This is a genomic window from Pigmentibacter sp. JX0631, assembly GCF_029873255.1.
In the GTDB taxonomy this organism is placed as follows: Bacteria; Bdellovibrionota_B; Oligoflexia; order Silvanigrellales; family Silvanigrellaceae; genus Silvanigrella.
Map to the genome: position 1 here is coordinate 603,187 of NZ_CP123622.1, position 354,314 is coordinate 957,500.

Below are 354,314 nucleotides of genomic sequence, written 5' to 3' on the forward strand. Positions count from 1 at the left end.
CTGCTGCAAAATTTCCTCTTAAAAGCAGCTCTTGATCATAGATATCTAACAAATCCCATTTATATTTAACATTTTTTAAATCCTCAAATTCAATATTAGAAAATTCTTCTTTCATTTTTTTGCTATCTAAATTAAATTTATCTTTTCTTTCTTCAATTAGATTATTATTTATTTTGCTCTTTTTATAAAGAATTTTTTCAATGTAATTTAACCTTTCTAAATCATAATTTCCTGTTTGCTTTTTTTGTCTCAATTTTGCAAGTTTTTCAAATAGATCATTCTGTAAAGCAATATACTTATCAGAAAAAATATTTTGATATTTATCATCATTTTTAAACTCTACTAATGAATAATCAAGAAATTCTTTAATTTTTTTATTGGTTTCATGGGTAAATAAATGCTCAGAGTCATACCATATTTTGACTTTATAATCTGGATTTAGTTTTGCCCAAATTTTTACATATTCTTTTTGAGTTTCTCCTAACGGACCACCAAGCCATACAAAGTGTAAAATTTTAGGCACAGGTGTTGCAGTTTTTAGATAATATTTTTCAAGATTATCAAGCAAGGCTTCATATTTTTTTAAATATTCTTTATTTTCGCCAATAAATCTTGGTTCAGGAATTTTTTTAAGTAATTCATGAATTAAAAAATATTTTTTCTCACTATTGTCAATGTTTTCAGATTCAGAAAATTTTTTTAAAACTTCCTTTATCTTATTAATATCTGCAGGATTCATTTCATTTATAATTCGCTCTAAACCATTTAGATACAAACTAGAAAAAACATTTACCGTTAGATTTTGATTTTTTTCATACAATCCATAATTTGAATTTATTTTTTTTGAATCTCCGTCACTCTCGATATTTTGTTTCCTTCCACCACAACTATTTAAAGAAAAGCAAACCAAAGCTGATAAAGATAATTTTTGAATCAATATTAATTTTTTTTTCAATTTTTTTCCTATCTATAATGAATACAAAGTATTAAAATATATTTGTATATAGAATTTTTGTTGTTTATTTTTTTTTGGAAATTTGTCAATACATTTTTTATATTATTAATATTATCTATTGTTTTTAAAGATTTACAATTTTATTTTTCTAGAATAATATTCTAATTTTTAATTTTGAGTAGATATTTATTATTTAATTAAATTAATTTTTTAATAAGCAAAAGATAATTTTTTTATGTATCATAATTGTATCATTTTTTAAATTTTTCTTTTATAGTTGCTACTCTTTTTGGCCAAATTTCCAAACTAGACCAAACGGTATTAATTCATGTCTAGAATATGATGGAAAGATATTATTATTTTGTGAGAACATACCTATTTTCTTTTTCCTGAAATATCCATCAACTGGCCAAACATAATTTCCATAAAGAATTGTTCCATTTTCAGGGGCAGTAGCATAAACTTCAGCACCAGCACTGAATGTATTAGGTAACATTCCCTTTGGATAAATATTTTCAGGATAAAAACCAAGAATGACACTATGTTTGTTAAATAAAGAAACACTTGGTTCTTTTGCTTCTAAAGTCAAATAAAAACCTGATTGTTCTTGATTATTTTTTACATGTTTTACTTTAAATACATAATCCGCACTTTTATTTGTTAATGGTACACCTAGGACTGGTGTCGATGGAAATTGAATAAATCCTGTACACCCCATGTTATAACAAGATTTGTCTGAATAATTATCAATACTAGCATAGATAAAAATACTTGTTGCTGGTAATTTAGTAAAATATTTGCTTGCTAAAATTCCAAATTCAACACTATATCTAACTTTATTTTCGGCTGTATAAAGTAACCAAAATTGATCTAAAGAATGATCGTCCTGATTGTCTGAAGCTACCGCTTGTAGCTGGGGTCCTTTGAAATATGCTTCGCCATGATCTTGATTTAAATATATAATTTTATTTTCAGGTGTAACACCTACTTGCCATGAATATCCAGCGGTATTGTCTGCTGCTGTATTGAATTGAAATAAATTACTTTCTGTCAGTGCTGTTTTTAAAACACTTTCTGAATTTACAACAGCATCTGTAGGTCTAATGATCCCTACACTGTTTTCTGGGCACTGTTCAGCGGCATTGAAAGCAAGCAAGTGGCCAAACTTTTTTAATGCATTTTGTGAATTTACATTATTGAAATCAATCAGTAATTTTTGTCCTAATTCAGGATTATCAATTAATGAAGGTTGCTCAATAAAAGGAATACAATCAACAGTAAAGTCACTTGTTTTAAATGTTTTTAAAATATGAACTCTATTATAGTAACTAATTGTTTTTTGTCGTCTTTCAATTACTTTACTAGATAAATTTTGATTCGCTGTTATTTCTTTAGAAAAATTTAGAATATTAGCTTCTATATCAATAGGATTATCAAGAACTTCATATTCAATTGGATCAGCAAATGCCGGTATAAAAAATAAAATGTTACAAGTAATAATAAGGGTATTAAATTTTTTTTGCATAGTTTTTCCTAATAAATTGTTGAAACTTTTTTGCCTTGTCTTTCTAGCAAAGGCAATAAATTTATCCAAGAGAATTTTTAAACTTTAGAGTCAAAATTTTGTTTTAGAATATTGAATAAAAAATGAAAATCTATAAATTTTGTTTTAAAGTTAATTTTTTGACAATAGATATAAAAATTTTTCTTTTTTAAATTATTATATAATGAACTATAATAAATTTTAAATTTTACAAAAGAAGTTATATGAAAATCTTAAAAACAATTTTATTGAAAATACTATTACTTAATAATTTGCAAAGCTCTGCTTTAGATCTAACTAATTTTCCATTAAAAATTACAAATGAGAAAAATCAAATTTCAACAATCTTTTATAAAAGGCAAGATCCTTTGGAAGATAAAACCAAAATTTGTGTACTTCTTCCAAATGTTTTAGATAAATATTGGTGGGCTGTTAATTATGGCATTTCAGATGAATCATCACATTTAAATATTGAAGCCGACATTTTTGATGCTGGTGGATATGATAATTTAGAAAAACAAAAGGAGCAATTTAAAAATTGTATTAATGAAAAATATGACGTAATAATTTTAGCCGCAATAAATTCTACCAAACTGAATGATGATATTTCTCTAGCAAAGAATGAAGATATTCCGGTTATTGATCTTATCAATGGTGTTGATTCAAAAGATATCACAGCTAGAGCTTCACTCAGCTTTTTTGAAATGGGAACTATAACAGCTAAATATTTACTTGCAGAACTAAAAACACAACCAAGAAAAAAATTAAAAATAGCTTGGTTTCCTGGTCCAAAAGATGCTACTTGGGTCATCGAAGCTGATAAAGGATTTATGGAAACTCTAAAAGATTATAGTAAAAATATTATCAATGCAGGTTACGGAACAACTGATAAAGAGGCGCAGGCTGATTTGGTAAGAAATTTTCTATTAAAAAATCCAGATACAAATTACGTTGTTGGCAATGCAGTAGCAGCAGATATTGCTGCAAAATATTTTAAAATTAACAAAAAAAAAGCAAAAGTACTTTCTTTTTACATGACTGAAAGTATTTATGAGCATATTTTATCGAATGATGTACTTGCCGCAGCATCTGATTTTCCAACAGTCCAAGCAAGAATATCAGTTAATTTGGTAAAAGAAATTCTAGATATGAAAACAAAATTTATTCAAATTAGTCCCTTTCCTAATATGATTGATAAAACAAATATTAAACAAATTGATAAAAGTATGATCCTCCCCCCAGACGATTATCATTATAAAATTAAAGAGTTAAAATAATTAATATCTATTTCCCAGCGTTTTTTCTCAAAATATTAAGGAATTTTAATATTCATTTTTTCTAACTACAAAAGTCAGATTAGATTTTAAAAATTTGACATTACTTTTTCTGTAATAATATAATTCAGAAGAATATTCCTTAATTTATTTCAAAAAGGAGATACCATGAACTATAAACTAGCTTTATCAGTTCTATCAACGTATTTTTTGTTACCATCAATTTCCTATGCTGCAAAATATGAACTTGATCCTGTGCATACAAAAGTAGAATTTGGAGTTCGACATTTAGGAATTAATACCGTTAAAGGGGAGTTTAAGAAATTTTCTGGTAATATTGAGTACGATGCGAAAAATCCGCAAAACACAAAAGTAAATGCTGAAATTGATGCTAGCTCACTGGATACAGGGAATTCAAAAAGAGATGAACATGTAAAATCAGCTGATTTTTTAGATGTAGAAAAATTTGGAAAAATTACTTTCGTTTCAAAAAGTGCAAAGCTTAATGGAAAAAATGGCTTAAAAATAACAGGAGATCTTACAATACATGGAGTAACAAAATCCGTTGTTTTAGATGTTACAGATATTGCAGGTCCTGGATTAAGTCCACTAGATAAAAAACAACATCTTGGTGGATCTGCTTCTGTAAAAATTGTTCGCCAAGATTATGATATTAAATGGAATGGAGGCGGAATGACCGGGATTGCAGGAGAAGCTGCAGTTGGAAATGATGTTAAAATTCAAATTGATCTTGACTCAATTGAAGTATCTTCTTCAAAATAATTTTTTAATATCAATTTAGTGTCAAAAAAATAATTTTTATATTTACAATCAATTAGTTTTCAATTTTTTTTAAGATATTCAAGTGGTTTAATTTTTTACATTGCACACCAAAATTTAAATAAAGAAACAAATTAATAATATAAAATTACTTTGCTTTTTTGTAAAAATAATAGTAAGTAAAAAATACATTTTATAATTATCATTTTTTCAAAAAAAAATCGTGATTTATATAATTTAATATTTAATTTGGAGTTACTATGAATTTAAAATCTCGGCGTGAATTCCTTAAATTAACAACTCAAACTTCAATTAGCATGGCGGGTTTATCTTTACTACCTAATAGTATTCTTAATGCTTTAGCATCTCCCGTTCCAAAACGAACAGGGACAATCCAAGATGTCGAACATATCGTGATTTTTATGCAAGAAAATAGATCATTTGATCACTATTTTGGTACTTTAAGAGGAGTAAGAGGCTTTGGAGACCCTAGAGCAATTTCCCTATCCTCAGGAAGATCAGTATGGAATCAACCAAATACAGATCATCAATCACATATTCTTCCCTTTGCTTTTAATTCTAAGGAAACAAGTTCCCAATGGATTGAAAATTTGGATCACTCTTGGAAAGAATCACAAAAAATTTGGGCACAACACGATTGTTGGATAGAAAAGAAAAGTCCTCTTACTATGGGTTATTTCTCAAGATCAGATATTCCTTTTTATTACGCACTTGCTGACGCATTTACTATTGGTGATGCTTATTATTCTTCTATTTTTGGCCCTACAGATCCAAATCGCTTATTTTTATTTACTGGAACCAGTGGATTAACGGTAAATGCTGTTGGCGATCACGTTGTCCATAATCGAGATGATGGAAATGAAACAGCAAATATGGAGTTAGATAAAGTACCATATGATAGTTACACTTGGACAACATACGCTGAAAGGTTACAAGCTGCAGGAATTTCTTGGAAAGTATATCAAGAGTACGATAATTATGGAGATAATGCCCTTGCTTATTTCAAGAATTTTAGAAATCTAGATAAAAACTCAGAACTATATCATAGAGCAAGAGCATGGGTTAGAGGATCAAATTCTGAAAATGCTTCTATTTCAAATGCCCAATATTTAGTTGATGCATTTGGCGCAGATATAGCAAATGGAACTTTGCCACAAGTTTCCTGGATAGTAGCTCCAACAAAATTTTGTGAACATCCTATTTGGCCTCCAGGCTATGGAGAATCTTTAACATCTAGGTTGCTTGAGACACTAGCAAGTCATAAAGAAACATGGGAACGAACCGCCTTTATAATCAATTATGATGAAAATGATGGATTTTTTGACCACATGCCGCCATATACACTCCCCGTCTCTCCAAATTTAGGGAAAAGTACTATTTCCAAAAAGGGAGAAATTTATAATGATGAACCATTGGGCTTAGGCATACGCGTTCCTTTATTGGTGATCTCACCATGGACTAAGGGTGGATGGGTTTGTTCGGAAGTATTTGATCATACATCTATTATAAGATTTCTCGAAAAAAGATTTAAAGTCTTTGAGCCAAATATATCTCCTTGGCGAAGGGCAATTTGTGGTGATTTAACTTCAATGTTTAATTTTAAAACTCCAGATGTTACTTGGCCTAAGAACATACCAAATACAAATAATGTAATTGAAAAAACAGATGCTATGAAACAGTTACAAGTACCTATCATTCCCGAGAAACAACAATTACCAAAACAAGAAAAAGGAGTACGACCTGCAAGAGCTTTACCGTATAATTTACTTGTAAATACAAAAATAGATTTTAAGAAAAAAAATGTAAATATTATATTTTCTAATATTGGAAAAAATACAGCTGGTTTTTTTGTATATAATATGCTGAAAAAATCTAGCCCTAAAAATTATACTCTAGGAGCAGCAAATACAATAATTGATAGCTGGAATGAAAATGATTGTTCTAATGGCATCTATGATTTAAATATTCATGGACCAAATGGTTTTTTTAGAAAATTCAAAGGGTCACTAAACCTACAAAATGATAAAGAGTTTCCAATACCAGAAGTCTATTTAAACTATATGAATAATGAATTATTTTTTATTTTTAAAAACTTGGGAAATAAAACTTGTACATTTTATATAACAGATAACTCATATGGTAACAAAGGTATCACAATTAAGGTACCTCCAAAATCAAGTATTAAAAAAAATATTGATTTAACTTTAAGTTATAATTGGTATGACATTACTATAACAATAAATCATGAAAACTACTTTTATAGACAATTTGCAGGGCACTTAGAAGATGGGTTACCAAGTATTAGCGATCCAGCAATAAGTTAACAGCTTACCAATTTAAAAAATATTTAGATAATATTATTCAATATTTTAATTAATTTAATTTTTCCTTTTATAAAAATATACAGCTTAAAATAAAAAGAAAAAATTAAATTAAAGCATTTGACAAATTATAAAAATGGAATATAAGTTAACATAGTCCTTTCTTGTAAAAAATTAGAATTGATATCATTAAATGACAATTAATTCTTTATTCTATTATTTTACAAGAAGTATTCAATGCAAAAAAATTATATACATTTATAATGAGGATTACATGATTAGATTATTTCTTACTTTAGTGTTACTAATAACTGCAAATACTAGCTATGGATTTGATTTAATAAAAGAAATATTTGGAAGATCAGAAACAAATAGAATAACTGGCCCTGCTGATGGAAAAGCAAGATGTATGTCATCAGAACTAAATCCTGATCAATGTAAGGAAGAAAGGGAATATGCTTATGCTGTGGGCTGCATCAATAAAACTGAATATTTATCCTTAGAAAAATTTAATTCATTTCCTAATTGTAACCGTATAAATAAACTTACTTCTTGGTGCTCCTGCGGATGCTTTGAAAGTGGTAGCAGAATATTCTCAGTTGACAAAAAAACAAATAAAGCCGATTACTATTCAATAAATAATGTGATTAGCAATTTTAGTAATTATAAAGTTGTTACTCTAAAAACTTCTTCGACTTTAAGTAAAATTGAAACACAAGAAGTAGATATAAGAGGTATTTCAATTGGCGAAGAAAAAAATCATTTAATTGTTTTTACTGCTGAAAATAATCAAAATCTTTCCGTTACACAAGATCATGCCATACTTCTTTCAACGGGAAAAATCGTCCAAGCAAAAGATGTAAAACTAACTGATAAATTAGTTAAATCAAATGGCCAAGCTATAAAAATAGTAAGTATTAAGAAAAAATACGCTACAGCTGAAGTTCTAAATATTCTAAATGATTCAAGTAATAAAAAGCAAAATATTTTATTTGTAGAAGGATTTATAGTAGGTGATTTATCATGGCAAAACAATTTAAAATCATCTTTAAACTCTATTCTTTTGAGAAAATAAAATGAAAATTAGTAAAATAAAATTATTAATTTTAATATTTTTTTTCTCAGTTATTCTTTTAATTTTAAATAATCAGAAAAATGGATATGAAATTTTAAATAATCAGAAAAATGAAAATGAATTTCCTTCAATTCCGAATATTGAATATAATAAAAAAATTTATACTAATTCCATTACATCTATATTAAAAGAAGAAAAAGAAAACTCTAGAAATCAAAATATTTACCCTCAATCTGATGAAAATACTGAAAAGGAAATAATCTATAAATTCACTTCTATGGTAGAATATTATAATCATATAAATTTCGAGGAATATTTCAATTCTGTTTATAACTATCTAAAAAATTTTAATAACATAGAGACTGAAATTAAGAAAATATTGCTTGATCCCTCATTTGCAATAAGCACTTTCCAAAATAATCAAAGTTATGCAAGAGTTTTTTCGATTAAATTTTTACAAAAACTTGCATTGGATGGAAATGAAGAACCTTTATTAACAACACTTTCTGCAATTGCAATTAACATTTCTGATAAAAAATTTAAACACCAAGGCATTGAGGCTGATTTAGAAGATTTAATATACAACTATGTTGATTTATATAATTCTAATGACTTTATAAATAATTTCGATATGCACATGGAAAAAATTAAATTTAAAAATAACAAATATTCACAAAATGTCCGAGAAATATATGACGACGCAATTTATTATAAACTAGTAAGTAAAAATAAAAATAAAGAAGAAATTAAAAAAATAATGGAAAAACACTTTGCAAATTAAGGTTTAAAATGCTGAAAATAAATTTTATTTTAACTATAATAATATCTCTAATTATAAGCAATATCACTTATGCAAAAAGCAATGATAAAGTACTTACATGTTCTGCAAAAATTTTAAACTACATAATTATGAAATATGGAAATCAAGTTTTAGAAAGTTGCAATAAAAAGAAATGGATTAAAGGGAAAAGCTGCACTGTTACAAACATAAAACCAATTTCTGCTTTAGAAACAGAAGAAAGCAAAGGTCTTAGAGTTCTTATTATAGATGATAGCAGCATGAAATTTACAGGATTAACTAGATATAAAAAGAGAGTCTTAGAGTACTTAAAAGAAAGTGAAAATGGTACTTATATTATAGATGATACTGGAATTAATATAAACGAGTATACAAAATATATATTTCATGACTTACTTAATTTAGAATTTTTTAATAATTTACCTGCAGAGCTATTAGATGAATCTGAACAGATAATTGGTGAAATTTTTAGTTTAGATACAACTAAAGAAAGTTACATTGGCCATAGTAACTATATTTTTAATTTTATTGCTAACAACAGTCCCAAAAGTCAATTTATTTTAGCTTTCAGTGATAATGAAAATTTTTCTAAAATAATGCGCCATGTAGATATGGAAAACGATTTAATCCAAGCAAAAAACATAATTGATAATTATTTTACAAATCAAGCGAAAAGCTTAAATTACTATATCAAAAAAAATGCTATAAATTACATTTCTATGTCATTTGGTCTTAATAGATCTACTATTAAAAACTATTTAATAAGAAGTAAACACAAATCACTTTTAATCGATTACATTGATAAATCATTCTACAATAATTATATCGAAAAATTACTTGAAAATAACGATGCCCTGTTAGTTCAAGCAAATAACTCAAGCACAACAAGTTTTGATGTATCTACAAATTTTTCAGACTGTATTGAAAACAGAAGAAGAATTAGAGTTGGATATTTTCGCGAGTTTGATCAAATTATTCCTGAAAATGGCACATATGATAATTACAATATTAAAAATATGAATTCGCAAAACTGCACAGATGTTTATATTAACTTTCCAATTTCTTTAGAAAGAGATAAAAATAAGAAATTTTATGCTAGAGAAAATGCTCCTTTATTCTCTACACATGGCATAGGTGCAGAAGCACTTCCTGGAAAAATGGTATCTAGTTCATATTCGGTTCCTATAGCAATAGCTTATTTAATATACAAAAAAGAATTTAATAAAATGTATTCAGGTCATGAATTTGATAACTATTACTATATTAGTGATATGCAAAATAATAAATTGTTTATAGATCCCGCATTTCACAAACAATTTCCAGTTTACCTATATGGACATTTAAAATAACTTTTTAAAGGTGAATTATGAAAAATAATTTTATTAAAATTCTTTTGTTTCTACTTTTAAATTTAGGTTGTGCAAAGAATGAGGAGAAAAATGAATATGCATTAAATAGAAATCATGCTTTTACAAATTCACTTAATGAAGAAAGCATCAGCTTAATTGGAAAAGGATATAGTACTATTGAACATGGAATTAGAAATAATTGCTTAATAAATGTACCGTTAAAATTTATAAAAGACATGTCTTCACATATAAGCTTTAATCAAAATTATTCTTTAAAAGAAATACTAAAAAAAATAAATATAAGCATAAATAGTGAGTATCAAAAAAACGATTTTAAATTGCTACTAAATCCATCCTTTACCCAAAGCCTAGAAACTAGTGAATTAAGTTCTTCTATAACAATTATCTCCTCAACAAAACTAGGAAAAGTTACGATTGATCCAAAAAAATCTAGTATTACTGTCCTTTCGAGTACCTACAAAAATTTATTAAAGCATAATAGTAGCGAATTTATAAAACTCTGTGGGAATGAAATTATAAATTCATATGAATTACATTCGCATATTATTTTAAACATCAAATTTCATTTTACAGATTTATCTGCAAAAAAAGCTTTTGAAAGTAAATTTAATACAGAATTTAATGTATTTGAATATTTTAAATTGTCTAATAAAGAAAATATAGACGTAAACTTTAGTTCTTTAAAAAACAATATATCAATTAGTATGACTGGAATTCAACTTGGAGGTGATGCTGAAAAAATACATTCAATATTTAATAGCAATTGTTTTTTTTCAAATTTAGACAATTGTATTGATATTTTTAGTAAAATAAATAATTACATTTCAAAAGAGTATATAGAGCAATTGAATGAAAATGATTTAAGTAAATGGATTCATCTAAATATTAAAACAACTCCGTATAAAAGTATAGTTAGCAAACAAGAAGGAGAAATTTTTAATAATATAGAGAAGAACTTTAATGAAAAATTTAAATTATTTTCAGATAATTTAACAAATACAAAATTAGAAGTATATAAAAAATACGAAGAGACAAAAAAAATAATTAATTCAGAAAATTTTAAGCACTTGTCGAATAATGAAAAAAACCTTTTTTATAGTGAGATGCAATATTATGATAATTTTTTCCAACTATTAAATAAAATATATGATGAATGCGATACGTCACATGAATTTACAGAATGTTTAAAAAACAATGTGGATTTAGATTTAGGGAATGTAAATTCTAAAATTAGCAATTATAAAAAATTAAAAATGAATAAGTACTTAGGTTCATTTTTTCTAGAATTAAACGATTCATTTCTTGGGAACAAATTAGTCAAAATTTCAAGACTAAGTGAAGATATATTAAATAACAATGCAAAAATTAAAATTTCTCTATTAGATAGTAATCATCATCATGTTGAAAATGAAAATATTAAGATTATTTGCCCAATTGGAAAAGTGGACAAACTATTATCCTTTAACTTTAGTGAACTATTTACTAAAACATTCAAACAAATAAAAGAATTTTCAAACGACTATGAGCATAATTTTAGTTCGCAAAATTTTAGCTCAATTTGTGGAGGATCACAAGAAATTTATTTTTCCTCTAAAGTTAATTCTAAAATAAATAAGGTTGTATTATGGGAAATTATGTAATTTCATTTTTAAAAAAAATATTTTTTATAAGTTTATTTTTTTCTATTGATGCCTTTGCAATATTAAATTTATCAAATGAGTCTAATAAAATCGACAATTCTTATATTGGTTATGGTATAAATACTATAAAAAATGAATTAAAAAACAATTGTCTGAAAAATAGCACTTTCGTATTTCATGAGGTAAAAAGTTCATATATTAAGTACTTTCATAATATTTCAGCAAATGATTTTAGTGAAATTTATAATTTTACAGTCAATAATTCAGGAAACTTCAAAGTAGTAAAATTGAAAAATATTGATGAATTTGAAAAAAGTTTAACAAATGATGCTAAGACAATAAATACATCTTTAATTTCAAAAATTACTTTTGGAAATTATATCTTAAATTCTGAAAGTATTGAAAAAATTTATTACTTGAACGATAATGCAACTCACTTAGCAGCTTCCAATATTAATATGTTCTATGATGAATGTGGTAATGAAATTATTGAAAATCAAGAGTTATCCTCACTTTTATTTATAAATGCTTCTTTAAGCTTTTCCACAAAAGAAGAAAAATTAAAATTTGAGCAGGCGTTTACCGGAAATTTTAATATTTTTGATTTAAAAGAAAACTTTATTTTTTTTGAAAATTTAAAAAAATACAATTTTTCAATAAAACTTACAGGTGCTCAATTTGGAGGTCATCCAAAAAATTTACAAAAAATTTTAAAATCAAAACCTTGTAATAAAAATAGCATAAAAAACTGCTTAGATATTTTTGAAAATATTTATCAATATTTTTCTCAAGACTATGTTAATCAATTAGAAGAGCAGTCGATTGAAAATTATGTAACTACAAGTATAAAAACAATTCCCTATTCATCAATTACGATTTTAGATAGTAATAATAATTTAATAAATAATTCTTTTAAAATTAGCAATTCTATTTTTAGCTTTTTCAAAAAATTAGAAGATGAAAAAAACCAAAATAAAAACATCCTAAATCGAACAGAGTTTATAATAAATCATAAAAACTACGACTATTTATCAAAAAATGATAAAGTATATATTGAATATATGCGAGATAAATCTTTAAATAATATAAAATTTATTGAAAATATTTCCGCCAACTGCGAAAAAAATGAAAGTTATTATGAATGTATAGATGAAATTAGAAAAAAGAAGGATAGTGATCAGGAAGTAAGCAATTTAGCTTTAAATTTTCAGGCTGAAAATTATAACATTTTTACCGATGTTTATGAGTTTAAATTAGAACCTATAGTAACATTAATAAATGGAACAAAACATAGCATAAGTACTGTTAACCTAAATTATATTATAAATAAACCAGTTAAGTATGTTTTTTTAGATGATAATGGATATGAAGTTTCTTCAGATTTTATAAGAGTTCATTGTCTTAAAAATTATGCAAAAAGATACAATTTACAACCATGGGATATTATTTTCCCTATAAAAGGTTTAGTAAAATCTATAAAAAAAGCAATTATGAATAAAGAATTTGCTTTACTTGATGTCATTTACAATAAAAAAACCTCTCTTATAAATAGCGCCCCAACACTTTGTGGAGACAATACAGAATTTTTTCTCTCGCTGAATGAAGGATCGAAAATTAAAAAAATAATTGTTTGGAAAGACAAGTATCATGAAAACTAAATATAAATATTTTTTGTTATTTTTTTTCTCAACTTTAATTCAAGGAAAAATTTATCCCACTGAATTTACGCACAATACCAGTATTTCTTTAGGCAAACAGCATTCATGCGCATTGAATTTAAATGAAATTTATTGCTGGGGTGATAATCACTATTTTCAACTTGGAGACTCAGGAGTTGATTCTAGCATTCCTAAAAAAATAAATAATATTAAAAATATTTCAAAAATATACTCTGGTTCAGATCATTCATGTGCTGTAACTGAAAATGGTTTGGTTTACTGTTGGGGAGCAAATTCTTTTAATCAGGTTTCTGTTGAAGATAGCGATAAATCAAAACTTACATTTAATTTGAATAGTAAGCTTAATTTAAAATATATTGCGCAAATGGCTCTCGGAGAGCATCACACATGTGCATTAAACAAAAGTGGTGAGGTTTATTGCTTTGGTGATAATCAATTTTCACAATTTCCCGAATTAAATGTTGAATCTAAAGAAAAACTTCCTTTAAAAATTGTTAATTTACCAAAGATAAAAGAGATTTCAGCTGGTGAAAATCATACCTGCGCTTTGTCAGAGGATAATATTATTTATTGCTGGGGAAAAAATGACAATGGACAGCTTGGAAATGTTTTTACAAATGCAAAAAAATCTGATGTTGTGAGAGTGAGTAATATAAATAATGTAAGACAAATATCTGCAGGTGGAAATACAACTTGTGCTTTAAACTCAATAGGAAACGTTTATTGCTGGGGGAGTAACGAATTTGGACAAATTGGAACAGATCCAAATTTAGGAAAAAAATCCTATTCTGAGCCACAAAAAATAAAACAATTAGAAAATATTTTAATGATAACAGTAGGTGAAAACCATGTCTGTGCTTTAAATTCAGAAAATCTTGTATACTGCTGGGGTGGGAATTTAAATAAATCATTTCAATTAGGACAATTTACAAGAGATATAACGAATCATATACCAAAAGAAGTACCAAATTTGATTAATGTGCAATCAATCAGTGCTGGAAGTTTTCATACATGTGCTTTAACCAGTGACACCTCAATTTACTGCTGGGGAAGTAACTTCCAAGGGCAACTTGGGAATGGTACTTTTCAAGAAACAATTGGACCAACTAGGGTAACAGAAAAATTGAGCAATAAAACTAAAAATAAGGAATATTTTTTAGCTTGTTATATATATAGAATGAGCGATTCAGCAAACAAAAAAGATCTGTTAAAAGTAATTGAAGAAAACTCTATAGAGACTATTTACTTTGGAGTAGATCCGCAAGCAAATTCAACGACAGATTATTTTCGCCCAAATGGGTATGAAGAAAATGGTTTTTTTATAGAAACAAAATATACTTATGAAGAAATGCTAAATAGCTGTAATAAAATTTTATACTTAAAAAATAAAAATAGTAACGCTATGCTCTTAAAAAAAGTCTATGACTTTAAAGTTGTTTCTTATAATGACAAAAAAGTTAAAATCTTTCCAATTCAGTTCTATTTTTTAAATAGCCATAATAGTATAAAAAGAATAGTTATTTTTGGTGACAGCTTATCAGATAACGGAAATTTATTGCACTCAACAAAAGATTCTCTACCAGGTTTTCCTTATTTTAAAGGAAGATTTTCAAATGGTTTAGTTTGGAATGACTATTTAAGCATTCAAACAAAATTACCTGTATTAAACTACGCAGTAGGCGGAGCAAAAGTAAAATCAGAAATAAATGAGCGTATATATCAAGTTCCACAGCTTTTAACAACAGGATTTCGTAATTTAATTATTCGCAGTATGAATAGTTCAATAAATAAATATATAAATTCATTAGTAACCTATAACTCTGAATTTGATAGCAGTCACATCCACTCTCCAAATGAAACACTTTTTATAATATGGATAGGTGGAAACGATTATCTTGAACTTATGGAAAATAAAAAACTGTATATGAAAACTATTGATACAGAAAACTTCAGCTTTACTGAAAAAGTAGTTAGTAACATAAATGAAAATATTTTAAAATTAAAAGATATTGGCGCCCGACATATTGCAGTTATAGGACTACCTGATTTAGGTTTAACTCCTGAACTTCTTTTAAATGGAAACTACGACTTTGGCTTAGGAAAATATCATTCAGCTAATCTTCTTTCAGAAAAAATGTCACAGCTAGTTAATAATCACAATACTCTTTTACAGGAAAAATTAGCCTCAGCAGTTATTGAGAGCAATTATTTAAATATATATTTCATAGATCCTAATAAATTTTTTGTAAATATATACAATGGAGTAGATTTTTTCAGTGATAAAAAATTTAATTATGCAATAACAGAATTAAATAGCGATATACAAAATCCGTTGCTGAATCAAAGTAAATACGTGCAAAAACCTTGCTTTAAATGGAATATTATTGGTTTAAGAGCATTTTTAAATGATTTAAAAGAACAAAATCTTTGTGATGAAATTAAAAATATTTACAATATAAAATCAATTTTTTGGGATAATGTTCATCCTACTAGTTATACTCATTGTTTTCTCTCATATGCAATCCAAACCAAACTGGCTGAATTTCATTTGATTCAAAAACCAAAGAAAACTCTTTTAGAACAAAGAGCTTTCTGTGATTCAGGACTTTTTGAAAGGAAAAATTATGACTAATGTTAAGAAATTACTTACAATTCATATCTATGAAGTTTTTTAATGTAATTGCTTCATTAGATTTATTAGTAACCTTTGTTCCATCTCCACCATTATCATTTAATAATATCACTTCTTCATAGCTGCCATTTGGATTTGCTTTTCTCGCTAAATAAACAACTCCTGGCCCATCTACTGGTGCCATTTCACGCATGAAAGGTCCTCTTTGAGAATCAGCTATAGTTTTTTCTAAGTCACCAGATATTTTTACTTCTTTTGTATATTCATTTTGAATATTACCAGCCGTTGTAGTAATGACTACTTTATTACTAAACATTGAGTTTTTATAAATTTCACATTTTGTCGAAGTACTATAAAAAGGCAGTACAAATCCAGAATTTGTTGTTTTTATTAATACTGGCCCAATATAAGGAATGATTGAAGCTGCAAAAGAATAAGATGAAACTAAAAGAGTTGAAACCGACAATAGTTTTAGCATAAAGAAGACCTCTGATATATTGTTTATTTAATGATTCAATTTTTTATCCTAATTTATACTAATTGTAAACTATTTTTCTATATTTTTCACTTATAATTCATTCATTATTATTTGATAAAATATAAAAATATTAAAATTGAAATGGGAAATATATTGAACTTTTATTTTTATGAAATGAGGTAATTAAAAATTAATAATGCTATTAAAAAATAATAATTAGTTGTTATATAATAACTATTGAAAGAAATATTTTTAAGTTTGTTAATTATAAAATCAAATTGAATTTAATTTTTAAGAAGCTGAATAAAATGTTCCATTACTGCTTTTGCATGAGCTGGACAAGAATCTTTTTCTACATTTTTGAATTGAGTATCATATCCCACAACTGTCTTGTATTTTTCCGACAACTGAGAGTAACGATATTTTAAAGTTTCAGATAATAAAGAAAAACAATTTCCCGATTCAACATGCGTAATTTCCCAATAACCGTCAATAATTTCAAAATATATATCAAATTTAGGCAATTGAAAGCTACTATCATTTTTTATTACTACTGGTGGATTAATTCTTTCTACACTAAACTTTACTTTTTTTTCAGTTTCTTGGACACAACTTTCAGAAATTGTATTGTGTGTATGAATACCATATCTAAATTCTGTTGGTATTTTATTAATTTCATGAATACTATATGCATCATAAAAAACATTTTGGAAAAAAATTGTATTACTTTTTATTTTTCCTAGTAATAAATTACAAATATTTTCTTTTGAATTTAAATTACTATTTTTAAATAGTGTCTTATTTTTTTCTGTTATAGAAATTTGAAGCGGAACAGAAAAACTATTAATTGAAATTAGAAAACAGTAAATAGAAATTAAAAATTTAATTTTTAGCATTTTAATTAACTTTCTTTTTGGTTTTAATAAAATAAGAAATATTCTTAATAAATAATTCATTTTTTATATTTTCTATATTATCTTCAGTATATATTTTTGGCATTAAGTTATAAGCATAAGGTAGATCGCTAATTTTTATTGTGTATTTTTTAAATTCAGTTGGGTGATTACCAGAAAAACTACCCACTATTTCTTCCATTGCAACTGGTTCTCTATAAATAATATTATAATTATTTTCAACTTCCAAATAAATATAATGTCTTTGTTTATTAATATGGTATTTAGAAGCCAATTCTATTTCTACTTCCAAATCTAATTTTTCCTCAGTGTTGTAATAAAAAATGGGGGGAAAATATATTAAATTCACATTATCTACTTTTAAATATTCAAAACCATTATTTTTTATTGTAAAAAAACTTAAATCATGATTCCATTCTTTAATTGCCATAGGATTTAACTTAAAAGAAGTTCTATAAAAAAGAGGTTCGTACGCTTTAAAGACTTTATCTGGATACTTTATTTCAGGGGAAGAATTTTTCTCAATTTTAAATTCTTCTTTATATGATTGATTTTCTTTAGTTTTCGTCTCGCCTTCGTCAAAATGCAAACGGCAAGAAGTAAATACAAAAATGCCTGTAATTATATTAAAAAATATTGTTTTCGTTCTCAAAGTTCCTCCCTGGAATAAGAAAGCTAAGTAAATAGAGAGTCAAAACTTAATACCTTATAAAAAAAAATCAAATTACTGAGCAAAAAAATTTTCTTAACATTATTTGACTGTTATACAATTAAATTAACTTACTTAAAATAACTAAATGATTAAATTAAGTAAAATATTTTGCTTTAAAAACAGGGAAATTAGAATGTCATCATTTATGTTGTAAAATAATTATCACATAATCAAATAAAATTAACATATTCATTCTAATACTATAAAGAAACAGAAAATAGATGGAATAAATATTATAAAATTTAAACTTTATTTTAATCATTAATTAAAATAAATATAATGCATTTTTTTGTCTAAATACTTCAAGATCTTTATTGAACTGGTAACATTGTAATTCATATTTTATAGGCGTTTTGCCCAATTGAAAATTTCTGATATGTAGTCAATCGATATAAAAAATTTGACGCAAACTATTTAAAAATTAAATTACAATAATACTTAAAATGAAATTTAATTTACCTTAATTTTTAAAGGAAAATCTATGCGAAAAAGTATTGAAAAAATTCCTGTTAGTTTATTTGGTGCCGTAATGAGTCTTTCTGGTTTATCAATTGCTTGGAAACAAGAAGAATCTTACTATCAATATAATTTTCACATAAGCTATTTTTTTGTTATTATAGCAACTCTTACTATAATTATACTTTTAATCAGTTATCTAATAAAATATTTTATTGCCAAAGAAAATGTCCTTGCTGAATTTAGTAATCCTGTCACATTAAATTTTTATGGAACAATTCCAATTAGTTTTTTACTTCTTTCAAATTCATTTTTTGAAATTAATTATACGCTAAGTCTATGCTGTTGGATCATAGGATTAATCTTAATATCTATTCTAGCATACTACTGTTTTTATAAATGGCTTAATAGTTCTCATCCCATTAGTACCTTAAATCCTGGCTGGATGATTCCGATTGTAGGTACTTTGGATGTAGCGGTGTCTGGTATTAAATTAAATTTTCACTACACTACGCTTTTTTTTACGGGTATTGGCCTTATATTTGGTTTTGTTTTCTTCACTTTAATCCTTTATAGAATTGTTTTTATTGAACCCATTCCTTTTAAACTACAGCCTTCATTTTTTATATTAACAGCACCATTTACCGTAGGTTTATCTGGTTATTTAGATATTTACCATAATTACGATTTTTTTTCTCATGCACTATTTAGTATTAGTATTTTTCTATTGCTAGTAATTATAGGAAAAATTTTACTTATTAAAGATTGTTGTCCTTTTATGCTAACATGGTGGGCAGTTGGTTTTCCGATTGCTGCATTTGTCAATGCATGTGAAAAATCATTTTATTTCAATCAAAATTTTTATTTTGCTTTATTAACAAGAACTGCATTAATCTTTGCTACTGGAGTGATAGTATTTTTAGCTTGCTTAACTATATATAAAATAATAAAAGGAGAATTATCCAAACTATAACAAATGAATATTTTTTAAATTATCTTTAGTGAGTTTAATATTTATTATTACTTTATTTTAAAATATCCAATCATTTATTTATATATTTTATAACTATATTAGACCAAATATTCACAATAACTTACCTCAATTCTATTTTTATTGAAATCATATTTTTTAATTGTTTTAGTAATAATTTTTTCCATTTTTTGTCTGGAGCAATGTTTAACTTAGCAATGTCAAAATTACAGCACTAAAAATAATTCCTAAATATTAAATTATCTAAACCAACTATATTACTAAATAAATATTCTAAGTTATGAAACAATTGAAATGTGTTTATCTAAATTTTTAAATCTAATTAGACTTCCTATTTATACAACATTTTATCTTTGTATAGTATTTTTAATTTTTAAATTTAATTATTCCCTAGCAGATTGGCAACACCATAATTCATTTTTAATTGGTGAAAGAGCTGCTGGAATGGGTGGTGCATATACTGCAATATCCAATGATCCTTCTGGTATATACTACAACCCTGGTGGAGTTGCTTTTGCAAGAGACACGGAAATTAGTTTATCCACAATAGGATATTTTATAGAAGATATTAAAATAAATTCTATTTATGGGATAACTGATTATCAATATGAAATTAAAAATTCAGATATAATAAGTGGTTTTTTTGGCTTTACGAATAAATTTACTTTATTTGATGAAGAGTATTTTTTTGGTGTAGCAGTTTATGTTCCAGACCATACGAATGTGAATACTAAACTTTATTTTAATTCTCGAAGTTTTCTTAATAATATACCAATAGCACGGTTTATTGCAAATAGTAGAGAAACAGGGAATGAATCTGATTATCAAATTTCGTTGTCTAAATTAATAAACAAAGATTTAGGTTTAGGTATTGCATTAGGTATTTTCAATATCCAACAAGATGAATTAAGTATGAATTATCTACAAGTTGGACCATATACTGCATTAAATTTATACAATGAACAAGATTTCACTAGTAATATTAGTTATTATATTAGAGGAATAAACTTTAATCTAGGTATTTTATATAAAATAACTGATAATTTATCTACTGGATTCGGAGCAAATTTTAAATTCCCAATTATGCAAAATTTTTCCGGACAGTATATAAATAGTTTGTACGTCCTAAATTCAGATGGCACGCCTTATACAGGACCAATTAATTTAACAAATCTTTACTCAAACCAAATTAGTACCGATACAAATAATACTATTGTTAAAATAATGCCAATTCGCTTTACTTTAGGCATAGCATATAACGCAACAAAAAATATTTTATTTTCTTTTGATTCAAGTTACATTACGGGAATGCATTCTTCAGTTGATAAGCTCAGTTTAAAACCTATTTTTAATTATGCTTTAGGTAATGAATTCAAAATACTAGATCAATTTGCAATTCGATTAGGTTTATTTACAAATAATTTCGCTGGCTCTAGTTCTTCATCTGAACAAATTATCAATGCAGACTTTCTAGGTTTATCTACTGGATTAGCTTACACTAATGAAAATAAAACGACATACAGTTTAACTACTGTTTATCAAAAAACCTCTTCTGCCCAATATTATAATTCTGATTTAGCAGCTCAAGGAACTTATCCAAGTGTTTCCTGGTACTCACTAGCTATCCTTGCTGGCATTTCAAGCTCTCTTTAAAGAAAAAAAGAAAATAAGCTTGAATTAAAATTTCTTATTTTATATTTTAAATTATAATTTACATAAACTTGTTATGTAAATTATAATTTAAAATATATTACACTAGGATTATTATAAAAAATGCCAAATTACCTAAAAATTAAAAATTTAGAGAAATCTGAGTTAAAAATTAACTCACTGAGCAAAAATAATCAATTTAATCAAGATAAATTCATGAATTGGATTGAATCTCCTAGTTATTCTTTTGTTATATTATTTTTTAAATTTATTAAGGAAGATTTTTATCAAACTGGAGATCTCTCTTTTTTCAAAACATACTTTGAAGATAACTGTAAGGAATTTCAAAATTATTTAGTTAACTTACAGGAAATAAATTGTACAGTTGTGAAAAATAGCTATATTTCAACAGATCTAATGCGTCCTGCAAAAGAAATGCAGCAAAAACTAATCCAAATGACTAATAAAATGTCGGAATTAGAAAAACAAGGTTGCGAAATTAGTAACACTATGCGTGATGAAATTTCTTATGAACAAAGGCGGTTTCAAAAGTTTAATGAAGACACTCTTGGCAAGTTTACCCCGGATCTAAAATCATTGCTTTCTAGCTACGACACTCTTGGACAATCAAATGACTTAACAAATCTAGATGCTATTCTAAAAAACAGAAATGGTTCGGAACTATTAGATACCTTTTTTTCTTCTGATGATGAATCAGAGTTAGAAGGTGTGGATAGAGCTTCTGCTTACTTGCTCCGTTGTACACACGCCTTATATGGTTCTATACAAGATCAAAATATAACCATCCAAACGAGTTATTGCCACTTTCAAAAAGAATTTACTTTCTATAATGAATTAGAAAAAGATATAAGACAATATAGTATAGATAAAAAAGGATGCTACTTTTATTTTTTAAATGAAGTAAATAATTCAAAATTAAATTATGGCTTATTTGTATATCATAAATTTAAAAAAATGCAGTTATGCTTTTATCATCCTAATCAAGGAATAACTGAGTTATCAGGTTCTGAACTTCCTAAATTAAAAAACATACTAGAAAAAATATTCAAAAAAAATGGAGACAACTACTGTTCATTTAGAATATTTCTTCCTATAAAAGATAAAAATATTACAATAGGGAATGAAGAGTTATTATCCTCTACATTATTTACTGTTATAAAACAATCTGCTTATTCATACAAAGAATATATACAAACACTAAAAACATTTTTCCTATCTAGTGAGCAAAAAGCAATAATAACATTCTGTAATGAATCACTTACATATTCTGCGGATGCTGAAGGAATTACAAATACTGTTACTGCATTTTTTTCAAAATTTTCTGAGTTTATTTTTAAAATAAAGTCAAATAATTTACAAATTCAAAATAAATCATTTTTTGTTTTTTTCTTAATTAATTACTTAACACGATTTAATAATTTAGCCAATAAGCAATTAAACACTTTAGAAATTGGTTTAGGTACTGATAAATTATCAGATTATGTATTAGATTTCTTTAATAGCAAAAATGAAAGAAAAGATTCCCTAAGTCAAAAAACAATAACTACAATATTTCTTGAAGTATATAATAATGTTTGCAAAGTAAATCATAGAATTCCATTTTCAAAATATTTTAAAAACAAAGAGTTGTCAGAAAAACAGTCTAACATAATTGATAAACTTTTTGAAAGTTTCGATTTAGATATTAAAACAACGCTAACTGATTGGAACCGCCAGGCCATAATCTATAATGAAAGATACCTTTCAGGAAGAATTGACGGTAAATATACTCCTAATTATTCAATTGAGTGTATTGGAAAAACTCCTACACCAAGCACTAAAGTACCAAATATTCAAGAATTACAAACTCACTTTGCAAAAGCAACTCAATGCCAAGATGTAAAATTTCTAGATTTTTGTTTAGGAGTATGTAACCAGACACATTTTTTTGGTTTAGGACACCTACTAGTAGCACACTTTAATATAAATCATAATGTTTTGATAGGATTGAGTAAAAAGTATATTTACATTCAAAAAATTGGGAAAAATAAGTATGATTTTATGATCCTATTTTATATTGATCAATATGAAAAAATTGGGGTAGAAACAAACAACCTTAAAAAACTAAAAGATCCTATTTACTTCAGTTATGTTTTTATGCTTGATACAGAAGCCCCACAACTTGTTGCAAAAAATATTCGTGTTGGTTTTCTTAATAAAACTAAAGAAACTCCTATTAATACAGTGATACAAAATCAAATCATGGAAGCCCTTCAAGATGAAATGCTGAATCAGTTTTATACCAATAAAAAGACAAATCTTTTGCAATTATCTAATTACTAAAAGACAAAATATCCTTTCTTTATAAAATGCACTTTTTCATGTATTATCAAATAGAAAATTTCTTGCATTATAAAAATTTTTTATTATAACAAGTTGTTTTATAGAGTAAGAGCTTTATTAGGAGAGTAAGATGAAGTATTTATGCGTTTTTTTTGTCTTTTTTATAACTAGTTGCATTCATTTTCAAACAATAAAAGTTATAGGATTTGATAAAGAAAAAAACACTGTTACTTTTATGGGTGAGGAATGGGATACGAAAGAAGAATATCAAAAAGAGGCAGACATTTACTGCAAGAAAAAAGCTAGTTTAATCAAAATGATTAGAGTTGCTGAAGGAACCAAAACGACTGTGGAAAGTGACAAAAATAATAATTCCACAAGCGCTAAAACTGTCCCCATAATACGTTATCAATACACATTTAAATGCGAATAAATGTCTAAATTTATTTAATTTATTATATATATTTTTATGAGTAAATATTTTTCATAATTTGTTTTAAAACAATTAATTTTGCTCAAAATTAATGAATACTAAGATTAGAAAAAAACACCATTTTTTTCCTGCTATTTTAAACATTCTTTAATTATTTTGATTTTTTCGAGTTTTTAGTTTTTTCCGAAAGATATAATTAAATATTTTTTCTTCAATATAGATTTTTTTAAAAATTTGGCTTAAAAAAATGTTTGTTCAGGAAGAAAAAGTAACAATACTCTTTTCTCACTACTTAAGAGTTTTCAATAAAATAAATTAGTCTTTTATTAACAAAAAGTTTGTAACTGTGGAATTTTTTAATTACAACAATTTAAATTTAAAGGTCATATTTATGAAAGTTAAAATTTCAAAACTGCTTTTCCTACTTATGTTTATTTCTAGTTGCAAAAAAAACGAGACAAGTGATAAAAATACAAATGAAATAAATTGGGGCCAGTGCGATAAAAGTACCAATTCATTACGAATTAGCTGCGCTAATATAACAGTTCCCATGAACTGGAATGATGAAAATAGCAAAAAAATAAATATAAGATTTATGAAAATAACTTCAAAAGAAAACAATCCAAATAATCAGACATTATTTTTTAATCCAGGAGGTCCTGGTGGTTCTGCAATTGAAATTGGAAAAGGATTATTAGAGACTGATTTTGCAAAAAATTATGATATTATTGCTGTAAATCCTAGGGGCTACAATGAAGTAAAATGTAACGACGATATATTTCCTTCCTCAATTATAGCTAACAATAAAGATCAATTTGAAAAAATAAAAAAACAAAGTTTAGAATATATTAAATCATGCTATAGTTTAAGCGGAGAAATTATTGATTATATTGATACAAAACATGCTGCTTACGATTTAGAAGCCGTAAGAAAAGCTTTAAATTTAAAAAAAATAAACTATCTGGGTGTCTCTTATGGAACACATTTAGGTGCAACATATGCAGAAATATTTCCTAATAGTATTGATAAATTAATATTAGATTCAGTCATCGATCAAACAATACCAATTGAAGAGAGGCTTAAATTTGAAACGCTAGAGACCAAAAATATTTACAACAAGTTTATCAGTTGGTGTAAAAATAGTAAAAAATGCGCTTTAAATTCTGAGCCAGATATAGAACAATATATCAACGATTTTTTTTCCAGTGACTTTTATTTTATAGATAAAAACATTGTTACTAAAGAAATGCTAAAAATTTATGTTTTAAATCAGTTATTAAATTTTAGTGATCTAGAAAATCTTTCCTTATTTTTGAAAAATAAAAATGAAATAAAAAACGAGAAAATTTCAATCAACTATTCTCTTGTATTCTTAACAAATTGCCTAGATAGAGCAAAAGAAGAATTTACTTTTGAAAAATATACTAATTTAAAAATTCTTAGCAAAAATATTTTCCCAAATTTTGCTGAAATTATGTCAGAATTTAGACTTAGTTTTTTCTGTTCTAACTGGAATAAGACCAGTTCAAATGAAATAAAAAGGTATAGTATAAATCCTAACCAAAAGGTATTAATTTTAAATTCTGAAGCTGATGCTCGGACTCCAAAAGGAAATGCCGAAAATTTACTCAATCAAATCCCATTTGGAAGATTGCTAATAAGCAAAGAACCTGGGCATGGAGTGTTTAATAGACCATGCATTAAAGAAAAAGTTCTTAACTACTTAAATAATGACATTCTTCCCAATAACTACACCTTGTGTGAAGAAAATGCTAATTTAATTGAGAAATCTTATTCATACTAAGATATTTGATCAAAAATACCTATCCTAAAATAAAATAATTTATGAGATGAATTTTGTTATAATAAATTATTGTTTTTTTTATTAAATAATATAATTTTGTGAAGTGTTAATGAATACATATAATTTTATTAAAATGTATTATCAAAATAAATATATTTAGCATCTAATTTTAAAGAAATTTTCTTCACAAAGATTATAAAAGAGATAAATAAAATGGAAGCATTGATCAGCAAAAGTGAAAATACAATCAAAAACAAATTGCTTTTTATTCCAAGTAAACTTAGTAAATGCTCTACATATGAAAATGATCAATACTTTATTTGCAAATCTCCATTTAAAACTTCTATGTTTAACATCGTCTGGATAAAAGGGATTATGCAGGAAAGTATTGAAAATGAACTTTCAAAAATTGTAAATATTTTTAACCCGCTTCCTTTTGCACTATGGATAGGGCCGAACACATTTCCAACAATTCCTGAGAAAATATTTAATAATTTAGGTTTTGTCAAAGAAGCTAATGAAATAGGAATGCATTTTGACCTTAAGTTCTTAAAAGTAAGTGATATTAGTTACAATTCATTAAGCATTATAGAAGTAAAAAATGAGCAAGATATGCTAAAATTTATTAGTGTACTTGAAGTCTATGATCCTTTAGTACGAGATTATTATCTAAATGTTTTAAACGAAATAAATAGCAATTCACAACCTTTTCGCTTTTTTTGCTTAATTCTAGAAGAGAAACCAGTTTGTATTGCCTCCTTGTTTTTTTATAAGAATTATTGTGGAATTTTTGATGTTTTAACAGGAGAAAGTTTTCAAAAAAAAGGGTATGCATTTAAATTAATGATTTTTTTAATGAACTATGCCAAAAATTATGGTTCCTCCCATATTTTTTTAACAGCTTCATCACACGCCGCCCTATCCCTGTATACAAAATTAGGATTTGCACGTCTTGGAAATTATGAATGTTATGAATATAAGCGATAATTTACTTTCCCTGAAAAATTTGTTATTTAGTTATATCAACTAAATTTTATAAATTTAGTAAATTTTTTACGACTATAAAAATTATGGTATTCTATGAATAGTATCCACTTTCTCCATGGTTTTTTAGGCTCTCCTAATGATTGGAGCATTTTTAATGATGATTTAATAAATCATTCATTCTTTTTTCATTCAATAGCTGATTACATGCAACCTAAAAAGCAAAATGATAAAACTCACTTTGATTCATGGGTCAACAATTTTAATTCTCATATTTCCAAAGAAAAAAATACTAAAAAAAATATCTTAGTTGGTTATTCTTTAGGAGGAAGGCTTGCATTACATTCTCTTGCAAGTAGTAATTTTTGGAATGCAGCAATTATAATTTCAGCAAATCCAGGACTAATAAATGAGCATGAGAAAAAAATAAGAATTAAAACAGATAATGAATGGGCAAATCGTTTTAAAAATGAAAAATGGGAAAATGTTATTAAAGCATGGAATTCTCAAAGTGTCTTTTCTAACTCGCAATTCTCAATAAATAGAAAAGAAAATACCTTTTGCAAAGCAGAAATTTCTAAAATGTTAAAAAATTATTCATTAGGTAAACAGGAAAATCTTCGAAATAAAATTAAGTTATTAAATATTCCTATTCTCTGGTTAGCAGGTGAAAAAGATCCAAAATATGTGAATATTGCTTATGAAATGCAAGAATTGAATAAAAATATTGCATTACAAATTATTCCAAATGCTGGACATCGAGTACCTTGGGAAAACCCTCAAGAGTTTAAAAGTATTTTGCATAATTTTCAGGTTTAAGTTAATTAATTATTTTGCAAGATTTATTTATTCTGTCAAAGAGTTGTTAACTTAAAATGGTGGATTCAGTTTCCATGAATCTTGTGAGAAATGCGCTTCATGCCATAGTTGATCTAAATTCATATAACTATCGCTGCTATTAACTCCTATTGTTGAAATTGGTATTCCAAGCAAATTTAAAGACTCTCTTAAAATGAATATTCCAGGTGCAATTTTATCGTCGCTTAATCCAAATGGATACCATGGTGAAAATATGTTTGCGGCAGGTTGTGCTAATTTATATTCCGCTCCAAATTGATTTATACAATTTAATTGAAATTCTTTTATTACATTTTCTGGATCATTTTCAGTTACTTTGAAATATTTTACTTTTCTTTGCTTTTCTTGGTAATAATTTGTTTTTTCGGTTTTTTGTAATGAAAAGCTCTCAATTCCTTTTACAGTAATTATATTTCCACAACCATCTTTAAGCCAATTCCATTTTGCTTCTTTAGTCGCACAAAATACAAATTTAGTTGTTTCTTTTGCAGATGAAATTTGTGGTGTAAGAATTGATAAAAACACAAAACTTATTACTGTTTTTTTGAAATTTTTATTCATATTTTATTTCCTTAAATAAATGATTTTTATCTGAATAAACAAAAATATTTGTAATTTTTGTTTATTCAGATAAAACATTAATTTTTTTTTGTGTCAAATTAAAATTGCTTAATTAATAAGGATTAAAAAATATCTATAGAATACCGAATAATTTTTTAAAAATATTTTTACATATTGATTATTTTAACTTTTACATAATAATTTAAAAATTGAAAAAATTTGAACAAAAAATTTAAAGTTTCAAACTTGAAAAGCTTTATTAAATACTATTGCTTTAAACTAATTATTTTAATAACTTATCTAACATCATAAACTAAAGTACTTAAATTAAACCCATTTTGCTTTGCTATATCAAGCAATTTTTGAAGAGTTTCAGAATCAACCATTTCATCACGAGTCAAAATCCAAAGCATATCTTTTTTAGGTGTTCCAACGACTGCATATTTATAGGAATCATCAACAAAATACACATAATAATTAACTCCTTTAAAAAAGTTAACAATATCAGTGACCCAATTAAAACTCACAAGTAAACTTCGACCGCTGAGATCTTTCGGATCTACCTTTGCTTTACCAGTAATATCTTTTATTGATCCGTCACTTTTAAAACAGGTATTGAGAACTTTTACATTCCCATCTTCCTTCATAGAGTATTCAGCAGAGGAAGAATTACAGTCCTTTTGAAAAAAAGTTGGCAAACGCGCTTGCTCATACCATTTCCCCAAGTACCTAGGAAGATCAAGATTACATCCAGATCCTGTAAAGCCATTACTTTCAATCCGACACATTGAATTTTGTGATGCAACATTGTTACTATTTGCATAGGATGTACAAGCATAAAGTAAACTAGAAATTATGATGAATATTTTTTTCATTTTAATATCTTCCAAATGTTAAATTTAAAGGGTTAATAAGAACCTTTATACCCTATTCACATTTTATTGTAAAATTATATGAAGTAAAATAGAAAATTTTACTATACCGTGATAGTACATAGTAATAAAAAAAATTTAACCGTCCAAAAAATATTATTTATCCGAATTTACTATAATTCCAAATATATTTTTAATAATTTAAAATTATATATAAATTGAAGAAATTTCATTTTTATGTTTTCTGTATTTCATGATATTTTCGTCCAAAGAAAATATTAAGCAACTATAATAATTACAAAAATCTTCAATACTGGATAAAAATAGGGACGGGCTATTTTTATGTAATTATTTATTTATTCCATAATCATGAAAGGTCAAAATGAAAAAAAAGACTTATAAATACATAAAATTGTATACACTGTTTATTTTTTCTCAATCTTTTGTAATTTCAAAGGGACATGCAACATACACATGTCCCATTACAAACGTTACACTCAAAGAACATAAATTATCAAAGGAGAACAATGTCATTAAAGTGAAAGATTCTTCACAAAATCCTGATGAAGTATTTAATATTTTTAAACAAGCAATTACAAAAATAAGAAATAAAGTTTCAAATCAAATAAGTGAAGCAAGAAATTTAAGAAATAATGGTCAGCAAACAAACGATATTGAAAAAATTGAAAAAAAAGAGGCTTTAATTCTCCATAATTTACAACATCAAAATTCTGAAATTGAAGCTAATTATGGAAAACGATTTAATGATCTTATAGCTAAAGAAGATCCAAAAGTTTTTTCTTATGCAAAATTTATAGAAGAAAATAGCAATGATGTGAAATTTGAAATTTACTCTATTAGTGGAGAGTATCATATTGAAAATCCACAAAATGAGAATACTCATTTTGCAAATGTTAAACCTGAGAATGAGAGAAAATTATCCTATTTTAAACCAATTGATCAACAATTGGCTGATAAGTATTACAAAGAAATAAGTGGTTCTAGCGAAAGTATAGATTCTTTAGAGAAAAAAATAGACAATTATATCATTAGTTACAAAAATGAAAATAAGCCTGATTTAAAAAATAAATTTATAAGATTAATGGAAGATAACTATAAAAAAATGATAGATACTTTTAACAAAACGTTAAATACATTTTCTCTATTAGATCATAAGGCTCAAGTACAAAACATTCACGAAGGACACGCTGAAAATGGAAATCAAACTAGATTTTCAGATGCCGAAGCAAAAATATTAGAAAAATTATTGGATCTTACTCCACCTTCACAAAGAACAAGAAGTGCAAATGACTTACTTAATGAGCATAGAAATTATTTAGCAAAATTTAAATCCCTTAAATTATACGATTTAAATCAGGATGTAAGAGGTACCTTAAAAATTTATACCTCACTAGAAACCTGTCCTTCCTGTAATAATGCTTATGTACTATTTGATGCTTTAAGACCAAATATTAAATTAGAAATTTATACTTTAGATAAAGAACTCCAGATGGAAGTTTATAAGACTAAATACTAAAAAACGAATTTTAAATTTTTAAAAATTGAGGGAAATGATGCTGGAAAAAGTATTTTTTACTAAAAATAAATTGATGTTATCAATATCTTTTATTTTTATCTTGAGTTGTGAAAAAAGAACTCAAAGTATTGAAGATGAGAACAAAAAAGAGCTTACAAGAAGTTTTAACGCAAACGGAAGTTGTGGAGGACTATTTTCAGAGAAAGAAGAGTTTTTTAATCAACTATCTGATGGTGAATTATATAAACTAAATTTTGAATTAAATTACTTATACTCCTTAAGCGAAGAAGATATTTTTTTAAAGTATGATTTATCTAAAAAAATATTAGAACACTTGGAAACAGTAAAAAGTAAATATAAGAATTTAGCAGAAAATAAACATTTACTTGATCTAACAAAAACATTACAAGATGAAATTGAAATTAACAAAAATAGAATAGAAACAGAATCAAAGTATCAAGCCTCTTTGTTTGAAAAAACATATAATAAATTAATTAAAAATAAAGATGAATTTTTCTTACTTGATTCATTAAATGAAGATGAAAGCAGTATTGAAATACTTAATACACAAAATGAAAATAAATACTATAAATCAATTAATGATAAAGAACTTAAAAATATTAAAAATTTTAAAGAATTTATCGAAAATCATTCAAATCAGTTTTACAGAAAAGTAAATCATACTGATCATTTTAACGTCTCGCAGCCATCAATTGGTTTATCGCACGCATTTTTATTAAAAAATGTTGTGGATTATTTCAATAGTGAGAATTCAGGGCAAGGAGAAGATGATTCAAATCCAACTCTAAGGAAAGTTATAAAAGCACAAGTATACACAAATTTGCTGCAATTAAGTTTGGATGTTGTAGATAGTGGTCTTAAAACTGCGCATATTGTAGAAATAATAAGAAGTAATGGGTTAAATAAATTTAATATATTCAGAACATTTTCTAACTATACAGCTAAAATTAATACCGGTTTAAATTTCTTAAATCTTGCATATGATTACTTTGAGTTAACACATTCCAAAACAAATGCAGAATTAACTCGTTACAGAACTCAATTCGGTTTTGATTCAACTTCCAGTGCATTTATTTTAGGGGGAATGGCACTTGGTGAAACTACAGCAGGTATATTTTTAAGTGGAATTGGTGAAATTTTTGGTGGTCTCGCAGTTGGATTTAGCTCATATGCTCAAGTCGCTGGAGATAATATTGATGTTGCATTGAATAATGCAAATTACTTTAGATTTTATGAAGAAGATCATAATAAAGTCTTAAATTCTGATACATTTGTCCCAAATTCCAATAATAAAACTATTTCTTTAGCTACTAAATACTTGAAAAGAAATGATAATACTTATAAGAAAGAACAACTTGATGTTGTCTTCCAAGAAATAGATTTAACTAAACAAGGTAGTTACAAAATTACTTTTGGAGATCATATTTCATATCCAATATCAAGACATGATCCTGATGCAATTTACTATCACCCTTTTGCTCCAAATCCAGAACTTATTACATCTTCTAAAGTTTATGTTAAATTTAGAGAGGCATTACAGTTACCTAAAGAAAAAGAATTTAGCCTTGATAATATTCAAAAAATTATTTTACCGAATCAGGCGCAAAGATTGATTACCTACAGACATGACATGTATGCTCCTTGGATTACATATCGCTATGATGCAGAAATGAATGCTGCACGAAAAATTCAAATGAATGCAAAATTTATTTTTGATTATAGCGTAATGCGAGGGGCAGGTGATAAAGCAATTTCTGAATTAAAGTTTGATTATCAAAATACAGATATAAAAATAAAATTAAATTCAAATAATTCTGGAATTCACTTTGTCTCTCCGCATGTCCATGATCGTGCTATAAATAAGATAAATTATAATTTTGAAGTTCTTGCTGAAAATTCACAAAAAGATAATGAATTTCATCTCCACTTAAATGGCGATACAAAGTATAGTATAATATCGCAAGAAAAAGATAATTGGCATTTTCATATAGATCATAACATAATAAATTCAGAATTTCTTGAAAGTGATAAAAAGCTCTCTTTGACTTATTTTAATAAACAACAGAAAAATTTAACAATTTCATTCCCTGGAAAAAAACCCGCAAAAATTTATATTCATGATAAATTTGGAATTACTTACTTAGTAAATGGAAATGGAGTAAATTCTTTAACTGCAGTTAAAGTTAATCTTGATTATAGTAATTTTAGTTCAAAATATGAATTGAATAATTTTATCAATCAAATAAGAAGAAATATTCCAAATGATCTAAGATATTTAAAAATAAACAATTACAAAGAATATTCAACAAGTAGTAAAGAAACAGCTTTTTATGACTTGCAAGAAAATTCATACATAAAAAGTGGTACAGACGCTGAAGATTTCAATATTCTTGGAAGAGTTCATTCTAAAGATAATTTACTATTTTATTCAAAAAATTATATATACAAATTAAATGAAAATAATCAAATCAATATTTCAGCTGTGAAAAAGGATTTATTATTAGATAATTTAGGAGTAAAAATATCTGATTTATTAAATTCTATTAAAACAAATGAAAACGTTATAAGCTTAGTTATAAACGAAAAAGATTATGCTAAGTATGACAAGAATAGCAAACAATTTTATTTATATGCAGACAATAAAATTCCTATTGGTGAGTCGCAAAAAAATCCAAATATTTTTTACTTTTTTGATAAAGAAAAAAATAAGTATTTTAGTATCGATAAAAATTATCTGAATCCAAGCAATTTTAAAATTACCTTGCAGTCTGGTGAAATTAAATTAGTATCTAATATAAAATACGAATGGGTTCTTGAACCTGATTCAGCTGACTCGCTCAAAAATTTGCAGAATACAAAAAAAATTGCTCTATTACTAAATGACATTCATAATTCAGCAAATAAAATTGAGGAAGAACGTTGCCAAAATTTAGGTGGCTCTTCTAATTCAATGCTTGAAAATTTAAAAATAACCCTTTGCAAAATAGGCAAAGATATAAATAGCAGTAATATAAATTATATTTCAACATATAGTTCACAAACTAAAAAGACTCTAATATTAGATGATTCTCAATCATCCTTTAAACAAATTGAATTTTTAACAGGTAAATACTTGTTTGAAGGAACTGGATATGAAAATTGGGGCGCCGGTGATTGGATTAGTTTAAATCCTCCATATACGACAAATCAGAAGCTGCTTGCATTTGGTGAACTCCCTAACCAATTTAATCCTTCAGCGGCTAATAATAGTGCGTTTTTAAGCGATGTGCGCTTTATTGATTCAGAAGGTAATATTTTAAGAGCAATTTCAGGTACGCAAAACTCAAATGCAAAAAATTACGGTATTGAAAAGAAACTCGAAAAGCCTTATGCGACATCTTTACTAGGTGCATTTGTCTATAATAACAAACAAGAAAATGCTGTTTATTTCTTAAAAAAGGACTTACAGTATGACAAACTTGATACTAGCTTCAATAAAGTTTCACAGGGAAATATAGCTGACTTATTTTATATGTTACCAGCTGATGAAATAAAAAATATTAAATATATATTAAAAACTGAGAATCATTTAACTTTATATAAAACAAAAGGCAAAAAATTTGATGGATACTACTTAATTCCTATCCAAGAAATTTTTGCAAAAGATGGGACACATAGTTTTTATTATGTTAAGTTGTAGGAATTAATTTTCCTACAGCAGGATTTCAAGATCAATTTCGTCTCTTATTGGTATCCCATAATCACCTATTTCGGGACATGGTTTTATTTTTCTCGTAAATTCCATTGAATTTAAATGTATTCCACAAATATGGAACCCTCTAGTTTGATAAAACCTTAAAGCATCTAGATTATCATTATGTGTCATTAAGTAAATTCGTTTGCATTGCTTATTTTTTGCAATTTCTTTTAGACGTGCTATTATTTGTGTTCCAATGCCTTTAAATTTTTCGAACACTTCAAAAACGACAATTTCACAATCATCGCCTTGCAGATCATAAAACAAGAATCCTACCCAAGTATCATTCAATTGCGCAATAATACCGTTTAGTTTACTTGGATAATAATTTTTTGTTCTTATAACTAAAGGCTCTCCACCCCAATGTTTTTTCATCTTTATTAGGGTTTGTGAAGAATCATCAGAAGTTGTTTCCCTGAATATTATATTTTGCATTAATTATCCTTAGTTATTAGTAAAACTGAGATAGAAGAAGTCACTTTTACCATATCAATAGAGATAATGCCAAAAGAATCATCACACTTCCCGAAATATAACGTATATACTTTATTTTAGATAATAAAATTTTAGCAGCTCTATTTGCTATTAGCAAATAAGTAAACATTGATAAAACAACCACAGAAATTTGTATTAAAGACAAAATAAAAGTTTGAATTAAAATATTTTTTTCATTAACTATATAATTGGGTAATAAAGTTATGTATAAAAATAAAATTTTGGGATTTGTTAAGCAACAAATTAAAGATTCATAATATAAATTAATTTTATTAGGTTTTATTACTGGTTCATTTTTTTCAAATTTAAAATTATCTTTATTACAAATATTTTTAATTCCTAAATATATTAGATAAAAAGCACCAATAAATTTTAAATAGGTATAAAAATTTGTTGAAAATTTAAAAACACCTTGGACTGAAAATGAGCTAATTAAGGCAAATACAATTAATCCAGATAAAATACCAAAAATTGCAAATATCGCATCTTTCAATTGGTATCTTAGCCCATTATTTATCATCAGTACAACATTTGGCCCTGGTGTGAAGGCTAACAAAAAGACAGTAATAAAAAAAAGATAGTACATAATATTATGAATTCACTATAGTAAATTGAAATTTTTTCGTACAAAAAGACAAACAAAATATAAGTAAGTCAAGCTATATTACATTAAATTTTAAAGAATTGGAAGAAATAAAAGTAAACAGGAAAAAATTATTTAATAATTTTTCATTTTTTTTATAACATATTTTTAATTTTGTTTAAAAAATATATAAATATTTAATTAAAATTGGTTTATTTATACCAAATGTGAAATTTTTAAAAATTCATGTGTTAAATTTTTGCAAGAAATTACAATTATTTAATGTAATATTATTTTTTATTAAATAGTACTAATCAATATTCTAATGAAATAAAAAAATTTTAAGCCATAAGAAAATATCTAAATTTATAAAATAAATGAATTGACAAATAGTATTGTATCATACAAGATTGCCAAATTAAATTTTTTATATAATGGAGTATATATGGCTTTTGCTTCAATTGTATTTGAGAACCCCAAGACTGGGTTGATGAAAGAAGCTCCTGTAGGGTTTTCATGGACTGTTTTTTTCTTTGGATTTATTTCACCTTTGTTTAGAGGTGATTGGAAATGGAGTTTGATAATACTGCTTTGTCAATTTGCTACTTTAGGTATTAGTAATTTTTATTTCATGTTTAAATATAATAAACTCTATATAAAAGACCTTGTTTATTCTGGATATAAAGCAAAATCAATAACAAAGTATGATATTAATTTTGCATCTATGCGAATTGGATTTAAAATACCCCAGTTAACTTAATAAAGTTTTGTAAAATTGAATTTTTGAGGGTTAATCTTCTTTGTAATTAGTTATAAGAAGCTCAAATATTTTGCCTCTTTTAGAAGTATTTGAATTTATCATACGTTTTGCCTCTACTCTAAAGATATTAAAATCTTGGTAAAGTTTATCAAAAAAATCATCACCCGTAGCACTCATTGGATCTGAATTACTCAGCATTTGATAAATACCTTTTTCATTCATTTTTTTAAAAATATCTGCTAATCTTACTTGGTGTGAATCATTAAACACTCCAGTATAGGCATTAAAATTTGAAGTATCAGTTAACGGTCTATATGGCGGATCATAATAAATAAATACGTCGTTACTTTTAACCATAGAGAAAATATTTTCAAAATCACTTTGTAAAATTTCGGCTATTTGAAAAGCTTTGGATACCGCATAGATATTCTCACTATCAAGAATTTTTGGATTTTTATAGTTACCATAAGGAACATTAAAACCACCCTTACTATTCACTCGAAATAGCCCATTAAAACAAGTTCGATTCAAAAATATTATTTGACTTGCTCGAATTGAATTTAATTTAGTATAGGAATTTTTCCGTTTTGAATTAAAATCATCTCTAACTTTATAATAGAATTCTTCTCTATCAGAATCTTTTAGCAACAAATACTTTTTTTGCAACTTTTGTAAATTTTCAACTAATTGATCTGGCTGTTTCTTTATTATTTTATACAATAAAATTAATTCAGGGTTAGCATCTAAAATAATAGCTTCTTTAATGTAATTTGAGTTATATAAATCAAAAAATACAGCACCACCTCCAAAAAAAGGTTCGATATATTTCGTAATTTTTGTTCCAAGATTTTTAGGATATTTAGCTGTGAGCGCTGGTAAAAGTTGAGTTTTACCTCCTGCCCATTTCAAAACTGGTTTAGCAGGTGAATCCACTTTAGGTATTGCTTTTGCTACTGGTGCTATTTGTGAAACAATGGTTTCCATAAATTATTTATTTTCCTATCAAATTTATGAAACTTGAATGAGGTTTATTCCTAACCAAATCAGTTTCAATATACTGAGAAGATATTGAACATGGAGTGATTTTACAAGTTTTCTAAAATTAATAGATAATTCCAAGTCCTGTATTTAATACAGATTGATATTTTCAATGTATTGTATTTTTCTATTTTTAATTAAATGAATTAATTTGCCATTTTTCTATCTTATAGCATGGTGTCAGGTCAAATATGAACAATCCTACATATTTTCAAAATAGGAATTCTAGCCTTTTTCTTGACAGCAATTTCCAAGAAAATGTTTATGCACTAGCCTCTAACGGTAGGAATTATCAGAAGTGGAATATTACTCAAATTGATGCAACTGATCATCCAAATATGGTAAGTATTACAAATGTAGTAACAAAGTATGAGGTTATCACTTTCCAATTTGGCTGCTAAGTTAGTAAAACAATCATTTAGATGTATCCTACTGGCTATATTTCTTCTATAGAGTTTCAAATTAATTTAAATTATGCAATGATATGAATGATTTTTTAAATTTAAAAATTATTAATTTTTGCTTATTTTTAGGAGATATATGAATTTATTAAAAATAAAAACTTTCTATAAATCTTTCCTTGGATTTATTTTATTTTTTATATTTATAAAAGTATCATTAGCCAATGATCTTTGCTCATCTCCTTGGAAAATTGGAATTTATGATAATCCACCTTTTCAAACATCTATTAACGAAAAGGAAAGTGGTCTGGATATTGATATTATTACTGAAGTGGCAAAAAAACTCGATTGTGAGGTTTTATTAATTAAAATACCTTGGAGCAGACAATTTTATGAAGCCAAAACGGGAAGGCTCGATATCATAATGGGTGCTGGTAAAAGAAACGATAGAGAAGAATATTTATATTATTTAACACCTTATAAAAATCTTCCTTCAGTTGTTGTGTTCATGAATAATTCTAAATCTCCTAAAGCATTTACTTTAAGTAATTTAAAAAACATGAATATTACTATTGGGGCTTTAATAGGTGCGGTATTTAGTGAGGAATATGAACATTTAATAAAAGATCCCTTATTTTCCTCAAAAATTGAACTTTCTTCTAAAACTGAATTAATTATTAATAAATTAAGGTTAGGAAGAATAGATGGCGCTTTTTTCACTGGAATATTAGAAGTAAAAAAACTGATGCCGAAAGAGTACAATAACAATGAATTAATTATTTATCCGATATCTTCTATTGACTATGGATATTTTGCTTACAGCAAAAAAACTTTTGACCTTCTAAAGGCAAAAAAAATAGATAAAGTAATTCAAGATTTGAATTCTGATGGGACATTAAAAAAACTAATGAAAAAATATTTCAATCAAAATGAGATAAAAAGTATATCTGTTGCTAACTAAAACTTGTTACATAATATTTTTATAAGTCGCATAAAAATTACATGAAATATTATATGCTAGTTTACAAAAATTTGTTTTCAGTCTCTAAGGATTTTTTATGCATCTAATTATTAATTGGATATAGTAAACTAAGGGAATTTTACTTGCTAGTTTATTTATTCATTTACTTTTTTGCGACGTATTATAATAATTAAAAAAAAACTATGATATTCAAAACTATCTTAAATTCTAATCTGTAACAGATCATTACAATCTTTTAAAAGCAGATAATAATTGATAATTATTATCAAATAATCTATTTTGCACATGCAAAGAAACTGGAGTGATATTTATAAACAAAATCAATCTTATCAAAATGATTCACAAAGCGGGGATATCTCTTTCAACTCTTGGCAGTTTAACTATCAATAAATTATCTACATTAAGTTATCCGTGATGCCTTCTTTTTCCTAAAGTAAGAGGAAGACGTTGTTTTTTAAGTAAAAATTATAATTAAAATTTGATTTTTTTAAAATTTAAAAATATTTAACAATTTGGAGGTGATTTCTATGCCATTAATTCCTTGTCCTACTTGTGAAAAACAAATTTCTTCGAATGCATACGCTTGCACAAACTGTGGTGAGCCAGCGAAAAACCTTAAAAATTTAAAATTAAATTCAAAATTCTATCGTATACTATTACCGATTTCTCTTATATTATTTATATTTATAACACTTTATCCAATGGTTTATAAATTTTTTGTTAGAGAATGAAAAGACACTTCTATAACAACTAAATAATAATTACAAATCAGAACATGTTACTTTTAGAGAATCCGTAAATCTTAAATGTGTGATCTAAATTATATAAAAACAGACAACTATGTTGCTCAAAGTCCTCAAGACTTTTCAGCTTTTATTTTTTTCATAGCTAGAAAAGATAATATCAAACACGTTACAGCACATGGCCGAAGACATACAACCATTACTTTCTTAGCTAGAGCAGACCATTCTATGCAAGTATTACAGAAAATAACTAGACATAAAACTTCTGATATGACAACAGCATATGTTGAAGCAACCCAACTTCCTGTTACCGGTGTTACTGCTAGTATTGATGGGATTTTGGGTTGAGGATCATAACAAAATATTTTACGTTAATTAAATAAAACATTAATTATAGTAATTAGTTTTCTAAAGTAGAAAAAATCATTTAATAAAATTCAAAAGAAAATTTCTTACATAGAAAAATAAAATAGAAATGCAGTACTTCTTTCAGTGGGTAGAATTAAGTTCATGCAAATACCCCCTCATATCCTATGTATCTAAATAGCTTGTTTTTTTGGTGTACCTGAAGGGTTGTTATTTATGAATTTTCCGAATTTTGATGCTTAGCGGGCTTTTTATATTCAAAAATACAAAAAATTGATTCTTACTTGATTCCTTATATTCAAAAAAGTACGATTTTGAATATAAGGGATTCTCTTATATTCACTTTTAACAAAAAATGAATATAAGGGAAACTCTTATTTTCACTAGTTGAAGAGATTACACTCTACTTTACTAGCAATATAGTACATGTAGGGTATTTTATTAAAGGAAAGATAAAGGTAAATCAATAAAATGATTGAAAAAAATACTAAACAAAATAGGGCAGGAAAATACTTACCTCAAATTGCAAGAGTAAATGGCATTAACTATAAAGCTTTTATTCCTAGCCCCTTACCTCCAACTCCTGCAATTAATTTTGATTTGGAGATGATTTCTATTCTATCCAAAGCAGATCTCTAACTAGGAAGATTAAATGGGTTAACTTCTATAATTGCTGACCCAGATATTTTTGTTTATCTTTATGTCAGAAAAGAGGCTTTACTGAGTTCACAAATTGAAGGAACACAATGCTCTTTAGAAGATATATTACTTGATAACGACTCTTTATTTGAAGAAAAAAATGCTGACATTGAAGAAGTATCAAATTATGTTTCAGCAATGAATCAAGGACTTAATAGACTCAAAGAGATACCTATTTCTACAAGACTTATCAAAGAAATTCATAAAATTCTTTTAAAAGGTGTAAGAGGATCTAAAAAAACACCCGGTGAATTTAGAACAAATCAAAATTGGATTGGTAATATTAATAGTACTTTAAGCAATGCCGAATTTGTTCCTCCACCTCCTGAAGAGGTAAATAAACACATGAGTGAATTAGAAAATTATATACACTCAGATGATGACCTTCCTGCATTAATTAAAGCTGCACTAATTCATGCTCAATTTGAAACCATTCACCCTTTTCTTGATGGAAATGGAAGACTAGGAAGATTGCTAATTACATTCGTGTTATGCAGTTGGAATACTATTGAAAAACCATTATTGTACTTAAGTTATTTCTTTAAAGCTCATAGAACCGAATATTATGCAAGACTCATGGATATTCGGAATAAAGGTGATTGGGAAGGCTGGATTAAATTCTTTTTAAGAGCAGTAGCCGAAACCGCTAAGATAGCTAACTATACAGCTATTGAAATTCATAGCATTCATAATAAAGATTTGACAAAAATAAATTTAAATAAACCGACACCTATTATGCTTCAAATTTTTCATAAATTATGTTTTTTTCCTATCATTAATATTTCAATATTAGAAAAACATATAAAAGGTTCTTCTCAAACAACAATTCAAAGAGCAATAAATAATCTAGAAAAAATAGGCATTATTAAAGAAATAACAGGACAAAATAGAAATAGAAAGTATGCTTATTTAGAATATTTAAATGCTTTAAAAAGAGATACTACTACTAAAGTGGGTTAACTACACAAAACATTCCTATGACGACCCCAGCAAAAATCGAACTGGCTTTGCCGGATTTTTTCTTTTTGCTTCAAATTTCTCGAATTTAAATAACTTAACAATATCAACTTAGGCACCTCATACGAGTAACAAACCTGCCAAACTGTAAAGCAATGAATTTGGGACAACAAAATTTTTTGTGAATATAGCAATTCTTCTCGGCTTCATCGGCATGGCCGGCAGAAACATTTGAAAGAAAACTTTAATAAGTACTAATTCTCTAAAATAGCACCAACTAAAAAATGACTTGTCTTTAATCAGATTCTTATAAAAAGCTTTAAACTAGAAAAGTAGGAACTCATCTGTTAAAAAATTAAGAGGTTTTAAATAAAATGCAAATTGAAAATGTTCAAATACCACCATTGAGTGAAAATATTATTGCCTGCCTTTCGTCAATTTATAAAAACGATGTTTCTTATGAATCATTATGCGAAAAAATTTCGAAGGATATGTCATTAATTCAAAAAGTATTTGATATAGCAAATTCTCAACTTTATTCAAAGGGAATAAAAACAAACAACTTAAAAGAAGCAATTATACGGATAGGAATTACAAACCTTACAACAATATTAACATCTGAATATTATAGTCAATATAAAAAAATTGATGGAATTGCTTTTTTTAAATTAAAAGAATTTAATCAGCATTCCATTTTTGTTTCAAAACTTTGTTTTGAAATAGGTAAATCACTTAATTTAGATAGAAAATTTGATTTAATGATTGCAGGTATGTTCCATGATATTGGATTATTAATCAGAGCATTAAGTCAACCTGAAAAAATGGAAATACTAATTGAAAAGTCTAAAAATGATAAAATAAATTTTTATACATCTGAAATAAATATTCAATTATTAACTCATGATCAACTAGGAGCTAATTTACTTGAAAAGTGGGGGTTCAATCGCCAAGTAGTAGATTTAGTAAAACATCATCATACACCAACACAGCATAGAACTTCAAGTATAGATTATTTATCAAAAGAGTTTGATATTCTTGAATTATCTAATCAAATATCGAGTAAATATTCTTTTGGCTTTCATAACAATGATCCTCATGTCAAAATAAGTCAGATTTTACTGGATAAAATTGCTATTTCAAAAAATGGTTTAAACTCTATACTTAAAGATGTTGTTCTTAATTTAAACGTTTTTTCAAATTCTCTATATATATAAGTCCCAAATCACCAGAAATTAATAAAAATTTAATTTTATCGTAAGTGCGTCATCGAAAACATCAGAAATTTTTATTTTACTGCGCTGATAAACAAAATGAAACAATCTTTTTCCTAAGCTCTTCTTGTTTTCTTGATTAATCAACACTTTATTTTCTTTGTTTTCCGCAACACATCTCTTTCTTGATCAGATGGGCTAATAAATCCGTGTCCTTTTTTTTCCTGATCCTGAATAGATTTTTTCTTGAAATTTTTCAGCACATCTTGCAGAAATAATTCGGATTGTAGCTTCTCCTTCGTCTTCATATTCACAGAAGACGAAGAATAGGTAGCGATATTTTTTTGAGTATCCAATGGCTTGGAATATATCTTCTCTTTCACTGTTTTTTTCATCGTATTTAATTTTAATTTTTGGGTCGTTGAAGATGCTTTTGGCTTCTTCGAAGTCGACTCACTGTTCTTTCTTGTTTTTTGCTGCTTTTGCTTCATGCTATTTATGCTTTTCTCATTCATTCATTTAGCTTATTCAGGAATTTTAAATTTCTTTTCAACTAATATTTGCTATATTTACACTTCATTCAAACTAAATTGAAGTAATAAGCCAGAAAAATTAGGGTTCTCCATTTTGCAACCTCAGCAAGAATCGAACTGGCCTTTCCTCAAGCGTTCCTTAAGGTGTTAAAAAACCTTAAAAATTAATGTTTAATTATATCAATATAAACACCTCATGCATGTAACAAATTTGTTTAAATGTAAAGCAATGGAATTGGGACTACAAAAAAATTTTCCCGAATAAGGGGTTTTATATAGGCATCAACGGCAAATAGATACTTATATATAAAATATAGAAAACTATGTGCCGATGAAGATTTTTGTTTCAAAGGCTTTATCGGCTTGGATGAAATGCCATATAATCCTAAAAACAAGGTTTTTAAGAGTTTGTCAGAAACTACTTATCCTGACAATCTTCGTATGTTCGGATAATTACCAAATCACAATTTTTTATACCTTTTGATCTCATTTTTTCGTTTTAACTGTCAAATTTTTTTAATATTTATATATAAATGTAAACTAATAGTTTACATTTCCATACTTTTATTAAATAATTGTAATTGTAAACTAGGAGGAGGGTAGCAAATCTTATGAAAATAAGTGATCTTTTCAAAAACTGGCCTCCAAATACCATAGCAACAAGCAAATGGTTGCAAACTATGGGGATTTCAAGACAATTACTGTATAAATACACTAAGTCTGAATACATCATTAAAGTTGCAAATGGATGCTACAAAAAACAAGGGGAAGAGGTTGATTGGACAGGCGCGCTTTATGCTGTTCAAAAACAGTTAAACCTTAGTATTTATCCATTCGGGTACTCAGCATTGGAACTACATGAATATCGACATCATATTACAATGCAAAATAAAAATATAATTCAACTAAGTGGCGCTAAAGGTGAAGTTCCACCTAAGTGGCTTATAAACGCAGACTTTGGAGTGGAAATTTCGTATAAAACAAGTACATTATTTAGAAAAAAACTACGTAATATTGAGCAACAATTTCGAGGAAATTATCCAATATCAGTGCCAACACCTGAAGTATCAATCCTACAGGTACTTGAAGACGTTAATGATTCTAATTCATTTGAAGATGCTTTGAACATAATGGAAAACCTCATAGGCTTACAGCTTAATCGCATGCAAGAAGCGTTTAATGAATGTAATTCTTACAAAGTTAAAAGGCTCTTCCTGTTCTTAGCAAAATACACATCATTACCCATCCTAAATGATCTGAAATACACGACAGAAGACTTAGGAAATGGAGTTCTACAAATTGTAGAACACGGAAAATATAATCAAGAGTTCAAAATTATGATTCCAAACCAATTTAAAAATAAAGGAGATAATCCCTTTTGAATAAAGAATTTGAAGAACAAACCAAATTAGTGTTATTAGTTTTGCCATTTATAGATAAAGATATATTTGCCCTTAAAGGAGGTACAGCAATAAATTTTTTTTATCAAAATCTACCTCGTCTTTCAGTAGACATTGATTTAACATATTTACCAATTGAGGATAGAGAAACAAGTTTTAAAAAAATCCATCAATCCCTGCATAAACTCCAAAATGAATTAAAAAAGAGAGGGTTTGAGTGTATTTCTGACAAAAAACTTGATGGAAATTCAGAAGTAAAACTCATTGTTTCAAAAGAAAAAATTCAAATCAAAGTAGAACCGAACTTTACTTTAAGAGGGACAGTCCTTGATCCAGAAATGAGAGGGGTATCTAAAAAGATATCAGAATTATATGGATCAACATTAAAAGTAAATTGTCTTAAATATGAAGAAGTATACGCTGGCAAAATTTGTGCAGCACTTGATAGGCAACATCCAAGAGATCTTTTTGACATAAAATTATTATTAGAAGGACAAGGAATAACAAAGAAATTAAAGGACGTCTTTCTGTTCTATCTCATTAGTTCTGCAAGACCCTTTCATGAGCTGCTCTCACCTAAAAAACAACCGATCAAAACCTTATTCGAACAGAAATTTTTAGGGATGAATTTTGAAAAAATAACAATTGAAGATTTAGATGATGCATATAATATATTAGTTAAAAAACTTAAAGAGTTTATAGAAGAAAATGATATTGAGTTGCTACGAACTATTTTACAACTAAACCCAAAATGGCACTTAAGTAAAATTAAAAATATTGAAAATTATCCTAGTATAAAATGGAGAATGCTAAATATTGAAAAAATGTCCGAGGCTAAGAGACAAAAAGAACTGAAAGAACTCAATAGATATCTTTGATAATTGATTAATTTGTATTAGATGGTACTTTATCCAACAATTTTTTCCTGTTTTAAAAAACACTCAATAATGAAATTATCTGAACACGGAGTCTATCTAGACAATGTTACTTCCCACACGTACACTTTCCAAAAACAGGAGGCTCGTCACCATGTCCAAAATATACGCCTGCATTTGGTCCAACGACAAAGCCGCGGAGATGGCTAAATTTTACAAGTCAATCTTCAAAGGAACCAAGATCGGCAAGACTTCTTACTGGGGCAGCAATCCTATGAGAGTCAAAGAGGGTTCCGTATTGACCATACATCTCACCCTTCTGGGTCAAAAAATCATGCTTCTGAACGGATACGCCGAAATGACTTTCAACGAGTCCATTTCGTTCGTCGTACCCTGCAAAACCCAGCGCGAAATTGATACGTACTGGAAGAAACTGACGAGTGATGGAGGCAAACCTGTGCAATGCGGATGGCTGATAGACAAATACGGCATTCGATGGCAGATCACACCGGCTGAATTCGACAAGTGGAACACAAGCAAAAACAAAAAGAAGAAGGAAGCGGTCATGCACGCGATGTGGAAGATGATCAAATTGGACCGCAATAAGCTAAAGGAAGCCTTCGATCGCGCTTAAGAATCAATCACCTCCCCTGACTGGGTTACAGCTTGAAATATTTGCAATGTAAATTTTGGAGAAGGAATTCAACAAGGCAATGAGTTTGTATTTAAAAACATATTTACTGATGGCAAACATTATGGATCCTTTAGATATCTTCCTCATAAACAAGTATTTATGAATCATTGTGATATTGGCAGCGAAATGCGTTTTACACAAATTAAACTTATAACTCTGTTTTGAAAACCACTTTTAAACTTTAAAAATGTATCAAACAAATTTAACTACTTAAAAGTTTCATTTATATTATAATTGACATCATTTATATTCTTCAGTAAAATATTGCTTAATAGAGATAACATATCGAATTAACACATCTTCTTATTGCTTCCAATTGTTGAAAAGCTGTTGTGTAAATATCCTCCTGTAACGGAAGAAGAAGTTGAAAAAGCTTTTTTCCAATGGGATGGGTTCTGAATGATAGGGAAGACCATAAATCAATTCCACCTACTTACTGGTTTATTAGTGAAACCTGTGATGTCAGACTTTTAAAGATAGTCATTAAACCAGTACCAGATACAGATTTTGCATATGTACGAACCGCCTATGATGCAGATGAAGAGGAGATCGTTATTTATGAAAAAAAATCGAAAAGTTTCCGTTCTAACAGATAAGGAAGAAATTAAAAAAGCGGAAGAGTTTTTAAATGACGGCTACCAAGATAAATGGGAAAAAGGTGAACTTGGAAAAAGTTTAGAACACTCTATTGGAGAAAAAGCAAATATAAGTGGCGCTCCAACAACAATTCGTCTTCCGGATTCTTTAAAAATAACAATAGCTACTTTAGCAAGAGAAAAAGGTTTAACCACAAATTCTTATATTAGAATGATTTTAACAGAACATGTAAAACAAAAGAAAAGAGCTTAATTTATTTCTTTTTTATTTTATGAAATATACTAGAATAAATTTTTTAAAAAAATTAATTTGAAAGATCAGGGGTAAAGAGCCATAATTAAAATTAAGTAACAAATTTTAATTTAGGAGTATTTATGTCTGATAACGAAAATATCATTGAAGAGGATAAAACACAAAGTCACCCAATTCTTAAAGATAAAAAAGAAATTACCGAACAAATGAAAGCATGGAAGAATTTTTTAGATAATACAATTGGCTTTGTCTCATTTAACTTTGCAATTTCTTGCTCAGGACTGGAAGGAATAAAATCTCTGCTATGGCCATCTCTTTCAATAGCATTTATTCTCGTTCTCATGTTTAAAACGGACGATATTTTCCCAAAATCAATAATAGATTTAAGAAATAAAAAGAATAAAACAGACGAAGATAAAAAATATTTAATCATATTTGAAAAAAATTTATTTAACTTAGAAAAAGCAGACCTTTTTATAGAAGAAAAAGACAAAATTAAAAAACGTTTTATTAGTTTTTGCAATGACCTAAAAGAAACTCCTCTATATTGGATAGGTTTCATATCTTTATTGGGGGTTCTTTTCTGTAATATTAGAACCTTTAGCATTCATAATTAATTTTCTTTTAAACCTATTTTACAACCCAAAATTGGGACCTTGGGACAATCTTGCGGGGTGTCTTAAGCATATGGCTCAAACGAATAACTCAATGGCGGACCCAGCAAGAATCGAACTGGCTTTGCCGACTTTTTTCTTTTTGCTTCAAATTTCTAGAATTTAAATAACTTAACAATATCAATTTAGACACTTCATACGAGTAACAAACCTGCCAAACTGTAAAGCAATGAATTTGGGACAACAAAATTTTTTTGTGAGTATAGCAATTCTTCTCGGCTTCATCGGCAAATTAATACTTATTTATATAAAATATATACAAGTAGCTGCCGGCAAGAGCAAAAACTCTTCTCAGCATCATCGGCATGGCCGGCAGATAGTTGGATTTTACTTTACTACAAACTTCAAAAATTATGATGTAAATATATTTCAGTTTTTTAAATTATTTTTTTCATATATTTTAAGTATAATTGTTATCATTAAAGTCAATAATTATAAACTACATTATCTTTACTATATAAAATTACTTGTAGAAATTTTAATGATATTTTTTAAATTAAAGCATTTAAAAATGTAAATATGATCAATTTTTTTTCCAATAATAAATAAAAAAAAATATTTTATTATAATTTATATTTTTAAAGTAAATATTATCAAAAAAAATAGATAAAAAAACCTTGTTCATGAATATAAAAAGTTTAATTTTTGGTAACCTATTTAATATTAATTTTACTTTACATTTTTATTTTTAATAAATCTTGAAAATAAAATAAAGCCTTGATAAAATAATAAATTATGCTTATTTATAGCATTATTTCTTCTTAACAGGAGGTTAAATGATCAAAAGTAAAAAAAGTATTACGATAAATTTTTATAAGATAATATGTGAAAAAGGATCTCTATTCGATAGAAATAAAACACTAGAAGAAAATTTTGACTTTTATTTTTCAAAAAATATTAAAAATTTTGGAAAAGAGTACTTTGAAGAAGATAATTCTACTTACGAAATAACATATTTAACTGATAAAATGATCGATTTTATGGGTGCATACTTTGGAACATTTGCTAAATATAGAGACAATAATTTTCCTTATTGCTCAAGTAATAAAAAAATAGAGAAAATTAATACTGATTATATTGTTGAAGAAACATATTTTTTGATAATTCCAAAAAAAGAAATAGTCGTATTTGCAACAAAGAAAGAGATTGGTGGAATAGAAAATTTTTCAAATTATTTAACAAGAAAAACAAGTTTGAGATTTGATATTTTGAGTATTATTAGAAGAGACTCTTTGAAAAATTTTTTGGAAAAAAAAATTGAACCAACTTTTCTTTCTATTAAAATACCTTATCCTGTAAACCCAAAATATTTAAAAGAAATAAAAGAGGATGAAATTGATTTTGGCGAAAATTTATTAGCAATTGCTGATGGAACAGGGTCAAAAGAAGTTAGATTAGTTCTTTCATCACCTAAAAACCCATTGAAAAATACTCTAAATTTTATCGAAAATTTATTTAATACAAAAAACCTACATTTTAAAGAATTAAAAATAAAAATGCCTGAATCTAGCAAAGTTATAGATTTGCTTTTTGATTCGGTTAAATCAAACGTCTCAGTAAACAATACTGGAAAATATCTTGACAGAGATGAAGTTATGAAGTGTATGAAAGAGCAATATAATATACACGAAAAGGATATTTTAATTTATTCTGGAGTTTAGTAATGAAAAAATTTAAATTTAAAATAATTTTAAACAATATTTTTACAAGTATTTTAACTTTAAGTTTTTCATACGCCGGAAAGTTTAGCTTTAATGAATCAAATTTTGAATCTAGATTCTTAAATTTAATGACATTATTCTTAACTCTATTAGGTTTACTATTAGCAACTGTTGGAATAATATTTTCAATTTATAAAGAACCGTCTGTACAATTCCTAGTGCAATCATCTTATTTACAAGATTTATTGTTTTCGATTATAAAAACAATTAAATTTTTAGGATTTACTTCCATTATATTATTCATACTTACGATTATACCATATCAAGAAATTAACAAAATTTATGAGATAAATATTTATTTATTTAAAGATTTAATAGATTTTTGTGCTTTTTTAGGTTTATTTATTACAACAATTTCAGGAATAAATTTATATATAACAATAAAAAAATTTAAAGTTATTATAGAATTTGTAATTAAAACCTCTTAGGGTAAATAAAAAATTTAAATTTTAAGATATTCGAAGGTTTTTTTAATACTAGATTTCATAATTTATAGTACGAAATTTTATAAATAATCATAATCTTAAATTCAAAGTTATAAATTATTTATAAAAACAATATTTTTATTGCCAATTTTATTAAGATTATATACTGTTATTATCAAATAAAAAAAATTAATTTTATTTTATGTAATTTTTATAATTATATACGAATAATAAAAATTCTATTTTAATATATATTGAAATTTATCTTAATAAATTCGAACTTATTTAATAAGAAAATATTCAGTAATATACTAAATAATAAATAATTATATTTTTATCTAATATATTCATATCTTAAAATATTGCCAATATTGTTTTTAATTGAATACAAGTTAAATCTTATAAGCTATAAGATTTAACTTGAAAAAATTATTCCTAAATAATGCTCTAAAATTCCTGTTTTACCAAAGATTTCGTTTTATGAATTAAAAGCTAGAAAAAATGCGAACTAATAAAATTGCGCTTTAGTATAGCAGACTGTCTAAATTGTTTAGTTAAAGAGGCGGTCTGCTCAAAAGTAATACAGTTTTTAGAGTGACAATTTTTGAGATTTATTGAACAGATTCTAATTCTGATCATTTTAAAATTTAAGGATGGCAAAGTAGGATTTATTTACTATTTTTATTTGAACTTATTCAATATTGAACAGATTCTCAATTGTTACCCTATTTAAAATTAAGTCTACTTTTCTAAAGACTAGGCCATTAATATAAGTCCTAGAGAAAGTTTTGTTACCAATGATATGAAAAAATTTATACCTGATCAGAATGAACTCGAGATAAGAACGAGTAGGAAATTTTAAGCAATCAAACAAGCTTTAACGGACTAGCTAAAATGTTTCGTTAAAGAGCTAGTCCGTTAAGTTCATAAAATTTATAATATTTTATCGAACTCCAAATTTATTTCCTTTAAATGAATAAAGTCATAGCAGACCGTCTAAAATAAAGTGTATAAGTGCCAGTCCGCTAAATGTATATAATTTCTAATCTTATTAACCGGTTAATAAAGTATTTTAAAACTATTTTTATACATGTTCAATAAAATCATAGAATACCCTATTTCTATAGTTAAAAAATCAAACCATGAATTATTTATTAATATTAAATAGTTACACTGAATTTTAGCATCAGCATGAAAACACGTGTTTTTAAAGTTTCTCAGTATTTAAAAGAATAACTTTGTCTTTAAATTTTTGAAATTCTTTTAAAAGGGTTGGAAAATATATTCCTTATAATAACAGTACTTTTTTGAATTTTTTTCCATAGTATATCAATTTTATCCTTAAAAAATAAAGAAAAATTTGCAGACCGTCTAAACTCTAAATTTATTCAGACGGTCTGTCACTAAATAATTCAATAATTTTAAATTGTTACAAAGAATATTTTTTCTGGAAGTTTAATTCAATTCAAACAAATTCTTAAACCATCCAAGAAATTAATGAATAAATTAAAAAGCTTAATTAAAGAAACAAGTCCTCTGCAACTTTCACACTTCATAACTAATTTAGACAGTCCGCTCATCCATCTTCATAATTATTTCAGAAGAGAGATTTTTCTCTTCATAAACTTTTTAGGAGCCTTTATGGAATTCACTAGTCATCACCTAAATAAAAAACTTTCCAATGAAAAATTTAAAGAATTGGCCTCTGTGGCCTTAAAGAAAGGAGTTAGAATGTGCGGTAGCATTTGTGCATTAGAACGTAAATCTGGAATTTCAAGACAAACTCTTACTAATATTGCTAAGGGAAAATCATGTTCACATGCCACACGTTTAAAGCTAGAAGCATTTGTTGAAGAAATAGGACAAAAGAAAATCAAACCATTCAAAGGAGCAAAGTTATGAATTTTGCTTCATTTGCTTCCCCTGAATGGGTTAAGGCTCTGCAAATTTGTAATATAGATTTAGGCTATGGCATTAAAGAAGGAAATGAAATTGTCTTTAAAAATATTTTCACTGGTAGCCAAAAGTATCATTCCTTACGATATTTAATTAGGAAACAAGTCTTCATGAACCATTGTGCTAGTGGTTCAGAAATGCATTTGACTCCTGTTAAATTGATTTCTAAATTAACGCAAATTTCAGAAAAAGAAGCTTGGATACTTTTGCAAAAGGAATTAGGGAAGTGGAAAGACTTCCCTAGTCCAACACTTATAAGCTTAAATAAATATAAAAAAGAAAATGTTCCAACTAATTCAAAAAATTATTCTGAATTTAGAACATTTTCTGATTGCATGCAAAATGAATGGTATCAAAGACGTTGCGAACTTTTAACTTTAATTGCCAAAGAATTAGAACTTACAAAAAATAAAAATGCATCCAAGCAAGTATTAGAGTGGTGGGAAAAAAGAGGATTCAATTTAGAATGTGCATTTTATGGCAAAAAATCTTTTGTCTTACTAAATTCCCCTGAACAATTAGAAAAATTAAATTGTGTTCAAAAGTTAACACTTGAAGAAAAATATTTAACAGGAATTTGGAAACCCCATGCCATCACAAATAAACCTTGTTTGCAATGGATTAGTAAAGACTATTTAGCAATGTTCTTTTGCTGGAATTATTTAAATGATCCAAATGGCAATGCAATAGAATATGTTACAGGAATAAGAGCACGGTATACAAACATACAACCAACAAACCAACCAAAAGAAGTTACATTAGGAATAAAACATATTCCTGAATTAGAAGGATTTCCTGCTAGCATTGGTTACTATGGTTTACTTATTCCAAAAGCTTTAGATCATAAAAATACATCATGGTTGCAATACAACGGTTGTGAAAATTTTACTGTTATTTTGACTGAAGGCTGCACAGATATGCTGGCAGGCAGACATTTATTAAAAAGAAGTGATGTTATTTGGGCCACATCAGGACAAATTCAAAGTGCAATGTGGAAAGATAACTTAAGATTAATTCGTAATTGTAAACGACTTATTATTGCTTTTAATAACGACAATAAATCTAAATTAAATACAGGCCAAGAATTAGCCATTAAAACAAAAGAAGCCGCAGAACAATTTGGCATAAAAAATGTAGAACTTTTTCCCATTGAATTATTAGAAAGTTGCAATGATTTAAATGATTTACTCAAAAAAAAGAAAGCCTCTAACAGCAACTTAGAAGCTTTCAAAAACTACTTTTAGGAGGTTTTCATCACAATGCCGCAATATAATATAAGTTATGAAAATAAGCAAGTTGAGAATATTAAAAAATATAGACAAGAAAAAAACCATCATTTGACAAATATTGTTACTGCAAAATCTATTGATGAATTATTAAGAAAAGAAGTTTTAAAATATAAACTAAAAGGGTTTAGTCAATTAAGAATAACTGAATATATATTTCAAAACTCTTTAAAAAACTTATATTACTATGAAAGTAATAAAGAACACCCAACAAAACGCATTCGTTTTCATAAAGAGCATATTTTAAATACAATTAGCGTTATGGATCATGAAATTGCATTTCAAAATTTAGAAGAAATTAAAAAGAAAATTCAATATAAAGGCTCAAGTTATCAAACTTCTTTAGCTATATTTACTAAGTTTATATTACCAGCTTTAAATCATGACAGTCAAAATAATCCCGAAATAATTGCTAAAGTAATAATGCATTTTATTTGGCAAGTAAAAAGAAAAATGAATGCCTTAAAAGTTCAAAATCACTTATGTCCTATATTTATCAATGTTCATCAGGGTGTAGGTAAGACAGAGTTTGTTAAAAACTTATGCAAACCATTTAGTCAATTTGGTTCCTTCTTTTTAAATAAAAGTGTTGGAGAAATTGTTGACTCAAGAGAAATTGCCTCTAACTTAGAACGCAATATTTTATTTTTAGATGAACTTGCCCAAGCTGAAAAAAGTGACATCAGTTATTTAAAAAATATTATTACGACAGAAACCTTATCTCCAAGAATTTTAGGCTCTAATAAAACCATACATGTTGAAAATAAATCTACTTTTATTGCAACTGCAAATGTTTTAAATTTAGCAGAGAAAATTAAAGATGATACTGGAAACAGACGTTTCTTTCCTATTGAAGTAAAATCATTTAAAGAAATAAGCGTTCCCTATTATGCTTTAGAAAATTTAAATTATTTAACTGAAAATGAAAAAAGAGATGGTTATTTATATCCTTTAAATTTTGATGGTACTTGGCTATGGACCCTAGTTGATGAAAACTGGAAATGTTTTTTATCCTTAGAAGAAATTGCAGCCATTCAAAAGAAACACACTGTTTTAACTGACGTTGATGAATTTATTGAAATTTTTAATATATCGATAGATAAAAATAGTTCAGCTATTTTAATTTCAGACTTATTTTATGTGTTTAAAAAGATATTTCCAAAAAGTAAATTCGACCAAATTAAAAGCTTTTCAAATGAAATGACGAAACGGTTTAATGAAGCCAAAGTTAATAATGCAGGACAAAGGAAAAAACATACAGGTTTTCAGTTATCTATAAATGAAACATTTAATGGCTATTTATATTAACATATTTAATTTACAACTTACTTAAGTAAAAGGAATTACAAAGTATGCATCAAAGTACTAATAGATTAGCAGGCATTCGTTTTTTACAACGCATCAATAAATGGGAAGCGAGGGTTTCTGTTCAGGGGGAGCACTATTCAAAGACTTTTATTAAACAAGAGGATGCCATACATTGGCGAGAGCTCATGCTAAAACCTTCTGTTAATTTAGTTCCAACCTGTGAAACTTTATTTCCACAATGGCTTGAAAATCCGTTTGGTGCTTATTCTCCTCAAACACTTTTTATCTATGAACAAAATGTAAGATTATACTTGGATAAAGCCTTTGGACATTTGAAACCTGAAGAAATAACAGAACAAGCCATTTTAACGTTTGTTTTAAATTTAGCTAGCTCTACTACCAACCAAGGCAAAAAACGCTCTCTAAAGTCCATTAAAAACATTGTTGGTTGTTTCAGTTCATTTTTAGATTGGTGTTGTTTTAAAAGTTACTTAGAAGATAACCCTTTGAAACGTTCTAAAGTGAAAAATAACTTAAGTATTTTTTATAAGAAAAATCGGTTAGAAAATAATCAAGCAAATACAATAAAGAAAAAAGCTCTTACCAAAGAAGAAGCTAAATTACTCATAGCCCAAGCTTACAAACGAGGATTGCAAACAGGACTGATTATAGAATTTTTAATTTATACAGGATTAAGAATTGGAGAAGCCGCAGCTCTTACATGGGGTGATCTAAATTATTTAAAAACAGATAACCTTGGCACTGTTTCTTTATTTATTACGATTGATAAAACCATGAACCACCGCACGAAAAGCATTCAACGCTCTGCAAAATGTGGTTCTAATGGGCAAGTAGAAATTTCTTATTCCATTGCACTAAAGTTAGAACAGTGGAAAAAAATAGCTTCTGAATATGGCTATCCTATTTCTAGCTTAGACTTTCTATTTCCTTTTGTTGCTCAAAGTCCTAAAGACTTTTCTGCTCTAATTTCTTCCTTAGCTAGAAAAGCAAATATCAAACACGTTACTGCTCACGGGCTTAGACATACAACAATTACTTTCTTAGCAAGTTCAGGCCATTCTATGCAAGTAGTTCAAAAAATAGCTCGGCATAAAACTTCTGATATGACGACTGCATATTTTGATGCAACCCAACTTCCTGTTACTGGTGTTACTGCTAGTATTGAAGGGATTTTGGGGTGAGGGAAAATTAAGATTTGCTTTGATTTTAAGACTTTAAATTTTCAAAAGAAAGATGTGAAGAAACAACTTTGAATATAATTTCGTAATCATTATTTTATAGTGTAATGAATTATAATATAAAATTCGACTTAATTTAATCTTATGACAAGTAAATTTATCTAATAAAATGAAAATAAATAAAATATTCCACAAGGTTTATTAAACTACTTAAATTTATTCAACTTTCCATATTTGAAAAAGCTTTCTTCTTCTAATTTTTTCAATAAGTCTTGAGCTTCTTTATCATTAAGACTTGCTATAAAATCAAGTATAACCTCTTCTGCTTTTGTTTCACTTTTTTTAATTTCTTCTAAAAGCATTTTTCTAAAACTTATAGGAAGAAATGCAGATACTTTTATAATATCATCTTTTGAATATGTATCTGGTACTAAGATATCAATTAATCTACTTACAACATGAGACGCTAATGTGTTATCATTTAGTATTCGTGCAGAATTAAATATCTTATTATTCATCTCTTTTTTAAACTTTTTAATTTTTTCACCATTCTTCTTACTCTTATCTAAGTTAAAGTATAAAAAATTTCCAAATTCGGATTTTTCTTCAGATCGATATTTTAACATCGAATAATAAAAAAATATTTCATCTAACTTATTTAGAAAACTTACTTGATTTATAAATTTTTTTTTAGAATTTTCTTTGAATTTAAAATTAAAAGTTTTAAGTATTTGTTTTTTAGCTAATCTTCCAGAAATACAATCTAAAAAATTATCAATACAATTCTTTAATAAAAATCTAATCACATAAGTTTTTAATTTGCTAAATGAAGATTTTTCTTCGCATTCAGAAAACAATTCATTTATGTATTTTTTGATCGCATCATCATCTTTACATGAGCAATTATTTTTTTTAAATTTTTTATATATTTTATTATCTATCTTATAGTCATTGTCATAAAATTTAAAATCCAATTCTTCAAATAATTCTATTATATCATTACGTTCTAAAATTCCTTCATTGATAGCATCTTCTAAATCTGCGGATAGATAACTAATATCATCTGCTGCCTCCATAATATAAGCTAAAGGATGACGTAGATAAATTTTTCCATCACAATTGCGAATATTTTTGTCCTCTTTTTCTATAGACTTTATTTTTCCTATATATAGACTAATAATATCATGTTTTTTTATATCAGAATTCGATTCGACTACTGAATCATATAATTTTTTAAATTCTTTATAACTAATATATGTTTCTGTATCTTTAGAGACACCAATTATTTTGCTGGTTTCATCCGAATTAAAGACAAAATTATCAAAAGGACCGCCTGGCTTATGTTTAAGAACTGCATCAAGTACTGCAGTGTTTACTTCTATATTATTAATTTTACCCACCGATCCAATATTACAAAGTATTCTAATATTTTGAATATTAGAATCAAATACTCTTCTAAATTTAATACTTTTTTGAAGTTCTTTTTCTCCGGCATGAGCAAAAGGAGGATGACCTATATCGTGAGATAAACAACAACACTCTAATATTTTTTCAATAGAAACACCCCTATCATATCGTTTCCAATATTCTGCATTTTTTATTGTTGTATCTACTTTTTCAAATAATTTATTATTACATAATAATTCATAATATATTTGCCTCCAAATTTGAAGAGCTATGTTATAAACCTCAAGAGAGTGAGATAATCTATTTCTATTAGTTCCTTTTTCTGTTGAATATACTTGCGTTTTATCATATAACTTACGAAATTCAGATAAGTAAATTATCGATCCAAAGTCACGATCAAATGGAGTTCTTTTGTATTTATAATCATTATTATTGCTTTTGCTTGTATGGTATTTATATTTAGTACCTAACCAAGTTATATTTTTTGTATTAGACAATTATAAACTCCATTTAAATATTCCATCACTTCGGAAAATTATAATACTAATTGAATTCTGTTTATTTGTAATTTAATAAAATACCATATCGCATAAAAAAAATTATATAAATCACTAATTTTATTTATAAATTTCGAATTATAAAGTGTCAAAATTTCATTAATAGAGAACTATTATCTTTAGTAATGACCAAAATACTTAAAATTTAAGAGAAAATTTCTGTTAACGAGTTGTTCAAATATTATAGTATCTATTTAATTTTCTTTATAATCATCATTGAAGTTTTCGATTTGAGATATTTCTTGATTTCTTCTAGAAATCCCCCAAAATGGGATGAATAAAAGTATAAATAAAGTTAAGCATTGCAAAATTGATACAAAAATTAAAAATATAAATCCAATATATTTTAAGTATAATTTTATCAGATCAGCAGTAACTATATCTTTTAAGATTGGTGATAACATTATAAATAGCGTGAGAGAAATTAAAATAAAAATCGATATTAATATTGGTGGTATAAAGAAGTTAAGCAACTCTTCATCTTTATTTTTCAGTTCTTTTAAATTATTATTAGTATTATTACTTATCCTTTTTTGTAAAATAACATTTTTAAAAGATTCTGGTGAAACAATAGATAACCATACTCCCCAAATACCAAAAATAATTGCAGCTATTGCTTGCAAAGATGACGCAATAGCCTGTTGTGAGTTGTAAGGAATTACAATTGAATAATATAATGCAATTATTAAAATAATAAGAGAAATTATTATAGAAAGTAAAAAAAGTTTAAATGAGATACTTATATAATGATGCATTTTAATCTCCTAGTCTAGGATTTTCAAACTCATCTATATTTTTAATAATAAAACTTTGAATTTCTGTCAAAGATAAAAGTTTATCCTCATCAAAATCAAATGGACAAGTAATTTTATAAACTTTATTTAATGAGTACCAGTTACTTTTCCCATTTAAACATACTTCAAAATTTAAAGAGCTTCCTTTACTATTGTCCACTTTATTTAACATTAATTCAAGATCTTCTTTATTTATAGGGGATTTTATTTGTATTTTCAATTCCTTAACATGTTCACTTGTTTTTGAAGAGCCTGTAAGAAAATTCCAAGTAAGATTTTTTATTTGTGTTAATAAGCTTTGTCTTCCCTCAAATAAAGTCCTAGTTATTCTAGATTTTAATGCTAATTGTCTTATATTATTGACATTATTAAGCAAAAACTCTTTATTATCCCCTTTGGGATGAATTATCGTTTTTACACACGCCTGAACCCCATGAACTTCCTCCATTCCTTGAGATTTTCTATATTTAATTGAAATATTATCTCGATTACCTTCTAAAAACTCAATTTTTACATGCTTAGACCATTTATACGAAATGAAGTCTAAAAGAAATTCCTCTAATAAACTGATACCTAAAGATTTGCAGTTAGATGGTTTTATGACTGCTATTACATTTAAATTTGTATCAATCCAGAAGTAACCTGGAATACCAGGAATTATATTTTGATCAATTTGTTGTATTTCTGGAGCTGTCTCTCCTGCAATTGCATTTTTATCTAAAGAATATAATTTGCCAGAATTGCTTGAATTAAATTCTTGCCATAACATCATTGTAAAGCAATTATTATGATTTAATATTCCATTACAATATATATTGGATTCTTTATCTATGATCTTTGTAGTAGATAGAGAACGTTTATTTAGCCAGTTAACCAAATCTATAAATGCTTCTTTTTGTTCTCCAAACATAAATTCTTTATGTTTTCCATTTCGAATATAGTACCCAAATTTTTTAAATTTATAAAAAAAAATTCTGAAATCTTTCACAATAAATCCTTTATTGTTTTTACCTCTTTTAGATAAAAATGATTGTTATTTAAGCAATAACAGACAACTGTTGTTTTCCAATAAACCAATAATACAGAGAAAATAATAATTAGTAAAATCTTGTGAGTAGCTAATTTTGGCTCAAAAATAACAATTTAATTAATTGAAGAATTTCTAATTATAGATTTCTATATTTTAAAAACAAAAATGCTAAAATATCATACAAAATTTATACGATTTTTGTGTGATTTGCTTATATGAATAATAAATCCCCATTTGATCTTCCCCGTCCAACATGTAAAATAACGTCAGGTTTGATACAAAAAAAGAGGAAGACACATAGCTCGTGCTTCCCCTTAAAATCAAATTACCTGATGTTATTTGATAATTAAATAATACATAAAGTAAGCAAGATTACAAGCTTACTTACAGGTTTGTTTCAAAATGAGGTGTCTTTTTTCAACAAAAGGACATTTTTATTATGACAAAACAACAAGCAAATTTAATTGGAATTCGTTTTATCCCACGTATTAACAAATGGGAAGCAAGAGCTGCTGTTAAAGGAACACATTATTCCAAAACATTTTTAAATAAAGACGATGCTATTTTTTGGCGAACACAGTTGTTACAACCAACTTCGGTTATTGTTGCAACATGTGAATTGTTATTTGATAGTTGGTTGAATAATCCATTTGGGTTTTATTCGCCACAAACCTTATTTATTTATAAACAAAATGTAAGGTTGTATTTGTTACCAGTATTTGGAAGTTTAAAGCCTACCGAAATTGATGAAAATTTAATTTTATCTTTTGCCATAAAGCTTGCTGAAACAAAAACGGTCCAAGGAAAAGCTCGTTCCCTTAAAACGGTACGAAACATCATTGGTACGTTAAGCACTTTTTTTGAATGGTGTTGTTTGAAAAATTATTTACAAACCAACCCAGCCAAAGAACCACGTGTCGTTCAGAACATGGCTCGTTTTTTTAAACACCAACGTTTAGAGCAAAAGTTTTCAACCAACATTAAAAAGAAAGCATTAACCAAAGAGGAAGCTAAAAAACTTATATTGCAAGGATATGAGCGTAACTTTCAGACAGGGTTTATTATTGAATTTTTAATTTACACAGGGTTGAGAATGGGAGAAGTTGCCGCATTAACATGGGGTGATTTGGAGTATTTAGAAACCAATCCGCAAGGAAGTGCTTCTTTATTTGTTGTCATTCAAAAAACCATGAACCATCGCACCCGTGAGGTACAACTCAATGCCAAATGTGGTTCTAATGGACATGTGGAATTGTCGAATGTCATTGCAAATAAAATAGTCGAGTGGCATAGCATTGCGAAAAGTTTAAGTTACAGCGTTGAAAAAACGGCTGCATTATTTCCTTTAGCAAGTAAAAACCCTTTAGAGTTTTCTAAATTAATTTCAAATTTATCTCTGAAAGCTGGCATTCGTCACGTCAGTGCCCATGGCTTAAGGCATACAACCATTACATTTTTAGCGAGTTCGGGGCATTCGTTACAAGTAGTTCAAAAAATAGCAAGACATAAAACCGCAGATATGACGACGGCCTATTTTGATGCAACACAATTGCCAGTAACTGGAGTCACTTCTAGTATTGATAAATTGCTTGCTTAAAAAACGGCTTAAATTTTCACCACAATTCACCCAAACACCCCCATCCCCTGACAAAGTAAAATATTGAACCTAGTCAGGGGGAGGTTTTGCCGGCGTGCCGGCGAGTGCCGATGAAAATTTTTGCCCTTCTCGGCACACTTTTTTCTTACGGAGAGTAAGAAAAAATGCCATTTGCCGATGAAGCCGAGAAAAAATCTCACTCGATACGCACAAATTTTTTCAATTTTAAGAAATTTGGACTGTCCCAACCAAAAATTGGGATTCCCTGTTGGGACTATCTTGCAGGGAAAGAATAAAGCAGGAAAATAAAGGTTATCCCTATGGCGGACCCAGCAAGAATCGAACTTGCGCTTCAGGCTTCGGAGGCCTACGTGATATCCACTTCACCATGGGTCCAATCAGGAAAATACTTAAAAGTATTGTGGCACATAAGCCTTGCAACAATGCCATACTAAAGTCAAGTTATTGAATTGGAGTATTTTTATCTTCACTTTTAGAGAGATAAGCGTTCACATAGGGTTCAACGTGAAAGACCCCTTGGGAGTTTAAGTAGTCTACGGTCTTTCGTCCAATTTGGGAAAACACAGGTCCTGCAAGCATAGCACCGTATGCTGGACGTACCTTTACTTCATCAATAACAACCACAATGGCAAGTTTAGGATTATTTGCAGGTATAATTCCTTGATAAACAGCAGTACGTTCGGAATAAGCTTTATCTTTATTTGACCAAATTTGTGCCGTACCTGTTTTTCCACCCACTAAAATACCTGGAATTCTTCCCGCGTTACTTTGTTCAATGACATTGCCCATCATTTCGGAAATTGTTTTACTAGTATCTTTGCGAATAAATTGAATAGGTGGCCCTACAAAGTTTTTTTCTTGTTCCAAGTCTTTTGCTAAAATATTCATTCCTTTATCTTGTCCACCGCCCACCATGATAGTAACAGCGTGAGCCAATTGCAGAGGTGAAATTGCAAAACCTTGACCGAAAGACATGTTTGCAAAACGCATTTCACTCCAAGATTCTGGTTTATGAATTCGTCCTTTCCATTCACCTGGGAAACCAAGTCCGGGAGATCTGCCAAAACCAACTTTCATCAAAGATTCATAAAAACGTTCCCGTCCTGCTTTTAAGGAAATTTTATACATTCCCACGTTGCTACTATAACGTAACACTCCTTGTGTATCTAAATTAAAATTCACAGGATGGTCATCATGAATGACTCCCCCTGGAACATTCATTGCCCCACCACGCACATCAAAAATAGTTTCGGGTTGAATAATTCCTAAATCCAAAGCCCTTGCAATCCACATAGGTTTAGAGGCCGAACCAAGTTCAATTGCATCCATAACTGGTCTAAAACGTTTGGCTTCGGGATCATTTACAGGAGGATTATTCAAGTCATAAGTAGGATAACTCGCAATAGCTAGCAACTCACCAGTAGTAACATCGATAACTACGGCGCTTCCCCCTTTTGCTTTTGCTTTTATCACTCCATCTTTTAAGGCATTTTGGGTAAATTGTTGAATAGAAATATCAATTGAAAGACGAAGATTAGGTAACATTTGCGCCGGTTTTGAAGCATCGTTTGCTTTATTAATTACAACTCGGCCACGCGCATCACGTTTCGCATCGACCTTAACAGGCTTTTCAGTTAAGCGAGAATTATAAATTTTTTCCACACCTTCCAAACCAACTCCATCGGCTCCTACAAATCCAATTAATTGTGCAGCAATATCTTTTTCAGGATAAATACGTTTTGGTTCTTCAACGGTATCAATAAAATTTTTCCATTTTTTTAAGGAACCTAACGAAACTAATTCATTGTTAGTCATTTGTCTTTTCAACCAGACAAAGTTTCTTTTATCATTGCGTAAATTTAATAACTCTTTGAAGGGAACTTGAATTTGCTTTGCGACAATTTTTAAAGTTTCTTCATCTTGTGGCATTTTTTTTGTCAAAATATATAAACTGGTACTGGAAACGCTAACAGCCAATACTTTTCCATTTCTGTCAGTTATTGTTGCTCTTGGTTTAGACAAAGTGACACTTGTTTCTAGCTGTTTAGAGCCTTTTGCCACTAATTTTGCCCGTAAATCTGTCGGCAAAACAGTTAACCAAGCATATCTTACCAATATAGCTAAAATTACTGTAAGAAAGATCAGGCTCATCGCCATTGCACGTTTTTGAAAATTGTAATTTATTTTTACTTTTCGCGGATCAAAATAGTCTCGTATTTTTTCCCAGATAGATTTATTATAATATTTTTGCTTCATAATATATCACCCTATACTAATGAAATGAATAATTATTTTACAGTCTAATTTTAGAATGTATGTTTTGGATCAAAAGAAATGAAAACAAAAACATAAAGCTCATTTGGTATCCTTGAGCCAAGATCATATATAGTAAGCAAAGAAGAGAATTGCAATATTGCTGAATGAGTTTGATGCTTCAAACAATAAAATCGCAAGAAAAAAATATACTAGCTTAAATAGTTGTATTAATACAATTTTAATAACAAGTTAACGATTTGGTCATATGTAATTTTATATATTGCACTAGGGTTTTTATTATCTAGGGCTAAAACTTACATGTTTTTAAAAAAATTATTTGCATTTGATCAAGCAAAATTCCAAGCAAACAATCCTTTTGCAAGAAGATCTCAAGAAGAAAAGTTTCTCCATGAGAATTTTAAAAATGGTTTATGTCTTGGATATACAGCTTTATTTGCTAAATATTTAAGTGATGAATGGAATAAAAAAAATATACCCATAGGTCATTTTAATTTATATACAAATGACTACAGTTATTATCCCTATTTACAAAGTGTCATGTTAACACAATCCCATGTAAATCAAAAATTAGATATCAATCTAATGATTGAAAGAAAAAATTTACAAGAATCAAGAGACGCTGCTCCTAATTTTGCAGAAAAAAAACAAAATAGAGAAAAATTAAAACTTCTGAACAATAAAATAAATGATACTCATTATATAAAAGAAGTTGAAGATAGCTATAAAAATAATCACAATTCTAAATTTATAAATAAAAATAATGATTCGGATAATTTACTCGAAAGTGAATTTGATATTTTACAAAACATTTTTAAAAATCAATTTTATGAATATTTATATTCCAAAAAGTATGAATTTCAAGCCAAAGATTTTTCTAGTGATATAAAAAATGAATTAAATTATTTTAGAAATCAAGCAAAAAAATTTGTTATTATCAAACCAATTACAATTACTATAAGTTTATTAAAACACAGTATTTGTATCGCTGTTATGAAAGAAAAATCTTCTTTTTTCTCAGAAAAAATTTATTTTTTTGACTCCAACTTTGGCTTATATCAGTACATAGGACATATAGATTTTTTCCCAAAAATATTTCACAATTATATTAAAAATAGTTATGGGAAAATTATTGATAAAGAAGAAATTTATGACATGTTTTTTTTGCATTCATTTGTATTAAAAAGTCCAGTTTAAACATTTTAAATTGTCTTAGTCTATTTGTATTTTTATTATTTAAATTTCCATTTTTGTTGAGGTTCATCAACACAATCCCAAACTTGGACATTTGTACCATTTGTTGAGATAGCACCTCTGACATCTAAACACTTGCCAGAAATTCCACGCAATAACCCATTATCCATTAATGTCCATTTTTGTTGTGGGACATTCACACAATCCCAAATTTGCACTGCCGTTCCATTAGTGTCAGATCCGCCGCGGACATCTAAACATTTTCCACCAAGTCCTTGTAAATATCCTTCATTAGTCAGTTTCCATTCTTGTTGCGGAGCGTTTACACAATCCCAAATTTGCACATCGGTACCATTATTCGCTTGCGCACCTCTTACATCTAAACACTTACCCCCCAATCCTTGAATTTTTCCATTTCTATTTTTAACTGCAGAAATAGAATACATCCGATATCCCCAAGTTGTGTAATCAGTATTTACTTCACACGTATTTGGATCTGCTCCTCCATTAGGTTGTGATGGGCGTGGATATTTACACATATCAAATGCAGCATATTGTAAAAAAGAATTCCATTTTATATTGCGATCATTGTTTGTTAAATTAACAGGAAGAGAAGAAATATTGTAGCCCCGATAAATTTTATAATTTATATCTTTATTACTTGCATGCAAAGCTTCTAGGGTAAAAAGTGCTGAATGCTTATGATCTGAATGATCATTTCCGTAAATTCCAGTACTATCTAAAGTCCTTACAATGTTTGGCGAGTAATCTTTAATTAATTTTGTTAATACTTCGATTAATTGTTCTCTTGAATAACTCTCAAATTGTTGTGGTTGACAAAAATTGCTTGCATTAACTTTTGGAATAAAAGATGATTCATGTTTCCATAATTTTTCAAGCGAAGTATTACAAGTTTCTGAATAACCTGTACCAGAAGGATTTCCATCTGGTAATCGCATATAGATAATTGTTACATTAGGAGCATCTCTTAAAGTATATAGATCTAAATTTTTTCCTAAGACATTTATTTTTTGCGCTGTCCAAACATTCGCTACTCCCGCCATTTTTGCATAAGCTGCTTGGGTACCAAGTTCTCTTAATTGCCAATGATAAACAAGAACCCCTGGAGCATTTAAGCTTAAGTAACCATCATTCCAATGAATTAAACCAGCATCACCTGAAGTAACATACACAGTCTGAACTTTATGACCAGCTTTAATTGCATTTTCCATATCGGGATTCATAAATAAAAAATCATCATCTTGATGAGAAACTATCTGCATATCTTTTGCTTCTAATGCATTGACTGAGCAACAAATTAATACTGAACTTAAAACAGATAATTTTATTTTTCTTAAAAAAGAAATCATAACTTCTCCCAATTAGATATAAAATTTTAACTATTTATTTATTATTAGTTGCAGACATTATATAGGTTATTTTGATAAGTCAATGAATTAGTTTTTATTATTAATATTATGATTATTTAATATTTTGTTATATTATTTTTAATATTTTTTAAATTAAGTATTTTTTCTAAAAATTTAGCAGCATTTCTTTTATAATGCTGCTAAATAAAAACATTATTCCTCTATTGATATGAAGTATCACTGTAATAAACAAGCCATAACAACGAACTAAAATCGCGTGGAGCGATATGTTTACCATTGGCACAAGAATCAAAAAGCAATTTTCTTTGATCTTCAGTCGCTAAAGATAAATCTATGCCTAGCTCCTCTCCTAATATATTCCAAAGTTTAAACATTTGTTCTTCGCTTAACGAAAGAACAGTATCGTCTTTGGGTTCAGTTGTTCTTCTATCAACAAAAGAATTTTCCAAAATCTTTAAAAGTTCATTTTGAAGTACTTCAGGTCGCATAGTATACACCTCCCGAAATTCAAAATTGCCCCACATACCGAGGATAGATTGCTATTAACAATACTTGGACTCAATAGATTTAATCACTCTATCAAGTTTCATTCCTCGACTACCTTTAACAAGAATAACAAAACCAGATAAATTCACATGTATATCTGTCAGAAACTGACTAGGATCATCTTGAGCAGCACGCCAAAAAATCCTAGTTTTATTTTCAGATAAAAGTAAATCTTCTGTTTCTTTTAATAACTTGTAACAATCATACATTGCTATGCCGTAAAGACACAAGTATGCATTCTTGATATTTTTTAACGCATGAAAAATATTTTCATGCCAGTATTTTGACTCATTTCCTAAATCAAGCATATCCCCTAGAATAAGAAGTTTATTTTTTTCTTTCCATTCATCAGTTTGGACAGAGATCAGGGCAGCGTCTAAACTCATTGGACTTGAATTATAGCAATCATCGAAAAGAATATTTTGATCTTTTATATAAGAAATACGAGAACGCATAGGAGGTGAAACAAATTTTGACCAACCTAAAGCTATCTCATTTAAACTTCTATTCAGCATTATAGCAGAAGCAAATGCTAAAGCAAAGTTACCTGCATTGTGAATTCCAGGAAGTGGTACTTTAAAATGGATATCTTTTTCATTTTTTATCATAGAATTGTTTGAGATTATTTCTATAGAAACTTCACTCCCTGTAGGTGTTATCTCAAATATATCCCACAATATTAGTGTAGATATATTTTTTAGAATGGTAGATTTATCCATTCCAATTTTCGCTAAATATTTTTTTTCAACAACAATAAAGTCATTTTTTAAAGAAATAACATTTTCAGAATTTTCTTCGTTAAATTTTACTTGTTCAAGAAAAAATTTTAATATTTTTTCATCAGCGAGCTGCCATATTCTTTTTGTTTTGGGATTTTTAAATAAAATTAATTCTTCATTTGCAGCGGTTTCCCAATTTATCAAATGTTCAAGATGTTCTGGTCCAAGTGCAGTTAGGATAGAGATATTTGGTTGTCCTAAATCAACGTGCTGAGTCATAGCTCCAATATCATCAATTCCAATTTCAAGAACTAAACAATCTGGTGCTTTATTACTATTATGCTCTTCTTGGCATAAAGTAATTGCCATTCCTAAAAAACCATTCTCACTTTTTTCAGTTTTTGTTACTTTATAGTTTCCACAGCTTAAAATACTTGCAATCATTTCTTTTGTCGTTGTTTTTCCATTACTTCCACCTACACCTAGCACTGGAAAGGAAAATCGTCTACGCATAAATTTTGCAAATTCTCGAAAAGAAGCTAAAACATCAGTAACACAAATACATTTCTTTTTTTGCTCGTCAGTTAATTCATTAAAATACTTTGAATTTTCATCAACTAAAGCTATTTGTACACCTTTTTGAATACAGTCTTTTAAATAGGCATGCCCATCATGCTGAGATCCTTTAATAGCAACAAACAAATGATCAGAATTTACTTTTCGACTGTCAATGCAAACTCCTTTTATCATAATAGTATTAAATTCTTTTTCACATTTTTGATTTTTCAAAATAGCTTGATAAATTTCACTTGCGGAAAGAGGCCACATTTTGTGTTTTCTCCATTTATATTATAATTTACAACAAATTATGCTACTTTAAGACACCTTCACCTGCATGCTCTAAAGGCATATTAGATCAATATAGAGGAATTGAATCAATGGAAACAAGTTTTAGCTACAAACTAAAAAATAAAGTTAGATTTGTCACAGCCACCTCATTATTTGATGGGCATGATGCAAGTATTAATATTATTCGTAGACTCCTTCAACAAGGTGGAGCTGAAGTCATTCATCTTGGACACAATCGGAGTGTAAATGAAGTTGTAGAAGCCGCTATTCAAGAAGATGTCCAAGCAATCTCAGTAAGTTCTTATCAAGGTGGTCACCTAGAATATTTTAAATACATGCGAGAAATTCTTGATAAAAAAGGTCGTCCAGATATGAAAATATTTGGTGGAGGTGGTGGTGTTATTATTCCAAAAGAAATTGAGGAATTACATCAAAGTGGGATCACAAAAATTTATTCTCCGGAAGATGGTTTCAAAATGGGATTAGAGGGAATGATTTGTGACATGTTAGAGAAATCAGATTATGCCCTTTGTGAATGGCCAGTTGGAATAAAAGACAAAAAAGTAAATGCAAACGACCCATTGCATTTTGCAAGAGCACTTACGTTGATAGAAAATAATGCCAGTTTTCTTCCTGAATCTGTGCGAAAGCAAATGGAATTGGGCAAAAAAAATAAAAACGAAAATGGAAACAATTCACATCCCTTAGTTCTAGGCGTAACAGGTACAGGAGGGGCTGGAAAAAGTAGTTTAACAGACGAAATTATTCGCCGATTTACCTATGAATTTCCTGAAAAAAAAATCTGTATATTTAGTATAGACCCTTCAAAAAGAAAAACTGGAGGCGCATTACTTGGTGATAGAATAAGAATGAATGCCATTCACCATCAAAATGTTTTTATGCATAGTTTTGCCACTCGTGGTAGTAAAAATGAATTGTCATCGATAACAACAGAGGCATTATGCCTTGCACGCACAGCGGACTTTGATTTTATTATTGTTGAAACAAGTGGAATTGGGCAAGGTGATACGGGTATATTAGATGTTTCTGACATCAGCCTCTATGTCATGACAAGTGAATTTGGTGCACCAACTCAATTAGAAAAAATTGATATGCTAGATTTTGCTGATTTAATTGCAATAAATAAATTTGATCGACGTGGTTCTGAAGATGCTTATCGGGACGTAAAAAACACCATAAGACGTAGCAGATACGCAGGTAACAAAAATATTTCAGATAATGATTATCCGGTTTTTGGTACGATAGCGGCAAAATTTAATGATGATGGTGTTAATGGAATATATAAAGAACTTTTAAAACTGTTAACTAAAAAAAGCAATTCAAAGAATTGGGAAGAAAGAATTCAAATGAATTGCAGAAAAAAATCTTCAAATAGTTCTTCTATCATTCCACAAAGTAGAACTAACTATTTAACAGAAATTGCTAATACAGTTAGAAACTATCACCAAGAAACAAATAAATACATAGAAACGGCTACAAATATTTTCTCACTAGAAAATTCCATTAATTTAATTAAAAACCATACAACCAAAGAAAATTTAGAGAATGAATTAAAGGTTCAATGGAAATTAATGCCTATAGACATTAGCAATGAATTAAAAAATTGGAAGGAATTAAAAGAAAATTACGAAAGTGAAGCTTTTAAGTATGAAGTTAGAGGAAAAAAATACGAAGTTAAAACTTACTCTGTTTCATTATCTGGGCTAAAAATAAAGAAAATTAGTCTTCCACAATATAAAAACTATGGAGATATTGTCCAATTTTTGCGGAACGAAAATTTACCTGGTTATTTTCCTTTCACCGCAGGTGTGTTTCCTTTTAAAAGAGCAGATGAAGATCCTAAAAGACAATTTGCTGGTGAAGGCGGTCCTGCTAGAACAAATAATCGTTTCCACTTTTTAACTAAAAATGATCCTGCAAAACGACTGTCAACAGCCTTTGATAGTGTTACTTTATATGGTGATGAGCCTGCAAAAAGACCTGACATATATGGCAAAATTGGCGAAAGTGGTGTCAGCATTGCTACTTTAAATGATATGAAAACGTTGTATCAAGGTTTTGATTTATGCGATCCAAATACAAGCGTGAGTATGACCATTAATGGACCTGCTCCCATTATTTTAGCATTCTTTTTTAATACAGCTATAGATCAACAAATTGAGAAGGAAGAAAAGAAAAAAGGAAGTAAATTAACATTAAGTGAATATGAAAAAATAAAAAAACAAACACTAGAGACTGTTAGAGGAACTGTTCAAGCTGATATATTAAAAGAAGATCAAGCACAAAATACCTGTATTTTTTCAATTGATTTTGCGCTAAAGATGATGGGCGATATTCAAGAGTTTTTTGTGCATAACAATGTGCGGAATTATTATTCGGTTAGTATCTCCGGTTACCATATAGCAGAAGCGGGTGCTAATCCTATTACACAATTAGCATTTACATTAGCAAATGGATTTACTTATGTTGAATATTACCTTAGTCGGGGGATGAATATTGATGATTTTGCGCCAAATTTGGCTTATTTTTTCAGTAATGGAATGGATCCTGAATATTCTGTTATTGGTAGAGTTGCAAGACGTATTTGGGCAATTGCGATGAAAGACAAATATAAAGCAAATGAACGTTCACAAAAATTAAAGTACCATATTCAAACAAGTGGTAGATCTCTCCATGCACAAGAAATGAATTTTAATGACATTAGAACCACACTTCAAGCACTATTAGCCTTATCTGATAATTGCAATTCACTGCATACAAATGCATACGATGAAGCTGTTACTACTCCAACTGAAGAGAGTGTTAGAAGAAGTATGGCTATTCAACTTATTCTTGCGAGAGAATATGGTGTCTTAAAAAATGAAAATCCTATTCAAGGCAGTTTCTTTATCGAGCAATTAACTAACTCTGTAGAAGAAGCGGTTTTAGAAGAATTTGAAAAAATATCTAGCAGAGGCGGTGTTTTAGGTTCCATGGAAACTCAATATCAACGCGGGAAAGTTCAAGAAGAAAGTTTATACTATGAAACATTAAAACATTCTGGACAACTTCCATTAATTGGAGTGAATACATATTTAAACCCAAATGTGGAAGATAATGAAAAGAAAAATGAAATTCAACTTTCAAGAGCTTCATACAAAGAAAAAGATGAGCAATTAAATAGACTACAAGAATTTAAAATACAAAATGAAGAAAACAAAAAAATTGCTTTGAAAACTCTGCAAGAAAAAGTATTAATGAATGAAAATATTTTTACTGAATTACTGCATACAACCCGTTATGCTTCTCTAGGAGAAATTACTCAGGCTTTGTATGCAGTAGGTGGACAATACAGAAGAGCAATGTAAAAAATATAAATTTATGCAACTTTATTTTTATTAGGATTGCCTAATATTAATTGAAGATGTTGAATAATATCTGAAATTTCATTTGCTTTATTCGTTAATTCTGTTCCAGATTTTGCAGTTTGTTCTGAAACAACAGCATTAGATTGGGTTGATTTCTCTAATTGATTTACAGCATCAACTATTTCAGAGATTCCATATTCTTGTTCTTTTGCTGCAGTAGCAATTTCTGTAATTGATCTATTTACAAGTACAACATTTTCAACAGTACTTTGCATTACATCTGAACACTGATTTGCTATTTCAGTACTTTCAACAATATTTTGATTGCTCAATTTAAATAGTTTGTCTACTTCACTGGTTGTTGAAACAATTATGTCTTCAACTTTTTCAATACTTTCAGCAAGCAATTGATTAATTTCTTTTGCTGAGTCACCACTTAATTTTGCTAAGTTACCAACTTCCTCTGCCACCACTGCAAATCCTCTACCATGTTCACCAGCCCTAGCAGCTTCTACCGAAGCATTAAAAGAAAGGAGTTTTGTCTTAAACACAATATCATTAATAACCTTTGTTTTATTTGATATTTCTGAAATAACTTTGATAATATCCTTAATTCTATCGTTCCCATGTTTAACTTGTTGCATTACTTCTTTATTTCCTGCACGAATTTTATCAATACAAGAAATTAATTTAAGGACAATTTGTGCACCATTTTGCACTGTTTTTTCACTATTTTTTGAAAGATCAGAAGATTCATTTGTACCTTCAGAAGTTTTTTTGATCATAGAACTTATTTCTTGTACTGCCGAAGCTGTTTTTTGCAATGAAGCATTTTGATTTTGAGTTCCTAAATTTAATTCGCGTGAAGTATCATTTAAATGTGAAGCTTGTTGCAAAATGTCCTGACTTTGAGAAAAAAGACTTGTAACTATATCATTAATTGCTTTTGTTATTTTAGTTATAAAAAAGTATCCAAAAAGTAGAGTTAACAAAATAAAAAATAAAATAGCAATTAGTGTTGTATACTTAAGTGTTTGAGAAATTTCGTCATCTCTTTTAATTTCAGTATCAACTTTTTCTTGGATAGATTTTGAAAATTTATCCAGTTTTTCTTCTAATTTTTTAAAGAGTCCCATAAATTTTTCAAATTCAGGGTTATCTGTTTTTTTACCAGCGCTGAAAGCTGAATTTATTACTTTTGTACTACCTTCTACATAACTTTTAATAAGAATTGATATTTCTGAAAATTCATTCTTTACTTCAGGATCAAATTTTAGCTTATTTATAGTCTCAGTAGCTTCAGAAAATTTCTTTGCAAACTCTTTATTTTCTGCAATGATGTCGTCTTTTTCAGCTTGAGGAACATTCGTTAAAGACGCATATAGAGCACTTATCACATTTCCTCTCAATCCATCATGATACATATCGATTGACATTGCCGTTTTTAATAATGGAACATACGTCTCATTAATTCCATTTAAATATGAATTTGATAAGGTAGCAGAAATAAAACTAAAAATACCTAATATAAGAATATTAGAAACAATCATTATAATAAATATTTTATACCACTTTTTCAAAGAAAAATCTTTGTTATTTTCCATAATTTTCTCTTCAAATAAAATTTCATTAGGTATCGTCAAAGTTTTAAAAATAAATAAGGAAAATGAAAAAACCTACCTTCTAAATTTTTGACACCTATTTTTACTTTGTTTTAAAGCCTCCGATAACTCTAGCTGGTTAAAAAGATAAGGATTTTAGTATGCTTGATGATTTTGAGTTAGAGCTACAAAAAACTTTTTTTCAAGAAGCAGACATCAATCTTGAAGAAGCAGAAGAAGTGTATTTACAATTGGGTGAAAATCCTCCTGAAGATTTACTCGCACGCAGCTTCAGACTTGCTCACAATTTAAAAGGGAGCGCAAAAGCCGTTGGTTTTAGTGAAGTTGCTGAAATTCTTCATCATCTTGAAAATTTATTGCTTAAAATGAAAAAGAAAGAGCTGAATGTCACCAATGCGGTGGTAAATATGCTCTTGATGACAAATGATAAATTGAAGGAATTTATTGAAATATTAAAAGGAAATCCTGCTGAAAAACTTGAAAATAAAGCCATAATTGAAGAAATTTCCAAAATTACTACAGAATCAGGAGGACAAGCAGAAGTTCAAGCAACACAAGAAAATCAAGGTGCTTTTCTTTTTCAGAATGATGAAAGTCATACCATAGATGGTGCCAAAAAAGACGAAATTAAAGTTCCTAAAAATAACAAACAAAAAGTAAAAAAAGATTTAACTGAAGAAATAATAAGAATACCACTGAGTAAAATTGAAAAATTACAAAACTATATTGGTGAAATAGTTATTGTCCAAAGTATTTTTGCTGAACAAATAAAGGCAATGCAAAATCAAAGTTTTAAAAATTACTTTCGCGTATTAAATAAAACCACAAAAGAAGTTCAAGATATTATCATGAATTTAAGACTAGTCCCGATAAAACCTGTTTTTCAAAAACTAGCGCGCACTGCACGCGATACTTCTGCAATGCTAAAAAAAGAAATTCAAATTGATTTTTTAGGGGAAGAAACAGAAATTGATAAAATTATTTTAGACGAAATTTCAGACCCTTTGATGCATATGGTCCGCAATGCAATCGATCACGGACTTGAAAATAATGCAGAAAGAAAAGAAAAAAACAAACCATTAGAAGGACATGTTAGCGTAACTGCAACGCATGAAGCGGGTCACCTTATTATTAGTGTAAAAGATGATGGAAAAGGATTAAATGCGAAAAGTTTATATGAAATAGCAACGAAAAAAGGTGTTCTTAAAGGTACAGAAAATTTAACAGATGAAGAATGTTATCAACTTATTTTTGCTCCAGGTTTTTCTACCAAAGTAGAAACCACAGAAATATCCGGACGCGGGGTCGGAATGGATGTGGTAAAAACCAATATAGAAATGTTAAATGGAAAAATAAATATACAAACAGAAATTGATAAAGGAACAAATTTTATTATAAGAATACCACTTTCCGTTGGAATTATGGATGCATTTATTACTGAAATATGTGGAGAAAAATATATCATACCAGTCAATCAAGTAATTGAATGCCTAAGCTTAAATAAAAGTAACTTAAATCATATTTCAGGAAATGAAACTATTATTATATTACGCAATGAAGAAATTACTATTGTTGATTTAGGACTAGGATTATTTCCCAAAAAAATAGACAAAGTTAAAGATAAAGAAAAAGTGATTATCATAGCTCAAGGACATGGCAAAAAAATTGGAGTTATTGTCGATAAAATTATTGCTATACAATCCGTCGTTACTAAATCTATTGGTGAAGAAATGCGTTGTGAAAAAGGCTTTGTAGGAAGTGTAATTCTTGGTGATGGAAAAGTCGTACCAATTTTGGATGTAACAGAATTAATTAGTGGAAAGTTTTTTCAACAAAATTTACAAAAAAATAAAAATTCAATTTCATTAAAAGCAGGATGATTTATGACAATGCATGAAGAAAATAAAATTGAAAAACTTTATACAACAGATAATAGATATTTATGTTTTAGTTTAGGAAATGAGCATTTTAGCATCCCCCTTTTACAGGTTAAAGAAGTTATTGGCATACCTGAATTTACCACAATTCCTTACACACCGAACTATTTTTGTGGAATTATGAATTTGCGTGGAAAAGTTATAAGTGTAATAGATATGCGAAAAAAACTCTCTATTACAACCAAAGGTCTGGATGAAAATTCGGTGATAGTTTGTGATTTAGATAACATTACAATTGGTATTCTTGTTGATTCAGTAGATTACGTCATTAATATCGAAAAAGAAAAAATACTTCCAAAACCAGACATGCAGTCAAGTATTAAAAATGACTACATTGAAGGGCTCATAGAATATAAAAGCATTTTAATTGTTCTTATTAATTTAGCAAAATCATTAAGTATTGAAGACCTGGTTCATATAGAGAAAGCTGCGGCATAAAGGAAATGATATGTTTGATAAAATTTCATTAAAAATGAAGATTTTAATACTGAGTTTAGGCGGTATTACAATCATAAGTATATTTCTTACAATCTTTTCATATATAAATTTTTCCCACCAAGAACAAAATGTAAAAGATAAAATCTTCTTTACTGCAATTACTTTTTCAGATCAAATCTCTGATCAATTTTATGAACGCTATGGTGATGTTAAAACTTTTTCACTCCATTTTAAAAATTTCACTACAAATTCTAGAGAAACAGTAAATTATCTTAATTCTTTGACAAAGTTTTATGGAATATATGATCTCATATTAGTATGTGACTTAAACGGCCATTTATTAAGCATAAACGATGAATCCCCAGAAGGAAAAAAAATAAATTCAGAAATACTCTACAAAGAAAATTTTTCTAAAACACCATGGTTTAAAGAAACTATAGCTAAAAAATATTTACAAGATGAAAAAAAAGGTTTCACTGGTGTTAATTTTCAAGATGCAAATTTTGATGAAACATTAGAAAAAGTTTTTCATGAAAAAAGGTATGGAACAGTATTTTCTACTTTAATTTATAATTCCAAAGGTGAGCCAATTGGAGTTATCAGTAATCATGCCAAATTCAATTGGGTGGAAGATTTAGCAACAAGAATGTATGAAAATTTTATTCAATCCAAAATAAAAAGTTTACATATTACTTTGATAAACAAAGAAGGTGAAATTATATTAGATTATAATCCTAATCGTAATAATAATAAAAAAGAAATCATTCACGATGAAAAAATATTAAATAAATATAATTTGGTTAAAGTGGGACAACCAGCTGCAGTGCAGGCAAATAAAGGTGAAGAAGGAGTTCTTGAGTCCTTAAATTCACGCTACAAGATTTGGCAAATACAATCTTATGCCCTTGTAAAAGGTGACAAAATGGTTGATGAACTGAGCTGGAAAATTTTAGTTCGGATAGATAGAGACGAAGCATACTCATCTATCATAAATTTAAAATTAAGTTTTATAGCTGCATTTATTTTTGTTTTTGGTTGTTCTATTTTTCTAAGTATCTTCTTTAGTAAAAATTTAGCAAATAAATTATTTTTTGTTGCACAAAACCTAGTAAAAGGAAATGAAAAATTAAATAAAACATCAAATGAATCAACAAAAAATAGTGAAACTTTATATTCAGCTACAACTAGACAAGCTTCATCTTTGCAACAAAGTGTAACAGCAGTCAACGAAATTAGTGCAATGATGAACAAGACTGCAGAAATGGCTGAAAATTCAAGAATAAAAGCCAATGAAAACATTCAAAAGGTAAATGAAGGTAAAAATGTAATCAATAAAATGGTTAATGCAATTCAAAATATTAAATCACGCAACCAAGATATTATGGATCAAGTTATTGAAGGAAACCAACGTATTTCAGAAATTGTAAAAGTTATTTCTGAAATTGAAAACAAAACAAAGGTTATTAATGAAATTGTTTTTCAAACGAAACTACTTTCATTTAATGCTTCTGTCGAAGCTGCTAGAGCAGGCGAGCATGGACGAGGATTTTCCGTTGTTGCAGAAGAAGTAGGAAATTTAGCTCAAATGAGTGGAACGGCTTCAAAAGAAATTTCAACCATGCTTGATAATAGTATTAATAAAGTCAAAAATATTATTTCGCAAACAAAATCTAATGTAGAAAGTATTGTAGAACAATCTAAAAAAGCCATGCAGCAAGGTGAAGAAACAAGCGTTGAATGTTCAAATATTTTTGAGCAAATTTTTAGCAATTCACAAGAGGTAAATCATATTATCTATGAGATTGCGAATTCAGCACAAGAACAAGCAAAAGGTGTTGAAGAAATAAATCACGCCATGCATGACCTCGACAACGTTACTCATCAAAATAATTCTATCGCCCAAAAATCTTCGCAAACAGCAAAAGAGCTCCTAACTCAAAGTTATGAATTAGAACAAATGGCAAATAATTTACTACTTATAGTTTTAGGGAAAAATCAAATTAATCTGAAAAAAATTGCTGCAAATGACAATTATAATCCTCCTGCCTCACCGCCAACGAAAAAGCATATAAATGGAAATACAATAAAAGAAGAAGCAAAAAAATCAGAAATTAAATTGGTAAATGAAGTATCAAAGCATTCCCAAGTTAAAAAAGCAAATACTGAAATGGAAAAGGCTAATGATAAAGGTTCTGAAAAAAAGAAAATAAATCCGACTGAAGATGTTCCATCATTTAATGATCCTAGATTTGAGGACTTATAATGAATAACGAATGGTATAATTTAATTAAAAGAATATCAAATATTGCGCATGATGAAACCGGCAATCAACTTTCTGAAAAAAACTTTTCTATGGTTGAGGCTAGGTTAAATAAACGCTTTTCTATTCTTGGCATTACTTCTCCCAATGAATATATTAAACACCTAGAAAAAAATTTTGAAACAGAAAAAAAAGCCATAATTTCTTTACTTACGACTCATCATACATATTTTTTTAGAGAATATTTTCATTTTGAGGACATTGAAAAAAAATATTTAAACCAAATTACATCGGAAAAGACTGGAAAAACACTTAGAATTTGGAGTGCTGCATGTAGTCAAGGACAAGAAGCCTATTCTATATCGATGTTTTTTAATAAGTTAAAAAACGAAAATAAAATAAAAGATTTTGATTATAAAATAATTGGAACAGATATTGACCATGAGTCTGTAAAATACGCACAAAATTCAGTTTATTTATATAAAGATCTTATTCAAATTCCCATGACGTATGTACATGGAAATTGGGTGCGTGGCTTAGGTGACATTCGCGACTATGTTAAACCTAAAAAGCATATAAAAGATCCTATTATTTTCGAAGAAGCAAATTTACTAAAATTAAGTAACAAGTTTATCAATGAAAAATTTGATATTATTTTTTGCCGCAATGTTTTAATTTATTTTAATCAACAACAAATAACTGAAATAATAACTTCACTATTAAGTAGATTAGAACCATATGGTTTACTTATTCTTGGAATTAGTGAGTCCATTTTGAGTCTTAATTTACCGGTAAAATTACTGGCTAATTCTATTTATACTCACAAAAGCTATTCACCAAAAGAAAAATTTATACCTGATATTGTTATTCAAAATGAGCCAAAAATAATAAATGTCTTATGTGTTGATGACGCTCCAACAATTCTAGTTCTTCTGAAAAAAATATTAACAAAAGAAAAAGGTTTTCAAGTTGTAGCCACCGCCGCAAGTGCAAAGGAAGCTAGAGAAAAACTAAAAACTACAAAAGTTGATATTATGACGCTAGATATTCATATGCCAGAGGAAACAGGTATCGATTATTTACGCTCTGATTTTAATAATGAAAATCATCCTCCTGTTCTCATTGTCAGTTCAATAGAACGTGACGGTACAGATGTTGCTAAACAAGCTTTATCTTTAGGAGCTGCTGACTATGTTGAAAAGCCAAATCTTAAAAATTTGGAAGATTCAATAGAAGAAATTTGCTTTAAACTTGAAACAATTTATGATAATTATAAGGCGAGTAAAAGCAAAAATAATTCTTATTCAATTATACCAACAAATATTACTAATGTACAACCTCTAGAAAGTAACTTTATTAAAGTTTTAATTGTTGATGATTCTGCAACTATAAGAATGCAATTAAAATCAATACTATCTAAAAGTAAACAAATTAAAGTAATAGGTGAAATTGAGGACCCAAGAATTTTAGATGAAAAAATTTATGAACTGAAACCTGATATCATAACACTTGATATTAATATGCCTTACCTAAATGGAATAGATATTTTAAAACAAATTATTCCAAAGTATAAAATACCTACCATTGTTGTCAGTGCTTTAAATATGGAAGAAGGCTCACTTGTTATGGAGGCTCTAGAATTAGGAGCTTTTGATTTTTTTCAAAAACCAGATTTAAGTCAAATTGAAGAACAAAGTAAAATTTTAATTGAAAAAATTATTCACTGTAAAAATGCAAAAATTAATACTGCTAGTAATTTTAAATTTAGTACTAATAATTTTACTGAAAAATTAGATACAGATTATTTAATTGCAATTGGTTCTTCAACTGGAGGAACTGAAGCTCTGAAAGTCATTTTAGAACAATTACCCCAAGAAATTCCACCAATTGTTATTGTTCAGCACATCCCGGAAGTATTCTCAAAAGCTCTGGCCGATAGATTAAATAAACTATGTCGTTTTGAAGTAACAGAAGCAAAAAATGGTGACATAGTTGAAAAAAACAAGGTATATATTGCCCCAGGTAATAAACATATGTTAGTGCAAAAACTAAATAATAAACTTTTAATTCAAATTAATCAGACAGAAGTTTATAATAGTCATCGCCCATCAGTTGATGTTTTATTTAATTCTATAGCAGATCTAAATCTTAAAAAATCGATTGGAATTATTTTGACTGGTATGGGAAGTGATGGAGCAAAAGGTTTAAAAAAATTAAAAGAAACTGGAGCAAAAACGATTGCACAAAATGAGCAAAGCTGTGTCGTTTTTGGTATGCCAAAAGAAGCAATTAAACTAAATGCAGCAGATTACGTAGAACCAATTGAAGATATAGCTAGAAAAATTATTTCATTGTCAAAAGTTTGATTTTAGAGGTGTTGCATGATTCATGATTTTAATGAAAAAGAAATTTATCTAATTGATGATGAAGTAGGAATTTTAGAAGTAATTAATGATATCATAAAAACTCATTTAGAAGTAAAAATAAAACAATTTACTTCACCAATAAAAGCTTTAGAACAATTATCAAAAGGCCAATATCCTAATTTAATTTTAGTTGATATAAAAATGCCGAAAATGAACGGACTTGAATTTATTGAAAATGTCAATAAATTAAAAATAAAAAAACCAATCATTGTTATTTCTGGCCATGCAGAAAAGTCAGAAGCAGTAGAATGTTTAAAACTTGGAGCATATCATTTACTAGATAAACCCGTTACCTTTGAAATTTTAATCCATACTATTTTACAGGCTTTAACCTTAGAAGAAGTTTTTGTTTTAAATGAAAAGTTAACTGAAGAAAAAGAAATTCTTATAAAACTGTTTAAACAGTTTGTCGAAAAAAGCGAGGAAAGAGTTTTTGAAATTGAAAATATTGTTTTAGAAAAAACTAAGATCATTCAAGAAGATAAAGTGCTACTAAAAAGTTTTCTTGACAAAATAAATGAGTGTAATGAATTAGATCGAGAAATAGTTAAAACATACAAAGATATTTCTAAACTAATGAAAAAACAAAATACAATGTTAAATAAAAATATTTCACAAGAATTTCTTGAAAGTAAAGTAATCCAAATAAGAAAAAATATTTAAATTAATTAAAAACCTTATTTTTATAGGATAATTTTATGATTGACGATAATAAAAATAAAAGTTCTATAAAAGAATGTTTCGACAATTTTAGGCGTCTCGTTTCAAATGATCCACCTTTACTAAGAATTGTAAAAGAAAAGTTAGCTAAACATGATGGTGCTGATGAACATAAAAGTTTAAATTATGACACAATAAAACATCAAATAGATACATTCATTCGAAAAAATGAAAACCTTATTTTTATTATTGGTCCTTGGGGTTCTGGAAAAACATATTTAATAGAAAAATACTCGAATGAAATTCAAGCAGATGGCTTGCACTTTATAAAAAAAAGTTTCTTTGGAATAACTTCGCTTAGTGAAGCTTATATGCATTTACTAGGTTTTTTTAAAGCAACGTTCTTTCTTTTTATGCTCTATTTTATTTTTTATATTTTTGGATTTTATTCTTCAAAATTTTTTGCTCCTGTTTTTATTATCATTAGCCTTATATTATTGGCTAATAAATTTAAGTTATCATATTCTCTCTATAAAATTGTTAGTTGTTTAGTTGATTTATTAATTACGAGTGGTTTTCATTTAGCAATCGTTACAAGAAAAGTACTCGATATGCGGGAATTTAATAACTATAAACATAAAGTATATATTTTAGATGATTTAGACCATAGTTCCTTAAAAGAAGAAGACAGGTGGGCTTTGTTAGCAAATTTATGGAATTTTAATACCACTTACATAGTATTGCTAGGTTATTCTGAAAATGAACGGATTCAAGGGAAAAATAAATTTGAAATAATTGAACTTTGTGAAAAACTTGAAGGAAAAATTATTTTTCTTCCAATTGCCTGGGAAAGAAATGAAGAAATTATCAATCACTATCTTTCGCAAATTTTTGAAAATAATAAAATACATTTAGCTTTTCAAAATCCTACATGGTTAAATACTTTTACTCCACGAGAATTGATAAACATTGCTGACAATTTTAAAATTCGTTTTGAAGAATATCAACTTCGCCATAAAGGATATGAAGTCATTGCAGAATTATTCTTTGATTGCTATATGATAAGAGTTTTTTTAGAAAACTATTCAGAAAAAAAGAATATCGATAGCGAGAAAAAAATATATTTAATTAAAAATACAGATAGTATTGTGAGTAAAGATATTTCAAAATTTTATGATTCAAGTATTCTTTTCCTAGAAAATAAATTTTTTCCAAAACTAGAAATGTTAAATAATTTACAAACTCCATATAAATGGTCATCTTTTTATGATAAAGATGAGCTTCTAAGAAAGATCTTTCTTCGCAAAGAAGAAGAAATGATCAAATTTTTTGATGATACTATGGATTTGTGGATACCCGAAAATGCAAAAAAGCCGTTCCCGTAAACTAAATAATTCTTTTCTTTCTCGCCTGCAAAACGTCGAATGTCCAGACACAACATATATAAATGAAAATTTCCCTATTGTAATGAAAAAAGGGAAAGGGATGTCTATTCAAGATGTTGATAATAATAAATATCTTGATTTTACAGCTTGTTTTGGTGTTTTAGCATTAGGCCATAGACCTCAAACAACTATTCAAGCAATCCGTAAACAAGCAGCAAAATTAATTCATGGTATGGGAGACGTTCATCCTACTGAGGCTAAAATTAATCTTTTAGAACAAATTGCAAAAATTACACCTTATGAAAAAGCAAAATCATTATTAGGTCAAAGCGGCGGAGATGCTATTGAGTCTGCTATTAAAACCGCTATGCTTGCAACCAATCGGTATCAATTTTTAAGCTTTTCTGGCGGATATCATGGATTACAATTTGCCCCATTAGCTTTAAATCATCGACAAGATTTTATCCATGGCTTTGAACCTTGGCTGCACAATAAAAGTACCGCCATTCCTTTTCCGTCTTTTTCCCCTGATGAGACTGGACTTGATTCCCAACAATTAAAATGCATTCATCAACTTTATCCAGCAGATGTTGTATTAAATCTGTTAGAAGATGAATTAAAAAAGAAAATTTATGCTGCGTTAATATTAGAGCCCATCCAAGGAAGAGGTGGCAAAAGAGCCTTCACAGCTGAATTTCTAAAAACATGTAAAGAATTGTGTGCAAAATATGGAACTCTCCTCGTTTTTGATGAAATTTATACTGGCTTTGGCAGAACGGGGAAATTATTTGCCTTACAACATTTTAATGTAACACCCGATTTACTTTGTTTAGGCAAGGCAATGGGGGGTGGACTACCTATTAGTTTGTGTGTTGGCGACATAATGGAAGTATGGGAAAAATCTAAAGGCGAAGCAAGACAAACCCAAACTTTTTTAGGCCACCCATTAGCATGCGCTGTTGCTTATGAAACAATAAAAACTATCCAAAAAAATCTACCAAATTTTCAAAAAGAACTTCTTGCCATAGACCAAGAATTTTTAAAATTTCAACAAAATATGCAGCAAGAAGGTCTTTTTACACGCTTTCCTTTTGTAATAAGAGGGAAAGGATTTATGAAGGGAATTTGGTTTTATAAGAGTGATGCAGGATTTTGTGTTCCATTAATGGAACAATTACTAAATCATGGTTTTATTGTTTTGCCTGAAGGAGAAAGGGCAGATGTGCTCTCATTTACTCCACCATTAATAGTGAAAGCAAATCATTTTAACAAAATTTTTAAAACAATTATTCAACTTCTGAAAAATTCTGTCTAAAAGGAAAAAATAATGCTCCAACATTCAGAGTGTTCACAAATAACGAAGTGTAGTAATGAAAAAATAATTGGCACAGCAGCAAACTATGATTTTCATTTAGTGATTGAATTAGAGGAACCTTGGGACTCTATTCCAATAAAATCAAACAAATATCCTGAAGAATTAAAACTGTTACCGCAAATTTTAGCAAAAAATAAACTAAATGTTGGTATTAATTATTTTGCAAAAAATTTACAATGTGAAAAGAATTTTACAAAAATTTTCATCTTCAAAAAATCTTTAAATGAATTTGATTTATACGATAAACTTGAATTAAAAATACCTAATTCACAGTTAAATTTGTTTTCAAATTATTGTTTAGATTATTTTCAAAACAAAAATAATAATTTATTAGAATGGGTTGTAAAAAACAACTTAACTACAACTGAAATTTTTATTTGTGCGCATGGAAATAGAGATCAGTGCTGTGGAAAATATGGCTTGCAAATTTATCAAAAATTTACAGAAATTATCGAGAAAAATAATCTTAACTTTCGAGTTTGGAAATCATCGCATATTGGCGGACACAGATATGCGCCTACATTTTTTGAAGCACCAAGTATGCGCTGGTATGGACTTTTTGATATAAATTCAGTTGAAAATTATTTACTCAGAGATAAAAAAAATTTTTTAATTAATAACAATTATCGTGGCATGAGTGGAATAAATAATAAAATTGCATCAATTGTGGAATGTGAATTATTTAAAGAATATTCTTGGGAATGGGAAAGATTTACCCAGAAAAGTTATGAAATAGAAACAACCAACGAAAAAGAAGGCTTTTTCGTTCATTTTTACTACAATTTAAATAATGAGATGCTGAAAAGAACTTTCCAAGTAATTGAGACTGTTCCTATAGAAAATATATCTAGCTGCGGTTCTTTAGAAAAAAAATTAACTAAACAGTATTTAGTTAAAGAAACAAAATAAAAATTCTAGCAAAAGAAATATTTATTATTATTTCGTAACATTATAAATTTACATACCAAAAGCATAGTTCTTGTAATCTATAACTTCACTATCTCTAACTTGCTTAAATGCTTTTGCATATTCAACTAATAAATTAGTTGCAAATTTAATTCTTTTTCTAATTGCTTCATCATTGGGATTTGCAGGTTGCTCCGATTTTAATACATTAGTGCTATCACGAATAATTAAATGTTCTGGAATGTAACAAATTCGATTATTTTTATAACTGCTTGAGCGTAATTCACTTACAGGATAAGAACCACTTCCTCCAGCAGAAACACTTGTTATTAAAGCAGGTTTATGACCAAATTCTTTTGGAGAAGCCAGTAAGAATAAATTTTTTAACCCAGCAGGAACCATTCCGTGCCATTCAGGGGAAATAATGACAAAGGCATCAGAAGTTTGAAATTCTTTCGCAATTGGAGACCAAACTTTTTGCCAATTTTCATTTTCCGCATTCCAAAATTCTTCATCAAAAAAAGGCAATGGATTGTTTGCAAGAGAAAAGAAATTAGTTTCTAAATTATGATTTTTTTTAAAAGTACTTTCTATAAATTTTCCTACCCTGTCGGATTCGGAATGTTTTCGATGACTACCAGAAATAATAGATATCTTCATATTAACCTCTTAAATAAGGAGCGATATTCAATTAAACGATGTTATAAATTATTTAAGAAATTCGAGCAAGGAAGGTGTAAGCATTTTAGAACTAGCTTGTAATGTAAAATTAAGCGCTGTTTCAGCACGTTTTAAATCTAATGCTGATTTCACTAAATCAGCACCTTCTAAATTGTTATTGTCGCTATGTAATTGAGATTCTCCTCTGTCAAGTCGCTCGGAAACATCCTCTAAAGCAACACGTCTTGCCCCTAAAGAAGCTGTTGCAGTAACGACAGAGTTCATTGCACTATCTAGATCAACCATGGATTGATGCAGTTGATCTTTATCCCATGCAAAAAGAGACTCATACATATTTTGTAAAATATTCACTAATGGTGGACGTTTTCCTTCCATCCCACCTGGAACATCAAAAACCATTCTTCCACTGACATTGATTGGTCTAAAACTATCCTCATCTACCTGAATAAAAATGTATCCATCATCACCTAAATAATGACCATCTGGTGAGATAGGAGGCTGAGTTGTTTGAAAGCCCCCGAAAACATATTTGTCCCCATAAGTTGTGTTACCTAATATAATGACATGATTTAAAATTTGCCGAATTTCTTCTGCAACCGCTTTTCTTGATGCATCATCATAAATATTATTTGATTGTTGAATAGATAATTCTTTTGCACGAATTAATGATTCATATATTGAAGTTAAAGCGTCTTCAGTTTTAGCAAGATAACCCCGACCGAAATCTAAGGATTTTCTATATTGATCTAAATTAGAAATACGAGTTCTATTCCGTAAAACTCTTATAGTAGCAACAGGATCATCGCTAATTCTTTTTAATTTTCTTGCAGAAACAGCTGTTTCATGAACATCATCTGCAATATTTTTTACTGTTCCTATTCTATCTAAAGTTGATCCGTATCTATATTGCTCTGATATTCGTGGATTTACAGGCATATAAACTCCTTAAAAACCTCTATCATTACCTTTTTAAATCCAATACAGTTTTAAACATTTCATCCGCTGTTGTTACGACACGTGAACTTGCCGTAAATAAATGTTGGTATTTTAAAAGATTCGCAGCTTCATCGTCTAAAGAAACACCTGCCACACTTTCTCTTTGTGCTTTTAAACGATCAAAAACAATTTGTGAAGCAGTAGCTTCTTCTTTTGTTTTTAATGCTGCAATACCAATTTTACTTATCATTTTATCATAAATACCAGTTATTGTAGTTGTTTCATCATCAAATAATGGTTCATAAAATAATTTAACAAGTTTATTTGCAACAACATTGTCACCAGGAGTTGTTGTAGACAATGCAGCTCCAATAGCATTAGGATTATAAACAATTCCTAATGAAACTTCTATGTCTTGTGCTGGTTCACCAGGACCATTTAATCCTTCAAAAAATACTCTCCCATTTGTTTCTTTCATGTCATTAACGCCATATCCTTTGACGTGAACATCATTAAAAGAATCTCCAAATCCTTTCGCTAATGAATTTACTTCATTTCGAAGATTTTGCGCATATTTATCTCTAATTTGCAGTAAAGCACCCATTTTTCCAGTTTTTATTAAATGTGTCATATCAAAGTAACGCTCTTTTTCAAATTCAGATACAACAACATTAGGCATACTATTTACTGTATAGATATCTTCAAGCATAAATCGGGAAGAAAGTCCTCCTTCAACGAGCAAACTTTCACCTGGCCCACGTAAAGTTATTTGATCATTACTATCTTTATAGGCATTTATATCAACAATAGAACCAATTTCTTTAATTAATTTATCTCTTCTATCTTCAAGATCATTAACATCAGAAAGATTTCCCGCCCCCATTTCTCTAATTTGTCTGTTTAGTTTTGCTACTTCAGCAATTTTTTGATTTACCAAATTAATATTTTGGCGTATTTCTTCATTCGCATCTGTTTGTACTTGAACAATATTTGCATGGGTTGAATTAAAGGATTGAGCTAAAGCTTTACCACTTTCTATCGTATTAATTCTAACTGAAGGTTCCTCAGGGAAATTTGATAACTCTCGAATAGAGTTGACAAAACTTGTAAATCTATCGCGAATTGTTGAAGTTAAATCAGGATTAAAAAAACTTTCTAATTTTTTTAATCCATCTGATAAAGTTTCAGTCCTACTTTGCTCTTGAACTTCTCGTCTTAACTGTCCTTCTATAAATTTATCATGTGCTCTGCGAATACTTTGTATTCTAGAACCATCACCAAAAACATGATACCCATATTCAATTGGCCATTTCGTTTCCAAATTCACAACTTGTCTGCTATAGCCAGGCGTTTGTGCATTAGAAATATTATGTCCTGTTACATCTACCCCTACCCTAGAGTTTTGGAGAGATTCACTACCCATATTTAAAATGTGATTTAAAGTAGCAACCATTCTGTTCCTTTAAGCTTTTATCCGCATTGAAGAATTTACCGTATTTTTATTAGCACTAGAATGCGCCTTCCCAAGATTGTCATAATTCATTCCAACATCAGCTTCGGACTGAAATAAATTAATAGATAATGTTATGTTTCTAAGAAGTTTTTTTAAAATAATCTGATTTCTATAAATTCTTGGATAAACAGTTTCAAATAAGTTTTCAAACTCAGTCGCTGTATGAAGAATATTTTCTTCTTCTTCCAAAATTTTTTTATAAGTAACTTCATTTACCAAATTTTTGATATTATCGAGATATTTTTTAAATGTGATTTTAAATAAATTTAGGGAAAGTTTTTGACCTCTGGGATCAAAAGCTATCATGTAACATATTTTTCTTAAAATAGCTACCCTTCTTTGTTCTAACGATTGAGATATTCTTGAATGTTGATCTTTTACTATAACAATTTTTTCTAATGCAGATAAATCATAATTTGTAATTGCAAACTCTTCTTCTTCTAAAATTGGTAAATATTCTGTATAATTAGTTATTTGCTTTTTTAATATATCATTAAATTGTGAAAGCAGAGCAATTAATTCTTCCATAACTTTTCACTTTATATAAATTATCTAAAAACAACACCTGGATCTTTCGCTAATTCATCACGCATAGCTTCTCTAACCATTGCACTCGCAACTTTTTCAGAATCCACTTTATATTCACCTTTATCAATAAGATCTTTAAAATATGCAATTTTATCTTCTCTTAAATCAGGTGATTCTTCAGCAATTTTTTTAGCTAAACTCATCTCTTTAGCTTTTTGTGATATTTGTACGTTTGCTGCTTCTTTAATACCGGGAGGAGTTGCAGCTTTTGCATAATTTGCGGCTGCATTTTTTATATTAGCCTTATCCGGTTTATCCACTTTTCCAGAATCTGCACTTTGAATAGCATTTGCTAAATTTGCAGAGTTCTTTACTCCATTCACTGCCATAAAGCCCTCCTTATAAAGGTTTGCTTTAGAGTACCTTAAATTTTAAAATCTTTAGAGGAAAAAAGAGTACCAGTCAAATTATACTTAAGTTAGGTAACAATACACATTTGTTTCTTTAAAGTAGGCAAAAATCTCATTCAACAATTCCTGCAAAAAAAATTAATCAATATTTTTTATAACAACTCAAATTAAATATATAATAATTTCAGTATTGAAATTGACGTTTCAGCATGATTTTATACAATTCACCAAATGCTAGATAGAGGAGACAGATGATGGTGGATCAGGTAATTGAATGCAAAGAGCGACCTTGGCAAAAAAACTATGGACCAGGAACAAATCTAGACTTAGGTCAATTTGAATTTGCAAATTTAGCCGATATGGTAACTCGCAGCTCCGCAAAATGGAAAGATAAAATTGCCTGCAGCATGGTTCTGCATAACGGAATGGAAAGTAAACTTTCATATTCTGAAATTGAATTATATTCAGATGCATTCGCTGTTTATTTGCGTGAAGAGTTAAAGCTCGCAAAGGGCGATAGAGTAGCAATTCAATTGCCCAATTGTTTGTCTTACCCAATTGCAGTATTTGGAGTTTTTAAAGCAGGATGCGTCTTAGTTAATGCGAACCCCTTATACACAGCTTATGAAATGCAGCATCAATTTAAGGATAGTGGTGCAAAAGTTTTAATTATAATTGATATGTTTGCAGATAAATTAAAAGAAGTTGTACCCAATACAAGTATTGAAAACGTGATTTTAGTAAGTGTTGTCGATTTTTTTCCTATTTTGAAAAAAACCATTGTTCATTCAGTATTAAAATTTGTAAAAAAGCAAATTCCAAAATGCGAAGTTTATGCAACAAGAATTGCATCAGCTCTCCATAAAGGAATAAAAATTCAAAAAGCAAAACAATTAAATCCACATAAATATTGGAGTAATATCACACAAGACGATTTATGCGCTTTGCAATATACAGGAGGAACGACTGGTGTTAGCAAGGGCGCAATGTTAACTCATAAAAATCTCATGGCAAATATGTATCAAATTGTTGAAATGGGGAAATCAAAAATTGAACCAGGAAATGAACATATTTTGTCGGTATTACCTTTGTATCATATCTTTGCTTTCACTGTTAATTTAATAACTTTTTATTATTGTGGTGGCGAAAGTATTTTAATTCCAAATCCAAGACCTCTAAAAAATTTAGAAAAAGCATTTTCTATGAAAAAAATCACATGGATTTCAGGTGTAAATACTTTATTTAACGGACTATTAAATGAAAAATGGTTTGCTGAAAATCCTCCGAAAGATCTAAAAGCTTCAATAGCTGGCGGTGCAGCTTTACATAAAGCTGTAGCAGAAAGATGGAATCTTGTTACCAAAACAATTGTGGTTGAAGGTTTTGGCCTTACAGAAGCTTCTCCCGTTGTTACCTTTAATCCTATAAATGGAATAATTAAAGGAGACACAGTCGGTATTCCCATGCCAAGTACAGATGTAGTATTATTAAATGATGAGGGAATTCCTGTGCAGATAGGTGATGCAGGTGAAATTGCCGTTCGAGGACCACAAGTAATGAAAGGCTACTGGCAAAGACCTGAGGAAAGTTCAAAATGTCTGAAAGGTGAATGGTTATTAACTGGCGATATTGGTGTTATGGATAATGATGGATATATTAAAATAGTTGATCGGAAAAAAGATATGATTTTAGTCAGTGGTTTCAATGTTTATCCGAATGAAGTCGAAGATTGTATCGCAAAACTAGCTGGAGTTGGTGAGGTTGCAGTTATTGGAGTTCCCAACGAGAAAACAAATGAAGCCGTTAAAGCATTTATTGTAAAAAAAGATAACTCTCTAACAAAAGAAAACGTTTTAGAACATTGTCATAAGTTCATGACGAGCTATAAAGTACCAAAACAAATAGAATTTAGAACAGAGCTACCAAAATCTCCGATAGGAAAAATTCTACGAAAAAACTTACGAGAAGAGTCTATTAAAAAAATATAAATTTGAAACTTTAGAAGCTGGTGAATAATGAGAAATTTTAAAAAATTTTTGATCCTAATTAATCTTTTGATTTTCTATAAAATTCCAGTTATAGCAGATAACAAAAATACTAATATAGCAATTCATAAAATTGTAGTATTTGGAGATAGTTTATCTGATAATGGTAACTATTTAAATGCTTCTAAAGATACTTCAAATCCAATGCCATTGAAACCATATTTTGCCGGAAGAGCAAGTAATGGCAAAATATGGTTAGAATATATAGCTCTAGAAAATAATTTTATAATGGTAAACTATGCTTATTTAGGAGCATTAACATCTGGTAAAAATCCAAAGTATCCAGAAGCAATTTCATTAATTAATCAAATCGATAAATTTGAACAAGATAATAAAAAAAGTGATTTAAATAACACTTTATTTTTTATTTGGGCTGGAGCAAATAATATTTTCAAAATGAATATCAAAGAACCTATAGATACATTTAATTCGTTGTATGGTTTAACAGAAGATATTTTAGTAAGTTTAGAAAAATTAAAAAAAATTGGCGCTAAAAACATTTTCATAGCAAATATTCCTGATTTAGGAAACATAGCATTAACCACAGAAATTGATAGTTTTAAAAAAATGAAATGGATTTTATCTAATATCAGCAGATTTGAGAACTATATGTTAATGAAAAAAGTTACTAATTTTAGCGAAGAAAATAAAGATATTAATTTAATCTACTTTGATTCTAATGAATTTTTAAATAGAGTAAGACAAAATCCAGGAAGATATTTTATAGCAAATATCAAAAATGCTTGTTACGTTGGAGTTCCCAGTAAGCCTGCTATTCCAAATGAAAGTTGCAATAATTCAAAAGAATATTTATTTTGGGATCTTGTGCATCCAACAACAAAAGTTCATTGTTTTGCAGCTATAGAAGTAGAAAAAGTATTAAAAGAAAAATATCAGCTAAATAGTAACAATAATTTAACTGATAAATTTTGTTCCGAATTAAATTAAATGAAAAAATACTGATACTTTTCTTTTAAATTAATTTATAAAACATTTTAGTGTGAGCATCTTTGCCATTGTAAAGCATAAGTTGTTTGCACACTACCATCAGCAGAATCCGTAGTTAATGTTGCATAGCCATTTGGATTATTTGGACCAACTTGCGCTATTAAAGAAGTATTGACATTCAATCCACTCAATGAACCACAAGGTGACCAAACTAAGTTATTAATTCCTAGAGTATCACTAATAGTATAATCACCAGAAGTAGGACCTCTAAAAACAGTATTTAAACGCGCTTGTTGAAGATTTCCTTGGAAATAATATAGGGCTTGTTGAGAACCATAAGATCCTGCGCTTAAATTGTAAAAACCACGATAATCCATTCTTGCTATAGAATAAGACCAACCCTGTGGAAATTGAAAATTAATTAATATCTGACAGTTTTTTCTATCCAGTGAATTTGAACCAGCAGCATTTACAACATATTTATCAAATATCATAGTAAAAGACTTCATATCAGGCGCAACAACTGCGCGCGCTGAACCCGCTGGACAACCACTGCCACCATAGGACGGGTTTGGTTGACCATTCACTACTGGTGGAATTGTAACATAAGGAGGAACATCAGCCATTGCAGAAACAGTGAAACCAAGTGCAAAAATAGAACCAAAAAGAGCACTAACTAACTTCATACAATTAACCTCCAATGCCAATCAAGGTAACTGCACCTGCAATTATTGATTAGCATGACTAAGAAAACTATAGAAAATTTAACGACAATTCTTTGAATGAAAATAATTATCAATTATTTTTTTACTTGTCCAGAAGTTTCTGCAAATTTGTATTTTATTTATTTTTTATTTATGCTAACAAAAGGAATTAATTTTTATCTATTTTTATGAAAATACTTTTTTAAAAAATAAAAATCCATTTTACTAAATCAGAAAATGGATTTTAAAAAAATTCTAAATTACTTTTTCTCAGTTACCTTTTTATAACAATCATTAAAATCTTTAATTGTCATACCACTTCCAGCAGCACAAACATAATGTTTCCATCTTTGCACAAGATCAGAATGATCTGCATTTAAGACAAAACGTTTTAAATAATGTTCATCCGCTTGATCTGTATCTTTAGACCATGCATCTAATAAAATTTCATAACCATGAGAAACATGCCCAGCACTTGGGCTAAATTCAGTAAATGGTTTTGGATTTTCTGCCCATTTTTGTTCATTGAGATCATAATAATGGACTGTTGAATTGACCAAAACATTTTCCTTATTAAGTTTAAAAACTTTAAATCCAGGATTGTTTCTTACTGCAGTTAAAGATGGAACTGATGATGAGTATAGCTTTTTTGTATCATCTAATTTTTGAAACCCATCATGATGAGTATGCCCTACTAAAATCGTAGAAATTTTTTCTGAATTGGTTTTTAGGATATTTAAATAAGAATTAGAATGTAATTCTCTCCAAAAAGGCACTGCTGAACCATCATTAGCAACTGACGAAGCATATCCATCAATTCCATTTGGAATATGAGAAATAACTAAAACTTTATTTTCTTCAGGAATACGTGATTCATCTTTATTATCACTTGTAGCTTTTTCATTACTGTCTGTTTTTTTAGGAGTATTTAGTAAATCGCTTAGCCAATTTAATTGATTTTTTGCACTAGAATCGATATCAACGCCTGCATCTGCATGAGCCTTTTTTGACAACATATTAGTATTTAATGCAACAATTGATAATTTTTTATCATTAAGATTTATAGAGTAGTAACCACCTTCAGATACAAAAGTTTTTGATTTTAATAATTGCTTTGCGTTACTTCCCCAAATAATTGACAAATCTTTATAAAAGCTTGAAGTATTTGGATTATCAAACTTGTAATTAGCACCATAGGAGTCATTATTGCCTATGACAGGAAAGGCTTCTACATCTTTAGGAAGTTTTGCATTCACAGTTAAGCTAATGTATTCAAAAGTCTTTTTAATAAAAGATTCAATTTCATTTTGTTGTGTTAATTTAGCATAATCATTTAACTTTTGGTGGAAACCATGAGTTAAGAAATCTCCTAAAATAACTACAAAATCAATATTTTCTGATTTTGCTACTGTTTCTAATTGAACAAGAAATTTTTGATATAGACTATGATTTGTATTTGTTTTTAATGAAGAAATTTTTTCAGTAGTTAAATACTTCGCAAAAATATTATCCCATTCTTCTGCTTTAGAAGAATTTAATTCTTTCATTAGAGCGTTACACTTACTATCAACAGCACTCAATTTATTTTCTGCTTTTTCAGTATCACAAAGAGAAAAAGGATTGTAATGAATATCACTTACAGCTAATATATTTTTTTCTTTTTCAGCCTGATAGTCATTTGATTTTGTTGAACAAGAAACCGCGAATAAAGAGAGCATTGCAATTAAATTAACTTTTTTCATTTACTTCACTTTTCCTAAACTATAATAAAAAATTTTGTGTTTATATTAAATAAACACAAAAATATCTATACTTAAATTTTTTAAATTTCAAGAAAGTAGAAGAAATAAATTTATAATTTTTATTTCTTTAACACAAATATATAAAAATTATAAACTTTTTAATGGTGAGAAGAGGGAGAACGATGAATATTTGGTAACTGACTTTTTACAGAATCATCTTTTGTATTTTCATCTTTGCGGGAAATTTGCTTGTCACCTAAGCGTTTTTTATTTTCAGGTCTGTTTAACAAATAATCTTTTGTATAAACCCATTTTTGTTCAGGCATGCCAGCCATAGAATATTCTGAGCCTAAACGAATAGCATCAACGGGACATGCTTCTTCACAATATCCACAAAACACACAACGCAGAATGTCAATTTCAAATCGAACTGGAAATTTTTCAATACCGCTATCTTTTGCCTGACCCGCAACAATTGTAATGCATTGCGCTGGACAATTTGTTGCACACAAAAAGCAAGCAGTACAACGCACCTCACCATTGGGGCGTTTCGTTAAAAAATGCGCTCCCTTAAAACGTTCAGAGTATTTATATTCTACTTCCGGCCATTGGACAGTAACAGACTCTTCAAGTTTTAAGAGTTGCTTTGCAAAAGTTGATATAGTCTGACCCAATCCAAGTAACGTTGTTGTTAAGTAACCATTCTTTAAACTCTTCTGTGGATCTTTAGATACATTTATATATCCCATACTCTTTTGCCTCTTATATTTTTATTGCAGAAAAAATATCTTCAATACCTAACATTGCTGGAAATACAGGTGGATTCGCCTTTAATTTTTGATTCACGCCGTTGTAATTAACAAATGTTCCATTTTTTTCAGCAAAAACTTTTGTCGGTATAACCAAGGAAAACTTTTTGGTAGCTGGATTTTTAGAAGAGCCAAAGTAAATTACATTTTGTAATTCAGTAAAACGATTCATTTCATTTGCAAATTGGGTATAAGATTTTTCAATTTCTGGACCAAAAACAAAAATAACTTCCGCATGTTGTTCTGCAAGAGGAGCGAAACTGTCTCCTAAGGATACAGCATTTATACTTTGATTTTCTAATATTTGTTTCAAACCTGCAGTATTCGGATTTTTATCACCTCGAAATAAAATTCCATCAAAATCATTTAGTTTTTCATTGGGATCTCGCCAAACGTATGTTTTAAATTGAGCACCAATAACATTTTTTAAAGTTTCAAAAATAACTTGATATTCTTCATTGGTATATTGTGGAGTTAATACTAAAGCTACTTTTTCAGACTTTCCTTTATAAGGAAGAAGTTTTTCAGTTAGTTTTTTATTAACATCAGTCCAAGCTAGCGATTTACCTCCAGCTAACGGAACAGCTAATCTTTCTTCAGCATTTAAATGATCGTACATAGTCCGACCATAATCACACATCCAATGCCCATTTACATCTTTATTTTTTCTTGGTTTTAAGCGATAATACTGCCTTTGGTTCTTGTTTTGATATAAAGTAACGTTACAGCCAGTTGAACAACCAGGGCATATTGTTTTAGTTTCACTTAAAAACCAAACACGACATTTGAAACGAAAATCTTTTGCAGTGAATGCTCCAACTGGACAAATATCAACAATATTGTAGCTATAATTGTGTTGTATTTTTCTAATAGGAAACGTTCCAATTACAGAATGATCCCCACGATTAAAAATACCTAAAGAACTTGTCTTTGTTACTTCATCTTCAAATCGAACACAACGTGAGCAAAGTATACAACGTTCAGTATCCAAGACTAGATTGTCCCCAACATCAAGAGCTTTTGGCTTCAATACCTTGTCTTCATCCATTTGTGATGTGTATTTACCAACTTTCATATAGTAGTTTTGCAATTCACATTCGCCTGCTTGATCGCAAATTGGGCAATCAAGTGGATGATTGATCAAATGAAATTCAAGCGCCCATTTATGCGCATCTTTTACATCATCACTTGTTGTTGTTACTTTCATACCTTCAGTACAAGTCGTATTACATGCAATTTGTAACTTAGGCATGCCTTCAATTTTAACCATACAAAAACGGCAAACTCCTGCCACAGAAAGACCTGGGTGCCAACAAAATCTAGGAACTTCAATTCCTAATAGTTCGGTAGCTTCAATAACCGAAGTTCCTTTTGGGACAGAAATTTCTTTGCCATCAATTGTTAACGTAACAGTTTCTGACATTATAGTTATCCTTTTAAATATGGTTCAAATTCATGTGCAAATTTTGCAATGATTGCTCTTGCAGGATCCGCAGCGGCATCTGAAAGAACGCAAATGGTTTTGCCTCGCATATTATTTGCAACAGTATTAATTCTTTGAAAGTCTGCTCTAGAAGCATTTCCTTTCAATATGTGTTTTGACATTTTATACAACCAACCAGTTCCTTCACGGCATGGAGTACATTGCCCACAAGACTCATGCGAATAGAAATCCATTAAATTTTCTAAAACATCTGGCATGCGAACATCTTCAGGAATTACAATAATCGCCCCCGAGCCTAACATTGATCCCGCAGCTGCTATGGATTCATAATCTAACGTAACAGATTCACATTCTTTGGCAGTAAGAACAGGTGCAGATGACCCTCCAGGAATCACTGCTTTCAATTTTTTACCTTGGATAAGTCCACCACAATCTTCATTTAAAAACCGCATGAGAGGGTAACCTAAAGGTATTTCATAACAACCAGGACGCGCAATTGGACCACTCACATTAAATAATTTAGTTCCTGGTGATTTTTCAGTTCCGAATTTTTTATATGCATCGGCTCCATTATTGATAATCCATGGAACTACTGCAAGAGATTCAACGTTGTTTACAACCGTAGGTTTTCCTAAATAACCTTTTACTGCCGGAAAGGGAGGTTTTAATTTAGGCTGTCCTTTTTTCCCTTCTAATGAGGAAATTAGACCAGTTTCTTCTCCACAAATATATGCACCAGCTCCGGAATAAACATCCATATGATGTGTAAATCCAGAACCCATAATATTCTCACCTAAGTAACCAGCATCATATGCTTCTCGAATGGCTTGTTCACACCATTTAATTTCATTATAAAATTCACCACGCACATAAATATAACTTTTATGTGCACCAATCGCATAAGAAGCAATAATTTTTCCTTCTACTAAGGAATGAGGTGTAACTTCTGCTATGTAGCAATCTTTATAAGTCCCAGGTTCGCCTTCATCAAAATTTGTAATTAAATATTTTTCTCCAGCACCTTTTGGAACAAAACTCCATTTTAAACCGGTTGGAAAACCTGCTCCACCACGACCTCTCAATCCAGAAGCTTTCACAGTATTAATGACATCTTCAGATGTCATCCCACCTTTTAAAACTTTTTCTAATGCTTTATAGCCGTTTGCTTTTTCTTTATACGTCTTAATGCTACGCGCGTCTGGATGACCTTCAAGTCCAAGCAATATACGATACTCATCAGGCTTCCGGCCTTGGTATTCGTTTGTAATAACTGGCATGAAACAGTCTCCTTTTATTTCTTCAAATTATTTGCACAATTGATTGCTGCTTTTGGCAATTCTTTTGCACTATATTCTTTAATTAGAGCAAGAGCTTTTTCAGGTGTTACGTTATTGTGTCGATCTTTATTTATTAAAGTTGATGGAGCGTAACCACATTGCCCTAAACATTCTACACCATGCACTTCAAAAGGAAGATCTCTTCCTTCTTTCTGCGCTTTTTCAATTTCATATTTTACTGCTTTAATGGTGTCATTTGCCCCCATCAACCAACATGAAATACTTTTACAAATTTCAAATCGATATGGTTTTGGCGGACTTTTTCGATACATTGTATAAAAAGTTAAAACTTCTCTTACATCAACAGCTGAAAGGCCAAATTGTTTTTCTAACTCATTTACATCTGCATCAGAAATCCAATCTTTTTCATCTTGGATAGCATGCAAGATAGGCAAAATGCTTGAGCGTTTAGTTTCATAACGCTTGACAAATCCCTCAATTATTTTGATCAATTCTGGAGAAAAAACTGGCATAAATTGCCCCTTATCTATCAAGTTCGCCTGCAATAATATTGATACTTCCAAGTGCTGACACTGCATCAGCTAAGAAATTTCCATGCACCATTGTTGGGAATCCACTTAAGATAGAAAAACAAGGAGCACGACATTTTACTCTATAAGGGTTTCCACTGCCGTCAGAAATCACATAAAAACCGAGCTCACCATTTGCAGCTTCGTGTCTGTGATATACCTCACCTTTTGGAGGTTGGATTCCATTTATAATTAGCATAAAATGATTCATCAATCCTTCAATGTTACCGTAAACATCTTTTTTAGAAGGTAACACAATATTTTTATTTGGAACATTTATTGGTCCATCAGGCATGTTTTTAAAGCACCAACGCAAAATTTTAATACTTTGTCGAACCTCTTCCATTCGAACAAGGTAACGATCATAGGTATCACCATTTGTTCCTACTGGTATGTCGAAATCAACTTGATCGTACATCCAATAAGGTTCTTCTTTTCTGATATCGTATTCAAAACCTGTGGCTCTTAAACAAGGTCCCGTATATCCAAACTGAACGGCAAGATCTTTTGGTAATATTCCAGATCCTTTTGTCCGTTGCACAAAAATTCTGTTATTTGTTACGAGAGATTCAACATCCATATGTTTTTTTTCAATACTGTCGACTACTCTTTCACATTCAGCTAACCAGCCTTCGGGAATATCAAATCCCATTCCGCCAATACGCATTAAAGAAACAGTTAATCTGGCTCCACATAATTTTTCAAATAATGAATAAACTAATTCACGCTCTTCAAATAAGTAGAAAAAGCCTGTGATTGCTCCTAAATCTACTAAATTTGCTCCTATACAAACATAGTGATCTATTATTCTGGATAGCTCATCAATAATCATGCGCATTACTTGTGCTCTTGGTGGTACTTTAACCCCAATTAGTTTTTCAACTGTTTCACAAAATGCACTATTATTCATTGGTGCAGAACAATAATTTAATCTATCAGTATATGGAATGACTTGATTATAATTATGAGTTTCACACATTTTTTCAAAACATCTATGCAAATAACCAATTTCCACATCCATTTCTTTTATACGTTCAGCACCGTCAATAACGGACATAAAACGTAAAGTACCATGAGTTGCAGGATGTGCTGGACCAATGTTTATCCACATAAGATCTTCATGATCATACTTTTTCATCAGACGTTCACGATCTTTGTCAAAAGTATTTTCTAATGCTTCACCACGCATGGATTGATTTTTATCAGCAGGATAGTCTTTTCTAAGAGGATGCCCTTGAAATTCATGATGCGTTAAGATGCGACGCAAGTCTGGATGACCTGCAAATTGTACTCCAAACATATCCCAAGTTTCGCGCTCTGCCCAATTAGCACTTTTCCATATATGTTGAATAGTAGAGATAGATTCTTGCTCACCAACATGACATTTTACACGCAATCGTTTTTTTTCTACAGGAGCGAGTAAATGATACACGACATCAAAACGTTTGTTACGCTGAGGCCAATCTACCGCAGTAACATCAATAAGAAATTGAAAATGATGTTTGTCTCTTAAACAAAACATAACTTCCACAATTTTTTCTTTTGGGATGATAAGCGTTTGCTCCTGAGCAAACTGCTCTCTTTCCTCAAACTGCCAAGAATCAGCAGCAACAATTTTTTTTAAATCATCAATAATAGTAGCGTAAAAAGCATCCATCTCGGATATATCCTCCCCTGGCGTGCTACATTTTCGGTGCCATAAGAATTCATAACAAAACATATGTCAACTTGCCTTCAACAAAATGTGAAAGAATCTCAAGCAACCAAAAAAGATAAAATGACAAACTCATTTTCACATTGTAAAAGTTCATTCTCTCATAATGAGAAAGAAGGCAATCTCATGACTCAATTTTTAAGCATACATCAAAAGAATCCTGATAAAAGGCAGATCAAAAAAGTGATCGAAATAATTGACGGCGGAGGGATCATCCTTTCACCGAGTGAAACAGGATTTTGTTATTTAGGAAGTGCTTCTTTAGATAGCACTCATGAAAAATTTTTAAAACTTCGCCCAGGACACCCAAAAAATAAACCATTTAGTTTACTTTGCAAAGATATTTCGCAGGTAAGCAAAGTGGCGTACCTCTCAACACAAATTTTTCGTTTAGCTTCGCGAGTATGGCCTGGCGCTTACACTCTTATTCTTCCCTGCTCAAAAAATACTCCTAAAATTGCAGCTGGTCCAAAAAGAAAAACTGTTGGAGTGCGAATATCAAATCATCCCATTATTGAAAATATAGTGAAAGAATTTGATCATCCTCTACTTGTTACAAGTGTCACTGATGAAGAGGAACTCATAGAACAAGATTATTTTAATGAGGATACCAAAGATGATTTCTGGTGGACTGACGTAAATAAAATTTGGAATCAAGCAGCAAAGAACTTAATAGATATTGCAATCGACGATGGAGAACAAATTCCAATAAAGGTATCCTCTATAATTGATTTTTCACAAGAACCGCCAGTTCTTATCCGTGACGGAGGAATTGATTTAGATTTAATTGGTATTTTTAATACAAATTAATAAATTTATTTTAAATGATTATTTTAAAAACAAAACTTTACATAAATGTTTTAATAAAGTAATATCCCGAACTAGGCTTTTATTACTAGGAGGGTAATTATGAAACTAGGTAAATTTATCTGTGGAATTCTACTTGTAGGTTTTTTAAGCACTTCATGTGCAAGGATTTTGAGACGCTCTGAACAACCTGTTGTTCAGCCGAATGAGCAAGTTTCAGAAGCAATGCCATTGCGCTAATAATTAAAATGCAAAAAAAGGGAGTGTTTCTTTACACTCTCTTTTTTAATTTATAAATATTATTTTTTCTTCCAAAGCATATAAGAAATAAGTACGAAAATAAGAACAAACAATGGTGCACAAACTTTCATAATTGGATCATGGACAAAATAATGCGAAGCTGCTGCTCCTAATAAATTAATAACAAAACCTGCATATGCCCATTCTTTTAATGTTTTAAAAAAACCAAATAATATTGCTAAACTTCCAAGTAACTTTGCTGTTCCTAAAATTTTTAATAAATAAACAGGATATCCTAAACTTCTAATGCCGTCCAAAGCTTGGGGGGAAAAAGTAAAATACATGTAAGCTGAAAAAAGCATGACAGCAACAAATGGTAAAGTTGCAACCCAGTATACTATTCTTAACGTCTTTGAATTTGCCATGTAACTTTCCTTTAATAAAAATGAAAAATTTTTACAATTAAACAACTACATGTTTTACGTGATCGCCAATTGGAGAAGCAAAAAAGTCTTCTACACAATTACCTTCAAATGCCACTAAAGAAGCTTTTTTTCCTTGCTCTAAAGTACCATATTGTTCTTCTGTTCCTGTAGCAATAGCGGCATTTATAGTAACACCTGCAAAAACTTCAGGTAAAGAAAATGCACAATGAGATAGAGCTAAGTAACAAGCAAACCATAAATTATTCATTATAGAACTTCCAGGGTTATAATCACTGGCGATCGCTACTCGTACCCCAGAAGAACGCCATTTCTTTGCATCTACATAAGGAATTCTACTAAAAAAGCTTGTACAAGGTAACGCAACAGCAACAACACCTAAACTTGCAAGCCTTCCAAGATCCGATTCTGTAGAGTATTGACAATGATCTACGGTTAACACTCGTCCTTTGATTCTTTTCTTGGAAGCTGTTTGCTCTATTCGTCTAGCTAATTCAGCTGCTAATTCTGCACCTCCGCAACGGGAAAATTCATCGGAATGGATATGCACATCTAAACCATGTTGCAATGCGGCACCCAACCAACGTTCAGCTTGTTCTTTTGAAAAATAATTTCTTTCTAGAAATATATCTGCAGCAAGCGGAAAGGCTATTCCTTTTTTGGTAGCTTCTTCACCCATTGATGCAATATTCGGTAAATCTTCAATTAATGCTTGTAAGTAATTATCGAGTCCTCGGTATTCTGGACTTGCAGCATGTGGGCCTAGATACGTAGGTGCCACTGCAGGAAGTTCATAAAAATCTTCCCCCGAATAAGAGAGATAAATTGCTTCAAGCATTTTTCTTTCTTCTTTGGGGTTTAATCCGTATCCAGTTTTTGCTTCTAAAAGCACAACACCTCTTGCTAAAGCAATTTTTGCGTTTGTTTTAAATATTTCGCTTAATTTTTCTTTTGTTACTTCTCGTGTTGCTTTCATTGTTGCTGCAATTCCGCCCCCATTTTTTGCAGCAATTTCCTCATACGTCATTCCTTGGGATTTAAGCACTGTTTCGTTAGCACGACTCCCAGCAAAAATAGGATGATTATGGCAGTCAATAAGTCCTGGCATCAAAACAAGTTCAGATGCATCTACTAAATGATAATCTTCTACATTTTTAATTTTGCTACTTTCATTTTCTCCAATAGCTTGAAAAACCCCATCATCAATAACTACATCGCAATTTCTTAAAATCTTCATATCTTTTTGTGATGAAATATTATGTTCAAGTTCTTTCCAATCTTGAAAAGTAACTACGCAAGGAGAGTTTTTAAAAATTATTTTTTTATTTTTTTTTGTGTACCAAATTTTTGCAGCCATGAATTCACCTCAGAGAAAAATGATTACGTGGATAGTAACAAGGCGTTTCACTAGTTACGTTTTTATTCATCTTTTCCTGCGCAATATTTCTCGCAACCTCATATCCGGCATCAGCGTGTCTAAATATTCCCATTGCAGGATCAAAAGTTAAAACTCTTTTCAAACGCTCATCAGCTTCTAAAGTTCCATCAGCAACAATTACCATACCTGCATGTAAGGAGTAACCCATTCCTACTCCTCCGCCATGATGGAAACTTACCCAAGTAGCTCCACTCGAGATATTTCCAAAGGCATTTAATAACGCCCAATCAGCAACAGCATCGCTTCCATCTTGCATTCCTTCTGTTTCACGATAAGGCGAAGCGACACTTCCGCAGTCAAGATGATCTCTTCCGATGACTACCGGACATTTTAGTTTTCCTGTTTTTACCATCTCATTTAAGAGTAAACCTGCTTTTAATCTATCTCCATATCCAAGCCACAAAATTCTGGCAGGCAAACCTTGAACAGATATTCTTTTTGGCGCTAAGTTTAACCATCTTTGAATATCATCATGTTGAGGAAATAAATTCATTAATGCTTTATCTGTTAATTCTAGTTCGTGAGGATCACCACTCAACAAAGCAAAACGAAAAGGTCCTTTCCCTCGACAAAATAATGGGCGAATATATTCTGGAACAAATCCCTTTATATTAAAAGCATCTTCTAATCCTACTTTTTTTGCCATTGCACGAATATTATTTCCATAATCAAAAGTTGGTATTCCTCTCTTTTTTAATTCAAGTAAATATCCCACATGTTTCTTTATTGATTGAAGCGCATTTTGTTCAACTTTTTTAGGATTTTCTTTTCTTTCAAGAAGGAGTTGTTCCAATGAATACCCTTCGGGAACATAGCCATATGTTGGATCATGAGCTGAAGTTTGATCAGTAACTAAACTCGGAGTAAAATCTTTGCGTAACATCAATTTAGGGAGAATATCTACAACATTTCCAATCAATGCTAAACTTTTTGCTATTCCTTCTTTCAATGCATTATTTAAGGAATTCATTGCTGAATCAATATCCCAATGAATTTCATCTAAGTAACGAGATTTTAGTCGCATTTCTGCTCTTTTAGGATCAACTTCAATTCCTAAAAAACATGCTCCTGTTAATACAGCGGCTAAAGGCTGTGCTCCTCCCATACCACCTAAACCACTAGAAAAAATAAATTTTCCTTTCGTTTTACCCTGATAATGCTGTTGAAATGCTTCGTAAAATGTTTCGTACGTACCTTGGACAATTCCTTGCGAACCAATATAAATCCAACTTCCAGCAGTCATTTGGCCATACATTATAAGACCTTGTTTTTCTAAAGCATCAAAATGTTCCCAATTTGCCCAATTTCCAACTAAATTGCTGTTTGCCAGAAGAACCCTTGGCGCATTTGCCCACGTCTTTATTCTTGCAACTACAGCTCCGCTCTGGATAAGTAATGTTTCATCATTTTCTAGTTCACTTAAAGCTGTTATAATTTGGTGAAAATCTTGCATACTTCTTGCTGCTTTTCCACGACCACCATAGACAATTAATTCAGTAGGATTTTCTGCAACCTGTTGATCTAAATTATTTAACAACATTCTTAAAGGAGCTTCCTGTAACCACCCTTTTGTATTTAATTGTGTTCCTGTGGGTGCTGGCTGGCCTGGAATAAATTTTCTTGTTGCTGAAAGGTTTATATTTTGAGTAGACATAGACATCCTCGCAAAAAAGGGGAGAAAGGAAAAAAATGATTTTGACGGAATCGACTACTTCTTCAAATGTGCCTACACAATACTTCATTCCAAAGAACTTTGAAAATAACTTTGGAAAAATTTCAGCCACATTAAAAGGCTTTTTTACTGAAAATCGCTTGGCTAAAATGGAAAGAATCGTTCAAAATAGAAGCAGACAAGTGCTAACAGTATTTGAAAATACTCATCATGCTCATAATATAAGCGCTATTTTAAGAACTATTGATTCATTTGGATTCATGGATTTATTTTTCTTGTATTCGAATCATGCCATGCGCTTTAGAGCGGCAGACACTATTGATAGGGGGGCAAGTCAGTGGCTTCTCCCAAAAAGATTAGATAATATCTCTGAATGTGCTGAAATTTTAAAAAAAAGTAACTACAAAATTGCTTTGGTTTCTTTACCTGATTTTTCTCGCACCGCAGATCATTATATTAACAATATACCTTCTTTTCCTTCAAATTCCTTTCATACAACTGAATTTCAACAATTTCTTGGAGAAAACAAAATTGCTCTTATTTTTGGTAGCGAACTCCATGGAGTTTCTCCAGAATGGAAAAACTATGCTGATTGTTACGTTTCTGTGCAAATGTATGGATTTACTGAATCCTTAAATGTGTCAGTTTGTGCTGGCATAATATTACAAAATTTAAGGGAACAACTATCTAGTTTTCAAAAATCGTTTACTTTATCGAATTTTGAAAAAGAATTGATATTAGAACATTGGATCGCCAAAAATTGCCCCAACTCACTAGAATTTATTAGCACAAGACATCCTCATTTATTGCCTTGGTTTGAATTTGTACGTTCTGGCAAATTTTTTCAGCCTATCTCTAAATAAATTTTCCGCCGATAAAAGTCTATATATTAACTTTTTTGGAAGTAAGATTTATGCAACTTATCAAGCGCAAACCTCACTTGGGTTGGATAATCAATTTACTGGCTGTTTTATTAATTTGTTTTTTGTTACTAAATAGTTTATTTGGCTCAATATATGTTAATCAATTAAAGAAAAAAATTTTAGGCTTAACCGATCACTATTTTCTTGCGCAAAAAGAAATCCTAGAAACAAAAGAAACTTTAGCTAGAAGCAATACAAATATATATAAATTTATCTTGACAGATAGAGAAAAAATAAACGAAAAAGAGTTGCAACAAATTAATTCAAATTTTTTAAAAGAACTTAGAAAAGATTTTATTGCTATTGTTTCACATACAAAGGAAATAAATAAATTTAATATAGATCCATTTATGACAAATAAAGCGCAAGAACTTCTTCCAATGGTAAATAACTATACTTTAAATTTGCAAAATGAAATTGAAAACTTTCTTGCCTCAAATTCAAAAAATTATTCAGACATCCTAAAATTCATGCAAAAAGAAAATGAAAACTATAGCAAAATAGCATTCTCTTTAGAAATATTAACCAGATTAATTCAAGACAAAGCAATAAGTATTAGGATCTCAGATGATTTACTATTAGAATATCTGCCCTCAGTATTTATTATAACATTCTTTGCAGCAGCAATTCTAGGAGGTAGTTTTATTTATGTATCTAGAAGGGAAGTACGAAAGTCTATCATAGAAAATACATTACAAGTCTTAAATGAAGCATATAACTATCAACTTGATTGTATTGAAACCCTTGAAACATGCCGAGATTTATCTGGAAAAGGAATTGAAAAAATTAATGAAATTTATCAAAGTCTGCAGAATAAAAACGATCACATAGAATTAATTGAAATTATTAATAAATTTAAAGAATACGCCTCAAAGATTGAATTTGCCTTTGAAACTAGAAAAGTAATCCATGAAAAAGAAAGAAAAAAATTAGAGCTTGATATAAAAGAAACAAAAAAAACAGATAAAGAAACAGATAGTTAACAATTCTAAGGGTTTTTAAAATTCGTCAACTGCCTTAATTTGGAAAGAATTATACCGATTCCTTATTGTCTAGATTTTAGAAAGAAGGCGTAAGGGTTAAACATGGAATTAGGAAAACTTAACATCTTAATAATAGAAGATGATGAAGATATCGCTAATCGTCTCCAAAAAGAATTAGAAACATTCAATTTCACCTCAAAAATTGTAAAAAAATATAATGAAGCAAAAAGTTTGATCTTTCGCGCAGAAATTGAATTTGACATTTACCTAATTGATGTTCAATTGCCAGACGGGGATGGATTTTCATTAATTCAAGGTATAAAAAGAAAAAATGATGATGCTATAGTTATAATCATGTCTGGTTATATAAACAATAAAATTCTTGAAAAATCTCATAAATCAGAATGCTTTGAAGTTATTCAAAAGCCATTCTCAATTAAAAATGATGTTATTCCTATTATAAAGAAATGTATTAAAAATATTCGTTTAAAAAAAGAAAATTTACATTTAAATTCACAAATTTTACATACTTCTAAATTAGCTGCTTTGGGCGAACTATCTGCGACAGTTATTCATGATATTCGAGGCCCATTGACTATGATTCAACTAACGTGCGAAGACATTAAAGACGATTTAAAACATTTAGAAGTAAAAGATATTGATTGTGTTAATTCACATATTTCTCAAATTAACAAAGCATGTAGTAAAATAAATAAACTAGTAGATCATTTAAGAAATTATTCCAGAAAAGATGCTAAAGAGGAAGAGGAAGAATATAAAGATATTGAAGAAGTTATAGAAAATAGCTTATTTTTAGTAAAACAAAAAATTCGTTCTCTAGTTGTAAAAGTCGAAATAAAGATTGAAGATAAATACAGATTAGCACAGCTATTATGTTACCCAAATAAATTCGAACAGGTTCTTATGAATTTAATGAGCAATGCTTGTGATGCTATGCGCACGGTAACAAAAAAAGAATTACAAATTCGTGTCTATGTAGAGAGTCAAACGTTTAATATTAGCATTACTGATACAGGAGAAGGAATTCCTGAAGATATTATGCCAAAAATTTTTGATAGTTTCTTTACTACCAAACCCAAGGGAGAAGGAACAGGCTTAGGCCTTAGCATTGTAAAAAACATTGTCAAAGAGCATGCTGGTGATCTATTGTTAGCTTCGGTTGTTGGAGAAGGTACCACTTTTACTATAAAGCTTCCTATTTCAAGAATTAAAATAAAACCAAACAGTGGAGATGAAACTCCTTCTCCACGCGCCGCATAGAAAAAACATATGATGTTAAATAGTTACGAATTTGCCGATGAAGAACACATCAGGCGAGAAAAAGCTAAAGTTAAAGCAGCAAAAAAAAGTCGTTGGTGGCAACAGAAATGTGCTTCTGGCTTGTGTTCCTACTGTGGAAAAAAATTTGCATTTAAAGATCTTACAATGGATCACATCGTGCCTTTGGCTCGTTTTGGAACCACCACTCCAGGCAATGTTGTTCCAGCTTGCCGAGAATGTAACAAAAATAAGGGGGTTGACACGCCTGTCGATCTACTTTTCAAGAAAGACATGATAGACTAAGAAAAATATCCCTTTTTCTAAGGTTGAGACAAAATATGGCCGGAAACGTCATAGAACTTTCACCAGAAATGAATTTTATTGTTATCGATGACTCCCCTGCTTCACGAGAGGGGATCGTAAAGTCGTTAAAAACATTGGGTTTTAAAAATGTGTATGAAGGTGTCAGTGAAGGGGAATCTCTAAAATTTTTGCAGGAAAAAAATTTTGATTTTATTATTTGCGAAAAAGACATGCGCCAAATAAATGGATTAGAATTTCTTACTGAATTAAGAGAAAACGTTGAAATAAAAAGAACACCTGTTTTAATGGTGGGGTCAGAGTTAACAAAAGACGAAACTCTCCGCTTTCCTGAAGCCGCACCAGATGGATACTTAAAAATTCCATTTGTTATGAAAGATTTATCTACTCAAATCTCACAAACTCTAGTGAAATATCGTGATACAGGTAATATTGAAATTGATTATGAATTAGCTCGTTACCTTTATATAAGTGGTGAATATGAAAATGCTTTAGAAGCATATAAAAATATTTCTGCCAAAAGTTTATCATCAGCTAGAGCTTTTGTAGGTGTTGCTCGTTGCCATAGAGCATTAGGTAACATTCCAGAAGCAGAAAAAAATTTAAGATTAGCTATGCAGAATAATAAAAATTATGCTCAAGCATATTTTGATTTAGGAGTTTGTTTACTTGCTTCTGATAGAAAGCAGGCCGCATTAAAATCATTTGATCAAGCTTTATCAATTAATCCTAAAAACCCCATTCGATATGAAGAAGTTGCAAATGTATTAACTCGCTGTGAATTATATGAAGAGGCTGAAAGTTATTTAATGCGTGCAATAAATATGAAAATTGTTTATCCAAAACTTTATGCCCAAGTTGGAAGAAATTTTCTAGCACAAAAGAAAAAAGATAAAGCATTAGATTTTCTGCAAAGAGCAGTTGAACAAGATCCTAAAAATCCAAGTTTTTTGAATAGCATAGGAATCTGTTACAAAGAAATGGGAAAATTTGAAGATTCAATTTCTAGTTACAACTTGGCTCTGAAAATTACACCTAATGATGTAAAAATTATGTACAATAAAGTACTTTGTTTAGTTAGTATGAAAGATTACGACAGAGCTAAAAAAGTATGTCAACAAATTCTAAAATATGACCCCAAATTTGAAAGGGCTCAACAAAAAATATTAGAAATTGATAAATTAAATGAGACGCCAGCCGAACCAAAATATAGAGGGGTTATTCCAAAATAACTATGAACAATAAAAACTTGCTAGATGAAGAAGTCATAAATAGCATGAAAGAATTAGGCAATGGAGATGAAGAATATTCAGATCGGCTACTTATTGTCCAATTAATGAGTGTTTATTTAAATAATCTCCCTGAACGAATTAAAGAATTATCAACGGCAATGCAAAATAGTGATGCAGCAATCATTGAACGAGCCGCACATACTTTAAAATCTAGCTCAAGGCTCATTGGTTTAGTTTCATTAGCCGAAGATTGTCAAATATTAGAAGATATTGGCTTTTCAAAAAAACTCGATGACGCTCCTGATGTTTTTAAACGAATAGATTCTGTAATTAAAGTTGTACCAGATGTTTTAAAAAATAAAATAAAAGAGCTAGAAGCTTCATAATAGAGGAAAAAGTGGCAACAAAAACCATACTCATTGTTGATGATGCAGCTGAAACAAGAATCTTTTTAAAAGGGGTCATTAATTCACTTGGATATGCTTTTTATGAAGCAAAAAGTGGGTTAGATGCGCTTAAAATTTTAAATGATCACATGATTGATTTGGTAATACTTGATGTCCTTATGCCAAATTTAGATGGCTATCAAACACTTGAATTCATTAATAAACTGAAACAAAAACAAGAAATAAAAGTAGTCTTTCTAACTGGTAAAAAAGGAGAGTTAGATCAAGCAAAAATAGATGAATTAAATCCTGATGATCTTATTCATAAAACTGTAGATATTCAAGTTTTGAAAACAAAATTAAAAAAATTACTTGATGGAAGTATTCCCCCAACAAAACCAAAAGTAGGTTCAGTCATACCCACACCAACTCCCGCTCCTGCACAAGTAAACACAACGGCCACTCAAACACCAAAAGCTGCAGCACCAACAGCCGCTAAACCAGCTACACCATCTTCGACAACTGGAACTGCGGTAAAAACACCACCAGCAGCTACACAATCAGGTGAACCTAGCCTTGATATCGCAGCTAAAATTACAAATATGCCAATTGATGTCGAAATTGTAATTACAAAAATATCCCAAACTACTGTTACTTTTTCTGCTAAATTTCAATTTAAAGAAGGTTCTCAATTAACAATAGATAGTCCTAAAGCAGCTTCAACCTTAAAGAAAAATGGAGCATTTAATGTAAAAGTTTTGAAATGCTCGCCTGAAAGTGACAAATTTATCATTAATTCACAGCTTATTTAATCTATTTTTTCCCTACAATTAATTCTTTTAATGATTCTAAATATTCATCAATTGACAAAGAAATTAATTGTGATTGGGATGATAAAGAAACTATCACGTTTAAATTAGCATCGGCTTTACTCGCAACTTTAATTCTTTGAAAAAAAGATTCATTTACTAATTGAATTGTATCAAAATAAGCAGGAATATTTTGTAATGACCAATCAGGTTCTTGCTTTTCCATAAATTTATAATACTGTTTGAGCAAATATGTTGTCACAGAACGGAAAATAGTTTCTTCAATTGTAGCAAAAGGGAGATGAAAATATGCCATACCCTTCATTTCCTTTAAAATGGGACACCCACTTGTTGCCATGATTAAACCAACTAAAGCTTTTAAGCCCGTCTGCGCATCGCATTCTTTAAAATAAGATCTATTTTCAGTCTCAACATAAGTCTTGACAATTTCAGTTGATAAAACATCATGAAACTCAAGCATTGCATGTTGAACATCAAGAGCCGTGGGGCATTTTTTTATTTCAGCACTATTTAACGGGCAATTAGCACATTTATTAAAATCTAGATTGGTCCATTCCACATCAGGATCTTTTGGATTAGTTGAAAACAAAGCAGGTCTATCTAAATCAACAGTAAATTTTACTTCTTTATTACTTGAAAATATAAATTTGTAAGTAACATTCGGCAAAGCAATCCTCTTTCAAGTCTATAAATAATGTTTATTTGTCGGAAATCCCTTTTTCATCTGAAGATTCTGTCAAAAATATATCCATCTGTCATTTTTTACCTATTTAAGGAAAAGAGCATTCTTCAAAACACCGATTAATAAATAGATAGAAAGTTTTTTGAAGGAAAAATTAGATGTTTCCTGAATTAGAAGAAAAAGTTCAAAATATTACTTTTTTGCAAAGAAGAAATTGGGTAATAGGAGTATTTTCCCTTTCTCTTTTATTAGGATTTATTACTTACACAAAAGCAATTGAAAATTTCTTCAATAAATTTGAACTCGTAATTTTTATTGGAAACATACTACTTTCCCTTTCCCTTATTTCATTTTTTACATTTAGAAGAAAGTTTTCAAGAAAACCATATTCAACAATCCATTATTTTTCTCAAATATTTATTCTAACAAATCTTTTTGCAAAACTTTTTCTCTCAACAAACAACTTCCTTCTAGATCAAGAAAAATTCTTAATAATATCCATATTAAATATGTTAAATTGGTATGCAATAGTTCTAAATATTTCTTTAATTTTTAGTGTAAAAAAATTTAATAATATTATTTTTGATGTTAAAAAAGAAGAAAATCCTACTTTTTATTTTATTTATTTAAGCTTATTAAGTATTCCAATTTTTAATCTCCTTAATATTAATGTAAATTACACAATTTGCTTTTGCTATCTAGTACCAATTAGTTTTTTAATTACATCAATAGAAAATTTTCCATTAAAAAATGATAAAAATGAGTTAATATTATCTACACTATTAACTGCTTTTTTCTGCACAACTTTTCAATTAGGAAGTCAATTAAATTATAGCTCAACAATTTTTCCTTTTTTAAATGAAATTGCAACTTTTTTTACTTTAGGAGTTTTATCATTTAGAAATCAAATTAAACTTACAACAGAATTCAATAAAATCCATGAAATATCTATAAATTTAGCGAGAAAAATGGGCGAACTTAGTCTAATGCATATTGAAGCTCAAAAGTCTGAACAAGCAAAAGAAAATTTTTTAGCCACAATGAGCCATGAAATAAGAACTCCAGTCAATGGAATTATTGGGCATGCAGAATTACTAAACGATACAGATATATCGGACGAACAACGCCGACTGCTAAGCATGATTACTATAAGCAGTAATAACCTAATGAAACTCATTAATGAAGTTCTCGATTTACCAAATTTAATTTCTGGACATATTATATTAAGTAAAGAAGTAATTGATGTTTCTGAATTAGTTGAAAGTGTTATAGATGTCGTTAGTCCAAAAAGTTTTGAGAAAGGTTTAGATTTAACCTACTTTATTGAACCATCCGTACCACTTGAAATTATAGGTGATAGCAAAAGAATAGGGCAAATCCTTTTAAACCTTTGTAATAATGCTCTGAAATTTACTGAAAAAGGTGAAGTATTTATTGGTGTCACTCAAATAGATCAAGTTGAAGATAATATTGTTGAATTGCTTTTTGAGGTAAAAGATACTGGAATAGGAATTCCTGCAAGTAAAATTAAAAAATTATTTAAAGCATATTCTCAAACTGATGCATCTATTTCTAGAAAATTTGGGGGAACAGGACTCGGACTTGCTATTTCAGCTCAGCTTATTGAACTTATGAAAGGTAAAATTTGGGTAGAAAGTGTCGTAGGAAAAGGAACGCGTTTTATCTTTACATTAAAGTGCCAAATACCTAATATAACAGCCCCTACAAAGTATGATACTACTGAGTTTATTGGATTAAAATGTTTAGTTATTTCAGAAAATCCAACTATGCGCTATATATTAGGAAGAAGATTTAAACAATGGAAAGTTAATGCAAAAATAGTTGCTAAGTTTGAAGAAGCACAAAGTACTTTAGGTATAGAAGAATTTAAAATATTAATAGTTGATATTGTTTCTGAAAGTAAAAAAGCTATAATGTTTTTAAAAGCAAATCAAATTAATCCAATAGGAAAAATACCATCTATTGCACTTGTTTCTTTAGGAAAAAATGCCAATCCTGATTTACCACAAATTGCTGATGAAACAATAACAAAACCTTTAAAAACTGAAACTTTGGCAAAGACAATAACAAATATAATTCATAAAAAGAAAAAAATTGAAAATTCTACAATAAAAACGCAACAAGATGTTTCTTTAAATTTACTAGGAAATTTTATAACTCCAGAGAAAACAAAGACAATAAAAATTTTAGTTGCTGAAGATAATCCTGTTAATCAGAAATTAATTATAAGTATTCTTAAAAAAATGGGTTTTGAACCAAAGTTAGTTGAAAATGGAAAACTCGCAGTTGAAGAAGAAGAAACTGGAAATTATGATATTATTTTGATGGATTTACAAATGCCAGAAATGGATGGTATTAATGCTACAAAAAATATAATAATTAATTCTAGAGGAAGAAAACGTCCAAAAATAATTGCCTTAACAGCAAATGCAATGCCTGGAGATAAAGAGAGATGTCTAGACGCTGGTATGGATGACTACATCTCAAAACCAATTCAATTTCAAGTTCTGCAAGATTCACTTAAAAAATGGATAGAATTATCTGAAACAAATATTGATTTATATAAAAACAAACAATCTGCAATAATTGATAACATTAAAAGTTCTCAATTAAATGAGAATGTTACTAATAATAATGTATCAACTACTGAATTAAATGATAATAAAAAAGAATCTGTTAAGGAAACTAAAACTATGTCAACTCAAGAAAACAATACTAAATCAAAACAAGAAGTAAAAATTCTTGTTGCAGAAGACAATATTGTTAACCAAAAGCTTATCTTAAGTATTTTAAAGAAACTGGGTTATACAGCAAAATTAGTTGAAAATGGAGCACTTGCAGTTGAAGCAGCAACAAAAGAAAAGTTTGACATTATAATTATGGATTTGCAAATGCCAGTTATGGATGGCCTTGATGCAAGTAGAAATATAAAAGCGAGCGGTGAAATAAATCCAAAACCCATCATTATTGCCCTTACTGCAAACGCAATGGCAGGGGATAAAGAGCGTTGTCTAAATGCAGGAATGGATGATTACATGACAAAACCAATACAGATAAAAGTTTTAGAAGAGAATTTAAAAAAATGGGGAAATATTAAATAGAATAAGGTTCTTTTATGTACGGATCAGAAAATAAATTTTATTGGAAAGTTTCTTACTTCTTATCAGATATAAGAACAGTTTTATGTTTTTTTATAGCTTGTTTAAGTCTTCAAGTAACTAATACAAATTTTATTAATCCAAAAATATATATTAGTTTTTATTGTTTATCTGCCTGGATGGTTACAGCTATTTTTTTACTTTTCCGTTTAGTTTATTTAAGTGGAATTAAACAGTATTTATTTTTTTCCAATATTGCAGCAATTTATTCCATAATTTGTTGGACAGAATTAACTATTACTTTAATAAATGATGAAAATCTTTTAAAAATTTCACCATTTTTAATCAAAATACCTCTTTTTGCATTTTACATATACATTTTAAGATTAAATTTAAAATTTAAACTACCAGTTAGCAGAATGGAACCCTGGATTAAATGCATTTATTTTTTAGCTATTCCATACTTTTTATTTTCAATTTATAATAGTTTAAATCCTAACAAAACAGGAAAACTAATAGAACTTTTAATCATAACATATATAAATTTATCAGCTTTTTTTCACGCATTAACTGTCTCACTATTTGAATATTTGCGCCTTGGAAAACTACAAGACGACATGGAAAAACGCAATCTTGAAATTTTTCTTTTTGCCGAGAAGGCTAAAGAATCTACAAGATTAAAGGGTGAATTTCTAGCTAATATGAGCCATGAGCTGAGGACTCCATTAAATGGTATATTAGGATCAGCAACTTTACTTATTGGTACAAAACTCAATCAAGAACAAAGAAATTATTTAGAGACATTAAGAATTTGCGGAAATAATTTACTTGTAATTATTAATGAAATATTAGACTATTCAAAATTAGAAGCTAATAAACTAGAATTAGAACATATTCCTTTTGAAATTAATTCGTGCATCGAAAATGTCTTTGAACTTTTAGCACCAGCAGCAGCAGGACAAAATACACAACTTTTATATACTATTGATGAAGATGTTTCTAAAATTATAGTTAGTGACTATACTCGTATACAGCAAATAACTACTCATCTTGTAGATAATGCGATTAAGTTTACAAATAATGGTTACGCTACTGTCAGAGTTAAAAATGAACGTGAAGAAAAAAAACACTATATACGAATTGAAGTTATAGATACAGGTAGAGGAATTTCTAAAAAAGATATTGGAAAACTTTTTAAATCTTTTTCGCAAGTTGATGATTCATCTACAAGAAAATATGGTGGTACAGGATTAGGTCTAAGTATAGCAAAACGCTTAACTGAATTACTCGGTGGAAATATTGGCGTAAAAAGTGAACTAGGAAAAGGCTCTACCTTTAGCTTTACAATAAAAATTAATCCCGAAGAGTGTTTTAATGCTAGTAAGGAAAAAGAAATTGAATACTCTAATAAACTGATACAGTTTCAAAATAAAATTTGTTTTATTCTAGAGAAAAGTAGACTTCAAGGGGAAATTTTAAAGGATAGGATAGAAAAATGGGGGGTTGAAAGCTATATAGCTACTAGTGAACAAGAAGCTATAGAAATTCCTTCACAAATTTCTCCTAGTTACGTATTAATTTCAGTTGATGATTTTGAAACAGAAAAAGTACGAAATGAATTAATTTCAAAATATATGGACAGACAAATTATTTTTATTGCACTCCTAAAAAATTCAAATACTTATTATGCAGATGAAAAAATAATACCTGCTGGATTTACTGCATCTATTGCAAAACCACTAAGATATTCACAATTATTTGATACATTGTTAGATACGTCTAATGCAAAAAGAAAAGGTAATAATTCAGGAATTAAAACTGAACAAAGTAAATTATCAGATACTTATCCTTTGAGAATTCTTGTTGCTGAAGATAATGTTGTAAATCAAAAACTAATAACAAACATGTTAAAAAAGTTTGGATACTTATGCGATATTGTTGCTAATGGAAATGAAGTTATAGAATCTTTAACTAGAAATAGCTACGATATTATTTTAATGGATGTTCAAATGCCTGAACTAGATGGAATTGAAGCTACAAAAAAAATAATTCAAAAATATCCTAAAAGTGCTTCAAGACCTCACATCATAGCAATGACAGCGCATGCAAGAGGAGCTGAAGGACAAGTTTGTTTAGATGCGGGCATGGAAGGTTACCTCGGAAAACCTATAGATATGAAAGAACTCAAGCAAGTGCTCGAGTTCTGGGGCGGTAAAGTTACAAAAATAAAGTCAACAGCTTAATTTTTTTGTAAGATGGGAGGAGGTGGAGGAATATCATCATTTCCTTTATCTCCAGGTCTCGCCTTTGGCAACTCCTCATCATCAGCTGAATCAAGCGATGATTTATCTTCATTTGTTTGTTTACCTGAAAAACTAGATAAAGGTACAGGAACGACAGGTGCTGAATTTGCTTGTTTTTCTGGACTTTCAGTCGTCGATTCTGAAGTGCCTAAACTTATAACTGGTGCTGAAGGTGGTGGAACGGGATTGTAAAAAGACACCTTTCGTTTTGGAATAAATACTCCATCCGAAGTTGAACCTTGTAAATATACTTTAAATAAACGTTGTCCAGTATCAGAATAATCGTTTGCATAAGGATTATCTACCTGTGATTTTTCGTCATCATCAGGGTCTTGAGCAGACACTGTTACTCCTGAATTTATTGGAACAATGACTTGTGAAAGTCCAGAACCATAATCAAAAGGAATCACATGGGCTTTCTTACTATGTAAAAATTTCCAATCTAGTTTTTCCGCATAATCCTGATCTTTAATAATTGCTACAGCAATTGCTTCCCAAGCAGGAATTGCTGCACCACCATAAACACGATATCCTTTGCGCACCATCGGTTCATTACTGTCATAACCTATATAAGTAGCTATGGTAAAAGAATTATCTGGAGATAAAATATCTCCTTTTGAAGTAGGATAAGGTAAAAATCCAACGTAAGTACCATTTTTGTATTCATTTGTGGTACCAGTTTTACCAAATGCAGGAACTTTAATTGGTGAAGATATTAATTGCTTATCAATTTCATCATCATTAGAACGTAAAACTACACTTTTATTTAATACAAAAGCTGTACCTGCTGTTACCGTTCCTCGCAAAGTATTTAATGTAGGAGCAGAATAAAAATTATCTGAAAATTGGTATTCTTTAGCTTTCGCTTCCCATAATAAATTTCCATTAGCATCTTCAATACGTTTTATGAGCAGTAATTGATTAGGTTGCGCGTTATTAAAGTAACGATATGTTTTTCCAGACAAAAATGTTTGGTACATTAAAGCAAGGTCTGCAAGAGTAACATCATTAGAACCTAGAGAAAAAGATGGAACCCATTTTAGTGGTTCTTGAACTCCCATATCGTTTACCATATTTGCAGCATAATACATTGCTAAAGAATATTTAAAGTCAGAATTCCAATATAGTCTTTCAAGCGCAGGAGCTGATTGAATATCTTTCCATTTTTTACTTAAGTCTGCATTTATGGAGTCAATTATAGATATAGAAACAATACCATCAAGTAAAACAGAGGATGAATTTAGCAAACTAGAATTAGATTTTACATAAGTTAACAGAGCATCAAAATTTAATGGAGTTAATTTTACAGGAGAAACTAAAGCTGATGTTACTTCTGGCTTCCAATAATTACTTCCTAAAAATACCAGATTTCCATCATCTGTTTTTGCAAATGAAGATAGTAAATCTCTATCAACTTCTGCAAGATTATCACCTCCTACAATTTTATTAAGAGATTCTATAGCTTTTTTAGCTTGCACAGCCAACTTGTTCCAACGTAACAAATTATTTTTTAAAATATTTAATCTTAATTCTTTTTCTTTTGGAGGCAATTCTTTATCATCTGCAATTAATTGTTCTTGTTTTTCAAAACCATTTCCATAATGTAAAGTTCTTAGAAAAATCTTTAATCGATTATTTCCAATTACACTTAAATCAGAAAGTAGATCTGTTTTTACTTTTTCTAAAATTCCACTTTTTATATAAATTTCATTATCAGCAGAAGCATTAAATTTATTAGCAATTAAGCTTAATGTTTGTTCTAAAGACTTTCCTTTGCCAGAAATTTCTAGAAAACTTAATAAATCAAGATATTGATCATATGTTAATTTATCTAACAAATGTTTCAATAACCATACACTTGATAAGTTTTCAGATTTTGCTCCGGCACCCAATATTGTTGTTTCTAAACTACTAATTGCGTGATCTGGTCGAGGAAAATAAAAGACTCCTTGCCATATAAAGGCATCTCGAATGTTAGGTAAAGGATCTAGAACTGTCCAACCTAACTGCTGAGCCGCATAATATACTGGCAATTTAAAAGAAGAACCTGGTTGTCGTTCTGCAAAAATAGCACGGTTATATTCATTAGATGAAAATCCACCAGCCATTGCTACAATTTTTCCTTTATCCAAAACAATAGCAGCACCCTGTACTCTGGGTCTTGACTCTAAATCACAAAATAATTGATTTTCTTTAATTTTGCTCACACTTGTTAACACATATTGCCCAACATGAATTGAAGACAACAAAGCTTCTAAAGATTTTTTCTTTCCTCTTTTATAAGGCTGATCGGCAATGATAGCTGTTCTACCTAACGCATCTGTGTTGATAATACAGGTAGGTATTCCAAAACTAACTGTTACTTTTTCATTTTCAGAGCTTTTGTCGATTGATTCTACTTTACCTACATAGAATCCATATAAGTCAGGACGCTGAATATTTACAAAATTTGATTGAGGTTCAGCACTAAAACCATTTAAAATAATTTGTATTCGGCTTAAATTTTGCCTTAAACCATATTGAGAAGCTGATTGAATATTTTTTTCAAGAGTAGTTGTTAACCTTAATCCCATAGTTCCAACTTCATCAACATTATTCGCACCAATTGCAGTTAATATTTCTGGTCTTGACAATTGTTTTAAGATTATTTGATTCACGGCTAATTCATTAAATTGAAATTTTCCTTGATTAAATGGAACTTGCTCTTTTACTGATTCTTCATATTGCTGTTTAGTTATTTTTTGAGTTTTAAGCAATCTTTCAAGAACATAATTCTTTCTAATCAATGCTTCTCTTCTAGCTTTTTCTTGGGCAACAACAGAAGTTTTAGTAAAAGGATTATACTTTTCAGGACCTTTAACACTTCCTGCAATAAAAGCAGATTCAATTAAATTTAAATCTTCTACATTTTTATTAAAGTAATACTTAGCTGCTACTCCAACACCTCTTCCGTTACCGGTTACATGAAACTGATTTAAATAAAATTCAAGAATTTGATCTTTAGAATACATTTTTTCAAGTTTAAAAGCATTTATCATTTCTTGAAATTTTGTATATATATCTGTTTCTTTTCGCCCAAATAAATTTTTCACCGTTTGCTGAGTAATTGTTGAAGCGCCTTGTCTGGTTTTAAAAATAATATTATGAATCGCAGCGCGAAGTATACCCTTTGGATCTATACCAATATTTGTATAGAAATCTTCATCTTCTGCAGCAACAATAGAATCTTTCATTGCTTGTGGGATTTGATCGATATTTACATAAATTCTATGCTCTTGACCAAACAAACTCCCTAATTGAGATTGACCATCAGCATAATATAAAACAGTTTCTTTTGAAAGAATATCGATAATTCTTGTTTTTTCAAAGTCAGCATAGTTTCCTGCATACACCTGCCAAGCTACATAACCAATTCCACCAAATAATGGTACGCAAGAAAGGAAAATTAAAAACAAAAAAAGGAAGAGAATCTTTTTCATATAAACTCCAAAATCAAGCATACTTTATTACTCATTGCTTGCTTGATCAAAGCAACCTACTGTCATACAGAAAGCTAGTGTATGATAATTTTCAAAGCATACAAGAGGAGACAGCAAGACATGATACCATCTCAATCTTATTGGACATTTGACTTAAGTCCCTTTGTTTTTCAAGTCAAAAATATTAATTTCAATTGGGTGACTACCTGGTGGGGTATACTTTCTCTCCTAGTTGTCTTTGGTGGGGGTTATTTTTTTACACGTTTGCAAATTCAAAATACGAAACAAGAATTGAAAGAACCAAATAATTCTTACTTAACAAAAAAATTACAGAATTGGGAGCTTATTCAAACTATTCTTATTTATTGCTTTGTTGTGTTTGGAATTTTGTATTGTCTTCAAATTTTAAATGTAAATTGGGGCTTACGTTGGTATAGCACGATGTACCTGATCGGTTTTATAGCCGTATACATTGGCTGTATGCATTGGATTCGGAAAAAAACTCTAATGTTAACTGAAGCCATGCTAATGAATTTAATTACATTTTGTATTCTGGGTATGCTAATAGGAGCAAGACTCGTTTATGTTTTTGTTTATAATTGGGACTACTACAAAGATCGTCCCCTTGACGCAATCGCTACTTGGGAAGGTGGGCTTTCATTTCATGGTGGAATAATCGGTGTTTCATTAGCTATTATTTTTTATTGTAGAAAAAACAAAATTCCTTTTTTCCATTTAACCGACAAATTAGTGCGAATTATTCCAATTGGTATCGGCATGGGAAGAATTGGAAATTTTTTAAATGGCGAGCTCTGGGGACGCGCTGTTGAAAGTAATATTCCTTGGGCAATTATTTTTCCTGAAGGAGGTAATGTTGCAAGACACCCCAGTCAAATATATCAAAGTTTAGGTGAAGGCTGGGGGTTATTTGTTACTTTATTTATAATTTCACGTTGGAAACATAAAGAAGGTACAATATCAGCCTGTTTCATTATGTTTTACTGTATATACAGATTTATCGTCGAATATTTTAGAGCTGCAGATGCGCAAATTAATTATTTCTATTTAAATACTTTTTCATGGCAACCATTAAATGCTTTTCCAGGAACACCAAGCTGGCAAATAGTTACAATGGGACAAATATTATGCTTCTTCTTCTTTTTCTTTGGATGCTTTTTAATGTATTTATCCAGGAAAAATGTTTTCGAAGGAAGTAAAGAATGGCAAACCAGAATGGATCAATTTTCCAAAATTCATAGCGCTGAGAAAAAGAAATGACTCAAGAACTCCCACCACAAATAGCTCCACAGCATTATGAAGAAAAATCTTCAAACTGGTCTAAGTTCAATCCTGGCGAGTGGAAACAGGATATTTTTACCATACCACTCGAAATAGGATTAATTGCGGGTATAAATCAATTTAGTACTATCCATACAACATCCCTTTGGCCATTTAATGATGAAGTTGCAGATAAAGATCCTAAAGAAACAACCTATCCGCGTTCAAAACTTTTACCATATGCTTTGGGTACAAGCGCTGCTATTTTAGGTGGACTTAGTTTATATTCAAATGAATTCCCAACTTACCGGCATAGTATTGGTTGGATACATGCACATCTACTAACAGAAGTTGCTACATCCACAGCTAAAGTTACCTTTCAAAGAAAAAGACCTTACTATGACAAAAAAGTATCTCAAGGAGGTACACTAGGAGCTGATGATAGATATTCTTTTTTTAGTGGTCATGCTTCCCATGCTTTTACTTTTGCTACCTATTCATCAGCTTTATTATTTCAATATTCAAACAGTTCAATACTAAATTGGACTTATGCCAGCCTTATTTATACGAGTGCAGGAGTTATAGCAGCCTCAAGAGTGACTGATAATGCGCATTATACTAGTGATGTTATTACGGGGGCTATTGTTGGAACTTTAATTTCAGCTTTTGTCTTCTTTAGAGTTGAAGAAGTTAATACTAATAATAAGAAAGAGGAACAGATTATCTATAATTTTAATATGTCTCCTATTGCTTTCCGCGACGATACTAAGAATTCTTGGTATGGATTTAATGTAGAATTTAATATTTAATTAGGTTTCTCATTTTTTTATTCTTTTTTTTAAAAAAATAAACTAGTATCTTCAACAATGGAGGTATTACTTATGAATTTTGCTCTTCCACCATCTATTGCTTTATATTACTCTACTGCAAGTAACTTACCAAATGATCTAATTAATGAAGGATTTAACATTGGAACTTATTTTGGAAAATTAGCGTGTAATTTAATTCTCGAAAACAGCAAAAATTGTCCTTTAACAACTTCTATAATTGAAGGTTCTTTGCAACAAAAAAAATCGAATGAATTTTTTTATGCTAAAAGTAAAGAAGAAAAAATTATAAATTCTGACATCTTATTATTCTTACCCGGTGGATTAGAAACTTTAGAGGATCTTCTATTTTGTTTTAATTATAATAAAAATTTAAACCTCAAAAAAACAATAATTATTTACAATTTTTCTAATTTTTACGAAAATCTTTTAAATTGGTTTGAAGAAGTTTCTTTAATTAATATTATAAATTCAAGCTCAGATCTTTTCTGCATATGCCAAAACCTTCATGAAATTAACTATTTTTTTAATGAGGAATAAATGCCAAATACAAAATTTTTCAAATTTATTTTTATATTCTCCTTTTTTTTCTGGAATTATTCATTTTCTTTTGCTCAAAAAAATGAAGGAACAATGAATGATCAAAATTTTGAAAAAAAATATCTTGAAGTTTTAAAAACAGCATCAAAGCAAGATTTTTTTTCCGTGAAATTCAAACAAGAAATATATTCTTCTCTGCGAGAAAAAATTTCACCTTCTGACGGTATTTTGTATATCAAAAAACCTGCATCATTTAGATTCGAAATTATTTCACCACGTCAAGAAATTTATGTATCAAATAGCAAAAATTTTTGGAAGTACATTCCAGAATTAAAACATGCACAAAGCTTGCAAGCCAATGCAAATGAATTAGCCTTTGTTCAGTTGTTAACTAATCTAGCAAATATCAAAAAATTCTATAATGTATCTGTATGGGAAAAACCTGATGCACAAAAGATAAACGAGAACATAAATACACCGTATGTTAAATCTGACACTCCACCACCACAAAATGACGATGATATCCATTTAAGACTCATCCCCAAAGAAGACAAACAGCAAAAAGTTTTATACGCTGTTATTCAGGTGAAGACAGGTCTCATTCAAGAGTTAAGAATTGTTCAAACCAACGGAAACCGAACAAGATTACTTTTTAATGACTATTCTTCAAACAAATTTAGTGATGAAGTTTTTGAGTTTAAACCACCACAGGGAATCGTTGTGGATAAGCTATAAAATGGGAAGGAATGAACTACTTAGAATCTATTAAATCAATAATTTCTTGGAAAGCATTTATCGACATTTCATTGGTCGCTTTTTTGCTTTATCAAATTATATCAATGCTTAAAGGAACTCGTGCAGCCCAAGTATTGATTGGTATGCTTGTTATTTTTATTACTTATGTATTCTCTAGCATGCTTCAATTTGATACTTTACATTGGATTATCAGTAAATTTTATTCCTCTTTTATTATTGTTGTAATAGTTTTATTTCAAGATGACATTCGTCGTTTGTTAACACGTTTTGGAAGAGGACCTTTTGCAACAGGTTTAGACTCTGTTTCCGGAACAAATATTATCGAAGAAATAACAAATGCTGCTAAATCATTGAGTCACGAACGAATAGGTGCCTTAATTGTATTTGAGCGTTCTGTTGGATTAGATAAATTATACGATCACAGTATAATGCTTGATGCTGTTGTCTCTGAACAGCTTTTAAGCAGTATTTTTCAATCATTTTCTCCCTTACATGATGGTGCCGTAATCATAAAAAAAGATCGCATTAATTGCGCTTCTGCTCAGTTACCTCTCTCTAAAAATCCTAGATTTTCAAAAAAAATGGGCACAAGACATAGTGCCGCGGTTGGAATTTCGGAAGAAACAGATGCTGTTGTTTTAGTTGTGAGTGAAGAAACTGGTAATATTTCGATAGCTTGGGAAGGTAACCTACAAAGGCAAAGTTCATCCGAAGCGGCAAGAAAAATGCTCTCTATTTTACTACTTCCTAGAGGACAGAATTCAAAAATAATGTATTGGTTTGAAAATTTTGTAATCTTTAAAATTCACAAAATATATGTAAAAAGTAAATCATTTATAAATTCTCCTTTTAATAAAAATTATAAAAAGAGTGACAAACAACTCCAGAGAAAAGTTTCATCACTTGAAACTCTGGCTATGCAACAAGCCGAGCTTTCTATGCAACAAGTAGAATACGAAAATAAAATTGCTTCAAATATTCCTAGTAATATTCATATTCGTTTTCCAAGAAGCTCAAAAATAAAGGATATAAAATCTAATGATATGCAATTTATTTCTAGCAATATTTTAAGCAAAAATCAAAATTTAAATATTACTCAAAATATTAACGAAAATATATCAGAAGATGATAATGATATTATTGAGAATGATGATAATAAAAATAAAAATGGTAGCGAAAAAAATAAGGCTTTAAAAGCCATTACAGAAATTGCCCCCGAAGATCGTTTTGATCCACCAATACCAAAATCACCTCCTCCCAGAGATGTTTCTATTGGCGGTATTCCATTAGATCCACCAATAGAGAAAAATAAAAAAGACGAAGAAAAAACCAAAAAGGAAGTAACAAACGGTAATGATAAAAAACAAAAGGATGAAGTAAAATAATGCCAGTTGGACCTCAACAAGAAAATCTTTCAATAGCTAGAGAAATATTTAAATTAATAACCAATAATTTTTGGTTAAAAGTCCTATCTTTTTTATTTTCTATCGTTATTTTTTTCATTGTCAGAACTGATAAAGATTTAACCTTTGAAAAAGTTGCTAGAGTTAAACTAGTTACTTCATCTTCTATGATTATTCTTGGCCAAAAAGAAAGAACTTTAGATGTTACGATAAAGCAACAGAATACTATATTTTCAATTTCTCCAACTGACATTGAGTTAACTGGAGAAATTGAAATTATTAGTGAAACTCCTGGGAAGGTTCGGATAAAAGTAGGAAGGGAAAATTTTCCAAGATTACCAAAACAGTATAATATGATAATTGAAAGACCTTATATCGATGTAGATATTGATAAAATTCAAGAAAAAATACTTCCCATTCAGGCTGTTTTAAAAGGAGAACCTCAGCCAGGTTTAATGGTTGAACAAGTTAAAGTTACACCTGCACAAATTAAAGTTTCCGGCGCAAGACAGCAACTAGCTAGAACTCAAAATATATTTACTATACCAATTGTGATAGAAGGTATAAGTAAAAATCTTATTACTGATGCTAATATTGAACTAGAAGAATCTTCTGCTATTAAATCTATTGAAAAAAGTGTTGTTGTTGCAATAAGTTTAGGCCCGAAAAAATTTAATAGAACCTTTCGTTCTGTCCCTATAGAAATTAAAAATATAGCGAAAAGAAATTTTTCTAAAATACAATTACGTCCAAGCTCTGTTGATGTTGAAGTATCAGGTCAACGAATTATACTGAACAAACTTGATCCTTCTGATGTTAGAGTTTTTATCGATGCGACAGATCTAAAACCAGGTTGGCAAGACAAACCTATTATCTTAAAAATCCCAGGAAATGTATCTTTAGTAAAGATCATTCCTGATTTCATTTCAGTTCATCTCAATCCTTAAAGGCTATTTTTTATGGGAAAATACTTTGGTACTGACGGTATTCGTGGCGAAGCCAATGCCGGCATTATGGCTCCTGTTAATTTATTAAAATTTGCTCAAGCTTTTGGAGTGAGCTTAAAAAGAAAAATTGAAAAACCAAAAGTTTTAATTGGAAAAGATACAAGAGTAAGCGGTTATTTAATTGAAGGTATTATTTCTTCAGGCTTATGTAGTGTAGGTGTAGATGTTTTATTTGTCGGTCCTTTACCTACTCCAGGAATTGCTTATCTAACAAGGGGTATGCGAGCCGATGCTGGGATTGTTATTTCGGCAAGCCATAATCCATTTTCTGATAATGGAATAAAGCTGTTTGATCACAATGGATTTAAACTTCCTGATAGTGAAGAATTATATATTGAGGATCTTATGGATAGTAATGATCTCGCAAAGCATCTTGTTACGTCATTACACTTAGGAAGAGCAAAAAGAATCGACGATGCAATTGGCCAGTATGCTGTGTTTCTTAAAGAAAAATTTCCTAAAAACTTAAAATTAGATGGTTTTAAAATAGTTCTGGATTGCGCACATGGAGCTGGTTACAAAGTAGGTCCAAAAGTTTTTGAAGAATTGGGGGCAAAGGTCATTTCTATTCATGATAATCCAGATGGATTTAATATAAATGAAGGAAGCGGAGCTCTACATCCGGAAGTACTAGCAAAAAAAGTTATTGAAGTGGGAGCGGATATTGGCTTTGCACTAGACGGTGACGCTGATAGAATAATTGTTGTGGATGAACTTGGTAATATATTAGATGGGGACAATATAATTGCTTTGTGTGCATTAGAAATGAAATCACAAAATCAATTAAAAAATAATGGCGTTTGTGTTACGATAATGAGCAATAAAGGATTTGATGTAGCAATGGAAAACGCTGGCATTAAGGTCTTACGAACAAATGTAGGTGATAGAAGCGTCATGGAGAGTATGTTACTTAACAATATTTGCTTGGGTGGAGAACAATCAGGCCATCTTATCTTTTTAGATTCTAGTACCACTGGTGATGCCTTAATTGCATGCTTAAAAGTATTAGAAATGATGTGTTTGACTAACAAAAAGATATCTAACTTAGCTTCAGTTATGAAGAAATTCCCTCAAATTACAAAAAATGTAAGAGTTAGTAAAAAACCTCCTATAGAGACTCTTCCCCTAACAACTTCGATTGTGAGAGAATTTGAAAAAGAATTAGGATCCTCAGGAAGAGTTTTATTACGTTACAGTGGAACAGAATCACTTGCGCGAATAACACTAGAAGGTCCTGAACTTACGCAAATAGAGTCAATGGCAAAAAGAATTGAGCAGGTACTTTTAAAAGAGATTGGATGAAATGCCACAAAAAAATTTTAATTTTAATTTCTTATCTTCAAATATGCATATCAATAGGTATCTGCAATTAAAATTACTTCAATTCATTGTCAGGCCAGCAAAAAAAGTAGAAAATCTTGAAGTTATTAAATCAACAGAAGTTGCCTTAGATAAATCTTTCTCAAAAATTATTAAATCAGCGTTAAATGTAACAGGGTTTTCATCAAGCTTAATAACTACCAAATATGGTCAAATCCACTACTATGATAGCGATCCAAAATCTAAACTACAACCAATTGTATTTATTCACGGTCTGGGCAGTAGTGCTCAAAGTTGGTGGATCCTAGGTAAAATGTTAGAGAATAAAAGAAGAATTATTATCCCAGATTTATTTCATATGTCAGGTTTCAGTCAGGCTAGTAATTCAGTAATGAATTTTCTAGAACATGCTGAATCATTAACAGAATTTATTTCTCAAGTAACTGATCAAACCGTTGACCTTTGCGGATTAAGTTTAGGCGGTTGGCTATCATTATATATTGCAAGTACCCAACAAAAAAAAATTAGCAAATTAATATTACTTAACCCAGCTGGTCTTAAAGTGAATCCTTTTGGATTAAGAGATACACTTTCTTTTTTAAGTTGGAAAAAATTTCATAAATTATACCCAGGAATAATGAAAGCATTTCCTTTTACAGGTATTCCAATTTTAAGTAAAACAGCAAAAAGAGCTTTATACCGTAATTTGAAAGATCACAAAATAAAAGAATTATTAAATTCAACAAAAGAAGATCATTTTGTTGATGATAATTTGAAAAATATTAAATGCCCAGTTTTGCTTCTTTGGGGAAAAGAGGATAAATTATTATCTAATAAAATCCCATTAATTTTAAATAATAACATAAAAAATATTACTGCAAAATGGGTTGAAGATTGTGCACATGTTTTATCTTTAGAAGCACCTGCTACTTGTTATAATGAAATTAATAATTTTTTAAATTTAAAAACTATTAAAGATAATATTTTTTCACAACTAGTTTTATCATCAAGTTTTTCATACAAAACAACGCTAATATTAAAAAAAGAGCGAGATTATGATTATTGACAAAAATTTTTCTCCAATAATGGAACAGGTTTTTGCTGGAAGAGGTTTTTCAATTGATGAAGCAGAAGCTCTTACATTCAGCATGTTAGATGGAACATTATCTGATGTAAGAATAGCGGCAGTTCTTACAGGATTTCGGTTTTTACCAGTGTCAGAAGAAATTATTATTAAAATATTAAAAACTATAAAAACTCAAAGTTCATTTAAAACCAATAAATCTTTTGAAAATTTAGTTGATTGCAGTGGTACAGGGGGAGATAGAATTACTACTTTAAATATTATGACCACTTCAGCAATTATTGCAGCAGCTGCAGGTGCAAAAGTAGCTAAATTTACCGGAGCTGGAAATATTCAAAAAGCAAATAGCTTAGAGGTCTTGCAATTATTAAATATCTTTCCAGCTTTAAATTTAGATAAAGCATTTGAGCAACTTGAAGAAGAAAACATTACAATATTAAGTTCTAAAATTGTATTTCCAAGCTTAAAACATTTAATGGACATTCGCAAAACTTTAGGTTTTAAAACTATTATCGACTTAATAATTCCTTTAGCTAATCCATTAAATCTTACAGGGCAGTATATTGGAGTATTCCAAAAAGATTATTTACCGTTGTTTGCCAACTGTTTAAAACAACTAAAAAGAAAAAAAGCAATGGTTGTCCATGGAGAAGATGGGCTAGATGAAATTTCTGTTTGCTCCGCTACTTATATTTCTAAATTAGAAAATGAAAAGATAACACATGAAGTTATTAAACCTACTGATTTTGGTCTTCCATTTTATCAAATAAAAGACTTACTAGGCAAGGATTTAGAATATAATTCAAAGGTATTAATTGATACTCTGCAAAACAAATCGAAACAAGCTATAATTGATGCCGTTTCTTTAAATGCAGCAGCAACTTTATGGTGCGCAGAAAAGTGCAATACATTGCAGGAAGGTTTTGTCCTCGCAAAAGAAACTATTTCTAATGGAAGAGCCTTTAAAATATTGGAAAGTTGGAAACAAAAGACACATTAATTCTTTGGAGTTCTTATGCCAAAAAAAAAATTTTACAATTTTTTATAGAACAACAAAAGAAAATAACAAATTACCAAAAACATCAGTTGTCAATCATAGATATTCGAAGAAAAACAGAAGAATATTTTAATAAAAATCTAATAGATACCTGTTTTTCATTAAAAATTGAGCAAAAAATTAATTCATCTTCTAGTATTACAATTCCAAATTTTATTAGTGATGAAGATTTTTCTAAACTTTTTCAAACAGAAAGAAATTTCAATGCGATAAATACAAGTGATGACTTATTTTGCCTGTTTACTTCACCAATAAGTTTAGATTGGAAAGAGTATTTAATTCATAAATCAAATAATTCTCTGGTTTTTAGAACTGGTTTTTTTACTGAGGAATATGAAATATATGAGTCAATTATCCATGGTTTTAATGGCTTAATACTTTATTGTTTTTCTCAGGATGTGTATGAAATTCAGCTTCTTACAGAAATAGCAAGAGAATATAAGTTCACTTTAATTTTTTTAATTCATGATAAAAATCAATTATTTACTGTCCTTGAAAGTGATGCTCCATATTTCGCAATCTCAGGAATAAATTCTTGTAATTTTAAAAATAATATCCAGAATTTAATTAAACTTATTAGTTTTATTCCTTCTTCAGCCAAAAAAATAGCTTGGATTAATAAATTAGAAAAAAAAGAAAAACAGATTCTCCAACAAGTTGGTTACGAAATTTTTTTTGAAATTAATTAGTCAGTAGTATGATTTTTTTTCACAATCATTTTTAGTATTTATGTAATATGATATAATTGCTCTGTTAATAAAATCTTGATCTTTTGTATTAAAAGCCAATACCATAGATTTATTTAAATTTTGATAACATAGTAATCTTTTTTGTGACTCAACATCAAGAATATTTTCTAAATAGTTTAATCTCTCTTGAATTTTATAGAAAGTATTTACAAACACTTCACTATCTTGTTTATTCAAATTATCTTTTTTATATATACTAACTTCAATAGCATTATTAATACAATAGCGAAGAAGCCACTCAGACTGAATATTAAATTTTCCGAATCCCCTTATTTGTTCCATCTGACTAGAATTTTTTGCTCTGCAATTTGTTTTAATATTTTCCAATTCTTCGCTAGTTATTTCACTTTCAGTAATATTATTTGCATAAACTACATTAGAAAAAAGCAATGGGAAAAATACAAATAATTTTGGAAATTTTAGTTTCATTTTCACCCTTTCTTTAGTTATTATAGACCATTGCCTTAAATGATAATCATTGTCAATTTTCATAGCTCACCATAAAAAAAATATTTTAAAAATTTTTTGAGTTTCTTTGTATTTCCTTCAAACAATTGTAAATATTAAATATTTCTAATTTAAGCCCGCACATTTTATTATAAACTTGATTTACTTCAAAAAAATCAATAAAATTGTTAATGTTTTCATTTGAGGTTTTAATATTATGGATTTCTTATCAAATGTTTCTACTGTGCCATCTTGGTTATGGCTATTCTTCACTATAGGTATTGTTATTTTGTTGCTGGTAGATCTCAGCTTATTTAAAGTGACAAGCCAAAGCAATAAAACTAAACACGCACTTCTCGAAAGTTGTGCATGGATTGGTGTTGCTCTGATGTTCAATGGATGGTTTGCTTGGAATTATGGCTCACAATTAGGTATTGAATTTTTCACAGGATATTTAGTCGAAAAAACGTTGAGTATGGATAACATTTTTGTCATTCTACTTATTTTTTCATCGTTCAAAGTTCCAATGAAGTACCAACATAGAGTTCTATTCTATGGTGTTCTAGGCGCTATAGTAATGCGTGGACTTTTCATCTTATTTGGAGCACATTTATTACATCATTTTCATTGGATCATGTACTTGTTTGGAGGAATATTAGTTTATACGGGAATTAAGTTTCTGTTTGATTCTGACGACGAAAGTAATTCAAATGATAGTTTTATCATACGCAAACTTAAAAAATTAATTCCAACTACTGATAAAATAGAAGGCAAATCTTTTTTTGTAAAACAAAATGGAATTCGCAAAGCAACACCTTTATTTTTAGCATTAATTGTTATTGAAATTACTGACCTTATTTTTGCTATAGATTCCGTACCTGCTGTGTTCGCTGTAACTAGCGATGCTTTTGTTGCTTTTGCTTCTAACATTCTAGCAATTCTAGGTTTAAGAGCTTTATACTTTGTTCTTGCTGACTGGATTGTAAAATTACGTTACTTAAAACCAGGATTAGCAGTAATCCTTGGATTTATAGGATTGAAAATGCTATTGACAGATTGGATTAAAATCCCAAGTTGGATGTCACTTTTAGTAATTATAGCAACTCTATTAACTGCAGCTTTAAGCTCTTGGTATGTAGCAAAAATTGAAGGAAAAAAGAAATAATTCTCTTATTGCCTTAGTGAAGCATTATCAATTTTCCAGTAATTTTCATTTTGAAACACTGGGCTAATCATTAAGGTATCAGTCCCATCAATTTTTATAGGAGAAATACAATTAATATCAAGAACACTTTCCATATATAATTTAGTTAGTAATAAATTCGAAGAGATTGATTTATATCTCGAATCATTATCCTCATTTTCAACTTCTTTTTTAGATATTATGTCATGTTCTACAGCGTACTTTTTTAAGTCATTATCTGAAAAATTTCTGACAATATTAAAACTATAATTAATTGTATCTTGACAAATTGGATTAATAACTGACGAGTGAGTTACTTGGTCATAATTAAATACATTATAATCACTATTAGATCCTTTTATTATAGATGGAATTGATCTAGATAAAATTCCGCCTATTACATAATATTTTTTATTATCTACAAATAAATTAAAGAATTTATTTGAAATCTCTTCTTTATTCTTTTTAGCTTTATCTAATTCATTTTTTACATAAAGTTTTGCTATATTTATTTTTGAATCAACAGGATTGAAAGTTCTCAAATTGTTATTTTTAGTTGGTTCAAATGTGATTAAAATATCTTCAAATTTTCTTAATACATCTTCAAAAGTACCTGAACCAATTGAAGTTTCAAGAACATGAACGCCTGAAGCAGAAAAGTCATTACTAATTGTAAAATCCTTACTAAAAGCAGTTATTTGCGTAGATCCTCCCCCCATATCCCACACTACTGTATTTTTAGGATCAACGCCTTGAATTTTAAGCACAGGGTAAAAACCATAAAGTGCTTCTTCTTCCTGAGATAGTCTCTTGATCAAAAGACTAGGTACAACTTCACTCAGTTTTTCTTGAGCAACTTTCCAATTTTCAGCTTTTCTAAACGCAGCTGTCATAATACCCCGCCAGTTAGATACAATGCATGAAGAACCACATTGCTCTGCTAACGCTTCTAATCCTTTTCTTTTTAAATTTAACATAGCATCATACCCGGTATTAATTATGGAATCTGGCAAGATTTTTTTCATACTATCCAATGGATCATCAATTAATGCTGCTGAATATTGAACATTGGCATTTTCTTTAAAAAAAGATTTTTCAATACTAATTTTTCCATTCTCACATACTTTTACTAATGCTATTTGTAGTTTTGTCGAACCCGATCCAATATCGTAACCACCTCGAATTTCATTTACACAACCAACTTCCATTCCTGCTTTTTTTTCAACATCTTTAGTAGTAGCATTAGCGTTAAATGAAACTAAAACAATCGTAGTAATCGATCCTAAAACAATATTCCTTAAAAACATATAAATTATCCTTACAATATTTAGTATTTACAATTTAAAATAAATTTTATTTTTCAAATATTTTTATAGTTTTAATATATTTAGTAATACAAATTACTTTTTACAGCAATTATAAAACAAAGTGCAATAAAACTATTTATGAATATATTTTTTTTTGCCAATTCATTAACATCAAGAATAATCAAATAATATGAATATTTCTCTATATTAAAAGTAAGGTAAGAATCTCAAAAAAACTTTTGTAAACTCCTTCAAATTATATTTGAAGATATTTTTATTGAGTATATCGTATTCTATCTTAAACATATATATAGTTCTTATTAAACTATCACTCTTTTAGTATTTTTAACTTCAATTAAAAAACATTTTCACCTCCAAAATTATGCTTACAGCAATTTCTACGTTTTCAATTTTTTCCCCAAAGTTCAATTATAAATTTTTCTTCTATAAAATTAGCCGGATATGCAATAAATACTTTTGGAATTCTAGATATATTTTTAAAAAAATTAGGCAACCTTTCATATTCACAAACACTATTATAAGATTCTTCCAGTCTTCTTAAATTAACTTCACTATGATTAGATTTATCATCTAAAACAATACCATTCCAAAATCCATACGAAAATGGTTCATAAATATTATAAAATTTTGAACTAAGAACCCCTAAATTTGCCTTCTCACACATTAGTTTAAAATGACTATTTTCATTTTTTATCATTAAGTTATCTGAACTTTTGATCCTAAAATAAATACTATTATAATCTGATGTTTCAAAAATTTCTTGCAGTGTAAAAAAATCCGAAGAGCGATGTTTTTCATTAGGCAAAGGACTATTATGCGCTAATACTTCCATTATTTTTTTACCCATATTTCTTTCTAATTTTGATTCATCATACCTAACAATATAGTTGTCAATTGAACTAGTTTTATTGTTTAAACATGTACTTATATTTCTATAACATTCATCTGCAAAATTATGGTAAAATTCTATATTATTATTAGAATGTTTTACAATATTTTTTAATATATTTTTTAAATCAATTTCTAATTCTTGATGTTCAAGCATTCTATTTGCCACTGAATTATTGTCATATTGTTTTATAATTAGATCTCTTATTTTCTGTCTAAATTCTATTAACTTATTTTTATCTTCATAATTTTCAGTAATTGTAAAGTCTAATTTTTTCCCATTTGAGTCTACTATATTTAATGAATCGTATGGTTCCGTTTTTACTTGTTCTACAACCCAATGAGAAAGGGAATGATCTGCAAGTTGTTTTGGATAGGCTTCTGAAACATATTTATTAACACTATCAAATATTTCTTGACATTCTATGATATTATTAAGAGTACATGTATTGGTTTTAAGTGCTGTATTTAAGGCTTCTGGTGTCCCACCTATTTGTATTCCATGCACACTAAGCGTCGAATGTCTTAGTGTTTCGTCACTAACCATTTTTAAATTAGCAGATAGTTTAAATTTTCCTTTTACTTCCTTATCTCCTTCCTTTTTGTCTCCATCATTGCCAGAAGTTGAATCTATAACTGCGTTTTGCACTACACCTATTTTATTTTCAAATTCATTACGAGCAGTTCGATTATCAAATTTTATTTTTACAGTTATAATTAATTTTGATGAGTAAAGTTTACTTGTTACTACTTCATCTCCACATGTTTTCATAAAATCATAAATATTATTTAGTTTTCCATTTTTATCAAAGTAACTTAAAGCGGTTTTATTTAAAGTAAATGCAGCACTATCATTATGCATTAAATTAACCCTTCCAAGTATTACATTAGAAGAATAAGTTACTGTCCTACTTAAGCGAGTGGTTTTAGCATCATCGAGAAAACGAGATTCTGGTGTTACAGTATATCTTTCTGTTGGAATAGAAGAATCTTTCAGACTAGTGTCAAGTATTTTTCTTATTTCTGAATAATTTAGATTATCTCTTAAATTAACAAATGATCGCTCAGAATTTGTAGGAATTTCTAGCTTATAATTTTCAAGACATCCCTCTTTAAAAATGTGTTTCATTACGTGATACCCACCCATATCCTTGGGAGTACTTGTATCTATTTGAGAAATGGACACATGGTTTGAGCTAGTTTTTTTATTTATCAAGCTATTAGTTTTTGTTCCGCAAGAAATTAAACTAACACTCTGTAACGTGCAATAAATAACAAATTTATTAAGTATATTTTTCATATTATCCTCGGAGCTAGTTGAAAGTTGAGAAAAATCATGAAAGGTTAAAGAAATAGATCATTTTTGGTATAATACTATCGTTGAAAAAATTACAAAGAATATCAGTTAACAGCTGATATAATGTATTTAGAAAGACAACATTTACTTAAAAAGGCTTATTCCTCTAGTTTATTTTTCAAATAAATGAATAAAATTTCGAATTCTTGTCGAAATAAACTCACTATTTTTAAATACATTTAATTCATGGGAAATTTTTTTTATATTTTGAGATTAAAATTTAGGTATTTTTTTGTGAGCCGGTCATTTATAATTATGCTTTACTTTTTTATCTATTTAAGCTTTATCACCAAGAGTTGTATTATTTCTTGCATTAAAAATAATCCTGACCCCCATTTGAATTTGTCACTTTTAATTATAAAATGGTGAACAGATGGACAAGTTAAAGGAAACAAGAATTTTGTTAAAAAAATTAAAAATAAATTTAATATTTTTAAAATTATCCAAAACTCCAACGACATAAATAATAGCGCTTTCTTCATTGGAAAACATGAAATTAAAGTAAGGACTTATTTTTAAAAAAGGTGAGGAGAAAGTGAAAGAAAACTCTCAGGCTGGAAGATAAAAAGGTGATGAGCTAGTTCTGCCTTCCCATTGGTAGATTCTTTGTTACTCTTTTTTTTGCAAAAATATTTTAACAAATTTAAGATATTATTCAATTTTGACCAATATTTTTCTTAACTATTTAGCTAAATAAATAATATATCAATGAAATTGTTGTACTTGATCATCAACATTAACCTTACGACCTGTGCATTTTTTTCAACTTTCTTCTCACATTTTTAAAAATTAATTCTAATTTAAATTTTTATTTACCTAAGAAAAAAGCAAATCAATTAAATTTATTGGATTTTTAAATAACTTTGAAATATAGAATTTACTTGCAACTACAAACAAGAAAACACGTTTCAATGAAAACAAAACAAGTTTTACAAATTGAATTAATACTCAATAATAAGTCTTGTTAAGATAAATAAACTAAAAATATTTTGTCCATGGCTAAAACAAATTTATTTGTTTTTATTAAATTAACTAGATCAAAAAAGTATTTTCTTTTAATGAAAAATTTATTCAAAATAAGTCAGCAGTCTTTTGCAACTCTTGTTAAATTATCAAATTGAAGTTAGTGACCTCCAAATTTTCCGGAAACTTAGATTCGCTAAAGATTTCAACAACAATGCTTTCAGGAAGTTTTTGCTTACCTACTCAAGCGCATGATCTTCTTTTGTTTAGTTTTTTAACTATTAATTTAAATTTAATAATTTATGTTTATTTGTTGAATAATTTCTTTTTCAACAAGTATTTTATATATTTTTTTAAATTTTAAAAGTCAAGAAAATTTTTAATATTTAATTATATTTTATATATATAAGAAATTATTTTGAAATTTTTTTTTTAATAGAGTTGCCAATTTTCTTTAAATGTTACTTTTGGATATGCTTATAGGTATAGGCTATAAGTTAGTAGAATGTATAAAGGGCTAATAATCAAAACTTTAATTTTTGTATAATCATACTCTAGAACTATCCTATATCCTATAAAAACTATTTTATATTCTAGACTTATATCTTATAAGGGATAAATATCAAAAAATTATTGTCTTTTATTAAACACTTACTCAGAAAATATTGATTTAACGCATAATATTAATTTTTATAAGAATTACAATAATACATAATTTTATTTTTCATAAGAATTAAAGATATATTAATCCACACTTTAAGTTATAAAAAATTTTACCATAGGAAACTTTATTTGCAATTTCATTTAATACATTGAAGCTTAAATTTTTGTAATGAAATATTTTATCTTCAGAATCAAATGTACTTGCATGAATAACATAACCATTTTGCTTCACTTTAAAATTTCCAATATTATTCATCACTCCTGCTGATAATATAAGATGAATATCAGGACTATGTTGCCAAAACTTTTTCCCAACTCCTTGAAAGTGATCAAAACAAATTTCTATACCTAGAGTAAAGTGTTTATCGTTATGAATTGGAATGCAGTATAAACCGACACCATTTTGATATATTTTCTCAGACTTTATTCCGGGCATAAATAATTGATTACTATAATCATCTTCTTCATCATAACCGGCAATTTTATTATATTTTACTATTCTTTTTCCTGATAAATAGCCAAATGTTTTATTTGAAATTAAATTGAAATTGCTTTTTTTCCCATGATATTCTCCCACTCTATCAGAAAAATTTTTTGTATCTCTAATATTGTACATGTTAAATTCATGCTGAATTAAATACTTAAGATGTGCAGAAGAATTTTTTGTTTTATCATCAATTATTGTAGATTTATAAAATTCATAAGGTGATTTATAAAAATCAATACCTCTTGATTTTTTTTCTTTAACATAATCTTTATACTTATTCATAGTTTCATATAAAGAAGATTCACTCTTGGTATTTTTTTCACCATATTTTTTTTCACTCGCAATTGTTCCTAATAATATTAAAATATTTTTATATTTTTCTGAAAGTTTATGGATTTTATTTTCTATAAGTAATTTCTCTTCATTTAAAATTATTTTTTTCTGTTTAGTTAATGATAAGAAATATTCTGGGGCAAGAAGTATTGCTTTTACTTGCTGATTTTTAAAATTTTTTTTATGTAATTCCTTAAACTTTATATATTCATTGTCACTTATTATTTTTATCTTATTTACTCCAATACAACTGTAAAATGAAAAATTATTTTCTAGATGCATTAACTGATCATGAATGTAATTAAGAATATGCTCAATTCTTTTAAATTTTTCTTCCAATGAAAATGTATCTTTATAAATTGAATATACTTTAAAAATAAAAATAGGTGACATAAATCTCTTTCAATAAAAGTCTAGTTTACTTAGATCAAGATAAATCGCTAAAACAAATTTCATGTACTAGCAAGAGTAAGCAAACAAATATTATTTTTTATTGAAATAATTTAAGTATTTCTAAAACTTGATTAATAGAAGGGACTTCACGAAAAATAAAACCTTTTTCATGAAAATATTTAGACTCTTGTATTCGTGATGCTATATCTTGATCTTTCAGCAAACTTTTTGCAACTCCAAGAACAAGATTATAAGAATTACTATTTTCAATATTTTCCAATCTTTGAAGAAAAGCTTTCTTATGCCAAGAATGAAATAATTCTAAAAATACTACTTTATTATTATTAATAAATTTAAAATCAGGAAAAAAGAAACTACTTCCATCAAACAATATTTCTTCATCATTTTGATCAATTTTCCAATATTCCGACTTATTTTTAAAAAGTTCAGAAAAAGTTTGAAATTCTTCGGGTATATAGCTGGAAAAATTTTTATAGTGAGAAATTAGTGGTGATTTCTCACTTATTTCTAGCACTCCTTGGCTTCTACTTGACTTAGAAATTGCTATATTTGCAATTAACTTCCATTTTGTTAAAAGCACAATATTTGGAAAAAATGCTGCTAAGTTAAATCCATACTTTTGAGTTTGAATAAATAAAGAGATTGGTCCATCGATTTGGACATAAAAATTATCATCTTTAATTTCAATATAAGCTACTAATTGATAAAATTTTAATTGACGGAGTAAAAATCTTAGATCTGCTTTTGAATTTTTATGCTGTCCAATTTCAATAGTTACTGCTTCACTATAAAATAGTAATCCTTGCACTAAAGAAACATTATAACGATTTAATAATTTTATTTCTTCGATATCTTTAAATGCTATAATTTTACTATTCTCAGGTAAATCTGAGTAAAGTATTTTCTGAATTTCTTCGATTGATTTCTCAACAGTTTTAGCTATATCTTTTAAATAATGCGACAATTTAATTTCAGAATTTTCTTTTAAAAAAAGAGTTGCATTAGAAAATAGTTTATGTCGAAATTCATTCATATCACTTGTCATTACTTCGGCATATTTTAATCTATCATGCAAAAGTTTAATAATTCCTTTTAAAATTATTTCTTCAATACTAGATTCAATCAAAAGCTGTTGCTCTATTTGTTCTTCAACTTCATATCTGGTTAAACCTATAGCATTTGAAAAAACTTGCAAAGCACTTCTAGCAAAATTTAAAAGTTCAGGGTCACTAGATGAAATGAATTTAGGAAGAATCTGTCCTTTACTTTTTTTAAAGTTCAGAAGTTCTTTTTTCGTAAGCACTATGCATTTTCCTTCTTTGGTTTACAAAATATTCGCTTGTTCCAGCGGAAATTAATTCATACAATATAGCTTTTTTTCCTTCTTTGGCACGTAGTATTCTTCCCAATCTTTGTACATGCTCTCTCACTGTTCCACTACCAGAAACCACAACTGCAACATTAGCTTCTGGAACGTCAACTCCCTCATTCAAGACCTTTGAAGTAACTAAAATATTATAGACTCCCTGCCTGAAAAGAGTAAGAAACTGCTCTCTTTCCTTAACTTTTGTATGATGAGTAAGAACTGGTAAATAAAAACTTTTTCCAATTGAATATGCTGTTTCATTATCTTGAGTGAAAATAAGAACTCTATCTGTTCGATGTTTGAGTATAATATCCCAAACGTAATTTAATTTATTTTCGGATGATTGAGATAATTTTTTTTGCTTTAAATATGCTGCAAAAGCTTCTTTTCCATCTGATGTTCGACAAGTTAATTGAATGAATTGCTGCCAGCCATTTTTCTGTTGAAAATTAATGTTATTTTTACGAATAAAATTCAAATAAATTTGTCGATATTCTTGATATTGCTTTTTCTCAGTTTCAGACATTTCGACTTCAAGTGTTATTATTTCGTAAGGTGCAAGAGTTTTTCCTTCAAGATCTTTTATATCCGTTTGGTAACAAATTCCGCCACATAATTCATATAATAGCTTTTCTTTTCCGTCAGATCTTTCTGGTGTAGCAGTCAATGCCAAACGAAACGGAGCAATAGAACTTAATGCAGTATATTGCATTTGTTCACTGGGTAAATGATGACACTCATCAAAAATTAAAAAACCAAATTTATTTCCCTTTGAAGGCACATGGATCAGAGCAGAATCATACGTTGCTACAGTAATATTTTCTGGCTGGTTATAGCCACCACCAAGTAATCCTATTTTAGTGCCAAAAAATTTTAACAAGACATCATACCACTGGGTCATTAAATCAATAGTAGGCACATGTATTAATGTGGGACGTTGTATTTTTGCTATTGCTAGAACAGCTAAAATAGTTTTTCCAGCTCCAGTAGGTAAAACAACAACTCCATTAGACTGTTGATTTAACCAAGCATTAAGAGCTTGGGTTTGATAGGCTCTTGGTTCGATCTGCATTTGAATTGAAAAATTTTGGGGTAAAAAATCTTTTGCCTCATCCTGATAAACTATTTGCTCTTTTCTTAAACCCAAAATAATATTTCGATAATGATACCCCATCGCACGAAAAGCAGATACCCTAATATCCCATTTTAAATATGGAAAAATGGAAGCTAAATTTTGTGCCAGATTCGATATTAATAATGTTCCTTTATCAAACCTAATATGTATCAAGACTCCTCCTACTATTGATCCATAGTTTCATTTACAAATGCTGTATTAAATGTCAAGTATTAACTTTGAGGAAAAAATCAAACCTATTTTTTGAAATAACAACTACAAAGTTGATTTAATAACATTTAATTAGAATTATAATTAATTTAATTTTAAAAAATTCTTTAAATGGATATAGTTTTAGATAAATATTTTAACAAAAATATATTTACAAATTGCTATTTTTATTTTACTTATAAATTGTAAGTTGTATATAAATATTTTTACTCACTGTTTCCATGAATTTGTTTTAGGAGATGAAATGTTAATCCAAAAAATTTCAAGAAAAATATTTGCATTTTTTTTAACAACTATTTGCTTTAATCCAAGTTTTTTAATTGCAAATCCAGCAGGTAATTTATGGAATTTTGAGAAAAGTGAACGCATTTTTCATTTTATCCCTAATCCAGAGCCAAATGAAGGAAATTTATTTGGAATAAATTACACTTGTAATAGCTTTAGTCCAAATTATGTTTCTTTACTTATATTTTACCAAGGAAAATCACCGATAATTTCAGCAAATCCAGAAGCATTTATTCATAATAAAGCATTAAATAAAAACCCGCTTAGTCTTGAAGAACGAGGTTTTATGCTTGTAAAAAATTTATCTAAAATGTCTTTAGTGCTAAGTTTTGGAAGCAAATACCACATTTCAAACTTTACAGGAATTCCAATTCAAGGTCTTGACTGTAGTTCTCAGGAAATTAGCCATTAAAAAACTTTCCGCTATTGGTAAGCATCTTCTCTTTTTTTATATAAAATATTATTTTACTTTTTTCTCAATACCAAGTAGAATCAACTTTGATTTAATCATTATTTTATTTTGCAGGTATTTATATGAAAAATAATAAGTATTTTAATATTGAAAATATTATAAAGGATGTTAAATTAAACCAAAAATTTCCGTTTCAATCTATTGTCATAAATTCAAAAAAATTTGATATTAAAAAAAAAATTAACCTTTATAACAATAATAAATTTAGTAACTACTGGTTATTACGAGATCTCTTGATTAAAAACAATGGAAGTATTTCAGAAATAAAAAAAAATTTATATATGCGTTATGGTGGGGATGAAATAGCACATAAAATTCTCGATGATCTTGAATTAAAAGATAAATTAAAAAATTATAAGATATTAAACGCAGGTTCAGGATTTGGTTCAGATCTAATTGAGCATGCCTATTTATTGCCTAATTCAAGCTTTATAGGAATAGAATATAATAAAAAATATGCAGATTTATCATGTAAAATTGTTCATTCATTAGGTTTGGAACAAAGAATAAAAATTTATTGTGCAGATTTATCTAATACAGAAGACCTTCTTAAGATAAGAGATAAAGAGGGATTATTTGATGGCGTTTATTCAAATTTAGCAGTTTTACACATCAAAAATAAGAATTTAGTTTACGAAAATATTTACAAATTAATGAAAGAAAACACGAAATTCAGAAATGAAGATTACATTAATGACTCTTTAACTGATATAAAATTTGCTGAAGAAAAAATTGGTTGTCAGAATTTAAAAACAATTTCTGAAATGTATGAAATTGCAGAGCAAGTAGGATATAAAAATTCATTGTTTGAAGAATTAACTAATAGCTGGAAAATATTCACTAAAGAAAGAGCAATTAATTATGCAAATTTAAGAAAGAAGAAAAGCAAAATAAAGGAAGATTTCTTAAATGATGTTTCATACTTTTTTTCTTTAAAAAATGGAGCTGGAGGGGTTTTTATTCATACTAAGTAAAATTGATTCAATATTTTACCATGCTATATAATTTTCCTTAAATAATTTAATCATAGTCTTTTGAAAAAAGTTTTATGTACAAAATTATAGACATTTTTTTCCAATTTTGTTAAATCAATCCCTCCGTCCTTTGGAGTATGGAATGATCAATTTTTTAGTTGCATTAAGCCCTTTTTTATTTAGTGTATTTTCTATTTTTATTTTAAAAAAAACGGCAACCTTTTCAGCTTTCTTAGCTTGTATCTTTACAGTTTTTATAGCTATAATTTTTCCTGCTTTCAAATTTCAAAGTAGCCTTTTTTTTAGTGCTTTCATATCAAGTACAATTCTTGTAATTACAATTGCTCTTATCATAATTCCTGGTCTTTATTTTAATAATCTTCTAAAAAAAATCGGGAATATTGAAAAATTATCTTCATTAATTGAAAATCTTCCTCTTTCTACTGAAAAAAAAACGTTACTATTAATGCTTGGAGTATTACCTGCAATAGAAAGTTTTACAGGCTTTGGAATATCTTTATTAATTGGTATTCCTATTTTTTTTCGACTATTTATTCCTGAAAAAGCATTTCTTCTTTCAATGCTAAGTTTAAATACTATACCTTGGGGAACATTAGCAATTTCTACCGCTGTAAGTTCAAGCTTATCCGGATATTCAATTTCTGAAATAGGTTTAAAGTCTTCCTTAATCAGTTTTTTGATTTTTCCTATTATTGGTTTTATTAGTTTATATATTATAAATGGATTTCAACTAATAAGAAAAAAATGGTTCCTTGCTATTTTACATGGCCTTATTTATTCATTACTTTTATTTTATTTTAACTATATACAATTGATTGAAATGGCTGGAATACTAACAGGTATTAGTTCATTTATTTTATTTTTTGTTATTTACTACTTCATGAGTCATCAGAAAGAAGAAATAAAAAGTTTCTCTTATAGTTTTATAAAAACTCTCTATCCTTATTTTATATTACTTTCTTGTATTGTCTTAATTAGAATTCCATTTATTTACCAATTTCTTCATGACATATATAGCTTAAAGTGGAAAAACATTGAACTTAACCCTTTCGTAAGCCCTGGAATAGCGCTTACATTAACAACTCTTTTATTGCTAGTAAAAAACAAAACAAACCTAGATCACTCCCAAGAATGGAAAAAAATTAAAAATGTTTTATTAAGTTTATTTTTATTTATCCTGCTTGCAAGATTTATGTTTGAATTTAATCTTATAACTGTGATAACAGAACTAATCTCAAAAATTGAGGAATACTATTTAAAAATCTTAATCTTACCTATAGTTGGAATGCTCAGTGGCTTTATTACAGGATCAAATGTTGGTGGTAATGTTTTAGCTTTAAATATTCAACTAGAGGTTGGGAACTCTATTAATCAAGGATTATTATTTGTTGCGGGACAAAATAGCGCTGCTGGGCATATTATTTTTACAGCTATGCCAATTATAGTAATGATAATTACTTTATCTTCTGATTATATTTCTAATAAATCTTTTGAGATTAAAAAAATTGAGAACACTATGCTAAAATTTGGCATGAAAGTAAGTTTTCTTTTTCTTACATCTTTCTTATTTACATTATTTATCTCTTATTATTTCTTGAAATAAAATGATAATTTGATATTTTTAAATTTATAAAAATATCAAATTAAGAATAAATTAAAGTAAAACTTTTTTCAAAAAAATAAAGACTTCCATCAGTAATTATTACATACCAGCAGAAGTCTTATTGACTACTTTAAAAACTCTAAAACTTCAAAATTGTCTTCAACTAGAAACCATTTACTACCTTTTTTTACCCATTTTTCAAGGGTTATTTGTCCTTTTATTTTATTCATAGACCAAGGAGAACTTAACAATGCAGTATTTTCATCAACTACTAATATCTTTCTATCTAAATATTTCATGTCTGCCGCGCCAGTATTAAGTACAATTTGCCAGTACTTAGCAATTGAATTTTTTCCTTCAACGGTTCCAAATTCAATTGGCATAGATTGCAAAAGAGCATTTTGTGAATAGTCTTTAAAAGAATATTTTGCTACCTTATTTTTTGCATCTAAATTAAATCCTTTCTGCCATTGATTCGTTTTTTCTAAAATTTCTTTTTTAATTCTTTCTTCTTTCTTTTTAGAAATATTAAGATTTTCTATAGAATTTATTGTTTTAATAATATCAGCAACTTTTACCGGATTTGTTAGATTCGGCGCATGTCCAGAAGTAATTGTAAAAACTTGTTTTACTTCAGTTTCTGTATACATTTCACGTTGTAACTTTTGAGGAATTGCATTATCACGCAAAGTTTGAATATAGTATTTAGGAATTGTACCAAATTTTTCTTTACTGATATTAATTTTGTGAGATAATGGCTCAATAGGTTCAACAACCATCTTTTCTTCTATTGCAGTAAATTCATCTTTTGGAATTTCTTGCGCATAAACTGAATTTATCAGCCCTTCTTTTATAGCAACGCTTCCATTATCATTATCAATCACTAAGTTATTTGTTAATAAAGAATTAGAATCTTTTACTTTATCTAAAAAAGAAATTCCATTCGGTAAAAGAGCTGCAGATAAATATACCAATGTTTGAACCTTATCAGTTCTTTTTTCTGCAACTTCACTAATAATCGTACCTGCAAAACTATGCCCTAAAAGAATTACTTTTCCTTCTTGTTTATCTAATTCTTGTAAAACAACGTTAACATAGTTATCAAACGTAACATCTTTAGGTAGCATTTTATAATTACCATGCGCTGGTAATTCAGGTAAAACAACATGGAATCCACTCTTTCTCAATTCACTGGCTACACTATCCATAGCCCAAGCGCCAGTAAATGCCGAATGAACAAGAACAACAGTCTGTTTAGGTTTTTCAATGGCACTAGCCGTGAAACCCAAGATTGGAAGTAGCAAAGATGAGGTTAGCGCAGAAGTCATAAGTACTCTTTTTTTCATAAGTATTCTCCTTAAAAAGAATTAAATCCAAACCGAACATTTGGTACAGTATAGATAGATTTATAATTCTTGTTTGTCAAGGATTTTTGTACCGAATGGTCTATTTATTATTTTAATCATTATTATTAAATACTTACCTCAAAGAAGAGAATAAAATGAATGGAACAGAGGAAAAATTTGCTAAGGAAGTATATATGATATTGCGATATATCTTCTAGTATTTTTTTTTAACAAGGTAAGTTTATACACATGCAAAAATTATTATCAGCAGTACTTTTAATCCAAATTATTTTTCTTAGTTGCCAGAAAAATAATAGTAACAATAATAGTGATATTAAAAATCAGCCACAGGCTAATTCCGCGCATTTATTTGAGCTAGGAATTTCAGATTCCGAATTGCTAGCTAGAAAAAATACGTTTTTAAATTCATCAATCTTAACTAAAATACCAGGCTTTAATGATAAAATAATAAATATCAATACCAGTAAGCTAAACACTGGAAAACTCTGCCCCACACCCAGAATAGCATTATATAATTTTCCCAATGTTGGTTCTGATATTTATTGTCTCGAGCTTCCAAAAGAATTTCGCAATAATATCCCAAGTAAGATCAAAGAAGAAATAATTTCAAAAGATTTAAGAAATTTAGATCTGTATATATTTGTACAATCTAAAATGAACTCTATAAGTGCTCTTGCTATCCCTCTCGATGTTCTCAGAGTTCACAATTGGGCATATCCAAATATACCATTAGTTTATGGAGCATTGTTTAATCGAGATCTATATATGACTGCTTACTCAGTCACAAAAAAAATACCTCTTTCAAACCAAATTCAAGAAAATAAATTAATTCCGTTTAATGTAAATTTGCATGACAATTTGGTATCACCTGACAATGCACATATGGGATTAGCTACAGCTCCTAATATTAACTTTGCATTTTATACTTTAGTTATCGACAAATTAGACAAAAGAGCTATTGTAACATTTCATTGGCTAATTAAAAATGAAGATTATAGTGATGACGGTACTAATCCAAATCGTTTGCATTCACTTCAATATTTAAACAAAAGTTTTCCTGCTTCTATTAGCCTGAATTTTTTAATAACTAGGATAAAAGCATTACCAAATTTTAACTCGCCTACTGATGAGGCAGTCAATAATTTGCAAAATTTAATTAAGTAATTAATATCCATAATTTTTATAAAACAATTCAAAATATCTAAAAAAAAATAAATAAACAAAAATAATATAATTTTATAGCAATATTGACAAAATATTTTTTTTTACAATATAACAAAATACTTTTGTAATTTTAGTGGATAAATATTATGAAATCAAAAAGCAAATTTATTATTACTTTTATTTTTTTAGTCATATTTGTTTCTACTATTATAGGAATATTAGTAAAGAATTATCTTTCACAAAAAAACACCTTAGTAAATTTAAATCATGGTGGAAAAAAAATTTTTACAACTATTCAAAATCAAACTATTAAAGAAGATAAGAAAGCAATTGATTTAAGTGATTTATACAAAAAATCAGATTTTTTAAACTTTCCTGAACGCTTTAATAAAGAAAATAATTGTTATACTACTTTAATTGAACAATACTGCATAAAAATAAATTCAATTTTCCAAAATAAAGAAAAAAACAATATCTACTACTATATTACAGTAACTGGAGAACTTGAAAATACTGATGAAATGGATGACAAACTAGGAATTGTGCAATTATTTAAAGTAAAATTTATTTCTAATAAATTTCCATTCTATGAGATAGTAGCTAAAAGTGACGTCATAGATTTATCTTGTGGACAAACAAAAGGAGAGTGTTCCGAAGTAAAATATCTTAAAATATCGAATGATAATCAACATATATTTAGTATTGAACGTATTTATCCTATTCCACATGGAGGAGGAATTACAAGCGAAGAATTTTTTCTGCCAAACGAAAAAGGCAATATTGAGCCCGTCTTAACTTTTGTTAATGATTATATTGGTTCTGAACATTGTTTCGATAGTGGCGATGAGGAAACTGAAACAACTATAACGCAAGATGAAGTCACAACTCCAAAAGAAGTTCGCTGCGAAAGAAATGATGTTTATAAAGCAAGCTATAAAATTATTGAAAATAATACGGGACTCTACTCTTTCTACGTAACTAAAAAATTATACCCAACACAAACTTCTCCAAAAGATGAATATAAAAGTTATGAATTAGATAAACCCTTAAAAGAGAAATACTTTTTCATTTATTTTGATGAAAATAAGCAAAAGTATATTTCTTATGAACCTAGTAATCTATAACAAATGAAATTTTTCTTGATTTCAGAAGCATCTCTAAACCCATAAAATTCATCCAAAGATGAGTAATTTCATGGCATATTTGGTTCTATTTTTTAAAAAAGTACTCTTTTATATCTCAAAACTTAAGTTATATCTTAAATACATCCGAATTGCTTTGCCTATAATTATTTGTCAATAATTGTTTTTAATTGATTGAACCTAAGCATAATTGCTTGTTTATATGTTGTAGGCGCTGTACCAACTGAAAAAACACCATTTGTACCAAAATTATCGAAAGGGAAAGTATTTGGATAAGCAGTTAATTTTTTTAATCTCTCCTCGCAAAAATCTAGTATTTTTTCAAGCTCATGTGTCTGTATTTTTGTTATTTGTTCTGCAGCTTCTTTAATTTCTTGCAAGTGTCCCGGTGTGACAAATTTTTCAAGATTTAAATGCACTAAAAAAGGCATTGATTCTTTAGGATTCTTAAGCTCATTTAAATCTAAATATATCTTATATGGAGCAGAATTAAAATTAAAAGATTCTTGATTATCGATTTTAAAGAATATTTTTTTTCCTTCAAAGTTTATAACCCCTAAATTACTATTTGAACTTGCAAGTCCTTTTAAATCTCTCTCACCTAGTAATATACTTGCGACAATTATTTTCCCAAGTCCACTACCAGGTGAGAGTAATGGTGTTGTTAAATGTTTTGTAGGCAGATAAATTGGTTTAAAATATTTAAAACTCTCTTGAAAACTTTCTTCGATTTTTATTGCAGTATGAATTTTATTTCCATCTTCAATAAAGCATGCTTTTTGTGAATTGTTACCTATCAAAAAGGTATATACTGTACTTGCATAGGCTTCTGACCAACTATTTTCTTTCACTAAGTAGTAATCTGTATGAGATTTTATACTTTGATAAACCTTTTTTACCCCCGATCCTGTACCAGATAAGGTTTTTCCTGTTTCTACAAGATCACTAAATTTCATAATGCAAGGAGTGATATCTACATTCTTAGCAGTTTTAGGATTAGCTGTCTCAGACTCTGATTGATTAGTTTTTCCCGATTCTGAGTTTGAAGACTTTACACAACTTGAAAGATTCATCGAAATCAGAAAGAGTAATAATATTACATTAAAATATTTATATTCAACAAAATACATAAAATTCTCCTTATAATTTAGATTTTATTTTATCTTTAATTTAATAATTATACATTTCAGTGAAAAATAAAAGAACAACTCCGCCCTATTTTTAATTCTTGGCATGCTGCCTCAATATGCTTTTGATAATGCAATTAATATCTATTAATACTTATATTTTTAGGAAATTATCCAGCAAAATGAATCACTTTATTTTTTATAAACCAAGCATTTTATAACAAGTGGAATACTTGACTCCAATGCAGGGAATCAATGCCTTGTTTTTTTCAATATAAAATACTTCATATTCAGCATACATTTTGCTACAGAAGAAAAAGAGGGGAATTCTCTATATTTTAATTTAACGGAATAAATATGAAAATAGTAGTAGCAGCACTGATTGAAAATCAAGGATTTTATTTTGTAGCACAGAGAGCAAAAGGACAAAAATTAGAAGGATTTTGGGAGTTCCCTGGCGGAAAACTAGAAGAAAATGAGTCCATTGAAGCATGTATAAAACGAGAAATTAAAGAAGAGCTTAATATTAGTATTGTTCCTAAAAACATTTTTTCAGAAACAATCTATGAATATGAATTTGGAAAGATAAAATTAATCGGAGTTATTGCACAGATAGAAGAAGGAAATTTAGAATTGCGGGTCCACTCTCAGTATAAATGGCTAAAACCCATTGATATTAGAAGACTCAAGCTAGCACCTGCAGACATTCCAATTGCAGAGAAATTATGTGGGATGAATTTTCATAATTAAAATAAAAGACCTAAAAAGATGTTACTATAAAATGATTCTCATGATTTGAATTCTTTGAACTATTTATTAAATCATTTTCTTGTTTATTATTGTTATTTTTAATAGTATTTCTAGAAGTTTTGAAAATTTTTATTACTACTCGCAAAATTAATTACATCACTCACTTTAGAATTATCTATTTTTAGTAAAGGCATATATAAATTTAAAGCTAAATCAACTTCATTCAAAAAGCCATCAACAAAATACTGCATATAATCATCAAATTTTTGAATTTCAACTGCAACACTCATTAACTTTATAAATATTTTAGTATATAAAGAAACTATTTTTTCAATATCATTTTGATCATAGTGTTCATTTCCATCATGCAGTTTGTCTTGCTGTGATTCATTATCAATACTTTCTAAATAGGATATAAAATGATCAATTTTTCTTTTTTCAATTTCGTAGTTTTGTTCTTTGTTATTATACTTTTGGCACAATTTCATCAACTCTAAGATATTTAAATCAATTTTTCTTATTAAATTGGAAATATTGTCAAGTCTTTTATCTTGCAATTCAGAAATTGCCTTCATATATCTTGTAGGAGCAAAACCTCGTTCCGTTTTATAAAAGTCATAGGCTGGTCGGAAAGAATATTCTTTATTATTTTCTAAATTTTTTTCTTTGCTATTTCCAGCTTGCTGAGCAATATACTTTTCAATTAATTGTTTCCAATATTTATCTTGATGTTGATCTATTTTTGCAGCTACAAATGCAACTCCAAAAGTACCAATTATTTTTAACGGCATTACAGCATAATTAGTTAATATATTATTTACTAAAGAATCTTTAATAAAATGCGAAAAGTTATTTGTAATCATTACAACGCCAGTTCCTGCTTGCATTACTTTAAAAGCATGATAAGAACCACCTAATACTGAACATAAAGAGGTATATCTTTCTTGCCCAGTAAGACCTGTCGCTTTTGAAATAATCGAGGATATTATTTCAAAAATAATCAAACAGCCTAAAGAAACAGATAAACCTACCCCAGTAGCAACGTCTTTTGATGATAAGCTAACAGGATTATTGATATTAGGAAATAAAAGTGGGCTCAAACCTTTTAATCCTCTATTGAGTGGATCAGCTATGGAATCTGGAGCATTACTCGGTGGGCCAAATAATGTATCTCTTAATTTATTTGGAATTCTTGTATCTTGTTTCAAAATATGTAGGTATTTCTCTGTTTCCTTTTGATTCATTTCGCCAAGTATGAGGGTATTATGAACAAGATCTACAAAAGAATTTCTATAGTTTTCGTCTTTATTTTTGACATATCTCTTTATGGTTTTGCGTATAGCATTTTGATTTGTTAAATTTTTATGCAAGTGTTTTCTTTTAAAATCTGAAAAAGAAGAGCTGTTATTAGAAAAAACACTTAGTGACTTAAATAAACTTAATCTTAAAGTTTCTAGTTGAATGTAAAGTGGTTGTTTTAAAAGTAAAGTATATCTATAGTAATTTATCAATTTCATATAGTCATTTTTTAAAGCATGCTGTGAAGTATTTTTATTTTTAAATTTTTCAACACTTTCAATTAAATTAACATAGTAGGTAAAAAGAGTTGATATATTAAATTTATATTGCCCATTCTTTGCAATAGACTTTTTAACATCTTCAACAATTTCTTTTACTTTTTTCATTTCTAGTAAATCTAATTCAAATGAAGACATAACTGAATTAACTTGATATTTAGAATTAAAACTATGCGATGCAACAAGTTTACTAGAAATTAATACATTGTTTCTATTTATATCATTTTCAGGCAATAATTCAATTGGAATTATTGATCGTAGTACTTTATAAGAATCCCCTGATAGAATTTCTTTTCCCTTTAAAAATAATAATCCCACAAAATTGCTAGCTAATGCACCTCCTGCAATTGCACCAGCCGTAGCAGCTTGTGATGCCGCATTTGCAGCTATTGAAGCTGCGTATCCCCCAACTCCCACTGGTGGCAATACAATGGCAATCGCTATCATAAGTAGATCGATCAACGTATTTGCAGTTAAAGTAAAAATTTCTGCTGGAGATAGTTGAATATAGTATTTTGCTTTATCAGCAACATTTCTGCTTTTTGCAATTGCATGTAATTCAGTTGAAAATTTCTGAAAAAATTCATTTCTGTTTAAAGATGAATTGATTAAATAATAGTTACCTTGAAAAATGCCTAATTTTTCTTCATGAAATTCTTTTAACTGCTGGAATAGTTGCTGATATAATTTTTTATTTTTAGAATCTGGAAGAGAATTTAAATGTTGAATAAAAACAAAAAATTCTTGTTTAAAAACTTCATAATTGCTAAATTTCTGAATTGCATTTATAATAGTGGTTTTATTAGCATTATAGTAATCTGACAAATAATTAATATAGCTTTCATAGAACTTTTCATTTTGAACAATATAACTTAATATATCTCCTTTTTTATCTCGATTTACTAGTAAAAAAAATGTAACTAAAAAAGAAATGCAAATATTATAGTTTATATTATAGAAGGTTTCAAATTCGTTTTTTGACAATAAAATTTCTAAAGATATTTGAGTTTTTCCATATTTTTTTGCAGTATTTTCTTTTATTTGTGCAGCTTGAATTTCTTGTGGTGTACGAAATTTATTTTGAATACTAGTTTTTGTTTTTTTTATTTTTCTCTTCGCTTCACTCAACATGTGACACCTATTTCTATTTATCAAGAACGATGTATCATCAAAAGCTGCATAAACTTCTTTCTCTTTTCTTTTATATAATTGTTTTCTTTAAGAAATGATTACTTCTTGATGATAAATTAGCTATTTTCTTTAATTATTCAAGCACTTAATTTTATCATAAAAGATTTGTGGATATTTCTTTGCTCACTAAAATTCAATTTTTAGGCTAAAATTTCTAAACTGCCTGAAGTCCCATTAATTTTCACAGTCATTCCTTGTTTTAAAGCATGGAAAATCTGCTGAGACCCAGATATTGCAGGTAAACCATACTCTCTTGCAGCGATAAAACCATGCGAAAGAACACCTCCGGTTATTGTTACTAAACCTGACAAGGTCGGATAAAGTGCTGTAAAGGTAGGATTTGGTGATGTTGTTAACAGAATAGCTCCTTTAGGAATATCCTTTATGTCAGATAAGTGCTCAACAAAATAAACTTCACCTTGCGCTTCGCCTGGACTCATTGGTTCTCCATAAAATATATTTTCTTCTGGCTGGAGATTTAAATTCAAATCTTTTGTTGTATTCAGAACAGGAATTTGCATTGGCTTGGGTTTTTCAAAATTCGAATTCCATAAATTTTGTCTTTTTAAAGTTAAATAATGTAAATTTGATGTTGGTAACAGTAATTGCTCTTTTAATTCTTTAATTTCTAAAAAATAAACACTATCTTTATCAACTAGTATTTTCTTTGCAAGAAAATATTCTTCTGCTTTTTTAATTAAGTATTTTGACTCTTGAATGAGAAGTCCAGAAAAAAAATGTTGTTCTTCATCCATTTGCATTAAGTTTCTTAACTTCTCAATAGCATCAAGTAAGCAGTAATTAATTTTAATTCTATTTATCTTAATTAGTGTTTTATATAATTCGATAAAAAAGTAATCAGAGCTTTTATCAATTTTTTTAGGTTGATAATTTGTGGATAAATATTTCAATAAAATAGTACCTAGTTCCCAAGGAGCTTCTGTTAAAGATGGTTTTATAAAATCCCATGATGTCCGGATATGTCCATTTTTCTTTAAAAAATCTTCCCAAATTCTTTTAGAATCATTAGAAAGAAAATTAAAATTTCTATTAAAATCATTCATATCTTTTACACTTGCTAGCGAATTTAAAAATTCTTTCCCATTAATGTCCTTTTTTATCACCTCGAATAATTGTCTACATTCTTCATTAAATTCTAAAGTTCGATTTGAAAACTTTCCTAGCATATTTAAATAATCATTCTCTAAAAAACCAAGACTCTGAAATAATTTACTTAATACTTTTTGCAAAACATCCTTCATCAAAAAAATTGAAAAATCAGATTCAAGAAAGCCCTCTCCTATTTTCTTTAATTCTTCCATCCTATTTAATATTTTTTTATTTAAATCTGAATCATCTGGGAATTTAAATTCACTAAATTTTTTTATTTTTTTTAAAAATACTTCTTTATTGACTGACCATCTGTCAAATTCAGTTTTATAACACTTTTCAATCAAGATTAAAATAATTTGTAGTTTTAAAAATGAAAATTCAAATTTTCTGTCTTTAGCAAAAGAGATTCTCGTAATAAATATAATAAATGCATTTAATAATTTCCAAAATATTGGCTTAAAAATAGAGAAATAATGTGACCATCTAATCTTAATACCTTCTGGATAATTAAATACATTCGGATTTGCAAATACATATCCGCCAAATGATAATGCTATTTGCTCAATATTATTAACTAGTATTCCAAACTGTTTATTTAATACCTTTACATTAGTTACAAAAATATCTGAAATTGATGTCCAAGCTAAAGGAGTTAGGGGTTCAGGAAATCTTTCTAATGTTAATTCCCTATTCCAAATATTCCCGGCATAAGTTTTTTCTAACATATAAGCATCTTCAGTCGTTACTTTTCTGACTTGCACTATCCAAAATTCACTACCATCCCAAACCCACTCATAATCTATTGCTGCTTTAAACTTTTTTTCGAGTGTAAAAGCATGTTGCCATAATTCATACCAGAATGGAGTCAAATTTTTATGTGGTTTTTCATTATTTGTTACAGTATAGGAAATACCAGTTCCTTGAACAACTGAATTACCAAAAAACGCATATTCACAAGTACTGTTTTGATCCCAAATATTTAACGGATTTCTACTAAAACAAACACCATGAATCTTTGGTTCAATATATTTTTGTATAAAAAAACCTAGCTGTACTTTTGAAAAATAAGGAGTTACTTCTATAATTCGTTTTACACTACATTTTGTTAAAGCAGAAGCCAATACCTTTTTAATTTCATTCCACAAGCTATATTCATCATAAATATTTATTTGAAAAGAGTCAAAACAACCTGCAAATGAAGCTAAATGCGAATCTTCAATACTCATACTTGAACGTATGATAATATTATTTCCAAGAACTTTTTTTATTTCTTGTACTTCTGTATGCCAGTTATCAGGGGGAGAAATGCTTAATATTTCATTTTTTAAACTACAGTATTTCGTTTTTTCTTCATCTTCTGATTCATTAAATTCTAAGGCAATTTCTTTCATTTTTTCATTAAATTTACAAATCTTATTCTTAAGGTAATTTTGAATCTCTGTGCAACTGTATAATCTTGATTCTGGAACGTTATAAAAATTATTTTTCAAAAAAAGGCAATTTCTAGCTTTTCCACCATAGCCAACATCTTTCAAGCCTTTTCGTAGTAACTTTCCTTTTATTTTATTCATTATTCCATTTCCTTATAAAGATTCAGTAATTTCAAGTCATATTCTTCTGTTTCTCTTTCTAAAAATGAGAATTTAAGAATTCCAGCAATAATTGTTAAAACATTTGCAAGCGTAAAAATAAAAATATTTTTTGTGCCATGTTCAGAACAAAGAACTTTAATAATTGAAATTGGCGTTAGTATTTTATAGTAGAACATAGCAAAAGTATTATTACCTAGGTAACCTGAAATACATTTAATTTCTTCGGCTGGAATAAAAAACAAAAGTATCCACATTTTTATCCAAATTTTAAATTTATTCTTGTAGCTTTTAGAAAGCCTGAAAAGTAAAAAGTTTTTTTCAATCTTTGTGATATAAGTCGTTCGAGCAGTTAAAAGAAATTTTAAAGAAATTGTCCTTTTTTTAATTAATTGAATTATTTTTTTTGAAACAAATTTTTCGCACCATAATATTGTTTCTAAAAAAAATGTATTGTTCTTTAACTCTGGAAAAAGTTGACTCGTAATTATTAGGGATCTAAAAATTTTATCATGAGAGGAAGAGTCGCTTATTAAAATTTTAAATTTTGAAAAATCCAACGGCTTCCCAAATTTTATTACATTAAAAATATCGGCCAATTCTTTTATCCCAACCTTGAACAAAGGTAAATGAATACACAAATGAAACAAATTATGCTCCCAAGACATTCTGAATGAATTTTGAAAATTTGTTATAGGTACTAAATTTAACCATAAAGAATTTTGGATTTTATTCAAAAGTAGATTACTTGATAACCCCCAATGTACACTTATTACACATATTTTATCATCTGAAATATATGGGGGTAAATGATGGGTTTTAGTTAAATCTAGCTTTTTTGAAAATAAATTTTTAAATAAACAAGTAAATTTATTATTTTTTAAAATACCTTCAAAAGCATGAATATATTTTTCTTCAATAAGGATATCAATATCATTCATTTTTTTATAAAATTTTTCTGAGTAAAGACATTGGCTAAAGCAAAATCCTTTTAAAAATACGACTTTGATACCTTGAGCTTTTGATGCTTCTAGAACTTTCTGGATGTAACTATTTTGCCTTAAAAAACGGTTTTGATATTTTAAGTATTGAAAGTTCCAATTAGCTATTTTTATTAGATTATTAAATATTTTTGGAAAATAATATTTAATTCTTGTATAAGTTAAAACTTGTATAGAATTTCTTTCAATAATCTCAATAAATAATTTTAGATTTTCTATTTTTTTCAATGAATCCTGAATTTTCTCAAATTCATTTATGTCAAACTCAGCATAATTTAATTTTTCTAAGACAAAGCTAATATTTATATACTCAAAGTTATCTTTCATAAAGGTTACCTATAATTTTTATAAACAATTTACCTTAGAATTTCTATTAATAATTGCGCTTATATAATTTCTATTTTAAATTATTCTTAAATACACAGATATCAATATCATGTCAAATAAAGTAATGCTTTATTTAAATCATAAAAATTGTACTTAATTTATAATGTTACATTAAAAAATATTTTATGGAATAGAAATTTGACAAAATATAAATTTTTCTTTATGCTTATTTAATAATGTATTTAAAATATTTACTGAATTTATTAATCAATTAAACACAAATTTTAAAAGAATATAATTATGAAAAGTATAAAAAACTTACTTTTAGACCTAGACGGGACTTTAGTTAATTTAGATGAAATAAAAGCAAAGCTTTACTTTGTTTCAAAAGCAATTTTATGGAAAGAATTTAATACCTCTCCAATTCGTATTCTTTACTCTTTCTTGACATTTAAGGAGAGAATTATATCGAATCCAAATGAAGTGCTTATTTATCAAAAAGCTATTAATGGATTTTCTGAATCTATGAATATATCTATTACTAAAAGTGAGAAATTATTAAATAATTTCTTAGAGGTAACTTTTCCCTTGTTAAAAAAATATTTTACTCTAATTCCTGAGGCAAATAATTTTATTAATTGGGCAAAAAATAAATACACTTTATTTTTAGCAACAAATCCGTTTTGGCCACCTGAATATGTAAGTCTGAGATTGCAATGGGCGGGTATAGATGTAAATGCATTTAAGTTCATTTCACATTCAAAAAATATGAATTACTCAAAACATTCTAAAAAATATTTTCAGGATTTGCTGTCAAGAAATAAATTAAATTCACAAGAGTGCTTAATGATAGGAAATAAATTATCACTCGATGGAAATGCTAGAGAAGTTGGAATGAATGTTTTTATTGTAAATTTAGAGAAGAAAAAAAAGAAATTTCTTGGAAGGAATCCATTAAAGAATTTTGAATCAAAGCCTATTAATTTTGGTCAATATAGCAACTTAATTGAATACTTAGAAAGGAATTCTAAATGTTTATTGTAGTAACTGGACCTGATGGCTCTGGGAAAACAACCGTATGCAATAAGCTGCAATTTTTTTTGTCAGAAAAATTGAATGAACGTTCAATTACTATCGCTTCTGTTTGGGATCAGTATGAAGAGTTGTTTGCTAGTCAAGAACATGCGCAAACATATTTAAAAAATTTGAAAGGTTCTTCCCGTTCTTATTTTATATTCCATGCTGTACAAAGATCTTTAGAACTTGCACGTGAAAGAAAAAAGAAAATTATTATCATGGATTCTTATTGGTATAAGTATGTTGTTAGCGAAATAGCATTGGGTTCAAAAAAAGAAATTCTTTATCAAATAGCAAATCTTTTTCCAATTCCTGATTTGACAATTTATTTAGATATTTCAGCTGAATTGGCTTTAAAAAGAAAAAAAGAAATTTCTAATTATGAACAAGGAATAGCTAAAGGTAAAAATAGTGAAGAGAAATTTTTAAATTTTCAAAATTCATTACGTCCCGTTTGGAAAGAAATTGAAGGTCAATTTGGTCCTTGGTTTTCAATATCAGCTAATCAAAACTGCGAAAAAATAATTGAAAGTATGTTTTCTATTTATCAAAAAAAGGTTGCATAAATGAACAATATTAATGAAAAAGAAGATATTCATGAAGCAATTATTTTATTTAATTCTAAGGCTAAAGGTGGAAAAGGAGGCGATATTTGGAAGAATATTCTCAACTCAAATATCTTACAAGATAAGTATAAAATATTTGTAAAATCTCAAATAGATATTGCAAATATTGACAGCAAAAATTTAAAAACTATACTGCAAAATTTTATTCAAAATGGTTTTCATAAATTTATTGCCGTTGGTGGCGATGGAACTGTCCATTCAGTTGTAAATTACTTAATTGAATTTCAAGCAATGAATCCTATGATAGGAGCAATAGGAGTAGGTTCTTCAAATGATTTTCATAAACCTAATAAAGAAAAAATTGACTCAATACCAGTTAGACTAAACTTTCAAAAAGCATTTTTTCACGATATTGGATTGGTTGAATTCAGAGATAAAAACAATTTTCAGTTAAAAGAATATTTTGTTGTTAATGCAAGTGTAGGCTTTACTGCAAATGCTAATTACTTTTTTAATCAAAATGGTAAAATTAATAATTTCATAAAGAAAAACAATACTAACTTAGCAATTATTTACGCAATTTTAAAAAATTTTCTTTTCTTTAAACCAATAAAATCAACTATAATTTGCAATGGTATAAAATATATAAATAATGAAATAGTTAATTTAGGAATCCTTAAAATACCACATTTTTCTGGAAATTTTGTGTATCCAAAAGAAATTAAAGTAAATAATGGATATTTTGAAATATTTTATTTTAATAGCATGAGTAAAAATGTTTATAAAAATAAAATTCAAGTTTTAAAAATCTTGAAAAGTTTTTTCCAAAAAAATGTCCTAAGTAATTCATCTTTAAATGAAATTACAGCAAATAAAATTGAAATACATGCAAAAAATGAAACTCTTCTAGAATTAGACGGTGAAGTTAAAAATTTTTCTTCTGCAATTTTCAATATTATTCCTAAAGGTTTATTGCTATGTCCTTAAATACTTTTTCACAACTTGAAAATAAAGAATTGCAATCTTTAATTTCGTGGCTTGGAAAAACACCCAAAAGTAAAAAACAGATCAATGAAATAAATCAGTCAGATTGTGAAGTAATTAAATTAAAAGAAAATTTATACATATATTCCTCCGTAGATAGTGTTGCAGAAGAAATTACAAATAAACTTTACAAAGAGCCAGAAACAATTGGTTGGGTTGCAGCTCAAGCATCAATATCGGATTTAGCCGCTTGTGGATGTATTCCATTAGGAATTTTATTTTCAACTATTTGGGAATTTGGAACTCCATTGTCTTTTCAACAAAATTTAGCAAATGCATTTAAATCAGCATTAAGTTTACAAAATTGTTTTTTGCTTGGCGGTGATAATGGGAGTTCATCAAGCACAGTGATTACAAGTGTTGGATTAGGATATTCAACGAAACTATCAAAAATGCGGACTGGAATTCAAGACAATGATTTTCTTTGCATCACAGGAAAATCAGGTAGAGGTCCTGCATTATGCATTGATTTTCTTATGAATCAGAATAGAAATTCTCAAAGATACTTTTCTGAAAATTTATATCGACCTATGGCTAGAATAGCAGAAGGTATTTTATTACAAAAATATGCAAATGCTATAATAGATACGAGTGATGGAATTCTTTCTGCTGTAAAACAACTTTGTGAAATTAATAACATTGGAATAAAACTAATTTGGAATGAAAACTGCTTAGACGAACTTGCAATAGATTTCTGCAATAAACTTAATTTACCAAAGTTTCTTTTATGGATTGCTGAACACGGTGATTTTGAATTAATTTCAGCAATTTCTCCGAAAAAAATTCTGCAAGCTAAAAAAAATATTCCAAATTTAGAAATAATTGGACAATTCAAAAAAAATAAAAATGAACATGAATTACTCTTTATCAATAAAAATGAGGAAATTAATTTTAAAATAGACCTGAATAAAACACAATTTTTAGCTGAAGAGAAAAATAGTTCGATAAATCAAATTAAACTCAGGATGGATTCACTTATTTCATATTTAAAAAATAATCAATTTCCTTAAAAGGATATGTTATGTTTCAAGATTTTGCAGTTTCAAGACTAAATAAATTATCATTCCAACAAATAAAAGCATATAAAAATTATGAAATTCTTCATAATTATGACAATATATCTCATTTAGATCAAGATTTAATTGATAGCTGGAAAAAATTAATCGCCTCAATTGCAACTACGGAAGGAATTGAAGATTTAATAATATCAAATATTATGCTTGCTTTCACTAAATGCGAGAAAAAATTAAATTTTTTAAGATCGCAAAAATCTGATGAAAGTATTCATACAATTAAGCTAATAAATTACAACTTACAAACATTTAAATATAAAAAATTAAATAGAAGCTTTGCTGATAAAATTATTTATGATATTTTTCTAAAAAAATTGTCTAAATTATTTCCTAAAAAACCGATTTATGGATTAGTTTTACTCCAATTTTTTGAAATTTATGGTGTTAATTTTTATAAAAAACTTTCTTTATCTGCCAAAAATTTCAATTTATTTGAACTCGAAAAACTTATAAATCAAATTTCTAAGGATGAAGAAAGACATATTACTGGAATTAGCATAATAATTAGTGAAGAATTAAAAACAACAAAAATATCATTTTTTGATATTTTATTAATTAAATTAATAATATCACTTTGTGTTTTTGATATTAATATGAATAAGTACGCTTATCACAATAAAACCGTTCGAAATAATATATTAAAATTAGGAATGAATCCCAATGAATTGACGCAATTTGCAAAAAAAACTGCAAAAGTAATTTTGAGGAATTTAATTAACACAAATAAAAATTGAAAGGTGAAATTATGTTTGACATTGAAAAAAATAAACTTCTTTCAGCAAATAATGCCGAAAATTTTTCTTTGGCTGAGTTCATAAAACCATCTGGAAAATCATTAACTGAAAAAGTATCCCCATTCAATGAATTTTTAGTGAGTGTATTGGAACAAGGCAAAGCTCTTTACTGCAGAGAATTAATGAGTGCTTGTGAACATTCAAGTTTAATACTTGATCAAATTACAAAAACTCCAAGAAAAATGTTGATGTTTGGTTCGAACAATTACCTAGGGCTCTCCACCCATCCGAAAATAAAAGAAGCATTAATCAATGCAGTTGAAACTTTTGGAATTGGTGTTGGAGGCCCACCTCTTTTAAATGGAATGTCTACTCTACATAAAAAATTAGAACGAAAACTTTGTGAATTTAAATATGGAGATAAAGCTGATGATTATGATGCGATGCTGTTTCCAAGTGGATATCAAGCAAATCTTGGATGGGTAAAAGCATTAATTTCAGGAAATGATATTCTTATTTATGATGAATTAAGTCATGCAAGTTTATACGATGCCTTAACAAATTTAAACAGCGACCCTTTCAATAAGGTAAAAACCTTAAGATACAAACACAATAATGTAGCGCATTTAAAAATTCTCTTAGAGAGATATTCGAATCTCTGTAATGGACATATTTTTGTTACCACTGAGGGAGTTTTTTCAATGGATGGAAACTTATCTCCACTGCAAGAAATTTCTGAATTGTGTGCAAAATATAAAGCGACTTTAGTCATTGATGACGCTCATGGAACTGGAATTCTGGGAGAAAATGGTAGAGGTTCAGCAGAACATTGGCAAGTTGAAGAATCTGTTCCGATAACCATGGGTACATTTAGTAAAGTCTTTGCCGTAACAGGAGGTTTTCTAATAGCAAAAAAAGAAGTAATTCAATACATGCGCTATTTTGCCCGATCTTATATGTTTTCTGCGCATTTACCACCTCCTATTGTCGCAGCTATTTTAGCTAGCATTGATGTAATCCAAAATGAAAAAGAATTGCGAAGAAAACTTTTTTCTAATGTAAATTATCTTGTAAAAAATTTAAATGAACTTGGTTTTTGTGTCTCTTCTGATTCTGGAATTATCCCAATAATGATTCCTGCAAAACATGATATTAGAGAAATAAACAAGTTCCTAAACAATAATAATATATTTGTTAATTCAATTGAATATCCTGCCGTTGCAAAAAACAAACAAAGACTAAGATTAAGTGTAATGGCTACTCATACTGAAGAAGAATTAAAAAAAGTTATTAATATTTTTGCAAAATTAAAAAAGGAATTTTTATAATGCTTAAATCAATTAATTTAGAAAGTAGGAATGCTTTAATAACTTATAATTGCCTTTGGCTGAAAAATAAAAAATTTGATTTATCATTTTTTCATTTATCAGGAATTTTTTCTTTATTACTTCTTTTGTTCTATATTTGGAAAGGGGATGCAGTTATTTTTCCAATTTATAATTTTTATTTAATATTTTTTGGAATTCCCCACAACTACTTAACTTGGGCGACTCTTTTACCAGAACAAGCACGTAAAACATTTAACATGAAACCAATTTACGCAGCTGCTATTGTTTGCTTAATTATAGTTTTATTAATCCCCTTTACAGAAGGAACAACTTTAAACGACTGGATATTATCTCTCATATCTTATATTTCATTGTGGCACGCATATAGACAACATCATGGAATTTGTAAAATTTATGATACCATCCAATCCAAACGTTTTAATGACAAAACCATTTATGCTGACAGATTTTATTTAAACTTATTTTTTCCTTTAGCACTTTATAGTATTCTCTTATGGGTATTTACGCATGATAGTGTCCAATATTTCTTATCTTTAGACGAAAAATATAATTTAATTTATCCTGTTATTCCGAAGAACATATTTTATACCTATTGTGCAATTACGGCTTTGATAGGATTGGTTGGCTTAAAAAAAGCTGTTTACGACAGAAAAAAACAAGGAAAACATATCCCTTGGCCACAACTTTCATTAATGCTAATTGCTATTCTGACATATATTGTTCCTTACTTTTTTATTCCAGTAACAGCTATGCCTTTAGCAGTTGCAATTGGAACTATTTTTCATAACGTTCAATATTTTGGATTTGTATGGCTTTTTGAAAAACATCGGACAAATGAAATGAAAGAAGCTAAAATTTCATTATCATTTCATCAAAGACTGGTGAATAAAAATGCTTGGATTCGTTATTTTTCGATTGCACTTACTTATTCAATCTTGATGATTTTATTTTATTTAATTACACCTAAACATATAGGAATGACATTAATATATTTTATGGCTTTATCTCATTATGTAATTGATGGGTATATGTGGAAAAAAGATATTAATAAAACTTTATCGCCAGTTTTGAATAGAATTTCTGTAGTCGAAGGGAAAAACTAGATATGAATAATTTGAAACTGTCATGTCCGAAATGCCATTGTTTTTTAGAAAATAGCTTTGACATTAATTATTATTTTTGCAGCCAATGCAAAATAAAATTTAAAAAAAATAGTTTTTATTTAGATCTTTGTTTAACAAATAATAGCATTAATAAAGTTACAGAAACAGCTTACAAAATATATTCAAAATTTTACGCACCGTTTGCCTTACTAGTTTATATAATTATATGGCATGGAAATATTTTCAAACATATAAAGTTTTTTAGAGAAATATTAGACTATGATAAGAATATTTTAGATATTGCAACTGGTGATGGTTCACTAACATCTGCCGCTTTATTTTCTTCTAAAATAAAATCTGCAAGTAATTTACTAGTTCTAGATATATCAAAAGAAATGCTCGAAAAAGCTCAAGTTAAATTTTCAAAAAAACCTGTGACATTTATTCGAGGTGATGTAAACCAACTTCCATTTGCAAATTCTAGTATTCAAGCAATTTCATGCTTTGGAGGCTTTAATTCTTTCCCCTCTGGTGCATTAGCTATGAAGGAAATTTCCAGGTGTCTGAATAAAAATGGGATTCTTCGCGGATCAATTTTATTAACTCCTGAAACTTCATGGAAGAAAAAACTTATTCGCAATTGGATAAAAAAAGGTTATCAAACTGAAGAAATAAGTAAAGATAAGTTTTTTTCTTGGGTTGATAGTGCTGAACTTTATGTAAATAAAATAGAACAAGTAGGATACGTACTACTTTTTGAATTAAGACATAGAAAAAATGCAGCTTAATTTCTAAGGAGAGTAATTTGAAAAAAATTTTAGTTACTGGTGGAAATGGTCATTTAGGTTACAATTTGGTAAAACAACTTTCTGAAAATGGCTTCCAAGTAAAAACTACAGTGCGTAACATTAACGATGACGAAAAAATTAAACACTTAAAAAAACTTTCAAACATTGAAATTGTTGAAGCAGAATTACTTAATAAAGAATCATTACGATATGCTATGAAAGATATTGATGCAGTTATACATTCTGCTTCACCAGTTCTTCTATGGAGTAGTAATGTAAAAAAAGAGATAGAAGATCCCATTATTTTGGGTACACAAAATGTGTTAGAAAGTGCTTGCGAAAATAACATTAAAAAAATAGTTTTTACGTCTAGTTGTTCTGCATGTGGTATGTCTTCTTCATTGAATAATCCCTTAACTGAAAATAACTGGAATCAATCTTCAGATTTTCCTTTGTTAAAAGCTAAAATTGACGCTGAAAAATGGGCTTTTTGGTATTGTAATAAAAATAATATTAAACTAATTTCTATATTGCCTCCGACAATCATAGGCCCAAATTTTTCAAAAGTAACTCCTTCTCTAAGTCTCTATTATAAAATTTTCCAAAAGCAATTTTTTACGATACCTAATGGCGGTTGCCACATAGTAGATGTTCGAGATGTTGCTAAGGCTCATGTTAATGCGTTACTTTTTGATCAAGCAGAAGGCAGGTACCTTGTTGCAGGAGAGTATTTTGATTTTAAAGAACTATTAAAGCGAATAAAAAAAATCCAAGTTGATGCAAAAATCCCAAATTATTTACCTCCATTGTGGACTTTTTATCTATTAAATTCAGTCGACTGGTTGAGTCATAAAGTAATGAAAAAAGAAAGAAATTTATCGAGAAAAATAATAAGTAATTTTTTTGGTAAATATCAATATGTATCTGTGAATAAAGCTAAACAAGATTTAAAATGGAATCCCATTCCAGCAGATAAAACAATCTTTGATACTTTAAATTGGTTTCATAAATTAATATGATATTAAAAAATTTGTAAATTTATATTATTATCACTATATCTAAAAATATTAAAACTTCTTTTTTATATTCAATTTTTCTGCAAGGAGTGAAATGAAAAAAGTACTTAATTTTTTAGCTTGTTTTGGAATTCTTATATCGACTCAAAGTTGTGGCAAAAAAGAATCAACAAATTCTAGGAATAATAGTGATCAGCAAAATAATTATGCAACATTATCAGAAAATTTTTCGAATATAAATAAATCTACAATTACAAAACCCTCTCTTCCAGAATACGTTATGTATGATTTAAAAAATCAAACAAAACCAAAAGTTTTGAGGACAAAAGCAAAAAAGCTAGAGTTTCCACTTTCAACTAATGACAGAAAAGATATTAAAATTCTTGTTGAAAAATTTGATAATGAAAAAAACATAGCCGGTCTTGCAGCTCCCCAAATTGGTATTGGCAAACAAATTATAGTATTTGCATTAGAGCCTACCGAAGAATTAAAAAAATGGCGGAAAGATATTGAAGATACGATGTCTAAAACCGTTTGGATAAATCCTTCTTACAAAGGAGTAGGTACTGAGAAGATTTTAGACTTTGAAGGCTGCTTCTCTGTTAATGATATTACAGGTAAAGTCTCTCGTTTTAAAACCATTGAGTATACAGCATATTTAGAAAATGGCGATAAAGTGACTGGAAGAGTTTCAGGTTTTCTAGCTCGAATAATTCAACACGAAATAGATCATTTAAATAAAACAGGCATCATTGATTTAATTCCAAAAGATCAATGGATTATTTTAAGTGAATATTTAAAAGCAAGAACCCAGAAAATTGAAAAAAATGAAGAAATCAGACAATAGAAATTATATTATTTTCATCGTCTTTATCTTTTTTTCTCTCATTTAAATCCTCCTCAATTTCCTTATATACACAGTGCAAAATAGAAAGAAATTTTAAAAGTGAGTTTTTTATACCATCAATTATAACTTTATAATTTAATTCTTCTTCACTATTTAGTTCATTTAAAATTTCAAACAAATTTTCACTGATCTGCTCTATTAAGTAAAGTGGATGTATTTCTTCATTATAGCCCGTTATATTTTTTTCTTTTTCATCAAAAATATCTTTTAAGATTAAATTGATAATATGATTAATTTTTTCTATGTTTTCTAAATTATCCATTCAACATCCCCATAATCATTCAGACAAATTTTGATCTATCTATTAAATTCTATCCTGTCAGAATTGTGTGACTAATTTTTATTTTCCATAAATTTTATAATGTTAGAATTTTATTTTTGATGTAAATTCAATATTATCATCATGTTACTTTAATTGTTTTTTTTAATTTTCACTAACATTTAATAACTAATCTAATGTATATAATTAAAAGACTTGTGTAAATTTATAAAATAATAAAATTTATTGTCTAGTCTATTAGTATAATAAGGATTGATTATCCATAATTAGCAATAAAACAAGATCACAATTTATCTAGAAAAATATTTTTTTTATATGAATACATAATTATTTTTATAATCAGTCTTGCTTTTTTGAAATATATAAACTATTTGAAAAATATTATTGATAATAATTATCAATATCATTGTAAATATTTAAAAATAATAAAAAAGGTAAAAAAATGCATAGAATAAAATTTAGTGCACTTTGCACTTTAGGCGCACTTGCCTTTAATCTAGGTTGCACAAAGCGATCAGCAAATGACATGCACTCAAAAAACTCTGAGTATTCTTCAGTAAGTAATGAATATTCGAGCAAATCAACAAGTGAAAAGGGACAAACTGGAGAGTCGATAGCCAAAACAAAAATTAATGAAGCGTATGCAAAAATACAGCCATTTGAAATTCCTTATGAAGAACTAACTGATACTAATGAAAAAATTAAATACATCGAAGCTACTTTAAAACAATTCAATGTAAAAATTCTTCCAGTTACTGAAAATGTGAGTGAAAAAAAGGAAGAAAAACTCGAACCGAAATATCGAATTACTTCAACTCTTTATCCAAAACCTATTGATTTTGACACAATAGATCATTTGCAAAGAAAAATACAAATAGATGTTTACAATCATTTAAAAAGCGAACGCATTCAAAACTTTGAAAAAGAATACCGAGTTAATATCAAACCATTACTTGGCTCACAAAATTACACTTTTGAGTTAACTGCTGATTGGCTCAATGAAAAAATGTTTTTTAAAGATCTTGGCTCATTAGAAGCTGCCGTAAAAAACGGCTATCACATTCAAAAAGTAGATAATATCACAAAACTTTTTAGAATTATTAGAAACAAAAGTTTTAAAAATGTTTCTACCTTATCTCCAATAAATGCACAAAAAGCATTTGTAATAGATGGAGCTGACGACTTTGCAGCTGCAACAGAAAGCTCAGGACTTTCTCCAAAATTAATTTATCTCATTCAAGGTTTAGGCTTTTATCCTGCCTTTCTATATTTAGTATATTCTGGTACAGAAGGTGCAACGGCTCAGCATCAGGAATTAAAACAAGAGGTAAAAGAACTACTGATTCAAAAATATGAGCAAGAGTTAAAATTAAAAGAAACTCTTCGATCTTTAATTCAAAATGATGCAACAGCAAATGCCTCCGAAATACAAAAAATATACTTTGATCAAATAAAATTTAAAGTAAATCTTCTAGAAATGCTGAATAACGTTACTAAAAATAATCAATCTGATAAATTAACACGAACAATTCAATTTTTAGACAATGAATTGAAAAAAACAACTCCTGTTGATAGTTCGTTGGAAAGAAACATAGCGGAGCTACCAAGCGATATAAAATACGTTCTTCAACAATTACATCAATTACCTGAATTTGATCTACGCAATTCAAAAAGCATGGACCTAATTATACAATTAAATGAGTTTAAAAATACACAAGAAGATATTATCAAAACATATATTGAACAAAAAATTCCAGGAGCGTTAACTGAAGGCGGACTTATGGCCATGTTTGCCGGAATGGCTGCTTTTGAAATTCGCGCAATAGTTGGTTATGCCCATTTAGAATTATTTAAAGGCAAAACTAAGGAAGAAATTCAATCACTAGTTAAAGAATCATCATTTTTTAATGACTTAAGTAAATTAAAGGATGGCTTTTTAGGTAGCAGTAGTGAGCCAATTTTTGCAGGTGCTTTAGGGATACTTACAAAATTAGGTGATGGTTTTCTTGCATTAGGCCAAGCACAAATGTTTTTGGGCGGGTTAATAAATATTGCCAATGACATAAATGAAGTGAGAACTTTACGGGAATGGGTTTCGATTGTAGAAAATTCAGACCTATGGAAAAATACAGATAGCGAAACAAGACAGCTTCGCGCTATTCTTGCTGATTTTTATAAGAAACAATCGATATTAACAATATTCAAAACAACTGGTGATATTGCACTCACTGCTGGACAATTTGCGATGCTAATGGGTGGACCTCTTGTTTTTGAAAAACTACCTGTTACTGTTGCTGGGGCAAGTGCTACTATTTTAGGAGTAGCAACAAAACAAACATTTGAAAAAATTATTGAGCTCTATTACGAATTTGATGACGCACCTGATAATTCTAAAGAAGCAAAAATAATAGCCGGTGACCTTGATACACCTGAAGATTCTCCATTGGAAAAAATAGCCAAAAGAATTGAAATGCTAAACAAGTTAACAATGGAACGTTCAAAACTCAGAGTTTGGCAAAAACTTTATTTAGAAATTCAAAAGAGATCAAATTTAAACAGTAAAATTTTAGCAAATCCAAATTACATTCAAGAAAAAATTATTCCTATTTTGAGAAGAAATTTTCTTTCTGGTGCAAAATATAATCAATTCTATTTAAACGCTCTCGATGAATTATTCCCAGATCCTACTAACGATGCGAAAAAAGCTATCTTAGAAAATAACTTGAATTATTTGAAAAAGGCCTCTGAATTTGTTTCAGCTGCAAAAACACAAAAAAATTCTATGCTTTTATTCCATAGATTTACTGTTCAGCATTTAGCAGAATTAAAAAGAAGTATTGAAAATAATAGTAGAGAAACAACTGTTACTTCAGCAGATAATATAAATGTTAATAAAGATTTTACGCATATGCCAATGACTGAAGTAGCGCGGGAAGTGAAATTTGTGTTTGACTACTTGTCAGCTCTAGGAATCGAATCCGAATTTGAGCAGAAAATTGTTAGCAGAATTATCAAAGGAGAAGGTGCATTATTAGGTGACAAAAATTTACTAAATCTAGCTCAAGATTATATCACAATTGATAAAACAAGAGTTATATCTACACAAAGTAAAGCTAGTTTACTTGTTGGAGCTACTTCAGTAAGTAGTTATTACAAAAACTATTATTTCCCATTTTTAGATTTAACTCCAATAAAAAATAAATTGAATAAAATATTCTTTACCAGTGAAAATAAAAGTAAAGAAAAAATTATTTACTTTTTTGACAAAGAAAAATTTCTTCTTGATCTTGAAAATTTTTCTTCATTAAGTGAAGAGAAAAAATCTGTACTAAGTGATCTTTTAAAAAATTTATTTATCAACACTCCTGATGAATCAAAATTAAAAGCTAAATTTGGCAATGATAAACGTACTCCAATTAAAAAAATAATGGATGGCGTTTATAACAAAATTAGCCGCCAAGAAACACTTCGACCTGTTTTAAAATATACTCTTCCACAACTTGAATTGTATGACATGATGAAATCTGTAATGGGTCTAACAAATGATTCTCCAAGTCCAAAACTTATTTTTGCAAAAAAAGTTGCCAGTAAAATGGTTTATGGAATGAATCAAGCTAATATTTTAGTTAATTTCTATCACATGCCTAATAGAATTATGAGCATTCATCAACAATCAATAGATGGGGAACATTTTTCAGCATTTCGCAATTCACTAGAAATGAGTTTAGATAATTTGGATTTAGGTGTGGATTTGATCAGAGGTTCTTCTTTTCTTCAAAAACATGTTCAAGTCTATAAAAATTTAGGTAGAGCTCAAGCTGCTCTCAATTTTGCAACTGCTGGTTTTGAAGTTTGGAATGCTTATGATCTTTTTAAACAGGTTGGAAATTCTACTGGTAAACAAAAACAAGACTATATCGTTTATGGTACAGCTTCAACTCTATCAGCTGCAACTTCTATTGGTACCTTAGCTGCTATACCTTTAACTTCTATGGCTGGCCCAATAGGAACAGCTATTGGTTTTAGTATTATGATGGGACAAAATATTTATACTACAATTCGCACTCATGAAGAATTAGTCGGAAAATTTGGAATGCCGCCCAATGATGCTGCTAAATTGGGTGCTGTGAAATTGCTTTGTCCAATGTGTGATGTTTCAAAAAGTTTATTATTTGAACCATACCAACGAGATTATGTAAAAAAACAAGAACTAGAACAACATCTAACAGAATTAAATAAAGATGCAAAAACTACGAATGTACTGTTTACTAAATTAGTAACACCAAAACCATATTATTATTTCCCAGTTACCCCAACAATTAGTTCAATTTCTAACTGTAATATGGCGGGATGTTCTTCTTCAAGTACTGGAGGTTATGTTTTAAGGCAAGGAATTCATATGTGCCAAACTAGTAATATATACAATGCACAAAATGAAAAAATTCGGGCCGAAATTGTAAATAATTTACAGTTAAAACCATATGAAACAGATCACAGAAAACATTATCTCGATGAAAAATTTAAAATTGACAATAGAGCTTGGTATGAAAAATTTTTTGTAAGCTATGAAGTTTATGATTTTACTAGATACTGCAAATTAGAAGATGTAAAAAATTATGTCAAAATGGACGAATACCATTTAGATTCTAAAATTCTTGCTACGGTTCCTGATGACAAAAAAACAATTCTATTTTATGTTGGATTAGGTGATCAATATAGACATGGATATGGTGTTAGCTTAATTAATGGTAATCAAAATATTAAAAACTTTTTTATTGTAGAAGCTGGTCAATATAAATATGAACTTAATGGAGCCAATAGGGATGACTATTTTGAAATAAAAGCTCCAACTAAAGATACTAGTTACATTAATGGCAAAGAAGGATTTAACCTTTTAAGTTTCCAAAATTTTGAATTTGGCCAAAACTTTAACATACAAGATAAAATAACCTTTGTAAGTCCATCTATTAGTCAAATAAAGAATGATTTAGCAGAATTTAAAAAGAATAATACTTTTCAAAATACTAATTACTCGGAAATTGATGTCAAAAGATTTTATTTACAATATGCTTTAAATTTTGCAAATACAAACAAAAAGGAACTGTTAAAACAATTCCCTGAAGTTGAAAATATTTCCCACTTTATGGGTTCAAAATATAAAGATATTTATTTAGGCAATAGTACAAATGAAGTCCTGCTTGGCAACAATGGCAATGACGTATTAGTTGGCGCTTTGGGTGATGATGTTCTATCAGGCGGTGAAGATATCGATTTATTAATAGGCGGTGCAGGAAAGGATACTTACTTAATTAATAAAGCTGATTTCTTAAACGCAAAAGAAAATTATGACATTATTTATTTTGCAAACAAAGCCACAAATAAATACAATTATCCATACTTTTTTACAAATAATGACAATGATCGTGACATGATTATTAGCGATGTTTATGAAATTGGTATTTATTCTGAAAATAACGACCTATGGTTTGTAACAAACAATAAAGAAATTCTTTCTAAACAAAATGATAGAAACAAAGAATTTGTTAAATTATTTAAGTTAGAGAATTATAAAGAAAATGGAGAAATTGTTAAAGACCTGCCTATATTAACAACTAAAGATGGGAATATAATTATTTACAATCCATCGGAAGTAACAAATAATGTTACATGGCTAAATACAATCTCAGCTACTTCCCAATCAAAACTGGATACGAAAGATTTAGGTATTTTACCAGTGATTTATAGAAATTATAAAGGTATCCGATTAGATAACAATCCTGCTTTTGAAAACTATACTTACATCAATGGCACCCCTGATAACGAAATTATTATAGGTAATAAACAGGATAACTATATTAATGCTTCATTTGGAAACGCACTCATTAAAGGTTTAGAAGGTAATGATGTCTTAATGGCAACTCTAGATCATAGCAAACAAGAAAAATATATCAGAATGGATGGCGGTAGTGGTGACGATATTTTTGTTGTTAATATAGTTGAATATAATAATTACAATAAGAGTAGAATTCCATTCATAAAAATTATTGAAGATGATAAAGGAAGTAATGACCACTTATTTATTAAAGTTACTGGTAATTACAGTCATTTAAATTACAAAGAATGGAAGAAAAGAGGTGATGTTATTAATCCGTTTAACATTAAAAATGATGTTATTACTCTGTTTAACATTAAAAATGAAGCTATATTCAATTTAGTTTTACCAGAAAATAAAAAATTAAATACGGTACAAATTGAAATAGGGCAAAGTCCATTGATTAAAATAGATTTATGATTTTCTTCTCTAATTTAAAAAATTATAAATAAATTAAAATTTGTTGATTATTAGCTAGCATCAACAAATTTTGTTCCGCAAATATATTTTAATTCCCAATTCATTTTTACTAATTTATTTTCTATTTTAAATCCTAAATATTTTTCTATACCATTTACTACATTATCGTTAATAATTTTGTCTAACCCAAATAAATTTTTACAAAATATAGTCATTTCTTCTAGTGAGTTAAAAATCCAATTAAGTTTTAATATTGCATTAAAATTTAAATTAAAGTTATTTTTATTTAATAGAATATTGAATTCTTCATCCAAGAAATATCCTAAATGCCCAATTGAATTATTTGCATCAACAAATTCATTTAAAAATTTAGCAACGCATGAATTATTCCAAACATCGGCAATGATAACTTTCCCATTATCTTTTAAAATCCTTGCCATTTCTGAAATCATCCAATCTTTCTTTTGCAAGTGATGCAAGCCAGCAAGGCTAACAACAATATCCAAACTTTTCTCAGGCAATCCAATGGGAATATTTTTTTGATACATTATTCTGTTTTGATTGTGATTAATTTTACAGGTTTGATAAAAATAATCTGTTTCTTCAGCACAGAGTAAATAATGTTGTTCTGAAAGATATTTTCTTAAATATCCACCACCAGATGGAATATCAATAATTTGTAATGGATGAGTATTATCAACAAATCGAACTAGATTTAAAAATTCTTCTTTTCTTGCATCTGGACTTTGGAGCATAGCTAAATTATATTCCATACCTCTTGTCTCAAATATTTCTTTATAGTCAGTAAATTGAGGCATATTTTCTCCCTCCCCATATTTATTAATTCATTGCATTTTATTAATAATCTCAATTTTTAACTACTCTTCCATTTTGTGGTTCAAAAGAATTTACTTGATTTGACTAAAATCTATATGATATCATGCATACTATTGCACAATAAATTAAAGATATCAAAAATTACATATTGTTATTCAAATTTTTCGGATGACTAAATTTTTTGATTAAATTTTATTTCCTTAAAATTTTTATATTTTTGTTTAAAAAATTAATACAATAAATATATTTTATAAAATATATGGAATTTGACATATTTATAAATTTTTTTTACTTCAATTAACATCTATTTGATTTTTCTCGTAGCAAACTCTGTGCTAAGGTAGGATATTATGAATATTTTTAAAAAAAATTAGTTAAGCCTGTAGCTCCTGAATTTTACCATGAATTTTGTATTGACAATTTATTATTAGAAAAAGCTGAATCAACTTTTAATACAGCAGACATAAACTTGTCTTCTAGCAACAAAATTGGTGATGGAAGTTTCGGTGCTGCGGTTTATAATTTTGGCTCCGATCATGTGGTTAAAATTCTAGATAAACAAAGACTACAAAATCAATTTGGTAATTTACATGAAATAGAAAAAATGTATCGTATCGAAGGAAAAATCAATTGCCTTTATTATGGACTAGGTTCTGCTGTGTTTAAAAAAACTGCTGACAAATTTTATATTTTTATGCTCAAAGTACCAGGTGTTGCAATTAATAAAATTGCTTGTGATGAAAAGTATAAAGATTTACGCCCTAAAATGTTATTTGCTTTGAGAAATGGATATCTTGCATCTACATTAGCAGGTATTCATAATTTAGGGATTAGTCATGGTGACTTTAAGTGGGACAATGTTTTTTATGAACCTACTTCAGATAAATTTTTTCCAATTGATTTTGGTCTTTCAGGTATAATAACTGATTCTAAATTAAGAAGCGATTTTACTTATCTAGAAAATATTATTATCTCTGTAAACTCTGCTTTGAAAACTAATATTGATATAATAAGAGCTAAAAATCCTGTTTCGGTAAATAAAAATAAAGTAAATTATGATTTTACTAAAATAACAACTCATCTATCAAATCGTCGAATTGTTCTTTATTAATATTTAGAATTAAGATTAGATATTTCCCCCCTTTTTTTTTAAAACACTATTTAGTATAAAAAATAAAAACATTTTATTTTAGACAATTCATATTTTGCAAATTTTAATTTAATTCTGTTCCTAAGAATTAATCTTTTATTCTATTGTGATAATAGACTTTTTATATTTCCAACAATTCATTTATTTGAGTTGTGTATCTTTTAGAAACAAAATTTCTTTTTGCAAGCCATTGTTTTTTATCATATGCATCGGCAAAATGTATTTTACTTCTACCGTTTATAAGATTAATTGTATCCATAACTTCTAAAATACGCTTTTCTTTTTCTCTATTCCTATAATCAAATAAATTAGAAGGAGAAAGCGATTGTTTTTGCAGATCGAATAAAACAATACCGCATTTTTTATATTCTTTGTTTGACTTAAAAATTTTCTGCAAAGCGATTTGGGCTAATTGCAGAAAGTGTGGAGTAAAATTGGAATAGTAAGGCAACCGAACATTTAATGCTTGGCTATAAAAATTTTCTTTGTGATAACTCGTACTCAAGTAAACAGAAAAATATTGTGCTTCTAACTGCTGTTCACGTAATTTCCGACAAGCAATTTCTATATGATTTGCCAATGCAGAAAAAATATCTTGTAAATTATAAATAGATGTTCCAAAACTGCGGGAGACTACAATACTTTTACGAGGTTCTGACATTAGTTGTAAATTTAAACAAGATATTCCTTGCAATTCTCGTGCAAGATAGACTCCTTGAATTGTAAAGTGCTTTCGCAAAAAAACTTCCTCTAATTGCAGAAATTGCTCTGCTGTAAAAACACCCATTTGCTGTAACTTTTTACTATACTGCCAACCAATTCCCCAAAGATCATCTACTTTAAAATTCCGCAAGGCTTCTGCGACATGTTTTTCTTGATATAAAGCTAAAACACCTTTTGCTTTTTGCGATTTTTTAGCAATCTTATTTGCTACTTTTGCTAAACTTTTTGTAGAGGATATTCCAATTCCACATGGAATTCCAATATTTTGATAAATGGTATTTTTTATCTTCCAACCAACCTCTGTTAACTTATCTTGTGGAATATGGGATAAGCAAAAAAAAGCTTCATCAATAGAATAAATTTCAACCTCAGGCGAAAAATATTCTAATATCTTCATCAATCGAGCGGACATATCTCCATACAATTCATAATTTGAAGACAGATATTGAATATTATGTTTCTTTATGAGATCCTTAATTTCAAAAAAAGGTTGTCCCATCCGAATACCAAGAGCCTTTGCTTCAGCACTCCTACTTACAATTGCTCCGTCATTATTAGAGAGAACTACAACGGGTTTATTGTTTAACTTTGGATTAAAAACACGTTCACAAGAAACATAAAAATTATTTCCATCAACTAAGGCAATCATAAGATTGACATCCTCCACTCCCTAAAAACTTCCTTATGTCGAATTTATGAGAAAGAGATTCCTTAGATACAAAAGAAAAAGATAATATTTTTCATTTTTCCCATAAAAAAAATAAAACCTAGACAGAATGAATGACTGTTGTAACAACACCCCATATTTCAAATTCCATACATTCTGTAATAAGAAGATCAGAATAGTTTTGATTTTCTGCTGCTAAAAAAATGTTTTTTCCCCGCATGATTAGTTTTTTTACGGTAAACTCACCATTTACAACAGCAACAACAATATTTCCATTTGCTGCTATGAGCGAGCGATCTACTACTAAAATATCACCCGGATGAATGCCTGCGCCAAGCATGGAGTCACCTTGGCATTTCACATAAAATGTGGCTTCAGGATGCTTTACAATATATTCATTTAAATCAATCTTTTTATCAATATAGTCTGTTGCTGGCGAGGGAAAACCCGCACAAACAGGACTTAAAACTAACGGGATATAACATTTTGTACTGAATGAAGCTTTATAATACATGAACCTCCTCCAGCCATATATTTGTATGGTATTTTTAAGTTTGTCAATTATTAAAGCAAAAATTTGAAAAAATTTTTATTCTTATTTGCTAATTTATTATAAAAACTAATAATTTAATGATTTTTCAATGCGTTCAATACATACTTTGGAAATTTTTTTTCAAAGTTAGTAAATAGAGAAAGGATTAATCCACAGATATTAAAAAAAATTGTGAAAGACATTTTTAGTAATTGAAAAAACTTCGTCAAATTTAAATTTTTTTTCTTTCTTCACTACTTTTTTTTATTGCCGTGGTTTTCTAAAAATGATATGCGGTTCAAGATCAAAAACACTACAAATTTTAGCAAGACTTTCAATTGTAATATTAGCATTTCCATTTAATATTTTATTAACTTGAGTAGGACTTGTCCCCATATATTTTACAAGATCATTAAAGCCGATTTTATTTTCTTCCATTTCTTTTTTAATTTTATTTGCCACTTCAGTCATCATTTGATAACGAATTTGCGCATTAAAATTTGCTCTCTCTATTTGCTCTTTTGTTAAGAGCTCTTTTGCAAGGGCTTCAAAGCTTTTTGTTTTTTTAGTCATTGTTAGTTTTCCTTTATTCCAAATTTTTTATCAATTTACGAGCTTTTTTAATGTCTTCTGCTTGGGAAGATTTATCCCCACCATTTAATAGAAGAATTATTTTTCCTTTTCTAAAAGTATAATAAACTCGGATTCCATAACTTCTTTCTCTTAATTCATATAGTTTTTCACCAAGATTATTACTATGAGGCATTGTGAGAATATTCCCTGCTTTGGATAAGAGCTTGATTTCTTCATAAAGAGCTTCAAACTTACCTTGTTTACTTAGCTTTCGAAACCATTTTTCAAACAGCTCATCATTGTAGTACTCAATCGTCCAGTGATCAGTCATCGGCACTTCTTTACTACTTTTAAAGGTATCACTACTTTTAAAAGTAGTAAAGGAGATTCTTTATTACTGGCTGTTGCTATTACTATAACGAAGGAATCTCATAATATTTTTTACGTCCTTAAACTATTCATAACTAACTGAAAATAAATAATTTTTTTTGTTCAACGTATATAGTCCATTTAGAAAAAAAATTGATTTAATGATATAATATACTAGTATGAAATAATAAGGCTAAACACCAATGAATTTGAAGATCAAACAAAAAGAGTGTTTAAAGCAACACGAAAAGCAATTGCACAGGAAATCTATTGTGCAAATTGCAGCATTACTAAAACAAAGACCTGCTGTTAATTTTGAAAATGATGAAACTTAAAATACGATGCAAATTAACAACTTAAAATAATTCTTTATCTAAAATACCTATTTCCCAGTACAAAACAAATAATCTGTAGGTAAAGAAACAGTAGTTAAAAATTGATTTACATTATCTTGCACACAAGTTGCATTTGGGAGAAGAGACGCTCCATGTTTAAATACTAATGCTTCTAATAATTTACTTCCTTTAATTTGTTGATGTTTTAATATTGCATTACTATGTGGAGTTATTGCATCGTATGGAGAAGATACAAATAAAATAGGTTGAGAAATATTTAAACTATGATTTTCTATTAATAGATCATGTATTTTCCCCTGCCAAGCAGAACAAATAGCATGAATATTTAAAGAAATTATATGCCCATTAAGTTCAGGAAATATTTTTTTTGAAGCTTCTTTTAATTTTACATATTCATTCCAGGTCAAATTATTTACAGGATAGTCAAGACAGTGAACCGCAAAAGTTTGAATAAATCCTGAAAAATCTCTCGAAATTGGTAATTCAATTTCTTTTTGTACTGGATTTTCTAATTGCCGGAATGCATTAGCCATTAGTTCCCAATTCTCTGCATTTGTTACCGCATATGACAAATAAGAGAGTAAATTTGCTTTAGTAATTTTAATTACATTAGAATCACTGCGAACATCATATTCATCTTTTAAATTTTGTAAAATTGAAGAAATTTTTTCAAAATTTAAACCACAATTTGCTGAGTTAAAACAAATTTCAGAAAATTGCTGAAAAGTTGTTTTGACAGCAATAGTTTCTGCTTTTACTATTTCTAGAAATGGCTTAGACAAATCAAGAACCCCATCAAGCACCATCACTCTGGTATTATGAGGGTAACGATAAGCATAGGTCGCACCAATTGAAGTTCCATAAGAAATTCCTAAATAATTTAACTTTTGATTTCCTAAAGCGACTCTCATCGCCTCTAAATCTTTAACAACATTTTCAGTATTAACGAAATCAATTAATTTTCCACTATGTTCGAAACATGATTCTCGAAGATTTTTTATCTTCGTTTGCATGTGACCAAAATTTTGTTCAGAATCAAAGAATGAAAAGACATCACTATCCAGCGAATCCTTGCATTTAATTCCAGCAGAAGCATGGATACCTCTTGGATCAAACCCAATAACATCAAAATTTTGAATAAGTTTAGGATTTAATTTTAAAACACTCCCCAAAACTGAAACACCAGAACCTCCAGGTCCACCAGGATTAAAGATCAAGTAACCTATTTTATTACTTTGATTTGGAGAATTTGCTTTTTTTAAAGCTAAATTTATCGTTTCACCATTTGGATTATTCCAATCTATAGGAACTGGAAAAGTACCGCACTCAAATTGAATACTTGCAATTAGATTTGCATGTTCCTCTGTGTTACTTTGATCCTTCTGGTCTTTGCTCACAGGAGGACACTGCCCCCAAACAATTGATTCGCTCCAAAAACTTTCATTCTTCATTTGCTCGGTAGGTTTGGAGCTTTTGTTATAATCAGAATTATTTTTTTTACCGCAAGATAAAAGAAAAAAAATTGCTATGGAAGGAAAAACTAATTTTAGCATAGTAAAACTCCTTAGTAAGATTTATTTGATTAAAATAAATCAAACAAAACTACAAATTAATATTTAAAATTTGTTAAAGATTACCAATATAAAAAATAATTATGCACTAGTATTTATTTAAAAAAAGTATTAAAAGAAATTTTGGTATGAAACATAAAAATCTAATTTACTTTTCTATTTCAATTTTATGAAATGTTAAATAGAAAATCTTGCTTATAAAAAATACAATAAAGGATTAAAGAATGCTAAAAACAACATGGAAAGTTGGGTTGTCGCTAATTTTTTTTAATAATTTTTCCTATGCAAGTCTTACACATGTCCAAGGCAGTTACTTTGAAGGAAATGGAGAAACAGTCTATTATCCGTGTACAGGAGGTGGAGAACCATTAGTGATTTTTGGCAATTTATATAGCAGTAATCATATTATTAATTCTAAAATGAAGCAGGATCCAATCTATTTAAAAAGCACTTTTGTTCAATTGCCACTAGAAGTTGCAAATTTCGCTCAGACTGTCGATTTTTCAGATAAATACTTAATAATTCAAAGCCAAAATCCAGCAACAGATGCACAATATATAAAAATAACTTTACAGAAAAAAGATGGAACCCCATTTTATATTAATACAGTCAATTTTGCATCTGTTTCATTAGAAACTGGAGAAAGATTTGTAACAAATTATAAAATAAATTTAAGTAATGCTATTGTTTTAACTCAACCAACACCTATAAGAATGTATTCTTTCCAACAAGATATAGGCATAAATGTATTTAAAAATACAAATAAAATGGAAGCTTTTCAATATACATGGAATCAAAATACTGCATGGTCAGATACTAGAAATATTCATAATTCTAAAATAAAATATAATTTTAAAGCCCAACCAACCACTACTCCAAGTGTATTTAATGGTTATGGTTTTTGGATCTGTGGAAGTGAAAATGCAAAATAGAAATGGTAAGTAAGAATAAATTAAATAAACTATTTTGGTAACTTATTATACTTTTTCAATAAAAAAAATATGCAAATATGTATTTATAAAGTAAATTCTTTACCTATAGGAGGAAATGAAAATGAACACATATCCAAGAGCTTTTTCTCATATCGGAATTACAGTTTCAAATTTAGAAAAAGCAGTTGAATTTTATGAAAATGTATTTGGCTTTTACCTCATTATGAAACCTACTATTATTGAAGAAAATTCTGAAACTGCAATAGGAATTATGTGTCAAGATGTATTTGGAAAGGGTTTTCAAAAATTTAGAATTGCACACATGTCCACTTCTGATAAAATTGGGATAGAAATATTTGAATTTCCTCAAACAAAAGATCTTCCTGTACCAAAATTCAATCCATTTCAAGTTGGTCTATTTCACTTTTGTATTCAAGATCCTAATGTTGAAGAACTTGCAGAAAAAATTATTGCAGCAGGTGGAAAACAAAGAATGCCAATTCGTTATTACTATCCAGGGAGTAAACCATATCGAATGGTTTACTGTGAAGATCCATTTGGAAACATTATTGAAATATACTCACATAGCTATGAACTTGTTTATTCTTCTGGCGCTTATAGCTAGTGAATATACATTAATTTTAAAGGAATAAATAAAACTAAAATATCACTAAAATTTAACTAAACACTTTTATTTACAGTTTAAATTAATATTAGAGTAACTAGCATTCAATAAAAACTGAGTTACACTATTATTCAAACATTTATCAGCACTTGAAGACAAGAATAAGCCATGTTTGACATCTTTTGATTCTAAAATTTGACTGCCTTCAATTTGCTTTTGTTTTAATTTAGCATTGATATGTGGGGTATTAGCATCATTTTCTGATGAAACAAGTAAAGCCTTTTGCGGTATAGTTACTTTATGTTCTGTAAGAAGTGGTTTAGAAGCTGAATTTTCCCAGCCAGAACATACTCCCACTGTTTGTAAAATATTTATATTTCCATCAAAAATTGGGAGAATATCATTGGCAATTTTTCTGAGCTGAGAATATTTATCCCAATTTATATTAAATTTTGGATAGTCTGCGCAAGTAACTGCATAGTAAGGAATAGCTACAGACCTAAATTTATTGTAACTAAAATCAAAAATATTGTTTATTTTAAAAGGAGGATTAATTTCTTTAAATGCAATTAAATTTGAAGCAATATTATCCCATCTACTTTCACTACTCAAGTTATAAGAAATTATAAACAATATTTCACTTTTAGTTAAAACTTTTTCTTCACCATTTAGATTGTAGTGATATTCATTTTTTAAATTACTTAAAATTTCATTTATTTCTTTACGAGATAAACCACACTTTGGATTATTTTCACAATAATCAAGAAATTTATCATAAACTGTTTTTAAAGCAGATATGTCATTTTTGACAATTTCCTCTAGCGCTAAGGAACGATCTAGAACTCCATCTAAAACAAGTGCTCTTGTATTGTTGGGATATCTATGCGCATAAGTTGCAACAACTGCAGTACCATAAGAAACTCCATACAAAGTTATTTTATCTTCATTTAATGCAACTCTGATAGCTTCTAAATCTTTTACTACACTTTCAGTATTTATGTAATTCAATAGATTGCCACTTTTATCAACACAAGATTGTCTTAATTCTTGTACATTTTTTTGCAACAAAAGAAACTGTTCTTCAGACTTTGGAATAAAAGGTGAAATTTTTTCAATATCTTGAAAGCAAGACAGTGGTGCTGAATTTCCAATGCCTCGTGGATCATAAGAAAAATGATCAAATTTATCTTTCAGTTCCCAATCTGCACTAAAATAAATCTTTTTAAAAAAATCTAAACTAGGAGCACCTGGACCTCCACCAATAGAAATTAGCGTGCCAATTCTTTTATCTTGCTTTGAAGCTTTCACTCTTTTTAATGACAATGCAATTTTTTTACCGTGAATGTCATCCCAATCTAATGGCACATTTAAGGTACCACACTCATAAGGTGTTGTATCAGGCAAACTACAATCTAAAGGAATTTCGTTACCTTTCGATGAAGTAACCTTATGATCATTTTGTTGGTTATAAGAACAAGACTTCCAGCTTATTTTTTCATATTTATAATGATCACCATCGGCAGAATTTTTTTGCTTGCAAGAAATAACAGATATTGCTAATAGAACGCCACACACTAAATTAATATTTTTCATAACTTCACAATCCTTAAAAAAGAAATATTTTTTATCTAAAAATATTTCAAAGTCAATAAATACATTTTTATTGACTTTGAAGAACTCAATTACATAATTTATAAATTATTTTTTTAGATAATAAGACTGTGAATTCTTAAAAAGATGGAACTAGGAATGAAATAACTGCAATTGATTTTTTTGAATATTTTCTGCAGTATGAATAGCTGCTTTAATAGAAATATCTACAGATGATTGCACGCTGTCATGTAACAAAGCTTCGTCTTTACATCTTGCCGCAGCAACAGCACAAATACTAGTTGCATGTAACCCATAAACATTGGCCATCTTAAATAAAGTACCAGACTCCATTTCAAAATTTAAAATATTTAAATTTTGATATTCCTTTAACATCCCAACATGACTTTTCAATAAATTTGGGTTAACGCTATCGTAACGTTCTTGACCTTCATAAAAAGTATCAACTGAGGCATTTAAACCAAAGTAAACATCTTTGTGTAATTTTTTTGCTTCATAGTAAACATCGGTAGACAATAACGCCGAAGCAGCAGCAGGATAGTCTCTAGGAGCAATATCATTTGCCGCACCCTGCTTACAAAGCGATGCAAAATTAACAATTATGCTGCCCACCCCAATATAAGGCTGAATAGACCCCGTTGTTCCTATTCGAATAAACACTTTAACGCCTGCCTGTGCTAACTCATTTACAACAATACTCGTAGAAGGAGCTCCCATACCTGAAGTAGCAGCAAGAATAGGCATGCCTAAAGCAGTTTCACCAGTAAAACAATATAAGCCTCTATTATTATTAATTTTTACAGAATTTTTGAGATACGTTTGGGCAATTACCTCTGTTCTAGCAGGATCTCCTGATAACAGACAAATGGTTATGTTTTTGTCTTTTAAATAGTCTTTTTCAAAGTTTAAATGATTTAAATTCATAATTTATAGTCCAACTTAAAATGTTTCACTTTAGCCAACTTTAGCTTTAATAGCTTCTTTTAAAAAAGTCTAATTTTCTTGCATTGAATATATTCCATTGAATTTTAATATATATTTAAGCTATTTATAATAAACTCTACTAAATAAATGATTTACAAATTTGACAGATAAAGCTAACCTAAAAATTCCATTCACAACTTTGAATGCGAGGTTCATTATGGGAGCAAAATCTTTTTTATTGTCAGGCGACTTAGCTGTTATCAGTCGAAATATGAGTAATGGTAAGGCTTTTATTACTGTTCTATGCAATGGATTACTAAAGGGAAGCTCAAAAAGCCAAGATACTGGAAGAACAATTTGTGTAGAAGGGGATGAAAAAAATATTCTTTTTGCACCAGTCCCTTACACCCTTGTGCCTACTCCACCAAATGCTCCAGGATCTCCAGGATCGGTACTCTGTAAAGTAAAAGAACTCCATAGCAGTCATATTTCCAAAATTGCAAAAGCAGGTGCTAATAAAATTCTCTACATAGGTTCAAGTAGCTATGATGTTGAATTCCAAGTAATAGTACCAGCAACTCAAGTTTCACCGGCTGGAGCGCCAATCCCAGACACTAATCTTTCTTATACCGGCACAGGTACTTTCAAAGCAATTTCTTCGCATAATGCCACAGAAAAATAGTTTGAGACTAAAAAGAGTATAAATAATTCTTCTGCAACACCGAAAAACAAAAATATTAAGAAATTGCGTTAGATTTGCAGAGGTATTAGAATGAATACTTTAATATATGACGACACTCTTCAGCAATGGATTATCAATCGCCCTGTTAATGAAGGCGATATAATAGAAAAATACAATAAAGAAGCAGAAATTTGGGAACGCTATAAAGTTATGCGTGACAAAAAAGGGAACTGGCATTTACCGAATGGGGAATTATTTAATATCAGTTGGATAGTTCGCAGACCTTGAGAAGTTTATTTTAAAGAAAAATAAATCATTCAAACCAGTTACTACCCTCTCACCAATTACATTTCATCCGGCAAGTAAAGTTCTTCACCATTGCGCATCACAGTGATTGTTACATTACCTTTGCGATAAATTTTTGTTCCATCAGGTTTTACTTCTAATAAAACTCTATCTTGAGTATCTTTTAACCAAGCCACATATTCCTTTGGTGAAAGATCTTTTGTATCTATTTTTTTATTTTCTTCTTTTTGTATGTTTTCAGTTGAGTCATTTGTTGTTAGTTTTTTTTCTTCAACTTGTCTCTCTGCACTTTTATTTTTTTCTTCTAAAGCAAGAATATCATTTGCCTTTAAAGGCTCACGCACAAAATGCCCTTCATCTCTATTTCTGGTAATATAAAAAGAAAGAAATGCTAATAATGATATAATAGAAAATATTATAATAACTTGTTTGCGACTCATGATCCCACCCATAAAATATGACTAAATGACTTTGTTTTTCTGTTTAATTTTACGATTACTAAGTTACTTCCAATATTTTTAACGTCACATTTATCAGCAATAAATTCTCCATTAGAAAAGCACTTAGAATATAAAAGAGTAGCTGTCTGAATATATGGAAGCAATTTATTGTGATCTAATAAAACTTCTTTCAGAAGATCTGGATTTACATTTAAAGCTTCTAAAAGAATAAATGCCGCTTCGGTTTCAGATATTTTTTTATTATTTTGTTGTTGAATTAAAGTTAAATATTTTTCTAATGCCTCGACACTAAGTAGTGGATAATTTGGTTGAGTCTCGTCGAGCCAAGAAGTTAATTTACCTACATGCTCCCAACCTATTTTTTTAAACTGTTGATCATAAACTTTTGATAACACAGAATGGTACTTTAAATCTGGTGTAAGATTATTCATTCTATCTGATAAGTATTGTTCTAACCCAATAGTAATAAATGCTGTAGTGACATCACCTAAAAAATTATCGTTTTTGCAAGTTAACAAATTGTCATTTGTATACTTCAAAATGCTATTTGACAATCTTTCAATTTCTTCGGCGTTTAAGGTATACATTCCATTAGGCTTAAAATGTTCCGTTAAAGTAATGCGATCAGCAGGTAACAACGTTTTGAACCAGCTATTAAAACAACCTTTAATATTTCTGCCAAGATCGTTACTGACATTAAAATAGACTGATAAATTATTATAAACAAATCCTGAGTTCTGAAGTCTTTTTGTTAACCAAGTATCTAAATATAAATATTCTTGATCAGTAAAATTTCTGTTTAAAGAATTAACAAATACTACTTTATTTAAGGCATTTGTTGTTCTAAAGCCACCTTGCACCAAAGTAACAATAGAGCTTTGTGCATAACATGTCATTGAAATTAAAAGTTGGAGAAAAAGGATTTTCTTAAACATAAATATTTACCTATATTATTGAAAAGGACTTCAATTGAAGTCCTTTTCTTATGAATTAAAGATCTTCTGGTAAGATATTTCCGTCTTGAGAAGTTGGAGCATTTGTATTTCTGTTGATTCCGCATTGAACTGCATCTTGTGTTGTTACACAAGATTGAGACTGTTTTGCAGACTGCGTAGCATCCGCTAATGGTTTTGCTGTAGCAAATTCGCCTTCACTACACGCTCTATATGCTTGTGACTTCACATTCCAAACAAAACAAATGCTAGTTGGTATGGACAACTCTAGTTTAGTAGCTGGTGTAGAAACGATATCTTTTTGGAATTTAACACCGCTAATTCCAGATACATCTTGAACTTGTGATTGCCAGTAATAATTAGGACGTTTCACTAAAGCTTGAGTAGCTGTCGTTCCCCAACCAGATTGTTGATATGCTTGGAATACATTTTGATAACCATTAGATGGTGTTGTTCTATCAAATACTTGCGTTTGTTGCACTTGTTGCCAGTATTGTCCCTTGTCTTTTGGTGAAAGGTACGATTTTTGGAATTGTAAACCACCTAAATATTGTTCGACTTCTTGTTGTGCTGCATGTTGGATATAGCCTTTATCCCCAGCTTGCACTGTAACTTGGCACGGACTTTGTTGTTGCCCTTGTTGTACAAATAGGTTTGAAAGAGTGTTATCATTGAAAACTGCTACTTGTTGGTTAATAACATTTCTGTCTTTTACAACCATTCCTGCACCAAAGTTACAAGTCACATTTCCTTTTGAAACTGGAATTTGTTGTGAAACAACCCCTTTAATTGCAATTGGTGGAATAAATGGAGGTAAATTACGCGCAAACGCAACAGCTCCGTTTGTTGTTAAATCAAAGTTAAACGTTGCACCTGTTAAAGTTCCGCCCCCTTTTAAAGAAGCAAAAATTGGGATACCAGCACGTTGGCTCTTCACACCATTTGCGTCATATTGCAGTTCTGTTAGTGATTCAAAGACAAGACTTGTTACAGGAACTACAGAGATTTTTACAAATGGAGCATAATTTGCTTTATATGTTTTAATTTTTGTTAATTCATCCGCAGTGAAACCTGCATAAATATTTCCTGTAATTAAACCACCATTAGATGAACTTAATTCAACTAATTTTTGGCTTAATCTATTTTGTCTATCGATTATACTTTCATTATGAAATAATGGAAATTGAATTCCTGCACTTGCAAAAAATGTAGATATGTTTGAATAAATGGCATTTAAAACGCCAGCTGGAATTGATTTTTCAAAAGCAGCTGCATTATTTTCAGCAGTCTTTTGTCTATCTTGTGCTTTTCTTAGATATTCTTGATAAATTGCAAGATTAGGATCTCTTGGGTTTGTTTTGATAGTATTATCAATAATATTTTGCAAATCAGTTACAACTTTTCTTACATTAAAGTATTCTTCCGTAGTCATATTTGAAAGTTTAATACTTGTATCAGAAATTTGTGATGCACTAGATATTGCAACTTCATTTTTAATAAAAGTTGCACCAATACCTTCAGCATTTACCGATGCTTTAAATTTTGGAACATAATAATATTGAGAATTATCTGAGCTATCTTGATAAACTGGAATACTAACGACAAAATCAATAGCTGATTTGTCACCTTGTTGCATAGTTTGTTGGGTTGGTAAAGGTAAAATAGTTGAATCTGTTTTAGGTAACGCGAAAGTAGCTAATGGAATCATTCCCGCAATCACACTTAACAATGATTTACAATACATAATTACTCCATATAAGTTAATGGTTATTCACGGACAAGGAAACAGCTTTTGAAAATAAATTTATGGTTTTAATTTTATTTCTAGATAGCACAAATAGTTATTTATATCAACATGTTAAAAAGTTTTTTTTTGCAATTTATTTTTTATCTAGATGAAAAAGAGGTATAATGTTTTTTGGAATGAATTTAATTTTACAATATTTTCAAAAAATTTAGAATTTTATTTTTTTATCTATGAAAATAAAAAAGCAGTCAATTAATATTGACTGCTTTAGTTTGGAATAATCGTATCAAAGAACTATTACACTTGAGTTAAAATTTCTTTTAATGCTTTTGATCCATCAGTAACTTGTTCTGTGCTGCAACTAAATGCAAATCGAATTGCGTTAGCACAACTAACACCAAAACTATCACCAGGCGCACTTCCAATTCCACGTTCAGCTAGATAATCAGATAATTGCGCTACTGAACGAATTTGAAGTTTTTGGAGTAATGAAGTTTCTACTTCACACCATAAGTAAAATGCGCCTTGTGGTTTGAAAGGTAACAAACCAGGAATTTCGCTAATAGTATTGAACATTATTTCTCTGCGTTTTCTATACTCAGTAAGCATAAAATTTAAGTGATCGCGCGGACCAATCACAGCAGCTAAAGCGCCCCATTGTGCGATGCTATTAATTCCGTTAACAGTACAACGTAACAATTTTGGAATTCTTTCAGCAAGTAGTTTATTTGTAGAAACAATATATCCTACTCGCAATCCACTCATTGCATGTGATTTAGAGAATGAGTAAATAGAAACAGCTTTTTCATAACCGTTTAATCCGCTTGCTGCTGAATAGTGTTCTCCTTCATATACAAGATCTTCATACGCTTCATCACAAACTAACCAAAGTCCTCTTTCAGCTGCTAGGTTAGCAATTTTTTGTAATTCTTCTTTCGGAACAATTGCGCCTGAAGGATTTTGTGGAGAATTGATAAAAATTGCTTTTGTTCTTGAAGTTATTTTACTAATTATATCATTGTAGCTGTATTGATAATTATTTTGTCTGTTTAAAGGAACAGAAACAGTAACACCACCAGCTAAACGAATATTTTCCCCAATTTCAGTCCACAAAGGCTCAGGAACAATAACTTCATCGCCTTGCTCTAGCATGCATTGGAAAACAACATAAAGAGCGTGCATTGCACCATTAGTAACAAAAATATCTTTTTCTGTTACGTTAATTTTATTTTGAACATGCAGTTTATTTGCTAAAGCTTTTAGAAGCTCTGGAATACCATTGTTAGGAATGTAATGCGTTTTTCCATCACGAAGTGCTTTTTCAATAGCTTCAGTTATATTTGGTGCAATTGAAAAACTAGGATCTCCTGACTCTAATCTATAAACTTTTTTTCCTGTTGCTTGTAATTTTAGAAGTTGTTCTCTAATTTGAACAATTTTGCCGAAGCTTATGGAGTCAAGACGATTCATTATTAACCTCTTCATTTTTTCAAAAAAAACATAATAGAACCCTTGAAAGACAACCAGAAGGAGGCTGTAAAGTCAAGAAAAATCGTGAAATATTTGTAACTTACTAAAAAAAATACATCTTTCTTAAAGAAAGAGAAGCCCATTTCTTTTTGAAAAGTAGTCTAAATATTTCATAATTTAAGGAAAAACATTGTTTTTTATAACACGCTATAATTATTGTATATTTTAAAATTTATTACATAATATTCAATTTTTTCTAATTTACCAATTTCTTTCTTCGATAAGTGCTGCATAGGTCACGGAACTACCAAGGATAACAGGTAAATGGCCTATTTGTTTGCAAAGTATCAAAGGTTGATACCGCAAACGCCCCGCAATCAACAAATGCGGTTTCTGGCAATCAAGGAGGAATATTTTATGGGTTTACGTATTAAAACCAATGTAGAATCCCTTACTGCACAACGTTTTTTATCAAACAATAATGCAGATATGACTTCAAGCATGGAGAAATTATCTTCTGGTTTAAGAATAAATAAATCAGCAGATGATGCTGCAGGACTTGCTATTTCTGAAGGCTTAAGAGCAAAAACAAGAAGTTTAATGCAAGCAAAACGAAATGCAAATGATGGAGTTTCTTTAGTGCAAGTTGCTGAAGGCGGACTAAATGAAACAACAAATATTTTAATTCGGATGCGTGAATTAACAATGCAATCTGCTAGTGATACAGTAGGACCTCAAGAACGTGAATATATTAACAAAGAATATCAGCAGTTAACTGAAGAAATTGATAGAATTTCAGAAACTACAGAATTTAATGGAAGAAAATTATTATCACCGCAAGCCTCTGAAGAACCAATAACTTTACAAGTAGGCTATAACGGAACAGCAAATGACATTTTAACTTTGCAATTTGGTGAAGAGTCTACAGGAATAAATTCTGAAACTTTAGGATTAAAAGATACTTCATTAGCAGGGGAAGATCGCGAATCAATAGCGGCAAATTTAAATACAATTGATTCTAGTTTAAATTTAGTAGCATCAACAAGAGCAACTCTTGGAGCAACTCAATCAAGATTAAATTCAGCAATAAGTAACATTTCTATAAATACAGAAAATATGTTGGCAGCAAATAGTCGTATTCGTGATACGGATTTTGCAGAAGAAACAGCAAGATTATCACAAAGCAGAATTTTATCCCAAGGCGGATTGGCCATTTTAGCACAAGCAAATCAAAGACCAGAAATGGCTCTTTCATTGTTACGTTAATTATATAAAGGGATAAAATTATGGGACTTAGAATTAAATCAAATATAGATAGCATGATGGCACAAAGGCAATTAAGTGAAAATCAAGATGAACTTAGTAATAGTTTAGAAAAATTATCCTCTGGTTTGAGAATAAATAAATCTTCTGATGATGCTGCTGGGTTGGCTATTTCAGAAACAATGCGTGCAAAAATAAGAAGTTTTGGTCAAGCCAAACGGAATGCATCTGATGGAATTTCTTTTTTACAGACTGGCGAAGGTGGATTGAGTGAGCTAAATAATATTATTATTAGAATGCGAGAACTGACAACTCAAGCTGCTAGTGATACTATTGGAGAAACTGAACGAGGTTTTTTAAACAAAGAATTTCAGGAATTAGGTAAAGAAGTGAATAGAATTAAAGATCAAACTGAATTTAATGGAAGAAAACTTTTGTCCCCAGAAGATCAACGTGACATAAATGTTCAAGTTGGTGTTAATTTTAGAAATGTTGCAGGCGAAACGAATGAAGAAAATGAAGTAATTACCCTTAAATTTGATGATTTAACCGAACTTAGTGAATCCTTAGCAAATTTAACAGAATTAAGTATTGAAGGAGAAAACGGAAGAGAGCTTGGTGGTGGAAGTACTGAAGATATTTTTTCTGCTCTTGATGATTCGATGCTTAAAGTAACAAGAACAAGAGCAACACTAGGAGCATTGCAAAGCAGACTAAACTCTACTATTACTTCAATTGATATTGGGAGTGAAAATTTAAGCGCAGCCCAATCAAGAATTAGAGACGCTGATTATGGTTTAGAATCTGCAAAATATGCGCAAAGCAAAATTTTAGTTTCTGCAGGTACTTCAGTTCTAGCACAAGCAAATCAAATTCCTGATTCTGTGTTACATTTACTTAGATAAGTGGAGATAAATTGATGGCTTTAGAAATAAAGCAAGGATTAAAAACAACTCAAAAGCTATCTCTTTCGGCAGAATTAAAACACTCCATTACAATTTTAACTTTGGGACGTTTTGAATTAGAAAAACTAATTACTGATGAATTAGAAAAAAATCCTTGCCTTATCGGTGTTTCAGCAAAAGAAGAAAAAGAGTATAGCCATCATTATGATGAATTAAAAAGAGCATTACAAAACTCTTATAATCAAAATGACTATACAGAAAGATATAATGACATTAAAATTACTGAAGAAATATCTCCAAATGAAATGCGGAAAGAATTTGCTGATTCATCTCTAATACAGTCATTACACTTATTTATTGAAAATCAAATTTCTATTATGCGGCTTAGCGACTATGAAAAAGATTGTGTTTTTACAATTCTCCAATATATCGATGATAATGGCTTTTTAAATACTGATTTAAATACCATAGCAAGTAATCATGAAATTCATTTTGATGATATCGCTTTTGCTTTGGAAACTGTGCAAAAATGTGAACCAACTGGGATAGGCGCACAAAATTTACAAGAATGTCTTTTGTTGCAATTTAAAAAATTAAACAAAAAACCAAAATTTGTAGAAAATATTCTTACAAAATATTGGAATGAATTTCAGAAACAAAATTTTTTAAAAATTGCAAAATCTGAAAAAGCAACCTCAGAAGAAGTAAAAGAAGCATTTCGTTTTATTAAAAATAATTTTGATCCTAAACCTGCAAGACAATTTGGCCAACAATCTAGTCAAATTATTATTCCAGATGTCTATGTTTTTAAAAGAGATGGAAAATGGATTTGCAGCACCAATGATAATGGTTTACCAAGAATAAAACTATCGAAAAAATATTCTAATTTAATAAAAACATTAAAAAATGAGATAAATGAAGGGCAATATAAAGAAACATTTAAATACATAAATGAAAATGTGAAATCAGCTAAATGGCTAGTTAAATCTTTAAAAGAAAGAGATAAAACTATAATTAAAGTGGTTGAAAGTATCATAAAATATCAGGAAGAATTTTTTGAGCATGGTCCCGAGCATTTAGCTCCAATGACTTTAAAAACTGTTGCCAATGATCTCGATCTCCATGAAAGCACAATTTCTAGAGCAACATCTGATAAGTATTTGTATTCACCTAGAGGAATTTTTGAGCTTCGGTATTTTTTTAATGCAGCAATAGAAAATAACTCGGGACAAGAAATGGCTAATGAAGCAATTAAACAAATGGTAGCGGAACTTATTAAAAATGAAGATAAAAAAAGCCCCTTGTCCGATCAAGAAATTTCCGAGAAAATACAAGAGCATAAAGGGATAAAAATCGCACGCAGAACAGTCTCCAAATATAGAGAATCACTAGGAATTATGTCTTCTTCAAAAAGAATTCAACGCTTTTAACCCCTTATAATTTAAGCCTTGCTTGTGAATTTAAAACAAAGTAATATAAAATAAATATTGCAGTAATCCTTTTCAGTACTGTAATATATGGGTGGTTTTTCTGTTAAATCACTTTATTTCTGCTTCAGCTTTCACTCTTAAAGGAGGCTCCATGCAAGTAGAAGTTCATTTCGTAAATTTCCCTAAATCACATCATGTTAAAGAACTTGTAGCGCAACGTATTCAAGATTGTGTTACAAAATTTTCTGCAAATACTTTTAATGTTCACGCCTATTTTAGTGTGGACGGCATAGTACATCATGTGAAATTAGCATTAAATGCTGGGAAAAATAATATTTGTGTTAATGCTTTTGCTAACGATGTTGCCCACAGCATTGATAAGGCTCTTGATAAACTAGAATCTGCTTTGAGAAAAATTTCTAAGCGAAAAATTCACAAAAGAATAGAATTTTCTTCTGTTGAATCTTCTTCAGACTACAACGTAATAAATCTTAGAAAATACAAACGTTATGCAGGTATGCAAGAAAATATTTTTGATAAATTTGAAACGCACTATGTTTCTAATTTTGAAGACCAAGTTCGAAAAGAAAAAGTAGTTAGAAATAAAACTAAGAAAAAATCATCAACTCAAAAAGGTCGTATGCGGAAAGCGAGTTAATACTCTAGGTTTGAATTTCTTGATTGATTTGTAGAGGTGGAATTCTTTTTTAAGACTTTCCACCTCTTTTTTTGCTTCCTATAAATTATAAGCTAATATAGAAATTGACAGCGGATTTATTTTTTCCTATGAAAGTGAAATAGGGTAAAAGTAGCCATAAATGTTTCAAACGTTCATTTTACAGCGGAAATTTAAAATGACACTTCCAAGCATCCGCAATCTTATACAAGAACAATCAGGAAATTTATTTCTTCATTCTAAAGTTAAAGATGATTCTCTGAGAGAAATTTCAGAGGTGATTTCACTTGCAAAAAAAAATATTGATAAAATGGAAATATATACTTCATTGCGGGAAAGAGAAGCAAAAGCCAGTACTGGTGCCGAATTTGGTGTTGCATTTCCACATGCTTATTCTACAAAAGTAAACGAAACAGAATTGTTTCTTTTTATATCAAAAGAGGGGATCCCTTTTGAGGCTTTTGATCAACTTCCAACAAAAATATTTTTTGTTATTTTATCTCCAAAATATCCTAAAGTGCCTAAAATTTCTAACCTCAATATAATTGCTAATATTTGCAGAATTATGAAAAGTGAAGTAATTAGAAATAGGATACTTTCAGCAAACAACTTAGAAGAAATTTTGCTGTGCTTGGAGCCTCAATGACAAATGATTCTAACGCAAAACAAACTACCCCGAAAAAAAATGTAATTATTATTTCTGGTCTTGCGGGATCTGGAAAAACAATCGCAATTCATGCTCTAGAAGACTTAGGTTATTATTGTATTGACAATTTGCCAGCTGTTCTTTTGCAGTCTTTTGCTGATTCTATTGCTGGAAATACTTTAAAAGCGACACATATTGCCCTAGCTTTAGACTCTCGTGACACCGACAATCCAGTTACCTTTGAAAAAATATATCCTTTATTATTAAACTCTTGTAATCTTACAGTTTTATTTTTTAAAGCCACTAACGATGTCATCATGCGTCGTTTCAGGGAAACCAGAAGACAACACCCATTAAGCAAAGCAAATCCTCTGTCTAATTTGCACGATATTATTGAACTAGATGAAAAAACACTCGAACCTATTTTTCAGTTGGCGAATAGAACCATTGATTCTACTCACTTATCTTCGCAAAATTTAAAAAAATTTATTTACAATCAATTCTCAATTTCTGGAAATCAGGGACATTTACTTTTGAACATTGTCTCTTTTGGATTTAAACATGGCACACCTTCAGATCTGGATACATATTTTGATGTACGGTGTTTTAAAAACCCCCATTATGACCCTGAAATCAAGCATTTGACAGGTCTGACAAAAGAAATTAAAGATTATGTGTTTAGCGATCCCAATGTTGAGCTTTTTATAAACAAAGTTACTAATTTGATTAACTTTTTTTATCCCTTATACTTAGATGAAGGAAAGCATTATTTTTCAATAGGAATTGGTTGTACCGGTGGGAAACATAGAAGTGTAGCCATAGCTGAAGAGCTCGCAAGTATTTTTCGCAAACAAATTCCACTTGTAACTATCGAACATCGCAATATAGATAAAGATTAGTCGCTATCTTCCTCTTGACCAATGCGTTTTCTGTTACAACTTATCGTTTAGGAGTGCAGTTTTAAATACTGCTATGATTTTAAATGTTGAAAGGATAAGCAAATGTCAGACTTAGTGTATAAAATAACAGAACATAATTTTCAAACTGAAGTATTGGAAAGCAAAATCCCAGTACTTGTTGACTTTTGGGCAGATTGGTGCGGACCTTGCAAATCATTGGAACCAGTTTTGGAACAAATTGCACAGGAACAAAAAGGAAAAATTAAAATTTGTAAAGTGAACGTGGAAGATAATCCTCAATTAGCAGCAAGCTTTAATATTCGGAATATTCCATTTCTCGCTTTTGTAAAAGACGGTCAAAAAGTAGCAGAACTTGTTGGCAACCAACCTAAACAAGTTATTATGAACCAAATTAATGCATTGCAATAAAAATGAGTGACTCTAAATCGAATTTTTTTCAAAATGAATTCTTTTTATTAAATTACTTATTAAAGGAACAGATTTTTAACTACAAATCTGTTCCTTTAATTATTTCTATTGATGAAGTTGGAAGAGGTTGCGTTGCCGGATCAGTTGTAAGTTGTGTAAGTTTGTGGGCAGACCTCAGTGCTTTTCAGAATTCACTTTCTAAAAATTATAAAAAACATTGGTTGCATTTAATTAATGACAGCAAAAAGCTAACTGAAAAAAAGCGCCAAGAATGTTTTGATATTATTTTGCGTGACTATGAAATAACTTTTCAAGAAATAATATGCGGTAAGAATAATAATATTGAGTCCTTTCAAGCCTTATCAGAATCAAAAAACAAATTACATTTTAAAGCAGAAGAATTTTCAACTGAAAACATTCCAAAATACAAAAGTAACTTAGAATGTTTGCAATTTATCATTGGACAAGCATCACCATTAGAAATTGATACTTTAAATATCTGGAACGCTGTACAATTATCAGTTGGTAGAGCTCTTATAGAATTACAAAAGTATGTTAAAAATAATTTTCCATTTCTAACAGATCATTTATCAAATGCTTTAATATTAATGGATGGAAAGCATTTTCTAAAAGTACCTCAAGATTTTTCCCAAAATTTACAAGTTACCGTAACAAAAGCTGATGGAATATTTGTAAGCGTAGGACTCTCAAGTATAATTGCAAAGGTTTTTCGTGATACACAAATGATTCAGCAAGATAAAAAATTTCCTCTCTTTGGTTTTGCTAAACATAAGGGGTACGGTACTGCTAGCCACCTCAATTTAATTCAATCCCATGGAATTTGTGAAATTCATAGGAAAAGTTTTTTAGCAAATCATCTCCATTCAAACTTATAATTCCTTCATTTTATTAGATACCCTGCAAAAAAACTAAAGAATTTCTTTCTAAGTCCGAAGTGCCTAGTACAAAGGACAAAAGTAACGTGAGCTAAAGGATTGAGGTAACAAATGGTGTCAAAAAACCCTGCACAATCTAATCCAGTAGATGTCTCTTATGAGCTCTATAAGGAGCTTGCAGGAGAAATTTGCGCTCCATTAGATGATTTTGATTTAACAATAGATCTACGTTACGAACTTTATACAAGTAAGTTAACATATTTATATAATATTCAAGAGCAATGTTTTCGTTGCATAAATTCACAAGAAGAATGCAATTCTTATACTCAGGAAGATTTAGTTAATATTCAAAATGCAATTGAAGTCACAAAAGAATTTATCCGTCAAACAATCAGAGAATCACTTCAAAATGGTTTAACTATAGCAGAAAAGAAGGCTCTTGATGCTTCCAGAAATAAATACAATTCTTGAAGTATTTGAGCGTATGTCTCTTGATGACAAAGTTTATTTTAGCTTTCCAAATGAAGAGGACATACAGGTTTGTATTTTATTCAATAAAAAACCAGATAAAAGGAATTGGAGTTTGTGGTTTGCTATGAATGAAGAAGCCTCCAAACAAACTTTATCAGTCCAACATCTCCAACAAGTGCTAAAAGCATTTAAAATTAATGAAAAAATTTTCCTGAAAGAAATAGCTGATGTATTATTACTTCAAGCTGCTTATGCAGATGAGTTCATCCGCCAAATATCAGAAGTGTTAGGAAAAGAAGCCGTGCAAAAGTCCATTCTTCAAACTCAAAATTTTATGGATGAGTTAGCAGAAAAAATAAGAAGTTTAATTCCTCCTGATAATGAAAAAAGTATTGAAGAAAAAAAACAACAAAAGGCAAAAAATAAAAATAAATTTAAAATTGTAAAGTAAAAAAGTATGACTGATACTGAAAACAAAAGTGAAAAATATAATAAATTGGATTTATGGGATACGAAAACTATTTTAGATACAATTCTCGAATCGCAATTAAATGCTATAGCTTCAATCAAACTTATTTCAGATGAATTAGAACTTACAGTAACTAAAGCTGTTCCTTTACTAGAAGCAGGTGGTAGACTTATTTTTGCCGGAGCGGGAACCTCGGGGAGAATAGCTGCACAAGAATGCGCAGAACTCTATCCCACTTTTTCATGGCCAAAGAATAAAGCCCATTTCTTACTCGCTGGTGGGCAAAAAGCATTTTCTGAAGCCATCGAAAATGCTGAAGATAATATTGCGCAAGGGGAACATGATGCGGAAAAACTTAAACCAACAGCTAAGGACATATTTATCTGTTGTGCAGCCAGTGGGCGCACTCCCTATACTCTAGGTGTGATGCGGACGGCTAACCTTTCAGGATCATTGACAATTGGAATTTCATCGGTAGCTCAATCCCCACTTTTAAACGAAGCTAAGATTAAATTAAATGCCAAAACAGGGGCTGAAGTGATAGCAGGCTCAACCCGAATGAAAGCAGGTACTGCCCAAAAAGTAATATTAAATATGTTAACAACGAGTATAATGATCCGGTTAAATAGAACTTATGACTCATATATGATTGATTTAGTTGCAACAAATGAAAAATTAAATAGTAGAGCGATAAAAATTGTTGCCGGTATTTGCAATGTTACAACTGAATCTGCAAAAGAGTCCTTGGTTATTTGTAAAGGGAAAGTGAAATTGGCATGCGTTTATCTAAAATATAAGGACTTAAAAACAGCAGAAGAAATTCTTCTCGAACATGCTGGAAATCTAAGAAAATGTCTAGAATAAAGCCCACTTAAAAGATAGATTTCCTTTTAGAACCACTTAATTTTTTAAACATGCAAGAATTCTTTCAAGAAATAGTATTATTTGAATTCAACTTTTAAATGATTATGATAAGCCTACTGGTGACTCTTTTTGGGAGAAGAACATATGCGAGAACATTCTTTATTCGATCTTCTTGTTTTATCTTTAGGAAATGCGGCTCTAGTAGGATTAGGAATCGTCCCAGAGCCTGGAACAAATACAACTAGAAAAGATCTTGAATCGGCTAAATATAACATTGAGTTGCTCGAAACTTTGCAGAAAAAAACTAAGGGTAACCTTTCACAAGCTGAAGATGAAATGCTAGCTAGCCTTCTTTATGACCTACGATTAAAGTATGTTGAAGCTAAGAAGTAACCATGCTATCCTATAAGGGTGTCATTGAAAAAAAAAATGATACGCTTATTATAAGCATATCATGCGGGCTGAACGACCTCACCGCCATTCAGCCCGCTGGTTAGTTTATGAAACTTATTCTTCCTTTCACAAGAAGGAAGAGTTCACACTACATGTGAACTAAAACTAGTTAGAGGGCATTTTGCCCGAAGATTTTAGCGAATCGACCTTTATACTCAATAAAATTGGTGGAAAGATCGGTTTGTTTCTTTTTTTATCCAAATAAAAAGGTAACTATTATGTCTGTTGAAACAAACTCTCCCATTCCAATTACCTCAATCGGTCACGAAAAGCTGAAAGAAGAATTGAAAAGATTAAAAACCGTAGATCGTCCTAAAGTAATATCTGAAATAGCTGAAGCCAGAGCACTTGGAGATCTATCTGAAAATGCTGAGTATCATGCCGCTCGAGAAAAACAAGGATTTATTGAAGGCCGCATTATGGAACTCGAAGATAAATTAGGCCGAGTGCAAGTGATTCAAATCGGCAAAGGAAAAACAGATAGAGTTGTGTTTGGTGCTTTGGTTTCCTTAGTTGACGTTAGTGACGACTCTAAGGGAGAAGAAAAATGCTATCGTATTGTTGGTGATCTAGAAGCTGATATAAAAAATAACGCAATTTCAATTTCAAGCCCTCTTGCAAAATCACTCATTAATAAAACCATTGGTGATATTGTGACAGTAAATCTTCCAAGGGGAGAAAAATACTATGAAGTAAAAGACATTCAATTTACTGAATAGAAGTTACCTAATAACTATCTCCTTTTGTTTATTTATCTTTTCGGCAATACCGAACTAATAGCTTGATTGAAATCTCCAATTTGTAACGTTAAACCGAGTGCTACAAAATAACTTTCGTTTTCAAGTCCAATAGTATTTAAATAAGTGTTTGAAGAACCGTTGTTTAAAATGATCAAAGATTGTTTTCTCCACCCCCCCTGAAAGGTGATGGCTTTATTCCTCGTCACAAAATAATCAAGCCCAACAAAAGCTGAAAACATGTCAGGTACTGGAGAAATCATTTTATCATTCCCTGAATTTGTAGTGATTTTCATTTCAGGATACCAAGTAGCTCCATACTCAAAACCTGAGAGCAAACGAAAATGCTGTCCCATATTTGCAACCAACCCACCTAGTAATGTTGGAAATAAGACTCCATAGCCTTGACTCAATTTGCCATAGGACTCAACTTCAGAAAGAATCCCAGCAGTTGTGCCGATAAAAAATCCAAAAAAAGAAATAATATTTATATGATAAGCGTATCTTAGATAAAAAGCAGCATTTCCACCTGTCTTAGAAAAATCTGATATTACATTTTGATTTGAAGATGCTGAGTTTTGATGAAAGTTCCAAGTGGAATACTCACCGGACAGAAGTAAAGATAAATTATGTCCTGCTCGAAAATCTGGGACATAATCAAATTTTTCGACAACTTCATCTTGTGCAAAAAGTTCATTCATAAAAAAAAGAGATTGTGTTAATATCGAAAAGGCGATGATTAATTTTTTGTAGGGAATCATCAAACTATGTCTTTGTCTTTTCAAAAAAACATGACAACTTTTTTCATTTTTATCTTTGGTGTTTTGTTGATCAAATTTTCTAGTCATGCTTTAGCAATTTCCCTATATGGCAGTTTAATAGCATTTTTTCTTTTCTTATTTCTTTCATTTATTCAAAAGTATAATTTTGAACTTATAAATTTCTTTTTATTTCACTATCTATCCTTTGCTTTTATCCTAGTGTTTCCGTTAGCTGAAACAAGTATTCTTGCTATTTTAACAATTTTGTTAAGAGAGAACATTTTAATGGCAAAACAGCAGGCTGAAAAAGGCTCTCGTTTTAGTCTATTATCTGATTTAGGAATCATAAAACCGAAAAGACAATTTTCTTTAAGCATTAAAAAAACATTAATATTTACAACAACCTCAATATTAAGTTGGTGTATCGCAAGCCTTCTACCATTAACAGGCTTACCACTTGCTTACTTTATGCTTTTCCTATTTGCTATGGCAATTGGAAGTCTTATTGTAGATGAGCTTGCCATTGCCAAGAAGGAATAGGAGAAAAAATGGGCAATCATAATTTTTCATTAGATTGGAAAAAAATTCAGGAAACATTGTCCGATGCGGCTAAAATTAGTTCAAGAGAACTAAAACGAGGTGTGGATGAAGCAAAACATCAAATTAGAAAAGTTCAAATTGTACAAAAAAGGAAAGAATTATTTGCTGAGTTGGGGCGAAACCTTTATGAGGCTTATGTAGATGGATTACCAGAAGAAGTAGAAAATTTTTTAAAACAAACTGAACTTTACGAAATTATCGAAGATCTTAAAGAAACAGATAAAGAATTATTGAAACTAAGAGGCGAAAGCAAGGAAACATAATGAAATCATATAGAGGTAAAATATTTTTTCTTTGCTTTTTCTTAGCATCCCTAGGAATATTTTTATTTCTAAACATAGTTATTGGACCCATTATTTTTGCTTTTCTTATAGCATATTTATTAAATCCTTTCTTTGAATTTTTGGAAAAAAAAGGAATAAATAGAGCTTACATTTCTATTACAACATTAATTATATTTGCCTTACTATCTTTGCTTGCAATTTGGATCTTATTTCCAATTCTTTTTGAGCAATTAAGAGGTTTGATAAAATTATTGCCTGGTTTTAAAATTTATCTAGAAGAAAATTTGTTACCTAAAATTCAATCAGTAATATCTGAATTCACTGGGCAAAAGCCTTATAAAGTTATTTATCTTTATGATTTATTTCCTATTAATATAGATAAAGTTAGTCAAACCCTATTAGTCAAGATCGGTGATAGTACAAGGTTTTTAGTCTCAGTTTTATTATTAGTTATATTTACTCCGTTTTTTTCATATTTCTTTATGCGTGATTTTACCAAAATGCATAATATTATTTTTGACCTCATCCCTATTGATTTAAAACCTACTTTTATTGAATTTAAAGAAGAAGTAAATACAAAATTGCGTTCAGTTTTACGTGGTCAATCCATAGTTATTTTAACATTATGTGTTTTGTACCCAAGTGCATTATTAATAGCTGGTTTGCCCACCGCAATCGCTGTTGGTATTTTAACTGGATTAGCTAGACTTGTGCCCTATATGGATATCCTTGTTGGCAGTTTTCTATGTTTTTTTGTTTTGGTTACAAATTCTGCTTCTACTCATCTTATTTTTACTGTCTCTCTAGCTTTTTTAGTTGTACAATGCTTAGATGGATTATTCATTACGCCAAGGATCATGGGACGATTCTCAGGATTACATCCTTCTCTTGTTATTCTTGCCGTACTTTGCTTTGGTGACTGGTTTGGTTTTTACGGAGTTTTATTGGCAGTGCCTTTAGCGGCCGTAGGAAAAGTTTCCTTTGCAATGATGATTAAATCATATAAGGAATCTCAATTTTACAAAAATGGTAGCAATGGATAATACAAATTGCATTGAATCAATCATAGAAGTTGAGTTGAATTGGAATGAAGAGTTTGTACTCTATTCCAAAAAACATTGGGATGGTATGTATCGATTTTGTTATAGTTTATGTAACAACAAATTACTTTCCGAAGATATCCATCAAACATCATTATTAAAAGCTCTTAAAGCGTTTCCTAAGTTTCTATTAAATTATAAAAATCCAATTATATCTAACGCAGATATCAGTGATCTTTTTTTGTCTTCAGAAATTCAATATCACTTTAAAAATTGGCTTTACAGAATTGTTAAGAACACATATATTGATGAACAACAACTGCATAAAAAATGGAAATTTGATTACTCAGAAGACACTCTCCATAATCTTAGCACTGAGCAACTTGAACATTCAGAGACTGCTTCGGTTAAAGATGATGATCTGCAAAGCAATGAAAAAGAATTTTATAGATTAGCTTTAGATGATAATTGGAAAAAACGTTTTTCTGAATTAAATGATAGACAAAGAAGTGTTATTTATCTGGCAGCAGAGGATTACTCTTATAAAGAAATATCATCTATCTTAGGGGTTCCCATGGGAACTGTCATGAGCACGTTATCAAGGGCTTTAAATAAACTCAAAAATCCTACGACTGAAAGGGAATAAAATCATTCCCACTAACGTTTATACAATTGAATGACTGAACTTAATTTGAGGTGTTTTTAAAATGTTACCAAAAAATCCAAATATTCAAAATAAAAATGAATCTTGGAAGGAACAAGTTAAAAACCATTTCCATAAGCTTTCTGTTTCTTCTCAGAGAAAACGCAGCCTTGAAAAGCTTCTCCTAAACTCCGGAAAACAGAAAAATATTAAATTTTTCAGTACTTTAAATCAAAAATTAAAAAAAGTCTATCTACAAAATAAAAAATTATATGTTTCACATGTAGTAACAGCGCTCATTGCCGCCTCAACTACATTTTTTTTCCTCAGTGTATTTGAAAATTCTAATCATGATTTTATCTCGGAAATGGTTTCTGCCTTACAAGACGCAAATGCTTTGCCACCTGATTTTGACCTTGTCGGAGACTCTTCAGCACTCCCACAGCTTTCAATGGACTCCTTGCCAGATCAATCTTTTGAACCTGTCATTCCCCAGCAATTGGCTCAAACCTATTTTGCGGCTGAAGGAAGGTTTTTTCTTTTCAAAGGATTACAAGGTGTTAGCATAAAAATGGAACCGAACCAACTCAATAAAAAAGTTGTTCGGAAAAAATCAGCAACATTATACATTGTTAAATTATCAAAAAAGAATGAAAACTTCCCTAAAAAAAATGTTTTGAAAAAAATTCAGGCTTCTGCAACTAAGATTAAGAAAGTTTATGCTTGGCGAGAAGGGGCATATGGTTACGTTATGGTTCAACCTATCGCTCCTAACGAAAATACATTAGAGGATAATATACTAGTTAATGATGACTGGAATCCTTTAAAGTAAATAATTTTATTCCTTCACAATTATTTTTACTTTAATAAATATTTAGCGTTTACTTTCCGAAAAGTCTTGCAGCAAACTGAGGACTTTTCATGAAAATAGACAAATCAAATGAACTCCAAAAGAAGTTAAAAATTATTGTTGTTGAAAGCTCTATTGAACTAAGATCTTTTTATGCAGGGGCTATTAAAAAGAGTGAATTCTTTGAAGTTCAAACTGCAGCAAATCATACAGATGCATTGCAAATTCTTAGTGGTGATTATGATGCTTATCACTTTATTTTATTTAATTGGCAATCTTCATCAATTCCTATCAGTATTTTTATTCAAAATATTCGCAGAAATTTCAACTATGATCACATTGAATTAATTGCTTTTGCCCAAAATTTAAATGAAGAAGATGCGTTTCTTTTTTCTGAACTAGAAATTCACTATACTATTCCCAAAATTATGAATGGCGCTCAGTTACTTAAAAAGCTAGAAGAAATAAGAAATGACTATCATTTCTTTCACCCTGTGTTAAGAAAAATTAATGAATTAAAGCATTGTATCCATATTGAAGATTTAGAAAAATGCGAAGAAATTATTAAAGATCCAAAAATTCAACAAAAAATTCTTCACAATCATAAATTTTTATACTTGCATGGTGAAATCCTTATATTACAAAAAAAATATACGGAAGCGATAAAATTTTTTGAAGATATTTTAAAAGATAGAAGTAGAATAAATCAAATAGAGACTCTGCGTACAATGAGTGCCTTAGGAAAGGCTTACTGCCTTGCTGGAAAAAACAATGAAGCCTTAATGATTTATGAAAAATTAGAAGCAAAAAGCCCGAGAAACTTAAATCATAAAATCATGGTTGGCGAAGCTTTGCTTGGGTTAGAAGAAACATATAAAGCTGAAGCTAAATTTCATGAAATACTAGATAAAGTACCAAAAGATAAACAAGCATTAACAGGCATGGTAAAATCAAATTCTATTGCTGGTAAATATGATTTAGCAAGATCTTTTTTTGACCAAATTGAAGGAGATTTTGAAAGTAAATCTTTAGCTAGTTATTTTAATAATCGAGGCGTACTTTTAATCAAAAAAAACAACTTTAATGAAGCCGTTGCTTTTTATAAAAATGCTTTATATTTTTTCAAAAAACATAGGGGCCTAATAAGTTTTAATTTAGGTATGGCTTATTATCGCAATCACAATATTGAAGCTGCAGCAGAGTTTTTTGAAGATGCTATTAAAACATTAGATGATCAACAAATTTCTCAAAAAGTATTATTAAAAGCTTTTAAAGAAGAAGGAGCTGTGAACTTTATAGCAAAATATAAACTAAAAAAAGTAGGTTAGTTGGTTGTTATAAAATTCAAAATTTAGTTACAAATACGTTTTTACTTACAATCTATCTTAATACTATCATAAAAAGCTTGATAGTATTTATCTTGATATAATAATTTAAAATCACTATTTTGTGTTATCTTCTCAAAAGAATTATTATAATTAATAAGACAATTTTCATTTTCGATATTGTTATCACATCTATCACTTACAAATTCAAAATTTTCAGGGGTTCCAATGATTACTACTTCTGCTTTTTCAAATTTATCCAAAAGATACTTAGTTTTAGAATTTGGGAGAAAAGAAAAAGTTTTATGATCTGTGGCAAATATTTGCGGTTCTTTTTTACAATATTTGTTTATGTAAATAAGAACTTTATCAAAATTTTCTAGTTTATTATTATATTTTAATTTGTAATCTTCCGAGTTCGACGCTCTATTTATTCTAACAAGTAATATTATAGAAATTAATATTAATAAACCTGAAAAAATATACTCATATTTAGGTATTTTATTTCTAATAAAATTATACATAACAAGCATTCCAACAATAGATGCGATATAAAAACCTGGAAGCATCATAGCTGAATTATACCAAAAAAGATTATTTTTATCTGTTGCATTAGATAGAAATAAAATCGTTCCAGGAATATGCACGCAAATCCATTGCAGGGGATTAAATATTCCCAAATAAAAAAATGCTTCGTTAAATCCAGTCATCCCTGAATTTATTAAAGCTTTAATCACTTCAATTGGATGAGTTAAGACATTAAAAATAATTTCAGAACCGGAATTTCCCCAATGCGACCAAAATCTATTAATCCAATAAGCTTTATCGGCTCTCATGAGTGGCATAAAAACAGTTAAGTTTAAAATTACTACAATTGTACAAAGTATAATCATATAAAGTATATTAAACTTAGTTTTCTTTTCTAAAGGTATAATATTTTTTGGAATAAAAAGAAGAGATAGTAATTGAAAAGAAAGAAATAAACCCATATCTTCTCTTACACCAAGTGCAAGAATAAGAGGGATAGAAATTGTTAAAAAAGATCTATTTTCAAGTAACATGGTTAAAGTTAACAAAGAAAACGAAAAATATATAATTTCAAAATGTCCAGCAACAAAATTAGCATTGATAAATTTATTAGAAAAAAACAAAAGAGATAGAAAAATAGTTGAACTTATTAGAAATAGTTTATTAGTAAATTTACTTAATATTTTTCTATAAATGAATGTTAAAAAGTAAATAATTGAAAAACATCCTATTATATTTCCTAAAATAACTGTTAAAAATTGTGATTCAAAAAACTTAAAAAAAGGAACTAGTAGAAATAATGTTGGTGTCCAATGTAAAGAAAGATGACTAATATCATACGTATCTACAAAAAATGTTTTTCCTTTTGCAGTATTTGCAAGAAAGTCGGAAATCAGTCCAAGATCATAAAAATCCATTCTAAAACTTGCACTAATAAAAAAAGTCCAAGGAACAATTATCGATTTAATAGTAAAAAAACAGCAAAAAATGATAAGAATATATTTTGGAAAATTAAATTTTGAACCTGTCATGAAAAAACCCTTTAAGATCTTCAAAAGCAATAAAAAATGAAAAAAAACATTAAACTATATTAATAATTTATTCAAATGTTATTAAATAAACTATTATTTTAATATGTTAAAGAATTTATTATAATATTTTAAGACTATTAGTATTTAAAAGATGTAATTAAAATAAAATCTACACTTCTGGATTGGTTCCTAAAAATGTTTGGACAGGGATACGCCCTTGGCCAAAATCAACTATCACTACGTTTCTTCCACTCTCTTTTGCTTGATAAAGACATTCATCTGCCCGTTTAACGGCACTTTCTTTTGTATCGTCAACACCCTTAATTAATGTGACCCCAACACTGGTCGTAACTGGAATTCTTGTTCCATTAAAAACATATTCATTATTTTGAATAGCCTGCCTAAATTTTTCCGCCGCAACTGCAGCTCCTCGTTCTGAGGTATCAAAAATCAATACAAGCAATTCTTCGCCACCATATCGCCCCAAAACATCCGAACGTCGACTTTGAGTTTTTAAAATTCTTGCTGTTTCAGCCAAAACAAAATCACCTGCTTGATGACCATAGGTGTCATTGACAGATTTAAATTTATCCAAATCAAACATAATGACACTTAATTTTGGAATAATATTGTTGTTTTTACAGCGTTCAATTTCTTTATCAATTTGTTCTTCAAAATATCTTCGAGTATACAAACCAGTCAAAGGATCTGTAATAGATTGAATTGTTTTATCCTTATATTTGGACTGTAAATTTGTTTCTGCGGTAACATCACGTAACAAAAGGCAAGCACCAAGCATTTTTCCATCATTTTCATAGTATGGATAACTACTTATAATAAGTGTTAAGTTTTTTCTTTTTGATAAATTAACAGCAGGTACTTCATCAATTCTTGTTGGTGCATTTGATTCTAATATTTGTTCAATGGCACTTTTTTCACTGCCTGGAATAGTTGTAGAAAGCATTTCTTTCAAATTATCAATTCTACGAATATCTATCGATCTTAACTCTATAATTTGGCAAAATGCAGCATTGAATTTCAATACCTTTTGTTCTTTATTAATTAAGACAAAGGCATCTAGAAAGACTCTAGTAAAATCTCTATGCGCTTCAAACTTTTCAATTAATCTTGAGTCGAGAACGCTTTGATTTTCCACCAGCCACCTCAACGCATTAAAAATACAAAATATTCATCTTCTAATTCTTCAGTCTGCATGGCGCAGTCATCATTATCACACTTAGGTGCAGGTGGATAAGTCTTTGGAGGTAATGAAGCCGTCTCAAAAAGTTTTTTATCCTCTTTGTTGCAAATTTCACATATATAATTGACATAAAAGCTTGATACTGTTGCTTTTCCTAGAAAACTAGGAATCATATTAATTTGCATAATAATGTCAGTTGTACATTCTGTAAAAGATATTTTTCTTCCCTCTTCTAATGTCCGTAAAAAACTTACCCAAGCCCTAACCCCAAGAGAGTTAATGCTTTTTACTTGTGCAAAGTTAAAAATGATATTTTTAGCCTCTTTTAATTCGGAAACCAAATTTTTAAAAGCTATTTCAGAGTCTTCATTTATAACCCCAACAAGACTTACGCTTTTTCCATCATCATTTTGTACGATGGAGTATTCCACAGGTCTTCCTCCGCTTTAGTTCGCTAGTAAGTTCTCGTATGATCTTATCAATTTTTTAAGCTTAGAAGATTTTAAAGAGATTTTCTTGACATTCTAGGCAACGATTACTAAGGAAAGGAGACTAGGCTCTTGTGGCGGAACTGGTAGACGCGCGCGACTCAAAATCGCGTTTCCATCGGAAGTGGGAGTTCGATTCTCCCCGGGAGCACCATTCTAAGATTCTTCACTTTTAGAATAAACAAATCGTAACTTTATACTAAATTAATCTAATTTAAAATTATTTTATAAATGTTTTTGTTTTTAAAGAATTTAATTTTATTCCTGAAAAAGTTTTATTTTAATAACCCTAAAGTATACAAAGGAAATTGTTTATGAAATGCAGGATCTAGTACTACAAATGTATCTCTTTTTAATATATTTATTTTTTCAATTAACTCATCTTTACTCAAATTTTTATTTTGCATTTTAAGGTATAATAAATAGCTTACAGCAACAGGTGTGGCATTTGAATTTGAAGCTAAGTCCGAGGTTGGTATTCTTGATCCTATATTATTTATAGAGAATACGACATAAGGAAATTTATTCTTAACCAATAATTATTCATCATTTGGAATATTAATAAAAACATCTGTGCACTGTTCAGCTTTTTTATTTGTTTCAATATATTTAGATTCACGAGAACCTAATTTGCTAAAAGAATGATTATATTCACCGACAAACGCTACTCTTATTCTGTTGTTATTTTTTGTACAATCAGAAAAATAAAAAGGATCATTTTTATTTATATGATATTCAGGATCCGCTGCAGATTGGACTAAAACAGCATTTGTCTCATTAGCTATTCTATTTAAAAATTTGTCATAATATAACTGCTCAATTTTCAGCTTTAAATTATTCGATACACTCATTCCTAAATAGTAATCTCTTGAAACTCCTCTTGATAATGAGACAAAATTAATATTATAATCATTAATATTACGAATTAAACTTTCTGCATTGCTATTAAAATATTTAGATATTTTTTCTAACTTCACTTCTTCTGAGTCATTTGATGTTAATAGTTTTCTCAAAATATCTGTTTTATTACTATAAGCAATTATGAATTGAGAACTAGGACTATTATTTGCTAAATAATTAAAAATTAAAGACCCATGTAAATTATTTGTCCCATGAATTGAATTACTAAAATAGTTCTTAAATAAACTTTTCGATCTATTTAATAACTCATAAGGAATTTTTTCATATTTATCATTAGCTAAAGTATCTAATAAAATATTTTTTACTGCTAAAGGTATTTTTAAATCCTCAGTATCTTCTAGAAAATTGCCATTTTCATTTTCCCTTAAATTTAATAGAACTCTTTTGCTATAACGGGTAAAAGAAGCTAATCTCATACTATCATCATCAAATATTAAAACTCTCAATCCTTCACTTTCTGCTTTTGGTTGTGCTTTTGAGGGAAATACAGAAACTTGTTGGCATAGAGTATCAAACTGAGATGTTTTACAACTGCCTTTAATTTGATTTAATTGTTGCTGAATAAGATTGTTTACTTCAGAACTAAGTGCAGGATTAGGATCTTGCCAAAAATATTCATTTCCTTCAATATTTTTATTTGAAGATTCTGTGTTTTCCTTTTTCCCACAAGCTCCAAAAACTAACAAACCTATGGCCAAATATTTTTTCTTCATACAGTTCACTTTACTCTAAAAAATTGTGTGGAACAATTAATAAGCTATATTCATTTTAAAATATTTTTCTGCTTCTTATAACTGAATTAGTAGAATCTAAAATATACTAAAATAATTACGTCACATATATTTAAAGCACTTTGAATATATGCAAGCAAATTATATCAGTTATTTTGTCACTTAAATTCAATTTATGAACTAAAATTTTTATAAAATTAATTTCATGAAAGATTATCCATCTAAAAAATAGTTATGTAAAAATCTGATTCAATTACGTAAAAATCTTGTTACATTTATTACCATTTTTATTTTAAGTCAACTATCTTTATTTTTAAATTAAAAATATGTAAAATGCGCTTACTACATTTTTTTTAGATATATTCAAATTATATTATCAAAGGATTTGAAATCACATTTCAATTACTAATTATATATCCTCTTTTCTTGAATGTTTTTGATCCACTACCCTTAAAGCTTTCTTTTTTCTATACTAGCAATATATTTTTGCTTCATTGATAGCAAAACTGAAAAAATTTAGAAAATAGGCGAAACCCAAAAAGCGAAACAATATTTTTTTGGTTGTTCTTTCTAAATTAACAAATTCATTTCGCATTCTAGCTCTTAATTTTATATAATTCACTTAATTTTCAATATACTCCTTTTAATCTGTAAAAAATTCTATTAGTTTAGCAGTATTTTAGTTTTACTAATGACTAAGTTTTTTGTATTGAGAAGTAAAGGTGCAAAATGCTTCCTAATTCTAATGATCTTGAATACTTTCTTGAAGTAACAAAAACTTTAAACATTTCAAAAGCAAGTGAACGGATGGGGGTAGCTCAACCAACAATCACACAATCTATCCATAAATTAGAGTCTTTATTAGGAGCTCAACTTCTAATTAGAACTAGGACAGGAGTACATCTAACAAAAATCGGACAAAAAATGTCCAATCAAGTAGCATTTATTTATGAATATTGGAATTCAATGCGTAGAGAAGTTCAGCATGATTTATATGAATTGCATGGAAAATATACAATCGGCGTACATCCTGCTGTTGGGTATTATACTTTGCCAATTTTTTTCAAAGAAATTTTCTCAAAAGCTCCTAATATAGAAATAGACTTTATCCATGACCGATCAAGAAATATTATCGAGGAAATTTTAAATTTTAAAATTGACTTTGGATTTGTAGTAAATCCATTCAAGCATCCAAATTTAATTTTAAAAAAAATATGTGATGATAGTGTTTGTATTTTTGAAGCAAAAAATACAAGATATAGTGACGTTTTATTTGGAAATTTTGATTTATTACAAACACATTGGATAATTAAACAATTAAAAAGAAGTAATTTTAAATACAAGCATTTTGTATCTACACCTGACTTATTTGTCATTTATAAAATGGTTTTAAGTGGTGCTGGATACGGTATATTGCCTTCGTTAGTTGTTAAATCACAAAATAGTAATACTTTGACACTTGCTAATCAAAATTTGCCACAGTATAAAGATCAAATTTTTCTAGCATATAGAAGAGAAACACTAACCTCTAACTCAGCTAAACTAATTGCTGAAATATGTAAAAATATAGCAATTTCTAATCCATAATTTTCACTTATCTTTCCAATAAATTTATTTTATTTTACTGAACAGCATTTATTTTTTATCATTCTTTTAAAATAAATATTTTGGAGAAACATATGGAATATGACACTTATAAGTATTATTTGAATGATTGTTTTATTTGTGAAAAGATTCTAGAAAAAATATACTCAATTAGAAAAATACCTTATAAGTTAACTAATACTTATGAAAATAAATTGCTCTTAAAAAAATGTATGGATTTTCATTTGGACAAAATAAAAAAATTTGTGCAAAAATCCGAACCTATAGAAATGATTATTCCTGCATTTCCTGTAAAATCACCAAATCCACAGAAAACACTTTCTTGTCATCCAGACTATGCAGAAGTGCTGGCCTTAAAAAAACTTCATGAGTTGTGTTCCTGTATAAAAGAAATATATCCACCTGGCGCAAAAGTTACTATATGCTCAGATGGGAGAGTATTTTGTGACATTATTCCTTTTATTGAAGAGAATGTAGCTAGCTACTCTCAAGAAATAATAAAAATAATACAAATTGAAGATTTCAATAATTTGTCAATATTTAAATTAGATAATTTATTTTCTCACACAGAATATTCAAGAATAAAAGATAAATTTATCAAAGAATTTCCAGATAATGTTGAATCTTTGAAAAAGAAAAGATTTTATTCCCCAGATTTTTTTGTGATGTTTAGTGGATTGAATAAATTTATCTTTGAAGACTTATCATATATTTATAAAGATAAATCTAAACCTTGGATTAGGAATGAAGCCAAAAACTTAACCTTTCAAATCATTCAAAGAAGCAATACTTGGAGCAAGTTAATTGAAAAATACTTTCCCCAAGCTTTGCGGCTTTCAATCCATCCGCAATCAGCTATTGCAAAAAAAATTGGGGTTAACCTAGTCGATGCCGACGATCTTTGGAGGACTCCATGGCACTCAGTATGTTGCTGGAAGGACAATCATTTTTTCTTAACTTCGAAAGAACATGCCGAATTGCTAGGAGCCCATTTAGAAAGAGCCGATGAAAGGTACCCCTATTATAGGTTGTAATTTAAGCAGCCCGCAAAGAAGCTTAGTCCTGGAGTTATAAAAGTCCTTGTCAAACGAAAAAAAATGAGGCATGGTTGCAGTTTCTAAGGACGATCTAGAAAAAGAGAGCCTTATCTTTTTAATTTATTCAATAATTACAAGAGGTTATCATGACTTCACCAACCGACAAAACAAATCGCTGCCGCGAAGCTAAAAAAGTAAAAATGGGCAAACAAGCTAAAAATAAATTACGTAGAACAGGAACAACTCCAAAGTTGTTTACGCTCAATAAGCCAACTCCAAATGAGCTTAAGTAATTTTTCGCTTTGGAAAACTATTTTCATTCATAGAGAAGAATTTTCATCCTACTATCGTGCATAAGTTATGAAATTTTGCATGCTTGTAATGAGAACCATCTTCTCTTTTTTATTTTTTTTTGCAGACATGATAGATTTTGGATGTTATAACCCCAAAACAGAGGTCTTCAATCGATAAAACAACCTTTATTAAGGAGAATGCACACTATATGCGTCCAATGGGAAACCAACAATCTCGTACCCCCACCCAAGATGGCCCTAGAATCAATGATAGAATTAAAGCAACAGAAGTTCGCCTTATTTCCGACACTGGAGAGCAAGTAGGCGTTTTACCCATCCGTGAAGCTCTTTCAAGAGCGGAAGAGTTAGGGCTAGACTTAGTTGAAGTTTCACCTGACGCAAAACCACCTGTGTGCCGCTTAATTGACTATGGCAAATTTAAGTATCAGCAAAGCAAGAAAGCTCAAGAAGCCAAGAAAAAACAAGTTGTTATTGAAGTTAAAGAAATAAATTTGACTCCTAACACAGAAAGACACGACATAGAAACTAAGCAGAATCATATTAAAAGATGGATTGCCGAAAAAGCACGTGTCCGGGTTGGAGTTAAGTTTAGAGGACGTGAAATGTCGCACGTAGATCTTGGCTATAAAGCACTCCAAGAACTCATGGCAGGTTTAGAAGATATCGTTGTACAAGAATCAGCACCACGTTTAGAAGGCCGTAGACTTGTTGTAACACTTCTACCAAAAAGCGAAAAGGTATGACCTCTTCCAATTGTTATCAATTGGCCATTTTAGAAACATCAGACTTACACTGTAGTATTCTTCCATATGACTATTATAGTGACAAAAAGTCTGATTTTTTTGGGCTTGCAAAAACAGCAAGTCTCATAAAAAAATATCGAAAACTTTTCCCGCATTCATTGCTTGTAGATAATGGTGATCTTATACAGGGTAACGCATTATCAGATTACTTAAAACAGTTTAAAGTAATTGATAGCAAAACCATTCATCCCATAATAGATGTAATGAATTTTTTAGAATATGATATTGCAACAGTTGGAAATCATGACTTTAATTATGGAATTGAATTTTTAAAAAAAGTAACCAACCAAGCAAATTTTCCTTATATCAATTCTAATATTTTTTTAAAAAATCCTAAAAATAAAAATTTAAAAGGTGAATCTCTTTTCCCAAAATCTTTTATCATTGAAAAAAAATTTAATGCTAATGACAAAATAAAAATTGGTTTTTTGGGAATGGCTCCTCCGCAAATTTTAATTTGGGATAAACATGTTTTAGACAATAAAATTATTATTGATGATATAGTAGAAGCAGCAACAAAAACAGCAAAAGAATTAAAAAAATCTGGTGCTGATATAGTTATTGCATTAGCACACAGCGGAATTCTTCCAGTTAAATACATTAAAAACTCTGAAAATGCAGTTTATAAGTTAAGTAAAATTAAAGAAATTGATGCTATATTTTCAGGACATGCGCATAATATTTTTCCAGGCGGAAAAGTTTATGATCAAAAAGAAAAATTTAAAATTGATAATGTTACAGGTAAAATAAATAATAAGCCTGTTGTAATGCCTGGAGCTTTAGGAAGTCACTTAGGAGTGATAATCTTTAAACTCGAAAAATTAAAAAAATCATGGAAGATTAAAGAAACCTTCACTGAACTTCCTAATGTAAGAAATGTAGAAGAAGACTCAAAAATTGTTTCTTTGGTTGCGAAGCATAACGTTAAAGTTCTCGAATATATTCGAGCTAAAGTAGGGAAAACTCAAATTCATTTCCATTCATGGTTTTCTACAATTGAATGTTCTTATGCTTCTCAATTTATTCAAAAAATTGCTATTGAATACGTGAAAAATAAATTAACAGAGACAAAATGGAAAAACCTTCCTATAATTTGTTCCTTTGCACCCTTAAATACTGGATCACACGGTTCAGCATATATCAATATATCTAAAGGTGATTTAGCGATAAAAGATATCTGTAATTTATATCCTTACGATAATGAAATTAAAGTTTTACTAATTAATAAGACACAAATAAAAGAATGGTTAGAATTTGCTTGCCAGGCATTTCAACAAATTAAAAGCAGTGATCTCGATGAAATAAATATTATTAATCCTTTGTTTCCAAGTTTTAATTTTGATTGTATTTACGGTCTAACTTATGAAATAGATCTTACACAACCAATTGGAAGTAGAATTATAAACTTACTCTATCAAGGCAAAGAAATAAAAAAATTTCAAAAATTTGCAATTATCACAAATAACTATAGAGCAGCAGGTGGTGGTAATTTTCCAAATGTTACAAAATTGAAAATAATTTATGATACCACTAAACTATATCGAGATATTATTATAAATAAAGTAAAAAACATAAAAGAAATTAATTTTGAGTTAGAACAAAATTGGAAAATAAAACAATTACAATCAACAGTAAAACAAAAAATCTTTTTTGAAAGTTCTCTTGATTCCATTCCTTTTCACCCTAAATATCTAATTCCTTATACCAAAGATTTAAATAACAAACGAGTGAAGTATCTAGTAGATATGACAAAAATTTGATTGAATAGAATTTCCGCAGAATTCCTAAGTTACCTATTTTCTAGCTTTTTCTTGCCAAATAAGATGACAAAAATTTGAATACCAAAAGTTCTTTATAAATATTAATATTATTTGAAGATGTAAAAATATTTAACTGAAAGAATTTCAAACTATGTTGAAAAAATTGAGTATCAAACAAAAGATGGTATTTTGGAATATCTTAATTGTTTTTATTTTTACTATTACTCTTGTTTATTTAGGCAATGAATCTATTGAAAGAATGATGGAAGAAAAAAGAACTCAAATAAGAAACCTTACTGACTCAGCAGCAAATCTAATTTATAAATATGTAGATCTAACTAAAGAAGGAAAAATATCGAAAGAGGAAGCTGTAAATGCAATAAAGGTTGCATTGAATGCTGCAAGATATGATGGAGACAACTATTTTTTCGTTGGCGATGAAGAACGTCGTCAAATTATAAATCCTAAGCGCCCAAAAGATGATGGGGTGGTCCAAAACTCGACGCAATATAAAATGTTTGTAGAAATTCTTCAAAGTAAAAAGAAAGGGGAATTCTTAAGTTACTTTACTACAAAACCTGGTTCAGAAGGTGATTTTCCAAAACTAACTTACTTGCGAACCATTCCAGAATGGAATTGGTATGTTGGTACAGGAATATACATTGATGATGTAGACAGACAAAAAAGAAAGAATTTTATAGTTGAAGGGTCTATTTGCCTCATTCTTTCTATTTTGCTTACTGGTGGTGGCTTAATTCTAGCAAATTTTATTACTATCCCTCTATCCAAACTCACTACGATGCTCAATCAGTCATCTAATAATATGGAAGAAAAATCACAATATTTAACTTTAATGAGTGAAAACGTAGGAAAATCTTCAAAAGCTCAAGCAAATTCCATTCAAGAAACTGCAGCGGCGATTGAAGAAGTAACAAGCATGATTGGCAGAACATCAACACTCACACATAATTCAGAAGAACTATCAAAAACCATTAGTCAGCAGACTGAAGAAGGTAATCAAGCAGTAAATGATATGGTTTCTTCTATGGCCGCCATTCAAGAAGCAAGTCAAAAACTTTCAGAAATTGAAGAAATTATTATTCAGATTGAAAACAAAGCTATGGTTATCAATGATATTGTTTCAAAAACAGAACTGTTATCACTGAATGCATCAATAGAATCTGCCAGAGCAGGTGAATATGGGAAAGGCTTTGCGGTTGTTGCAGAAGAAGTTGGTAATTTAGCAAAAACAAGTGGTAAATCTTCAAATGAAATTAGAGAATTACTAGACAAAAGCAGAGTAAATGTAAAAAATATTTTAGAATTAACAGTCAGTCGTGTAGCAGAGGGACAAAATAGAACACAAGTTGTGTCAAGTATTTTTAACAAAATAATTCAAGATGTAAATGAAATTCAAACACAAATGACACAAATTACTGAAGCTACAAAAGAACAAGAGATAGGTGTAAAACATATTTCTGAAGCCATGTCTAGAATTGATCAATCAGCTATTAAAAATCAAGAAAGTGCAGATAAATCTATTGAAGCCTCTAAAAGTATTCTTATCTTAAGTGAAGATCTAAAAGACATCACTAAAAAGACTAAAAATATCGTATTTGGAGAAAAAATTGCTTAAAATAAAATACATAATTATATTTCTTTTTCTTTTGCCAAAAGCTGTTTTAGCCGCAGATGATGATGTCGGAAAAATTGAAAATGTAATTGGCAAGGCTGAATTTATAGTTGGTAAAGAAACCATGCCAGTAAAAAGAGGCGATTTAATACATCCAACAGATGTCATAAAAACTGGGGAAAATACAATTGTTAAAATATTATTTTATGATGGTGCAGATATTATTCTTTATGAAAAAACTGAATTAAAAATAAAAGAATATTCTGTTAACTTAGAAAGTGAGAAAAAAAGTTTAAAAGGTGTCTTTGAAGATATTAAAGGAAAAATTCGTTTTTTTGTTAAACCTGATAAAACAGTACAAAATGATGTAAAATATAAAACAAATAATGCAGTAATGGGAATTCGCGGCACTGGCGGATTTATTGTTGCACCTGAAACTGGAGAAACACAACTAGTAGTTACCACGGGAAAAGTTGAACTTAGTAACCCTAGTCAACCAGATGTTATTCAGGAGGTTAGCGAAAATCAATGGGGTAAAATTATTGGAAATGAACCTCCACCTCCACCAGAACCCGTAACTCCTGAGCTCATAGAATCATTAAAAGTTGAAATCCCAGAAGGATTTGAAAATCCTCCGCCCTTAGAAAATGAAAATAAAGAAGAGCAACAAGATGATAAAAATAAACAACAAGGTAACTTAACACCGCCACCAGTAGTTCCACCCCCAGCAAAAGAAGCTGCTGCAAAAGATAAAAGTGATGATGCTGATGATAGCGAATACTTTAGAATAGGTCCTACATTTAGTGCTGGTCTTTTTAATTTCTTTTCTTTTGGACTGGAATCAAGACTGTTTCATTTTCTTGGTTTAAGCGCCAATATTGGAGGAATACAAAATTTCAATCTAAAAAACTATCCTCAACTCTCTAATAGGATAAATAATAATAACAATAATACCCCAATACAAAGCACACAAGCTGATATTTCTCACGTAGAAGTTAGAGCAGTAATTTATCCCTTTTTTGGTTCATTCTTTCTTGGTGCTGCATATGGTAACAGAAAAGTAGATGCTAGAATTGATGCTTGTGAATATATATCAACGTTTGGTGGGACTTGTATTCCATTAAGAGCTTTTTTAAAAATAAATACCACATATGTGACACCTCAGTTTGGCTGGTTATATGTTAGTAAAAGTGGGTTAACATTAGGTACAGAGATTGGTGTACAAATTCCAGTTCAATCAGGATCAGAGGACTTTAGTGCGCAAGTTCTTTCTCAAGATCAAAATCAAATTAGTGCTGTTTATAATTCATATGCGTTTTATGATTTTCAAAGACAAGTTAGAGACAACATTGGTGACTATTTCAGAAGTAAAGCATTACCATTTTGGAATATTATTAAAATTGGTTGGCTCTTTTAAGAATAAATTTATTTATAAATAAACTTTAATCCATTAATTTCACTATTAGAATCATCACTGTAAGAAACAGATTCTTGTTTATATTTTTGCTGTCCTTTAACATTTTTAAAACCATATTTTGCAAATGTTTGAGGAGAAGGTAATAAGAATTCATAAAAACTTCCATCATTCATTCCTTTATCATTTTTAAAACTCAAGTCAAAAAAATCTTGTTTTAAACCTATTTTTGTAAAATAATTATGATCTAAAAGCATGACATCGTAAAGAGAATCGGAAAATACGGTATATGAATTCATAACATCTTGGCTTGACATATTCCCTATGCCATCTGGGTAGCGAATAGAAGTGTAATCATTCATTGTTTTAATTTTATTTCTAGTTTCTTTATAGAGCGAAATCATATTTCCATGAAATCCAACCCAGCCGTTGCGAATTTCTTTTATATTTCCAGCTGTGAATAAGTAATTAGCACAAGACGAAGCGCAATAACCATCAACAATTACATGCAAACGATAGGGTAACAAAAAATTGGCAATTTTTAATGCCTCTTCAGCATCTCCTCCTTCTGAATTAAGATAAAGCCTTTTATCTGTTCTTTTTATTATATTCAGTAAATTCGTTTTATCTCCTGCAGAAATTTCACCAGAAAACTTAATAGAAAATTTATCAACTCTAGTCCATTCTCCAGCTAAAACAAAGCTAGGAATACTTGCTAACAAGCCCAAAATTCCAAATTTAACACAGGTCTTCATTTGTAATGCCTTCCATAGCAAAATAAATATTTTTATAAGATTTTAGAAAGAAACAATTATTATTTTCATTTTTTTTAATTTAATGTCAATCTTAAAAATAAGCAATTTCTGTTTGTGCTAAATTATCTACTAATTTGCTATAAAATTCTGCTTGACATTTAATCATAAATACAGACTTAGGATATTTTTGCAATTCACTCGGTAACGGTATAAAACCAAATTTTTCATAATATGCTGGATTAATATCAGAAAATAAGACATATGAAGAATAAATTTTTTGTGCAATGTAAGTTTCAGTTACACCATTTAATAACAATCCAGCATAACCTTTTTTTCTTTCAGTTATTTTAGTACAAACAGTTCCAATACCTATAATTTTTTCGTTTGAATTCAGTTGATATTCATAGCACATTAAAGATGCAACTAATTGCTTATTATGATTTACCAAGACGTAACGAATGCCATGGGGGTATTTTATTGATTCATGACATGCTTGGATATGTTGCGTTAAAGTTTTTCCTTCACCCCATTCATCAAAACCCATTTCATAAACCTCGGGAAGTTCTTCAGGTCTTGCAATTCTTATTTCAAACTCAGAAAGTTTAATAGGTAATAGTAAGATTGGTTGCCGCATACTCAATCCTTTCATTTTACATTAATTAAATTTTTAAGTAGTCTAAAAGTAGTTCATTTTAATTTCGCAAAGGCTAAAAATGTGTGCCCAATTTCAAGTTGAACAAATAAAATTTAAAAAATCTTTAGCGATATTCTCATTAGAAATAGAAAACATACAATGGAGTGAAAGAATCTTACCATATTCACAAGCACCTGTCATTATAGCTAAGAATAAAAATTTTTCTGTAACAGTAAACTAATGATCTGTTTTCCTTACCGCACTTTACTAGTTCCTACCCCCCTCCCTTGAACTTCAGCAGGCAAAAGTCTAGTAAAAAAGAATAGCTATAAAATCAAGTAAAAACAAATAGTTAAATAAATATCCTAGAAAATAGGATTTTTATTGTAATATCCTAAAAAATAGGGTATTTTAGATAAGAAAGGAAAATCTCATGGAAAGAGTTTTTGTGTGGTCAGATACATTTACCATTAAATTATACAAACAATTTTCTAGAAAAGAAGCCGAAGAAATTCAAGGCCGAATTGAAAAGGAACTACGTGAAGATCCAGAAGCAGGTGACTTGATTGAGGGAACCCACGGTTTAAGGAAACTTAGAGTTTCTGATGGTAACAAGGGAAAAAGTGGGTCGCTTAGAGTTCTATATTTAGATATCAAGATAAAGGAACGAATTTATATTATTGCATTTTTTCCAAAGAATGCGAAAGAGAACCTTTCTAAAGAAGAAAAAAATATACTAGCTAGTGTAGTATTAAATATAAAAAAGGAGTGTGAAAATGAAAAACAAAAAAAGAAAAAATGAATATTTTGACGAAATTTTATTGGGCTTAAATGAAGCATTAGAACATGCTAAGGGCAATAAAAAATTAAAAACAACTACGGTTAAAATCCATCCTGTGCAAGAAATGACGGCAAAAGAAATTAGTAAATTAAGAGAAAGGCTTTCATTTTCTCAAGCTATTTTTGCAGAATTTTTAGGCGTATCTAAAAAAACAGTTGAAGCTTGGGAATACGGCAAGAGTCACCCCAATGGAGCTGCTCTTCGTTTATTAAATTTAATTGATTCAGATCCTCAATATTTTGAAAATAAAGCTATAAGAAAAATCGAAGTTGCATAAAAATTAAGCTTAAAAATGTTTAGCAATAAAATTCATTCTTTGGTTAATAAATATTATTTTTCTTTTATAGCAAAAATACATTCTCTTTTACCTGAAAATCCTAACTTAGGAATAATTTTAAAATTGTGTTCTTTTAACTGCTTTTTTAACATTGATCGACTTGCATAGGTAGAAAAACAACAGAAATTTAATAAATGATTTTTATGTAAAATATTATTAATAAGATTTATTTCCCATAACTCAGGCGTGCTTTTCATACTAAATGCATCAAAGAATATTCCATTGACTGATTTTTTTAATATTGTTTCAGACGAAAATTTATTATTCAAAATAAATTTATTATTTTGAATAAGTTTATTTATATAATTAATAATTTCTTCAAAAGAAACTTTGAAATATTCTGACATTTTAATTAATATATCTTTATAAGCTTGTTCAAATAAAAAGGGGATTTTCTTTCCTAGAAAAAAATTTTGGAAAAAATAAATTAGATTTTCATTACTTTCAAAGGATTGAATACAAAAATATTCACTATCTAAAATAGATTTTTTCTTAGCTAATATTTGAGATACTATCATAATTTCTATATAACCTAAACCTAATCCAATAGACAATAAAGATAATTCTTTTTGCTTTTCAAGAAGAACAGAAATAACAGGTGAATAAACATATATCGTTTCAGAAAATGCTCCTTGTAAACTATGCATCAATTCAGAGATATTTTCTGACTCCTGTAATGAAATGCTCAAAGAATTATCAAAAGTTGTAAAGAAATTTACAGAAAATTCGGTCGAATTTGTAAAATGTGCGATTAATGTCATATTTTTATGATACTTTTTATTATGAATTCATTTTTGGATCAAATGCTTCCCTTAAAGCTTGCCCAATTAAACTAATTGAAACTAAAATACATAAAATTGTTATCACTGGAGAGATTAAAAGCCAAGGAGCATTTTGAATATTATCTCTCCCTTGAGCCATTAATTCACCTAAACTGGGTGTAGGAGGAGGCAATCCAAATCCTAAATAATCTAAAGCGGCTAATAAAGATACTCCACCTTCAATTGCAAAAGGACTTAAGGTAATGAGTGGAGTCAAAGAATTAGGTAATATGTGTTTAACTAGTATTTTTAAATTAGAAGATCCTAAAGCTTTTGCAGCTTCACAAAATTCTCTTGTTTTAATAGTAAGAACAGTAGCTCTTATTTGACTTGCTATTCCCATCCAACCAAAAATTAAAACAAGAAAAAGAATAATCCAAAATGATTGGCTTTTTGTTACTGCAGTTACTAATATGACCATAGTAAGCATTGGTATAATTGATGATAATTCTTTTAATCTTTCTAAAATAAAATCAAAAGTTCCTAAGAAATAACCTTGCATTGCTCCAATAAACGCACCAATTGTATAAGAAATAAACCAAAGGCTTATTCCAAATCCCAAAGATAATCTGCTACCATAAAGAAGTCTTGCAAAAATATCTCTGCCTAAATTATCTGTACCTAGCCAATGTTCTTTTGAAGGTTTCGATAAGATTATATCAGTCTGTGCTTCTGGATTCCAATGTACCAATGGATGGAGTGCCCAATTGTAATTTTTATTTATTCTATCATCTTCTTCAAGTTTTTGATAATCTACAATAAAAGCATCTGCTAAATTATAATCACTTGGGGTATAATTTATTAAAGCTGGAAAATAAAATTTTATTTCATTCGTTGCAATTATCTTTCTAAGTAAAAATATTGGTTGATCATTTGCAATAAAATTAGCAAAAATAGATGATAAAAATATTACACAAAATAAAAACAATCCAAACTTTGCTTTTTTTTGTGAAAAAAAATGTTTAATTTTTCGGTTTTTATTTTTATTCATAACGCCTTTTAGTTTAAGAATATTCAATTCTAGGATCAATTAAAAAATATACAACATCATTAAGTATTTGCCCAAATAAAATTGCAAGAGATTGTAATACAACAATAGCCATGACGACATTGAAATCTCGAGAAGCTAGCGATTGAAGACTTAAAGTACCAAGCCCTGGTAAACCAAATATAGGTTCAATAATAATTGAACCTCCTAAAAAACTTCCTAAAATAGCACCGAAACCTACAAGTAAAGGTAACAAAGCATTCCGCAAAGCATGTTTAAAAATTACAATATTTTCACTCAATCCTTTAGCTCTCGCTGTTCTAATATAATCGGAACGAATGACTTCAAGCATGCTATTTTTCTGTAAAATGGCAAATATAGTGAAATTCCCAATAACTGAAGCTAATACAGGAAGAAACATGTGTTTACATAAGTCAAAAAATTTTCCAAATAAACTTAATTCATCATAGTTATCAGAGTGCCAACCACCTAATGGAAAAATAGCTCCAAAAGGTAAAAATCTATCAGTACAAAAAATAAGAAGAAATATTACTGCGAAGACTAGTGTAGGTATACTGTAAGATATAAATAGCAAAAAAGTGGAAAGAGAATCAAATTTACTGCCATCTTTTAATGCCATTAATACACCAAGTGGAATTGCTATAAAATATGTTAAAAAAAACCCGGGTATCCCAAAAGAAAGCGAAATAGGCAATCGTTCAATGATTTGCTGCATTGCAGGTTCTCTTGTAGTAATAGAATCTCCAAAATTTAAAGTTAAAATATTTTTTATCCAAATTCCATACCTTGTTAAAACAGGTTTATCTAGTCCATATTGTATTTCTAATTCTTTTGTAAGTTTTTTAATTTCTTCTGGTCCTAAATTTCCAGATTTTGTTCCACCACCTTCACCACCCAGCCCTCTTATTCGAGCTAAAGCTTCTTGAACTGGACCACCAGGTAAATAGTTTTGGATACAAAAATAAGTAAACGTCATTAAAAAAAACATAGGAATAATTGCTAAAAATCGTCTTATAAAATATTTTTGCATAACTACCTATTACTTGATTAAGTAAAATAAATCGCTTGCTGCCCCAGATTCATAATTAGCGATCCAACGTGCTGAGTATATTTTACTATTCAAACCTTCTAAAACAAAATTAACTTCTGCTATAAAAGTATAAGGTTGATCATTGTAAATAATTCTATTAATCTCTTGCATTATTTTTTGTCTTTTCGTTGTATTAAATTCGATATTTGCTTTTTTAATTAATTCGTCTACTTTTGGATTACTATAACTTACAAAGTTTGAACCCTCATTTTTTTCTGAATCTGAATCCCATATTTGTTTTGCATTAGGAAACAATGAACCTGTCCATGCTAAAATAACAGCTTCAAACTTTCTTTTATTAATTAAATCAAGAAAAGTATTCCACTCATAAGATCTTATATTAACTTTAATTCCTACCGATTTAAAATTTTCTTTAACAATTTCTGCAATTTTTTGCCGTGTTGTATTGTTACTATTTATATCTAAATTAAATTCAAATTTTTCAATTTTCCCATTTGTATTTCTGGACAAAACACCAGATCCATCATTTTTCCATCCTGCCTCTTTTAATAATACTATTGCTTTTTCTTTATTATATGCGAGTAGATGTTCTTTACTTCTTAATTCTGGTGCTGAATTTTCAGTAAATGATCCGAAAGGAGATGTACTTTGAGTGTATAGATTAAAAAAAACTTTCTCAAGAATTTTATTGTAATCAACTAAATAACCAAGAGCAGTTCTAGTTTTTACATCACTAAATAATGAATTTTTTAAATTCCACGCTATAAAATTATATGGTTTTGGAAATTTATTTTTTACTTTTAAAGACCAAATAGATTTTTCATTTTGTTTCGTACCAAACTTATTTTTATCAATATTTGTAACTTTATTGTGCCATTGTTCCGCAGTAAATGAAATTTGATCAACATCACCTTTCAAAAATTTTTCATAGGTAAGATTAGGATCTGGAATTATATCTAAAATAATTTCATCTGGATTAAATCTGTTTTTAAAATGGGGTAAATCTTTTGCCCACCAATTTTTATTTCTTTTAAAAATAATTTTTTGCGAACGAAGAAACTTATCAAAAATATAAGCAGCATTCCCAATTGGATTCATAATTCCTTTATCTAAATTAAAATCTTTTGTATTTTCAAATTGTTTTTTCTGAATTGGTGTAAAAGAAGCTAAAACGTTAAAAGTATCAAATTTAGGTTCAGCAATGGAAAATATAAAATTTTGTTTATCTATTATTTTTAAAGTGACACCTTCAAAAAAAGATCTTAATGCTGCTGCATGAGTTTTAGTATCCATTAAAGTATCAAATGTAAATTTAACATCATCTGTTGTTACGGGGTTTCCATCTTGCCATTTAGCATTTTCATAAAGTGAAAAAGTGTAATTTTTTTTGTCTGCAGAAACTTTAAAGTCTTTTGCAAGATTAGGAATAAACTCCAAATTTTCAGGATCAATACTAAACAACGAAAGCCAAAGATATCCTTCCACAACTGAAGAAGCTGTATCATCGCTGAGTAGTGGATTCATTACTTTAGGGTCACTGCTAATAGGAAAATGTAAAACCCCTCCTTTTTTAGCCGCTGGCATTGTCTCATAATAATTAGTCTTTTTGTGATAAGAATATTCAGTTGTGGGGCACACAGATAGACAAATAAAAATATTGAACAGTAGAGATAAAATAAAGGTAATTAATCTCATGGAATAGATCTCCCAATACAAATATTTTAAAACTATGATCAACAATATTTTTTCTTTCTCTATTTTGTCTTAAATTTTGATATAAAAAAAGAGACTTAAACCAAAATTTAAGTCTCTTTCAAGAATTTGCAGGAATAAGAGTTTAGTTGCGCTTAACCTTGCTATTTTCATTTGAATTTAACGCATAATTGGATTTATTTTGATAATAAGCCAATTGGGTTGAAAGAGCAGGCGTTTTCATTCCTAATTTCTTTTGCCCATTTTCATTAGGCGGAAGATACGTAATTGGATTATAAGCTACACCAGAAACTCGAGTTTCAAAATGTAAATTTGCTCCCGTTACAAAACCAGTTCTTCCAACAAAACCTATTACTTGATCCCTACGGACAAATTGTCCATTTCGAACAATATATTTTACCATATGTGCATAAAGGGTTTCGTGTTCGCTATCATGTCCAATGATGACAGATTCGCCATAACCGCGTTTATTCCCAGCAAATAGTACAATACCATCGGCTGATGCATGAATAGCAGTTCCCTCAGGAGCACTGACATCAATACCAGCATGCATACGAGTTGTATTTACAACTTTTGATTTTGCTTTTTTTGTCTTTTTGACTCTTTTAGACAGACTTCTCATGCCAAAAGCACTCGAAAAAGTTCCTACAGTTGGCCAAATAAGTTCCCCAAATTTCCCAGACATAGCGTCTTTTGAAAAAAGGGTAGAATCATTTAAATGTTCATCATCTATCTCTGAAAAATCTTCATCATTCTTTACTATATTATTGAGATGGTCTTGTTGTGCTCCACTAAAACCAAAAAAGTTTCGTTCAGCCATTTCCTGACGATGAATAAAGGCAGGATCTAACACAACAGTTTCTTTTAATTCAGCTGCTGAACCTTTTAAAACTAAGTTTTGATTTGAAGGATTAGAGCGAGAATTAAGACATCCCGTTAAGGCAATAGTAAGAGGAATGAAGACTGCAAAAGACAATTTTTTCTTTAATCTTTCCAATTTCAACATTCATCTCTCTCCAAGGTTTAAGAAGCGGTCTTGACAGTATATTAAATATATCACTTTTTCAAGCTGCCTAAAATTTGGGACTAGGTTTCAGTCTATCGCATTTTAAAATTGGAAAATTTAATAACCTGTCAAAATCATGACCTTTTGTACACTTTCTAACATCATTTCTCTGGTAGGCATTTCTAGTCGTTGCAAGACTTCACCTTGATTCCCAATCACCCAAACACTTGGAATTTTAGGGTTTTTTAAAGCATCTAATAAATTCCTAGAGGCAAATTCATTTAAAAATTGAGGATTGTATTTTTTCCTCCAAATATTTACTGCTTCTAAGGAGTCATTTGAAAAAAGACCTATCACCCCAACATTTCTTTGAGAAAAAGTTTTAAAATTTTTATTTATAATATCAGTAATTTCTGCAGATCTTGGATTCCAGGTAGCAAGTATTAATACGTACCAAAAATGCATTTTTGCTACGTTTATTTCTGCTTCACCTTCTACTGTGGGTTCTTTTGCATAGGATATGGTCGGAAACTCCATATGTCTAGGCAATGGAGGAATATATACTGGAGTCTGAGGGGAGCTGCCAGTATTAGGAGTATTACTTGAAGGAGGTGGTGTTTTTTTATCATCTGCAGCATAAATGCTGAGTGGTATGAGCAAGAATCTTATTAAACATGTTTTTAGAATGAATTTAAAATATTGGATTAAATAGTTAAAAATTTTTTGAAGAATCATTTGCCCCTCCTTTCTTTTTTCAAAAAATACTGCCAAATATAGAATAACCATTCTAGACATCGAGTTGTAACGTCTAGAATTTGTCGTTTTGGAGGATGTTGCTTGAAAGAGATCCAAAATCAACTTGCAAATAAAGGCTTAACTGAGAATTATTTATCTTCCATCAATTCTCCATGGAATATTCCTTGGCAAGAATTTGAGGTTATTCTTGGGATAAAAAATTCCTATTCCCAACGCAATTTAAATTTTCAAACCATAGCACAAGCTGAAGTCTTTTTAAAAAATTGTGGTTTTGATCTATCAAATCAATTACATGTAAAACAATTTGAACAGTTTTTTGGAGAATCTATTTTTTTCATCCGCCACGTTTTATTTACTGAACAAGAGCGAGAAAAACTTGTTTTGCCTTCACAAATTATTCATATTAATAATCCATGTGAATTATTAATTAATGCAAGCTCTTTTGATCCAAGAAAAAGATACCTTCGTCTTTGGTGTTGTTCCATTTTAAAAGTAATGTATGCCATTTCTAATTTGCAATATAGTGGTAGACTCCATATTATTGATGATGCACGCGAGCAAATATTTAAAAGAATTAAGAATATTCTTCAACCTTCCCATCACACCTCTCATTCTGAACCCATTGTCTGTCAATTTAAAAATGCGGTAATTCATTTAAATAAAGTTGAATGGAAAGAGGCAAAAACAAGAACAAGCATCGTTTTAAAATTATTGCACAAGCCTGATAGTATTGTTGATGAAGTTTTTGATTATTTAGGAGTTCGTTTTGTAGTCCAAAATTCAAACGAAATTCCTTTATTATTAAAACTATTAATTGAATCAGATATCATCATACCTCATCAAGTTGTATCAATTCGAACGCGCAACTCTTTGCTCAATATACGGAATCCGAAAAAAATAATTAGTTTTTTAAAAGATTTAAATTCCTGTGGTACTTTAACTGATCATGAATTTGAAACGATGTGTAAAAATATGTCTTGGTCATCGCAAGCAAATGATGAAAATAACAAACGCTCCAATACTTTTAGTAGCCAACATTACCGTTCTCTTCAATTTACAGTAAGACATTTAGTCAGAACCCCAAATCCTGCATACCTTGTGCTAGAATCTATGACAAATCAATTAAGAAGGTATACTGGAATTTTAAGGCAAGAACCCTGGATGGAGAGTGTTATACCACAATATTTTGCTCATTATTTTCCTATTGAAATACAAATGATGGATCAAGAAAGCTATGAAATGGCTAAGTTTGGTCCTGCTTCACATGAGCAATATAAAGCTAGCCAGTTAAAAGCCGTAAGAGAAAGAGTATTAAGCAACTTGTTAACTTTTAGCTCTGAAAAATTAACGACACAAGATATTTAGCAAAGGATTACTAAACATGAACACAGCAGAACTTGATAACTGGCTTGATATAGCTGGATTAATGCCTCCTTTACCAAGTGAAGCTGCTACAAAATTTAAAGAAAAATTAGGAATAAATATTTCTAATTCGCACACATTTCTTCCAAATATCTTAACTCGTAGAGAGTTTGATAATGAAGTTTTGCCAATCTTAAAAGAAACCCTACCAAAAGAAATGGTTGAGTTTATAAATAATAGAGTAGAAAAGACTTTTGAACTGCGTAACAAATTAAAGACATTAAAAAATAGAATAGTAGAAATTGTCGGAGAAGGAAATTTTTCTGCTCTTTGGTTAGATAGAGAAGCTTTTTCAGCTGATAGTATGGAACATAGAGCACTTATGACTGAAGCGGTTGTTCATATTTATTCTAGTAAAGCTTTACAAGAGATTGTTACTTTATTTAGTAAACATGATGTTCCAATGATTCCGTATGGTGAAGGAGGTGGCTACAATATGGGAGTCACTCCTATGGCTCCTGCTGTTACTATCAGTGTCAGAGGAATTGATCATATTTCTGAAATTAAACCTAGCCGAAAAGATAATGGAAAATATGAAATATCAGTTGGAGCTGGTGTACCTTTTAAAGATTTAGTCCAATACTTATCCAAACGTGATTATGTTTTGCGCTGCGATCCGAACACTCCAAGAGCCGCAACAGGAGGAATTGCTGCAACAGGCAGTAATGGTGGCAGAAAAGCTTTTGAAGTGATCTTAAGTGGTAGAGCCGTTACGCATGAAGGTTTAGCTGTACTTTTTGCTACCAATGAACATGAATCTAACTGCATTAATAATGAACCATTTTTACTCGCAAGAAAATTTTTTAGTATCGATGATGTAGCTTTATTTGAAAAAACACTCGATGAAGTAAAAAAGAAAAAAAGAATAGCCTGTCCAACACCTAATGCGCAAGGAATTGTTGTTCCCTTACAAGGCATGAAAGCGAACGCAAATATGCTTGCGCAGGCCGCTTCTAATAATAAAATACTTGTTGACACAATGGCTGATTTACCTCCCTTGCCTATTTCTGCATTTGTTGGAGCAGAAGGTACTACTGGATTTATCTATGAAGTAACTTTTGAAATAGAAAAACCTCTTGCATGGCTGCAGGCTTCACGCTGGCACTTTACTAGCGTTGACGCTGCTATGGCAGCGACAAGAGAAATCAAAAAATTAATTAAAGAAAATCAACCTGAATACTTTGAATTTATTTCGGGACAAAGTATTCGCCGTTACTTAATTCAAGATTTTCCTTCCGTTTTTAGTAAAGAAACAGAAGCTGTTATTATTCTTGCAGTAGAAGGTGAAACAGAAAATAAATGCCAAGAAAAACACTCTTTAAATGAAGAAACAATATACCAAGCTTTAACAAATTTAAATTACAATAAATCAGAAGTTATTACAAAATTAGAAAAAACAAACATTCTTAATCAAAGTAAAAATATTGAAGAATTTGAAGTATTAAGAAAACCACGAGAGGAATTACCCAAAAAACTTCGCACTAAATGTAAAACAGATATGGAAATTCGTACGGAATATTTGGGCGAAGTATTAAAAATAGTTGAGAAAACATCACCTAGAAGTATGTCAGAGAACAAGCAAGATGTCTTATTTGGACATTTAACGCCAAATCATACTGCAATTATTCACTGGAATATTGGTGGTTTTGATCTTTATGATGAAGAACAAGCTGATATAGCATGGGATTATTTAGAAAATGTAATTGGCAAAGCACAAAGTCTTGCTCCTAGTAACGATAAAAATGGAAGTGCTCGTTTCACTGGAGAACATGGAGTTGCTGGAAAAGCTCCGTTCTTATGGCTAAATTATATTCCGCCCGAAGATTTTTTAAGAATGTGCAAAGTTAAAGATTTATTAGATCCAAAAGGTCTTTATAATCCAGATACTTTATTTTTAAGAACAAGCCACGCAAGGGCTTTACGTGCAAGATTATTAAATACAAGTGCGCATTTTATAAAAAATTCATTAGAAAAAGCTAAGGAATTGAAAATAAGTAACAAAGACGAGTTAGAATTTGAAGAACAATTATTAATAGCTGAAAACTTTGCTGTTACTGAAGGTCAGAAATGCACGCGTTGCAATAGTTGTAAAGTTTGTCCTGTTATAGATGCTGAACATGAACTTGAAAGAGAAAAGAAACGAAATTCAAAAAATTCTGTTTTACCAAGTAAACGAAATATTCTTATGTTTATGGAAAAAATAACTCACATAAGAAGAACAGCTGAACAAAGTAACGATCCCCATTTAGTGAATAAAATTTTTCAAACAACATCCTTGATGATGAAAGAAAGCGCTGAATTACTTAAAAAATGTTTTTACTGTAGACGCTGCGATAAAGCTTGCCCTGTTGATATAGAAATTCACCCACTCATGCGAGCCTATCAAACCATGGGCAAACTTCCATCGATGGGATCTAAACTGTGGGGTTTTTTATATGAACGTTTAATGGGTGAAGATATTTTTAAATCAGCCACATATCGTATAATTGCTTTTTTTACTTTATTAGGAGCTCCATTTCTTACATTTTTAAGAAAAATAAAAATAATTCCGGATTGGATAAAAACATATACAGTACCACCTACTTTATCTTTAGCGCATTATCATGCCCATGAACATGGAATTAAAATTCAACCGACAGATAACTTTGTTCTTATTAAAAATGATCAAAGTAATGAAAATTTCATAGCACAAAGTACCCATCAACCCAATAAAGTTTTTATTCGTTATCGTGGCTGCATGGATACATTTGGTAATCCGGCAGCAACTGAAGGTGTCGATGAATATTTTAAAAATATCTTAAACGCTCGAATTGTCGACCTTGAAAAAAAGATGTGTTGTGGATTTCCTTTTGAAGCAGATGGCTTACATGAACGTGCTAAACAAGCGCAAATAATGAGTCTAATAGAAATTGCCAAATGCATTTCTCGTCTCGTCCTTGAATGTCGCTCAGCCATGCAAGAAATTCCAAAATTTATTTTATTTTCTAATTGCCCTACTTGTTGTGAAGCCATTAAAGAAATGCGCAATTTATTAAAAAATGAAGCTACTACTGAATATGTTCGTTTAAAAGCAAATATCACAGAAGACTTTGATATGCGTTTAATAGATTTTGAAACAATGGATACTGCTGAATTGGCAATGTCAATAATAAAGAAAATACCAGAATTTCAAGAAGCTAAAAAAGCAAAAAAAACAGTCGGCCTTAAAGTACCATGTCATAACACAAAATCAGCAACAGCTGCTCAATTAGAATTGCTTAACTTATATTTTACTGGCGTTGCTGCCTATGATAGATGTTGTGGATTATCAGGTACTGGTCGCTTAAAACATCCAAAAATTGGAACTAAAATTTCTGAAAAATTATTCGAACAGATACGAGAAGAACCAGCAGAAATTGTTGTTAGTGGCTGTCCTAGTTGTAGAGATGGTGTGAAAATGCAAAAAGAAATTCTTGCTGCAAAAAAAGATGAAATTGCTAATTTTGAAGTTTCAGGAATTTTTCAAGAAATAATGAAGACAGTGAAATCTTAAGCTACAGCATTATGTACTAATTGAAATTTGATTTTTTAAAGCTGCTTCCTTTAAATTAGAAGATAAATTTTTATATTTATAAGAAAAATAAAAACTTAATAGGAAAAATAAAAAAAGTAAATTAGTGCTATAGAACATTAAATTTTTTATTTCTTTTATATCATTCATAAATGAAATAAAAAGCCCAGAAAAAGGAACTGAAATTTGATTAATAGCAAGTAAACAGCCAGTTATCTTTCCTAGCATAGAAACTTCTACTAAAGTTTTTCTTAAAATTCTTGCAAATAGAGAATTAACTAATGTAAATGCAATAATTAAACCATAAAAAATTACGAATGAGGAAAATCCAGTTGTAAAAACACAAATATATGACGATACAATTATACCAAATGCCCCAATTATGGAAAAATAAAATACTCTTTTTTCATCAATAAAATGGGAAGTAATTATCATTGATAGTGCACCAAAACTTCCAGCAACAATGTTTAACAGCCCAAATTCAGCATCGGATTTAAGATATAACAGTTTTACTAAGGGAGCTCCTGCTGCTTCAACAATACTGATAATAAAATTTATAAGACTTGCTTGCAATGCAAAGAAAAGTAGGATTGGAAATTTTTTAAAAACTAGTAATGTATTTTTAAAGCTAGTTAAGAATGATTCATGATTTTGTTTCTTTTTAAGTTTATTAGGGTCATCCTGCCATTTTTGATTTAATGTATTCACTAAATTGTATAAGTAAAAAATAGGAACAATTAATAAAAAATATTTTATAGGTAAATAAGTAATTAAAAAAATTGCAAATGCAGGGCCCACTAACATAGAAACTTGATCACACATATTTAAATAAGATACTACTTTTGTATATCTTTTTAATTCAATATTTTTCATAAGTAACACATCAGCCGCTATTGCTGTTTGTGACGTTCCTAATGAACTTATTGCACCTAAAATACCAATTACAACTGCTATACTATAATGAGTTGTGGATAAAATTATAAAAGCTATAAAGCAAGCAATAATTTTCAGTAAATCAATAGAAATCAAAGATTTTTTAGATCCAAATTTATCGGTTAAATATCCACCAAAAGGGAGAAACAAAACGCGCGGCAACCATTCAATAAAATAGGCCAGCCCTGCTGCAGAAATATTATTTGTAGTGTTAAACACAATCAATGGCAAAGCAAATAACAAAATATGATCTGCTACAAAAACTAGAAATATACTAAAAATAAATTTAATTTCTTTCAACTTAAACCTCTCTTTTATGGTTTAATGTTACTTTATATTTTATTCCTGAAAAAAATGTTATCCTTAATTTTTTAAAATTTAAAAAAAAAGATATTAATTTAGAATTTTACTTTTTACTAAATAGAATTTATTTATTTCATAAAATTATAGAATTATTTAAAAAATAATTTACTATCACTCAATTTATTTTTTAGAACCTATGAAATATATTTTAATATACTAATTAGAATATCATATTTCAAAATTTTACATCTAATTTACAAAATAAAAAAATTGGAAAGAAAGTAAAACATTTAGTAATGAATTTTACTCTCCCTCCATATAAATTTAAAAGAAAAAAAAGTAATGAATTTACTCTTTATCTTCTGATGTAGTTTCTGAATTTGCTTCAGAACATATACCAAGTTCTTTTAATTTATCAAGTGTTTTAACTTTAACAAAAGTATCACCTTCTTCATTTACAGATTTATGCGGATTATATCTGATAATTCCCATGTTAATTTCTCCTAAAAAAATTATTACATTGGCTTCAAGAAAAGCCAAAATTATTGTATACTATTTTTTCTAAGAATAAAAATAAAATGGAGTAAAAATGTTTAAAGAAAATGGATTTTTAATTGAAGAAAATTTATTTTTTCAAAATAAATGTGATGAAATTGTTGAAAATATGAAAACTTATTTAAAAGAAAAATATAGCAATATGTCTGTCCTATTTCATGCAGATTTAATTGTTCCAGAAATTTCAGAAATGTTGCACGATCATAAATTAACAACTATAATTAATGAAGTAATGCAAAATACATCAATTCTAGTTTCTTCGGGATATTATGCAAAAGGCTCAGAGACTAGTACTCATTATGAATCAATAAGACTTTCTAGCTTACCCAGTAATAAACTTATTGGAGTTTGGATTGCCCTAGATGATATATTACCTACTAATGGCCCATTTTTTTATTTTCCAAAATCCCATATTAAAAATTATTTAATGTTGCATGAAAGAATAAATATTTACAATAAAGAAAAAGAAAGTGTAAATAATTTTATTGACTCTCAAATTGAAGAAGATATTTCTGATTTTAATCTGAAAGATAAAATTAGGAAAATATTTTTAGCGAAGAAAGGGGATGTATTTATTTCTGATGGCAATTTATTGCATGGAGGTCATCAAATATTTAATTATAAATTGGAAAGACCTTCACTTGTTGGCTACTATTTGCCAAAAAACGAAAATAAATATTTTTATCCAGATTACTTGGACACAAAAAAAGAACGAACTTCAGCTTCACCTAGAGAAGATATAACTCCATTTGCTATATTTAAAAACAAAAATAAAAATGAAGCTCAAACACTAACTCCTGAAAGAGTATTTTCAACCGAAAATGCTATTGAAAATGTTTACAATTTCCTCAAAAAAAATAATTTTAAATTAGAACTCAATTCTGTTGGTAATGATATAGTCTCCTATGAATCAATTCTTTACCATGATAAATACAAAGTAATTGAAGGATATGGTAAAGGACTTACTCAAAAACAATCTATGGCAAGTTCTTTATTTGAAGCTATAGAACATATTATTTGTCGGGGAGATTTAATGGATACTTCAAATACCATTAATGTCTCTATTGAGGATGCTTTAAAAAACTATAATTGTTTTCCACTTAACACTTTAGAGAAAAATATTAAAAATAAACAACCCATTCTTTGGGATATTTTTGATGGAATAAATACAAGTGAGAAATTGATTGTACCAAGTTTTATTGTAGATTCATCAGGCGGTAGTCGCTCAATGCAAAGTAATTACCCTTATCATGAATTAGAAGGAGCTTACTCAAACTCAGGTACTGCAACAGGTTCAACTTTTGATGAAGCGCTTTTACATTCTCTTAACGAGTTAATTGAGCGCGATGCTCATTCTCTTCTACTACTTGAAACTTTTTGCAGAAAAGTTCCAAAAAATTTAAGAATTATAGATAAAAAAACGATACCTGAGCAACAACTAGATCTCTTGATGAGATGTGAAGATGAAATTGGTGCAGAAATAAAATTGCTAAACATAACAACAAATTTAAATATTCCATGTATATTATCTTTTTCTGAGAATATGGGGTTATTACAATACCCATTTATTGGATGCGGCTGCTCTCCAAGTGCAACTTATGCTTTAGAAAGATCTATATTAGAAACAGTGCAAACATATCATGCTTACATTAGAAACCCAGAAGAATATGTAAATTATATAAAAAATTCTGAAAATCAATTTAAAGAATTTCCTAAACTAAAAGAATGCGTAAAAGAAAAATATCATGAAATTATTAAAAAAGGATATTTTACAACATCAAATTTCAGAGAATTAAATGATTTATCCAAAAATTTATTTAATATTACTGAAAATATTAATGACTTTTCAGTTAATCATTTATTAAAAAATATTATCCAAATATTAAGCAATAATAAAATGAATGTATATGTTAAAACACTTTTTCATAATGAAATTCATAATTTATTTTGTGTAAAGAGTATAGTTAGAGAACTTGAAATTTTTAATCTTGTTACTTCAGGTCTTTTTCCACTACCAGGAGTTAGAGGTGAGTTAGCACTAAATTAAACATTAGATATTTGATAAATAAGCCAAAAAAATTAACAAATTATTTTGGCTTCACTTTTTCTTTAACTGCTATTGAGGAATCAGATTTTTCAAGTTTTTCTAATTTTAATTTTCCATCAATTTCATTGACAACAAGTGCTATGGACTCACCCCAATCGGTTTTAAATGCGTCAAACTCTGCTGGAAGTTTAGTTTTATTTTTTGCCTGACATTTCCAAGATCCAGCATTAAGCCATAATCCATCATTATAATAATTATCGCCCCAATCAAAATTTTCGGTTTTACTAGGAGCAATTGATTTTGTTGACATTGAAATTTGCATTTCTGAATCTGCTAATTCACATTTTAAAGCTATATTTTCTTTCGCATTATTCTTAATATTCCATTTAGTAGAAAATTCTGATGAAAAAGCAGAAGATTGAATGGCTAATAATCCGATACATGAAAAAGTTAACAGTAATTTCATTGAAAAGCTCCTTTAAATTCAGAAGAAAAACCCTCTAAGCTAGCAATTGGATAAATGTTGCAAATTTGAGGGTGAGAGTTCAGAAACTTTGGGACCATTGACATATGTATTATCATCAAACGATGTGACCATTGTCATTGCCGAATCTATTGAAGTCAATTCTGAAGTGTCAAAACCTTGAAAAACAATGCTTCTATGCGGTTTTTGAAGAGACAATTGATATAGTTTTTTATATCCTTCAAAAATTTCTCGATTTCTAACTAAATTTTGGTAGGCTTCGCTTACACTTAAACTATATTGACCTTTAGCTTCAGCAACTAATTCAGAAATTTTTTCCGCAGTTTGTGCTTCAAGTAGCTGGACAGCTAATTTTCCGTTTTCTTCTATGTCGGCTTTAGTTTTTTCTAATTGCGCTGAAACCGTATCAAATAATTGTTTAGAAACTTCTGTAAGTAAACTTATTCTACTTAAAAAAGCTGTTTCTAAATGAATTCCCCATTTTTCTAATCTATTTTTAATTTCTTTTTTTAATATATTGTTAACTAAATCTCTATTTTCCAAGACGTATTTAAATTCAAAAGTTCCTAAAATTGTAGTTGTCATACTAATAACCGTACTATGCATAAATTTTTCTACATTTTCAATTTGAAAAGCAGCCATAGTAGGGGAAAATATTTTAAATTCATAAAATAAATCAACAATTATTGTAGTACCTCTTTGATCATTAACATGAATTTCTTCAATACATCTAAAGTCTTTTTTCAAAGAAACTGTAATAAATTTTACCCAGGGAAATATTTTATCAAATTGAAAATGTAACCCTGGCTTTTCAATTACTTTAATAAATTTCCCAAATTTGCATAGTAATATTTGAGTTTCATTTTCAACTTGAAGAGTGATATTTCTAAAAATAAAAACAATAAATGGTATAACTAAACAACCAGCTATAATTCCTATTACATAGTTTAATGAATTTATATTCATTTTAACCTCTTTACGTAAGATAATTTTGCTTCAGAATATACTTCGATTTCTCTTCTTTGGATATATTCTTGAAGAGTTCCTACATCACTTAACTTTTCAAGAATTTTTGCTTGAGTTAAAATTTCTGCTTTCACAGATTTTGCTTTAGACTTTGCAATTTCAATCCCTTTTTTCGCTGCAAGCAATTTCTGCTCACATTCTGCTTCTTTTAAAGCAAAGTTTTTTTCAGCTTCCGTTTGAGCATGAATGACAGCATTTAATGCTTGAGCAAGTTCTTCTGGAGGTAATATGTCGATAATATCGATTCCTTCAAATTGAAACCCATAATGTTCCCGAAATTTATCACTGCACAACTCATTTATTTGTAAATTTAATTTACTTCGTTCAGTTCTTAAAATTGCATATGATCCTTTTATTAATTGCTTATCTTTATCAGATGATAACATTTTCCCATTACTAAATTTACCAATTTCTTGGTGCATTAACCCATTAAAAAAATTTTTTATATGCTCTTTGGGTTTCTCCATAGAAAATAGAATTGAGTAAATATTATTTAGCAAAGGAGTGTATCTTAGTTTTGCTTCTATTTTTAAAAGAGTTCCGTCTGTCGTCATAAGCATTGTTGCTGTTTCAGACATTGTTAAATCTAAAATTTGTTCCTTAATTGAAATTTTCTTTACTTTTTCCCAAGGAAATTTAAAATGAAGTCCTGAGTTATAAATTTTTAAGTTAAAATTTGAAGTATCATTTGATTTTGCTTTTCCAAAAGAAATAATAGTAGCTATATGACCTTCTTGAACCTGAAAAAAAATCTTTCTTAATGTAAAAATTAGATAAACTAAAAACCCTAAAATAAAACCTAAAAAAATTTGCTCAATCATTAATTACTCCATTTAAAATTTATCACTTTGTAAATTTAATTTTGAACCTATATTTAGTAAATTTGTTTTGGAATCTGAAAATGTTGTATTGTGTTTTTTATACGCCTTTACTAGTCCTTTATTTACTTCAACAACATCATCATTAAAATGCAAATGAGCATCAGTCACTAATGGAAGTAACTCAACTTTATCAATAGAATCTATCACACTTCCGTGAGGGACATATTTTCCAGAAGGTATTTCGACACCAACTACGATTGCGCCTATTCCAATGTAACAATGAGAACCAATAATAGAATCATGGACTATAGCTTGAAATCCAATAAATGAATTGTTTCCAATGTAACAAGGTCCATGAACAAGAGCTTGGTGAGCAACAGAAACGTTTTCACCTATATAAACAGCCCAATCATCTTCACCAACTGTTACCCATTTTTCTTTTAAAGCATGTATCACTACACCATCTTGGATATTAGAATAATTTCCAATATAAAAAGGCGTGCCTTCATCTGCTCGAATAGAACTTTCTGCGGCAATATGTACTTGTTCCCCTAAAATTACTTTACCTATAATAGAAGCTTTATGATGAACGAATGATGAAGCAGCAAAAGAAGCTTTATCACGAATTTGTTCAAACCAACTATTTTTTTCTTTTTCGAGATTAATATGTTTCTTTTTTAAAAGATTTTCTTTTTTATCAATTGTATCTATAAGTGCTCTGATTTTTTTTGATTTTGCTTGTTTATTTTTATCCGCTAATTTCTCATCAGTAGTTGTTTTCTCAAAAAGACGATTTAAAAAGTAAATGCATATACCTAAAAATAATCCAAGCATTAAATGTCCAGTAGTTGTTCCGATAGCCGTTACTAAAAAAGACAATGCTTGGAATTTACTTTCCTTCATTAAATGAAAAAGACTTTTAAATTCAACTAAACGAAAACCTACGACGCATAGTAAACCAGACAAAGCTGCCAATGGAATTGCTTCCATAATTTGACTAAAATAAAGGATTGAAGCAATTAGTAAAATTGCATGCAAAAATGCTGACAATCTTGTTTTCGCTCCGCTTTGAACATTCACAGTTGAACGAACTATCACACCAGAAACAGGCATGCCGCCAACTAAACCAGAACCTAAATTCCCAATTCCCTGCCCTAATAATTCTAAATTTGAATTATGTGGTTTTTTAAAATTAGTCATTCTATCTATTGCTTGCGCTGACAATAATGATTCAACTGAGGCTAAAAAAGCTAAAGGAATTGTTGCAAAAAATAAATTTAATAGTTTATCAGAAGCCACCCAAGGAAAACTAGGAAAAGGAAGAGAATTTGGAATTGCACCAACTCTCTCTATACTCCAATTCAAATGTGCAGATAGGGCAGTGACAATTACAATTGCAATAAAAGAGGCTGGTAGTCTTTTAAATGATTTACAAGCAATAACAAGGAATGCAACAAATAATCCACAAATCACTGCAAACCATGAAACTTCATGCAGCCATCTATAATCATCAAAGCTTTTAAGAATGTGCAGAATGGAATAGTCAAAACCAAATAACTGAGGAATTTGTGAATCTAGTAATTTAATTCCAACACCAGTTGTAAAACCAGCTAACACAGCTTCAGGGACAAATTTAATAAATTTTCCAGCTGAAATAAAACTTAAAAGAATTTGAAAGCAGCCAATAAGTAAACAGGAAAAGCAAACACCTATTGGCCCATAATCTTTTGTGATTGCCAATACCATTACATTTAAAGCCGCAGCTGGACCTGTAACTTGTAAACGAGCTCCGCCAAATATTGCAGCGAGCCCCCCGCCAATTGCTCCAGCTAACAAACCGGAACTAGCAGGAAGTCCACAAGCAACGGCAAGGGCAATATTAAGCGGTAATGCAACTGAAGCGACTGTAATTGCGGAAAGAGCATCTTGTAAAAGAGATTTTCCTTGTAAAACTCCAAGCCAATCTTTACTTAGTTCTACCGCAAATTCTTTAAAATTATTACCATTAATATTTTTTGAATTCTTTAATTTACTATTATCTGATAAATCAAAAATATTTGTTACTTTCATTCTCTACCTTCTTATTTGAAAATATAAAAAATGAATTTTTTTATCTCTTAATTAAATTTGAACACCATCTATTATCCCAACAAAGTTTCATATTATTTTCATTTAGTTTTATATTAAAGTTTACTATTTCACGCAAGTGAGTCATTTTTACTGCTAGACTTATTGAATATCCTTGTGAATCTTTTGTAAATGATTTAACTTCATATTTTCCTATGACCTGAGCATCAGTTCTGCTAGAAGATTTAGTACAATGATAGTCATCATAATATTCTAAGTATGATTCTACTCTATTGTTATCTTTAAAAACATAATTATAAGTCCCTTGAAATAAACCATCCCCATAACTACTACAACTTGTGCCTCGCCAATCAGTATTATCTAATAGAGAAGAAACAGTAGGAAGTGAAAAAGAATTTTGCTGCAAACAGACTAGAGTACTAGCGAGAAATATTTTTTTTAGCATTTTCTACCTCATTTAAATATATTATTATATGTTAATGTAATAATAATTTTTAAATTTAAAAATGCAAGTTATTTTTATTGCAAAACTATTTTATATTTTTAAAGATAAATTAAAAATACATAAAGCAACTTTATTGATTCAAAAAAAAATTTACTTGATAAATTATTTTTTTTGAATAATAATAGGCGAAAACTTAAAGGAACAAATTATGAAAAACCTGATGCCTGGATTAAGGAAATTTACCGAAAATGTATTCCCAGAACAAAAAGATCTTTTTGAAACTTTGTCGCAAGGGCAAAAACCACATACGTTGCTAATTACATGTTCAGATTCCAGAATTGATCCTAATTTATTGACACAAACCCAACCTGGAGAACTATTTGTAATACGCAATGCGGGAAATATTATACCTCCTTATGGAGCTTCAGGCGGAGGAGAAGAAGCCTCGATAGAATTTGCAATTGATGGCTTAAAGATTAGCAATATCGTAATTTGCGGACACTCTCACTGCGGCGCCATGGCAGCACTCATGGATAAAGTTGATTTAGATAGCCTTCCTTCTGTAAAACATTGGCTAAGACATGCACAAACAACCAAAAAAAGAGTATTAGCATGCAGCAAGAATAATGATTTTAATTTAATGGATGTAATTGAAGAAAATATATTGACTCAAACTGATAATCTAAAAACACATCCATCTGTATCATGCGCTCTAAGACAAAATAAAATTAGACTTTATGGTTGGGTATATCAATTTGAAACTGGTGAAGTAATGATATATGATCACATGCAGAAAAGTTTTGTAAAATCTGTCGCAGTAAAGGAAGAGGTTCTAAATGAACCAAGTCGATTTGAATTATGAAAAGTATTACTTCATAAATCAACATGAAAAAAAATCATTTTTTAGAACTGCTGTAACATGGAATGGTTCTGTTACACCAGTTGTAATTCATAGAGTCCTTTTCTTTATGTTGTATGCATATATTGCTAGTTCGCTCGAAAAAATTTACCCCATATCAACTTTTCCTATAAGCCCATTCCAATACACTGGTTTTGCACTTGGAGTGCTTTTAGTTTTAAGACTTAATGCTGGACTAGAGCGCTGGTGGGAAGCTAGAAAATTATGGGGAAACATTGTTAATCAATCAAGAAATTTGTCGATAATGGTAAAAGTTCATTGTAAAAATGATGAAGAAAAAAAGAAAATATTAAAATACCTTGCAGCTTGGCCGTACGTGATCATGAATAGTTTAAGGAATGACTTCAGCACAACTAAAATAAATAAGTTTTTAACTCAAGATGATTTAGAACAAATGAATAATCATCCTCATAAACCAACATTTATTGCTATTAAGTTAGATGAATTATTTCAAAAATATTTATGCTCTGAAATAAATTCATACGTATTTCATCTTTTACAAAATGAACGTTTATTATTACTTAATTCAGTTGGCGCATGTGAAAGAATTGCATCGACACCAATTCCATTTGTTTTGGCAATTAAAATAAGAAGATTTATATTAATGTTTATTATATTGTTACCTTTTTGTATGAATGACAAGACAAATATTTATTCCGCAATTATTGTTGGTCTCGTTTCATACCCTCTACTTTCGTTAGATGAAATAGGGGTACATTTGCAAAATCCTTTTTCATTGAAAAGTTTGAGTTGTCTTCCATTAGAAAATATTTGTGATAAAATTAGTGCAAATATTTCGGAAAATAGTTTTTGACTTTTCCAAAAATACCTTAGTGTCTAGTTTCTTACTTTTTTTATAAAAATATTTAAAAATTTCAGTAGGAATATTGTATGCGAAAAGACAGTATATTTGATATACCCAAAAATCTACCAATTCCCCATTAAGCACAATAAAAAATAAAGTTGTTGTGTTTTGTTACCCTAGAACGGGAAAACCAGAAGAAGAAGCACCTCTTGGTTGGGATCAAATTCCTGGTGCAAGGGGGTGTACTCCGCAGCTTTGTGGTATTAACAGCAAAGAGAATTTATTCGAAAAATTTGGAGTGACAGTCTTTGGACTAAGAATGCATCTAAAAAATTATATCATTAATTTTTTAGATGCATTCTTATTTTATTAAATATGAAATTAAAAAACAATGCTTTAAAAAAACTCATAATAATGAAATAATTTAATGGAATTTTTTTTATTTACTTTTGCAAAATAGGAAATTATGAAAACCAAAAGACCGTTGCTTACTTTAAAAATGAATGTTGAAGACTTTTTGAATTACTATTGGCTAAAAGAAGAGTTAAGAATTTTTTGTCGAAAAAATAAGCTCCCAACTTCTGGTTCTAAAGAACAATTACAAAAACAAATAGCTCACTTCTTAAAAACAGGGAAAATACTTGCTAGTGAAGTAGTTACTAAAAAATCAATAATTAAAGATAGTGATGGGAATATTACATTGCAAACTTTAGTTAAAAATTTTAGAAATGATTCTAAAACGAGAATTTTTTTTATCCAACAAATAGGGAAAAATTTTCATTTCAATGAGTATTTAAGAGAATTTGCAAAAAAAAAATTTAGAAAAAAATTCTAAATTAACCTATGCAGATTTAGTAAAAGGCTGGAAGCAAAGTGAAGAATTAAAAAAAGAGAAAAGCTATAAAAGTAAAATTGGGTCACAGTTTGAGTATATGGCATTTATTCGAGATTTTTTTGCTTTTGAAAAGAACAAATCACAAAAAGAAGCTATTGCCGCTTGGAATTCAATAAAGTTATTGCCAGGAAAAAGAACTTATAAAAATTATTTAAAAAATATTAAACATAAAGAAAAATCACTATCAATAAAAAACAATTTATTACCAGATCCTACGGCTGTGCGAGTGGCATTATGGCGTGCTTTACATGTTTTAAAAGATTTACCTCCTTATATCTTTAAAGACAAAATTGCTTTAAAACTAATCAATCCAGAAATAAATTGGCAATCAAGACCTGATATGCATTTAGAAAATACAAAGGGTTTTAGAGCAAGTATCGTAGCTCGAAGCCGTTTTATTGAGGACATTGTTATTCAAAAAATAAAATTTGGAATGAAACAATATCTCATTTTTGGAGCAGGGTTAGATACTTTTGTTCAACGTCACCCTGAATTGGAAAATAAAGTAGCAATTTTTGAAATTGATATAAAAGAAACTCAAGAATGGAAAATTTCACGCTTAAAAGCTTTAAAATACACTAAACCTAAAAATTTGAATTATATTTCAGTTGATTTATCAGGAAAAATATCTTGGTATGAAAAATTAATAAAATCTAAATTTGATTTTAAATCCCCATCAATAACAGCAATTGCTGGAGTTTCATTATATCTTTCCAAAGAAGAAAATTTACAATTGTTAGTGCAATTTGCAAAATTCCCTCAAGGATCAATAGTAATTATTAGTTTTATTTTGCCGATAGAACTACTAGAAGAAAAAGATAAAAATAACTTTAAACAGGTAATATTGCGCGCAAAACAAGCAGGTACACCTTTTCTCAGTTTCTTCTCACCGCAAGAGCTGTTAACTTATGCTAAAAATGCAGGATTTAAAAAAGTAACGCACGTAGGAAAAAAAGATATCATTAATTTATATTTTAAAAATCGAAAAGACGATTTTCTTCCCAGCAGTGGAGAAGAATATATTATAGCTTGTACATGAAACTCTCTGCTCATTGAAAATAGAATAGAGTTTCACATAAAACCCTGAACTAATCTTTACCTGGGTAAGTTTGAAATTTAGGTAATTTTTCAAAGTGATCCAGCCAAGAAACTCTTTCTTTTACCATAACTTGAGAATCAGGAGGATTGGCACTTAAATCATCTAATGTGCCAGAATGAATATCAATTAAGCCAGGAAGCATAATTTCATTCCGATAAAATAACCCTGTACCACAGGCTCCACAAAAGTAACGTTGCGCATTCTTAGAAGAAGAATACGCAATAGGATTTCCGGTAATTTTAATTTGTTCATTTTTAAAAGCAATCCATCCTACCATTGGAGCGCCTGACCAACGTCGACAATCAGTACAGTGGCACAAGGAGTGATAAACTTCTTTTCCTTCAGCAATATATGAAATTGCTCCACAATGACATTGTCCGCGCCGTTGATGTATTGAACTCATTTCCATTATCCTTTCAAAACAAAATAACAATAAAGCAATGAAGTTTACTATAAAAAGAGTAAGACTTCAATCAATTGTTTTTCAAATTTTACAAAATTTATCTTCTCATCTAAAAAATTTATATTTGTATTTAATATTTTAAAAAAATAAAAAAATATTTTTACTTGACTCCACTATAATAATAAATCATTTTTTCTTTTTGCAGTAAGGAGTTTAAAACCAATGCAAGCAACAAAAATTATAAGTAGATTCTGTTACTTAATTATTACATTAATTTTTATTCTCCCAATCTTTCCAAATAATAAATATATATTAAATAATGCTCAAATAATTACTAGTGAAAACAATTTTATTCCTTTTCTGGGGTATATTGAAATTAATAATGACATTATTGAAAATGTCCAACAAGGACTATATAAAAATGAAACTCAAAATATTAATGTAATTAATTGTAACCAAAAATATGTAGTTCCTGGATTTATAGATACACATACACATACTGAAAGTATTCCAGGAATGACTTCTCAACAAAAACTAAGTAAATTAAATAAAGATATTGTAAAAAATTATTATGTTCAACTTCCAAAAAGTTATTTGTATTTTGGATATACCACAATTCTTGATTTATCGCTTGGAAATAAAAAAGGAGTTGAAGAATTTAATTCAAATATTTTCCATCCGCAATTATTAATAAGTGGTGGGCCTATGGCAGAAAAAGGAGGATATCCTTTACACTTTCTAAAAAGTGATCATTCATTTCATTCTATTGACAGCAATGCAAAAAATTACAAAACTCAAATAAATACCGCTATTAGCAATATTATTAGTAATAATGGAGTTATATTGAAATTGTACTATGAAAAAGGTTTTGAAAAAAATGAATCGTTACCTAACCTTTCAGAAAAAAGTTTCATTTATAGCATAGATCAAGCCCATAAGAATAAAATTTCAGTTATTGTTCATGCTAATTCACTTGAAGCATATAATGAAACAATAGAATTAAATCATGATGGATATGCCCACGGTCTTTGGAGATGGGGAAATCTAAATTACAATCCAAAAGAGCTCCCTCCTGAAGTTAAAAATATTCTAAATAAACTTATTACTTACAAAATAGCTTATCAACCAACTACACAAGTTATGCACGGAATATTGTCACTTTATGATCATAATTTTTTAGAACAAGAAGACGTTCGAAAAATAATTCCAAAAAAATTACTGGACTGGCTAAAAAATGAAAAAAATCAGATCGTCGCAAACGAAATAAAATCAGGTATAACTAAAGAACAGGCTCTTGAAGTTTTTAATAAGGGACAACAAGCATTAAATTATTTAGCAAAACGCAATGCATTTTTACTATTTGGTAGCGATACTCCGTCTGCCGCAATTCATACAAATTTACCAGGATACAATGGATATTTAGAAATGCTTAATTGGTCAAAAGCTGGAGTCACAAATTCTCAGATATTAAAAGCAGCAACTATTGATAACGCTAAATTTCTTAATCTTGATGAAAAAATAGGCTCAATTGCAAAAAATAAGACCGCAAATTTACTCCTTCTTGATAAAAATCCACTCGATAAAATTGAACATGTAAATTCTATTCAAAAAATTATTTTAAATGGAAAAATTATTGCAAGAGATGAATTAATTTCCAACCTTTAAATGTTGAAAATTTTTATTTTAAATTTTGCAAAAAAAATTTACAAGTTTTTATTTTTCAGAATTTTTAATTATTTTTGAAAACTGCTCATGCAGTAAAATTTATAAAAGGCAAATAGCTTTCTTTTATCACAATGATTCTTAAAAACTATACTTTGAATAATTCCATTTAATATTGGAAAAATTGAATAAGTCAAAGGAATGGCGATTTTTTTTAATTGCTAGAAAACAAATATGCAATTAATTTTTTATTTCGTGTTCACCTAATACTTAACAAGGAGAATTTATATGTCTTACAAAAGTATGAAGTTAATTAAAGTTGCTATTGCATGTACTATATTGCCATTATCTTTCGCAGCAAGTGCTTTTTCCATCAGAGGTTTAAATGATAAATGCCTCGATGTGCGCTTTTCAGGCACAGCTAATGGAACACCTGTTCAACTATGGGATTGTAATGGATCAGCAGCCCAAGAATGGTACTTCGATAGAGGCCGTGTTATAGGTATAGGTGGAAAATGTTTAGATGTTCAATATGGAATTCCATATAATGGAACACCAATTCATTTATGGGATTGTAATAATACTCCTGCTCAAAATTGGGGTTTTATTAACAACTTTTTCCAAGGCCTTGGTGGCAGATGTCTCGATGTTCGCGGCGCAAATCCTGCTAATGGAACTCCAGTTCAAATTTGGGACTGTGTTGATCAGCCACAACAAAAATGGCGTTTAGTTACTAATTAATACGAATTAAAATATAGATCTTTCCTTATCAATCACATTAAGTAAATATAAAATTTTGATCCAGAAGAAATTATAATTAGAAAAAATAATATCATTTAAAATAAATTAGTCATAAAGGAATAGTTATAGTTCTTGGTAATTTATCACTATTTTGCCACCAACCAATATTTGAAAAACGTAAATAATTATCTTCATTATCATTTTTGAAATATTCTAAACGCGCTTGAATTGTTGGATCAACTAACATTTTTTTATTTGCACATATTGTTCCCATATCTTTTCCATTTATTTTTATTGTTAAACCCCATCCGTGTGGATAATCTACACCAAAAAAAGTTATTAAAGAACAAGGCTGTTCAGTATCATAAAATGAAATTCTAAAGTTGTTAAAAGATATAGCTTCATTATCTTGAATGTGTGTTTTCTTTTTAGCCTCTAAAATTAAGACTGCAAAAGAGGGGACAATTGAAGAAATATCATACGTATGATTATAAATTAAATCTTGTTTTGTTTGGTTTATAAATTCAACTTTAAAAATTGCAAAAGCATTGCAAAAAAATAGTGAAGAATAAAAGAAACAGAAAAATATTAAACAGCGTTTCATTTTAATACTCCTATTAATTCCCTAAATGTTTATTTTTGAATTTTTTCTTCAATCTCATCATAAAAATCAACCTGTATTTAGCTAATATCGAAAAAGAAAAAAAAGATAAATAAAACAAAATAAATTTAGTAATATTCATTTATTTAGTAGACCTTAAAAAATTAATTTATTCTAGATTAAAAAACAGAATGAAAAAAAGATAAAATTATGCTTAATAGTACATTTAAATTTTATTTTTAGCAAGAATATTAAGAAATAAATTAATTTTTTTCTTCTGATTCAACCATAACCAAGAATAAAAAAAGTTTACTTTATATTTAAAGCTGAAGTAATTTTTGTATTAAGTAATAATATAATCTTATAATTGCGGACCTACTTGAGCAATTAAAGAACTGCCTTTTATTTTTTTGAAATTATCGATAAACATTTGTGCTATTTTCTTTCTTGAAAGATCGTAAGCTTCTTTATCTTTCCAAGTATTTCTAGGATCCAATATTTCACTTGGAACATTACTTACATTGACTGGAATTTTTAAATTAAAGACTTCAAAGTTTTTAAAAGATTCATCCTTCAACGTTCCTGCATGAATAGAATCAAGTATAGCTCTTGTGTGTTTTAAAGAAATACGTTCTCCGGAACCATAACCTCCACCAGTCCATCCTGTATTAATAAGCCAAGTTTTTACTTTTGGAAAAGTTTTTAGTTTTTCATCAAGTAATTCGGCATATTTTTGTGGAGAGCATACCATAAAAGGTGCGCCAAAACATGCTGAGAATGTTGCTGAAGGCTCTTTTACTCCAACTTCTGTTCCTGAAATTTTCGCTGTATAGCCACTCATAAAATAATAAAGTGCCTGTTCTGAAGTTAATAAACTTACCGGCGGAAAAACTCCAAAAGCATCGCATGTTAAAAAGATTATATTATTTGCATGGCTAGTTACACATGGTACCTTAGAATTTTGTATATAATCAATTTTATATGAAGCCCTAGTATTTTCTGTGATAGTTAAATCATTATAATCAGCTAATCTAGTTTTGGGATCCAAAATAACATTTTCTAAAAGACTTCCAAAACGAATTGCTTGAAAAATATCTGGTTCTTTTTCCATGGAAAGGTGATCACATTTAGCGTAACAACCACCCTCAATATTAAAAATTCCTTGATCACTCCAACAATGCTCATCATCACCTATTAATTTTCTTTTTGGATCCGCTGATAGAGTTGTTTTTCCTGTACCTGATAAACCTAGTAAAATACTTACATCTCCTTGCTCACCTTCAGTTACTGAACAATGCATAGATAAAATATTTTTTTGTGGCATTAAATAATTCATAATACTAAAAATACCTTTTTTCATTTCACCAGCATATTCAGTACCAAGAATTACTATTTCTTTTACTTCTAAATTAAGACAAATACTTGTTTTAGATGTTACTTCAGGTATATCTTCATCAGCGCTTTCAGCTCCAGCATTATAAATTATGCAGTCAGGTTGACCAAAATTTTCTAATTCAGATTTAGTTGGTAAAATAAACATATTTGAAACAAATAAAGCATGATATGGTCTTGAACAAATTACTCTTACCTTTAATTGACATGATTTGTCCCAACCAGCAAAGACATCAAAAACATAAAGGCGAGGTTGGACTTTAAAATATTCGATTGCTTTTTGTTTATTTGCGTTAAAGCCTTCTTCAGAAATTGGAATATTTACATCACCCCAATTAACATGAGCTTCACTTTCAGGATGTCTTACAATACGTTTATCTTTTGGACTTCTCCCTGTCTTTTCACCAGATCTGGCAGATAATGCTCCCGAAGATGTGATTATCGAACCTATCTCATATTTTATTGCGTGTTCATATAATTCAGCAGGTAGTAAATTATGAAAAATTTCTGCATTTTTAATTCCATATTCGTTTAGCATAAAAATATCCTTCGCAAAAAATGAATGAATTGGGCTTTTCATAATTTATGATACTAATGAACACCCTGAAGTTAGTAATTGTTAATTAACTATTTTTGTGTTGTTTATTTTAAATTTAAAAATTTTTATTTTTTAAATTAATCCTCTAAAATATAAAAACAGTTCAATAGTTAAAAGTACAATAGGAATAAATTAGAACCACTTGAATTGCATGTCAAGACGAGCTTAAAATTGAATGATAAATTTAAATTATTTGTTAAAAAATAAAATTCTTTTTGTTGATTATAACGAATTTATATATTTAGCTATAGCTTCTTTTTGTTCTGCAGTTAATGTTGCTCTATAGTCAGGCATAACATCTTTTTTACCACCATTTAAAATATCAATAATTTGCTTGTCACTATATTTTTTAAAAGGTTGTATTTTTTTCGATAAATTACTTCCAACAGGTCCATCACCTGCTCCTGAAGCACCATGGCACATTACACAATGTTGGTTATATAACCCTTTGCCTTGAGTAACCAATTGCTCATTTTTATCAGCATAAACATTAAAATCTATTGTCATGAATAAAATAAAAATTAATTTTAGCGCTTTCATAAAAATCCTCATGTATGAGTGCCTTAAAAACCTTTATTTTAGATAATACCTAAAATTTTATCTTGCAGATTCTTTGGCAGAACTTCATAATGTGAAAAATGCATAGAACTACTCGCTCTTCCTTGCGATAAAGAACGAATATCAGTCTCATAACCAAATAAACAAGATAAAGGAATATTTGCATGCACTACTTGTAAATGTCCCCTGGTATCGAGTCCAGCAACATGTCCTCGTCTACTATTGATATCTGAAACAATAGTACCACTATAGTCGGGTGGAACGACAACTTCAACTTTCATAATAGGTTCCATCATGACAGGTTTTGCTGCACTTAGTGCCGTTCTTAAAGCGTTGCTTGCTGCAACTTTATAAACCACATCATCAATAGCTTGCGAATCAAAAGAATAGTCTGTTACTTTAACTTTTAAATTAACTAGTGGATAACCACATAAAGTACCACTCCCAACAGAACCATTGAGAGCTTCTTTAATAGCAGCCACAATATTCGTTGGAACCATAGATTTTGCAGGAACTTCAATTTCTACATTTCTTTTTTCATTATTTGGTTCAATTTCTAAAGAAACTTTAGCTGAAAATGTTTTATTAGATAATGTTCTGCTGAAAGAATCGCTTGCTTTTGCAGGAATAGAAATACATTCACGATAAGATACCTGTGGATTACCAACATTTGCATTAACTTTAAATTCACGTAACAAACGATCTGCTATAATTTGTAAGTGCAGTTCTCCCATTCCAGAAATAAGAACTTGCCCAGTTTCTTCGCTTGTAGAAACTTTTAGTGAAGGATCTTCTTGAGCTAATTTATTTAAACTTTGTTGTAATTTATCTAAATCACCACTACTTTTTGGCTCAATTGCAAGAGAAATAACTGGATCAGGAAACTTCATAGACTCATAGGCAATAGGGGCATTCACATCGCATAATGTGTCTCCGGTAGTTGCAAATTTTAAGCCTACTACAGCGACAATTTCTCCCGCTGAAGCAACTTGTAATTCTTCTCTATCGTTTGCATGCATGCGAAGTATTTTAGTTACACGTTCTTTTTTATTTTTTAAAGTATTTAAAACGGCATCACCAGTTTTAATTGAACCAGAATAAATACGCATAAAAAATAATGCCCCAACAAATGGATCGCTCATTATTTTAAATACTATTCCTGAAAAAGATTCATCTTCTTGTGAAAGGCGTTTCCCACTTTTTACCACTCCTTCAATTTCAACTCCTTCCACTGGAGGTAAATCTAAAGGAGATGGTAAATAGTCTATTACGGCATCTAGTAAAGGCTGAATTCCTTTATTTCTAAAAGAAGAACCCATAAAAATTGGTACAATTTTTAAATCTATAACAGCTTTTCTTAAAGCGCTTTTAATTTGCTCTGCAGTTACTTTTGCGTCAGCTAATACGGCCTCAGCCAATTCATCATCAAAATCAGCCAGATTTTCCACTAAAACTTGGCGATATAAAAGAGCATCGTCTTTTAAATTAGCAGGAATTTCTTGAATAACTGGTTGAGTATCTTTATCGTCAGAGCGCCAAATATAAGCCTGCAGAGAAATAAGATCAACAACTCCTGTAAAGCTACTTTCTGCCCCAATTGCAATTTGTGCAAAAGCAACATTTGTATTTAATTTTTCTTTCATAGATTGAATGCACATTTCAGGATCTGCACCCACTTTATCCATTTTATTTAGAAAAGCGACTCTAGGTACTTTGTAACGATCAGCCTGTCTCCAAACCGTTTCTGACTGTGGTTCTACCCCATTAGCGGCATCAAATACCGCAACAGCACCATCAAGCACTCGCAAAGAACGTTCCACTTCAACAGTAAAATCAACATGGCCAGGAGTATCAATTAAATTGATTCGATGATCTTTCCAAAAGGTAGTTGTTGCTGCAGAAGTAATGGTGATTCCACGCTCCTGTTCTTGCACCATCCAATCCATTGTTGCTGTACCTTCGTGTACTTCCCCTAATTTATGGCTACGCCCAGTGTAATACAAAATTCGCTCAGAAGTAGTTGTTTTTCCTGCATCGATATGTGCCATGATACCAATATTGCGATATTTTCTTAATTCTAGATTACTATTAGACATAATTAAGTTCTTTCAACAATGTAATATAATTGAGAAATTCAAAGGGGATAGCGATCCTCTATGCATGATTAGGTATACAATTTATCTTTAAAAATCAACAACTGATGCAGTTACATGAACTATCAATCATTGTAGAGGTAGTTAAAAGTAGCTTTAATTCTTGAAAAGAAAGAAATTATATTAAAGGTATTTGTTAGTAAAATTCTCTTTAAGCGAATAATTAGGAACAAAATTTTTTTGACACCAAGCATATTTTATAAATCTAGTTAATACTGATCAATAATAGCCCATGTTAAAATATAATTTAAGCTAACAATCAGGAGAATAAAAATGCGCCACACAAATTTACTTTTTATCAAAATATTATTTGTTTTTATTGCACTCATAACATGTCAATTCAGTTACGCAGGAACCTGCACCATTCATGTAACTCGTGAGGCTTGCCCAGGAATGGAAAAAGACAGCTATGCAAAATGTGGTGGAAAACCTAGTTGTGATGAAACGAAAAAAACAGGCAGCGCAGATGCATGTGCAAAAGCAGCTTTAGAAGCTTGTGATAACGTTGCAGCAAGGCAAAAACAAACAAAAACAAAGAAAATTACAGCCGATTTTGATGGCGCTCCTGTTGAGGGAGGGAAGAATTTTTGTGATCCAAGTCGCCCCGACTTTAATAAGTGCTAAAGTTTAGGTTTAGATTATTAAAAATCAAACTGGAAATTTATGAAAATATTAAATAAACTTTCCTTAAAAGCAAAATTAAACCTCCTAAATGGTACTTTAGCTCTATTTTTATTACTTGTAAGCGCTGTTGCCCAATTTGGAATTCATTCAAGTAATTTAATAATTGAACAACTTTCTTCTAATGAATCTTCTCATTGGTTAAATCAATCCTTAATTGTAAAATCAGATATTCAAGTCGCAGTGCGAGTGGCATTTGAACCTTATGCTGAAGGAAAAGCTGTTGCTGCTGGTCCTATAAAAGATGCTAATGATTCTATAAAAACATTTGAACAAAATTTAGATAAATTTGCTGCTGAAAGTAAATTTACCCCTGAAGAAAGTACTAAATTTAACAAATTAAAAGACCAATGGAAAACCATTAAAGAAAGTTTGACTGTAATTTTAAAAAATATGCAAGAAGGTAAGTTAAAACGAGAAGAAATTAATGCACTGATAATAAAAACCGAAGATGCTTTTTTAAATGTAAATGATATTTTAAGTGAAATATTAGCAGGAAACAGAAAAAAAACTTTAGAACTCCATACTACTGCTCAATTAAAAGAAAAAATTTATTTCGCAGGACTTTTAACACTACTTATTTTAACAATAACTATTTCTGTTATTAGCTTTGTTTTTACAATAAGATTAAATAGAAGCTTTAAAAAACTAAGTACAGATCTTTTTAGTAGATCAAAAGAAATAACAACTGTTGTTAGCTCGCTAAAAGAAAGTTCAGATTCTCTTAATTCTGCAATTAACGAACAGTCCCATTCAATCCATGATACAACCGCAGCAATAAATCAAATGAATTCAACAGTTAATAATACAACTTTAAATACAAGAGAATTATTTGATGTTTCTAAAAGTTCATTAGAAAGAGCAGATAGTGGCAAATTAATTATGTCAAATTTAGTTACAGCAATGGAAGCAATTCATAAATCTAACGAACAATTACAAGAGATAAGCCAAATAATAACTCAAATAAATACAAAAACAGCAGTAATAAATGACATAGTCTCTAAAACAGAATTATTATCCCTCAATGCTTCTATTGAATCTGCGCGCGCAGGTGAGCAAGGAAAAGGCTTTGCAGTTGTTGCTGAAGAAGTAGGTAATTTGGCGAAAATTAGCGGTAAATCATCAAAAGAAATCCAAGATTTAATCTCAAAAAGCGAAGAACAGGTTTCAAAAATAATAGAACAAACTAAAAAAAGAGTTGATGATGTAAAAGAAGTAACAAATAATGCACAAAAATCATTTGAAGATATTTCAGAAAATATTTCCTCGCTTTCGAATTTTATCGAAAAAATTACTATGGCTACTCAAGAACAAGAAATAGGAATTAAACAAGTTTCTAGTGCTATGGAAAATATAGAGCGTTCCACTTCAAATATTCAGAAATCTATTGGGGTAACAAGTAATTGTTCAGAAAATTTAGTAGAACAAGGAAATAAATTAGAATTTGCATCAAAAGATATAGATAAATTAATCAGCGGTTACTGATTACTTAAAATAGAAACATATTTACCATTCTGTTCTTTATACTTGCTAAATTTAGTCATAATTTTTTCAATAAATGAACCTAACTCACCAGAACTAGTTTCAATAATTGCTTGTTTTATTTCTTTTGGCTCATAAACTATCCCATATAAGTAGCGATAAAAAGTTCCATCTTTTTTTATAAAAAATAAAGCTGCTGCATGGGAATACTCACCAGTTCTAGGCTCATATTCATAATAAAAATTTAATTGTTTAGTTAGCTTTTTAATAGATTCTTCATCAGCCACTAAAAAGTCCCATTTAGCAGACTCCTGGCCAGTCTTAGGTACCCAGACTTTGTGTTTTTCAGCAGCAATATCAACATTATCTTTTGGATCAAAACTAACTGTTGCTATTCTAAAACCATCTCCTATTTTCCAACCAAGTTTTTTTAGTGAGTCTGCTAAATTAACAAATTGCAAGGCACACATGGTTGTGCATTTATAATAATTTAATGTAATAATTAAAACTTTTTCGTTCTGCAACAAATCGTTTAAAGAAACAATATTTCCTAATTGATTTTTAAATTTTAAAGATAAATCTACTTTTGTGTTTAATTTCTCATAAATTTCTCCTTGTTTTTCTTGCTTTATCGTTTCTGCATAACTCCTATGATGGAATGCTATTAAGATAATTCCAAGCAAAACGAGATATATTATACTTTTTCTTTTTTGCTGAAGATATTTTTTTTGGGCCATACAAGATTTCCTCTTTTAAAGAGTTTAACAGATGATAAATCGTTGCTCTTCACAGTTGATACCATTAGAATCGAATTTGTTATAATAGGAGGAGCTACTTTGAGCAAAATTCTTTCAGGAAAAATTGTTGTAATTGGTTTTGGAAATATAGGCAAAGCTCTTGTAAGGGGGCTACAAATCACAGGCCATGAAGTCGAAATATATGTTTGTGATAGGGGAGAACTGCCCGCGCATGAAGAATTTCCCGAAGGACTAGATTTTAACAAAATTACATATTTAAATTATGATAGTATCCCTAATTTAAAAAATAGTTTATTTCTAAATGAAAATGATACTATTATTTTATCTGTTAAACCACAAAATTTTATTGAAGCCATTGAACGTTGGAAATCAGTGTTTTTAAATAACCAAAATTTTCCGTTAGTCATTTCAGTTCTCGCGGGAACACCTACAGAAGTTATCCATAAATACTTTTCTGAAGATTGCCCCGTTGTTCGAAGCATGCCAAATATTGCTGCAACTATTGATTGTTCTGCAACCGTAATAAGTGCTAGTAAAAAAACTCCAAAACATTTTTTAGAGCGAGCAAAAATTATTTTTGATGCAGTAGGAAAAACTTGGATCACTAATGAAGATCAACTTGATGCCGTCACAGGGTTAAGTGGTAGTGGTCCAGCTTACATTTACATGGTGATTGAAGCCATGGCAGATGGTGGTGTTAAAATGGGATTATCTCGTCAACTTTCCATAGAACTTGCCACCCAAACTGTATTAGGTGCTGCAAAACTCGTTCAAGAAACAAAAATACATCCTGCTGTTTTGCGCGACCAAGTGACTACACCTGGCGGAACTACAATTAGCGCTATTCATGAATTGGAAAAATTTGGCTTAAGACCCATGCTCATTTCAGCTGTTGTAACCGCCTCAGAACGTAGTGCTGCATTAGCTAAACTAGTAGAAACAAAAATAAAAGAGCAAGTTTAAAATAAAAGTAAAATTGTTCTTTTCCACTCTTTTATCTCAAACAAAATATTGACTAAAATTTTTTCTCTAAGAAAAAATAGATAAATATTTTTCTTTCCTTTAAACCCTGAAATTACGATATAGCATAAGCCTACAATGGGTTTGTGCTTTAAGGCTTATTTTCATTTTAGCAACTTAGGGAGAAGTCTTATAATGAATATTCTTGTTATCAATAGTGGAAGTTCTTCCCTTAAATTTCAAATAATTGAAACAGACCAAGCTCTTATAGATAGTTCAACAGACAAAATTAAACTCAAAGGCTTAATAGATAGAATTGGTACGCAAGCTCTTGCAAAAATTTCAGTTCCAAATGGCATTGAAATTAAAGAGTCCGTTGCAATACGCGATCACTCTGCAGCATTAGATTATATTTTTAAAAAGATTACTTCTGGCACCCTTAATTTAGATGGAATTTTTTCTTTAACAGATATTCATGCGATAGGGCACAGAGTTGTTCACGGCGGTGAAAAATTTTCTAAATCTGTTTTAGTAGATAAAACTGTCCTAAAAAGTATAGAAGACTGTATTGATTTAGCACCTCTTCACAATCCAGCTAACCTAAAAGGAATTCAAGCAACTTTAGCATTATTCGGTGAAAAAGTTCCCCATGCTGTTGTATTTGATACTGCCTTTCACTCAACTATTCCCGAAGTAAACTATCTTTACGCATTACCATATCAATATTATCGTCGGTACCGTATTCGGAAGTATGGTTTCCATGGATTGTCACACCGCTATGTAAGTTATCATTATCGCAAAAAAGTGGGTATTGAACGAGATAAAGTAAATATTATTACTGTGCATTTAGGAAACGGATGTTCAATATGTTCTATTAAAGAGGGAAAATCCTTTAATACATCCATGGGTTTCACGCCATTAGCTGGCTTAATTATGGGAACAAGAGCGGGAGATATCGACGCATCAATTCCTGAATATCTTGCACATAAAGAAGGAATTACCTTATCAGATATAGATATTCTTTTAAATAAAGCATCAGGTTTACTAGGAATTTCTGGTTTAACAAATGACATGCGTGAACTGCTTGATGAAGAAAGAGAACATCATGATAGACGTGCTACTTTAGCTATAGATATGTTTACTATGCGCATAAAACATTATTTAGGAGCATATTTAGCTGAAATGGGCGGCGCAGATGCTATTATTTTCACGGGCGGAATAGGTGAAAACTCATCTGAAGTTCGGAGAAGAATTTGTGAAGGCCTGCAGTTTTTAGGGATTGAATTAAACGAGCAAGCAAATAAAGAAAAATGTTTGGGAGTTGAAGGAGATATTTCTGCCCCAAATAGTAAAGTAAAAGCTTGGGTTATTCCAACCAATGAAGAATTAATGATCGCTCGCGATACTTTTCGCTGCGTAAATGGTTTGCCTGCATTTTAAAAGTTTCTAAATATTTTTGCTTTCAGACATTTATTTTGCTAACTTAATTAATGTCTTTGATATTCCCTGAAGCCCTCTTTTAGTACAATTTGTTTAATATAAAACTAGTACAATTTTTATTTTTTAGAATAACTCAATTGAGGTGTTTTATGAAACAGAATATTCATTTTGTCCTCAAAAATATTTTAATTTTAACGCTTTTTTTCTCTACTAAATTATATGCTAACAATATTAATTTTTATTTAAATAGTAAAATAGCAAATAACTTTGTTGATTTAAAAAAAAATGTTGAATCTGCATGTATTTTTGAAAGCCCTTATAATAAAAAGTGCATGTCATATTCCACTTTATTTAATGAATATTTTATTAGCAGGGGAAACTTTTCTGTTGAGTATAACAATTTAAACTCAGGCAGTGCAACTACAGTGGTTATTTGTCACATAACAAAAAATAAACTTAAATATGTAACAAATCCTTTTTCTATAGACAAAAATTTTTTAGATTATACTGAAAATTTTGAATACCAATTTAATATTAAATTTAATTGGTTTGTTGATAAAAATGTATTAAAAAATAAGAAATATTTTTTTATTACTAATCAAAAGTTACAAATAGAATTTATAACAGAGCCGAACAGCATTAATCAGCAAATAGATCAAACTTGTTTGAAAAAAATTTTTCAAGAAATACTCAACTTAAATGCTGTTCCCTTAACTTAGAGCTAAAGTAAGAGCTGCAACATGCGCAATATCTTCAGCAGAGGCACCTCTGGATAAGTCAGAAAAAGGTTTTGCTGCGCCTAATAAAATAGGCCCCCAAGCTTCTGCACCACCAATTCTTTGAGTTATTTTATAGCCAATATTTCCTGCATCAAGATCGGGAAAAATAAAGACATTCGTTTTACCTTGCGCTTTTCCTTGTGGATTTTTTCTTTGCGCCACACTTGGAACACAAGCGGTATCAAACTGAACTTCTCCATCAGCAATGATATTTGGATATTTTTCAGTAAATATTTTAAAAGCATTTCTAACTTTTTCAACATCAGGATGTTCAGCACTGCCAACTGTAGAAAAACTTAAAAAAGAAACATGCGGTGTTTGACCACTCCAGAAAGCATATGCCTCTTGTCCAAGATAAGCTATATCAACCAACTCTCCACTTGATGGTTGTGGTATTACTCCACAATCTGCAAATAACACCAATCCTTCACCACCTGGAGTAGGTTTCGGCAAAGCCAATAAAAATGCACTTGTTATAATTTTAGTTTGTGGTTTTAACCCCACAGTACTTAATGCGGCACGAATCACATGCGCTGTGGAATTTACACATCCAGAAACAACAGCATCCACTTCACCTAAATGAAGTTTAGCTCCTCCTTCAAAAGTTGTATCTCCGATAAGGGGCAGAATTTTATCAGATAATGGCTTCCCCTTTTTTTCAGCAATTTTTTGCATAATATCCAAAGTTTTCTGCTTATTTTTTTCAGCTTCTTGGCTGTTACCTAAATAAGTTTTTATATTTAATTCTTTTTTTAATATTTCTGCTGCTTTAATAACCCTTTCATCATTTCCTTCAGGCAGAGAAATTGTTTTTCCTTTAGCACGCATAAAAATATTGTCTCTAGCACCACTAGATAAAGTTTGAAACAACATGTGTAATTCCTTTCATTAATAATTTTGTAAGTTTATCAAAATAAACAAATCTTATAAAAATACCTTTAACGGAGCTACTATACCACAGCATTTTATTATTCTAAAAAATTTAGCTTTCTAATTGAATTATGTTAAGCTTTCTTATCTACTATCAAAGGATAAGACATGAGACATTTCTCACTTTTAGTAATAATAATTCTGCTTATTACATGGAAGACAGAAACATTTGCAAAAGTACTTATAATCAATACGCAAGATTGGCCTCCTTATCAAACCACTGAGAACGAGCAAGTAAAAGGAAGTGCAACCGAAACTTTAAAATGCGTCCTGAAAAAAATGAAAATAGATTATTCAATAAAGGTTTTGCCCTGGAAATTAGCCCAAGATCAAGTCAAAGATAATAAAGCAGATGCCTTTTATTCTGCAGGAATAACCTCGGAAAGAAATTCATATGCTATACCTACAGAAAAAATAGCCAATTATAAATGGATTTGGGTGTTAAATAAAAATTCTAATTTAGATCCTTTAAATCCAGAGTTTTTAAAGACAGCAACAGTAGCAGCTAAATTTGGTACTGGACCAGAATTTTATTTATATGAAAAAAATTATAAAGTTATCGCTTCTCCTAAAGAACTTATACAATTATTTGAAATGTTACATGCAAAACGTTTTGATGCTTTTCTTACACCAGAAGAACCTACCCAAGAAGTTTTTAATAAAAAACTAGTAGAAAAAGACAATTTTAAATTTGTTTTTCACTCGAATAATGCATTAGTGTTTTATTTTTCAAAAAAATATGTAAAAAATAATCCAAACATTATTAAACAATTCAATTTAGCTTTGAAAAATTGTCCAGTAATTTGAAATTTATTTATCTACATGAAATATATCTAGTACTTTTGGTGCTTGATTTTTTGCTCTTTTCTTTTTTGATAAACAAATAACAACACCTACATCAGTTACTTTACCTTTCGAAATAAAAACTGATAATATATTTGCCCTTTGTAAAATCATATACATACCAAGACCAGCACTGACATCGCGATCATTTAATTGGTGAGATTCTTGTGTACCTGTTTTAAAAATAAATTTAACATATTTTGACATTATTTGTGGATTCAATCTACCAAAGTTATCTCTGACTGAAATAGCGAGATCTTTTCCATTAAATCCCCATTCTAAAATAACTTTTTCATTGTCATCTAAATCTACTGGAATAGTTCTAGGCTGTTTTTCATGCTTTGGATTGGCATCCCAAATTGCATTCATTAAAAGCTCTTCTTGAATTTCTACTGCATATTGAGCAAAAGTAGGACTTTGTTGTCCAATTAAAGGCTCTAACATTTCAAAGAATTTTTCCATTTCTTCTGCTAGCTTGTTTCTTTCTTTTGAACTTCTGACATCATACGTTTTAATAATAGGAAGTTGAATACCATTACCAGCATCGCTTGCTATTCCATCCATTTGAATTAACGCACGCACTCCCATAATTTGACTGCTATCTGTACTTTTTAATCCTTTTTTAATAGCAAATTGTCTAGTTAATGCCTGATTTACTCTTTCAACTAAAAAATCGTTTTCGTTATAAACAACATAATGATTAAAGCCATCAATATCCGATAAGCCCTTAAAATCAGGAATTTTAACTACGTTTGCAATCAACATATTGACCGCATTTTGTGACTTGTTTGTATGCACATCAGTCAAATAGATTTCACAATCTTTATCGTCTGTTGCCAGTACGTAGTCTTTTTCCACCATTTCCTTAAGAGATTGCTTAATGCCTTCATCCGAAACATCAAGAAATACTTTAAAATTCTCCAAGGGGCTCTCCTCATTTAACATATAGCTCGTTCATATTTCGATTCTATCTAAAATTTCTTGAGTTTTAAGGTGTCAAAATAAGAGGGAGAGAAAAAAGGGTAAATCAAGCAATTTTTTTCAGAATCACCCCAAAGAAGCCGTCTAGATCATCCGGATTGCCGGAATAGATAAGTAATTCATTTTCACGGGTCACATACTTCTTATAAAAGTCATGAATTCTTTCAGATGGGTTTATTTTTTCAAAGTCAGGATGTTTTTCTAGAAATTGGTTAATTTGCTGTGTTGTTTCCTCTATTTCAAAACTGCAAACGATATAGATAAGCTCTCCGCCCACCACTACATTTTTTGCCAATCCATCAAGAAGTCTGGCTTGTTCGATGGCACAATTTTGAATATCACTCAGCGTTCTTAACCATTTGATTTCCGGATGCCTGCGAATGACTCCCATCGCAGAACAAGGAGCATCTAGCAAAATTTTATTAAATTTTTTGCCAATACATTGTTCAACAGCATCGCCATGCAAAATTTGCGCACCCTCTAAACCAACTCGAGTAAAATTCTCGCGGAGAATTTTTAACCGTTTTTGCGCAAAATCACACACTGTTAAATTTTCTGGTTGTAACCCTGAATCCCACAAGTAAATAGATTTTCCTCCAGGTGCGGCACAAGCATCTAGGCACAAGTCGGTTGGAGACGGTTGCACTAAGCAAGTAGCTAATTGTGCTGCTTCATCCTGAACAATATAGCAACCTTTTTTAAAGGCTTCACAATCGTTAAATTTAGGTAACGTTTCAATCCTTAAAGTTCCAGGCAGCGGTCGCCAAGAGCTTTCAATGGATTGAGTTTTTAACAAATATGTAGCTAAATCCTTTTCGGAATTTGGCAATTCATTTCGAGTAATTTGGCGTAAACTATTTTTAGGTATTCGATTATTATTTGACAATAAATATTCAAATCTTTCTAAAGTGAGTTGTTTGTACCAACGCTCAACCATCCATTGAGGAAAAGAATGATGCATGGAATAATATTCAACTGCTTGCGTTACTTTATCTGGTTTAGGAAAGTATTCAGATTTTTTTGCTACTCTTCTTAAAATTGCATTTACTAAAGATGCAGCATTTGGCACACCCACCTGCTTTATAGCTTCAACAGTTTCAGATACAGCTGCTCTTTCCGGAACCCTATCCATATAATAAATTTGATATGTACCTATTCTTAAAGCATTTGCTACTCTTGGATCTAAACTGGAAAACGATCTGTCTAACATGTGAGACATAATCCAATCCATTTTTGCAAGCCAACGTAACGAACCAAAAACCATTTCATAAATAAAAGCTTTATCGAGGGGGCGTAAATTAGGATGACTCGCAAACAGTTTTTCCAAAGCAACATCTGAATGGATATTACGGGTTAAAACGTGTGTTAAAGCATCAATGGCAATTGCCCTTGTCAGGGAGCCAGAGCGGGTTGACATAGTTAAAACTCCAAAAAATTTCTTTGAATTCAAATTCTTGCCTATGAATGTTCAAAGTTTGGCAATATAATTGGTTTAAGAGTTTCTTCAGTGTTGCATTGCAAACACTTCCAGGCAAATGAAGAAAAAAAAGCACCACATCTCGCACAACTATGTGAAAGATATCCTATTTTTGCAGCTTCACTGAGTTGGACAATGGAAGCTAAATACCCTTTATTTTCTCCTAGAATTGCAAGCACATCATCCAAATACTTGCTTTTTTGAAACTCAGGTGACTTCTCTAACAGAAGAGTGGCATGAAAGATAGATGCCCAAAGGAATTTTTGCGCATTAATTTCTAATTTATCCTTCTGTAAGACAGATTTAAATTCATTTTGCACTATTACATAACTCGGTATTACCTCTTTTTCTTGACTCATTTTTAAAATAATTTCAGCCAAATATTTAGCAACTGCAGCTGGAGAGATCTTTGAACTTTTATAAATTTCATTTAACGCTTCCAAAACTGCCGCAAATGCCATCCATTTCGTCTTCATATCTGCAGATGAGTTCGACCAAAAATCTTGGGTTGTTGCCTGCCACAACAAAATCATAGCGCGCGCAGAATGTCCATTCCATCTTAAAGCAGTTCTAGCCAAATCAATGGTTTTTTCTATTTTATCTTTTTCAGGTAACTGAACTTCAGCAATTTTTGAAATAGCATGAGCAATCTGTAACCTTACTTTATTATCAGATTGAATGCGAACAGAATTTAAAATACCTAATAATTTATCAGGCAAATGACCTAAAGTACAAACATGTAAAAGGTGCTCAAACACTTGGAAATTATTTGTATCTCTTTTGTATAATTCATACGCAGTATCGAATGCTCGAAGATATAAGCCTAGTGAAGCGTATACTTGTGATAATTCAAAAAGAGCCCTATTCGTTTCTTGTTTTGAAACTGATTCGTTTGTTAAAATTTCGATATAAATATTTATTGCCTCTTTTGAATTTCCAATTTGAAAAAAATTACGGGCTAACACAAATGCTTCTGATATTTTTATAAGTCTTTTTAATTGTTGATAAATAAGATGTACTTCGGAATTTAGAAATTCATCACTTGGAAAGGAACCACTTTCATGTAAAATTTTAAGTTTTGGGTGCAAATTTGGAGTAATTTTTTGTTCATTAGAAGCATAATGCGAAATTTTCCGAAAACGCCTCCTAAATGTTCGCCATAATGACGGAAAAAGAATACCAAAGACAATACCAACCGAAAGACCTGCGGCAAGAAAAAAACTCGCTTCAAAAGTATCCCACATAGGTAAGCCATCATTAACCGTTGTGGTAAATTGTCTAGCCACTTATATTCTCCTATATTGAGATTTAAAAAAGTCTAGCATATGCTTCTCTCTTTGTCGTCCCTAGTATTGACCAATCTGTTAAATATTAAGGAACAGATTTTTGCAATCACCTTTTTAAGAAGAAAAATTTAAAAGATTAATTTCTGAGAATTTGCTAAATAAGAAAAAGATAGACTTTTACGGGGGGTCTGCATGACCGAAATGATTTCAAAACAAAATCGAATTATTATAGCTATTCCAGCGCGCTTAGGCTCAACTCGATTACCAGGGAAACCTCTTTTAAAAATAGGTAATTCAAGTATAATTTCTTTAGTCGCGCAAAAAGCAAATCAATTAGCAATAAAAATTCAAAATGAATTAAATATTCCAACAGAATTGATTGTCGCAACAGACGATCAAAAAATTTATACAGAAGTAAACCAATTAAATATAAAAGTTGTAATGACAGATTCAAACTTGAAAAATGGAACTGAAAGAGTTTTCGTTGCAGTTCAAAGTATAAATGAAAAAATGCATTTAAACTCAGATGATTTAATCATTAACATACAAGGAGATGAGCCTTTCTTTTCTGTTAATGATATTTTTGAGCTGACAAAACAAATGCTAATTAATGACTCAACACCAATGGGAACAATGGCGTTTAAAAGAAATGAACTGGAGTTGTTTTTTAGCAGTTCTGTTGTCAAAGTTGTGAAAGATAAAAATTCAAATGCCCTTTACTTTTCTAGAGCACCCATTCCTTTTCCTAAGGATTTGCTAGGAGCAACTGGGTCTGATTGGCTAAATAAAATACCTCAACTAAAAAGTAATTCTTTTATTTTCTATCATCATGTGGGGGTCTATGCTTTTCGTTACTTTGCACTAAAAAAATTTGCTACCGAATTAACAACGAGTGCTTTGGAAGCGGATGAAAGTTTAGAACAACTGAGAGCGATGGATGCTGGCTGGAAAATATTAGTTACAGATTGCCAACACCCACCATTTGGTATTGATACTCCTGAAGATCTAAGAAAAGCACAAAATTATGAAAAAAAATAATTTTTATTGCATTAAATTTATATACTCAATGATTCTATTTCTATTCATTACATATAATAATACAATTTTTTCCGTTCCACTTAGTTTCTTACAAAATAATGGAACAAATATGAAAGAAGCCGAGTGGCAAACATTAGAATCAAATAATTTTATTATTTATTTTCCTAAAGAAGCAAAAGACATTGCAAGTTACTCTATTCAATCTTTAGAAAAAAGTTATCCTTATTTGTCTTTTTTAATGGGAACAAAATTAGATAATAATTCTCTTATAAATTTAAATAGAAATAAAGACAATACCTTATTCTCTAAATTTTCAAAAATACCTTTTATAATTGGAAACCAATATGATGGAGCAGGTTTTGCAAATCCCGTTACTTTAAATATAGAAGCACAAATTTTACATAATCGAACTTCTTCTTTTTTTCAGCATGAATTAGTTCATAGACTTATGTACGAACACAACGATTTATCTGTAGGCCCAATTGGCAGGCTTTTCAGTTTAGCAATGATGCCTACATGGTGGATTGAAGGATTAGCAGAATATTTAACAAATAGTGTTGGAGAACATAATGCTATTAACGTTCTTAAAACTATGGCATTACAACAGCATTGGCCTTCATGGGAGAGACTACATTCACTTTATAAAGCAGATGATGATACTAATTTAAGAGGATATGTTATTTCTGGATATTTTTTAGGATATATTTTCTCAAAAGTAAAAAATAAAGATCTCTATCAAATACATCAAGAAATATCCCATCAAACTGTAATACCGCCATTTTATAATGCAGTTGATAGTTGGTTAAAAGAAAATTTAGGAAAAACTGCTGAAGAATTATATGTTGATTTTAAAGGAGAACAAGAAAAATATTGGAAAAATAAAACTACAAATTTACCAAACTTTGTGTCTCAAGAAAATCTAAAAAATAAAATTGGACAAAAATATATTTTTCCTTTAATTAATATCGATAACAAAACTTACTTTTCTAAACTTACATCCAATAAATCTCCTTATAGTAGCGCTTTATTTTCTCAAGAGCATGATGGAAAAGAGAAAAGAATTCCAGTCAATTTTTTTGGTTCCAGCATATTTGCTACTAATAATTCTAACCCTTTAGAATTAGTTACTTCAACAATAGATTATTATTCTAATGGAAAGATTGGACATAACATTCAAGTAGTATCTAACATAGAAAATATATCGAACACTAGTAAAAGTAATTACACAGCTAAAACCGTTAGTTTATCAACAGAACAAAGTGCATTTTTTATAGATTCAATAACAGCAATTGAAAACAAAAAATACATAATATCTGGAGTATCTAATGGCAATACGGAACTTAAAATACTTAATTTAGAAAAAGATCAAATTGATTTTATAGAAAAATTTAATTTTCCCAAAAATATAAAAGTTTTATATAGTGTAAATAATACAGAATGCTTTTACTATATTTTAGATTCTGATGAAAATTTAACTTCCTTAAAGAAACAATGCATCAGCAACAATAAAATATTACCAGCAACAGAAATTATTCCTGAAAAAAAATTCATTATAAAAGATGCTTATGTCAGAAATTCAAATTCAATAATTTTAAAAGTTGTATGGAATGACATTTTTGCTATTATTGATTTTAATCCTGTAAATAAAAGTTATTCTTTTTTATTTGCATTCTCCGAATGGATAGAAAATATTTCACCCGCAGCAAGTGATCCAGAAAATAGTATGACATTTTGGTACTATAATAAAGGAGAATATTTTTTACTAAGTAAAAATTTAAATGAAATAAAAGAAAATTATTTTCATCACTTTAAGAAAAATGAAATTGTAGAAAATGATAAAAACTTTTATTCAGAATATATTCCTCCATATAAAAAAATATTTAAAAACAATATAAAATTATTTTCTCCAGAAGATATCAAAACTATTTCCCAAACAGAAAATGAACAAAATAATCATGATCATCAGCTAAAAGAAAAAGAAGCTTTTTATGATTCAAGATTTTTGTTCGCTTATCCATATGGATTACCTGATTTTTTAGGAGGCCCTAGTATAGGTTTATTTTCTATTCCATTAATGGATCAAATAGAAAGATATAGAATTATTTTATTTGGTGGATATAATTTTTATTTAGATGCACCTTCAGGATCTATTGCATATTTGAACAATCGAATATTTGATAGTTTTTCTATAAGTATTTTTTCAAATCCTTATTTCAATGGCTATTACGACTCACTTCAAAATGATGGTAGTAAATTAAGATACTATAACTATTTGCAACAAAGCGGAATATCAATTAATGCTGCATGGAAATATCAATTTTTGAACTCCATTTTTTCTAATCAATTATCTATTTATAACTTACAACCATATGGAAACTTAACAACAGCACCAAAACGAATTGGGCCCCAATATGCAAATATTTTAAGTTTGTCTGGAATATTAAGCTTTGATCTCATCAATACAGCTTTCTATTTAGCAGAAAATGAGCAGGTTGATGGAGAATGGTTAAAATATTTAATGCAACCTTCAATTGGTGCTACAAAATATTTTGGACTTGGAAATGGAGAAGATTCGAGCAAGACAAACACTGGAAATCTTGATTACTATAATGTAAATGCTTCTTTGATTAATAAGTTTAGTTTCTTTAAAACAGCACTATCTCTATCAGGTAAAATATCAACAACCCAAGGAAGTAATAATTTAAATAATAAAGAAATATATTCACCATATCAATCATATATTTTAGGGAGTACAACTTCACTTAATTTCATTAGCTATCCTATAATAGGAAATGGGTCTCTTTTTGAATTACAAGCCGGTAATTGGAGTTATGCAGGTACAATTGCTTACGATTTTCCATTATATCCCTCATTTGAAAAAAAGTTTCTCTTTTCATACTTAAATAATTGGCGAGGCATAACTTCACTTACCAGAGGGGGTGTCAGCTCGAATGAAAAAATATCTAACTTTACAGGACTGACAAGCGCAAGTATTGGAAGTTCTGTTGATGTTGATATAAAAGGATTTCAACTCTTTCCATCTATTTACTATAGTTGGATTGTTGGAAGTGAAGAAAATTGGTATGTTCTTTTTCAATTAAAATTTATGGATTTTTTATAGTCCTCCAAATACTTATATTCAAAAATTTGAAAATATTTTAAAAAATTGACTAAACATTCAACTTAATTTGTATCCTAACTATTGAGAGGAGTATTAAAAAGATGTAAGGTTGTACCCGATAAACTATGTCTTATTCTTTTAAACATTTGTTAACTTGGAATACTTAAATCTTAATCACTAAAAGATTATTTTTTCTGCAATAATTAAGTTTAAAAAAGAGAGATAAAATGTTGAGTAATATAAATTCAATTTTTCAATCCTGCGAAAAACAACATGTACATATTTGTAACACAATTCAAGAATGCGGCATACTACTTGGCGTCATTCCTAGTAGTATGCAAGTAGTTTTACAATCAAGTAATTTTAAAAACATTTTTAACTTTGACATTATATATCAACCAATAAATATTTTATTTTCAGAAAATTCTATGTTAAATTTTATTGATTTAAGCGATAAATTATTGACAAAAAAAATAAAAGACAGAGTTCTAACCGTACTTGAAATAGTCTGTAACTATAAAACTTATGAATTGTCATGTTTTATTTTTTATTCAAGCAACTACATAATTATAGAGTTTCAAAGTGACATTAATTTAGATAAAATATACTTTGATAAAAAATATTTTGAACAGGTTTATTTATACATCAAAGAGGCTGAAATAAATGAACATGAAATGACTAAATATATTTGTAAATTTATTAAAAATACAACAAGCTTCGATCGAGTTTATTATTGCGAATTTCAGGAGGATGAAACAGGATTTATAAAAAGTTGCATAAGTAATTCAAATTTAGATACTCTTATAAATCATCATTTTCCAGCCTCAGATTTACCCAAATCTATAAAGCAATTATACGAAGTAAATAAATATAGATTGATTTCAGATATTTATAATAAAAATATTAAAATTATTGGCTTAAATAAACCACTAGATTTAACTCATTCATTTTATAGAAAAATTGGGGATACCCATATTCAATATTTAAATAATATGCAAGTAAGGTCGTCTGCTTCATTTTCTATCGTCGTAAATAATAAACTTTATGCTTTATTTGGTTGTCACTCTATTCTTCCTAATTATACAGAGAAAGTAATTTTGGCAAAAATACATTTACTTATTCAATTATTTTCAAAAAGGCTAGAAGATAATTTAAACGAAAAATTTAAACTCACTATTTACAAAAAGAATATTTACATCCAAAAATTCATTTCAATTTATCAAGAAAAAAAGAAAAATTTAAACATTATACCAAAAGAAAATTTTGATCTTCTCAAAAACACTTTCCAAGCAAACTTCTTTTTTTATCGATATAATAAAAAATGGGGCAATGATCAACAAATACCTAATGAATTTAAAACTTTAATCTTAGATTATTTAAAGAATAAAAAGATTAATGAAAATATTATTCTAATTAATAGCTTAGTCTCAATTAATGAAGAATTTCGAAAATTTACTAAAGAACTAGCAGCAGGAATGCTTCTTTTAAAATTTGAAAAAAATTTTTCTAATTTAATAATTTTTCTACGACCAGAACTTCTTCAACAGATAAGATGGTGTGGTAATCCTAATGAATTTGATTTGCAAACAGATGGTTTACTCAATCCAAGGAACTCTTTTCAAACATGGTATGAATCAGTAGAAAATAGTTGTAAAACATGGAATAGCATCGATTTAAAATTAGCTCAAAATCTGTATAACGAACTTCTACCGCGATTTTACTGGTATGAAAGAAATCTGAAAAATAGGTTTTCATTTAGTAACTTGAATTTTTTAAAAAAAAATAATTACTTTAAAAATGTCTTATCAAAACTAAAAAAATAAATTTATGAAACCCGAAATTCATTTGCAAAACAATTAAACATATTTTTTGCTGCCTCTATAAGCTCTAGTTTAGAACTATCATCTATTATTTTAAATTCATCTAAGAATTTAAGGAACTGTTTCCATTTCACAAAATTATCTTTCCCATATCCATACAAGTAATTTAATTTATCTCTAAATTCTTCTCCAAAAAGTGCAATTAATTTATTATAAAGCATTGCAGAACCTAAGACGGATCCTTCTAATACATATAAAACCCCTACCATCTCATATTTTGACTCAATTTTAGGTAAAAATTCTGTTTTTTTAATTTGTTTTAAATCTACAGCTAAATTTTTTAAATCGGATAAAATTAAATCAGTTTTAAAACTTGGCTGAAAGTAGTTATCTATCTCTGATTTAAATTTTATAATATATAATTGTTCGATAGGATCAATTACTCTATAAAAAATCTTTAAAAAATTAATATAATCAATTTTCGAAATAGAATCTTTACTAAGATAATTTAAATTTTCAACAGAATTGTGATAATCTTTAGTTTGTTCTTTTAATAACTCTCTAATACTTTTTTCATTTAAAACGCTATAGATTTTTTTATCCATAAAAATCATCCCTCCTTTACTTATATTACTTTATGTGGATATATTTTTCATTAATACAAAAGCAAATAATTATTTTTATATTTTTTATTAAATATTATAATTTAACAAAATAAACTATTTTTAATATATTATTCCTATATGAATTTTATTTATTATTTTATATAAATATCTAAAATTAATACATTCTATAATTGATGCTTTATTTTTGAGTTGTTTCAACATAAATATTTATTTTATCTTAAAATAATAATTGTTTATTATTATTTCTAGAAGATAATTGACATATAATTATAATGTAATATAAAAATTTCATACTTAAAGTTATTGGTATCCTTTAACATTTGAAGAAACTTATTAATAACTAAGATAACAAGAATTGAGCTGATTTGTTGGAGAATTTTGTGAAATTTAAAAATCAATTATTACTATTGATGACTGTTTTATTACTATGTTTTACGGCATATTTATTCTATTCAAATAACAATATAAATCATAATAATAACAGTTATTTATGCAAAACGGAAAATAGAGGAGCATTTGACATCGGCTCAGGCGCAACAAAAATTCAAATTGCGAAAGTTAAAATTTGTAACGATGAACAGATAAAAATTGAGCAAGTATACTTCAAAAAAAATGTTGCTGTGAAATACTCCCAAGATTTAGCTGAGAGTGATCAAAATATTTTCTCAGATAAGATTATTCAAGCAGGCGTTGATGCTCTATTAGAATTAAGAAATCAGGGGTTAGAGCAGCTAAAATACAAATGCGGTGATCACTGCCAGGTTGATGTTTGGCGTGGCATCACAACAGAAGCTTTTAGAAGAGCTCAAAATTGGAAAGAAGCACAAAAAAATTTGGCCTCAACTACTGAAGGGCTTTTACTGAAGCGTTTAAACCAATCAGAAGAAGCGTTATATGGATTTTATCCTATTACCAAGCTAAAAGACTTTAATAAGTATCAACATGTTATATGGGATATGGGAGGAGGATCTACCCAAATTACAGCCTTTCAACCCACATTCGTTGAAGCTAATTTTAGTAATAAAGGCGCAAAAAGTATAGAAACAGATTTAGGTTCAAGTTCTTTTAGTCATTTTCTGAAAAAAATACTTTTTGTCACTGAAAAAAAAGATTTATCGACTTTAAACCCAATTAATGATTATAATTTCTTAGAAAAATATGCATTTAAGTATGTGCAAAATAAAATAGATTTATCTTTTCAAAGTAAACAAGAAAAAACGGAAAATTTTTCTGAACTATATAGCAATAAAGACTATATAGCTGTGGGTGGTTTACTCTCTATTTCTCTACCTGAAGTCATGCCACTAATAGATCCAAATTTTAAAAAACATGAGTATGCTAACATCCAAAAAATATCAGAGGTACCTTCTATTAAAAAAGAAGACTTAAAATTGATATATCAAAAATTAAAAAAGATGAGTGACTCTGAACTCGAAGAATTTTCTGATAAAATGGGGATGAATAAAAATTACTCTAAAGTCTTAAGTACAAATTTGTTACTTGTATTAAATTACATGGATAGCTCTTTAAATATTAATAAAATTACTCCTATTTCTACCGATGGAACAGACTCTATTTTATTAAGTAAAGAAATTTATAATAAAAACTACTGGGAACAAGATACCGTTCTAAATTAATTACTGCTATATGAAGAATAAGCCCTAGCATAAGAAGGGTCCCAATATTCTTTTCTTACTTTTGAGACAAGTAAATCTGAATGAATAAATATTCCAAATTCAGCATGATTATTGTAATATAAATTTTCAGAACCAATATATGCCATTTTATTATCTGCCATAATTAATTTTACATGATTCCTTGCACTACCATATTTATAGCCATTGAAATTAAACCATCTAGCAATTCTTAAAATACTTAATCTTTCTAGAGCTCCTGTAGGATCAATGCTGTATGTATCGATTGTATTTTTTATTATACATTTTATCGTTGCTTTATCGCTGAAAGAACTTTCAGTATAACCCAATAATGGTCCTTGTCCTGAAAAAGATGACAAAAGAATATTTACTTTAACTCCTCGAGAAAGAGCTTTCCCTATAACAGCACATGTAGAATTTTGAATTTCAGTACTATTTGGTGTGATATTTCTTATGCTTTGTTGCGAAATATTGATTTCATACTGCGCATTATCCATCATACTTAGTAAAGCATTAGTGGAAAATTCTGCATCATTATAATCCTTAGCACTCATCATTTTTCCGGCACCTAATATATATTCTTTGTTATAGTTTTGAAGAATTACAGGTATATTAAAAATATTTAAATTTGGATCAGTTGGTTCATACCAACGATTGGATACAGTGCATTCAGATTTTTCAGTATTTGTACAGGCAATGCTATTTAAACTAAATTCATCTCCTAATTTACTCTCTAATGCAATTTTACTTAAATATACTCTTCCTAGTTCTGCTACATAAGGAAGATTCAATTCTATGGTTAAATCATTAACTGGATCTTCAAGATCATCATAATCTCTATCTGGAAAATTCGCTCCTCCAGTAAAGAGCTGATCTCTATCTATTGCGATTATTTTTGAATGATTAAAAGCAACAGGATTTCTATAATTTATAACACTTAAATCTAAATAAGGAGAAATACCTTCAGGTAGCAAATATTCAATTACTTTTTCTGTAGCGTTTTTTGTTGGTAAAGGAGACGCTTTATACATACTAAACATGATTCTTATTCTAATAAATTTTTGTTGCTCAAATGATTTTTGATTTAAATAAGAAATAGCTCTTTTTAAGGCTTCTTCCATAGAATTCCCTGGAGTAAACCACAGTGTTGAAATATGGACTACGTTTTCCGTTCTTGCTACTGAATATTCCACATAATCTACAAATTGTTTAGTTGGGTATTCTTTACTAATTGGTGTTCTCCACAAATTAATAGAAAAATCATTTATGTTATGACTCCAATTATTTAAAGGCAGGAGACCCACTAAACCACCCCAGTTAGGCTGGTTTTCTTGATATTTAAGATATAAATTCTTCATAAAATTATAAGACAAATAAAGATCAGAACTATTGTATTGAGCGTTTGCATAATATTTTACAAAAAATAAACAGACTAGAATGAATAATTTTATTTTAAAAAGCATAATATTTCCTTATTTATAAGAATTAATTAACTTGTTATATTTGATTATTGTTTTAAACTTGAAGATAGGGTATAGTACAATAGTTTTAGAAAAAAATAAAGGAAAGTAATTGGAATTTATTTAAACTACTTTCCTTTGTCAGAAATAGAAAAAACCTTAGTTCTCATCATAAGAACTAAGGTCCTTTCGTATTAAGATACTAAACTATTTTTTAAATACTGCTAAAGTAAATCCATGTAACTTAGAGCCAGCACCCATTGGTGGAGTGTCTTTTAACACTTCATTACATTCACTGAGTAATCCAGTTGCAGAGTTAATACTACAAGCTGAAATTTTACCACTTGAACGGCTTAATACATACAATTTATCATTGAAGTATTTTACTGAATAAGGGCCTGAAATACCAGATTCAGCATCTTTACAGTCGCTAAGTTCTCCTGCTGGAGAAATTATACAACGAGCTAAATAACCAGCTTCATTTGGTATGTAAATGTAAGAGAATGTTCCTTTAGCTGATGTAGTAGTAATTATATCAATTAGAGTAGGTGATTTTCCAACTCCAAAAGAACCTGATGGATCGCATTTAGTTATAGCCCCTGTAGCAGCATCAAAGTCACAAATAAATGTTTTGTGTGCACCATCACCTGATGTAATGTATGCTTTTTTATCTTTGAATTCTATAGAATCTGGATGGTTAATATCAAGTGCTTTTACACATTTTTCAATATTCCCAGCAGCTTCGTTAAATACACATCTACCTATTTTGTTATCAAAGTAACTTGTAAAATACAAATACTTGTTAACAATTTTAAGGTCATGCACATCTGAAAATGTGTTTATTGGTATTAAATTACAGTTAGTTAATGAGTTATCAGTACCAATTATACATTTAGTAATAGAAGCTCCGTTTTTATTACCTACATATAAATTACTACCATTAACTATTGAAGCAGTTGGACCGTTAAATGCAGTTCCTGTTTCTTTACAATTTTTCAAAGAGTTATTTGATAGGTCAATAGTACAAGCATACACTTTATTAGGAGTGTTTGCAGATAAATAAGCCGTAGCTGAGGCAATAGTTGGTGCAGTTGTATAAACGTAGTATGCAGTACCTTCTTGGAAACTTGCAAAAGTATTTTTATCAGTGAAACGTTTACAATTTTCTAAATTAGAACTAGTTGCATTTACTGCACAAATTGTAATTTCTCCTGAAGAAATACTTGTTACGTAAGCAAAACCATTAATAATATTTATTGAACGTGGTGAATAATAATTGTCAGCACCAGTTGCAGAGCAATTTTCAAATGTACCATCAGCTTTGATGCCGCATTTGTAAACCTTACTATCACCCTCTGCTGCGACATAAGCTAATCCATTGTAGATAGCAATACCGTTTGGCTTAACAAATGTGAAGTTTGTTGAAGAACAAACACCTATGGATTCATCATTATTTATTACGCATTTTTCAACAATATTTTTTTCATAATTTGTTAAATAGAAATATTTATTCGCTAAAATAATTCCAATTGATTTAACACTAGTTGGAGTAAAATTACATCCACTTAATGTACCAGTTTTACTATTTATAGCACACTTAGTTAAACCACCATTGTAGTTTGTGACATAAATATAACCATTTCTATTTGTGATGGCTGCTATATTGTTAAATACAACACCATCTGGAGTTTCTTTACAATTACTTAATACACCAGTAGTTTTTTCTATTTGGCACATAGTAATAGTACCTGAAGTACTCCATTTTTTATTATTGGTAACATAAGCATAGTCACCATTAATAGTAATACCTATTGGATCAGAAAAACTTCCTCCTGTAGCAATACAATCTTTTAACGAACCATTATCTTGATTAATGGTACATTTAGAAACTGTACTTTTGTCCCTATTAACCACATAAAAGTAATAAGTTTTCTCAACTTTTAATGGGTTTGGTTGTGATGGAGAAACCGTAATATCCCCACTTGAGGAGCCTCCTCCTCCCCCTCCGCCACCGCCTTTACTACAGGCAACAGCCAAAAGGGAAACTAACATAGCGGTTCGCAATTTTGTAAACATAACTTCTCTCCTTTGCTGAAAAGAGTATTTGCAAACAACCAATACTTTATCGGGTTCTTTTCTAATCAGTTGAGTTTCTCTTAAGAAAGAAGATAATATCCTTAATATTCAAATATTTAAGCTAACAATTCTTGATACTAGTTTATTTATTGTGACAAGGATTTATATGTGTGGATTGACGAATATTTTTTCCTAATGTAGTTTCAATTACTTATCTAACAGGTTGATTTATGCTAGAAATAAATAAAACAAAGTCAGTTATATTTGATATGGATGGAGTTATTGTAGATTCAGAACCCTTATGGTTGGAAGCTGAATTACAAATATTTAAATCCTTTGGACTTATATTAACACCAAAAGATTGTGAACTTACAAAAGGAATGCGACTAGCTAATATTGTTGATTTTTGGTATAAAAAACGCAATTGGAACAATGTTACACAAGAAGAAATTGGCAAAAAACTTGAGGCCAAACTAATAGAACTTATTGCAGAAAAAGCAACTGCAAAAGAGGGTCTTTTTGAAGTACTAATTAAATTAAAACAAAATAATATTTCATTAGCGATTTGTTCTTCTTCTCCTTTATCATTAATAAAAGCTGTTTGTAACAAGTTAAATTTATTTTCTTATTTTGATATTTTGCAATCAGCTGAAAACTGCGAATTTGGAAAACCACATCCTGAACCATATATTTCTACAATGTTAAAATTAAATACGACTTTTAATAAATGTTTTGTTATTGAGGATACAGTAACAGGAGCCATATCTGCTAAAGCTGCACGTATGAAAGTAATTGCTATTCCGGAAGGTGAAAATTATTTTTCCTCGAAATATGACTTTTGTGACTATAAATTTAAAACTCTATCTGAAATTATTCCATACATAAGTTAACAGATATTTTATTTTTGCAAAATCGAAGATTCCATAAAAATTTATTAAAAATAAAAAAACCCTCTTTCCTAAAAAAGAGGGTTTTTTTATTGCCAAAGCTTAATTAACGTAATTAACGACGGATATTTAATTCGCCAATAATTTTTTGATAACTAGCAACATTTTTGCGCTTTAAATAGTCTAATAAACTACGACGTTGGCTTACTAAAGATAATAAACCACGGCGGCCAGCATAGTCTTTAGAGTGTACGCGAAAGTGATCAGTTAACTGATTAATACGAGCTGTAAGTAAAGCAATTTGTACTTCAGGTGAACCAGTATCAGACTCATGAGTACGGTATTTAGAAATAATTTCTGCACGTTGTTCAGTAGTAATTTGCATGGTAATTCCTTTCTTTAAGAGGGAATATCCCCTTCGGGATTATTTTGATACAGGAAAACAACAAGTAATAGCCCCATGCTTGTGTGCTAAAAACCGATTGTTCCTAGGGCAGCCCTATGAGCTGTGCCGTTTTTACTACCACTTCATTTATAGGAAGGCAATCTAAAAATGACTTTTCGCCTAAAAGCAGGATTCTCATTTGGTGGATGGGTTGAGCAAATAATCAATCAAAATAAGGCACATGAGCAACTCCCAGATGGTATTTTACCTTTTAGTGATGAATATTTCTTATTTAAAGCTTTCTTAAGTAGTATGGAAAATGCTTGTATAGCAAATCCCAATCCCTCTGTTGGCTGCCTAATAGTAAATAATAATCAAATAATATCATATGGTTGCACTGAGAGGTGGGGGGCTAGACATGCCGAAAGAGTTGCTTTTGCAAAATTGACTCCTGATTTATTGGAAAACTCAAGCATATACGTAACACTTGAGCCTTGTACCCATACAGGAAGACAACCACCTTGCGTAGAGCTTTTTAAAGATAAGAATATCAAAAAAGTAGTGATTGGTTGTACAGACCCGAATCCTATTGTAGCTGGTCAGGGTATTAAAATATTAAAATCTCTTGGTCTGGCGCAGGTAAATTTATCTTTTGCAAATGAAATTAAAGCTTTTAACTACCCTTTTTTTATTCAACAACAGAAAAAAAGGCCTTTTTACGCATTAAAATGGGCTCAAACACTTGATGGCTGCTTGGCAGATGACTTTAACGGCTGGAAATGGATTTCAGGTGAAACGTCTAGAAAATATACTCATTGGCTTCGCCAGAAATACGATGCCATATTGGTAGGTGCTGGTACTGTATTAAATGATTTTCCATCGCTTGATGTTAGAGAATTAAACTTCGAGAATTGCCGAGATCCTATTAAGATGATTTTTGACCCTAGCGGCAAAATACTTAATTGTTCTTCAAATCAGCAAAAAAAGTTAAAAGAAAAAACACTTAAAAGTAACCAAAAAATTATCCTCTTTATTTGTGAAAAAATTCTGCAAAAGTTTAAAAATAATAATGACAATAAATGGCTTAAATTTCTTTTTGAAAACGAAGCATTTACAATAATTCAAATAAATACAAATCTAGCAGTCACAGAAAGTATTCAAGTTGCCATCGAAAATATTGACTTCCTGCAACATTTTGGAAGACCGTTGCAAAGTATCTTAGTAGAAGGAGGACCTCGTTTACTTAGTGCATTCATCGATGAAAATAACTTTGACCTAATTCATTTATTTATTGCACCATTTTTTTTAGGTGGAGAGAAAAATAGGTTGTTTTCAAAAATTACTCAATCTCTCACAAAAAATGAAATAAAAGAAATCGACAAAGAAAAACGTTACTATATTGCTAATAAAATATTTTTAAATAATGACATCTTATTAGAAATTGTCCAAAACGACTCTTAAAAATAAGACTGCCCTGTGTTTAATAGGCGATAGTATTTAGCCGGTCTATGAAAGATAATTGGCGCAATTTGATTTGTAATAACAACTCTATTTAATAATTTATTCCCTTCAATTCTTACTTTACTATTTGAAACTTTCGAACAAATACGAACGTAAATACCTTCATTCAATTTAATAGCACAAACAACTTTGTTTAAATTATCTATTTGTGATAGTTTTCTCCAAATAAATCCTACATAGTCTCCATAATTATAATAAGGACTATTCATATCATCTTCAATCGTAATAATTTCTGAATCTTTATATCTAGATTTAAATAATAAAATATCAGTACAAGCTTTTGATTCTTGATCATCAAATTCATAGAATATTTTAGAACATATTTCTTCACTAATATAAAAATCACCTATTCCATTAAAAAACCATGCTTCAGGGATATCAATACCTTCAGATAAAAAAGCTTCATAAATTCGTTTTCCTGTTACTTTCGATTTTATAATAGGACTTTCTTCATATTTTTTTATAGAATTAGAAAGAATATTATATTTTTGTGAAAAGTATTTTTTTGTTTTATTTAAAATCCCTACTCTAATAGAATAAGCCCTTAAACCAGCTGACTGTGTTAATAACCTTTTAATATCGGACATTTTTCATTTCCTCTGTTATTAGCAATATCAATTAGATAGTTTTTTACTACATCAAGAAGAGCAAACTCAAATGCTCGGAACCATTGACCCTGTTTATTTGCAGGATCAAAATCAACATCAAAAATAAAATCTTTTTTTTCTAAACCGTAAACACAAACAAAGCAATATTTTTTATTTATTTGAATAGTTCGGTACATACCATTATGTACGTAAAAATACTTGCTTCGTTCTTCATTAAGAACAACTCCTACACGTACGTTACTATTATTCATTTTAACTTGACTTAATTCTATTTCTTTAAAATGAAATGTTTGTTTTCTTGTATATTTAAATTGATTTATAAAAGGATCAATTGCATAAATATTTAAAAATTGATAGTGTTTAGTTAAACCAGAAATATCTATATCTAAATTAATACATTCAGTTGTTTGCAAATTAATAACATTAGCGTCAATGTAATTAAAAAACTTATCAGCTTTATACATTTGTAACACATTATTTATATCATTTTTTAGAATTTCATTTCTAAGGCTTGTATATACTCTACTTGTCCTGTCCATTGCAACCTCGAAAAAAAACTAAAAAACTTATTTTGTAAGAACGGACATAATAGAAGGGGGTAGATGATCCAGCCGCCTTTTAGAATTATTGTAGCAAACCAAAGTTGTTAAGCATAGTGCAATTAAAGAATTATCTCGCATTACTGAATATTTTAAATCAAAACTAAATTTACTTATTTCTCCAACATATACTTTTATATCAATATTTTCGTGTAAATAACCTTGATTTATATAATCTATAGTTAAAGATTTCATCATAAAAGTAAAAAGATTTTCATGATTTACTTCCGCTACATTGTTTTCGCAAAAATAACTGAGTCTTGCATCATGAATTAGCGATATTAAATTATCATGCCCTAAATGATTACCATAATTTAAATCACTTGCCCTAATTTTTGTATTGTATTTAAATTTCTCTACTTCGTTTTCTAAAATTTTTATTTTATTCATAAATACATCTTTCAATTTTGTTTCATTACCAAAAAATAAAATGGTCTATACCTATAATACAAAATAGTGATGGACACCATTGCCTGCCAATCTAAAAAATATGTAGCCAAAGGGCATCTTACGTTTTCTTAAGTATTTGTAAATATAGATTTTTTTAGTTTTAAAATTATTTAATACATTGTAATTACTAAATTATTTTTTCTAGTACAATACTCATTGAGAGAGTGATTGAAAAGGAATAGCTTGGTTTCAACGAATTTAAAGCTCTCTCCACATAGATGCTTTCATTCAATAAAAATGGTTATTTTGAGGAGATTTTCATGGACGGAAATTTTGTCAACCATCAGTCTGTCGTGTCTGAAATTATAAATAAGGATTTTTTCTATCCGGAAACGTTTGCATTTTCCAAACTTTCACCTTTGCTTATTAGATTTTTAAATCAATTAAAAAAATCAGGTAAATCAGTAAATACCATCAGCGCTTACCGAAATGACCTTTCGCTCTTTTGTGAATTTTTAATAGAAAAACAAATTAGCCCTGATAACTATTCTTACCCAGCGCAAGAAAACTGGCTACACTTTTTAAAAGAAAATGGAAGACATTCTCAATCAAGTATGCGCCGAGCACAAATGAGCGTAAGAACTTTTATCCATTTTTTAGTGTCAGAAAAGATAATAGCAAGTTCACCTTTTTTAGATATAAAATCACCGAAACAACCAGCACCAGCGTTGCTAACTGTTACGCATGAAAAATATTTAAGCTTATGCAGAACTTTAAAACAGTTAGCATTAAATAAGGATGAAAAAGCAATACGAGATTGGACATTAGTTTTAATTTTAGGCGACTGTGGTTTAAAAGCATCAGAGGCATCGAATTTAACTTGGGGTGATGTTTGGCCTGAGCTAGAAGAACCAACAACTGAGGATTCCATAGCTGGGTGCTTAAAAGTAACTGGCAATAATGAACGTTTGGTACCTTATAACTTAGAGGTTTCTAGAGCATTAAACATGTTACGAGAAACCAGAGATCAAATGAATTTACCAACATCTCTCGAATCAAAACTCTTCTTCGGCTACTTAAATGTGAGTAGAAAAACAAGAACAAATTTTCTTCACAGACATGGGATAAAATTTGTGATTTATGAAGTATGCACAGAAATATTGGGCATACCTTACAATTCAGAAAGTTTACGTAACCATGCTATTTTAAGATGGCTTGCAAAAGGAATGGACAATGAAAAAGTAGCTAGTTTAGCTGGCTATTCTTCTTTAAATTCACTTGAACGCTTTTTAAATAGTAAGGAAAGAAAAAAGACAAGTACTCGAAAAATAAAAACAAAACAAAAGGATTAAGTTCTGCTACAATCTTTTAGAATAATTTCTCTTGTCCCAAGCCTAACAGAAACTTTATGTGACTTGGGGCTCCAAACTAGTATCATTGGATGCACAAACTTTTGTATTTCTCCCAAAAATATAACCAAAACGGCTAAACTTATTGGAGGAACCAAAAATCCAAACATAGAACTTATCCTCTCACTTCAACCAACGCATGTAATTGTGAATGAAGAAGAAAATACAGCAGAACACATTCAAATACTCCAAAGTTTTGCTGATAAAAATTCATTTTTTCTTTTAATAACTTTTCCAAAAACTGTTCTTGATAGTGTAAAAATTATTGAAGACTTTGGAAAAGTTTTTTTTGTAGAAAAAAGTGCAAAGATTTGGATTCAAAAAATTAAAAATGAATATAAAAAATTAAAGGAACATGAAAAATTAGCACTGAATTACATTTATTTTATTTGGCGAAATCCTTGGATGGTAGCAGGAGATCAATCATATATTGCTCACTTGCTATCCATAATTGGGTTAAGTAATCAAGTAAAAACATCAGAAAAGTTATCTGAAAGATACCCAACACTAAATACAAGTATTGATGGAGAGTTTTATAAGAAGATTGATCTTTTTCTCTTCAGCTCTGAACCTTTTCCTTTTAAAGTAAGGCATATTTCTGAATTTTTTCAAACTCATCAATTGCCAATGGAAAGTTTTTTACTAGTAAATGGTCAGAATCTAAGTTGGTATGGAACTAGAACATTAAAAGCATTACAATACCTTGCTCGTTTAAAAACACAGATTTTAGAAATTAAGCGGAGGTCTCATGTCAATCTTTAAATATTCGATACCATTATTGCTCTCACTAGGATTACAAAATACTAGTTTTGCTGAGAAAGAAATTAATTATTCAGTTCTAAATTGTCACGATGGCGATACATGTCAATTGAAAAGTCCTGACAATTTAAAACTCAAAATTCGTCTGATAGGTATCGATGCTCCTGAGGTAGCAAATAGAAAAAACAAAAACTCTCAACCAATGGGAGAAGAAAGTAAAATCTTTATAAATCAACTTATTAAAGGAAAAACAGTCACTTTAAAAAACTATGCAACCGATCCTTTTGGCAGAGCTCTTGCTGAAATATATTTTAGTAAAGAAAATGTGAATATAAAAATGGTAGAATCTGGAATGGCAGAAGTTTATCACGGAAAAATGGTAAAGGAGTTTGATGTATCACCATATCTAACTGCAGAAAAAACTGCAAAAGATAAAAAAATTGGGATCTGGTCTTTAAAAAATTATCAATCTCCAAAAGAATTTAGAAGTACTAAAAAATAATTTTTTCTTTCTTTATAATAAGAATACTAGTCAATTATTTTTCGCTTAAATTTTGTAGTTCTAAAGTAATACATTATAATAAATTTATTTGAACAAATGCGAGACTATGCTGTGAAAAATTTTATATTATCTCTTTTAATTTTGATACTGTTTCCTTTAAAAACTTATTCAAGTGAAGATAATTTTATAAAAATTGCATACTATGAAAATTTTTTTCCTTTCTCAATTAAACAAGATGGAGTTTTAAAAGGGATATTTGTTGAATATATTGAATATTTATTTTCTTTATCAAATGACTATAAAATAATTTCTGATGGATTTCCTTGGGAAAGAGCTCAAGATTATGTCCGTAAAAATATGTATGATGCACATATTACGCTAAAAAATCCTGCGAGAGAAGAATTTTTGCTAAGTAGTAACAGCATAATTTTTGAGGATTCATTAGTTCTCATTTATTCAATTAATAATAAAAATTTTAAAGATATAGAAAAAATTAGCAAATTAGATACTCTGAAAAGTTATAGTATAAATGACTACTTAGGTAACAGTAGAATAAATATGTATCCTGAAGAAAAAGGCTTCAAACTCAAACTTTCATCTAATATTGAAGATTGTTTTTTAAAACTTTTTAAAGGCGATGGAGATGTAATTATTACAAGCAAAGTTATTGCTGATCTTGAAATTAGAAAAAAATATAAAAATATATTAAAAATAAAAAATATTAATTTCCTAAATGAGACAAAAGTAAAGTATTTTTTTATGATTCGAAAAACCAGAAAAGACGCTGATAATATTTTAAAAATATTTGAAAAAAACATTAAAAAAGATAAAAATAAAGAAAAATTTAACGCAATTTATAATAAGTATATTAATAATTATGATCTTTAAAAAATTATTGAGACAAGTTCATTTGCAGCTATTTCAAAATTTTCAATTTGCTCTGCAGAACCTTTATGCATTTTAAGCTGTGTTAGTAAATTATTTGAAATATCTGTTATAAAAGAATTTAATAAAGACAAGTCGTTCGTTCTGTTATTATTGATAAATAAATTCAAAAATTTATGCAATGGATAATGTTTTTGTTGCTCAGATGAATCTTCTTTTCTTATCGTATTCCTTTTAAAAGTTTCAAGTCTTCCACTAACCGCTAATCTCTCTAATAAGTATTTTAAATCTTTAAAATCAAAATCTTGTCCAGAAATAATTTTCGTTTTGCCAAAATCAAATGCTTTAAGAATGGGAAATCCGTTATTATCAATAATTAGTTTAATGTTTCCCATATGCATATCACCATGTTGAACTTTAGCTACATAAAGACAATAATGGATATAAAATAATTGATGAATAATGTTAATGGTAAATATTTTTAATTTCTCAATATTATTTTCAATTAAATTTAATTGAGGGGCAGATTTTTTTAATAATAAGTAGTAACTAAACAATGAAGAATCTTTATCATTTTGTGTTGGCAATTCACTAAAAAAACTTCTTGTTTCATAAATAGATACTCTTCTATGTCTAGAATAATCAAAATTATCGTTACTAATTACTTCATTTTGAAAAGAAAAAAATAGATCTCTAATTTTCAAGTGATCTTTAGTCTCTAAAACATTTAATGCTTCTTTGATCAATTTTTCTTTTGAAAAATCTTGCATTGCAGATGGTGTTTTTGCATATACTAAGGCTCTATCGGCATCAAAACTTTTATGTTTTCCACCTATCTGCATAACTTCAGTTGAAACACCTGGTAAAAAAGCTTTACTTCTACCTGCCAACGAGTTTGCACTGGTTAATATTCTTTGCTGGATCACTTTTCTAAACCCAAATGATCCTAATTTTTCAATTAATTCAACCTTATTTAAACTGTGTTTCAATTTTTTTTTATGCTCAACCAATTCAAGCAAAGAAGCAAATACTGCAGAACACAATATACAACTAAACATATTTTTTCCTATATTTAATTTTAATTTATTACTATAAGTAATAAAAACTAAAAATAAAATAAATCAAATATTTATTAAAAGCAAAAAGAATTTATTTAAATAATATAAATTTATAAAAATTTTCAGTTTTACTTCTAAATTTTTAAAATAAATTTATTTCTTTATATTGATAAATTTAATCAATTTATATTAGGATTTTAGGCTTTCAGTTATTCATTTGTTACATTTAAGATTTGAGTTTTTCAACTATCTGCTGAATGACATTTAACGGAATTTTAGTTGTATCTGAAATTTCCTTTAAATTTAAATGGATTATATCTTTCAAATTTGGATAGGTTTCTAATAACTTTTTCTTTCTTTTTGCTCCTAATCCTTTTATTTCATACAAGATTGACTTCAATGAGTTTTTATCCCGTCTTTGCCGATGGAAAGTAATCGCAAAGCGATGAGCTTCATCTCTTATTTGCGTGAGCAATTTAAATTCTGCGGAGCCTTGTTGAAGAATTCTTGTTTCTGGAGGAACATCAGGTAGTAATTCACCATTAACTCCTCTTGCAGGTATTACAATTCTTTCCTCTGATGCTGTAACTATCGCTGATTTAAAATTTTTTTCATTTCTCGATTTAGCAAGACCAAGAAAATTAATATGTTCCAAACCTAATCCTTTCAACATCCAGCCAACTTCTCTAATCTGTGGGGTACCTCCATCAATTAATAAAACATTAGGAATTTGTATATTATTTCTATCTTTAAAACGCCTTCTTATAACTTCTCTAAGACTTGCAAAATCATCTTGTCCTATAACACTTTTTATAATGTATTTCCTATAGGAGCTTTTGCTAGGTTTGCCGTTTTTAAATACAACCTGTGAGGCTACAGTTTCACTTCCTTGAAAAGTTGAAATATCAAAACATTCTATAATTAGAGGGATAGTACTTAATTTTAAAAACTCTTTTAATGCCATTAATAAATTATTACTTACTTCTTCCATTTTTATATGTTCACTATATTTATTCTCAGCGTTTTTATTTGCATGAAGGACTAAATTTTCTATTTTTTTTGGTAATATTTTATCTTTAGATTTTAAAGATTTAGTGAAAATGTTTTTATTTAAGTGCAATATTTTTTTACTATTATTCTCATTTTTTCCGAATTTTTCATTTAAATATTTTTCTATCATTAAAAAGTTTTCGCTATTTATTACATTTTCTGCATTTGAAAATATAATATTTTCAGGAACATTTTTTTGCGAGTAATACTGGCAAACAAATGCTGAATATATTCTTTGCATTTCATCCTGAGTATTATCATATTTCCCATCTTCACTGGGTTCTTCTGTAATATGTCTTATAATATAAGAATCACCACCTATAACTTTCCCAGATCGAATTTGTGCAACATAAAACGCAGCGATATCTTTACTCCAATAAGATCCCAAAATATCAATATCAATTTCTTCTGATAAAGTTACAGATTGATTTTCAGTTAATTGACTTACTGCTTTTAATTGATCTCTTAGCATAGCAGCTTTTTCAAAATTTAACGCATCAGCTGATAATAACATTTCTTTTTTAATTTTAGTTAGTATATCTTTTGATTTTCCATTTAAAATAGCTATCACATTATTTAAATGACTTTCGTATTCTTTTTTATCAACTGTTAATTTACAAGGACCTAAACATTTTTTTATATCATAGTAATTGCATGGTCTTGTAACAGTTTTAAAAACTGTAGGAGTACACTTTACTAACGGAAAAAATCTGTTAATCAAATTCATTAATTGAATAACTTGCCCAGTTAATGTATAAGGACCAAAATATAAACTTCCATCTTTTTTTCTTTTTCTTACTACAGTTACTTTAGGCCACTCTTCTTGAATGTCTATTTTGATATACGGATACGTTTTATCATCACGTAACAGTATATTGTAGTTAGGTTTATTATGTTTTATTAAATTATTTTCCAATAACAACGATTCATATTCATTTTCTGTAATAATAATTTCAAAATCATAAATTTTAAGAACTAAAGCTTTTGTTTTTGGGGAATGATTTTCAATTCCATAAAAATAGGATTTCAAACGATTGACAAGATCTTTAGCTTTCCCAACATATAAAATTTCACCAAACTCATTTTTATGCAGATAGACGCCAGGCTTATGTGGTATTTGGCTTAATTTCTCTCTTAGGTACTTTAATCGGCTAGACATACCTGTTTTTTGTTGACTGTCCAAATTCATTAGTGACTTTTCTTTCATTAAGGTTTATCCCATAAGCACTTAGGTTGTAGTCCTAATTTTATAAGACTGCTATACTATTCAAAACAAAAGGCAAACAACCGCCTTTAGCTGAACTTTATATGGGACATTCTACAGTGACAGAACTATCTAAATTTTCTATTAATCCTGATACCTTTATATTTGCTGTTAATCAGGCATTTGAAGCGCGTTTGAAAAATAACGGAGATTTCAACTCACATTTACGTTTCGATCCGTTTTTGACAAAATCTTGGACAGCTCCAAAAAATCCTGACTTCAATACCTTTAAAAATTTATTAAATGAAATTATCAGCCATCATTTTCATATTTTGCCAAATTTTCACCGGAATGAAAACGTTGATATAGAGAATATTTCTTGGTTTTCTCATTCTGTTGCCACCTTATTTGCAGATTTAAATTACTTAATTCTTCAATTTACTGGACAAACTCTCCCTAATTTTTCAGGCCAATCTATCCCGAAAGCCGTTTCCAGCAAAAATATTGCTTTAGCTATGGCAAAGTATTCTCAATTTTTAGCTTTAGAACAAAGTGAAGAACCCTATAGTCTTTTTCCTTTGGTAAATGAAAATAATGAAAATGTAGATCAACTTTATACCCAAGAAGTCTGGAGCCTCATTTCTTCTTTTTCTAAGAAAACTTTTGGAAACTACTTTCCTTTGTTACAAGCCTATATTCTTTGGAAATATACAAAAAAAGAATATATTCCAGAAGTGATTGATTGGAATGTTCGCCCTCCTTGTGGAGCAGCCTATGAACTTCAATTCAAAGAACTCTTCGAGAGAGAGCATGAAGAACGGAAGGCAAGAAGAATTGAACGTCAAAAAGCTAAGCATGAAAAAGACAATTCCAGTGATAGAAAGAAACATTCAAGAGAACCATCTCAGCAGGAAAAATCTCATTTTTCAGAAAAAACAAATCAGCATGAACAGCAACAATCACGTCCAAAATCTTTTGAACCAAAACAAAAATTTGAATTAAAAAATTTCCAAGAAGCGAAAGAGAACAGACAGCAGTTTGATAAATCGTCAAAAGAGAACAAACATTCTTCTTTTAACGGAGGATTTAAAAACTCCTTTCAAACCGATTCCAAGCAAAATATAAATCTCGATGATGCTCTGGCAGAAGCAAAGCAGGCCATTCAAAATCTTATAAAAAATAAAAATATCAATGAGGTAAGCCTTGCACCTCAAAATTCTTTTGTCCGCAGAGAACAACATTCTTTAATTACAGAAGCTGGTTTTGAAACTGAGAGTAGAGGCGAAGCAAAAAATCGTCATGTCTGCATAAAAAGAAAATCTTAATAATATCTTCTATAGCTATTTTATTTTGTCATTAGAACATTTGCCCCATTTGACACCCTAACTGGAATTAGTAATCTCATTCTGACTTAGTGGTGTCTTTTTTATGTGTTAAACAATCAATCCTTCTCTGGGGGAATAAAGTGAAAATTCTTGTTCTAGCTAAACATGTTCCTGATACAGAAACAGTGATTAAAATCGCCTCTGGTGGCAAAGCGATAGATGAAGCTGATTTTAAATATATGGTTAATCCATGCGATGAATATGCAATGGAAGAAGCAATACGAACACAAGAAAAATTTAAAGGGGAAAGCATTGTTGTAAGCGTAGGCCCTTCCCGCGCACAAGAAACTATCCGCAAGGCTCTTGCGATGGGGATCGATAGAGGAGTCTGGATTAATACCGAAGGTTTCTCTAATTATTTAGATTCTTTTACAATAGCTTCAGCAATTGCAAAAGTTGTTGTGGAAGAAAAACCAGACCTCATTTTTGCCGGTTTAAACACAACTGATGAAGGCGCTGGGAATGTAGGGCCTATGGTTGCTGAATTTGCAGGAATGCCTAGTTTAGTTAACATCTCAAAAATTGAATGGCAAAATGAAGGAAAATCTTTAAAGTGCGAAAGAGACGTAGAGGGTGGTATTGTTGAAGTTTATGAAGCTCAGCTTCCACTTTTAATTGCGCCGCATCAAAACCTTAATGATCCGCGTTTTCCTTCCCTACCAGGAATAATGAAAGCAAAGAAAAAACCGATTGCCGAGAAAAAAGCCTCGGAACTTATTACAGAGAAAGCTAGAATAGAAGTAAAAAATTATAAATTACCTCCTGAAAAAGCTCCTGGAAAAATATTTAAAGGCAAACCCGTGGAAGAAATGGTTGTTGAAGTGGCAAAACTTCTTCGCTCTGAAGCAAAAGTGATTTAAATAAGGAAAAACCCATGTCTCATAAAGTTCTTATCTATGCTGAAGTTAGAAATGGAAAATTAAAATCTACTACTGGTGAAACAATAGCTGAAGCCAGAAATATGCTTGGTGGTAAAACAGAAAATATTCATGCTGTATTACTTGGCGAGAGCTGCGAACAACATGCAAAAACTGTAGCAACCTTTGGTGCAACAAAAGTTTATATTATCGATTCTCCAGAAACAAATACATATCAAGGTGAGCCTACAATCCAAGCAATTACTCAAATCATTAAAAAAAATAACTACACAATTATTGTGGGACCAGCTTCACCAACAGGGAGGGATTTTTTCCCGCGCCTCGCCATTCGCAATCAGGGAGCTATGCTTACCGATGTCATTTCTTTTCAGCTCGATGGCGAAACCGTTACAGCTGATATGCCAATGTACCTAGGAAAATGCTCCAAGATAGCTGTTTCTCAAGCTCCAACAACTTTTATAACTTTACGTCCCAATGTACGTCCAAGTGAAATTGCCGATGCAAACGCACAAGCAAATATTGAGAAATTTGCTTGTGCATTTGACAATGCAAAGATTACGGCCAAAGTTGTTGAAGTAAGAAAAGGAAACAGCGAACGTCCTGATTTAACCGAAGCAAGTATTATTGTTTCAGGTGGGCGCGCCATGGCAAATAAAGATAATTTCAAACTTCTGTTTGAGTGCGCTGATACTGTCCACGGTTCCGTAGGAGCTTCGCGGGCAGCAGTTGATTCAGGTTATGCGCCCTATGATTTACAGGTGGGTCAGACTGGAAAAACAGTAAATCCTAATTTATACGTTGCATGTGGAATCTCTGGTTCCATTCAACACCTTTCTGGAATGCGCACTTCAAAATGCATTGTTGCTATCAACACCGATGCCGATGCGCCCATTTTCCAAAAAGCAGATTATGGAATTGTAGCCGATCTTTTCCAAGCGGTTCCTATTCTCACGCGGGAATTTAAGAAGATGACAGAGTAAGCACAGACTCCCTAAATCTCTTCCTTTTTCCTTGCATCAATTAAAATTATGTATTATCGGTTTGCATTCACGCCCAAAATGCACCTTTTTGGGTGAGTGTTTATTATATGAGGAAATTACAATGGCTAAAAAAATCGTCGGGCTCATTAAGCTCCAGATCAAAGGCGCTCAAGCTACTGCTGCGCCACCTGTAGGTCCAGCACTTGGACAACGTGGTGTAAACATTGCAATGTTTGTTAAAGAATTCAATGCTAGAACTCAAAAACAACCTGGCGTTGTACTTCCAACAATCATTACTGTCTATTCTGACAAGTCCTTTACTTTTATTACAAAAACTCCTCCAGCGAGTATTTTGCTAAAACAAGCAGCAAAGCTTGAATCTGCAAGTAAAACTCCTGGTAAAGCAATTGCTGGTTCCGTAACTGAAAAGCAAGTTGAAGAAATTGCTAAAACTAAGCTACCTGACCTCAACTGCTACGACATTGAAGCGGCTAAAAAGCTTATCAAAGGCTCAGCTCGTTCTATGGGTATTGAAGTTAAAGCATAATTTAAACCGAGGGAGGCTCTTACCAGCCGCTTAACCTCATAAGGAATTCTATATGGCTAGAAAAATTAGTAAAAAATTGAAGGCTGCAAGAGCAAAAATAAACTCTACAAAAGCCTATAATATCAATGAAGCAAGCCAACTTCTAAAAGAAGTTTCCTATGCAAAATTTGATGAAACTGTTGAAGTTGCAATGAACCTCGGTGTAGATCCTCGCCACGCTGATCAAAATGTTCGCGGAGCGGTAGTTCTTCCTCATGGCCTTGGCAAAAAGGTGCGCGTTTTAGTATTTGCTAAGGGCGAAAAAATCCGTGAAGCTGAAGAAGCTGGTGCTGACTACGTTGGTGGTGATGACCTTGCACAAAAAATTCAAGGCGGATGGCTTGATTTCGAAGCAGCTATCGCTACTCCTGACATGATGGGTGTTGTGGGTCGTCTAGGTCGTATACTTGCTCCTCGCGGACTCATGCCTAACCCAAAAGTGGGTACAGTAACTCAAGATCTTAAAAATGCGGTAAAAGAAGCGAAAGCTGGCCGTGTGGAATTTAAAGTAAATAAGGCAGGTATTATTCAAGCTCCAGTAGGAAAAGTATCCTTTGAAGCTAAGAAAATAGAAGAAAATACAAAAGCATTTATCGATGCTATTGTTAAGGCTAAACCTGCTGCAGCAAAAGGAACTTACATTAAATCCGTTTATGTAAGCGCAACAATGACTCCTTCTGTTTGCATTGAACCTACTGAATACAAAGTTTAATTTTGTTTCGTAAGGGTCTCAGACTGCTGGTTGTGTTTGCAAATAATGCACTCATATAATCCCCGCATAGACTTTGACCCCTGCGGTTTATTAACCTCGTAATTCCATTTTGCCTGTGGAGCTGCGAATAACTTAGGGGAGGCATTCTCTTGGATCGTAACGCTAAAGTCCAGTGGCGCGACAGTGTTGTAGAAGCACTCGACAAATCTGGTGCTGTGTTCCTAGCTAATTACTCAGGAATGACAGTGGAAGAGCTTACGGCAATGCGTCGTGAACTCAAAGCAGTCCAAGCTGATTTCCACGTAGTTAAAAATACTATTGCTCAAAAAGCAGTTGAAGGCAGAGATGAAAATGTTATCTCTGATCTCTTCAAAGGCCAAATGGGTATTGTTTTTGCTTACGGTGATTCAGCAGCAGCTGCAAAAGTATTTTCTGAATCCGCAAAGAAATGTGAGAAGCTTAAAATTGTTGGTGGATATATGGAGAAATCCTTATTAACACCTAAAGCAGTTGAACAACTCGCTTCTTTACCTTCACGCGAAGTACTTCTTGGCCAACTTATCGGTACTATGGTTGCACCACATCGTGGGCTTCTTGGTGTACTCAATGGTGTTCCTAGAAACTTGGTACAAGTTCTTAACGCCATCAAAGATAAAAAAGCCGGTTAACAAGCTTTGCCCGTTTGTGAATTTATTTTGTGTTTAATCTAATCGTTTCGCTATGAAACTTAATTTTTAAAGGACTCGCAATGTCTATTACTAAAGAACAATTCATTTCTTACATCGAAAACTTAACTCTTATTCAAGCTGCTGAGCTTGTAAAAGAATTAGAAGACAAATTTGGCGTATCTGCTGCTGCTCCAGTTGCTATGATGGCTGCTCCTGCTGCAGGCGCTGCTGCTGCTGCTGAACAAACTGAATTTGAAGTTGTGTTAAAAGCTTCTGGCGACAAAAAACTTGACGTTATTAAAGAAGTTCGTGCTATCACTGGTCTTGGTCTTAAAGAAGCTAAAGATCTTGTTGAAGGCGCGCCAAAATCTCTTAAAGCTGGCGTTACTAAAGCTGAAGCTGAAGACATCAAGAAAAAACTTACAGCTGTTGGCGCAACAATCGAAGTTAAGTAATATTAATTATATTGCTTCTTCAGTTTTGTTTGCTTAAGAGTCAAGCTATTGAACAACTTGTTCTATGGCTTGACTTTTGCTGTTGTGCTAATATTGTGAGCTTTGTTCTGTTCACGTATGGTATCCCATGTGAATAAAGCCGCAAGTCATTTAGCAATTTTATATTAGCATCCTTTCTTTTTTTTACGCAGAGGACTCAATATGGCCAATCTGGCATCTAGCTTCGTCCGTCACCGTCGTTCTTTTGCTAAAGTAAAACCTATCATAGGAATGCCAAATCTAATTGACATTCAAAAGAAGTCGTACGCTGAATTCCTTCAAGGAACAGATTCCGCTGACTCTCGCATTGAAGCGGGTCTACAGGGAGTGTTCAAAAGTGTATTTCCCGTTCAAGATTTTGATGCAACAGCTTCTGTTGAATTTGTCAGTTATTCCTTAGATGAACCTAAATACACTGTCGAAGAGTGTCGTTCAAAAGGCATGACTTATGCAGCTCCTGTTAAAGTTCTTATCCGCCTCATTATTTGGGACGTAGATCATGAAACAGGTGTGAAATCCATTCGTGGTTTCAAAGAGCAAGAGGTCTACTTTGGTGAAATTCCTCTTATGACCCAAAATGGTACATTTATCATCAATGGAACTGAACGTGTGGTTGTATCCCAGTTACATCGTTCACCAGGTGTATTCTTTGACCATGACAAAGGCAAAACTCTATCATCCGGAAAATTCTTATATAATGCGCGTATCATTCCATACCGTGGATCATGGTTAGATTTTGAATTCGACACTAAAGATATTCTTTATTGTCGAATAGATCGCCGTAGAAAAATGCCTGCTACAGTTCTCTTAAAAGCGCTTGGCTATACAACTGAAGAATTGCTTGGCACTTTTTATGAATGCGAAACAATTATCAACCGTGATGGACAATTCTATCGTAAAGTAGATTTAGATCGTTTACGTGGACAACGTGCTTCAAGTGATATTATGGATCCTAAAAATCCTAATAATACTCTTGTAAAACGGAACCGTAAAATCACTGCTTTACATATTAAGCAATTAAAAGCAGCTGGAGTAGAAGAACTTCATTTCCCACAAGAAGAACTTGTTGGAAAAATCATTGGTCAAGATATTATTGACGAAGATACAGGTGAAGTTTTATTCCCTATTAACACAGATATCTCAGAAAAAATTCTTGACGCTATCATGTTAAAAGGTATTTCTAAATTTCAAATCTTGTTTATTGATGATTTAAACGTTGATTCTTCTTTCCGCGATACTTTAATGGTTGATAAAACTGTTAATACAGAAGAGGCATTGTTAGAAATTTATCGCAGAATGCGTCCAGGAGATCCTCCGACATTAGAAAACGCAAGTAATCTTTTCCAAAATTTATTTTTTGAAAAAGACAGATACGATCTTTCTCGTGTTGGTCGTTTAAAATTAAATGAAAAACTCGATTTAAATAATATTGATATCGACTACCGTACTTTAACTCGCGAAGACATTATTGGCACAGTTAAACGCTTACTAGATGTTCGTAGTGGCAAAATTAAAGTTGACGATATCGACCATCTTGGCAATCGTCGTGTACGTGCTGTTGGTGAATTATTAGAAAATCAATATCGTATTGGTTTAACAAGAATTGAACGTGCAATTAAAGAAAGACTTCAATTACAAGATTTAGACAGCCTTATGCCGCACGATCTTGTGAATGCAAAACCAGTAACTGCTGTGGTGAAAGAATTTTTCGGTTCATCACAATTAAGTCAGTTTATGGATCAAACTAATCCACTTGCTGAAGTTTATCACAAACGTCGTTTGTCTGCCCTTGGGCCTGGTGGTCTTTCCCGTGAAAGAGCAGGTTTTGAGGTTCGTGACGTTCACCCAACTCATTATGGTCGTATTTGTCCTATTGAAACTCCCGAAGGTCCAAACATTGGTCTGATTGTTTCTTTAGCTTCATTTGCGCAAGTAAACAAATATGGATTCATTGAAACTCCATATCGTACCGTGGTTGATCGCTCACCAACTGATGAAGTTCGCTATTATTCTTCAACAGATGAATGGCGCGATCACGTTATTGCCCAAGCACGCATCAAAGCTGATGCTGAAAATAAAATAAACTCAAATGAGTTGCTGAACGCACGTAGCTCAGGTGAAACAAATATCTATACGGCTGAAGAAGTTGACTTAATGGATGTGGCGACAAACCAAGCGGTTTCTGTTGCGGCTTCCTTAATTCCTTTCCTTCAAAATGACGATGCGCACCGTGCCCTCATGGGTGCAAACATGCAACGCCAAGGTCTTCCTTTATTGCGTACAAAAGCGCCTTTAGTTGGTACTGGAATGGAAAGAACCGTTGCCGCTGACTCAGGTGTAACAGTTGTTGCAAAACGTGCTGGTACAGTTATCTCTGTGGATGCTGAACGTGTTGTTATTAAAGCGAATGAAGTTTCCTCAGACGTTACTGAAGTGGCTTCAGAAGTTGATATTTATACTTTGGTTAAATTTACGCGTTCTAACGTTGATACCTGTGTAAACCAAAAACCTATTGTTAAAGTAGGAGATAAAGTTGAAAAGGGTGATATTATTGCAGATGGTTTCGCTACAGAAATGGGTGAACTTGCACTTGGACAAAACGTTGTTGTCGCATTCCTTCCTTGGAATGGTTACAATTACGAAGATGGTATTGTTGTTTCTGAACGTGTTGTGCGTGAAGATCTATACACTTCTGTTTACATCCAAGAGTTTGAATGCATTAGCCGCGATACTAAATTAGGAAAAGAAGAAATTACATCTGATATTCCAAATGTCAGTGACGAATCGTTAAAAGATTTAGACGATGCAGGTGTTGTTCGTATTGGTGCAGAAGTGAAACCAGGCGATATACTTGTAGGAAAATTAACTCCAAAAGCCGAAACTCAATTGACACCAGAAGAAAAACTTCTACGTGCCATCTTTGGCGAAAAAGCTGCTGACGTCCGTGATACTTCCTTGCGAGTTCCACCAGGAGTGCAAGGTACAGTTATTGGAGCGAAAGTATTCTCACGTGAGGGTGCTGAACTCGATAGTCGTATGATCCAAGTTCAAGAACAAGAAATTGCTAAATTGAAAAAGGATGAACGCGATCGTATTCAAATTATCCGCAAGTCAACTGTTGAAAAGTTAGAATCTCTTTTTGTCCTTGAAGTTGCAGCTGTTAGTTTTGAAACAAAACAAGATGGCCACACTTTCAAGGTTTCTTCTGGAGAAAAAATTCCAAAAGAAGCTTTCGCAGGAATGTCTATTGAACAAATTAAATCCTTAGAATTAGTAAGTTCAGACAAAAGCGCGCAACTTGCAAAAATTAAAAAATCCATGAATGAGAAAATCGCCCTCGTGCGCGAAATGACAGAAGCGCAAATTGCCCGTGCGAAACGTGGTGATGAATTGCCTCCTGGCGTTATCAAAATGGTAAAAGTCTATGTGGCTATTAAACGTCGTTTACAAGTGGGTGATAAACTTGCAGGTCGTCACGGTAATAAAGGGGTAATTTCCAAAATTGTTCCTGTTGAAGACATGCCATATCTTGAAAACGGACAACCCGTAGACATCGTATTAAGCCCTCTTGGGGTTCCTTCTCGTATGAACATCGGCCAAATTATGGAAACACATTTTGGCTGGGCAGCGCGTGGAATCGGTTTAAAAATAAATGATATGCTTGATAAAGCAGCGCCTCGTGCAGAGCTTGAAGACTATATCTGCAAAGTCTGGGATGATCCCTCCGTGCATGAATTTGTGAAATCATGTTCTAATGAAGAATTACGCCAATTTGTGCGCAAATACAAAGAAGGTGTTACACTTTCAAATCCAGTATTTGACGGTGCAGAAGAAGAAGAAATCTTTAAATATCTTGAACTAGCTGATCTCGATCGCTCAGGACAAGTTACACTTTATGATGGACGTACTGGTGAAAAATTCAACCGCCAAGTAACAGTTGGTGTTATGTACGTTCTTCGCCTCCATCACCTTGTTGACGAGAAAATTCACGCTCGTTCTATTGGGCCATACAGTCTTGTTACTCAACAGCCTCTTGGTGGTAAAGCGCAATTTGGTGGTCAAAGACTCGGGGAAATGGAAGTTTGGGCAATGGAAGCGTATGGAGCTGCCTATACTCTTCAAGAGTTCCTAACTGTGAAATCAGATGATATCGCAGGTCGTACAAAGATGTACGAAGCAGTTGTAAAAGGCGAGAACATGATGCTTCCTGGATTACCAGAATCGTTCAACGTTCTTGTCAAAGAAATGCAATCGCTTGCATTGGATGTAAGCCTTATTCGCGATGAAAATGAAATCAGTTTGGATGATCTTCAACGCGATGTCCGTGAAATCCAATAACACCGAAGGAGTTTAAGCATGAATATGAATGAAGGTTCCAAAGATGTTTACAGTTTCTTCGAAAAACCTGTAGATCCTTTGAGTTTTAGTGCAGTTAAAATTGGTTTAGCTTCTCCAGAGCGCATCAGAAGTTGGTCATATGGTGAAGTTAAAAAACCTGAAACAATCAACTACAGAACATTTAAACCAGAGCGTGACGGATTATTTTGTGGAAAAATATTCGGCCCAGTTCGTGACTTTGAATGTATTTGTGGAAAATATAAAAGAAAAAAACACCGTGGTACTGTGTGTGAAAAATGCGGTGTCGAAGTTATTGAAAGTAAAGTAAGACGTGAACGCTTGGGGCACATTAACCTTGCTAGCCCAGTAGCTCACATCTGGTTCTTAAAAAGCTTGCCATCTCGTATTGGTTGCGTAGTAGACATTTCTTTAAAAGACCTTGAAAAAGTTCTTTATTGTGAATCCTACATCGTTCTTGATCCAGGTTCATCTGATCTTAAAAAACATGAACTTATTTCAGAAGAACGCTTTGCAGCCAAAATTCGTGAATTAGGTAACAACGCATTTCGAGTTGGTATTGGTGCTGACGCATTATTAGAAATGCTTCAATCAGTAGATGTATTTGAATTATCAGAACAACTTAAAGAGTCTTTGTTAAATACAACGTCTGATGCGCAAAGTAAAAAACTTATCAAGCGCTTAAAAGTTGTTGGCGCCTTCACTATGAGTGATAACCGTCCTGAATGGATGATGTTATCAGTTATCCCAGTGTTGCCTCCAGATCTTCGTCCTTTGGTTCCATTGGATGGCGGTCGTTTTGCGACTTCTGACTTAAACGATTTATACCGTCGTGTAATCAACCGTAACAATCGTTTATTACGTCTTATTGAATTAAATGCCCCTGAAATTATCGTGCGCAATGAAAAAAGAATGCTGCAAGAAGCTATCGATGCGCTTTTTGACAATGGCCGCCGTGGAAAAGTTTTCACAGGCCCGAATAAACGTCCTCTGCGCTCTTTATCAGATATGCTTAAAGGAAAAAGCGGTCGTTTCCGTCAAAACCTTCTTGGAAAACGTGTGGACTATTCCGGCCGTTCCGTAATTGTTGCTGGTCCAGAACTACGCTTGCACCAATGTGGATTGCCTAAATTAATGGCTCTTGAAATGTTCAAACCATTTCTATTCAATAAACTTGAAGAAAGAGGTTATGTTTCAACCATTAAAAGTGCGAAAAAAATGGTGGAAAAAGAACGTCCAGAAGTTTGGGACTTGCTAGAAGAATGCACAAAAGAACATCCTGTTCTTTTAAACCGAGCTCCTACTCTTCACCGTTTAGGTATTCAGGCTTTTGAACCTGTTTTAATTGAAGGAAAAGCAATCCAATTGCACCCTCTCGTTTGTCAGGCATTTAATGCTGACTTCGACGGGGATACTATGTGTGTACACGTTCCTCTTAGCTTAGAAGCTCAAATTGAAGCTCGTGTTCTTATGATGTCGACTAATAATATTTTGTCACCTCAGCACGGTACACCGATTATCGAGCCGCGGAAGGATATTGTTCTTGGTCTTTATTATTTAACTCGCGAAAACATCACATTACGTGGTGATAGTATGAAATTTTCAAGCCTAGATGAAGTCCGTGCGGCTTTCGATCATGGTTTTGTTGAACTGCATACACGTATTTTTGTGCGTTTAAATCATGGCGACAAAGAACTTATTCAAACTACTGTTGGACGCTGTATATTGAAAGAAGTAATTCCTGAAAGAGTTCCTTTCTTCAAAAAGTTTAATAAAGCATTAGATCAAAAGGCTTTAGCTGTTTTAGTGAACGATACATATCGTCTATGCGGCGCTAAAGAAACAGTTCTACTAGCAGATGCATTACGTGAATTAGGATATCGTTATGCAACAGAATCAGGCATTTCTATTGCAATTAAAGATATGATGATTCCTAAAGAAAAATCTAAGTTACTAGATGAAGCTTACAATGAAGTAAAAGAAGTTCGCGAACAATATGCGGAAGGTCTTATTACAGAAGGTGAACGTCATAATAAAGTAATTGATATTTGGTCACGAGTTCAAGATGAAATCACAGTAAAAATGTTGAAACAGCTTGAAACTCAAAAAGCAATTAACCAAAAAGGTGAAGCTGTTCAAATTCAATCATTCAACTCTTTGTATATGATGGCAGACTCTGGAGCCCGTGGTTCTAAACAACAGATGCGTCAGCTTGCTGGTATGAAGGGCCTTGTGGCAAAAGCTACTGGTGAGATTATTGAAACTCCTGTGACATCTAACTTACGTGAAGGTTTCACAATTCTTCAATACTTCATCAACACTCACGGTGCGCGTAAGGGTCTTGCAGATACAGCTCTTAAAACAGCTTCTTCTGGTTACCTTACTCGTCAGTTGGTTGATGTTGCCCAAGATACAATCATTTCAGAAACAGACTGCGGTACCTTAGATGGTGTTGAAGTTACTTCTGTTGTTGAAGGTGGTGAAGTTATTCAAAGAGTTGGCGCTAGGACACTAGGTAGAACTTCTCTTTATGATATTAAAAATCGTGCCACTGGTGAAGTCATTGTAAAAGCGAATGAAGAAATTAATGAAGAGGCTGTAACTCGCTTAGATGTTGCTAAAATTGACCGTGTCTATGTTCGTTCCGTTTTAACTTGCCGCACTCGTCGTGGAGTTTGTGCAAAATGTTATGGTCGAGACTTGGCCACAGGTAATTTAGTAAACGTTGGTGAAGCAGTTGGTGTTATTGCTGCTCAATCCATTGGTGAGCCTGGAACACAGTTGACAATGCGTACATTCCACTCTGGTGGTACAGCTACAACTCAATCTCAAGCTTCTTCATACGAGGCTAAAGTTGAGGGTACTGTTCAACTATTAAATGTAAGCTTGGTTAAAGGCCGCAATGAATGGGATACTGCCATGGGAAGAAACGGTGAAGTTATCGTTTATGACCTTGATGGTATTGAACGCGATCGCCACTCTATTCCATATGGCTCAAAAGTCTTTATTAAAGACGGTGCTAACGTTAAAGTTGGTACAATGCTAATAGAATGGGACCCGCACTCAGTTGTTATTGTTTCTGAGGTTTCAGGTAAGGTTAAATTCCAAGACCTTTTTGAAGGTATCTCAGTTGAAGAACGTACTGATGAAGTTACTGGTTTAACTCGTCGTGTGGTGATTGAAAACAAAGATACAAAAATTAAACCAGCTATAGTTGTTACAGATGGTTCAGGAACTGCTATTCGTATTACTGAAACTCGTGATGCTCGCTATCCTTTACCAAGTGGTGCGACTATCATGTTCGCTGATAATGACAATGTGTATCCTGGTGATGTTCTTGCGAAAATTCCGCGTGAACAAGCTAAAACAAAAGATATTACAGGTGGTTTACCGAGAGTTGCTGAGTTGTTCCTAGCTCAAAAACGTAGAACATTTGCTATTATTTCTGAAATTGATGGATTCGTATCTTTTGGTGCAGATATCAAAGGTAAAAGAAGAGTCGTTGTTACTCCAGAAATGGGCGGCGGTGATAGCCGTGAATATCTTATTCCAAAAGGTCGCCACGTTGTGGTAACTGAAGGTGATTTCATTCGTGCTGGTGAGCCTCTTGTTGACGGTCCACTAAACCCACACGATATTTTGAAAGTTCTAGGTGAAAAAGCCCTAGCTAGTTACCTTGTTTCTGAAATACAGGCTGTGTATAAGCTACAAGGTGTGAATATCGACGATAAGCACATTGAAATTATTGTGAAACAAATGCTTCGCCGCGTAAGAATTAAAGACCCTGGGGATACTGAGTTCTTACCTGCTGCACAGGTAGAAAAATGGACTTTTGAAGAGCAAAATGAATTAGCAATTCAAAGAGGTGCTCGTCCTGCAACTGCAGAACCTTTATTGCTTGGTATTGCAAGAGCAGCTTCTTCAACAGAATCCTTTATTTCTGCAGCTTCTTTCCAAGAAACCACAAGGGTTCTTACTGAAGCAGCACTTGCTGGTAGAAAAGACTTATTACGTGGTCTTAAAGAAAACGTTATTATGGGTCGACTCATTCCGGCAGGAACAGGTGTTAACTTTTACAATAATCTTGAAATGTTTGTTGAAGGCCAAAGCCTTGATGCTGAAGCCATTATTGAAGCCTCAATTCCACAGGTTGTTGCTCGCCTAGGATCTGGTTCTCATCATCAAATGCGATAATTTTTAGGGTAGGTATTCTATCTACCCTAATACTTACTTATTGCTATAATTTTACAATTTTTGCTTGACAATGGGCGTTATTCTACGTTACGAATCGACGCCCAACGGTTTGGAGTGTAATTCAATGGAAAGCCAAAAAATCCGTATTCGTCTTAAAGGCTATGATGTTTCTCTGGTTGATCAGAGCGTAGCGCAAATTATTAACAAGGCAAAAGGAACTGGAGCAAAAATTGCTGGACCAGTGCCAATGCCTACAATTATTAACCGTTATACTGTGTTGAGATCTCCTCACGTTGATAAAAAATCTCGTGAGCAGTTTGAAATCCGCACACACCGCCGTCTTATCGATCTTCTTGAGCCAAAACAACAAACTGTTGATGGCCTTATGAAACTCGATCTAGCAGCTGGTGTAGATGTAGAAATCAATCTCTACTAAAACCGGTTTTTTTATTTTTTAACAAACTTCTACTTTTGTGTAGAGGGATTAACAACAAGCTGGCGCTGTAATCTATTGCATCCAGCAGGAGTTAAAGTCATATGGTACGTTATGCTTTTAGCAAAATTGGCATGACTAGCACGTTTACAACTAATGGCTCTGCCCAAGGTGTAACCGTTCTAAAAATGCAGCCAGCTAAAGTTCTAAGACACGAAACTTTGGAAAATGGCAAAGTTGTTGTTGTTGTTGAATACGACACAGGCCACAAAAACAAACTTGTACGTGGTTGGGTTGTCGAAAATCCTGCCGAATATCAAGTAGGCTCACCTCTTAAAGCACCTTCTCTCAATGCAGGACAAAAATTAAAAATTACTGGATTTTCAAAAGGTCGTGGTTTTCAAGACGCAATGACTCGTCACGGTTTTGGTGGCGGTCCAGCAAGTCATGGTAGCCGTTTCCACAGATCTCCTGGTTCTGTAGGTATGCGTGCTGAACCTGGTCGCGTTATGAAGGGCAAAAAAATGCCTGGTCAAGACGGTAATGTGCAAGTAACTCTCCGCAATGTTCAGGTTGCTTACTGGTCTACTGAGGAATCAGTTATGGCTATTGTAGGCGGTGTGCCTGGTGCTCGCGGCGGCATAGTATTTGTTTAAGGGGAAGGGATAGCAAATGTTGTCTAAAATTGAAGCCCTACCTGAGAGTTTGGTGAGCTATGCTGACCGTAATAAAGGCACTCTCTGGCAGGTAATTAAGGCTTATAGAGCCAACCAAAGACAAGGAACTGTTGGTGTGAAAACACGTGCAATGGTGAAGTCTACTGGTAAAAAGCCTTATAAACAAAAGAAAACAGGAAGCGCTCGTCGCGGTTCATTTGTTGCTCCACTCCATGTCGGTGGTGGTGTTGCTCATGGCCCTAAAGCGCGTGACTACCGTCAAGCAATCCCTACAAAAATGAGTAAGGTTGCTTTAGGTATCGCACTTTCTGAGCGTGTAAAATCTGGCAAAATTTTTGTTGGCGCACTTGATTTTCCAAGTGGTAAAACAAAAGATGCAGCGTCTGCATTAAAGAATGTTGCTGATTTGTCTGGAAATACTTTGGTTTGTTTAAGCAATCCAAATGAAAATACAATTCGTGCACTACGCAATATTCGCGGAGTTCACCTTGTAAGTCCAGACCAAGTGAATGCATTTACTGTTCTTCAAGCACGCAGTCTTATTGCAAGTCCAGAAGCGTTCAAAGTTCTTGAATCAAGACTAGCAGACTGATTTTTGAAGAAAGGAAATGAACATGCGTTCGGATTATGTTATCAAAGGTTCAGTTTTAAGCGAAAAATCTTATGCTCTCTTAGAAAATAAGGTATACACACTTAAAGTTGATCTCAAAGCTACTAAAGAAGATATCAAAACAGCTGTTAAAGATGTTTTTGGTGTTGATGTGATCAGTGTAAACACTTCTATTTTACGTGGAAGAGTTGTTCGTAAAGCGCGCTCAAAAAAAGGTGGCGCTGTTGAAGTTAAACTTCCTAATATCAAAAAAGCGTTTATTCGCTTAAAAGATGGGCAAGAACTTCCGGCTCCTGTTTTAAATGCGCCTGCTGAAGCAACGGCGGAATAATCATTCCGTTTTTTCGTATTTTTTAGTTTTATGCGCGGAAAAATCCTCGAATTATCGCGCAAGGATGAGGAACAATGGGAATCAGACAATTAAGGCCATACACGGCTACAACAAGAACACAAAGTTACATCAATTACAGAGAAGTTCTTACTACTGATACTCCTTACAAACCGCTCTTAGTGGCAAAACCAAGAAAAGCGGGTCGTAACAATACTGGTCGCATTACTGTTCGCCATCACGGTGGTGGAAATAAAGTTAAGTACCGTATTATCGACTGGAAGAGATCTCGTAAGGATGTTGAAGGTGTTGTAACTTCAGTTGAGTACGATCCAAATCGTACAGCTTTTATTTCACTTGTTAAATATGTTGACGGAGATCGTCGTTACGTTCTTGCAACTGACGGCGTTAAAGTTGGTACTAAAATTATCGCTTCTTCAGAAGCTGATATCAAAGCAGGGAATAGCTTACCGCTAAAAAGAATTCCTGCAGGTACTACAATTCACAGTGTTGAAATGCGTCCAGGTTCTGGTGCGAAACTAGTTCGTAGTGCAGGAGCTTCAGCTACTTTAGTGGGTCGTATTGAAAGATACGCTCAAATTCGTATGCCTTCTGGTGAGCTTCGCCTTATTCCAGAAGATTGCTATGCAACTATCGGAACTGTGTCCAATGCTGACCATATGAACGTTTCTATTGGTAAAGCTGGTCGTAATCGTTGGAAGGGTATCCGTCCAACCGTCCGTGGTGTCGCTATGAACCCTGTTGACCATCCAATGGGTGGTGGTGAAGGTCGTACAAGTGGTGGCCGTCATCCATGTTCACCATGGGGTCAATTGGCTAAAGGTTATAAGACTCGCAAGGTTAAACCTAGCGATAAGTTTATCGTAAGCCGTCGTAAGAAATAATCGAATTGCTTAAGGGGTAAAAGCACATGTCACGTTCGTTGAAAAAGGGTCCTTTCGTAGACACCCATTTGCTAAAATTAGCAGATAAAAACAAGGGTGCTGGGAAGGTAATTAAAACTTGGAGCCGCCGTTCCACAATTATTCCAGATTTTGTTGGACTCACATTCGCAGTTCACAATGGAAAAAAATTCGTTCCCGTTTATGTGAACGAAAATATGGTTGGACACAAGCTTGGTGAATTTTCGCCAACTCGTACTTTCCATGGTCATGGTGCGGATAAAAAAGCCGCTAAGAAAAAGTAAGAGGTAATTTATGGACGCAAAAGCAACACACTATGCTGCAAAGTGTACCGCACGTAAAGCAAGATTGTTAAGACCGCTCATCATTGGCAAAACTGTTCCACAAGCAATAGCTGTTCTTTCTGTTGAAAGACGCGCTGGTTCTGTAGCGACAGTAAAGCTTATTCGCTCTGCGCTTGCACAGCTTCCTGCTAACAGTGCTGTAAATACTGTAATAAGTGACTTTGTAGTGAATGAAGGCCCTCGCCGCCGCATGTTTATGCCGCGCGCTCAGGGACGTGCAACGCCTATTTTGAAAAAGACGTCGCACTTAACTATTCGTCTTAAACTTAATTAACAGAGGGTACAACAGTGGGTCAGAAAGTACATCCAATTGGTTTGAGACTTGGGATTAACAAGACTTGGGATTCTCGTTGGTTTAGCAAACGTGAATTTGCAAAAAATCTTAATGAAGACTTGAATGTTCGCAAGTTCATATCAAAAAAATACGCAGAAGCTGGCGTTGCACGCGTTGAAATCGAACGCGCTGCAAAACAAGTTGTAGTAAAAGTTTATACAGCAAAACCTGGAAAACTTATTGGAAAACAAGGTAAAGGAATTGAACTTCTTCGTGATGAAGTAAAGACAGTTCTAAAATCTAATGACAAATCCATCAAAGTTGATGTATTTGAAGTGAAGAATCCTGATACAAATGCTCAATTGGCTGCTTTCAACGTTGCACAGCAACTTGAAAAACGTATTTCCTTCAGAAGAGCAATGAAGAAGGTTATGCAACAAGCTATGAAGGCTGGCGGAAAAGGAATTAAAATTCGCGTTTCCGGTCGTTTAAATGGGGCAGAAATGGCTCGTACTGAGTGGTATATGGAAGGTCGCGTACCTCTTCACACTCTTCGTGCTGATATTGACTATGGTACATCTGAAGCTTTAACAACTTACGGACTCATTGGTGTTAAGGTTTGGTTATTTAAGGGTGAAGTTTTTGGGAAACCAGCTGGAAGCATGGCTGTTTCTGCTGCAAAAACTGCACGCAATGAGGAGTAATAAAACATGTTGGCTCCAAAGAAAGTTAAGTTTCGTAAATCTCACAAAGGTCGTATTAAAGGCGTTGCAGATCGTTGCAATAGCGTAGACTTTGGTGATTTTGCTCTTCAGGCAATTGAACCTGGAAAATTAGAAGCTCGTCAAATCGAAGCAAGTCGAATTGCCTTGACCCGTCACATAAAACGTGGTGGAAAAGTGTGGATTCGTGTGTTCCCAGACAAGCCTATTACTAAAAAGCCTGCTGAAACACGTATGGGTTCTGGTAAGGGTGGTTTGGATCGTTGGGTTTGTCCAATTCGTTCAGGCCGTGTGATTTTTGAAGTACAGGGTGTACCTGCTAATCTTGCAAAAGAAGCTTTTGAGCTAGCAGCAGCAAAACTCCCATTCAAAACACGCGTAATGAGCAGAAGTGATAAGGTTTGGGAAAATCAATGAAAAAACAAAAAAAGTTTGCTGATTTAAACTCTAGTGATGCAGCTAAAAAACAAGAATCTTTAGTAAAAGAGCTTGTGAAGTTCAAAGTTTCCATGGACCCTGCTGTTATTAGCAACGCAGGTGGGATTGCTGGTTTGAGAAGAGATTTGAGAATCGTTTCTCGTAAAAAAACACAAGCATCTGCTAAATAATTGAGGTATAAACATGGAAAACAACAATAAAATTACAAAGAATCCAATTAGAGGTCGTGTAGTAGCGATTTCTAAAGATACAAAGACTGTTAAGGTAGAAGTGCCTCGTATTGTTCCAAACAAAACATATGGCAAACGCCTTCACCTCCATACATCTTTGTTCGCAGACACCTTTGGTGTTGCAAATATAGCAGTAGGAAAAGATGTAGATATTCTTCCTTGCCGCCGTATTTCAAAAAATAAGTCTTGGAAAGTAGTTTCTGTTGTTGCTCACTAATTCAAAAAGTAAGCAACGCAGTTAAATAGTTTCTTTTCTCTTTCTCATTTAATGGGGTGTATCGTGATTCAGCCAGAATCAATCCTGGTAGCAGCCGACAATAGCGGTGCGCGCACTCTTAACGTCATTCGAGTAATGGGCGGTTCTTTCCGTCGTTATGCTCGTGTAGGCGATTTGATTGTCGTTTCCGTAAGAGATGCTGTGCCTGGTGGGCGTGTTAAAAAAGGTGAAGTACATAAAGCAATTGTAGTTCGCTGTAAGAAAGAAGTTTCGAGAACAGACGGTTCTCGTATACGTTTTGATGAAAATGCTGCTGTTCTTGTAAAAATTGTCAAAAATGAAAAAGAGCCAGTTGGAACTCGTATCTTCGGACCAATTGCTCGTGAATTAAGACAACGTAATTGTGGCAAGATTATCAGCTTGGCTCCGGAGGTTCTATAATCCATGGCAAGCGAAAAAAATCAAGTAGGTAAAAAACCTACTGGTGGAAGAAAAGGCGCTGATTATGGCGCGGTAGTTGTTCGTGGGGAGCACACTAAAGGTGTGAAACCAAGATACATGGCAAAGTTCAGCGACAAAGTTTTACCTGAACTTAAAAAGCTTCATCCAACACAAAATGTTATGGAGCTTCCTAAGATCGTAAAAATCGTTGTTAATACTTGCCAAGGCGAAGCTACTCAAAATATCAAAGCACTTGAAGCTGCAGCTGCAGAGCTCGAAATTATTACTGGTCAAAAAGCCGTAATTACTCGCGCTAAAAAGTCAATTGCAACTTTCAAATTACGTGCAGGAATGCCTATTGGGGCTTCTGTAACGCTTCGTAAAGAACGTATGTTCGAATTCTACGATAAACTCGTTTCTGTTGCACTACCTCGCGTACGTGACTTCCGTGGAGTTTCTTCAAATAGTTTCGATGGACGTGGCAACTACTCTCTTGGTATCCGCGAACAAATCATATTTCCTGAAATTGAAGCGGATAAAGTAGATAAAACTCGTGGTTTGAGTATCACTATTGTTACATCAGCTAAAACTGATGAAGCAGCGCGTGAACTTCTTACTCTCCTCGATATGCCGTTTAGAAAGTAAAGGGGATAGATGTGGCTCGTTTAGCAATGATTAATAAAGCAAATAAAAAAGCCAAGTTTTCTACGCGTCAACACAACCGTTGCAACCAATGCGGTCGTCCACGCGGATACTACAGAGACTTCGGTGTTTGTCGTATTTGCTTACGTAAAAATGCCCTTTCAGGACAAATTCCTGGAATGGTCAAGGCTAGTTGGTGAGGTGAAAAAATATGTACACTACTGATCCAATCGCTGATATGTTAACTCGTATCCGTAATGCTTCAACTGCAGGTTTAAAATATACTACAGTTCCAGCAAGCATTATTAAAATTGAAATTACAAAAATCTTAGAAGCAGAAGGTCTCATTCGTGGGTTCCGTCTCATCAAAGATAATGGTCAAGGCAAGATTAAAATTGCCATGAAATACACTGAAGTTGGACAACCTGTGATTCGTGGTTTAACCCGCGTTTCTAAACCTGGTTGCCGTGTTTATAAAGCCGTTTCGGATCTTCCAAAGATTCGTGGTGGTCTTGGTTTCGCTATACTTACAACTCCAAAAGGTGTTCTTACAAGCAGAACTGCTCGTAAAGAAAACGTTGGTGGAGAAGTATTAGCTTATGTTTGGTAACTTTCGAGGACTTTAGGAGGCTTCTATGTCAAGAGTTGGTAAGCAGCCAATTAAAATTCCTTCGGGAGTAACCGTCAAGCTAAACGGAAATATTCTCGAAGTGAATGGCTCTAAGGGCGTGTTAAAACGTGATACTTTTGGACGCGTTTCAATTGCTCAACAAAATAATGAAGTTGTGGTATCTGCTAATAAAGGCGAACACAGCTCAGCATACTGGGGACTTTACAGAACCCTACTTTCCAACATGATTCAAGGTGTTTCTGCTGGTTTCAGCAAATCTCTTGAAATTCAAGGTACTGGTTACCGCGCTAGCATGGCTGGCAAAGTACTCAACCTAACTGTTGGTTATTCACATCCTGTAAATATTGATCCACCTGTGGGAATCACTTTTGAAGTTGATAAAGCAGGCAAAGTCAACATTACTGGAGTTGATAAAGAATTAGTCGGTCAAGTGGCTGCAAAAGTTCGTTCCGTGCGTCCAGCTGAACCTTACCAAGGTAAAGGTATTCGCTACGCAGGCGAAGTTATTGCAACTAAAGTTGGTAAATCAGCAGGTAAAAAATAAATTTTATCTGCTCATTAAAAGTCGAGTTTTCTGTATGTTAGCAGGAAGCCAGGAGATATTATGTATCGTATAATTAATCGTAGAAAGATCAGGCAATTGCGTAAAATGCGCTTTTGGCGCCGCCGTTCTTCTGATTTAACAAAACCACGCCTTTGTATTTTCAAAAGCAGCCGTCATATTCAAGCTCAACTTATTGATGACAATAAAGGTACTGTTATTGCTAGCGCGAGTTCCGTTGAAACTGAAATTAAATCAACAGGTCTTCGTGGCAAACCAATGGCTGTAAAAGTTGGTGGGCTTATTGCTGAAAGAGCAAAAAAGGCTGGGGTAAGTTCTGTTGTATTTGACAGAAACGGTTTCACATACCATGGGCGTATTCAGGTTCTTGCTGATTCCGCTCGTGAAGCTGGTCTTCAGTTCTAAGAACTTAACTTTATTAAGGAAAAGCAGAAAATGCAAATGAATAAAGAAGAACAGAAAAAAGATCGTTTTGAAGATCGTGTAGTCAGCGTTTCCCGTGTTTCTAAAACTGTAAAAGGTGGTAGACGCATGAGCTTCTCCGCACTTGTTGTTGTCGGAGATCGTCAAGGTACTGTTGGATACGGACTTGGCAAAGCTGCTGAAGTTCCTGAAGCAGTTAGAAAAGCTGTTGCACAAGCAAAAAAATCACTCATCACTGTTCCGATGGAAAAACAAACTATTCCATTTGTGGTGAATGCTAAATTTGGCGCAAGCCAGTTACTTCTAAGCCCAGCTTCAGAAGGTAGTGGTATTGTTGCTGGTAGCTCCGTGCGTGCAGTTGCAGAACTTGCAGGCATTCCAAACATCATGGCAAAAATTCAAGGTAGTAGAAATCCTCATAACGTTGTGAAAGCAGCATTTAAAGGATTAAAACAACTCTCCACTACTGAAGAATATTTAAAAGCGCGTAAATAAAGGGGAAATATAAAATGCAATCAATTCATACCCCAAAAATTAAAGTGACATTACTACGTAGCTTTGCTGGTCGTAGTGAATCACAGCGTAGAACCCTAGTTTCACTTGGTCTTTCTAAAATAGGTTCTTCACGGGTATTACCCAATGTGAACCCAATTCTTGGCCAGGTCAATAAGGTAATTCAATTTATCAAAGTTGAACCAGCTGAGTAAGGAGTATTAAAGTGAAAATTGAAGAACTTCGCCCTAATCCGGGTGCAAGAAAAGATAGACGTCGTCTTGGTAGAGGTCCTGGAAGTGGACTCGGTAAAACTGGTGGTCGTGGTGGAAAAGGCCAAACTGCTCGTTCTGGTTCTAGCATTCGCCCTGGTTTTGAAGGTGGACAAACTCCGCTTTATCGCCGTATCCCTAAACGTGGATTTAAAAATGCATGTGCTATTCCAGTAGAAGCTTTAAACCTTAAAGATTCAACACCTTATATTGAAAATGGAATTTTAGATGGCTCTAGCTTCGTAGCTAAAGGCTTTGCTAAATTGCTATCAATGGGTGAAGTACCTGCAGAGCTTAAAACAGTGAAAAACTTTGTTATGTCTTCTGGGGCGCGTGAAAAGTTGCTCGCAAAAGGCGTAACCATCGAGGAGTAATCAGAGAATGCCTCAGGGAAGTGGCTGGACAGAAAATGTCCTTGTAAAGCGTTTGTTGTTTACATTGTTAGCACTTCTCGTTTTCCGCATTGGAGTGCATATCCCTATTCCTGGAATTGATGCAAAAGAGCTTGCTCTTTTTGCAAGTCAGCAGGGAGCTGGGCTTTTAAAGATATTTAATATGTTTTCAGGCGGAGCGTTAAGTCACTTCTCCATTTTTAGTCTTGCTGTTATGCCTTACATATCTGCAAGTATTATCATTCAGCTGATGACTGTCGTTGTTCCTGCTTTGGAGCAAATGCAAAAAGAAGGTGGCGTTGGAAGACAAAAAATCACCCGCATTACAAGGAGTCTTTCTGTTCTTCTTGCTCTTGTGCAAGCTTATCTGCTTTCAGCAGGACTTGAGGCTTCCAGAGGACCTGATGGTGGAATGATTGTTTTGGATCCAGGGCTATCATTTAGAATTATGGCTTGTATTTTAATGGCTGCCGGCAGTTGCTTCGTGATGTGGCTAGGTGAACAAATCACCGACAAAGGTATTGGAAACGGAATTAGTTTGCTTATCTTTGCTGGAATTGTTGCTTATTTACCTTCCTCTGCAAATACAATTGTAGAAATGGTTAAACAAAACAGCGGTGCTTTATTGGGAGCTATTGGAATTGTAGCTTTTGCTTTATTCCTTGTTTTTGCAGTTACGTTTTTTGAACAAAGTTATAGAAAAATTCCAATTCATTATGCAAAAAGACTCGTTGGAAAAAGAGTTATGTCAGCTCAGGCTACACACTTACCTTTAAAGGTAAATATGGCCGGAATCATGGCTGCTATTTTTGCTTCGACTATTCTTGCAGTTCCTGCAACATTTCTCAGTTTTGGAAATGCGGCTGGTAATGTATGGTTAGCAGATTTTTTACCAGGTCACTGGCTCTATAACGCTGTATTCGTTGTTCTTGGGATGTTCTTTTCCTTTTTCTATGCATCTATTGTCTTTAAATCAGATGATGTCGCAGAAAATTTGAAAAAACAAAATGCCTATATTCCTGGAATACGTCCAGGCAGTGAAACAGCGGAAGCGTTAGACACAGTTGTAACTCGTCTTACCTTTGCTGGTGCGATTTACATGAATCTCATTGTTGTAGTGCCTTCTTTAGTAGGCGGTACTTTTTCTCAGCAAATGACGTTTGGTGGAACATCACTTTTAATTGTAGTTGGCGTTGCTTTAGAAGCTATTAGGCAAGTTAGAGCACAATTAGCTACACAAAAATATGATCATCTTATATTTCCATCCCAAACACATCCAAGAGAAACGACTAGCAATGATACAAGGCTATGAAGCAGGGTTATAAATGAAGGTAATCATTTTTTTAGGCCCTCCGGGCGTTGGCAAAGGAACTCAATGTTCCTTACTCAGTTCGCGTCTTGGAGTTAAGCATATCTCGACTGGCGCAATTATTCGTCAGGAAATTGCTTCTGAATCATCTCTTGGCATCAAAGTTAAGGGCATAGTTGAGTCAGGACATTTGGTTGATGACAAATCAATTTTTGAATGTCTTGAAAGTGCTCTTCATCAGATGAACCTGAAACAAAATGATGTCATTTTGCTTGATGGTATTCCAAGAAATCTTTCACAGGCAAAAGAATTTGATGTTCTTATTGGTAAGTTTTCTAGCAAAGTCGATCTAGTTCTTTCTCTATCAGCAGATCTAGATCAATTAATAGAAAGATTTGAAAAGAGATGGACTTGTTCCTCTTGTGGAAAGATTGAGTCGCTTTCTCCGCAAACAGATATTTCTAAATTTGTCTGTACCAGTTGTGAAAAAGTTGGCACAATGTTTCGCCGCAAAGATGATGAACCAGAAACTGTTAAAAAACGTTTTACAGTTTATCAACAAGAAACGCAGCCTTTAATTTCTTTTTATGCTGATAGGAATAATTTATGCGTTGTTGATGGGTTACAACACCCCGAGATCGTTTATGCTGAAATTGTATCAATTTTATTAAGAAAGTAAAGATTGAACTTGATTTAAGCAGCGGATTGGGATACCCAATAACACTCTTTGTTCTCATTGGAGTATGAACGTAAATGGCTGAATATGATAATAAACCTAAAAAGGCGAAGTTTGACGAAGAAGACAATGCCAAAAGGGTTGAGTTGGATGATGATGACAAACCTAGAAAGGTTGAATTGGAAGGTATCGTTGCTGAAAAGTTACCTAACAATTTGTTTATAGTAGAACTCGACAATAGTCTCAAGGTTTTAGCTCATGTATCAGGTCGCATGAAAATGAATTGTATCAATATTTTACCTAGCGATAGAGTAAAAGTTGAACTAAATCCAAATGATAAGACGAAAGATGGTCGGTTTAGAGCTAAAATTGTTTTTAGATCTAAATAAAAGTTTTGTGAGTTTTTACTAGGAGTTTTTACTAATGAAGGTTAGAGCTAGTGTAAAGCCAATTTGCGACAAATGTAAAGTGATTCGTAGAGTTGGTGTAGTTAGAGTTATTTGTGAAAATAAAAAACACAAGCAGCGTCAAGGTTAATTAATTTCGGAGGTTAGTTGTGGCAAGAATTGCGGGCGTTGACATTCCGCGTAACAAGCGTATCGAAATTTCGCTTACGTATATACATGGTCTTGGTCGTAAATCCTCTCAAAAGATTCTGGATCAATTGTCTATTAATAGAGACACTCGCACCCAAGATCTCAGCGACGATCAGATTAACGCCATAAGAAAACTTATTGATACAAACCACACAGTAGAAGGTGATTTGCGTCGTCTTGTTCAGTCCAACATTAAGCGTTTAATGGACTTAGGTTGTTATCGTGGTCTTCGTCACCGTAAGGGATTACCTGCTCGTGGGCAAAGAACAAAAACAAATGCGCGTACACGTAAGGGTCCTAAGAAGACAGTTGCGAACAAGAAGAAGTAACTTCTAAGGTGTGAGGTATTTTGATAATGAATAAGGTAGTATCAAAGAAAAAGCGTGTAAAACGCAATGTTCCAACCGGTATAGCAACCATTTCAGCAAGTTTCAATAATACTATTGTTACTTTCGCTGATGCAAATGGTGATGTTATCACTTGGTCTAGTGCTGGTAGCAAGGGCTTCAAAGGCTCTCGTCGTAGCACTCCGTTTGCAGCACAGGTTGCTGCAGAAGACGCTGCTCGTAAAGCTATTGATTGTGGTATGAAAAGTTGTTCAGTAATAGTAACTGGTCCTGGTTCTGGAAGAGAATCAGCTGTACGTGCTATTTCTGCAACTGGAATCAAAGTTACGCTTATCAAAGACGCAACTCCAGTTCCACACAATGGATGCAGACCACCAAAACGTCGTAGAGTATAATAGGCTTTTTAAGTCTATGAATTTGACTCAAGAGTTGTTTAAAAAACGCTTAGAGATTATTTTTGATCTCTAAGTCTTTAAATTCTTGATTCAATATTTTTGGCAGATTAGGGTGTCTCATTCTTACTGAACTTTTAAAAAGGTTCTAGTTTATTTTGACAGTACTTTTAAGCTAATGGATAAGGCAGTCAAACTTTTAACACAAGAGATAAATTGGTGTTATTAGTTTAATGCTTTATCGTTTTCTCTTGGTAAATGTTAAAAATAGTGTTACAAGGCAGCTTGTAACACTCATTCGTGTTTGTTTAATGTAACTTATTTAATAATTCCTAAGTCTTACGTTAAATACATGAATGTTGAGCCTTTATAAAAATAAAAGCTCATAAGGTACTTTGGGGCAAAATAAGAAACGGAAAAGTTGACGGAGTCAATAATGCAGAGCAACTGGAAGGCGCTGTTAAAGCCGCAGTTTATTGAAAAAGAAGAAATTTCTTCTGCTTTTGGGAGATTTATAGCTAAGCCTCTTGAGCGTGGTTTTGGTACTACGTTAGGTAACGCATTGCGTCGTGTTTTGCTTTCTTCTCTTCAAGGTGCTGCTGTTGTAGGTTTGCGCATTGAAGGAGTAGAGCATGAGTTTTCGACAGTTCCTGACGTTTCAGAAGATGTTACAGAGATTGTTTTAAACTTAAAAGCTTTAGACGTTTGGCTCGATACAGAGGGTGAAAAAACCGCTGTTATCGACGTTGTGGGTCCTAAAGTTGTCAGAGGTTCCGATATCATCTCAGACGGCTCTCTGCGTGTATTAAATCCAGATCACATTATATGCACTGTAGGTGCAGGCGGAAGATTTAAAGCAGAAATCACTGTTCGAACTGGTAAAGGTTATCTGACAAGTGACGCTGTAAAAGAAGGCCTACCACTCAGTGTTATACCAATTGACGCTGTCTTTTCACCTGTGAAAAGAGTTAGCTTCAGTGTATCTGATACTCGTATTGGTCAGCGCTCTGATTATAACAAACTTATCTTAGAAATCAGTACGAATGGTGCTGTTACTTCTGAAGACGCTTTGGCTTATGCAGCTAAAATCCTTAAAGATCAGCTTTCTATCTTCATCAATTTCCAAGAGGCTGACGATGAAGTTCAAGTAGTTGATTCTATTCAAGTGGATGCGCGTTTGAATGAGAATCTTTATAAGTCGGTTGACGAACTTGAACTTTCTGTGAGAGCTGCTAATTGTCTTGAAAATGCAGGCATTCGTTATATAGGCGAGCTTGTTATTAGGACAGAAGCTGAAATGCTTAAAACTAAAAATTTTGGTCGTAAGACATTGAACGAAATTAAAGACCTCCTTGCTGAAATGGGACTCCATCTTGGCATGAAGATAGAGGGATTTGACCCTACTAAACTAAGGGATAGAATTTAGTCTGATTAAGGATGGAAGAAAATGAGACATCGTTTAGCACATAGAAAATTAAACAGAGATTCAGCTGCACGTAAGGCACTTCTTCGTGGATTGGCAACTCAATTAATTGAGCACGGCACAGTTGTTACAACTCTTGAAAGAGCAAAAGAACTAAGAAAAGTTGTAGAACCTCTAGTTGCTTTAGCACGTATTGACAGCGTAAATACTCGTAGAGCAGCTGCTTCTACGCTTTATAGTAAAAAAAGCGTTGGAGACCTTTTTTCTCGTGTAGCTCCTGCTAATGCACAAAGAAATGGTGGATATACTCGTATTCTAAGACTTGGTTTCCGCCCTGGAGATCATGCACGTAGAGCGATTATTGAATTTGTTGAACCAAATGCAGTAAAAGCAGCTGAAACAGCAGCTCCCGCAGCAAACTAATTCACTTCTACAATAAACTTTGTAATCAAAAACGGTAGGGAACTATATTTCTCTACCGTTTTTTATATTTAGGAAAAAAAATGACCAATTTGCCACAATGCCCTCAATGTAATTCTAATTACACATATGAAGATGGAGCTATATTAATCTGTCCAGAATGTGGAAATGAATGGCCAAAACTTTCAACCTTGAGCGAAAATACAGAAGATACAAATATAATCCGTGATGCACATGGAAATATTCTTCAAGATGGTGATTTTGTCTCCGTTATAAAAGATTTAAAAGTAAAAGGTTCATCTTCTTCAGTTAAAGTTGGGACAAAAGTTAAAATTATAAGACTTGTTCATGAAGGAGACCATAATATTGATTGTAAAATTGATGGATTTGGTTCAATGCAGTTAAAATCTGAATTTGTGAAAAAAATTACAAATTAAAATTATTTTCTTTTATTGACATCTATCTCTCACCGCTTTTATTTGATGATTATAAAAAACAGTAATCCCTCATCTCATTTATTTCATCATTCCAATAATTAATAAAGTAATAAATACATTTATTTTATAGGAAAATAGTTATTAAATCCTCTTTCAAAAACAGTTTTTAAATTTTTTACGCAATTAATATTTCAGATTTTTTTATTAAAAGTATTAAGTTTTATACTATCTATCCGATTCACAACTGTCTTAACTTCTGAGAAAGATATGATACTTAAATTCTGAGAAAGATATGATACTTAAAAAGAGTTTAGTACTTAAATTTTTGTTTAAAACTCCTAGTCAAACTAACTCTATTTTAATTGCAATTTCTATTGTTGCTCTTGCATTTATCATCCAATGGTATTTTTATAATACATTTCGAACTACTATTTTTATTGCTTTTTATCCTGCAGTATTTTTTGCATCTTTGATAACAGGAGATTATTTAGCAGGACTGATTGCTACAATATTATCTATAGTTTTGGCTATATTTGGATTTGCTCCTGAACTTGTTTTCCCAAAACCAAATGATATTCAGCATACAAGTTGGGCTTCTATTATTTTTTTCTTTGTAATGGGTAATATATTTAGCTATGTGCAATCTGATTGTAGAAAAATTGCTGCTAAAGCTCTACAACAAGAACGAGAAATAAGAACTATTCTTGATGAATCTGCCATAGTAACTGTCACAGACTGTGACGGAAAAATTACGTTTGTAAATGACAAATATTGTGAACTTACAGGTTATAGTAAAGAAGAATTAATTGGCAATACTCATAAAATTGTAAGTTCATCATTCCATACTTCATCTTTCTATACTGAATTATGGAAAACAATTAGTGAAGGAAAAGTTTGGCGGGGTGAAATTTGCAATAAGAAAAAAAATGGTGATATTTACTATGAATATAATACGATAACACCAATTCAAGATGCAAAAGGGAATATTATTAAATTTATTGCTATGCGTCTTGATATAACTGAGAAAAAAATTCGTGAAAAAGAATTAATCGAAAAATCAAAACTGACAGCTCTTTTAGACATGGCCAATGGAATGGCGCATGAAATAAAAAACCCTCTACAAATCATCATTGGCATAATTTCCTCAATACTATCTAGAAGTAATGAATTAAATCTTTCTATTCACAGAAAAAGCTGTGAGGATATTATGAAATCAAGTCGAAGAATATCAGAAATAATAAGTACGCTAGAAGAATTTTCTAATGAATCTGATATAAAAATCTTCAAAGATGTTGAATTAAAAGAAATAATACATTCCACATTAAACTTATGTTATGAAAATTTTAAAGCCAGTGAAATTAATCTTAATGTTATGTCAATTCCTCAAGTTTCATTAAGATGTCAGTATAATAGAATTATTCAAGCTTTATGGCAATTATTAAGCAATTCTAGAGACGCAATTTTACCGTTACGAGAAAGATGGATTAACATTGATTTTTCATTAGGAGAAAATGATTTTAAGATTATTATTTCTGATTCAGGAAAAAATATTCCAAAAGAAATTTCAGATAAAATGAAAACTCCTTTTTTCACAACTAAATCAGAAAAAAAACATTTAGGGTTAGGTCTTTCTGTAGCAGATAGTATTTTAAGGAATCATGGAGGAAAGATTGAAATTGATACTTACTCTGACACAACTAAAATAATATTAGTTTTTCCTATTATTCTTATAACTTTTCAATTTGAATAATTTACAAATAAATAAAAATTTTTTCTTTTATTTAAGTATTTTCAATCCTTAATTTTTATCAATATTTTCATTTTGTTATGTTATCACTCTTTCATCTAATTTATTCAGTATGTTTGCAGTTTGAGAAGATAAGAAAAATAATATTTATATCGCTTGCAATATAATCTATAACGATGTATTATGAATCCAGGAGGTTTCTTGTGACCCTAGAATTAGACAAACAGCTTTGTTTTTTGGTGTATTCCACTTCTCTTGCTTTTAATAAAGTCTATTACAAGCTACTGAAAGAGTTAGGAATTACATATCCCCAATATCTGGTCATGCTCTTGTTGTGGGAAAAGCAACCGCAAACTGTTTCCATGCTCTGTTCTAGTTTATTTTTAGAAACAAGCACAGTTACACCTCTTTTAAAACGGTTAGAAGCTCTTAATTTAATTGAAAGGAGACGAGAAAAAACAGATGAAAGGCAAGTCAACATTTCATTAACTGAAGCTGGAAAAAAGCTTGAAAGCAAAGCAAAATTGATACCTCAATTGCTAGAAAACTCAAGCAATCTATCAAGCAGTGAAATGCAGCAAGTCATGAAAGGCTTGATAAAACTGAGAACAGCTTTGAATGTAAGTAATTTTTAAGATTCAATTTTTTTAATTTTTATATCGTTCAAGATATAATATAACACGATTTAAAGGAGACATTTTTATGTTAGATAAAGTACTATATAGTGCAAGCGCTAAAGCAACTGGCGGAAGAGACGGAAAAGCCGAAACTCTAGACGGTAAAGTAAAGTTAAATCTTTCAGTTCCAAAAGAACTTGGTGGTGATGGCGGAGCAGGATCAAATCCAGAACAATTGTTTGCAATGGGATACAGCGCTTGCTTTTTAGGTGCAATGCGGCATGTGGCTGGAGCTGAAAAAGTTCAGCTCCCAGCAGACACCAGCATTGAAGGAAATGTGGGAATAGGTCCAATTCCTAATGGATTTGGAATTGAAGTTGAATTAAAAATTCATGTCCCAAATATGGATAAAAGCAAAGTAAAAGAAATTGTTGATAAAGCGCATATCGTTTGTCCCTATTCAAATGCTACGCGCAATAATATCCAAGTTAAATTAACAGTAATTTAATTCCTGTTAATTTAACTTTATCAAATGAATTTATAAATTTTTTTGTTCTAAATTATTTAATAAGTTCAATAAACTTCCAGCAACTTCTTGTACCGTTTCTTTACTGATCCAGTCAGGTAAATTCTCTTTTTCTGTTGGAGGCGAAATTTTAAACTCCAATAAATTAACAGATTCTGCTGGATCATGATTTAAATGGTACATTTCCCATTCATCTTTTTCTACACCAGATGGATCAAAATATCTTACCAATTTGTATTCCTCAGTTCTAACGCAACGGACATGGTTCGGTTGTTTTACCGCTCCAGGTTCTAATTCACTTACGAATTTTCCGGGAAATGTCCCTTTCCGCACTGCTTCTACAGCCGCTTTATAAACGTTATAATCTTCCAATTTTAAGCTTTCATAGGCTTGCCATGAACTTGATAATGGAGCCGTAATTTCATCATCAGTGATAAAAAGAATTCCTCGTCTTTTAGATCCATCTTTCTCTTTTACAATGCCATCATGTTGATGATTTAAAATAATTGAAGAAAGATCAATTCCTGGTAGTGGTGGATTTGGACGATTTTTTAAAGCAGTCTGTGCAATTTCTTCTCTTTTTGCTTCTGAAATACCTGCCAATCCTAAAATAGTAGGTAAAATATCTATGTGGCTTGTTAATGAATGCACTTCTCGCATACCATTTTCACGCAAAGATGATGCTTGTATTGAAGGAGGAAGCTTTATTACTGCGGGAACATGAATTACTTCATCATAAGCAGAATGCCATTTTTCCATCATCATATGATGCGCTGCCCCATATTCACCATGATCAGTAACAAAAATAACAATTGTATTATCTGCCTGACCTGTTTCTTCCAATGTCTGTAAAACTTTATTGATTTGCACATCCATTAAGCTATGCAAGTAAGCATAAAACTGAATAAATTTTGCTGAAACTTCTTCTTTATTTTCTGTCAAAGCAAATGGAATTGAACTTCTTAAAGCAACATTAACGGCATAATTAAGAATATTTTCTTGAGAAATTGTCCCAGCGGCAGCAACACTTTTTGCTTCATTTAATCCCATTTTTGCACTTAAAGCTAAACCCATTTTGTAAGCATAATCTTTCTGACAAGATGGTTTATCATCTAAGGATTCTAAAAGAGTAGGTACTAAATTTGAATTTGCCTGCGGAAATCCAAATTCATTAAGCTCTACTTGCATACTTCCAGCTAAAGGAACTAACGAACGTTGTCCTTGTTTTGGTACATCCAATGGCCCTAATGGCGACTGGGAACTATTTACATTTGGATTTGTACTTGGAAGAGCTCGTGCGGTTACTGCAGGATAAGTTGCAATATCATGCGGATTAACAAACGAAACAACCGCAAACCATGGAGCGGTTTTTGCAGGATTTGGCACTTCTCCTAAAGGATCATTCTCCTCTTGCATAGAAACAGAAATACCATATGGCGCGCCTAATGCTTCTCTTTGCAGAAAATTGCATGCGCTACTCGCAAAAATGGGGTCACGGTAAATTCCTAAATTATTCATTAAAGAACCATGTGGCTCTGGATACGAAAGTTCCCAATTACTGAAACCAAATTCTTTTAAAGAGGTAACAGAGGGATGAGAAATATGCCACTTACCAAAATAATGTGTTCTGTAACCTGCTGACTGCATCCAGTTACCTAAAGTAGGGATACCGTTTTTTGTTAACCACGGAAATTGAAATGCATCACCACTTTTAAAAATTCCATCAGTTTGAGTTAAACCTGTTCTCGTTCCATATTGTCCAGTAAACAGTGCAGAGCGGCTCGGGACACAAGCACTAGATGCAATCATGTGATTTTTTAAAACAACAGCATTTTTTCTTAAATTTAATAATCCTGGGAAAAATTGGAGATATGGATTATCCGACGTTATTTCATCTTGAAATCCTAGAATTGCTTTTAAATGATTATCAAACCCTTCTTGTTGGTTTGTTAATTTTCCTGGGTATCTATATTGATCAGCAATAATTAAAAGAATATTCTTTTGTTTTTCAATAGAACTCATATTTTTTCTCCATTTAAAAATGAATTCAGTTAATAACTAGGTTGCAAATTCGTTCAGGAAAAATCAAAGAAAATTAACACTTAAGTAATAATTATTCAAGATAATTGAATTTATATTATCTATTAATTTATTTTTCATTTTTAAGAAAAAATACTTTTTAATTTTATTCTTTGTATAATTTGAATAATTTATTTATTAAAAATTAAGAAAATAATATAAATCATAAAATAAATTGATGTATTTATTTTTTTAAAGTATTTTAAAATTTTGTTGCTTATATTAATTAGTTTCTCCCTTGGAAGAAAAACTAATTAATATAAATTTTACTTCAAAAAGTTTTAAAATCTTTTTCAATAAAAGGATAAATTTATGTTTCAAATGCAAAAATTAGAACGTGTTTGCAAAATAGTATTTGTGTCTATGTTTTCATTCTATATGAGCATTGTAGCATTAAACAATATTCTAGACTTCAACTCAAATTATGAATTTGTCAAACATGTATTGCTTATGGATACCACTTTTAAAAACAACCAACTTTTAGGCAGATCGATTTCATCACCTGAAATTCATTTAATTTTCTATGTTTCGTTAATCACCTATGAAATACTTACTGCTATTTTAGGTTGGATAGGAACTTATTTTATGCTTAAAAACTTTAATAAAAGTATTAAACTATTTCACAATTCAAAAAAATTCGCACTAATAGGATTAATGTTAAATCTTATTATGTGCTTCTTTGCTTTTAACACCATCGGCGGTGAATGGTTTTTAATGTGGCAATCTCCACAATGGAACGGAGTAACAGTAGCACGATCTATGTTCGTTGTTATTTTTATTATTTTTATATATATCTTCAAAAAAGAAGAAGAAATAAGCTAATTTTTTAATCCATCTATAAATATTTTTCATACCTTCTAGTGTTACCTAATTTTTAAAAATTGTAATAGAATGGTTGGTATTCTTTTCATGAGAAGGTGTGGAAATGAAAAAATTTAAATTGGGTTTCGTCATTTTAGTTACCACAGTATTAGTTTCTGTAGGTATTTCTTATAGCTGCAAAGAAAATAAAACTTATAATGCTGAAATATTATGGGATACATTTGGTGTTCCTCATATTTTTGCAAAAAATAATTCATCTGCTTTTTATGCTTTTGGTTATGCACAAATGCATAGTCATGGCAACCAACTGCTTAAACTTTTTGCCCAGCAGCGAGGGAAACTTACAGAATATTTTGGAGAAAATTACGAACAAAAAGATGTACTAACTCATCAGCTAGGAATCCCTGTTCTGGCTGAAAATTGGTATGCCGATCAAACACCTGAATTTAAAACCCTTTTAACAGCATTTGTAACTGGCTTAAATGATTATGCACAAAAAAACAGCTCCGAATTATTCCCAGAAGCCAAAGATATTTTACCGATTAAAGAAAAAGATATTCTAGGATTAAGTATTCAAACAATGAGTCATTTTTTACTTGCTAACACAAGTCAGTGCAGTAAAATTTTATTTGGCCAAACTGCACAAAAGCAAAAGAAACAAGGTTCAAATGCTTGGCTTATTTCTCCACAATTTACTTCAACTAAAAATACCATGCTCCTTGCTAATCCACATTTATCTTGGTTTTATGACAATAGTTTAGATTCTTCAGCTGCTGAACAGGTTTTTTATGAAGCACATATAAAAACTCCGGACATTGATAATTATGGTGTAACTTTAATGGGCTTTCCCATTTTAGCAATTGCATTTAACAAAAATCTTGCATGGACTCATACAGTTAATACAATTAAAGGCTGCGATGTTTTTCAATTAAAAAAAGATGCTTCGGACGAAAATTATGTAGTAGATAATGAAATTAAAAAGTTTGACACTAAAACTGTAACTTTAAAAATCAAATCAACTAATGGACAATTTATACAAAAAAATATTTCAATTAAAAATTCAATATATGGTCCTACTTTTCAAATAAATGACCAGTTTTATGCTGTTCAATATGCAGCTTTTCAACTATTTCCCAGAAAATATTTTTTAACCCAATGGTGGGAAATGAATTTAGCAAAAAATTTAACCGAATTTTCAAGTTCTCTAAAGCAAATGGAATTGCCCATGTTCAATGTTTTTTATGCCGATAAAAATGAAAATATTTTATTTTTTGATGCAGGTATTGTTCCTAAAAAAGAAGCATATAGCACCGATTCCGACACTATTTTTCCTGGAGATACTACTAAAACAATTTGGCAAAACTTTTATTCTTATACTGAGCGTCCAAAATTGTTAAATCCTGAAAATGGATGGATTCAAAATGCAAATAGTGATCCCTGGTTTACTGCTTTTACAGAAAACAAAAATGTTATTCAAAAAAGTAACTATGCAATTGGAATTACTGTTGGAGAGCAAACAATGTCTTTGCGCGATCAAAGATCAGCAAAACTGCTTTCGCAGAAAAAAATTGCCAGTTTAAGTGACCTTATTGATCGGAAATACAATCCAGAAGTAGAATTAGCTTCGCGTGTTCTTTCTGATTTAATTGAATTAGCTGCAAAATCAAAAGATAGTGATGTCATAAAAGCAGGAGAAATATTAACGCAATGGGATAAAACTACAAATGAAAATAGTATTGGAGCAAATTTATTTCTTAAATGGTTCGACATATATTCAAGTCGCAATGAATCTTTATTAAATGCGAAAATTTTTAAAAATATCTGGGATCCAAAATTGCCATTAACTACACCGAACGGCATAGCTTCACCTATTGAAGCCATCGCCGCATTAAAGGAAGCGACAAAACAAATTATAAATACAACTGGAAAAATAGATGTCCCATGGGGAAATTTAAATAGAATGTTAATTAAAAACACAAATTATAATTTTCCAGCCAATGGCGGCCCTGGTGATCCTTATGGAATTTTCCGTGTTTTAACTCCTTGTCCTGATACTAAATCTTCACATAACGTTACCTGTCATGGAGATAGTTACATAGCAGCTGTTGAGTTTTCGGAACCAATGAAGGCAAAGGTTTTGTTAACTTATGGAAATTCTTCGCAACCAAATTCAAAGCACCGAGGAGATCAATTACCACTTACCAGCAAGAAACAATTACGAGATGCTCTACTAACAAGAGAAGAAATTGAAATGTCTATGGAAGGCTACGATATTTTAGATCATAAATAAAAAATGTTATTATTAATATTATTTAACTCATAAATATGAATATTATTATTTTATTTAGAGCATAAAAAAAGAGAATGCTGAGTTTCAACATTCTCTTTTGTTTTTTCAACCTATAAATTAGTTCTTTATGTAAGTTATTTTTAAAATCCAAACATAAATTACTCTGGTTACTTTAATTAACCATTCATACTATTTAGGAACTCATCATTAGTTTCACAGCGTTCGAGTCTTTGTAGTAAAAACTCCATCGATTCAATAGGCGACATTGGGTGCAATACTTTGCGAAGAACCCAAAGGCGATTAAGCGTTTCTCTGCCAAGAAGCAAGTCTTCACGGCGAGTTGCACTTTTATTGATGTCAATTGCAGGGAATACACGGCGTTCAGCAAGACGGCGATCAAGCACAAGCTCCATGTTACCAGTACCTTTAAATTCTTCAAAGATAACTTCGTCCATACGGCTGCCTGTATCAATTAAAGCAGTTGCAATAATAGTAAGGCTTCCACCTTCTTCCACATTTCGCGCTGCACCAAAAAAGCGTTTTGGTTTGTGTAACGCATTGGCATCCACACCACCTGTTAGAATTTTACCGCTTGGTGGTACAACACTATTGTAAGCACGAGCGAGACGCGTAATGGAATCGAGTAAGATAACAACATCTTTTTTATGCTCAACAAGACGTTTTGCTTTTTCAATTACCATTTCTGCAACTTGCACATGGCGTTGAGCTGGTTCATCAAACGTTGAACTGACAACTTCTCCACGCACAGAACGTTCCATATCTGTTACTTCTTCCGGACGCTCATCTATAAGTAACACTATTAAAACAGCTTCAGGATGATTTTGCGCAATAGAATTTGCAATATTTTGGAGTAAAATAGTTTTCCCTGTTTTTGGAGGAGCAACAATGAGTGCACGTTGTCCTTTTCCAATTGGGGCAAATAAATCAATTAAGCGAGTGCTATAAATTTGTGGATCATTTTCAAGTTTAAAGCGAAAATCTGGGTGAATTGTTGTTAAGTTATCAAACAATATTTTTTCGCCAGTAAAATCTGGAGTTTCTCCATTAACTGATTCTACTTTTAATAAAGCAAAGTAACGCTCATTATCTTTTGGTGGACGAATTTGGCCAGAAACAGTATCACCTGTTCTGAGATTAAAACGTCTAATTTGCGACGGAGAAACATAAATATCATCAGGCCCAGGCAGGTAATTATAGTCAGGGGCTCTTAAAAAACCAAAACCATCAGGTAAAGTTTCAAGAACACCTTCAGAATAAACAACCCCATTGCGCACAGCTTGAGCTTCTAAGAGAGCAAAAACAAGATCTTGTTTTCGTAAGTTTGCAGCTCCATCAATACCCATATCTTTTGCCATATGCACAAGATCGCTAATATGTTTTTCTTTCAGTTCTTTTAAATTCATTACAGGAACTTCTGAATTAAATTCAGGTTCTTTTTCATCAGCACCACCAGTTTGCACAGGGCGTGGATTTTCAGGACGTCTACCCATGGAATTTGAACCTTGACGGTTAGGCATACCCATAGAAGGATTTGAATAAGGACGTCCAGAGTTTTGATGACCGCCTTGTTGTGATTGCGGCATTCCACTCGCAGTTCCAGAATTCATAGAGGCTTGCGGAGAACCCATTCTATTTGGCGGCGGTGCGCTCATTCCAAAAGGAGAAGATGGTCTTAAATTGGAATTACTGTTTGACATTGAGCTGTTGGAAGAATTTGAGGACATATTTGAAGGTTCTTTATTTCTTGTAAATACTCTTCTAGAAGGGGTGTAAGTCGAAATACCCTCATTATCACCTTCATTTTGCGTTGAAGATGAATTTTCATTAAATAGCGTACTTTCTTCTGGGGTACGGCGAATATATCTTCTAGTTGAAGTGGAATTATTATTCCGTTTACGAGAGGAAGGAGACTCATTATCGAAGTCATCATTGTTTTTATCATCTACCATGCTGAATGATTCCAAAGAAAAAAGTTGAAGGAATAAATAAAAGAAGGGATTTTTGGCCGGTTGTGCCATATAAAAATCGGAAGCTTGTGAAAGCAACCCCTTTTATAACAGGGGTTGAATTTCTTGTCAACAAATCGCAGCAAAAGAAAATTCTTTCTATTGCCATTCGCTTTGAGTTTTAGAAAAAACTTCTTTAATAACACTTATCGCAAAGTTTAAACTGTCCTCTTTCATTACTAACGGAGGGGCAAAACGAATAGTGACATCGTGGGTTTCCTTTGCAAGCAAACCTCTGGCCTGCAACAGTTCACTAAAAAATCGTCCATGACCTGCATTTGGGTGTATTTCAATTGCATTTAATAAGCCTTTTCCACGCACATCTTTTACTACATGCTTAGGCAAATCAGCTAAACTTTCACGAAATTTCTTTCCTAGTTCAAAAGCCCGTTCTGATAACTTTTCTTCTTGAATTATTTTTAAAGCTGTCCTTGATAAGGCACAAGCCAAAGAATTTCCACCAAATGTCGAACCGTGATCCCCTGGTTTTAATAAGTCCATAACAGAATTATAACCAACTACTGCAGATATTGGATAATAAGAGCCGCCTAAAGCTTTCCCTAAAATAAGTAAATCTGGTTGGCAATTTTCATATAAATGAGCGAAAAGTTTTCCTGTTCTACCTAATCCGGTTTGTATTTCATCAGCTATACAAAGAATATTATGCTTTTTACAGATGGCGCTTATTTTTTCTAAATATCCTACCGGTGGCACAATAATGCCTGCCTCTCCCTGAATAGGTTCAAATAAAAAACCCACCGTATTAGGAGTTATCGCTTTTTCTAGCGCCTCAGCATCTCCATAAGGAATGGAACGAAACCCACCGCAGTAAGGACCAAAATCATCTTTATATTGAGGTTCGCTAGAAAAACTCACTATCGTAGTAGTTCGTCCATGAAAATTATGATCACAAACAATAATTTCAGCCTTGTGTCTCGGCACACCTTTGACCAAATAGCCCCATTTTCTTGCTATTTTAATAGCTGTTTCCACGGCTTCAGCACCTGTATTCATAGGTAATGCTTTGTCCATTTTGCAAAGAGATGTTAACTGTTCTAGCCATGGTCCCATTTGATCATTATGAAAAGCCCGTGAACTTAAAGTTAATTTTTGGCCTTGCGCATGCAGTGTTTCTTGCATTTTTGGATGACAATGTCCTTGGTTTACAGCACTATAAGCACTGAGCATATCTAAATATTTTTTTCCATCAATGTCCCAAACCCATTCCGCTTCTCCTTTTGTAATAACAACTTGTAAGGGATGATAATTATGCGCTCCATATTTATCAGCCAAATCAATGTTTTTTTTTGCATCTGAAGTGAGATATTGGTTTGTCATTTGCACACCTTTAAATTAAGAAGGTTCTTAGAAGAATAAAAAATACTCTTTGATAGGTATAACTTTATTTTTACAGCTAGCCAACCATTAGGATTTAAAAATGACTTCAGGAACTCTGCCAACACAACAAAATAATTTTTGTTGGATTCATCTAAATAATATAAAAACGTTTCTTTATTTAGGTGCAAATGAATTTGAAGAAAAAATTGGCCAAAATATTACAATAAATCTTTCCTTAAAAATAAAGTATGAACATACTCAAGATAAACTAGAAAATACTGTTGACTACGGTTTAGTTTGTGAGTTTATTATTCAACAAATTGAAAAGTTAAACAAAGTTAAATTATTAGAATATTTATGTGAACAACTGTTAAATGGCATTGAAAATAACTTTCCTAATATTTTAGCTGCAAAAATTTCTATTGAAAAGGGTTATGTTCCTTTAAAAAATTTTACAGGTCATGTTATTATTGAAGCTGAAAAACAGTTTTCTATACAGAAATATTTGTAATCAAAAAAATTATTTGATAAATTATACAATAATTAAATAGTATTTTAAGTTCAAATATTTTAAAGAGGACAATATGGATCTCGTTGGCGAAAGAAAACTAAGAGATTTTTGGTATCCTGTTGCTCCAAGTGATAAGATTTCAGCTACTCCGTTACCTTTTACTTTACTAAATCAAAAAATAGTTCTTTGGCGAAATTCTGAAAATAATATTTGTGCAATTCAAGATAAATGTAGTCACAGAGGGGCTGAATTATCAAAAGGAACAGTTTGTAATGGCAATATTGTTTGTCCATACCATTCTTGGGAATTTAATTTAGAAGGGCAGTGTGTAAATGTTCCTCAATCAAAACTAGCTCACATACCTAAATCATTTAAGGTTCCAAGCTATCATTGCGCAGAAAAATATGGCCATGTTTGGGTATGCCTTGGAAATCCAATAATTGATATACCAGATATTCCTGAGACTAATCAAACAGAATATAGAACCTTTCCCTGTTTTTGGGAAACATGGAATACATCTAGTATGCGGGTAGTTGAAAACGAACTAGATATGGCCCACTTTGCTTCTGTCCACAAAGGAACCTTTGGAAATCCTGCCGTTCCTTTACCGCTAAGTTATGATTTAAAACAATTAAATGATTTTTCTTTACAACTTATTTCTGAACTTGCCGTCAAAGCACCTCCCCAACAAATGAAAAACACAAGAGCTTCAGAAGAATTAACAACAAGATTAATGAAAATAACATGGTATATGCCATTTATTATTCGGTTACATATATCATATCCTAGTGGTTTAGAGCACATAATAATGAACTGTCCAACACCTATAAATAATGAGCAAATTAAAGTTGTTCAATTTTGCTTCCGGAATGATACTGAAAGTGAAGCTTCGATTGAAGATATTTTAAAATTTGAGCGTCTTATCTTAAATGAAGACCGATTTATTTTAGAAACGACCCCACCTTTTGTAAATTTAGACCCCCAATTTGAAAATCATATTCCTACAGATAGAGCTGGTTTATTAATGCGCAAATTATTTCTTAAATATTTAAATAGTTCTCAAATAGAATTAAATGATAGTGATAATTTGGAATATTTACTCAAACCAGAGTCAACAAGTAATCAATCCGAAAAACATTCTACCTCATAAGAATAGGGAACTATTTTAAAATAATGTTTTCTAAATTAATAATTGTTACTTCATCGCCAGCATTTGTAAGCTGTTCTATGACTTTAGAATTATAATAAATAATATTTTTTCTTTGTAATAATGGCACCCAATAGGCCATTTCATGTACATATTTATTTAATTCATTAATTTTTCTGTATTTTTCTTCAAAATTTCCTTCAACTAAAACACTTGAATATAATTCTTCTAATTTTGGATCAAACAAAGGTTTAACAAATTCATCTTCCCCATTTTTTGTCAAACGGGAAAACTTAAATAAGACATCATAAGGATCAATTTGAATAGAAGAAACATCAAAAGGAGTGTTTTCAGCTAAATGCTTTGGCAAAAATTGACTTGTTACAGGGATATAATCCATTTGAAAACCATAAACTCCTAATTGCTTTTTTATTTCTTCCATGAAATCTTTTTTATAACTACGGACAGAATTTCCAGCAGAATAAACTGTAACATTCCACTTCTTTTTTAGTAACTCCTTAGGTACTTTAGCCAGATATTTTTCTGCTAAATTTGGTGAGTAATTTGAATCTAAATTACTTAATCCCCATTTTGAATTGGGAAGAACTTCGTTAATACTAGAAAAGCCATCAGCATATTTTACAAATTTTTCACTGTCTAATGCAGCTTGCACAAATTTTCTAAAATTAAGATTATTCCCAAGTTCATTAACATTAGTAAAGATAAGCCCAAACTGAGAAATGGGCTGACGAGAGGAATAAACCGAGTATTTTTTTATATCTACATCTGGTGATTTTACCAAATAAATATCATAATTGTTATTTTTAGCATATTTGGTATATAAAAAAACTTCATCAACAGCGTTTTTTAAATTACTATTTACTTTTTTTAATTTAACTTTTCCATCATTAAAAGCTTCTTCTACTGCATAATTCCCAGCGCCAATTGGAACGGTTTTCCAATTTTTATATGCAGAATCCAGCTCTTCTATGGGAACTAAAGAAAAAGAAGGATCAGAAATCATGTATAGAAAATTTGGATCTAGGGCTTTAAGTTTTATTTTTAAACTTGTTGAAGAAATAATTTTTACCCCTTTCACAAGTCCTGATTTAAATTGAGTGATATTATTTTTTTTAATATCTTCCACTCCAAGAATACTATCTAAAGCTCCAATTCCATGCGATTTTTCAGGAGAAAAGTAATGCTTTAATAAGGAAAATTCAAGATCCTCAATTGTAACTTTTCTTTTATTATGAAAATATAAATCACTTTTTAACACTAAAATGTATTCATCAGATTTATAATCATAATAAGCTTCTTTTAATAATTTTGGATATACAATATTACTTTCAACTTGGATTAATCTACCTACAACAGCTGATTCCAATAATGTTTTTGCGCTACTAGGAGCGTCGGCTGAATATGGATTTCCTTCACTGGTATTTAACAGAACACTCAAAGTTTTTTTTGCATAAACATTTTGCATAAAAAAAATATAAAATAAAAAAATTATCCAAACTCGCATTCTATCCTCAAAAATGAACTAATTTTTAACTAAGACAACTTCATCAACTTTTAAAAACAATAAGTCAGTTACATTTTCGCTTGATTTTTCTACAGTTTTAGGATTATAATGAATCCCTTTGCCGCTTTCTAATAATGGCATCCAATATACCTTTTCATGAATATAGTCATTTAATTTATTTACCATTAAAAATTTTTCTTCTCTTGTATTTGCTTTTACCGCATTTTCATAAAGACTTTCAAGAACAGGGTCGTATAATGGTCTAGGATAGATATCCGGAGAACTTTGTAAGAGTCTTGCAAATCTATATAAATATTCATGCGGTTCAACTCTATAAAAACCAAAATCAAACGCTGCTTTTTCTGCGAGTTCTTTTGGAACATACTGCTGATCAAATGTCACAAATTTAATTTTAAAGCCATAGCTTGCTAACACTTTTTTTATTTCTACCAATATTTTTGCTTTTTCAGGAGGAATTTCACCATTACCTGAATAAACTGTCCCAATCCATTCTTTCTTACGCAAATTTTTTGGAATTTTATTAAAATAATATTTTACTAAATTAGGATTATGATCGAGTTTAAAATGTTTTGTTCCCCAGATATTATTTCCTGTTTCTTTAGTATCTGCATTTAAGTTTACAGATTTATAAACTGTAGAATGCTTTTCTAAATCACTACTATTTATTGCCGCTTGAATAAATTTACGAAAGTTAATATTATTTCCTAATTCATTTGCATTCATAAATGTTAGACCTATTTGCAGAACAGGATCTTTAGTATAAAAAGATTTAAAATTAGGGTGTACATTTGCAATACTGATATCATATTCTATTTCTTTAGTTAGAACAGTATAAATATTAACTTCATCGATTGAATTTATTAATGAAGAGTCAAACTTTTTTAATTGCATACTGCCATTCTTAAATCCAGGATCAACAACTTTATATGGGCCCGCTCCAACAGGATATTTTTTCCAATCAATTAAATTATTAGCTAACTCTTCCATTGGCACTAAAGATAAATTCCAATCAGTTAATTTATATAGAAAATCGGGATCTGGAGTGCTAAATTTTATTTTTAATTTATTAGGAAATTCTTGCTTAATTCCTTCAATAGCACCTCTTTGGTAATTTTTTAACTTTAAATCTGAAATTCTATTGATTCCTACTATATTGCCTAAATAGCCATCATTTGCTTCATTTTCATTTACAGCAACATAATAATAGCGAAGTAATGAAAATTCTAAATCATCTAGTGTGGCTTTCCTGTTGTTATGAAAGTAAGTATTTTCCTTCATTTCTAAAATATATTCATTATTTTTATAATCAAAATAACCCGCTTGCAATATTTTAGGCTGAATTTCACCATTTTTTAATTCTAGTAATGATCCTAAAACTTGAGTATAAACAGTTTCTTTCGCTTCATTGGGCGCATGAAATTCATAGGGTAAATAATTACAATTGTAAATCATAATATTGATAGAATTTTTTGCAAAAATAGCACTTGAAAAAATAATGCTTATAATTAGCATAAATACTTTAATTAACATACAAGTTCCTCCTGTAACTTTGCTGTACAATGCATAATAATATTTCACTTAACAAAGACTATTTCATCAACTTTTAAAGATAGTAATTCATTTTCATTTTCACTTAATTTTTTTATAGTTTTAGGATTATAGTTGATATTATTACCTCGTTCTAGTAAAGGTATCCTATATGCTTTTTCATGAATATAATTACTTAATTTATTTACTAATAAATATTTTTCCTCTCTACTTTTAGCTTTTGTGGCATTATCATATAATTTTTCAAGCACAGGATCATACAAAGGCTTGGGATAAATATCAGGATAATTATGCATAAGACGTGAATATTTTGATAAATACTCATCTGGAAAAACCATATAATAATCCATATCAAAGGCTGCTTTTTCTGCTAATTCTTTTGGAAGAAATTGTTGATTGAATATAGCGAATTTCATTTTAAAACCATAGTTAGTTAGAATTTTTTTTATTTCAGAATAATAAGGTACTTTATCCTTCGGAATTTCATTAGTTCCTGAAAACACAGTCACTAACCATTCTTTGTTTCGTAAATGTTTGGGTATTTTTTCATAATATTGTTTCGCTAATTTGGGATTATAAAATGATGAGTAATGTTTTGTTCCCCATATTTCATTCCCATTATTTCCCTGCTTAGTATCAAGATATACTGAGTTAAATGTATTTGAAATTTTTTCTAATTCTCTACTACTTATCGCTGACTGCACAAATTTTCTAAAATTTATATTATTCCCAAGTTCATTGGCATTGATAAAATTTATTGCAAGTTGAAAAAATGGAGTTTCAGTGTAAAATTCTTTAAAACCCGGATAAACTCCATTTATACTAATATCAAATTCTACATTTTTGACCAACTTCGTATGTATGTTTACTTCATCAACCTCTGTTTGAAACGTTTCTTCGAATTTCTTTAACTGTAGTATACCATTTTGAAATCCAGGTGGATTAACTTTAAAAGGACCAGCACCGATAGGGTAAGTTTTCCAATTCATAAAATTGTCTTGCAACTCCTCAATAGCTACTAATGAATAATTCCAATGTAAAAACTTATAGAGAAAATCGGGATCTGGATCTGCTAATTTTATTCTTAATTTATTTGGCAATTCTTGTTTTATACCATCAATAACACCCCTTTGATATTTTTTTAATTTTAATTCAGAAATTTTATTAATTCCTAAAATATTTTTAAGTTCAGTTCCTTTATTTAATAAAGCATAGTCATAACGAAGTATCGAAAACTCCAAATCATCTAATGTAGCAAGCCTGCTATTGTGGAAATACGTTTTTTCATGCATTTCTAAGACATATTCTTCATTTTGATAGTCATAATAGGCATTTTTGAGTAATTTAGGGTGTAGTACACCATTCTTTATTTCTAATAAAGAACTTAAAACTTGAACGTAAATAATATCTTTTACATTTGCTGTAGCATCAGATTCATAAGGAATTCTATCACAATCATAAATCATAATATTTAAAACATTTTTAGCTATACCATAGCAAGTAAAAAAAATACTCATAGTAAAAATAAGTATTTTAAATTTCATATAATTCTCCTATATAACATAACTAAAAATTTTACATTCGATGAAAAAATTTCCTTTGATACTTCTTATTTTTATCAGTACTAGTTTGAACTTCTATATTCCATTAAATAGATTAAAAAATTTCACTTAACAAAAACTATTTCATCAACTTTTAAAAACAATAAATCATCTTCATTTTCACTTAATTTTTTTATGGTTTTTGGGTTAAAATTTATATTATTTCCACCTTCTAATAAAGGAATCCAATATCCTTTTTCATGGATATAGTTACTTAATTTATTTACTTGTAAGTATTTTTCCTCTCTTGTTTTAGCTTTTGTGGCATCAGCATAAAAATTTTCAAGTACAGGATCAAACAAAGGTCTGGGATAAATATCTCGACTATCTTTCAGTAAACGAGTATATTTAGTCAAATATTCAAAAGGTAAATGCCTATATAATCCTACATCAAAAACTGCACTATCTGCTAATTTTTTTGGAATAATTTGTTGACTGAATGTAGCGAATTTAATTTTGAAACCATAACTTTCTAGAATTTTTTTAATTTCAGCACAAATATATTTTCTATCACTAGGAATTTCATTAGTCCCAGAAAAAATAGTCACTAACCATTCTTTGTTTAGCAAATGTTTGGGTATTTTTTCAAAATATTCTTTTGCTAATTCCGGGTTATAAAAAGTTGTGTAATATTTTGTTCCCCAAGTACTAGTTTCATTGTGTATTTGATTCATATCTACATATACTGACCTAAAAACCTTTGAAATTTTTTCTAAGTCTTTGCTATTTATTGCAGCCTGCACAAATTTTCTAAAATTTATATTATTCCCGAGTTCATTGGCATTGATAAACGTTATCCCAAGTTGATAAGGTTGAATTTTATTGTAAAATTCCTTAAAGCCTTTATGAATATCATTAATACTTATGTCGTATTCTACATTTCTAGTAAACTTTGTATATATATTTATTTTATCAACAGGAGTAATTATTGTTTGATCATATTTTTTTAATTGTAGTAAACCATTTTGAAATCCAGATGGAGTAACTTTAAAAGGACCAGCACCGATTGGATAAGTTTTCCAATCCATGTAATTATCCTGCATTTCTTCAATTGGAACCAAAGAAGATTTCCATTCAGTAAATTTATACAGAAAATCTGGATCAGGTGTTTCTAATTTTATTTTTAATTTATTTGGAAATTCTTGCTTTATTCCTTCGACGACACCCCTTTGAAACTTTTTTAATTTTAATTCAGCAATTTTATTAATTCCCAAAATATTTTCTAGACCCGATCCTTTATTTAAAAAAGCAAAGTAATATTTTAGAATTGAAAATTCTAAGTCATCTAAAGTAGCAAGCCTACCGTTGTGGAAAAACGTTTTTGTATGCATTTCTAAAATATATTCTTTATTTTGATAGTCATAATATGCATTTTTTAATAATTTTGGCTGTAGTACACCATTTTTTACTTCTAATAAAGAGTTTAAAACTTGAAAATAAACAATATCTTTTACATTTGATGGCGCATCAAATTCATATGGAATTTTGTCACAATTATGTACCATAATATTTAGAACATTTTTCGCTAAAGTATAGTTAGTAAAAAAAATACTTATAGCTATAATAAGTATTTTAAATTTCATAAAATTCTCCTATATTTTAAAGTAATTTTAATACTCTTTAAAAATAATCTAATCCAAACTAAATAAAGTTTGCATTGGAATCTTCACTCTATTAATGAAACTTTTAGCCACAAAAATTTCAATTTTTTAATACAATATCTTCAAATTTTAAATACAGAAAATCATTATCACTGCTAAGTTTCTCAATTGTTTTTGGATTGTAATAATATTCCACCTCAGACTCCAATAAAGGAATCCAATAAGCCTTTTCAGTGACATAGTTGTCAAGTTCATTTATATATTTAAATTTTATATCTCGATTTTCAGCATGTAATGCTTTTTTATACAATTCTTCTAAGGTAGCATCATATTCAGGTTTACTATAAATGTCTTCTGAATTTTTTGTCAATCTTAAATACTTATATAGATAATCAAAGCTATTTACTTTATAGTAACTTAAGTCAAAAATAGTTTTCACTGCAATATCTTTTGGTAAATTTTGAGTATTAAATATTTTATACTTTATATTAAATCCGTACTCTTTTAATTGGGATATTAATTCATTTACTATATTTTGCTTTTCTTCAGATAAATTTTTTGCGCCAGAATATACAGAAATAAACCATTCCTTTTGCATTAATTCAACTGGTATTTTTTCTAAATATCTTTTGATATGCTTCAATTTTTCTTCTTGCTTTACCTCCTTTTCAAACCAAGACTTATTTACTAAAGATTTTATTTCTTTATGTCTCAAAGCAATGTGTTCTAATTTTTTTTTATCTATTACTAATTGTATTAATTTTCTAAAATTATAATTTTTACTTAACTCATTCGCATTAACAAAAGTAAGGCTATATTGCCTGAATTGATATTTATTCTTATATATTTTAAATTTTTGCGATAACAAATTTTGCTCTAAATCATATTCAACACTAGGAAAATAATTTGTAAAAATATTTATCAACTCTGGAGCATTGAAATTAGAAGGTTTAAAATTAATTAACTTTAATACTCCACCTTGATATCCAGGCTCAACTACTTTGTAACTGCCAGTCCCAATTGGGTATCTTTTCCACTCGAAGTAAATATCAGTAAATTCTTCAATGGGTACCAATGACAATGTCCAGTTTGCTAAATTAAATAAAAAATCTGGATCAGGGGCAGCAAGCTTAATTCTTAAAATATTTGGTGGCTCCTGTTTTATTCCTTCAACAATACCTTTCTTATATTTTTTTAGCCTTAATTCACCAATTTTTTCTATGCCAATAATTGAACCTAAAATACCAGCTCCTCTTTCTTTGCCAAATGTGTAATACTCTCTTAATAAAGAAAATTCTAAATCATCTAAAGTAGCTAGACGGTTATTATGGAATTTAGTGTTTTTATGCATTTCAAGAACATATTCTTGGGTTGCAAAATCAAAATATGCGTTTTTTAAAACTTTCGGTTCTATAGATCCATTTTTTATTTCGACTAAAGTGTCTAATATTTGCGGATATATTATATCTTTAACTTTGCTAGAAGCTGAATGGTTATATGGTAAAGTATCACAATTGTATATCCTTATGTTGAATTCTTTTTTTGCATACAAAGAAGTAATATAAAAATATTGTATAATATAGGATAAATATTTTAACTGTTTAATAGTAAAATACTCCTTTAGGCTATATATTCAAATTTCTTTGAAAATAGTAAAAAAATTACTAAATGTAACTTTTTGTTAATATCAAAAAACAAAATAAATTCAATAAGAATTTATTTATTTTAACATAATGGTTATGGTGATAATTAATTTTTAATAAATTAGTAGAAATATTTTAATTAATTTATTATGCTAATTACGGTTACTACAGTTAGCACTTCTGTCTAAAGTAAAACAATATAATATTTTATATATTTTTCTTAGCAATCTATATAAAATATTTAATTAAATATTAAGGTGATTTATGAAATACTTTTCTATTATGCTATTATTACTATCAATACCATCATATGCTTGTTTAAACGACTTTAGCGAATCTCTTGACGGTAGATGTATTTATATGGTGGGGTTTGAATGAGTTATAAATATAAAACAATCTATGGATTGCAATAATTTATCAAAAACCCAACCGAAGTAACTTATCTATTCCTTCATCAAACCAACAAATCCAAAAACATAAAATCCAACTCCAACTTTACATATTCAAATATTTACTTAACTATTAAAGAATCTAACGTCGCTTTTAATACTTTTAAGTAGCCATAAATATTCATTGGCTTTAGTAAAATAAAATCAGCCTTACTTTTTTCTTTAATTCTATTGACATCACTTTCTAAAAACCGATTTGTATGAATACAAGTTTTTAATTTGGATTTATCTTCTATCAGCTCAATAATATCTAGACCATTATAATTTTCGTCGTTTAAATCAATATCAATAATATAAAGATGCAATTTATTTAATTTTATTTCGTTTTTTACCACTTCAATACTAGTTGTATAGGTTATATTAATATTCCTTATAAAAGGCTGCATTTCATTTTCAAAAGACTTTAAGTGGTTTAAGTAACTGACATCATCATCTAAAACAATCATATTAATGATAAGAGAACTATTTTTTTCAAATGTATCTGCAATTTCTTTCAAGATAAATTTATGATCATTATCACATCTTATATTATAATCAATAATGTCTATTTCCCTGAAAAATATGTTGCTGTATGGAATTTTTAATTTTTCATTATCGGCTTCATTTCTTGCAATAGGAAGTTGTATTTTAAATTCAACACCTTTTTCTTGGCTAGAGTGACAAAATATTTGTCCCTGATGTTCAGTAATTATTTTTTTAACAATAGCTAAACCTAAACCTGTACCTTTCGCTTTTCCTTTTGTAAAAAATAGTTCAAAAATTTTTTCTGTTTCTTCTGTGGGGATAAAAGAATTAGAATTTCCTATTGTCAATTCAAGATATTCTGGCAATTGCGGTTGTATGACTTCTGTTGTTGTGACCCATAATTTACCCCTTCCACCTTTCATTGATTCCAAAGCATTCGATATAATATTGATTAAAACTCTTTCCATTTTTTCATAATCAACATTTAATTTGTATTCATGAGTAAAAAGCGTTTCAATCTGAACATCAATTTTTTTATTCGTATCAAAACATGTCTTTAAACAAGATAAAATAAGTCTGCGAATACAAATATTTTTTTTGCTCAAAGTAATTTCCCTACCTAAAGTCATAATATCATTTAAGAAAAACTCTATTTTAGACAAGTCTTTATTAGTGGATTCAGTGATATTTGGTAGTATACTTTTAATTTCTTCTAAATTTTTAGTGTTATTTAAGATAGATAAAATTATTTTTACTTTTGAAAAGGGTTGCCGCAAGTCATGCGCTAGCATTTGAATGGTAGTAGTGACTGCTGATAATTCTGCAATTTTAACTTCATTTTTTTCTGCAATTTTAACTTCATTTTGATAGTGAAGTATCTGATTAAATAAATTGTAAAACTCATAAAACTGTAATTCATTAGTATCTAAAGACGTTTTATTTGTTGTAAGCGACTTTTCTAGGGTATAAATAGGTAAAGAAATTTTACTATATAGATTTTTAATTTGCCTATTTATGATATAAAACAAGAAAATAACAAATATAATCAAAGAAAAGTAAATTGATAGCAAAGCACTTAACTTTAGTTCTTTTGCAAAGTATAAGTTTGCTATTATTTTGTTATTATATTCAATTTCCATTTTTTGCGAAGTATACATCTTGTCACTAAATATTACATTTTTAGTCAAATAAATTAAATTCTTCTTTCTAAAAAGACCATTTCCATAAGAACTTATTTCCACTTCCTCATTATTTTTATTTAAGACAAACAGACTAATTTCTGATAGCTCTTTACTTTGAATCAAAGACACAAATTCTTTTTCAATTAAAAAACGGTCTCCAACAATAATTGAGTTTCTTAGTCCAACTTTTAATGAAGAAATAATAATATTTGGTATCTTGAAATACACAACCCAAGACACTAAAAAATAAACAAAAGATAGAATAATAAAGATAATTAAAATAAAAATTATGGCTTTTTTTCTGGAATTTTTTACGATAAATTCTTTTAGAGAAAGCACATTTTCCTCAATTTTTAATTATATTTATTAATTTTGGTTAAAAAATGCTTCTAGAATTAAATTTATTTCAAAATCATAACCCAACAAAGCCAACGGAGGGTATCACATAAAACATTTTATTACTAATGATTATAAATATACTGAAAAATATGTATTTAATAATATATTTTGGTAAGTTAAAGAATAAAAATAAATCAAAACATTTTCAATATATATAAAAAAAATAGGAGATCTGTTTTTTTATCTCCTATCAAAATATTTATCGAAAAAAATTGTAAACCTTTAGCTTTCGATAAAGGCTTTTAGTTTTTTAGAACGACTTGGATGACGTAATTTTCTTAACGCTTTTGCTTCAATTTGGCGGATACGTTCACGGGTTACATCAAAACTTTGTCCCACTTCTTCCAAAGTGTGATCCGTTTTTTCACCAATACCAAAGCGCATGCGCAATACTTTTTCTTCCCTGGAAGTTAAAGTTGCAAGAACTTTCTTAGTTTGTTCGGACAAACTTTGGTTTGCTACAATATCAATTGGTGCTCCATGTGCTTTATCCTCAAGAAAATCTCCGTAGTGATTATCTTCTTCTTCGCCAATTGGGGCTTCCAAAGAAATTGGTTCGCGGGCAATTTTCATAACCTTGCGTACTTTTTCAATACTCATATCCATGCGTTGTGCAATTTCTTCAGGGGTAGGTTCACGCCCCATTTCTTGCACCAACTGGCGACTTGTTCGTACCATTTTGTTGATGGTTTCTATCATGTGTACTGGGATACGAATTGTTCTTGCTTGGTCTGCAATAGCGCGTGTTATAGCTTGGCGGATCCACCAAGTTGCATAAGTACTAAACTTATACCCACGGCGGTATTCAAACTTTTCCACTGCTTTCATTAAACCGATGTTACCTTCTTGGATGAGATCCAAAAACTGTAATCCACGGTTCATGTATTTTTTTGCTATAGAAACAACTAATCTTAAGTTTGCTTCAATGAGTTCACGTTTTGCTTCTTCGGCAAAACGATTTGCATTGCTAATAACTTGGTACTTAATTGCAATTTCACTACGACTAAGGAAACAAGCTTGTTCACTCAGCAAAATAGAATTATGGGCTGATAAATAAGTCGCCTTAAAGTTTTCCCAATCTCTTTCAGTTAAGAAATTTACTTCTATTGGTCTTGTTGCATTTGAGTTACAATATGCTGACAAACGCGCTTCATCTAAACGGGTTCTAACTTTAACTTTATTGATTTCCTTCATGCAGTCGGAAACAATTTTTGCATGCGTATCAAGCTCTGTCACAATTTGTTGAATGATACGGCGATTGATATTAATTTCTTTGACAATTTCAAACATTTGATTGCGGGATTCAACTAATATTTCGCGCTCATGGGAAGATAATTTATCTAGTCCTTGCAAGCCATATTTATCTTCAATTTCAATGACAGTTTTTGCCAGTTTCATAAAGCTTTCAACCAACACTCGAACCCGTTGGGATTGGCCTTCGTCGTTAGCTTGATCTTGCTCGTCATCAAAGCCCTTAACTAAATTTTTAGCTTTAATAATGCCATCAATAAACTTCTGTCCAATATCACACATATGGTTGATACCAATGCGTAAGGACACAAGATGTTCTAGGAGCTTATTTTCTTCATTTTCAATTTTCTTTGCTATCTCAACTTCACCGTCACGGGAGAGTAAAGCTACTTGTCCCATTTTTCTGAGATAAACACGCACAGGATCATTGCTGCGCGCAGAAGCGTCGAGTTCTTCTTCTTCGCCGCCAAGATCGGCACCAAATTCTTCAGCTGCAAGAAAATCATCTTCAGGTAAAGCTGTTGCATCGTCAGCATCGAGATCAACGTCGCCAAGAAGATCGTCGTCTTCTTCCATGTTAAATTCATCGGGCTCTTCGTCTAAAGTAGCTTCTTCAAAGCCTTCTTCTTCTTCGCCATCAGCTCCTTTGCCATTTTTAGCTTTACCTGCTTTTTTTCCACCTTCTATTTTATTAGGTTGCTCTTTCTTTTTAACGGCCTTTGTCTCTATTTTTTCATCGGAAAGATCATCACTACTGGTTACTTTAGCTTCTTTTTTTGCATTTGGAGCTGCAACTTTTTCAGTTTTCTCAGGGGCAACCGATTTAGGAGCACTTCTTTTATCTTTACTAGAAGTTGCTTTCACGGCCTCAGTGACGGAAGCTGATGTTTTTGCTTTGTGCTTAATAGTTTCTAAATGCGCAGAATGAGCCAATTTTCTTTCATCATCAGCTGCATGCGCAATAGGAGCAACAGTAGCTTCTTTCTCAGCTTTCTTTTTGATGACAATAGGTTTGCCTTCAGGAGTTTTAGCAGTCACTGCAATTTTACTTACCACAGCTTTAGCAGTAGTTTTTGCACTATCTTTTTTAGCGGACTGAGAATGAGTGGAATCGTCTAAATTTTGTTGCGTTGTTTTTTTCGTAACCATAAGATCTTTAATACTTTTTTCTACCTTAGAAGTTAATAATTTATCTTTCTCATGCCCACTTGATTTGTGCTCATGAGCAGACCTGTTTATAGAAGGTTTTGCTTCTTTTTCCACCTTTGGGGCAGAAGATTTTTTTGAATCTTTATCAGAAGAAGTATGCTCATCCTTTTTTTCCTGATGCTCATTAGTTTTTGGTTGAGACTGTTTTTTCGTACTAGACTGATTTTCTTTTTTTCCAGCTTTAAGTTCAGAAGGTTTTGAAGTATTTTGCGTTTTAGCGGAAGGCTTTTCGCTTTTTTTGCCCGCCTGAGCTCCCAACTTTGAACTTGCGGATTTTTCTTTTTGAGCGGACTCAGATACACGTTTCTGACCACCAACTGTTGCAGACTTTGACTTGGAACTCGTCATATATTAAAAACCCCCAAGAATCACAAAACAAAAGACCAATCCAGCAGCGTAACATTCACACAAAGTGGATACATTGAAATACTTTTTGCGTTATTGCAAACTAAAATTAGCAAAAGAACCGAATTCCTTGATTCGTCTTGAACGCTCAGTGACAAGATCATGAAATTGTTCGTCTATTTCATTATCAAAATGGAAACTCGAAAAAGCTTTAAGCGCATTGTCAATATATTCAAGTTCCAATTGAAGTAAAGCTTCAGCAATAAATGCCGTTATGACACCTCTTTGTGCAGAAAGTCGAATGTTTCGCAACTGAAACCTCAAAAAACCAGAATTTTTTAAATCCCAAATATTCTTAAATGATATCATGGACACGTTACCTGGCAAGCTTTCTTTTAATAATTCCTCCATTTTATATTGATATAAAATGTGAACATCTGAGTTAACATAGGCAATAACAAATTTAGCTTCTGCAGAAAATTGAATTTCATTCGACTTGCTGAGTTCAAGCAATGAAATGTGTTGATTTTCCACCATAGCAGATAGGAACTCCAAGTAAACTGAAAAACTTATTTTACTCATTTGGTGAGTAATAGCTAAGGCGCATATCCTTTCATTCACCTCAATCTCACTGTCTTTTTCTAAAGCCACATTTTGCAAGCGCAAAGGAAGTTCAGAAAATTTGGCATGAAGTAAAGAAAGTAAAAGTTTTACTTCGGTTGTTGTTAATGCAGGCCATACAATAGATTGAAAACTATCAAAATCATTCTGCAAATTTTTATTATTAACCTGTTTTTGCCCCGTTGGAAGCAACCCTTTCTGTTCTTTTCTTAAGTCTTCAGGATATATATTTTTTAAGTACTTGTCACACAAAAAATGCAAAGCTTCATTTTGCACCCCAATATCAGGATGTTGAAAGATTATAGGGAGCATTTGTTGTTTTAGAAGTCTTAGAAAAACCTCAAGATCTTCTCTGGCTTCAGTAAACAGCCATTCAGCAATTTGATTTACAAGGGGAACAGTTTTTTCAATCAATTTCTGAAATTCTCCTGCACCATAGTTTTTCAGAAACTCATCTGGATCTTTACCATCAGGAACTGCGAGAAATTCAACATCAATATTTTTAGTTGGATAGACTGTCGCAAAAGTTCGCTTTGCCGCTTGAAATCCAGCATTATCGGAATCAAAACATAATATAATGCGCTTTGTTACTTTCGCAAGGACGTCTAAATGAAATGTTGTTAAACTTGTTCCCATTACGGCAACAGTGTTTGAAAAACCCTTATTTACCAAGGAAATACAATCCATATATCCTTCAACCACAAGTACATATCCATACGTAACAATGGCTTGCATCGCTGCATGAAAATTGAATAAAATTTTTGATTTGGCAAATAATTTTGACTCTGATGAATTAATATACTTTGGAATGTTTAAGTTTTTAGAGCGATTTTGCGAAGAAAATATTCTACCTGATAAAGCAACAGGTTCACCACTATGACCATAAATAGGAATAATAATTCTATCATGAAAAAAATCATAGTATCCATTTTTTAACTTACTTTCCTTTACTAAACCTAATTTTAAAAGAGGTTCTGAAGGTACAGAGCGATTTTCTATCTTTCTCGAAAGTTCATGGGACGCTGGACATAATCCTAATTTCCATTTTTGCATTAATTCAATAGTAAACCCTCTTTGCTCTAAATATTTTTTAGCCTCTAAAGCATATGGGAAAGTAGAAAATAAAATTTTATGATAAAATTGAATTGTTTTTTCTAAATACTCTTGATCATGTTCTATTTCTTTTTCATTAATCTCTTTTTCTTCGGCAAGAATTTTAATATCTTGTTTTTTTAAAGAAACAGTTTCAGATACAAAATCGGACTTTTGTTGTTCAATAATTTGCGCGTTTCTTTTATCATTATAGCTATTATCAAGCATATAGTTTTTGGCAAAAATTATTTTTGATGACGAAAAAAATTTCTGGGCTATTTGTTCTAACAATACATCTTTTCTTGTATGTTCTTCAATTTTACTAAATAAGGGGAGAATTTTTTTATTAAACTCAAACAACCTGTTATTTACAGGAATTTGCTGAAGATAACTATGAATAACTTCTTCCCATAATTTTTTAGTATTTAATTTCAGTTTTTCTATTTGGCCTATTAATGAACTAGACTCTAAAGGATTTAATTTTAAAACTTCAAAATTTAGATCTTTTATATTCAAAGATTCTTTAAATATATTCCAAAGAAAAAGTTTGCTTTTTTCAAAGTTAGTAACAACACTGACAACAGTTGGAACTTTATTAGTTATTTCTTTAATTATAGCCGCATTTAAATTATTTTCTAATGATAAAATGACATTTGGCACATTTAATTTATAAAGATAATTAAAATCAGAAAAATGATTAACAACATAAACCAATTTATGTTGCGCAATAATAGATCTAATTTGTTGCCAGTTTAAACAACGAATTGTTCTTTTTGGAAAAGGAGTTACTATTTTTAATTCAGGAATATTAACTGGATCAAGACATTCCTCTTCTACAGCGGAAATTGTATTTATATTTATTCCAACACAAAAACCACCAATTTTTCCATTATCTTTATACAATGGAAAAACAATGCAATTTGAATAATCATAATGTAGAAAATCAATTAAAGAACTAGATTGAAAATGTTCCGTATATTTTTTATTTTCTCCAGTAAATAACATATCTAGTTGTTGATTAACTGGTAAATTAAAGTAATTTTTTAATAAATTATTTTGTGTATTTTGGAATATTTCATTTTTATTTGCTTTGAAAAATTCATAAGTTTTTTCTAAATCTTTTTGCAATTTTTCAAAACGTTCTGTTTCTTTGGAGTTTTTTTTCTCTTCTGCAGTTGTTTCATACTCTAATGGTATTTGATATTGCCCAGCAAGCGCTTCTACTACTTCTCTAAAACTATGCCCTGTTCTATGCATTTCGTAGTCGATGATACTGCCGTGTGCTTTGCAGGCATAGCAGTGATAATGTTCAGAATATACGTACATACTTGGCGAAGAGTCTTGATGAAATACGCATTTGGCAACAGCATTCCCTCCAGAGCGTTTTATTTCAATATACCTTTGAAGGTGCTCTGGTAAATTTATGGTCTGGATTAGGTTTTGAATTGAATGCTTGCGAAGTCTCAAACAAACCTCACTAGGACAATTACCCCACAAAGTAAATTTGCAGGTCTTAGCATTTGAGTATAACGCAAAAAGGAGAGCTGTGAAGACAACTCTCCCTTTTAAAAAAGTACTTAAGAAATTAAGCCATTAATTTCTTTTGCTTTTTAAGAGCGCGTTTGCGTGCAGCCATACGTTTTCTCTTAATTTTTACAGAGGGTTTTTCATAATGCTCACGTTTACGGATTTCAGAAAGGATCCCTGCTTTTTCGCATTGCTTTTTAAATCTGCGCATTGCGCTTTCAAAGGTTTCACCTTCTTTAATTTTAACTACTGGCATATCATTCACCCCCCTTCATTTTAAGCTCACCCGATCATCTATCAAATCGGTTTTGGGTTCGTATCTTAAATTTAAGCAAAATTCAAGAAACTTTCCGAAGAATAATTTTAGAAGAAAGAGTAGAAAGGTCCAAAATCCTTCTTCCCTCGATTTTCTATCACCAATATAATTCATTGATATTTATATATTTTTTGTATAATTAAGAAGTTAGAACATAATTTTGCTCAGAAGTTCGGGTTTGTCGAAATTGCAAAAGGAGAGGTTAATCGCATATGGACAAAAATTTTCGCGACTTTGCCTGCTCTGTTCAGAAAAAAATACCCCACCAATTTGTCTTATTGGACCCTCTTTCAAGGTACGCCTATGCAAATGATGCCAGTCACTATTACCTAGTTCCAAAAATTATCATTCTCGTAGAAAATGAAGAGCAGGTTAAATGGGTTTTTTATTGCGCAAATTTAAACCATATTTCAGTAACAATTCGAGCAGCAGGCAGCTCATTATCAGGTCAATCTATTACAGACTCTTGTCTATTAGTTATCAATTGGAATTGGAGAAAAATTTTAGTTGAAAACCAAGGTTTTAACATAAAACTCTCCCCAGGTATCATAGCAAGTGAAGCGAATTATGCACTTAAAATGTTTCAAAGAAAAATAGGCCCCGATCCTGCTTCGAGTGATTTTGCAAAAATAGGCGGAATCATTGCCAATAATGCCAGTGGAATGTGCTGCGGAACACAACAAAACAGTTACAAAACTTTAAAAGATATTCGCTGCGTATTAAGCAATGGCAGTATATTCGATACAAGTTCTCCTTTTTTCAGAAGTGAATTTAAAAAACAAAACCCTGAGTTAATAACCAAAATAGTTTCTCTCCATGAAAAAATTATTTCTAGTGAAGAAATTAAGAATAAAATTCAACAAAAATATTCCATAAAAAATACAGTTGGATATTCTGTTAATGCCTTTTTAGATTTTCAAGATCCTATCGATATCATTTCCCACTTATTTGTTGGTTCTGAAGGAACATTAGGATTTATTTCAGAAGTAGATTTATATACTGTAGAAGATCCACCTATTAAAAGTGTTTCTTTATTGCTATTTTCTTGTCCCAAAAATGCTTTAGAATTTGTCAATCAATTTGATTTAAAAACCATTTCATCCCTTGAATTTTTAGACTATCGTTCTCTCCAGTGTGTTTGGAGTAAAATCACTCCGTTTATCCAAATTGATTATCCGCAAAATAAAGATGAATTTTGTATACTTATTATAGAAATTCGTGACTATCATCTTCAAGAGATAGAAAATAAAATTACATCTCTTAATAAAATAATTAAAAAAATAGATACAGTTATTTATCAATCTAGTTTTTATTTTGAAAAGGAATATGCAGAAATAATGGGGATTAGAAAATCGATATTACCAATTATTCAAAGCAGAAGAAATCAAAACAGCATTTGTTTACTTGAAGATATAGCATTTCCATTAAATTATCTTAGTGAAGGAATAACGTGCCTCTATTCTTTATTTAAGAAATACTCCTTGCAAAATTCTTGTATCTTTGGACATGCAAAGGATGGTAACTTACACTTTTTACTAGAGTTGAATTTTAATAAACAAAGTGACATTGAAAAATATCAGTTTTTTATGGAAGAACTTGCTGTAATTGTTTTAAAATATAACGGATCTCTAAAAGCAGAACATGGAACAGGCAGAAACATTGCTCCCTTTGTAGAAAGTGAATGGGGAAAAGAAATTACCTTAATTATGCATGAAATAAAAAATATTTTTGATCCTAACCATTTATTAAATCCAAATGTTATAATTTCAGCCGATAAAAAAATTCATATTAAAAATTTAAAATCAATACTAAATATCAACTCACTTTTAGACAAATGTAATGAATGCGGACGCTGTGAACAAGTGTGCCCTTCTACAGGATATACCTTTACTCCTAGACAAAGAATAACTGCACTGCGGGCAATTGAACATGTTAAAAAAGAACAAAATATTCGTTTAGCAAAAGAAATGTTAAAAGAATTTAAAATAAAAGGTTCTGATTCCTGTGCCGCTAGCAGTATGTGCGCCATAGTCTGTCCCGTGAAAGTCGATACGGGGCAAGTTATTAAGGAGTGGAGGAAAATTCATCGAAATAAATTTTTCTCTCCTTTCGTAATTTTAATTAGTAAAATTCATTTTATGCTTCCTTTTCTGGGAAGAATTTTTTTGTATTTCAAAGGAATTAAGTAATGGAAGATATTTATTTGTACCCAACCTGCTCTGGACAAATGTTTAAAAGCAAACACTCCATGACAGAGAAAATTATTTCAATATTAAATAAATTAAACTATAAAACACATATCTTAAGCCTTCCAAATGAATGTTGTGGGTTGATGTATACTAATATGGGATTTCCAGACATTGCAGCAAATAAATTAAATTCATTTCTCACCAAAATAAAAAATAAAGGCGTTCTAATTGAAAATTTAAGTTGCTATTATGAAATAAAAAAACAACACCCTTCTTGTGAATATATTTTGAACCCAATAGATTTTCTATATCCAAAATTAAATAAATTAAAAATAACAATAAAACAAGAATCTGCTCTTCTTCACATCAACTGTTCAGTCACCAATGCAAATTTACAAGATAAATTACTTGCTATTGCTCAGCAGTGTCTTTCGCAAGTAACTGTTCCAACTCAAATAATGTGCTGCGGATTTGCTGGTAGCAAAGGGTTTACAAATGAAAAGCTAAATAAAAATGCGTTAAGAAATTTTCCAGAACAAGTTCCTAAAGATTGCCAGACGGGTTATACCTGTTTAGAAACCTGTGCGCTGGGTTTTAATAAACAGACTAGTGTTTATTTTACTTCAATATTTCACTTACTTGATGCATGTAGTGAAAAACTTTAAATTTTAGGAAAAAAGAATGCTCTCCTTACCTGTCATTTCTAGTTTAATCTGCGGTATTCTTTTAGCAGTTATGAACAACTTAAATGGTATTCTAGCAAAATATACCACACCTCTTTACTCATCATGGGTTGCGCATGGAGTAGGAAGTATTACTGCAGTTTTAATTCTAATATATTTTTTATTTAGAAAGCAGAAAAAAGAAGAAATTGAAAAACAAATCATGAAAAATAGAACTTACTATTTTTATTACATTGGCGGCATTATAGGTGCATGTACCGTTATTTTTTCTTCAATTGCTATTAATAGCGTAATTGGTTTGTCTGGTACTTTATCTTTAATGTTACTTGGCTCTGTGTGTTTTGGAATTTTTTCTGATTTATTTGGAATATTTGGTACTGCGAAAAAAAAATTTCAAAGCAATGATATTTTTGTTATCAGCTTTATTTTGTTAGGAAGCTGGCTTATCATTTTTTGTCGTTAGGTTTAAATAATGTTATATTTTGTTTTACTTGCTTTTTTTAATGGAGTTTTTATTGGTTTAAATAGAGCCATAAATGGAAAATTAAGCAATTATATTGGTCCCTTTCAAGCATCGTTTGTGAATCATTTTGTTGGTTTTCTTTTTTTAACAATTTTATTTTTTAGTCTCTCTCAGTTTAAAATACCTAATCAGAACGAAATTCCTTTTCTGGCATACTTGGGCGGTTTTTTTGGTGTCTTTATGGTTGCACTTAGTAGCTATTCATTTATGAAACTAGGTGCTACAAAAAGCCTTATTTATGCCATTAGTGCACAAATGTTAACCTGTGTAATTATTGATACTAATGATTATCACTCATTAAAATTTATTGGCAAAATAATTGGTGTTTGCTTTATTATCCTTGGTGTTTATTTATTGCAGAAGGAGAAGGAGGGGGATAAAAAGAAAGGATTAATAAATGCAAAGTAAAACTGTAGTAAAATAAATTAAGATAATTAAATCAAAAACACACCAATTTTTCTTGAAATCAAAAGTTTTTTAGCATAATGTAATATACTCTTATAAAATCAGTTTTATTCAAAGGATTTGAATATGTCCATTCCGAAATATCACCAGATGATGCTTCCCATTTTAAAATTACTCGCAGATGGAAAAAAACATCAACTTTCAGAAATACGAAGTACTATTGCTAATCAGTTTGATTTAAATGAAAAAGAGTTAAATGAAAAATTAGCTTCTGGAGCACAAACAATTTTTGACAACCGAGTAGGTTGGGCAAAAACATATTTAAAAAAGGCAGAGTTGATTGATTCTCCTGAACGTGGGTATGTAATTATCAATCAGAAAGGAAAAGATTTATTAAAAGAAAACCTTTCCGAAATTACATCTCGTGAATTAAGCAGATATGAATGTTTTGTAGAATTTAAAGGAAATGCTAACTCTTCGCAGAATTATAAAACTGTAAGTGATGATGTAAACGAAACAAATTTACCTGAAATTACAGCTACACCACAAGAAAGTTTAGATAGAGCTTATGCCTCTTTAAACAACGAATTAATGACAGAATTGCTAACTAATATTGAAAACTGCTCTCCTTTTTTCTTTGAAAAATTGGTAGTCGATTTGCTTATCAATATGGGATATGGCGGTTCACGCAAAGAAGCCGGTGAAGCTTTTCAAACTTCTGGAGATGGCGGTATAGATGGCATTATCAAAGAAGACAGGTTAGGTCTTGATACTATCTATATTCAAGCTAAAAGATGGAAAAAAGAATCTGTCATTGGTAGACCAGAAATTCAAAAATTTGCTGGAGCTTTACAAGGTTTTAGAGCTAGATAAGGAGTATTTATTACAACTTCATTTTTCTCAAAAGAGGCTCGCAGTTACGTTGAACAAATTGAAACAAAAATAATTTTAATCGATGGTAAGCAACTTGCAGAATATATGCTAGACAGTAACACTGGAGTCACAACAGTTGACGTTTATAAAATAAAAAAAATTGACCTAGATTACTTTCAAGACTAATTTTAAAATTACCAAAATACTATCCAAAAAAATAATCACTTCCATTTTCTTATTAAATTTATTTGCTAAAATAATGTGGCGACCGTTATTTTAAAAAGAGAGTAATTATGACCTGCACAAAATATTCATTTTTTTTTATTCTTTGTTATTTTTTTTGAATTTCAGTGTTTTGCAAAAACAACAATAAATATTGGATTTACTGAAAATATTAATCCTCCTTTTACAAATTCTTTAAGTAATAAAGTTGGAGAAAATGGTATTCTTTCTGATCTTGTTGAAGAATTAAATAAAATTAGTGTTAATTATCATTTTATATTGCATAAAACATCTTCCAGAAGAAGGTGCATTGAGTTTAAAAATAATACTATCGATTTAATTTTTTTGGAAAGTATAAATTGGGCTTGGAAAGACTGCATAGGTAAAGAAATATTAAAAATAGCTAATTACAAAGAAATATATATAGCAAAAAATAGAAAAGACATTAATCAAACATATTTTGATAATTTAAAAAATAAAATATTAGTTATAATCAGAGGTTTTCATTATGGCTTTGCACAGTTTAATTCAGATGAAGAGTATTTACTAAAAAATTTCAAAATTGAATTTACCCTATCATATGATGCTATTTTAAAAATGCTGGATTTAGAAAGAGGAGATATTGGAGTAGTACCTTATACTTATATTACTTATTATTCCAAATTTATGCCTACTATGCAAAACAATTATTTTCTTTCAAATATCACTGATAGCAATGATGTTCTTTCTATTATAAGTAAAGAAAAAAACAAAATAAAAAATCAAGAACTTATAAAATTATTTGACCAATTAAAAGCAAAAGGAATTTTAAAAAAAATATTTCAAAAATATGGGATTGAAGAGACACTCCTTGAAAAATAGATTTTTAGGAATACTTAATTTTTAGGAAAAATTATTAATTTAAATATATTTTTTAATTACTTGACACTTAAAATTAAATATACGAAACTAAACTGTTACTTTATTTTTTCATTTTACGAAATGACCTGATTTGAATAGGAATTTACTTCTAGACAAATGAGATTTAATAAATAAAATAAACTACAATGAACTTTTAACCTCTTAAAGAGTTCCTCAACAAGAGAAAACTACAATGAAAATTATCCAAATTACAGACTCACATATTAAAAAACATGCTAATGCACTATTGTATGGAGTCAGTGTTCGTGAACAATTTGAAAAAGTGATCAAACATCTTTCAACTTTAAAAGAAGATTTTGATTATTTTTTACTTACGGGAGACATAGCCGATGATGGCTCAGTCGAGGCATATGAGTATATTGCTAATCATTTAGCATACTTTAATAAAAAGGTTTTTTATATAAATGGAAATCATGATGATAAAGAAACTATGCTGAAAACATTTTCTCAGTTTCCAAATTTTGAATATTTGAATACTTTAAATGTTGCAAATTTTACTTTAGTTGGAATTGATTCTTGCCTCAAAGGAAAAGACTATGGCTTTATTAATGAAAACGAGCTTTTGCGAATTAAAACTATTTTATCTAAATTATCTACTGAAAATAGAGAATGTATTTTAGTATTACATCATCACCCTGTAGCAGTGAACACTCCTCTTATAGATGATTGTCCGTTAGATAATTCTGAAGAATTTCTTTACTTAGTCAACAAATTTTCCTGTGTAAAATTAATTCTTTCTGGACATGTTCACAATGATTATAAAATTCAAATAAATGAAAATTGCTGGTTTGAATCATCAATTTCAACGTTTATTCAATTCAACAAAGGTGGAATTAGCGAAACTGAAATGAATTCAGATATTTTTGGTTATAAATTAATTTCTTTTAAAGAAAGTAATTATTTTATTAAATTAATTACTTTGTAATTCAAAATTAAAATTTCAAATTAATAAAGCAAGAAAAGCTTAAGATAAAAATATTTCACTAATATTGCTAACTTTTCATTTAATTAAATTAGACTAATATAAATTACTAACTAATTGTATTCCCATATATTATTTGAATAAATTTTAAAATTCTCAATTACACTTCCAAAGATTATCTTAAAAAAACTCAAATTTTTCCGATTAAAATCTGTAAATTTTGTGTACAAATAGAGAATTATTATGCAAAAAAAGATTTTATTTACTCTTGCTATTGGTACTGCTATCAGTGTCTCAACAATTTACCTAAGTCAACCATTGTTAGCCATTTTAAGAGAACAATTTCAATCTTCTGTTAGTGATATAGGCCTAATTATTACCCTTACCCAAATAGGATATGCACTAGGAATATTTACTTTAGTTCCTTTAGGTGATATTATAAACAAAAAAAAATTAATTCAAATAAAACTTTTATTATTAATATCAACGTTACTTTTAGCTGGTTTCTCCCAAAGTCTATTAATGTTTTTCTTTGCTAGTATGACTATTGGATTATTTGCTACTTCGGCACAAGATTTTGTTCCATTAGCGGCAGATCTTGCAAAAGAACAAGAAAGAGGTAAAACTATTGGTTTTGTTATGAGTGGTCTCCTTCTTGGAATATTACTCTCAAGAACATTTTCTGGCTTTCTTGCTGAACATGTAAGTTGGCAATCAGTATTTTTTATTACAGCTTTTCTTATTTCTATTATTTTTATTTTTGTGACAATATTAATCCCATATCAAATTCCTCATTCAAACTTAAAATATTTTCAATTAATACATTCTATGAGTAAAATATTTCTTAAAAATTCTATATTACCATTAAGCGTTGTTAGTCATGGCTTGATTGGCGTCATATTTAGTTCATTCTGGACAGTACTTACTTTTTATTTAAGTGAACCACCATTCAATTTAAATTCAAGTCATATCGGATTATTTGGATTAGCTGGAGCAGCTGGGGCAATAGCAGCTCCAATAGCGGGACGTTATGCTGATAAAATAGGTCCATTATTGAATATAAAAATAGCAATTCTTCTGATATTCTTTTCTTTTCTTTTACTATTTATATTTCAACACTCTATTGTTGTTTTAATCATTGGTGTTGTTACTTTTGATTTAGGAGTTCAAGTATCACTTATTTCACATCAATCGATAATATATTCATTAGACACTAAGGCTCGCTCTCGAATTAATTCAATTTTTGTGACAATACTATTCTTATTTTTCTCATTAGGTTCATTTTTAGGAAGTATCTTATTTCATCACTTTGGCTGGAAAGGTGAATTAATTCTTTCGTTACTCTGCTGTGTACTAAGTTTTGGAATACATCTAATTTTATCTGAAAAATATAAAAAATTTAAATTGAATTAAAGTAGAATTTTTTGTTTTTAGACATGCCTTCCAAAGATCAAATTTTATGCAAAAATTAGTGAAAAATAGATCAAAAAAAGCCCTCACGGGAGGTGAGGGCTAAAGATGAAAGGCT

General features: G+C 30.0%; 311 protein-coding genes, 2 tRNA genes, 1 rRNA gene and 3 pseudogenes (2 of these 317 only partly in view). 202 read left to right on the plus strand and 115 right to left on the minus strand.

From position 1 onward, the window contains the following. Both QEJ31_RS02535 and QEJ31_RS02540 read right to left on the minus strand, forming a co-directional pair. Positions 1–955 carry the 5' portion of a TcdA/TcdB catalytic glycosyltransferase domain-containing protein gene (locus QEJ31_RS02535; protein ID WP_280592222.1) on the minus strand. It extends 4,721 nt beyond the left edge of the window, so only the first 955 of its 5,676 coding nucleotides appear in the window; it begins with the start codon at positions 953–955; the stop codon falls past the left edge of the window. A gap of 280 nt (positions 956–1,235) precedes the next feature. Beyond that, positions 1,236–2,480, minus strand: a complete 1,245-nt coding sequence (locus QEJ31_RS02540; RefSeq protein WP_280592223.1) for a neprosin family prolyl endopeptidase — start codon at positions 2,478–2,480, stop codon at positions 1,236–1,238. A gap of 242 nt (positions 2,481–2,722) precedes the next feature. On the opposite strand from QEJ31_RS02540, the gene torT reads away from it, so the two are divergent. The 9 genes from torT (at position 2,723) to QEJ31_RS02585 (ending at position 16,089) form a co-directional block, all read left to right on the plus strand. Beyond that, positions 2,723–3,775 (plus strand): TMAO reductase system periplasmic protein TorT, encoded by a 1,053-nt coding sequence (gene torT / locus QEJ31_RS02545; RefSeq protein ID WP_280592224.1) that lies wholly within the window; start codon positions 2,723–2,725, stop codon positions 3,773–3,775. Positions 3,776–3,940: 165 nt separating this feature from the next. Then, the gene (locus QEJ31_RS02550; protein ID WP_280592225.1) at positions 3,941–4,555 is read left to right on the plus strand and encodes a YceI family protein; all 615 of its coding nucleotides are present in this window, start codon (positions 3,941–3,943) and stop codon (positions 4,553–4,555) included. A 257-nt stretch (positions 4,556–4,812) separates the two neighbouring features. Next, on the plus strand, positions 4,813–6,897 hold the full coding sequence (locus tag QEJ31_RS02555; protein WP_280592226.1) for a phospholipase C, phosphocholine-specific: 2,085 nt from the start codon (positions 4,813–4,815) through the stop codon (positions 6,895–6,897). 271 nt (positions 6,898–7,168) lie between these two features. After that, the gene (locus QEJ31_RS02560; RefSeq protein WP_280592227.1) at positions 7,169–7,969 is read left to right on the plus strand and encodes a hypothetical protein; all 801 of its coding nucleotides are present in this window, start codon (positions 7,169–7,171) and stop codon (positions 7,967–7,969) included. Between the two features lies 1 nt (position 7,970). After that, positions 7,971–8,750, plus strand: a complete 780-nt coding sequence (locus tag QEJ31_RS02565) for a hypothetical protein (RefSeq protein ID WP_280592228.1) — start codon at positions 7,971–7,973, stop codon at positions 8,748–8,750. Positions 8,751–8,758: 8 nt separating this feature from the next. Next, on the plus strand, positions 8,759–10,117 hold the full coding sequence (locus tag QEJ31_RS02570; protein ID WP_280592230.1) for a hypothetical protein: 1,359 nt from the start codon (positions 8,759–8,761) through the stop codon (positions 10,115–10,117). A 17-nt stretch (positions 10,118–10,134) separates the two neighbouring features. After that, positions 10,135–11,778, plus strand: a complete 1,644-nt coding sequence (locus QEJ31_RS02575) for a hypothetical protein (protein WP_280592231.1) — start codon at positions 10,135–10,137, stop codon at positions 11,776–11,778. Then, a complete protein-coding gene (locus tag QEJ31_RS02580) occupies positions 11,763–13,436 on the plus strand; it encodes a hypothetical protein (protein WP_280592232.1) in 1,674 nt (557 codons plus the stop codon). The genes QEJ31_RS02575 and QEJ31_RS02580 overlap by 16 nt, the downstream gene beginning before the upstream one ends. Beyond that, positions 13,426–16,089: an SGNH/GDSL hydrolase family protein gene (locus tag QEJ31_RS02585; protein WP_280592233.1), complete on the plus strand. Its 2,664-nt coding sequence runs from the start codon at positions 13,426–13,428 to the stop codon at positions 16,087–16,089. Before QEJ31_RS02580 ends, QEJ31_RS02585 begins: the two co-directional genes overlap by 11 nt. Before the next feature lie 10 nt (positions 16,090–16,099). Here the strand turns inward: QEJ31_RS02585 and QEJ31_RS02590 are convergent, their stop codons facing one another. The 3 genes from QEJ31_RS02590 to QEJ31_RS02600 form a co-directional block, all read right to left on the minus strand. Continuing rightward, the gene (locus QEJ31_RS02590) at positions 16,100–16,567 is read right to left on the minus strand and encodes a hypothetical protein (protein WP_280592234.1); all 468 of its coding nucleotides are present in this window, start codon (positions 16,565–16,567) and stop codon (positions 16,100–16,102) included. A 284-nt stretch (positions 16,568–16,851) separates the two neighbouring features. Beyond that, positions 16,852–17,463, minus strand: coding sequence for a hypothetical protein (locus QEJ31_RS02595; protein WP_280592235.1), 612 nt, complete (start codon positions 17,461–17,463; stop codon positions 16,852–16,854). A gap of 1 nt (position 17,464) precedes the next feature. After that, the gene (locus QEJ31_RS02600) at positions 17,465–18,133 is read right to left on the minus strand and encodes a hypothetical protein (RefSeq protein ID WP_280592236.1); all 669 of its coding nucleotides are present in this window, start codon (positions 18,131–18,133) and stop codon (positions 17,465–17,467) included. Between the two features lie 541 nt (positions 18,134–18,674). Here QEJ31_RS02600 and QEJ31_RS02605 point away from each other — a divergent pair. The 7 genes from QEJ31_RS02605 (at position 18,675) to QEJ31_RS02635 (ending at position 27,673) form a co-directional block, all read left to right on the plus strand. Next, positions 18,675–19,622, plus strand: coding sequence for a hypothetical protein (locus QEJ31_RS02605; protein ID WP_280592237.1), 948 nt, complete (start codon positions 18,675–18,677; stop codon positions 19,620–19,622). A 312-nt stretch (positions 19,623–19,934) separates the two neighbouring features. Continuing rightward, positions 19,935–21,293, plus strand: coding sequence for a hypothetical protein (locus tag QEJ31_RS02610; protein WP_280592238.1), 1,359 nt, complete (start codon positions 19,935–19,937; stop codon positions 21,291–21,293). Positions 21,294–21,413: 120 nt separating this feature from the next. Then, the gene (locus QEJ31_RS02615) at positions 21,414–23,633 is read left to right on the plus strand and encodes a hypothetical protein (protein WP_280592239.1); all 2,220 of its coding nucleotides are present in this window, start codon (positions 21,414–21,416) and stop codon (positions 23,631–23,633) included. A gap of 130 nt (positions 23,634–23,763) precedes the next feature. Then, entirely contained in the window at positions 23,764–24,066 is a 303-nt protein-coding gene (locus tag QEJ31_RS02620; protein ID WP_280592240.1) for a hypothetical protein, read from the plus strand. Between the two features lie 391 nt (positions 24,067–24,457). Beyond that, entirely contained in the window at positions 24,458–25,870 is a 1,413-nt protein-coding gene (locus QEJ31_RS02625) for an alpha/beta fold hydrolase (protein ID WP_280592241.1), read from the plus strand. 213 nt (positions 25,871–26,083) lie between these two features. Next, entirely contained in the window at positions 26,084–26,857 is a 774-nt protein-coding gene (locus tag QEJ31_RS02630; RefSeq protein WP_280592242.1) for a GNAT family N-acetyltransferase, read from the plus strand. Between the two features lie 93 nt (positions 26,858–26,950). Then, positions 26,951–27,673 carry an alpha/beta fold hydrolase gene (locus tag QEJ31_RS02635; RefSeq protein WP_280592243.1) on the plus strand — a complete coding sequence of 241 codons (723 nt, stop codon included), beginning with the start codon at positions 26,951–26,953 and terminating at the stop codon, positions 27,671–27,673. A 51-nt stretch (positions 27,674–27,724) separates the two neighbouring features. Here the strand turns inward: QEJ31_RS02635 and QEJ31_RS02640 are convergent, their stop codons facing one another. Next, a complete protein-coding gene (locus QEJ31_RS02640) occupies positions 27,725–28,273 on the minus strand; it encodes a hypothetical protein (protein ID WP_280592244.1) in 549 nt (182 codons plus the stop codon). A 296-nt stretch (positions 28,274–28,569) separates the two neighbouring features. Beyond that, entirely contained in the window at positions 28,570–29,148 is a 579-nt protein-coding gene (locus QEJ31_RS02645; RefSeq protein ID WP_280592245.1) for a lipocalin family protein, read from the minus strand. 379 nt (positions 29,149–29,527) lie between these two features. Here QEJ31_RS02645 and QEJ31_RS02650 point away from each other — a divergent pair, with 379 nt between their 5' ends. Next, the gene (locus QEJ31_RS02650) at positions 29,528–30,682 is read left to right on the plus strand and encodes a hypothetical protein (RefSeq protein ID WP_280592246.1); all 1,155 of its coding nucleotides are present in this window, start codon (positions 29,528–29,530) and stop codon (positions 30,680–30,682) included. A 37-nt stretch (positions 30,683–30,719) separates the two neighbouring features. Beyond that, positions 30,720–34,382 (plus strand): TcdA/TcdB pore-forming domain-containing protein, encoded by a 3,663-nt coding sequence (locus QEJ31_RS02655; RefSeq protein WP_280592247.1) that lies wholly within the window; start codon positions 30,720–30,722, stop codon positions 34,380–34,382. Between the two features lie 12 nt (positions 34,383–34,394). Here the strand turns inward: QEJ31_RS02655 and QEJ31_RS02660 are convergent, their stop codons facing one another. Then, positions 34,395–34,874: a GNAT family N-acetyltransferase gene (locus QEJ31_RS02660; protein WP_280592248.1), complete on the minus strand. Its 480-nt coding sequence runs from the start codon at positions 34,872–34,874 to the stop codon at positions 34,395–34,397. Between the two features lie 46 nt (positions 34,875–34,920). Further along, positions 34,921–35,520, minus strand: coding sequence for a LysE family translocator (locus QEJ31_RS02665; protein WP_280592249.1), 600 nt, complete (start codon positions 35,518–35,520; stop codon positions 34,921–34,923). Between the two features lie 442 nt (positions 35,521–35,962). Between QEJ31_RS02665 and QEJ31_RS02670 the strand changes: the two genes are divergently transcribed. Then, positions 35,963–36,277: a hypothetical protein gene (locus QEJ31_RS02670; RefSeq protein WP_280592250.1), complete on the plus strand. Its 315-nt coding sequence runs from the start codon at positions 35,963–35,965 to the stop codon at positions 36,275–36,277. Positions 36,278–36,307: 30 nt separating this feature from the next. On the opposite strand, the gene QEJ31_RS02675 is transcribed toward QEJ31_RS02670, so the two are convergent. Further along, a complete protein-coding gene (locus QEJ31_RS02675) occupies positions 36,308–37,261 on the minus strand; it encodes a DNA adenine methylase (protein WP_280592251.1) in 954 nt (317 codons plus the stop codon). 245 nt (positions 37,262–37,506) lie between these two features. Between QEJ31_RS02675 and QEJ31_RS02680 the strand changes: the two genes are divergently transcribed. The 6 genes and pseudogenes from QEJ31_RS02680 (at position 37,507) to QEJ31_RS02710 (ending at position 42,677) form a co-directional block, all read left to right on the plus strand. Beyond that, positions 37,507–37,716, plus strand: coding sequence for a hypothetical protein (locus QEJ31_RS02680; RefSeq protein ID WP_280592252.1), 210 nt, complete (start codon positions 37,507–37,509; stop codon positions 37,714–37,716). Positions 37,717–37,855: 139 nt separating this feature from the next. Next, on the plus strand, positions 37,856–38,677 hold the full coding sequence (locus tag QEJ31_RS02685; protein WP_280592253.1) for a transporter substrate-binding domain-containing protein: 822 nt from the start codon (positions 37,856–37,858) through the stop codon (positions 38,675–38,677). A gap of 827 nt (positions 38,678–39,504) precedes the next feature. Next, entirely contained in the window at positions 39,505–39,789 is a 285-nt protein-coding gene (locus tag QEJ31_RS02690) for a tyrosine-type recombinase/integrase (protein ID WP_280592254.1), read from the plus strand. A gap of 489 nt (positions 39,790–40,278) precedes the next feature. Continuing rightward, entirely contained in the window at positions 40,279–40,446 is a 168-nt protein-coding gene (locus QEJ31_RS02695) for a hypothetical protein (protein WP_280592255.1), read from the plus strand. 12 nt (positions 40,447–40,458) lie between these two features. Further along, positions 40,459–41,466, plus strand: a pseudogene (locus QEJ31_RS02705) (Fic family protein); the annotation flags it as partial. A gap of 371 nt (positions 41,467–41,837) precedes the next feature. Continuing rightward, positions 41,838–42,677 (plus strand): HDOD domain-containing protein, encoded by an 840-nt coding sequence (locus QEJ31_RS02710; protein WP_280592256.1) that lies wholly within the window; start codon positions 41,838–41,840, stop codon positions 42,675–42,677. Positions 42,678–42,817: 140 nt separating this feature from the next. Here QEJ31_RS02710 and QEJ31_RS02715 read toward each other — a convergent pair whose 3' ends face one another. Beyond that, positions 42,818–43,165 carry a hypothetical protein gene (locus QEJ31_RS02715; RefSeq protein WP_280592257.1) on the minus strand — a complete coding sequence of 116 codons (348 nt, stop codon included), beginning with the start codon at positions 43,163–43,165 and terminating at the stop codon, positions 42,818–42,820. 653 nt (positions 43,166–43,818) lie between these two features. On the opposite strand from QEJ31_RS02715, the gene QEJ31_RS02720 reads away from it, so the two are divergent. From QEJ31_RS02720 to QEJ31_RS02775, 12 genes are all read left to right on the plus strand, one after another. Further along, positions 43,819–44,589: a type IV toxin-antitoxin system AbiEi family antitoxin domain-containing protein gene (locus QEJ31_RS02720; protein WP_280592258.1), complete on the plus strand. Its 771-nt coding sequence runs from the start codon at positions 43,819–43,821 to the stop codon at positions 44,587–44,589. Then, positions 44,586–45,485, plus strand: a complete 900-nt coding sequence (locus QEJ31_RS02725) for a nucleotidyl transferase AbiEii/AbiGii toxin family protein (RefSeq protein WP_280592259.1) — start codon at positions 44,586–44,588, stop codon at positions 45,483–45,485. Before QEJ31_RS02720 ends, QEJ31_RS02725 begins: the two co-directional genes overlap by 4 nt. Positions 45,486–45,636: 151 nt before the next feature. Continuing rightward, entirely contained in the window at positions 45,637–46,116 is a 480-nt protein-coding gene (locus tag QEJ31_RS02730; RefSeq protein WP_280592260.1) for a VOC family protein, read from the plus strand. Positions 46,117–46,559: 443 nt separating this feature from the next. Continuing rightward, entirely contained in the window at positions 46,560–46,772 is a 213-nt protein-coding gene (locus QEJ31_RS02735) for a hypothetical protein (RefSeq protein WP_280592261.1), read from the plus strand. Beyond that, the gene (locus QEJ31_RS02740; protein WP_280592262.1) at positions 46,735–47,025 is read left to right on the plus strand and encodes a hypothetical protein; all 291 of its coding nucleotides are present in this window, start codon (positions 46,735–46,737) and stop codon (positions 47,023–47,025) included. The genes QEJ31_RS02735 and QEJ31_RS02740 overlap by 38 nt, the downstream gene beginning before the upstream one ends. Before the next feature lie 122 nt (positions 47,026–47,147). Further along, a complete protein-coding gene (locus QEJ31_RS02745; RefSeq protein WP_280592263.1) occupies positions 47,148–47,642 on the plus strand; it encodes a hypothetical protein in 495 nt (164 codons plus the stop codon). An 833-nt stretch (positions 47,643–48,475) separates the two neighbouring features. Beyond that, positions 48,476–49,360, plus strand: a complete 885-nt coding sequence (locus tag QEJ31_RS02750; protein ID WP_280592264.1) for a hypothetical protein — start codon at positions 48,476–48,478, stop codon at positions 49,358–49,360. Positions 49,361–49,362: 2 nt separating this feature from the next. Beyond that, positions 49,363–49,848, plus strand: coding sequence for a hypothetical protein (locus tag QEJ31_RS02755; protein WP_280592265.1), 486 nt, complete (start codon positions 49,363–49,365; stop codon positions 49,846–49,848). Between the two features lie 1,638 nt (positions 49,849–51,486). Continuing rightward, positions 51,487–51,747 carry a hypothetical protein gene (locus tag QEJ31_RS02760; protein WP_280592266.1) on the plus strand — a complete coding sequence of 87 codons (261 nt, stop codon included), beginning with the start codon at positions 51,487–51,489 and terminating at the stop codon, positions 51,745–51,747. Next, positions 51,744–53,045, plus strand: coding sequence for a toprim domain-containing protein (locus tag QEJ31_RS02765; protein WP_280592267.1), 1,302 nt, complete (start codon positions 51,744–51,746; stop codon positions 53,043–53,045). The genes QEJ31_RS02760 and QEJ31_RS02765 overlap by 4 nt, the downstream gene beginning before the upstream one ends. A gap of 15 nt (positions 53,046–53,060) precedes the next feature. Next, a complete protein-coding gene (locus tag QEJ31_RS02770) occupies positions 53,061–54,395 on the plus strand; it encodes a VapE domain-containing protein (RefSeq protein WP_280592268.1) in 1,335 nt (444 codons plus the stop codon). 44 nt (positions 54,396–54,439) lie between these two features. Further along, positions 54,440–55,597, plus strand: coding sequence for a site-specific integrase (locus QEJ31_RS02775; protein ID WP_280592269.1), 1,158 nt, complete (start codon positions 54,440–54,442; stop codon positions 55,595–55,597). 203 nt (positions 55,598–55,800) lie between these two features. Here QEJ31_RS02775 and dgt read toward each other — a convergent pair whose 3' ends face one another. The 3 genes from dgt to QEJ31_RS02790 form a co-directional block, all read right to left on the minus strand. Beyond that, positions 55,801–57,498: a dGTP triphosphohydrolase gene (gene dgt, locus QEJ31_RS02780; protein WP_280592270.1), complete on the minus strand. Its 1,698-nt coding sequence runs from the start codon at positions 57,496–57,498 to the stop codon at positions 55,801–55,803. 254 nt (positions 57,499–57,752) lie between these two features. Then, positions 57,753–58,313, minus strand: coding sequence for a hypothetical protein (locus QEJ31_RS02785; protein ID WP_280592271.1), 561 nt, complete (start codon positions 58,311–58,313; stop codon positions 57,753–57,755). Between the two features lies 1 nt (position 58,314). Continuing rightward, positions 58,315–59,340: a hypothetical protein gene (locus tag QEJ31_RS02790; RefSeq protein ID WP_280592272.1), complete on the minus strand. Its 1,026-nt coding sequence runs from the start codon at positions 59,338–59,340 to the stop codon at positions 58,315–58,317. Positions 59,341–59,821: 481 nt separating this feature from the next. On the opposite strand from QEJ31_RS02790, the gene QEJ31_RS02795 reads away from it, so the two are divergent. Continuing rightward, the gene (locus QEJ31_RS02795; RefSeq protein ID WP_280592273.1) at positions 59,822–60,979 is read left to right on the plus strand and encodes a tyrosine-type recombinase/integrase; all 1,158 of its coding nucleotides are present in this window, start codon (positions 59,822–59,824) and stop codon (positions 60,977–60,979) included. A gap of 321 nt (positions 60,980–61,300) precedes the next feature. Here QEJ31_RS02795 and QEJ31_RS02800 read toward each other — a convergent pair. Next, a tRNA-Arg gene (locus QEJ31_RS02800) sits at positions 61,301–61,375 on the minus strand. A gap of 66 nt (positions 61,376–61,441) precedes the next feature. Beyond that, a complete protein-coding gene (locus QEJ31_RS02805) occupies positions 61,442–63,256 on the minus strand; it encodes a penicillin-binding protein 2 (protein WP_280592274.1) in 1,815 nt (604 codons plus the stop codon). A gap of 318 nt (positions 63,257–63,574) precedes the next feature. On the opposite strand from QEJ31_RS02805, the gene QEJ31_RS02810 reads away from it, so the two are divergent. Continuing rightward, complete coding sequence (locus QEJ31_RS02810) at positions 63,575–64,471, plus strand: hypothetical protein (RefSeq protein ID WP_280592275.1); 897 nt, start codon at positions 63,575–63,577, stop codon at positions 64,469–64,471. A gap of 35 nt (positions 64,472–64,506) precedes the next feature. Here the strand turns inward: QEJ31_RS02810 and QEJ31_RS02815 are convergent, their stop codons facing one another. The 3 genes from QEJ31_RS02815 to murF form a co-directional block, all read right to left on the minus strand. Next, on the minus strand, positions 64,507–65,838 hold the full coding sequence (locus tag QEJ31_RS02815; RefSeq protein ID WP_280592276.1) for a ricin-type beta-trefoil lectin domain protein: 1,332 nt from the start codon (positions 65,836–65,838) through the stop codon (positions 64,507–64,509). Between the two features lie 221 nt (positions 65,839–66,059). Continuing rightward, positions 66,060–66,347 carry a hypothetical protein gene (locus QEJ31_RS02820; RefSeq protein ID WP_280592277.1) on the minus strand — a complete coding sequence of 96 codons (288 nt, stop codon included), beginning with the start codon at positions 66,345–66,347 and terminating at the stop codon, positions 66,060–66,062. 54 nt (positions 66,348–66,401) lie between these two features. Continuing rightward, positions 66,402–67,952 carry a UDP-N-acetylmuramoyl-tripeptide--D-alanyl-D-alanine ligase gene (gene murF / locus QEJ31_RS02825; protein WP_280592278.1) on the minus strand — a complete coding sequence of 517 codons (1,551 nt, stop codon included), beginning with the start codon at positions 67,950–67,952 and terminating at the stop codon, positions 66,402–66,404. Between the two features lie 110 nt (positions 67,953–68,062). Here murF and icmF point away from each other — a divergent pair, with 110 nt between their 5' ends. Further along, a complete protein-coding gene (gene icmF, locus QEJ31_RS02830; RefSeq protein ID WP_280592279.1) occupies positions 68,063–71,341 on the plus strand; it encodes a fused isobutyryl-CoA mutase/GTPase IcmF in 3,279 nt (1,092 codons plus the stop codon). Positions 71,342–71,352: 11 nt separating this feature from the next. On the opposite strand, the gene QEJ31_RS02835 is transcribed toward icmF, so the two are convergent. Next, positions 71,353–72,945: a methyl-accepting chemotaxis protein gene (locus QEJ31_RS02835; protein WP_280592280.1), complete on the minus strand. Its 1,593-nt coding sequence runs from the start codon at positions 72,943–72,945 to the stop codon at positions 71,353–71,355. A 158-nt stretch (positions 72,946–73,103) separates the two neighbouring features. Here QEJ31_RS02835 and QEJ31_RS02840 point away from each other — a divergent pair, with 158 nt between their 5' ends. Genes QEJ31_RS02840 through QEJ31_RS02875 form a run of 8 tightly spaced genes read left to right on the plus strand, consistent with a single transcriptional unit; the run spans position 73,104 to position 84,353 of the window. Then, entirely contained in the window at positions 73,104–74,843 is a 1,740-nt protein-coding gene (locus QEJ31_RS02840) for a chemotaxis protein CheA (protein ID WP_280592281.1), read from the plus strand. A 3-nt stretch (positions 74,844–74,846) separates the two neighbouring features. After that, complete coding sequence (locus tag QEJ31_RS02845; protein WP_280592282.1) at positions 74,847–75,338, plus strand: chemotaxis protein CheW; 492 nt, start codon at positions 74,847–74,849, stop codon at positions 75,336–75,338. A gap of 10 nt (positions 75,339–75,348) precedes the next feature. Continuing rightward, entirely contained in the window at positions 75,349–77,601 is a 2,253-nt protein-coding gene (locus tag QEJ31_RS02850) for a methyl-accepting chemotaxis protein (protein ID WP_280592283.1), read from the plus strand. After that, positions 77,601–79,964: a chemotaxis-specific protein-glutamate methyltransferase CheB gene (gene cheB, locus QEJ31_RS02855; RefSeq protein WP_280592284.1), complete on the plus strand. Its 2,364-nt coding sequence runs from the start codon at positions 77,601–77,603 to the stop codon at positions 79,962–79,964. Before QEJ31_RS02850 ends, cheB begins: the two co-directional genes overlap by 1 nt. A gap of 15 nt (positions 79,965–79,979) precedes the next feature. Continuing rightward, the gene (locus QEJ31_RS02860; protein ID WP_280592285.1) at positions 79,980–80,687 is read left to right on the plus strand and encodes a response regulator; all 708 of its coding nucleotides are present in this window, start codon (positions 79,980–79,982) and stop codon (positions 80,685–80,687) included. 35 nt (positions 80,688–80,722) lie between these two features. Next, positions 80,723–82,069, plus strand: a complete 1,347-nt coding sequence (locus tag QEJ31_RS02865; protein WP_280592286.1) for a P-loop NTPase fold protein — start codon at positions 80,723–80,725, stop codon at positions 82,067–82,069. Beyond that, the gene (locus QEJ31_RS02870) at positions 82,047–83,384 is read left to right on the plus strand and encodes an aspartate aminotransferase family protein (protein WP_280592287.1); all 1,338 of its coding nucleotides are present in this window, start codon (positions 82,047–82,049) and stop codon (positions 83,382–83,384) included. The genes QEJ31_RS02865 and QEJ31_RS02870 overlap by 23 nt, the downstream gene beginning before the upstream one ends. Before the next feature lie 12 nt (positions 83,385–83,396). Next, positions 83,397–84,353, plus strand: coding sequence for a sucrase ferredoxin (locus tag QEJ31_RS02875; protein WP_280592288.1), 957 nt, complete (start codon positions 83,397–83,399; stop codon positions 84,351–84,353). Between the two features lie 48 nt (positions 84,354–84,401). On the opposite strand, the gene QEJ31_RS02880 is transcribed toward QEJ31_RS02875, so the two are convergent. The 5 genes from QEJ31_RS02880 to flgM are packed head-to-tail and all read right to left on the minus strand — an operon-like array spanning position 84,402 to position 88,397. Beyond that, a complete protein-coding gene (locus tag QEJ31_RS02880; RefSeq protein ID WP_280592289.1) occupies positions 84,402–85,010 on the minus strand; it encodes an NAD(P)H-dependent oxidoreductase in 609 nt (202 codons plus the stop codon). 48 nt (positions 85,011–85,058) lie between these two features. Continuing rightward, complete coding sequence (gene flgL, locus QEJ31_RS02885) at positions 85,059–85,967, minus strand: flagellar hook-associated protein FlgL (RefSeq protein ID WP_280592290.1); 909 nt, start codon at positions 85,965–85,967, stop codon at positions 85,059–85,061. Positions 85,968–85,992: 25 nt separating this feature from the next. After that, positions 85,993–87,420 carry a flagellar hook-associated protein FlgK gene (flgK, locus tag QEJ31_RS02890; protein WP_280592291.1) on the minus strand — a complete coding sequence of 476 codons (1,428 nt, stop codon included), beginning with the start codon at positions 87,418–87,420 and terminating at the stop codon, positions 85,993–85,995. A gap of 9 nt (positions 87,421–87,429) precedes the next feature. Then, the gene (flgN, locus tag QEJ31_RS02895; protein WP_280592292.1) at positions 87,430–88,008 is read right to left on the minus strand and encodes a flagellar export chaperone FlgN; all 579 of its coding nucleotides are present in this window, start codon (positions 88,006–88,008) and stop codon (positions 87,430–87,432) included. A 20-nt stretch (positions 88,009–88,028) separates the two neighbouring features. After that, complete coding sequence (gene flgM, locus QEJ31_RS02900) at positions 88,029–88,397, minus strand: flagellar biosynthesis anti-sigma factor FlgM (protein WP_280592293.1); 369 nt, start codon at positions 88,395–88,397, stop codon at positions 88,029–88,031. 272 nt (positions 88,398–88,669) lie between these two features. Between flgM and QEJ31_RS02905 the strand changes: the two genes are divergently transcribed. After that, positions 88,670–90,406 (plus strand): AMP-binding protein, encoded by a 1,737-nt coding sequence (locus tag QEJ31_RS02905; protein ID WP_280592294.1) that lies wholly within the window; start codon positions 88,670–88,672, stop codon positions 90,404–90,406. 27 nt (positions 90,407–90,433) lie between these two features. After that, positions 90,434–91,411, plus strand: a complete 978-nt coding sequence (locus QEJ31_RS02910; protein WP_280592295.1) for an SGNH/GDSL hydrolase family protein — start codon at positions 90,434–90,436, stop codon at positions 91,409–91,411. 47 nt (positions 91,412–91,458) lie between these two features. Here the strand turns inward: QEJ31_RS02910 and QEJ31_RS02915 are convergent, their stop codons facing one another. The 7 genes from QEJ31_RS02915 to nuoD all read right to left on the minus strand — a co-directional run bounded on the left by QEJ31_RS02915 (position 91,459) and on the right by nuoD (position 99,634). Further along, a complete protein-coding gene (locus QEJ31_RS02915; protein WP_280592296.1) occupies positions 91,459–92,097 on the minus strand; it encodes a DUF4360 domain-containing protein in 639 nt (212 codons plus the stop codon). Positions 92,098–92,375: 278 nt separating this feature from the next. After that, positions 92,376–93,857: a metallophosphoesterase gene (locus QEJ31_RS02920; protein ID WP_280592297.1), complete on the minus strand. Its 1,482-nt coding sequence runs from the start codon at positions 93,855–93,857 to the stop codon at positions 92,376–92,378. 158 nt (positions 93,858–94,015) lie between these two features. Further along, a complete protein-coding gene (locus tag QEJ31_RS02925; protein WP_280592298.1) occupies positions 94,016–94,606 on the minus strand; it encodes an NADH-quinone oxidoreductase subunit I in 591 nt (196 codons plus the stop codon). Positions 94,607–94,619: 13 nt separating this feature from the next. After that, complete coding sequence (locus tag QEJ31_RS02930) at positions 94,620–96,089, minus strand: 2Fe-2S iron-sulfur cluster-binding protein (protein ID WP_280592299.1); 1,470 nt, start codon at positions 96,087–96,089, stop codon at positions 94,620–94,622. 5 nt (positions 96,090–96,094) lie between these two features. Next, a complete protein-coding gene (nuoF, locus tag QEJ31_RS02935; protein WP_280592300.1) occupies positions 96,095–97,387 on the minus strand; it encodes an NADH-quinone oxidoreductase subunit NuoF in 1,293 nt (430 codons plus the stop codon). A gap of 14 nt (positions 97,388–97,401) precedes the next feature. Beyond that, positions 97,402–97,920 carry an NAD(P)H-dependent oxidoreductase subunit E gene (locus QEJ31_RS02940; RefSeq protein WP_280592301.1) on the minus strand — a complete coding sequence of 173 codons (519 nt, stop codon included), beginning with the start codon at positions 97,918–97,920 and terminating at the stop codon, positions 97,402–97,404. 10 nt (positions 97,921–97,930) lie between these two features. Further along, positions 97,931–99,634, minus strand: a complete 1,704-nt coding sequence (nuoD, locus tag QEJ31_RS02945) for an NADH dehydrogenase (quinone) subunit D (RefSeq protein WP_280592302.1) — start codon at positions 99,632–99,634, stop codon at positions 97,931–97,933. A gap of 183 nt (positions 99,635–99,817) precedes the next feature. On the opposite strand from nuoD, the gene QEJ31_RS02950 reads away from it, so the two are divergent. Both QEJ31_RS02950 and QEJ31_RS02955 read left to right on the plus strand, forming a co-directional pair. Next, on the plus strand, positions 99,818–100,501 hold the full coding sequence (locus QEJ31_RS02950; RefSeq protein ID WP_280592303.1) for an L-threonylcarbamoyladenylate synthase: 684 nt from the start codon (positions 99,818–99,820) through the stop codon (positions 100,499–100,501). 99 nt (positions 100,502–100,600) lie between these two features. Then, positions 100,601–100,738 carry a hypothetical protein gene (locus tag QEJ31_RS02955; RefSeq protein WP_280592304.1) on the plus strand — a complete coding sequence of 46 codons (138 nt, stop codon included), beginning with the start codon at positions 100,601–100,603 and terminating at the stop codon, positions 100,736–100,738. Positions 100,739–100,797: 59 nt separating this feature from the next. Here the strand turns inward: QEJ31_RS02955 and QEJ31_RS02960 are convergent, their stop codons facing one another. Genes QEJ31_RS02960 through hutU form a run of 3 tightly spaced genes read right to left on the minus strand, consistent with a single transcriptional unit; the run spans position 100,798 to position 104,273 of the window. Further along, positions 100,798–101,163, minus strand: coding sequence for a DoxX family protein (locus QEJ31_RS02960; protein ID WP_280592305.1), 366 nt, complete (start codon positions 101,161–101,163; stop codon positions 100,798–100,800). Between the two features lie 37 nt (positions 101,164–101,200). Further along, the gene (locus QEJ31_RS02965) at positions 101,201–102,538 is read right to left on the minus strand and encodes an amidohydrolase family protein (RefSeq protein WP_280592306.1); all 1,338 of its coding nucleotides are present in this window, start codon (positions 102,536–102,538) and stop codon (positions 101,201–101,203) included. A 4-nt stretch (positions 102,539–102,542) separates the two neighbouring features. After that, positions 102,543–104,273, minus strand: coding sequence for a urocanate hydratase (gene hutU / locus QEJ31_RS02970; RefSeq protein WP_280592307.1), 1,731 nt, complete (start codon positions 104,271–104,273; stop codon positions 102,543–102,545). Between the two features lie 35 nt (positions 104,274–104,308). Here hutU and QEJ31_RS02975 point away from each other — a divergent pair, with 35 nt between their 5' ends. From QEJ31_RS02975 to QEJ31_RS03005, 7 genes are all read left to right on the plus strand, one after another. Beyond that, the gene (locus QEJ31_RS02975) at positions 104,309–105,154 is read left to right on the plus strand and encodes an RNA methyltransferase (RefSeq protein WP_280592308.1); all 846 of its coding nucleotides are present in this window, start codon (positions 104,309–104,311) and stop codon (positions 105,152–105,154) included. Between the two features lie 50 nt (positions 105,155–105,204). Then, on the plus strand, positions 105,205–106,197 hold the full coding sequence (locus QEJ31_RS02980; RefSeq protein ID WP_280592309.1) for a hypothetical protein: 993 nt from the start codon (positions 105,205–105,207) through the stop codon (positions 106,195–106,197). Positions 106,198–106,299: 102 nt separating this feature from the next. Continuing rightward, the gene (locus QEJ31_RS02985) at positions 106,300–107,478 is read left to right on the plus strand and encodes an ATP-binding protein (RefSeq protein WP_280592310.1); all 1,179 of its coding nucleotides are present in this window, start codon (positions 106,300–106,302) and stop codon (positions 107,476–107,478) included. A gap of 9 nt (positions 107,479–107,487) precedes the next feature. Beyond that, positions 107,488–107,781, plus strand: a complete 294-nt coding sequence (locus QEJ31_RS02990; protein ID WP_280592311.1) for an HNH endonuclease — start codon at positions 107,488–107,490, stop codon at positions 107,779–107,781. A 35-nt stretch (positions 107,782–107,816) separates the two neighbouring features. Beyond that, positions 107,817–109,031, plus strand: a complete 1,215-nt coding sequence (locus QEJ31_RS02995; protein ID WP_280592312.1) for a tetratricopeptide repeat protein — start codon at positions 107,817–107,819, stop codon at positions 109,029–109,031. Between the two features lie 2 nt (positions 109,032–109,033). Beyond that, positions 109,034–109,417: an Hpt domain-containing protein gene (locus tag QEJ31_RS03000; RefSeq protein ID WP_280592313.1), complete on the plus strand. Its 384-nt coding sequence runs from the start codon at positions 109,034–109,036 to the stop codon at positions 109,415–109,417. An 11-nt stretch (positions 109,418–109,428) separates the two neighbouring features. Continuing rightward, a complete protein-coding gene (locus QEJ31_RS03005) occupies positions 109,429–110,229 on the plus strand; it encodes a response regulator (protein WP_280592314.1) in 801 nt (266 codons plus the stop codon). 1 nt (position 110,230) lies between these two features. Here QEJ31_RS03005 and QEJ31_RS03010 read toward each other — a convergent pair whose 3' ends face one another. After that, complete coding sequence (locus QEJ31_RS03010; RefSeq protein ID WP_280592315.1) at positions 110,231–110,914, minus strand: hypothetical protein; 684 nt, start codon at positions 110,912–110,914, stop codon at positions 110,231–110,233. A 173-nt stretch (positions 110,915–111,087) separates the two neighbouring features. Between QEJ31_RS03010 and QEJ31_RS03015 the strand changes: the two genes are divergently transcribed. Together QEJ31_RS03015 and QEJ31_RS03020 are read left to right on the plus strand one after the other, a co-directional pair. Further along, positions 111,088–114,051: a response regulator gene (locus QEJ31_RS03015; RefSeq protein ID WP_280592316.1), complete on the plus strand. Its 2,964-nt coding sequence runs from the start codon at positions 111,088–111,090 to the stop codon at positions 114,049–114,051. 14 nt (positions 114,052–114,065) lie between these two features. Next, positions 114,066–116,291 (plus strand): ATP-binding protein, encoded by a 2,226-nt coding sequence (locus QEJ31_RS03020; RefSeq protein WP_280592317.1) that lies wholly within the window; start codon positions 114,066–114,068, stop codon positions 116,289–116,291. Here QEJ31_RS03020 and QEJ31_RS03025 read toward each other — a convergent pair. After that, a complete protein-coding gene (locus QEJ31_RS03025; RefSeq protein WP_280592318.1) occupies positions 116,288–119,830 on the minus strand; it encodes a transglycosylase domain-containing protein in 3,543 nt (1,180 codons plus the stop codon). The genes QEJ31_RS03020 and QEJ31_RS03025 overlap by 4 nt on opposite strands. Positions 119,831–119,950: 120 nt before the next feature. On the opposite strand from QEJ31_RS03025, the gene lgt reads away from it, so the two are divergent. From lgt to QEJ31_RS03075, 10 genes are all read left to right on the plus strand, one after another. After that, on the plus strand, positions 119,951–121,108 hold the full coding sequence (gene lgt, locus QEJ31_RS03030) for a prolipoprotein diacylglyceryl transferase (RefSeq protein WP_280592319.1): 1,158 nt from the start codon (positions 119,951–119,953) through the stop codon (positions 121,106–121,108). Continuing rightward, positions 121,105–121,917: a phosphatase PAP2 family protein gene (locus QEJ31_RS03035; RefSeq protein ID WP_280592320.1), complete on the plus strand. Its 813-nt coding sequence runs from the start codon at positions 121,105–121,107 to the stop codon at positions 121,915–121,917. The genes lgt and QEJ31_RS03035 overlap by 4 nt, the downstream gene beginning before the upstream one ends. Positions 121,918–121,989: 72 nt before the next feature. Then, positions 121,990–122,475: an LOG family protein gene (locus QEJ31_RS03040; RefSeq protein WP_280592321.1), complete on the plus strand. Its 486-nt coding sequence runs from the start codon at positions 121,990–121,992 to the stop codon at positions 122,473–122,475. Beyond that, positions 122,476–123,210 (plus strand): outer membrane lipoprotein carrier protein LolA, encoded by a 735-nt coding sequence (locus QEJ31_RS03045; protein ID WP_280592322.1) that lies wholly within the window; start codon positions 122,476–122,478, stop codon positions 123,208–123,210. It begins immediately after the preceding gene. 11 nt (positions 123,211–123,221) lie between these two features. Then, a complete protein-coding gene (cdaA, locus tag QEJ31_RS03050; protein WP_280592323.1) occupies positions 123,222–124,616 on the plus strand; it encodes a diadenylate cyclase CdaA in 1,395 nt (464 codons plus the stop codon). Beyond that, the gene (locus QEJ31_RS03055) at positions 124,616–125,581 is read left to right on the plus strand and encodes a CdaR family protein (protein WP_280592324.1); all 966 of its coding nucleotides are present in this window, start codon (positions 124,616–124,618) and stop codon (positions 125,579–125,581) included. Before cdaA ends, QEJ31_RS03055 begins: the two co-directional genes overlap by 1 nt. A 12-nt stretch (positions 125,582–125,593) precedes the next feature. Beyond that, positions 125,594–126,943, plus strand: a complete 1,350-nt coding sequence (gene glmM, locus QEJ31_RS03060; protein ID WP_280592325.1) for a phosphoglucosamine mutase — start codon at positions 125,594–125,596, stop codon at positions 126,941–126,943. Between the two features lies 1 nt (position 126,944). Beyond that, on the plus strand, positions 126,945–128,027 hold the full coding sequence (locus QEJ31_RS03065; RefSeq protein ID WP_280592326.1) for an alpha/beta hydrolase: 1,083 nt from the start codon (positions 126,945–126,947) through the stop codon (positions 128,025–128,027). Further along, positions 128,017–129,045 (plus strand): anthranilate phosphoribosyltransferase, encoded by a 1,029-nt coding sequence (trpD, locus tag QEJ31_RS03070; protein ID WP_280592327.1) that lies wholly within the window; start codon positions 128,017–128,019, stop codon positions 129,043–129,045. Before QEJ31_RS03065 ends, trpD begins: the two co-directional genes overlap by 11 nt. After that, on the plus strand, positions 129,024–129,791 hold the full coding sequence (locus tag QEJ31_RS03075; protein WP_280592328.1) for a hypothetical protein: 768 nt from the start codon (positions 129,024–129,026) through the stop codon (positions 129,789–129,791). Before trpD ends, QEJ31_RS03075 begins: the two co-directional genes overlap by 22 nt. On the opposite strand, the gene QEJ31_RS03080 is transcribed toward QEJ31_RS03075, so the two are convergent. After that, on the minus strand, positions 129,792–130,280 hold the full coding sequence (locus QEJ31_RS03080; RefSeq protein ID WP_280592329.1) for a hypothetical protein: 489 nt from the start codon (positions 130,278–130,280) through the stop codon (positions 129,792–129,794). Positions 130,281–130,515: 235 nt separating this feature from the next. On the opposite strand from QEJ31_RS03080, the gene QEJ31_RS03085 reads away from it, so the two are divergent. Next, entirely contained in the window at positions 130,516–131,463 is a 948-nt protein-coding gene (locus QEJ31_RS03085; RefSeq protein WP_280592330.1) for a TerC family protein, read from the plus strand. A 5-nt stretch (positions 131,464–131,468) separates the two neighbouring features. Here the strand turns inward: QEJ31_RS03085 and QEJ31_RS03090 are convergent, their stop codons facing one another. From QEJ31_RS03090 to QEJ31_RS03110, 5 genes are all read right to left on the minus strand, one after another. Beyond that, complete coding sequence (locus QEJ31_RS03090; RefSeq protein WP_280592331.1) at positions 131,469–132,788, minus strand: hypothetical protein; 1,320 nt, start codon at positions 132,786–132,788, stop codon at positions 131,469–131,471. A 406-nt stretch (positions 132,789–133,194) separates the two neighbouring features. Further along, the gene (locus tag QEJ31_RS03095) at positions 133,195–134,997 is read right to left on the minus strand and encodes a hypothetical protein (protein WP_280592333.1); all 1,803 of its coding nucleotides are present in this window, start codon (positions 134,995–134,997) and stop codon (positions 133,195–133,197) included. Between the two features lie 1,753 nt (positions 134,998–136,750). After that, the gene (locus tag QEJ31_RS03100; protein ID WP_280592334.1) at positions 136,751–137,893 is read right to left on the minus strand and encodes a hypothetical protein; all 1,143 of its coding nucleotides are present in this window, start codon (positions 137,891–137,893) and stop codon (positions 136,751–136,753) included. Positions 137,894–137,990: 97 nt separating this feature from the next. Beyond that, positions 137,991–139,217, minus strand: coding sequence for a DUF790 family protein (locus tag QEJ31_RS03105; protein WP_280592335.1), 1,227 nt, complete (start codon positions 139,215–139,217; stop codon positions 137,991–137,993). Continuing rightward, positions 139,186–140,568: a DEAD/DEAH box helicase family protein gene (locus QEJ31_RS03110; protein ID WP_280592336.1), complete on the minus strand. Its 1,383-nt coding sequence runs from the start codon at positions 140,566–140,568 to the stop codon at positions 139,186–139,188. Before QEJ31_RS03110 ends, QEJ31_RS03105 begins: the two co-directional genes overlap by 32 nt. Positions 140,569–140,869: 301 nt before the next feature. On the opposite strand from QEJ31_RS03110, the gene QEJ31_RS03115 reads away from it, so the two are divergent. The 3 genes from QEJ31_RS03115 (at position 140,870) to QEJ31_RS03125 (ending at position 143,980) form a co-directional block, all read left to right on the plus strand. Continuing rightward, positions 140,870–141,322 carry a hypothetical protein gene (locus QEJ31_RS03115; RefSeq protein WP_280592337.1) on the plus strand — a complete coding sequence of 151 codons (453 nt, stop codon included), beginning with the start codon at positions 140,870–140,872 and terminating at the stop codon, positions 141,320–141,322. A gap of 122 nt (positions 141,323–141,444) precedes the next feature. After that, positions 141,445–142,356 (plus strand): methyltransferase domain-containing protein, encoded by a 912-nt coding sequence (locus tag QEJ31_RS03120; RefSeq protein ID WP_280592338.1) that lies wholly within the window; start codon positions 141,445–141,447, stop codon positions 142,354–142,356. Positions 142,357–142,498: 142 nt separating this feature from the next. Further along, positions 142,499–143,980, plus strand: a complete 1,482-nt coding sequence (locus QEJ31_RS03125) for an L-lactate permease (RefSeq protein ID WP_280592339.1) — start codon at positions 142,499–142,501, stop codon at positions 143,978–143,980. Positions 143,981–144,105: 125 nt separating this feature from the next. Here QEJ31_RS03125 and QEJ31_RS03130 read toward each other — a convergent pair whose 3' ends face one another. After that, on the minus strand, positions 144,106–145,326 hold the full coding sequence (locus QEJ31_RS03130; RefSeq protein WP_280592340.1) for an alpha/beta fold hydrolase: 1,221 nt from the start codon (positions 145,324–145,326) through the stop codon (positions 144,106–144,108). 249 nt (positions 145,327–145,575) lie between these two features. On the opposite strand from QEJ31_RS03130, the gene QEJ31_RS03135 reads away from it, so the two are divergent. Next, complete coding sequence (locus QEJ31_RS03135) at positions 145,576–146,511, plus strand: hypothetical protein (protein WP_280592341.1); 936 nt, start codon at positions 145,576–145,578, stop codon at positions 146,509–146,511. 146 nt (positions 146,512–146,657) lie between these two features. Beyond that, a complete protein-coding gene (locus QEJ31_RS03140) occupies positions 146,658–147,635 on the plus strand; it encodes a hypothetical protein (protein ID WP_280592342.1) in 978 nt (325 codons plus the stop codon). Positions 147,636–147,799: 164 nt separating this feature from the next. On the opposite strand, the gene QEJ31_RS03145 is transcribed toward QEJ31_RS03140, so the two are convergent. Beyond that, entirely contained in the window at positions 147,800–148,783 is a 984-nt protein-coding gene (locus tag QEJ31_RS03145; RefSeq protein ID WP_280592343.1) for a hypothetical protein, read from the minus strand. A 354-nt stretch (positions 148,784–149,137) separates the two neighbouring features. Between QEJ31_RS03145 and QEJ31_RS03150 the strand changes: the two genes are divergently transcribed. After that, on the plus strand, positions 149,138–149,530 hold the full coding sequence (locus QEJ31_RS03150) for a (deoxy)nucleoside triphosphate pyrophosphohydrolase (RefSeq protein ID WP_280592344.1): 393 nt from the start codon (positions 149,138–149,140) through the stop codon (positions 149,528–149,530). 110 nt (positions 149,531–149,640) lie between these two features. Here QEJ31_RS03150 and QEJ31_RS03155 read toward each other — a convergent pair whose 3' ends face one another. The 3 genes from QEJ31_RS03155 to QEJ31_RS03165 form a co-directional block, all read right to left on the minus strand. Next, a complete protein-coding gene (locus QEJ31_RS03155) occupies positions 149,641–152,238 on the minus strand; it encodes a hypothetical protein (RefSeq protein ID WP_280592345.1) in 2,598 nt (865 codons plus the stop codon). Positions 152,239–152,438: 200 nt separating this feature from the next. Continuing rightward, positions 152,439–154,982: a PEP/pyruvate-binding domain-containing protein gene (locus QEJ31_RS03160; RefSeq protein WP_280592346.1), complete on the minus strand. Its 2,544-nt coding sequence runs from the start codon at positions 154,980–154,982 to the stop codon at positions 152,439–152,441. Next, entirely contained in the window at positions 154,982–156,328 is a 1,347-nt protein-coding gene (locus QEJ31_RS03165; protein ID WP_280592347.1) for a nucleotidyltransferase family protein, read from the minus strand. Before QEJ31_RS03165 ends, QEJ31_RS03160 begins: the two co-directional genes overlap by 1 nt. 300 nt (positions 156,329–156,628) lie before the next feature. On the opposite strand from QEJ31_RS03165, the gene QEJ31_RS03170 reads away from it, so the two are divergent. The 10 genes from QEJ31_RS03170 (at position 156,629) to QEJ31_RS03215 (ending at position 165,925) form a co-directional block, all read left to right on the plus strand. Beyond that, positions 156,629–157,372, plus strand: coding sequence for an HAD family hydrolase (locus QEJ31_RS03170; RefSeq protein WP_280592348.1), 744 nt, complete (start codon positions 156,629–156,631; stop codon positions 157,370–157,372). Further along, positions 157,360–157,971, plus strand: a complete 612-nt coding sequence (locus tag QEJ31_RS03175; RefSeq protein ID WP_280592349.1) for an AAA family ATPase — start codon at positions 157,360–157,362, stop codon at positions 157,969–157,971. Before QEJ31_RS03170 ends, QEJ31_RS03175 begins: the two co-directional genes overlap by 13 nt. Then, a complete protein-coding gene (locus QEJ31_RS03180) occupies positions 157,972–158,958 on the plus strand; it encodes a diacylglycerol kinase family protein (RefSeq protein WP_280592350.1) in 987 nt (328 codons plus the stop codon). Beyond that, positions 158,949–160,025 carry an AIR synthase related protein gene (locus QEJ31_RS03185; RefSeq protein WP_280592351.1) on the plus strand — a complete coding sequence of 359 codons (1,077 nt, stop codon included), beginning with the start codon at positions 158,949–158,951 and terminating at the stop codon, positions 160,023–160,025. Before QEJ31_RS03180 ends, QEJ31_RS03185 begins: the two co-directional genes overlap by 10 nt. Before the next feature lie 11 nt (positions 160,026–160,036). Continuing rightward, positions 160,037–160,822: a hypothetical protein gene (locus QEJ31_RS03190; RefSeq protein ID WP_280592352.1), complete on the plus strand. Its 786-nt coding sequence runs from the start codon at positions 160,037–160,039 to the stop codon at positions 160,820–160,822. A gap of 11 nt (positions 160,823–160,833) precedes the next feature. After that, complete coding sequence (locus QEJ31_RS03195) at positions 160,834–162,150, plus strand: pyridoxal phosphate-dependent aminotransferase family protein (RefSeq protein WP_280592353.1); 1,317 nt, start codon at positions 160,834–160,836, stop codon at positions 162,148–162,150. Next, positions 162,150–163,274: a hypothetical protein gene (locus QEJ31_RS03200; RefSeq protein WP_280592354.1), complete on the plus strand. Its 1,125-nt coding sequence runs from the start codon at positions 162,150–162,152 to the stop codon at positions 163,272–163,274. Before QEJ31_RS03195 ends, QEJ31_RS03200 begins: the two co-directional genes overlap by 1 nt. A gap of 2 nt (positions 163,275–163,276) precedes the next feature. Next, entirely contained in the window at positions 163,277–164,062 is a 786-nt protein-coding gene (locus QEJ31_RS03205; protein WP_280592355.1) for a class I SAM-dependent methyltransferase, read from the plus strand. Positions 164,063–164,079: 17 nt separating this feature from the next. Continuing rightward, on the plus strand, positions 164,080–165,081 hold the full coding sequence (locus tag QEJ31_RS03210; protein WP_280592356.1) for an NAD-dependent epimerase/dehydratase family protein: 1,002 nt from the start codon (positions 164,080–164,082) through the stop codon (positions 165,079–165,081). 91 nt (positions 165,082–165,172) lie between these two features. Beyond that, on the plus strand, positions 165,173–165,925 hold the full coding sequence (locus QEJ31_RS03215; protein WP_280592357.1) for a peptide deformylase: 753 nt from the start codon (positions 165,173–165,175) through the stop codon (positions 165,923–165,925). Here QEJ31_RS03215 and QEJ31_RS03220 read toward each other — a convergent pair. Next, positions 165,915–166,247, minus strand: a complete 333-nt coding sequence (locus QEJ31_RS03220; protein ID WP_280592358.1) for a hypothetical protein — start codon at positions 166,245–166,247, stop codon at positions 165,915–165,917. The genes QEJ31_RS03215 and QEJ31_RS03220 overlap by 11 nt on opposite strands. Positions 166,248–166,707: 460 nt before the next feature. On the opposite strand from QEJ31_RS03220, the gene QEJ31_RS03225 reads away from it, so the two are divergent. Next, on the plus strand, positions 166,708–172,557 hold the full coding sequence (locus QEJ31_RS03225; protein WP_280592359.1) for a hypothetical protein: 5,850 nt from the start codon (positions 166,708–166,710) through the stop codon (positions 172,555–172,557). A gap of 50 nt (positions 172,558–172,607) precedes the next feature. Here the strand turns inward: QEJ31_RS03225 and QEJ31_RS03230 are convergent, their stop codons facing one another. Beyond that, positions 172,608–173,375 (minus strand): methyltransferase domain-containing protein, encoded by a 768-nt coding sequence (locus tag QEJ31_RS03230; RefSeq protein ID WP_280592360.1) that lies wholly within the window; start codon positions 173,373–173,375, stop codon positions 172,608–172,610. 488 nt (positions 173,376–173,863) lie between these two features. Here QEJ31_RS03230 and QEJ31_RS03235 point away from each other — a divergent pair, with 488 nt between their 5' ends. Then, a complete protein-coding gene (locus QEJ31_RS03235; protein ID WP_280592361.1) occupies positions 173,864–174,505 on the plus strand; it encodes a hypothetical protein in 642 nt (213 codons plus the stop codon). Between the two features lie 160 nt (positions 174,506–174,665). Here the strand turns inward: QEJ31_RS03235 and QEJ31_RS03240 are convergent, their stop codons facing one another. From QEJ31_RS03240 to QEJ31_RS03255, 4 genes are all read right to left on the minus strand, one after another. Beyond that, positions 174,666–175,916 carry a Y-family DNA polymerase gene (locus tag QEJ31_RS03240; RefSeq protein WP_280592362.1) on the minus strand — a complete coding sequence of 417 codons (1,251 nt, stop codon included), beginning with the start codon at positions 175,914–175,916 and terminating at the stop codon, positions 174,666–174,668. Positions 175,917–176,034: 118 nt separating this feature from the next. Beyond that, entirely contained in the window at positions 176,035–176,448 is a 414-nt protein-coding gene (gene umuD / locus QEJ31_RS03245; protein ID WP_280592363.1) for a translesion error-prone DNA polymerase V autoproteolytic subunit, read from the minus strand. Positions 176,449–176,730: 282 nt separating this feature from the next. After that, positions 176,731–177,039, minus strand: coding sequence for a helix-turn-helix transcriptional regulator (locus QEJ31_RS03250; protein WP_280592364.1), 309 nt, complete (start codon positions 177,037–177,039; stop codon positions 176,731–176,733). Between the two features lie 13 nt (positions 177,040–177,052). Beyond that, complete coding sequence (locus QEJ31_RS03255) at positions 177,053–177,370, minus strand: type II toxin-antitoxin system RelE/ParE family toxin (protein WP_280592365.1); 318 nt, start codon at positions 177,368–177,370, stop codon at positions 177,053–177,055. 241 nt (positions 177,371–177,611) lie between these two features. Here QEJ31_RS03255 and QEJ31_RS03260 point away from each other — a divergent pair, with 241 nt between their 5' ends. Further along, positions 177,612–177,743 (plus strand): hypothetical protein, encoded by a 132-nt coding sequence (locus QEJ31_RS03260; RefSeq protein ID WP_280592366.1) that lies wholly within the window; start codon positions 177,612–177,614, stop codon positions 177,741–177,743. A 47-nt stretch (positions 177,744–177,790) separates the two neighbouring features. Here the strand turns inward: QEJ31_RS03260 and QEJ31_RS03265 are convergent, their stop codons facing one another. Beyond that, a complete protein-coding gene (locus QEJ31_RS03265; protein ID WP_280592367.1) occupies positions 177,791–179,317 on the minus strand; it encodes an alpha/beta fold hydrolase in 1,527 nt (508 codons plus the stop codon). 242 nt (positions 179,318–179,559) lie between these two features. Here QEJ31_RS03265 and QEJ31_RS03270 point away from each other — a divergent pair, with 242 nt between their 5' ends. Together QEJ31_RS03270 and QEJ31_RS03275 are read left to right on the plus strand one after the other, a co-directional pair. Continuing rightward, on the plus strand, positions 179,560–180,267 hold the full coding sequence (locus QEJ31_RS03270) for a hypothetical protein (protein WP_280592369.1): 708 nt from the start codon (positions 179,560–179,562) through the stop codon (positions 180,265–180,267). Between the two features lie 121 nt (positions 180,268–180,388). Further along, positions 180,389–180,892, plus strand: a complete 504-nt coding sequence (locus tag QEJ31_RS03275) for a lactoylglutathione lyase family protein (protein ID WP_280592370.1) — start codon at positions 180,389–180,391, stop codon at positions 180,890–180,892. A 66-nt stretch (positions 180,893–180,958) separates the two neighbouring features. Here the strand turns inward: QEJ31_RS03275 and QEJ31_RS03280 are convergent, their stop codons facing one another. Then, positions 180,959–182,485: an alpha/beta fold hydrolase gene (locus QEJ31_RS03280; protein WP_280592371.1), complete on the minus strand. Its 1,527-nt coding sequence runs from the start codon at positions 182,483–182,485 to the stop codon at positions 180,959–180,961. A gap of 150 nt (positions 182,486–182,635) precedes the next feature. After that, entirely contained in the window at positions 182,636–183,427 is a 792-nt protein-coding gene (locus tag QEJ31_RS03285) for a nucleoside phosphorylase (RefSeq protein ID WP_280592372.1), read from the minus strand. A 217-nt stretch (positions 183,428–183,644) separates the two neighbouring features. Between QEJ31_RS03285 and QEJ31_RS03290 the strand changes: the two genes are divergently transcribed. Both QEJ31_RS03290 and QEJ31_RS03295 read left to right on the plus strand, forming a co-directional pair. Continuing rightward, complete coding sequence (locus tag QEJ31_RS03290; protein WP_280592373.1) at positions 183,645–184,109, plus strand: hypothetical protein; 465 nt, start codon at positions 183,645–183,647, stop codon at positions 184,107–184,109. 90 nt (positions 184,110–184,199) lie between these two features. After that, positions 184,200–184,397 carry a hypothetical protein gene (locus tag QEJ31_RS03295; RefSeq protein WP_158998238.1) on the plus strand — a complete coding sequence of 66 codons (198 nt, stop codon included), beginning with the start codon at positions 184,200–184,202 and terminating at the stop codon, positions 184,395–184,397. A 56-nt stretch (positions 184,398–184,453) separates the two neighbouring features. On the opposite strand, the gene QEJ31_RS03300 is transcribed toward QEJ31_RS03295, so the two are convergent. The 4 genes from QEJ31_RS03300 to QEJ31_RS03315 form a co-directional block, all read right to left on the minus strand. Then, positions 184,454–184,855, minus strand: a complete 402-nt coding sequence (locus QEJ31_RS03300; protein WP_280592374.1) for a hypothetical protein — start codon at positions 184,853–184,855, stop codon at positions 184,454–184,456. After that, positions 184,852–185,811, minus strand: a complete 960-nt coding sequence (locus QEJ31_RS03305) for a hypothetical protein (RefSeq protein WP_280592375.1) — start codon at positions 185,809–185,811, stop codon at positions 184,852–184,854. The genes QEJ31_RS03300 and QEJ31_RS03305 overlap by 4 nt, the downstream gene beginning before the upstream one ends. Before the next feature lie 55 nt (positions 185,812–185,866). Then, positions 185,867–187,573, minus strand: coding sequence for a hypothetical protein (locus tag QEJ31_RS03310; protein WP_280592376.1), 1,707 nt, complete (start codon positions 187,571–187,573; stop codon positions 185,867–185,869). Positions 187,574–187,873: 300 nt separating this feature from the next. Then, complete coding sequence (locus QEJ31_RS03315; RefSeq protein ID WP_280592377.1) at positions 187,874–189,046, minus strand: pyridoxal phosphate-dependent aminotransferase; 1,173 nt, start codon at positions 189,044–189,046, stop codon at positions 187,874–187,876. Between the two features lie 417 nt (positions 189,047–189,463). On the opposite strand from QEJ31_RS03315, the gene QEJ31_RS03320 reads away from it, so the two are divergent. The 13 genes from QEJ31_RS03320 (at position 189,464) to greA (ending at position 199,166) form a co-directional block, all read left to right on the plus strand. Continuing rightward, positions 189,464–190,312, plus strand: coding sequence for a flagellin (locus tag QEJ31_RS03320; RefSeq protein WP_280592378.1), 849 nt, complete (start codon positions 189,464–189,466; stop codon positions 190,310–190,312). Between the two features lie 20 nt (positions 190,313–190,332). Next, positions 190,333–191,214: a flagellin gene (locus QEJ31_RS03325; protein WP_280592379.1), complete on the plus strand. Its 882-nt coding sequence runs from the start codon at positions 190,333–190,335 to the stop codon at positions 191,212–191,214. 14 nt (positions 191,215–191,228) lie between these two features. Further along, the gene (gene rpoN, locus QEJ31_RS03330) at positions 191,229–192,644 is read left to right on the plus strand and encodes an RNA polymerase factor sigma-54 (RefSeq protein WP_280592380.1); all 1,416 of its coding nucleotides are present in this window, start codon (positions 191,229–191,231) and stop codon (positions 192,642–192,644) included. A gap of 151 nt (positions 192,645–192,795) precedes the next feature. Further along, a complete protein-coding gene (locus QEJ31_RS03335; RefSeq protein ID WP_280592381.1) occupies positions 192,796–193,302 on the plus strand; it encodes an HPF/RaiA family ribosome-associated protein in 507 nt (168 codons plus the stop codon). Positions 193,303–193,498: 196 nt separating this feature from the next. Beyond that, positions 193,499–193,966, plus strand: coding sequence for a PTS sugar transporter subunit IIA (locus QEJ31_RS03340; protein ID WP_280592382.1), 468 nt, complete (start codon positions 193,499–193,501; stop codon positions 193,964–193,966). Further along, entirely contained in the window at positions 193,963–194,865 is a 903-nt protein-coding gene (gene rapZ, locus QEJ31_RS03345; protein WP_280592383.1) for an RNase adapter RapZ, read from the plus strand. Before QEJ31_RS03340 ends, rapZ begins: the two co-directional genes overlap by 4 nt. A 102-nt stretch (positions 194,866–194,967) precedes the next feature. After that, entirely contained in the window at positions 194,968–195,294 is a 327-nt protein-coding gene (gene trxA, locus QEJ31_RS03350; RefSeq protein ID WP_158998228.1) for a thioredoxin, read from the plus strand. 2 nt (positions 195,295–195,296) lie between these two features. Then, complete coding sequence (locus QEJ31_RS03355) at positions 195,297–196,190, plus strand: ribonuclease HII (RefSeq protein ID WP_280592384.1); 894 nt, start codon at positions 195,297–195,299, stop codon at positions 196,188–196,190. Between the two features lie 111 nt (positions 196,191–196,301). Further along, on the plus strand, positions 196,302–196,661 hold the full coding sequence (locus tag QEJ31_RS03360) for a hypothetical protein (protein ID WP_280592385.1): 360 nt from the start codon (positions 196,302–196,304) through the stop codon (positions 196,659–196,661). Then, the gene (locus tag QEJ31_RS03365; RefSeq protein ID WP_280592386.1) at positions 196,633–197,112 is read left to right on the plus strand and encodes a hypothetical protein; all 480 of its coding nucleotides are present in this window, start codon (positions 196,633–196,635) and stop codon (positions 197,110–197,112) included. Before QEJ31_RS03360 ends, QEJ31_RS03365 begins: the two co-directional genes overlap by 29 nt. 6 nt (positions 197,113–197,118) lie before the next feature. Then, a complete protein-coding gene (locus tag QEJ31_RS03370; protein ID WP_280592387.1) occupies positions 197,119–197,994 on the plus strand; it encodes an N-acetylmuramic acid 6-phosphate etherase in 876 nt (291 codons plus the stop codon). Between the two features lie 144 nt (positions 197,995–198,138). After that, positions 198,139–198,387, plus strand: coding sequence for a DUF1844 domain-containing protein (locus tag QEJ31_RS03375; protein WP_280592388.1), 249 nt, complete (start codon positions 198,139–198,141; stop codon positions 198,385–198,387). Between the two features lie 278 nt (positions 198,388–198,665). Further along, positions 198,666–199,166 carry a transcription elongation factor GreA gene (gene greA / locus QEJ31_RS03380; RefSeq protein ID WP_158998222.1) on the plus strand — a complete coding sequence of 167 codons (501 nt, stop codon included), beginning with the start codon at positions 198,666–198,668 and terminating at the stop codon, positions 199,164–199,166. Positions 199,167–199,198: 32 nt separating this feature from the next. On the opposite strand, the gene QEJ31_RS03385 is transcribed toward greA, so the two are convergent. Beyond that, complete coding sequence (locus tag QEJ31_RS03385) at positions 199,199–200,032, minus strand: hypothetical protein (protein WP_280592389.1); 834 nt, start codon at positions 200,030–200,032, stop codon at positions 199,199–199,201. Between QEJ31_RS03385 and QEJ31_RS03390 the strand changes: the two genes are divergently transcribed. The 6 genes from QEJ31_RS03390 (at position 200,012) to QEJ31_RS03415 (ending at position 204,690) form a co-directional block, all read left to right on the plus strand. Beyond that, positions 200,012–200,485 (plus strand): hypothetical protein, encoded by a 474-nt coding sequence (locus tag QEJ31_RS03390; RefSeq protein ID WP_280592390.1) that lies wholly within the window; start codon positions 200,012–200,014, stop codon positions 200,483–200,485. The two genes, QEJ31_RS03385 and QEJ31_RS03390, sit on opposite strands and share 21 nt — an antisense overlap. Before the next feature lie 8 nt (positions 200,486–200,493). Continuing rightward, the gene (locus QEJ31_RS03395) at positions 200,494–200,808 is read left to right on the plus strand and encodes a hypothetical protein (RefSeq protein ID WP_280592391.1); all 315 of its coding nucleotides are present in this window, start codon (positions 200,494–200,496) and stop codon (positions 200,806–200,808) included. Beyond that, on the plus strand, positions 200,808–201,872 hold the full coding sequence (locus QEJ31_RS03400) for an AI-2E family transporter (RefSeq protein WP_280592392.1): 1,065 nt from the start codon (positions 200,808–200,810) through the stop codon (positions 201,870–201,872). Before QEJ31_RS03395 ends, QEJ31_RS03400 begins: the two co-directional genes overlap by 1 nt. Further along, entirely contained in the window at positions 201,865–202,515 is a 651-nt protein-coding gene (locus QEJ31_RS03405; protein ID WP_280592393.1) for an RNA polymerase sigma factor, read from the plus strand. The genes QEJ31_RS03400 and QEJ31_RS03405 overlap by 8 nt, the downstream gene beginning before the upstream one ends. 61 nt (positions 202,516–202,576) lie before the next feature. Beyond that, positions 202,577–203,344 (plus strand): hypothetical protein, encoded by a 768-nt coding sequence (locus QEJ31_RS03410; protein WP_280592394.1) that lies wholly within the window; start codon positions 202,577–202,579, stop codon positions 203,342–203,344. An 89-nt stretch (positions 203,345–203,433) separates the two neighbouring features. Further along, positions 203,434–204,690, plus strand: coding sequence for a tetratricopeptide repeat protein (locus QEJ31_RS03415; RefSeq protein ID WP_280592395.1), 1,257 nt, complete (start codon positions 203,434–203,436; stop codon positions 204,688–204,690). 41 nt (positions 204,691–204,731) lie between these two features. On the opposite strand, the gene QEJ31_RS03420 is transcribed toward QEJ31_RS03415, so the two are convergent. From QEJ31_RS03420 to QEJ31_RS03430, 3 genes are all read right to left on the minus strand, one after another. Beyond that, positions 204,732–206,246 carry a DUF2079 domain-containing protein gene (locus QEJ31_RS03420; protein WP_280592396.1) on the minus strand — a complete coding sequence of 505 codons (1,515 nt, stop codon included), beginning with the start codon at positions 206,244–206,246 and terminating at the stop codon, positions 204,732–204,734. A gap of 169 nt (positions 206,247–206,415) precedes the next feature. Beyond that, positions 206,416–207,402 carry a sensor domain-containing diguanylate cyclase gene (locus tag QEJ31_RS03425; RefSeq protein WP_280592397.1) on the minus strand — a complete coding sequence of 329 codons (987 nt, stop codon included), beginning with the start codon at positions 207,400–207,402 and terminating at the stop codon, positions 206,416–206,418. A gap of 8 nt (positions 207,403–207,410) precedes the next feature. Then, a complete protein-coding gene (locus tag QEJ31_RS03430) occupies positions 207,411–207,878 on the minus strand; it encodes a hypothetical protein (protein ID WP_158998212.1) in 468 nt (155 codons plus the stop codon). Positions 207,879–208,003: 125 nt separating this feature from the next. On the opposite strand from QEJ31_RS03430, the gene QEJ31_RS03435 reads away from it, so the two are divergent. Beyond that, positions 208,004–208,089: transfer RNA gene (locus QEJ31_RS03435), tRNA-Leu, on the plus strand. Between the two features lie 121 nt (positions 208,090–208,210). Here QEJ31_RS03435 and QEJ31_RS03440 read toward each other — a convergent pair. After that, entirely contained in the window at positions 208,211–208,471 is a 261-nt protein-coding gene (locus QEJ31_RS03440; RefSeq protein ID WP_280592398.1) for a hypothetical protein, read from the minus strand. A gap of 3 nt (positions 208,472–208,474) precedes the next feature. After that, positions 208,475–209,569: a hypothetical protein gene (locus QEJ31_RS03445; protein WP_280592399.1), complete on the minus strand. Its 1,095-nt coding sequence runs from the start codon at positions 209,567–209,569 to the stop codon at positions 208,475–208,477. Positions 209,570–210,316: 747 nt separating this feature from the next. Here QEJ31_RS03445 and QEJ31_RS03450 point away from each other — a divergent pair. The 7 genes from QEJ31_RS03450 (at position 210,317) to QEJ31_RS03480 (ending at position 218,156) form a co-directional block, all read left to right on the plus strand. Beyond that, positions 210,317–211,174, plus strand: coding sequence for a LysR family transcriptional regulator (locus tag QEJ31_RS03450; protein WP_280592400.1), 858 nt, complete (start codon positions 210,317–210,319; stop codon positions 211,172–211,174). 92 nt (positions 211,175–211,266) lie between these two features. After that, positions 211,267–212,226 (plus strand): L-tyrosine/L-tryptophan isonitrile synthase family protein, encoded by a 960-nt coding sequence (locus tag QEJ31_RS03455; RefSeq protein ID WP_280592401.1) that lies wholly within the window; start codon positions 211,267–211,269, stop codon positions 212,224–212,226. 149 nt (positions 212,227–212,375) lie between these two features. After that, on the plus strand, positions 212,376–212,522 hold the full coding sequence (locus QEJ31_RS03460) for a hypothetical protein (RefSeq protein WP_280592402.1): 147 nt from the start codon (positions 212,376–212,378) through the stop codon (positions 212,520–212,522). Between the two features lie 209 nt (positions 212,523–212,731). Then, entirely contained in the window at positions 212,732–213,286 is a 555-nt protein-coding gene (infC, locus tag QEJ31_RS03465; RefSeq protein ID WP_280592403.1) for a translation initiation factor IF-3, read from the plus strand. Further along, positions 213,283–215,106 (plus strand): bifunctional 2',3'-cyclic-nucleotide 2'-phosphodiesterase/3'-nucleotidase, encoded by a 1,824-nt coding sequence (locus QEJ31_RS03470; RefSeq protein ID WP_280592404.1) that lies wholly within the window; start codon positions 213,283–213,285, stop codon positions 215,104–215,106. The genes infC and QEJ31_RS03470 overlap by 4 nt, the downstream gene beginning before the upstream one ends. 151 nt (positions 215,107–215,257) lie before the next feature. After that, the gene (locus tag QEJ31_RS03475; protein ID WP_280592405.1) at positions 215,258–216,742 is read left to right on the plus strand and encodes a methyl-accepting chemotaxis protein; all 1,485 of its coding nucleotides are present in this window, start codon (positions 215,258–215,260) and stop codon (positions 216,740–216,742) included. Beyond that, positions 216,735–218,156: a FecR family protein gene (locus tag QEJ31_RS03480; protein ID WP_280592406.1), complete on the plus strand. Its 1,422-nt coding sequence runs from the start codon at positions 216,735–216,737 to the stop codon at positions 218,154–218,156. The genes QEJ31_RS03475 and QEJ31_RS03480 overlap by 8 nt, the downstream gene beginning before the upstream one ends. An 8-nt stretch (positions 218,157–218,164) precedes the next feature. Here the strand turns inward: QEJ31_RS03480 and QEJ31_RS03485 are convergent, their stop codons facing one another. Both QEJ31_RS03485 and QEJ31_RS03490 read right to left on the minus strand, forming a co-directional pair. After that, positions 218,165–218,908, minus strand: a complete 744-nt coding sequence (locus QEJ31_RS03485; protein WP_280592407.1) for a hypothetical protein — start codon at positions 218,906–218,908, stop codon at positions 218,165–218,167. 91 nt (positions 218,909–218,999) lie between these two features. After that, complete coding sequence (locus tag QEJ31_RS03490) at positions 219,000–219,542, minus strand: GNAT family N-acetyltransferase (RefSeq protein ID WP_280592408.1); 543 nt, start codon at positions 219,540–219,542, stop codon at positions 219,000–219,002. Between the two features lie 79 nt (positions 219,543–219,621). Between QEJ31_RS03490 and QEJ31_RS03495 the strand changes: the two genes are divergently transcribed. The 3 genes from QEJ31_RS03495 (at position 219,622) to QEJ31_RS03505 (ending at position 220,660) form a co-directional block, all read left to right on the plus strand. Beyond that, positions 219,622–219,783 carry a hypothetical protein gene (locus QEJ31_RS03495; protein WP_280592409.1) on the plus strand — a complete coding sequence of 54 codons (162 nt, stop codon included), beginning with the start codon at positions 219,622–219,624 and terminating at the stop codon, positions 219,781–219,783. Between the two features lie 192 nt (positions 219,784–219,975). Continuing rightward, positions 219,976–220,344, plus strand: coding sequence for a type II toxin-antitoxin system RelE/ParE family toxin (locus tag QEJ31_RS03500; RefSeq protein WP_280592411.1), 369 nt, complete (start codon positions 219,976–219,978; stop codon positions 220,342–220,344). After that, positions 220,319–220,660 carry a type II toxin-antitoxin system MqsA family antitoxin gene (locus tag QEJ31_RS03505; RefSeq protein ID WP_280592412.1) on the plus strand — a complete coding sequence of 114 codons (342 nt, stop codon included), beginning with the start codon at positions 220,319–220,321 and terminating at the stop codon, positions 220,658–220,660. The genes QEJ31_RS03500 and QEJ31_RS03505 overlap by 26 nt, the downstream gene beginning before the upstream one ends. A gap of 53 nt (positions 220,661–220,713) precedes the next feature. On the opposite strand, the gene QEJ31_RS03510 is transcribed toward QEJ31_RS03505, so the two are convergent. The 6 genes from QEJ31_RS03510 to QEJ31_RS03535 form a co-directional block, all read right to left on the minus strand. Beyond that, positions 220,714–221,481: an MnmC family methyltransferase gene (locus QEJ31_RS03510; RefSeq protein WP_280592413.1), complete on the minus strand. Its 768-nt coding sequence runs from the start codon at positions 221,479–221,481 to the stop codon at positions 220,714–220,716. Between the two features lie 19 nt (positions 221,482–221,500). Beyond that, positions 221,501–222,532, minus strand: coding sequence for an ABC transporter permease subunit (locus tag QEJ31_RS03515; protein WP_280592414.1), 1,032 nt, complete (start codon positions 222,530–222,532; stop codon positions 221,501–221,503). A gap of 13 nt (positions 222,533–222,545) precedes the next feature. Beyond that, complete coding sequence (locus QEJ31_RS03520) at positions 222,546–223,580, minus strand: ABC transporter permease (RefSeq protein WP_280592415.1); 1,035 nt, start codon at positions 223,578–223,580, stop codon at positions 222,546–222,548. Between the two features lie 9 nt (positions 223,581–223,589). Then, positions 223,590–225,296 (minus strand): ABC transporter substrate-binding protein, encoded by a 1,707-nt coding sequence (locus QEJ31_RS03525; RefSeq protein ID WP_280592416.1) that lies wholly within the window; start codon positions 225,294–225,296, stop codon positions 223,590–223,592. Between the two features lie 142 nt (positions 225,297–225,438). Next, positions 225,439–226,320, minus strand: a complete 882-nt coding sequence (locus tag QEJ31_RS03530; protein ID WP_280592417.1) for a M23 family metallopeptidase — start codon at positions 226,318–226,320, stop codon at positions 225,439–225,441. Between the two features lie 117 nt (positions 226,321–226,437). Beyond that, the gene (locus QEJ31_RS03535) at positions 226,438–227,055 is read right to left on the minus strand and encodes a hypothetical protein (protein WP_280592418.1); all 618 of its coding nucleotides are present in this window, start codon (positions 227,053–227,055) and stop codon (positions 226,438–226,440) included. Positions 227,056–227,157: 102 nt separating this feature from the next. Here QEJ31_RS03535 and QEJ31_RS03540 point away from each other — a divergent pair, with 102 nt between their 5' ends. Continuing rightward, entirely contained in the window at positions 227,158–228,441 is a 1,284-nt protein-coding gene (locus QEJ31_RS03540; protein ID WP_280592419.1) for a TIGR04552 family protein, read from the plus strand. Positions 228,442–228,457: 16 nt separating this feature from the next. After that, complete coding sequence (locus QEJ31_RS03545; protein ID WP_280592420.1) at positions 228,458–232,030, plus strand: FAD-binding and (Fe-S)-binding domain-containing protein; 3,573 nt, start codon at positions 228,458–228,460, stop codon at positions 232,028–232,030. A 9-nt stretch (positions 232,031–232,039) separates the two neighbouring features. Here the strand turns inward: QEJ31_RS03545 and QEJ31_RS03550 are convergent, their stop codons facing one another. Then, positions 232,040–233,281 carry an MFS transporter gene (locus QEJ31_RS03550; RefSeq protein WP_280592421.1) on the minus strand — a complete coding sequence of 414 codons (1,242 nt, stop codon included), beginning with the start codon at positions 233,279–233,281 and terminating at the stop codon, positions 232,040–232,042. 351 nt (positions 233,282–233,632) lie between these two features. Continuing rightward, positions 233,633–233,776, minus strand: coding sequence for a hypothetical protein (locus QEJ31_RS03555; protein WP_280592422.1), 144 nt, complete (start codon positions 233,774–233,776; stop codon positions 233,633–233,635). Between the two features lie 97 nt (positions 233,777–233,873). Between QEJ31_RS03555 and QEJ31_RS03560 the strand changes: the two genes are divergently transcribed. After that, on the plus strand, positions 233,874–235,886 hold the full coding sequence (locus QEJ31_RS03560) for a YcaO-like family protein (RefSeq protein ID WP_280592423.1): 2,013 nt from the start codon (positions 233,874–233,876) through the stop codon (positions 235,884–235,886). 40 nt (positions 235,887–235,926) lie between these two features. Here QEJ31_RS03560 and QEJ31_RS03565 read toward each other — a convergent pair whose 3' ends face one another. From QEJ31_RS03565 to QEJ31_RS03585, 5 genes are read right to left on the minus strand one after another with little or no spacing between them, the layout of a single operon-like run. Then, on the minus strand, positions 235,927–236,352 hold the full coding sequence (locus QEJ31_RS03565; RefSeq protein WP_280592424.1) for a hypothetical protein: 426 nt from the start codon (positions 236,350–236,352) through the stop codon (positions 235,927–235,929). Positions 236,353–236,391: 39 nt separating this feature from the next. Continuing rightward, positions 236,392–237,336, minus strand: coding sequence for an SPFH domain-containing protein (locus tag QEJ31_RS03570; RefSeq protein WP_280592425.1), 945 nt, complete (start codon positions 237,334–237,336; stop codon positions 236,392–236,394). Next, positions 237,333–238,217 carry an SPFH domain-containing protein gene (locus tag QEJ31_RS03575; RefSeq protein WP_280592426.1) on the minus strand — a complete coding sequence of 295 codons (885 nt, stop codon included), beginning with the start codon at positions 238,215–238,217 and terminating at the stop codon, positions 237,333–237,335. Before QEJ31_RS03575 ends, QEJ31_RS03570 begins: the two co-directional genes overlap by 4 nt. A 12-nt stretch (positions 238,218–238,229) precedes the next feature. Next, positions 238,230–240,287, minus strand: coding sequence for a SulP family inorganic anion transporter (locus tag QEJ31_RS03580; RefSeq protein ID WP_280592427.1), 2,058 nt, complete (start codon positions 240,285–240,287; stop codon positions 238,230–238,232). Positions 240,288–240,327: 40 nt separating this feature from the next. Then, positions 240,328–240,750: a hypothetical protein gene (locus QEJ31_RS03585; protein ID WP_280592428.1), complete on the minus strand. Its 423-nt coding sequence runs from the start codon at positions 240,748–240,750 to the stop codon at positions 240,328–240,330. A 208-nt stretch (positions 240,751–240,958) separates the two neighbouring features. On the opposite strand from QEJ31_RS03585, the gene QEJ31_RS03590 reads away from it, so the two are divergent. The 4 genes from QEJ31_RS03590 (at position 240,959) to QEJ31_RS03605 (ending at position 244,408) form a co-directional block, all read left to right on the plus strand. Next, complete coding sequence (locus QEJ31_RS03590) at positions 240,959–241,612, plus strand: carbonic anhydrase (RefSeq protein WP_280592429.1); 654 nt, start codon at positions 240,959–240,961, stop codon at positions 241,610–241,612. After that, a complete protein-coding gene (locus tag QEJ31_RS03595) occupies positions 241,587–242,483 on the plus strand; it encodes a bestrophin family ion channel (RefSeq protein ID WP_280592430.1) in 897 nt (298 codons plus the stop codon). The genes QEJ31_RS03590 and QEJ31_RS03595 overlap by 26 nt, the downstream gene beginning before the upstream one ends. Before the next feature lie 457 nt (positions 242,484–242,940). Continuing rightward, positions 242,941–243,309: a hypothetical protein gene (locus QEJ31_RS03600; RefSeq protein ID WP_280592431.1), complete on the plus strand. Its 369-nt coding sequence runs from the start codon at positions 242,941–242,943 to the stop codon at positions 243,307–243,309. Further along, entirely contained in the window at positions 243,278–244,408 is a 1,131-nt protein-coding gene (locus tag QEJ31_RS03605) for a class I SAM-dependent methyltransferase (protein WP_280592432.1), read from the plus strand. The genes QEJ31_RS03600 and QEJ31_RS03605 overlap by 32 nt, the downstream gene beginning before the upstream one ends. Positions 244,409–244,457: 49 nt before the next feature. Here QEJ31_RS03605 and QEJ31_RS03610 read toward each other — a convergent pair whose 3' ends face one another. Beyond that, positions 244,458–244,871, minus strand: coding sequence for a GFA family protein (locus tag QEJ31_RS03610; RefSeq protein WP_280592433.1), 414 nt, complete (start codon positions 244,869–244,871; stop codon positions 244,458–244,460). A 222-nt stretch (positions 244,872–245,093) separates the two neighbouring features. On the opposite strand from QEJ31_RS03610, the gene QEJ31_RS03615 reads away from it, so the two are divergent. Next, entirely contained in the window at positions 245,094–246,536 is a 1,443-nt protein-coding gene (locus QEJ31_RS03615; RefSeq protein WP_280592434.1) for an amidohydrolase family protein, read from the plus strand. Positions 246,537–246,821: 285 nt separating this feature from the next. After that, entirely contained in the window at positions 246,822–247,274 is a 453-nt protein-coding gene (locus QEJ31_RS03620) for an RICIN domain-containing protein (protein ID WP_280592435.1), read from the plus strand. Positions 247,275–247,383: 109 nt separating this feature from the next. On the opposite strand, the gene QEJ31_RS03625 is transcribed toward QEJ31_RS03620, so the two are convergent. From QEJ31_RS03625 to fusA, 4 genes are all read right to left on the minus strand, one after another. Further along, the gene (locus QEJ31_RS03625; protein ID WP_280592436.1) at positions 247,384–247,878 is read right to left on the minus strand and encodes a hypothetical protein; all 495 of its coding nucleotides are present in this window, start codon (positions 247,876–247,878) and stop codon (positions 247,384–247,386) included. Positions 247,879–248,236: 358 nt separating this feature from the next. Continuing rightward, positions 248,237–249,805: a phosphoenolpyruvate carboxykinase (ATP) gene (pckA, locus tag QEJ31_RS03630; protein ID WP_280592437.1), complete on the minus strand. Its 1,569-nt coding sequence runs from the start codon at positions 249,803–249,805 to the stop codon at positions 248,237–248,239. A gap of 282 nt (positions 249,806–250,087) precedes the next feature. Next, positions 250,088–250,405, minus strand: coding sequence for a cytochrome c (locus QEJ31_RS03635; RefSeq protein ID WP_280592438.1), 318 nt, complete (start codon positions 250,403–250,405; stop codon positions 250,088–250,090). 38 nt (positions 250,406–250,443) lie between these two features. Further along, positions 250,444–252,519, minus strand: coding sequence for an elongation factor G (gene fusA / locus QEJ31_RS03640; protein ID WP_280592439.1), 2,076 nt, complete (start codon positions 252,517–252,519; stop codon positions 250,444–250,446). Positions 252,520–252,849: 330 nt separating this feature from the next. Here fusA and QEJ31_RS03645 point away from each other — a divergent pair, with 330 nt between their 5' ends. Then, entirely contained in the window at positions 252,850–253,200 is a 351-nt protein-coding gene (locus tag QEJ31_RS03645) for a hypothetical protein (protein WP_280592440.1), read from the plus strand. Positions 253,201–253,239: 39 nt separating this feature from the next. Beyond that, on the plus strand, positions 253,240–254,742 hold the full coding sequence (locus QEJ31_RS03650; RefSeq protein ID WP_280592441.1) for a methyl-accepting chemotaxis protein: 1,503 nt from the start codon (positions 253,240–253,242) through the stop codon (positions 254,740–254,742). Here QEJ31_RS03650 and QEJ31_RS03655 read toward each other — a convergent pair. Beyond that, on the minus strand, positions 254,736–255,476 hold the full coding sequence (locus QEJ31_RS03655) for an SCO family protein (protein ID WP_280592442.1): 741 nt from the start codon (positions 255,474–255,476) through the stop codon (positions 254,736–254,738). The genes QEJ31_RS03650 and QEJ31_RS03655 overlap by 7 nt on opposite strands. 99 nt (positions 255,477–255,575) lie before the next feature. Here QEJ31_RS03655 and proC point away from each other — a divergent pair, with 99 nt between their 5' ends. The 3 genes from proC (at position 255,576) to QEJ31_RS03670 (ending at position 258,616) form a co-directional block, all read left to right on the plus strand. After that, positions 255,576–256,460 (plus strand): pyrroline-5-carboxylate reductase, encoded by an 885-nt coding sequence (gene proC / locus QEJ31_RS03660; protein WP_280592443.1) that lies wholly within the window; start codon positions 255,576–255,578, stop codon positions 256,458–256,460. Between the two features lie 192 nt (positions 256,461–256,652). Then, complete coding sequence (locus QEJ31_RS03665; RefSeq protein WP_280592444.1) at positions 256,653–257,897, plus strand: acetate kinase; 1,245 nt, start codon at positions 256,653–256,655, stop codon at positions 257,895–257,897. 149 nt (positions 257,898–258,046) lie between these two features. Further along, a complete protein-coding gene (locus QEJ31_RS03670) occupies positions 258,047–258,616 on the plus strand; it encodes a hypothetical protein (protein ID WP_280592445.1) in 570 nt (189 codons plus the stop codon). Here QEJ31_RS03670 and QEJ31_RS03675 read toward each other — a convergent pair. Continuing rightward, entirely contained in the window at positions 258,608–259,549 is a 942-nt protein-coding gene (locus tag QEJ31_RS03675; protein ID WP_280592446.1) for a phosphate acyltransferase, read from the minus strand. The genes QEJ31_RS03670 and QEJ31_RS03675 overlap by 9 nt on opposite strands. A gap of 165 nt (positions 259,550–259,714) precedes the next feature. Here QEJ31_RS03675 and QEJ31_RS03680 point away from each other — a divergent pair, with 165 nt between their 5' ends. After that, positions 259,715–260,413 (plus strand): transporter substrate-binding domain-containing protein, encoded by a 699-nt coding sequence (locus QEJ31_RS03680; protein ID WP_280592447.1) that lies wholly within the window; start codon positions 259,715–259,717, stop codon positions 260,411–260,413. 3 nt (positions 260,414–260,416) lie between these two features. Here QEJ31_RS03680 and QEJ31_RS03685 read toward each other — a convergent pair whose 3' ends face one another. The 3 genes from QEJ31_RS03685 to QEJ31_RS03695 all read right to left on the minus strand — a co-directional run bounded on the left by QEJ31_RS03685 (position 260,417) and on the right by QEJ31_RS03695 (position 264,193). Next, entirely contained in the window at positions 260,417–261,373 is a 957-nt protein-coding gene (locus QEJ31_RS03685) for a hypothetical protein (protein ID WP_280592448.1), read from the minus strand. 103 nt (positions 261,374–261,476) lie between these two features. Continuing rightward, the gene (rsmB, locus tag QEJ31_RS03690; RefSeq protein WP_280592449.1) at positions 261,477–262,847 is read right to left on the minus strand and encodes a 16S rRNA (cytosine(967)-C(5))-methyltransferase RsmB; all 1,371 of its coding nucleotides are present in this window, start codon (positions 262,845–262,847) and stop codon (positions 261,477–261,479) included. A gap of 41 nt (positions 262,848–262,888) precedes the next feature. Continuing rightward, the gene (locus QEJ31_RS03695) at positions 262,889–264,193 is read right to left on the minus strand and encodes a hypothetical protein (protein WP_280592450.1); all 1,305 of its coding nucleotides are present in this window, start codon (positions 264,191–264,193) and stop codon (positions 262,889–262,891) included. 192 nt (positions 264,194–264,385) lie between these two features. Here QEJ31_RS03695 and kdsB point away from each other — a divergent pair, with 192 nt between their 5' ends. The 3 genes from kdsB (at position 264,386) to QEJ31_RS03710 (ending at position 270,175) form a co-directional block, all read left to right on the plus strand. Next, positions 264,386–265,231 carry a 3-deoxy-manno-octulosonate cytidylyltransferase gene (gene kdsB, locus QEJ31_RS03700; protein WP_280592451.1) on the plus strand — a complete coding sequence of 282 codons (846 nt, stop codon included), beginning with the start codon at positions 264,386–264,388 and terminating at the stop codon, positions 265,229–265,231. Positions 265,232–265,340: 109 nt separating this feature from the next. Further along, on the plus strand, positions 265,341–268,352 hold the full coding sequence (locus QEJ31_RS03705; protein ID WP_280592452.1) for a hypothetical protein: 3,012 nt from the start codon (positions 265,341–265,343) through the stop codon (positions 268,350–268,352). Positions 268,353–268,579: 227 nt separating this feature from the next. Further along, positions 268,580–270,175, plus strand: coding sequence for a hypothetical protein (locus QEJ31_RS03710; RefSeq protein WP_280592453.1), 1,596 nt, complete (start codon positions 268,580–268,582; stop codon positions 270,173–270,175). A 2-nt stretch (positions 270,176–270,177) separates the two neighbouring features. Here QEJ31_RS03710 and QEJ31_RS03715 read toward each other — a convergent pair whose 3' ends face one another. Beyond that, positions 270,178–270,777: a biliverdin-producing heme oxygenase gene (locus tag QEJ31_RS03715; protein WP_280592454.1), complete on the minus strand. Its 600-nt coding sequence runs from the start codon at positions 270,775–270,777 to the stop codon at positions 270,178–270,180. Between the two features lie 401 nt (positions 270,778–271,178). On the opposite strand from QEJ31_RS03715, the gene QEJ31_RS03720 reads away from it, so the two are divergent. Continuing rightward, on the plus strand, positions 271,179–272,435 hold the full coding sequence (locus tag QEJ31_RS03720) for a hypothetical protein (protein ID WP_280592455.1): 1,257 nt from the start codon (positions 271,179–271,181) through the stop codon (positions 272,433–272,435). Here QEJ31_RS03720 and QEJ31_RS03725 read toward each other — a convergent pair. Together QEJ31_RS03725 and QEJ31_RS03730 are read right to left on the minus strand one after the other, a co-directional pair. After that, entirely contained in the window at positions 272,432–273,916 is a 1,485-nt protein-coding gene (locus QEJ31_RS03725) for a phospholipase D-like domain-containing protein (protein ID WP_280592456.1), read from the minus strand. The two genes, QEJ31_RS03720 and QEJ31_RS03725, sit on opposite strands and share 4 nt — an antisense overlap. A 204-nt stretch (positions 273,917–274,120) precedes the next feature. Beyond that, positions 274,121–275,989, minus strand: a complete 1,869-nt coding sequence (locus tag QEJ31_RS03730) for a beta-propeller fold lactonase family protein (protein WP_280592457.1) — start codon at positions 275,987–275,989, stop codon at positions 274,121–274,123. A 230-nt stretch (positions 275,990–276,219) separates the two neighbouring features. Between QEJ31_RS03730 and hxpB the strand changes: the two genes are divergently transcribed. Further along, positions 276,220–276,879: a hexitol phosphatase HxpB gene (hxpB, locus tag QEJ31_RS03735; RefSeq protein ID WP_280592458.1), complete on the plus strand. Its 660-nt coding sequence runs from the start codon at positions 276,220–276,222 to the stop codon at positions 276,877–276,879. Between the two features lie 112 nt (positions 276,880–276,991). On the opposite strand, the gene rpsO is transcribed toward hxpB, so the two are convergent. Then, complete coding sequence (rpsO, locus tag QEJ31_RS03740) at positions 276,992–277,261, minus strand: 30S ribosomal protein S15 (RefSeq protein ID WP_280592459.1); 270 nt, start codon at positions 277,259–277,261, stop codon at positions 276,992–276,994. Positions 277,262–277,429: 168 nt separating this feature from the next. On the opposite strand from rpsO, the gene ribD reads away from it, so the two are divergent. After that, complete coding sequence (gene ribD, locus QEJ31_RS03745) at positions 277,430–278,722, plus strand: bifunctional diaminohydroxyphosphoribosylaminopyrimidine deaminase/5-amino-6-(5-phosphoribosylamino)uracil reductase RibD (RefSeq protein ID WP_280592460.1); 1,293 nt, start codon at positions 277,430–277,432, stop codon at positions 278,720–278,722. On the opposite strand, the gene QEJ31_RS03750 is transcribed toward ribD, so the two are convergent. Genes QEJ31_RS03750 through QEJ31_RS03760 form a run of 3 tightly spaced genes read right to left on the minus strand, consistent with a single transcriptional unit; the run spans position 278,719 to position 280,379 of the window. After that, positions 278,719–279,369 (minus strand): hypothetical protein, encoded by a 651-nt coding sequence (locus tag QEJ31_RS03750; protein WP_280592461.1) that lies wholly within the window; start codon positions 279,367–279,369, stop codon positions 278,719–278,721. The two genes, ribD and QEJ31_RS03750, sit on opposite strands and share 4 nt — an antisense overlap. After that, positions 279,345–279,929 (minus strand): hypothetical protein, encoded by a 585-nt coding sequence (locus QEJ31_RS03755; RefSeq protein ID WP_280592462.1) that lies wholly within the window; start codon positions 279,927–279,929, stop codon positions 279,345–279,347. The genes QEJ31_RS03750 and QEJ31_RS03755 overlap by 25 nt, the downstream gene beginning before the upstream one ends. 27 nt (positions 279,930–279,956) lie before the next feature. Continuing rightward, positions 279,957–280,379, minus strand: coding sequence for a thioesterase family protein (locus QEJ31_RS03760; RefSeq protein WP_280592463.1), 423 nt, complete (start codon positions 280,377–280,379; stop codon positions 279,957–279,959). Between the two features lie 320 nt (positions 280,380–280,699). Here QEJ31_RS03760 and QEJ31_RS03765 point away from each other — a divergent pair, with 320 nt between their 5' ends. The 4 genes from QEJ31_RS03765 (at position 280,700) to QEJ31_RS03780 (ending at position 283,937) form a co-directional block, all read left to right on the plus strand. Beyond that, the gene (locus QEJ31_RS03765; RefSeq protein WP_280592464.1) at positions 280,700–281,731 is read left to right on the plus strand and encodes a site-specific integrase; all 1,032 of its coding nucleotides are present in this window, start codon (positions 280,700–280,702) and stop codon (positions 281,729–281,731) included. 24 nt (positions 281,732–281,755) lie between these two features. After that, positions 281,756–282,550: a helical backbone metal receptor gene (locus tag QEJ31_RS03770; RefSeq protein WP_280593267.1), complete on the plus strand. Its 795-nt coding sequence runs from the start codon at positions 281,756–281,758 to the stop codon at positions 282,548–282,550. Further along, the gene (locus QEJ31_RS03775) at positions 282,537–283,049 is read left to right on the plus strand and encodes a thermonuclease family protein (protein ID WP_280592465.1); all 513 of its coding nucleotides are present in this window, start codon (positions 282,537–282,539) and stop codon (positions 283,047–283,049) included. The genes QEJ31_RS03770 and QEJ31_RS03775 overlap by 14 nt, the downstream gene beginning before the upstream one ends. A gap of 111 nt (positions 283,050–283,160) precedes the next feature. Further along, positions 283,161–283,937: a transporter substrate-binding domain-containing protein gene (locus QEJ31_RS03780; protein ID WP_280592466.1), complete on the plus strand. Its 777-nt coding sequence runs from the start codon at positions 283,161–283,163 to the stop codon at positions 283,935–283,937. On the opposite strand, the gene QEJ31_RS03785 is transcribed toward QEJ31_RS03780, so the two are convergent. Both QEJ31_RS03785 and uvrC read right to left on the minus strand, forming a co-directional pair. After that, on the minus strand, positions 283,934–284,992 hold the full coding sequence (locus QEJ31_RS03785; protein ID WP_280592467.1) for a hypothetical protein: 1,059 nt from the start codon (positions 284,990–284,992) through the stop codon (positions 283,934–283,936). The genes QEJ31_RS03780 and QEJ31_RS03785 overlap by 4 nt on opposite strands. A gap of 226 nt (positions 284,993–285,218) precedes the next feature. Then, a complete protein-coding gene (gene uvrC / locus QEJ31_RS03790; RefSeq protein ID WP_280592468.1) occupies positions 285,219–287,249 on the minus strand; it encodes an excinuclease ABC subunit UvrC in 2,031 nt (676 codons plus the stop codon). A 116-nt stretch (positions 287,250–287,365) separates the two neighbouring features. Between uvrC and QEJ31_RS03795 the strand changes: the two genes are divergently transcribed. The 15 genes from QEJ31_RS03795 to rpsS all read left to right on the plus strand — a co-directional run bounded on the left by QEJ31_RS03795 (position 287,366) and on the right by rpsS (position 304,754). Continuing rightward, positions 287,366–288,571: a R3H domain-containing nucleic acid-binding protein gene (locus QEJ31_RS03795; RefSeq protein ID WP_280592469.1), complete on the plus strand. Its 1,206-nt coding sequence runs from the start codon at positions 287,366–287,368 to the stop codon at positions 288,569–288,571. A 140-nt stretch (positions 288,572–288,711) separates the two neighbouring features. Continuing rightward, positions 288,712–289,491 carry an electron transfer flavoprotein subunit beta/FixA family protein gene (locus tag QEJ31_RS03800; RefSeq protein WP_280592470.1) on the plus strand — a complete coding sequence of 260 codons (780 nt, stop codon included), beginning with the start codon at positions 288,712–288,714 and terminating at the stop codon, positions 289,489–289,491. Between the two features lie 14 nt (positions 289,492–289,505). Beyond that, complete coding sequence (locus tag QEJ31_RS03805; protein WP_280592471.1) at positions 289,506–290,489, plus strand: electron transfer flavoprotein subunit alpha/FixB family protein; 984 nt, start codon at positions 289,506–289,508, stop codon at positions 290,487–290,489. A gap of 121 nt (positions 290,490–290,610) precedes the next feature. Beyond that, a complete protein-coding gene (rplK, locus tag QEJ31_RS03810; protein WP_158998575.1) occupies positions 290,611–291,036 on the plus strand; it encodes a 50S ribosomal protein L11 in 426 nt (141 codons plus the stop codon). Positions 291,037–291,088: 52 nt separating this feature from the next. Continuing rightward, on the plus strand, positions 291,089–291,787 hold the full coding sequence (rplA, locus tag QEJ31_RS03815) for a 50S ribosomal protein L1 (RefSeq protein WP_158998137.1): 699 nt from the start codon (positions 291,089–291,091) through the stop codon (positions 291,785–291,787). A gap of 149 nt (positions 291,788–291,936) precedes the next feature. Then, on the plus strand, positions 291,937–292,455 hold the full coding sequence (gene rplJ, locus QEJ31_RS03820; protein ID WP_280592472.1) for a 50S ribosomal protein L10: 519 nt from the start codon (positions 291,937–291,939) through the stop codon (positions 292,453–292,455). A gap of 80 nt (positions 292,456–292,535) precedes the next feature. Further along, positions 292,536–292,910 carry a 50S ribosomal protein L7/L12 gene (gene rplL / locus QEJ31_RS03825; protein ID WP_280592473.1) on the plus strand — a complete coding sequence of 125 codons (375 nt, stop codon included), beginning with the start codon at positions 292,536–292,538 and terminating at the stop codon, positions 292,908–292,910. A gap of 201 nt (positions 292,911–293,111) precedes the next feature. Then, entirely contained in the window at positions 293,112–297,287 is a 4,176-nt protein-coding gene (gene rpoB, locus QEJ31_RS03830) for a DNA-directed RNA polymerase subunit beta (RefSeq protein ID WP_280592474.1), read from the plus strand. A 24-nt stretch (positions 297,288–297,311) separates the two neighbouring features. Continuing rightward, on the plus strand, positions 297,312–301,499 hold the full coding sequence (rpoC, locus tag QEJ31_RS03835; protein WP_158998574.1) for a DNA-directed RNA polymerase subunit beta': 4,188 nt from the start codon (positions 297,312–297,314) through the stop codon (positions 301,497–301,499). Between the two features lie 124 nt (positions 301,500–301,623). After that, positions 301,624–301,935, plus strand: a complete 312-nt coding sequence (rpsJ, locus tag QEJ31_RS03840) for a 30S ribosomal protein S10 (protein WP_130610705.1) — start codon at positions 301,624–301,626, stop codon at positions 301,933–301,935. Positions 301,936–302,066: 131 nt separating this feature from the next. After that, entirely contained in the window at positions 302,067–302,588 is a 522-nt protein-coding gene (rplC, locus tag QEJ31_RS03845) for a 50S ribosomal protein L3 (protein ID WP_280592475.1), read from the plus strand. Between the two features lie 16 nt (positions 302,589–302,604). Continuing rightward, a complete protein-coding gene (gene rplD, locus QEJ31_RS03850) occupies positions 302,605–303,201 on the plus strand; it encodes a 50S ribosomal protein L4 (protein WP_158998132.1) in 597 nt (198 codons plus the stop codon). Positions 303,202–303,223: 22 nt separating this feature from the next. Continuing rightward, positions 303,224–303,550: a 50S ribosomal protein L23 gene (locus QEJ31_RS03855; protein WP_280592476.1), complete on the plus strand. Its 327-nt coding sequence runs from the start codon at positions 303,224–303,226 to the stop codon at positions 303,548–303,550. 74 nt (positions 303,551–303,624) lie between these two features. Next, the gene (gene rplB / locus QEJ31_RS03860; protein ID WP_158998130.1) at positions 303,625–304,452 is read left to right on the plus strand and encodes a 50S ribosomal protein L2; all 828 of its coding nucleotides are present in this window, start codon (positions 303,625–303,627) and stop codon (positions 304,450–304,452) included. Between the two features lie 26 nt (positions 304,453–304,478). Then, positions 304,479–304,754, plus strand: a complete 276-nt coding sequence (rpsS, locus tag QEJ31_RS03865; RefSeq protein ID WP_158998129.1) for a 30S ribosomal protein S19 — start codon at positions 304,479–304,481, stop codon at positions 304,752–304,754. Between the two features lie 30 nt (positions 304,755–304,784). On the opposite strand, the gene QEJ31_RS03870 is transcribed toward rpsS, so the two are convergent. Further along, on the minus strand, positions 304,785–305,006 hold the full coding sequence (locus QEJ31_RS03870) for a hypothetical protein (RefSeq protein WP_235899660.1): 222 nt from the start codon (positions 305,004–305,006) through the stop codon (positions 304,785–304,787). A 96-nt stretch (positions 305,007–305,102) separates the two neighbouring features. Here QEJ31_RS03870 and rpsC point away from each other — a divergent pair. From rpsC to QEJ31_RS03995, 25 genes and pseudogenes are all read left to right on the plus strand, one after another. After that, positions 305,103–305,729: pseudogene (gene rpsC / locus QEJ31_RS03875) on the plus strand (30S ribosomal protein S3); the annotation flags it as partial. Between the two features lie 69 nt (positions 305,730–305,798). Continuing rightward, the gene (gene rplP, locus QEJ31_RS03880) at positions 305,799–306,227 is read left to right on the plus strand and encodes a 50S ribosomal protein L16 (protein WP_158998126.1); all 429 of its coding nucleotides are present in this window, start codon (positions 305,799–305,801) and stop codon (positions 306,225–306,227) included. Continuing rightward, entirely contained in the window at positions 306,224–306,418 is a 195-nt protein-coding gene (locus tag QEJ31_RS03885; RefSeq protein ID WP_280592478.1) for a hypothetical protein, read from the plus strand. Before rplP ends, QEJ31_RS03885 begins: the two co-directional genes overlap by 4 nt. A 13-nt stretch (positions 306,419–306,431) precedes the next feature. Further along, positions 306,432–306,695 (plus strand): 30S ribosomal protein S17, encoded by a 264-nt coding sequence (gene rpsQ, locus QEJ31_RS03890; RefSeq protein WP_280592479.1) that lies wholly within the window; start codon positions 306,432–306,434, stop codon positions 306,693–306,695. A gap of 63 nt (positions 306,696–306,758) precedes the next feature. Then, positions 306,759–307,136 (plus strand): 50S ribosomal protein L14, encoded by a 378-nt coding sequence (gene rplN / locus QEJ31_RS03895; protein ID WP_148698254.1) that lies wholly within the window; start codon positions 306,759–306,761, stop codon positions 307,134–307,136. Positions 307,137–307,253: 117 nt separating this feature from the next. Continuing rightward, positions 307,254–307,781, plus strand: coding sequence for a 50S ribosomal protein L5 (gene rplE, locus QEJ31_RS03900; RefSeq protein ID WP_280593268.1), 528 nt, complete (start codon positions 307,254–307,256; stop codon positions 307,779–307,781). Between the two features lie 11 nt (positions 307,782–307,792). After that, positions 307,793–307,978, plus strand: coding sequence for a type Z 30S ribosomal protein S14 (locus QEJ31_RS03905; protein ID WP_158998123.1), 186 nt, complete (start codon positions 307,793–307,795; stop codon positions 307,976–307,978). A gap of 11 nt (positions 307,979–307,989) precedes the next feature. Then, positions 307,990–308,388: a 30S ribosomal protein S8 gene (gene rpsH, locus QEJ31_RS03910; protein ID WP_158998122.1), complete on the plus strand. Its 399-nt coding sequence runs from the start codon at positions 307,990–307,992 to the stop codon at positions 308,386–308,388. Between the two features lie 25 nt (positions 308,389–308,413). After that, entirely contained in the window at positions 308,414–308,953 is a 540-nt protein-coding gene (gene rplF / locus QEJ31_RS03915) for a 50S ribosomal protein L6 (protein ID WP_280592480.1), read from the plus strand. A 60-nt stretch (positions 308,954–309,013) separates the two neighbouring features. Continuing rightward, complete coding sequence (gene rplR, locus QEJ31_RS03920; protein WP_280592481.1) at positions 309,014–309,376, plus strand: 50S ribosomal protein L18; 363 nt, start codon at positions 309,014–309,016, stop codon at positions 309,374–309,376. Between the two features lie 36 nt (positions 309,377–309,412). Next, on the plus strand, positions 309,413–309,889 hold the full coding sequence (gene rpsE, locus QEJ31_RS03925) for a 30S ribosomal protein S5 (RefSeq protein WP_158998572.1): 477 nt from the start codon (positions 309,413–309,415) through the stop codon (positions 309,887–309,889). 14 nt (positions 309,890–309,903) lie between these two features. Beyond that, a complete protein-coding gene (gene rpmD, locus QEJ31_RS03930) occupies positions 309,904–310,101 on the plus strand; it encodes a 50S ribosomal protein L30 (RefSeq protein WP_158998119.1) in 198 nt (65 codons plus the stop codon). An 11-nt stretch (positions 310,102–310,112) separates the two neighbouring features. Continuing rightward, positions 310,113–310,532, plus strand: a complete 420-nt coding sequence (gene rplO / locus QEJ31_RS03935; RefSeq protein ID WP_158998118.1) for a 50S ribosomal protein L15 — start codon at positions 310,113–310,115, stop codon at positions 310,530–310,532. A gap of 7 nt (positions 310,533–310,539) precedes the next feature. Beyond that, complete coding sequence (secY, locus tag QEJ31_RS03940) at positions 310,540–311,862, plus strand: preprotein translocase subunit SecY (protein WP_280592482.1); 1,323 nt, start codon at positions 310,540–310,542, stop codon at positions 311,860–311,862. A 13-nt stretch (positions 311,863–311,875) separates the two neighbouring features. Then, positions 311,876–312,538: a nucleoside monophosphate kinase gene (locus QEJ31_RS03945; RefSeq protein ID WP_280592483.1), complete on the plus strand. Its 663-nt coding sequence runs from the start codon at positions 311,876–311,878 to the stop codon at positions 312,536–312,538. A gap of 143 nt (positions 312,539–312,681) precedes the next feature. Next, positions 312,682–312,924 carry a translation initiation factor IF-1 gene (infA, locus tag QEJ31_RS03950; protein WP_235899664.1) on the plus strand — a complete coding sequence of 81 codons (243 nt, stop codon included), beginning with the start codon at positions 312,682–312,684 and terminating at the stop codon, positions 312,922–312,924. A 34-nt stretch (positions 312,925–312,958) separates the two neighbouring features. Continuing rightward, positions 312,959–313,072, plus strand: coding sequence for a 50S ribosomal protein L36 (gene rpmJ, locus QEJ31_RS03955; protein ID WP_130610638.1), 114 nt, complete (start codon positions 312,959–312,961; stop codon positions 313,070–313,072). Positions 313,073–313,091: 19 nt separating this feature from the next. Further along, positions 313,092–313,460: a 30S ribosomal protein S13 gene (gene rpsM / locus QEJ31_RS03960; protein ID WP_158998114.1), complete on the plus strand. Its 369-nt coding sequence runs from the start codon at positions 313,092–313,094 to the stop codon at positions 313,458–313,460. Positions 313,461–313,486: 26 nt separating this feature from the next. After that, positions 313,487–313,873 (plus strand): 30S ribosomal protein S11, encoded by a 387-nt coding sequence (gene rpsK / locus QEJ31_RS03965; protein ID WP_148698264.1) that lies wholly within the window; start codon positions 313,487–313,489, stop codon positions 313,871–313,873. A gap of 433 nt (positions 313,874–314,306) precedes the next feature. Further along, positions 314,307–315,296: a DNA-directed RNA polymerase subunit alpha gene (locus QEJ31_RS03970; protein WP_158998112.1), complete on the plus strand. Its 990-nt coding sequence runs from the start codon at positions 314,307–314,309 to the stop codon at positions 315,294–315,296. 21 nt (positions 315,297–315,317) lie between these two features. Beyond that, complete coding sequence (gene rplQ, locus QEJ31_RS03975) at positions 315,318–315,716, plus strand: 50S ribosomal protein L17 (protein ID WP_280592484.1); 399 nt, start codon at positions 315,318–315,320, stop codon at positions 315,714–315,716. A gap of 80 nt (positions 315,717–315,796) precedes the next feature. Then, positions 315,797–316,150, plus strand: a complete 354-nt coding sequence (locus QEJ31_RS03980) for a zinc ribbon domain-containing protein YjdM (RefSeq protein ID WP_280592485.1) — start codon at positions 315,797–315,799, stop codon at positions 316,148–316,150. Positions 316,151–316,442: 292 nt separating this feature from the next. Continuing rightward, positions 316,443–317,900 (plus strand): PAS domain S-box protein, encoded by a 1,458-nt coding sequence (locus QEJ31_RS03985; protein WP_280592486.1) that lies wholly within the window; start codon positions 316,443–316,445, stop codon positions 317,898–317,900. Between the two features lie 200 nt (positions 317,901–318,100). Next, positions 318,101–318,532, plus strand: a complete 432-nt coding sequence (locus QEJ31_RS03990; protein ID WP_280592487.1) for a MarR family transcriptional regulator — start codon at positions 318,101–318,103, stop codon at positions 318,530–318,532. A gap of 67 nt (positions 318,533–318,599) precedes the next feature. Then, positions 318,600–319,022: an organic hydroperoxide resistance protein gene (locus QEJ31_RS03995; RefSeq protein ID WP_280592488.1), complete on the plus strand. Its 423-nt coding sequence runs from the start codon at positions 318,600–318,602 to the stop codon at positions 319,020–319,022. 30 nt (positions 319,023–319,052) lie between these two features. Here QEJ31_RS03995 and QEJ31_RS04000 read toward each other — a convergent pair whose 3' ends face one another. Next, on the minus strand, positions 319,053–321,062 hold the full coding sequence (locus QEJ31_RS04000; RefSeq protein ID WP_280592489.1) for a sulfatase-like hydrolase/transferase: 2,010 nt from the start codon (positions 321,060–321,062) through the stop codon (positions 319,053–319,055). Between the two features lie 369 nt (positions 321,063–321,431). On the opposite strand from QEJ31_RS04000, the gene QEJ31_RS04005 reads away from it, so the two are divergent. Both QEJ31_RS04005 and QEJ31_RS04010 read left to right on the plus strand, forming a co-directional pair. Then, positions 321,432–321,941 (plus strand): DUF2165 domain-containing protein, encoded by a 510-nt coding sequence (locus QEJ31_RS04005; protein WP_280592490.1) that lies wholly within the window; start codon positions 321,432–321,434, stop codon positions 321,939–321,941. A gap of 103 nt (positions 321,942–322,044) precedes the next feature. After that, complete coding sequence (locus QEJ31_RS04010) at positions 322,045–324,231, plus strand: penicillin acylase family protein (RefSeq protein ID WP_280592491.1); 2,187 nt, start codon at positions 322,045–322,047, stop codon at positions 324,229–324,231. A 176-nt stretch (positions 324,232–324,407) separates the two neighbouring features. Here the strand turns inward: QEJ31_RS04010 and rho are convergent, their stop codons facing one another. Together rho and rocD are read right to left on the minus strand one after the other, a co-directional pair. Continuing rightward, positions 324,408–325,655, minus strand: coding sequence for a transcription termination factor Rho (gene rho, locus QEJ31_RS04015; RefSeq protein WP_158998571.1), 1,248 nt, complete (start codon positions 325,653–325,655; stop codon positions 324,408–324,410). A 702-nt stretch (positions 325,656–326,357) separates the two neighbouring features. Then, the gene (gene rocD / locus QEJ31_RS04020) at positions 326,358–327,596 is read right to left on the minus strand and encodes an ornithine--oxo-acid transaminase (RefSeq protein ID WP_280592492.1); all 1,239 of its coding nucleotides are present in this window, start codon (positions 327,594–327,596) and stop codon (positions 326,358–326,360) included. A 100-nt stretch (positions 327,597–327,696) separates the two neighbouring features. Between rocD and QEJ31_RS04025 the strand changes: the two genes are divergently transcribed. Together QEJ31_RS04025 and QEJ31_RS04030 are read left to right on the plus strand one after the other, a co-directional pair. After that, positions 327,697–328,107: a dihydroneopterin aldolase gene (locus tag QEJ31_RS04025; protein ID WP_280592493.1), complete on the plus strand. Its 411-nt coding sequence runs from the start codon at positions 327,697–327,699 to the stop codon at positions 328,105–328,107. 73 nt (positions 328,108–328,180) lie between these two features. Next, the gene (locus QEJ31_RS04030) at positions 328,181–329,257 is read left to right on the plus strand and encodes an aromatic ring-hydroxylating dioxygenase subunit alpha (RefSeq protein ID WP_280592495.1); all 1,077 of its coding nucleotides are present in this window, start codon (positions 328,181–328,183) and stop codon (positions 329,255–329,257) included. A gap of 10 nt (positions 329,258–329,267) precedes the next feature. Here QEJ31_RS04030 and QEJ31_RS04035 read toward each other — a convergent pair whose 3' ends face one another. From QEJ31_RS04035 to rpsU, 9 genes are all read right to left on the minus strand, one after another. Then, the gene (locus QEJ31_RS04035) at positions 329,268–330,779 is read right to left on the minus strand and encodes an ABC transporter substrate-binding protein (RefSeq protein WP_280592496.1); all 1,512 of its coding nucleotides are present in this window, start codon (positions 330,777–330,779) and stop codon (positions 329,268–329,270) included. 18 nt (positions 330,780–330,797) lie between these two features. Then, positions 330,798–332,330: an ABC transporter substrate-binding protein gene (locus tag QEJ31_RS04040; RefSeq protein ID WP_280592497.1), complete on the minus strand. Its 1,533-nt coding sequence runs from the start codon at positions 332,328–332,330 to the stop codon at positions 330,798–330,800. 44 nt (positions 332,331–332,374) lie between these two features. Beyond that, positions 332,375–333,892, minus strand: a complete 1,518-nt coding sequence (locus QEJ31_RS04045) for a hypothetical protein (RefSeq protein ID WP_280592498.1) — start codon at positions 333,890–333,892, stop codon at positions 332,375–332,377. A gap of 122 nt (positions 333,893–334,014) precedes the next feature. Then, positions 334,015–335,532, minus strand: a complete 1,518-nt coding sequence (locus QEJ31_RS04050) for an ABC transporter substrate-binding protein (protein ID WP_280592499.1) — start codon at positions 335,530–335,532, stop codon at positions 334,015–334,017. A gap of 118 nt (positions 335,533–335,650) precedes the next feature. Then, complete coding sequence (locus QEJ31_RS04055) at positions 335,651–337,102, minus strand: hypothetical protein (RefSeq protein ID WP_280592500.1); 1,452 nt, start codon at positions 337,100–337,102, stop codon at positions 335,651–335,653. Positions 337,103–337,704: 602 nt separating this feature from the next. Then, positions 337,705–339,627, minus strand: a complete 1,923-nt coding sequence (locus QEJ31_RS04060) for a HAMP domain-containing sensor histidine kinase (RefSeq protein ID WP_280592501.1) — start codon at positions 339,625–339,627, stop codon at positions 337,705–337,707. Between the two features lie 282 nt (positions 339,628–339,909). Then, the gene (rpoD, locus tag QEJ31_RS15740) at positions 339,910–342,495 is read right to left on the minus strand and encodes an RNA polymerase sigma factor RpoD (protein ID WP_348524544.1); all 2,586 of its coding nucleotides are present in this window, start codon (positions 342,493–342,495) and stop codon (positions 339,910–339,912) included. A gap of 90 nt (positions 342,496–342,585) precedes the next feature. Continuing rightward, positions 342,586–345,672 (minus strand): toprim domain-containing protein, encoded by a 3,087-nt coding sequence (locus QEJ31_RS04070; protein ID WP_280592502.1) that lies wholly within the window; start codon positions 345,670–345,672, stop codon positions 342,586–342,588. Positions 345,673–345,790: 118 nt separating this feature from the next. Next, complete coding sequence (gene rpsU / locus QEJ31_RS04075; protein WP_148698276.1) at positions 345,791–345,988, minus strand: 30S ribosomal protein S21; 198 nt, start codon at positions 345,986–345,988, stop codon at positions 345,791–345,793. Positions 345,989–346,260: 272 nt separating this feature from the next. Here rpsU and QEJ31_RS04080 point away from each other — a divergent pair, with 272 nt between their 5' ends. From QEJ31_RS04080 to QEJ31_RS04115, 8 genes and pseudogenes are all read left to right on the plus strand, one after another. Next, complete coding sequence (locus QEJ31_RS04080) at positions 346,261–348,237, plus strand: FAD-binding and (Fe-S)-binding domain-containing protein (RefSeq protein WP_280592503.1); 1,977 nt, start codon at positions 346,261–346,263, stop codon at positions 348,235–348,237. Further along, positions 348,237–348,902, plus strand: coding sequence for a (Fe-S)-binding protein (locus QEJ31_RS04085; RefSeq protein WP_280592504.1), 666 nt, complete (start codon positions 348,237–348,239; stop codon positions 348,900–348,902). The genes QEJ31_RS04080 and QEJ31_RS04085 overlap by 1 nt, the downstream gene beginning before the upstream one ends. Before the next feature lie 16 nt (positions 348,903–348,918). Further along, the gene (locus QEJ31_RS04090) at positions 348,919–349,383 is read left to right on the plus strand and encodes a DMT family transporter (protein ID WP_280592505.1); all 465 of its coding nucleotides are present in this window, start codon (positions 348,919–348,921) and stop codon (positions 349,381–349,383) included. Positions 349,384–349,392: 9 nt separating this feature from the next. Beyond that, positions 349,393–349,851, plus strand: coding sequence for a DMT family transporter (locus QEJ31_RS04095; RefSeq protein WP_280592506.1), 459 nt, complete (start codon positions 349,393–349,395; stop codon positions 349,849–349,851). A gap of 150 nt (positions 349,852–350,001) precedes the next feature. Next, a pseudogene (locus QEJ31_RS04100) lies at positions 350,002–350,907 on the plus strand (restriction endonuclease). 381 nt (positions 350,908–351,288) lie between these two features. Further along, the gene (locus QEJ31_RS04105; RefSeq protein WP_280592507.1) at positions 351,289–351,804 is read left to right on the plus strand and encodes a hypothetical protein; all 516 of its coding nucleotides are present in this window, start codon (positions 351,289–351,291) and stop codon (positions 351,802–351,804) included. Positions 351,805–352,036: 232 nt separating this feature from the next. Beyond that, positions 352,037–352,789 (plus strand): metallophosphoesterase, encoded by a 753-nt coding sequence (locus QEJ31_RS04110; RefSeq protein WP_280592508.1) that lies wholly within the window; start codon positions 352,037–352,039, stop codon positions 352,787–352,789. 240 nt (positions 352,790–353,029) lie between these two features. Next, the gene (locus QEJ31_RS04115; RefSeq protein WP_280592509.1) at positions 353,030–354,199 is read left to right on the plus strand and encodes an MFS transporter; all 1,170 of its coding nucleotides are present in this window, start codon (positions 353,030–353,032) and stop codon (positions 354,197–354,199) included. Positions 354,200–354,309: 110 nt separating this feature from the next. Here QEJ31_RS04115 and rrf read toward each other — a convergent pair. After that, a 5S ribosomal RNA gene (rrf, locus tag QEJ31_RS04120) occupies positions 354,310–354,314 on the minus strand (it continues 110 nt past the right edge of the window).

Excerpts from the sequence above, each read along its gene's own strand:
- QEJ31_RS02540 (WP_280592223.1), bottom strand. The coding sequence starts at position 2,480 with ATGCAAAAAAAATTTAATACCCTTATTATTACTTGTAACATTTTATTT.
- torT (WP_280592224.1), top strand. The coding sequence starts at position 2,723 with ATGAAAATCTTAAAAACAATTTTATTGAAAATACTATTACTTAATAAT.
- QEJ31_RS02550 (WP_280592225.1), top strand. The coding sequence starts at position 3,941 with ATGAACTATAAACTAGCTTTATCAGTTCTATCAACGTATTTTTTGTTA.
- QEJ31_RS02555 (WP_280592226.1), top strand. The coding sequence starts at position 4,813 with ATGAATTTAAAATCTCGGCGTGAATTCCTTAAATTAACAACTCAAACT.
- QEJ31_RS02560 (WP_280592227.1), top strand. The coding sequence starts at position 7,169 with ATGATTAGATTATTTCTTACTTTAGTGTTACTAATAACTGCAAATACT.
- QEJ31_RS02565 (WP_280592228.1), top strand. The coding sequence starts at position 7,971 with ATGAAAATTAGTAAAATAAAATTATTAATTTTAATATTTTTTTTCTCA.
- QEJ31_RS02570 (WP_280592230.1), top strand. The coding sequence starts at position 8,759 with ATGCTGAAAATAAATTTTATTTTAACTATAATAATATCTCTAATTATA.
- QEJ31_RS02575 (WP_280592231.1), top strand. The coding sequence starts at position 10,135 with ATGAAAAATAATTTTATTAAAATTCTTTTGTTTCTACTTTTAAATTTA.
- QEJ31_RS02580 (WP_280592232.1), top strand. The coding sequence starts at position 11,763 with ATGGGAAATTATGTAATTTCATTTTTAAAAAAAATATTTTTTATAAGT.
- QEJ31_RS02585 (WP_280592233.1), top strand. The coding sequence starts at position 13,426 with ATGAAAACTAAATATAAATATTTTTTGTTATTTTTTTTCTCAACTTTA.
- QEJ31_RS02590 (WP_280592234.1), bottom strand. The coding sequence starts at position 16,567 with ATGCTAAAACTATTGTCGGTTTCAACTCTTTTAGTTTCATCTTATTCT.
- QEJ31_RS02595 (WP_280592235.1), bottom strand. The coding sequence starts at position 17,463 with ATGCTAAAAATTAAATTTTTAATTTCTATTTACTGTTTTCTAATTTCA.
- QEJ31_RS02605 (WP_280592237.1), top strand. The coding sequence starts at position 18,675 with ATGCGAAAAAGTATTGAAAAAATTCCTGTTAGTTTATTTGGTGCCGTA.
- QEJ31_RS02610 (WP_280592238.1), top strand. The coding sequence starts at position 19,935 with ATGTGTTTATCTAAATTTTTAAATCTAATTAGACTTCCTATTTATACA.
- QEJ31_RS02615 (WP_280592239.1), top strand. The coding sequence starts at position 21,414 with ATGCCAAATTACCTAAAAATTAAAAATTTAGAGAAATCTGAGTTAAAA.
- QEJ31_RS02620 (WP_280592240.1), top strand. The coding sequence starts at position 23,764 with ATGAAGTATTTATGCGTTTTTTTTGTCTTTTTTATAACTAGTTGCATT.
- QEJ31_RS02625 (WP_280592241.1), top strand. The coding sequence starts at position 24,458 with ATGAAAGTTAAAATTTCAAAACTGCTTTTCCTACTTATGTTTATTTCT.
- QEJ31_RS02630 (WP_280592242.1), top strand. The coding sequence starts at position 26,084 with ATGGAAGCATTGATCAGCAAAAGTGAAAATACAATCAAAAACAAATTG.
- QEJ31_RS02635 (WP_280592243.1), top strand. The coding sequence starts at position 26,951 with ATGAATAGTATCCACTTTCTCCATGGTTTTTTAGGCTCTCCTAATGAT.
- QEJ31_RS02640 (WP_280592244.1), bottom strand. The coding sequence starts at position 28,273 with ATGAATAAAAATTTCAAAAAAACAGTAATAAGTTTTGTGTTTTTATCA.
- QEJ31_RS02645 (WP_280592245.1), bottom strand. The coding sequence starts at position 29,148 with ATGAAAAAAATATTCATCATAATTTCTAGTTTACTTTATGCTTGTACA.
- QEJ31_RS02650 (WP_280592246.1), top strand. The coding sequence starts at position 29,528 with ATGAAAAAAAAGACTTATAAATACATAAAATTGTATACACTGTTTATT.
- QEJ31_RS02655 (WP_280592247.1), top strand. The coding sequence starts at position 30,720 with ATGCTGGAAAAAGTATTTTTTACTAAAAATAAATTGATGTTATCAATA.
- QEJ31_RS02660 (WP_280592248.1), bottom strand. The coding sequence starts at position 34,874 with ATGCAAAATATAATATTCAGGGAAACAACTTCTGATGATTCTTCACAA.
- QEJ31_RS02665 (WP_280592249.1), bottom strand. The coding sequence starts at position 35,520 with ATGTACTATCTTTTTTTTATTACTGTCTTTTTGTTAGCCTTCACACCA.
- QEJ31_RS02670 (WP_280592250.1), top strand. The coding sequence starts at position 35,963 with ATGGCTTTTGCTTCAATTGTATTTGAGAACCCCAAGACTGGGTTGATG.
- QEJ31_RS02675 (WP_280592251.1), bottom strand. The coding sequence starts at position 37,261 with ATGGAAACCATTGTTTCACAAATAGCACCAGTAGCAAAAGCAATACCT.
- QEJ31_RS02680 (WP_280592252.1), top strand. The coding sequence starts at position 37,507 with ATGAACAATCCTACATATTTTCAAAATAGGAATTCTAGCCTTTTTCTT.
- QEJ31_RS02685 (WP_280592253.1), top strand. The coding sequence starts at position 37,856 with ATGAATTTATTAAAAATAAAAACTTTCTATAAATCTTTCCTTGGATTT.
- QEJ31_RS02690 (WP_280592254.1), top strand. The coding sequence starts at position 39,505 with ATGTGTGATCTAAATTATATAAAAACAGACAACTATGTTGCTCAAAGT.
- QEJ31_RS02695 (WP_280592255.1), top strand. The coding sequence starts at position 40,279 with ATGATTGAAAAAAATACTAAACAAAATAGGGCAGGAAAATACTTACCT.
- QEJ31_RS02710 (WP_280592256.1), top strand. The coding sequence starts at position 41,838 with ATGCAAATTGAAAATGTTCAAATACCACCATTGAGTGAAAATATTATT.
- QEJ31_RS02715 (WP_280592257.1), bottom strand. The coding sequence starts at position 43,165 with ATGAAGCAAAAGCAGCAAAAAACAAGAAAGAACAGTGAGTCGACTTCG.
- QEJ31_RS02720 (WP_280592258.1), top strand. The coding sequence starts at position 43,819 with ATGAAAATAAGTGATCTTTTCAAAAACTGGCCTCCAAATACCATAGCA.
- QEJ31_RS02730 (WP_280592260.1), top strand. The coding sequence starts at position 45,637 with ATGTCCAAAATATACGCCTGCATTTGGTCCAACGACAAAGCCGCGGAG.
- QEJ31_RS02735 (WP_280592261.1), top strand. The coding sequence starts at position 46,560 with ATGGGATGGGTTCTGAATGATAGGGAAGACCATAAATCAATTCCACCT.
- QEJ31_RS02740 (WP_280592262.1), top strand. The coding sequence starts at position 46,735 with ATGAAAAAAAATCGAAAAGTTTCCGTTCTAACAGATAAGGAAGAAATT.
- QEJ31_RS02745 (WP_280592263.1), top strand. The coding sequence starts at position 47,148 with ATGTCTGATAACGAAAATATCATTGAAGAGGATAAAACACAAAGTCAC.
- QEJ31_RS02750 (WP_280592264.1), top strand. The coding sequence starts at position 48,476 with ATGATCAAAAGTAAAAAAAGTATTACGATAAATTTTTATAAGATAATA.
- QEJ31_RS02755 (WP_280592265.1), top strand. The coding sequence starts at position 49,363 with ATGAAAAAATTTAAATTTAAAATAATTTTAAACAATATTTTTACAAGT.
- QEJ31_RS02760 (WP_280592266.1), top strand. The coding sequence starts at position 51,487 with ATGGAATTCACTAGTCATCACCTAAATAAAAAACTTTCCAATGAAAAA.
- QEJ31_RS02765 (WP_280592267.1), top strand. The coding sequence starts at position 51,744 with ATGAATTTTGCTTCATTTGCTTCCCCTGAATGGGTTAAGGCTCTGCAA.
- QEJ31_RS02770 (WP_280592268.1), top strand. The coding sequence starts at position 53,061 with ATGCCGCAATATAATATAAGTTATGAAAATAAGCAAGTTGAGAATATT.
- QEJ31_RS02775 (WP_280592269.1), top strand. The coding sequence starts at position 54,440 with ATGCATCAAAGTACTAATAGATTAGCAGGCATTCGTTTTTTACAACGC.
- QEJ31_RS02785 (WP_280592271.1), bottom strand. The coding sequence starts at position 58,313 with ATGCATCATTATATAAGTATCTCATTTAAACTTTTTTTACTTTCTATA.
- QEJ31_RS02795 (WP_280592273.1), top strand. The coding sequence starts at position 59,822 with ATGACAAAACAACAAGCAAATTTAATTGGAATTCGTTTTATCCCACGT.
- QEJ31_RS02805 (WP_280592274.1), bottom strand. The coding sequence starts at position 63,256 with ATGAAGCAAAAATATTATAATAAATCTATCTGGGAAAAAATACGAGAC.
- QEJ31_RS02810 (WP_280592275.1), top strand. The coding sequence starts at position 63,575 with ATGTTTTTAAAAAAATTATTTGCATTTGATCAAGCAAAATTCCAAGCA.
- QEJ31_RS02815 (WP_280592276.1), bottom strand. The coding sequence starts at position 65,838 with ATGATTTCTTTTTTAAGAAAAATAAAATTATCTGTTTTAAGTTCAGTA.
- QEJ31_RS02820 (WP_280592277.1), bottom strand. The coding sequence starts at position 66,347 with ATGCGACCTGAAGTACTTCAAAATGAACTTTTAAAGATTTTGGAAAAT.
- murF (WP_280592278.1), bottom strand. The coding sequence starts at position 67,952 with ATGTGGCCTCTTTCCGCAAGTGAAATTTATCAAGCTATTTTGAAAAAT.
- icmF (WP_280592279.1), top strand. The coding sequence starts at position 68,063 with ATGGAAACAAGTTTTAGCTACAAACTAAAAAATAAAGTTAGATTTGTC.
- QEJ31_RS02835 (WP_280592280.1), bottom strand. The coding sequence starts at position 72,945 with ATGGAAAATAACAAAGATTTTTCTTTGAAAAAGTGGTATAAAATATTT.
- QEJ31_RS02840 (WP_280592281.1), top strand. The coding sequence starts at position 73,104 with ATGCTTGATGATTTTGAGTTAGAGCTACAAAAAACTTTTTTTCAAGAA.
- QEJ31_RS02845 (WP_280592282.1), top strand. The coding sequence starts at position 74,847 with ATGACAATGCATGAAGAAAATAAAATTGAAAAACTTTATACAACAGAT.
- QEJ31_RS02850 (WP_280592283.1), top strand. The coding sequence starts at position 75,349 with ATGTTTGATAAAATTTCATTAAAAATGAAGATTTTAATACTGAGTTTA.
- cheB (WP_280592284.1), top strand. The coding sequence starts at position 77,601 with ATGAATAACGAATGGTATAATTTAATTAAAAGAATATCAAATATTGCG.
- QEJ31_RS02860 (WP_280592285.1), top strand. The coding sequence starts at position 79,980 with ATGATTCATGATTTTAATGAAAAAGAAATTTATCTAATTGATGATGAA.
- QEJ31_RS02865 (WP_280592286.1), top strand. The coding sequence starts at position 80,723 with ATGATTGACGATAATAAAAATAAAAGTTCTATAAAAGAATGTTTCGAC.
- QEJ31_RS02870 (WP_280592287.1), top strand. The coding sequence starts at position 82,047 with ATGCAAAAAAGCCGTTCCCGTAAACTAAATAATTCTTTTCTTTCTCGC.
- QEJ31_RS02875 (WP_280592288.1), top strand. The coding sequence starts at position 83,397 with ATGCTCCAACATTCAGAGTGTTCACAAATAACGAAGTGTAGTAATGAA.
- QEJ31_RS02880 (WP_280592289.1), bottom strand. The coding sequence starts at position 85,010 with ATGAAGATATCTATTATTTCTGGTAGTCATCGAAAACATTCCGAATCC.
- flgL (WP_280592290.1), bottom strand. The coding sequence starts at position 85,967 with ATGCCTGTAAATCCACGAATATCAGAGCAATATAGATACGGATCAACT.
- flgK (WP_280592291.1), bottom strand. The coding sequence starts at position 87,420 with ATGGTTGCTACTTTAAATCACATTTTAAATATGGGTAGTGAATCTCTC.
- flgN (WP_280592292.1), bottom strand. The coding sequence starts at position 88,008 with ATGGAAGAATTAATTGCTCTGCTTTCACAATTTAATGATATATTAAAA.
- flgM (WP_280592293.1), bottom strand. The coding sequence starts at position 88,397 with ATGGCAGTGAATGGAGTAAAGAACTCTGCAAATTTAGCAAATGCTATT.
- QEJ31_RS02905 (WP_280592294.1), top strand. The coding sequence starts at position 88,670 with ATGATGGTGGATCAGGTAATTGAATGCAAAGAGCGACCTTGGCAAAAA.
- QEJ31_RS02910 (WP_280592295.1), top strand. The coding sequence starts at position 90,434 with ATGAGAAATTTTAAAAAATTTTTGATCCTAATTAATCTTTTGATTTTC.
- QEJ31_RS02915 (WP_280592296.1), bottom strand. The coding sequence starts at position 92,097 with ATGAAGTTAGTTAGTGCTCTTTTTGGTTCTATTTTTGCACTTGGTTTC.
- QEJ31_RS02920 (WP_280592297.1), bottom strand. The coding sequence starts at position 93,857 with ATGAAAAAAGTTAATTTAATTGCAATGCTCTCTTTATTCGCGGTTTCT.
- QEJ31_RS02925 (WP_280592298.1), bottom strand. The coding sequence starts at position 94,606 with ATGGGATATATAAATGTATCTAAAGATCCACAGAAGAGTTTAAAGAAT.
- QEJ31_RS02930 (WP_280592299.1), bottom strand. The coding sequence starts at position 96,089 with ATGTCAGAAACTGTTACGTTAACAATTGATGGCAAAGAAATTTCTGTC.
- nuoF (WP_280592300.1), bottom strand. The coding sequence starts at position 97,387 with ATGCCAGTTATTACAAACGAATACCAAGGCCGGAAGCCTGATGAGTAT.
- QEJ31_RS02940 (WP_280592301.1), bottom strand. The coding sequence starts at position 97,920 with ATGCCAGTTTTTTCTCCAGAATTGATCAAAATAATTGAGGGATTTGTC.
- nuoD (WP_280592302.1), bottom strand. The coding sequence starts at position 99,634 with ATGGATGCTTTTTACGCTACTATTATTGATGATTTAAAAAAAATTGTT.
- QEJ31_RS02950 (WP_280592303.1), top strand. The coding sequence starts at position 99,818 with ATGACTCAATTTTTAAGCATACATCAAAAGAATCCTGATAAAAGGCAG.
- QEJ31_RS02955 (WP_280592304.1), top strand. The coding sequence starts at position 100,601 with ATGAAACTAGGTAAATTTATCTGTGGAATTCTACTTGTAGGTTTTTTA.
- QEJ31_RS02960 (WP_280592305.1), bottom strand. The coding sequence starts at position 101,163 with ATGGCAAATTCAAAGACGTTAAGAATAGTATACTGGGTTGCAACTTTA.
- QEJ31_RS02965 (WP_280592306.1), bottom strand. The coding sequence starts at position 102,538 with ATGGCTGCAAAAATTTGGTACACAAAAAAAAATAAAAAAATAATTTTT.
- hutU (WP_280592307.1), bottom strand. The coding sequence starts at position 104,273 with ATGTCTACTCAAAATATAAACCTTTCAGCAACAAGAAAATTTATTCCA.
- QEJ31_RS02975 (WP_280592308.1), top strand. The coding sequence starts at position 104,309 with ATGATTTTGACGGAATCGACTACTTCTTCAAATGTGCCTACACAATAC.
- QEJ31_RS02980 (WP_280592309.1), top strand. The coding sequence starts at position 105,205 with ATGCAACTTATCAAGCGCAAACCTCACTTGGGTTGGATAATCAATTTA.
- QEJ31_RS02985 (WP_280592310.1), top strand. The coding sequence starts at position 106,300 with ATGGAATTAGGAAAACTTAACATCTTAATAATAGAAGATGATGAAGAT.
- QEJ31_RS02990 (WP_280592311.1), top strand. The coding sequence starts at position 107,488 with ATGATGTTAAATAGTTACGAATTTGCCGATGAAGAACACATCAGGCGA.
- QEJ31_RS02995 (WP_280592312.1), top strand. The coding sequence starts at position 107,817 with ATGGCCGGAAACGTCATAGAACTTTCACCAGAAATGAATTTTATTGTT.
- QEJ31_RS03000 (WP_280592313.1), top strand. The coding sequence starts at position 109,034 with ATGAACAATAAAAACTTGCTAGATGAAGAAGTCATAAATAGCATGAAA.
- QEJ31_RS03015 (WP_280592316.1), top strand. The coding sequence starts at position 111,088 with ATGTTTCCTGAATTAGAAGAAAAAGTTCAAAATATTACTTTTTTGCAA.
- QEJ31_RS03020 (WP_280592317.1), top strand. The coding sequence starts at position 114,066 with ATGTACGGATCAGAAAATAAATTTTATTGGAAAGTTTCTTACTTCTTA.
- QEJ31_RS03025 (WP_280592318.1), bottom strand. The coding sequence starts at position 119,830 with ATGAAAAAGATTCTCTTCCTTTTTTTGTTTTTAATTTTCCTTTCTTGC.
- lgt (WP_280592319.1), top strand. The coding sequence starts at position 119,951 with ATGATACCATCTCAATCTTATTGGACATTTGACTTAAGTCCCTTTGTT.
- QEJ31_RS03035 (WP_280592320.1), top strand. The coding sequence starts at position 121,105 with ATGACTCAAGAACTCCCACCACAAATAGCTCCACAGCATTATGAAGAA.
- QEJ31_RS03040 (WP_280592321.1), top strand. The coding sequence starts at position 121,990 with ATGAATTTTGCTCTTCCACCATCTATTGCTTTATATTACTCTACTGCA.
- QEJ31_RS03045 (WP_280592322.1), top strand. The coding sequence starts at position 122,476 with ATGCCAAATACAAAATTTTTCAAATTTATTTTTATATTCTCCTTTTTT.
- cdaA (WP_280592323.1), top strand. The coding sequence starts at position 123,222 with ATGAACTACTTAGAATCTATTAAATCAATAATTTCTTGGAAAGCATTT.
- QEJ31_RS03055 (WP_280592324.1), top strand. The coding sequence starts at position 124,616 with ATGCCAGTTGGACCTCAACAAGAAAATCTTTCAATAGCTAGAGAAATA.
- glmM (WP_280592325.1), top strand. The coding sequence starts at position 125,594 with ATGGGAAAATACTTTGGTACTGACGGTATTCGTGGCGAAGCCAATGCC.
- QEJ31_RS03065 (WP_280592326.1), top strand. The coding sequence starts at position 126,945 with ATGCCACAAAAAAATTTTAATTTTAATTTCTTATCTTCAAATATGCAT.
- trpD (WP_280592327.1), top strand. The coding sequence starts at position 128,017 with ATGATTATTGACAAAAATTTTTCTCCAATAATGGAACAGGTTTTTGCT.
- QEJ31_RS03080 (WP_280592329.1), bottom strand. The coding sequence starts at position 130,280 with ATGAAACTAAAATTTCCAAAATTATTTGTATTTTTCCCATTGCTTTTT.
- QEJ31_RS03085 (WP_280592330.1), top strand. The coding sequence starts at position 130,516 with ATGGATTTCTTATCAAATGTTTCTACTGTGCCATCTTGGTTATGGCTA.
- QEJ31_RS03090 (WP_280592331.1), bottom strand. The coding sequence starts at position 132,788 with ATGTTTTTAAGGAATATTGTTTTAGGATCGATTACTACGATTGTTTTA.
- QEJ31_RS03095 (WP_280592333.1), bottom strand. The coding sequence starts at position 134,997 with ATGAAAAATATACTTAATAAATTTGTTATTTATTGCACGTTACAGAGT.
- QEJ31_RS03100 (WP_280592334.1), bottom strand. The coding sequence starts at position 137,893 with ATGTCACCTATTTTTATTTTTAAAGTATATTCAATTTATAAAGATACA.
- QEJ31_RS03115 (WP_280592337.1), top strand. The coding sequence starts at position 140,870 with ATGTTAATCCAAAAAATTTCAAGAAAAATATTTGCATTTTTTTTAACA.
- QEJ31_RS03120 (WP_280592338.1), top strand. The coding sequence starts at position 141,445 with ATGAAAAATAATAAGTATTTTAATATTGAAAATATTATAAAGGATGTT.
- QEJ31_RS03125 (WP_280592339.1), top strand. The coding sequence starts at position 142,499 with ATGATCAATTTTTTAGTTGCATTAAGCCCTTTTTTATTTAGTGTATTT.
- QEJ31_RS03130 (WP_280592340.1), bottom strand. The coding sequence starts at position 145,326 with ATGAAAAAAAGAGTACTTATGACTTCTGCGCTAACCTCATCTTTGCTA.
- QEJ31_RS03135 (WP_280592341.1), top strand. The coding sequence starts at position 145,576 with ATGCAAAAATTATTATCAGCAGTACTTTTAATCCAAATTATTTTTCTT.
- QEJ31_RS03140 (WP_280592342.1), top strand. The coding sequence starts at position 146,658 with ATGAAATCAAAAAGCAAATTTATTATTACTTTTATTTTTTTAGTCATA.
- QEJ31_RS03145 (WP_280592343.1), bottom strand. The coding sequence starts at position 148,783 with ATGTATTTTGTTGAATATAAATATTTTAATGTAATATTATTACTCTTT.
- QEJ31_RS03150 (WP_280592344.1), top strand. The coding sequence starts at position 149,138 with ATGAAAATAGTAGTAGCAGCACTGATTGAAAATCAAGGATTTTATTTT.
- QEJ31_RS03155 (WP_280592345.1), bottom strand. The coding sequence starts at position 152,238 with ATGTTGAGTGAAGCGAAGAGAAAAATAAAAAAAACAAAAACTAGTATT.
- QEJ31_RS03160 (WP_280592346.1), bottom strand. The coding sequence starts at position 154,982 with ATGAATAAAATAAAAGGAAAGTTACTACGAAAAGGCTTGAAAGATGTT.
- QEJ31_RS03165 (WP_280592347.1), bottom strand. The coding sequence starts at position 156,328 with ATGAAAGATAACTTTGAGTATATAAATATTAGCTTTGTCTTAGAAAAA.
- QEJ31_RS03170 (WP_280592348.1), top strand. The coding sequence starts at position 156,629 with ATGAAAAGTATAAAAAACTTACTTTTAGACCTAGACGGGACTTTAGTT.
- QEJ31_RS03175 (WP_280592349.1), top strand. The coding sequence starts at position 157,360 with ATGTTTATTGTAGTAACTGGACCTGATGGCTCTGGGAAAACAACCGTA.
- QEJ31_RS03180 (WP_280592350.1), top strand. The coding sequence starts at position 157,972 with ATGAACAATATTAATGAAAAAGAAGATATTCATGAAGCAATTATTTTA.
- QEJ31_RS03185 (WP_280592351.1), top strand. The coding sequence starts at position 158,949 with ATGTCCTTAAATACTTTTTCACAACTTGAAAATAAAGAATTGCAATCT.
- QEJ31_RS03190 (WP_280592352.1), top strand. The coding sequence starts at position 160,037 with ATGTTTCAAGATTTTGCAGTTTCAAGACTAAATAAATTATCATTCCAA.
- QEJ31_RS03195 (WP_280592353.1), top strand. The coding sequence starts at position 160,834 with ATGTTTGACATTGAAAAAAATAAACTTCTTTCAGCAAATAATGCCGAA.
- QEJ31_RS03200 (WP_280592354.1), top strand. The coding sequence starts at position 162,150 with ATGCTTAAATCAATTAATTTAGAAAGTAGGAATGCTTTAATAACTTAT.
- QEJ31_RS03205 (WP_280592355.1), top strand. The coding sequence starts at position 163,277 with ATGAATAATTTGAAACTGTCATGTCCGAAATGCCATTGTTTTTTAGAA.
- QEJ31_RS03215 (WP_280592357.1), top strand. The coding sequence starts at position 165,173 with ATGAAAAAAGTACTTAATTTTTTAGCTTGTTTTGGAATTCTTATATCG.
- QEJ31_RS03220 (WP_280592358.1), bottom strand. The coding sequence starts at position 166,247 with ATGGATAATTTAGAAAACATAGAAAAAATTAATCATATTATCAATTTA.
- QEJ31_RS03225 (WP_280592359.1), top strand. The coding sequence starts at position 166,708 with ATGCATAGAATAAAATTTAGTGCACTTTGCACTTTAGGCGCACTTGCC.
- QEJ31_RS03230 (WP_280592360.1), bottom strand. The coding sequence starts at position 173,375 with ATGCCTCAATTTACTGACTATAAAGAAATATTTGAGACAAGAGGTATG.
- QEJ31_RS03240 (WP_280592362.1), bottom strand. The coding sequence starts at position 175,916 with ATGATTGCCTTAGTTGATGGAAATAATTTTTATGTTTCTTGTGAACGT.
- umuD (WP_280592363.1), bottom strand. The coding sequence starts at position 176,448 with ATGTATTATAAAGCTTCATTCAGTACAAAATGTTATATCCCGTTAGTT.
- QEJ31_RS03250 (WP_280592364.1), bottom strand. The coding sequence starts at position 177,039 with ATGACTAAAAAAACAAAAAGCTTTGAAGCCCTTGCAAAAGAGCTCTTA.
- QEJ31_RS03255 (WP_280592365.1), bottom strand. The coding sequence starts at position 177,370 with ATGACTGATCACTGGACGATTGAGTACTACAATGATGAGCTGTTTGAA.
- QEJ31_RS03260 (WP_280592366.1), top strand. The coding sequence starts at position 177,612 with ATGAATTTGAAGATCAAACAAAAAGAGTGTTTAAAGCAACACGAAAAG.
- QEJ31_RS03265 (WP_280592367.1), bottom strand. The coding sequence starts at position 179,317 with ATGCTAAAATTAGTTTTTCCTTCCATAGCAATTTTTTTTCTTTTATCT.
- QEJ31_RS03270 (WP_280592369.1), top strand. The coding sequence starts at position 179,560 with ATGCTAAAAACAACATGGAAAGTTGGGTTGTCGCTAATTTTTTTTAAT.
- QEJ31_RS03275 (WP_280592370.1), top strand. The coding sequence starts at position 180,389 with ATGAACACATATCCAAGAGCTTTTTCTCATATCGGAATTACAGTTTCA.
- QEJ31_RS03280 (WP_280592371.1), bottom strand. The coding sequence starts at position 182,485 with ATGAAAAATATTAATTTAGTGTGTGGCGTTCTATTAGCAATATCTGTT.
- QEJ31_RS03285 (WP_280592372.1), bottom strand. The coding sequence starts at position 183,427 with ATGAATTTAAATCATTTAAACTTTGAAAAAGACTATTTAAAAGACAAA.
- QEJ31_RS03290 (WP_280592373.1), top strand. The coding sequence starts at position 183,645 with ATGGGAGCAAAATCTTTTTTATTGTCAGGCGACTTAGCTGTTATCAGT.
- QEJ31_RS03295 (WP_158998238.1), top strand. The coding sequence starts at position 184,200 with ATGAATACTTTAATATATGACGACACTCTTCAGCAATGGATTATCAAT.
- QEJ31_RS03300 (WP_280592374.1), bottom strand. The coding sequence starts at position 184,855 with ATGAGTCGCAAACAAGTTATTATAATATTTTCTATTATATCATTATTA.
- QEJ31_RS03305 (WP_280592375.1), bottom strand. The coding sequence starts at position 185,811 with ATGTTTAAGAAAATCCTTTTTCTCCAACTTTTAATTTCAATGACATGT.
- QEJ31_RS03310 (WP_280592376.1), bottom strand. The coding sequence starts at position 187,573 with ATGTATTGTAAATCATTGTTAAGTGTGATTGCGGGAATGATTCCATTA.
- QEJ31_RS03315 (WP_280592377.1), bottom strand. The coding sequence starts at position 189,046 with ATGAATCGTCTTGACTCCATAAGCTTCGGCAAAATTGTTCAAATTAGA.
- QEJ31_RS03320 (WP_280592378.1), top strand. The coding sequence starts at position 189,464 with ATGGGTTTACGTATTAAAACCAATGTAGAATCCCTTACTGCACAACGT.
- QEJ31_RS03325 (WP_280592379.1), top strand. The coding sequence starts at position 190,333 with ATGGGACTTAGAATTAAATCAAATATAGATAGCATGATGGCACAAAGG.
- rpoN (WP_280592380.1), top strand. The coding sequence starts at position 191,229 with ATGGCTTTAGAAATAAAGCAAGGATTAAAAACAACTCAAAAGCTATCT.
- QEJ31_RS03335 (WP_280592381.1), top strand. The coding sequence starts at position 192,796 with ATGCAAGTAGAAGTTCATTTCGTAAATTTCCCTAAATCACATCATGTT.
- QEJ31_RS03340 (WP_280592382.1), top strand. The coding sequence starts at position 193,499 with ATGACACTTCCAAGCATCCGCAATCTTATACAAGAACAATCAGGAAAT.
- rapZ (WP_280592383.1), top strand. The coding sequence starts at position 193,963 with ATGACAAATGATTCTAACGCAAAACAAACTACCCCGAAAAAAAATGTA.
- trxA (WP_158998228.1), top strand. The coding sequence starts at position 194,968 with ATGTCAGACTTAGTGTATAAAATAACAGAACATAATTTTCAAACTGAA.
- QEJ31_RS03355 (WP_280592384.1), top strand. The coding sequence starts at position 195,297 with ATGAGTGACTCTAAATCGAATTTTTTTCAAAATGAATTCTTTTTATTA.
- QEJ31_RS03360 (WP_280592385.1), top strand. The coding sequence starts at position 196,302 with ATGGTGTCAAAAAACCCTGCACAATCTAATCCAGTAGATGTCTCTTAT.
- QEJ31_RS03365 (WP_280592386.1), top strand. The coding sequence starts at position 196,633 with ATGCTTCCAGAAATAAATACAATTCTTGAAGTATTTGAGCGTATGTCT.
- QEJ31_RS03370 (WP_280592387.1), top strand. The coding sequence starts at position 197,119 with ATGACTGATACTGAAAACAAAAGTGAAAAATATAATAAATTGGATTTA.
- QEJ31_RS03375 (WP_280592388.1), top strand. The coding sequence starts at position 198,139 with ATGCGAGAACATTCTTTATTCGATCTTCTTGTTTTATCTTTAGGAAAT.
- greA (WP_158998222.1), top strand. The coding sequence starts at position 198,666 with ATGTCTGTTGAAACAAACTCTCCCATTCCAATTACCTCAATCGGTCAC.
- QEJ31_RS03385 (WP_280592389.1), bottom strand. The coding sequence starts at position 200,032 with ATGACTAGAAAATTTGATCAACAAAACACCAAAGATAAAAATGAAAAA.
- QEJ31_RS03395 (WP_280592391.1), top strand. The coding sequence starts at position 200,494 with ATGGGCAATCATAATTTTTCATTAGATTGGAAAAAAATTCAGGAAACA.
- QEJ31_RS03400 (WP_280592392.1), top strand. The coding sequence starts at position 200,808 with ATGAAATCATATAGAGGTAAAATATTTTTTCTTTGCTTTTTCTTAGCA.
- QEJ31_RS03405 (WP_280592393.1), top strand. The coding sequence starts at position 201,865 with ATGGATAATACAAATTGCATTGAATCAATCATAGAAGTTGAGTTGAAT.
- QEJ31_RS03410 (WP_280592394.1), top strand. The coding sequence starts at position 202,577 with ATGTTACCAAAAAATCCAAATATTCAAAATAAAAATGAATCTTGGAAG.
- QEJ31_RS03415 (WP_280592395.1), top strand. The coding sequence starts at position 203,434 with ATGAAAATAGACAAATCAAATGAACTCCAAAAGAAGTTAAAAATTATT.
- QEJ31_RS03420 (WP_280592396.1), bottom strand. The coding sequence starts at position 206,246 with ATGACAGGTTCAAAATTTAATTTTCCAAAATATATTCTTATCATTTTT.
- QEJ31_RS03445 (WP_280592399.1), bottom strand. The coding sequence starts at position 209,569 with ATGAAGAAAAAATATTTGGCCATAGGTTTGTTAGTTTTTGGAGCTTGT.
- QEJ31_RS03450 (WP_280592400.1), top strand. The coding sequence starts at position 210,317 with ATGCTTCCTAATTCTAATGATCTTGAATACTTTCTTGAAGTAACAAAA.
- QEJ31_RS03455 (WP_280592401.1), top strand. The coding sequence starts at position 211,267 with ATGGAATATGACACTTATAAGTATTATTTGAATGATTGTTTTATTTGT.
- QEJ31_RS03460 (WP_280592402.1), top strand. The coding sequence starts at position 212,376 with ATGACTTCACCAACCGACAAAACAAATCGCTGCCGCGAAGCTAAAAAA.
- infC (WP_280592403.1), top strand. The coding sequence starts at position 212,732 with ATGCGTCCAATGGGAAACCAACAATCTCGTACCCCCACCCAAGATGGC.
- QEJ31_RS03470 (WP_280592404.1), top strand. The coding sequence starts at position 213,283 with ATGACCTCTTCCAATTGTTATCAATTGGCCATTTTAGAAACATCAGAC.
- QEJ31_RS03475 (WP_280592405.1), top strand. The coding sequence starts at position 215,258 with ATGTTGAAAAAATTGAGTATCAAACAAAAGATGGTATTTTGGAATATC.
- QEJ31_RS03485 (WP_280592407.1), bottom strand. The coding sequence starts at position 218,908 with ATGAAGACCTGTGTTAAATTTGGAATTTTGGGCTTGTTAGCAAGTATT.
- QEJ31_RS03490 (WP_280592408.1), bottom strand. The coding sequence starts at position 219,542 with ATGCGGCAACCAATCTTACTATTACCTATTAAACTTTCTGAGTTTGAA.
- QEJ31_RS03495 (WP_280592409.1), top strand. The coding sequence starts at position 219,622 with ATGTGTGCCCAATTTCAAGTTGAACAAATAAAATTTAAAAAATCTTTA.
- QEJ31_RS03500 (WP_280592411.1), top strand. The coding sequence starts at position 219,976 with ATGGAAAGAGTTTTTGTGTGGTCAGATACATTTACCATTAAATTATAC.
- QEJ31_RS03505 (WP_280592412.1), top strand. The coding sequence starts at position 220,319 with ATGAAAAACAAAAAAAGAAAAAATGAATATTTTGACGAAATTTTATTG.
- QEJ31_RS03510 (WP_280592413.1), bottom strand. The coding sequence starts at position 221,481 with ATGACATTAATCGCACATTTTACAAATTCGACCGAATTTTCTGTAAAT.
- QEJ31_RS03515 (WP_280592414.1), bottom strand. The coding sequence starts at position 222,532 with ATGAATAAAAATAAAAACCGAAAAATTAAACATTTTTTTTCACAAAAA.
- QEJ31_RS03520 (WP_280592415.1), bottom strand. The coding sequence starts at position 223,580 with ATGCAAAAATATTTTATAAGACGATTTTTAGCAATTATTCCTATGTTT.
- QEJ31_RS03525 (WP_280592416.1), bottom strand. The coding sequence starts at position 225,296 with ATGAGATTAATTACCTTTATTTTATCTCTACTGTTCAATATTTTTATT.
- QEJ31_RS03530 (WP_280592417.1), bottom strand. The coding sequence starts at position 226,320 with ATGTTGAAATTGGAAAGATTAAAGAAAAAATTGTCTTTTGCAGTCTTC.
- QEJ31_RS03535 (WP_280592418.1), bottom strand. The coding sequence starts at position 227,055 with ATGATTCTTCAAAAAATTTTTAACTATTTAATCCAATATTTTAAATTC.
- QEJ31_RS03545 (WP_280592420.1), top strand. The coding sequence starts at position 228,458 with ATGAACACAGCAGAACTTGATAACTGGCTTGATATAGCTGGATTAATG.
- QEJ31_RS03555 (WP_280592422.1), bottom strand. The coding sequence starts at position 233,776 with ATGGGAATTATCAGATATAATCCGCATAAATCTGTAAATGAAGAAGGT.
- QEJ31_RS03560 (WP_280592423.1), top strand. The coding sequence starts at position 233,874 with ATGTTTAAAGAAAATGGATTTTTAATTGAAGAAAATTTATTTTTTCAA.
- QEJ31_RS03565 (WP_280592424.1), bottom strand. The coding sequence starts at position 236,352 with ATGAAATTACTGTTAACTTTTTCATGTATCGGATTATTAGCCATTCAA.
- QEJ31_RS03570 (WP_280592425.1), bottom strand. The coding sequence starts at position 237,336 with ATGAATATAAATTCATTAAACTATGTAATAGGAATTATAGCTGGTTGT.
- QEJ31_RS03575 (WP_280592426.1), bottom strand. The coding sequence starts at position 238,217 with ATGATTGAGCAAATTTTTTTAGGTTTTATTTTAGGGTTTTTAGTTTAT.
- QEJ31_RS03580 (WP_280592427.1), bottom strand. The coding sequence starts at position 240,287 with ATGAAAGTAACAAATATTTTTGATTTATCAGATAATAGTAAATTAAAG.
- QEJ31_RS03585 (WP_280592428.1), bottom strand. The coding sequence starts at position 240,750 with ATGCTAAAAAAAATATTTCTCGCTAGTACTCTAGTCTGTTTGCAGCAA.
- QEJ31_RS03590 (WP_280592429.1), top strand. The coding sequence starts at position 240,959 with ATGAAAAACCTGATGCCTGGATTAAGGAAATTTACCGAAAATGTATTC.
- QEJ31_RS03595 (WP_280592430.1), top strand. The coding sequence starts at position 241,587 with ATGAACCAAGTCGATTTGAATTATGAAAAGTATTACTTCATAAATCAA.
- QEJ31_RS03600 (WP_280592431.1), top strand. The coding sequence starts at position 242,941 with ATGAAAACCAAAAGACCGTTGCTTACTTTAAAAATGAATGTTGAAGAC.
- QEJ31_RS03610 (WP_280592433.1), bottom strand. The coding sequence starts at position 244,871 with ATGAGTTCAATACATCAACGGCGCGGACAATGTCATTGTGGAGCAATT.
- QEJ31_RS03615 (WP_280592434.1), top strand. The coding sequence starts at position 245,094 with ATGCAAGCAACAAAAATTATAAGTAGATTCTGTTACTTAATTATTACA.
- QEJ31_RS03620 (WP_280592435.1), top strand. The coding sequence starts at position 246,822 with ATGTCTTACAAAAGTATGAAGTTAATTAAAGTTGCTATTGCATGTACT.
- QEJ31_RS03625 (WP_280592436.1), bottom strand. The coding sequence starts at position 247,878 with ATGAAACGCTGTTTAATATTTTTCTGTTTCTTTTATTCTTCACTATTT.
- pckA (WP_280592437.1), bottom strand. The coding sequence starts at position 249,805 with ATGCTAAACGAATATGGAATTAAAAATGCAGAAATTTTTCATAATTTA.
- QEJ31_RS03635 (WP_280592438.1), bottom strand. The coding sequence starts at position 250,405 with ATGAAAGCGCTAAAATTAATTTTTATTTTATTCATGACAATAGATTTT.
- fusA (WP_280592439.1), bottom strand. The coding sequence starts at position 252,519 with ATGTCTAATAGTAATCTAGAATTAAGAAAATATCGCAATATTGGTATC.
- QEJ31_RS03645 (WP_280592440.1), top strand. The coding sequence starts at position 252,850 with ATGCGCCACACAAATTTACTTTTTATCAAAATATTATTTGTTTTTATT.
- QEJ31_RS03650 (WP_280592441.1), top strand. The coding sequence starts at position 253,240 with ATGAAAATATTAAATAAACTTTCCTTAAAAGCAAAATTAAACCTCCTA.
- QEJ31_RS03655 (WP_280592442.1), bottom strand. The coding sequence starts at position 255,476 with ATGGCCCAAAAAAAATATCTTCAGCAAAAAAGAAAAAGTATAATATAT.
- QEJ31_RS03665 (WP_280592444.1), top strand. The coding sequence starts at position 256,653 with ATGAATATTCTTGTTATCAATAGTGGAAGTTCTTCCCTTAAATTTCAA.
- QEJ31_RS03670 (WP_280592445.1), top strand. The coding sequence starts at position 258,047 with ATGAAACAGAATATTCATTTTGTCCTCAAAAATATTTTAATTTTAACG.
- QEJ31_RS03675 (WP_280592446.1), bottom strand. The coding sequence starts at position 259,549 with ATGTTGTTTCAAACTTTATCTAGTGGTGCTAGAGACAATATTTTTATG.
- QEJ31_RS03680 (WP_280592447.1), top strand. The coding sequence starts at position 259,715 with ATGAGACATTTCTCACTTTTAGTAATAATAATTCTGCTTATTACATGG.
- rsmB (WP_280592449.1), bottom strand. The coding sequence starts at position 262,847 with ATGTCAACCCGCTCTGGCTCCCTGACAAGGGCAATTGCCATTGATGCT.
- kdsB (WP_280592451.1), top strand. The coding sequence starts at position 264,386 with ATGACCGAAATGATTTCAAAACAAAATCGAATTATTATAGCTATTCCA.
- QEJ31_RS03705 (WP_280592452.1), top strand. The coding sequence starts at position 265,341 with ATGAAAGAAGCCGAGTGGCAAACATTAGAATCAAATAATTTTATTATT.
- QEJ31_RS03710 (WP_280592453.1), top strand. The coding sequence starts at position 268,580 with ATGTTGAGTAATATAAATTCAATTTTTCAATCCTGCGAAAAACAACAT.
- QEJ31_RS03715 (WP_280592454.1), bottom strand. The coding sequence starts at position 270,777 with ATGGATAAAAAAATCTATAGCGTTTTAAATGAAAAAAGTATTAGAGAG.
- QEJ31_RS03725 (WP_280592456.1), bottom strand. The coding sequence starts at position 273,916 with ATGCTTTTTAAAATAAAATTATTCATTCTAGTCTGTTTATTTTTTGTA.
- QEJ31_RS03730 (WP_280592457.1), bottom strand. The coding sequence starts at position 275,989 with ATGTTTACAAAATTGCGAACCGCTATGTTAGTTTCCCTTTTGGCTGTT.
- hxpB (WP_280592458.1), top strand. The coding sequence starts at position 276,220 with ATGCTAGAAATAAATAAAACAAAGTCAGTTATATTTGATATGGATGGA.
- rpsO (WP_280592459.1), bottom strand. The coding sequence starts at position 277,261 with ATGCAAATTACTACTGAACAACGTGCAGAAATTATTTCTAAATACCGT.
- ribD (WP_280592460.1), top strand. The coding sequence starts at position 277,430 with ATGACTTTTCGCCTAAAAGCAGGATTCTCATTTGGTGGATGGGTTGAG.
- QEJ31_RS03750 (WP_280592461.1), bottom strand. The coding sequence starts at position 279,369 with ATGTCCGATATTAAAAGGTTATTAACACAGTCAGCTGGTTTAAGGGCT.
- QEJ31_RS03755 (WP_280592462.1), bottom strand. The coding sequence starts at position 279,929 with ATGGACAGGACAAGTAGAGTATATACAAGCCTTAGAAATGAAATTCTA.
- QEJ31_RS03760 (WP_280592463.1), bottom strand. The coding sequence starts at position 280,379 with ATGAATAAAATAAAAATTTTAGAAAACGAAGTAGAGAAATTTAAATAC.
- QEJ31_RS03765 (WP_280592464.1), top strand. The coding sequence starts at position 280,700 with ATGGACGGAAATTTTGTCAACCATCAGTCTGTCGTGTCTGAAATTATA.
- QEJ31_RS03775 (WP_280592465.1), top strand. The coding sequence starts at position 282,537 with ATGTCAATCTTTAAATATTCGATACCATTATTGCTCTCACTAGGATTA.
- QEJ31_RS03785 (WP_280592467.1), bottom strand. The coding sequence starts at position 284,992 with ATGTTTAGTTGTATATTGTGTTCTGCAGTATTTGCTTCTTTGCTTGAA.
- uvrC (WP_280592468.1), bottom strand. The coding sequence starts at position 287,249 with ATGAAAGAAAAGTCACTAATGAATTTGGACAGTCAACAAAAAACAGGT.
- QEJ31_RS03805 (WP_280592471.1), top strand. The coding sequence starts at position 289,506 with ATGTCTCATAAAGTTCTTATCTATGCTGAAGTTAGAAATGGAAAATTA.
- rplK (WP_158998575.1), top strand. The coding sequence starts at position 290,611 with ATGGCTAAAAAAATCGTCGGGCTCATTAAGCTCCAGATCAAAGGCGCT.
- rplA (WP_158998137.1), top strand. The coding sequence starts at position 291,089 with ATGGCTAGAAAAATTAGTAAAAAATTGAAGGCTGCAAGAGCAAAAATA.
- rplL (WP_280592473.1), top strand. The coding sequence starts at position 292,536 with ATGTCTATTACTAAAGAACAATTCATTTCTTACATCGAAAACTTAACT.
- rpoB (WP_280592474.1), top strand. The coding sequence starts at position 293,112 with ATGGCCAATCTGGCATCTAGCTTCGTCCGTCACCGTCGTTCTTTTGCT.
- rpoC (WP_158998574.1), top strand. The coding sequence starts at position 297,312 with ATGAATGAAGGTTCCAAAGATGTTTACAGTTTCTTCGAAAAACCTGTA.
- rpsJ (WP_130610705.1), top strand. The coding sequence starts at position 301,624 with ATGGAAAGCCAAAAAATCCGTATTCGTCTTAAAGGCTATGATGTTTCT.
- rplC (WP_280592475.1), top strand. The coding sequence starts at position 302,067 with ATGACTAGCACGTTTACAACTAATGGCTCTGCCCAAGGTGTAACCGTT.
- rplD (WP_158998132.1), top strand. The coding sequence starts at position 302,605 with ATGTTGTCTAAAATTGAAGCCCTACCTGAGAGTTTGGTGAGCTATGCT.
- QEJ31_RS03855 (WP_280592476.1), top strand. The coding sequence starts at position 303,224 with ATGCGTTCGGATTATGTTATCAAAGGTTCAGTTTTAAGCGAAAAATCT.
- rplB (WP_158998130.1), top strand. The coding sequence starts at position 303,625 with ATGGGAATCAGACAATTAAGGCCATACACGGCTACAACAAGAACACAA.
- rpsS (WP_158998129.1), top strand. The coding sequence starts at position 304,479 with ATGTCACGTTCGTTGAAAAAGGGTCCTTTCGTAGACACCCATTTGCTA.
- QEJ31_RS03870 (WP_235899660.1), bottom strand. The coding sequence starts at position 305,006 with ATGCGGCGGCGAGGGCCTTCATTCACTACAAAGTCACTTATTACAGTA.
- rplP (WP_158998126.1), top strand. The coding sequence starts at position 305,799 with ATGTTGGCTCCAAAGAAAGTTAAGTTTCGTAAATCTCACAAAGGTCGT.
- QEJ31_RS03885 (WP_280592478.1), top strand. The coding sequence starts at position 306,224 with ATGAAAAAACAAAAAAAGTTTGCTGATTTAAACTCTAGTGATGCAGCT.
- rpsQ (WP_280592479.1), top strand. The coding sequence starts at position 306,432 with ATGGAAAACAACAATAAAATTACAAAGAATCCAATTAGAGGTCGTGTA.
- rplE (WP_280593268.1), top strand. The coding sequence starts at position 307,254 with ATGGCAAAGTTCAGCGACAAAGTTTTACCTGAACTTAAAAAGCTTCAT.
- rpsH (WP_158998122.1), top strand. The coding sequence starts at position 307,990 with ATGTACACTACTGATCCAATCGCTGATATGTTAACTCGTATCCGTAAT.
- rplF (WP_280592480.1), top strand. The coding sequence starts at position 308,414 with ATGTCAAGAGTTGGTAAGCAGCCAATTAAAATTCCTTCGGGAGTAACC.
- rplR (WP_280592481.1), top strand. The coding sequence starts at position 309,014 with ATGTATCGTATAATTAATCGTAGAAAGATCAGGCAATTGCGTAAAATG.
- rpsE (WP_158998572.1), top strand. The coding sequence starts at position 309,413 with ATGAATAAAGAAGAACAGAAAAAAGATCGTTTTGAAGATCGTGTAGTC.
- rpmD (WP_158998119.1), top strand. The coding sequence starts at position 309,904 with ATGCAATCAATTCATACCCCAAAAATTAAAGTGACATTACTACGTAGC.
- secY (WP_280592482.1), top strand. The coding sequence starts at position 310,540 with ATGCCTCAGGGAAGTGGCTGGACAGAAAATGTCCTTGTAAAGCGTTTG.
- QEJ31_RS03945 (WP_280592483.1), top strand. The coding sequence starts at position 311,876 with ATGAAGGTAATCATTTTTTTAGGCCCTCCGGGCGTTGGCAAAGGAACT.
- rpmJ (WP_130610638.1), top strand. The coding sequence starts at position 312,959 with ATGAAGGTTAGAGCTAGTGTAAAGCCAATTTGCGACAAATGTAAAGTG.
- rpsK (WP_148698264.1), top strand. The coding sequence starts at position 313,487 with ATGAATAAGGTAGTATCAAAGAAAAAGCGTGTAAAACGCAATGTTCCA.
- QEJ31_RS03970 (WP_158998112.1), top strand. The coding sequence starts at position 314,307 with ATGCAGAGCAACTGGAAGGCGCTGTTAAAGCCGCAGTTTATTGAAAAA.
- rplQ (WP_280592484.1), top strand. The coding sequence starts at position 315,318 with ATGAGACATCGTTTAGCACATAGAAAATTAAACAGAGATTCAGCTGCA.
- QEJ31_RS03980 (WP_280592485.1), top strand. The coding sequence starts at position 315,797 with ATGACCAATTTGCCACAATGCCCTCAATGTAATTCTAATTACACATAT.
- QEJ31_RS03985 (WP_280592486.1), top strand. The coding sequence starts at position 316,443 with ATGATACTTAAAAAGAGTTTAGTACTTAAATTTTTGTTTAAAACTCCT.
- QEJ31_RS03995 (WP_280592488.1), top strand. The coding sequence starts at position 318,600 with ATGTTAGATAAAGTACTATATAGTGCAAGCGCTAAAGCAACTGGCGGA.
- QEJ31_RS04000 (WP_280592489.1), bottom strand. The coding sequence starts at position 321,062 with ATGAGTTCTATTGAAAAACAAAAGAATATTCTTTTAATTATTGCTGAT.
- QEJ31_RS04005 (WP_280592490.1), top strand. The coding sequence starts at position 321,432 with ATGTTTCAAATGCAAAAATTAGAACGTGTTTGCAAAATAGTATTTGTG.
- QEJ31_RS04010 (WP_280592491.1), top strand. The coding sequence starts at position 322,045 with ATGAAAAAATTTAAATTGGGTTTCGTCATTTTAGTTACCACAGTATTA.
- rho (WP_158998571.1), bottom strand. The coding sequence starts at position 325,655 with ATGAATTTAAAAGAACTGAAAGAAAAACATATTAGCGATCTTGTGCAT.
- rocD (WP_280592492.1), bottom strand. The coding sequence starts at position 327,596 with ATGACAAACCAATATCTCACTTCAGATGCAAAAAAAAACATTGATTTG.
- QEJ31_RS04025 (WP_280592493.1), top strand. The coding sequence starts at position 327,697 with ATGACTTCAGGAACTCTGCCAACACAACAAAATAATTTTTGTTGGATT.
- QEJ31_RS04030 (WP_280592495.1), top strand. The coding sequence starts at position 328,181 with ATGGATCTCGTTGGCGAAAGAAAACTAAGAGATTTTTGGTATCCTGTT.
- QEJ31_RS04035 (WP_280592496.1), bottom strand. The coding sequence starts at position 330,779 with ATGCGAGTTTGGATAATTTTTTTATTTTATATTTTTTTTATGCAAAAT.
- QEJ31_RS04040 (WP_280592497.1), bottom strand. The coding sequence starts at position 332,330 with ATGTTAATTAAAGTATTTATGCTAATTATAAGCATTATTTTTTCAAGT.
- QEJ31_RS04045 (WP_280592498.1), bottom strand. The coding sequence starts at position 333,892 with ATGAAATTTAAAATACTTATTTTTACTATGAGTATTTTTTTTACTTGC.
- QEJ31_RS04050 (WP_280592499.1), bottom strand. The coding sequence starts at position 335,532 with ATGAAATTTAAAATACTTATTATAGCTATAAGTATTTTTTTTACTAAC.
- rpoD (WP_348524544.1), bottom strand. The coding sequence starts at position 342,495 with ATGACGAGTTCCAAGTCAAAGTCTGCAACAGTTGGTGGTCAGAAACGT.
- rpsU (WP_148698276.1), bottom strand. The coding sequence starts at position 345,988 with ATGCCAGTAGTTAAAATTAAAGAAGGTGAAACCTTTGAAAGCGCAATG.
- QEJ31_RS04080 (WP_280592503.1), top strand. The coding sequence starts at position 346,261 with ATGGACAAAAATTTTCGCGACTTTGCCTGCTCTGTTCAGAAAAAAATA.
- QEJ31_RS04085 (WP_280592504.1), top strand. The coding sequence starts at position 348,237 with ATGGAAGATATTTATTTGTACCCAACCTGCTCTGGACAAATGTTTAAA.
- QEJ31_RS04090 (WP_280592505.1), top strand. The coding sequence starts at position 348,919 with ATGCTCTCCTTACCTGTCATTTCTAGTTTAATCTGCGGTATTCTTTTA.
- QEJ31_RS04095 (WP_280592506.1), top strand. The coding sequence starts at position 349,393 with ATGTTATATTTTGTTTTACTTGCTTTTTTTAATGGAGTTTTTATTGGT.
- QEJ31_RS04110 (WP_280592508.1), top strand. The coding sequence starts at position 352,037 with ATGAAAATTATCCAAATTACAGACTCACATATTAAAAAACATGCTAAT.
- QEJ31_RS04115 (WP_280592509.1), top strand. The coding sequence starts at position 353,030 with ATGCAAAAAAAGATTTTATTTACTCTTGCTATTGGTACTGCTATCAGT.